This is a genomic window from Bradyrhizobium sp. USDA 4451 (genome assembly GCF_054822585.1).
Map to the genome: position 1 here is coordinate 4,651,123 of NZ_JBTRCH010000001.1, position 461,373 is coordinate 5,112,495.

At 64.6% G+C, this 461,373-nt stretch carries 399 protein-coding genes, 1 tRNA gene, 8 pseudogenes and 1 riboswitch (2 of these 409 cut by a window edge); of the genes and pseudogenes, 256 read left to right on the forward strand and 152 right to left on the reverse strand.

Annotated elements, in window-relative coordinates; all coding sequences use genetic code 11:
* The 4 genes from ACVMB0_RS21350 to ACVMB0_RS21365 all read left to right on the forward strand — a co-directional run.
* A protein-coding gene (locus ACVMB0_RS21350; RefSeq protein WP_461347566.1) for a Do family serine endopeptidase crosses the window boundary here: on the forward strand, positions 1–533 show its final stretch. 1,054 nt of this gene lie to the left of the window's left edge; the window shows 533 of its 1,587 coding nt (coding positions 1,055–1,587); its start codon lies off the left edge, out of view; the stop codon is at positions 531–533.
* Positions 534–855: 322 nt separating this feature from the next.
* Positions 856–1,536 (forward strand): winged helix-turn-helix domain-containing protein, encoded by a 681-nt coding sequence (locus ACVMB0_RS21355; RefSeq protein ID WP_106319421.1) that lies wholly within the window; start codon positions 856–858, stop codon positions 1,534–1,536.
* Positions 1,520–2,974, forward strand: coding sequence for a sensor histidine kinase (locus tag ACVMB0_RS21360; RefSeq protein WP_461347567.1), 1,455 nt, complete (start codon positions 1,520–1,522; stop codon positions 2,972–2,974). The genes ACVMB0_RS21355 and ACVMB0_RS21360 overlap by 17 nt, the downstream gene beginning before the upstream one ends.
* A complete protein-coding gene (locus tag ACVMB0_RS21365) occupies positions 2,971–5,928 on the forward strand; it encodes a bifunctional [glutamine synthetase] adenylyltransferase/[glutamine synthetase]-adenylyl-L-tyrosine phosphorylase (RefSeq protein WP_461347568.1) in 2,958 nt (985 codons plus the stop codon). Before ACVMB0_RS21360 ends, ACVMB0_RS21365 begins: the two co-directional genes overlap by 4 nt.
* A 246-nt stretch (positions 5,929–6,174) precedes the next feature.
* On the opposite strand, the gene ACVMB0_RS21370 is transcribed toward ACVMB0_RS21365, so the two are convergent.
* The 5 genes and pseudogenes from ACVMB0_RS21370 to ACVMB0_RS21390 all read right to left on the reverse strand — a co-directional run bounded on the left by ACVMB0_RS21370 (position 6,175) and on the right by ACVMB0_RS21390 (position 12,138).
* The gene (locus ACVMB0_RS21370) at positions 6,175–6,396 is read right to left on the reverse strand and encodes a formate dehydrogenase subunit delta (protein WP_050405110.1); all 222 of its coding nucleotides are present in this window, start codon (positions 6,394–6,396) and stop codon (positions 6,175–6,177) included.
* Entirely contained in the window at positions 6,380–7,216 is an 837-nt protein-coding gene (gene fdhD / locus ACVMB0_RS21375) for a formate dehydrogenase accessory sulfurtransferase FdhD (RefSeq protein WP_461347569.1), read from the reverse strand. The genes ACVMB0_RS21370 and fdhD overlap by 17 nt, the downstream gene beginning before the upstream one ends.
* A 2-nt stretch (positions 7,217–7,218) precedes the next feature.
* Complete coding sequence (gene fdhF / locus ACVMB0_RS21380; RefSeq protein WP_461347570.1) at positions 7,219–10,095, reverse strand: formate dehydrogenase subunit alpha; 2,877 nt, start codon at positions 10,093–10,095, stop codon at positions 7,219–7,221.
* 12 nt (positions 10,096–10,107) lie between these two features.
* Positions 10,108–11,665 (reverse strand): annotated as a pseudogene (locus ACVMB0_RS21385) (NADH-ubiquinone oxidoreductase-F iron-sulfur binding region domain-containing protein).
* Entirely contained in the window at positions 11,662–12,138 is a 477-nt protein-coding gene (locus ACVMB0_RS21390; protein WP_028331545.1) for a formate dehydrogenase subunit gamma, read from the reverse strand. Before ACVMB0_RS21390 ends, ACVMB0_RS21385 begins: the two are co-directional and overlap by 4 nt.
* Before the next feature lie 256 nt (positions 12,139–12,394).
* Between ACVMB0_RS21390 and ACVMB0_RS21395 the strand changes: the two genes are divergently transcribed.
* The 3 genes from ACVMB0_RS21395 to mdoH all read left to right on the forward strand — a co-directional run bounded on the left by ACVMB0_RS21395 (position 12,395) and on the right by mdoH (position 17,067).
* Complete coding sequence (locus tag ACVMB0_RS21395; RefSeq protein WP_456755713.1) at positions 12,395–13,291, forward strand: LysR family transcriptional regulator; 897 nt, start codon at positions 12,395–12,397, stop codon at positions 13,289–13,291.
* 198 nt (positions 13,292–13,489) lie between these two features.
* Complete coding sequence (locus tag ACVMB0_RS21400; protein ID WP_461349692.1) at positions 13,490–14,962, forward strand: glucan biosynthesis protein G; 1,473 nt, start codon at positions 13,490–13,492, stop codon at positions 14,960–14,962.
* The gene (gene mdoH / locus ACVMB0_RS21405) at positions 14,950–17,067 is read left to right on the forward strand and encodes a glucans biosynthesis glucosyltransferase MdoH (protein WP_461347571.1); all 2,118 of its coding nucleotides are present in this window, start codon (positions 14,950–14,952) and stop codon (positions 17,065–17,067) included. Before ACVMB0_RS21400 ends, mdoH begins: the two co-directional genes overlap by 13 nt.
* Before the next feature lie 10 nt (positions 17,068–17,077).
* Here the strand turns inward: mdoH and ACVMB0_RS21410 are convergent, their stop codons facing one another.
* Positions 17,078–19,399 (reverse strand): sensor histidine kinase, encoded by a 2,322-nt coding sequence (locus ACVMB0_RS21410; protein WP_461347572.1) that lies wholly within the window; start codon positions 19,397–19,399, stop codon positions 17,078–17,080.
* Between the two features lie 192 nt (positions 19,400–19,591).
* Positions 19,592–20,980 (reverse strand): cation diffusion facilitator family transporter, encoded by a 1,389-nt coding sequence (locus ACVMB0_RS21415; RefSeq protein ID WP_461347573.1) that lies wholly within the window; start codon positions 20,978–20,980, stop codon positions 19,592–19,594.
* A gap of 844 nt (positions 20,981–21,824) precedes the next feature.
* Here ACVMB0_RS21415 and ACVMB0_RS21420 point away from each other — a divergent pair.
* Both ACVMB0_RS21420 and ACVMB0_RS21425 read left to right on the forward strand, forming a co-directional pair.
* Positions 21,825–22,694, forward strand: coding sequence for a hypothetical protein (locus ACVMB0_RS21420; RefSeq protein ID WP_461347574.1), 870 nt, complete (start codon positions 21,825–21,827; stop codon positions 22,692–22,694).
* Positions 22,695–23,071: 377 nt separating this feature from the next.
* Complete coding sequence (locus ACVMB0_RS21425; protein WP_456755708.1) at positions 23,072–23,566, forward strand: RlpA-like double-psi beta-barrel domain-containing protein; 495 nt, start codon at positions 23,072–23,074, stop codon at positions 23,564–23,566.
* Here the strand turns inward: ACVMB0_RS21425 and ACVMB0_RS21430 are convergent.
* The 8 genes from ACVMB0_RS21430 to ACVMB0_RS21465 all read right to left on the reverse strand — a co-directional run bounded on the left by ACVMB0_RS21430 (position 23,563) and on the right by ACVMB0_RS21465 (position 31,800).
* Complete coding sequence (locus ACVMB0_RS21430) at positions 23,563–23,808, reverse strand: hypothetical protein (protein ID WP_461347575.1); 246 nt, start codon at positions 23,806–23,808, stop codon at positions 23,563–23,565. The two genes, ACVMB0_RS21425 and ACVMB0_RS21430, sit on opposite strands and share 4 nt — an antisense overlap.
* 282 nt (positions 23,809–24,090) lie before the next feature.
* Entirely contained in the window at positions 24,091–25,059 is a 969-nt protein-coding gene (locus ACVMB0_RS21435) for a zinc-binding dehydrogenase (protein WP_461347576.1), read from the reverse strand.
* 189 nt (positions 25,060–25,248) lie between these two features.
* On the reverse strand, positions 25,249–26,244 hold the full coding sequence (locus ACVMB0_RS21440; RefSeq protein WP_456798312.1) for an NAD(P)H-dependent flavin oxidoreductase: 996 nt from the start codon (positions 26,242–26,244) through the stop codon (positions 25,249–25,251).
* A gap of 251 nt (positions 26,245–26,495) precedes the next feature.
* Positions 26,496–26,963: a CBS domain-containing protein gene (locus tag ACVMB0_RS21445; RefSeq protein ID WP_456755704.1), complete on the reverse strand. Its 468-nt coding sequence runs from the start codon at positions 26,961–26,963 to the stop codon at positions 26,496–26,498.
* Positions 26,964–27,233: 270 nt separating this feature from the next.
* A complete protein-coding gene (gene oxlT / locus ACVMB0_RS21450) occupies positions 27,234–28,550 on the reverse strand; it encodes an oxalate/formate MFS antiporter (RefSeq protein WP_461347577.1) in 1,317 nt (438 codons plus the stop codon).
* A 241-nt stretch (positions 28,551–28,791) separates the two neighbouring features.
* Positions 28,792–30,084 (reverse strand): oxalate/formate MFS antiporter, encoded by a 1,293-nt coding sequence (oxlT, locus tag ACVMB0_RS21455; protein ID WP_456755701.1) that lies wholly within the window; start codon positions 30,082–30,084, stop codon positions 28,792–28,794.
* A 273-nt stretch (positions 30,085–30,357) separates the two neighbouring features.
* Positions 30,358–30,510: a hypothetical protein gene (locus ACVMB0_RS21460; protein ID WP_456755700.1), complete on the reverse strand. Its 153-nt coding sequence runs from the start codon at positions 30,508–30,510 to the stop codon at positions 30,358–30,360.
* 306 nt (positions 30,511–30,816) lie between these two features.
* The gene (locus tag ACVMB0_RS21465; protein ID WP_461347578.1) at positions 30,817–31,800 is read right to left on the reverse strand and encodes a cysteine synthase A; all 984 of its coding nucleotides are present in this window, start codon (positions 31,798–31,800) and stop codon (positions 30,817–30,819) included.
* A 142-nt stretch (positions 31,801–31,942) separates the two neighbouring features.
* Here ACVMB0_RS21465 and ACVMB0_RS21470 point away from each other — a divergent pair, with 142 nt between their 5' ends.
* Positions 31,943–32,272 (forward strand): hypothetical protein, encoded by a 330-nt coding sequence (locus ACVMB0_RS21470; protein WP_461347579.1) that lies wholly within the window; start codon positions 31,943–31,945, stop codon positions 32,270–32,272.
* A gap of 74 nt (positions 32,273–32,346) precedes the next feature.
* Here ACVMB0_RS21470 and frc read toward each other — a convergent pair whose 3' ends face one another.
* The 3 genes from frc to ACVMB0_RS21485 all read right to left on the reverse strand — a co-directional run bounded on the left by frc (position 32,347) and on the right by ACVMB0_RS21485 (position 36,185).
* On the reverse strand, positions 32,347–33,624 hold the full coding sequence (gene frc / locus ACVMB0_RS21475; protein ID WP_456755697.1) for a formyl-CoA transferase: 1,278 nt from the start codon (positions 33,622–33,624) through the stop codon (positions 32,347–32,349).
* Between the two features lie 60 nt (positions 33,625–33,684).
* Positions 33,685–35,418, reverse strand: a complete 1,734-nt coding sequence (gene oxc / locus ACVMB0_RS21480) for an oxalyl-CoA decarboxylase (RefSeq protein ID WP_456755696.1) — start codon at positions 35,416–35,418, stop codon at positions 33,685–33,687.
* Positions 35,419–35,489: 71 nt separating this feature from the next.
* A complete protein-coding gene (locus ACVMB0_RS21485; RefSeq protein WP_456756578.1) occupies positions 35,490–36,185 on the reverse strand; it encodes a GntR family transcriptional regulator in 696 nt (231 codons plus the stop codon).
* A 216-nt stretch (positions 36,186–36,401) separates the two neighbouring features.
* On the opposite strand from ACVMB0_RS21485, the gene ACVMB0_RS21490 reads away from it, so the two are divergent.
* The 6 genes from ACVMB0_RS21490 to ACVMB0_RS21515 all read left to right on the forward strand — a co-directional run bounded on the left by ACVMB0_RS21490 (position 36,402) and on the right by ACVMB0_RS21515 (position 41,553).
* A complete protein-coding gene (locus ACVMB0_RS21490; RefSeq protein ID WP_456798309.1) occupies positions 36,402–38,531 on the forward strand; it encodes an acetate--CoA ligase family protein in 2,130 nt (709 codons plus the stop codon).
* Positions 38,532–38,703: 172 nt separating this feature from the next.
* On the forward strand, positions 38,704–39,501 hold the full coding sequence (locus tag ACVMB0_RS21495; protein WP_456798308.1) for a sterol desaturase family protein: 798 nt from the start codon (positions 38,704–38,706) through the stop codon (positions 39,499–39,501).
* Positions 39,488–39,865, forward strand: coding sequence for a hypothetical protein (locus ACVMB0_RS21500; protein WP_456798307.1), 378 nt, complete (start codon positions 39,488–39,490; stop codon positions 39,863–39,865). Before ACVMB0_RS21495 ends, ACVMB0_RS21500 begins: the two co-directional genes overlap by 14 nt.
* Positions 39,866–39,877: 12 nt before the next feature.
* Positions 39,878–40,075, forward strand: coding sequence for a hypothetical protein (locus tag ACVMB0_RS21505; protein WP_456731904.1), 198 nt, complete (start codon positions 39,878–39,880; stop codon positions 40,073–40,075).
* Positions 40,076–40,103: 28 nt separating this feature from the next.
* Positions 40,104–40,412, forward strand: coding sequence for a DUF6166 domain-containing protein (locus tag ACVMB0_RS21510; RefSeq protein WP_461347580.1), 309 nt, complete (start codon positions 40,104–40,106; stop codon positions 40,410–40,412).
* Between the two features lie 31 nt (positions 40,413–40,443).
* The gene (locus ACVMB0_RS21515; protein ID WP_461347581.1) at positions 40,444–41,553 is read left to right on the forward strand and encodes a Zn-dependent alcohol dehydrogenase; all 1,110 of its coding nucleotides are present in this window, start codon (positions 40,444–40,446) and stop codon (positions 41,551–41,553) included.
* 5 nt (positions 41,554–41,558) lie between these two features.
* On the opposite strand, the gene ACVMB0_RS21520 is transcribed toward ACVMB0_RS21515, so the two are convergent.
* Together ACVMB0_RS21520 and ACVMB0_RS21525 are read right to left on the reverse strand one after the other, a co-directional pair.
* Positions 41,559–42,317 (reverse strand): GntR family transcriptional regulator, encoded by a 759-nt coding sequence (locus ACVMB0_RS21520; protein ID WP_461347582.1) that lies wholly within the window; start codon positions 42,315–42,317, stop codon positions 41,559–41,561.
* Between the two features lie 103 nt (positions 42,318–42,420).
* Positions 42,421–43,833, reverse strand: coding sequence for an MFS transporter (locus tag ACVMB0_RS21525; protein WP_461347583.1), 1,413 nt, complete (start codon positions 43,831–43,833; stop codon positions 42,421–42,423).
* Between the two features lie 285 nt (positions 43,834–44,118).
* Here ACVMB0_RS21525 and ACVMB0_RS21530 point away from each other — a divergent pair, with 285 nt between their 5' ends.
* From ACVMB0_RS21530 to ACVMB0_RS21545, 4 genes are all read left to right on the forward strand, one after another.
* Positions 44,119–44,526, forward strand: coding sequence for a hypothetical protein (locus ACVMB0_RS21530; protein WP_461347584.1), 408 nt, complete (start codon positions 44,119–44,121; stop codon positions 44,524–44,526).
* Between the two features lie 156 nt (positions 44,527–44,682).
* Positions 44,683–45,462: an NYN domain-containing protein gene (locus tag ACVMB0_RS21535; protein WP_456755687.1), complete on the forward strand. Its 780-nt coding sequence runs from the start codon at positions 44,683–44,685 to the stop codon at positions 45,460–45,462.
* 211 nt (positions 45,463–45,673) lie between these two features.
* Positions 45,674–46,063, forward strand: coding sequence for a DUF1236 domain-containing protein (locus ACVMB0_RS21540; RefSeq protein ID WP_461347585.1), 390 nt, complete (start codon positions 45,674–45,676; stop codon positions 46,061–46,063).
* A gap of 179 nt (positions 46,064–46,242) precedes the next feature.
* Positions 46,243–47,304: a ketopantoate reductase family protein gene (locus ACVMB0_RS21545; protein ID WP_461347586.1), complete on the forward strand. Its 1,062-nt coding sequence runs from the start codon at positions 46,243–46,245 to the stop codon at positions 47,302–47,304.
* Between the two features lie 117 nt (positions 47,305–47,421).
* On the opposite strand, the gene ACVMB0_RS21550 is transcribed toward ACVMB0_RS21545, so the two are convergent.
* The gene (locus ACVMB0_RS21550) at positions 47,422–48,024 is read right to left on the reverse strand and encodes a thiamine pyrophosphate-dependent enzyme (RefSeq protein WP_461347587.1); all 603 of its coding nucleotides are present in this window, start codon (positions 48,022–48,024) and stop codon (positions 47,422–47,424) included.
* Between the two features lie 8 nt (positions 48,025–48,032).
* Positions 48,033–48,608 carry a thiamine pyrophosphate-binding protein gene (locus ACVMB0_RS21555; RefSeq protein ID WP_461347588.1) on the reverse strand — a complete coding sequence of 192 codons (576 nt, stop codon included), beginning with the start codon at positions 48,606–48,608 and terminating at the stop codon, positions 48,033–48,035.
* A 275-nt stretch (positions 48,609–48,883) separates the two neighbouring features.
* On the opposite strand from ACVMB0_RS21555, the gene ACVMB0_RS21560 reads away from it, so the two are divergent.
* The 4 genes from ACVMB0_RS21560 to ACVMB0_RS21575 all read left to right on the forward strand — a co-directional run bounded on the left by ACVMB0_RS21560 (position 48,884) and on the right by ACVMB0_RS21575 (position 52,700).
* Entirely contained in the window at positions 48,884–49,849 is a 966-nt protein-coding gene (locus tag ACVMB0_RS21560; protein ID WP_461347589.1) for a Bug family tripartite tricarboxylate transporter substrate binding protein, read from the forward strand.
* A 4-nt stretch (positions 49,850–49,853) separates the two neighbouring features.
* Complete coding sequence (locus ACVMB0_RS21565; RefSeq protein WP_461347590.1) at positions 49,854–50,750, forward strand: amidohydrolase family protein; 897 nt, start codon at positions 49,854–49,856, stop codon at positions 50,748–50,750.
* A gap of 15 nt (positions 50,751–50,765) precedes the next feature.
* The gene (locus ACVMB0_RS21570; RefSeq protein WP_461347591.1) at positions 50,766–51,815 is read left to right on the forward strand and encodes a hydroxyacid dehydrogenase; all 1,050 of its coding nucleotides are present in this window, start codon (positions 50,766–50,768) and stop codon (positions 51,813–51,815) included.
* 669 nt (positions 51,816–52,484) lie between these two features.
* Positions 52,485–52,700 (forward strand): hypothetical protein, encoded by a 216-nt coding sequence (locus tag ACVMB0_RS21575; RefSeq protein ID WP_461347592.1) that lies wholly within the window; start codon positions 52,485–52,487, stop codon positions 52,698–52,700.
* Between the two features lie 22 nt (positions 52,701–52,722).
* Here the strand turns inward: ACVMB0_RS21575 and ilvD are convergent, their stop codons facing one another.
* The gene (gene ilvD, locus ACVMB0_RS21580; RefSeq protein WP_461347593.1) at positions 52,723–54,567 is read right to left on the reverse strand and encodes a dihydroxy-acid dehydratase; all 1,845 of its coding nucleotides are present in this window, start codon (positions 54,565–54,567) and stop codon (positions 52,723–52,725) included.
* A 485-nt stretch (positions 54,568–55,052) separates the two neighbouring features.
* Here ilvD and ACVMB0_RS21585 point away from each other — a divergent pair, with 485 nt between their 5' ends.
* Positions 55,053–55,427: a TIR domain-containing protein gene (locus ACVMB0_RS21585; protein WP_461347594.1), complete on the forward strand. Its 375-nt coding sequence runs from the start codon at positions 55,053–55,055 to the stop codon at positions 55,425–55,427.
* Between the two features lie 202 nt (positions 55,428–55,629).
* On the opposite strand, the gene ACVMB0_RS21590 is transcribed toward ACVMB0_RS21585, so the two are convergent.
* A complete protein-coding gene (locus tag ACVMB0_RS21590; RefSeq protein WP_461347595.1) occupies positions 55,630–56,625 on the reverse strand; it encodes a LysR family transcriptional regulator in 996 nt (331 codons plus the stop codon).
* Positions 56,626–56,809: 184 nt separating this feature from the next.
* On the opposite strand from ACVMB0_RS21590, the gene ACVMB0_RS21595 reads away from it, so the two are divergent.
* From ACVMB0_RS21595 to ACVMB0_RS21645, 11 genes are all read left to right on the forward strand, one after another.
* A complete protein-coding gene (locus ACVMB0_RS21595; RefSeq protein ID WP_456755677.1) occupies positions 56,810–57,742 on the forward strand; it encodes an ABC transporter permease in 933 nt (310 codons plus the stop codon).
* Positions 57,743–57,823: 81 nt separating this feature from the next.
* On the forward strand, positions 57,824–58,846 hold the full coding sequence (locus ACVMB0_RS21600) for a sugar ABC transporter substrate-binding protein (protein WP_461347596.1): 1,023 nt from the start codon (positions 57,824–57,826) through the stop codon (positions 58,844–58,846).
* Between the two features lie 125 nt (positions 58,847–58,971).
* Positions 58,972–59,394: an ABC transporter permease gene (locus tag ACVMB0_RS21605; protein WP_461347597.1), complete on the forward strand. Its 423-nt coding sequence runs from the start codon at positions 58,972–58,974 to the stop codon at positions 59,392–59,394.
* An 8-nt stretch (positions 59,395–59,402) separates the two neighbouring features.
* Positions 59,403–61,106: an ABC transporter permease gene (locus ACVMB0_RS21610; protein ID WP_461347598.1), complete on the forward strand. Its 1,704-nt coding sequence runs from the start codon at positions 59,403–59,405 to the stop codon at positions 61,104–61,106.
* Positions 61,106–62,227, forward strand: a complete 1,122-nt coding sequence (locus ACVMB0_RS21615) for an SMP-30/gluconolactonase/LRE family protein (protein WP_461347599.1) — start codon at positions 61,106–61,108, stop codon at positions 62,225–62,227. Before ACVMB0_RS21610 ends, ACVMB0_RS21615 begins: the two co-directional genes overlap by 1 nt.
* Positions 62,224–63,762: a sugar ABC transporter ATP-binding protein gene (locus ACVMB0_RS21620; protein ID WP_461347600.1), complete on the forward strand. Its 1,539-nt coding sequence runs from the start codon at positions 62,224–62,226 to the stop codon at positions 63,760–63,762. The genes ACVMB0_RS21615 and ACVMB0_RS21620 overlap by 4 nt, the downstream gene beginning before the upstream one ends.
* 344 nt (positions 63,763–64,106) lie before the next feature.
* Positions 64,107–66,422, forward strand: a complete 2,316-nt coding sequence (locus ACVMB0_RS21625; RefSeq protein ID WP_461347601.1) for a bifunctional salicylyl-CoA 5-hydroxylase/oxidoreductase — start codon at positions 64,107–64,109, stop codon at positions 66,420–66,422.
* Complete coding sequence (locus ACVMB0_RS21630) at positions 66,419–67,198, forward strand: SDR family NAD(P)-dependent oxidoreductase (RefSeq protein WP_461347602.1); 780 nt, start codon at positions 66,419–66,421, stop codon at positions 67,196–67,198. The genes ACVMB0_RS21625 and ACVMB0_RS21630 overlap by 4 nt, the downstream gene beginning before the upstream one ends.
* An 11-nt stretch (positions 67,199–67,209) precedes the next feature.
* Positions 67,210–68,049: an enoyl-CoA hydratase family protein gene (locus tag ACVMB0_RS21635; RefSeq protein WP_461347603.1), complete on the forward strand. Its 840-nt coding sequence runs from the start codon at positions 67,210–67,212 to the stop codon at positions 68,047–68,049.
* 1 nt (position 68,050) lies between these two features.
* The gene (locus tag ACVMB0_RS21640; protein WP_456755669.1) at positions 68,051–68,446 is read left to right on the forward strand and encodes a RidA family protein; all 396 of its coding nucleotides are present in this window, start codon (positions 68,051–68,053) and stop codon (positions 68,444–68,446) included.
* Between the two features lie 286 nt (positions 68,447–68,732).
* Positions 68,733–69,974 carry a flavin-dependent oxidoreductase gene (locus ACVMB0_RS21645; protein ID WP_461347604.1) on the forward strand — a complete coding sequence of 414 codons (1,242 nt, stop codon included), beginning with the start codon at positions 68,733–68,735 and terminating at the stop codon, positions 69,972–69,974.
* A gap of 530 nt (positions 69,975–70,504) precedes the next feature.
* Here the strand turns inward: ACVMB0_RS21645 and ACVMB0_RS21650 are convergent.
* Positions 70,505–70,957: a cupin domain-containing protein gene (locus ACVMB0_RS21650; protein WP_057015936.1), complete on the reverse strand. Its 453-nt coding sequence runs from the start codon at positions 70,955–70,957 to the stop codon at positions 70,505–70,507.
* Positions 70,958–70,978: 21 nt separating this feature from the next.
* On the reverse strand, positions 70,979–72,145 hold the full coding sequence (locus ACVMB0_RS21655; protein ID WP_461347605.1) for an ABC transporter substrate-binding protein: 1,167 nt from the start codon (positions 72,143–72,145) through the stop codon (positions 70,979–70,981).
* A 278-nt stretch (positions 72,146–72,423) separates the two neighbouring features.
* On the opposite strand from ACVMB0_RS21655, the gene ACVMB0_RS21660 reads away from it, so the two are divergent.
* The 3 genes from ACVMB0_RS21660 to ACVMB0_RS21670 all read left to right on the forward strand — a co-directional run bounded on the left by ACVMB0_RS21660 (position 72,424) and on the right by ACVMB0_RS21670 (position 75,523).
* Positions 72,424–72,918 carry a MarR family winged helix-turn-helix transcriptional regulator gene (locus ACVMB0_RS21660; RefSeq protein ID WP_029080721.1) on the forward strand — a complete coding sequence of 165 codons (495 nt, stop codon included), beginning with the start codon at positions 72,424–72,426 and terminating at the stop codon, positions 72,916–72,918.
* 3 nt (positions 72,919–72,921) lie between these two features.
* On the forward strand, positions 72,922–73,737 hold the full coding sequence (locus ACVMB0_RS21665) for an alpha/beta hydrolase (RefSeq protein ID WP_461347606.1): 816 nt from the start codon (positions 72,922–72,924) through the stop codon (positions 73,735–73,737).
* 142 nt (positions 73,738–73,879) lie between these two features.
* Positions 73,880–75,523: a benzoate-CoA ligase family protein gene (locus tag ACVMB0_RS21670; RefSeq protein ID WP_461347607.1), complete on the forward strand. Its 1,644-nt coding sequence runs from the start codon at positions 73,880–73,882 to the stop codon at positions 75,521–75,523.
* Between the two features lie 44 nt (positions 75,524–75,567).
* Here ACVMB0_RS21670 and ACVMB0_RS21675 read toward each other — a convergent pair whose 3' ends face one another.
* On the reverse strand, positions 75,568–77,181 hold the full coding sequence (locus ACVMB0_RS21675; protein ID WP_461347608.1) for a DHA2 family efflux MFS transporter permease subunit: 1,614 nt from the start codon (positions 77,179–77,181) through the stop codon (positions 75,568–75,570).
* A gap of 23 nt (positions 77,182–77,204) precedes the next feature.
* Complete coding sequence (locus tag ACVMB0_RS21680; protein ID WP_461347609.1) at positions 77,205–78,389, reverse strand: HlyD family secretion protein; 1,185 nt, start codon at positions 78,387–78,389, stop codon at positions 77,205–77,207.
* 155 nt (positions 78,390–78,544) lie between these two features.
* On the opposite strand from ACVMB0_RS21680, the gene ACVMB0_RS21685 reads away from it, so the two are divergent.
* Positions 78,545–79,249, forward strand: coding sequence for a TetR/AcrR family transcriptional regulator (locus ACVMB0_RS21685; protein WP_456755661.1), 705 nt, complete (start codon positions 78,545–78,547; stop codon positions 79,247–79,249).
* A 16-nt stretch (positions 79,250–79,265) separates the two neighbouring features.
* Here the strand turns inward: ACVMB0_RS21685 and ACVMB0_RS21690 are convergent, their stop codons facing one another.
* Together ACVMB0_RS21690 and ACVMB0_RS21695 are read right to left on the reverse strand one after the other, a co-directional pair.
* Positions 79,266–80,963, reverse strand: coding sequence for an ATP-binding protein (locus tag ACVMB0_RS21690; RefSeq protein ID WP_456755660.1), 1,698 nt, complete (start codon positions 80,961–80,963; stop codon positions 79,266–79,268).
* A 148-nt stretch (positions 80,964–81,111) separates the two neighbouring features.
* Complete coding sequence (locus ACVMB0_RS21695; protein WP_456755659.1) at positions 81,112–82,038, reverse strand: LysR family transcriptional regulator; 927 nt, start codon at positions 82,036–82,038, stop codon at positions 81,112–81,114.
* Between the two features lie 156 nt (positions 82,039–82,194).
* On the opposite strand from ACVMB0_RS21695, the gene ACVMB0_RS21700 reads away from it, so the two are divergent.
* From ACVMB0_RS21700 to ACVMB0_RS21755, 12 genes are all read left to right on the forward strand, one after another.
* Positions 82,195–83,226 (forward strand): class 1 fructose-bisphosphatase, encoded by a 1,032-nt coding sequence (locus tag ACVMB0_RS21700; RefSeq protein WP_461349693.1) that lies wholly within the window; start codon positions 82,195–82,197, stop codon positions 83,224–83,226.
* A gap of 11 nt (positions 83,227–83,237) precedes the next feature.
* Positions 83,238–84,113, forward strand: coding sequence for a phosphoribulokinase (locus tag ACVMB0_RS21705; RefSeq protein WP_456755658.1), 876 nt, complete (start codon positions 83,238–83,240; stop codon positions 84,111–84,113).
* The gene (tkt, locus tag ACVMB0_RS21710) at positions 84,110–86,134 is read left to right on the forward strand and encodes a transketolase (protein ID WP_461347610.1); all 2,025 of its coding nucleotides are present in this window, start codon (positions 84,110–84,112) and stop codon (positions 86,132–86,134) included. Before ACVMB0_RS21705 ends, tkt begins: the two co-directional genes overlap by 4 nt.
* A 15-nt stretch (positions 86,135–86,149) precedes the next feature.
* Complete coding sequence (fba, locus tag ACVMB0_RS21715; protein ID WP_461347611.1) at positions 86,150–87,232, forward strand: class II fructose-bisphosphate aldolase; 1,083 nt, start codon at positions 86,150–86,152, stop codon at positions 87,230–87,232.
* Between the two features lie 35 nt (positions 87,233–87,267).
* Positions 87,268–88,725 (forward strand): form I ribulose bisphosphate carboxylase large subunit, encoded by a 1,458-nt coding sequence (locus ACVMB0_RS21720; protein WP_456756576.1) that lies wholly within the window; start codon positions 87,268–87,270, stop codon positions 88,723–88,725.
* 12 nt (positions 88,726–88,737) lie between these two features.
* A complete protein-coding gene (locus ACVMB0_RS21725) occupies positions 88,738–89,163 on the forward strand; it encodes a ribulose bisphosphate carboxylase small subunit (protein WP_456755655.1) in 426 nt (141 codons plus the stop codon).
* Between the two features lie 111 nt (positions 89,164–89,274).
* On the forward strand, positions 89,275–90,207 hold the full coding sequence (cbbX, locus tag ACVMB0_RS21730) for a CbbX protein (protein WP_461347612.1): 933 nt from the start codon (positions 89,275–89,277) through the stop codon (positions 90,205–90,207).
* Positions 90,204–90,920: an HAD family hydrolase gene (locus ACVMB0_RS21735; RefSeq protein ID WP_461347613.1), complete on the forward strand. Its 717-nt coding sequence runs from the start codon at positions 90,204–90,206 to the stop codon at positions 90,918–90,920. The genes cbbX and ACVMB0_RS21735 overlap by 4 nt, the downstream gene beginning before the upstream one ends.
* Before the next feature lie 491 nt (positions 90,921–91,411).
* Positions 91,412–92,479 carry a multiple monosaccharide ABC transporter substrate-binding protein gene (gene chvE / locus ACVMB0_RS21740; protein ID WP_456755652.1) on the forward strand — a complete coding sequence of 356 codons (1,068 nt, stop codon included), beginning with the start codon at positions 91,412–91,414 and terminating at the stop codon, positions 92,477–92,479.
* Between the two features lie 161 nt (positions 92,480–92,640).
* Positions 92,641–94,215, forward strand: a complete 1,575-nt coding sequence (gene mmsA, locus ACVMB0_RS21745) for a multiple monosaccharide ABC transporter ATP-binding protein (protein ID WP_461347614.1) — start codon at positions 92,641–92,643, stop codon at positions 94,213–94,215.
* Positions 94,212–95,402 carry a multiple monosaccharide ABC transporter permease gene (gene mmsB / locus ACVMB0_RS21750; protein WP_461347615.1) on the forward strand — a complete coding sequence of 397 codons (1,191 nt, stop codon included), beginning with the start codon at positions 94,212–94,214 and terminating at the stop codon, positions 95,400–95,402. Before mmsA ends, mmsB begins: the two co-directional genes overlap by 4 nt.
* A 57-nt stretch (positions 95,403–95,459) precedes the next feature.
* The gene (locus ACVMB0_RS21755; RefSeq protein WP_461347616.1) at positions 95,460–96,293 is read left to right on the forward strand and encodes an inositol monophosphatase family protein; all 834 of its coding nucleotides are present in this window, start codon (positions 95,460–95,462) and stop codon (positions 96,291–96,293) included.
* A 57-nt stretch (positions 96,294–96,350) separates the two neighbouring features.
* Here ACVMB0_RS21755 and ACVMB0_RS21760 read toward each other — a convergent pair whose 3' ends face one another.
* The 6 genes from ACVMB0_RS21760 to cobU all read right to left on the reverse strand — a co-directional run bounded on the left by ACVMB0_RS21760 (position 96,351) and on the right by cobU (position 100,341).
* Positions 96,351–97,700 carry a glycosyltransferase family 87 protein gene (locus tag ACVMB0_RS21760; RefSeq protein ID WP_461347617.1) on the reverse strand — a complete coding sequence of 450 codons (1,350 nt, stop codon included), beginning with the start codon at positions 97,698–97,700 and terminating at the stop codon, positions 96,351–96,353.
* A 201-nt stretch (positions 97,701–97,901) separates the two neighbouring features.
* Positions 97,902–98,639: a CbtA family protein gene (locus ACVMB0_RS21765; protein WP_461347618.1), complete on the reverse strand. Its 738-nt coding sequence runs from the start codon at positions 98,637–98,639 to the stop codon at positions 97,902–97,904.
* A gap of 9 nt (positions 98,640–98,648) precedes the next feature.
* Positions 98,649–98,840 carry a CbtB domain-containing protein gene (locus ACVMB0_RS21770; RefSeq protein ID WP_461347619.1) on the reverse strand — a complete coding sequence of 64 codons (192 nt, stop codon included), beginning with the start codon at positions 98,838–98,840 and terminating at the stop codon, positions 98,649–98,651.
* The gene (locus ACVMB0_RS21775) at positions 98,837–99,181 is read right to left on the reverse strand and encodes a hypothetical protein (RefSeq protein WP_456755645.1); all 345 of its coding nucleotides are present in this window, start codon (positions 99,179–99,181) and stop codon (positions 98,837–98,839) included. The genes ACVMB0_RS21770 and ACVMB0_RS21775 overlap by 4 nt, the downstream gene beginning before the upstream one ends.
* Positions 99,159–99,791, reverse strand: a complete 633-nt coding sequence (bluB, locus tag ACVMB0_RS21780; protein ID WP_461347620.1) for a 5,6-dimethylbenzimidazole synthase — start codon at positions 99,789–99,791, stop codon at positions 99,159–99,161. The genes ACVMB0_RS21775 and bluB overlap by 23 nt, the downstream gene beginning before the upstream one ends.
* A gap of 46 nt (positions 99,792–99,837) precedes the next feature.
* Positions 99,838–100,341, reverse strand: a complete 504-nt coding sequence (gene cobU / locus ACVMB0_RS21785) for a bifunctional adenosylcobinamide kinase/adenosylcobinamide-phosphate guanylyltransferase (protein ID WP_461347621.1) — start codon at positions 100,339–100,341, stop codon at positions 99,838–99,840.
* A 143-nt stretch (positions 100,342–100,484) separates the two neighbouring features.
* Between cobU and cbiB the strand changes: the two genes are divergently transcribed.
* Entirely contained in the window at positions 100,485–101,408 is a 924-nt protein-coding gene (cbiB, locus tag ACVMB0_RS21790; RefSeq protein WP_461347622.1) for an adenosylcobinamide-phosphate synthase CbiB, read from the forward strand.
* A gap of 9 nt (positions 101,409–101,417) precedes the next feature.
* Positions 101,418–102,383, forward strand: coding sequence for a threonine-phosphate decarboxylase CobD (gene cobD, locus ACVMB0_RS21795; protein ID WP_461347623.1), 966 nt, complete (start codon positions 101,418–101,420; stop codon positions 102,381–102,383).
* Here the strand turns inward: cobD and ACVMB0_RS21800 are convergent.
* Both ACVMB0_RS21800 and cobO read right to left on the reverse strand, forming a co-directional pair.
* On the reverse strand, positions 102,380–103,828 hold the full coding sequence (locus tag ACVMB0_RS21800; RefSeq protein ID WP_461347624.1) for a cobyric acid synthase: 1,449 nt from the start codon (positions 103,826–103,828) through the stop codon (positions 102,380–102,382). The genes cobD and ACVMB0_RS21800 overlap by 4 nt on opposite strands.
* A gap of 11 nt (positions 103,829–103,839) precedes the next feature.
* Positions 103,840–104,493, reverse strand: coding sequence for a cob(I)yrinic acid a,c-diamide adenosyltransferase (cobO, locus tag ACVMB0_RS21805; protein WP_456798297.1), 654 nt, complete (start codon positions 104,491–104,493; stop codon positions 103,840–103,842).
* A gap of 36 nt (positions 104,494–104,529) precedes the next feature.
* Positions 104,530–104,740, forward strand: a riboswitch (cobalamin riboswitch).
* A gap of 92 nt (positions 104,741–104,832) precedes the next feature.
* On the opposite strand from cobO, the gene ACVMB0_RS21810 reads away from it, so the two are divergent.
* From ACVMB0_RS21810 to cobJ, 7 genes are read left to right on the forward strand one after another with little or no spacing between them, the layout of a single operon-like run.
* On the forward strand, positions 104,833–105,207 hold the full coding sequence (locus ACVMB0_RS21810) for a DUF1636 family protein (protein WP_456798296.1): 375 nt from the start codon (positions 104,833–104,835) through the stop codon (positions 105,205–105,207).
* On the forward strand, positions 105,204–106,238 hold the full coding sequence (gene cobW, locus ACVMB0_RS21815; RefSeq protein WP_461347625.1) for a cobalamin biosynthesis protein CobW: 1,035 nt from the start codon (positions 105,204–105,206) through the stop codon (positions 106,236–106,238). The genes ACVMB0_RS21810 and cobW overlap by 4 nt, the downstream gene beginning before the upstream one ends.
* The gene (cobN, locus tag ACVMB0_RS21820; RefSeq protein ID WP_461347626.1) at positions 106,238–109,486 is read left to right on the forward strand and encodes a cobaltochelatase subunit CobN; all 3,249 of its coding nucleotides are present in this window, start codon (positions 106,238–106,240) and stop codon (positions 109,484–109,486) included. Before cobW ends, cobN begins: the two co-directional genes overlap by 1 nt.
* Positions 109,483–110,646, forward strand: coding sequence for a precorrin-3B synthase (cobG, locus tag ACVMB0_RS21825; RefSeq protein WP_461347627.1), 1,164 nt, complete (start codon positions 109,483–109,485; stop codon positions 110,644–110,646). The genes cobN and cobG overlap by 4 nt, the downstream gene beginning before the upstream one ends.
* The gene (locus tag ACVMB0_RS21830) at positions 110,646–111,275 is read left to right on the forward strand and encodes a precorrin-8X methylmutase (RefSeq protein WP_461347628.1); all 630 of its coding nucleotides are present in this window, start codon (positions 110,646–110,648) and stop codon (positions 111,273–111,275) included. The genes cobG and ACVMB0_RS21830 overlap by 1 nt, the downstream gene beginning before the upstream one ends.
* A gap of 2 nt (positions 111,276–111,277) precedes the next feature.
* On the forward strand, positions 111,278–112,009 hold the full coding sequence (locus ACVMB0_RS21835) for a precorrin-2 C(20)-methyltransferase (RefSeq protein ID WP_461349694.1): 732 nt from the start codon (positions 111,278–111,280) through the stop codon (positions 112,007–112,009).
* Positions 112,006–112,740, forward strand: a complete 735-nt coding sequence (gene cobJ, locus ACVMB0_RS21840) for a precorrin-3B C(17)-methyltransferase (RefSeq protein ID WP_461347629.1) — start codon at positions 112,006–112,008, stop codon at positions 112,738–112,740. The genes ACVMB0_RS21835 and cobJ overlap by 4 nt, the downstream gene beginning before the upstream one ends.
* On the opposite strand, the gene ACVMB0_RS21845 is transcribed toward cobJ, so the two are convergent.
* Entirely contained in the window at positions 112,716–113,465 is a 750-nt protein-coding gene (locus ACVMB0_RS21845) for a cobalt-precorrin-6A reductase (protein ID WP_461347630.1), read from the reverse strand. The genes cobJ and ACVMB0_RS21845 overlap by 25 nt on opposite strands.
* Here ACVMB0_RS21845 and cbiE point away from each other — a divergent pair.
* From cbiE to cobF, 6 genes are read left to right on the forward strand one after another with little or no spacing between them, the layout of a single operon-like run.
* On the forward strand, positions 113,464–114,645 hold the full coding sequence (cbiE, locus tag ACVMB0_RS21850; RefSeq protein ID WP_461347631.1) for a precorrin-6y C5,15-methyltransferase (decarboxylating) subunit CbiE: 1,182 nt from the start codon (positions 113,464–113,466) through the stop codon (positions 114,643–114,645). The two genes, ACVMB0_RS21845 and cbiE, sit on opposite strands and share 2 nt — an antisense overlap.
* Positions 114,642–115,010: a cobalamin biosynthesis protein gene (locus tag ACVMB0_RS21855; protein ID WP_461349695.1), complete on the forward strand. Its 369-nt coding sequence runs from the start codon at positions 114,642–114,644 to the stop codon at positions 115,008–115,010. Before cbiE ends, ACVMB0_RS21855 begins: the two co-directional genes overlap by 4 nt.
* Positions 115,007–115,792 (forward strand): precorrin-4 C(11)-methyltransferase, encoded by a 786-nt coding sequence (cobM, locus tag ACVMB0_RS21860; protein ID WP_461347632.1) that lies wholly within the window; start codon positions 115,007–115,009, stop codon positions 115,790–115,792. Before ACVMB0_RS21855 ends, cobM begins: the two co-directional genes overlap by 4 nt.
* Positions 115,789–117,099, forward strand: coding sequence for a cobyrinate a,c-diamide synthase (locus tag ACVMB0_RS21865; protein ID WP_461347633.1), 1,311 nt, complete (start codon positions 115,789–115,791; stop codon positions 117,097–117,099). The genes cobM and ACVMB0_RS21865 overlap by 4 nt, the downstream gene beginning before the upstream one ends.
* Positions 117,096–117,824, forward strand: coding sequence for a uroporphyrinogen-III C-methyltransferase (gene cobA / locus ACVMB0_RS21870; protein ID WP_461347634.1), 729 nt, complete (start codon positions 117,096–117,098; stop codon positions 117,822–117,824). Before ACVMB0_RS21865 ends, cobA begins: the two co-directional genes overlap by 4 nt.
* Before the next feature lie 7 nt (positions 117,825–117,831).
* Positions 117,832–118,581, forward strand: a complete 750-nt coding sequence (gene cobF / locus ACVMB0_RS21875; protein ID WP_461347635.1) for a precorrin-6A synthase (deacetylating) — start codon at positions 117,832–117,834, stop codon at positions 118,579–118,581.
* 37 nt (positions 118,582–118,618) lie between these two features.
* Here the strand turns inward: cobF and ACVMB0_RS21880 are convergent, their stop codons facing one another.
* The 3 genes from ACVMB0_RS21880 to ACVMB0_RS21890 all read right to left on the reverse strand — a co-directional run bounded on the left by ACVMB0_RS21880 (position 118,619) and on the right by ACVMB0_RS21890 (position 120,227).
* The gene (locus ACVMB0_RS21880) at positions 118,619–118,810 is read right to left on the reverse strand and encodes a hypothetical protein (RefSeq protein ID WP_456755625.1); all 192 of its coding nucleotides are present in this window, start codon (positions 118,808–118,810) and stop codon (positions 118,619–118,621) included.
* A gap of 338 nt (positions 118,811–119,148) precedes the next feature.
* On the reverse strand, positions 119,149–119,655 hold the full coding sequence (locus ACVMB0_RS21885; protein ID WP_461347636.1) for a YkgB family protein: 507 nt from the start codon (positions 119,653–119,655) through the stop codon (positions 119,149–119,151).
* Positions 119,656–119,690: 35 nt separating this feature from the next.
* On the reverse strand, positions 119,691–120,227 hold the full coding sequence (locus ACVMB0_RS21890) for a carboxymuconolactone decarboxylase family protein (protein WP_456755623.1): 537 nt from the start codon (positions 120,225–120,227) through the stop codon (positions 119,691–119,693).
* A 125-nt stretch (positions 120,228–120,352) separates the two neighbouring features.
* Here ACVMB0_RS21890 and ACVMB0_RS21895 point away from each other — a divergent pair, with 125 nt between their 5' ends.
* Positions 120,353–121,354, forward strand: coding sequence for an AraC family transcriptional regulator (locus ACVMB0_RS21895; RefSeq protein WP_461349696.1), 1,002 nt, complete (start codon positions 120,353–120,355; stop codon positions 121,352–121,354).
* 51 nt (positions 121,355–121,405) lie between these two features.
* On the opposite strand, the gene ACVMB0_RS21900 is transcribed toward ACVMB0_RS21895, so the two are convergent.
* Together ACVMB0_RS21900 and ACVMB0_RS21905 are read right to left on the reverse strand one after the other, a co-directional pair.
* Complete coding sequence (locus tag ACVMB0_RS21900) at positions 121,406–122,332, reverse strand: response regulator (RefSeq protein ID WP_461347637.1); 927 nt, start codon at positions 122,330–122,332, stop codon at positions 121,406–121,408.
* Positions 122,322–125,690 (reverse strand): hybrid sensor histidine kinase/response regulator, encoded by a 3,369-nt coding sequence (locus tag ACVMB0_RS21905; RefSeq protein WP_461347638.1) that lies wholly within the window; start codon positions 125,688–125,690, stop codon positions 122,322–122,324. Before ACVMB0_RS21905 ends, ACVMB0_RS21900 begins: the two co-directional genes overlap by 11 nt.
* Before the next feature lie 170 nt (positions 125,691–125,860).
* Between ACVMB0_RS21905 and urtA the strand changes: the two genes are divergently transcribed.
* From urtA to ACVMB0_RS21940, 7 genes are all read left to right on the forward strand, one after another.
* Positions 125,861–127,123, forward strand: coding sequence for an urea ABC transporter substrate-binding protein (gene urtA / locus ACVMB0_RS21910; protein ID WP_028331438.1), 1,263 nt, complete (start codon positions 125,861–125,863; stop codon positions 127,121–127,123).
* Positions 127,124–127,326: 203 nt separating this feature from the next.
* Positions 127,327–128,253, forward strand: a complete 927-nt coding sequence (gene urtB, locus ACVMB0_RS21915; RefSeq protein ID WP_461347639.1) for an urea ABC transporter permease subunit UrtB — start codon at positions 127,327–127,329, stop codon at positions 128,251–128,253.
* Positions 128,254–128,270: 17 nt separating this feature from the next.
* Positions 128,271–129,404, forward strand: coding sequence for an urea ABC transporter permease subunit UrtC (gene urtC, locus ACVMB0_RS21920; RefSeq protein WP_461347640.1), 1,134 nt, complete (start codon positions 128,271–128,273; stop codon positions 129,402–129,404).
* A 12-nt stretch (positions 129,405–129,416) separates the two neighbouring features.
* Positions 129,417–130,172, forward strand: a complete 756-nt coding sequence (gene urtD, locus ACVMB0_RS21925; protein ID WP_456755617.1) for an urea ABC transporter ATP-binding protein UrtD — start codon at positions 129,417–129,419, stop codon at positions 130,170–130,172.
* Positions 130,173–130,372: 200 nt separating this feature from the next.
* Entirely contained in the window at positions 130,373–131,062 is a 690-nt protein-coding gene (gene urtE / locus ACVMB0_RS21930; RefSeq protein WP_212023054.1) for an urea ABC transporter ATP-binding subunit UrtE, read from the forward strand.
* A 31-nt stretch (positions 131,063–131,093) separates the two neighbouring features.
* On the forward strand, positions 131,094–132,323 hold the full coding sequence (gene fmdA, locus ACVMB0_RS21935) for a formamidase (protein WP_456755616.1): 1,230 nt from the start codon (positions 131,094–131,096) through the stop codon (positions 132,321–132,323).
* A gap of 100 nt (positions 132,324–132,423) precedes the next feature.
* Positions 132,424–132,774: an FmdB family zinc ribbon protein gene (locus tag ACVMB0_RS21940; RefSeq protein ID WP_461347641.1), complete on the forward strand. Its 351-nt coding sequence runs from the start codon at positions 132,424–132,426 to the stop codon at positions 132,772–132,774.
* A gap of 14 nt (positions 132,775–132,788) precedes the next feature.
* Here ACVMB0_RS21940 and ACVMB0_RS21945 read toward each other — a convergent pair whose 3' ends face one another.
* Positions 132,789–133,331, reverse strand: coding sequence for an ABC transporter ATP-binding protein (locus ACVMB0_RS21945; RefSeq protein ID WP_461347642.1), 543 nt, complete (start codon positions 133,329–133,331; stop codon positions 132,789–132,791).
* Positions 133,231–133,458, reverse strand: a complete 228-nt coding sequence (locus ACVMB0_RS21950) for an ATP-binding cassette domain-containing protein (protein WP_461349697.1) — start codon at positions 133,456–133,458, stop codon at positions 133,231–133,233. Before ACVMB0_RS21950 ends, ACVMB0_RS21945 begins: the two co-directional genes overlap by 101 nt.
* Here ACVMB0_RS21950 and ACVMB0_RS21955 point away from each other — a divergent pair.
* Positions 133,412–133,555 (forward strand): hypothetical protein, encoded by a 144-nt coding sequence (locus tag ACVMB0_RS21955; RefSeq protein WP_461349799.1) that lies wholly within the window; start codon positions 133,412–133,414, stop codon positions 133,553–133,555. The genes ACVMB0_RS21950 and ACVMB0_RS21955 overlap by 47 nt on opposite strands.
* A 16-nt stretch (positions 133,556–133,571) precedes the next feature.
* Here ACVMB0_RS21955 and ACVMB0_RS21960 read toward each other — a convergent pair whose 3' ends face one another.
* The 4 genes from ACVMB0_RS21960 to ACVMB0_RS21975 form a co-directional block, all read right to left on the reverse strand.
* The gene (locus ACVMB0_RS21960) at positions 133,572–134,345 is read right to left on the reverse strand and encodes an ABC transporter permease (protein ID WP_456755613.1); all 774 of its coding nucleotides are present in this window, start codon (positions 134,343–134,345) and stop codon (positions 133,572–133,574) included.
* Positions 134,345–135,289, reverse strand: coding sequence for an ABC transporter substrate-binding protein (locus ACVMB0_RS21965; protein ID WP_456755612.1), 945 nt, complete (start codon positions 135,287–135,289; stop codon positions 134,345–134,347). Before ACVMB0_RS21965 ends, ACVMB0_RS21960 begins: the two co-directional genes overlap by 1 nt.
* Positions 135,290–135,438: 149 nt before the next feature.
* Positions 135,439–136,182, reverse strand: coding sequence for a histidine utilization repressor (gene hutC / locus ACVMB0_RS21970; RefSeq protein WP_461347643.1), 744 nt, complete (start codon positions 136,180–136,182; stop codon positions 135,439–135,441).
* The gene (locus ACVMB0_RS21975) at positions 136,179–137,537 is read right to left on the reverse strand and encodes a formimidoylglutamate deiminase (protein ID WP_461347644.1); all 1,359 of its coding nucleotides are present in this window, start codon (positions 137,535–137,537) and stop codon (positions 136,179–136,181) included. Before ACVMB0_RS21975 ends, hutC begins: the two co-directional genes overlap by 4 nt.
* Before the next feature lie 85 nt (positions 137,538–137,622).
* Here ACVMB0_RS21975 and hutI point away from each other — a divergent pair, with 85 nt between their 5' ends.
* From hutI to ACVMB0_RS22075, 20 genes are all read left to right on the forward strand, one after another.
* Positions 137,623–138,837 carry an imidazolonepropionase gene (hutI, locus tag ACVMB0_RS21980; RefSeq protein ID WP_461347645.1) on the forward strand — a complete coding sequence of 405 codons (1,215 nt, stop codon included), beginning with the start codon at positions 137,623–137,625 and terminating at the stop codon, positions 138,835–138,837.
* Positions 138,834–140,393 carry a histidine ammonia-lyase gene (gene hutH, locus ACVMB0_RS21985; protein WP_461347646.1) on the forward strand — a complete coding sequence of 520 codons (1,560 nt, stop codon included), beginning with the start codon at positions 138,834–138,836 and terminating at the stop codon, positions 140,391–140,393. The genes hutI and hutH overlap by 4 nt, the downstream gene beginning before the upstream one ends.
* Before the next feature lie 32 nt (positions 140,394–140,425).
* Positions 140,426–142,093 (forward strand): urocanate hydratase, encoded by a 1,668-nt coding sequence (gene hutU / locus ACVMB0_RS21990; RefSeq protein WP_461347647.1) that lies wholly within the window; start codon positions 140,426–140,428, stop codon positions 142,091–142,093.
* Positions 142,094–142,440: 347 nt separating this feature from the next.
* Positions 142,441–143,595: a transporter substrate-binding domain-containing protein gene (locus ACVMB0_RS21995; RefSeq protein WP_461347648.1), complete on the forward strand. Its 1,155-nt coding sequence runs from the start codon at positions 142,441–142,443 to the stop codon at positions 143,593–143,595.
* A complete protein-coding gene (locus ACVMB0_RS22000) occupies positions 143,592–144,233 on the forward strand; it encodes an ANTAR domain-containing response regulator (protein ID WP_244064222.1) in 642 nt (213 codons plus the stop codon). The genes ACVMB0_RS21995 and ACVMB0_RS22000 overlap by 4 nt, the downstream gene beginning before the upstream one ends.
* Positions 144,234–144,362: 129 nt before the next feature.
* On the forward strand, positions 144,363–145,613 hold the full coding sequence (locus tag ACVMB0_RS22005) for a transporter substrate-binding domain-containing protein (RefSeq protein WP_456755605.1): 1,251 nt from the start codon (positions 144,363–144,365) through the stop codon (positions 145,611–145,613).
* Positions 145,614–145,737: 124 nt separating this feature from the next.
* A complete protein-coding gene (gene urtB / locus ACVMB0_RS22010; protein ID WP_212023066.1) occupies positions 145,738–146,607 on the forward strand; it encodes an urea ABC transporter permease subunit UrtB in 870 nt (289 codons plus the stop codon).
* An 18-nt stretch (positions 146,608–146,625) separates the two neighbouring features.
* Positions 146,626–147,777, forward strand: a complete 1,152-nt coding sequence (gene urtC, locus ACVMB0_RS22015; RefSeq protein ID WP_456755604.1) for an urea ABC transporter permease subunit UrtC — start codon at positions 146,626–146,628, stop codon at positions 147,775–147,777.
* Positions 147,774–148,526, forward strand: a complete 753-nt coding sequence (gene urtD, locus ACVMB0_RS22020; protein WP_456798288.1) for an urea ABC transporter ATP-binding protein UrtD — start codon at positions 147,774–147,776, stop codon at positions 148,524–148,526. Before urtC (ACVMB0_RS22015) ends, urtD (ACVMB0_RS22020) begins: the two co-directional genes overlap by 4 nt.
* Positions 148,519–149,211 carry an urea ABC transporter ATP-binding subunit UrtE gene (urtE, locus tag ACVMB0_RS22025; RefSeq protein WP_456755602.1) on the forward strand — a complete coding sequence of 231 codons (693 nt, stop codon included), beginning with the start codon at positions 148,519–148,521 and terminating at the stop codon, positions 149,209–149,211. Before urtD (ACVMB0_RS22020) ends, urtE (ACVMB0_RS22025) begins: the two co-directional genes overlap by 8 nt.
* Before the next feature lie 33 nt (positions 149,212–149,244).
* Positions 149,245–150,282 (forward strand): aliphatic amidase, encoded by a 1,038-nt coding sequence (locus tag ACVMB0_RS22030; protein WP_024579758.1) that lies wholly within the window; start codon positions 149,245–149,247, stop codon positions 150,280–150,282.
* 196 nt (positions 150,283–150,478) lie between these two features.
* Positions 150,479–151,813, forward strand: a complete 1,335-nt coding sequence (locus ACVMB0_RS22035) for a purine-cytosine permease family protein (protein WP_461347649.1) — start codon at positions 150,479–150,481, stop codon at positions 151,811–151,813.
* A 33-nt stretch (positions 151,814–151,846) separates the two neighbouring features.
* The gene (locus tag ACVMB0_RS22040) at positions 151,847–152,866 is read left to right on the forward strand and encodes an alpha/beta fold hydrolase (protein ID WP_461347650.1); all 1,020 of its coding nucleotides are present in this window, start codon (positions 151,847–151,849) and stop codon (positions 152,864–152,866) included.
* A 49-nt stretch (positions 152,867–152,915) separates the two neighbouring features.
* Positions 152,916–153,728 (forward strand): AAA family ATPase, encoded by an 813-nt coding sequence (locus ACVMB0_RS22045; protein ID WP_461347651.1) that lies wholly within the window; start codon positions 152,916–152,918, stop codon positions 153,726–153,728.
* Positions 153,729–153,742: 14 nt separating this feature from the next.
* Positions 153,743–156,031, forward strand: a complete 2,289-nt coding sequence (locus ACVMB0_RS22050; protein ID WP_461347652.1) for a nitric oxide reductase activation protein NorD — start codon at positions 153,743–153,745, stop codon at positions 156,029–156,031.
* 174 nt (positions 156,032–156,205) lie between these two features.
* The gene (locus tag ACVMB0_RS22055; RefSeq protein ID WP_461347653.1) at positions 156,206–156,898 is read left to right on the forward strand and encodes a TonB C-terminal domain-containing protein; all 693 of its coding nucleotides are present in this window, start codon (positions 156,206–156,208) and stop codon (positions 156,896–156,898) included.
* Positions 156,899–156,908: 10 nt separating this feature from the next.
* A complete protein-coding gene (locus tag ACVMB0_RS22060) occupies positions 156,909–157,412 on the forward strand; it encodes an RNA polymerase sigma factor (RefSeq protein WP_461347654.1) in 504 nt (167 codons plus the stop codon).
* Positions 157,413–157,443: 31 nt separating this feature from the next.
* Positions 157,444–158,502 carry a FecR family protein gene (locus tag ACVMB0_RS22065; RefSeq protein ID WP_461347655.1) on the forward strand — a complete coding sequence of 353 codons (1,059 nt, stop codon included), beginning with the start codon at positions 157,444–157,446 and terminating at the stop codon, positions 158,500–158,502.
* 177 nt (positions 158,503–158,679) lie between these two features.
* Positions 158,680–170,454 (forward strand): filamentous haemagglutinin family protein, encoded by an 11,775-nt coding sequence (locus tag ACVMB0_RS22070; protein ID WP_461347656.1) that lies wholly within the window; start codon positions 158,680–158,682, stop codon positions 170,452–170,454.
* On the forward strand, positions 170,384–170,602 hold the full coding sequence (locus ACVMB0_RS22075) for a hypothetical protein (protein ID WP_461347657.1): 219 nt from the start codon (positions 170,384–170,386) through the stop codon (positions 170,600–170,602). The genes ACVMB0_RS22070 and ACVMB0_RS22075 overlap by 71 nt, the downstream gene beginning before the upstream one ends.
* Positions 170,603–170,721: 119 nt before the next feature.
* Here ACVMB0_RS22075 and ACVMB0_RS22080 read toward each other — a convergent pair whose 3' ends face one another.
* Positions 170,722–171,309: an ANTAR domain-containing response regulator gene (locus tag ACVMB0_RS22080; RefSeq protein ID WP_461347658.1), complete on the reverse strand. Its 588-nt coding sequence runs from the start codon at positions 171,307–171,309 to the stop codon at positions 170,722–170,724.
* Positions 171,306–172,469 (reverse strand): transporter substrate-binding domain-containing protein, encoded by a 1,164-nt coding sequence (locus ACVMB0_RS22085; RefSeq protein WP_461347659.1) that lies wholly within the window; start codon positions 172,467–172,469, stop codon positions 171,306–171,308. Before ACVMB0_RS22085 ends, ACVMB0_RS22080 begins: the two co-directional genes overlap by 4 nt.
* Positions 172,470–172,889: 420 nt before the next feature.
* On the opposite strand from ACVMB0_RS22085, the gene ACVMB0_RS22090 reads away from it, so the two are divergent.
* From ACVMB0_RS22090 to ACVMB0_RS22130, 9 genes are all read left to right on the forward strand, one after another.
* Positions 172,890–174,290: an amidase gene (locus ACVMB0_RS22090; protein WP_461347660.1), complete on the forward strand. Its 1,401-nt coding sequence runs from the start codon at positions 172,890–172,892 to the stop codon at positions 174,288–174,290.
* Between the two features lie 17 nt (positions 174,291–174,307).
* Entirely contained in the window at positions 174,308–175,303 is a 996-nt protein-coding gene (locus tag ACVMB0_RS22095) for an acetamidase/formamidase family protein (RefSeq protein WP_461347661.1), read from the forward strand.
* 29 nt (positions 175,304–175,332) lie between these two features.
* Entirely contained in the window at positions 175,333–176,577 is a 1,245-nt protein-coding gene (locus tag ACVMB0_RS22100) for an urea ABC transporter substrate-binding protein (RefSeq protein ID WP_461347662.1), read from the forward strand.
* A gap of 94 nt (positions 176,578–176,671) precedes the next feature.
* Entirely contained in the window at positions 176,672–177,538 is an 867-nt protein-coding gene (locus ACVMB0_RS22105) for an ABC transporter permease subunit (protein WP_456755588.1), read from the forward strand.
* Positions 177,539–177,551: 13 nt separating this feature from the next.
* Complete coding sequence (locus tag ACVMB0_RS22110; protein WP_461347663.1) at positions 177,552–178,625, forward strand: branched-chain amino acid ABC transporter permease; 1,074 nt, start codon at positions 177,552–177,554, stop codon at positions 178,623–178,625.
* A 3-nt stretch (positions 178,626–178,628) separates the two neighbouring features.
* Entirely contained in the window at positions 178,629–179,348 is a 720-nt protein-coding gene (locus tag ACVMB0_RS22115) for an ATP-binding cassette domain-containing protein (protein ID WP_461347664.1), read from the forward strand.
* The gene (locus ACVMB0_RS22120; protein ID WP_456755585.1) at positions 179,338–180,048 is read left to right on the forward strand and encodes an ABC transporter ATP-binding protein; all 711 of its coding nucleotides are present in this window, start codon (positions 179,338–179,340) and stop codon (positions 180,046–180,048) included. Before ACVMB0_RS22115 ends, ACVMB0_RS22120 begins: the two co-directional genes overlap by 11 nt.
* 60 nt (positions 180,049–180,108) lie before the next feature.
* Positions 180,109–180,870 (forward strand): SDR family NAD(P)-dependent oxidoreductase, encoded by a 762-nt coding sequence (locus ACVMB0_RS22125; protein ID WP_456755584.1) that lies wholly within the window; start codon positions 180,109–180,111, stop codon positions 180,868–180,870.
* 17 nt (positions 180,871–180,887) lie between these two features.
* A complete protein-coding gene (locus ACVMB0_RS22130) occupies positions 180,888–182,291 on the forward strand; it encodes an amidase (protein WP_456755583.1) in 1,404 nt (467 codons plus the stop codon).
* A gap of 15 nt (positions 182,292–182,306) precedes the next feature.
* Here ACVMB0_RS22130 and ACVMB0_RS22135 read toward each other — a convergent pair whose 3' ends face one another.
* Both ACVMB0_RS22135 and ACVMB0_RS22140 read right to left on the reverse strand, forming a co-directional pair.
* Complete coding sequence (locus ACVMB0_RS22135; protein WP_461347665.1) at positions 182,307–183,509, reverse strand: serine hydrolase domain-containing protein; 1,203 nt, start codon at positions 183,507–183,509, stop codon at positions 182,307–182,309.
* Complete coding sequence (locus ACVMB0_RS22140; protein WP_456755581.1) at positions 183,466–183,687, reverse strand: hypothetical protein; 222 nt, start codon at positions 183,685–183,687, stop codon at positions 183,466–183,468. Before ACVMB0_RS22140 ends, ACVMB0_RS22135 begins: the two co-directional genes overlap by 44 nt.
* A 45-nt stretch (positions 183,688–183,732) precedes the next feature.
* Between ACVMB0_RS22140 and ACVMB0_RS22145 the strand changes: the two genes are divergently transcribed.
* The 11 genes and pseudogenes from ACVMB0_RS22145 (at position 183,733) to ACVMB0_RS22195 (ending at position 196,462) form a co-directional block, all read left to right on the forward strand.
* Positions 183,733–184,407: a helix-turn-helix transcriptional regulator gene (locus tag ACVMB0_RS22145; protein ID WP_461347666.1), complete on the forward strand. Its 675-nt coding sequence runs from the start codon at positions 183,733–183,735 to the stop codon at positions 184,405–184,407.
* A gap of 331 nt (positions 184,408–184,738) precedes the next feature.
* Positions 184,739–186,317, forward strand: a pseudogene (locus ACVMB0_RS22150) (gamma-glutamyltransferase family protein).
* 321 nt (positions 186,318–186,638) lie between these two features.
* Positions 186,639–188,306: an amidohydrolase gene (locus ACVMB0_RS22155; protein WP_461347667.1), complete on the forward strand. Its 1,668-nt coding sequence runs from the start codon at positions 186,639–186,641 to the stop codon at positions 188,304–188,306.
* The gene (locus tag ACVMB0_RS22160; protein WP_461347668.1) at positions 188,306–189,394 is read left to right on the forward strand and encodes a CobW family GTP-binding protein; all 1,089 of its coding nucleotides are present in this window, start codon (positions 188,306–188,308) and stop codon (positions 189,392–189,394) included. The genes ACVMB0_RS22155 and ACVMB0_RS22160 overlap by 1 nt, the downstream gene beginning before the upstream one ends.
* A gap of 46 nt (positions 189,395–189,440) precedes the next feature.
* Complete coding sequence (locus tag ACVMB0_RS22165; protein WP_461347669.1) at positions 189,441–190,754, forward strand: ABC transporter substrate-binding protein; 1,314 nt, start codon at positions 189,441–189,443, stop codon at positions 190,752–190,754.
* Between the two features lies 1 nt (position 190,755).
* Positions 190,756–191,487 carry an ABC transporter ATP-binding protein gene (locus ACVMB0_RS22170; protein WP_461347670.1) on the forward strand — a complete coding sequence of 244 codons (732 nt, stop codon included), beginning with the start codon at positions 190,756–190,758 and terminating at the stop codon, positions 191,485–191,487.
* The gene (locus ACVMB0_RS22175; protein ID WP_461347671.1) at positions 191,474–192,172 is read left to right on the forward strand and encodes an ABC transporter ATP-binding protein; all 699 of its coding nucleotides are present in this window, start codon (positions 191,474–191,476) and stop codon (positions 192,170–192,172) included. The genes ACVMB0_RS22170 and ACVMB0_RS22175 overlap by 14 nt, the downstream gene beginning before the upstream one ends.
* A gap of 18 nt (positions 192,173–192,190) precedes the next feature.
* Entirely contained in the window at positions 192,191–193,057 is an 867-nt protein-coding gene (locus tag ACVMB0_RS22180; protein ID WP_461347672.1) for a branched-chain amino acid ABC transporter permease, read from the forward strand.
* A gap of 26 nt (positions 193,058–193,083) precedes the next feature.
* On the forward strand, positions 193,084–194,082 hold the full coding sequence (locus tag ACVMB0_RS22185) for a branched-chain amino acid ABC transporter permease (RefSeq protein ID WP_461347673.1): 999 nt from the start codon (positions 193,084–193,086) through the stop codon (positions 194,080–194,082).
* A 65-nt stretch (positions 194,083–194,147) separates the two neighbouring features.
* A complete protein-coding gene (locus tag ACVMB0_RS22190) occupies positions 194,148–196,160 on the forward strand; it encodes a copper amine oxidase (protein WP_461347674.1) in 2,013 nt (670 codons plus the stop codon).
* Complete coding sequence (locus ACVMB0_RS22195) at positions 196,157–196,462, forward strand: hypothetical protein (RefSeq protein WP_456755572.1); 306 nt, start codon at positions 196,157–196,159, stop codon at positions 196,460–196,462. The genes ACVMB0_RS22190 and ACVMB0_RS22195 overlap by 4 nt, the downstream gene beginning before the upstream one ends.
* Here ACVMB0_RS22195 and ACVMB0_RS22200 read toward each other — a convergent pair.
* From ACVMB0_RS22200 to ACVMB0_RS22210, 3 genes are read right to left on the reverse strand one after another with little or no spacing between them, the layout of a single operon-like run.
* Positions 196,448–197,800, reverse strand: a complete 1,353-nt coding sequence (locus ACVMB0_RS22200) for an aminotransferase class III-fold pyridoxal phosphate-dependent enzyme (protein WP_461347675.1) — start codon at positions 197,798–197,800, stop codon at positions 196,448–196,450. The genes ACVMB0_RS22195 and ACVMB0_RS22200 overlap by 15 nt on opposite strands.
* An 11-nt stretch (positions 197,801–197,811) precedes the next feature.
* Complete coding sequence (locus ACVMB0_RS22205) at positions 197,812–198,477, reverse strand: HAD family hydrolase (RefSeq protein ID WP_461347676.1); 666 nt, start codon at positions 198,475–198,477, stop codon at positions 197,812–197,814.
* Entirely contained in the window at positions 198,474–199,736 is a 1,263-nt protein-coding gene (locus tag ACVMB0_RS22210; RefSeq protein ID WP_461347677.1) for a Tm-1-like ATP-binding domain-containing protein, read from the reverse strand. The genes ACVMB0_RS22205 and ACVMB0_RS22210 overlap by 4 nt, the downstream gene beginning before the upstream one ends.
* A 218-nt stretch (positions 199,737–199,954) precedes the next feature.
* On the opposite strand from ACVMB0_RS22210, the gene ACVMB0_RS22215 reads away from it, so the two are divergent.
* From ACVMB0_RS22215 to ACVMB0_RS22235, 5 genes are all read left to right on the forward strand, one after another.
* Complete coding sequence (locus ACVMB0_RS22215) at positions 199,955–201,439, forward strand: aldehyde dehydrogenase (protein ID WP_461347678.1); 1,485 nt, start codon at positions 199,955–199,957, stop codon at positions 201,437–201,439.
* Positions 201,436–202,824: a transaminase gene (locus tag ACVMB0_RS22220; protein WP_461347679.1), complete on the forward strand. Its 1,389-nt coding sequence runs from the start codon at positions 201,436–201,438 to the stop codon at positions 202,822–202,824. Before ACVMB0_RS22215 ends, ACVMB0_RS22220 begins: the two co-directional genes overlap by 4 nt.
* Positions 202,824–203,621, forward strand: a complete 798-nt coding sequence (locus ACVMB0_RS22225; protein WP_461347680.1) for an SDR family oxidoreductase — start codon at positions 202,824–202,826, stop codon at positions 203,619–203,621. The genes ACVMB0_RS22220 and ACVMB0_RS22225 overlap by 1 nt, the downstream gene beginning before the upstream one ends.
* A complete protein-coding gene (locus ACVMB0_RS22230) occupies positions 203,621–204,391 on the forward strand; it encodes an SDR family NAD(P)-dependent oxidoreductase (protein ID WP_456755565.1) in 771 nt (256 codons plus the stop codon). Before ACVMB0_RS22225 ends, ACVMB0_RS22230 begins: the two co-directional genes overlap by 1 nt.
* Before the next feature lie 98 nt (positions 204,392–204,489).
* Positions 204,490–204,753: a hypothetical protein gene (locus ACVMB0_RS22235; RefSeq protein WP_456755564.1), complete on the forward strand. Its 264-nt coding sequence runs from the start codon at positions 204,490–204,492 to the stop codon at positions 204,751–204,753.
* A gap of 66 nt (positions 204,754–204,819) precedes the next feature.
* Here the strand turns inward: ACVMB0_RS22235 and ACVMB0_RS22240 are convergent, their stop codons facing one another.
* Complete coding sequence (locus ACVMB0_RS22240) at positions 204,820–205,194, reverse strand: hypothetical protein (protein ID WP_461347681.1); 375 nt, start codon at positions 205,192–205,194, stop codon at positions 204,820–204,822.
* 306 nt (positions 205,195–205,500) lie between these two features.
* Between ACVMB0_RS22240 and ACVMB0_RS22245 the strand changes: the two genes are divergently transcribed.
* Positions 205,501–206,052, forward strand: coding sequence for a hypothetical protein (locus tag ACVMB0_RS22245; protein WP_461347682.1), 552 nt, complete (start codon positions 205,501–205,503; stop codon positions 206,050–206,052).
* Positions 206,053–206,263: 211 nt separating this feature from the next.
* Positions 206,264–206,824: a DUF3617 domain-containing protein gene (locus tag ACVMB0_RS22250; protein ID WP_461347683.1), complete on the forward strand. Its 561-nt coding sequence runs from the start codon at positions 206,264–206,266 to the stop codon at positions 206,822–206,824.
* 10 nt (positions 206,825–206,834) lie between these two features.
* Here the strand turns inward: ACVMB0_RS22250 and ACVMB0_RS22255 are convergent, their stop codons facing one another.
* The gene (locus tag ACVMB0_RS22255) at positions 206,835–207,278 is read right to left on the reverse strand and encodes a hypothetical protein (protein WP_461347684.1); all 444 of its coding nucleotides are present in this window, start codon (positions 207,276–207,278) and stop codon (positions 206,835–206,837) included.
* Between the two features lie 238 nt (positions 207,279–207,516).
* On the opposite strand from ACVMB0_RS22255, the gene ACVMB0_RS22260 reads away from it, so the two are divergent.
* Both ACVMB0_RS22260 and ACVMB0_RS22265 read left to right on the forward strand, forming a co-directional pair.
* Complete coding sequence (locus ACVMB0_RS22260; protein ID WP_461347685.1) at positions 207,517–209,970, forward strand: DUF5801 repeats-in-toxin domain-containing protein; 2,454 nt, start codon at positions 207,517–207,519, stop codon at positions 209,968–209,970.
* Positions 209,873–218,635, forward strand: a complete 8,763-nt coding sequence (locus ACVMB0_RS22265; protein WP_461347686.1) for a DUF5801 repeats-in-toxin domain-containing protein — start codon at positions 209,873–209,875, stop codon at positions 218,633–218,635. The genes ACVMB0_RS22260 and ACVMB0_RS22265 overlap by 98 nt, the downstream gene beginning before the upstream one ends.
* 69 nt (positions 218,636–218,704) lie before the next feature.
* Here the strand turns inward: ACVMB0_RS22265 and ACVMB0_RS22270 are convergent, their stop codons facing one another.
* From ACVMB0_RS22270 to ACVMB0_RS22295, 6 genes are all read right to left on the reverse strand, one after another.
* The gene (locus ACVMB0_RS22270; RefSeq protein WP_461347687.1) at positions 218,705–219,718 is read right to left on the reverse strand and encodes a transglutaminase-like cysteine peptidase; all 1,014 of its coding nucleotides are present in this window, start codon (positions 219,716–219,718) and stop codon (positions 218,705–218,707) included.
* A 216-nt stretch (positions 219,719–219,934) separates the two neighbouring features.
* Positions 219,935–221,185, reverse strand: a complete 1,251-nt coding sequence (locus ACVMB0_RS22275) for an HlyD family type I secretion periplasmic adaptor subunit (protein WP_456755557.1) — start codon at positions 221,183–221,185, stop codon at positions 219,935–219,937.
* Between the two features lie 12 nt (positions 221,186–221,197).
* Positions 221,198–223,324, reverse strand: coding sequence for a type I secretion system permease/ATPase (locus tag ACVMB0_RS22280; protein ID WP_461349698.1), 2,127 nt, complete (start codon positions 223,322–223,324; stop codon positions 221,198–221,200).
* Between the two features lie 312 nt (positions 223,325–223,636).
* The gene (locus ACVMB0_RS22285) at positions 223,637–225,250 is read right to left on the reverse strand and encodes a TolC family outer membrane protein (RefSeq protein ID WP_461347688.1); all 1,614 of its coding nucleotides are present in this window, start codon (positions 225,248–225,250) and stop codon (positions 223,637–223,639) included.
* 369 nt (positions 225,251–225,619) lie between these two features.
* Positions 225,620–226,069, reverse strand: coding sequence for a hypothetical protein (locus tag ACVMB0_RS22290; protein WP_461347689.1), 450 nt, complete (start codon positions 226,067–226,069; stop codon positions 225,620–225,622).
* 138 nt (positions 226,070–226,207) lie between these two features.
* On the reverse strand, positions 226,208–226,744 hold the full coding sequence (locus ACVMB0_RS22295) for a LabA-like NYN domain-containing protein (protein ID WP_456755554.1): 537 nt from the start codon (positions 226,742–226,744) through the stop codon (positions 226,208–226,210).
* 81 nt (positions 226,745–226,825) lie between these two features.
* Here ACVMB0_RS22295 and ACVMB0_RS22300 point away from each other — a divergent pair, with 81 nt between their 5' ends.
* The 17 genes from ACVMB0_RS22300 (at position 226,826) to ACVMB0_RS22380 (ending at position 240,797) form a co-directional block, all read left to right on the forward strand.
* Positions 226,826–227,083, forward strand: a complete 258-nt coding sequence (locus tag ACVMB0_RS22300) for a hypothetical protein (RefSeq protein WP_461347690.1) — start codon at positions 226,826–226,828, stop codon at positions 227,081–227,083.
* Between the two features lie 144 nt (positions 227,084–227,227).
* Entirely contained in the window at positions 227,228–227,794 is a 567-nt protein-coding gene (locus ACVMB0_RS22305; RefSeq protein WP_461347691.1) for a hypothetical protein, read from the forward strand.
* A gap of 369 nt (positions 227,795–228,163) precedes the next feature.
* The gene (locus ACVMB0_RS22310) at positions 228,164–228,379 is read left to right on the forward strand and encodes a hypothetical protein (protein WP_456755551.1); all 216 of its coding nucleotides are present in this window, start codon (positions 228,164–228,166) and stop codon (positions 228,377–228,379) included.
* A gap of 124 nt (positions 228,380–228,503) precedes the next feature.
* Positions 228,504–228,719: a hypothetical protein gene (locus tag ACVMB0_RS22315; protein WP_456755550.1), complete on the forward strand. Its 216-nt coding sequence runs from the start codon at positions 228,504–228,506 to the stop codon at positions 228,717–228,719.
* A 55-nt stretch (positions 228,720–228,774) separates the two neighbouring features.
* The gene (locus tag ACVMB0_RS22320; protein ID WP_461347692.1) at positions 228,775–229,281 is read left to right on the forward strand and encodes an A24 family peptidase; all 507 of its coding nucleotides are present in this window, start codon (positions 228,775–228,777) and stop codon (positions 229,279–229,281) included.
* A 1-nt stretch (position 229,282) separates the two neighbouring features.
* Entirely contained in the window at positions 229,283–230,245 is a 963-nt protein-coding gene (cpaB, locus tag ACVMB0_RS22325) for a Flp pilus assembly protein CpaB (protein ID WP_461347693.1), read from the forward strand.
* A gap of 11 nt (positions 230,246–230,256) precedes the next feature.
* On the forward strand, positions 230,257–231,453 hold the full coding sequence (locus tag ACVMB0_RS22330) for an AAA family ATPase (RefSeq protein ID WP_461347694.1): 1,197 nt from the start codon (positions 230,257–230,259) through the stop codon (positions 231,451–231,453).
* Complete coding sequence (locus ACVMB0_RS22335) at positions 231,450–232,895, forward strand: CpaF family protein (protein ID WP_461347695.1); 1,446 nt, start codon at positions 231,450–231,452, stop codon at positions 232,893–232,895. The genes ACVMB0_RS22330 and ACVMB0_RS22335 overlap by 4 nt, the downstream gene beginning before the upstream one ends.
* A complete protein-coding gene (locus tag ACVMB0_RS22340; protein WP_456755546.1) occupies positions 232,895–233,821 on the forward strand; it encodes a type II secretion system F family protein in 927 nt (308 codons plus the stop codon). The genes ACVMB0_RS22335 and ACVMB0_RS22340 overlap by 1 nt, the downstream gene beginning before the upstream one ends.
* The gene (locus ACVMB0_RS22345) at positions 233,818–234,714 is read left to right on the forward strand and encodes a type II secretion system F family protein (protein WP_456755545.1); all 897 of its coding nucleotides are present in this window, start codon (positions 233,818–233,820) and stop codon (positions 234,712–234,714) included. The genes ACVMB0_RS22340 and ACVMB0_RS22345 overlap by 4 nt, the downstream gene beginning before the upstream one ends.
* Positions 234,715–234,721: 7 nt before the next feature.
* Positions 234,722–235,366 (forward strand): methyltransferase family protein, encoded by a 645-nt coding sequence (locus tag ACVMB0_RS22350; RefSeq protein ID WP_456755544.1) that lies wholly within the window; start codon positions 234,722–234,724, stop codon positions 235,364–235,366.
* A 113-nt stretch (positions 235,367–235,479) separates the two neighbouring features.
* On the forward strand, positions 235,480–235,908 hold the full coding sequence (locus ACVMB0_RS22355; protein WP_456755543.1) for a hypothetical protein: 429 nt from the start codon (positions 235,480–235,482) through the stop codon (positions 235,906–235,908).
* On the forward strand, positions 235,905–237,272 hold the full coding sequence (locus ACVMB0_RS22360; RefSeq protein ID WP_456755542.1) for a pilus assembly protein TadG-related protein: 1,368 nt from the start codon (positions 235,905–235,907) through the stop codon (positions 237,270–237,272). The genes ACVMB0_RS22355 and ACVMB0_RS22360 overlap by 4 nt, the downstream gene beginning before the upstream one ends.
* On the forward strand, positions 237,272–237,682 hold the full coding sequence (locus ACVMB0_RS22365; RefSeq protein WP_461347696.1) for a TadE/TadG family type IV pilus assembly protein: 411 nt from the start codon (positions 237,272–237,274) through the stop codon (positions 237,680–237,682). The genes ACVMB0_RS22360 and ACVMB0_RS22365 overlap by 1 nt, the downstream gene beginning before the upstream one ends.
* A 418-nt stretch (positions 237,683–238,100) precedes the next feature.
* Positions 238,101–239,738 carry a type II and III secretion system protein family protein gene (locus ACVMB0_RS22370; protein WP_461347697.1) on the forward strand — a complete coding sequence of 546 codons (1,638 nt, stop codon included), beginning with the start codon at positions 238,101–238,103 and terminating at the stop codon, positions 239,736–239,738.
* 12 nt (positions 239,739–239,750) lie between these two features.
* Complete coding sequence (locus ACVMB0_RS22375) at positions 239,751–240,137, forward strand: hypothetical protein (protein WP_461347698.1); 387 nt, start codon at positions 239,751–239,753, stop codon at positions 240,135–240,137.
* Between the two features lie 123 nt (positions 240,138–240,260).
* Positions 240,261–240,797: a tetratricopeptide repeat protein gene (locus ACVMB0_RS22380; protein WP_456755538.1), complete on the forward strand. Its 537-nt coding sequence runs from the start codon at positions 240,261–240,263 to the stop codon at positions 240,795–240,797.
* A 98-nt stretch (positions 240,798–240,895) separates the two neighbouring features.
* Here ACVMB0_RS22380 and ACVMB0_RS22385 read toward each other — a convergent pair whose 3' ends face one another.
* Positions 240,896–241,948 carry a hypothetical protein gene (locus ACVMB0_RS22385; protein ID WP_461347699.1) on the reverse strand — a complete coding sequence of 351 codons (1,053 nt, stop codon included), beginning with the start codon at positions 241,946–241,948 and terminating at the stop codon, positions 240,896–240,898.
* Positions 241,949–242,227: 279 nt separating this feature from the next.
* Positions 242,228–242,572, reverse strand: coding sequence for a hypothetical protein (locus tag ACVMB0_RS22390; RefSeq protein ID WP_461347700.1), 345 nt, complete (start codon positions 242,570–242,572; stop codon positions 242,228–242,230).
* A gap of 249 nt (positions 242,573–242,821) precedes the next feature.
* On the opposite strand from ACVMB0_RS22390, the gene dinB reads away from it, so the two are divergent.
* Together dinB and ACVMB0_RS22400 are read left to right on the forward strand one after the other, a co-directional pair.
* Positions 242,822–244,069, forward strand: a complete 1,248-nt coding sequence (gene dinB, locus ACVMB0_RS22395; protein WP_461347701.1) for a DNA polymerase IV — start codon at positions 242,822–242,824, stop codon at positions 244,067–244,069.
* Positions 244,070–244,183: 114 nt separating this feature from the next.
* Complete coding sequence (locus ACVMB0_RS22400; RefSeq protein ID WP_456755534.1) at positions 244,184–244,393, forward strand: hypothetical protein; 210 nt, start codon at positions 244,184–244,186, stop codon at positions 244,391–244,393.
* Positions 244,394–244,465: 72 nt separating this feature from the next.
* Here ACVMB0_RS22400 and ACVMB0_RS22405 read toward each other — a convergent pair whose 3' ends face one another.
* From ACVMB0_RS22405 to ACVMB0_RS22475, 15 genes and pseudogenes are all read right to left on the reverse strand, one after another.
* Positions 244,466–245,791: an NAD(P)H-dependent oxidoreductase gene (locus ACVMB0_RS22405; RefSeq protein ID WP_461347702.1), complete on the reverse strand. Its 1,326-nt coding sequence runs from the start codon at positions 245,789–245,791 to the stop codon at positions 244,466–244,468.
* Positions 245,792–245,796: 5 nt separating this feature from the next.
* A complete protein-coding gene (gene rfbC / locus ACVMB0_RS22410) occupies positions 245,797–246,360 on the reverse strand; it encodes a dTDP-4-dehydrorhamnose 3,5-epimerase (protein ID WP_456755532.1) in 564 nt (187 codons plus the stop codon).
* A gap of 20 nt (positions 246,361–246,380) precedes the next feature.
* Complete coding sequence (locus ACVMB0_RS22415; RefSeq protein ID WP_461347703.1) at positions 246,381–247,361, reverse strand: GHMP family kinase ATP-binding protein; 981 nt, start codon at positions 247,359–247,361, stop codon at positions 246,381–246,383.
* Between the two features lie 130 nt (positions 247,362–247,491).
* Complete coding sequence (locus ACVMB0_RS22420; RefSeq protein ID WP_461347704.1) at positions 247,492–248,559, reverse strand: NAD-dependent epimerase/dehydratase family protein; 1,068 nt, start codon at positions 248,557–248,559, stop codon at positions 247,492–247,494.
* A complete protein-coding gene (locus tag ACVMB0_RS22425; RefSeq protein ID WP_461347705.1) occupies positions 248,552–249,805 on the reverse strand; it encodes an HAD-IIIA family hydrolase in 1,254 nt (417 codons plus the stop codon). Before ACVMB0_RS22425 ends, ACVMB0_RS22420 begins: the two co-directional genes overlap by 8 nt.
* Complete coding sequence (locus tag ACVMB0_RS22430) at positions 249,805–250,410, reverse strand: D-sedoheptulose-7-phosphate isomerase (RefSeq protein WP_461347706.1); 606 nt, start codon at positions 250,408–250,410, stop codon at positions 249,805–249,807. The genes ACVMB0_RS22425 and ACVMB0_RS22430 overlap by 1 nt, the downstream gene beginning before the upstream one ends.
* A 210-nt stretch (positions 250,411–250,620) precedes the next feature.
* Positions 250,621–251,787: a glycosyltransferase gene (locus tag ACVMB0_RS22435; RefSeq protein ID WP_461347707.1), complete on the reverse strand. Its 1,167-nt coding sequence runs from the start codon at positions 251,785–251,787 to the stop codon at positions 250,621–250,623.
* A 49-nt stretch (positions 251,788–251,836) separates the two neighbouring features.
* Positions 251,837–253,502, reverse strand: a pseudogene (locus ACVMB0_RS22440) (GMC family oxidoreductase).
* Positions 253,503–253,658: 156 nt separating this feature from the next.
* The gene (locus tag ACVMB0_RS22445) at positions 253,659–254,960 is read right to left on the reverse strand and encodes an O-antigen ligase family protein (RefSeq protein ID WP_461347708.1); all 1,302 of its coding nucleotides are present in this window, start codon (positions 254,958–254,960) and stop codon (positions 253,659–253,661) included.
* A 115-nt stretch (positions 254,961–255,075) separates the two neighbouring features.
* Positions 255,076–255,816: a class I SAM-dependent methyltransferase gene (locus ACVMB0_RS22450; protein WP_461347709.1), complete on the reverse strand. Its 741-nt coding sequence runs from the start codon at positions 255,814–255,816 to the stop codon at positions 255,076–255,078.
* 683 nt (positions 255,817–256,499) lie between these two features.
* The gene (locus tag ACVMB0_RS22455) at positions 256,500–256,904 is read right to left on the reverse strand and encodes a recombinase family protein (protein WP_461347710.1); all 405 of its coding nucleotides are present in this window, start codon (positions 256,902–256,904) and stop codon (positions 256,500–256,502) included.
* A 165-nt stretch (positions 256,905–257,069) separates the two neighbouring features.
* Positions 257,070–258,227, reverse strand: coding sequence for a sugar transferase (locus ACVMB0_RS22460; RefSeq protein ID WP_461347711.1), 1,158 nt, complete (start codon positions 258,225–258,227; stop codon positions 257,070–257,072).
* 66 nt (positions 258,228–258,293) lie between these two features.
* Positions 258,294–259,286, reverse strand: a complete 993-nt coding sequence (locus ACVMB0_RS22465) for an NAD-dependent epimerase/dehydratase family protein (RefSeq protein WP_456756572.1) — start codon at positions 259,284–259,286, stop codon at positions 258,294–258,296.
* Positions 259,287–259,478: 192 nt separating this feature from the next.
* Positions 259,479–261,101 carry a right-handed parallel beta-helix repeat-containing protein gene (locus ACVMB0_RS22470; RefSeq protein WP_461347712.1) on the reverse strand — a complete coding sequence of 541 codons (1,623 nt, stop codon included), beginning with the start codon at positions 261,099–261,101 and terminating at the stop codon, positions 259,479–259,481.
* Positions 261,102–261,233: 132 nt separating this feature from the next.
* A complete protein-coding gene (locus ACVMB0_RS22475; protein WP_461347713.1) occupies positions 261,234–262,574 on the reverse strand; it encodes a polysaccharide biosynthesis/export family protein in 1,341 nt (446 codons plus the stop codon).
* Between the two features lie 273 nt (positions 262,575–262,847).
* On the opposite strand from ACVMB0_RS22475, the gene ACVMB0_RS22480 reads away from it, so the two are divergent.
* From ACVMB0_RS22480 to ACVMB0_RS22510, 7 genes are all read left to right on the forward strand, one after another.
* Positions 262,848–263,828 carry a UDP-glucuronic acid decarboxylase family protein gene (locus ACVMB0_RS22480; RefSeq protein WP_456755519.1) on the forward strand — a complete coding sequence of 327 codons (981 nt, stop codon included), beginning with the start codon at positions 262,848–262,850 and terminating at the stop codon, positions 263,826–263,828.
* A 65-nt stretch (positions 263,829–263,893) separates the two neighbouring features.
* A complete protein-coding gene (locus ACVMB0_RS22485) occupies positions 263,894–264,643 on the forward strand; it encodes a WecB/TagA/CpsF family glycosyltransferase (RefSeq protein ID WP_461349699.1) in 750 nt (249 codons plus the stop codon).
* 28 nt (positions 264,644–264,671) lie between these two features.
* A complete protein-coding gene (locus ACVMB0_RS22490) occupies positions 264,672–266,942 on the forward strand; it encodes a hypothetical protein (protein WP_461347714.1) in 2,271 nt (756 codons plus the stop codon).
* Positions 266,939–267,742, forward strand: coding sequence for a polysaccharide deacetylase family protein (locus tag ACVMB0_RS22495; protein WP_461347715.1), 804 nt, complete (start codon positions 266,939–266,941; stop codon positions 267,740–267,742). The genes ACVMB0_RS22490 and ACVMB0_RS22495 overlap by 4 nt, the downstream gene beginning before the upstream one ends.
* A complete protein-coding gene (locus tag ACVMB0_RS22500) occupies positions 267,739–268,941 on the forward strand; it encodes a glycosyltransferase family 4 protein (RefSeq protein WP_461347716.1) in 1,203 nt (400 codons plus the stop codon). The genes ACVMB0_RS22495 and ACVMB0_RS22500 overlap by 4 nt, the downstream gene beginning before the upstream one ends.
* A gap of 28 nt (positions 268,942–268,969) precedes the next feature.
* Positions 268,970–271,885, forward strand: coding sequence for an HAD hydrolase family protein (locus ACVMB0_RS22505; protein WP_461347717.1), 2,916 nt, complete (start codon positions 268,970–268,972; stop codon positions 271,883–271,885).
* A gap of 83 nt (positions 271,886–271,968) precedes the next feature.
* Positions 271,969–272,883, forward strand: a complete 915-nt coding sequence (locus ACVMB0_RS22510; protein WP_456755514.1) for a GumC domain-containing protein — start codon at positions 271,969–271,971, stop codon at positions 272,881–272,883.
* Positions 272,884–273,048: 165 nt separating this feature from the next.
* On the opposite strand, the gene ACVMB0_RS22515 is transcribed toward ACVMB0_RS22510, so the two are convergent.
* Positions 273,049–273,972, reverse strand: a complete 924-nt coding sequence (locus tag ACVMB0_RS22515) for a LuxR C-terminal-related transcriptional regulator (RefSeq protein ID WP_461347718.1) — start codon at positions 273,970–273,972, stop codon at positions 273,049–273,051.
* Between the two features lie 488 nt (positions 273,973–274,460).
* Here ACVMB0_RS22515 and ACVMB0_RS22520 point away from each other — a divergent pair, with 488 nt between their 5' ends.
* On the forward strand, positions 274,461–275,114 hold the full coding sequence (locus ACVMB0_RS22520) for a LuxR C-terminal-related transcriptional regulator (RefSeq protein ID WP_456755512.1): 654 nt from the start codon (positions 274,461–274,463) through the stop codon (positions 275,112–275,114).
* 161 nt (positions 275,115–275,275) lie between these two features.
* On the opposite strand, the gene ACVMB0_RS22525 is transcribed toward ACVMB0_RS22520, so the two are convergent.
* The 3 genes from ACVMB0_RS22525 to ACVMB0_RS22535 are packed head-to-tail and all read right to left on the reverse strand — an operon-like array spanning position 275,276 to position 278,058.
* Positions 275,276–275,965 carry a class II aldolase/adducin family protein gene (locus ACVMB0_RS22525; protein WP_461347719.1) on the reverse strand — a complete coding sequence of 230 codons (690 nt, stop codon included), beginning with the start codon at positions 275,963–275,965 and terminating at the stop codon, positions 275,276–275,278.
* A gap of 32 nt (positions 275,966–275,997) precedes the next feature.
* Positions 275,998–276,723: an SDR family oxidoreductase gene (locus ACVMB0_RS22530; protein ID WP_461347720.1), complete on the reverse strand. Its 726-nt coding sequence runs from the start codon at positions 276,721–276,723 to the stop codon at positions 275,998–276,000.
* 15 nt (positions 276,724–276,738) lie between these two features.
* Positions 276,739–278,058: an iron-containing alcohol dehydrogenase gene (locus tag ACVMB0_RS22535; protein WP_461347721.1), complete on the reverse strand. Its 1,320-nt coding sequence runs from the start codon at positions 278,056–278,058 to the stop codon at positions 276,739–276,741.
* A gap of 138 nt (positions 278,059–278,196) precedes the next feature.
* On the opposite strand from ACVMB0_RS22535, the gene ACVMB0_RS22540 reads away from it, so the two are divergent.
* From ACVMB0_RS22540 to ACVMB0_RS22575, 8 genes are all read left to right on the forward strand, one after another.
* A complete protein-coding gene (locus ACVMB0_RS22540) occupies positions 278,197–279,234 on the forward strand; it encodes a sugar-binding transcriptional regulator (protein WP_461347722.1) in 1,038 nt (345 codons plus the stop codon).
* 72 nt (positions 279,235–279,306) lie between these two features.
* Entirely contained in the window at positions 279,307–280,248 is a 942-nt protein-coding gene (locus ACVMB0_RS22545) for a carbohydrate ABC transporter permease (protein WP_461347723.1), read from the forward strand.
* Positions 280,248–281,138: a carbohydrate ABC transporter permease gene (locus tag ACVMB0_RS22550; protein ID WP_461347724.1), complete on the forward strand. Its 891-nt coding sequence runs from the start codon at positions 280,248–280,250 to the stop codon at positions 281,136–281,138. The genes ACVMB0_RS22545 and ACVMB0_RS22550 overlap by 1 nt, the downstream gene beginning before the upstream one ends.
* Before the next feature lie 50 nt (positions 281,139–281,188).
* Positions 281,189–282,715, forward strand: coding sequence for an ABC transporter substrate-binding protein (locus ACVMB0_RS22555; RefSeq protein WP_461347725.1), 1,527 nt, complete (start codon positions 281,189–281,191; stop codon positions 282,713–282,715).
* 67 nt (positions 282,716–282,782) lie between these two features.
* Complete coding sequence (locus ACVMB0_RS22560) at positions 282,783–284,312, forward strand: FGGY-family carbohydrate kinase (protein ID WP_456798257.1); 1,530 nt, start codon at positions 282,783–282,785, stop codon at positions 284,310–284,312.
* Positions 284,309–285,112: an HAD-IIB family hydrolase gene (locus ACVMB0_RS22565; RefSeq protein ID WP_461347726.1), complete on the forward strand. Its 804-nt coding sequence runs from the start codon at positions 284,309–284,311 to the stop codon at positions 285,110–285,112. Before ACVMB0_RS22560 ends, ACVMB0_RS22565 begins: the two co-directional genes overlap by 4 nt.
* Before the next feature lie 15 nt (positions 285,113–285,127).
* Positions 285,128–286,237, forward strand: a complete 1,110-nt coding sequence (locus ACVMB0_RS22570; RefSeq protein WP_461347727.1) for an ABC transporter ATP-binding protein — start codon at positions 285,128–285,130, stop codon at positions 286,235–286,237.
* 55 nt (positions 286,238–286,292) lie between these two features.
* Positions 286,293–287,915, forward strand: coding sequence for a choline dehydrogenase (locus ACVMB0_RS22575; protein WP_461347728.1), 1,623 nt, complete (start codon positions 286,293–286,295; stop codon positions 287,913–287,915).
* Between the two features lie 34 nt (positions 287,916–287,949).
* On the opposite strand, the gene ACVMB0_RS22580 is transcribed toward ACVMB0_RS22575, so the two are convergent.
* Genes ACVMB0_RS22580 through ACVMB0_RS22590 form a run of 3 tightly spaced genes read right to left on the reverse strand, consistent with a single transcriptional unit; the run spans position 287,950 to position 290,631 of the window.
* Positions 287,950–288,621 (reverse strand): TetR/AcrR family transcriptional regulator, encoded by a 672-nt coding sequence (locus ACVMB0_RS22580; protein WP_461347729.1) that lies wholly within the window; start codon positions 288,619–288,621, stop codon positions 287,950–287,952.
* On the reverse strand, positions 288,618–289,826 hold the full coding sequence (locus tag ACVMB0_RS22585) for an amidase (RefSeq protein WP_461347730.1): 1,209 nt from the start codon (positions 289,824–289,826) through the stop codon (positions 288,618–288,620). Before ACVMB0_RS22585 ends, ACVMB0_RS22580 begins: the two co-directional genes overlap by 4 nt.
* A gap of 1 nt (position 289,827) precedes the next feature.
* The gene (locus tag ACVMB0_RS22590) at positions 289,828–290,631 is read right to left on the reverse strand and encodes a cysteine hydrolase family protein (protein ID WP_461347731.1); all 804 of its coding nucleotides are present in this window, start codon (positions 290,629–290,631) and stop codon (positions 289,828–289,830) included.
* Positions 290,632–290,945: 314 nt separating this feature from the next.
* Here ACVMB0_RS22590 and ACVMB0_RS22595 point away from each other — a divergent pair, with 314 nt between their 5' ends.
* The 4 genes from ACVMB0_RS22595 to ACVMB0_RS22610 are packed head-to-tail and all read left to right on the forward strand — an operon-like array spanning position 290,946 to position 295,503.
* Positions 290,946–291,914, forward strand: coding sequence for a BMP family protein (locus ACVMB0_RS22595; RefSeq protein ID WP_461347732.1), 969 nt, complete (start codon positions 290,946–290,948; stop codon positions 291,912–291,914).
* Between the two features lie 6 nt (positions 291,915–291,920).
* Positions 291,921–293,501, forward strand: coding sequence for an ABC transporter ATP-binding protein (locus tag ACVMB0_RS22600; protein WP_461347733.1), 1,581 nt, complete (start codon positions 291,921–291,923; stop codon positions 293,499–293,501).
* Positions 293,498–294,589, forward strand: a complete 1,092-nt coding sequence (locus ACVMB0_RS22605; RefSeq protein WP_456755495.1) for an ABC transporter permease — start codon at positions 293,498–293,500, stop codon at positions 294,587–294,589. Before ACVMB0_RS22600 ends, ACVMB0_RS22605 begins: the two co-directional genes overlap by 4 nt.
* Positions 294,586–295,503 (forward strand): ABC transporter permease, encoded by a 918-nt coding sequence (locus tag ACVMB0_RS22610; protein WP_461347734.1) that lies wholly within the window; start codon positions 294,586–294,588, stop codon positions 295,501–295,503. The genes ACVMB0_RS22605 and ACVMB0_RS22610 overlap by 4 nt, the downstream gene beginning before the upstream one ends.
* Positions 295,504–295,662: 159 nt before the next feature.
* Here the strand turns inward: ACVMB0_RS22610 and ACVMB0_RS22615 are convergent, their stop codons facing one another.
* A complete protein-coding gene (locus tag ACVMB0_RS22615) occupies positions 295,663–296,178 on the reverse strand; it encodes an acyl-CoA dehydrogenase family protein (RefSeq protein WP_461349700.1) in 516 nt (171 codons plus the stop codon).
* Positions 296,075–296,887 (reverse strand): acyl-CoA dehydrogenase family protein, encoded by an 813-nt coding sequence (locus tag ACVMB0_RS22620; RefSeq protein ID WP_461347735.1) that lies wholly within the window; start codon positions 296,885–296,887, stop codon positions 296,075–296,077. The genes ACVMB0_RS22615 and ACVMB0_RS22620 overlap by 104 nt, the downstream gene beginning before the upstream one ends.
* A gap of 508 nt (positions 296,888–297,395) precedes the next feature.
* Here ACVMB0_RS22620 and ACVMB0_RS22625 point away from each other — a divergent pair.
* From ACVMB0_RS22625 to sfnG, 7 genes are all read left to right on the forward strand, one after another.
* A complete protein-coding gene (locus ACVMB0_RS22625; RefSeq protein WP_461347736.1) occupies positions 297,396–298,817 on the forward strand; it encodes an LLM class flavin-dependent oxidoreductase in 1,422 nt (473 codons plus the stop codon).
* Between the two features lie 6 nt (positions 298,818–298,823).
* Entirely contained in the window at positions 298,824–299,594 is a 771-nt protein-coding gene (locus ACVMB0_RS22630; protein WP_461347737.1) for an ABC transporter ATP-binding protein, read from the forward strand.
* A gap of 7 nt (positions 299,595–299,601) precedes the next feature.
* The gene (locus ACVMB0_RS22635) at positions 299,602–300,483 is read left to right on the forward strand and encodes a branched-chain amino acid ABC transporter permease (RefSeq protein ID WP_461347738.1); all 882 of its coding nucleotides are present in this window, start codon (positions 299,602–299,604) and stop codon (positions 300,481–300,483) included.
* Positions 300,484–300,549: 66 nt separating this feature from the next.
* Complete coding sequence (locus ACVMB0_RS22640; protein WP_461349701.1) at positions 300,550–301,554, forward strand: branched-chain amino acid ABC transporter permease; 1,005 nt, start codon at positions 300,550–300,552, stop codon at positions 301,552–301,554.
* Between the two features lie 79 nt (positions 301,555–301,633).
* A complete protein-coding gene (locus ACVMB0_RS22645; RefSeq protein WP_461347739.1) occupies positions 301,634–302,983 on the forward strand; it encodes an ABC transporter substrate-binding protein in 1,350 nt (449 codons plus the stop codon).
* Between the two features lie 44 nt (positions 302,984–303,027).
* Positions 303,028–303,819: an ABC transporter ATP-binding protein gene (locus ACVMB0_RS22650; protein WP_461347740.1), complete on the forward strand. Its 792-nt coding sequence runs from the start codon at positions 303,028–303,030 to the stop codon at positions 303,817–303,819.
* 16 nt (positions 303,820–303,835) lie between these two features.
* Positions 303,836–304,921 (forward strand): dimethylsulfone monooxygenase SfnG, encoded by a 1,086-nt coding sequence (sfnG, locus tag ACVMB0_RS22655; protein ID WP_461347741.1) that lies wholly within the window; start codon positions 303,836–303,838, stop codon positions 304,919–304,921.
* A gap of 77 nt (positions 304,922–304,998) precedes the next feature.
* Here the strand turns inward: sfnG and lpdA are convergent, their stop codons facing one another.
* From lpdA to ACVMB0_RS22675, 4 genes are read right to left on the reverse strand one after another with little or no spacing between them, the layout of a single operon-like run.
* Positions 304,999–306,396 carry a dihydrolipoyl dehydrogenase gene (gene lpdA, locus ACVMB0_RS22660; protein WP_461347742.1) on the reverse strand — a complete coding sequence of 466 codons (1,398 nt, stop codon included), beginning with the start codon at positions 306,394–306,396 and terminating at the stop codon, positions 304,999–305,001.
* A gap of 4 nt (positions 306,397–306,400) precedes the next feature.
* Positions 306,401–307,672, reverse strand: a complete 1,272-nt coding sequence (locus tag ACVMB0_RS22665; protein ID WP_461347743.1) for a dihydrolipoamide acetyltransferase family protein — start codon at positions 307,670–307,672, stop codon at positions 306,401–306,403.
* 1 nt (position 307,673) lies between these two features.
* Complete coding sequence (locus tag ACVMB0_RS22670) at positions 307,674–308,687, reverse strand: alpha-ketoacid dehydrogenase subunit beta (RefSeq protein WP_461347744.1); 1,014 nt, start codon at positions 308,685–308,687, stop codon at positions 307,674–307,676.
* Positions 308,688–308,690: 3 nt separating this feature from the next.
* Positions 308,691–309,950 carry a thiamine pyrophosphate-dependent enzyme gene (locus ACVMB0_RS22675; protein WP_461349702.1) on the reverse strand — a complete coding sequence of 420 codons (1,260 nt, stop codon included), beginning with the start codon at positions 309,948–309,950 and terminating at the stop codon, positions 308,691–308,693.
* A gap of 32 nt (positions 309,951–309,982) precedes the next feature.
* Between ACVMB0_RS22675 and ACVMB0_RS22680 the strand changes: the two genes are divergently transcribed.
* Both ACVMB0_RS22680 and ACVMB0_RS22685 read left to right on the forward strand, forming a co-directional pair.
* A complete protein-coding gene (locus ACVMB0_RS22680) occupies positions 309,983–310,252 on the forward strand; it encodes a hypothetical protein (protein WP_456755482.1) in 270 nt (89 codons plus the stop codon).
* 96 nt (positions 310,253–310,348) lie between these two features.
* Entirely contained in the window at positions 310,349–310,861 is a 513-nt protein-coding gene (locus tag ACVMB0_RS22685; protein ID WP_456755481.1) for an Lrp/AsnC family transcriptional regulator, read from the forward strand.
* A gap of 105 nt (positions 310,862–310,966) precedes the next feature.
* Here ACVMB0_RS22685 and ACVMB0_RS22690 read toward each other — a convergent pair whose 3' ends face one another.
* A complete protein-coding gene (locus ACVMB0_RS22690) occupies positions 310,967–311,476 on the reverse strand; it encodes a hypothetical protein (RefSeq protein ID WP_456755480.1) in 510 nt (169 codons plus the stop codon).
* Positions 311,477–311,860: 384 nt separating this feature from the next.
* Here ACVMB0_RS22690 and ACVMB0_RS22695 point away from each other — a divergent pair, with 384 nt between their 5' ends.
* From ACVMB0_RS22695 to ACVMB0_RS22730, 8 genes and pseudogenes are all read left to right on the forward strand, one after another.
* Positions 311,861–312,859, forward strand: coding sequence for an ABC transporter permease (locus tag ACVMB0_RS22695; protein WP_456755479.1), 999 nt, complete (start codon positions 311,861–311,863; stop codon positions 312,857–312,859).
* A 37-nt stretch (positions 312,860–312,896) separates the two neighbouring features.
* Positions 312,897–313,910 carry a sugar ABC transporter substrate-binding protein gene (locus ACVMB0_RS22700; protein WP_456755478.1) on the forward strand — a complete coding sequence of 338 codons (1,014 nt, stop codon included), beginning with the start codon at positions 312,897–312,899 and terminating at the stop codon, positions 313,908–313,910.
* 52 nt (positions 313,911–313,962) lie between these two features.
* Entirely contained in the window at positions 313,963–316,083 is a 2,121-nt protein-coding gene (locus tag ACVMB0_RS22705; protein WP_456755477.1) for an ABC transporter permease, read from the forward strand.
* Positions 316,080–317,159 carry an SMP-30/gluconolactonase/LRE family protein gene (locus ACVMB0_RS22710; RefSeq protein WP_456798248.1) on the forward strand — a complete coding sequence of 360 codons (1,080 nt, stop codon included), beginning with the start codon at positions 316,080–316,082 and terminating at the stop codon, positions 317,157–317,159. The genes ACVMB0_RS22705 and ACVMB0_RS22710 overlap by 4 nt, the downstream gene beginning before the upstream one ends.
* A gap of 5 nt (positions 317,160–317,164) precedes the next feature.
* Positions 317,165–318,659: pseudogene (locus ACVMB0_RS22715) on the forward strand (sugar ABC transporter ATP-binding protein).
* A gap of 69 nt (positions 318,660–318,728) precedes the next feature.
* Positions 318,729–319,634: an NAD(P)-dependent oxidoreductase gene (locus ACVMB0_RS22720; protein ID WP_456755473.1), complete on the forward strand. Its 906-nt coding sequence runs from the start codon at positions 318,729–318,731 to the stop codon at positions 319,632–319,634.
* A gap of 95 nt (positions 319,635–319,729) precedes the next feature.
* On the forward strand, positions 319,730–321,211 hold the full coding sequence (locus ACVMB0_RS22725) for an aldehyde dehydrogenase family protein (protein WP_461347745.1): 1,482 nt from the start codon (positions 319,730–319,732) through the stop codon (positions 321,209–321,211).
* A gap of 56 nt (positions 321,212–321,267) precedes the next feature.
* The gene (locus ACVMB0_RS22730; protein WP_461347746.1) at positions 321,268–322,347 is read left to right on the forward strand and encodes an isocitrate/isopropylmalate dehydrogenase family protein; all 1,080 of its coding nucleotides are present in this window, start codon (positions 321,268–321,270) and stop codon (positions 322,345–322,347) included.
* An 11-nt stretch (positions 322,348–322,358) separates the two neighbouring features.
* Here ACVMB0_RS22730 and ACVMB0_RS22735 read toward each other — a convergent pair whose 3' ends face one another.
* Together ACVMB0_RS22735 and ACVMB0_RS22740 are read right to left on the reverse strand one after the other, a co-directional pair.
* The gene (locus ACVMB0_RS22735) at positions 322,359–323,255 is read right to left on the reverse strand and encodes a LysR family transcriptional regulator (protein ID WP_456798246.1); all 897 of its coding nucleotides are present in this window, start codon (positions 323,253–323,255) and stop codon (positions 322,359–322,361) included.
* Positions 323,256–323,390: 135 nt separating this feature from the next.
* A complete protein-coding gene (locus ACVMB0_RS22740; protein ID WP_461347747.1) occupies positions 323,391–323,789 on the reverse strand; it encodes a hypothetical protein in 399 nt (132 codons plus the stop codon).
* Between the two features lie 200 nt (positions 323,790–323,989).
* Between ACVMB0_RS22740 and dusA the strand changes: the two genes are divergently transcribed.
* On the forward strand, positions 323,990–324,985 hold the full coding sequence (dusA, locus tag ACVMB0_RS22745; RefSeq protein WP_461347748.1) for a tRNA dihydrouridine(20/20a) synthase DusA: 996 nt from the start codon (positions 323,990–323,992) through the stop codon (positions 324,983–324,985).
* 130 nt (positions 324,986–325,115) lie between these two features.
* Here the strand turns inward: dusA and ACVMB0_RS22750 are convergent, their stop codons facing one another.
* The 3 genes from ACVMB0_RS22750 to ACVMB0_RS22760 form a co-directional block, all read right to left on the reverse strand.
* Positions 325,116–325,706: a TIGR02281 family clan AA aspartic protease gene (locus tag ACVMB0_RS22750; RefSeq protein ID WP_456755467.1), complete on the reverse strand. Its 591-nt coding sequence runs from the start codon at positions 325,704–325,706 to the stop codon at positions 325,116–325,118.
* A 25-nt stretch (positions 325,707–325,731) separates the two neighbouring features.
* Entirely contained in the window at positions 325,732–325,935 is a 204-nt protein-coding gene (locus ACVMB0_RS22755; RefSeq protein ID WP_456755466.1) for a DUF1289 domain-containing protein, read from the reverse strand.
* A 154-nt stretch (positions 325,936–326,089) separates the two neighbouring features.
* Positions 326,090–327,694, reverse strand: a complete 1,605-nt coding sequence (locus ACVMB0_RS22760) for a sensor histidine kinase (RefSeq protein WP_456755465.1) — start codon at positions 327,692–327,694, stop codon at positions 326,090–326,092.
* 1,737 nt (positions 327,695–329,431) lie between these two features.
* Here ACVMB0_RS22760 and ACVMB0_RS22765 point away from each other — a divergent pair.
* Together ACVMB0_RS22765 and ACVMB0_RS22770 are read left to right on the forward strand one after the other, a co-directional pair.
* The gene (locus ACVMB0_RS22765) at positions 329,432–330,034 is read left to right on the forward strand and encodes a CarD family transcriptional regulator (RefSeq protein WP_461347749.1); all 603 of its coding nucleotides are present in this window, start codon (positions 329,432–329,434) and stop codon (positions 330,032–330,034) included.
* Between the two features lie 1,190 nt (positions 330,035–331,224).
* Positions 331,225–333,012, forward strand: a complete 1,788-nt coding sequence (locus tag ACVMB0_RS22770; protein ID WP_461347750.1) for a retroviral-like aspartic protease family protein — start codon at positions 331,225–331,227, stop codon at positions 333,010–333,012.
* Positions 333,013–333,476: 464 nt separating this feature from the next.
* Here ACVMB0_RS22770 and ACVMB0_RS22775 read toward each other — a convergent pair.
* Positions 333,477–333,746, reverse strand: a pseudogene (locus ACVMB0_RS22775) (NAD-binding protein); the annotation flags it as partial.
* Between the two features lie 58 nt (positions 333,747–333,804).
* On the opposite strand from ACVMB0_RS22775, the gene ACVMB0_RS22780 reads away from it, so the two are divergent.
* Both ACVMB0_RS22780 and ACVMB0_RS22785 read left to right on the forward strand, forming a co-directional pair.
* Positions 333,805–334,476 (forward strand): transposase, encoded by a 672-nt coding sequence (locus ACVMB0_RS22780; RefSeq protein ID WP_461347751.1) that lies wholly within the window; start codon positions 333,805–333,807, stop codon positions 334,474–334,476.
* 319 nt (positions 334,477–334,795) lie between these two features.
* On the forward strand, positions 334,796–335,125 hold the full coding sequence (locus tag ACVMB0_RS22785; protein ID WP_461347752.1) for a hypothetical protein: 330 nt from the start codon (positions 334,796–334,798) through the stop codon (positions 335,123–335,125).
* 202 nt (positions 335,126–335,327) lie between these two features.
* Here ACVMB0_RS22785 and ACVMB0_RS22790 read toward each other — a convergent pair whose 3' ends face one another.
* From ACVMB0_RS22790 to ACVMB0_RS22800, 3 genes are all read right to left on the reverse strand, one after another.
* A complete protein-coding gene (locus ACVMB0_RS22790; RefSeq protein ID WP_137479178.1) occupies positions 335,328–335,897 on the reverse strand; it encodes a peptidase S14 in 570 nt (189 codons plus the stop codon).
* Positions 335,898–336,212: 315 nt separating this feature from the next.
* Positions 336,213–336,413, reverse strand: a complete 201-nt coding sequence (locus ACVMB0_RS22795; protein ID WP_456755461.1) for a hypothetical protein — start codon at positions 336,411–336,413, stop codon at positions 336,213–336,215.
* Between the two features lie 609 nt (positions 336,414–337,022).
* Positions 337,023–337,895, reverse strand: a complete 873-nt coding sequence (locus ACVMB0_RS22800) for an NAD(P)-dependent oxidoreductase (RefSeq protein WP_461347753.1) — start codon at positions 337,893–337,895, stop codon at positions 337,023–337,025.
* A 215-nt stretch (positions 337,896–338,110) separates the two neighbouring features.
* Here ACVMB0_RS22800 and ACVMB0_RS22805 point away from each other — a divergent pair, with 215 nt between their 5' ends.
* The 6 genes and pseudogenes from ACVMB0_RS22805 to ACVMB0_RS22830 all read left to right on the forward strand — a co-directional run bounded on the left by ACVMB0_RS22805 (position 338,111) and on the right by ACVMB0_RS22830 (position 343,330).
* The gene (locus ACVMB0_RS22805; protein ID WP_456755459.1) at positions 338,111–338,548 is read left to right on the forward strand and encodes a VOC family protein; all 438 of its coding nucleotides are present in this window, start codon (positions 338,111–338,113) and stop codon (positions 338,546–338,548) included.
* A gap of 56 nt (positions 338,549–338,604) precedes the next feature.
* Positions 338,605–339,737 (forward strand): annotated as a pseudogene (locus ACVMB0_RS22810) (Mrp/NBP35 family ATP-binding protein).
* 220 nt (positions 339,738–339,957) lie between these two features.
* Positions 339,958–340,194: a hypothetical protein gene (locus ACVMB0_RS22815; RefSeq protein ID WP_456755457.1), complete on the forward strand. Its 237-nt coding sequence runs from the start codon at positions 339,958–339,960 to the stop codon at positions 340,192–340,194.
* Between the two features lie 297 nt (positions 340,195–340,491).
* Positions 340,492–341,580, forward strand: a complete 1,089-nt coding sequence (locus ACVMB0_RS22820; RefSeq protein WP_212022595.1) for a TRAP transporter substrate-binding protein — start codon at positions 340,492–340,494, stop codon at positions 341,578–341,580.
* A 245-nt stretch (positions 341,581–341,825) separates the two neighbouring features.
* Positions 341,826–342,914, forward strand: coding sequence for a TRAP transporter substrate-binding protein (locus tag ACVMB0_RS22825; protein WP_461347754.1), 1,089 nt, complete (start codon positions 341,826–341,828; stop codon positions 342,912–342,914).
* A gap of 143 nt (positions 342,915–343,057) precedes the next feature.
* Complete coding sequence (locus ACVMB0_RS22830) at positions 343,058–343,330, forward strand: hypothetical protein (RefSeq protein ID WP_456755455.1); 273 nt, start codon at positions 343,058–343,060, stop codon at positions 343,328–343,330.
* Between the two features lie 61 nt (positions 343,331–343,391).
* On the opposite strand, the gene ACVMB0_RS22835 is transcribed toward ACVMB0_RS22830, so the two are convergent.
* From ACVMB0_RS22835 to ACVMB0_RS22855, 5 genes are all read right to left on the reverse strand, one after another.
* Positions 343,392–343,715, reverse strand: coding sequence for a hypothetical protein (locus ACVMB0_RS22835; RefSeq protein ID WP_461347755.1), 324 nt, complete (start codon positions 343,713–343,715; stop codon positions 343,392–343,394).
* Between the two features lie 61 nt (positions 343,716–343,776).
* Positions 343,777–343,977 carry a hypothetical protein gene (locus ACVMB0_RS22840; RefSeq protein WP_456755453.1) on the reverse strand — a complete coding sequence of 67 codons (201 nt, stop codon included), beginning with the start codon at positions 343,975–343,977 and terminating at the stop codon, positions 343,777–343,779.
* Between the two features lie 38 nt (positions 343,978–344,015).
* Positions 344,016–345,611, reverse strand: coding sequence for an efflux transporter outer membrane subunit (locus tag ACVMB0_RS22845; protein WP_461347756.1), 1,596 nt, complete (start codon positions 345,609–345,611; stop codon positions 344,016–344,018).
* Positions 345,611–348,871, reverse strand: coding sequence for an efflux RND transporter permease subunit (locus ACVMB0_RS22850; RefSeq protein WP_461347757.1), 3,261 nt, complete (start codon positions 348,869–348,871; stop codon positions 345,611–345,613). The genes ACVMB0_RS22845 and ACVMB0_RS22850 overlap by 1 nt, the downstream gene beginning before the upstream one ends.
* Before the next feature lie 46 nt (positions 348,872–348,917).
* Positions 348,918–350,099 (reverse strand): efflux RND transporter periplasmic adaptor subunit, encoded by a 1,182-nt coding sequence (locus ACVMB0_RS22855; protein ID WP_461347758.1) that lies wholly within the window; start codon positions 350,097–350,099, stop codon positions 348,918–348,920.
* Positions 350,100–350,505: 406 nt separating this feature from the next.
* Here ACVMB0_RS22855 and ACVMB0_RS22860 point away from each other — a divergent pair, with 406 nt between their 5' ends.
* Both ACVMB0_RS22860 and ACVMB0_RS22865 read left to right on the forward strand, forming a co-directional pair.
* Positions 350,506–351,180: a response regulator transcription factor gene (locus ACVMB0_RS22860; protein WP_456755449.1), complete on the forward strand. Its 675-nt coding sequence runs from the start codon at positions 350,506–350,508 to the stop codon at positions 351,178–351,180.
* Between the two features lie 2 nt (positions 351,181–351,182).
* Positions 351,183–352,517 (forward strand): sensor histidine kinase, encoded by a 1,335-nt coding sequence (locus ACVMB0_RS22865; protein ID WP_461347759.1) that lies wholly within the window; start codon positions 351,183–351,185, stop codon positions 352,515–352,517.
* A 34-nt stretch (positions 352,518–352,551) separates the two neighbouring features.
* Here the strand turns inward: ACVMB0_RS22865 and ACVMB0_RS22870 are convergent, their stop codons facing one another.
* The 6 genes from ACVMB0_RS22870 to ACVMB0_RS22895 all read right to left on the reverse strand — a co-directional run bounded on the left by ACVMB0_RS22870 (position 352,552) and on the right by ACVMB0_RS22895 (position 359,072).
* Positions 352,552–353,841 (reverse strand): M20/M25/M40 family metallo-hydrolase, encoded by a 1,290-nt coding sequence (locus ACVMB0_RS22870; RefSeq protein ID WP_461347760.1) that lies wholly within the window; start codon positions 353,839–353,841, stop codon positions 352,552–352,554.
* Between the two features lie 117 nt (positions 353,842–353,958).
* Positions 353,959–355,560, reverse strand: a complete 1,602-nt coding sequence (locus ACVMB0_RS22875; RefSeq protein ID WP_461347761.1) for a TRAP transporter large permease — start codon at positions 355,558–355,560, stop codon at positions 353,959–353,961.
* Positions 355,557–356,096 carry a TRAP transporter small permease subunit gene (locus tag ACVMB0_RS22880; RefSeq protein WP_456755445.1) on the reverse strand — a complete coding sequence of 180 codons (540 nt, stop codon included), beginning with the start codon at positions 356,094–356,096 and terminating at the stop codon, positions 355,557–355,559. The genes ACVMB0_RS22875 and ACVMB0_RS22880 overlap by 4 nt, the downstream gene beginning before the upstream one ends.
* Before the next feature lie 341 nt (positions 356,097–356,437).
* Entirely contained in the window at positions 356,438–357,472 is a 1,035-nt protein-coding gene (moaA, locus tag ACVMB0_RS22885) for a GTP 3',8-cyclase MoaA (RefSeq protein WP_461347762.1), read from the reverse strand.
* 264 nt (positions 357,473–357,736) lie between these two features.
* A complete protein-coding gene (locus ACVMB0_RS22890) occupies positions 357,737–358,231 on the reverse strand; it encodes a hypothetical protein (RefSeq protein WP_461347763.1) in 495 nt (164 codons plus the stop codon).
* A 160-nt stretch (positions 358,232–358,391) separates the two neighbouring features.
* On the reverse strand, positions 358,392–359,072 hold the full coding sequence (locus ACVMB0_RS22895) for an HAD hydrolase-like protein (RefSeq protein ID WP_461347764.1): 681 nt from the start codon (positions 359,070–359,072) through the stop codon (positions 358,392–358,394).
* Positions 359,073–359,359: 287 nt separating this feature from the next.
* Here ACVMB0_RS22895 and rpiA point away from each other — a divergent pair, with 287 nt between their 5' ends.
* The 5 genes from rpiA (at position 359,360) to ACVMB0_RS22920 (ending at position 363,643) form a co-directional block, all read left to right on the forward strand.
* A complete protein-coding gene (gene rpiA / locus ACVMB0_RS22900) occupies positions 359,360–360,058 on the forward strand; it encodes a ribose-5-phosphate isomerase RpiA (RefSeq protein WP_461347765.1) in 699 nt (232 codons plus the stop codon).
* A gap of 23 nt (positions 360,059–360,081) precedes the next feature.
* The gene (locus ACVMB0_RS22905; RefSeq protein ID WP_461347766.1) at positions 360,082–360,618 is read left to right on the forward strand and encodes a DUF2059 domain-containing protein; all 537 of its coding nucleotides are present in this window, start codon (positions 360,082–360,084) and stop codon (positions 360,616–360,618) included.
* Positions 360,619–360,684: 66 nt separating this feature from the next.
* Positions 360,685–362,070, forward strand: a complete 1,386-nt coding sequence (gene gor, locus ACVMB0_RS22910) for a glutathione-disulfide reductase (protein ID WP_461347767.1) — start codon at positions 360,685–360,687, stop codon at positions 362,068–362,070.
* 46 nt (positions 362,071–362,116) lie between these two features.
* Entirely contained in the window at positions 362,117–363,205 is a 1,089-nt protein-coding gene (locus ACVMB0_RS22915; RefSeq protein ID WP_461347768.1) for an alpha/beta hydrolase family protein, read from the forward strand.
* A 249-nt stretch (positions 363,206–363,454) separates the two neighbouring features.
* Positions 363,455–363,643: a DUF2934 domain-containing protein gene (locus ACVMB0_RS22920; protein WP_456755436.1), complete on the forward strand. Its 189-nt coding sequence runs from the start codon at positions 363,455–363,457 to the stop codon at positions 363,641–363,643.
* A gap of 237 nt (positions 363,644–363,880) precedes the next feature.
* Here ACVMB0_RS22920 and ACVMB0_RS22925 read toward each other — a convergent pair whose 3' ends face one another.
* Positions 363,881–364,048: a hypothetical protein gene (locus ACVMB0_RS22925; RefSeq protein ID WP_456755435.1), complete on the reverse strand. Its 168-nt coding sequence runs from the start codon at positions 364,046–364,048 to the stop codon at positions 363,881–363,883.
* A gap of 73 nt (positions 364,049–364,121) precedes the next feature.
* Between ACVMB0_RS22925 and ACVMB0_RS22930 the strand changes: the two genes are divergently transcribed.
* Positions 364,122–364,475: a cupin domain-containing protein gene (locus tag ACVMB0_RS22930; protein WP_456755434.1), complete on the forward strand. Its 354-nt coding sequence runs from the start codon at positions 364,122–364,124 to the stop codon at positions 364,473–364,475.
* 690 nt (positions 364,476–365,165) lie between these two features.
* Here the strand turns inward: ACVMB0_RS22930 and ACVMB0_RS22935 are convergent.
* Positions 365,166–366,092: an alpha/beta hydrolase family protein gene (locus ACVMB0_RS22935; protein WP_461347769.1), complete on the reverse strand. Its 927-nt coding sequence runs from the start codon at positions 366,090–366,092 to the stop codon at positions 365,166–365,168.
* Between the two features lie 146 nt (positions 366,093–366,238).
* On the opposite strand from ACVMB0_RS22935, the gene ACVMB0_RS22940 reads away from it, so the two are divergent.
* The 3 genes from ACVMB0_RS22940 to ACVMB0_RS22950 all read left to right on the forward strand — a co-directional run bounded on the left by ACVMB0_RS22940 (position 366,239) and on the right by ACVMB0_RS22950 (position 369,899).
* Positions 366,239–367,627 carry a class II 3-deoxy-7-phosphoheptulonate synthase gene (locus ACVMB0_RS22940; RefSeq protein ID WP_461347770.1) on the forward strand — a complete coding sequence of 463 codons (1,389 nt, stop codon included), beginning with the start codon at positions 366,239–366,241 and terminating at the stop codon, positions 367,625–367,627.
* A gap of 24 nt (positions 367,628–367,651) precedes the next feature.
* A complete protein-coding gene (locus ACVMB0_RS22945; protein ID WP_461347771.1) occupies positions 367,652–368,005 on the forward strand; it encodes a diacylglycerol kinase in 354 nt (117 codons plus the stop codon).
* A 142-nt stretch (positions 368,006–368,147) separates the two neighbouring features.
* On the forward strand, positions 368,148–369,899 hold the full coding sequence (locus ACVMB0_RS22950) for an NAD+ synthase (protein ID WP_461347772.1): 1,752 nt from the start codon (positions 368,148–368,150) through the stop codon (positions 369,897–369,899).
* Positions 369,900–369,902: 3 nt separating this feature from the next.
* Here the strand turns inward: ACVMB0_RS22950 and ACVMB0_RS22955 are convergent, their stop codons facing one another.
* Positions 369,903–371,072, reverse strand: a complete 1,170-nt coding sequence (locus ACVMB0_RS22955; RefSeq protein WP_461347773.1) for a DUF2865 domain-containing protein — start codon at positions 371,070–371,072, stop codon at positions 369,903–369,905.
* 143 nt (positions 371,073–371,215) lie between these two features.
* The gene (locus ACVMB0_RS22960) at positions 371,216–371,539 is read right to left on the reverse strand and encodes a hypothetical protein (protein WP_461347774.1); all 324 of its coding nucleotides are present in this window, start codon (positions 371,537–371,539) and stop codon (positions 371,216–371,218) included.
* A 294-nt stretch (positions 371,540–371,833) separates the two neighbouring features.
* On the opposite strand from ACVMB0_RS22960, the gene cysS reads away from it, so the two are divergent.
* The 4 genes from cysS (at position 371,834) to ACVMB0_RS22980 (ending at position 375,834) form a co-directional block, all read left to right on the forward strand.
* Positions 371,834–373,234: a cysteine--tRNA ligase gene (gene cysS, locus ACVMB0_RS22965; RefSeq protein ID WP_461347775.1), complete on the forward strand. Its 1,401-nt coding sequence runs from the start codon at positions 371,834–371,836 to the stop codon at positions 373,232–373,234.
* The gene (locus ACVMB0_RS22970; RefSeq protein ID WP_461347776.1) at positions 373,231–373,737 is read left to right on the forward strand and encodes a GNAT family N-acetyltransferase; all 507 of its coding nucleotides are present in this window, start codon (positions 373,231–373,233) and stop codon (positions 373,735–373,737) included. The genes cysS and ACVMB0_RS22970 overlap by 4 nt, the downstream gene beginning before the upstream one ends.
* Entirely contained in the window at positions 373,734–375,332 is a 1,599-nt protein-coding gene (gene cimA, locus ACVMB0_RS22975) for a citramalate synthase (RefSeq protein ID WP_456755425.1), read from the forward strand. The genes ACVMB0_RS22970 and cimA overlap by 4 nt, the downstream gene beginning before the upstream one ends.
* A gap of 124 nt (positions 375,333–375,456) precedes the next feature.
* Entirely contained in the window at positions 375,457–375,834 is a 378-nt protein-coding gene (locus tag ACVMB0_RS22980; RefSeq protein ID WP_461347777.1) for a VOC family protein, read from the forward strand.
* 153 nt (positions 375,835–375,987) lie between these two features.
* Here ACVMB0_RS22980 and ACVMB0_RS22985 read toward each other — a convergent pair whose 3' ends face one another.
* Complete coding sequence (locus ACVMB0_RS22985) at positions 375,988–376,593, reverse strand: LOG family protein (RefSeq protein WP_456755423.1); 606 nt, start codon at positions 376,591–376,593, stop codon at positions 375,988–375,990.
* A 213-nt stretch (positions 376,594–376,806) separates the two neighbouring features.
* Between ACVMB0_RS22985 and ACVMB0_RS22990 the strand changes: the two genes are divergently transcribed.
* The 4 genes from ACVMB0_RS22990 to ACVMB0_RS23005 all read left to right on the forward strand — a co-directional run bounded on the left by ACVMB0_RS22990 (position 376,807) and on the right by ACVMB0_RS23005 (position 381,539).
* Complete coding sequence (locus ACVMB0_RS22990; RefSeq protein WP_461347778.1) at positions 376,807–378,795, forward strand: ABCB family ABC transporter ATP-binding protein/permease; 1,989 nt, start codon at positions 376,807–376,809, stop codon at positions 378,793–378,795.
* A gap of 134 nt (positions 378,796–378,929) precedes the next feature.
* Positions 378,930–379,628 carry a phosphatidylserine decarboxylase gene (locus ACVMB0_RS22995; RefSeq protein WP_461347779.1) on the forward strand — a complete coding sequence of 233 codons (699 nt, stop codon included), beginning with the start codon at positions 378,930–378,932 and terminating at the stop codon, positions 379,626–379,628.
* Between the two features lie 78 nt (positions 379,629–379,706).
* Positions 379,707–380,582, forward strand: a complete 876-nt coding sequence (gene pssA, locus ACVMB0_RS23000) for a CDP-diacylglycerol--serine O-phosphatidyltransferase (RefSeq protein WP_456755421.1) — start codon at positions 379,707–379,709, stop codon at positions 380,580–380,582.
* Between the two features lie 237 nt (positions 380,583–380,819).
* Entirely contained in the window at positions 380,820–381,539 is a 720-nt protein-coding gene (locus tag ACVMB0_RS23005) for an RraA family protein (protein WP_212022559.1), read from the forward strand.
* A 76-nt stretch (positions 381,540–381,615) separates the two neighbouring features.
* On the opposite strand, the gene ACVMB0_RS23010 is transcribed toward ACVMB0_RS23005, so the two are convergent.
* Positions 381,616–382,236 (reverse strand): TerC family protein, encoded by a 621-nt coding sequence (locus tag ACVMB0_RS23010; protein ID WP_456755420.1) that lies wholly within the window; start codon positions 382,234–382,236, stop codon positions 381,616–381,618.
* A 273-nt stretch (positions 382,237–382,509) separates the two neighbouring features.
* Complete coding sequence (locus tag ACVMB0_RS23015) at positions 382,510–382,794, reverse strand: hypothetical protein (RefSeq protein WP_456755419.1); 285 nt, start codon at positions 382,792–382,794, stop codon at positions 382,510–382,512.
* Between the two features lie 331 nt (positions 382,795–383,125).
* On the opposite strand from ACVMB0_RS23015, the gene ACVMB0_RS23020 reads away from it, so the two are divergent.
* The 5 genes from ACVMB0_RS23020 (at position 383,126) to ACVMB0_RS23040 (ending at position 388,810) form a co-directional block, all read left to right on the forward strand.
* A complete protein-coding gene (locus tag ACVMB0_RS23020; protein ID WP_461347780.1) occupies positions 383,126–383,944 on the forward strand; it encodes an SDR family NAD(P)-dependent oxidoreductase in 819 nt (272 codons plus the stop codon).
* A gap of 188 nt (positions 383,945–384,132) precedes the next feature.
* A complete protein-coding gene (locus tag ACVMB0_RS23025; RefSeq protein ID WP_456755417.1) occupies positions 384,133–384,804 on the forward strand; it encodes a helix-turn-helix transcriptional regulator in 672 nt (223 codons plus the stop codon).
* A gap of 335 nt (positions 384,805–385,139) precedes the next feature.
* Positions 385,140–385,424 carry a circadian clock KaiB family protein gene (locus tag ACVMB0_RS23030; protein WP_456755416.1) on the forward strand — a complete coding sequence of 95 codons (285 nt, stop codon included), beginning with the start codon at positions 385,140–385,142 and terminating at the stop codon, positions 385,422–385,424.
* On the forward strand, positions 385,421–386,887 hold the full coding sequence (gene kaiC, locus ACVMB0_RS23035; RefSeq protein WP_456755415.1) for a circadian clock protein KaiC: 1,467 nt from the start codon (positions 385,421–385,423) through the stop codon (positions 386,885–386,887). The genes ACVMB0_RS23030 and kaiC overlap by 4 nt, the downstream gene beginning before the upstream one ends.
* Positions 386,888–386,917: 30 nt before the next feature.
* A complete protein-coding gene (locus ACVMB0_RS23040; protein WP_456755414.1) occupies positions 386,918–388,810 on the forward strand; it encodes a response regulator in 1,893 nt (630 codons plus the stop codon).
* Between the two features lie 178 nt (positions 388,811–388,988).
* Here ACVMB0_RS23040 and ACVMB0_RS23045 read toward each other — a convergent pair whose 3' ends face one another.
* Both ACVMB0_RS23045 and ACVMB0_RS23050 read right to left on the reverse strand, forming a co-directional pair.
* Positions 388,989–390,545 carry an acyl-CoA synthetase gene (locus ACVMB0_RS23045; protein ID WP_461347781.1) on the reverse strand — a complete coding sequence of 519 codons (1,557 nt, stop codon included), beginning with the start codon at positions 390,543–390,545 and terminating at the stop codon, positions 388,989–388,991.
* Positions 390,475–391,395 (reverse strand): TetR/AcrR family transcriptional regulator, encoded by a 921-nt coding sequence (locus tag ACVMB0_RS23050; protein WP_461347782.1) that lies wholly within the window; start codon positions 391,393–391,395, stop codon positions 390,475–390,477. The genes ACVMB0_RS23045 and ACVMB0_RS23050 overlap by 71 nt, the downstream gene beginning before the upstream one ends.
* On the opposite strand from ACVMB0_RS23050, the gene ACVMB0_RS23055 reads away from it, so the two are divergent.
* From ACVMB0_RS23055 to ACVMB0_RS23095, 9 genes and pseudogenes are all read left to right on the forward strand, one after another.
* Positions 391,386–392,570 carry a lipid-transfer protein gene (locus ACVMB0_RS23055; protein ID WP_456755411.1) on the forward strand — a complete coding sequence of 395 codons (1,185 nt, stop codon included), beginning with the start codon at positions 391,386–391,388 and terminating at the stop codon, positions 392,568–392,570. The two genes, ACVMB0_RS23050 and ACVMB0_RS23055, sit on opposite strands and share 10 nt — an antisense overlap.
* Before the next feature lie 7 nt (positions 392,571–392,577).
* Positions 392,578–393,009: a MaoC family dehydratase N-terminal domain-containing protein gene (locus tag ACVMB0_RS23060; RefSeq protein WP_461347783.1), complete on the forward strand. Its 432-nt coding sequence runs from the start codon at positions 392,578–392,580 to the stop codon at positions 393,007–393,009.
* Positions 393,006–393,410 (forward strand): MaoC family dehydratase, encoded by a 405-nt coding sequence (locus ACVMB0_RS23065; RefSeq protein ID WP_456798238.1) that lies wholly within the window; start codon positions 393,006–393,008, stop codon positions 393,408–393,410. Before ACVMB0_RS23060 ends, ACVMB0_RS23065 begins: the two co-directional genes overlap by 4 nt.
* 9 nt (positions 393,411–393,419) lie before the next feature.
* Positions 393,420–394,247, forward strand: coding sequence for an SDR family NAD(P)-dependent oxidoreductase (locus ACVMB0_RS23070; protein WP_461347784.1), 828 nt, complete (start codon positions 393,420–393,422; stop codon positions 394,245–394,247).
* Between the two features lie 12 nt (positions 394,248–394,259).
* Positions 394,260–395,405 (forward strand): annotated as a pseudogene (locus ACVMB0_RS23075) (acyl-CoA dehydrogenase family protein).
* A gap of 58 nt (positions 395,406–395,463) precedes the next feature.
* Complete coding sequence (locus ACVMB0_RS23080; protein ID WP_461347785.1) at positions 395,464–396,327, forward strand: hypothetical protein; 864 nt, start codon at positions 395,464–395,466, stop codon at positions 396,325–396,327.
* A gap of 15 nt (positions 396,328–396,342) precedes the next feature.
* Entirely contained in the window at positions 396,343–396,594 is a 252-nt protein-coding gene (locus ACVMB0_RS23085) for a hypothetical protein (RefSeq protein WP_461347786.1), read from the forward strand.
* 320 nt (positions 396,595–396,914) lie between these two features.
* Positions 396,915–398,570, forward strand: a complete 1,656-nt coding sequence (locus ACVMB0_RS23090; RefSeq protein WP_461347787.1) for a thiamine pyrophosphate-binding protein — start codon at positions 396,915–396,917, stop codon at positions 398,568–398,570.
* Between the two features lie 85 nt (positions 398,571–398,655).
* Entirely contained in the window at positions 398,656–399,924 is a 1,269-nt protein-coding gene (locus ACVMB0_RS23095) for an NAD(P)/FAD-dependent oxidoreductase (protein ID WP_461347788.1), read from the forward strand.
* Positions 399,925–399,937: 13 nt separating this feature from the next.
* On the opposite strand, the gene ACVMB0_RS23100 is transcribed toward ACVMB0_RS23095, so the two are convergent.
* The 3 genes from ACVMB0_RS23100 to ACVMB0_RS23110 all read right to left on the reverse strand — a co-directional run bounded on the left by ACVMB0_RS23100 (position 399,938) and on the right by ACVMB0_RS23110 (position 402,963).
* Positions 399,938–400,210 carry a hypothetical protein gene (locus tag ACVMB0_RS23100; protein ID WP_461347789.1) on the reverse strand — a complete coding sequence of 91 codons (273 nt, stop codon included), beginning with the start codon at positions 400,208–400,210 and terminating at the stop codon, positions 399,938–399,940.
* 288 nt (positions 400,211–400,498) lie between these two features.
* The gene (locus tag ACVMB0_RS23105; protein WP_456756568.1) at positions 400,499–400,693 is read right to left on the reverse strand and encodes a hypothetical protein; all 195 of its coding nucleotides are present in this window, start codon (positions 400,691–400,693) and stop codon (positions 400,499–400,501) included.
* 263 nt (positions 400,694–400,956) lie between these two features.
* Positions 400,957–402,963: a hybrid sensor histidine kinase/response regulator gene (locus ACVMB0_RS23110; RefSeq protein WP_461347790.1), complete on the reverse strand. Its 2,007-nt coding sequence runs from the start codon at positions 402,961–402,963 to the stop codon at positions 400,957–400,959.
* 70 nt (positions 402,964–403,033) lie between these two features.
* Between ACVMB0_RS23110 and ACVMB0_RS23115 the strand changes: the two genes are divergently transcribed.
* Complete coding sequence (locus ACVMB0_RS23115) at positions 403,034–403,270, forward strand: hypothetical protein (RefSeq protein ID WP_461347791.1); 237 nt, start codon at positions 403,034–403,036, stop codon at positions 403,268–403,270.
* Between the two features lie 650 nt (positions 403,271–403,920).
* Here the strand turns inward: ACVMB0_RS23115 and ACVMB0_RS23120 are convergent.
* Positions 403,921–404,898, reverse strand: a complete 978-nt coding sequence (locus tag ACVMB0_RS23120; RefSeq protein ID WP_461347792.1) for an NADPH:quinone oxidoreductase family protein — start codon at positions 404,896–404,898, stop codon at positions 403,921–403,923.
* 398 nt (positions 404,899–405,296) lie between these two features.
* Here ACVMB0_RS23120 and ACVMB0_RS23125 point away from each other — a divergent pair, with 398 nt between their 5' ends.
* From ACVMB0_RS23125 to ACVMB0_RS23155, 7 genes are all read left to right on the forward strand, one after another.
* Positions 405,297–406,070 carry a motility protein A gene (locus tag ACVMB0_RS23125; protein WP_016848416.1) on the forward strand — a complete coding sequence of 258 codons (774 nt, stop codon included), beginning with the start codon at positions 405,297–405,299 and terminating at the stop codon, positions 406,068–406,070.
* Positions 406,071–406,097: 27 nt separating this feature from the next.
* Entirely contained in the window at positions 406,098–406,928 is an 831-nt protein-coding gene (locus ACVMB0_RS23130; RefSeq protein WP_456798235.1) for a flagellar motor protein MotB, read from the forward strand.
* A 114-nt stretch (positions 406,929–407,042) separates the two neighbouring features.
* Complete coding sequence (locus tag ACVMB0_RS23135; RefSeq protein ID WP_461347793.1) at positions 407,043–408,965, forward strand: potassium transporter Kup; 1,923 nt, start codon at positions 407,043–407,045, stop codon at positions 408,963–408,965.
* Positions 408,966–409,119: 154 nt separating this feature from the next.
* Positions 409,120–411,045, forward strand: coding sequence for a potassium transporter Kup (locus tag ACVMB0_RS23140; RefSeq protein WP_461347794.1), 1,926 nt, complete (start codon positions 409,120–409,122; stop codon positions 411,043–411,045).
* Positions 411,046–411,179: 134 nt separating this feature from the next.
* Positions 411,180–411,509, forward strand: a complete 330-nt coding sequence (locus ACVMB0_RS23145; RefSeq protein WP_461347795.1) for a rhodanese-like domain-containing protein — start codon at positions 411,180–411,182, stop codon at positions 411,507–411,509.
* Positions 411,510–411,517: 8 nt separating this feature from the next.
* Positions 411,518–412,687, forward strand: coding sequence for an aminotransferase (locus ACVMB0_RS23150; protein WP_461347796.1), 1,170 nt, complete (start codon positions 411,518–411,520; stop codon positions 412,685–412,687).
* Between the two features lie 6 nt (positions 412,688–412,693).
* Positions 412,694–413,803 (forward strand): polyamine ABC transporter substrate-binding protein, encoded by a 1,110-nt coding sequence (locus tag ACVMB0_RS23155; RefSeq protein WP_461347797.1) that lies wholly within the window; start codon positions 412,694–412,696, stop codon positions 413,801–413,803.
* 136 nt (positions 413,804–413,939) lie between these two features.
* On the opposite strand, the gene ACVMB0_RS23160 is transcribed toward ACVMB0_RS23155, so the two are convergent.
* From ACVMB0_RS23160 to ACVMB0_RS23190, 7 genes are all read right to left on the reverse strand, one after another.
* The gene (locus ACVMB0_RS23160; protein WP_461347798.1) at positions 413,940–414,875 is read right to left on the reverse strand and encodes a lipid A biosynthesis lauroyl acyltransferase; all 936 of its coding nucleotides are present in this window, start codon (positions 414,873–414,875) and stop codon (positions 413,940–413,942) included.
* Positions 414,876–414,897: 22 nt separating this feature from the next.
* Positions 414,898–416,175 carry a beta-ketoacyl-ACP synthase gene (locus ACVMB0_RS23165; protein WP_456755393.1) on the reverse strand — a complete coding sequence of 426 codons (1,278 nt, stop codon included), beginning with the start codon at positions 416,173–416,175 and terminating at the stop codon, positions 414,898–414,900.
* 27 nt (positions 416,176–416,202) lie between these two features.
* A complete protein-coding gene (locus ACVMB0_RS23170) occupies positions 416,203–417,387 on the reverse strand; it encodes a beta-ketoacyl-ACP synthase (protein ID WP_456755392.1) in 1,185 nt (394 codons plus the stop codon).
* Positions 417,380–417,856 (reverse strand): 3-hydroxyacyl-ACP dehydratase FabZ family protein, encoded by a 477-nt coding sequence (locus tag ACVMB0_RS23175; protein WP_456755391.1) that lies wholly within the window; start codon positions 417,854–417,856, stop codon positions 417,380–417,382. The genes ACVMB0_RS23170 and ACVMB0_RS23175 overlap by 8 nt, the downstream gene beginning before the upstream one ends.
* 9 nt (positions 417,857–417,865) lie before the next feature.
* Positions 417,866–418,165, reverse strand: coding sequence for an acyl carrier protein (locus ACVMB0_RS23180; protein ID WP_456755390.1), 300 nt, complete (start codon positions 418,163–418,165; stop codon positions 417,866–417,868).
* 181 nt (positions 418,166–418,346) lie between these two features.
* Positions 418,347–418,688, reverse strand: a complete 342-nt coding sequence (locus ACVMB0_RS23185; RefSeq protein ID WP_461349703.1) for a hypothetical protein — start codon at positions 418,686–418,688, stop codon at positions 418,347–418,349.
* An 87-nt stretch (positions 418,689–418,775) separates the two neighbouring features.
* Entirely contained in the window at positions 418,776–419,201 is a 426-nt protein-coding gene (locus tag ACVMB0_RS23190) for a hypothetical protein (RefSeq protein ID WP_461347799.1), read from the reverse strand.
* Between the two features lie 49 nt (positions 419,202–419,250).
* On the opposite strand from ACVMB0_RS23190, the gene ACVMB0_RS23195 reads away from it, so the two are divergent.
* Positions 419,251–419,877 carry a ParB-like protein gene (locus tag ACVMB0_RS23195; RefSeq protein ID WP_456755388.1) on the forward strand — a complete coding sequence of 209 codons (627 nt, stop codon included), beginning with the start codon at positions 419,251–419,253 and terminating at the stop codon, positions 419,875–419,877.
* On the opposite strand, the gene ACVMB0_RS23200 is transcribed toward ACVMB0_RS23195, so the two are convergent.
* The 3 genes from ACVMB0_RS23200 to ACVMB0_RS23210 form a co-directional block, all read right to left on the reverse strand.
* Positions 419,838–420,350 carry an MgtC/SapB family protein gene (locus tag ACVMB0_RS23200; protein WP_461347800.1) on the reverse strand — a complete coding sequence of 171 codons (513 nt, stop codon included), beginning with the start codon at positions 420,348–420,350 and terminating at the stop codon, positions 419,838–419,840. The genes ACVMB0_RS23195 and ACVMB0_RS23200 overlap by 40 nt on opposite strands.
* 22 nt (positions 420,351–420,372) lie before the next feature.
* Complete coding sequence (locus ACVMB0_RS23205; RefSeq protein WP_461347801.1) at positions 420,373–420,951, reverse strand: peroxidase-related enzyme; 579 nt, start codon at positions 420,949–420,951, stop codon at positions 420,373–420,375.
* A gap of 114 nt (positions 420,952–421,065) precedes the next feature.
* Positions 421,066–422,826 (reverse strand): ATP-binding protein, encoded by a 1,761-nt coding sequence (locus tag ACVMB0_RS23210; RefSeq protein WP_456755385.1) that lies wholly within the window; start codon positions 422,824–422,826, stop codon positions 421,066–421,068.
* 387 nt (positions 422,827–423,213) lie between these two features.
* Between ACVMB0_RS23210 and ACVMB0_RS23215 the strand changes: the two genes are divergently transcribed.
* From ACVMB0_RS23215 to ggt, 8 genes are all read left to right on the forward strand, one after another.
* A complete protein-coding gene (locus ACVMB0_RS23215; protein ID WP_461347802.1) occupies positions 423,214–425,106 on the forward strand; it encodes a putative bifunctional diguanylate cyclase/phosphodiesterase in 1,893 nt (630 codons plus the stop codon).
* A 149-nt stretch (positions 425,107–425,255) separates the two neighbouring features.
* Positions 425,256–426,212 (forward strand): catechol 2,3-dioxygenase, encoded by a 957-nt coding sequence (locus ACVMB0_RS23220; RefSeq protein WP_461347803.1) that lies wholly within the window; start codon positions 425,256–425,258, stop codon positions 426,210–426,212.
* A 149-nt stretch (positions 426,213–426,361) separates the two neighbouring features.
* The gene (locus ACVMB0_RS23225; protein WP_461347804.1) at positions 426,362–426,832 is read left to right on the forward strand and encodes a DUF1801 domain-containing protein; all 471 of its coding nucleotides are present in this window, start codon (positions 426,362–426,364) and stop codon (positions 426,830–426,832) included.
* Positions 426,833–427,007: 175 nt separating this feature from the next.
* Entirely contained in the window at positions 427,008–428,285 is a 1,278-nt protein-coding gene (gene soxC / locus ACVMB0_RS23230) for a sulfite dehydrogenase (RefSeq protein WP_456755381.1), read from the forward strand.
* Positions 428,272–428,820 (forward strand): c-type cytochrome, encoded by a 549-nt coding sequence (locus tag ACVMB0_RS23235; RefSeq protein ID WP_461347805.1) that lies wholly within the window; start codon positions 428,272–428,274, stop codon positions 428,818–428,820. The genes soxC and ACVMB0_RS23235 overlap by 14 nt, the downstream gene beginning before the upstream one ends.
* A gap of 138 nt (positions 428,821–428,958) precedes the next feature.
* On the forward strand, positions 428,959–429,267 hold the full coding sequence (locus tag ACVMB0_RS23240) for a BA14K family protein (RefSeq protein WP_456755379.1): 309 nt from the start codon (positions 428,959–428,961) through the stop codon (positions 429,265–429,267).
* Positions 429,268–429,413: 146 nt separating this feature from the next.
* The gene (locus ACVMB0_RS23245) at positions 429,414–430,913 is read left to right on the forward strand and encodes an amino acid permease (RefSeq protein ID WP_456756565.1); all 1,500 of its coding nucleotides are present in this window, start codon (positions 429,414–429,416) and stop codon (positions 430,911–430,913) included.
* Positions 430,914–430,998: 85 nt separating this feature from the next.
* Positions 430,999–432,735: a gamma-glutamyltransferase gene (ggt, locus tag ACVMB0_RS23250; protein ID WP_456755378.1), complete on the forward strand. Its 1,737-nt coding sequence runs from the start codon at positions 430,999–431,001 to the stop codon at positions 432,733–432,735.
* A 133-nt stretch (positions 432,736–432,868) separates the two neighbouring features.
* Here the strand turns inward: ggt and ACVMB0_RS23255 are convergent, their stop codons facing one another.
* The gene (locus ACVMB0_RS23255; protein ID WP_092112972.1) at positions 432,869–433,219 is read right to left on the reverse strand and encodes a hypothetical protein; all 351 of its coding nucleotides are present in this window, start codon (positions 433,217–433,219) and stop codon (positions 432,869–432,871) included.
* 551 nt (positions 433,220–433,770) lie between these two features.
* Here ACVMB0_RS23255 and ACVMB0_RS23260 point away from each other — a divergent pair.
* Positions 433,771–436,263: a penicillin-binding protein 1A gene (locus tag ACVMB0_RS23260; RefSeq protein WP_456755377.1), complete on the forward strand. Its 2,493-nt coding sequence runs from the start codon at positions 433,771–433,773 to the stop codon at positions 436,261–436,263.
* A 191-nt stretch (positions 436,264–436,454) separates the two neighbouring features.
* Here ACVMB0_RS23260 and ACVMB0_RS23265 read toward each other — a convergent pair.
* Positions 436,455–436,528: transfer RNA gene (locus ACVMB0_RS23265), tRNA-Gln, on the reverse strand.
* Between the two features lie 637 nt (positions 436,529–437,165).
* Between ACVMB0_RS23265 and ACVMB0_RS23270 the strand changes: the two genes are divergently transcribed.
* The 5 genes from ACVMB0_RS23270 to ACVMB0_RS23290 all read left to right on the forward strand — a co-directional run bounded on the left by ACVMB0_RS23270 (position 437,166) and on the right by ACVMB0_RS23290 (position 440,861).
* On the forward strand, positions 437,166–437,498 hold the full coding sequence (locus ACVMB0_RS23270) for a hypothetical protein (protein WP_456755376.1): 333 nt from the start codon (positions 437,166–437,168) through the stop codon (positions 437,496–437,498).
* Positions 437,499–437,508: 10 nt separating this feature from the next.
* The gene (locus ACVMB0_RS23275; protein ID WP_461347806.1) at positions 437,509–437,934 is read left to right on the forward strand and encodes a phage holin family protein; all 426 of its coding nucleotides are present in this window, start codon (positions 437,509–437,511) and stop codon (positions 437,932–437,934) included.
* Entirely contained in the window at positions 437,912–438,961 is a 1,050-nt protein-coding gene (locus ACVMB0_RS23280) for a DUF3618 domain-containing protein (RefSeq protein ID WP_461347807.1), read from the forward strand. Before ACVMB0_RS23275 ends, ACVMB0_RS23280 begins: the two co-directional genes overlap by 23 nt.
* On the forward strand, positions 438,948–440,048 hold the full coding sequence (locus ACVMB0_RS23285; protein WP_461347808.1) for a YihY/virulence factor BrkB family protein: 1,101 nt from the start codon (positions 438,948–438,950) through the stop codon (positions 440,046–440,048). Before ACVMB0_RS23280 ends, ACVMB0_RS23285 begins: the two co-directional genes overlap by 14 nt.
* A 405-nt stretch (positions 440,049–440,453) precedes the next feature.
* Positions 440,454–440,861, forward strand: coding sequence for a GNAT family N-acetyltransferase (locus ACVMB0_RS23290; RefSeq protein ID WP_456756564.1), 408 nt, complete (start codon positions 440,454–440,456; stop codon positions 440,859–440,861).
* Positions 440,862–440,882: 21 nt separating this feature from the next.
* Here the strand turns inward: ACVMB0_RS23290 and ACVMB0_RS23295 are convergent, their stop codons facing one another.
* The 3 genes from ACVMB0_RS23295 to ACVMB0_RS23305 all read right to left on the reverse strand — a co-directional run bounded on the left by ACVMB0_RS23295 (position 440,883) and on the right by ACVMB0_RS23305 (position 445,810).
* Positions 440,883–441,392, reverse strand: coding sequence for an invasion associated locus B family protein (locus ACVMB0_RS23295; RefSeq protein WP_456756563.1), 510 nt, complete (start codon positions 441,390–441,392; stop codon positions 440,883–440,885).
* Positions 441,393–441,497: 105 nt separating this feature from the next.
* Entirely contained in the window at positions 441,498–444,644 is a 3,147-nt protein-coding gene (locus ACVMB0_RS23300) for a multidrug efflux RND transporter permease subunit (protein WP_461347809.1), read from the reverse strand.
* Positions 444,641–445,810 (reverse strand): efflux RND transporter periplasmic adaptor subunit, encoded by a 1,170-nt coding sequence (locus ACVMB0_RS23305; protein ID WP_461347810.1) that lies wholly within the window; start codon positions 445,808–445,810, stop codon positions 444,641–444,643. Before ACVMB0_RS23305 ends, ACVMB0_RS23300 begins: the two co-directional genes overlap by 4 nt.
* A 182-nt stretch (positions 445,811–445,992) precedes the next feature.
* Between ACVMB0_RS23305 and ACVMB0_RS23310 the strand changes: the two genes are divergently transcribed.
* The 7 genes from ACVMB0_RS23310 (at position 445,993) to ACVMB0_RS23340 (ending at position 452,669) form a co-directional block, all read left to right on the forward strand.
* Entirely contained in the window at positions 445,993–446,454 is a 462-nt protein-coding gene (locus tag ACVMB0_RS23310) for a MarR family winged helix-turn-helix transcriptional regulator (RefSeq protein WP_461347811.1), read from the forward strand.
* Positions 446,455–446,571: 117 nt separating this feature from the next.
* Positions 446,572–446,811, forward strand: coding sequence for a hypothetical protein (locus ACVMB0_RS23315; protein WP_456755369.1), 240 nt, complete (start codon positions 446,572–446,574; stop codon positions 446,809–446,811).
* 246 nt (positions 446,812–447,057) lie between these two features.
* A complete protein-coding gene (locus ACVMB0_RS23320) occupies positions 447,058–449,637 on the forward strand; it encodes a TonB-dependent receptor (protein ID WP_461347812.1) in 2,580 nt (859 codons plus the stop codon).
* Between the two features lie 20 nt (positions 449,638–449,657).
* On the forward strand, positions 449,658–450,347 hold the full coding sequence (locus ACVMB0_RS23325; RefSeq protein WP_456755367.1) for a Fe2+-dependent dioxygenase: 690 nt from the start codon (positions 449,658–449,660) through the stop codon (positions 450,345–450,347).
* 3 nt (positions 450,348–450,350) lie between these two features.
* Positions 450,351–451,400: a tonB-system energizer ExbB gene (exbB, locus tag ACVMB0_RS23330; RefSeq protein WP_461347813.1), complete on the forward strand. Its 1,050-nt coding sequence runs from the start codon at positions 450,351–450,353 to the stop codon at positions 451,398–451,400.
* A gap of 3 nt (positions 451,401–451,403) precedes the next feature.
* Positions 451,404–451,862 (forward strand): TonB system transport protein ExbD, encoded by a 459-nt coding sequence (exbD, locus tag ACVMB0_RS23335; RefSeq protein ID WP_461347814.1) that lies wholly within the window; start codon positions 451,404–451,406, stop codon positions 451,860–451,862.
* A gap of 12 nt (positions 451,863–451,874) precedes the next feature.
* Positions 451,875–452,669, forward strand: coding sequence for an energy transducer TonB family protein (locus ACVMB0_RS23340; protein ID WP_456755364.1), 795 nt, complete (start codon positions 451,875–451,877; stop codon positions 452,667–452,669).
* A gap of 4 nt (positions 452,670–452,673) precedes the next feature.
* Here the strand turns inward: ACVMB0_RS23340 and ACVMB0_RS23345 are convergent, their stop codons facing one another.
* From ACVMB0_RS23345 to ACVMB0_RS23360, 4 genes are all read right to left on the reverse strand, one after another.
* Positions 452,674–453,894, reverse strand: a complete 1,221-nt coding sequence (locus tag ACVMB0_RS23345; protein ID WP_461347815.1) for an ABC transporter substrate-binding protein — start codon at positions 453,892–453,894, stop codon at positions 452,674–452,676.
* A 197-nt stretch (positions 453,895–454,091) separates the two neighbouring features.
* Positions 454,092–454,520 carry a hypothetical protein gene (locus ACVMB0_RS23350; RefSeq protein ID WP_456755362.1) on the reverse strand — a complete coding sequence of 143 codons (429 nt, stop codon included), beginning with the start codon at positions 454,518–454,520 and terminating at the stop codon, positions 454,092–454,094.
* Between the two features lie 81 nt (positions 454,521–454,601).
* Entirely contained in the window at positions 454,602–455,282 is a 681-nt protein-coding gene (locus ACVMB0_RS23355) for a site-2 protease family protein (protein ID WP_212014662.1), read from the reverse strand.
* Positions 455,283–455,365: 83 nt separating this feature from the next.
* Positions 455,366–456,271 (reverse strand): DMT family transporter, encoded by a 906-nt coding sequence (locus ACVMB0_RS23360; protein WP_461347816.1) that lies wholly within the window; start codon positions 456,269–456,271, stop codon positions 455,366–455,368.
* A 94-nt stretch (positions 456,272–456,365) separates the two neighbouring features.
* On the opposite strand from ACVMB0_RS23360, the gene ACVMB0_RS23365 reads away from it, so the two are divergent.
* Positions 456,366–457,235, forward strand: a complete 870-nt coding sequence (locus tag ACVMB0_RS23365) for a LysR substrate-binding domain-containing protein (protein WP_461347817.1) — start codon at positions 456,366–456,368, stop codon at positions 457,233–457,235.
* On the opposite strand, the gene ACVMB0_RS23370 is transcribed toward ACVMB0_RS23365, so the two are convergent.
* The 4 genes and pseudogenes from ACVMB0_RS23370 to gntR all read right to left on the reverse strand — a co-directional run.
* Positions 457,232–457,978 carry an SDR family NAD(P)-dependent oxidoreductase gene (locus ACVMB0_RS23370; protein WP_461347818.1) on the reverse strand — a complete coding sequence of 249 codons (747 nt, stop codon included), beginning with the start codon at positions 457,976–457,978 and terminating at the stop codon, positions 457,232–457,234. The two genes, ACVMB0_RS23365 and ACVMB0_RS23370, sit on opposite strands and share 4 nt — an antisense overlap.
* 25 nt (positions 457,979–458,003) lie before the next feature.
* Positions 458,004–458,735 (reverse strand): SDR family oxidoreductase, encoded by a 732-nt coding sequence (locus ACVMB0_RS23375; protein ID WP_461347819.1) that lies wholly within the window; start codon positions 458,733–458,735, stop codon positions 458,004–458,006.
* A gap of 124 nt (positions 458,736–458,859) precedes the next feature.
* Positions 458,860–460,698 carry an IlvD/Edd family dehydratase gene (locus ACVMB0_RS23380; protein ID WP_461347820.1) on the reverse strand — a complete coding sequence of 613 codons (1,839 nt, stop codon included), beginning with the start codon at positions 460,696–460,698 and terminating at the stop codon, positions 458,860–458,862.
* A 136-nt stretch (positions 460,699–460,834) separates the two neighbouring features.
* A pseudogene (gene gntR / locus ACVMB0_RS23385) lies at positions 460,835–461,373 on the reverse strand (HTH-type transcriptional regulator GntR) (it continues 566 nt past the right edge of the window).

Genomic DNA, 461,373 nt, shown 5'->3' on the forward strand with positions numbered 1-461,373 from the left:
GCCCCGCGGCCAAGGCCGGCATCGAGTCCGGTGACGTCATCACCGCCGTCAATGGCGAGCCGGTGAAGGATGCGCGCGAACTCGCCCGCACCATCGGCGGCATCGCGCCCGGCAATGCCGTGAAGCTGAACGTGCTGCACAAGGGCCAGGACAAGGTCGTCAACATCACGCTCGGCCAGTTGCCGAACAATCTGGAAGCCAAGGCTGACACCGACAACAGCGACAGGGGCAACTCGTCGCGCGGCACCGATGTGCCGAAGCTCGGCCTCACCGTGGCTCCCGCCAACAGCGTGGCCGGCGCCGGCAAGGAAGGCGTGGTCGTGACCGAAGTCGATCCCAAGAGTGCTGCCGCCGAGCGGGGCTTCAAGGAAGGCGACGTGATCCTCGAGGTTGCCGGCAAGTCCGTCGGCACCGCCGGCGAGGTCCGTGATGCGATCACCGCGGCCCGCAGCGACAACAAGAACAGCGTTCTCATGCGCGTGAAGAGCGGCGGTTCGTCGCGCTTTGTGGCAGTGCCGCTAGCCAAGGGATAACTACATATGAGTTGGAAAGCGTCGCCGGCATTCGTCGCCCCCGCCGACGGCGCTTTCCGGGGGGTGGGCCCCTTGCTCGCTCCCTATGTTGCCTTTCGATGGAATATGCCCCCCTCCGTCGGAAGGTCTCAGGGCGGTGAAGTCCCCCAGCTTCACCGCCCACTTTTTCCCAACCCGCACGATCCGGAAAACTGGGGACCGGTTTTCCGGTCAGATCATGCGGCAGCTCAATTTACAGATTATGCGCGGTCGTCTTGCATGTGCAGGCCGGCCGCGCCATGCTGACAGAGGGCCCATTCCCGTGACCGCAACCGCTCCGCAAATGCGCATCCTGATCATCGAAGACGACCGCGAGTCAGCCGACTATCTGGTCAAGGCGTTCCGCGAAGTCGGCTACATCGCCGATCTCGCCTCCGACGGCGAGGAAGGGCTGTCGATGGCCGAAACCGGCGATTACGACGTGCTGGTGGTGGATCGCATGCTGCCGAAGCGGGATGGGCTATCGCTGATCGGCATCCTGCGCGACAAGGGCAACCGGACGCCGGTGCTGATCCTCTCGGCGCTCGGCCAGGTCGACGACCGCATCAAGGGCCTGCGCGCCGGCGGTGACGACTATCTGCCGAAACCCTATTCGTTCGCCGAGCTGCTCGCGCGCGTCGAGGTGCTGTCGCGGCGCAATGTCGGACCGGCCGAGGAGACCACCTACAAGGTGGGCGATCTCGAGCTCGACCGGCTGTCGCATCGCGTCGCCCGCGGCAAGGACGAGCTGACCTTGCAGCCGCGCGAGTTCCGCCTGCTCGAATATCTGATGAAGCATGCAGGCCAGGTGGTGACGCGCACGATGCTGCTGGAGAACGTCTGGGACTATCATTTCGATCCGCAGACCAACGTGATCGACGTGCACATCTCGCGGCTGCGCTCCAAGATCGACAAGGGTTTTGAGCGGCCGCTGCTGCATACCATCCGCGGCGCGGGGTATATGATCCGTGACGGCATTCGGTAAACTGATCCGGACCACGGCGTTTCGGCTGACGCTGGTCTATCTGTTCCTGTTCGCGCTGTTTGCCGCCTCGCTGCTGGCTTACTTCGCCTGGAACACGCGGCGGCTGATCACCGAGCAGATCACGACGACGGTCAATGTCGAGATCAGCGAGATCACCGACATCTACAACCGTCGCGGCCTGCGCGGCCTGCTCGGCACCATGGGCAACCGTGCGCTGCGGCCGGGCGCCAACCTCTATCTGGTGACGGCGCCGAACGGGCAGATGCTGGCCGGCAATGTCGGCGCGCTGGCGCCGGGCGTGATGAGCATGCAGGGCTGGACCGAGACCGCCTATCGCCGGCTCGACGACCAGGACCAGACCGATCACCGCGCGCTGGTGCGCGTCACCCAGATGGAGAACGGCTTCCGCCTTTTGGTCGGGCGCGACCTCGAGGAGCGGCGGCGGCTGTTCGGCATCGTCGCCAAGGCCGCGCAATGGTCGATCCTGGTCGTCATCGTGCTCGGCCTCGGCGGCGGCATCTTCGTCGCGCGCCGCGTGCTGCATCGGATCGACGCCATGACCGGCACCACCAAGCGGATCATGGCGGGCGATCTCTCGGGCCGGCTGCCGGTCGGCCGCAGCGGCGACGAGCTCGACCGCCTCGCGGAAAATCTCAATGCCATGCTGGAGCGCATCGAGGCGCTGATGACGGGGCTGAAGGAGGTCTCCGACAACATCGCCCATGACCTCAAGACGCCGCTGACGCGGCTGCGCAACCGCGCCGAGGAGGCGCTGGCGCGGTCGGGCACCGAGACCGACTATCGTGCGGCGCTGGAGCGGACCATCGAGGAGTCCGACGGCCTGATCCGCACCTTCAACGCGCTGTTGATGATCGCGCGCGCCGAATCCGGTCAGGCGCGCGGCAATATGGATGATTTCGACGGCGCCGACGTCGCCAACGGCATCCACGAGCTGTACGAGCCGCTCGCCGAGGACGACGGCATGACGCTGCAGGTCAGGACCGCGCCGGCGCCGATACACGGCAACCGCGAATTGATCAGCCAGGCGGTTGCCAACCTGGTCGAGAATGCCATCAAATATGGCAAGCCGGATCCGGGCGTGGAGCCGATGAAGGCCGATGCGCGCGAGATCCTGATCGAGGCGCGGCGCGAGGGCGACCAGGTGCTGCTCAGTGTCATCGACCATGGCCCGGGTATCCCCGAGGGCGACCGCAAGCACGCGGTCGAGCGCTTTGTCCGGCTCGAGGCGAGCCGCACCTTACCCGGTTCCGGTCTTGGCCTGAGCCTGGCCTCGGCAGTGGCCACGCTCCATGGCGGCGAGCTGAGGCTCGGCGACGCCCATCCGGGGCTGGTCGCGACCCTGGTGCTGCCCGCGCGGGCCGGCGGCAGTGACAGGCTTGCGGCTCAAACACAGGATGTGCCACAGAAGGCGGCATGAATGCCGCCGCGCCGGGGAACGCGGATCGACATCGTCTGGCCGCGCGGTTCGCGGACGGGCCGCATGTCGCCGCGCCCCAATCCGCCGATCAGCGCCTGACCGACTGGTTCGCCGAGCTCGAGCCGGCGCAGTCGAGCGCACTCGATGCATTGCTGGAATATCCGTTCGCACGGGACATCCTGTGCGGCATCGCCGAGTTCTCGCCCTATCTGTTCGAGCTCGCCCGCGCCGATGCCGCGCGGCTGATCCGGATCCTGTCATGCGACCCGGAACAGCATCTCGCGGGCCTGATCGAGACCACCTCGCGCGAGGTGCTCGCCGCCGGCAGCGAGGCCGACGTGATGGCTCTGCTTCGCCGCATGAAGGCGGAGGCCGCGCTGATGATCGCGCTGTGCGACATCGGCGGCGTCTGGCCGGTGATGCGGGTGACGGCGGCTCTGACCGACATCGCGGTAAATTCGGTGCAATCGGCCCTGCGCTATCTGTTCCGGCAGGAGGTCGCGCGCGGCCGGATGACCGCTGTCGATCCCGAGCATCCGGAGATCGGCTCGGGCCTGATCGTGCTCGCGATGGGCAAGATGGGCGCAGGCGAGCTGAACTACTCCAGCGACATCGACCTGATCGTGTTCTTCGACCGCAGCGCCACCTCGCTCGCCGAGGACATCGAGCCGCAGCCGTTCTTCGTGCGCGTCACCCAGGCGATGGCGCGGATGCTGCAGCAGCGCTCGGGCGACGGCTATGTGTTCCGGGTCGATCTCCGGCTGCGCCCGGACCCGGCCTCGACCCAGGTCGCGATCTCGACCGACGCAGCCTTGCACTATTACGAGCGCGAGGGACGCACCTGGGAGCGCGCCGCGATGATCAAGGCGCGGCCCTGCGCCGGCGATCCCAGGGCCGGCGAGGCGCTGATCGGCGAGCTGGCGCCGTTCGTCTGGCGCAAGCATCTGGACTTTGCCGCGCTGGCCGATGTCCACGACATGAAGCGGCAGATGCAGACCTATCGCGGCCAGAGCGAGATCTCGGTCGAGGGCCACAACGTCAAGGTCGGCCGCGGCGGCATCCGCGAGATCGAATTCTTCGCCCAGACCCAGCAGCTGATCGCCGGCGGCCGCCATCCGGAGCTGCGGGTGCGGCCGACGCTGGAGGCGCTCAACGTGCTCGCCAACAGCAACTGGATCACCTTCGAGGCGCGCGACGAGCTGACGAGGGCCTACGAATTCCTGCGCCGGGTCGAGCATCGGCTGCAGATGATAGCCGACGAGCAGACCCACTCGCTGCCCGAAGCGCCTGACGACGTCGAGCGGTTCGCGCATTTCTTCGGCTACGCGAATCGCGAGGCGTTCGCCAGGGATCTGCTCGGCCAGCTCAAGATCGTGCAGAACCATTACGGCAAGCTGTTCGAGGGCGACGATCCGACCGGCACCGCGAAGCTGCCGGATGTCGACTACGGTGCAGGGCCGGACGACGGCCGGCTGATCGAGCATCTCGCCCAGCTCGGCTTCAAGAAGCCGGTCGCGGTCGCGGGCACCGTGCAGCAATGGATCGGAGGCGACTATCGCGCGCTGCGCGTGGAGGCGACGCGGGCGGCGTTCCTCGAATTCATTCCGGGCCTGATCGACGGTCTTGCGCATGCCGAGGAACCCGACGATGCAGTTGCGGCGTTCGACCGTTTCCTCGGCGCGCTGCAACGGGGCGGGCGGCTGATCTCGCTGCTCAGCCAGAACCGCGATTTCGTCGCGCTGGTGGCGCTGATCCTCGGTGCTGCGCCGCGGCTCGGCGACATGCTGGCGCGGCAGCCGCAGATCATGGATGGCCTGGTCGACCCGCGCTTCTTCGGCGCGATGCCGGACAAGAAGGAATTGTCGGAGCGGCTTGCCGCCACGCTGCAGGACGCGTCGTCCTATGAGGACTTCCTGGATCGCCTGAGATTGTTCGGCCAGGAGAGCCTGTTCCTGATCGGCACGCGGATCCTGTCCGGCACGGTGTCGGCGCAGCACGCCAGCACGGCCTTTGCCGATGTGGCGGAGGGCATCGTGCACACCGTGCACGGCCTCGTCACCGACCAGTTCGCCGCGCAATATGGCCGCATCAAGGGGCAGGAGACCGCGATCATCGCGATGGGCCGGCTCGGCAGCCGCGAGATGACGGCGTCGTCCGATCTCGACCTGATCACGCTCTACGATTTCGACAGCGAGGCGCCGGATTCCGACGGCGAGCGTTCGCTGCACGGCGCGCAGTATTTTGCCCGCTTCACCCAGCGCCTGATCAGCGCCTTCACGACCCGCACCAATTATGGCGTGCTTTATGAGGTCGACATGCGGCTGCGTCCCTCGGGACGCGCCGGCCCGGTCGCCTCGCGGATCGACGCGTTCGCCGACTACCAGGAGCGCGAGGCGTGGACCTGGGAGCACATGGCGCTGACGCGCGCCCGCGTGATCTCGTCGTCGCCGCAGTTCCGCGAGCGGATCGAGGCGATCATCCGCAGCGTGCTGACCCGGCCGCGCGACGCCGCGTCGACCGCGGCTGACGTCGCCGACATGCGGCGGGCGATCGCGCTGGAGAAGGGCGAGGACGACGTCTGGGACCTCAAGCTCGCCGCTGGCGGGCTCGTCGATATCGATTTCATCGCGCAATATCTCCAGCTCGCGCACGCATCGGCGAAGCCGGAGATCCTCAGCGTCTCGACGCTGCAGGTGCTCGACAATGCCGCCAAGCTCGGCCTGCTCGGCCAGTCCGAGGCTGAGATCCTGCGCTCGGCGGCGCGGCTCTATCATGATTTGACGCAGATCCTGCGGCTCTGCGTCACCGGCAAGTTCAATCCGGAGACCGCGGGCGAAGACCTGCTGCGCGTGATGGCGCGCGCCGGCGACACGCCGGATTTCTCCGCTCTGGAAGCCCGCCTGCGCGAGACCCAGAGCGAGGTGCGCCGCGTGTTCAATGCGATCGTAGGGTAGAGCGGTTAGCTCACCTGCGCAGGGTGGGCAAAGCGTAGCGTGCCCACCATTCCAGCACGGCACTTGAAGGTGGGCACGGCGCAGGGCGCCCCTGCCCACCCTACGATATCACGTCCGTCATCCTGAGGAGCGCGTAGCGCGTCTCGAAGGATGCACGGCCACCAGCCGGGCCGTCGACCCTTCGAGACGCCGCTCCGCGGCTCCTCAGGGTGACGGTGAGAGAGCTGAGCAAGCTTCCAATTTCAGTTACGCCTGCTGCTTCAGCTTCTGCAGCGCGTCGAGCACGTCGGGATCGAGGCCGGCGCCGCCGGCGTCGAGATGGGCGAAGATCTGCTTGCGCATCCGCGGGTCCCAGAACTTCCAGATGTGCTCGGAGATGCCCTGTACGGCGCGGTCGTGGCCCTGGCTGTGGAAGAACTTCCCGATCTGGTTCGCCATATAGACCAGTTTGTCAGGCGACGACGACATAAGTGGACTCCTTGCCGGGCACCACGCCTGTGACGCGTTCCGGATGCGTGAAGATTTCAAATCCATCGGCGCGGGCGATCGCGGCGAGCGTGATGCCGGCGGCCTCCGCCATCCGCACCGCAAGCGCTGTCGGCGCCGACACCGCCGCGATCAACGGCGCGCCGATCGTGGCGGTCTTCTGCACCATCTCGACCGAGACGCGGCTGGTCAGCAGCATCATGCCTTCGCTCGTGACCACCTTGTCGCGGGCCAGCGCGCCGGCGAGCTTGTCGAGCGCATTGTGGCGGCCGACATCCTCGCGCAGCGCCACAATGCCGCGCGCGGCGGTCCAGAACGCGGCGGCGTGCACGGCGCGGGTCTGGTGATTGATCTCCTGCAGCGGCGCGACTGCCGCGACCGCGGTCATGATCTCGCGCGGCGAGAAGATGCGGCCCGCGGGCACCACCGCGGCCGGCCGGACCGCCTCGGCGATGGAATCGATACCGCAGAGGCCACAGCCGGTCGGTCCGGCGATATTCCTGCGGCGTTGCGCGATCTGCTCGGCCTTGTCGGGCTTGAGCCACATCCTGAGCTCGATGCCGTCATCGAGCTCGACGATGTCGAGCGTCTCGATCTCGTCGGCCGATCGCACGATGCCTTCGCTCAGGCTGAATCCGACGGCGAAATCGCCGAGGTCCTCGGGCGAGCCCATCATCACGGCGTAGGTGCCGCCATTATAGGTCAGCGCCAGCGGCGTCTCTTCCGGGATCAGGCGTGCGCCGTCGCTGAAGACGCCGTCGCGCCAGACCTTCCGGATCGCCTTGTGGACCGGTTCGCGCATCGCTACTCCGCGGCTTCCACCACCGGCGCGATGCGACGGGAGTGGCGTGCCTGCTCGTCATAGGCCTTCTGCCAGTCGGACGGACCGTTCGACGGCGAGATCTGCACGGCCGTCACCTTGTACTCCGGACAGTTGGTCGCCCAGTCCGAGAAGTCGGTGGTGATGACGTTGGCCTGGGTGTCGGGGTGATGGAACGTGGTGTAGACCACGCCCGGCGCGACGCGGTCAGTGATCTCGGCGCGCAGCGTGGTCTCGCCGGCGCGGCTCGCCAGCCGCACCCAGTCGCCGTCGCGCACGCCGCGCTGCTCGGCATCGTGCGGGTGGATCTCCAGCCGGTCCTCGGCGTGCCAGACCACGTTCTCGGTGCGCCTTGTCTGCGCGCCGACATTGTACTGGCTGAGGATGCGGCCGGTGGTGAGCAGCAGCGGGAAGCGCGGACCGGTGCGCTCGTCGGTCGCGACATATTCGGTGACGATGAACTTGCCCTTGCCGCGCACGAAGCCGCCGATATGCATCACCGGCGTGCCTTCCGGCGCCTTCTCGTTGCAGGGCCACTGCACCGAGCCGAGCTCGTCGAGCTTGGCGTAGGAGACGCCCGTGAAGGTCGGCGTCAGCGCCGCGATCTCGTCCATGATCTCCGACGGATGGTTGTAGTGCATCTCGAAGCCCATCGCCTTGGCGAGCAGGATCGTCACTTCCCAGTCGGCGTAGCCGTTGCGCGGCGTCATCACCTTGCGGACGCGCTGGATGCGGCGCTCGGCATTGGTGAAGGTACCGTCCTTTTCCAGGAAGGTCGAGCCGGGCAGGAACACATGGGCGTAGTTCGCGGTCTCGTTCAGGAACAGGTCGTGGACGATGACGCATTCCATCGCCGACAGTGCCGCGACGACATGCTTGGTGTTCGGATCGGATTGCAGGATATCCTCGCCCTGCACGTAGAGCCCCATGAAGGTGCCTTCGATCGCGGCATCGAACATGTTGGGGATGCGCAGGCCCGGCTCCTTGTTGAGCTTGACGTTCCACATCGCCTCGAACTGCTCGCGCACGGCGTCGCCCGAGATATGGCGGTAGCCGGGCAGTTCGTGCGGGAACGAGCCCATGTCGCAGGAGCCCTGCACGTTATTCTGGCCGCGCAGCGGGTTCACGCCGACGCCGGGCCGGCCGATATTGCCGGTCGCCATCGCGAGGTTGGCGATCGCGATCACGGTGGTGGAGCCCTGGCTGTGCTCGGTGACGCCGAGCCCGTAATAGATCGCGCCGTTGCCGCCGGTGGCATAAATCCGCGCCGCTTCGCGCAGATCCTTCGGATCGACGCCGGTCATGATCGCGGTCGATTCGGGGCTGTATTTGTCCTGGGCGACGAAGGCCGCCCATTCCTCGAACTCGCTCCAGTCGCAGCGCTCGCGCACGAAGCTTTCATTGACGAGCCCTTCGGTGACGATGACGTGGGCGAGCGCCGTGACCACGGCGACGTTGGTGCCGGGCATCAGCGGCAGGTGCAGCGCCTTGACGTGCGGCGATTCCACCATCTCGGTGCGGCGCGGATCGAGCACGATCAGCCTGGCGCCCTGGCGCAGCCGCTTCTTCAGCCGCGAGGCGAATACAGGGTGAGCCGAGGCCGGATTGGCGCCGATGATCATCACAACGTCGGTGTCTTCCACCGAATCGAAATCCTGTGTGCCGGCCGAAGTTCCAAAGGTCTGCGACAGGCCGTAGCCGGTCGGCGAATGGCAGACCCGGGCGCAGGTGTCGACATTGTTGTTGCCGAAGCCGCCGCGGATCAGCTTCTGCATCAGATAGGTCTCTTCATTGGTGCAGCGTGACGAGGTGATGCCGCCGACCGCGTCGCGGCCGTATTTCTGCTGGATGCCCTTGAACTTCGCGGCGGCGAAGTTGAACGCCTCGTCCCATGACACTTCCTGCCAGGGGTCCTCGATCCGCTCGCGGATCATCGGCTTCAGGATGCGCTCCTTGTGAGTGGTGTAGCCCCAGGCGAAGCGGCCCTTGACGCAGGAATGGCCGCGATTGGCCTTGCCGTCCTTCCACGGCACCATGCGCACCACTTCCTCGCCGCGCATCTCGGCCTTGAAGGCGCAGCCGACGCCGCAATAGGCGCAGGTGGTGATGACCGAGTGCTCGGGCTGGCCGATCTCGATCACGGATTTCTCGGTCAGCGTCGCGGTCGGGCAGGCCTGCACGCAGGCGCCGCAGGAGACGCATTCGGAGCCGAGGAAGCTCTCGCTCATGCCGGGCGAGACGCGGCTGTCGAAGCCGCGGCCGGCAATCGTCAGCGCGAAGGTGCCTTGCACCTCCTCGCAGGCGCGGACGCAGCGCGAGCAGACGATGCACTTCGAGGGATCGTAGGTGAAGTACGGATTGGATTCGTCCTTCGGCATCCAATTGTCGTTTTCGCAGCCGTGCGATTTGGCGAACACATGGTTCTCGCCCTCATAGCCGTAGCGCACGTCGCGCAGGCCGACCGCACCCGCCATGTCTTGCAATTCGCAGTCGCCATTCGCGGCACAGGTCAGGCAGTCCAGCGGATGGTCGGAGATGTAGAGCTCCATCACGCCCTTGCGCAGCTGCTTCAGCCGCTCGCTCTGGGTGTGCACGACGAGGCCGGACATCACCGGCGTGGTGCAGGAGGCCGGCGTGCCGGCGCGGCCCTCGATCTCGACCAGGCAGAGCCGGCAGGAGCCGAAGGCGTCGACCATGTCGGTCGCGCAGAGCTTTGGAATCTGGGTGCCGGCTTCCATCGCCGCGCGCATGATCGAGGTGCCCTCGGGCACGGTGATCTGGTTGCCGTCGATGGTCAGCGTGACCATCGTCTCGGATTTGGACTTGGGCGTGCCGAAATCGATTTCCTGGATCAGCGACATCGTGATCTCCTGTTATTCCGCGGCCTGCAGCCGGGCCGGTGCGGGACCGAAATCTTCCCGGAAGTGTTTCAGTGCACTCATCACGGGGTAGGGCGTGAAGCCGCCGAGTGCGCACAGCGAGCCGAACTTCATGGTGTTGCAGAGGTCTTCGATCACGGCGAGGTTCTCCGCGACGCGCTCGCCGTTGATGATCTTGTTGATGGTCTCGACGCCGCGGGTCGAGCCGATCCGGCACGGCGTGCACTTGCCGCAGGATTCGACTGCGCAGAACTCCATCGCAAAGCGGGCCTGCTTGACCATGTCGACGGTGTCGTCGAACACCACGATGCCGCCATGGCCGATCAGGCCGTCGCGCGCGGCAAACGCCTCATAGTCGAACGGCGTGTCGAACAGCGCGCGGGGGAAGTAGGCACCTAACGGGCCGCCGACCTGCACTGCGCGCACCTCCCGTCCGGTGAAGGTGCCGCCGCCGATCTCGTCGACGAGCTCGCCGAGCGTGACGCCGAACGCGGTCTCGAACAGGCCGCCATATCTGATATTGCCGGCGAGCTGGATCGGCATCGTGCCGCGCGAGCGGCCCATGCCGAAATCGGCATAGGCCTTGGCGCCGTTGTCGAGGATGAAGGGGATTGCCGCGAACGACAGCACGTTGTTGATCACGCTCGGACGGCCGAACAGGCCCTTATGCGCCGGCAGCGGCGGCTTTGCGCGGACGATGCCGCGGCGGCCCTCCAGGCTTTCCAAGAGCGAGGTCTCTTCGCCGCAGACATAGGCGCCGGCGCCGACCCGGACTTCGAGATCGAACTCATGCTTGGTGCCGCCGATCCGCTTGCCGAGCAGGCCGGCGCGGCGGGCGGCCGCGATCGCGGCGTTCATCGCCTCGACCGCATGGGGATATTCCGAGCGGATGTAGATGTAGCCCTTGGTGGCGCCGACCGTGATGCCCGCGATCGTCATGCCCTCGATCACGACGAAGGGGTCGCCTTCCATGATCATGCGGTCGGCGAAGGTGCCGCTGTCGCCCTCGTCGGCGTTGCAGACGATGTATTTGCGGTCGGCATTGGCCTGCGCCACGGTCTTCCACTTGATGCCGGTCGGGAAGCCGGCGCCGCCGCGGCCCGCGCAGGCCCGAGGTCGTGACATCGGCAAGGATCTGGTCGGAGGTCAGCGTCAGGGCCCGCTCGAGGCCCTTGTAGCCGCCATGGGCGCGGTAATCGTCGACCGAGCGCGGATCGACCACGCCGCAGCGCACGAACGTCAGCCGGGTCTGCCGCTTCAGCCAGGCAATCTCGTCCGTGACACCAAGCCGCAGGGCGTGCTGGCCGTTACCAGCCATCGCATCGAGCAGCGCAGGCACGTCCGCCGGCGTCACCGGACCGAAGGCGATACGGCCTTGCCCGGTCGAAAGCTCGACCATCGGCTCCAGCCAGCACAGCCCGCGCGAGCCGTTCCTGACGATCTCGATCGCTGCGCCACGGGCTGCTGCGGCCTGCTCGAAGGCGAGCGCGACATCGTCGGCGCCGACGGCGACGGCCGCGGCATCGCGGGGGACGTAGATCCGCATCGTCATCGCTGTGCCTCCGCGACCAGCGCGTCGATCCGCGCTTCATCGAGCCGGCCGACCACGCGGCCGTCCAGCATCGCCGACGGCGCGGTGGCGCACAGCCCGAGGCAATAGATCGGCTCCAGCGTCACGCGGTCATCCGCCGTGGTATTGCCCAGAGCAACGCCAAGCTTGGCCTCCGCGCGCGCCGCAAGCGCATCGCCGCCGGCGGCCTGGCAGGCCTCGGCGCGGCACAGCTTGAGGACGTGGCGTCCGGCCGGTTGCTTGCGGAAGTCATGGTAGAAGGTGAACACGCCGTGCACCTCGGCGCGAGACAGGTTGAGCGCCTCGGCAACCATCGGGATCGCCGGCTCCGGCACGTAGCCGAATGCCTCCTGCAACGCGTGCAGGATCACCAGCGTGGCGCCTTCAAGCCCGGCATGCTCGGCGATGATCTCGGCGCCGCGCGCCTTGTCCCAAGGTTCGTATCCCACCGTCATCAGCGCTTCTCACGATCTGTTTTTTGCTGTGCGCATCTGAGTTGGAATCGTTCGAAACATCAATAAAGCTGTCTCATGCGGCGATTGCGAAACGCGATTAATAGCGTTGTCGAATGGGTCGATCCGGGATCGCAATAATGTTCTGGAATCACGCACTTCCGGGGCGCTTTGGATTTCGGGATCGCACCCCGATCGTGCTACCTATGGCCGCGTCGGGCTGTCGCCCGGGGCACCGTTTTCCGAAGGGATTTGAACCTTGATCGACAAGCTGGAACTTCTGCTGGCGCTGGCCAAGGAGCGGCATTTCGGCCGGGCTGCGGAGGCCTGCGGCGTCACCCAGCCCACCATGTCGACCAGCCTCAAGCAGCTCGAGGAGATCCTCGGCGTCATGCTGGTGCAGCGCGGATCCCGTTTCCAGGGTTTTACGCCGGAGGGCGAACGGACGCTGGACTGGGCGCGGCGCATCGTCGGCGACGCGCGCGCGATGAAGCAGGAGATCAACAGCCTGAAGGACAAGCTGTCGGGCGAGATCCGGATCGCCGCGATCCCGACCGCGCTCGGCATGGTGGCCGCGCTCACCACGCCGTTCCGCGCGCGCCATCCCGATGTCCGCTTCCGCATCCAGTCGTGCACGTCGGCCGACGTGCTCGGCCTGTTGGAGAACCTCGAGGTCGATGCCGGGCTGACCTACATCGAGAACGAGCCGATCGGCAAGGTCCGCACCATCCCGCTCTACAACGAGAGCTATCGGCTGTTGACGGCGCCGGATGCGATGTTCGGCGACCGCAAGCAGGTGACGTGGAAGGAGGTCGGCACCGTGCCGCTCTGCCTGCTGACGCCCGACATGCAGAACCGTCGCATCATCGATCGCGCGCTGACCTCGGTCGGCGCGGAGGCGACGCCAACACTGACATCGAATTCGCTGCTCGTGCTCTACACCCACGTGAAGACCGGACGCTGGGCCAGCGTGATGCCGGCCAAGCTCGCCGAAACGCTCGGCCTTGCGGATGCCGTGCGCAGCATTCCGATCGTCGATCCGGTGGTGGACTATAGCGTCGGCCTGGTGATCCCGCAGCGTGATCCGATGACGCCGCTGATCGCAGCCCTCGTGCAGGTCGCGCGCGAGGTCGCGCCGACGCTGGAGAGCACGTAAGCGCGCAGACATCGGCCGAGGCTCTGTCACGACGGTTCCGCTTCAGAGCGCAGGGCTAGGCGCCGAACGCAATCGTTTGCTTCACGTAGCAACGGTGGAACTCACGGACGGTTGAACGGTTTCATTGCGGCGTCCCGATCAGCGAGAGGAGCCGCTTTGAATCGTCGCCAGTTACTCCACGGATCGGCCGTGTTGCCGATACTCTTGCTGTTGTCGCAGCGTGAGGCCGCAGCCGCAGGGAACACGCCGGACGCGCCTTTCAACCCGTCGACGGTGAGGGAGCTGGCGCGCAGCCTCGCAGCCAAATCGTTCGTGGCACCGGACGAGAAGTTGCCGAACGGCCTCACCGACCTGAACTACGACCAGTACCGCTCGATCCGCTTCGTGCCGGAGCGCGCCTTGTGGCGCGGCGCGAAGCTGCCGTTCGAAGCGCAGTTCTTCCATCGCGGCTTCTTCTACAAGAACAAGGTCCAGATCTTCGAGGTCGCGGACGGCAAGGTCAGCGAGATCGGCTACAGCAAGGACATGTTCTCGTTCGGTGATACGGTACCCCCCTTCACCGAGGCGGATCTCGGCTTCGCGGGATTTCGCATCCATGCGCCGATCAACAAGCCGGATTATTACGACGAGGTCTGCGTCTTCCTCGGCGCGAGCTACTTTCGCGCCGTGGCCAAGGACGAGACCTATGGCCTGTCGGCGCGCGGCCTCTCGATCGATACCGGCGAGGCCAAGGGCGAAGAGTTTCCGTTCTTCAAGGCGTTCTGGCTCGAGCGTCCGGTGCCCAACGCGACCTCGCTGGTAATTCATGCCTTGCTCGACAGCAGGAGCTGCGCGGCGAGCTATCGCTTCACGATCAGGCCCGGCAAGACCACGGTGTTCGATGTCGAGGCATCGCTCTATCCGCGCGCCGATCTCGAGCACATAGGTCTTGCGCCGATGACGAGCATGTTCTTCTTCGGGCCGAACGACCGCAACGAGGTCGACGACTTCAGGCCGTCGGTGCACGATTCCGACGGGCTTGCGATCTACAACGGCAAGGGCGAGAGCCTGTGGCGTCCGCTGAGCAATCCGCGCGACCTTCAGATCAGCACGTTCCAGGATATCAATCCGCATGGCTTCGGGCTGATGCAGCGGGAGAAGAATTTCTTCGCCTATCAGGATATCGAATCGAGCTTCGAGAAGCGTCCGAGCCTGTGGGTCGAGCCGATCGGCGACTGGGGCGAGGGCGCGGTGATCCTGTTCGAGATCCCGACCAGGGAGGAGATCCACGACAACATCGCCGCGTTCTGGCGGCCGAAGGCGCCGCTCAAAGCCAAGAGCGAGACCAATCTGACCTACCGGCTGCACTGGGGACCTGATGCGCCGAAGCCGCATTCGCTGGCGCGCTTCACGCGCACCGGCATCGGCGCACATGGCGAGAACAGCAAGCTGTTCGTGCTCGACCTGTTCGGCGACAATCTGAAGGGGATCGATCCTGCGAGCATCAAGGGTGTCGTGTCGGCCGAGAAGGCCGAGATCACGAACATCGTCACGCAGCCGAACCCGAATACCGGCGGATGGCGGCTCAGCTTCCAGTGCGCGGTCAAGAAGGAGCCGATCGAGCTGCGCGCGCATCTCGCGCAGGACGACAAGCCGCTCTCGGAGATCTGGGTCTATCGATGGGCGCCATAGTCACGTCGCCTCGTCGGGACGTCGCCGCGGCGGCCGACGGCTTCCTGCCACACGAGAGCCCGCTTGCGATGGCGACCGCCGATCTCGGTCAGCCGCCGCATGCGGTGAGCAAGCCGGTGTCGGTCGGTGCGGGCATGTTGATGCGCCGCGCCTTCGTGCTGATGCTGACCGTCGCGCTGACCGGCGCCGGCGCCTACGAGATGTACATGGTGGTCCAGGTCGGCGGCGTGACGATCATGGAGTGGATGGTGCTGGTGCTGTTCGTGGCACTGCTCGCCTGGATCGCATTCTCGTTTGCCTCGGGGCTGGCCGGCTTCTTCGTGCTGCTTCGGCGCAAGGGCAACGCGTTGCCGATCTCCGCGGATGGCCCGTTGCCGCAGCTCGCGAGCCGGACCGCGGTGCTGCTCCCGACCTACAACGAGAATCCGCATCAATTGATGGCGCGCCTGCGCGCCATCTACGAGTCCGTCGAGGCGACCGGGCAGGGCGAACGCTTCGACTGGTTCGTGCTGAGCGACACCCGTGATCCCGATATCTGGATCGCCGAGGAGCAGGCGTTCCTCGCGCTGAGCGAGGCCTGCGGCGGACGGCTCTACTATCGGCATCGCGCCGACAACACGGCGCGGAAGTCCGGCAATGTCGGTGAGTGGATCACGCGGTTCGGCGGCGGCTATCAGTTCATGATCGTGCTCGACGCCGACAGCCTGATGTCGGGCGACACCATGGTGCGGATGGTTCATGCCATGGAGACCAATCCGCAGGCGGCGCTGCTGCAGACGCTGCCCGTCATCGTCAACGCGCGCAGCCTGTTCAGCCGCCTGCAGCAATTTGCCGGCCGGCTCTACGGGCCGATGGTCGCCGCCGGTGTCGCGTGGTGGCACGGCTCCGAGGGCAATTACTGGGGACACAATGCCATCATCCGGATTCAGGCTTTTGCGGAGCAGGCCGGCTTGCCCGAGCTCTCCGGGCGCAAGCCGTTCGGCGGGCACATCCTAAGCCATGATTTCGTCGAGGCGGCGCTGATGCGGCGCGCGGGCTGGGGCATCTACATGGCGCCGGTGCTCGGCGGCAGTTTTGAGGAGGTGCCGCCGTCGCTGCTGGATTTTGCCGCGCGCGACCGCCGCTGGTGCCAGGGCAATCTGCAGCATCTCGCCGTGCTGAGGACGCGCCGCCTGCACTGGATCTCGCGGCTGCATTTCATGACCGGGATCGGCTCCTATGTCACCGCGCCGATGTGGCTGTCGTTCCTGCTGCTCGGAATCCTGATCTCGTTGCAGGCGCGCTTCATTCGCCCCGAATATTTTCCGAAGGGTTTTTCGCTGTTCCCGAACTGGCCGGCGCAGGACCCCGTGCTCGCCGCCTGGGTGTTCGGCCTCACCATGGCGCTGCTGATCGTGCCGAAGCTGCTCGGCTACGTCCTGCTGCTGACGCGGTCGGACCTGCGCCGGCAATTCGGCGGCGGCTTCCGCGCGCTTCTAGGCGTCATCGCCGAGGTGCTGATTTCCGCCATGATCGCGCCGGTCATGATGGTGTTCCAGTCGGTTGCCGTCATCGAGATCCTGCTCGGCCGCGACGCAGGCTGGCAGACGCAGCGGCGTGACGACGGCGAGGTCGAGCGCCGCGAGTTGTACCGGAAGTACGGCGTGCCCACCGCCTGCGGCGTCGCGATGGCGGCGAGCGCCTATGCGGTATCGTTGCCGCTGCTGCTGTGGATGTCGCCGGTGATCGTTGGCCTGTTGTGCGCGATCCCGATCGGCGCATGGACGGCCAGGCCTGCGATGCGCGGGCTGTTCGTGACGCCGGAGGAGAGCGGTCCGCCGAGCGTGCTGCTCCGCGCCAACGAACTGGCGTCGCGGCCTGCCCACGCATCTGCGCCCGCGCTGGCGACCTTGCGGGAGGATGCCGGCCTGCTGCAGCGGCATCTGTCGTCGCTGCCGCCGGCGCGGCGCAGCGGCCCGGGCGACATCGATCTTCATCGCGCGGTCGCGCGTGCGCGGATCGAGGCCAGCGACAGCTTCGACGAGGCCGTCACGCATCTCACGCCGCGCGAGACGCTGGCCGTGCTCGGCGATTCCGCGCTGCTGAAGGACGTGCTGGCGAAGTAGCGTGGGGGCTTCAGGCCGCTTCCGGCAGCCTGGTCTGCAGCGAGCGCGGATCGCGGGGCAGGGTGACGCGGACCACGGTGCCGACGCCGAGCTTGGAGCGCAGCTTCATCGAGCCGCCGTGCAGGTTGGTGAGCGAGCGCGCGATCGCAAGCCCGAGACCCGAGCCCTGGTAGCTCTTGGTGAGCTGGCTCTCGACCTGCTCGAACGGCTTGCCGAGCCGTCGCAGCGAGTCCGGTGCGATGCCGATGCCGCTGTCGGCGATCAGGAGCACGATCGAGTCGTCCAGCATCTGGCCGCGCACCAGCACGCGGCCGTGGTCGGGCGTGAACTTCACCGCGTTGGAGAGCAGGTTGACGATGATCTGCTTGACCGCGCGGCGGTCGGCGACGACCGAGATCGTGCTTTCGATGTCCGACTCCAGCGACAGGCCCTTGTGCTCGGCGCGGCCGGAGACCACCCGCAGCGACTCGGCGAGGATGCCGGAGAGGTCGAGCGGCTCCATGTCGAACTTCATGCGGCCGGCCTCGATCTTCGACATGTCGAGGATGTCGTTGATGACCTCGAGCAGGTATTTCCCCGACGTCAGGATGTCGTGGCAGTACTCCTCGTACTTGTCCGAGCCGAGCGTGCCGAACAGGCCGGAGCCCATGATCTCGGAGAAGCCGATGATGGCGTTGAGCGGCGTGCGCAGCTCATGGCTCATATTGGCGAGGAATTTCGACTTCGCGGCGTTGGCGTCCTCGGCACGGGTCTTTTCCTGCGAGTATTTCTCGGCGAGGTCGGCGAGCTCAACGGCCTGCCGCTCGAGCTCGGATTGCGAGCGCTGCAGGTCGATCACGGTGGCGCGCAGCCGCAGATCGTTGTCGACCAGCTTCTGCTCGTGCGCCTTGATGCGGGTGATGTCGGTGCCGACCGAGACGTAGCCGCCGTCCTTGGTGCGGCGCTCGCTGATGTGCAGCCAGCTGCCGTCGTCGAGCTGGGCCTCGAAGGTGCGGGCGCCCGGCGCCGGCACGCCGCTTTCGTGCAGGCGGGTGCGCACCTCGGGCATGCTGCCGACCTCGATCACGGTCTCGTAGGAGGTGCCGGGGCTGACGGCCGAGTCCGGCAGCTTGTGCAGCCGCTGGAAATGCGAGTTGCAGAGCACCAGGCGGTCATCGGCATCCCACAGCACGAAGGCCTCCGGAATGGTCTCGATGGCGTCGCGCAGGCGGAGGTCCGCTTCCACCGACTTCTCGGCGAGGCTCTTCTGCTCGGTGATGTCGACCGCGATGCCGATCAGGTGCAGGCCGCCGTCGGCGGCGGCATGGCTGAGCTCGCAGCGCACGCGCAGCCAGATCCAGTGGCCGCCGACATGGCGCATGCGGAAGCTCTGGTCGATGTGATCGATCTTGCCGGAGATCAGCTGGTCGGCGAAGTCGAACAGGTTGATGTCGTCGGAGTTCACCAGCGCGTTGACCTCGCCGAAGGTGAGCAGGTCGTTGCGGGTGTCGAGGCCGAGCAGGGTGAACATCGACTGCGACCAGAAGATCCTGCCGCGCGACAGGTCCCAGTCCCACAGGCCGCAGCGGCCGCGGTTGAGCGCGGTGTCGATCCGGCCGCGCACGGCGTCGTTGATCAGGTCGCCCTCGCGGGCGCGGGTCGATTGCCAGTGGAACGCGAAGCCGAGGATCAGCACCACGAAGCTCGTGGTCGCCGACAGCGTCACCGAGAGGGCGGCGTCCGATCCCCAGATCGGCTCGTTCATCTCCTGGATGACGACGACCTGGCCGGGCAGCGACTTGACCAGCGCCGAGATCGCCAGCGCGCTGCTGCCGTTCGGCAGCGTCATCTCGCTGACGGTGCCCTGCTGGCCCGGCGCGATCAGGAGCTGCGCGGTGGAGACGATGTCGAGGATGCGGTCGTTCTCGCCGGCGCCGTCGATCGGCACCCGCGCCAGCACGCGGTGATCGGCGCTGGTGATGATGACGTGGCGGCCATAGGCGATGCCCCAGGACGGGATCAGGTCCGGCAGCAGCTCCTGCATCCGTTCGATATTGGCGAGCCGCTCGCGACGCACCGAGGTGAGGCGATCGAGACGCTCGGCGATGATGTCCGAGAGCGCAGCAAGGTCGCGCTTCATCGCGCCGCGCTTCTGCCGGTTCTGGTCGATCACCTGGACGAAGGCGCCGAGGCAGATCGTGATGAGGAAGGCGATGATGAGAGTAGGCACAGCGCGGCGCAGTGCAGGTTCGGCCGTCAAGAGCCTGTGATAAGCCGGTTTCGCGATCGACTGCGCCAATCCCTTGATCGAATCGGATTGGACGCACGCGTTCGCTGCATGCGCGCGCGCCATGCCTTAGACCCCCGCTCTAAGCTGATTTTTACCCGGTTCGGATGCTCCCCACGATGCATCCGAATCATGATCATTTGAATCCAGATTTCCGGGACTGTCGAGAGTCAACGATTCGTTAATGCGAAATAATTCTTGTCAGAAACAGAATCGGGATGCGCAAAGTGAGTCCGAAAGGAGAACGGCTCCGTAGAATTACGCGCGCTCGGGTTCTGCGTGACTGATCACACGCTTCACGGTGGGGAACGCGCGGCGCATCTTGCGTTCGATTTCGTCGACGCCTTCGTGCACCTTGATCACACTCATCGTGGGCGCGGCGCGGCAATGGAAGTTGACGATCTCGCCGGCATCGGTGTTGCGCACCCGCACATTATGGATGTCGTGGATCGCGCCGCCATCGGCAAATCCGGTCAGCGCCGCCTTGATGGTTTCGATACGCTCGGGTGCGGCGTCGGTTCCCCACGGCAGTTCCGGCTCGAGCGGCTCGATATGGGTGTCGACCTCGACGTCCTCGCCAAAATCCTCGCGGATCGCACGCTCGAGCTCGTGAGCGATGTCGTGCGCGGCATCGAGCGCCATGTCGCTGTCGACCTCGAGATCGATGCTGACGATCAGCTTGCCGCCGATGTCGTGAACGGTAACATGATGGATGGCGAGGCCGGAGTTGCGCGCGATCACCATGATGCGCTCGCGCACGCTCTCATTGTCGCGCGCCACAGGCACCGCGGTGAAGGTGAGGTCGGCATCGCCGAAGGTCTTGCTGACAGCCTCCTGCGCCCGGCACTTGATGTCCTCGACGCGGTCGATCGGGTAGGTGCGCGGCACGGTGGCGATGGCGTCGATGAAGTGCGTCGCGCCGACCATGCGGACCCTCAGGCGCTCGACGTCGACCACGCCCGGCACGGCCTTGATGGCGGCGGTGGCCTTTTCCAGCGCGCCTTCCGGCGCGCGGTCGAGCAGGGTCTCGACCGTCTCCCGCGCCATGCGCAGGCCGAGCAGGGCGATCATCACGGCGACCGCGATCGCCGCCGCGGCGTCGCCCCACCAGAACCCGAGGCCGGCCAGCACGAGGCCGACGATGACGGCCAGCGAGCCCATCACGTCGGAGGCGAAATGCAGCGCGTCGGCGGCCAGCGCCTGGCTCTTGGTGTCGCGCGCGGCGCGATGCAGCGCGCGGGCGCGCCACAGATTGACGCCGATATCGAGCAGCAGGACGACGAACGGAATGGCCGAGATCGACGGCGGCGGCGCGCCTTCGCGGAGATGGCTGTAGGCCTGGACCAGGATGCCGCCGGCCAGCACATAGAGCAGGGCGATGATGAAGAGTGCCGAGACGCTCTCGAACTTGCCGTGGCCGTAATGATGCTCGGCATCGGCCGGCTGGTCCGACACCCGCACCACCGCCCAGGTGATGATGGTCGCGACCAGGTCGATCGACGAGTGCAGCGCCTCCGAGATCAGCGCCAGCGATCCGATCGCGATGCCGACGACGAATTTTGCCAACGCCATGGTGCCACTGGCGAGGATCGAGATCGCCGCGACGGAGGTCTTGGTGGAGGCTGCGCTGGTGTCGGAAGAGCTCATGGGCGGCGGTTTAGCAGGCCATCTGTGAACATCAAGTGTCGTCAGTCACGCGTCATGCGCAATCGCAACTCACTTGCAAGAGCGAATATCGAGAGAGAGTTGTTGCGAACTGTTCCGAATCCAGGGCATGCGTTGCTCAACTTCACCAACCTCATCAAGTTCATCCAGGCATCGAGCGTCGTTCTCGCGGCGCGTTTCGCCCGAGCTTTGCAAATTCGTTCGCCCTCGGAAGAGGGCGCAGGGAATGCCGGGTGCGCGCTGCACCCGCGGTCCCGTGTGCAAAAGTGGAAACAAAAACGCACACGAGCATACAGGTTCAGCGGGAGACACTCCGGCATTCCCTGCGCGATGGGTTTACGGCTTACTTCGTGCTCTCCCCGGCGAGACCGGGCTTGCTTGTCACCGTCTCCGCAAGAGCGCCTAAGCGCCTTGCGGAGAGACACCTGCCACTGGGGCGTCAGGACCACACGACTTCACCGTCCGCCTCATGCATGCTCGTCAGTCACACACGCGGCGGCCACCGCATCTCATCGCAACACCCGTGACGATCGCGAAGCGCCCCTCGATCGGATGAGACGGGGAGTTCATACATCAAGTTTCGATTCGGATAAAGCGAAATATTTTTGCAGCGAGGGGTTGACGGATTTTGCTGAGTTGCCCGTCGTGTCGAATGGGCAACAGTCATCGTCACCGCAACTGGACGATCCTGCTTATCGCGAGACGGCAGGCGCGCTATCATGACCATGGCTTTGACAAGATTGAACCGGAGGCTGGTCGCTGATCGACCCTGACGGATGCCGAGAGGACAGTCTTGGATGACATTGGACGGAAGAGGGACACGCCAATGAACTCCACGCCCACGCCGAATGCAGGTGAGGCTGGTGAGGGCCCGATCGCGAGCGCCGATGAGCGACTTGCGGAAGCCCACAAGCAGATCGCCCGCGCTGATGAAGAGCTCACGCGTTTGAGCGAGCAGCTCGCAAGGATGGAGCGCGACGCTGCATCCCCACCGCCGGCTGAAGCTGAGCCGCCCTCGGTCGGACCTGCGCCTGCTCCTGCCCCCGCTCCTGCATCGGCCGGGCCCGGCCCGCAACCATCTTCGGGAAGGCCGGCTTTCCGGGCCCTTGCCGCCTTGTCGATGGCGGGGTGTGTCGTTGTCGCTGTCCTGGCTTCGCAGTCGTCGTATGGTGCGCGGGCCAAGCTGGCTGTCGCCCGCTGGGTGCCGCAGCTCGCGTCAGCTCCGTCACTGCCGCCGGACGATCCGCCGCTTCCCGCGCAGCCCGCTCCATCTGCGGTTCAAGTTGCCGCGGCGGACGCCCCGCCACCGCAACCGACGCCTGCGCCTTCGACCGCAACGCCGGACGCAGCGCCGAAAGCGGCGCAGGACAGCGCGCCGCCAGCTCCTCCGGCGCTTCCCAATCAAACCGAGCTGCTGCAAACCATTGCGCGCGATCTCGCGAACATGCAGCGGAACATCGAACAGCTCAAGGCGGACCAGCAGCAAACGGCCCGCGAGAGCTCCAAAGCCATCGAGGAACTCAAGGCAAGCCAGGAGGAATTGAAACGGGCGCTCGCGAAGGTTTCCGAGCCGAAGACGTCGGCGCCTCCGACGCCGCCGGCTCCAACTGCGCGCAAGCCGCAGCGGACGTATGAGCCGCCTTACGCGAGAGCGCCGCCGCGAATGCCGAGGGAATGGCTCTACGACGATTGGTAGCCATCGATGCGATGATGATCGATTCTGATCCGGCAGTAGCGCCTCGATTGAGAATTCGGCGCGGCGTCACTTTCGGTTATCCCCATCAGCGCAGTGGTCTCGTGCCCCGTCAAAGCCGGGCGGAATGTGACGTCGACACACCGTTGACGCGCCGTCGAAGAAGTTCGGTTCAGTCATGTTGCTGACGCATTCTCTGGCTTAGTCGGGCGCAATAACCAAAAACACTGTGTGGGACCACTGCGGTTCCCACATTGGTTCCGTCGCCAGAATTGGCGCGAGTCCGCAAAAGTACCGGTCCGAGTGAACGCCTCCACGTTCGTTCGACCTTGTCTTGCGGAGTCGGGAACCAAACGATCGAAAAAATCAGTCAAGGAGTTATGATGCTGTTCGGCTCGAGCGCCGCAGTCTGCGGCGCCGTGGTTGCGCTCGCCATTTTTGGCCCCGCTACTGGAAGTGAAATCGGTACCGTTCATTCAAGCGACGTCGTCAATGCTGCCTGTGGAGATGCGATCGTTGGCGCAGCGTCCATGTACAATCCGTTCAAGCCCGGCAAGGAAGAGGGCGGTCCGAGCACAGCCTCCGGCGAGCGCTACGATCGCACGGTCTGGGCGGCGGCCATCAAGACAAGCCTGCGCCGGAAGTTCGGTGGCGTCCAATTCGGCGCGAGGCCGAAATATGCCCTGGTCGAGGCTGTCGGCAAGAAGGTCATCGTCAAGATCAACGATGTGGGGCCGCTCAGGCCCGGCCGCATCATCGACCTCAATGAGCGGACGATGCGCTATTTCGATCCGAGTCTGGAGATCGGAGTCATTCGCGACGTAAAAGTCAGCCCGCTTGCGGGGGACTATTGGAGCCCCGGACCGGTCGGCTAGCTGTGCCAGTATTTGGCGAGGCGGACGGTTGCTTTGCTCCCTGCAACTCCGCCCAGACCAAAGCACGCGAAGGCTCCGAGGAGCACGACAGCGGTCCAGTCACTGTGAATGCCTCCCTGTACATGACCGAGACAGGAGATCCCGATCGACAGGGCAGCGAAGCCAAATAGGGCTGCTCCGAGCGCGAACCCCACCGCGCCCGCGAGCAGGACAACCAATGAGGTGCGCTTCACTTCCACCATCCGAACTCCCACAGCGCGCGTAGGCTGGGTTAGTACTACTGCGTCACAAGCGCTCTTTCAGCCGATCCTGAGAGGCCGTGAACGAATCCAGCCGTCATTGCGAGCGAAGCGAAGCAATCCATCGGCCCGCAAACGCGGTTGGATGGATTGCTTCGTCGCTATCGCTCCTCGCAATGACGGCGGAGGCAGAATTATGACGCAGTAAGATTAGCCGGAGGCGTAACCCGCCGTTGCGTCGAAGACGGGATGGCGGATTGCGTTGCGCTGATCCGCCCTACGCGCCTACAGCGTCACCACGATCTTGCCGAGGTGCTTGTTGGCTTCCATGTGCTCGAAAGCCTTGCCGATGTCGGCGAATTTGTAGACCTGGTCGATCGGCAGCTGCAACTTGCGCGCTTCGACCGCCGGCCAGATGTCCTTGCGCACCTCGTCGAAGATCGCGCGGATCTCTTCGATCGTGCGGGTGCGGAAGGTGACGCCGATATACTGGATGCGGCGCGCCGCGTGCAGGTCGAAGTTGAAGTCGCCATGGGTGCCGCCGAGCCGGCCGACATTGACGATGCGGCCCTTGACCTTGGTCGCCTTCAGATTCTGGTTGGCGACCGGCCCCGAGACCTGATCGACGATCAGGTCGACGCCTTCGCCCGCGGTTGCCTGCAACACCTGATCGACCCAGCCGGGATCCTTCGAGTCCACCGCGAGATCGGCGCCGAATTCCGTCAAGCGGCCGCGCCGCATCGGATCGGTCGACGATCCCACCACGAGCTTGGCGCCCTTCAGTTTCGCGATCTGCATCGCCATCAGGCCGACCCCGGAACTCGCGCCCTGGATCAGCACGGTCTGGCCCGGCTGCAACGCGCCATTGGTGACGACGGCGTTATGCATGGTGGCCAGTGCGACGGGAAGCGTGGCGGCTTCGTCGAAGTTCATGTTCGATGGTGCCCGGAACAGCCGGCCGTGATCGGCCAGCGTATATTCGGCGAACGCCGCGGCGCCGGAGCCCATGATCTTGTCGCCGACCTTGACGCCCCTGGCATCGGGGCCGAGCTCGGCGACCTCGCCAGCCCATTCCATGCCGAGCACGGTGCCGACGCCGCCGGCCGCGCCGTGGGCGTGGCCCTTGGTCATGCCGAGATCGGCGCGGTTCAGCCCGCAGGCGTGCACCTTGACCAGCACCTGCGTGCCTTTCGGCACGGGCTTGGCGACATCGGTGATTTCTGCGCCATTGGCGCCGTAGACATAGGCTTTCATAGGCTTGTTCTCGGGCTTGTTCTCGTTGTGTCGTCTGATGCGAGCTGAACTGATCGATTCACCCCGTCATCCTGAGGAGCGCGAAGCGCGTCTCGAAGGATGAACGGCCCCGTCGGTGGGCCGTCGCCCTTCGAGGCTCGCTTCGCGAGCACCTCAGGGTGATGGATAACGGCCTTTGCTCCCGCCCGCTTACTCCGCAGCCTGGCGCTTGGCCCCGGACATCATCGCCTCGAGCCGTTCGCGGATGATCGCTTCCGCCTCGTGGACGATGCGCGAGACGAGCTCGGCGCAGGTCGGGATGTCGTGGATCAGGCCCTGCACCTGGCCGGCCGACCAGATGCCTTCGTCGGCATCGCCGGTCGCGTAGACCATCTTGCCGCGGGCGCCGGCGACCAGTTCGCGGACGTCCTCGAACTTGGCGCCTTCCTTTTCCATCTGCACCACCTTGGTCGAGATCGCGTTCTTGGCGACGCGCGAGGTGTTGCGCATGGTGCGGAAGATCAGCTCGGTCTCGCGCTCGTCATTGGCAACGATGCGTTCCTTGACGAGCTGATGGATCGGGCTTTCCCGGGTGCACATGAAGCGCGTGCCCATGTTGATGCCCTCGGCGCCGAGCGCCAGCGCGGCGACGAGGCCGCGGGCATCGCCGAAGCCGCCGGAGGCGATCATCGGGATCTTCACCTTGTCGGCCGCGGCGGGGATCAGGATCAGGCCGGGCGTGTCGTCCTCGCCGGGATGGCCGGCGCATTCGAAGCCGTCGATCGAGATCGCGTCGGCGCCCATCCGCTCGGCGGACAGCGCGTGGCGCACGCTGGTGCATTTGTGCAGCACCTTGATGCCGTGCTTCTTGAACTCGTCGACATGTTCCTGCGGCTTGTTTCCGGCGGTCTCGACGATCTTGATGCCGCTCTCGATGATGGCCTGGCGATATTCGGCGTAGGGCGGCGGCTTGATCGCGGGCAGGATGGTGAGGTTGACGCCGAACGGCTTGTCGGTCAGCTCGCGGCAGCGCGCGATCTCCTTGCGCAGATCGTCCGGCGTCGGCTGCGTCAGCGCGGTGATCATGCCGAGCGCGCCGGCATTGGCGACGGCGGCGACCAGCTCCGCGCGCCCGACCCATTGCATGCCGCCCTGCACGATCGGGTGGTCGACGCCGAACATTTCGGTGAAGCGTGTCTTGATCATTCTGCCCTCGTTTCCATCAGAATTTTCCGCGACGCGGACGGCCGCGCACGGTGCTGTTTTTGGATGTCGAGGGAAGGATGCAGTCCTGTCCGGCAAATGTCTACCGGCCAGCTGTGGCGCGCCCATGCGGAAATGAAGGGGCGCGCGGTGGTCCGCGCGAGGGCGGTGCAGAAGGCTTCGATGATCCGATCCGCTCAGGCGCCGGTGATCGATCACGCAGCGCCTGGCTGAGAGCGACGAGATCGAGACGGCTATTGGGTCGGCTGGGCCTGCTCGGATGTTTGATAGGCCGTCACGGTGCGCGCCATCGCAGCCGTCGCTTCCTCGTCGAACGCGGCCGAGATGTCGCGCATGCTGACGACGCCGATCAGGCTGTAATTGTCGATCACGGGCACGTGGCGGATGTGGTGCTTGGTCATGAGATGACGGATGTGCTCGAGCGTGTCGCTCGAATTGCACGACACCAGCTGCTGCACCGAGACGAACTGCGACACCTTCATATTGGCGCCCGCCGCACCGTGCGCGGCGATCGCGCGCACCACGTCGCGCTCGGTGAACATGCCGGCGCAGGTGTTGCCTTCGGTGCGAACGACATCCTTGACCACGAGCGCGCTGATATTGCTGGCACGCATCAGCTGCGCGGCGATCGCGACCGTCTCGTTCATGCGGACCGTGGCGACGCGGGGGGTCTTCTTGCGCAGGATATCTCCGACTTGCATGGCAACCTCCTTGGGATCATCGGTGACCTAGTCTGGTATACATAATACCAATTGTCAACGGGCGGATTGCAGCAATCTACCACCGGAAAACAGCTTAAATAGGCAGGTTTGCTGACATGTCGGATGATTGTGGGCGGTCATGAGCCGGCGAGCGATCACCGCGACCTCGGCCATCTGGCATCTGGTATCCCTGACGATCCCAAACGAAAGAGGCGCACCGGGGTGCGCCTCGATCAGTCCGGCAGGCGATCGCGAGATCAGGCGGTCTTGTCAGGCGGTTTTGGCGCCCGGTGCGGTCTCGGTCGCGGCGGCCGCTTCGTTGCCGTGGATGAAGGCGCGGCGCATCGGCTTGATCACGAACAGCGCCATCAACGCCGCGGTGGCGTTGAGCGCGACCGCGATCACGAACACCGCCTGCCAGCCATAGCTGGCGGCAACGATACTGGCGGCCGGCACCAGCAGCGCGGCGGTGCCCTTCGCGGTGTAGAGCATACCGTTGTTGGTGGTCGCGAACTTCGCGCCGAAGGTGTCGCCGGAGGTCGCCGGGAACAACGAGTAGATCTCGCCGAACACGCCGAAATAGACCGCGGTGGCCAGCACGAACACCAGCGGGTTGTGGCCCCAGGTCGACAGCGTCAGCAGCATCAGCGCGCCGGTGCCGAACGCGATGAACATGGTGTGCTCGCGGCCGATATTGTCGGAGACCCAGCCGAAGAACGGCCGTCCGAACCCGTCGAAGATGCGGTCGAGCGAGATCGCAAAGGTCAGCGCGGCCATCTGGAAGCCGGCGAGCGAGACCGGCGTCGTGGCGATCTTGTAGTCGTGCGCGATCGGCGCGATCTGCGCCGCCGCCATCAGGCCACCGGAGGCGACCATCACGAACACCAGGTACATCACCCAGAAGATCGGGCTACGCAGCACCTGCGGCGGCGTGAAGTCGATCTTGGTCTGCGGCAGATTGAGCTGCTTCTTCTTCGGCGGGATCGTGACCGAAGGCTTCTGGATGAAGAAGGCGAGGATGAAGACGATCAGGCCTTGGCCGATGCCGAAATCGAAGAACGCGGTCCGATAGCCGCTCGCGGCGATCATGTTGGCGATCGGCACCACGGTGATCGCCGCACCCGCGCCGAAGCCGGCCGCGGTCGCGCCGGCGGCGAGGCCGCGGCGATCGGGAAACCATTTCAGCGCATTGCCGACGCAGGTGCCGTACACCGCGCCCGCGCCGATGCCGCCGACCACGGCCGCAGCGTAGAGCAGAGTCAGCGAGTCCGCATAGGAGTTCAGCACCCAGGCCAGCGCGATCATGATGCCGCCGAACATGATGACGATCCGCGGACCGTATTTGTCGACGAACCAGGCCTCGACCGGCACCAGCCAGGTCTCGGTCACGACGAAGATCGTGAACGCGAACTGGATCGCCGCGCGGCCCCAATGGTGCGCGCCGTCGATCGGATCGACGAACAGCGTCCAGCCATATTGCAGGTTCGCGATCATCGCCATGCAGACGATGCCCATGACGAGTTGCAGCCAGCGGAAGCCGCTGGACGAAGGTTGAGCTTGTGTTGCGGCCGTATTGCTGGAAACCATCAAGTCCTCCCGAGCGCGCCCGGTCTTCGTGAGACCCAGTGTCGCAATTCTTGTGGCGTATCGTCGCAAGCGCTCGGGCGAGGTTGGTATACTATATTCCAGAAAGCAAGCTGATCTTCTGCTGCGACGCAGCAAAACTGGCATATTTTGGGCTGATCCGGCTTCTCGGCGGGGTGCCGAACAATGAAAAACGCCCGGCGATCCGCCGGGCATTTCGTGAGCGGAAGAGCGGGTACGTTGCTTACGCCGTTGCCGATTTCGCGACCACGATTTTCCGCCATGGCTTGAGCACCGCGATCGCGAGCAGCGAAGCCAGGATGTTGGCGCCGGCCGCAACGATGAACACGCTGTCCCAATGGCCCGACGACTGCTGCATGTAGTTGGCGATCGGCACCAGCAGCGCGGCGGTGCCTTTCGCGGTGTAGAGCAGGCCGGCATTGGTGGTGGCGAATTTGGCGCCGAACGTGTCGGTGCAGGTCGAGGGGAACAGCGAGTAGATCTCGCCCCAGGCAAAGAACACGAAGCCCGAGAGCAGCACGAACCAGATCGGATCGTGACCCCAGAGATAGAGCATCCAGATGCCGAAACCTTCCATGCCGAAGGCGATGAACATCGTGTTCTCGCGGCCGATCATGTCGGAGATCCAGCCGAAGAACGGACGCGTCAGGCCGTTGAGCACGCGGTCGATCGTCGCGGCGAAGGTCACCGCCGTCATGGTCACGCCGATCAGCGTCACCGGGATGCTGTCGACCTTCCAGTCGACCGCGATCGGCTTCAGATTCGCCGTCACCATCAAGCCGCCGGCGCCGACGATCACGAACATGAAGTACATCAGCCAGAAGATCGGCTGGCGCAGCACTTCGGTCGGCTGATAGTTGCGCCGGGTCTGGATCAGATTGGCGTTCTGCACCACCTGCGGCACCTGGCCCGCCTTCGGCGCAAGCAGGAAGAAGGCGAGCAGCACGATGATGATGCCCTGGCCGAGACCGAAATACAGGAAGGTGGTCTGGAAGCCGGAGTCCTTGATCATCGCCTGGATCGGCGCCACCGTGAGCGCGGAGCCGGCGCCGAAACCGGCTGCGGTGATGCCTGCGGCGAGGCCGCGCTTGTCGGGAAACCATTTCAGCGCGTTGCCGACGCAGGTGCCGTAGACGCCGCCGGCGCCGATGCCGGCGATGATCATGCCGAGATAGTAGCCGTTCAGCGAGGTCGCCTGCGCGTTGATCGCCCACCCGATCGCGCACAGGATGCCGCCGATCAGCACGACGAGGCGCGGACCGTATTTGTCGACGAACCAGCCCTCGACCGGCACCAGCCAGGTCTCGAACAGCACGAAGAGGGTAAAGGCCCACTGGATCGAGGCGCGATCCCATCCAAACTTCTTCTGGATGTCGGGGACGAAGAACGTCCACCCGTATTGGTAGTTTGCGATCATCACCATCGCAGCGACGCCGATGGCGAGTTGCGTCCAGCGATAGGTGTCGCTGACACGCGCGGCCGCGGGGGCCGCAGTTGCCTGAACCATGTCCGACATTGATCCTCCCAGTGCGCGCTTATCGTCATTCTGCTTTTGGCGCGGCGTGGCCATCTTGGTATTCGATATGCCAAGGTTCAAGCTGTCGCAGGTGCGGCGTGCGCATATGCCGCAGAAGACCGCATGCCACGGAAGATTCGGGGCCGCGCGAACACTAGTTCAGCGCGCAAAAAAATGGCCCCGAAAATCGGGGCCATTGGTCGAAGGTTCAATGTCAGGTCGCATCTTGCGCCGAAACACCAGCCGGCGAAGCGCGCGTGGAATCCCGGTGCCTTAGAGACCGAAGCGCGGCAGGTCGCCGTTGCGGTTGGAGATCTCCGCGCTCTTCATCAGAAGGCGGTCGATCGAGGCCAGCAGGCGGCCGAGCAGGGTGTCGGCGGGCGCGAGCGCGATGGCGGTGGTCTTGATGGCAGTGGTCTTGGACATTGTCGTCCCCTTTGGCTGGAGGCCAGCAACGGGCCGGCTCATCATCTGCCGCCAAACTATGTATACCAGATGCCAGATACAACGAACTTGTTTGCATAGCAGCATGCGCGGCTGTGCAATGCAGCAAAATGGGCTGATTGGTATCCCAAATCGGCCCTTCTGGCCGCCATTCGGCCGGCCATCATAAAAAGTGCCGACCTATGAGAGCTCGGTGACGCTGAGGACTTGCCGGAGGGGGGGAAGATGGCGAGACCAGCGGCGAGGGCGGTTGATCGGAAGCGCGATCCCGTACGCCGGCCGGCCGCCTCAACTCATCCAGCGCGGCAGCGGCAGATTTTTCTTGCGCAGGAAATCCGCATTGAAGAGCTTGGATTGGTAGCGTTGGCCGCCGTCGGCGAGGATGGTGACGATGGTCTTGCCGGGGCCGAGCTCGTGCGCGAGCCGCATGGCACCTGTGATGTTGATCGCGCTGGAGCCGCCCAGCACCAATCCCTCGTGCTCGATCAGGTCGAACAGGATGGGCAGCGCTTCCTGGTCCGTGATGCGGTAGGCCATGTCGATCGGCGTGCCTTCGATATTCCTGGTGATGCGGACCTGACCGATGCCCTCGGTGATCGAGTCGCCCTCGGTCGTCAGTTCGCCCCTGGTGAACCAGTTGTAGAGGGCGGCGCCCATGGGATCGCTGAGCGCGATCTTCACGTCGGGGTTACGCTCCTTGAGCGCGCGCGCCACGCCGCCCAAGGTGCCGCCGCTGCCGACCGCACAGGTGAAGCCGTCGATCTTGCCGTCGGTCTGCCGCCAGATCTCGAGACCGGTGGTGCGATAATGGCCGTCGCTGTTGGCGACATTGTCGAACTGGTTGGCCCAGAAGGCGCCGAGCTCCGCGGCGAGACGGCCGGAATAGCGTGCGTAGTGACGAGGATCGGAATAGGGCACCGCGGGGATCAGGCGCAGATCGGCGCCGTAGAGCCGCAGCAGGTCCTGCTTCTCCTGGCTCTGCGTGTCGGGCATCACGATCACCGAACGATAGCCGCGCGCATTGGCGACGAGCGCGATGCCGATGCCGACATTGCCGGCGGTGCCTTCGACAATGACGCCGCCCGGCTTCAGCTCGCCGCGCCGCTCGGCGTCGTCGATGATCGCCAGCGCCGCACGATCCTTGATCGAGCCGCCCGGATTGAGGAATTCGGCCTTGCCGTAGATGTCGCAGCCGGTGGCTTGCGATGGCCCGCGCAGCCTGATCAGGGGCGTATTGCCGATCGCCTCCAGGACACCCGAGCGAACATTCATGCTGCCGCACCCTTTGTTTTGTTGCGGTATCTTACGCCGGGTTGGTCAGCGCGTTGGTGCTGTTCTCGGCTTGATTTGGGAAGTATCTCTATCGTCCGCGCGGCGATGCCGACGATTTCGTTCTTTTGAAGGAGGCGGCGTCATGCGGGCTTTCACTTCAACGTTCAATGAGGAGGTGCCCGTCATGCGAACGCTGATCGTTCTCGCCTTTGCAGCCTTTGTCGCCGTTCCGACATTGGTCGCGGCGCAACCCATGACTGCGCAGCAGTATCGCAAAGAGAAAGGCCCCTGCGCCTGCCCCGAGGACAAGGACATGGCCGGAAACACATGCGGAAGGCGAAGTGCCTTCTGTGAGAGCGACGGCATCGACATTCAGAATTGCTATCTGAAGGACGCTGAGCGCCGAAAGCAAACGGAGTGCTCGTTCGTTTACGATCCGATCCGGCCGCCGCCGCTCGCGCCGAAGAGATAATCGAACAGGACGCTACCAATGAAAAATGGCCGCAGTTGCCCGCGGCCATTTATGGTGTTGATTGAACGCAGGCCTTACTCGGCAGCCTGCTTGCGCGGCGGGTCGAGCGCGCCGGAGTCATGGATCTCGGCGACCTGGTGATCGCTGAAGCCGAGCACCTCGCGCAGGATCTCGTCGGTATGCTCGCCGAGCAGCGGCGAGCGCTGAACGTCGCTCGGCGAATCCGACAGCTTGATCGGGTTGCCGACCGAGATGTACTTGCCGCGGGTCGGGTGATCGACCTCGACCACGGTTCCGGTGGCGCGCAGCGACTGGTCTTCCGCGATCTCCTTCATCGAGAGGATCGGACCGCAGGGGATGTCGTCCTTGTTGAGGATTTCCATCGCCTCGAATTTTGTCTTCGTCATCGTCCACTGTTCGATGCGGGCAAAAATCTCGTTGAGGCGCGGCAGGCGGGCCGGCGGCTTGGCGTAGTTCGGGTCGGTCTTCCAGGAGGGCTCGCCGATCACGTCGCAGATCTTCTCCCAGACCGGGGCCTGGGTGATGAAGTAGATGTAGGCGTTCGGGTCGGTCTCCCAGCCCTTGCACTTCAGGATGCGGCCGGGCTGGCCGCCGCCGGAATCGTTGCCGGCGCGCGGCACGGCATCGCCGAACGGAATGCCTTCGCCGAACTGGCTGTATTCCTTGAGCGGGCCGTGGGCGAGGCGCTGCTGGTCGCGCAGCTTGACGCGGGCGAGGTTGAGCACGCCGTCCTGCATCGCCGCGGTGACGCGCTGGCCCTTGCCGGAATGGGTGCGGTGATAGAGCGCGGTGACGATGCCGAGCGCGAGATGCAAGCCGGTGCCGCTGTCGCCGATCTGCGCGCCGGTGACCAGCGGCAGGCCGTCGCGGAAGCCGGTGGTCGAGGCGGCGCCGCCGGTGCACTGCGCGACGTTCTCGTAGACCTTGCAGTCCTCATACGGGCCGGGGCCGAAGCCTTTGATCGAGGCGACGATCATCTTCGGGTTGATCGCCTGGATCTTCTCCCAGGGGAAGCCCATGCGATCGAGCACGCCGGGACCGAAATTCTCGACGAGCACGTCGCACTGCTTGATCAGCGCGGTCAGCACTTCCTTGCCCTTCGGGTTCTTGGTGTCGAGCGTGATCGAGCGCTTGTTGTGGTTCAGCATGGTGAAGTACAGGCTGTCCACGTTCGGGATGTCCTGCAGCTGGCCGCGCGTGATGTCGCCGACGCCGGGACGCTCGACCTTGATCACGTCGGCGCCGAACCAGGCCAGCAATTGCGTGCAGGTCGGACCCGACTGGACGTGGGTGAAATCGAGAATGCGAACGCCCTTCAGCGCCTTGGTCATATCTATTGCTCCGTACTCTGGTCTGCCCCTGCACCCGCAGGGAGTGATGGGTTGAGGGGTTTACTTCTTCTTGCTCAGGACGCTCTGCGGATTGAGGTTGCCAATGCGGCCGCTCTCCGAGCCCGCCGCCGGATCGATCACCGCGTTGATCAGCGTCGGCTTGCCGGAATCCAGCGCCGCATTGACCGCGCGTTTCAATTCGTCCGGCGAGGTGGCGTTGACGCCGACGCCGCCGAAGGCTTCCATCATCTTGTCGTAGCGCGAGCCCTTGACGAACACGGTGGTCGCCGGATCGTCGCTTGTGCCGTTGACGTCGGTGCCGCGATAGATGCCGTCATTGTTGAAGATCACGACGCAGATCGGCAGCTTGTAGCGGCAGATGGTCTCGACCTCCATACCCGAGAAGCCAAACGCGCTGTCGCCTTCGACCGCCAGCACCGGCAGGCCGGTCTCGACCGCGGCCGCGATCGAATAGCCCATGCCGATGCCCATCACGCCCCAGGTGCCGACATCGAGCCGCTTGCGCGGCTTGTGCATGTCGACGACGCCGCGGGCGAGGTCGAGCGTGTTGGCGCCTTCGTTGACGAAGATGGTGTCCGGACGCTCCGCGATGATGGCGCGCAGCGCGCCGAGCGCTCCGTGATAATCCATCGGCGAGGCGTTGCTCATCAGCTTCGGCGCCATCTTGGCGACGTTGTCGTCGCGCTTCTTGGCGATGGTCGCGAGCCAATCGCTCGGCGCGGCAGCCCAGTTCGCGCCCATCGCATCGAGGAACGCGGAGACGCAGGAGCCGATATCGCCGACCACGGGCGCCACGATCTCGACGTTGGAATCCATTTCCTTCGGCTCGATGTCGACCTGGATGAACTTCTTCGGGGCCTCACCCCAGGTCTTGCCCTTGCCATGCGAGAGCAGCCAGTTGAGCCGGGCGCCGATCAGCATCACGACGTCGGCTTCCTTCAGTACGGTCGAGCGCGCCGCACCGGCGCATTGCGGATGCAGGTCGGGCAGCAGGCCCTTGGCCATGCTCATCGGCAGGAACGGTACGCCGCTCTTCTCGACGAAACTCTTGATCGCCTCGTCGGCCTGGGCATAGGCCGCGCCCTTGCCGAGGATGATGAGCGGGCGCTTGGCGCTCTTCAGCACGTCGAGCGCGCGCTTGACCGACGACGGGGAGGGGATCTGCTCGGGCGCCGCGTCGATCACCTTGACCAGCGACTTCTTCCCGGCGTCGGCATTCATCACCTGCGAGAACAGCTTTGCCGGCAGGTCGAGATAGACGCCGCCCGGACGGCCCGATACCGCGGCGCGAATGGCGCGCGCAAGCCCGATGCCGATGTCCTGGGCGTGCAGCACGCGGAACGCCGCCTTGCACAGCGGCTTGGCGATCGCGAGCTGGTCCATCTCCTCATAGTCGCCCTGTTGCAAATCGACGATCTCGCGCTCGGAGGAGCCCGAGACCAGGATCATCGGGAAGCAGTTGGTGGTGGCATGCGCCAGCGCCGTGAGGCCGTTGAGGAAGCCGGGCGCGGACACCGTGAGGCAGACGCCGGGCTTCTTGGTGAGGAAGCCGGCGATCGAGGCCGCATAGCCGGCGTTCTGCTCGTGGCGGAACGAGAGCACGCGAATGCCCGCCGCCTGGGCCATGCGGCCCAGGTCCGTGATCGGGATACCCGGCACACCATAGATGGTGTCGATGCCGTTGAGCTTGAGCGCATCGATGACGAGGTGGAAACCATCCGTCAGCTCTTGCTCGGTGCCCGGTGCCTCGGATTTCGTAGCGGTATTCAGCATCGGCATCGTCTCCCTGATCGTTCTTGTTCGGACGATCTGTTTGTCGTCAGAAGCGTGTGGACTCGAAGTATCTAAGTGAACAGTTCCTGACCGTGCGCCTCGACATAGGCGGCAAGGCCGAGCGTGTGATCGCGCGACCGCTTCTCGGCGAGTTCGGTGTCGCGCGCCTCCAGCGCCTCAATGATCCCGAGATGCTCGGGCAGCGAGGTCGCGGTGCGGTCCTTGCGGCCGATCGTGAGCTGGCGATAGCCGCGCACATGCAGCAGGAGGTCGTTGGTGAGGTCGACCAATACGGGTGATTCCGACAGCGCGATCAGCGCCTGGTGGAAGGCGATGTTGGCCCTGGAATATTCCTCGACGTGATCCTGCGGCAGGCGGTCGTCGCTGAAGTCCTTGAAGAAGTCGCGCAGCGCCGAGATGTCCTTCTTGCGCGCGGTGGTGGTGATCAGGCGCGCCGCCATGCTCTCCAGCGCCGCCCAGGCGCGGATCATGTCGACGATCTCCGACTTGGTGCGACGGACCACGATGATGCCGCGCCGCGGCACGGTCTTCACGAAGCCGTCCTGCTCGAGCATCGCGATCGCTTCGCGGATCGGCGTGCGGCTGACGCCGAGGCGTTCGGACAATGCGCGCTCGTCGAGCATCACCGGCTCGGGCGTCGCGTAGATGTCCATCTTCAGGATCGCTTCCTTCAAGGCTTCATAGGCCTTGTTCTTGAAGCTTGTCTCCGGCGCGATGCGGACGATGGCGATATCTGTGTCAGCCATGTTGGGCGACGCCTTGGTCTGTTTCGGGTCAGGCACGACTCGTCTCCTCCTCTTGGAGACGTCTTCTTAGCAGAAGAAATTACCTTAGATTTTTGGCATGCCAAATACCAGAATGTCAAGACGTGCATATTTTTCGGCATTTTTGGGGGGCGACCGACCTTGACAATTGCGTTTTTGGCATACCAAATGCCAGGAAATTGTCCCAGGAGGAAGCCGATGTCAAATTCGAAGGATGCGGTCCGCAAAATTCTCGATGCGGTCAAGGCCGACAAGCGCACGAGCCTCACCGCGCCCGAAGGCAAGGTGGTCTGTGACGCCTACGGCATTCCGGTGCCGAAGGAGGGCGTCGCCAAGTCGGCCTCCGAGGCCGCGCGGATCGCCTCCGACATGGGCTTCCCGGTCGTGATGAAGATCGTCTCGCCGGACATCCTCCACAAGACCGAGGCCGGCGGCGTGATTGTCGGCGTCAAGAGCGCCGTTGACGCCGAGAAGAGCTACGAGACCATCCTGGCCAACGCCAAGACATATAAGGCCGATGCCAAGATCGAGGGCATCCAGGTCCAGCAGATGCTGGGGGGCGGCACCGAGGTGATCGTCGGCTCGATCACCGATGGCTCGTTCGGCAAGCTGGTAGCCTTCGGCCTCGGCGGCGTGCTGGTCGAAATCCTCAAGGACATCACCTTCCGCCTCGCGCCCGCGACCAAGGACGACGCGCTGTCGATGCTCGACGGCATCCAGGCCCATGAGATGCTGAAGGGTGTGCGCGGCGGCGAGCCGGTCAACCGCGAGGCGCTCGCCGACGTCATCGTCAAGGTGTCGCAGCTGGTCAGCGATTTCCCCGAGATCGTCGAGCTCGACCTCAATCCGGTGTTCGCCACCAGCAAGAACGCGATCGCCGCCGACGTCCGCATCGTCGTCGACTTCGACTACAAGCCACGCCCGGCGCCGCGTCCGACCGAAGAAATCGTCGCCGCGATGAACCGCATCATGCAGCCGAAGGGCGTGGCCGTGATCGGCGCCTCCGCCGAGGACGGCAAGATCGGCAACTCCGTGATGAAGAACCTCATCAACGGCGGCTATAAGGGCGAGATCTACCCGATCCACCCCAAGGCCGAAGAGATCCTCGGTTATAAGGCCTACAAGAGCGTCAAGGACGTGCCCGGCGTGATCGACACCGCGGTGTTCGCGATCCCGGCGAAATTCGTCGCGGGCGCGTTGGCCGAATGCGGCGAGAAGAAAATCCCCGGCGCCGTGCTGATTCCCTCGGGCTTCGCCGAGGCCGGCGCGCCGGAATTGCAGGCCGAGATCGTCGAGGTCGGCAAGAAGTACAATATCCGCCTGATGGGGCCGAACATCTACGGCTTCTACTACACGCCGGCCAATCTCTGCGCCACGTTCTGCACCGCCTATGACGTCAAGGGCCACGCCGCGCTGTCGTCGCAGTCGGGCGGCATCGGCATGGCGATCATCGGCTTCTCGCGCTCGGCCAAGATGGGCGTGTCGGCGATCGTGGGCCTCGGCAACAAGTCCGATATCGACGAGGACGATCTGCTCGCCTTCTTCGAGCAGGATCCCAACACCAATCTGATCGCGCAGCACTGCGAGGACCTGAAGGACGGCCGCGCCTTCGCCGAAGCCGCCAAGCGCGTCTCCAGGAAGAAGCCGGTGGTCGTGCTCAAGGCGGGCCGCACCTCTGCGGGTGCGAAGGCGGCGTCGTCGCACACCGGCGCGCTGGCCGGCAACGACAAGATCTACGAGGACGTGTTCAAGCAGTCCGGCGTGATCCGCGCCCGCTCGCTCCGGCAGCTCTTGGAATTCGCCCGCGGCGTGCCGGTGCTGCCGACGCCGAAGGGCGAGAACGTGCTGATCATCACCGGCGCCGGCGGCTCCGGCGTGCTGCTGTCGGACTCCGTGGTCGACAACGGCCTGTCGCTGATGTCGATGCCGCCGGACCTCGATGCGGCGTTCAGAAAATTCATCCCGCCGTTCGGCGCGGCCGGAAATCCTGTGGATATCACCGGCGGCGAGCCGCCGATCACCTATGTCAACACCGTGAAGCTCGGCCTGTCGGATGAGCGCATCCACGCGCTGATCCTCGGTTACTGGCACACCATCGTGACGCCGCCGATGGTGTTCGCGCGCAACATGGTCGAGGTGAAGAAGGAGATGGAGGCCAAGGGCTTCGTCAAGCCGATCGTCGCCTCGCTCGCCGGCGACGTCGAGGTCGAGGAGGCCGCCGAATATCTCTACCAGAACGGCATCCCGGCCTACGCCTATTCGACCGAACTGCCGGTCGAGGTGCTCGGCGCCAAGTACAAATGGGCCCGCGGCGCCGGCCTGCTCTGATCGTCTGATCTGTCGAGACCAAAGGCCGCCCCGGACATCGTCCGGGGCGGCCTTTTCATTGGTTCCGCGCGCCAGGCGCTTGTTCCCGATCGCATCCGGACCACCGACGAAGCTTGCCTTTCGCATCTGATGTGCTACTGATATGTCAGATGAGGCGCATGGAGGACCGGCGATGGAGTTGGCTGCAACAGGGATGACCGACCGCCAGCGCAAATATCGCGCGACCTACCGCGAGCGCGTGGTGGGCTGGTACAATGGCTGGCTGCATGTCGTGCTGATCTACACGATCGGATTCACGGCGCTGTACGTCTATCTGGCCAATGTGCACGCCGTGAAATGGTGGGAATACCTCACCATTCCCGTGGTCTTCCTGATCGCCAACTTCTTCGAATGGGCGGTGCATCGCTTCGTCATGCACCGGCCCTCGAACGTGCCGCTCCTGCGCGCGATCTACAGCCGCCACACGCTGATGCACCATCAATTCTTCACCGAGGAGGAGATGCGCTTCGCCGATCATCACGACTGGCGCGTCACCTTCTTTCCGCCCTATGCGCTGGTCGTGTTCACCCTGATGTCGATCCCGCCGGCGATCGTCGCGGGTCTGGTGATCTCGGCGAATGTCGGCTGGCTGCTGATCACCACGACCACGACGATGTACCTGATCTACGAATTCATGCATTTCTGCTGCCACGTCGAGGAAAACGCCTTCGTGCGCAACATGCCGTTCGTCAACACCATCCGCCGGCACCATACCGCCCATCACAACCAATCGATCATGATGGAGCGGAACATGAACCTGACCTTCCCGGTGATGGACTATGTGTTCGGTACCTCCGATCTCAATCGCGGCCTGCTCGGCCACATCTTCAACGGCTACAGCACACGCTATGTGAAGACCGACATGCGGCGAACGGCGCGGACCCCGCGGGTCGTGGTGAAGGAGCAATCGGTGCCGCATGCCGCAGCTTGAACCCAATCTCACAGGGCTTGCCTGGTTCGGCGTGCTGTGGAGCGTGTGCTGCATCGGCTTCCTGCAACTGGCCGGGATGTATCCGCTGCGCGGCCGCGCCGTTCTGCCGGTGACGATGACCGCCGTGTTGTGGGTGCTGTTGCTCGCGGGCACGCTGGCATTCGCATTGGCCGAATTGCGCTGGACCACCGTCGTTGTCGTGGGCGGTCTGCTGCTGCTGTTCGTGCCCGGACTGTTTCAGGCGCTGCCGGACTGGTGGCGCGACGGGCGCGCGGGATTGCGGCTGTCCTGTTGCGCCATGTTTGCAGCACTCGTGCTGCTGGTCGGCGTGGCGGCGACGTCTTTTCACATCTGGATGGCCTGAAGGGAGATCGCGATGCCCAGCCACATCAAGCTCATGCTGTCGCTGGCGTGCCTCGCCACGGCGGCCTGCGGGTATGTCTTCATGGTCTATCTTGGACAGCAGGGACCGAGCTACGCGGTCGCTTTCCTCGGCGTGTTCGCCACGGTCGCGATGTGGATCTTCCCCGAGGTCGTGAAGAAGGACCTCAAGGTCCGTTCGCCAGGATCTTGATGTGATGTTGCGGCACGGGGAGGATGCAATGGCGAGCTACACCGGGGACCGCACCATCGACGGCATCTCCGTCCTGGTCGACGGCGAGCCGCTGTCACCGCATTACGACCAACTCCGGCTCACCGAGCACGGCTTTGAATGGAGCTATGAGGGGCCCGAGCCGGCACAGCTGGCGTTTGCGCTGCTCTATGAGCATCTGCGCGACGCCGCTGCCGCGAAGGCGCTGCACCAGAGTTTCATGCGGCGCGTGGTCGCCAATTTCGGCAATGAATGGGAGCTGTCCTCGGCCGATCTCGACGAGGCAGTCGCCGCGCTGCGGTCCGGACAGCCGGCCTGATCTCGTTTCTCCGACAGAGGGCCCCCTCGAGATGACCCTGAGCTGTCGCGCGGCGGTGCTGCATCAAAGCGGAACGCCGCTCTCGATCGAGCGCGTTTCGCTGGCACCGCCCGCGTCGACCGACGTCGTGGTGCAGGTGCGGGCCGCAGGGCTCTGCCACACCGATCTGGAGGTGATCGACGGATCGCTGCGCTATTCCTTGCCGATGATTCTTGGGCATGAGGCGGCCGGCGTGGTCGAGGAGGTCGGCAGTGCGGTGCGCGACATCAGCGTCGGCGATCACGTCATCCTGTCCTGGAATCCGCATTGCGGGCACTGTTTTCAGTGCGATCGCGCGCAGCCGATCCTGTGCGAGACCTATCTGGCCAGGGGCGCGGAAGGCGTGCATTTCGACGGCGCGTCGAAGGCGCAGCTTGCGGGCGGCAGCAGCCTGGCGCATTTGATGTTCCTCGGCGCGTTCTCGGAATATGTCGTGCTGCCGGCGCAGCAGGCGATCGTGGTGCCCAAGGCCATCTCGTTCGACCGCGCCTGCCTGATCGGCTGCGGCGTCATGACCGGCATCGGCGCCGCGCTGAACGTCGCCGACATCGGCCACGGCGATACCGTGATGGTCACCGGCTGCGGCGCGGTCGGGCTCGCAGCGGTGCAGGGCGCACGGCTTGCGGGCGCCGGTGCGATCATCGCGGTCGACCTCGACGATGCAAAACTTGCACTGGCGCGACAGCTCGGCGCAACGCAAATCGTCAACGCGGCGCGCGAGGACCCGGTCCGGCTCGCAAGAGAGGCGACGGGCGGGCGGGGCGCCGACGTCATCCTCGAGGCGGCGGGCCACCCGCTGGCGTTCCGGCAGACCGCGGAGGCGGTGCGGCCCGGCGGCGAGGTGATCTGGCTCGGCAAGATCGACGTCTCGCACGACGTGAATTTCCGGTGGGGCGCGTTGATGGGCGAGAAGCGATTTCGCCGCTCGAGCTATGGCGGCGCGCGGCCGCGCCGCGACTTTCCCTGGCTGGCGCAGGCCTATCTCGATGGCCGGCTCAAGCTCGACGAGCTGATCACCGGCCGTTGCACCCTCGACGGCATCAACGATGGTTTCGAGGCGTTGCGGCGCGGGCGATCGGTTCGTACGGTCGTCGAGTTCTGACGCTCTCAGAGCGTCGAACGCGCAAAGCTTTCGATATAGTTGATCAGGCTGTCGGAGGCCGCGCCGGCGGCGTCGACGCGGCGGTCGGCGATGGCCTCGGCGACGTCGGCGTGCAGGCGCGCCGCGAGCGGCAGATCGGCCGCTTCCTTGTAGTGCTGATACCAGAACCGGCGCGACAGGCCATGCATCAGGCCCATGGCGCGGGCGGCGAACTCGTTGCGCGAGGCCGCGGAGACCAGCGTGTTGAACTGGTGGTCGAGCCGCATGAACAGCAAATCGTCGGATTTCTCCGCCGCGCGCCGCATGCCGGCGGCGATCTCGGAGAACTGCGCGCGCTGCTCGCTAGTGGCGCGCTCGGCGGCGCCGCGCGCCATCAGCCGTTCCAGCTCGCGCCGCACCTCGAGCAGGCGGAGCTGGGCCCGCAGGTCGATCTCGGACACCAGCACGCCGCGACGGGCCAGGATGTTGACGAGGCCGTCGCGCGACAGCCGCTGCAATGCCTCGCGGATCGGGGTGCGGCCGATGTCGAGCCGCTTGGCGAGCACGAGCTCCGAGAGCGCGGTGCCGGGCGGCAATTGCAGCGTCACGATCAGCTCTTCCAGCTCGGCATAGGCGCGATCGGTGAGGGTGACGTCGCTCTGCGGGAGAGCTATCTGCGCGGACGCGCGCGGCTTGTCGCCGGCGGCGGATGACTGCCGCGCCGGCCGGCGGCTCCCTGTTGCGCGCGCGCGCGCCGTGCTGGATCGCTTGTTCGAATCTGCCATCGGATCACTGCTGTACAGCAGATATCTCACACGCCCGATGGGCACTGACAAGGCCGGCCTATCAGTCTAAGCGAATCGGGGACCGCGAAGGATCATGCATTGATCAGTGCGAAATGCTCTCCAGCGTCCGGCCGCGGGTTTCCTCGCCGAGCAACAGCACCGCAAGCGCGGCCACCACGAACGCGCCGGCGCCGAGCGCGAACACGCCGCCCTGTCCGGCCGCCGGCAGGATCACGCCGATCACATAGGGGCCGATCAGCGAACCGATTCGGCCGATCGCGGAGGCAAAGCCGGTTCCGGTCGCCCGGGCATGGGTCGGGTACAGTTCAGGCGTGTAGGCGTAGAGCGCCGACCACATGCCGAACAGGAAGAACTGCATGCAGAGGCCGGCAATGATGAGCTGGGTCTGGTCCGCCGCCGAGCCGTAGAAGTGGCAGGCGATCGCGCCGCAGAGCAGGTTCATCACCAGCGTCGCCTTTCGGCCCCAGGATTCGACGAGCCACGCCGACATCAGGAAGCCCGGGATGCCCGCGAGCGAGATCAGGATGGTGTAGAATACCGATTTGGTGATCGGAAATCCCTTGGCCTGCAACAGCGCGCCGAGCCAGGTGGTCAGGCCGTAGAAGCCGAGCAGCGCGAAGAACCACAGCGTCCACAACATCGTGGTCCGCTTGGCGTAGACGCCTGAAAACAGCGTCCTCAGGCCGGTCACTTCCGAGGCGGGAGCGGCGGGCTGCCGCACCACCGGCGGCAGGTCGTGACTGCCGAGGCGATCGCGCACCCTGGTTTCGATGTCGCGCACGGTCGCTTCGGCCCGCTCCGAATAGCCATGCGACGCGAGCCAGCGCGGCGATTCCGGCACATAGCGTCGCACCACCAGCACGAAGACGGCCGGGATCGCCTGCAGGATGAAGACCCAGCGCCAGTCGGCGGCCCGCAGCACGAAGTAGGTCAACAGCCCCGACGCGATGAAGCCGAGCGGCCAAAATCCTTCGAGCAACGCGATGTAGCGGCCGCGGTTCCTGGCCGGCATGATTTCCGAGACCATCGACTGCGCGACCGGAAACTCCATGCCCATTCCGAAGCCGAGCAGCAGGCGGGATGCGCCGAGCGCGGTCGCCGTCGTGGAGAGACCGCAGAACAGGCTGCCCAGGCCCCAGAAGATCATGCTGACCTGGAAGACGCGGGCGCGGCCGAACCGGTCGGCCAGCAGGCCGGCGGACGCAGCGCCCATGAACATGCCGAGGAAGCTCATGCTCGACAGCAGGCCGGCCTCCGCCGTCGACAGGCCGAAGGTCTGGCGGATCGAGCCGAGCACGAAAGTCAGCGCGGCGAGATCCATGCTGTCGAAGAACCACGCGGTCGCGATGATCCCGAAGATCCAGCGCTGATAGGAGGTCAGCGGCAGGCGTTCGAGCCGTGCCGCGATATCGGCCACCTGCTGCGCCTGCGCGGTTCGCGCAACGGCGGCTGGAGCCCGGCTTCCGGCCGATGCCGTGACGTCGGAAATGGTCATTGCTGTCCTCCCCAGGTGGACATTGACGGGCTGTTGGACGAGCTCTTGCGGCTCTTTAATAAAATGTCACACGGATAGCAGTAATATGTCAATTGCTGATCACGAGCAGATTGGCAGCACGGGCCCCTTGTGATCCGATCGGCCATGGATGCCGCTTCGGCCAGTTTCCGAACCGCCATCAAGACCGGGTTAACGGCATCCGAGAAATCGGGGGCTAACGGATAATCCGGCTTTAACGGGGGGCCGATTACACGTCGCTTGGTTGCACGGAGGCGTTTTCCCCACATGTCAGGTCAGGTCGATTCGGATTTTGCGAGCGAGGATCGCGCGCGTGCGCAGATCGGTGCGGCGGTGAGCTTTTTGCTCCGCGACGCGAGCGGCGTCGCACGCGAGCATGCCGTCGAGGCCATCGTCGAGATGGTGCGCCAGGTTGCAAGCCTGCCGCCGACGCTCGACACGCCATCGATTCAGCCATTGATGAGCGGCATCGCCTATCGCGACTTCGTCATCGATGCCTACCGCCGCGATGTCGATCGCTGGCGCGCGACCATCCGCCGCTCGAACGGCAAGAAGATCCGGATCGCCTCGCCGCCTTCGGTGCGCGACGAGGCAACGACGACGGCGGATGCGATCACCGCCGAGAAGGCTATCGAGTTCGCCAGGCGGGCGATCGACATGGGCGAAGTGCTCTGACCCGTACGGCACCAAGCTTGCCGCGGCGGCGAAACGCCGTCTGACAGCCGGTGACTCTATGCTTGGGACGCGCGATGTGCTCCGATACGACGGCTGCGCCGGTTCCGGAGCCGTCGACCGGAATCTCGATCCATCGTGTCCCAGCCGAGAAACGCCATGCCGTCCGAACTCCGCTCGCCCCGCCTCGCCGTCCTGATCGACGCCGACAATGCATCCGCAAAGATCGCCGACGGGCTGTTCGAGGAGATCGCCAAGATCGGCGAAGCCAGCGTGCGCCGCATCTACGGTGACTTCTCCAATCCGCGGTCCAGGGCCTGGGCCGACATCCTGTCGAAGCACGCCATCATCCCGCAGCAGCAATTCGCCTACACCACCGGCAAGAATGCATCCGACATCACCCTGGTGATCGACGCCATGGATCTGCTGCACAGCGGCCGGTTCGACGGCTTCTGCCTGGTGTCGTCGGACAGCGATTTCACTCGGCTTGCCGCCCGCATCCGCGAGCACGGCATCGACGTGTTCGGGTTCGGCGAGCAGAAGACGCCGGAGAGTTTCCGGCAGGCCTGCCGCCGGTTCGTCTATACCGAGAATCTGCGCGGTGGCGCGACGAGCCATAAGGATGCGGCCGTGCGTCCGCAGCCGCTGCAGCCGCCGGACGCCGCCACACCGATCCTCAAGAACGTCATCAGCCAGATGGCCAGCGAAGACGGCTGGGTGACGCTCGGCGAGGTTGGCCGGCAGCTCGCCAATCTCGCATCGGATTTCGATCAAAGGACCTACGGCTTCCGCACGCTCGGCGAGCTGGTACGCAGGACCAACGCGTTCGAGATCGAGTCGAAAGGCGGGACGATGCGGATTCGCATCAAGCCGGCGGCTGCGCCGCCGCCACGACGGCGCGCGCCACGACGGCGAGCCGATCCGAAACCGCCGCAATGAAAAACGCGCGGCTGCACTGAACCGGTCTTTGAATCTGAACCAATGATGAATGCCGCTACGGACAAGATCCGGAGCGGCATCTTTCATTTGCGTGGGAACCGAAACGAGTTGCGGCGGAACTGGAAATTGCGCTCAAGTTGCGCGCTGGAACTGGAACGTCTCGTTCCCTGCGATGTTGAAGGAGCGTCTTGCAACTCGGAGGAGGACAACCATGAACAAGCGTTTTGCCGTTTCCCTTGTCGCTGCCGCCTCGCTGCTCGCGTCCGGCTCGGCCTTCGCGCAGTCCACGACTGCAGCGGGCGCTGCCAACGGTGCGCGGGCCGGTGGCGAGATCGCGGGCCCGGTCGGCGAGATCGTCGGCGGCACGGTTGGTGCTGCAGTCGGCGCCGGTCTCGAGATTCCGAATGCGGTGATCACGGCGGTCCCACGCGACGAACCGTCGGTCGTGGTGCGTGAGCGCGTCGTGGTCGGCGAGCCGTTGCCCGACACCGTCGTGCTGCGCCCGGTGCCGCGCTACAGCGAATATCGTTACGCCGTGGTCAATGATCGCCGCGTGATCGTGGAGCCCCGCACCCGCCGGATCGTGAAGATCATCGACTGATCGCGCGTGTTCTCACTTGTCGAGATCCTCGCGGGCAGATCGCCCGCGAGGATTTTCGCATGGCACAGGCCCGCTTTTTTCATGAAGCGGCCGGTTGGCCTGGCGGCTCGATCGCCTAGACTGGTGCGCAATCGGCGAACGCAGCCAGCGTCCGCCCCCAATCTAGAGCAGGGTGGAACATGGATCGGAAGATCGCGATCGTCGGCGCCGGTGCGGTCGGCGGCTACGCCGGTGCGCATATGGTGCAGGCGGGGGAGGACGTCACCTTCATCGATCCCTGGCCCGAGCACGTCGCGCACATGCGCAAGCACGGGCTGCGCGTTACCCACGCGATGGATGTCGCCGAGTTCTCGGTGCCGGTGCGCGCGCTTGATATCACCGACGCGCAGCGGCTCGCAAAGGAGAAGCCGGTCGATATCGCGTTCGTCTGCATGAAGTCCTACGACACGGCCTGGGCCACCATGCTGATCCGGCAATATCTGGCGCCGGACGGCTACGTCGTGTCGCTGCAGAACTGCATGAACGAGGAGACCATCGCCGGCGTCGTCGGCTGGGGCAAGACGCTCGGCTGCATCGCGAGCAGCATCACCGTCAATTTGCCGGAGCCCGGCCACATCCACCGCGGCGCCGGCAAGGGCGGGGCGGCGCACACTGTATTCCGCGCCGGCGAGGTGCATGGCCGCATCACCGCCCGGGCAGAGGAGGTGTGCCGGCTGGTCGGCTATTCCGACAGCGCCAAGGTCACCTCGAATCTCTGGGGTGAGCGCTGGTCCAAGCTCGTCGCCAATGTGATGGGCAACGGGCTGTCGGCCTGCACCGGCCTGGCGGGCGGCGAGGTGCTGCAAAGCGAGCCGCTGCGCCGGTTCTCGACCCGGCTCGGCAGCGAGGCGATCCGCGTCGGCCAGGCGCAGGGCTATCAGCTGGAAGAGATCCTGCATCTGCCGCCCGAGACGATCGCCCGCGCCGGCGAGGGCGACGAGGCCGCAACCCGCGCCTGCGACGAGCAGCGCTTCAAGGATGCCAAGCGCACCTCGTCGGCGCAGCGCCCCTCGATGGGCCAGGACATGCAGAAGGGCCGTCGCACCGAGATCGAATTCCTCAACGGTTTCGTGGTGCGCGAAGGCGAGAAGCTCGGCATCGCCTGCAATGCCAATGCTGCGCTGACCGACATCGTCAAGCGCGTCGAGCGCGGCGAACTTGCGCCGGATCCGCGGCACATCACCGAGCTGCGGATGAATTGAGCGGAGTCGCCGCTCCTACCGTCATTGCGAGCGAAGCGAAGCAATCCATCCTTCCGCGCATTTGGAAGGATGGATTGCTTCGTCGCTTCGCTCCTCGCAATGACGGATGCGTAGGATCTACAGCAGCTGCCGCACCCCCATCCCGTTCATGAACCGCTCGCGGATCTGCACGGGATCGCGCCGTGTCGTGCCGGTGCCGGGCTTGTCGTCGATGCGGACGCCGATCAGGGTTGGGCCTGCGGTCTGCTTCGACTGCTCGATCAGGCGCTCGAAATCGTCCTCGTCGGCGGCCCAGGAGCTGTTGGCAAGGCCGCTGGCGAGCGCGACTGCGACGATGTCGGTATGGCCGGCCGCCGGGGTCGGCTGGCTGCCGGTGATCTGGTAGATGCCGTTGTCCATCACCACCATGGTGAGATTCTCCGGCGCCAGCGTCGCGATGGTCGAGAGACAGCCGAGCTGCATCAACAGCGAGCCGTCGCCTTCGAGGGCGAACACGCGGCGCTTCGGCTGCGCCAGTGCGACGCCGAGCGCGATCGGGAAGGCGAGCCCCATGCTGCCCAGCATGTAGAAATTCTGCGGGCGGTGGCCCGCGGCCCACAGATCGAAGTTGGTGTTGCCGATGCCGCCGATCACGGCCTCGTCCGTCAGCCCGGCGACGAGGCGCTGGGTGAGATCGAAGCGGTTCATCACCTTGGTGTTGCGTGCGGGAGTGTTGGTCATGGCTGATCTCACTTGTCGAAGGTCTTGCCGCCGGTCAAAAGCGGCGAGAGGATCAGCGCCACCGGCGCCTGGGTGGTGACGGCCTGCTTGATCGAGCGGTCGGCGATGAATTCGAGCTCGTCGAGCCTTGTAATGGTGTGATGCTCCATCGCCAGCGAATCCAGCACCGGGCGCATGGTGCGGCAGACCAGCGCCTGGCCGTAATTGAACTCGCCGAGCGTGCCGCGCTCGGAGACGAACATGATCAGCGGGATTTGGTAGGGCACCGCGAGCGAGGCCAGGACATTGGCGAGTGTGGCAAAGCCCGAGGTCTGCATCAGCACGGCGCCGCGGGTGCCGGCCATCCAGGCGCCGGAGACGATGCCGACCGCCTCTTCCTCGCGCGCGGTCGGAAATGTCGTGAAATAGGGATCGGCGTGCAGGTCCTTGATCAGCGTGGTCAGCACCCGGTCGGGCACATAGGGCACCAGCTTGATCTCGTTCCGCTTCAGCGTCTGCAGCACGATGCCGTGCCAGGTGGTCACCGCATCCTGGGACTTATCCTTGGCTTTATCCTTGGACGAGGCTTGTTCCGCGGCCGCCATCCTGCTCTCCCTGCTCGCGCGACCTGCTGGAGCCGTTTCCGTTCTGATCGGATCAGAACGGAGCTCCAGTTTTCTTACTTGACGCGTTTTCTTGACGCGAACCGGTGTCCACTTCGCTCGAAAACGCCCTCGTAGCCGCTTGCAGCACAAAACTTGACGCCGTGCATGTGATTGTCAACATGCCCCGGCCGCATCGCGATCTGCGGAATTCGGCGGTCCTGACGCCTGCCGCAACATGCGATACAGGCAGCAACGATAAACGACGGGAGGCGTGCATGGCCCGGTGGGTCTGGCGGATGGCCATCGCGGTCGCGGCGATGATCGCGGCCGGGCTCGCGTCCGCGCAGCCGTACCCGGCCAAGGCCGTTCACATTCTCGTTCCGTATCCGCCCGGCGGCGGCGTCGACGTGCTGACGCGGACGCTGGCCGAAGAGGTGTCGAAGAGCTGGACGCAGTCGATCGTGGTCGAGAACCGGCCCGGCGCCGGTGGGGTGATCGCCTCGCAGGCGATCGCGAGCTCGGCGCCCGACGGCTACAACCTGATCATGGTGGCGAGCGGCCACGCCACCAATCCGTTCCTTTATCCGAAGCTGCCTTACGATACGTTCAAGGATTTTTCGCCGATCTCGCTGCTCGCGTCGTCGCCGAACGTGCTGCTGGTGCGCGCGGATTCGCCGTTCAAGTCGGTCGGTGACGTCATCGCCGCGGCGAAGGCGAAGCCGGGCAGCCTGTCGTTCGCGCATGCCGGCAACGGCACTTCGACCCATCTGGCCGGCGAGCTGCTCAACAATCTCGCAAAAATCGAGATCAGTGCGATCCCCTACAAGGGCGGTGCGCCGGCGATCAATGATCTGCTTGGCGGGCAGATTCCGATGTCGTTCAACAACGGGCCGGAATCGGTCGGGCAGTTGCAGGCCGGCACGGTTCGCGCGCTGGCGGTGACGACGGCGTCGCGCGCGCCGTTCCTGCCTGACGTGCCGAGCATGGCGGAGACTGTGCCGGGCTACGACACCGAGGTGTGGTGGGGGCTGCTTGGTCCCGGCAACATGCCGGCCGGCCTCGTCGCGAAGCTCTCGCATGATTTCGTCGCGGCGGTGAATACCGATGCCGTGAAGGAGCGTCTCGGCAAGCTCGGCGCGATTTCGATCGGGAGCACGCCGGAGCAATTCGCCGCCAAGATCAAGGCCGACTACGACAAATGGGGGCCGATCATCAAGGCCGCCGGCATGAAGGCGGAGTGAGCCAATGGCTGCATCAGAGATTCCAGCCTGCCTGCCGCCACGTGCGGTGACGCCGCCGCGGGAGAAGCTGCCGCCGAAGGCCTGCGATACGCATGCGCATGTGTTCGGCCCCGCCGACCGCTTCCCCTATGCCGGCGATCGCAGCTACACGCCACCGGATGCACCGCTCGCGAGCTATCTCGGCATGCTCGATGCACTCGGGTTCACCCGTGGCGTGCTGGTGCAGGGCAGTGCACATGGCCACGACAATTCGGCGATGCTGGATGCGCTGCAGCGCGAGCCCGCTCGCCTGCGCGGCGTCGCGGTGGCCGATGCCGACGTCGCGGCGGGCACGCTGCGGCAATGGCATGTGCTCGGCGTACGCGGCCTGCGCTTCAACCATTTCTTTCGCGGCGGGCAGCTGCACTATCGCGGCGGCATTCCGCTCGGCGTCGCCGAGACGCATGCGGCCGTGATGGCCGAGCTCGGCTGGCATCTGCAGCTCTGGATCGATGTGAAGGATCTGCCGGACACGATCCCGACGCTGAAGGCGCTCGGCCTGCCGGTCGTGGTCGATCACATGGGCCGCACCGATGCGGCCGCAGGGATCAACACCGCCGGTTTCCAGAGCCTGCTGCGCGCGGTGGATGAGGGCTGGTGCTGGGCCAAGCTGTCGGGCGCGCATCGCCTGAGCCGGCGGTCGCCGGATTATCCGGATGCGCGGCCGTTCCACGAAGCGTTGGTCGCGGCCAATCCTGAACGACTGGTGTGGGGCGGCGACTGGCCCCATCCTCGCGTGGAGGGCGAGATGCCCGACGCCGGCCATCTGCTGACGCTGTTCCAGGAGTGGACGCCGGATGCCGCCACCCGGCACCGCATCCTCGTCGACAATCCGGCACGACTCTATGGCTTCCCAAACTGAAGGCTGCTCGAAGACATGACCGTCAACAACAAGCGCGTGTTCTACGTCAAATACCTCGCCCATGAGATCTATGTCGACATCCTGAAGAAGCGGCCGGATGTCCGGCTCGATCGCCTGGAGAACGAGACGCCGGAGGCGACGTTCGCGCCGGTGCTCGCCGACGCGCATGCCTATCAGATCGGCGCCGCTCGCGACGAGCTGGCGCCGCATTTCCATGCCCATGCCGAGCTGTTGAAGCGCGCGCCGAACCTCTTGATCGTGTCCTCGAACGGCGCCGGCTTCGATCCCGTCGATGTCGATGCCTGCACCGCCGCGGGCGTGCTGGTCGTCAACCAGTCCGGCGGTAACGCCAATTCGGTCGCCGAGCACGCGCTCGGCATGATGCTGACGCTGTCGAAGCGCATCATCCAGTCCGACCGTCGGCTGCGGCGCGAGGCCAACGTCAATCGCAACGACCTGATCGGCAACGAGCTGAACCACAAGACCGTCGGCATCGTCGGTCTCGGCAATGTCGGCCGCCGCATCGCGGAGCTGTGCAAGGGCCTCCTGCACATGAAGGTGATCGCCTACGATCCGTATCTGACGGCGGAGGAGATGGCCAAGCGGGGCGGGGAAAAGGTCGAGCTCGACGATCTCCTGCGCCGCGCCGATTTCGTCTCGATCTCCTGTCCGCTCGACAGCAAGAGTCGAGGCATGATCGGTGCGCGCGAATTCGCGCTGATGCAGCCGCACGCCTATTTCGTCACCACCGCGCGCGGCTTCATCCATGACGAGAAGGCGCTGGAAGAGACGCTGCGCGACAAGCGCATCGCCGGCGCCGGCCTCGATGTCTGGGCCAAGGAGCCGCCGCCGCCGGATCATCCGCTCTTGCAATTCGACAACGTGCTGGCGAGCCCGCACACCGCCGGCGTCACCCGCGAGGCGCGCATCAACATGGGCCGGATCGCCGCCGAGCAGATCCTCGACGCCCTCGACGGCAAGCGCCCGCCGCGCATCATCAATCCCGAGGTCTGGCCGGCGTATGCGCGACGATTCGAGAAGGCGTTCGGGTTCATGCCGGGGTAGGGCGCGGTGGTAGCTCTCGCCTTCGTGGGGTGAGCACACTGGCCAGGCTCCTCTCCCCTTGCGGGGGAGGGTGGGGAGAGGGGTGGCCCCGGGCGAGAGCATCGACGAAGACCGATCGTCGCAATTTCGATCGCGCGTGTTGGGGGTCCAAAGTGAGAGAGTGTGCCGTGCGGTACCCCTCTCCCTAATCCTGCCCCCGCAAGGGGGGAACCCTTCCACCGGTGTGTCCCTTACCAGCGAAACGAGAAGCGTGGCGGCGTGACGCGGCGGCCCCGAGAAGCGGGAGAAAATCTCCTTCGCCAACGCCTCGATCCGGGCAACAAACCCACTGCCAAACCGCCGCCGCGCGAAGCGTCCGTTGTTATTTTCCCTGGGATATCGACGGCTTAGCGCGAAATCGCCATTTTCCGTCCGTGCCCGACCATTCCGGGCACCGAAGGAAAACGTGCCATGCGACAGGTCCAGTCATTGCTCCGCAACGCGCCCGCGAAAATCGGCCGCCGTCTTGCGCAGATCGTCGCGATCGCCGCCGCCAGCCTGCCGCAGGCCGGCGCCTAGTTTTCCACCGCGCAAAGCGCCGCACCCGCGCGCGTCGAATTAACTCAACCCCATTTCGCGTTAGTGCTAAAGCGGTACTCGCGGCTCTTCCGGTCCAGCAGGGAGGGTTTCATGTCACGCTTCGTCGTTCATTTCATGAAGGACGTGCTCGGCGGCAATGGCCGCCAGCGCGAGGTCTGCCAGGGCGCGCTTGAGATCGACGCGTTGAGCGAAGGCCAGGCCACCGAGATCGCCAAGGTCAAATTCTGTCAGGAACAATCGCTGTGCGACTGGTCACTGCATGCCGACCGCATCCGGATCGAAGCGGCCGACTTGCAAATGACTTAGCGCTGACGCGCTTCGCGCGGTCCTACTCCGGCAGGATGCGCACCGCACCCTTCGCCGCGCTGCTCGCGAACGCCGCATAGGCCTTGAGTGCAGTCGAGACGGCGCGCTTGCGCGGCGCCGCCGGCTTCCATGCCGCATTGCCCTTGGCTTCCATCGCGGCGCGACGGCGCTTCAGCTCGGCATCATCGACCCTCAGGTTGACCTTGCGGTTCGGGATGTCGAACTCGATGATGTCGCCTTCCTCGACCAGGCCGATCAATCCGCCCTCGGCGGCTTCCGGCGAGACGTGGCCGATCGACAGGCCCGACGAGCCGCCGGAGAAGCGGCCGTCGGTGATCAGCGCGCAGGCCTTTCCGAGGCCCTTCGACTTCAGATAGCTGGTCGGGTAGAGCATCTCCTGCATGCCCGGGCCGCCGCGCGGACCTTCATAGCGGATCAGCACGACATCGCCGGCCTTGACCTTGTTGGTGAGGATGGCGTCGACCGACGCGTCCTGGCTCTCGAAGATGCGGGCCGGACCTGAGAATGTCAGAATGCTCTGGTCGACGCCGGCGGTCTTCACGATGCAGCCGTCTTCCGCAAGATTGCCGAACAGCACCGCGAGGCCGCCGTCCTTGGAGTAGGCATGGGCGGCATCGCGGATGACGCCCGTTTCGCGATCGACGTCGACCTCGTCGAAGCGGCGGTCCTGGCTGAAGGCTTCCTGGGTCGGCACGCCACCCGGTGCTGCGCGATAGAAGTTGCGCACCTTGTCGCTCGTGGTCCGCACCACGTCCCAGCGGTTCAGCGCGTCGTTGAGCGTTGCGGCATGCACGGTCGGGCCGTCGGTGGTGAGCAGCTTGGCGCGATCGAGCTCGCCGAGGATCGCCATGATGCCACCGGCGTGATGCACATCCTCCATGTGGACGTCCTGCACCGAGGGCGCGACCTTGCAGAGCACCGGCACTTTTCGTGACAGCCGGTCGATGTCCGCCATCGTGAACGGCACCTCGCCCTCGCGCGCAGCGGCGAGCAGATGCAGCACGGTGTTGGTGGAGCCGCCCATCGCGATGTCGAGCGTCATCGCGTTCTCGAACGACTTGAAGTTCGCGATGTTGCGCGGCAGCACCTTGGCGTCGTCCTGCTCGTAATAGCGGCGGGCGAGATCGACGATCAGATGGCCGGCCTCGACGAACAGGCTCTTGCGGTCGGCATGCGTCGCCAGCACCGAGCCGTTGCCCGGCAGGGCGAGGCCGAGCGCCTCGGTCAGGCAGTTCATCGAATTCGCGGTGAACATGCCGGAGCAGGAGCCGCAGGTCGGGCAGGCCGAGCGCTCGATCACCTCGACCTCTTCATCCGACACGTTGGAATCGGCGGCCGCGACCATCGCGTCGATCAGGTCGACCGCGCGCTTCTTGCCCTTGAGCAGGATCTTGCCCGACTCCATCGGACCGCCCGAGACGAACACGGTCGGGATGTTGAGCCGCAGCGTCGCCATCAGCATGCCGGGGGTGATCTTGTCGCAGTTGGAGATGCAGACCATCGCGTCGGCGCAATGCGCGTTGACCATGTATTCGACGCTGTCGGCGATCAGCTCGCGCGAGGGCAGGCTGTAGAGCATGCCGTCATGGCCCATCGCGATGCCGTCATCGACTGCAATGGTGTTGAACTCTTTTGCCACCCCGCCGGCCTTCTCGATTTCTCGCGCCACCAATTGCCCGAGGTTCTGCAAATGGACGTGGCCGGGCACGAACTGGGTGAAGGAATTGACCACCGCGATGATCGGCTTGCCGAAATCCTCGTTCTTCATGCCGGTGGCGCGCCAGAGGCCGCGAGCACCCGCCATGTTGCGGCCGTGGGTGGTGGTGCGGGAGCGATAGGCGGGCATCATAAATCCTTGGGCTATGGGCATTTTTTAAGGGGAGACGGGGGTTCTTATGCCTGCCCCCAGCAGCCGATTCAAGCGCGGAACCGCATGGCTGAACCCCGCAATCTGATATCGATCCTCGCCGCGACGGTGACGCCACGGCCGACGCTGATCGCGTTCTTTCCGGTCCCGTCACACCAGATAACCACAAGGCTGCACCGTCTGGGCGCAAGACGCTTGCGCGGCTTGTGAGACCGAGCAGGGAGGTCCGACCGGTTCGATCCTCCTGACATAGTCCCGAACGCAAGGGCGCAGTATCGCGCGCGGCCGTTGTGCCGAAAGGCCAGGTGCTCAGTTCTTTTTCGCACTTTAGAGTTGTGTTACGTGGCTAATAAAGCCAAAGTGGGTACTGCGCAGCTATTGGTTTGCGCCCGCGCACATCATCAAAATTTTAGGACCGCTTAGTGGCGGCGAATTGGCCTGATTGCTGATTCTGGAGAAATATTATGAAGATTTTTATCAGTCATAAGATGCCGGCCGATACTCCAGCGGTCAAGGAATTCGGAGACAGGTTGGCACTCTACGCAGGAAGCGCGATCGAGATCTCTCATGCGGGGAAATTCGACAAGGGTGCAGATTTTCGAAATCTAATCGAACAGGAGATTTTGTCGTCTGACATCTTCATCCTCTACTACACGAGCGATAGCTACGATTGGTCGTTCTGCATATTCGAGGCCGGATTGTTTAAGGCGCATATGGTGGAGAATCCGGATCGAAAGCTCGTCGTGCTACGGGGCCACGAAAGCAAAATTCCGGAGTCTCTCGCTGATCTAATTAGTGTAACGGCCACGACGTCTGACTTGATTTCGTTAAGACTATGAGGCCGTAGCCAAGACGCTCTATGCGCTAGGTTTGGAGAATGCAAAATACTATCGGAATTCTGCCACAGCTTACGCCGCGGAAGCTCAATCGTTGTCGGATGTGAGCACTCCACCAGCCCCGTCTCCAAAATGAGGTCGGTCGAGCGAAGCGGCGCCAGCCCGCGCGAAAGGGTGCGGCCAATAGCCATTTCCAGCCCGGCCGCTATTCCGCAGCGAGACTGGTCGGCATCGGGATCGCGATCTTCGGGCGCGTCTTGGCCGCGCGCCGGTTCTTCTTGCTGAAGCGGCTGCCGGCCAGCAGCGCTGCGGCAGCGCGCAGTTGCTCGCGCAGCCATTGATTGGTGGTGTCGTCTTCGGCCGTGGCGTGCCAGTAGAAATAGTTGACGTGCGGGCTGATCGGGAACGGGCAGGGGAAGCACTGCAACTGCCCGGGATCTTCCAGCACCGAAGCGGCGCTTTCGGACGCTGTCAGCAGCATGTTGCTGCGGCTCACGACGTGGCAGGCGGTCGCGAAATTCTGGCAAGTCAGGCGCACGGTGCGGGTCAGGCCGAGGCGCTGCAGCTGGAAATCCTCGAACGAGACGCCGCTGCGCCGCGACGTCACGCAGACATGCTCCATGCGCAAGTAAGCCTTCTTGTCGAGCCGCGCGCCGAGCTCGGGATGGCCACGTCGCGCGAACACCGCAATGTGCTCGGTCAGGATCTGCTCGCGCCGCACCTCCGCCGACAGCGGCAGCAGCGTATCGACCGCGACATCCAGCGTGCCGGCGGCGAGCTCGCGCTCCAGATTGTTGCGCTCGCAGCGCACTGTGGCGATCTCGACCAGCGGCGCCACGGCGCTGATCCGGTTGATCAGCGCACCCAGCATCGGCGCCTCCAGATTGTTGCGCAGGCCGATCACGAACCGCTTCGATGTCCGTGCCGGATCGAACCGGTCGGTGTGGGTCAGCGTGGTCTCGAGACCGTTGAGCGCCTGGCGCACCGTGGTGATGATCTGGCGTGCCAGCGGGGTCGGCGTCATCACATGGTTGCGGCGCACGAACAGCGGATCGTTGAACATCGCGCGCAGCCGGCTCAGCGCATGGCTCACCGCGGGCTGCGTCAGGTTGAGGCGGAAGCAGGCGCGGCTGACGCCACCCTCAGAATAGATCGCGTCGAACACCACGAACAGGTTCAGGTCGACGTCACGTACATGCATGGAAATAATCTATCCGTATCCGTCGAATGCATTTGACGAATATGAGTTGCCACTCTTAAAGTCTCAAGCAAAATAATACCTGGAGGAAACGATGAGCGTGCAATCGCCATCGCGCGGCGTTGCTGTCCCTGCGGCATCATCTCGCCCGGCTGCAATGTTTGCGAAACCGAGCCAGGAGCAGATCGTGCTCCTGATCACCATCGCGCTTCTTGTCGTATTCGGCCTGACGCTGAACGGCTTTGCCACCGTCTCCAATCTCCTGAATCTGCTGCGAAGTATTTCGATCCTCGGCGTGCTCGGGCTCGGCATGGGGCTGATCGTGATCAGCCGCGGCATCGACCTTTCCGAGGTCGCGATCATGGCGGGTTCCTGGGCAATCGCGCTGATCTACATGCAGAACGGCATGCCTGTTTTCACGGCAGTGCTGCTGGCGCTGGCGATCGCGGTGCTGATCGGCGTCGTCAACGGCGTGATGGTCGCCTTCGTCGAGGCACCGGCGCTGTTCGTGACGCTGGCCGCCGGCTTCGTGATCTATGGGCTCGCGTTCTGGATCGCGCCGGCCTGGGTGGTCTACGCGCCGAAGGATGCACCGGGCCTGATGTATCTCGGCGCCGGACGGCTGTTCGGCATCCCGGTTCCGATCCTGGTGTTCACGGTCGCGGCGATCGCGATGCATTTGTTCCTGTCGCGCACCTCGATCGGCCGCTTCATCTATGCGCAGGGCGACAATCCCGAGGCCGCGCGGCTGACCGGCATTCCGCTGCGGCCGCTGATCGTGCTGGAGCACGTGCTGGTTGCGCTGCTCGCCTGGATTGCAGGCCTGGTCTGGGTCGGCACGACAGGCAGCATGCAGATGGCGATCACGCAGGGGACCATGATCTTCGACGTCGTGCTGGTCGTCGTGATCGGCGGCATCAGCCTGATCGGCGGCCGCGGCAGCGTGTTCAGCGTGGTGGTCGGCTGCATCCTGATCGGCACGCTGCTCAACGCCTTCACCATCATGGATGTCAACAGCGAGGTGCAGAATATCATCAAGGGCGTGGTGCTGCTCGCCGCCATCGTGCTCGACAATTGGCTGCATCCCCGCGACGAGGAGACCGCGCGACAGGGCGACTGAGACAACTCGACTGAGCGCGCCCCTCGCTCCAATCAAAAACAAATCCCAATCAATCAAAAAGCATTTCTTGTGGAGGAGACGATGAAGACGACCAAGTTCTGGACGATCCTGCTCGCCGGTGTGGCGGTTGCCGCGATGCCATTCGCGGCATCGGCGCAGGAGGAGGGCACCAAGGCCGGGCGCGAATTGCGCGCCGCCTACGACAAGTCGCTGCAGGGCAAGACCATCGCCTATCTGCCGATCGCGCTCGGCGTGCCGCTGTCGGACGAATGGGGCCGCGTGGTGCAGGAAGAGGCCGCGTGGCGCGGCATGAAATACGTCGTGCGCGATCCCAACAACAATCCGTCGGCCATGCAGCAGGCGCTGACCGCGCTTGTCGACCAGAAGCCCGATGTGCTGATCGTGCAGAACCCGAGCGTGACCTTGCTGATGAAGGATCTGAAGCGCGCCGAGAGCCAGGGCACGCATGTGATCCAGGTCAACATGGCCTCGAACTACAAGTCGGGCGCCTTCGTCGGCGTCGACTGGCGCGAGATCGGCAGGATGCTCGCCAACGAGACCGTCAAGGCCTGCGGCACCGGTTCCGGCAAGTCGGGCAAGGTGCAGATCGTGCAGGGCGAACTGACCGCGGCCGCCAGCGTCGATCAGGTCGGCGCCATCATGGATGTCCTGAACAAGGATCCCAACATCAAGGTGGTGTCGAACCAGGCGGCAAACTGGGACGCCAACACCGCGCTCAACATCACCGCGACCGTGATCCAGCAGCATCCCGATCTCTGCGCCTCGATCGGCTTCTGGGGCATCATGGAGTCGGGCGCCGCGCAGGCGATCCGCAATGCCGGCAAGATCGACGACGTCAAGGTGTTCGCTTCCGGCGAGGGCTCGCAGCTTGATTGCGACCAGGTCAACTCCGGGAATTTCAGCAAATTCCTCAGCTACAAGGCGACCGAGCAGGGCCACGACCTGATGTTCGCGGCCGAGACCCTGCTGATGTCCAGCGACAAGCCGGGTACGAAAAACCTGTCCTATTACACGCGGCCGATCTGGCTCGACAAGTCGAACGCCTCCGGCGCCAACTGTTTCGCGCTACCCAAGAAAAACTAACAAGGCGCGGGGCAGCCGGCGCGGGGGGGCATTCCCGCGCCGGCTGATCAAAGCACGATCCGGAAAACCGGGAGCCGGTTTTCCGCAAGATCATGCCCAATCAAGAAGAGTGGTTGACGATGTCGATGGCTGTCGATTCCCTTGCCGCATCGGTGCGGCGGTTCTCACCCCGGCTGCTGCTGTCGGAGCTGTTGCTGAAACAGTGGTTCGAGCCGGTCGTGCCCTTCACCGTGATGATCGGGCTGTGGGCCTATTTCGCGCTCACCATTCCCGACTACGCCTCGGTGCAGAACTCGGTATCGCTGCTGCGGCTGTTCGCCGAATTCGGTTTCGTCGCGCTGGCGATGGGCTTCTGCCTCGTCACCGGCGGCATCGATCTGTCGGTCGGCGCGATCTTCGCGCTGTGCAATTTCGCCGCGCTGTATTTCCTGCTGGTGCGCGAATGGCCGGTCGGCCTTGCGGTGCCGGCGACGCTCCTGGTCGGCGCGCTGCTCGGCAGCATCAACGGCTTCCTGATCGGCTTCCTGAAGACGCGGGGCCGTTCCTGACGACGCTGGTGACGCTGATCATCCTGCGCGCCTCGGTCAACCTGCTCAACACCTCTTACGCCCAGGTGTTCGCGACCAACTCGATCGACAGCGACGCCTGGGACTTCGTCGGGGGCGGCAGCGTGCTCGGCATCCCCGTCAACGCGGCGACGCTGTTCGTGGTGCTCTTGATCTGCCACATCTTCCTGTCGCGCTCGCGCTATGGCTGGCATCTCACGGCGATCGGCGCCAGCCGCAAGGCGGCGCGCCATGCCGGCATCCGCGTCCGGTTGATGCTGTTCATGACCTATGTGCTGTCGGGCACGCTGTGCGCGGCGAGCGGCATCTTCTACGCGGCACGGCAGGCCTCGACGGATTCCACCACCGGCGTCGGCTGGGAATTCCAGGCGCTCACCGCCGTGGTGCTCGGCGGCGTGTCGCTGGCCGGCGGCAAGGGCACGGTGTGGCGGGCGATGATCGGCGCACTGATCATCTTCCTCCTCATCAACGGCCTGGTGCGGATGGGCATCCCGGGCTACGTCACCTCGGCGGTGACCGGCATGATCCTGCTCGCCGCCGTCGGCATCGACGTCAAATGGTCGAAGAACCGCGGCAAGGCGATCCAGAAGATCTATGTCAATCCGGCCTTCGTGCCGCTGGCCTCGGCGCCGGCGGTGCAGCCCGGCGCGGCGTCGCCCTACGCGCAGAACGACCGGCTGATCAACGCGCAGGCGATCGGCGTCGACCAGGTCGAAGGGCCCGAGGATGTCATCCTCGATCGCCAGGGCCGGCTCTACGGCTCGACCCGCGACGGCAATGTGATCCGCTTCTCCGGGCCGAACTTCGAGACCCGCGAGGTGTTCGCCCATATCGGCGGCCGGCCGCTCGGCATGCAGTTCGACCGCGACGAGAACCTGATCGTCGCCGTGGCCGGCATGGGCGTCTACGGCGTCGCGCCCGACGGCCGCATCTTCAAGGTCACCGACGAGACCAACCGCACCTGGTACAAGCTGAACGACGACAGCCGCCTGCGCATGGCTGACGATCTCGACATCGCGCCCGACGGCAAGATCTATTTCAGCGACTGCACCACACGCTACGAGATGACCACCAACACCCTCGACATCCTCGAGGGCCGGCCGAACGGCCGCGTGGTCTGTTACGACCCCGCGACCAGGACCACGCGGACGGTGATCAACCACTTCTATTTCCCGAACGGGATCTGCGTCTCCCATGACGGCAAGTCGATCCTGATCGCGTCGACCTCGCTGTGCAAGGTGTTCCGGCACTGGATCGAGGGCCCGAACAAGGGCAAGACCGAGGTGCTGATCGACGAGCTGCCGGGCAACCCTGATAACATCAACCGTGCCTCCGACGGCACCTATTGGCTGGCGCTCGTCGGTATCCGCACGCCGACCTTCGATCTGTCGTGCCGCAAGCCCGGATTCCGGCTGCGCATGGTCAAGCAGGTGCCGACCGACGAGTGGCTGGCACCGGCGCTCAACCATGGCTGCGTACTCAAGTTCAACGAGCAGGGCGAGGCGCTGGAATCCTGGTGGGACCCGACCGGCATCTCGCATTCGACCCTGACCTCGATGCGCGAGCACAAGGGCTACCTCTATCTCGGCGGGCTCGAGAACAACCGGATCGGCCGCATCAAGCTCGACGGCGTCGACGACAGCTGGACCGGCCACGACGCGTATTGGGGCGCAAAGAGCAGGGTGACGACATAATGGGATTCTTCGATCATCTGCTGCGCGACATCCGCAGCGTCATCGACCGCGACGGCGGCCAGAATGCGATCCCGCCGCTCGACGGTGCGCTTAGCCCGAACGACCGGCTCGATTCCGCTGTGCCGATCGGCGAGCCGCTGCCCGGCGTCGACGACGTCATCGCCGCCGGCGACGATGCGGTCTATGTGTCCGCCGGCCGGCGGGTGCTGAAGCTCAGCGGCGCGGATTTCTCGACACGCACGCTCGTTGCCGAGTTCGAGGACGATGCCGGCGGGCTCGCATTGCATCCGGACGGCCGCCTGCTGGTGTGCGTCGCGGGCAGGGGCCTTGCCGCGATCGATCAGGCCAAGCCCGCGCCGCGCTGGCTGGAGTCGGCCGGCGGCAGCGCGCTCACAGGATTGCTGTCCGTCACAGCCGCACCCGATGGCCGCATCTATGCCGTCGAAGGCAGTGTCGGCCGCCGGCCGAGCGAGTGGCGGCACGATCTGATGGAGAAACGCGCCGCTGGCCGCCTGATCAGCTGCGGCGCCGGTCTCGACAATCCGCAGGTGCTGCTGCGCGATCTGCCGTACCCCTATGGCGTGATGGTGTCTGCGGACGGCAACAGCCTGTGGCTCACCGAGAGCTGGGCGCATCGGCACAGCCGGTTCGCGCTCGGCGGCAACGGCCTTGGTTCGCGCGAGTTCGTCGCGACCAACATGCCGGGCTATCCGGCGCGGCTGCATTCGGACGGCCATGGCGGTCTGCTGCTCGGCATGTTCGCCCGCCGCACCCATCTGATCGAGTTCGTGCTCAAGGAAGACGATTTCCGCGAGGAGATGATGGCGACGATGCCGCCCGACTACTGGGTGGCGCCGGCACTGGCCGGCGGCAGCGATTGCCTGGAGCCGATGCAGATCGGCAGCGTCAAGGCGCTCGGCATCCAGAAGCCGTGGGCGCCGCCGCGCTCCTACGGCCTGCTGGTGCATCTCGACGCCGAAGGCGATGCGGTCGACAGCCTGCATAGCCGCGCCGGCGGCCGCTTTCACGGCATCACCGCCGCCTGCGCCACGCCCGCCGGCATCGTGATCGCCGCGCGCGGCGCGGGGCGCCTGCTGCGCTACACGGGAGACCTGCGATGAATGACGGTGTGATGCAGGCAACGCCCGCGCCTCAATCGGCAACCCGCGAGCCGGTACTGCGGATCTCGAACGGCTCCAAGATCTATGGCGGCGTCCACGCCATCGAGGGCGTCAACTTCGATCTCTATCCCGGCGAGGTGCATGCGCTGGTCGGCGAGAACGGCGCCGGCAAGTCGACGCTGTGCAAGGCGATCGCCGGCGCGATCAACCTGACCTCCGGCGACTATCTGCTCGACGGCAAGCCCGCCAATTTCGAGCAGCCGCGCGACGCGCTCAATGCCGGCATCTGCATGGTCTATCAGGAGACCAGCCTGGTGCCGACGATGACCGCGGCGCAGAACATCGAGCTCGGCAACGAGAAGCTCTTGACGCGTTTCCGGACGCTGAACATCCAGGCCCAGCAGCTGTTGCAGTCGCTCAATTTCCATGTCGATCCGGCGACGCCCGTGGCGCTGCTCGGCACCGCCAAGAAGCAGATGGTGGAGATCGCCCGCGCAATCTACAACAAGGCCCGCATCATCATCTTCGACGAGCCGACCGCCTCGCTGACGCCGGAGGAGATCGTCCACTTTTTCCACCTGGTGCGCGACCTGCGTGCCCGCGGCGTCTCGATCATCTATATCTCGCATGCGCTGGAAGAGTCGCTGCAGATCGCAGACCGCATTACCGTGCTGCGCGACGGCAAGCTGGTGATTACGGCGCCCGCCAGGCAGCTGACGCGTGATGCGCTGGTGCAGCACATGGTCGGCCGCGAGGTGGCGCAGGCGGTCTATGGCGGCAAGGCCAAGACCCATCAGCGCCGCGAGAAGGTCTTGACGGTCGAGAACGTCACCATGGGCATGGCGGTCAAGAACATGTCGTTCTCGGTCTATGCCGGCGAGGTGGTCGGCATCGCCGGCCTGATCGGCTCCGGCCGCACCGAGATCGCCAAGATCGTGTACGGCGCGCTGAAGCGCAATCTGGTCAATGGCGGCACCATCCGGCTGCGCGGCAAACCGATCCGCTACCGCGTGCCGCGGCAGGCGATCAACGACGGCATCGCCTACATCACCGAGGACCGCAAGGCCAACGGCTTCTTCGAGACCATGGTGGTCGACGACAACGTCTATATCGGCAGCCTTGCCACGCGAAAGGGCTGGAGCTTCCTGCTGTCGCGCGCCAGGCGCAGCAAGCTCGCCAACTATTGGGTCGACCGGCTGAAGATCAGCGCGTTGCAGCGCAAGGCGCGGATCATCGAACTATCCGGCGGCAACCAGCAGAAGGTGGTGCTGGCCAAGACGCTGGTGCAGGAACCCTCGATCATCTTCTTCGACGAGCCGACGCGTGGCGTCGATGTCGGCACCATCCCGCACATCCACGGCGAAATCCGTCGCCTCGCCGACGAGGGCAAGGCGGTGGTGGTGATCTCGTCCTACCTGCCGGAGATCCTCGCCGTCTCCGACCGCATCCTGGTCGCCCGCACCGGCCGCATCGTCGCCGAGTTCGACGCGGCGGATGCGACCCAGGACAAGATCCTGTACGCCGCGGTGCATTGAAGGCCGCAACACTCGGCCTTTCCCCATCGTCATTCCCCGGTGCGCAATTGCGCACTTGAGAGCGTGCGAAGCACGAGCCCGGAAACCGTTCGGCCGCGCATGATGCGGCCTGATGGATTCCGGGCTCAGCCCTTCGGGCTGCCCCGGAATGACGAGTGGATGGTGCCAGTCGCCCCATATTCGGCGTCGTCCCTGCCTAGTGCGCAATTGCGCACGGGAGCAGGGACGACAGCTGGGGGCGCGGCCCATCCCGCCCTTGACAATTATTTTAAGTATAAAATAATATGCCGTATCGGCCGAAGGGAGGATGCCTGCCCGGCCGCCGAAGCCAACGGGAGAACGCCATGCGGATCGTGTGCATTGGAGGCGGGCCGGCCGGGCTTTATTTCGGCATCCTGATGAAGATGCTGGACCCCACCCACGTGATTTCCGTGGTCGAGCGCAACCGGCCCTACGACACGTTCGGCTTCGGCGTGGTGTTCTCGGATGCGACCATGGACAACATGCGCAAATGGGATCCGGTCACATCAGACACGATCGAACAGGCCTTCAACCATTGGGACGACATCGAGGTCCTGATCAAGGGCCGCCGTATGCGCACCACCGGACACGGCTTCGTCGGCATCGGCCGCAAGCGGTTGCTCAACATCCTGCAGGCGCGGGCCGAGGAGCTCGGGGTCGAACTGATCTTCGAGCGCGAGGTGAATTCCGATCTCGAATTCCCTGACGCGGACCTGATCGTGGCGTGCGACGGCGTCAACTCGAAGATCCGCGCCAAGTACGTCGAGGCGTTCCAGCCCGATATGCTGATGCGGCCGAACCGCTACATTTGGCTCGGCACCAACCGGCCGTTCGATGCCTTCACCTTCGACTTCCGCAAGACCGAGCATGGCTGGTTCCAGGCGCACATCTACAAGTTCGAGGAGGGTGCGGCGACCTTCATCGTCGAGACCACCGAGGAGGCCTATCTCGCGCACGGCCTCGACAAGATGGAGCAGGGCGATTCCATCGCGTTCTGCGAGAACGTGTTCAGTGAAATCCTCGAGGGGCACCATCTGGTCTCCAACGCGCGGCATCTGCGCGGTTCAGCCTGGCTGTCATTCCCGCGGCTGATCTGCGGCAAGTGGACCACGTTCAACGGCAATAGCCATGTCGTGCTGATGGGCGATGCCGCCCACACCGCGCATTTCGCGATCGGCTCGGGCACCAAGCTGGCGCTGGAGGATGCGATCGAGCTCACCAACCAGTTCAAGATCCACGGCGCGACCAAGGACAGCATTCCCGGCGTGCTGAAGGCTTACGAGGAGCTGCGCCGGGTCGACGTGGCGCGGATCCAGAATGCCGCACGCAACGCCATGGAGTGGTTCGAGGTGGTCGGCTCGCGCTATGCCGACACGCTGGAGCCCGAGCAGTTCATGTATTCGCTGCTGACCCGCTCGCAGCGCATCAGCCACGAGAACCTAAGGCTGCGCGACAAGACCTGGCTCGAAGGCTACGAGCGCTGGTTCGCGGAGCGCAACGGCGTGCCCGCCACCAACGACCGCGTCACGCCGCCGATGCTGACGCCGTTTCGGATCCGCGGCCTGTCGCTGAATAACCGGATCATCGTCTCGCCGATGGCGATGTATTCGGCCGAGGAGGGCGTGCCGAACGATTTCCATCTGGTGCATTTCGGCTCCCGCGCGCTCGGCGGTGCCGGCCTGCTGTTCACCGAGATGACGTGCGTCTCGCCGGAGGCGCGGATCACACCCGGCTGCTGCGGCCTGTGGAACGAGGAGCAGGCGGCCGCCTACAAGCGCATCGTCGACTTCGTGCATCGTAATTCAAATGCGAAGATCGGCATCCAGCTCGGCCACGCCGGCCGCAAGGGCTCGACCCGCGTCGCCTGGGAGGGCATGGACGAGCCCTTGCCCGACCACAACTGGCCGCTGGTGTCGGCCTCGTCAGTGCCATATCTGCCCGACGGCCAGATCCCGGAGCCAATGAGCCGCGCCGAGATGGACGAGGTGCGCGAGCAGTTCGTCGCGGCGGCGAAGCGCGCCGCGAGTGCGGGTTTCGACATTCTGGAGCTGCACTGCGCCCACGGCTATCTGCTGTCGAGCTTCCTGTCGCCGCTGACCAACCGCCGCAGCGACGACTATGGCGGATCGATCGAGAACCGCGCGCGTTATCCGCTGGAGGTGTTCCGCGCCGTTCGCGCAGTGTGGCCGGAGGCCAAGCCGATGTCGGTGCGCCTGTCCTGTCACGACTGGGCCGAGGGCGGCAACACGCCCGAGGATGCGCTGGCTTTCGCAAAGCTGTTCAAGGCAGCCGGCGCCGACCTGATCGATTGCTCCTCGGGGCAGGTCTGGGCCGACGATCATCCGGTCTATGGCCGGCTCTACCAGACGCCGTTCGCCGACAAGATCCGCAACGAGGTCGGCATCGCCACCATCGCGGTCGGCGCGATCTCGGAGGCGGACCACGCCAACTCGATCATCGCCGCCGGCCGCGCCGATCTCTGCGCCCTCGCCCGGCCGCATCTCGCCGATCCCGCCTGGACGCTGCATGAGGCCGCCAAGATCGGCGTCAAACAGATCGCCTGGCCGAAGCAGTATCTGTCGGGCAAGGCGCAATACGAGGCCAATCTCGAACGCGCCGCAGCGGGAGGCAAGGCATGACACGATTCTGGCCCAACGCCCATGCGCTGGTCACCGGTGCCGGTTCCGGCATCGGCGCCGCGACGGCGATCGCGCTGGCGAAGGCCGGCGTGCGCGTCAGCATCGCCGGACGCCGGATCGACGCGCTGAAGGCGACAGCGGCGTCGCTCGACAAGCATGCGGGCGCCGTCGCTTCGATCGACGTGACGGATGAATCTGCTGTGACCAAAGGTGTCGCGCAGATCGAGGCCGAGGCCGGCCCGATCGATATCCTCGTCAACAATGCCGGCAAGGCCGGCAGCGCGCCGTTCGACAAGACCAGCGCGGCGCTGTGGGCCGACATGCTGGCGAGCAATCTCTCCAGCGTGTTCCTGGTGACGCAGGCCGTGCTGCCCGGAATGGCGCAGCGCGGCCGCGGCCGGGTGATCAACGTGGCCTCGACCGCGGGTCTCACCGGCTATGCCTATGTCTCGGCCTATGTCGCCGCCAAGCACGGCGTCATCGGGCTGACGCGCTCGTTGGCGCTGGAATATGCCCGGCGCGGCGTCACCGTGAATGCGGTCTGCCCAGGTTACACCGACACACCGCTGGTGGCGGACGCCGCCGCCAATATCGTCGCCAAGACCGGGCGCAGTGAACAGGAAGCCCGCGCCGCGCTCGCCAAAGTCAATCCGATGCAGCGGCTGGTGACGCCGGAAGAGGTCGCCGACAGCATCCTCTGGCTTGCCTCCGAGGGCGCATCGTCAATCAACGGACAAGCCGTCGCGGTTGCCGGCGGCGAAGTCTTTACCGGGTGAAGGAAGCCATCATGTCCGAGATGAAAGCAAAGCTCCGTCCGTTCAGGGATTATTCCGCAAAGCACTTCCGCTGGTCGACCGACGCGAGCGGTCGCGTTGCGACCATCACGCTGAACCGGCCGGACAAGAAGAACCCGCTGACCTTCGAGTCCTACGAGGAGCTGCGCGAACTCTTCACCAACCTCAAATATGCCTCCGATGTCCGCGCCATCGTGCTGACCGGCGCCGAGGGCAATTTCTGCTCCGGCGGCGACGTGTTCGAGATCATCGAGCCGTTGACACGGATGGCGATGCCGGACCTGCTCGCCTTCACCCGGATGACCGGCGAGGTGGTGCGCGCGATGCGCAAATGTCCGCAGATCATCGTCGCCGCGATCGACGGCATCTGCGCCGGCGCGGGCGCAATGCTGGCGCTGGCATCCGACCTGCGGCTGGCGACGCCCCAGGCCAAGACCGCCTTCCTGTTCACCCGCGTCGGCCTTGCCGGCGCAGACATGGGCGCCTGCGGATTGTTGCCGCGGGTGATCGGGCAGGGCCATGCCGCCGATCTGCTCTATACGGGCCGCGCGATGAGCGCCGACGAAGGTTTTGCGTGGGGCTTCCACAACCGCCTGGTGCCGCCGGCGGAGCTTGCCGCCGCCGCGCAGGAATTGGCGCGCTCGCTTGCGGACGGGCCGTGGTTCGCGCATGGCGTGACGAAAACGATGTTCAACCAGGAATGGGCGATGGGCGTCGACGAGATGATCGAGTCCGAAGCGCAGGCGCAGGCGATCTGCATGGTGACCGGCGATTTCCGCCGCGCCTTCGAGGCCTTCGCCGCCAAGCGGAAACCCGCCTTCGAGGGCAATTGAGATGATCGAGATCCTGCAACCGGAAGGGTGGTCGAAGCCGATCGGCTACGCCAACGGCATGGCCGCGCGCGGCAAACAGATCTTTATCGCCGGCCAGATCGGCTGGAACGGACAATGCGTGTTCGAGACCGACGATCTCGTGGCGCAGATCGGCCAGACCCTGCGCAACATCGTCGCGGTTGCCGCCGCCGGCGGCGCCGGGCCGGAGCACATCGTGTCGATGACCTGGTTTCTGCTCGACCGCAAGGAATATTCCGCGCGGCTGAAGGAGATCGGCACGGTCTATCGCGACGTGATCGGCCGGCGCTTTCCGGCGATGACCGCGATCCAGGTTGCCGGCCTGATCGAGGACCGCGCCAAGGTGGAAATCCAGGCAATTGCGGTGGTGCCGGATTGATGAGAGCGCCGCGATTGCCAAACCCGTCATCCTGAGGAGCGCGGAACGCGCGTCTCGAAGGATGCACGGCCCGGCTGGTGGCCGTCGACCCTTCGAGACGCCGCGCAAGCGCGGCTCCTCAGGGTGACGGGGAAAGAAAGGAATCCGCTGAGCCGATGTTAATCCTAAGGCGAACCGGCACGGCTCAACCGAGGGGCAAGGCCACAAACCCGCTTGCGGCCGGGCAACGGGCCATGCGACCCTAGGCCAAGCGTAAAACGTCCTGTTGTGAGTGGAGTAAGGGACGATGAAGGCGATTATCGTCGGAGGCGGAATCGGAGGCCTCACCACTGCGTTGATGCTGCGCTCGCGCGGCATTGCTTGCGAGCTGTACGAGCAGTCGGAGACGATCCGCGAACTCGGCGTCGGCATCAACACGCTGCCGCATGCGATCCGCGAGCTGGCAGGACTCGGTCTGCTCGACAAGCTCGACGAGGTCGCGATCCGCACCTTTGAGCTGTTCTATCTGACGCGGCATGGCCAGCAGGTCTGGCACGAGAAGCGCGGCCTCGATGCCGGCCACGAGGTGCCGCAATTTTCGATCCATCGTGGCCGCCTGCAAGGCGTGATCCATCAAGCGGTGATCGAGCGGCTCGGCACCGACGCGATCCGCACCGGCTGTCGGCTCGGCTCCTTCACGCAGGACGAGGGCGGCGTCTCGGCGTATTTCTTCGATCGCAGCGGGGCGCATGTGCACACGGCGCGCGGCGACATCCTGATCGGCGCCGACGGCATCCACTCCAAGGTGCGGCAAACGCTGTTTCCGGACGAGGGCGGGCCGTGCTGGAACGGGCTGATGCTGTGGCGCGGCGCCACCGACTGGCCGGCGTTCCTGACCGGACGTTCGATGATCATCGCCGGCGGGCTGAACGCCAAGGCCGTGATCTATCCGATCGCACCGGGTTCGAGCCCGGCGAGCCGTCTCACCAACTGGGCGGTGCTGGTGCGGATCGGCGACGGCACCTCGCCGCCGCCGCGCCGCGAAGGCTGGTCCAATCTCGGCCGGCGCGAGGAGATGATGCCCTATGTCGCCGGTTTCACGATCCCGCAGGTCGACTTCGCCGGCCTGATCAACGCAACGCCGGAGTTCTGGGAGTATCCGTGCTGCGACCGCGATCCCTTGCCCTATTGGTCGAGCGGCCGGGTCACGCTGCTCGGTGATGCCGCGCATCCGATGTATCCGGTGGGCTCGAACGGCGCCTCGCAGGCCATTCTCGATGCGCGCTGCCTCGCCGACATGCTGGCGCGATCGGAGCATCCGCGCCAGGCGCTGGCGGCCTATGAGCGGCAGCGGCTGCCGATGACCGCCGACATCGTCGCCTCCAACCGCCGCGGCGGGCCGGAGGGCGTGATCGACGCCGTCGAGCAGCTCGCGCCGCAGGGCTTCACCGACGTCGACACCATCCTCAACTACGAGGCGCGCGAGGCGATCGTGCGCGGCTACGCCGCCAAGGCCGGTTTCGCCGCGCGCGTGGTGGCGCGGCAGTAGGGACGCCGGAACGAGCAGCCTCGGAGCAGCGACTGCTACTCTTCGTAGTGAGGAGGCAATGTCCAACCCGTCACCCTGATGAGCGCGAAGCGCATCTCGAAGGGTCGACGGCCACCGGCGGGGCCGTGCATCCTTCGAGACGCCGCTTCGCGGCTCCTCAGGATGACGGAGAGGAGCTGGCTTTGCCGCGCGCGTGGTGGCTCGGCAGTAGGGACGCCGGAACGAGAGCAGCCTCGGAGCAGGAGCTGCCACCCCTCGTGGTGAGCGGCAACGTCCGATCCATCACCCTGAGAGGATGTGAAGCTTTCACCGCCGTCATTGCGAGGAGCGGTAGCGACGAAGCAATCCATGCTTCCGCGTGTGCCGCGCGATGTATTGCTTCGCTGCGCTCGCAATGACGAAGATTGACCCGTCACCCTGAGGAGCGCGAAGCGCGTCTCGAAGGGTCGACGGCCACCGGCGGGGCCGTGCATCCTTCGAGACGCCGCTTCGCGGCTCCTCAGGATGACGGAGTGAGGCCGGCGCCTACGTTACGCCGGAGGCGGCGGCAGGAAGTGGATGTTGTGCTCGGCGGCGAGCCGCACCACGTCGTCCGGGTTCTGTTCCTTCATGTTGTGGATCGCCCAGAACAGGTCGTAGAGCCTCCGCGTCGGCGACACCCAGAACAGCGTCTTGGCCGGCTGCTGCGACTTGTTGAAGATGCCGTGCGGCTTGCCCATCGGCAGCCGCACCAGATCGCCCGGCGTGGCGGATTCATCGGCGCCGTCGAGCATGAAGTCGAGCTTGCCCTCGAGGATGTAGAGATACTCGTCCTGGTCGGGGTGGATATGCGGCGGCACGAAGGTGCCCGGCGGGAAAGTGGCGTGCCAGGAGAAGGAATGCTCGGTGCGGCTCTTCGGCACATAGGTCTGGCCGAGGATGCTCCAGGAAATACCCTGCATGCCCTCATTGGCGCGAGTGATGCCGGCGATCTCGTCTTTCATGGCTGTCGTTTCTCCTGTGATTTACTTGGCGGCGCAGTCCTTGGCGTAACGGTCGCCGTAGTTCGAAAACACCTTTTCGACGATCTCGGTCTGGAATTTGCCGTCCGGCCGCTTCGCGACCTTGGTGAGGTAGAAATCCTGGATCGGATAGCCGTTGTTGTTGAACTTGAAGTTACCGCGCAGCGAGGTGAAGTCGGCCTTCTTCAGTGCGGCGGCGACCGCATCCTTGTTGGAGAGGTCGCCCTTCACGGCCTTGACCGCGCTGTGGATCAACAGCGCCGCGTCATAGGCCTGCATGGCATAGGTGCCGGGTACGCCGTTATAGGCCGCCTCATAGGCCGCGACGAATTTCTTGCTCTGCGGATTATCGAGGTTGGGCGCCCAGTTGGCGCCGCCGAACATGCCGACCGCGGCGTCCTGCTGCGCGGGCAGGGTCGATTCGTCGACGGTGAAGGCGGACAGCACCGGCACGGTGGCGCCGGCCTGCTTGTACTGTTTGACGAGGTTGACGCCCATGCCGCCCGGCATGAAGGTGAACAGCGCATCCGGCTTCTGGGCGGCGATCTTGGACAGCTCCGGCTGGAAATCCAGCGTATTCAGCGGCGTGTAGGATTCCTCCGTGATCTCGCCCTTGTAGTCGAGCTTGAATCCGGCGACGGAGTCGCGGCCGGCCTGATAATTCGGCACCAGCAGGTAGACGCGCTTGTAGCCGCGGTCCTGCGCCACCTTGCCGAGGATCTCGTGCACCTGGTCGTTCTGATACGACGTCACATAGAAGAACGGATTGCACTCCTTGCCGGCGTAGCTGGAGGGGCCGGCATTCGGGCTGATCAGGAAGGTCTTGCTGTCGGTGACCGGTCGGTGGATCGCGAGCAGGATGTTGGAGAAGATCGGGCCGACCACGAAATCGACCTTGTCGCGCTCGAGCAGGCCGCGCACCTTGACCACGGCAGCGTCGGGCTTCAGCTCGTCATCGGCGTTGACGATCTCGACCTCGCGGCCGGCCATCTTGCCGCCGAGATCTTTCACGGCGAGGGCAAAGCCGTCACGAACCTGCTGGCCGAGAGCCGCGGCAGGGCCGGAGGTCGTGACCAGCACGCCGATCTTGATCTTCTCCTGTGCGGATGCCGGGGTCGCCGCAGTACCGAGCAGCGCCGCCAATCCCACGAGCTTCGTCAGATGTTTCATGTTTCTCCCCCAAACCGCCGGCCCGATGCCTCGGCCCGCTTTATTTGGCCTCAGCTTAGTCTGACGCGCGCGACCGCCGCAAGCGATGTGACATTGCGTCAGGTTACCAGTAGCGCAACATGCAAGCGCCGCGCCAATTGCTTGAAGTTTAAAGAAATTGCGGGATCGCGCCGGGAGTTCAGGCAAGATTCGCAATTGTCCTTGCGGCGCGTCGCGAATTGCTTGAAGCTCAAAACAACCGGTCCGACCGGAACCCGCCGCGGAGGCACGATCGCCGCATGATCCTCGATTCCGAAACCAAAGCCGTCGAACTGCCAGACGATCACGGCACCGAGCTCAGGCTGTGGCTGCGGCTCTTGACCTGCACCACGCTGATTGAAGGCGAGGTGCGCAGCCAGTTGCGCGAGAAGTTCGACGTCACGCTGCCGCGCTTCGACCTGATGGCGCAGCTCGACAAGGTGTCCGACGGCATGACGCTGTCGGACCTCTCGAAGCGGATGATGGTCTCCAACGGCAACGTCACCGGGCTGGTCGAGCGTCTGGTTGAGTCAGGCCATCTCGACCGCCGCACCTCGGAGACCGATCGCCGCGTGCAATTCATCCGGCTCACAAAGCTTGGACGGGCCGAATTCCGCAAGATGGCGGCCGAGCACGAGAAATGGATCGCCGATATTTTCGGCGACTTGTCGCCGAAGGATATCCGCGAATTGATGCGGCTGCTCGCCAAGGCCAAGGGCTCGGCCCAGCGCTCCGCCAAGGCAAGGACTGCTTAAACCGTGAGCGGGATCGATTACGAGGTCGAATACAACAACCGGGCCCGGGTGCCGGAAAACCCGGCGCTGATGGCCGGCTGGGCGAGGGACTCCGCGGCCTATCGCGAGCAGCATCCGCCGCGGCGGCTGAGCTATGGCCCGGGCGGCCGCAACGTCATCGATCTGTTCGAGGGCACTGGCGACGGGCCGCTCGTGGTCTTCATCCATGGCGGCTACTGGCAGGCGCTCGACGGCTCGTCGTCGAGCCACTGCGCGCGCGGCCTCAACGGCCACGGCATCGGCGTCGCGGTGCCGAGCTACGATCTTTGCCCCACCGTTTCGGTCGCCGACATCATCGGCGAGATGCGCGCGGCGTGCCGTGAACTTGCAAAACTCGGCCGGCCGCTGGTCGTGTCGGGGCACTCCGCCGGCGGACATCTTGCCGCATGCATGCTGGCGACCGATTGGCCGGCATACGATGCGGCGCTGCCGAACGATCTGGTCAGGGCTGCTTACGCGATCTCCGGCCTATTCGAGCTCGAGCCGCTGGTCGGCACCTCCATCAACAAGGCGCTCGGCCTTGACCGCGACGCAGCAAGGGCGGTGAGCCCGCTGCTCTGGAAAGCTCCTCCCGGCGCGACGCTCGATGCCGTGGTCGGCGGCGCCGAGAGCGCCGAATATCACCGCCAGAGCCGGACCATCGTCGATGCCTGGGGCGGAGCAGGCGTGACAACGCGGTTCGGCATTGTGCCCGACGCCAATCATTTCACCGCGATCGCGCCGCTCGCCGACCCGGAGTCGGAGATGGTGGCGCGACTGAAGCAGCTTACACAAATCTGAGAGTCCAGGGGATCGCAGCTATTCTCCACACTTGCGCCGAATTATTTTAAGTATAAAATGATTGGCGCTTGGAACGCTGCCGGGCGTCCTCGATACGATGTTGGTCTTTGGTCTTTCTGGATGGAAAGCGAGGGGCAATCGAATGTCAGGTGAATTTCCCGGGCTCGGCCCATCCGGGCATGTCGACGATTTCGCGCGGCGCAACCTGCCGCCATCGGAGCAATGGCCGCAGCTGCTGCTCGACCGGCCGGAGTTCAACTATCCCGACTATCTCAACGCCGCGGTGGAGCTGACCGACCGCATCGTCGAGCAGGGGATGGGCGATCGTATCGCGCTGATCGGCAATGGCCGTCAACGCACCTACAAGGAACTGACCGACTGGTCGAACCGCCTCGCGCATGCGCTGGTGGAGAATTACGGGGTCAAGCCCGGCAATCGCGTGCTGATCCGCTCCGGCAACAATCCGGCGCTGGTTGCGGCCTGGCTCGCGGCGACCAAGGCCGGCGCCGTCGTCGTCAACACCATGCCGATGCTGCGCGCGGGCGAACTCGCCAAGATCGTCGACAAGGCCGAGATTACGCTGGCGCTGACCGACAGCCGGATCGCGGACGAGCTGGTGGCCTGCGCCAAGACCAGCAAATTCCTCAAGCAGGTGGTCAATTTCGACGGCACGCAAAACCACGATGCCGAGCTCGACCGGATCGCGCTGAACAAGCCGGTCAAGTTCGATGCCGTGAAAACCGGCCGCGACGACGTCGCGCTGCTCGGCTTCACGTCGGGCACCACCGGCGAGCCCAAGGCGACCATGCATTTCCACCGCGATCTCCTGATCGTCGCGGACGGCTATGCGCGGGAAGTGCTGAAGGTGACGCCGGACGATGTGTTCGTCGGCTCGCCGCCGCTGGCCTTCACCTTCGGCCTCGGCGGGCTTGCGATCTTTCCGCTGCGCTTCGGCGCCACGGCAACGCTGCTGGAGAACGCGGCACCGAGCGAGATGATCCGGATCATCGAGACCTACAAGGCGACCATCTGCTTCACCGCGCCGACCGCCTATCGGGCGATGATGGCCGCGATGGACAAGGGAGCCGATCTGTCGTCGCTGCGGCTCGCGGTCTCGGCCGGCGAGACGCTGCCGGCACCGGTGTTCGAGAGCTGGACCAGCAAGACCGGCAAGCCGATCCTCGACGGCATCGGCAGCACCGAGCTGCTGCATATCTTCATCACCAACCGCGTGGGCAGCGCTGTCGGCGGCACCACCGGCACACCTGTTGCCGGCTACCAGGCGAAGATCGTCGACGAGGACATGAACGAGCTGCCGCCGGGGCAGGTCGGCAAGCTCGCGGTTCGCGGCCCGACCGGCTGCCGCTATCTCGCGGACTCCCGGCAGACCAAATATGTCCGCGACGGCTGGAATATCACCGGCGATGCCTTTGTCAGCGACGAGAACGGCCGGCTGTCCTTCGTGGCGCGGGCCGACGACATGATCATCTCGGCGGGCTACAACATTGCCGGTCCCGAGGTCGAGGCGGCGCTGCTCGGACATCCTGATGTCGCCGAATGCGCCGTGGTCGGCGCGCCCGACGAGGAGCGCGGGCAGATCGTCTCGGCGTTCGTCGTGCTGAAGCAGGGCGCGCGCAACGACGATGCCGAGGTCAAGCTGCTGCAGGATCACGTCAAGGCGACGATCGCGCCCTACAAATATCCCCGCGCGATCGCCTTCGTCGAAACGCTGCCGAAGACCCAGACCGGAAAGATCCAGCGCTTCAGGCTGCGCGAGGCAAGCTGAAGGCGACGGCCGCTGGCCGTCGCCCCGAAGAAAGCGACAATGGGTCAATGTGCGCCGGCGCCGCCGGCCGCATTCTTCGGCTTTCCGGTCAGCACGATCGCGATCGCGGCGAACACCAGCACGATGCCGATCACGGCGAAGGTGTCGCTGAAGCCCAGCACGAGCGCCTGCCGCTTGACGATATTGCCGAGCGCCACGATCGCCTGGTTGTGCGCGGTCGCCGGATCGGAGATGCCGTGGCTCAGGAAGTAGTTGGTGACCTCGGCGATCCGGGTGCGCACTTCCTCGCGGCCGAGGTCGACCGACTGGCCGATGATGTTGGAGTGGAACTGCTCGCGCTTGGTGACGATGGTCGAGAGCAGGGCGGTTCCGATCGCGCCGCCGAGGTTGCGCATCATGTTGGAGATGCCGGAGGCCGCGGGCGCATCCTGCGGTGCGACGCTGCCGAGGCTGACCGCCGACAGCGGCGCCAGCATGATCGCCTGGCCGACCGCGCGGACGATGTTCGGGACGAAGAACTGATCGCCGGAATAATCCAGCGACATCTGGATGTTCATGAACGACGAGACCGCAAACAGGATCATACCGGTGAAGGCGATGTAGCGGGCATCGAACCGCTGCATCAGCTTCGGCACCAGCGGGATCAGGATCAGCTGCGGCAGGCCCGTCCAGGCCAGCACCTGGCCGATCTGCTCGGCATTGTAGCGTTGCACCTGGCCGAGATAGGCCGGCAGCAGATAGACCGAGCCGAACAGCGCGAAGCCGACGAACACCGCCGAGATGGTGCCGAAGCCGAAGCTGCGCTGGGTCAACAGGCGCAGCCGGATCAGCGGCTTCTCCACGACGAGCTCGATCCAAACGAACAGAGCGAGGCTGACGGCCGCGATGACCGCGAGCTTGACGATGAAGGGCGAGCCGAACCAGTCGTCCTTGTTGCCTTCCTCGAGCACGGCCTGCAATGACGAGAGGCCGATCGCCATGGTGATAATGCCGAGCCAGTCGCCCTCGCGCAGCAACTGCAGCTGCATCGGCTGCCGTTCCAGCGTGAAATAAAGGGTGATGACCATGACCGCGGTCGGGACCACGTTGACGAAGAAGATGGTCTGCCAGCCATAATTCTCGGTGAGATAGCCGCCGATGGTCGGGCCGATCGCCGGCGCGAAGGTCACGGCAAGCGCGAACATCGCAAGCCCGACCGGCTGTTGCACCTTCGGCAGCTTGGTGAAGACCAGCGTGAATGCCATCGGGATCAACACGCCGCCGAAGAAGCCCTGCAGGCCGCGCATCGCGATCATCGACGGCAGGTCATGGATGAAGGCACAGGCGACGGAGAACGCCGCGAACAGGGTGGCGAAGCCGATGATGATCTTGCGGAACGAGAACACCCGGCTGAGATAGTCGGTCAGCGGGATCACCACGATCTCGCCGATCAGATAGGACGTCGAGATCCAGGAGCCGTTGTCGACGCCGGTTCCGATACCACCCTCGATGTTGAGCAGCGAAGCGTTGGTGATCTGGATGTTGAGGATCGCCATGAAGGCGCCGATCATCGCGGCGACGATGGAGATCCAGACGGCCATGCTGGCCCGGTTGGGATCGGCTGTGACCGCCGCTGCGCGCGGCGCAGCGGCCGGGGAGGAGAGCGCGAGGTCGGACATGACATCACCTGTTTTGGTATCGTTTACTTGAACGAGGCGACTGCGAACTTGGGAGAGGCGCTGGAGCGCGGCGCCTCGACCGGTTGCGATGCGGTCGCGATGCTCGGGATGACAGACATGCCGGGCCGCAACTCGACCGGCGTTGCGTCGAGCGCGATCTTCACCGGGATGCGCTGCACCACCTTGGTGAAATTGCCGGTGGCATTATCAGGCGGCAGCAGCGCGAATTCCTGGCCGCTGGCTGGCGCCAGGCTGTCGACATGGCCGCGCACCACCTGTCCCGGGAACATGTCGACCGCAATCTCGACCGGCTGGCCCTTGCGGACATTGGTGAGCTGCGTCTCCTTGTAATTCGCGATCACATAGGCGCCGGTGGCCGGCACCAGCGACATCAGCTGCGTGCCGGCCTGCACGAACTGGCCGGTGCGCAAGGTGCGGTTGCCGACCACGCCGTCGATCGGGGCCGTGATGGTGGTGTAGCCGAGGTTCAACTCGGCCTGATGCTGGAGCGCGGTGGCGCGCGCCTGCGCCGCGATGGCCTGGGCAATGTCGGCCTTGAGCAGCTCGACCTGACGCAGCGCGGAGGCGAGATTTGCGGTATCGCGGGCGACGACGGCCTGTGCGCCGGCGTAGCGTGACTGCGCCTGCTGCGCGTTCTGCACGCTGCCGAAGCCGGTGCCGGCGAGATCGGTGTAGCGCTTGTTCTCCTGCTCGGCAAAAGTCTGGTTCGCGGTGTCGACCGCCAGCGTCGCGCGGGCCGCTTCGATCACGGATTGCTGCACGTCGAGCTGCGCGCGCTTGCTGGTGATCGCAGCGTCCGCGGCGGCGACGTCGGCCTTGGCCTGATCGAGCGCGACCTTGAAATCGCGTTCGTCGATCCGCGCCAGGATCTGGCCGGCGCGCACATGCTCGTTGTCGCCGACCAGCACCGCGCTGAGATAGCCGGAAACCTTCGGCGCGATCGTCGTGTTATCCGCCTTCACATAGGCGTCGTCGGTCGAGATCTGGAAGCGGCCGACCGTCCAGTAGTCCCAACCGTACCAGGCGCCGCCCGCGAGGACGGCAAGCGCTGCGCCGGCAAGCAGCAGGCGGCGGAGCGTGCCCTTGGCGGCAGGAGGTTTTGCGGCTCCGGGGGTGGCGATCAACTGCTTGGCGGTCTCGGCCGGAACCTGGCTCTCGGCCTTGAATGATGTCTCATGCTGGCTCATGGCGGCGCTCCTGATCCGTTCTATCCCTTTGGAAACCTTGCCAATCTCGGCATTCGGTCACGGGGTTAATTAGGAAACTTGATGTTTTCCAAAATAGGGCCCATATTGGGACTGTCAATAGAATGACAGTCATCATCTAAAAGCATGGCTCGCGGATGAACCGGAATGACAAGAACCAGACAGAGCAGGCCGCACCGGAGCGGCGCGGCCGCGGGCGGCCGCAGCTTCGCTCCGACGACGAGACGCGCGCGCTGATCTATGAGGCCGCGCGCCGCGAGTTCTCCGAGCGCGGATTTGCCGCGGCCAATATCGCCGACGTCGCCTGCCGCGCCGGCGTCTCCACCAAGACGCTCTACCGGTTGATCCCGACCAAGCTGGCGCTGTTCGAAGGCATGGTGACGGACCGGATGGACCGCTTCATATCCAGCGTCAATCTCGGCGCCTGCGACGGCCGCGATATCGCCGCGGCCCTGGAGCGGGCGCTGCTGGCCTGCGCCGAACTCATCCTCGATGCCGAGGTCATCGCGCTTCAGCGCATCATCCTCGCCGACAGCGACAAATTCCCCGACATCGCCGAGACGTTCTACGAGAAGGCCATGCAGCGGTCGATCGCCGCGCTGGCGAGCTGGCTCGGCGTGCAGCAGCGGCGAGGGCGGATCGTGCTCGATGATGTCGAGGCGGCCGCAGGCATGCTGCTCGGCATGCTCGTGTTCAAGCCGCAGCGCGACGTGATGTTCGGGCACAAGCCCGCGCCGCTGCACAGCGAGATGGAGGCGCGCGCCAAAGCCTGCGCGGCTCTCTTCCTGTCCGGATGTGCCGCGCCGGCCGACCGGAGCAAACAACCGCGCGGAGATGCGTGATGTCGGAGCGGGCCGCTTACTTGGCCGCGACCGCCGATGCGGGAGGCTGGGTCAGCACCTGGCGGATCATCCGCGCCAGATCGGCTTTGCGATAAGGCTTCGGCAGCAGCGTCACGTCGGGATCGAGACGGCCGTGATGGATGATCGCGTCCTCGGTATAGCCCGAAGTGAACAGCACGCGCACCGAGGGCAGCCTGGCGATCACGGCATCGGCGACCTGCCGGCCGTTCATGCCGCCGGACATAATGACGTCGGTGAACAGCACGTCGCAGACGAAGCCCTTGTCGACGGCCGCCAGGGCTTCCGGGCCGTTGGCGGTGACCATGGTGCGGTAGCCGAGCTGCTCGAGCTGGGCGCTGACATAGTTGCGGACCAGCGGATCGTCCTCAACGACCAGGATGGATTCATGGCCGCCGCGGGTGTCGACCGCAGGCGGCGGCTCGACGTCGACCATGTCGCCCATGCTGCGCGGCAGATAGAGCTTGATCGAGGTGCCGTGGCCCTCCTCGGAATAGATCTTGAGATGGCCGTCGGACTGCTTGATGAAGCCGTAGACCATGCTGAGCCCGAGCCCGGTGCCCTTGCCGGTGTCCTTGGTGGTGAAGAACGGCTCGAACACCTTGTCGCGGATCGCTGCCGGGATTCCGCCGCCGGTGTCGCTGACCGCGACCATCACATATTCACCCGCCCGCACATCTGGATTGGCGGCGGCATAGACCTCGTCGAGGATGACGTTGCTGGTCTCCAGCATCAGCTTGCCGCCGTCGGGCATCGCATCGCGGGCATTGACGGCGAGATTGAGCAGCGCGGTCGCCATGTGGTTGGGGTCGATGAAGGCCGGCCAGGCGTCGGGCTCGAGCGCGGTATCGATCTCGATCTGCTCGCCGAGCGAGGGGCGCAGCAGCCGCGCGGTGTCCTGCACCAGCGTGTTGAGATCGGCTTCGCGTGGTTGCAGCGGCTGCTGCCGCGAGAACGCCAGCAGATGCTTGGTCACCTCGGCGCCGCGAAAGGCCGCATCGCTGATCATCTTGGTGACCGACGACAGCGCGGCATCGTGCTCGACGGCCTCGGCGAGGATGTCGATCAGGCCGGTGATGACGGTCAGGATGTTGTTGAAGTCGTGCGCGATGCCGCCGGTGAGGTGGCCGACGGCTTCCATCTTCTGCACTTGGCGCAGCTTCTGCTCGGCTTCGAGCTGCTCGCGGGCGGCCTCGACCTCGCGCGCGCGCATGAAGATCTCGGCTTCCATCTGCTCGGTGCGCTCGCGCAGCCGGTCGGTCAGTTCGGCCTGCTCGGCGCCGCGCTGCTTCAGCTGAATGAAGCTGGTGACGTCCTCGACCCGATGGATGATGTAGGTGAACTGTCCGGTCGGCCCGAACACCGGCGTATTGCGCGGGCTCCAGAAGCGCTCCTCGAATCCGCCGCCCTCCGATTCGGGCTTGCGGATGTCGTATTTCTGCACCGTCATGGTGTCGGGACGGCGAAACTGGACCACGCGCTCGAGTGAGGCGCGCAGGTTCCGCACGCCGTCGGCGGCCGGATCGTCCGGATTGTCGGGAAATACTTCGAACAACCCGCGTCCAAGGATCGCAGCGCGCTCGGTCCTGGTGGCGCGCAGATAGGCGTCGCTTACTGCCACGATGCGGAAGTCGGGCTGCGTCAGCACCAGATAGAGGCCGGGCGCCGCCTCGAATAACGCCTTGAAGTCAGGCATCGGCGGGGACTGGTTTTGCAGTTCATCCTCCCTCGCAGGGATACGGTCCGCCACTGACCGCACTCAAGATGTGACACGCGTCTGCTGGAACTTCAATGGTTAACATACGGCACCAATTCGATTTTTTCGATCGGTCGATGGTGCGGCGCTAGCGTGAATTGGGCAGATAGCGCCAGCCCTCCTTGCCGAGGAATTCCAGCATGGCCTGTGCCGGCGGCAGCAGGATCTTGTCGGTGCGCCGGATCGCGTGCCACTGCCGGACGATCGGCAGGCCCTTCACCTTGAGCACCACCAGCCGGCCGTCCTCCAGCTCATGGAACACGGTGTGCTGCGAGATGAAGGCGATGCCGAGCCCGGCCATCACGGCCTGCTTGATGGTCTCGTTGCTGTCCATCGCCATGCCGAGCTTCGGCTCCAGTCCGACCCGCTCGAAATATTGCTGCATCAGCATCCGCGTGCCTGACCCTTGCTCGCGGGTGATGAAGGTCTCGTTGGCGAGCTCGGACGGGGCGATGTGCCGGCGCCGCGCCAGCCGATGGTCGGGCGCTGCGATGATGAAGTGCGGATGCCGACCGAGCGGCTTCATCTCGACCTCGACATCGGCCGGCGGCCGGCCCATCACCGCGATGTCGAGATCGTAGCCGCGCAGCGCGTCGCGGATCTCCTCGCGGTTGCCGATCCGCAGCGTGACCTCGATCTTGGGAAAGCGGCGCGAGAACGCCGCGATCGCGAACGGCACGAAGTATTTCGCGGTCGAGACCGCGCCCATCGCGACGCGGCCGCCGCTGCGGCCGGCGATCATGTCGAGCGATTGCTCGCAATCCTTCAGCGCCGCCTCGATCCGCTCCACCAGTGTGAGCACATGCGCGCCGGCATCGGTCAGCGCCATGCCGTCGCCGGTGCGCTGGATCAGCGGCAATCCCGCGAGTGCCTGCAAATTGCGGAGCTGCAGAGTCACCGCCGGCTGGGTCAGGTTCAGCCGGTTTGCCGCCGAGGTGATCGAGCCGGCCTCGTGCAGGGTCGACAGCGCGCGCAGCTGGCGGATGGTCAGGTCCCGCGAGAAGTTGCCGGCCATATCACAAGCTCCATAAGAAATACTTTGCCCGGACCAAAGATAATAAAATTTCCCTAATTGGGCAATTCGCGCGTTGATACGGCTAGGGCGACTCCCTGAGGTCGCCTCTCGAAGCCTCGGGACAGAGGGCGCGATCATAGGGAGAGGCCGGTGGAGATTCGTCCTGCATTGCATGCCCATCTGGAGTGGCCGACGCGGCATAACCCGCTGCGCGCCGCGACCGTGGCGGTGATCGAAGCGCTTGCGGCGGCCGCAATCGAGCTGTCGCGCACCATTGCCGCCGGGCCGCTCGCCGGCATCGGCGGCGACAGCGGCGGCGTCAATCCCGACGGCGATCGCCAGAAGACCATCGACATCGTCGCCGACGGCCTGATGCGCGACGCGCTGCGCACCGCGCCGGTCGCCGCGGTGCTGTCGGAGGAGGCGGAACTGCCGGAGACGCTCGATCCCGATGCGCCGCTTTGCGTCGCGATCGATCCGCTCGATGGATCGGCCAATCTCGAGAACAATATCTCGATCGGCACGATCTTCTCGATCCGGCCGAAGGGCAACGACATCCTCTCGACCTTCTTCGAGCCCGGCACGGCGCAATGCGCCGCCGGCTGCTTCATCTACGGTCCGCAGACCGTGCTGGTGCTGGCGCTCGACCAGTGTGTCGACTGCTTCACGCTGGATCCGCGAAGCGGCGAGTTCGTCCTCACCGCGCGTGACCTGCGGGTGCCGCAGGACGCCTCGGAATTCGCCATCAATGCCTCGAACCGGCGGCACTGGAGCGGCCCGGTGCGCAACTATATCGACGACTGCCTCGCCGGGGTGAACGGCGAGCTTGGGCAGGACTACAACATGCGCTGGATCGGCTCGCTGGTGGCGGAAGCCTACCGCATCCTGATGCGCGGCGGCGTGTTCCTGTATCCGGCGGATGCGCGCCAGGGCTATCGCGAAGGCCGGCTGCGCCTGCTCTACGAGGCGCATCCCATCGCACTGATCATGGAATGGGCCGGCGGCGCCGCGTCGAACGGCCGCTCCCGCATTCTCGAATTGTCGGCACGCACGCCGCATCAACGTGTGCCGCTGATCATGGGATCGACGCGCGCCGTGCGCGACGTCGATGCGATCCACCTGACCGTCGAGCCGTTGTTCGAGAGCAGCGATGCCCCGCTGTTCGCGCGGCGCGGCCTGTTCCGCTGAAGGGGGAACGTATGTCTCGCAGGCATCCCATCATCTCGATCACCGGCTCCTCCGGCGCCGGCACCACCTCGGTGAAGAAGACGTTCGAGAACATCTTCCGCCGCGAGAACGTGATCGCGGCCTATATCGAGGGCGACGCCTTCCACCGCTACGACCGCACCGAGATGCGCAGCCTGATGGCGGAGCGGGCCGAGCACGGCAACAAGCACTTCAGCCATTTCAGCCCCGAGACCAATCTGTTCGAGGAGCTGGAGAAGCTGTTCAGCGACTATGCCGAGACCGGCACCGGAACGACACGGCACTACGTGCACGACGAGGAGGAAGCGCGGCTCTACGGCGCCAAGCCCGGCACCTTCACCGCCTGGGAGGCGCTGCCGGAGAATTCCGACCTGCTGTTCTACGAGGGCCTGCATGGCGCCGTGGTCACCGACAAGGTGAATGTCGCGCAGCACGCCGACCTCAAGATCGGCGTCGTGCCGGTGATCAACCTCGAATGGATCCAGAAGCTGCATCGCGATCGCAGCCATCGCGGCTACTCCACCGAGGCGGTGACCGACACCATCCTGCGCCGCATGCCGGACTACGTGAATTACATCTGCCCGCAATTCACCGAGACCGACATCAACTTCCAGCGCGTGCCGACGGTCGATACGTCGAACCCGTTCATCGCGCGCTGGATCCCGACCCCTGACGAATCGATGGTCGTGATCCGCCTGAAGAACCCGCGCGGCATCGATTTTCCCTATCTGCTCTCGATGATCCCGAACAGCTTCATGTCGCGCGCCAATTCGATCGTGGTGCACGGCGCCAAGCTCGATCTCGCGATGCAGCTGATCCTGACCCCGCTGATCCTGCAACTGATCGAACGAAAGAGGCGAACGATATGACGACCGCACTTGCGTCCGTTGCGAGCCGCCCCGACGTCAGCCATGATGAGATGGCCAATGCCATTCGCTTCCTCGCCATCGACGCGGTGGAGCAGGCGAAATCCGGCCATCCCGGCATGCCGATGGGCATGGCCGATGTCGCGACGGTGCTGTTCACCGACTTCCTGAAGTTCGACCCGGCCGATCCGGCCTGGCCGGACCGCGACCGCCTCGTGCTGTCGGCCGGCCACGGCTCGATGTTGCTCTATGCGCTGCTCTATCTCACCGGCTACGAGAGCATGACGCTCGATCAGCTCAAGGCGTTCCGGCAGTGGGGATCGCAGACCCCGGGACATCCGGAATACGGGCATACGCCCGGCGTCGAGACCACGACCGGGCCACTCGGACAGGGCATTGCGACTGCGGTCGGCATGGCGCTCGCCGAGCGATTGATGAACGCCCGCTTCGGCGACGATCTCGTCGACCACTACACGTACGTGATCGCCGGCGATGGCTGCCTGATGGAAGGCCTCAGCCACGAGGCGATCTCGCTCGCCGGGCATCTGCGGCTGAACCGGCTGATCGTGCTGTTCGACGACAACCGCATCTCGATCGACGGCGCCACCTCGCTGTCCTGTTCGGACGACCAGGCGGCACGGTTTGCGGCGAGCGGCTGGAACGTCAGCCGCATCGACGGCCACGATCCGCAGGCGATCTCCGCGGCGATCCGGCAGGCACGGTCGAGCGATCGCCCGTCGCTGATCGCCTGCCGCACGGTGATTGGGTTCGGTGCGCCGAACCGGCAGGGCAGCGAGAAGGTGCATGGTGCGCCGCTCGGCACCGACGAGGTGACGAAGACCCGCAGCGCGCTGCGCTGGCCGTATCCGGCCTTCGAGGTCCCCGATGCGGTGCTGGCCGAGTGGCGCGAGCTCGGCGGCCGTGGCCGCGACGCGCGACGCGCCTGGATCGAGCGTTCGCGTGCCGCCGGCAAGACCGACAAGGGCGAACGGTCGCCGTTCCACGACGCGCTGAACCGGAAACTGCCCTGCGCCTATACCAAGGCCATGGCGGCGCTCGTCGAACGCTTTGCGACCGAGCAGCCGAAGCTCGCCACGCGACAGGCCTCGCAGCAGGTGATCGACGTGATCGCGGAGGCGCTGCCCAATCTGCTCGGCGGCTCGGCCGATCTGACGCACTCCAACCTCACGCAGGCGAAGTCGCAGGTCCCGGTGCGGCCGGACACGCTCGACGGCAGCTACATCCACTATGGCATCCGCGAGCACGGCATGGCGGCGGCGATGAACGGCATTGCGCTGCATGGCGGCTTCATTCCCTATGGCGGCACCTTCCTGAGCTTCGCCGATTACAGCCGGCCGGCGATCCGCCTCGCTGCGTTGATGGGGATCCGTGTCATCCATGTCATGACTCATGACTCGATCGGGCTCGGCGAGGACGGGCCGACGCATCAGCCGGTCGAGCATCTGGCGGCGCTGCGCGCGATCCCGAACGTGCTGGTGTTCCGTCCGGCCGACGCGGTCGAGACCGCGGAAGCCTGGGATTGTGCGCTGAAGGCAGAGAGTTCGCCGTCGATCCTCTGCCTGTCGCGGCAGGCGCTGCCGACGGTTCGCACCGATATCAAGGACAATCAGGTCGCGCTCGGCGCCTATGTCCTGGTCGAGCCGGCCTTCGCGCGTGACGTCACCCTGATTGCAACGGGTTCGGAGGTGGCGATCACGCTCGAAGCCGCAAGGCTGCTGGCGGAAGACGGGGTACAGGCCGCGGTCGTCTCGGCCCCGTGCTTCGACCTGTTCCGCCAGCAGCCGAGCGACTATCGCGCCCAGGTACTGGGCAGCGCACCGCGCGTCGGCGTGGAAGCTGCGGTCGAAGGCGACTGGGCGCGCTGGCTCGGTGACAACGGGGCGTTCGTCGGCATGACCGGCTTCGGCGCCTCCGCGCCGGCCGACGTGCTGTACCGCGAATTCGGCATCACGCCAGCGGCGGTCAAAGCTGCAGCAAAACAGCTCATGCAACGAGCGAATTGAAAGGAGGACGCCACGATGGCGCGGATCACATTGAGGCAATTGCTGGACCACGCCGCCGAACGCGGCTACGGCGTGCCGGCCTTCAACATCAACAACATGGAGCAAGGCCTCGCCATCATGGAAGCGGCGGCCGGCTGCGATGCGCCGGTCATCATCCAGGCCTCGCGCGGCGCGCGGTCCTATGCCAACGACATCATGCTGGCGAAGATGATCGACGCGCTGGAGGAGATGTATCCGCAGATCCCGCTCTGCCTGCATCTCGATCACGGCAATGAAGAGGCGACCTGTGCCACCGCGATCCGCTACGGCTTCACCTCGGTGATGATGGACGGCTCGCTCAAGGCCGACGCCAAGACCGCGGCCGACTATGACTACAATGTCGACATCACCCGCCGGGTGGTCGACATGGCGCACTGGGTCGGTGCCTCGGTCGAGGGTGAGCTCGGCGTGCTCGGCTCGCTCGAGCATGGCGGCGGCGAGCAGGAGGACGGTCACGGTGTCGAAGGCAAGCTGAGCCAGGATCAACTGCTCACCGATCCCGACCAGGCGGTCGATTTCGTCCGCGCCACCAAGGTCGACGCGCTGGCGATCGCGATGGGCACCTCGCACGGCGCCTACAAGTTCACGCGCAAACCCGACGGCGAGATCCTGGCGATGCGCGTGGTCGAGGAGATCCACACGCGGCTGCCGAACACGCATCTGGTGATGCACGGCTCGTCCTCGGTGCCGCAGCCGCTGCAGGACCTGTTCAACCAGTTCGGCGGCGAGATGCCGCAGACCTGGGGCGTCCCGGTCGAGGAGATCGTCCGCGGCATCAAGCATGGCGTGCGCAAGGTCAATATCGACACCGATTGCCGCCTCGCGATGGCCGCAGCCTTCCGCAAGGTCGCCGTGCAATCGAAGAGCGAGTTCGATCCGCGCAAATTCCTCAAGCCCGCGATGGATGCGCTGCGCGAACTCTGCCGCGACCGCTTCGAGCAGTTCGGCACCGCCGGCAATGCCGCCCGGATCAAGGTGGTGGCGCTGCCTGAAATGGCCCGTCGCTATCGCGCCGGCGCGCTCGATCCGCAGATTGGAAAGATCACCCAGGCCGCCTGAGCAACAGCGGCGAACGACAGGAGATTTTGATGAATATGCAGCAGTCGATCACGGTGCGCGGTAAGGATCGCTACAAGTCCGGCGTGATGGAATACAAGCGGATGGGCTATTGGGAGCCGAACTACGAGCCCAAGGACACCGACGTGATCGCGCTGTTCCGCGTGACGCCGCAGGACGGCGTCGATCCGACCGAAGCCTGCGCGGCGGTGGCGGGTGAATCCTCGACCGCGACCTGGACCGTGGTGTGGACCGACCGGCTGACAGCCGCGGAAAAATACCGAGCGAAGTGCTATCGCGTCGATCCGGTGCCGAACTCGCCGGGCAGCTACTTCGCCTACATCGCCTATGATCTCGATCTGTTCGAGCCGGGCTCGATCTCGAACCTGACGGCCTCGATCATCGGCAACGTGTTCGGCTTCAAGCCGCTGAAGGCGCTGCGGCTTGAGGACATGCGGCTGCCGACCGCCTATGTGAAGACGTTCCAGGGTCCGGCGACGGGCATCGTGGTGGAGCGCGAGCGGCTCGACAAGTTCGGCCGCCCCTTGCTCGGCGCCACCGTGAAGCCGAAGCTCGGCCTGTCCGGCCGCAACTATGGCCGCGTCGTCTATGAGGCGCTGAAAGGCGGGCTCGACTTCACCAAGGACGACGAGAACATCAACTCGCAGCCCTTCATGCACTGGCGCGAGCGCTTCCTGTACTGCATGGAGGCGGTCAACCGCGCGCAGGCCGCGACCGGGGAGATCAAGGGCACCTATCTCAACGTCACCGCGGCGACCATGGAGGACATGTACGAGCGCGCCGAGTTCGCCCATGAGCTCGGCTCCAACATCGTCATGATCGACCTCGTGATCGGCTACACCGCGATCCAGTCGATGGCGAAGTGGGCGCGCAGGAACAACATGATCCTGCATCTGCACCGTGCCGGCCACTCGACCTACACCAGGCAGCGCAGCCACGGTGTCTCGTTCCGCGTGATCGCGAAATGGATGCGGCTCGCCGGTGTGGACCACATCCATGCCGGCACCGTGGTCGGCAAGCTCGAAGGTGACCCGAACACCACGCGCGGCTACTACGATATCTGCCGCGAGGACTTCAACCCGATGCAGCTCGAGCATGGCGTGTTCTTCGACCAGAATTGGGCGAGCCTCAATAAGCTGATGCCGGTGGCCTCCGGCGGCATTCATGCCGGCCAGATGCACCAGCTGCTCGACCTGCTCGGCGAGGACGTCGTGCTGCAATTCGGCGGCGGCACCATCGGCCATCCCCGCGGCATCCAGGCCGGCGCCACTGCGAACCGCGTCGCGCTGGAAGCCATGATCCTCGCCCGCAACGAGGGCCGCGACTACGTCCATGAGGGACCGGAGATCCTGGCCAAGGCGGCGCAGACCTGCACGCCGTTGCGCGAGGCACTCGAGGTCTGGAAGGACGTCACCTTCAATTACGAATCGACGGACGCCCCCGATTTCGTTCCCACGCCGAGCATGGCGGTCTGACAGGAGTTTCTCATGCGCGTGACCCAAGGCTGCTTTTCTTTCCTGCCCGATCTCACCGACGAGCAGATCGCTGCGCAGGTGCAATACTGCCTCGACAAGGGCTGGGCGGTGAACATCGAGTTCACCGACGACCCGCATCCCCGCAACACCTATTGGGACATGTGGGGCCTGCCGATGTTCGACCTGCGCGATGCGGCCGGCATCATGAAGGAGCTCGCCGACTGCCGGCGGGTCTATGGTAACAGCTACATCCGGATATCCGGCTTCGATTCCAGCCATGGCTGGGAGTCGGTTCGGCTGTCCTTCATCGTCAACCGGCCGCGGGAGGAGCCGGGCTTCCGGCTCGACCGCTCGGAGGCTGCCGGACGCAACCTTCGTTACGCGACACATGCCTATGCGGCTGATCGCCCCGAGGGCGAACGCTACGCCGATCATTGACCGCGTCCGGTTGGCAAGCCAGGCGGGTTGCTCCCTCGACCGTCTGGTCCGGATGCACTTCTCCGTCGTCGCCGCAGCGACGACGGAGCTTTTTTCGAAAGCGAGAGGATGATGACGCAAGCGCAAGAACATATCGAACAAGCGATCCGCGAGACGCCGCCGGAGACCATCGACCTCCGGCATGAATTCGCCGACCTCGGCATCGGCGACGTGCTCGACCAGCTCGATTCCGAATTGATCGGCCTGAAGCCGGTGAAGACCCGCATCCGCGAGATCGCCTCGCTGCTTTTGGTCGAACGCATCCGGCAGAAGATGGCGCTGGCGACGACATTCCCGACGCTGCACATGTCGTTCACCGGCAATCCCGGCACCGGCAAGACCACGGTTGCGCTCAGGATGGCCGGCATCCTGCACAAGCTCGGCTTCGTGCGCCGCGGTCACGTCATCAGCGTCACGCGCGACGATCTTGTCGGGCAATATATCGGTCACACCGCGCCGAAGACGAAAGAAATCTTGAAGAAAGCGATGGGCGGCGTGCTGTTCATCGACGAGGCCTATTACCTGTACCGTCCCGAGAACGAGCGCGATTACGGCCAGGAGGCGATCGAGATCCTGTTGCAGATCATGGAGGCCCAGCGCGAGGATCTGGTGGTGATCCTGGCCGGCTATGGCGAGCGCATGGAGAAGTTCTTCCAGAGCAATCCGGGCTTCCGCTCCCGCATCGCGCATCACATCGACTTCCCGGACTATTCGGACGGCGAGCTGCTGTGGATTGCCGAGCTGATGCTGCAGCAACAGAATTATTGTTTCTCCCCCGAGGCACGCGAGGCCTTCACCCGCTACATCGGCATCCGCAAGGAACAGCCGCTGTTCTCCAACGCGCGCTCGATTCGCAACGCGCTCGATCGCATCCGGCTGCGCCAGGCCAACCGGATCGTGGCGAAGCTCGACCGCACGCTGACCGCCGACGACGTGATGTCGATCGAGGCCGGCGACGTGCTGGCCAGCCGCGTATTCGCGAAAGGGGCGGGCGAGGGGCCATGAACCAGGCGCTCGCACTGATCCGGACATCCGGGATGCGCGACATCATTGCGAACGCCCGCGCCTTGATCTTCGATGTCGACGGCACGCTGGCCGAAACCGAGGAGGTGCACCGCCGCGCCTTCAATGAGGCGTTTGCCCAAGCCGGGCTCGACTGGTTCTGGGATCAGGTCACTTACGGGCGGTTGCTCCGGGTGGCCGGCGGCAAGGAGCGGATTCGCGCGTTCGATCAGCGCAATGCGGTTCCGTCGCTGACATTCGCCGACATCGCCGACCTGCACAGGATCAAGACCGCGCGCTACGCAGCGTTGATTGCCGCGGGCGGCTGCCCGTTGCGGCCGGGGGTGCGCGCCTGGCTCGCCGGTGCGCGCCGCCGCGGCCAGCGCCTGGCGATCGCCACGACCACCTCACATGGCAATATCGATGCGCTGCTCTCGGTCGCGCTCGGGCTGGACTGGGCCGGCCTGTTCGAGACGATCGTTGCCGGCGACGACGTGCCGCGAAAGAAGCCGGCTCCCGACGTCTATGTCGAGGTGTTGGCGCGGCTCGCGCTTGGTCCGTCGGATTGCATTGCCGTCGAGGATTCCGGCAACGGCCTCGCTGCTGCGGCGCGGGCGGGCATCCCCACGATCATCACCCGCAGCACCTATTTCAGCGGCGACGATTTTGCCGAGGCGCTGCTGGTCGTCGACGATCTCTCGGAGATCGACGCCTAAGCCACTGTCGCCGGCTGGCAGTTCCGATTAATTTATTCATGTAGTGAAATAAATGATGCTTGCATCCCTAGCATAGTGGGGGCACACTCCGACCGAAGGTTGCCATAGGCAGACGCACCACCTCATGATCCTCGATTCGTCGATCAATTTATTCGGACAGTTAAATAAATGACCAATCGGTGCTGGCAGGCATATGGCAAGGGCAACGTCCACCAAAGGTTGCTGGAAACAAGTACCGCACCACCAGGGCTCCCCGGCGATGCTGGCGCTCGCCGACGATGCCGGGAGACAGGCGGCTTATGATCCTCCGCTTCATTCCTGCGCCTCGTCCGTCCCACGACATGACTCGCGGGTGAAAAATTTCGGTCGGTGACGGTCCCTGCGCGATCCGAGATCGCGGTAGACCTGCGGCCAGCCTACCAATGATAGCCGTCGATTGACGCTGTCCACGGCAACGGTAAACCAACTCAAAAAAACCAAGGGAGTGAAGCATGTTCAAGTTGAAGACCACCTTGTTCGCGCTGGCGTTGGCAGGTCTCTCCGTGGCCGCATCGGACGCGTACGCCCAGAGCAAGGCCACCATCGGCATTGCGATGCCGACCAAATCCTCGGCGCGCTGGATCGACGACGGCAACAACATGGTCAGGGTGCTGAAGGAGCGCGGCTACGGCACCGATCTGCAATATGCCGAGGACGACATCCCGAACCAGCTTTCCCAGGTCGAGAACATGGTGACCAAGGGGGCCAAGGTGCTGGTCATTGCCGCGATCGACGGCACCACGCTGTCCGACGCGCTGAAGCAGGCCAAGGCCCAGGGCATCACGGTGATCGCCTATGACCGGTTGATCCGCGACACGCCCAATGTCGACTACTACGCGACCTTCGACAATTTCCAGGTCGGCGTGCTGCAGGCCAGCTCGATCGTGAATGCGCTCGGGCTGAAGGACGGCAAGGGTCCGTTCAATATCGAGCTGTTCGGCGGCTCGCCCGACGACAACAATGCATATTTCTTCTACGATGGCGCGATGTCGGTGCTGAAGCCATACATCGACAGCGGCAAGCTCGTGGTCGGCAGCGGCCAGATGGGCATGAACAAGGTCGCCACCTTGCGCTGGGACGGCGCGACCGCGCAGGCGCGGATGGACAATCTGCTCAGCGCCTTCTACGGCAAGAAGCGCGTCGATGCGGTGCTCTCGCCCTATGACGGCCTGTCGATCGGCATCATATCCTCGCTGAAGAGCGTCGGCTACGGCAGCAAGGACCAACCGATGCCGGTCATCAGCGGTCAGGATGCGGAAGTGCCCTCGATCAAGGCGATGCTGCGCGGCGAGCAGTATTCGACCATCTTCAAGGATACCCGCGACCTCGCCAAGGTCACCGCCGACATGGTCGATGCCGTGCTGAGCAAGAAGGAGGTCAGCGTCAACGACACCAAGACCTACAACAACGGGGTCAAGGTGGTTCCGTCCTATCTGCTCAAGCCGGTCGTGGTGGACAAGACCAATTGGGAGAAAGTCCTGATTGACAGCGGCTACTATAAGCGCTCGCAATTCGACTAGAGCGTTTTCGAGCGAAGTGGGAACCGGTTCGCGTGAAGGAAGCGCGTCAAAACCAGAGCCTAGAGCTCCGTTCCGACTTGATCGGAACGGGGCGCTAGAGCGGATCGCCGGGTGAGCGGCGAACCGCGCCGGGACGATCGACGCTGCAGGACATGGATCCGATGACGGCAATGCTAGAGATGCGCGGCGTCAGCAAGAGCTTTGCGGGCGTGCAGGCGCTGCGCGACGTCAGCTTGACCGTGGAAGCCGGCGAGATCCATGCCCTGGTCGGAGAAAACGGCGCCGGCAAATCGACTCTGATGAAGGTGCTGAGCGGGGTCTATCCGGCCGGCAGCTACGACGGATCGATCGTGTTCGACGGCGAGGAACGGCGGTTCCGCGACATCAATGACAGCGAGGCGCTCGGGATCATCATCATCCATCAGGAGCTGGCGCTGATCCCGCTGATGTCGATCGCCGAGAACATCTTCCTGTCGCATCCGCCGTCGCGCTTCGGCGTCATCGACCGCCATGCGGTGCATCGGCGCACCGCCGAGCTGCTGGCGCAGGTCGGCTTGCGGGAGTCTCCGGATACGCTGATCACCGACCTCGGCGTCGGCAAGCAGCAACTGGTGGAGATCGCCAAGGCGCTGTCCAAGCGGGTGCGCCTTTTGATCCTCGACGAGCCGACCGCCAGTCTCAACGAAGCCGACAGCGCGGCCTTGCTCGATCGGCTCCTGACCTTCCGCGAGCAGGGCATCGCCTCGATCCTGATCTCGCACAAGCTGAACGAGGTTGCGCGGGTCGCCGACCGCATCACGGTGCTGCGCGACGGCCGCACCGTCGACAGCATCGACTGCCGCACCGAGCGGATCGAGGAGGACCGCATCATCCGCAGCATGGTCAACCGCGATCTCGCGCACCGCTTTCCGGAGCGAAGCGCCGAGATCGGCGAGCCCGTGATGCGTGTGGAGAACTGGTCGGTGTATCATCCGCTGCATCCCGAGCGGCAGGTGATCAAGAATGTCGATTTCAAGCTGCGCCGTGGCGAGGTGGTCGGGATCGCCGGCCTGATGGGAGCCGGCCGCACCGAGTTCGCCATGAGCCTGTTCGGCCGCGCCTGGGGCGCCAACGTCACCGGCAAGGTCCGCCTCGAGGAACGTGAGGCCGATTTGTCCAGCGTGCCGGCCGCGATCGCTTCCGGACTTGCCTATGTGACCGAGGACCGCAAGCAGCTCGGGCTGATCCTTGCCGCCGACGTTCGCAAGAACGTCACGGTGGCGAGCCTCGGCAAGGTGTCGGAGCGCGGCGTGATCGACGATGTGGTGGAGTTGAAGGCGGCGAGCGACTACCGCACCCGGATGCGGATCCGCTGCTCCGACGTCTATCAGGCGACCGGCGATCTCTCCGGCGGCAACCAGCAGAAGGTGGTGCTGTCGAAATGGCTGATGACCGATCCCAAGGTGTTGCTGCTCGACGAGCCGACGCGCGGGATCGACGTCGGGGCGAAATACGAGATCTATTCGATCATCAACGAGCTTGCCGAGGCGGGCAGGGGCGTCGTGGTGATCTCGTCGGAGATGCCCGAGCTGCTCGGCATCTGCGACCGGATCTGCGTGATGAATGACGGCGCCTTCGTCGGCGAGTTCGCCAGGGGCGAGGCGACCCAGGAGAAGATCATGCGCGCCATCATGCGCAATGTCAGGATGTCCGGTGTCGATAACGACGCTGCGCGGGCCGGAGGAGCGGCACAATGACCGACAAGACGGTGTCACTTCCCGAGACCCCGAAGCATTCCGGTTTCATCAAGAACAATCTGCGCAGCTACGGCATGCTGCTGTCGCTGCTTGCGATCATGCTGTTCTTCGAGATCGTGACCGACGGCACGCTGCTGCAGCCGCTCAACCTCACCAATCTCGTGCTGCAGAACAGCTACATCGTCATCATGGCGCTCGGCATGCTGCTGGTGATCGTCACCGGGCATATCGACCTTTCGGTCGGCTCGGTCGCGGGCTTCGTCGGCGCAGTCGCGGCGGTGCTGATGGTGCATTACCATGTCGGCTACCCGATCGCGTTCGTCGCCTGCCTGCTGCTGGGCGCTGCGATCGGCGCGGCGCAGGGCTACTGGGTCGCCTATTTCAAGATTCCGTCCTTCATCGTGACGCTGGCGGGGATGCTGGTGTTCAAGGGCCTGGCGCTCGCGGTGCTGCAGGGCCAGTCGGTCGGGCCGTTCCCGCCGACTTTCCAGAAGCTGTCGTCGGGGTTCATTCCCGAGCTGTTTCCCAGCGCCGGAACCTTGTACCCGACGTCGTTGCTGATCGGCGTCGCGCTGGCGTTCGTGCTGGTGCTGGCCAGCGCCAAGAGCCGGGCGCGCGAGCAGGCGCACGGCATCGAGGTCGAGCCCTATGCCTTCTTCATCGTCAAGAGCATCGCGCTGGCGGGTGCGGTGCTCTACTTCACCTATCTGATCGCCTCGCATCGCGGCCTGCCCAACGTGCTGGTGATCATGACCGCGTTGATCGCGCTCTATGGTTTCGTGACCCGGCGCACCGTGGTCGGCAGGCAGATCTATGCGGTGGGCGGCAATGCCAAGGCGGCGAAGCTGTCCGGGGTCAAGACCGAGCGGCTGACCTTTCTCACCTTCGTCAACATGGGCGTGCTCGCCGCGCTCGCCGGCCTGGTGTTCGCAGCCCGACTCAACACCGCGACGCCGAAAGCCGGCCTCGGCTTCGAGCTCGACGTGATCGCCGCCTGCTTCATAGGCGGCGCCTCGGCCTATGGGGGCGTTGGCCGGGTCGGCGGCGCGGTGGTCGGTGCCATGATCATGGGCGTGATGAACAACGGCATGTCGATCCTCGGCATCGGCATCGATTATCAGCAGGTGATCAAGGGCCTCGTGCTGCTCGGCGCCGTCTGCATCGATGTCTACAACCAGCGCCGCTGACTGCGACGTGGTCACATTTCTGCGGTAGAATGCCTGGGCAACGCAGGAGAATGCCGCGTGAAATTGTCCCATGCCGATGCGCTGACCATCGGAAACATCCTTGCTGAAGTCGGCCGTAGCGAGATCATGCCGCGCTTTCGCCGCGTGCGGGAGATCGAGGTCCGCACCAAGACATCGGCGTTCGACGTCGTCACCGAGGCCGATGAACTCGCCGAGCAGGCGATCTCGGCGGCGCTGCTGCGGGCGTTCCCGAATGCCGCCGTGATCGGCGAGGAGGGCACCGCGCGCGATCCGGCCGCACTCGATCAGGTCGGAACCGCGGAGCTCGCCTTCATCGTCGATCCGATCGATGGCACGCGGAATTTCACCTCCAGCCTGCCGCTGTTCGGTAGCATGGTGGCCGCCACCATGCGCGGCGAGATCGTGTTCGGTGCGATCCATGATCCAGTCAGCAACGACACCGCGTTCGCGCTGCGTGGTGAGGGGGCGTGGCTCGAGCTGCCGGACGGCAGGCGGCATGATCTGAAGGTGGCCGCGGCGGTGCCGGTCAATCAGATGGACGCGGTGGTCGGTGTCAACTTCCTGCCCGAGCCGCTGCGCGCGATCGTCGCCGGCAATCTGTCCAAGCTCGGCGCCAGTGCCTGGCTCCGATGTGCCGCGCATGAGTATCGCATGGCTGCCTCGGGCCATTGCCATCTCTTGTTCTACAACAAGCTAATGCCATGGGATCACGCCGCAGGCTGGCTGTTGCATCGCGAGGCCGGCGGCTACAGCGCGCATTTCGACGGATCGCCCTACAAGCCGGTCAATCTGACCGGCGGCCTGCTCTGCGCGCCCGATGAGGAGAGCTGGCATGCGGTCCGGCAGTCGATACTGACGCGCACGGAATAGAAGCTGGAGGTGTGTTAGCGTGTCCTGTTGGTTCGCAACGGCGGAGCGAGCGTCCGATCAGCGATTGGTGATTTCGGCCGACGTGTCACAAGAAGCGGGCTGGTGCCTGATCCGTCGCGTCACCAGCGCAATGAGGGCTGCGGCGGCGATCGGTGCCAGTTGCAGGCCGTTGGCGCCCGCAGGGACCATGGCGAATGGCGTCACATAAAGCGCCGCGAGTGCGATGCGCTCATAGGGCAGCCAGCCCTGCGCAAGCGCTTGCGAGACCAGCCAGGCGCCTGGGATCGCCAGGATCACCATCTCGTAGCTGCCGAGTGAAGGGATGCACAGACCCGTCACCGCCACCATCAGCGCAATCTCGGCCGCGCCGCCGCGGCGCTTCCGCAGCATTGCGATTAGAACGATCATCGCGATCGCGGCGGCGACCAACTGAACGACCCAGGCAGCGCTGCTTGAGCCGCCGGCCAGCCTGATTGCGGCGTAGGGACTTGCGAATTTCTCGAAGCCGGGCTGGCCGCCGAGGCTCCAGGCGCCAGCTTCCGGCAGAACGTCAAAAAATTTGTACCACGGCTCGATCCCGAAGCTCGCGGTCGCCGCCAGCATGAGAACCAGCGTCGTTGTGGCCGCAGCACCGAGCGCGCGCCAGCGCCGCGTCAGGATCAGCACCAGCGGGGCAAGCAGGGCGACCTGCGGCTTGTAGGCAAAGCATCCGAGCAGGACGCCGGCGATCACCGGAGAGCGGTCCAGCGTCACTGCCGATCCACCGAGCAGGGCGGCTGAGAACAGCGAGTTCTGTCCGAACAATGCGCACACCCATACGCCGGGAAAGGCGAGTGCGGGAACGATTGATCCGCCCTTGAGGATGGCTCTCACCGCCGCTGCATAGGCGGCGCCGGTCGCGACCACCCAGATGATTGCGGCCGTTGCAAACGGCACCAGCGCAAAGGGAAGCCAGAGCAGCAGCGAGGTTGGCGGATAGAAGAACGGAGCGTAGGTCTTGTGACCGAGCACGGCCGCGACGGCGGCGCGGCCAGCGTCACCATAGGCATCGCCGGCGTGGCCTTCACGCGCGAGCTTGGCCGCGGTCCAGAATGCCGCGAAGTCGGGGCCGACATCCATCGTCGGTGCAGCCCACGGGATGATCGCGACGCAGCCGATGAACAGCAGGAGCAAGACGCGGGTGAAGGCGGTGATGCGATCGGCCGTCAGCCAGTCGGCGTCTCGGAACGCGGCGACCAGCGCACCGCTGCGCGGCGAAGATTGCGCTGTCGACGCACCGGACGCCTGACCGATCGCGCCGCGCTCCGTCGCCGCGCCGCGAGCTGCGTCAGCCCGCGTTGCGAGATTAGCCGCGGCGTGATCGGCGAAGGCCAGCCTGCGCCCCTCGAGGTTCGACTTTTGCGACATCGGCCGCTTCATTCCGATTGCGTCGTGCACGCGCCAGATGTGGACCAAATCGTCTAAGGTTGCGTAAACCCGGCCACTGCAATTGGGTGGGGCAGAGCGGGAACCCGGCGACGGACGTTGCCCTTGTCCGGGCCGGGCATGGTAAAGAAATCCGCAACGCGCGGCCGGACAGACGGCGTGCGTCATCATCAAGCGATGAGGTCAGGCCTCCGCGGGCCGGTCGAAATAGCCGAATGCGGCGCTGGTCAGGCTGCCGAGCAGCGACCAGAACACCAGGCTGGTCAGCGTGACCGCGACCACGAACTGATGCGACAATGACGAGGGCACGTTGGTCTCGACATGCTCGAGCTCCGGCGCGCCGATCAGATGCGGCAGCATGATCAGGATCACGCCGGCGATCGCGGCAGGCGCCAAGCGCCGGAACACGATCAGCCCGAGGCCGGCCGAGGTCGCCAGCACCGCGATCGTCCACCAGATCTGGCGCGAGAGCAGCGGCGCGGCGGGGACGCCGGGTAATTCCGGCGGCAGCCCGAGGCCCGGGGCGATGGTGAAGACGGCGAAGCCTGCAAGGCCCCACATCAGGCCCTCATGCCAGGAGATCGCCTCGCCGGTGGCGCCGCTGCGCACCGAAAAGAAGCCGCAGAGCAGCAGCGCAAAGCCGATCGCGGTCAGGATGTTCGCGCCTGCCGTATAGAGGTTGCGCTCCAGGCCGTCCTTCGGCTCCCAGGCCTCCGCAGCATGCGCAGCGTCTGCATGATCGTGCACCAGGATGGCGTGCGGTGACGCGGCGGCTTCGTGCTTATGCGCGGGCGCCTTCTCATAGACCTCGGCTCGGAGGATCAGGGGAACGGTGCCGAATTGCTGGACCGCCGTGACGATCAGGCCGACGATGAATCCGGCAATGACTGACGAGAAGACGATCGAGCGGAACGTGCTCATGCCGACGAGTCAGTGGCAGGGGAAGGCGTTGGAGTGGCGCACGTCGTGCGCGGCGTTGTGGATCACGTCGATATGCGAGAAGCCGACCACGCCGACGACGAACAGGCCGAGCGTCATCGCCATCAGGGACTGGGCAAGCCGGCCGACCTGTTTTGTGGCCACCGGCAGATGCTGGGCTTGCGCGGTCTGGGACTGGCTCATGATCGCTCTCCACGTTCGATTTGGTCGGCTTCTAGCAGCTTTCGGGCGATGTCGCGACTGGTAAGATGCAGATTTGTTCCAACAGGGATACGCTTGCGCAGAATTTTTGCGGCTGCCGCGGCCCTGAACGCATGTTCATAGCGCGCGAAATAGCCGAGGCAGGCGGGCGGCGTCGGGTCGGCGCCGAGCAGCGTTCGGAAGGCGCCGCGATGCACCGCGCAGATCGCGTTATGCTCCGGGAGGGGAAAAATTACGGAGGCGATGTCAATGCGCCAGTGAACGCCGCCGGTCGCGGTGCCGCTTCCGCCCGCAGATTGGTCAGCGCCGGATAGTGAATTCATCCGGACCTCGCCGCGATTCCCACTTGGCCTGCTCGAGTTCTGGACGGTCGCACTCGGCCTGGGGGTATCCGATGCAGAGATAGCCGATGAATTTCCAGGCGGCCGGGATCTCGAGGATCGCGTGAATGCGGGACGGATTGAGGATCGAGACCCAACCGAGCCCGATGCCTTCGGCGCGCGCGGCAAGCCACATCGAGCAGATCGCGGCCACCACGGAGTAGTCGGAGGTCTCCGGCATCGTCGCGCGCCCGAGGCCGGAGCCGATCTGATCGCTCTTCTCGGCGAACACGGCGAGGTGCCCGGGCGCCTCTTCGAGGCCCGATAATTTCAGGGCGGCATATTTCGTGGCGCGCTCGCCGGAATAGGACCGCAGCGCATCGGCGTTGCAGGCCTTGAAGTCGTCGATCACGGCGCGGCGCCGCGCCGCATCCTCGACAATGACGAACCGCCAGGGCTGGCTCAACCCGACCGACGGCGACAGGCAGGCGATCTCGATCAGCCGCTCGATCGTGCCATCCGGCAGCGGATCGGTGCGGAAGCGCCGCACGTCGCGCCGCCACACGAACAGCTCGTGCAGCTTGCGGCGAAACGTGTCGTCGAATGAGATCATTGTGGCGCCTTGGGCTGGTTCGATCTCGGAATTCATTCAAGCGGCATTACTTAAGCTTCATGGGCAGGCCGGCAACGACGAATTCGACCTCGTCGGCGACGCCGGCGATGGTCTGGTTCATCAGGCCGGCGGCATCGCGAAACGTCCGCGCCAGTGCATTGTCGGGCACGATGCCGAGGCCGACTTCGTTGGTGACGAAAATGACCGGGCTGCGCTGATGCTGCAGCGCATCCGCCAGCCGCGCGACTTCCCGCGACCAATCGCGCTCCGCGTGCAGCAAATTGGACAGCCAGAGCGTCAGGCAATCGACCAGCCTTGCGCCGCCGCCATCGGTCGCGGCCAGTGCCTCCACGAGATCGAGCGGTACCTCGCGCTCGATCCAGTCGTTGTCGCGCCGCGCGCGATGTTTTGCGATCCGCTCAGCCATTTCGGCATCGAGCGCCTCGGCGGTGGCGATATAGACCGGCTGTCCCGGAAAGCTCTGCGCACGCAGCTCGGCGCGCCGGCTTTTCCCGGAGCGTGCTCCACCCGTGATCAGAATGACGGCCATATGATCTCCTGTTACGTCCGCTCTAACCACCAATCGCGGGGAAACACAAAGCCGAAATCTGCCTCGGAGGGCTTGCACTCGGCCGATGCCTTGCGCATCAGGGGATCGCGGCAAGGAGAAGGCGCGTGTTTTTTGCGGGAGCGATGGCGGTGGCGATGGCTGTGGATGCCTTGATCGGCTGGCCGTCCGCGTTGTTTGCCCGTATCGGGCATCCCGTGACCTGGCTCGGCCGGCTGATCAATCTTCTCGACCGCAGCTGGAACCGGGACGCTGACGCGCCTGCGCTTCGGCGCGGGGCGGGCATTGCGGCTGCCATCCTGGTGATCGCAGCGGCGACGGCAATCGGTTGGGCGGTTCAGTCCGCGCTCGCATCTGGCTGGGTGCGCGTTGTTCTTGTGGGTGTTCTGGCGTGGCCGCTGGTGGCGTTGCGCTCGCTGCATGACCACATCGCTGCGGTGGCCAGTCCGCTCGCCTCCGGCGACGTTGCGGCCGCACGTCTGGCGGTCGCGCAGATCGTCGGCCGCGATCCGGCAACGCTCGACGACGCTGGCATCGCGCGCGCGACCATCGAGAGCCTCGCCGAGAATGCCTCCGACGGCATCGTGGCGCCGGTGTTTTGGGGCGCGCTGTTCGGCCTGCCGGGAATTTTGGGCTACAAGGCGATCAACACGCTGGACTCCATGATCGGGCATCGCAGCGAGCGGCACGAGGCCTTCGGCTGGGCCGCCGCCCGGATCGACGATCTCGCCAATCTCATACCGGCACGGTTGAGCGGCCTCTTGTTCGTGCTGCTCGCCCCGAACCGTTCGTGGGCATGGACATGCATGCTGCGCGATGCGCGCCGCCATCGCTCGCCGAATGCCGGTTGGCCGGAAGCGGCGATGGCCGGCGCGCTCGGCGTGCGGCTCAGCGGTCCCCGGATCTATCACGGTCACGTCGCGGATGAGCCGTGGCTGAATGAGGGGGCGCGTGATCCGCTTGCCGTCGACATCTTCGCGGGGCTGCAGCTTTATCGTCATGCCATGATGCTGCTGGCCGGGGTGTTCGTCGCCCTGGCGTTGCTGTAAGAGCGGCACATGCAAGAGCACGGCGGAAATCTCGACGTCGCCCGGCAACGCTTCGGCGGCGCTGCGGAAGAATGGATCGACCTGTCGACCGGGATCAATCGGGTGCCTTATCCCTTGGTCGACGTCACGCTGCGGCAATGGAGCGCGTTGCCGTCGCGATCCGAGATTGAATCGCTGCACGCCGCCGCGCGTCATGCCTATGGGACAGAGGCGCCGATCGTGGCGATGGGCGGTGCGCAGGCCGCCATTCAGTTGTTGCCCCGTCTGGCGCCGCGCGGACGCGCGCGCATCCTGGCGCCGACCTATAATGAATATGCCGCGGTGTTGTCGGCGGCAGGTTGGGATGTCGCCGAGGTGTCCGATCTCGCCGCGCTCGCGGGCGCCGATCTTGCCGTCGTCGTCAATCCGAACAATCCCGATGGACGGCAGCATGACCGGCGCGAACTGCTCGCGCTGCTGCCGCGCGTCGGCCGGCTCGTGATCGACGAGAGTTTTGCGGATGCCGTGCCCGACCTGTCGCTTGCACCGGAAGCGGGACGAGCAGGCCTCCTGATCCTGCGCTCATTCGGCAAGTTCTACGGGCTCGCCGGCCTGCGGCTCGGCTTCGCCGTTGGTGGCGAGGCTGCCATCACCGCGCTTGCCGCGATGGTGGGCCCATGGCCGGTTTCGGGCGCCGCAATTGCGATCGGACGGCGCGCCTTGCTCGATCAGGACTGGGCCAAGGCCACCGCTGCACGTCTGGCGGATGACTGCGTCAGGCTCGATACAGAGACGCAAGTGCAGGGCTGGAAGCTGGTCGGCGGCACGTCGCTGTTTCGTCTCTACGACGTCGGCGATGCGCTGGCTGCGCAGGCGAAGTTGGCCCGTGCGCAAATCTGGTCGCGCGTCTTCCAGCAGAAGCCGGACTGGCTGCGCTTGGGCCTGCCGGGCAGCGAGCCTGAATGGTCACGTCTTTCCGCTGCGCTGTCGGTTTAGCGCGCCAGCGCCAGCAGGCCTTCGACATCGAGATGGGTCTCGATGTGTTCGGCCAGCGCGTCGAGCGCGCTCTCGACCCTGGCGCCATAGGGCTGATCAGCGGCGGGGATGTCGAGCCGTGCGAGGAAGGCCTTGCGGAAATCGTCCGAGGTGAACAGGCCGTGTAGATAGCTGCCCTGAACCCGCCCGTCGGCGGACACCGCGCCTTCAGCCACGCCGTCGAGCGATGCAAAAGGCCGCGCGCGATCCGTGCCGTCGGTGCGCCCGATATGGATTTCGTAGGCGCTGATCGGCTGGCCGGTCGCGGCGTGTACCGCACTGACGCGGGTCAACGTCTTCTGCTCGGTCATGGTGGTCGTGACATCGAGCAGCCCGAGGCCGCGCGTTTCGCCGGCGGGACCCTCGATCCCCTCGGGGTCGGCGACGATCTGTCCGAGCATCTGGTACCCGCCGCACAGACCCAGCACATGGCCGCCACGGCGATGATGCGCGAGCAGATCGATATCCCAGCCCTGCGCACGCAGGAAGGCGAGGTCGCCGCGGGTCGATTTCGAGCCGGGCAGGATGACGAGCCGCGCATCGCCCGGAATGGCTTGACCTGGACGCACCATCACGAGATCGACGTCGGGTTCGAGCTTGAGCGGATCGAGATCGTCGAAATTGGCGATCCGCGACAGCGCTAGAAAGGCGATCTTGCATCGGCCGGGCCTGCGCGCCTCGCCGAGCCCGAGCGCGTCTTCGGCGGGCAACTCGCCGGCGCGAGCGAACCACGGCAGCACGCCAAAGCCGCGCCAGGCGGTGCGGGCTTCGATCAGGCGGTAGCCGTCATCGAACAGCGAGAGATCACCTCGGAATTTGTTGATGACAAAACCCTGGATCATCGCGGCATCGTCGGGATCGATTACCGTCCTGATGCCGACGAGCTGCGCGATCACGCCGCCGCGGTCGATGTCGCCGACCAGCACCACCGGGACGTCGGCCCGGCGCGCAAAGCCCATATTGGCGATGTCGGACTTGCGCAAATTGACCTCGGCCGGGCTGCCGGCGCCTTCGACCAGCACCAGGTCGGCGCGCGCCTTCAGCCGCTCAAAGCTCTCCAGCACTGCGCCCATCAGCGACGGCTTCATGGCGGCATAGTCCCGCGCGCGGGCGGTCGCGATGCGCTTGCCGTGCACGATGACCTGGGCGCCGACATCGGTTTCCGGCTTCAGTAGCACCGGGTTCATATCGGTGTGCGGCTCGACGCCGGCGGCTAGCGCCTGCAAGGCCTGCGCGCGTCCGATCTCGCCGCCGTCGATGGTCACGGCCGCGTTGTTCGACATGTTCTGCGGCTTGAACGGCAGCACGCGGAGGCCGCGTCGCGTGGCGGCGCGCGCGAGGCCGGCGACGATGAGCGACTTGCCCACGTCCGAGCCCGCTCCCTGGATCATCAACGCGCGCGCCATGGTGCTGTCCGTCAGAACTCGACGCCCGGCTGCGCCTTGATGCCGGAGCGGAACGGATGCTTCACCAGCGTCATCTCGGTGACGAGATCGGCGATCTCGATCAATTCGTCCTTGGCGTTGCGTCCGGTGAGCACGACATGTGTCATCGGCGGCTTCGACGTCGTGAGGAATTGGACGACATCGGCGATTGCGAGATAGTCGTAGCGCAACGCGATGTTGATCTCGTCGAGCACCACCATACGCAGGCTCGGGTCGGCGATCAGCTGCTTGGCCTTTTCCCAGCCCGCTTGGGCGGCTGCAATGTCTCGGGCGCGATCCTGCGTTTCCCAGGTAAAACCTTCGCCCATCGCGTGGAATTGACAGAGGTCGCCGAAATGCCCGGTGAGCAGGCGGCGTTCGCCGGTATCCCAGGCGCCCTTGATGAACTGCACCACAGCACAGGGAAAGCCGTGCGCGACGCAGCGCACGATCATGCCGAAGGCGGAGGACGATTTTCCCTTGCCGGCGCCGGTATGAACGATGATCAGGCCCTTTTCGCCGCTCTTGGTCGCCATGATCTTGTCGCGAGCGACCTTCTTTTTCGCCATCTTGGTCGCGTGGCGCGCGTCCAGCGACGCATCGCTGCTGACGATCTCGTCTTCGGCCCCGTTTCCTTCAGACGTCATGGCGTTCCTTCGGCTTGACAAGTTCGAGCCGCGGACGAATGGTGGGCCCGCGTTGGTTCCTGTCCTATGACAGGCGAAGAGGGAATGCGATAGGGCTCAAGTCGGGCCTGAAAAGCAGCCGCCCCCGCGACCGTGACCGGAGAGATGCCCAAAGCCACTGATTCCCCAAAGGGATCGGGAAGGCGGGGATCAAAGGGAGAAATCCTGCTCCGCAAGCCGGGAGACCTGCCAGCGCAGCAGTTGTGAGACCGGCGGACGGGGTGTTCCGCGACGGGGAACGAACCTGTTCGCATCGGTTCGTGTGCCTCATCGCTTCCCGTTGTCAATCCAGGAAGGGCGATGAGCGTTACACTTCATGTCTGTATCACCTGCCGCGCCGGCCAGACGCTGGGCGAAGGTGAGGCCGCGCCCGGTGCGCGCCTGCATGCCGCGCTCGTCGAGGCCGGCGTGCCTGATGACGTCAATCTGGTTCCCGTGGAATGCCTGTCGGCGTGCAGCCAGGGGTGCTCGGTCGCGCTCAGCGCGCCGGGGCGATGGTCCTATGTCTACGGCCGCTTGTCCGAAGCCAATGCCAGGGATGTGATCGCCGGCGCGTCCGCCTATGCGGCGGCGCCCGACGGCATCGTGCCGTGGCGCAGCCGTCCCGAAATCTTCCGCAAGCAATCGCTCGCCCGCATTCCACCTCTTCCCGTCGTGCCGGAGGCCGCCGAATGACTACCCTCGCCAAGGTTCCGGTCACCGTCGTGACCGGCTTTCTCGGATCCGGCAAGACGACGCTGATCCAGCACCTGATCCGCAACGCCAACGGCAAGAAGCTCGCGGTGCTGGTCAACGAATTCGGCAGCGAAGGTGTCGATGGCGACATCCTGAAATCCTGCGCCGATGCCAATTGCCCGAGCGAGAACATCGTCGAGCTCGCCAATGGCTGCATCTGCTGCACCGTCGCCGACGATTTCATCCCGGCGATGGAGCAGTTGTTGGCGCGACCCGTGAAGCCCGATCACATCGTGATCGAGACATCGGGCCTCGCTTTGCCGAAGCCGTTGCTCAAGGCGTTCGACTGGCCGGAGATCCGTTCGCGGATCACGGTCGACGGCGTGATCGCGCTGGCCGATGCCGAGGCCGTCGCCGCCGGCCGCTTTGCGCCTGACGTGGCCGCGGTCGAGGCGCAACGCGCGGCCGATGAGAATCTCGATCACGAGACGCCGCTGTCGGAGGTGTTCGAGGACCAGATCGCCTGTGCCGATGTCGTGCTGCTGACCAAGGCCGATCTCGCTGGGGCGGAGGGGATCAAGGCGGCGAAAGAAGTGATCGCGGCCGAGATGCCGCGCGAGGTGCCGATGCTGCCGATCGTCGACGGTGCCATCGATGCCCGCGTGATCCTGGGCCTTGAGGCGGCGGCGGAGGATGACCTCGCGTCACGGCCCTCGCATCACGACGGCGAGGAGGAGCACGAGCACGACGATTTCAATTCGGTGGTGATCGATCTTCCGGAGGTTACGGATATCGATGCGTTGGTGGCCTCGATCAAGGGGTTGGCGCGCGAGCAGAACGTGCTGCGCGCCAAAGGCTATATCGCGGTCGAAGGCAAGCCGATGCGGTTGCTGGTGCAATCGGTCGGCGAGCGGGTGCGGCATCAGTTCGACATGCCCTGGGGCATGCGCCCGCGGCAGTCGAAGCTGGTCGTGATCGGCGAACACGGCGATATCGATGAATCCGCGATCAGGGCGCGGCTTGGTGTCTGATGCATGTCGTCTTCCGCGAGAGCCGCGGCCTTGAAGAGACCGCGACGCCAAGGGACCTCGGCCAGGATCCGGCCGATCTCGTGGTGTTGTCGTTTTCCGACAGCGATCTCGCTGCGTTCGCGGCCGGTTGGCGTCGCGGCCGCGCCGCGCTGCCGCCGCTGCGGCTCGCCAATCTCGCGGAGCTGCGCCATCCGCTGTCGGTCGACACCTATATCGAGCGGACGCTGTCGCACGCGCGCGGCATCCTGATCCGGCTGATCGGCGGCGAGCCCTATTGGTCATACGGGCTGGCCGCGGTGCACCGTCTGGCAAAGGAACGCGGCATCGCTTTGGTGGTGCTGCCGGCGGACGGACGCGACGATCTGCGGCTTGATGAATTTTCGACCTTGCCGGTGTCGACACTGCGTCGCCTGAAAGTGCTGTGCGACAAGGGCGGGCCGGTTGCCGCACAGGCCGTGATCGCGCAACTGGCGCTGGCGTCCGGGCTCTATGCCGGACCTGTTGTCGGCGAGATCGATCTTCCCGAGATCGGCGTCTACGATTCCGGGCGCGGTGCGGTCGCGGCGCTGCCGGCGTCGGATGGCCGGCCGCTCGTGCTGGTGACCTTCTATCGTTCGTATCTGGCGGCCGGCGACACGGCGCCGGTCGATGCACTGATCGATGCATTGCGGGCGAAGGGATTCGAGGCCCACGGCGTCTTCGTCACGTCGCTGAAGGCGGCTGGCGTCGCCGATTGGCTGCGCGGCCAGTTCGTGCGATCCCCGCCGGCCGCCATTGTCAACGCAACCGCGTTCTCCGCGGCTGGCGATGACGGCGCGAGCCCGTTCGACGCCGTAGCGTGTCCGGTGTTCCAGGTCGCCCTATCCACGGCGCGGCGCGAGGATTGGACGGAGTCGCTGCGTGGCCTTTCGCCCGGCGATTTGGCGATGCATGTCGTGCTGCCGGAGGTCGACGGCCGCCTGTTTGCCGGCGTCGTCAGCTTCAAATCACCGGGCGAGCGCGATGCCGATCTGCAGTTCGCGCATCTGGCACATCGGCCGGATGCCGAGCGCGTCGCAGCTGTTGTCGCGCGGGTCGCAGCCTGGCATCGGCTTGCGAGCAAGCCGGCGCAAGACAAGACGCTCGCGCTCGTGCTCACGAACTACCCGGGCCGTCCGCATCAGATCGCGCATGCCGTGGGCCTCGATGCGCTGGCTTCGGTCGAGACATTGCTGGCCGATCTCGCCGCCGCGGGATTTGATCTTGAGCCGGCGGGGTCGCTGGGCAACGTGCTGCTCCGCTCGAAACTGACATGGGGCGTCGCCGACTATCGCGCGGCGATCTCCGGCCTCCCGCAGCAGCTGCAGGACGATCTCGCGCGCGCATGGGGCGCGCCGGAGCATGATCCGGATTGCCGAGACGGCGCCTTCCATTTCGCAGCGATCGAATGGGGCAAGTCGGTCATTGCGGTTCAGCCGGAGCGCGGTGAGGTTGGGCAGCGCGACGCCGATTATCACGATCTCTCGCGCACGCCGCGCCATGCCTATGTCGCGTTTTATCTGTGGCTACGGCAGCAGGACATCGATGCCGTGGTCCATATGGGCGCGCATGGTACGCTGGAATGGCTACCCGGCAAGTCGGTTGCGCTGTCACCCGTGTGCTGGCCGGAGGCGCTGATCGGCGATCTGCCTGTCGTCTATCCTTTCATCGTCAACGATCCCGGCGAGGCGGCGCAGGCCAAGCGCCGGATCGGTGCGGTGACGATCGGTCATCTACCGCCGCCGCTGGCGCAGGCCGCGGTCCCGGAAGGCTTGCGTAAGCTCGAGCGCCTGCTCGATGAATATTCGACTGCCGATGGCCTCGATCCGGCGCGGCGGCAGCGCCTGATTGCAGCGATCCGCGAGGAGGCGCGGATCGCAGGTCTGGAGGACGATCTCGGTCTCGCGGCGTCGGTCTCGGCCGCCGAGGCGATTCCGCAGATTGATCGTTTCGTCTGCGATCTCAAGGAAAGCCAATTTGGCGACGGCCTGCATGTGTTCGGGCAGGGCGCTTGCGCCGACGCGGAGAAGGCCGCGTTGCGCGCGGCGCTCGCGGGTCGGCGTGTCGCGCCGGGACCGTCGGGATCGCCCTATCGCGGGCGCAGCGACGTGCTGCCGACCGGGCGCAATCTGTTTGCGGTCGATCCGCGCGCGGTGCCGACGCCGTCGGCGCATGCGCAGGGCGTGAGGCTTGCCGAGGAGCTGCTGCGTCGTCATTTGCAGGATCACGGCGACTGGCCGAAAGGACTGGTCGTCGATCTCTGGGGATCGTCGACGATGCGCACCGCCGGTGAGGATTTCGCGATGGCCCTGCATCTCGCCGGCATCGCGCCGCGCTGGGATCACGGGTCGGGCCGGGTAGTCGGCTACGACATCATTGCGCCGGCGGAGCTCGGCCGTCCCCGCATCGACGTCACGCTGCGCGTGTCGGGCTTGTTCCGCGACGTCTTTTCCGGGCTGGCCCAATTGTTCGAAGCGGCGAGCGAGGCGTTGTCCGAGCGCAACGATGAGGGCGACGAGAATCCTTACCGGCAGCGCATCTCGCGCGTGTTCGGCCCACGCCCCGGACACTATGGGGCCGGCATTGCGTCGATCCTTGATGTCTTTACGCCGGAGGCGCGCGAGGCGGCCGGCGAAGCCTGGTTGTCGGCATCGTCGTGGGCGCTCGCGGCCGACGGCGAGATGCGGCCTGATCGTGCCGGGATCGAAGCCAGGCTCGCTGCTGCCGACAGTTTTGTTCATACCCAGGACTTGCCGGAGACCGATTTGCTGCTGGCCGCCGACTACGCCGCGCATGAGGCCGGCATCGCCGCCGCGGCCCGGCGGCTCGGCGCAACGGCCCCGTCGCTCTATCACCTCGATGCAACACGGCCGGATCAGCCGCATGCCCGCTCACTGACCGAGGAGATCTCGCGGGTGGTGCGCTCGCGCGCCGCCAATCCGGCCTGGATCGCCGGCATGATGCGCCATGGCTTCCGTGGTGCTGCCGAGATATCAGCGACGCTTGAGCACATGGCGGCGTTCGCGCATCTTGCCGGCGCGGTGCCACCGCATCTGTTCGATCTTTATTACGATGCGACGCTCGGCAATGACGAGGTTCGCACGTTCATGGCGCGGGAGAATCCGGCGGCGCTGGCAGCGATCGAGACCTGCTTCACCCGCTTGCGTGACGCCTCGCTGTGGCAGACGCGGCGGAACTCGATCGCGGCGGCGTTGCAGGAGGCCTCATGAGCGCGATCGCGGTCAAGGGCTGGTGCCCCGGCGCGCTGCGACCGATGCAGTCGGGAGATGGCCTCGTGCTGCGCATTCGCCCGCGCGGGGGAAGGCTGGAGGCCGCACAGGCTGCGGGTGTTGCAGAGTTGGCGGGGCAATACGGCAACGGCCTGATCGACCTGACTAGCCGTGCCAATCTGCAGATCCGCGGCGTTAGCGATGCAGGCTATCAGCCCTTGATCGATGGGCTCGCCGGGCTCGACTTGCTGGACCCGGACTCGGGCACCGAGGCCCAGCGCAACGTGCTGGTGACGCCGTTCTGGGCGACCGATGACGAGACGCCCTTGCTTGCTGCCGAGCTTGAGCGCGCACTTGCCAGTACTTCGCTCGATCTTCCCACCAAGTTCGGCTTCGCGATCGATGATGGCCGCGAGCGCGTGCTTACCCGCGCGTCGGCGGATGTCAGGATCGAGCGCGATCGCAACGGGGGACTGCTGGTGCGCGCCGATGGCGCGCAATTCGGGCTTTCAGTGACGCGGAGCGAGGCTGTGCAAGTGGCACTGGCGCTGGCTGAATGGTTCGTCGCCTCCGGCGGCGCTCAGGGCGAGAAACGACGGATGGCGGCTCATCTGGCCAGTGGCGTCAGGTTGCCCGGCTCCCTTCGTGGCGATGCCGAGCCCGTGGCCCGATCGCCAGAGCCTGCGCCGGGCCTCTATCCGACTGGTGCGATGGTCGGCATTGCCTTCGGGCAAATGCCGCACCAGACGCTCGGCGATCTCGCCGCCTGCGGGCGGGCCCTTCGCATGACGCCGTGGCGGATGCTGCTGGCGGAGGGGATGCGCGAGATACCCCATCGGGTCGACCTCGTCACTGAGGCCGATGATCCGGCGCTGCGCGTGATCGCGTGCAGCGGCGCGCCGCGCTGCGCCGAGGCGCATGCCGATACGCGGACGCTGGCGTCGGTGCTCGCGCGGCATATCCCGGCAGAATTCCGGCTCCACGTCTCCGGTTGCGCCAAAGGCTGTGCCCATTCAGGTTCTGCCGACGTCACCCTCGTCGCGTCGCGCGACGGCTTCGATCTCGTTCGATGCGGCACGACGCGGGATGCGCCGGTCCTGCGCGGGCTGACCAGCGCCGCCATCATCGCCAATCCCTCCGTGCTGATGGGAGGCGATTGATGCCGCACATTTATGAGACCGACGGCGCGGCGATCTATCGGCAGTCCTTTGCCACGATCCGGTCCGAAGCTGATCTTGCGCGCTTCACGCCCGACGAGGAGCCGGTGGTCGTGCGCATGATTCATGCCGCGGGCATGGTGGGCCTGGAGACGTATGTCCGCTTCACGCCCGGAATGGCCGCGCGCGCCCGCGCCGCCTTGCAGGCGGGCGCGCCGATCCTCTGCGACGCGCGCATGGTGTCGGAGGGGATCACGCGCGCCCGGCTGCCGGCCGGCAACGCTGTGATCTGCACGCTCGGTGATCCCAGAATTGCCGCGCTCGCGCAGTCGATGCGCAACACGCGCTCCGCTGCTGCGCTCGAACTGTGGCGGCCGCATCTCGGCGGTGCCATCGTCGCGATCGGCAACGCGCCGACTGCGCTGTTTCATCTGCTCAACATGCTGGAGGACGCCGATTGCCCACGGCCGGCGGCGATCATCGGCTGTCCGGTCGGCTTTGTCGGCGCGTCCGAGTCCAAGGCGGCATTGATGGCTGGGCCGCCCGTGCCGGCGCTGACCGTCGAGGGACGGCTCGGCGGGTCGGCGATCACGGTTGCCGCGGTCAATGCGCTGGCGAGCCGGAGCGAATGACGATGGGACGCATCATCTGCTGCGGGCTCGGCCCCGGCGATCCGGACCTGATGAGCGTGCGCGCCGACCGCACGGTGCGTGCCGCGAAGCATGTCGCCTACTTCCGCAAGAAGGGGCAGGTGGGGCAGGCGCGGCGCATCGTCGAAGGCATGCTCGCCGCTAGCGTCAACGAATATCCGATGGAGTATCCCGTCACCACGGAGATCGCGTTCGACAGTCCGGATTATGCGCGGCTGCTCGCCGATTTCTATGACGCATGGGCCGAGCGGCTGGCGCGGCTCGCGCGTGAGAGCGATGTCGTCGTGCTTTGCGAGGGCGATCCCTATTTCTACGGCTCGTTCATGCACCTGCATGCGCGCCTGCAGGGGCGCGTCGAAATCGAGGTGGTCGCCGGCATTCCCGGCATGGTCGGCTGCTGGAATGCGGTGGGCCGGCCGATCGCGCTCGCCGACGATGTGACCACGGTCCTGATGGGCACGCTGCCGGAAGCCGAGCTTGCGCAGCGAATGCGGAGCTCCGACGCGCTGGTCGTGATGAAGACCGGCCGCAATCTTCCGAAGATCCGCCGCGCGCTCGCCTCCGCGGGCCGTCTCGACGATGCGTGGCTGGTCGAGCGCGGCACCATGCCGGATCAGCGCATCGCGAGGCTCGCTGAGATCGGCGAGGCCGACGCTCCGTATTTTGCGATCGTGCTGGTGCACGGGCAGGGGCAGCGCAGGGAGGCGGCGCCATGACCGGCACGCTGACCATCGCTGGATTGGGGCCGGGCGACGAGGCGCTGATCACGCCGGAAGTCACGGCTGCGCTCGCGGCGGCGACCGACATCGTCGGCTATGCGCCGTACGTGACGCGCGTGCCGCCGCGCGCCGGGCTCACGCTGCATCCTTCGGACAATCGCGTCGAGTTGCAGCGCGCCGGCGAGGCACTGCGGCTGGCGTCCGAGGGGCGCCACGTCGTCGTGGTGTCCTCCGGCGATCCCGGTGTGTTCGCGATGGCATCGGCCGTGTTTGAAGCGCTGCAGGACGCGCCGCAGTGGCACGACCTCGCGATTCGCGTTCTCCCCGGCGTGACCGCGATGCTGGCGGCGGCGGCGAGCGCCGGCGCGCCGCTCGGCCATGATTTCTGCGCAATCAATCTCTCCGACAATCTCAAGCCATGGCCGCTGATCGAGAAGCGGTTGCGGCTCGCCGCTGAAGCCGACTTCGCGATCGCGATGTACAATCCGCGTTCGGCCAGCCGCCCTGATGGCTTTGCGCGGACGCTCGAGATTTTGAAAGAGGCGGGGTGCGGCGAGCGCATCGTGATTTTCGCTCGCGCCGTCAGCACGCCCGAGCAACGGATCGAGACGGTCGAGCTGCGCGACGCCGGGCCCGAGATGGCCGATATGCGGACGCTCGTGATTGTCGGCAATTCGGCGACGCGGCGGGTCGGCCGCTGGGTCTATGCGCCGAGGCAGGTCCGATGACCAAGCCACTCCATCACGTCACCGACACGCTCAACCCGCGGCCGGTCCGGCAGATGCGGCCGCGTGATCATGATGACGGGAAGGTCAAGCGCGCGGGCGGCGTCGATCTTGGCGCGTGCGCCGGTTCCGCCGGAGTTGCGGGCAACGATCCACGCGATGCGACGCTCGCGCATCATCTCGAGTTCGTTCTCGAGCGTGAATGGTCCACGCGAGACGATGATCTCTGCATCGGGCAATGGCAGCGTTTCCCCCGGCGGATCGACAAATCGCAGCGTATAGGCATGCTGCGGTTTCGCGCTGAATGGCGCGATGTGCTGACGCCCGATCGCGAGGAACACGTTGGTGTGGCTGTCCGGCAACGCCGCGACCGCGGCTACGGCGTCGGCGACCTCGATCCAGCGATCGTCGGAAGTTCTCACCCATGGCGCGCGTTCGAGCGCGAGCAACGGTGTTCCGGTTTGCGCGCAGGCGGCGATCGCATTGCGGGTCATTTCGGCCGCGAACGGATGCGTCGCGTCGATCACATGCGTGATGGCTGCGCGATCCAGATAATCGGCAAGACCGTTGACGCCGCCGAAGCCGCCGATCCGCGTCGGCAGCGGCTGTTCGGCAGGAGCCGCGGTACGGCCGCCGTAGGAATAGATCGCCTCGATGCCGGCGCGGGCAATCGCTGCGGCAAGCAAATTGGCATCGGCCGTTCCGCCCAGGATCAGGGCGCGCATCATGAGTAATCCCTGGTTGACCATCATCGGTATCGGCGAAGATGGCCTTGCCGGGCTCTCCGATGCAAGCCGAAAGGCGCTTGGTGAAGCGGAGGTGGTGTTCGGCGGCGAGCGGCACCTTGCGCTGGCGGGCATCACCGATCGAGGCCGCGCATGGCCGGTGCCGTTCGATACGGACATCGTGCTTGAATGCCGCGGCCGTCCGACAGCCGTGCTTGCCTCGGGCGATCCGTTCTGGCATGGCGCGGGCGGAAGCCTCGTCGAGAAGCTGCAACCCGGCGAATGGATCGCACACTCCGCGCCGTCCACATTCTCGCTCGCGGCCGCGCGCTTGGGCTGGCGGCTTGAGAATGTCGTCTGCCTCGGCCTTCATGCCGCACCGTTCGAACGGTTGTTGTCGCATCTGGCGCGCGACGCACGGATCATCTGCCTGCTGCGGGATGGCAAGGCGGCCTCCGATCTGGCGGGCTGGCTCACCGAACGCGGCTGGGGACCGTCGGCGATGTCGATGCTGTCCGCGCTCGGCGGACCGCGCGAGTCCATCACGCAGCATCGCGCGGACCGTTTTTCAGGCGATACGGGCGACGGCTTGGTCGCGGTTGCGCTGGAGGCGAGGGGAGGCCAGGGGATCGCACGCAGCTCGGGTCTTCCCGATGCGCTCTTTGTTCATGACGGGCAGTTGACCAAGCGGCCGGTGCGTGCGCTCGCGCTGTCGGCGCTTGCGCCGCGGCCTGGAGAGCGGCTGTGGGACGTCGGCGCCGGCTCGGGCTCGATCTCGATCGAGTGGACGTTGTGCGGCGGAACGGCGATCGCGGTCGAAGCCCGCGGCGAACGCGCCGCCAATATCCGCAGCAATGCGGCGAGTTTCGGCCTGGCGCATCGGATCACCGTGATCGAAGGCGAGGCGCCGGGCATTCTGTCAGACCTTGCGGCGCCGGATGCCGTGTTCATCGGCGGCGGCCTCGATGCTGCGATGTTCGATGCGATCTGGCTGCGCATCGCGCCGGGAACGCGGCTGGTGGCGCATGCGGTGACGCTGGAGACCGAGGCGCTGCTGTCCGATCTGCACCAGCGCCATGGCGGCGAGCTGATGCGCCTCGAGATCGCCCAGGCCGAGCCGTTGGGGCGATATCGTTCCTGGAAGGCGGCGCGGCCGATCGTGCAATGGAGCGCTATCCGATGAAGGTCGCGGGCCTGGGATTCACGAGCAATGCCAGCGTCGCGTCGTTGCGCGATGCGCTCGACGCCGCCGGCGGTGCCGAAGGCCTTGCGGCGGTTGCCACAGTGAGTGACAAGGCGGATGCGGCGGCGTTGAAAGTGCTGGCGCGGGAGTTGGGGTTGCCGATCTGCGGCATTCCCGCCGAGCTATTGGCTGACGTGAAGACCACGACGCAATCCGAGTTGATCAGAGCCAGGTTCGGAACGGGCTCGGTGGCCGAAGCCGTAGCGCTCGCGGCCGCCGGGCGTGATGCGCGCCTGATCGCGGTCCGGGCGACGTCGCAGGATCGGATGGCCACTGCCGCGATCGCGGAAGGAGACGATCAATGACGGTGCATTTCATCGGCGCCGGGCCTGGCGCTGCCGACCTGCTGACCTTGCGCGGCCGCGACCTGATCGCCTCGTGCCCGGTCTGTTTCTATGCTGGATCGCTGGTGCCCGCGGGTGTTCTGGCGCATTGCCCGAAGGATGCGCGGATCGTCAACACCGCGCCGCTGTCGCTTGACGAGATCATCGCCGAGATCGCGGCGGCGCATGCCGAGGGCAAGGATGTCGCGCGGCTGCATTCGGGCGACCTCTCGATCTGGTCGGCGATGGGGGAACAGTTGCGCCGGTTGCGCGTGTTGAATATTCCGTATTCGGTGACACCCGGCGTGCCTGCGTTCTCGGCGGCCGCGGCGGCCTTGGAGTCGGAGCTCACGCTGCCGGGTCTTGCGCAATCGGTGGTGCTGACGCGCACGCCGGGCCGCGCGAGCGCGATGCCGGATGGCGAGACGCTCGCGGCCTTCGCCGCGACCGGCGCGGTGCTCGCGATTCATCTGTCGATCCATTTGCTCGACAAGGTCATCGCCGAGTTGACGCCACACTATGGCGCGGATTGCCCGGTGGCGATCGTCTGGCGCGCGAGCTGGCCGGATCAGCGCATCGTGCGTGCCACGCTGGCGACGCTCGATGCCGCGGTTGGTCCTGAGCTCGAACGCACCGCGCTGATCCTGGTCGGCAAGACGCTGGGCGCCGGCGATTTCGCCGAAAGCCGTCTCTACGCGGCTGATTATGACCGCCGCTACCGCCCGGTGGGAGAGACGCCGCGCTTTCCGGAAACATCGCGATGACTGAGGGGCTCGTGATCTCGGCACCGGCGTCGGGCGTCGGCAAGACGACATTGACGCTGGCGTTGGCGCGTGCCTATCGCAATCGCGGCCTGAAGGTGCAATGCCTCAAGAGCGGGCCTGATTACATCGATCCCGCCTTTCACGCGGTCGCGACGGGGCGCGCATCGGTCAACATCGATAGCTGGGCGATGGCGCGCGAGGCGATCGCGCATCTGGCAAGCCGCGGCGCCGATGCCGATCTCGTGCTGGCCGAAGGCTCGATGGGATTGTTCGACGGCGTCGCGACGCGTGGCCTGTCCGGCACCGGCGCCACCGCCGACATTGCCGAGATGATGGGTTGGCCGGTGTTGCTGGTGATCGATCCCTCCGGCCAGGCGCAGACGGCGGCAGCGGTCGCGGCGGGATTGCGCGATTTCCGCGCCGGCGTGCGGCTAGCGGGCGTCGTTCTTAACCGCGTCGCCAGTGCGCGGCACGAAGCGCTGGTGCGCAGCGCCATGGAAGGCACAGGCATTGCGGTGCTGGGTACGCTGCCGCGTCATGCCGAGATCGCCCTGCCGAAGCGGCATCTCGGCCTGGTGCAGGCCGAGGAGCAGGCCGAGATCGATGGCCTGATCGATGAAGCCGCGCGCTTCGTCGCCGAGCATGTCGATCTCGACGCTGTGCTGCAATCGGCGCGGGCCCGGTCGTCGCAATCGACCACGCGCAGCCTGGGCATCACGCCGCCCGGCCAGCGCATCGCGCTCGCGCGGGACGCCGCCTTCTCGTTCGTTTACCCGCATATGCTGGAAGCCTGGCGCGCGGCTGGAGCCGAGATCGTGACGTTCTCGCCGCTCGCCGATGAAGGCCCCGATGCGAACGCTGATGTGTGCTGGCTGCCTGGCGGCTATCCTGAACTGCATGCCGGCCGGCTTGCCGCCAACAGGCGATTCCTCGGCGGCTTGCGCTCCTTCGCCGAGACCAAGCCGGTGCATGGCGAGTGCGGCGGCTACATGGTGCTGGGCACAGCGTTAACCGATGCCGAAGGTGTGCACCACGCGATGGCGGGGTTGCTCGGCCTCGAGACCAGCTATGCCAAGCGCCGCATGCATCTGGGTTACCGGCTTGCCGAACTCGTTGCGCCGATGCCCGGCCAAGGTCCCGGTGCGCGCCTGCGCGGCCACGAGTTCCATTACTCGACGATCATCGCGCAGCCGGACACGCCGCTCGCGGTGGTGTGCGATGCGACCGGCGCGACCGTTGCGGAGACCGGATCGCGGCGCGGCAATGCAACCGGAACATTCTTCCATCTGATTGCGGAGGACAGATGAGCGGTTTCGTCTCCTTCGTCTCGGCCGGTCCCGGCGATCCCGAACTCCTGACGTTGAAGGGCGCCGCGCGGCTGCGCGAGGCCGACGTGGTGCTCTATGACGACCTCGCATCGGGCGCGATCCTCGATCTCGCGCGCGCCGGCGCCAATCTCGTCGCGGTCGGCAAGCGCGCCGGGCGGCTGTCGGCTCGGCAGCATCATGTCAGTCGTCTGCTGGTCGACTATGCGGCGACCGGCGGGCGGGTGGTGCGGCTGAAATCCGGCGATGCCGGCATTTTCGGACGGCTCGAGGAGGAGATCGACGCGCTGCGCGCGGCCGGCATCGGCTACGAGATCATTCCCGGCGTGACCTCGGCCTCGGTTGCCGCAGCCCAGGCCGGCATTCCGTTGACGCGACGGCTGACCTCGCGCCGGGTGCAGTTCGTCACCGGCGCCGATGTCACCGGCGGCTTGCCCGCGGATCTGAATTGGGCGGCGCTGGCCGATCCGGAAGCGACCACGGTCGTCTATATGGGGCGGCGCACCTTCCCGGCGCTGGCCGCACAGCTGATCGCGCACGGACTCGCCCCGAATACGCCCGCGCTGTTGGCGGAGTCCCTCGGCCATGCCGACGAGCGGCTTCATCGCAGCACGATCGCAGAGCTGGCCGAACAGCTCACGCATGCCGATATTGCCACGGCGGCTGCGATCATCCTGTTCGGCGCGCTGGCGCCGGAAGACAAGTGATGCGGCGATGTTGACGCTGTCCCTGATCGGTATCGGTTGCGGCGATCCGCGGCAGCTCACCCTCGCTGCGATCGCTGCGATCAACGCCGCTGACCTGATTCTGATCCCGCGCAAGGGGACCGCGAAGTCGGACCTCGCCGAATTGCGCCGAACGATCTGCGCGCAAGCCTTGAGCAATAACCGCACGCGGATGGTCGAATTCGACCTGCCGGTGCGTGACGCCGCCGAGGAGAACTATCGCAAGGGCGTCGACGATTGGCACGATGCGGTCGCCGCGACCTGGTCGCAGGAAATCGCGCGCCATCTCGTCGGCGAGGGCCGCGTCGCGCTGCTGATCTGGGGCGATCCCTCGCTCTACGATTCGAGCCTGCGGATCGCGCAACGGCTCGATCCGCGGCCCTCGATCGAAACGATCCCGGGCATCACCTCGATCCAGGCGCTGTGCGCGGCGCACGCGCTGCCGCTCAACGAGATCGGCGAGCCGTTCCTCGTCACGACTGGCCGGCGGCTGCGCGAGGGCGGCTGGCCCGCCGGTGTCGACACCATCGTTGTGATGCTCGACGGCGGCGCCGCCTTCCAGACGCTGGATGCTGCGGGCCTGACGATCTGGTGGGGCGCCTATCTCGGCATGCCCGATCAGATCATCATGGCGGGGGATCTCGCGGAGATCGGTCTACGTATCGTCGCCGCGCGGCGAGAAGCGCGCGCGCAACACGGCTGGATCATGGACTGCTATGTCCTGAAGCGGAGATCGTGATCGGGGATTGCGCCGGCATGCGATGCGCCGTGGCCAATCAGGTCTTCAACCCGCGAATGGACGGCTGGATGGTGAGGCGATAGGCAACGAGCCTGTCGCCCTCGAACTGCTCGAGCGTTGTCTCGCAGACGGGGCAGCGATACTCGCCCTTGCTTGCTGATCCGGATGCCAGCTCAAGGCGTCGGAATCCAGCCCCGCAGCGCGGACATGTGACGTCGTCCTTCTTCATCGACCCACCCCAGAGCAACACCGGCGTATTTTGTAACCCAGACCGCGCGGCGGAACTATGGTCATGGCGGAGGGCTGCGGACCGTTCGTGCATGGGAACAAACGATGCACCGGCACCGGGCGGGAGGCCACGCCGCCGATCGCGCCGAACGGAGGCCATTCCGCAAATCCGGCAACGGGTTATGCTTGGCCTTAAGCGGCCTTGGGCCGCCGTGCCTGCGCAGCAACAGCGGCTGCCATGTTGCCGTGTTCGAGGGATGCTGCGCCTCAATCCGCCGGCGTGCGCGATCGCCGGTGTGCGCGAGGGCCCACCGGCGCTCAATCGCGATCAGCCGAGATCTATTGCCTGGTCAGACGAACCGCGTCCTGCCTCAGCAAGTAAAGCGAGACGGCGAGCAGGACGACGTCCTTCATCAGGAAGGGCACGTTGCCGGTCATCGCGGGGAAACCTCCGGCGGCAACGTCCCAGCCATCGGGCATGAACGGGATGATGGTGACGGTTGCGATGAAGGTGCCGGTCGAGCCAAGCGCGCCGAGCACGCCGGGCCGCTTGTCCCAGAAGCCTGCGAGCAGCAGGGATCCGAACGTCCACTCCGAGGCGCCGAGGAAGTAGCTGGCGCCGGAATGGCCGAAGGCCGGATACAGCCACCAGATCAGCGGCCCGTTGCTGATGAACGGCACCAGCCGTTTGAATTCGTAGGGGAACCACTTCTGGTACCCGAAGAACAGGAACATGATCACCATCGCGGCGCGGACGACGTGATAGTCGAGATCCTCGGCGAGCAGGCCGGACCTGTACAGTGCGCGAACAATCCGGTTGTCAGCTGTGCTGGAAAGCGTTGTCATGGTCGTGATCCCTTGTGTGACATCGCCCGGTCGCTTCACGCGACGGCGGGGAAGTCGATGTCGGTGTCGTTGATGCGGTTAAAGACGTTGGTGAAGATGATGGTCGCGAACGCCAGGCTGATCTCGACCAGTTGCGCGTCGCTGTAGCCGGCAGCCTTGATCGCGGCGAAGTCCTCGTCACTCACGGTGCCGCTCGACTGCGCGAGCTTGCGAACGAAGCCGATCAGCGTGTCCTGCCTGGCATCGCCGGTAAGTGCGCCGTCGCGGATCTGCTTCAATGCGTCGGCCTTGACGCCGGCAAGCTTGGCGAGATGGGAATGCGCGGCGACACAGTAATCGCAGCCACCGGCGGTGCTGACCACGAGCTTGATGATTTCCCGATCGCGCTTGGACAGGCTGCCGCCGGCCAGCACCGCATCCGCGGCGAGGATCGACTTGAGCGCGGCAGGGCCGTGGGCGGCGACGGCCGCATAGGCGTTCGGGACGCTGCCGGCCGCCTTCTTGATCTGGGCGTAGATCTGGCCGGACGGGCCGGTATCGGTTTCGAGGTTAGGGACTGAGAGGCGAGACATGATGCAACTCCATGTTTGCGATTGTGAGCAAGTACGGAGTGACAATAGGAGCGTGAAATGAGACATTGAATGTCCATATTGCTCGAATATATGCTCAATCGTCTCATAAATTGCCTCGGGGGAACATGGTCGTGGATTGGCTCAGTCGGCTGTTCGAAATGATGCCGGTGCGCGGGCGGCTCGATATTCGCTGCAGTTACAGCGTCCCCTGGCGTATCGAGCAGGGCCCGGGTGTGACCAACGAGATCCCCTATCACGCGGTGCTTGCCGGCTCGGCGATTCTGGACGATCCCGCGGGCGGACAGCCGTTGCTGCTGAAGGCCGGAGACATCCTGCTGCTTCCCGGCAACCCGCGACACGTGATGCACGACGGAAGCGGGGCGGCGCCGCTGCAGGCGCGTAACCGGGCGGCGCGGAATTTCACGATCAGCGAAAACCTCGGCTCGGACGAGCGGCTTGACCTGCTGTGCGGGCATTTCGCGATTGCACCTCCGCACGACCGTCTGTTGCGCAGTTATCTTCCGCCGCGTCTTGTGGTGCATGCCGGCGCAGGTACGGAAAAGGGGACGGCTGCCCAGCTCGCCGGACTTGTGTCCCTGATGCGCAGCGAAACGGCCGACGATCATCTCGGCGGCCACGCCATGCTCAACGCGCTGTCGACGGCAATGTTCGCGCTGGTGTTGCGGCTTGCGAGCGAGAGCGATGCAATGTCACAGGGACTTCTCGCTCTGGTCGGCGATCCCAGGCTCGCGCCGGCGGTGGCCGCCATGTTCAACGCGCCTGCGCACGCATGGTCGCTGCCGGAGCTGGCGCGCCTGTGCAACATGTCGCGCGCCACGCTGGCGCGGCAGTTCCAGGAGAAGCTCGGGCGATCGGCGAACGATCTGCTCACCGACATCAGGATGACGCTCGCAGCAAATGAGTTGAAGGTATCATCGCTTTCGACCGGCGCCGTTGCTGAGATGGTCGGTTATCAATCGGAGGCCGCCTTTCAGCGCGCCTTCAAGAGCCATATGGGCGTGACGCCGGCACAGTGGCGAAGAGCGCAGCCACCGGAACCAGACGTGTCGCCGGGACCTGCTGCATCGGCTGATCGGAACGGGAGTTCGCCGATTGTAGATGCGTAGGTATGCCCGCGTTGCGCGTAAAGCGCAGCGCGCAGCCGATCCAGCATCGGCTCAGGACTTGCGATGCCTGGCGTTGACCGCGATTGCCGCGGCTGCGGTGCGGTTCTCGACCCCGAGCTTGGCGTAGATCTGCTCGAGATGCTTGTCGACGGTGCGCGGGCTTAAGCCCAGGATTTGCGCGATGTCGCGGTTGGTCTTGCCCTTCGAGAGCCACGACAGCACTTCGCCCTCGCGGGTGGTGAGGCCGAGCTCGCTCGAGAATTCGGCCGGCATGTCGCCGCTGGTGTCCTTGGCGAGCCGCAGCAGGAACTCGTTGGGACCGAGCTTGCCCATATATTGCAGCCGTAGCTGCTCATTGCCGGGGAAAGACGCCACCGTCGCGGTCTTCTTTCCCGCCGTACCCTTCTGCGCCTGCTCGAGCCATTGCGGCATCGGCTCCGGCAGCACGAAATTGTCCGCGGCGTCGGCGAGTGTGTCCGACAGCAGCCGCTGCGCCTGCGGCGTCGCCCAGAGCAGCGCGCCTGACCTGTTGACCGCGAGCAGGTAGCGGCCGGAGACGTCGAGCGCGGCGCGGGCGCTCTGCGTCATCCGCGCATTGGCGAGATGGACCCGGATCCGCGCCAGCATCTCCTCGACCACGATCGGCTTGGTCACATAGTCGACGCCGCCGGCCTCCAGCCCGCGCACGATGTGCTCGGTTTCGGCCAGCCCCGTCATGAAGATGATCGGCACGCCGTCGAGCCCGGCGTCGCGCTTCAGCCGCCGGCAAGTCTCGAAGCCGTCCATGCCCGGCATCACGGCATCGAGCAGCACGATGTCGGGGGTGATCTGGTCGACGATGCGCATCGCAGAGGCGCCGTCGAGCGCGACCATCACGGTCATGCCGGCGCCGTCGAGCGCGTCGGTCAGCAGGCGCAACGTCTCCGGAGAGTCGTCGACGACGAGCGCGACGTCGCGCTTTCTTGGTTCAATGGTCATAGCTGTGCAATGTCTTCAACGTCGCCATGTATTGATCGAGATCGAAGCGGTCGATCAGCGTGCGCATCTGGCCGACGAAGTCGGCATGTTCGGGATGTTCATTGCCGATCTCGTCGAGCTTGAGCTGGATCGCCCTGATATAGCCGAGCTGGCCGAGGCCGATCAGCTCCTCGACATAGCTCACCGGCGGGCGCGAACCGCTGTCGGGCTTCCATTGCGCAGGCGAGGCCGGCTCGGCCTCGTACTGCCATTCGATCTTGAGCAACTGCCGGATGGTCTCGAGCAGCCGCGGGATGTCGATCGGCTTCATCAGATAACCGTCGTGGAATGGCTGCGCCAGCGGCGCGCCATGGGCCTCCAGCGCGCTCGCCGAGATCATCAGGATACGCGCCTGGTGATGGCCCTCGGAGCGCAGGGTTTCGGCGATCGTCCAGCCGTCCATGCCGGCCATCGAGATATCGAGCAGGAACATGTCGGGACGGCAGTGCTGCGCCAACGCAAGGCAGCCCGGTCCATCCGGTGCGCTGAGCAGGATGAAGCCGAGCGGCGCCAGGATTTCGCGCAGCAGGTCGCGATGGGTCGGATCGTCGTCGGTGATCAGGATCGTCTTGCGCGGACCGTGATAGCCGTACACGGGAGCATCGACCGGCGCATCGCGGCGCGGATTGGTGACCTCGGACAGCAAGAGCTTGACGCGGAATGTGCTGCCGGTGCCGACCGTGCTCAGAACCTTGATGTCGCCGCCCATCACGCCCGCGAGCAGGCGGCTGATGGTCAGGCCAAGCCCGGTGCCGGTCTGCGGCTGGGTGACGCCGAGCGCGCCGCGCTCGAACGGCGCGAAGATCCGCTCGATGTCGTCGGGCTGGATGCCCGGCCCGGTATCGATCACCTCGAACTCGGCGACCGGGCTGCGGTAATGCACCACGAACTGCACCTGTCCGGATTGGGTGAACTTGATCGCATTCGAGAGCAGGTTGATCAGGATCTGCCGCAGCCGCTTCTCGTCCGCATAGACCACGACCGGCAGCACGGCGGGTCGCCTGAACACGAAGTTGATGCCTTTTGCTGCCGCCTGCAGGCGGAACATGCCGACCAGCTGCTCGAGGAAATCGTTCAGCCGCACCTCGTCGCGCGACAGATAGAGACGGCCGGCCTCGATCTTGGAGATATCGAGAATGCCGTCGATCAGCCCCGACAAATGATCGGCGCTGCGGCGAACCACGCGCACCTGCTCGCGCGGCCGAATGTGGAGACTGTCGTCCTGCTCCAGTAGCTGCGCGTAGCCGGAGATCGCATTCAGCGGCGAGCGGAGCTCGTGGCTGAGGCCCACTACGTAGCGGCTCTTGGCAAGATTGGCTGACTCGGCGACTTCCTTGGCGCGCTGCAGCTCGGCATCGGTGCGCTTGTGGGCGTCGATTTCCTGGATCAGCAGCGTGGTTTGCCGCTTGGTCTCTTCCTCCGCGGCGCGCCGGCTCTGTTGCGCCAGCACGAACAGCCAGGCGACGACGCCGATGATCAGGGTCAGCGCGAAGAACACCTTCCACAGCACGTCGGCCAACAATTCGTTGGCGTGCACGGCTGCCGTGGTCTGTAAATAGATCAGGCCGAGCACCAGCGCCACAAGGCCGGCCGAAACCGCGAACACACCGAGGTAATGGCCGAGCTGCGAATTGAGGCGGGCATAGATCGGCTGCGGCATCACCCTGCCGAGCGCGTCCGAGACCTGCGCGCCGATCCGGCCATGCGGCTTGCAGAGGTCGTGGCAGCGCGCGTCGAGCGAGCAGCACAGCGAGCAGATCGGCCCGGCATAGGCCGGGCAGGAGGCCATGTCCTCGGGTTCGAACGCATGCTCGCAGATGCAGCACTGGATCGATTCAATGTTCTGCCAGCTCCGTTTCGGCTTGCGCGCGATGTAGTACTTGCCGTCGGTCGCCCAGGCAATCAGGGGCGCGGTGATGAACGCGACCGCGAGCGCCACAAAGGCGGACAGCGCCTTCGCGGTCGGGCCGAACAGGCCGTAGAACGCGCTGATCGAGACCACGGTCGCGATCGTCATCGCACCGACGCCGACCGGATTGATGTCGCAGAGATGCGCGCGCTTGAACTCGATGTGCTGCGGCCGCAGGCCGAGTGGCTTGTTGATGACGAGATCGGCCACCAGCGCGCCGACCCAGGCGATCGCGACGTTGGAGTAGAGCGCCAGCGTCTGCTCCAGCGCCTTGTAGACGCCGATCTCCATCAACAGCAGCGCGACGACGACGTTGAACACCAGCCAGACGACGCGGCCGGGATGCGAGTGGGTGAGCCGGGAGAAGAAGTTCGACCAGGCGATCGAGCCGGCATAGGCGTTGGTGACGTTGATCTTGACCTGCGACAGGATCACGAAGGTGCCGGTCAGCGCCATCGCGAGATCCGGCTGCGACAGCACGTAACGGAAGGCCTCGAGATACATGTTGGCGGGCTCGGCCGCATGCTCGGCCGATACGCCGTGGCTGAGTGCGAAGAAGGCGAGGAACGAGCCGGCCAGCAGCTTGAGCGCGCCGAGCACGATCCAGCCCGGACCGGCGCCGAGCAGCGCGATCCACCAGGCCTTGCGCGAGGTGCGGCGGTCGCGCGGCAGGAAGCGCAGGAAGTCGACCTGCTCGCCGATCTGGGCCACCAGCGCGAACACCACCGAGGCCGCGGTGCCGAACAGCAGCAGATCGAGACTCCCTGCGGGATCGCCGTGATCGCCGGCGAATGTGCGCCACTCGGTGAAGGAATGCGGATTGGCCCAGGCGATCGCCGCGAACGGCATGATGTGGAGGATGATCCACAGCGGCTGCGTCCAGAGCTGGAAGCGGCTGATCAGCGTGATGCCGTAGATGACCAGCGGAATGATCACGACCGCGCTGATCAGATAGCCGATCGGCCGCGGGATGCCGAAGCACATGTCGAGCGCGCTGGCCAGGATCACCGCCTCGATCGCGAAGAAGATGAAGGTGAAGGAGGCGTAGATCAGCGAGGTGATGGTCGAGCCGATATAGCCGAACCCGGCCCCGCGGGTCAGCAGGTCGATATCGATGCCGCATTTGGCGGCGTGATACGCGATCGGCAGCCCGCACAGGAAGATGATGACGCTGACGACCAGGATCGCGGCCGAGGCGTTCATCGCGCCGTAGTTCAGCGTGATGGTGCCGCCGATCGCCTCCAGCGCCAGGAAGGAGATCGCGCCGAGGGCGGTGTTGGCAACGCGGGCGGCGGACCAGCGCCGCGCGCTCTTGGCGGTGAAGCGCAGCGCGTAGTCTTCCAGCGTCTGGTTGGCGACCCATTGATTGTATTGGCGCCTGACGCGGTCTATCCGCTGCCGCCCTGCCACTTCGCTCTTACTCCTGGTCCACGATGCGCTGATCGCGGGCAAATCCCGTACCAAAAACCTACGTCGCTATTTTGCGGTGCAGTATACGCGATCTCACGTATCAGTGCGCTGCACAAAAGTAAGCAATCCTCGCCTCATCAATAAGCGTTCTCGAACCAGATGGGGTGCTCATGTCAGACGAAACAAAACCAGGCCTGAAGTCTCCGCTCCGGCGCAAGCTCTTGATGGGAATGGCGGCCTTGCCGGCCGTTTCGATGCTGGGCCGTCCGGCATTTGCCGACGTTCCCGCAACCTCCGCGGTCAACACCACGGGTCTTGCAGTCACCGATAGCGAAGTCACGGTCGGCATCCTGCATTCGGTGACCGGCACCATGGCGATCTCCGAGACCGGCTCGGTCGAGGCCGAAAAGCTCGCGATCGAGCAGATCAACGCCGCCGGCGGCGTGCTCGGCCGCAAGATCAAGTTCATCCAGGAAGACGGCGCCAGCGATTGGCCGACCTTCGCCGAAAAGGCCAAGAAGCTGCTGGTCAACGACAAATGCGCCGCGGTGATGGGCTGCTGGACCTCGGCCTCGCGCAAGGCGGTGCTGCCGGTGTTCGAGCAATACAACGGCATGCTGTACTACCCGACCTTCTACGAAGGCCTCGAGCAGTCCAAGAACGTGATCTACACCGGCCAGGAGGCGACGCAGCAGATCATCGCCGGCCTCGACTGGGTCAACAAGACCAAGGGCGCCAAGAGCTTCTACCTGCTCGGCTCGGACTACATCTGGCCGCGCACCTCGAACAAGATCGCGCGCAAGCACATCGAGAACCATCTGCAGGGCTGCAAGGTGGTCGGCGAGGAATACTTCCCGCTCGGCTCGACCCAGTTCAACTCGGTCATCAACAAGATCAAGCTGACGAAGCCCGACGTGATCTACGCGATCATCGTCGGCGGCTCCAACGTCGCGTTCTACAAGCAGCTCAAGGCGGCCGGTATCGACCTGTCCAAGCAGACGCTGCTCACCATCTCGGTGACCGAGGACGAGATCGACGGCATCGGCGGCGAGAACATCGCGGGCGCCTATGCCTGCATGAAGTACTTCCAGTCGCTCGACAATCCGAACAACAAGGCCTTCGTGCCCGCGTTCAAGAAGATGTGGGGCGAGAAGACCGTGATCGGAGACGTCACCCAGGCTGCCTATCTCGGCCCGTGGCTGTGGAAGTTGACCGTGGAGAAGGCGCAGAGTTTCGACATCGACAAGATCGCGGCAGCGTCCCCCGGCGTCGAGTTCAAAGGTGCGCCGGAAGGTTACGTCCGGATCCACGAGAACCATCACCTCTGGTCGAAGACCCGCGTCGGACGCGCCAAGGCCGACGGCCAGTACGAGCTGATCTACGAGACCGCCGATCTGGTCGAGCCGGATCCGTTCCCCAAGGGCTACCAGTGAGCCGGTAGCCCGCATGAGCCAACGGGCCGCGCGAACGCGCGCCCGATGACAGGCTCCGCGATATGCGGGACCGTCCCGGGTATCGCTGCCGCTCACCCGGGCTACGAAGCTCCACAACGCATCGCGGCGTGGACGTTGTCGTCCACGCCGCGGAACGAGCGTCGCTTGACCGGCGGCGCCAGCCCCTTGGACTGGAGAACCAGATGTTCGGCGACTATTCGATCAGCGACCTCGGTGCCATCCTCGCGATGCAGGGATTTGCCGGGCTCATCCTGTTCTCCGTCTACGTGCTGATGGCGCTGGGGCTTGCCATCATCTTCGGCCAGATGGGCGTCATCAACATGGCCCATGGCGAGTTCATGATCCTCGGCGCCTACGTCACCTGGATGACGTCGAACGCCGTGCAGCATGTCGCGCCCTGGCTGTTCCCGGGATACTTCTTCATCGCCATGATCCTGGCATTCATCGCCTCCGGCGCGCTCGGCATGCTGGTCGAGTGGGCGCTGATACGTCATCTCTACAAGCGGCCGCTCGATACGCTGCTCGCGACCTGGGGCCTCAGCCTGATCCTGCAGCAGGCCTATCGCTCGATCTTCGGTGCGCGCGAGGTCGGCGTCGAACTGCCGGACTGGATGATGGGCTCCTGGCAGGCGACCGACTCCATCCAGATCCCGATCAACGGCATGTTCGTGATGGCGCTGACCATCCTGATCACGATCGTCGTGTTCTACATCCTGTTCTGGTCGAACTGGGGCAAGCAGGTGCGCGCCGTAGTGCAGAATCGCGTGATGGCGGGCGCCGTCGGCATCAACACCGAGAAGGTCGATCGCTACACCTTCGGTCTCGGCTGCGGCATCGCGGGGATCGCGGGCTCGGCCTTCACCATGATCGGTTCGACCGGGCCGACCGCCGGCCAGCTCTACATCGTCGACACCTTCCTGGTCGTCGTGTTCGGCGGCGCCGCCTCGCTGTTCGGTACCATCGCCTCCGCCTTCTCGATCTCGCAGACCCAGTCGACGCTGGAATTCTTCCTGTCGGGATCGATGGCCAAGGTGATCACGCTGCTGACCATCGTCGCGATCCTGATGGTGCGTCCGCAGGGGCTGTTCGCGCTCAAGGTCCGCAAATAAGAACAAGCAGGCTGGTCATGATCAACTCGCGCTTTTTCAATCGCTCCGAACTGCTCGGCTTCCTTGCGCTCGCGGTGCTGCTGTTTCTCATCCTGCCGCTGTCGCTCGACATCTTCCGCCTCAACCTGGTCGCCAAATATCTGACCTACGCCTTCGTCGGCATCGGCCTCGTGCTGTGCTGGGGCTATGGCGGCATCCTGAGCCTGGGGCAGGGCGTGTTCTTCGGCCTCGGCGGTTACTGCATGGCGATGTACCTCAAGCTCGAGGCATCGTCGGTCGCGAACACCAAGATCCAGTCGACGCCGGGCATTCCGGACTTCATGGACTGGAACCAGCTGACGTCGCTGCCCTTCTTCTGGAAGCCGTTCCACAGCTTCCCGGTCACGCTGCTGGCGATCTTGCTGGTTCCCGCCTTCTTCGCGCTGATCATTGGTGCTGCGATGTTCAAGCGCCGGGTCGGCGGCGTGTACTTTGCGATCATCACGCAGGCAATCGCCGCGATCCTCACCATCCTGATCGTGGGGCAGCAGGGCTACACCGGCGGCATCAACGGCATCACCGACCTGCGCACGCTGCACGGATGGGACATCCGCACCGATCACGCCAAGTTCATTCTGTATTTCGTTGAGGTTGTGCTGCTGTTCGGATGCATCGTCGCCGCGCAGTTCATTCGCCTGACAAAGCTCGGGCGCATCCTGGTGGCGATGCGGGAGCAGGAGGATCGCGTGCGCTTCTCCGGTTACAGCGTCGCCAACTTCAAGATCTTCGCGTTCTGCGCCGCCGCGGTGTTCGCCGCGATCGGCGGCGCGATGTTCACGCTCGAAGTCGGCTTCATGTCGCCGTCCTTCGTCGGCATCGTGCCGTCGATCGAGATGGTGATCTACACCGCGGTCGGCGGCCGGATGTCGATCTTCGGCGCGGTGTGGGGTGCGCTCTTGGTCAACTTCGCCAAGACCAGCCTTTCGGAATCCTTCCCGCAGCTCTGGCTGTTCGGCCTCGGCGCGCTGTTCATCGCGGTGGTACTGGCCTTCCCGAACGGGCTCTCCGGCATCTGGGCGGACCACGTCCAGCCCCGCATCGATCGTTTGTTGTCATCGCGCAAATCGAAATCGGCGGCCGGCATGATCGCCGACGGCGCACCGGCCGAGTGAGGAGGGACCATCATGCTCGTCGGCCATCAGCCCAAGGAATTCCTGCTCGCGGTCTCCGGTCTCACCGTGTCCTTTGACGGCTTCAAGGCCGTCAACGATCTCTCCTTCTATGTCGAGGAGAACGAGATCCGCGTCATCATCGGCCCGAACGGCGCCGGCAAGACCACGGTGCTCGACCTGATCTGCGGCAAGACGCGGGCGACGTCAGGCTCGATCCAGTTCCGCGGCCAGGAGCTGACAAAGCTGCGCGAGAACGAGATCGTGCAGGCCGGCGTCGGGCGCAAGTTCCAGACGCCGTCGGTGTTCGAGGATCTCACCGTGTTCGAGAACCTCGAGATCTCCTTCCCGCGCGGCCGCACCGTGTTCGGCTCGCTGACCTTCCAGCGCGACGATACCGTCAAGCAGCGGGTCGAGGAGGTCGCCGAGATGATCTTCCTGAAGGACCGCCTCAACACCTATGCCGACCAGCTCAGCCACGGCCAGAAGCAGTGGCTCGAGATCGGCATGCTGCTGATCCAGGATCCGGACCTGCTGATGCTCGACGAGCCGGTCGCTGGCATGAGCGTGTCCGAGCGCGCCAAGACTGCCGAGCTGCTCAATCGCATCATCAAGGACCGCTCCGTGCTGGTGATCGAGCACGACATGAAGTTCGTCGAGGACATCGCCCACAAGGTCACCGTGCTGCACCAGGGACAGATCCTGTCCGAGGGGACGATGGACCACGTCAAGAACGATCCCAAGGTCATTGAAGTTTATTTGGGCCACTGACTGATGATCACGGTAGATCGACCTGCAAACCGGGTTCACCTCTCCCCCTGTGGGAGAGGTCGGATCGCATCGCTGGATGCGATCCGGGTGATGGGTCTTGCTCCCTCGTGGGACCTGTTACCCCTCACCCGGCGCTACGCGCCGACCTCTCCCCGATGGGGAGAGGTGAAGAAGACCATCCAGTCCTAGGAGCGGCGTCGATGCTGGCAATCAATGATCTTCACGTCGCCTACGGCCAGAGCGAGGTGCTGCACGGCCTCAACGTCAAGGTCGCGTCGAACGAGATCGTCGCGATCATGGGCCGCAACGGCATGGGCAAGACCACGCTGATGAAGTCGCTGATGGGCATCCTGCCGGCCAAGAGCGGCTCGGTGTCGATGGACGGCACCGAGCTCGGCGCGATGAAGAGCTACGAGCGGGTGGCGAAGGGCCTGGCCTATGTGCCGCAAGGCCGCATGATCTTCTCCACCATGACGGTGAAGGAGAACATCGAGACCGGGCTCGTGGTGTCGGGCGGCTCCGAGGTGCCCGGCGACATCTACGAGTTGTTTCCGGTGTTGCTCGAGATGAAGGGCCGCCGCGGCGGCAATCTCTCGGGCGGACAGCAGCAGCAGCTCGCGATCGCCCGTGCGCTTGCGACCAAGCCGAAGGTGCTGTTGCTGGACGAGCCGACTGAAGGCATCCAGCCGTCGATCATCAAGGACATGGCGCGCACGTTGAAGCGGATCCGCGATGAGCGTGGGCTGTCGATCGTCGTCTCCGAGCAGGTGCTGAGCTTCGCGCTCGACATCGCCGATCGCGTGCTCGTCATCGAGAACGGCGAGATCGTCCGCGACGATCCGCGCGACAGCGTCGATGCCGCGCAGATTTCGAAATATCTGTCTGTGTAACCACCACCGGTAAGCGAAGGGGAGCAATGCGATGCCAGATACACTGATCAAGGTCGATCTCAGCAAGTCGGCCTATGAAAACGACAAGATCCACAACCGCTGGCATCCCGAGGTTCCGATCGTCGAGTGGGTCAGCCCCGGCGACGACTTCATCATCGAGACCGTCGACTGGACCGGCGGCTTCATCAAAAACAATGATTCTGCCGACGACGTGCGCGACATCGACCTGTCGATCGTGCACTTCCTGTCCGGCCCGATCGGCGTCAAGGGCGCCGAGCCCGGCGATCTCCTGGTCGTCGACCTGCTCGACGTCGGTCCGTTGAAGGAGAGCCTGTGGGGCTTCAACGGCTTCTTCTCCAAGCAGAATGGCGGCGGTTTCCTTACTGATCATTTCCCGCTGGCGCAGAAGTCGATCTGGGACATCAAGGGCCTCTACACCTCCTCGCGTCACGTCCCCGGCGTGAACTTCGCCGGCCTGATCCATCCCGGCCTGATCGGCTGTCTGCCCGATGCCAAGATGCTGGCGGCCTGGAATGCGCGCGAAGCCGAGCTGATCGCGACCAACCCGACCCGGGTGCCGGGCCTCGCCAACCCGCCGTTCGCGCCGACTGCGCATGCCGGGCAGGCCAAGGGCGACGTCAAGGCCAAGATCGGCCTTGAAGGCGCCCGCACCGTGCCGCCGCGCGAGCACGGCGGCAATTGCGACATCAAGGATCTGTCGCGCGGCTCGAAGATCTATTTCCCGGTCTATGTGCCCGGCGGCGGGCTCTCGATGGGCGATCTGCATTTCAGCCAGGGCGACGGCGAGATCACCTTCTGCGGCGCCATCGAGATGGCCGGCTGGCTGCACATCAAGGTCGACGTCATCAAGGACGGCGTGTCGAAATACGGCATCAAGAACCCGGTGTTCAAGCCGTCGCCGATCACGCCGAACTACAAGGACTACCTGATCTTCGAGGGCATCTCGGTCGACGAGGCCGGCAAGCAGCACTATCTCGACGTCCACATCGCCTATCGCCAGGCCTGTTTGAACGCGATCGAATACCTGAAGAAGTTCGGCTACTCCGGCGCCCAGGCCTACTCGATCCTTGGTACCGCGCCGTGCCAGGGCCATATCTCCGGCGTGGTCGACGTGCCTAACGCCTGCGCCACGCTGTGGCTGCCGACCGAGATCTTCGACTTCGACGTGATGCCGTCGTCGGCGGGACCGATCAAGCACATTACGGGCGACGTGCAGATGCCGATCTCGCCCGACAAGTGATGCTCTAGGTGATTCCTGCGCGAAGGGTGCGGGACGGCTGCGACTTGGCCGCCCCGCATCCATCGCCGGATGTCACACGACTGCGCAAGGATTTAAGGACATGCCGATCTACGAATATCTCTGCAACGACTGCGGGCCCTTTACCGACATGCGGCCGATGGCCGAATGCGACCTGCCGCAGGACTGCCCAAACTGCGAGACGACGTCGCCGCGCGTGATCCTCACCGCGCCGGCGTTCTTCTGCATGCCCTCGGATAAGCGCAAGGCCCACGCCACCAACGAGCAGAGCCGGCACGCGCCGAAGACGCTGGACCAGTACAAGGCCGCGCACGGCCCGGGCTGCGGCTGCTGCTCCCCGTCGGGAAAGAAGAAGCCGGCGCGGCTGATGACCAAGACCAGGAGCGGGGCGAAGGGCTTTCCGACCGCGCGTCCCTGGATGATCAGCCACTAAAATCTGGCTGACCGTCAGGCCTGTTCGGTGACCTTCAGCGCCTCGGTACGGATCTCCTCGACCAGCCGCTCCTTGAGGGCGACGAATTCGGGCGTGGTCTTGATCTTGTAGGAGCGGGGATGGGGGAGATCGACCGCGATCTCCGCCTTGATGCGGCCGGGGCGGGCACTCATCACGATGACGCGGCTGCCGAGGAAGATCGCCTCCTCGATATCGTGGGTGACGAACAGCACCGTCTTCTGGTCGCGCTCCCAGATTCCAAGCAGCATCTCCTGCATCAAGGCGCGGGTCTGGTTGTCGAGCGCGCCGAACGGCTCGTCGAGCAGCAGGATCTTTGGATCGTTGGCGAGCGCCCGGGCGATCGCGGTGCGCTGCTGCATGCCGCCGGACAATTGCTTTGGCCAGTGATTCTCGAAGCCCGACAGCCCGACCCGGCGAATGAACGCGTCGGCGATGTCATGGCGCTCGCCTTGCGATATGCCGCGCTCGCGGAGGCCGAAGGCGATGTTTTCCCGCACCGTCAGCCAGGGAAACAGCGTATAGGACTGAAACACCATGCCGCGATCGGCGCCGGGGCCGGTGACTTCGCGCCCGTCGAGCGTGACCCCGCCCGCTGGTCGGCCGGTCGAGGCCGGCGATGATCCGCAGCAGGGTGGATTTTCCGCAGCCGGAGGGGCCGAGGATGGTGACGAAGTCGTTGTCGCCGACGTCGAGCGTGGTCGGCTCGAGCGCGCGCGTCGGCGCGTTGCCGGCGCGGGCGGGAAAGGTTCGCGAGACCTGATCGATCCGAAGCAGGGTCATGCGAGCTTCCACGGGAATAGCCAGGCGTTGAACGCCTTGAACAGGAAATCGGAGATCAGTCCGATCAGCCCGATCACGATGATGCCGAAGATGATCTGCCCGGTGTTGAGCAGCGCCTGGCTGTCGGTGATCATGTGCCCGATGCCCGACGATGAGCCGATCAGCTCGGCCACGATGACATAGGTCCAGGCCCAGCCCAGCACCAGCCGGAGGATTTCGGCGATCTCGGGTGCGGCGGAGGGCAGCAGCACGCGGCGGATGATGCCGCTGTCGCGGGCGCCGAGCGTATAGGCGGCTTCGACCAGGTCGCGTCGCGTGGCGCCGACGGTGACGGCTACCATCAGGATGATCTGGAACACGGCGCCGATGAAGATCACCAGCAGCTTCTGCAACTCACCGATGCCGGCCCACAGGATCAGCAGCGGGATGAAGGCAGACGCCGGCAGATAGCGCGCAAAGGACACGAAGGGTTCGAGGAACGCCTCGACCGGCTTGTAGGCCCCCATCAGCACGCCGATCGGCACCGCGATCAAAGCGGCAAGCGCAAACCCGCCGATGACGCGCCAGATCGTCATCCCGATGTCGAACAGGAAGCCTTGCTTGGCGAGCAGCTCATAGCCTTCCTGCACCATGGTCAGCGGGTTGGCGAGAAATGTCTTCGACACATGGCCGCCGAACGTCGCCCAGGACCAGAGAACGACGAACAGCACGAAGAACGCGAGGCCATAGGCCACGCGCTGCTTCGATGTGGTGGGCTCGAGAGGACGCATTACTTGATGAAGCTGGCGTCGTAGATGTCTTCGATCTTCGGCGCGGCCTTGATGATGCCGACCTCGAGCAAGAGTTCCGCAGCGTCCTTATTGAAGGTGAGGAAGTCACCGGCGAAGAACTTCTGGTTGGCGGCCTTGTCCTGCCAGCGCAGATATTTTGCCGAGTTGCCGAACTGCTCGCCGGACTGCTTCACGTCGGCGCCCATGATCTCGTAGGCCTTGGCCTGATCCTTGGCGATCATGTCGAGTGCCTCGAAATAACTGTCGGCCAGCGCCTGCGCCGCCTTCGGATTGTCGGTGAGGAATTTCGGCGTGCAGCCGAACGTGTCCATCACGATCGGATAGTCGAGCGTGGTGGCGATGATCTTGCCCTTGTCGGGTGCGGCGCGCACCGTCGACAGATAGGGCTCGTAGGTCATCGCGGCGTCGTTCTGGCCGGAGACGAAGGCCTGCGCCGCGGCGGCGGGCTCCAGATTGACCACGGTGACGTCCTTCACCGTGAGGCCGTTCTTCTTCAGCATCCAGGCCAGCGCGAAATAGGGCGAGGTGCCCGGCGCCGATGCCGCAACCGTCTTGCCCTTCAAGTCCTTGATCGCGGCGACGTCGTTACGCACGGCCATGCCGTCGGCCCCGTAGCTTTTGTCGAGCTGGAAGATCTGCTTGGTCGCGACGCCATTGGCGTTCCAGGATATCCAGGTCTCGACCGTCGTCGCCGCGCACTGGATGTCGCCCGAGGCGATCGCCAGATGCCGGTCCTTCTGCGGGATCTTCTTCAAGGTGACGTCGAGGCCGTTCTTCTTGAAGATGCCGGCCTCCCTGGCGAGCGTCAGCGGTGCGAAGCCGGTCCATCCGGAGATGCCGACGCCGACCTTGACGTCATCCGCGAACGCGGCGGTGGACGCGAGCAGCGCTGCGATGGCGGGCAATAGCTTGAAGGAACGCATGATAGTCGACCCCTTGAGATGGATTGAACCCGGTTGATGTCTTCACGTCAGTGATGTCTTCGCGTCGGTCGCGGCGGACTGCCGCATGACGCCCGTCGGCGGATGCTCGTCCATGATGCATTGCATGAAATATGCCGCGCAAGACGGCCTCAGCCTCCCTTGAAGCGAGCCACCAGGCGGTGTGTCTCGCCTGGATAATGCAGCCGTACCGCCGTCACCGTGCGTGCGCTGCGCCAGGTGTAGCGGTCGATCACGAGGCAGGGCGCGCCGACCGCGATGTCGAGCGCCTTGGCCGTGTGGTCGTCGGCAACGACCGCGCTGATTGTATGCTCGGCCTCGGTCCACGGCACGTGATGCAGCAGCCACGATCCCGGCGGTTCGCGCGCGAAGTCTGCGGTTGCGGCCTCCGGAACGGTGGAGAGATCGATCAGCCTGTCCTCGACGGCGAACGGCACGTCGTCGGCACTGTGCCGGCAGGCGATCGCGATCACCTTGCCGGCCGCGCTCACGCCGAGCCGGGTGCGATCAGCTGCGGTCGCGGTGCGTCGCCGGCAATCAATCAGCTGATAGCCGTAGGTGCGGCCGAGCGCGGTGATCTCGGCCCTGATGTCGGCGATCTTGAGCACCGCCGACATGTGCTGCGGTCGGCGCACGAAGGTGCCCGCCCGCCGCCGCCGCTCGATCAGGTCGGCTTGCGCCAATTCCGACAGCGCCTTGTTCACGGTCATGCGCGAGCAGCGATAGCGCGCCATCAACTGGTGCTCGAAGGGAATGCGGTGGCCCGGCGGCCATTCGCCGGTCAGGATCCGCGTCTCGATGTCGAGCCGGATCCGCTTGTAGAGCGTCGGCTTGCCGGCCACACGGGGCTTGGCCCGATCGGAAGCGAGGCTCATGCGACGAGCCTCCGGATGCTTGCGTTGAATCGCTCGCGCGCCTTGTCGCGCAGCCGATGCCGTCCGTCCACGACCACCTTGTCGCCGCCGGCCCACACGCAATCGATCGCATCGCTCCCGGCCGCAAACAGCCAGCCGTCGAGAAACGCATCGCCCGACCGCCCCGCCAGAGACGGGTGCGTGGTGTCGAGGCTGACGATGTCGGCGCGCGCGCCGAGCGCGAGCCCGGCGTTGGTCTGCGCCAGAGCCTGCGCACCTCCTCCAAGCGCGTGATCGAACAACGCGCGGCCGGTGGATGCGCCGGGGCGTCCCGACAGCACGTTGCGCTCGCGGTGCTTCAGCCGCTGGCCGTATTCGAGCTGGCGCAGTTCGTCGGCGACGCCGACCAGGACGTTGGAATCGGTCCCGATGCCGAACCGGCCGCCCGCGGCGAGGAATTCGCGCGCGGAAAAGATGCCGTCGCCAAGGCTTGCTTCGGTCACCGGGCAGAGGCCGGCGACCGCCCCGCTGCGGGCGAGCGCGGCGACTTCACTTTCCGCCATGTGGGTGGCGTGGATCAGGCACCAGCGCTGATCGAGGGGCGCATGGTCGAGCAGCCATTCGACCGGCCGCTGCCCGGACCAGGCAAGGCAATCCTCGACCTCGCGCAGCTGTTCGGCAGCGTGGATGTGGATTGGCGTTCCCTCGGCAAGCGGAATGATCGCTGCGAGCTCATCCGGCGCCACGGCGCGCAGGCTGTGCGGGGCGATGCCGATAGTGGCGCCCGGCAGTTTCCGGATCGCCTCGCGCGAGGCTGCCATCAGCGCCGCGAACCGATCGACCGAGCAGATGAAGCGGCGCTGCCCGGCATGCGGCGCGGCGCCGCCGAACGTGCTGTGCGCATAGAAGCTCGGCAGCAGCGTGAGCCCGATGCCGGAGGCCGCAGTCGCCTCCGCGATGCGCACGGCCATCTCGGCCGGATTGGCGTAAGGCGAGCCGTCGCGATCATGGTGCAGATAGTGGAACTCGCCGACGCGGGTAAAGCCCCGTTCGAGCATCTCGACATAGAGCAGGGTGGCAACGGCGGCGACGTCGTCCGGCGTCATCGTCAGCGCAAAGCGATACATCGTCTCGCGCCAGGTCCAGAACGTGTCGGTGGTGTCGCCGCGCAGTTCGGCCAGGCCGGCCATGCCGCGCTGAAAGGCGTGGCTGTGCAGGCTCGCCAACCCCGGAACGGCCAATTGGTGGCATTCGTCGCCGGCGGTGGGCGCAACGCCTGCCGCCAATGAGGCGATCGTGCCGTCGGCGACGACAAGCTGCACATCATTGGCCCAGCCCGAAGGCAGCAGCGCACATGCGAAATGCAGTCGTGTCATTTTTCCACGCCGGCTGGACAGAACGTCGACACGATTATATGTCTAGACATATAAGTCAAGCATCCCAGCCCGAGGGGACGATCGCATGGCAGAGCGCTTCGACCGCATCTGGCACAATGCCCGGCTCGCCACGATGCGCAGCGACCGCGTCGATCTCGGCGAGATCGAGCAGGGCCTGATCGCGACGCGCGACGGCCGCATTGTCTATGCCGGCGCGCAGTCCGACTTTCCTGTGGATGGCGATGCCATAGAACGGATCGATTGCGGCGGCCGCTGGATCACGCCCGGGCTCGTTGATTGTCACACCCATCTGGTCTATGGCGGCAACCGCGCGCATGAGTTCGAGCTTCGCCTGAAGGGCGCAAGCTATGAGGAGATCGCGCGCGCGGGCGGCGGCATTGTCTCGACCGTTGCCGCAACGCGCAGCGCGACCGAGGCCGAGCTCGCCGCCGGCGCGCTGCCGCGGCTCGACGCGCTGGTCGCTGAGGGGGCGACGACTGTCGAGATCAAGTCCGGCTATGGCCTCAATGCCGAGGCCGAGATGCGGCAGCTTGCGGCGGCGCGCAGCCTCGGCCGCGTACGGCCGGTTGCGATCCGCACGTCGTTTCTCGGCGCACATGCGCTGCCGCCAGAAGCCGATGGCGACAACGACCGCTATATCGATCTGGTTTGCAACGAGATGCTGCCGGCCGTGGCCAAGGCGGGCCTTGCCGATGCCGTCGATGGTTTCATGGAGGGCATCGCATTTTCCGGAGAGCAGACGGCGCGGGTGTTCGAGGCGGCGCGTGCGCTCGGATTGCCCTTGAAGCTGCATGCGGATCAACTGTCGAACCTCGGCGGCGCGGCGCTCGCCGCAAAATTCTCCGCGCTGTCGGCCGATCATCTGGAGCACACCGATGAGGCCGGTGCCGTTGCGATGGCAAAGTCGGGAACATCAGCGGTGCTGCTGCCCGGTGCATTCTATTTCATTCGCGAGACGCAGAAGCCGCCGGTCGAGCTGTTCCGGCGGCACGGTGTGCACATGGCGCTGGCGACCGATTGCAATCCCGGCAGCTCGCCCCTGACCTCACTACTGCTTGCAATGAACATGGGCGCGACGCTGTTCCGGATGACGGTCGCTGAATGTTTGACAGGCGTGACGCGGGAAGGGGCACGGGCACTCGGCATGCTCGCCGAGACCGGTACGTTAGATGCTGGAAAATGGTGCGATCTGGCGATCTGGGACATCGAGCGGCCCGCTGAGCTGGTCTATCGCATTGGCTTCAACCCGCTGCATCGCCGGGTGTGGAGGGGACAATGAGCGCTGCGGCTGCGCCGATCGTCGTAACACCCGGTACGGTTGGCCTCGACGTGCTCGCGCGTGTGCTCGCCGGCGCGTCGATCGCGCTCGATCCCTCGTTTTGGCCGCGCGTCGAGGCGGCCGCGGCGATCGTGGCGAAGGCCGCGCAGATCGACGTTCCCGTCTACGGCATCAATACCGGCTTCGGGAAGCTGGCGTCGACGCGCATCGCGCCCGACCAGACTGCGCTGCTGCAGCGCAATCTGATCCTGTCGCATTGCTGCGGCGTAGGTCCGGCCACGCCCGGACCGATCGTACGCCTGATGATGGCGTTGAAACTGATCTCGCTCGGCCGCGGCGCATCCGGCGTGCGGCGCGAGGTCATCGAGCAGTTGCAGGGCATGCTGGCACGCGGTGTCTATCCGCTGGTGCCGCAGCAGGGCTCGGTCGGTGCCTCCGGCGATCTGGCGCCGCTCGCCCATATGACCGCGGTCATGATCGGGGAGGGGCAGGCATTCCTCGATGACAAGGTCGTGCCGGGCGGCGAGGCGCTGGCCGCTGCCGGCCTTGCGCCGCTGACGCTCGGTCCCAAAGAGGGGCTCGCACTGATCAACGGCACGCAATTTTCGACCGCCTACGCGATCGCCGGCCTGTTGCGTGCACATCGTCTTGTGTGCGCCGCGCTGGTGACGGGTGCGCTGTCGGTCGATGCGGCAATGGCGTCCACGGTGCCGTTCCGCCCAGAAATTCAATCCTTGCGCGGTCATGACGGGCAGATCGCCGCGGCGGCGACCCTGACCGCGCTGCTCGACGGCAGCGACATCAGGCAGTCGCACCTCGAAGGCGACGAGCGCGTGCAGGATCCGTATTGTCTGCGCTGCCAGCCGCAGGTCGCGGGCGCCGTGCTCGATTTGCTCGCGCAAGCCGCGCGCGGGCTGACCGTTGAAGCCAATGCCGTCACCGACAATCCGCTGGTCCTGGTCGAGACCAGCGAGATCGTCTCGGGCGGCAATTTCCACGCCGAGCCGGTGGCGTTCGCGGCCGATCAGATCGCGCTGGCGCTCTCGGAGATCGGCGCGACCAGCGAGCGCCGGATCGCAACCCTCGTCGATCCCGCCTTGAATTTCGGCCTGCCGCCGTTCCTGACGCCGCAGCCCGGCATCAATTCCGGCTTCATGATCGCCGAGGTGACGGCAGCCTCGCTCTATGCCGAGAACAAGCAGCGCGCGATGCCGTGCTCGATCGATTCCACGCCGACCAGCGCCAATCAGGAGGATCACGTCTCGATGGCCGCGCATGCCGCGCGCCGGTTGTCCGACATGGCCGACAATCTCGCGGCGATCCTCGGGATCGAGCTGCTGGTCGCGGCGCAGGGCATCACGCTGCGCGCGCCGCACGCGACCAGCGCGCCGCTCGCTGCCGTCATTGCCGCGTTGCGTGCGCAGGTGCCGGCGCTCGCCGCCGACCGCTACATGGCCGACGATCTCGCGCGGGCCGCATCGCTGATCGAATCCGGTGCGTTGCCTGCCGCTGCGACCGCGGTCCTCGCATCCGATCCATTTCCAAGACTCACTTAGAAAGACTTGCTTATCCGACAGGGACATCCGTCATGAACCGCCGACTGGATAATGAACGCATCATCCGTGCTCCCCGCGGCACCGACATCAGCGCCAAGAGCTGGCTGACCGAAGCGCCGTTGCGCATGCTGATGAACAATCTGGATCCCGACGTCGCCGAGCGCCCGAGCGAGCTCGTGGTCTATGGCGGCATCGGCCGTGCGGCGCGCGACTGGGAGAGTTTTGACCGGATCGTCGCGTCCTTGCGCAAGCTCGAAGGTGACCAGACGCTGCTGGTGCAGTCCGGCAAGCCGGTTGGCATTTTCCGCACCCATGCCGATGCGCCGCGCGTGCTGATCGCGAATTCGAACCTGGTGCCGCATTGGGCAACGCTCGATCATTTCAACGAGCTCGACCGCCAGGGCCTGATGATGTTCGGCCAGATGACGGCAGGGTCGTGGATCTATATCGGCAGCCAGGGGATCGTGCAGGGGACCTACGAGACCTTCGTCGAGGTCGGCCGCCGCCACTATGGCGGCAGCCTCGCCGGCAAATGGATTTTGACTGCGGGTCTCGGCGGCATGGGCGGCGCGCAGCCGCTGGCTGCGACAATGGCGGGTGCCTCGATGCTCGCCGTCGAATGCCAGCCGAGCCGCATCGAGATGCGGCTGCGCACGGGATACCTCGATCGCCAGGCGGCGACCCTCGATGAGGCGCTGGCGATCATTGCCGACGCGAGCAAGACCGGGAAGCCGGTGTCGGTCGGCCTGCTTGGCAATGCGGCTGAGATCTTTCCCGAACTCGTGCGCCGCGGCGTCCGCCCGGACATCGTCACCGACCAGACCAGCGCGCATGATCCGATCAACGGCTATCTGCCGAAGGGATGGACGCTCGGCGAGTGGGAGGCGCGGCGCGTCGCCGATCCGAAGGCGGTCGAGACAGCGGCCAAGACCTCGATGGTCGATCACGTCCAGGCGATGCTGGATTTCCACGCCCAGGGCATCCCGACGCTCGACTACGGCAACAACATCCGCCAGATGGCCAAGGACATGGGCCTGAAGCAGGCGTTCGATTTTCCGGGTTTCGTGCCGGCCTATATCCGTCCGCTGTTCTGCCGCGGCATCGGTCCGTTCCGCTGGGCGGCGCTGTCGGGCGATCCCGAGGACATCTTCAAGACCGATGCCAAGGTCAAGGAGCTGATGCCGAACGATGGCCATCTGCACAACTGGCTCGACATGGCGAAGGCGCGCATCAAGTTTCAGGGCCTGCCGGCGCGAATCTGCTGGGTCGGGCTCGGCGACCGTCATCGCCTCGGTCTTGCCTTCAACGAGATGGTGGCGCGGGGTGAACTCAAGGCGCCGATCGTGATCGGCCGCGATCATCTCGATAGCGGCTCGGTGGCGAGCCCGAACCGCGAGACCGAAGCAATGCGCGACGGCTCGGATGCGGTGTCCGATTGGCCGCTGCTCAATGCACTGTTGAATTGTGCGAGCGGCGCCACCTGGGTGTCGCTGCACCATGGCGGCGGCGTCGGCATCGGCTATTCGCAGCATGCCGGCATGGTGATCGTCGCGGACGGCACTCCGGACGCGGCGCGCCGGCTGGAGCGCGTGCTGTGGAACGATCCCGCGACAGGGGTCATGCGGCATGCCGACGCCGGTTATGAGACGGCGATCGACTGCGCCCGTGCCAACGGGCTCGATCTGCCGAGTCTGCGCTGATGCGAGCCCGTGCGAATGAGGCATCGCAAATTAGCGATCAATATGTTTGCGGCTCTCAACCTTCCGGTCGATGTACGTGAGGCGATCGGCCGGACATGTCTTGCGACGGGAAACCGCCGGCGCAGCTACCGGAGATAGGCGGTCCGCAGGGCGCTGCACCTGTGGTCCGCCGGCGATGACACATTTTTCGTCTGCCTGCTTTCGCGTCAGCGGCGCTGACAGGATGAGCGGCGGGGGTCCTTGTCTCGCGGCAGACGACATGCAATCTTTCGCTCCCGGCAATGCTGTTCGAGAGCAACAAGAATAATAATCCCTCTCGTCCCTCCAATTCTGTCGAGGGCCTGATCATGTCGAACCTTACCCAAACGACCTCCGCTCCGTGGCGGATAGGAGTGCTGTTCTCGCGAACCGGCTTCATGTCGGTGATCGAGGAGACCCAGTATCAGGGTACACAACTTGCAATCGAGGAAGTGAACGAAGCGGGCGGAATCTGCGGCCGCGAGCTGGTTCCCGTCGCCTACGATCCCGGTTCGGATTCGGCGGCCTATGGCCACTACGCCAAGCGGCTGATGGTCGAGGACCAGGTCAGTACCATCTTCGGCTGCTACACCTCGTCGAGCCGCAAGGCGGTGCTGCCGGTGGTCGAGCGGCTGAACGGCCTGCTTTGGTACCCGACTCTCTATGAAGGGTTCGAGGCGTCGCCCAACGTGATCTACACCGGCTCCTCACCGAACCAGAACAGCCTCGCACTGTGCCGCTATCTGATGGATACGTTCGGGACGCGATTCTATTTCGTGGGGTCGGACTACATCTTTCCGCGCGAATCCAACCGGGTGATGCGGGAACTGCTCAAGTCCAACGGCGGCTCGGTCGTTGGCGAGCGCTATGTCAATGTCTTTGCGCGCTGGCAGGACTTTGTGCCGATCATCCAGGACATCAAGCGCGTCAGGCCGGATGTGATCTTCTCGACCGTTGTCGGCGAGGGCACGGTGTTTCTCTATCAGGCCTACGCGAATGTCGGGTTGGATCCGAAACAGACCCCGATCGCGAGCCTGACGACGACGGAAGCCGAAATCGCCGCCATGGGTTTCGATGTCGGCGAGGGACACGTCACGGCGGCATCATATTTCCAGGGCGTCGAGGGCAGCGCCAACAACGCGTTCGTGCAGCGCTTCAAGAAGCGGTTCGGTTCCGATATCTCGACCAACATGTGCGCCGAGGCTTCCTATTTCCAGCTGCATCTGTTCGCCAAGGCGCTCGAGCAGGTCAATTCGCTCGACACCGAAGTGCTGCGATCGATGGTGTTCGGCACCAGCTTTGATGCGCCGCAAGGTGCAGTGACAGTCAACCCGATGTCGGGGCATACTGATCTGTGGACCCGGATCGGGCGCGCCAATCGCCAGGGGCAGTTCGATGTCGTCAGCCAGTCAAAGGAGCCGGTGCACGCCGATCCGTTCCTGATCGGATATGGTCGTGCAACGCAAACAGGAAGCGTCCAATGAACGAAATGTCGCGTAAGCCGCAGCTGAGCCGAGACGTCGGCGGACGCAAGACCATGGTTCAGGAGCTCGCCGATCTGTCGGCCGTGGTGGTGGCGCCGGTCGACGACCAGGTCGGCATGTTGCTGCGCGAATTGCAGCGCTTCCGGATGCGGGTGCGTCAGGTCTGGCCGATGCCGGAGAGCGTGCCGGCCGATGCCGACGTGGTGTATTGCGAATATTCGCCTGATCTGGCGCGGCGTCTGCCGTGGATCCCCGGCGATGCGCGCTCCGCACTGGTCGTGATCCTGCCGGCGACGGAGACCGTGCATGCCGACGCGCTGTGCCATGCGACGCCGAACGCCGTGCTGCCGCGGCCGTTCACGCAGAATGCGGTATTGTCCAGCCTCGTGCTGGCGCGCAGCCAGTTCAGTTACGAGCGGCGGTTGCGCAGCAAGATCGAGAAGCTCGACGACAACCTGCGCTCGATGCGCACCGTGGAGCGCGCCAAGGCGATTTTGATGGCGACGCGGCAGATGCCGGAAACCGAAGCTTACGGCTTCATCAGGCGGCAGGCGATGGATCGTCGCGTGTCGGCAAGTGCAGTCGCCGCGGCGATTGTTGACTCGTTCGAACTGCTTGGCTACGATCATCAACAGTAAGCCCCAATAGCGGGGCCGGCGGCGACAGCGCCGCCTTCGACACAACCGGCAACAAAGCCCTCCCAATGCTCGCGTCAGCGCGCATCGGGAGGGCTTTTTGTTTTTTCAGTCCTGAAAAGGGAGCTAAGGATGAGCATTTCACGGCGGACTTTGCTGAGGAATACCGCAGCGCTTGGCGCGTTTGCCGGCGCCGGACTGCCGCATCTCTGGATCAAGAACGCCGACCTTGCTTACGCCGCGGGCGGCGAGATCAAGGTCGGCGTGCTGTTCTCGTTGACCGGGACGACTGCGATCATCGAGGAATCGCTCAACAAGGCGACGCTGCTCGCGATCGAGGAGATCAATGCCGCCGGCGGCATCAAGGGCAGCAAGATCGTGCCGATCGTCGAGGACCCCGCGTCCGACCCGGCGACGTTCTCGGAGAAGGCGCGCAAGCTCGTCGTCGGCGACAAATGCGTCAGCGTGTTCGGCTCCTATACCTCGGCGAGCCGCAAGGCGGTGCTGCCGGTGTTCGAGCGGCAGAACAATCTCTATTGGTATCCGACGCTCTATGAGGGCCGCGAGTGCTCCAAGAACGTGATCTACACCGGCGCGGTGCCGAACCAGCAGCAGGACGAATTCGTGCCCTGGCTGGTCAAGAAATTCGGCAAGAAGTTCTATCTGATCGGCTCCAACTACATCTATCCGAAGGAAGAGAACAACTACTGCAAGAAGCTGCTCGAGAAACTCGGCGGCGAGGTCGTGGCAGAGGAATATGTGCCGCTCGGTCATTCCGAATTCTCGTCCGTCATCAACAAGATCCGCTCGACGCAGCCGAACGTGATCTTCTCCACCGTGGTCGGCGATTCCGTGGTCGCACTGCATCGTCAGTACAAGGCGGCCGGGCTCGATCCCGAGAAGATGCCGATGGCGAGCCTGACGACGTCGGAGAACGAAGTCGCGGCGATGGGCGGCGAGGCGGCCGCCGGTCACTTCACCTCGGCGCCGTACTTCATGGTGCACAAGTCCCCTGAGAACGAGAAGTTCGTCGAGGCCTACAAGAAGCGTTGGGGCGCCGACAAGGTGACGCATTTCGTCTCGGAGGCCTGCTACTTCCAGACCTATCTGTTCAAGCAGGCGGTCGAGAAGCTCGCCACCAGCGACCTCACGCCGCCGAACATCCGCGATGCGGTCAAGGGCGAGGCGATGATCGCGCCGCAGGGCAAGGTCCAGATCGAGCCGGAGAACCTGCACACCTGGCTGTGGCCGAAGATCGCCCAGGCGAAGTCGAACGGCCAGTTCGAGATTCTCGTCGAGGCCAAGGAGTGGCTGAAGCCGGTGCCGTATGCGGCCTATCCCGGGCAGTCCTGCACCGAGAAGGGCCTGGTCGAGAAGAGCTGACGACGGGGGCGACAATGGCCGTCGGCGTGCGGCGCCGGCGGCCGGCGTCCCGCAACGCATGCCCCTCGCACGCATCGTGCGAGGGCAGGGCGCACAACACGAACATCGAAAAGCGGATCCCGACGTGGACCAATTCATCGAACAAATCGTCACCGGCCTCAGCATCGGATCGATCCTGCTGCTGGTCGCGCTGGGCCTGTCGATCATCTACGGCTCGATGGGCATCATCAATCTCGCCCATGGCGAGTTCGTGATGCTCGGCGCTTACGCCGCCTGGGTGTTCCACACCTATCTCGGGCTCGGCCTGCTGGCGAGCCTGGTGCCGATCTTCCTTGTGGTGGCCGCGTTCGGCTGGGTCATCGAACGCTTCGTCCTGAGCCTGCTCAATAACCGGCCGCTGGATACGATCCTCGCGACCTGGGGCGTCGGCATCATGCTGCAGCAGGCGGTGCGGCTGATGGTCGGCAGCGAGTTGCGCTATGTGCAGCTGCCGCCGGCGCTGTCCGACAGCATGGATGTGTTCGGCATCCCGGTGTCGTCGTATCGCGTGTTCCTGTTCGTGGTGTCGATCGCGCTGTTCGGGGCGACCTGGTTGCTGATGAACCGCACCACGGTCGGGATGAAGCTGCGCGCCATCATCCAGGACCGTTCGGTCGCAGCGTCCTTCGGCATCAACGCCAAGCGGGTCTATGCACTGACCTTCGCCTATGGCGCGGGCCTTGCGGGACTCGCTGGCGCGCTGGTGTCGCCGCTCAAGAGCGTGTCTCCCGACATGGGCACCGGTTACGTGGTCGATGCCTTCATGGTGGTGGTGCTCGGCGGCGTGCAGAGCCTTGCCGGGACGGTGGCGAGCGCCTTCATCCTCGGCGAACTCTCCGGCGGCATCGCCTTCCTGCAGAACGACACGGTGGCCAAGGCGATCGTACTGCTCGCCATCGTCGTCCTCATCCGTTTTCGCCCCGAAGGGCTTTTCACCGCACGCGTGCGGGCCTGAAAGACAGATCGCTGATCGATGCCGTCGCATGTTCCTCACTCCAGCGGATTGCAGCGCCTGATCGCGCAGCTTGCACCTCTGCTGATCGTCTGCGCCGTGGTGTTCGCGCTGCCGGTGCTGCTCAACAACGACTTCCTACTCAACAAGGTCGCGCGCTATCTGGTGCTTGGCATCCTCACGGTGTCGCTCGGGCTCTCCTGGGGCTTCGGCGGCATCCTCAATCTCGGCCAGGCGATGAGCTTCGGGCTCGGCTCCTACGCCATGGCGATGACGCTGAAGCTCAAGACCGTGCCGGTGCATACCGGCGCCAGCGGGCTGCCGGACTTCATGGTCTGGAACAATGTCGCGCATCTGCCGTGGTTCTGGGAGCCGTTCCGCTCGCTGTCCTTTGCGATCGCGGCCGGCCTGATCGTGCCGGCACTGGTTGCGGCGGCGCTCGGCTGGTTCATGTTCCGCGGACGCGTCACCGGCGTCTATGTCTCGATCATCACGCTCGCCACCATGGTGGTGATCAATCTCGTGATCATCGACCAACAGAGCTACACCGGCGGCTTCAACGGCATCACCGATCTCGCCCAGCTCGAGCTGTTCGGCGTCGCGTTCGATGCCTATGGCCGCGCCACCTATTATCTCGTCGCCGGCTGCGTCCTGCTCAGCCTGCTGGTGGCGTTCGCCTTCACCAAGTCCAAGGCCGGCCTGATCGTGCAGGCGATCCGCGACCATGAGAGCCGGGTGCGCTACTTCGGCTACGACGTCGCGCTCTACCAGATCTTCGTGTTCGCGTTGTCGGCGGCGATCGCGGGGCTCGCCGGCATGCTCTACACGGTGGTGATGGAGTTTGCCTCGCCGACCTTCCTCGGTGTGCAACTTTCGCTTTCGGTCGTGGTGTGGTGCGCGGTCGGCGGCCGGCAGAGCCTGGTTGGCGCGTTCCTCGGTGCGGTGCTGGTGGCGGGCATGCAGGGCGCGCTGTCGGAATCCGCGGCGTTCCTGGAAACCTGGACGCTGGTGATGGGCGCGCTGTTCGTGCTCGTGGTGCTGTTCCTGCCGAAAGGGCTCGCCGGCCTTGCGCAAGCTGCCTTGCGCTGGATCGTGCGGCGGCGTCAGGCCGCCGGCCGCGGCGTCGCGCAAGGTGCCGGACAAGGCGTCGGCCAGACGGAGGGCAGCACATGAGCTCGCATCTCGATCTCCGCGACGTCTCGGTCAGCTTCAACGGCTTCAAGGCGCTCAATTCGCTCAACATGAGTGTGCGCAAAGGCGAGCTGCGCTGCCTGATCGGGCCGAATGGCGCCGGCAAGACCACCGCGCTCGACATTATCTGCGGCAAGGTCAAGCCGAGCGCCGGCACCGTCAACTTCGACGGCACGGCGCTGCAGGACCTCGAAGAATACGAGATCGCCCGCGCCGGCGTTGGCCGCAAGTTCCAGGTGCCGAGCGTGTTCCGCGAGCTGTCGGTCTCAGAGAATCTCGAGGTGGCGCGGGCCCGTCGCACCTCGGTGCTCGGCAATCTGCGCTGGAACATCGGCAACTCAGCTCGCGAGGATGTCGAACGCCTTGCCGAACTGGTCGGGCTCACCGAGCAGCTCGACCGGCCGGCCGCCTACCTGTCGCACGGCCAGACCCAGTGGCTGGAGATCGGCATGCTGGTCGCCCAGGACGCCGAGCTGATCCTGATGGACGAGCCGACCGCGGGCATGACGGCGCAGGAAACCCGTAAGACCGCCGAACTGTTCGCCCGGCTGAAGGGCAGGCACACGCTGATCGTGGTCGAGCACGACATGGGCTTCGTCAAGGCGATCGGCGACATCATCTCGGTGATGCATATGGGCCAGATGCTGGCCGAAGGCACCGCGGCGGAAGTCGAGGCGCATCCCGAAGTCCGCCGCGCCTATTTGGGATCGGGAGGCATCAGCCATGCTTGAGCTGACCGACGTCGACGCGTTCTACGGCAACAGCCGTGCTTTGCAGGGCATCAACCTGACGGTCGGCAGCGGCGAATTCCTCTCGGTGCTCGGCCGCAACGGGGTCGGCAAGACCACCTTGATGCGCAGCATCCTCGGCCTGATGGACCGTTGCACCGGACGGCTGGCGCTCGACGGTGCCGACATCTCGCCGCTGCGGACCTATCAGCGCGCCAAGGCCGGCATCGCCTATGTGCCGCAAGGCCGCGGCATCCTGCCGAAATTCACCGTGCGGGAGAATTTGACGCTCGGGACCTTCGCCGCGAAATCGGCCAACGGCATCGACGAGTGGGTGCTCGAGCTGTTTCCGGTGCTCAAAGACTTCCTCAACCGCTACGGCGGCAATCTCTCCGGCGGCCAGCAGCAGCAGCTCGCGATCGCGCGCGCGCTTTTGGCCCAGCCCAAGGTCATCCTGCTGGACGAGCCGACCGAGGGCATCCAGCCGAACATCGTCGAGCAGATCGAGGACGTGGTCATGCGCCTCAACCGCGAGCGCGGGATCACGGTCGTGCTGGTCGAACAGAATGTCGCGTTCGCGCGGCGCGCGTCTCACCGCTTCGCGCTGCTCGAAAAGGGGCGCGTCGTCGCCAAGGGCGCGATCGGTGAGCTCACCGATGATCTGATCCAGCTGCACATGGCCGTGTAGCGGGAATTATCGTTCACGAAAGGGAGTCGAGACATGTTGCATGGAGACATATCGAGCAGCAAGGACACGGTCGGCGTCGCCGTGGTCAATTACAAGATGCCGCGCCTGCACACCAAGGCCGAGGTCCTGGAAAACGCGCGCAACATCGCCAAGATGGTCGAGGGCATGAAGCTCGGCCTGCCGGGCATGGATCTCGTGATCTTCCCGGAATACTCGACCCACGGCATCATGTACGACTCCAAGGAGATGTACGAGACCGCGTCGTCAGTGCCGGGCGAGGAAACCCGCATCTTCGCCGACGCCTGCCGCAAGGCCAAGGTCTGGGGCGTGTTCTCGCTGACCGGCGAGCGCCATGAGGAGCATCCCAACAAGGCGCCGTACAACACCCTGATCCTGATGAACGACAAGGGCGAGATCGTGCAGAAGTATCGCAAGATCATGCCCTGGGTGCCGATCGAGGGCTGGTATCCCGGCGATTGCACTTACGTCTCGGAAGGTCCGAAAGGGCTGAAGATCAGCCTGATCATCTGCGATGACGGCAATTATCCGGAGATCTGGCGCGACTGCGCGATGCGCGGCGCCGAGCTGATCGTGCGCTGCCAGGGCTACATGTATCCGGCCAAGGAACAGCAGATCCAGATCTCGAAGTCGATGGCCTGGGCCAACAACTGCTACGTCGCGGTCGCCAACGCTTCCGGCTTCGACGGCGTCTATTCCTACTTCGGCCACTCCGCACTGATCGGCTTCGACGGAAGGACGCTCGGCGAGTGCGGCACCGAGGAGAACGGGATCCAGTACGCCCAGCTGTCGGTGTCGCTGATCCGCGATGCCCGCCGCAACATGCAGTCGCAGAACCATCTCTTCAAGCTGATGCACCGCGGCTACACCGGCCTGATCAACTCGGGCGAGGGCGACCGTGGCCACGCGGTGTGCCCGTACACCTTCTACAAGAACTGGATCACGGACCCCGAGGGGACGCGGGAGATGGTCGAGGCCATGACGCGCCCGAGCGTCGGAACCGACGAATGTCCGATCGAGGGCATTCCGAACCAGAAGGTCGCGCATCGCTAAAGCATGATCCGGAAAAGTGCGAAGCGGTTTTCCGAAAGATCATGCTCAAACAAGGAGGCAAAGCGCGATGACGATTCAACCAAATCTCATCGCGCTTTAGGCGACATCGACGATCGGCGGCGGCGCGAGCAATCGCGCCGGCGCATGTTCGAGGCAATGGCGGGCATCTTCACATCCGGCAAACAGGGGCGACATCATGAGCGGTCAATCGAATAGCGGACTGGTTCACCAGACCGAGGAGCAAATCGACGATCTTCTCGGCCATGAATTCGAGCACGAGCCGGTGCCGATCAGCGCCCGGCGCAGCGCCTTCTCGGTCACGATGGTGTGGCTGGGCTTTCCCATGATCATCACCGGCGCGATGACCGGATCGCTGCTGGTGCTCGGCATGGGGTTCAAGAATGCGCTGGTGGCGATGATCATCGGCAATCTGATCATGTTCGCCTATGTCGGCGCGCTCGGCCTGATCGGCACGCGGCGCGGCATGAACTTCGCGCTGATCGCGAGCATCGTGTTCGGAAAGAAGGGCTATGTGCTGGCGTCGGGCCTGCTGTCGACCCTGCTGCTCGGCTGGTATGCGGTGCAGACCGGCATCACCGGCGCGCTGATCTCCTCGACTTACGGCCTTAACTATGTGGCGATGACCATCGTCGCAGGCGTGCTCTATATCGGCATCACCTTCGTCGGCGTGAAGGGCTTGCACTATATCGGGCTGGCGTCGGTGCCGCTGTTCGTCGTGCTCGGCCTCTGGGTCGCGGCCGATGCGGCCTCGACCACAACTGCAGCGGCGATTTTCGGCTATGCCGGCAACAACGGCGTTGCCAGCATGTCGATGGGCGTCGGCCTCACGGTGGTGCTGGCGCTGTTCATCGATGCCGGAACCGTGACCGCGGACTTCAACCGCTGGGCGCCGAGCCCGCGGGCGTCGCTGTTCTCGACCTTCAGCGCGTTCCCGTTCGCCAATCTGGTGGCGATGCTGGTCGGCGGCGTGATGACGGCGGCGCTTGCGGTGCCGAACGCCAATCCATTCGGCGTCGACAACATGTTCGGCTTCATGAACGGCAAGCAGCTCACCTGGCTCAGCATTCTCGCCTTCATCTTCCTCTACACCAATCTCGGCTCGGTGTGCTCGCACTGCCTGTACAATGCGGCCACCGGCTGGTCGCGGATCCTCGGCACCAATATGCGGCTGATGGCCGTGATCCTCGGTGCCATCGGCATCGTGGTGGCCGCCGGCAACGTCTGGGCGTTCTTCATCCAGTGGTTGTCGCTGCTCGGCATCCTCGTGCCGCCGATCGGCGCGATCATCCTGGTCGATCAATATCTGTTGCGTGCCGATGCGCGCGCCGACGTTGACTGGCGGGCGAAGCCGTTCATCGCCTGGGGCATCGGCTCGCTATGCGCCTTTGCGGTTGAGAATCTGATGCCGGGGCTGTCGACTGCGATATCGGCCGCGCTGGTCGCCGGCACCGTGTACGGGGCGATCGCGCGGGTGGAGTCTCCGGCCGAAAAGGTAGCGCGTCCCGCGTAAGCGACGATCTAATCAAGCAAGAAGGGTACAGCAATGAGCGTCGACTATCAGATCTATGATCTCGCCAATCTGACCTTGCAGCGCGGTGCGACCATCCGCGACTGCAAGCTCGCCTACAAGACGTTTGGCCAGCTCAACGCGGCCAAGGACAATGTGATCGTCTATCCGACCTGGTATTCCGGCCAGCACTACGACAACGAATGGCTGATCGGAGCGGGCATGGCGCTCGATCCGGAAAAATACTTCATCATCATTCCGAACATGCTCGGCAATGGCCTGTCGTCGTCGCCGAGCAACACGCCCGAGCCGTATAACGGACCGCGCTTCCCGCAGGTGACCGCCTATGACAATGTGCGGGCCCAGCACCGGCTGGTGACCGAAAAATTCGGCATCAAGCACATCCGCCTGGTGACCGGATGGTCGATGGGCGCATTGCAGACGTTCCATTGGGGTGCGCTCTATCCGGATATGATGGATCTCCTGGCCCCGTTCTGCGGTTCGGCCAAATGCTCACGACACAATTTTGTGTTCCTCGAAGGCGTCAAGGCCGCGCTCACGGCGGATGCCGCCTGGAAGGAGGGATGGTACACCGAGAAGCCGGCGCGTGGCCTGCGCGCCGCCGCGCGCGTCTATGCCGGCTGGGGCTTCTCGCAGGCGTTCTATCGCGAGCAGCTCGACATCAAGACCATGGGCTATTCGTCGCTTGAGGATTTCCTGGTGGCGTTCTGGGAGGGCTTCTTCCTGCCGAAGGATCCCAACAATCTGCTGACCATGCTGTGGACCTGGCAGAACGGCGACATCAGCGCCAACGAGATCTACAAGGGTGATTTCAAGGCCGCGCTCGGTGCGATCAAGGCCAAGACCTATGTCATGCCGGGCCGGACCGATCTCTACTTCCCGCCCGAAGACAGCGAGAACGAGGTCGCGCACATGCCGAATGCCGAGTTCGTGCCGGTGCCGTCGATCTGGGGCCACTTCGCGGGAGGACCGGGGACCAATCCGGTCGACGTCGCCTTCATCGACGCCAAGCTCAAGGAACTGCTCGCATCGTGATCTCGAACGATTGCGAACGGCTGCCTGCGCGATCATGGGAGGCGTGAGCTTGTCCAATCCCGCACTGCTGCTTGATCAGTACCGCATCCGGGAGGAGCCGTATTACCGGCCGCTCAGGGACGAGGTCGAATTGTTCGGCGCAGCCTATGCGAGCCGCATGCCGGTGATGCTGAAGGGCCCCACCGGCTGCGGCAAGACCCGCTTCATCGAATACATGGCCTGGCGGCTCGGCCGGCCGCTCATCACCGTCGCCTGTCACGAGGACATGACGGCGGCTGATCTGGTCGGCCGCTGGCTGCTCGATGCACAGGGTACGGTGTGGAGCGACGGGCCGCTGACGACGGCCGTGCGTCTCGGCGCGATCTGCTATCTCGACGAGATCGTCGAGGCGCGCCAGGACACCACGGTCGTGATCCATCCTTTGACCGACGATCGTCGTGTGCTGCCGCTGGAAAAGCGCGGCGAGCTGATCCACGCCCATTCCGACTTCCAGCTCGTGATCTCCTACAATCCGGGTTACCAGAGCGCGATCAAGGACCTCAAGGAATCCACCAAGCAGCGCTTTGCGGCGCTTGATTTCGGCTATCCCGACCGGCCGGCCGAAACCGAGGTGGTCTCGCGCGAGGCCGGCATCGAGCCTGATCTCGCCGATCTCCTGGTGAAGATCGCCCAGCACAGCCGAAACCTGAAGGGCCAGAGCCTCGACGAGGGCGCCTCGACCCGGATGCTGGTCAATGCCGGCCGCCTGATCGGATGCGGCATTAGCCTCGAAAAGGCCTGCGAGACCACGATCGTGGTTCCGCTGACCGATGACATCGACACCAGGAACACGTTGCGTGACGTGATCTCGGCCTGCGCGTGAATGGACATTCGGAGGTGGCGGTCGCGCAAATCAGTTCGCTCGATAGCTTCCGATCCGGTCGTCGGCTCGCAGCGCTGCTGCGCGGCCACGATGATCTCGGCGCGGCCGTCCAGACGGCGCGAGCCGCTTTGCACCGGACAGATCAGCTTGATCATCTCGCCGCCTGGGACGAGACCGTGCACGAGCTGTTCGCGGCCAATCTCGGCCAGACCGTTGTCCTGACTTTCTTGCGCCTGTCGGAGCAATGGCCGGCGCTGCGATCGACCGATGATCTGATCGCGATCGGACGTGCGACCCGGGACGTCGGCCGCAACGCCGGAAGCCGCGCCGCCCATGCGTTGCTGACCGAGATCTCCAAGGTGCTGCCGCAACTCGCGAGTGCCGGAGAGCTCAGCACCGTCCTTGCCGCGCTGGGCCAGCTCGCGGATATGGGACCGGAATCGGTGACCCTTGCAATTTCCCGCCTGGGGCCGCTGCTCGCGCATGCCGACGGCGAGGATTTTGCCGCCTGGGTCTTTGCCGGCCTGCGCGCAAGCGGCGGCCGCGCCTCGCGGCGGCGCGCTTATTTCGCGCTCGACGATCCGCTGTCGGCGCGGCTGTTCGCCGTCGGCCGCACCGGCGATGATTTTGCCCGGCTGGAGAAACGCCTCGCGGCAACCATGCTGGCGCTGTGGAACAGGAAGCCGCGCTTCCGCAAGCTTGCCGTCGCGGCGACGTCGGTGCCACGGCGGACTTCGCTGGCCGCCGGCCTGATCGGCCTTCCGGAGACCTTTCCCGGCTTCGAGGGCGAGGCGGCGGACTTGATCTATCTCGCGGCGGTCGCGCATGCCGCCGCGCATCTGGCGCATTCCACCGTCCGCTTTCCTGTGGGGCGGCTGAAGGCGTTGCAGATCGCGCTGGTCTCGCTGGTCGAGGATGCCAGGGTCGAGACGCTGGCGTTGCGCGAGATGCCCGGCCTGCGCCGGCTGTGGCTGCCGTTCCACACCGCGACGCCGTCGGGGCAGGCAACTGCGGCCGGATTGATGACGCGGCTGGCGCGGGCGCTGATCGATCCCGGCTATCAGGATCCGGATGCGTGGGTCACCAAGGGACGTCGGCTGTTTGCCGACGCCGCCGGCCGTTGGACGGACCCCGCCATCAGCCGCGAGATCGGCGGGCTGCTCGGCAACGACATCGGGCAGATGCGGCTGCAATTCAATGCCAAGAGCTATGTCGTCGAACCCGCTTATCGCGATGACAATTTGGCGCTGTGGGATTTCGGCGACCAGCCGGACAGTCCGACCGAGACGATCGAACTTGCCGTCGATTCGGTGCGGATCGAACGGCGCGACGATCCGAGCGGCCAATCGAGTGACGACAACGCCAAGCCGGACGAGACGCTGCGCGCGAAGGCCCGCGCGGTGACCCTGCTGGACGGATTTCCGGCCGCGACCTACCCGGAATGGGACTACGCGGCGCGTACCGAGCGGGCGGACTGGACCACCATTCTGGAAGCCGATGCCGCCACGTCCGCGCAGCCGTTCGATCCTTCGACGGACACCGAGGCGCTGCGCTGGATCACCGAACTGACCCGCGACGCGTCGATCGGCCGCCGGGTCCGTCAAAAGGGTCAGCGCGACGGCGATGCGCTCGACATCGACGCAGCGATTGCGCTGACGATCGAGCGGCGTGCCGGCAGCATCAGCGAGCCCAGGGTCTACCAGCGCGATGCGCCGGGGCCGCGCGATCTCGCGATCCTGCTGCTGCTGGACCTGTCGCAATCGACCGCGGACCGCGACCGCCGCGGCCGGACGGTGCTCGATGTCGAGCGCAAGGCGGCCGCGATCATGGCTTCGGCGGTCGACGCCGCCAATGACGCGATCGCGGTGCACGGCTTCAGCTCCGACGGCCGCGAGCGCGTCCGCTATCTGCGCATCAAGGGCTTTGAGGAACCGATGGACGCCGTCGTCCGTTCGCGTCTCGCCGGACTTGGCAGCAGCCATTCCACCCGGCTTGGGGCGGCGTTGCGCCATGCCGGCGGCTACCTCGCCGGACGGCGGGCGTTCCGCAAGGTGCTGCTCGTCCTCACCGACGGCGAACCGTCCGACATCGATGTGCCCGATCCGCAATATCTCGTCGAGGACGCGCGCCGTGCCGCCCAGCAGCTGCGGCGGCGCGGCACCGATATTTTCGCCTTCCGGATCGGGGAGCACAAGTTTCCCCAGCTCGATCGGATTTTCGGCGAGCGCCATGCGCTCCGCGTGCCGCGGATCGAAGTGCTGCCGCAACGGGTGATGCAGCTCTATGCGGAACTGAAGAAATAGAGACTGCCGTCGAGCTGCGGATCGCCTCCGCGGGCCTACGCACCGTTGTCATACTTCGCCGCTAACGTTGCAGATTGGACACAGCGGCCCGCCTGGGAAACAATCGACGCGGATACGATGAGCATTGGATCTCTTGCGAGGGGCTTGGCGGGGCGCCCCTCAGACGCTCGTCGAATGTGCGTTTTGGTCTGCCTTTGCGTGCTGGGCGCAAGTACCGATGTCGCGTTGGGACAACAAGGTCCGATCGCTCCTGCGCAGCGCATCACGTTCGATATCCCGTCGCAACCCCTGACCTCCGCATTGGAGAGCTACGGCGCCATATCGAGGCGCGAGGTGCTCTACGATGCGAGGCTTGCAACCGGTCGGCTCTCGGGCGAGGTGAGGGGAGTTTTCGCGCCGTCCGAGGCGCTGCAGATCCTGCTTGATGGAACGGGCCTTGTCGGCCGTCTGACGTCGGAGAATGCAGTGGTGATCGTGCCCTCGTTTCCGGTTGGCGGGCAGCCAGCGACACCCGATGGCGCTGCGCCCAAGGGCGATCCGATCATGCGAGCCCGCTATTATGCCGTGGTGCAGGAGCGCGTTCGCGACGCTTTCTGCCGGGACACCATGTTGCGGCCGGGCCGGTACCGGATCGCCGTGCAGTTCTGGCTCGCCCCAACCGGAGCCGTCCAGCAGACCAGGCTTCTCAGCAGGAGCGGCGATGCGCGCGTCGACAGCGCGATCGAGGCGACGCTGCGTGGATTGAAAATGCGGGAGGTGCCTCCGCCAGGCATCGCGCAACCCCTGACGATGGTCGTTGTGCCGCACCCGTCGCAACAGGCGCAGGACTGCGCCGGCATCGACGCCATCCGTAGCGAGGCGAATTGAGCGTGCCGCAATGAGCGACGCAAACCGGACCATGCTGCGCAGCTTCTTGGCTGCCAGCTATGATGATCTCAAGCTGCGGCTGAGCCGTCGCCTGGGATCGACGGAGCTTGCCAGCGACGCGTTGCAGGACACCTATGTACGTCTCGGGCGGGTTGAGGTGGCGGAGGCGGTGCAAAGCCCGGCCGCGTATCTGTTCCGCATGGCCTTTAACGTCGCAATCGATCGGCAGCGCGCCGAGAAGCGGCGTCTGGCGCGCAGCGAGGTTCAGGATCTGCTTCATATTGTCGACGACGCGCCAGGGCCGGGTCAGATTGCGGAAGCCCGCTTCGAGATCGAGGCGCTGGAGAAGGCGATAGCGGAACTGACGCCGCGCCGCCGGGTCATCCTGCTGGCGGCGCGGCTTCAGGGCATGCCGCAGCGGGAAATCGCCAAGCGCCTCGGGGTCTCGTTGCGTCTGGTCGAGAAGGAGCTCCGCCTCGCTCTGGAACATTGTGCCATGCGGCTCGGAAAATAATTGTGCGGTTTTTGGCTATGACGAACGTCAAATGGGCAAGCGCACGGTCTGGATGCGGCGGCTGCCGACGGCTTGCGCTGCGAGGCAAGTCTGCATGACGCGGGAAGGCGGCAAATCGACGATGGGGCTCGGCGCAACGGAGCGGGAGGCCCACGCCTGGGTGCGGCGCCTGACGTCCGGAGAGGCGACGGTCGCCGATGCCGACGCATTCCAGCTGTGGCGTCAGCAGAGCGCAGCCCATGCGACGGCCTTTGCCAATGCCAGCAAGCTTTGGGAGACCGTTGGCAGCGCCGGCGATAACCTCCGCTACGATCCTGTATCGCTCGGCGCCTTGCTCGACGGCGAGGCAAAGCGCGTGATGACCCGCAGGCTCGTGCTCCGGGGCGGACTTGCGACCGCCGCGGTGGCTGCCGGCGTGGTCGCGCTGCATCCGCCGCTCGCGCTCTGGCCGTCCTGGTCCGAGCTTGCGGCGGACTACCGGACGGGGACGGGCGAGCAGCGCAAGCTCGCCCTGAGCGACAGCGTCTCGATCAACCTCGACACGCGAACCAGCATCGCACTGCGGCCGGACCACCGCGACACCAGCCGGATCGAGTTGATCTCGGGACAAGCATCGATCGCGACGCCGCCGCAGCTGTTGCGGCCTGTGACCGTGATCGCGTCCAGCGGTCAAACGGTTGCAACGCAAGCCTCGTTCGACGTGCGTTACCTCGGCGCCGAGGTGCGCGTCACCTGCCTGGGCGGCGAGGTCCGGGTCGAGCACCAGGGCAATGCCCGCATCGTTCGCGAAAGGCAGCAGGTCGCTTATGACGCCAGGCGCATGAGCGATATCGTCGCGATCGATCCGGCCGTCGAGGCGGCCTGGCAGGAGGGCCTGCTGATCTTCCGCTACACGCCGCTGCCGAAGGTGGTGGAAGAGGTGAATCGGTACCGGTCGGGCCGGATCTTCGTCGTCAATGCCGAGCTGAACGCGCACCTGATCAATGGCCGTTTCAATATCGACCGGATCGACGAGGTTCTCGTGCAGCTCGAGCAAGCGTTTGGCGTGAAAGCGAAAACACTTCCCGGCGGCATCGTGCTGCTGAGCTGAGGAGGCGGCGGGCGGGGTTTGCGAAAAAGGTTCGAGTCCGGCGTGCGGGCCGAGCCATCAGGGATCGTCACAGCCGCGAGGGTCTCGGTGCCGGCGCCGGGACGAAACGTCGGCTCTACGTCGCCCGCGCAAGAAAGCGATCCCATGGTTCCCCGTTCCTCCAGGTCCCACGCTCGCATGACGGTTCGCGCTGCGTTGTTCGGCAGCGCCAGCGTCGTGGCGCTCCTTGCCAGCGCCCCGGTGGCCGCGCGCCCGTTTGGATCGGCCTGGACGGCGTCGCCATCGGCTGCCGCGATGGCGGCGTCGCAATCGGCCGCGCAGGATGCGGCCGCCGCCGGCAAGCAAGGCCAGGATGCGATGGCGCGGGCGACGCGCGCCATCCAGGCGATGCAGGGCTTGCAGAATGCAGCGCGCAGCGCGGCGCAGACTTCGCAACGGTCGGTGACGTTGCCGCAGGTCGCCGTGCCCAACGGCCTGGCGCCCGGCGGTTTGCAGGCCGCGCCGGGATGGCAGGGGGCGAATGCGCCGACGCAGGCGGTCGATGCCGCGGGCCAGACCCAGGTCGGCATCCAGCAGAGCAGGCCGCAGGCGATCCTCAACTGGAATTCGTTCAATGTCGGCGCGCGCACCACGCTGAGCTTCGATCAGCAGGGCAATGCGAACTGGGTGGCGCTCAACCGCGTGGTCGGCTCTCCGGCGCCGAGCCAGATCCTCGGCAATGTCAAGGCCGACGGCTCGGTCTATGTGATCAACCAGAACGGAATCATTTTCGGCGGCGCGAGCCAGGTGAATGTCGGTTCGCTGATCGCCTCGACCGCTGGGATCACCGATACCCAGTTCCTCACCAACGGCATCTACTCGCAACAGGCGAGCGGCCAATACGTGCCGAGCTTCACCGGCGCCCGTGGCACCGTGACGGTCGAGGCCGGTGCCCTGATCGCGACCAACGCGCCTTCGTCGGTGACGCAGGGCGGCGGCTTCGTCCTGTTGATGGGAAGTGAGGTCAGCAATGCCGGCTCGATCAGCGCGCCGCGGGGCCAGGTACAGCTCGCCGCCGGCAACGACTTTCTGCTGCGCCCGGGTTACAGCACCGACGCAAACCAGGGCTCGACCACGCGCGGCAACGAGATTGCGCCGATCGTGCGCGACGCCGCAGCAGCTGTCGGCAATTCCGGCCTGATCTTCGCGCAGCAGGGCGACATCACGCTCGCGGGCCGCAGCATCACCCAGGACGGGGTGCTTGTCGCCACGAGCTCGGTCAACACCCGCGGCACGATCCATCTGCTCAACGCAGCCTCAGACGCCGCCGGCAGCGTCACGGTCGCCAGCGGCAGCCTGACCGCGATCCTGCCCGAGCTCGACAGCAGCGACACCGCGCTCGACAGCCAGCGCAGCCAGCTGCTCGCCGATTCCAGCGCTTTCAGCCACGCTCCGGTCGCCAACGCCCAGTTCGACAATCTGTCCCTGCTGTCCGACCGGCTCGATCAGGGACGTATCGAGATCGTCAGCGGCGGCACCGTGACCTTCAAGGACAGCTCGATCACGCAGGCGCAAGGCGGCCAGGTGGCGGTCAGCGCCGGCCGCCGCATCTTCGCCGAGAGCGGATCGGTGATCGACGTCTCGGGCGTGCGCGGCGTGCTGCTGCCGATGTCGGCCAACAACCTCCTGATCAACGTGCAGGGCAATGAGCTGCGCGACTCGCCCGTCAATCGCGATGGGGACACGCTGAAAAATGCCGATGTCTGGATCGACGCGCGCGACCTGGTGCTGGTGCCGGCGGGCGCCGGCGGTTATGCGACGGACCGATACTATACGCCGGGCGGCCTGCTCGAGGTCTCGGGATATCTCGCCAACACCGCCCATCGGATCGGCGAATGGGCCGCGGTCGGCGGCACCGTCACGCTGTCGGCGCAGGAAGTGGTCGCGCAGCAGGGGGCGGTGTTCGATGTCTCCGGCGGCTCGGTCAGCTATCAGGGCGGCTATATCCGCACCAGCAATTTCCTTGGCGCTGACGGCCGGCTCTACAGTGCCGATCAGGCCCGCGCCGACATGCAGTTCTACGGCCTTGGCTCAGGTTTCATTCGCGAGCACAAGCTCGGCGGCAAGGTTGCGCCGAATCTGACCGAAATCTGGACCAGCCCGTTCGGCAAGGGCCGCGTCACCACCCGCTGGGAAGACGGCTACACCATCGGCCGCGACGCCGGCGCTCTCATCCTGTCGACGCCGACGGCGGTGTTCGAGGCGGACATCGTCGCCGATGTCGTGACCGGCGTGCGCCAGACCACGGCGCGGCCGAGCGGGACCACCGACGGCTACAAGCTGTCGCAGGACGTTGCACCGCTGCAGGCCAAGCTCGCGCTCGGTGGCTATTCGGGGTTCGGCCTCACCGATGCATCCGCCGCGCGGGTCGTGTTCGGCCGAACGCCCGAGATCACGGGGGCGCTGACCGCAACATCGGTCTTGCCCGACGATCGCATCGGGACGGCATTGTTCAATTCGGACGCGATCAACGCTGCCAGGCTCGGCGGTCTCAACGTTGCGAGCAGCAAGGACATCCTTGTCGAAGCGCCGCTCGAGCTTGCCCCCGGCGCGCAAGTGACCTTTACGGCGCCGCATGTCGAACTCGGCGCCAACGTCACGGCGCATGGCGGCAGCGTGATGCTGACCAATCTGATGCATGCCGTGCTCGGCCAGGGGCAGAACGAACAATGGTGGGCGTTGAACGACAGCAACGGCAAGGCGCAGGTCACGATCGGCCAGAACGTCGCCGTTGATCTCAGCGGGCTGTGGAGCAACGAGCTGACCGGTACGGATGGATCCGGCCGGGCGCATCTCGACGGCGGCAACTTCACGGTTTCGACCACCGGCAGTATCACGCTGGCGAGCGGGTCGCTGATCGATGTGTCGTCGGGCGGCGCCATCCTGGCGAACGGCAAGACGCAGGGCGGCAAGGGCGGCAATGTCAGCCTCGTGGCCAATGACTATTCGCATCTCGCCGGGACGCAGTTCTTCGCCAACCCGCTCATCCTCGATGGCGCCATTCGCGCCTATGGTTTTGCTGGCGGCGGCACGCTGACGCTGAACGCGGGCCAGGAGATCGCGGTCGGCAAGGCCGTCGCCGACGCGCTGGTGCTCGATCCAGCGATCTTCCAGTCCGGCTTCACGTCCTACAACATCAGCAGCAACACCGGCATCCGGATCGGCGAAGGCACGCGCGTGGATGCCGAGGTGCCGGTCTATCGCTTCAGCCAGGGCAGCTTCACCGCGCCGAGCGGGAGCCTGGTCGCGGATGCCGCGGAACTGTGGACGCCGCCCAGATTTACGCTCAGTCCGTTCGCGCACAGCGCGACGCAGCGCGTCGGCGCCGATGTGACATTCTGGAGCCTGCATGACTTCACGCTGGCGAAGGGCGCGTCGATCAACGTCGATCCCGGACGTTCGGTCTCGATCTACGCCAATCGCCAGACGGTCATCGACGGTGCGATCACGGCGCCGGCCGGCAATATCCTGATCACGAGCCTGCAGGACGCGCCCGGCGATACCAGGTACAATTCCGGTTACGGCGAGTTCGGGCTGACGCGTTCATTCTGGATCGGCGACGATGCGGTGCTGGACGTCTCGGCGCGCGACGCGGTCGGGCGCGACGAGAACGGGATCTCCTATGCGGCGGTGCCGGACGGCGGCACGATCCGGATCGGCGGCACCGGCGCGCTGGATCCAAAATATCCCGTCGTCAGCGATGCCTTCGTGATCGTTCGCCCCGGTGCGCTGATCGACGCGTCGGGCACCTCTGCGGTGGTCGATGTGCTCAGCGGCAACGGCTATGTCCCGACGCCTGCCGCGAGCGACGGCGGAGCGATCTCGCTCTATTCCAGCTTCGGGATGGCGCTCGACGGCACCTTGCGCGCGGGGGCCGGCGGCAGCGGCGCATCCGGCGGCGCGCTGAACCTGACGATGTCGTGGCGCGGCTATATCGTCGGGCAGCCGAATGCCAATTCGCCCTATGCCAGCAGCGACCTGCCTCCGGAATTCCAGCAGTCGCGCGATATCACGCTCATGCAAAACGCACCCGGCAGCGGCCTTGCCGCCGGTCTGTTGCCGGGGCAGGCCGATCCGGCCCTGCAGTTCGGGCGGACTGTGCTTGGCGTCAACCAGGTCGAGAAGGGGGGCTTCGGCTCGCTCGCGCTCAATACGCGCGATCTTCTGACCTTTGACGGCAATGTGAATCTCAGCCTGTCGCGCAGTCTTCGGCTGTCGAGCGGCGTCATCGCATCGGCGCCCGACACGCCGAACAGCACGATCCATTTGTCGGCGCCCTATGTCCGTCTCGATGGCGTCTACAACGCCGAAGATGCTCAGGTGAACGTCGGGTACTCCCCCGGAATCAACAATCTTCGCGTTCGCAACCCCGCGGCGGGCGGACGTTTCACAGTCTCCGGTGACCTGATCGATGTGTACGGGCCGGTCCAGTTCGGGGCCACCGGCCAACAGGGCAGTGGGGACGCGGACATCGGACGTCCTGTCAGCATTCCATTCGATGCCCGCGGCTTTCATCAGGTCGCGCTGCAGAGCAATGGCGATATCAGGTTCGGCACCGGCGGGCTCGATGTTGAAAACCTCGCGTTGACTGCCGACCAGATCTATCCGTTGAGCGGTGCCCTCGCGCTGATCAAGGTTGGACTCCGTCCAAGCTCGCCGTCCGCCGCCTATGATCCCGACGCGCATCTCATCATCCGCCGCAATGACGGCGAGACGCCGCCGGTTCCGGCTTCGGCCTTTGGTGATCTGGATTTGATTGCCGCCAACATTGACCAGGGCGGCGTGGTTCGCGCACCGCTTGGTCGGATCTGGTTCAATGCTACGCAGCTCGACAACGGGCCGCTTATCCCGCCCCCAACCGACGCGCGTATCACGTTCCGCAGCGGCAGCATCACGTCGGCGAGCGCGGCCGGCTTGACCATGCCGTTTGGCGGCACCTCGGATGGCATCGCCTATCAAGGCGCAGACGGCACCTTGTACAATCTGGCGAGTGCTTCCTACGAAGATCATGTCAACGGTATCAGGATTGCGAGCGGGATTTCGCTCACTGCCGGCTCGGTCGTGGGCGAGCCCGGGTCGGTGCTCGACCTGTCCGGTGGTGGCTCGCTCACGGGGGCAGGCTTCATCTCCGGTCGCGGCGGCTCGGTCGATGTGCTGAAGACGGCGCTCGTCAATGCCAATCCGGCCAACAGCTACAGCGCGGCCGGCAACAAGGTCTATGCCATCCTGCCCGGTTACGCAGCCGACTATGCGCCGGCGATCGCGACCAACGGCGCCGGAGATCCGGCGATCGGCCAGCAGATCACGCTTCCTTCAGGCGTACCAGGACTGCCCGCCGGCACCTACACGCTGCTGCCGTCGAGCTATGCGCTGCTGCCGGGCGGCTATCGAGTCGAGCTCGGCGCGACCGGAACGACTGTGGTGCCGCCCGTGGCGGCCGGCAACGGCTCCGTCGTCACGTCGGGCTATCTCGGGGTTGCCAACAGCGCGATCCGGGACACGCTGCCGACACGGGTGATCCTCACCTCGGGCCAGACCACGCGGCATTATTCGCAGTACAACGAAACCAGCTATGCCGATTTCGCGCGCGCGCAAACGGCCCTATTCGGCGGGTTCCGGCCGCGCTTGCCGGAGGACGGCAAGGTCCTCGAGATCATCCTGCTCTCGCAGCCGGACAACGCGAAGTCGTTGTCGTTCGCCGGCACGGCCTTATTCGGTGGTGCGAAGGACGGCGTCGACGGCACGCTGTCGATCAGGCCGTTGCAATCCGTCGTGCTTGACATCACGGCGCCTGGAGCCGTGCCCATCGCCGGGCACACGTCCATATCGAGCGACGACATCAACGCCTTCAATGCACCAACGCTGTTGCTGGGCGGCACGAGCGTGTACGCCGTGGAAACGAATTCCGGGGCCGGTGCCAAGATTTATTTCGACGGTAACTCGACGGTCAATCTGCTCGACGGCGCGGCGATCCGGGCCGGCCAAGTGTTCCTTGTCGGTACGTCGGTCAATATGGCAGGCGGCGCGAGCATCGATACGCGCGGCCTGAAAACCAACGCGATCGATTCCACGCTCGGCTATGTCTACGGCAATTTGGACCCCACGTCGACGAGTACGACCAGCAGTACGGCCGTGCTCGGGGTCGCCAATGGCTGGTTCCAGTTTCTCGACGCGGTTGGATCCGGACAAATCAGCATTGCGAGCGGTGCCTCGCTGCTGACCGACGGCAGCATCGTGCTGGCCGCGCCGGGCGGACTCACGATGGGCGACGTCAATTTCGGTGCTCGCTACCTCAACGTGACGCAGGAGCAGGTCAATGTCGGCACCGAGGCGGCGCTCGCGGCAGCGCAGGCCGCAGGCCAGCTTCCGCCAGGATGGAATCTGACCCAAGGCGTGCTCGACAAGCTTTTGCGGCCCTCGACAAGCGCGGGCAGTCCGGCACTTGAGCAGCTCATCATCACGGCGAGCGGTTCCTTCAATCTGATCGGCAGCGTCAGCCTGGACACCACGCGCCAGGGCGCCTCGGCCGACCCGCTCAAATTCGTTCTGAATACGCCGGCCATCTACGGGCTCGGCTCCGCCAGCGACACCGCGAGCATCACGGCCGATACGCTGGTCTGGAACGGCATCCGCAGCGGCGACGGCGGCCCATCGAACCCCTATGGCAGCCAGGTGCCTGCCGGTGTCCTGCCGGGCGGGCCCGGCACGGGATCCGGGCATCTCGCCATCACGGCCAGCGAGATCCTGTTCGGCTACGATGCTGCGCTAAGCAGGCCGACCGATGGTGCAACGCTGAACCGTCTCGCGCTTGGTTTCTCGGATGTGAGCCTGACAGCGACGAAGCGCATCACCGCGAACAGCGACGGCACGCTGAAGGTGGGTCTCGGCCAGGACAGCAATGGTGCCTTGCAGGGCGGCGCGCTCACCATCGCAACCCCGCTGATCACGGCGAGCAATGGCGCCAAGCTCGACGTCAGTGCGGGTGCAGCCTTGCGCCTGGTCACGTCGGCGGGGGCCGCTCCCGCCGATACGCGTGGCGTGACGGATCTCGGCGGCACGCTCTCCTTCACCGGCGACAGCGTCTTTGTCGACACTGCGTTCGCCTTGCCATCCGGCAAGCTGACGCTGAACGCGACGCACGATGTGGTGCTCGGCGCAAACGCGACCGTCGACCTGTCGGGCCGCGGCATCGCCTTTTTCGACGTCACCAAGTTCAGCTGGGGCGGCGATCTCATCCTGAGCTCCACCAGCGGCAATATCATCCAGAATGCGGGTTCGGTGATCGATGTCTCGGCCGCCAACAATGCGGCGGGCTCGATCGCGGCGAAGGCGATCGATGCCGCGCACGGGCAGGTCTCGTTCGACGGCACGCTGAGGGGATCGTCGACCGGCGATTACGACAGCGGGCAGTTCACGGTCGCAGCGCAGAATTTCGGCGATTTCGCCGCGTTGAACGCCAAGCTCAACGATGCCGGTTTCTTCAACGCTCGCAGCTTTGATCTTCGGCAGGGCAGCCTTGTGATCGGCGATGGTGTGAAGGCGCGCTACCTGACGGTCTCGGTCGATCAAGGCAGCCTCACGGTCGATGGCAGGATCGACGCCAGCGGCGCCAAGCCCGGCGCCGTCCGCCTGTCGGCGCGCGACGATCTCACGCTGACGGCGAATGCGGTGCTCGATGTCCACGGCAACGTGCTGCAGACCGACAGCTACGGCGCGCCGATCGACGCCAACAACACCGCACATGTCGAGCTCACCACTACGCACGGCACGACGACGGTGGCTGCCGGTGCGACCATCGACATGAGCTCACCGGACGGCGTCCCGCGCGGCAAGATCGAGCTCAACGCGCCACGACGCGGCGGCGCTGGCGGCGACGGTGCGGGCGCCAACGACATCGCGATCAACGCGCGCGGCCCGTTCAATATTCGCGGTGTCAGCAGTATCGCGTTGAACGGCTTCCGCACCTATGACCTGCCGGGCGGCAGCATCATCGATCAGGCCTATCTCGACGGTCTGCATCAGGACAGCACGGCATTCATCAATGCGGCGCTCCAGAATGGCGACCTGCGGAACCGCCTGGCCGGGCTCGCGGCCTATGGCTCGAGCTTCCATCTGCGGCCCGGCGTTGCGATCACCTCGGACGGTGATCTTTCGACCAAGGGCGATCTGGATTTCTCCGCCTATCGCTATGGGCCGGGCGCCGATCCGGCCATGCGTGGCTCCGGCGAACCGGGCGCGCTGGTGGTCCGTGCTGCCAACGATCTCAAGATCAACGGCAGCATCAATGACGGCTTCGCACCGCCGCCGGCATCGCCCGATGCTGTGACTGTGATTGCTTCCGGCACCTTGTCTGACGCCTATACGGTCACGACGAATGGTGTGGTCATCGGCAATGGCTCGACGATTTCGAGCGATGGCACAATCAACATGGAGCTGAACCTCGTCGGCGGAAGTGTGCAGCAGAGCCCGGACGCCGCAAATCCGCTTCCCGTCGACATCAAACTGGCTGAGGACTTCGCGGTGGTGGGGCGTCCGATTCCGGTAAGGATGGTGAATGGCGGGCGCATCATCGCGCCGGACCATATCTACAATCCCGGTGATACGATCCCCGCTGGAACGGTGTTTCCGGCCGGCACCGTGCTTGAAAAGGGTGTCTATTTCACCGGCAGAGAGTTCATCAATTCGACGCTCAGTTTGGTGATTGAGCCCGTGACACTGCCGCCAACGACCAGCCTTGTCCTGTTCGGCGGCTACACGTTCACCACCGATACGCCGCTTCCCAAGGGCACCGTGTTGCCGGCCGGGATGACGAACGTCAATCTGGTCGGGCCAGGCGATCGGCAGGTCTGGGCGATTTCGCCGATGCTCGCTCCGGGAACGCAGGCCTGGTCGATGCGGCTGGTGGGCGGCGCCGATCTTGCGAGCGCCGACAGCCGCGCGCTGCGGACGGCCGGCGCGCTCGCCGGTTCGGGCAACGTGGTGTTGAACGATCCGTATAACGTCACCATCAACAAACCGACCACACTGGGTGTCAGCGTCGTGCGCACAGGCACGGGCGATCTCGAGATTCTCGCCGGCGGCAATTACGATCAGCAGTCGCCGTTCGGCGTCTACACGGCCGGCACCGCGATCAGGGAGACCGGGACGGCAGCGAATGCCGACTATAACGTCGACCGCGGCACGGTGACCGATGGCACTGTGCTGGGATCGGCAAATGTCAGCTATGAATCAACGCTCGGCTCGCAGCGAATGTATTACCCCGAGCATGGCGGCGATTTCCTGCTGGTGGCGCAAGGCGACGTCAGCGGGACGCTGACGAAGGGCACGACCGAGATTGGGTCGTGGCTATGGCGCCAGGGGGGCTCGGAGATCGGTCAGAGGACCGCCTGGGGCATCAATTTCGGCAGCTATACGCTCGATCAAATCCGTGACCCAAGCATCTTGTCTTTGGGACTCTCAGCCTTCTCCGGTCTTGGTACGCTCGGCGGCGGCAATGTCACATTGCAAGCCGGCGGCAGGATCGGTGGCGCCGGTCGTGGTGTCGTCATCGCTGTCGGTGGCAGCGGCCGTGTGATGGCCGATGGCAGCCTGGTGCAGACCGGCGGCGGCACGCTGTCGGTGAAGGCTGGCGACGTCGGCATCGGCGGCAATCAATTCGTCGATCTGCGCGGTGCGATGGATGTCGCGACGGGCGATTTCGGCAGCATGGTCGCAAGCAACCTCCGCAACGACAGCGGGGCAGATCCGCGGCCGTCCAATCCGTTGACGTCCTATTCGATGATCACGGCCGCTGGCGGCGATTTCGCACCGGGCGACAGCGTGATCGACATCCGTGCACGTGGCGATCTGGCTGTCGGAGCCATCCTCGATCCGGGCCGGGTCGGTGTCACCGGCGTGACGGCCGCCGATAACGGCAGCACCAGCGGCCAGGGCGCCAGCTGGTTCACGCTGTGGACGGGGCAGACCGCCGTCAACATGTTCGCCGCGGGCGGTTCGCTCGCGCCGGGCAGTGCGCCATTCGGCTTCCAGTTCCTGCCCTCGACCGTGCGGGCGATCGCCGCGAACGGCAACATCTACAATTCGATGGATGGAATGCTGCTGCCGTCAGAGAATGGCGGCGCGTTCGAGATGCTGGCGGAAGGATCGATCTTCAGCACCACGAACGCCATCGGGGCGTCGATGGCGCCGGTATCGGCGCTCGCGACACCATTCCAGCCGGCTTGGGCGATCTCGATCACCCAACCCTGGGGACAGGTCATCACGGCCTCGAATTATTGGGGCAACTTCGCGCAAGTGAACGACGTCATCAGTGGATTTGGTGTCTACTCTTACCCGACGGGCGGATACCCCTTTGCCTTTGGTGCCAACACGGTGAAGGGTAACCCGGCGCCGAACCAGGGCGACCCCGCACGAGTCTATGCGGTGAACGGCGACATCACCGGGATCACCTATGGCCAGACCGTTACGGTGCGGAGGACCACTGACGGCGTCGACTCCAGCGAAGTTTATTATCAGGCGGCAGGACCACTGCGGATGCTGGCGGGCGGTGACATCGTCAATACCAAGGGCCTGATCCTGCACAACGACCCCAACGATGTGTCCGTCATCGCGGCCGGCGGCAGCGTCATCTATGCGGGCTGGCCGGGGCTCGAATCCGGAGTAGGCGGAGGCTGGACGATTGCCGGCCCGGGTACGCTCGAAATCACCGCGGCCAGGAACATCTATCAGGGATCGGCGGCGACCGTCGAAAGCATTGGCGCGCTGGCCGCCGGTGACAAGCGGCCCGGCGCAAACGTGGTCATGCAGGCTGGCGTCGGGGCAGGCGAGATTGGTGTCGGCCAGGTCGACTGGAGCGGCTTTGCCAGGCTCTATCTCGATCCGGACAACCTCGCCGGCGCAGGGCCGCTCGCCGACCAGCACGGCAAGGTGGCGAAGACCTATGGCGACGAGCTTTATGCCTGGCTGACGGACCGTTTCGGCTACAGCGGGACCAAGGCGGACGCGCTCGGCTACTTCCTCACGCTGCCGGGCGAGCAGCAGCGCATCTTCCTGCGGCAGGTCTACTATGCCGAGCTGACCGCCGGCGGGCGCGAATACAACGATACGAACGGCCCGCGCGCCGGCTCTTATTTGCGCGGGCGCGAGGCGATCGCTGCGCTATTCCCGAATCCGTCCGCCTATCGCGGCGACATCAGGATGTTCACCGCTGCAACCGGCACGCCGGGCGCGCCGAACTACGCGATTCAAAGCGGCTTCGTTCACACCGATTTCGGTGGCGACGTCCAGTTCCTCACGCCGGGCGGCGGCGTCACGATCGGGACCGAGGGGCTGCTGCCGGGCAGTGATGCGGGCCTCATCACGCAAGGCGCGGGTAACATCCAGATTTATTCCCAGAACAGCGTGCTGATGGGCCTGTCGCGCATCATGACCACGTTCGGCGGCAATATCGTGATCTGGTCGGCGGAGGGTGACATCAATGCCGGTCGCGGCGCCAAGACCACGGTGATCTATACGCCGCCGAAGCGCGCCTACGACAGCTACGGCAATATCACGATCTCCCCGGTGGTGCCGTCGAGCGGCGCCGGCATCGCAACGCTGCAACCGATCCCGGAGGTGCCGCGCGGCACGGTCGACCTGATCGCACCGCTCGGCACCGTCGACGCCGGCGAAGCGGGTATCCGCGCCTCGAGCTTCGTCAACATCGCGGCGCTGCATATCGTCAACGCCGCCAATATCCAGGCGCAGGGTGGCGTCGTCGGCGTGTCGCAGGTCCAGGCGCCCAACATGGGCGCCCTGAGCGAGGCCTCGAACACGGCCGGCGCCTCTGCCAAACAGGGCCGCCGTGCCGCCGCCGCGCACCAACGATCAGCCCTCGGTCATCATCGTCGAAGTGCTCGGCTATGGCGGCGGTGACGGCGGCGATGACCAAAAGCGGCGCGGCAACGACAAGCAGAGCCAATACGATCCGAACAGCGCCTTCCAGGTCATCGGCGACGGCCAATTGACCGCGGAACAGCTGAAGAAGCTGACACCTGACGAGCGCGGCCAGATGGCGAACTAGCTCCCAGAGCAAGATGAGTTTAGGTTAGGCTGCAGCGGCGCCGAAACTTCACCTCTCCCCGACGGGAAGAGGTGAAACCAAGACCGCGCCAAGCCGATTCAACGCAATCTCATCGCGCTCTAGCCGGTTGCCCGGGGCAGGGAGCCGTTTGCGGTGATCTCTGCGGAGATTTCCTCGATCGTCTTGCGCTGCTCCATGGCGGCCCGCCGGATCAGCGCAAAGGCAGCCGGTTCGGCCAGCGCATGGGTGTGCATCACCTGAAGCACGGCGGCGAGCACGACGCGGCGGGATCGAAGACGCTGTTCGAGCTTCACCACCTGCTGCTTCAGCTCGTCGCTGCGTTGGCGTCGTTCGAATGCCAGCACGAGCGCGGCATAGATGCCGGCCGAGCGCAGCGGCTTGACCAGGAACGAGGCCGGATCGAGCTCGAGCACCAGCTTCAGACGGCTCGGCGTTTCGGTGCCGAGCAGGGCGATGACCGGGCTTCGCCCGAGCGAGGTACGCTGCACCGGGGAGGCAAGCGGCAGGTACTCGTCGTCGATCAGCGTCACGTGCGGACGGCAGTCGATACGGGCATCGCCATCCCATGTGACGATGTCGATCCCGAGACGCTCGAACTGACGCCTGACGATGGAGGCATCGCGCTCGTCCTTGATGGCGACGAGGGCCTTGCGTCCGCGCAGTGAAAATGAAGACGGCTTGGTCATTTCACAACCCGTAAATGCGGCGCATTTGGCGACGTTGCATCCCGTGCAGGGCTGGCGGCGACGTCGAGCTGCGTCAGATAGGGATCCGGCTTAACCGGAGCGTCGGCTTCCCAGAAGATGTCAAACTGTCCCTCGGCGTTGGAGACGGCGAGCCGCGGCGTCAGGACGCAGTGGTTGTTGCTGCCGTCGATCCAGACCGGGCCTTGCGGCGAATTGTAGCGGTGGCCCGCCGCGGCGCGCCGCACCTCGCCGATATCGGATGTGCCGGCGCGCTGCAACGCACGGGCCAGCAGATAGACCGCGACATAGGCGGATTGCCCGTCCACCGAAGGGCTGCTGTGCTCGCCGTAGCGCGCCTTCCAGCGCGCGACGAAGGCCCGGTTCTCGGGCAGGCGAATGCTCTCGAAATAGGCCGATGACGTGATGCATCCGGCCGATGCGGGCCCCACGATCTTGAGCTCCGGCTCGCACAGGCTGCAGCTGACCATCGGAATCTGGAGACCCGCGGCCGTGGTCGCGGCATGAAAGGCCCGAATGAAATCGTAGCTCGAACTGCCGACCAGCGTGTTGAACACCACCGGCGGCCGGCGGCGCACGATCTCGTCGACGATATGGCCGACGGCACTCTCGCCAAGTTCGAGCAACCGCTCGGCGAGAATGCGGCCTCCGGCTGCGGTCGCCAGCTCGCGGGTGACGCGATTGGTCTCCCAGGACCAGACATAGTTGGAGCCGACGCAGAAGATCTCGCGCGACAGATTGTCCAGCACGTAACGCACCAGCGGCAGCACATTGTGATTGGGCGAAGCGCCGACATAAATCACGTTGTCCGAGCATTCGAACCCTTCATAGCGGGCCGGATGCCAGAGCAGACGGTCGGTGCGCTCGACGATCGGCAGCACCTGCTTGCGCGACGCCGAGGTGTAGCAGCCGACAATGTGCTCGACGCCGACATTGCGGATGAGGTCGTCGCAGGCGGTGTGATATTCGGAAACCACGCCGCGGGGATCGCGCACATGCGCTGCTATCGAAAAGTCGAAGCCGTCCTGGCTGTTGATCTCGTCGACCGCCATCATCGAGCTCTTCAGGAGCTCGCGTCCCATCGCCTGATAGGGCCCGTGCTGCGAGCAGATGATGCCAACGGGAATGGACGGCTTTGTCATCGACGACTTTCATTGCGACGCGCGAAGGAAATCATCTTCGCAGAGGTCGGTGCAAGAGGTCATGCTGATTTGCTGCGCATGCACCTCGCGAAATTTGTGCAGCCAGCCTCGTTGACAACGCGCTGCACATCTCCTTAGAATTTTCTCCTACAGGGCTACCTGTCGAACCCAGCGCGCGTCGATTTGGCCGATGACGTCCCGGTCGCCGCGCAGAGTGCTCCGTTCGATCCGGGCCCACGCGATAGTTCATAGCCGCGGCATTTGAGCCATTCGTCACCTTCGTTTTGGAGGGGCGGGTGGCTTTTTGCATTTGCCGCCAAACACATTGGCGACACGCCCGTGTCGTCAAGCCGGAGGCGCATGCGCGGTGATGGGCAGTGCCTGCGCTTGCGTCGTGCCAAGTGCGGGGGATGAGAAACGATGCCGACGACGGAACTTCACTATCTCGGACTGATCGAGATCGGGCAGCAAATCCAGGCCAGGAAACTCTCGCCGGTCGAGGTGACCAAAGCGATGCTCGGACGGATCGAGCAGCTCGACGGCAAGCTCAAGAGCTACGCTCATGTGATGGCCGAGGCCGCGCTTTCCGAGGCTGCGGCCGCCGAGAAGGAAATCGCATCCGGCAAGATCAAGGGGCCGCTGCACGGCGTGCCGATCGCCGTCAAGGACCTTTGCTGGGTCAAGGGCGCGCCGGCCGCGCACGGCATGACGATCCATCGCGACTTCCGTCCGAGCGAAGATGCCACGGTGGTCGCGCGGCTCAAGGATGCCGGCGCGATCATCCTCGGCAAGCTGCAGCAGACCGAGGGCGCCTATGCCGATCATCATCCGAAGATCGATCCGCCGAAGAATCCATGGAATGCCGATCTGTGGTCCGGCGCGTCCTCGAGCGGTTCCGGCGTCGCCACCGCGGCGGGGCTCTGCTTCGGTTCGCTTGGAACCGACACGGGTGGATCGATCCGCTTCCCCTCGGCTGCCAACGGCATCACCGGGCTGAAGCCGACCTGGGGCCGCGTCAGCCGCTACGGCGCCTACGAGCTCGCGGCGACGCTCGATCACATCGGCCCGATGGCCCGCAGTGCGGCCGATTGCGGCGCGATCCTCGCCGTGATCGCGGGCCAGGATCCGAAGGACACCACGTCGGTGCCATTGCCGGTGCCCGATTATCTTGCCGGCCTGACCGGAGATTTGCGCGGCGTGGCAATCGGCGTCGATCGGCGCTGGACCAGCGAGGGCACCGATGAGCCGGCCGGCAAGGTGCTCAGCGAGGGGCTGCGTGTCGCGGCCGATCTCGGCGCGACGATCAAGGACATCACCTTCCCCGATCCGAAAGCGGTCATCGAGGACTGGTTCCCGCTGTGCGGCATCGAGGTGGCGGTTGCGCATGAGGAGACTTATCCCGCCCGCAAGGACGAATACGGTCCGGCGCTCGCAGGCCTGCTCGATCTCGGCCGGGCGCAGTCCGCCATGGACTATCAGAAGATCGTGCTGCGGCGCGAAGCGTTCCGCGGCGCGGTGCGGCTGCTGTTCGACACGGTCGATCTGATCGCGGTGCCGGCCCAGGCCTTCGCTGCGCCGACGTTGGCCAAGATGGCGGCGCTCGGCGAGGACCCGTCGCTGATCACCGGGCTGCTGCGCTTCACCTGTCCGTTCGACATGACCGGCAGCCCGACCGTGACGCTTCCCGGCGGCTTTGCGCCGAACGGTGGTCCGGTGGCCTTCCAGTTTGTCGGGCGTCACTTCGACGAAGCAGGCCTCGTTCGCGCCGGCGATGCCTTCCAGCGCGTCACCGACTGGCACAAGCGCCATCCCGCGATCTGAGTTGAGGAGCCGTTCGCATGACCGAAGACTGGTTGAAGAATTCCATCATGGCCAAGCGCGCCGTCGCCAAGGGCGCGACCGGCACGACCCATAGTTTGACGATCGAGCAACAGGGCGGGTTCCATTACGTCTATGGGCCTTATGCCAAGCCGACGCTGTCGATCGATCCGGGCGGGGTCGTCGTGGTCGAGACCGAAGACGCGTTCGGCGGTGTACTCACCAGCGAGAGTGACAGTCCGACCGCCAAGCTGAATTTCCCTTATCTGAACCCGCAATGCGGCCCGATCGCGGTCAAGGGCGCCAGGAAGGGCGATTGCCTCGCCGTCTATATCCGCGATGTCGAGACCCGCGGCGCGCAGCCGGCGGGGACCACCTGCATCATTCCGGAATTCGGCGGCCTGGTCGGCACCGCGTCTACGGCACTGCTCAATCCGCCGTTGCCCGAGCGCGTCAAGAAGCTGCATGTCGACCGCAACGGCGTGCGCTGGAGCGACAAGATCACGCTGCCCTACGAGCCGTTCATCGGCACCATCGGCGTGTCGCCCGAGATCGAGGCGATCTCCTCGCTGCAGCCGGATTATCACGGCGGCAACATGGACCTGCCGGATGTCGCACCCGGCGCGATCATCTATTTTCCGGTGCACAGCGAAGGTGGGCTGCTCTATGTCGGCGATTGCCATGCCACACAGGGCGACGGCGAGCTGTCGGGCGTCGCGCTGGAGCAGCGCGCGACCGTGACACTGCAGATCGATCTGATCAAGAACTGGAGCTTCGCCTGGCCGCGGCTCGAGACGGCTGACTTCATCATGACGATCGGCAGCGCCCGCCCGCTCGAGGATGCGGCGCGCATCGCCTATCGCGAGCTGGTGCGCTGGATGAGCGCCGACTACGGCTTTGATGAGATCGACGCCTACATGCTGCTCAGCCAGGCCGGCCGCATGCGGCTCGGCAACATGGTCGACCCCAAATACACGATGGGGGCGTCGATCCTGAAGAATTACCTCAAGGCGTGAAACTCCAACATCCTTCAACGACAGAGGACATGGCGATGTATTCGGGGCGTGTAGTGGGAATGGCTTTGCTGGGTGCAATGCTCGGGACCGCGGCAATTGGCGCCGCTCGGGCGGCGGAACCGCCGCTGAAGATCGGCTTACTGGAGGACGTCTCCGGCGACCTGGCGTTCATGGGCATGCCCAAGCTGCACGGCTCGCAGCTTGCGGTCGAGGAGATCAACAAGAGCGGCGGCATCCTCGGCCGGCAGATCGAATTGATTCATCTTGATCCGCAGGGTGACAACGCCCGCTATCAGGAGTTCGGCCGCCGGCTGCTCAATCGCGACAAGGTCGACGTGCTGATCGGCGGCATCACGTCCGCCTCGCGCGAGGCGCTGCGTCCGATCGTCGATCGCACCACCACGCCGTACTTCTATACGAACCAGTATGAAGGCGGCGTCTGCGATGCCAGCATGATCAGCATGGGCGCGGTGCCGGAGCAGCAATTCTCGACCCTGATCCCCTGGATGGTCGAGAAGTTCGGCAAGAAGGTCTATGTGATCGCCGCGGACTACAATTTCGGCCAGATCTCCGCGGAATGGAACCGGAAGATCATGAAGGATCTCGGCGGCGAGGTCGTCGGCGAGGAATTCATCCCGCTCGGCGTGTCGCAGTTCGCGCAGACCATCCAGAACATCCAGAAGGCGAAGCCGGATTGGCTGCTGACCATCAATGTCGGCGCCGCGCAGGACTCGTTCTTCGAGCAGGCTGCCGCGGCCAATCTCAACCTGCCGATGGGCTCCTCGATCAAGGTCATGCTCGGCTTCGAGCACAAGCGATTCAAGCCGCCGGCGCTCAATAACATGCATGCGACCGCGAACTGGTTCGAGGAGATCGATACGCCCGAAGCCAACGACTTCAAGAAGCGCTGGCACGCCAAGTTCCCCGACGAGCTCTATATCAACGACATGGGCTATAACGCCTACAACGCGCTCTACATGTACAAGACGCTGGTCGAGAAGGCGAAGTCGACCAAGCTCGAGGACATGCGCAAGGTGATCGCGACCGGCGACGCCTGTATTGATGCGCCCGAGGGCAAGGTCTGCATCGATCCGAAGAGCCAGCACACCTCGCACCGCATGCGCCTGATCTCGGTCGGGCCCAAGCACGAGGTGACGGTGGAGAAGGACTACGGCACGATCCAGCCGTACTGGCTCGGCGAGATCGGCTGCGACCTCTCCAAGAAGAACGACAAGGATCAGTACACGCCGAGTCATCTTCCCAGCAAATCGTAATGCATATGGGCACGAATCTTGCTCGTGCATTGCATCTCGAACTTGAAGCGAACCGGCGCCGCACTGATGCGGCGCCGTGGTCACGGAGACTGGAATGTCGGCTGAGCTCTTCTCGGTATTCTATCAGTTCGCCGACGTCTTCGCGTTCCTGATCCTGTCGGCGGCGGGCCTGGCCATCGTGTTCGGCATGATGGGCGTCATCAACATGGCGCATGGCGAGTTCATCATGTGCGGCGCCTATGTCACCGTCGGCCTCGTGAACCTCGGCGTGCCGCTGCCGATCGCCCAGATCCTGGCGGCATTGACCGCGGGGATCATCGGCATGATCGTCGAGTTCCTGATCGTGCGGCGCTTCTACAAGCGTCCGCTCGATTCGTTGCTCGCGACCTGGGGCCTCAGCCTGATCGTGACGCAGTCGATGCTGCTGATCGTCGGCTCCGCGGTGCGCGGCATCGGCACGCCGGAGGGCAGCTTTGCGATCGGCGGCTATACGTTCTCGACCTACCGCCTGGTGCTGTTCGGCGCTGCGGTGGCGGTGCTGGCCGGGCTCTATATCATCTTCATGAAGACGCGGTTCGGCGTGATCGCGCGCGCGACGATGCAGAATGCGGCGATGGCGAAGGCGCTCGGCGCGCGCACCGGGCGGATCTATTCCATCAGCTTCGGCATCGGCACCGCGCTTGCCGGCCTCTGCGGTGCGCTCTATGCACCGACCATGACGCTGATCCCGACCATGGGCGCGACCTTCGTGGTCGAGAGCTTTGTCACCGTGGTGATCGGCGGCGCCAATGTGCTGCTCGGCACCGCGCCGGCCGCGGTGTTCCTGGCGATGATCCGGATGGCGCTGAACGCGAGCTACGGACAGATCATCGGCCAGATCGGCATGCTGTTTGCCGTCATCCTGATCATACGTGTGCTGCCTGAAGGCCTATCCAGCGTGCTGGTGCGTCGTGGGCGCTAGACGGGAATTTCCGATGTTGAAGCTGCTCGAGGGCCCGCAGACGCTCGGACGGGGCAAGATATTCTGGTCGTGCTTCCTGGCCGTGCTGGCGGGCGCGCTGATCTATCCGCTGTTCGCCGACTCCTATGATGTCGGCAATTTTGCCTACTTCCTGATCTGGATCTTCATGGCGCTCGGGCTCTGCCTGATGTGGGGCTATGGCGGCATGCTGTCGTTCGGCCAGACCTTCTTCTTCGGCATCGCCGGCTACGGCTATGGCGTGCTCGCCATCAACATGGGCGGCGGGACGGCGACGATTGCCGCGCTGGTGCTCTCGGTGGTCATCGCGATGATCGCAGCCGGAATCCTCGGCTACTTCATGATCTGGGGCGGCATCAGCGGGATCTTCTTCGGCATCGTGACGCTGTCGGCGACGCTGGTGCTTGCCTTCTTCCTTGGCCAGACCGCCGGACCGGAATGGCATATCGGCCCGGCGCGGCTGAACGGCTTCAACGGCATGAAGGGGATGGACCCGCTCACCGTCGGCAGCTTCGATATCGAGGGATCGGCGCTCTATTACCTCATGATCGCGCTGATCGTGATCGTCTACATCGCGCTGCGCATGCTGGTGAATTCGAGCGTCGGCAATGTGATCGTGGCGACACGCGAGAATCCGCAGCGCGCCGAGATGCTCGGCTACGACGTCCGCAAATATCAGCTCCTGACCTTCGTGATCGGTAGCGGCCTCGCGGGGCTCAGCGGCGCGCTGTACACGTCGTGGGGCCAGTTCATCACGCCGTCCAGCATCGGCCTGCCGGCGGCGGCGATGCCGATCGTGTGGGTTGCGTTCTCCGGGCGCAACGATCTGACCGCGACCTTGGTCGGCTCCTTCCTGCTGCTGTTCGGCTTCCAGACCATCACGGTCTACAGCCAGCAGGCGGCGCTGGTGCTGATGGGCGTGCTGCTGCTCGCCACCGTGATGCTGGCGCCGCAGGGTTTCGTGCTCGGCATCGGCAAGCTCGTGGTCGATTGGTGGAGCAAGCGCCGGCGTCGCGACGAGGGCCCCGCATTAGCCGATACCGGCCGCCTGCAATCGGATGAGACCTGAGCCATGGCACTCGTCGAGGTGAAAGGTGTATCGAAGCGTTTCGGCGGATTGACCGCCGTCTCCGAGGTCGACCTGACGGTCAATGCCGGTGAGGTCCATTGCCTGATCGGACCCAACGGGGCCGGGAAGAGCACGCTGTTCAAGCTGATCGTCGGCCTCTATCCGCCGAGCACGGGCAGCATCTTCTTCGACTCCACCGATATCACTGCCGAGAGGCCGTTTGCGCGGGTGCAGCGCGGCATGAGCATCAAGATGCAGGCCCCGAGCGTGTTCAAGGAGCTGCCGGTGCGGCAGAACCTCCAGATCGCGTTGCAGGAACGTCTGTCGGGCGCAGAATGCGGTGCCGAGGAAGAGCGGCTGCTGGCGTTGCTCAATCTGGCCGAGGACTCCGGCAAGCTCGCCGGCGCGCTGTCGCACGGCCAGCAGCAATGGCTGGAGATCGGGATGGCGCTGGCCCTGCAGCCGCAACTGCTGTTGCTGGACGAGCCCACCGCCGGCATGTCGCCCGAAGAGACCTACAAGACCGGCGAGTTGATCAAGTCGTTCAATGCCGAGGGCATGACGGTGCTGGTGGTCGAGCACGACATGGCGTTCGTGCGGCAGGTCGCGCAACGCGTCACCGTTTTGCATCTTGGCAAGATCTTCGCGCGCGGCAGCCTCGACGCCATTCTGGAAGACGAGAAGGTCGCGGAAATCTATCTGGGTAAGACCCATGCCCACTGATCGCATTCTGGACGTGTCGGGACTTTGGGCCGGCTACGGCGCGACGCCGATCCTGCAAGGCGTCAGCATGCAGGTATCGCGCGGCGAGATCGTCGGCGTGATCGGCCGCAACGGCGTCGGCAAATCGACCCTGATGCGCTGCCTGATCGGGCTGTTGCAAACCTGGCGCGGCACCATCAGCTTCATGGATCAGGATGTCACCCAGCTCGAGGCCGATGCGCGGGCGCGCGCCGGCTTCGGCTACATCCCGCAGGGCCGCGACGTGTTTCCGCAGATGAGCGTCGAGGAGAATTTGCAGGTCGGCGAGCTGATTGGCGGCCCCGACGGAAAAAAATTGCCGGAGCTGGTCTACACGTATTTTCCGCGGCTGAAGGAACGGCGGCGCCAGATCGCGGGCACCATGTCGGGCGGCGAGCAACAGCAGCTCGCGATCGGCCGGGCGCTGATCGGCAATCCGGCGCTGATGATCCTCGACGAGCCGTCCGAGGGCATCCAGCCGTCGATCGTGCAGCACATTTGCGAGGCGCTGAAATCGTTCCGCACCGAGCTCGGCACCACGATCGTGTTCGTCGAGCAGAACCTCGACACCATCCTGGAGATCGCCCAGCGCTGCTACATCATGGAAAAAGGCAAGATCACGCGATCGCTGGCCGGCGAGGAAGTCAACGCCGACAATGTGCGCGCGCAGCTGCTGCTTTGAGCGGCCGGCCGCGCGGCGAGGACTTGCATTCGACAATCGATAATAACGGAGGGAATGGACATGGATCTGGGACTCAAGGGAGCAAAGGTTCTCGTTACCGGCAGCACCAAGGGCATCGGCAGAGCGATCGCCGACACGTTCGCGGCCGAGGGCGCCAATGTCGGCATCTGCGCGCGCAACCAGGCGGATGTCGAGGCAGCCGTCACCGCGCTCAAGGCCAAGGGTGTCGCTGCGTTCGGCGGTGCAGTCGACGTCTCCAACGGACCGGCGCTGAAGGCCTGGGTCGCCGATATGGCTGCAAAACTCGGCGGCATCGATGTCGTGGTCGCCAATGTCAGCGCGCTCTCGATCGGGCAGGACGAGGAGAGCTGGGAGAAGGAATTCTCCACCGACATGATGGGGACGGTGCGGCTCGTCAACGCCGCGATGCCCTATCTGGAGAAGAGCGCGGCGGCGGCGATCGTCACGATCTCCAGCGTGTCGGGACGCGAAGTCGATTTCGCCAGCGGTCCCTATGGCACCTTCAAGGCCGCGATCATCCACTACACCCAGGGCCTTGCCTATCAGCTCGCGGCCAAAGGCATCCGGGCCAATTCGGTGTCGCCGGGCAACACTTATTTCGAGGGCGGCGTCTGGAACATGATCAAGGACGGCAATCCCGAACTGTACAAGACCGCGCTGGCACTCAACCCGACCGGCCGCATGGGCACGCCGCAGGAGATGGCCAATGCCGCCGTGTTCCTCGCCAGCAAGGCGGCGAGCTTCATCACCGGGACGAACCTCGTCGTGGATGGCGCCTTGACGCGCGGCGTGCAGTTCTAGCTGGGGGCGACAGCGACATGTCAGCAGATCCATTGCACTACAAGTCGATCACCGAGATTTCCGGGCTGATCCAGCGCGGCGAGGCCAAGTCCTCGGAGATCACCGAGGCGATGCTGAGCCGGATCGCCAAATTGGACGGCCAGTTTCACGGCTACGCGCACGTCCTTGCCGAGCGGGCGATGGGGCAGGCGAAGCAGTGCGATGCGGAGATCGCCAGGGGCATCTGGCGCGGTCCGCTGCACGGCGTTCCGATCGGGCTGAAGGATCTCTGCTACACGACGTTCGCACCGACCGCAGGCGGCACCACGATCCACGCAAAATTCGTGCCGTCCTTCAACGCCACGATCGTGGATCGGCTCGAAGTCGCCGGGGCGGTGACGCTCGGCAAGCTCAAGATGACGGAAGGCGCCTATACCAGCCACCATCCGTCCGTTCAGGCACCGCTCAATCCGTGGAACGTGAACTATTGGGTGGGCTCGTCGTCGAGCGGGTCCGGTGTCGCGACATCGGCGGGTCTTTGCTACGGCTCGATCGGCAGCGACACGGGCGGCTCCATCCGGTTTCCGTCGGCGACCTGCGGCCTGACCGGCATCAAGCCGACCTGGGGCCGCGTCAGCCGGCACGGCGTCTTCCCGCTGGCGGACTCGCTCGATCACGTCGGGCCGATGTGCCGCAGCGCTGCGGATGCGGGAGCGATGCTCGGCGTCATTGCGGGCGCCGACTCCAACGATCCGACCGCGTTGCGGGCGCCGGTGCCGAACTATCTGGCCGGTATCGCCGACGGCATCAGGGGGCTGAGGATCGGCGTCGATCGCAGATATACCCAGGAGGGCATCGATCGGCAGGTTGTCGCCGCGCTCGTGCAAGCCGAGCGCACGCTCTCGGATCTCGGCGCCGAGATCCGAGAGATGCATTTTCCGCCCTATCAGAAGCTGGTCAGCCAGTGGATTGCGATGTGCTCGGTGGAGACGGCGGAAGCCCATCTCGACACCTACCCGGCGCGCAAGTCGGAATACGGGCCTGATCTCGCCCAGCTGATCGAGCAGGGCAGGGCGACCAGCGGCGTCGACATCGCCGCGATCCATCACGAGCGGCTGAAGTTCGCGGGCCAGCTCGCTGCGATGTTCGAGGACATCGATCTCCTCTTGATCCCGACCATGCCGGTACCGATCCCGACGCTCAGCAAGATGAGCGAATACGGCGCCGATCCGACCGTGCTCCTGAGCATCCTGCGCTTCACGGCGGTGTTCGACTTCTCGGGCAGCCCGACCATCACGTTGCCGATGGGCATGGCGTCCGACCGGATGCCGCTCAGCATGCAACTGGTCGGACCGCATCTCGCCGAGGACGTGCTGGTCCGCGCCGGGGCCGCATTCCAGTCGGTGACCGACTGGCACACGCGGCGGCCGCCGATCGAATAGCGCGCCGTCAGTCGGTTACGCCTTGCCGGAAAGTCTGGCCGCGATCGCGCGATAGCCGCGCATCCACATGTGATCGAGATCGAGGTCCATCGGCAGCGGCTGCGAGGAGACGCGCGCGATCACGGTCTCGGTGGCCGGATCGATGTAGATCCACTGGCCATGGATGCCGACCGCGGCAAACGGCGCTTCGCGCCGGTCGAGCGTGTACCATTTGTTGCGGTAATTGCCGTTCGGGAACACCTTGGTCAGGTCGCCGCGCGACCAGGCCTCGGCATTGCCGTTCTGCCTGATGTCGTCGACCCACCAGCTGGGCACCACCTGTCGCCCGTTGCTGATGCCGTGATTGCGCATCATCTCGCCGAACCGGGCGAGGTCGCGCAGTGTCGCGCAGATGCCGCCGGCGACGCGCGCTGCGCCGCGTGAATCCACGGTGATGTAGGCGTCGTGCTCGGCGCCCATCGGCTGCCACAGATAGTGCGACAGGATCTTCGCATAGGACATGCCGCAGGCACGCTCATAGACCCAGCCGAGCACGTCGGTGTTGGTCGAGACGTAGTGGAAGGTCTGGCCATGCGGCGCGCCGTTTGGCCGCAGTGTGCGCAGATAGTCGCGCAGATTGCTCGGCGGGATGGTGGGATCCGGCAGCTCCCAGCCGGTCGAGCGCCGGTAATTCATGACGTCGCCGTCGCGCGCCATGTAATCCTCGTCGAAGCGGATGCCGACGCTCATGTCGAGCAGATGCCGCACCGTGCAGCTGCCGCCATAGACCGAGCCTTCCATCTCCGGGATGTAGCGCGTCACCGGCGCGTCGGGATCCAGCCTGCCGTGATCGGCCAGGATGCCGCCCAGCGTGCCGGCGACCGACTTGCTGACCGAGAAGATCAGGTGTGGCGCATCCGGCGCCAGGCCGTGGGCATACCATTCGAACGCGACCTGTCCGCGATGCGACACCACGATGCCGTCGGTGTGGCTGGTGCGCAGCGCCTCGCCGACGCCGATCTCCTCGCCGCGTGGGTCGGCGAAGCTGACGTTGTCGAGATAGCGCGGCGCAAACGACAGCGGCGCTGCCGCCGCGGCGCGCGCGATGTTCGCGGTCGGCAGCAGTTCGCGGACATTGCGGAATGCCCACTCGTTGAACGGATGTTGACGCCAGTTGGCGAGCGTGACTTGTTCGTCAGCCGCCGACGGGAAGGCGGCCATGATGCGACGCGAATTCATTCTTAATCCAGCGATGCCATTGGGAGACATGCGAAAGTTCCGCATGCGCCACGCCGCTCGCAATCAACCGGATGGTGGAGGGGGCCGTCGGGTTACCGTGGCGTAACCGTTTCAGGATGCGCGCTTGGCCCGCAATTTGCTTGACTATGCCCTGCGGCTGCCCCAGCGTGACGGGCATGCGACGCGCAGACGTTCGCCATCGGGAAACATCGGGAGGTAGGTCATGATCGCGCTTCTGGGCCGACCGGATCCGGCAACCACGCAAGCCATTCAGTTCGCACGCGGAATTCTCGAGGGGTCGGCGACGGCGTTCTACGAGGTCGACGGCAACCTGACCCTCAACCGCTTCGTGCTCTCCAGCAACGTGCCGCCGAGTTTCCACGACCAGTATCTGGCCGGCATGAACCGGCTCGATCCGCTGCATCCGCGCTCCGCCAGCAACCGGCCGATCGCCCGGCTGAGCGTGGCGCTCAATCAATGCGCGACCCAGGAGGCGGCGACCTACCGCGCCTTCGCCGGGCAATGCGGCGTCGCCGACATGATCGAGTTCTTCTTCCGCCGCAATGACCGGATCGTCGCCGGCATGAGCGTGCTGTGGGCGCCGGGTTGCACCATCCCCGACGGCAGCATGAACATCGCGGAGAAGATCCATGATTATCTCGAATTCAACCTGACCAGCCGGCTATCGTCGAATGCCGACGACCCGGCGCGCTACGGCCTGACCTCGCGCGAGATGGAAGTCGTCGAGCTCTTGTGCTGCGGCCGCACCAACCGCGAGATCGGCGAGTGCCTGAACATCGGGCTGGCGACGGTGAAGACCCATCTGATCCACATCTTCGAGAAGCTCGGCGTCGAGACCCGCTCGGCCGTCGTGGCGATGATGTCGCGGCCGCATTGAGGGTGTGAGCTCACGCTATATCCACGCGTCGTCCCGGCCTAGTGCGCAATTGCGCACGGGGGCCGGGACCCATACTCCGCGGCCCGCGTTGTGAACGGGACTCGTCGTTCCAACTGCGCACAACAATCAGCATTTGTGGTTATGGGCCCCCTGAGTTCACAGGGACGACATCGAACGTGCCCGTCGATTAATTTTGCCGCAGGCCGTTCCCGATCCACCGTACGGTGGATTGCTGCCACCGCCTGCGCCAGCCGAGAGTCCCGCAAGGACCGGTGTCGTATTCGACAATGTTGGCGAGCGGCTGCCGCTCGCAGACATTGAAGGATTCGACATGCGTGATTTCATGGCCATCGGCCGCTCGGTGGCGGTTGCCGAGCGTGGCATGGCGGCAACCTCGCACCCGCAGGCGACGCTGGCCGCGGTCGAGATGCTGAAGGCTGGTGGCAATGCCGTCGATGCCGCGGTGGCGGCCGGTCGCGGTGCAGGGCGTGGTCGAGCCGCAGATGACCGGCATCGGCGGCGACTGTTTTGCGCTCTATTCTCCTCACGCGGGCGAGCCGATTGCGCTGAACGGCTCGGGCCGCACGCCCGCCGGCACCGACGTCGAGAAATTTGCCGCAAGCGGCGCCCGCGACATTCCGCCGACCGCGCCCGAGGCGGTGACCGTGCCTGGCGCGATCGATGCCTGGTGCCGGCTGGTCGCCGATCACGGCAGCAAGTCGCTGGAAGAAATCTTCCGGCCGGCGATCGCGGCCGCCGAGCAGGGCTTTTGCGTGACGCCGCGCGTCGCCGAGGACTGGCGCCGCTTCCGGGCGCGGATCGAGATCGATGCCAACGCCGCGGCGCAGTTCCTTCCCGGCGGCAAGGCGCCCGAGGTCGGCGACATCCGCACCCAGCCTGCGCTCGGCCGCACCCTGCGCCGGATCGCCCAGCACGGTCGCGAGGCATTCTACGCGGGCGAGGCCGCCGACGAGATGGTTGGCATTCTGCGCGCCCTCGGCGGCGCCCACAGCAGCGAAGACTTCGCGGCGCAGAGGTCGGACTATGTGCGCCCGATCTCGGCGCGCTACCATGACCACGATGTGGTTGAATGTCCGCCGAACGGGCAGGGCTTGGCCGCGCTGATGATCCTGCGCACACTCGCCGGCTTCGACGTCGGCGCGCTGGCGCAAGCCGATCGCATCCATCTGCTCGCCGAAGCCACCAAGGCCGCCTACCGCGCACGGGACGCCTTCTTCTGCGATCCCGCGACCGGCACGGTCCATTCGCCGGCGTTCCTTGCCGAAGACTATATCGGGATGATCCGCAGCAAGATCGACATGAACCGGGCTTCCGCGCCCGCGGCCTGGGACGATATCGAGCATCGCGACACGGTCTATGTCACGGTGGTCGATCGCGATCGCAACGCGGTCTCGCTGATCAACTCGCTGTTCTATCCGTTCGGCAGCGGTATCTACGCGCCGAAATCCGGCATCCTGCTGCATAACCGCGGCTGGAGCTTTCGCGCCAGGCCCAGACATCCGAATTCGCTCGGGCCGCGCAAGCGGCCGATGCACACGATCATCCCGGGCCTGCTGCGCAAGGACGGCAAGACCGTGATGTCATTCGGCGTGATGGGCGGCCATTACCAGGCCGCGGGCCACGCCAATCTGATCTCGAACATCTTCGACATGAAGATGGACATCCAGGCCGCGGCCGAGGCGCCGCGCTCCTTCGCGTTCGACGGCGCACTGTCGCTGGAGACGACCATTTCGACGGATGTCCGCGACGAGCTGCGCGGCCGTGGTCATGATGCCCGCTTCTCCGAGGAACCGATCGGCGGCTGCCAGGCGATCCGCATCGACCATGCCCGCGGCGTCCTGTTCGGCGCTTCGGACCACCGCAAGGACGGTCTGGCGCTGGGATTTTGAGGTGCGTCACACAATTTCGGAATAATAGAACAATGCCTCTGATTTGCCGGACATGTCAAGTCGCCATGTCGAGTGCCGGCACGCCGCCGGCTCCTTTGCATGGGGTTGTTTTCCAGGTTTTGGCAGTGCGTCCCCGCGGAGGCAGGCAATTCGCAATAGCCCTGCGCTTGCGGGGAGCTGGCGGAGCATCCACCGGACGGTGGATTGTTCCAAATGCCGACATGCCGAACGTTTGGCGTCACGCCGGTGTCGTGCGCGGTTAGGCCGCCGTGCACCGCACAGTGCGCGCCCCAGGCTTTCCCAATCGAGAAGTTGATCCGCATGACCAGGACATTCGCCGACACGGTCTTCCGCAACGGCCGGATCTACACGTCGAACCGGGCGCAGCCCTGGGCGAGCTGCGCGGCCGTCAAGGCCGGCCGGTTCATCGCCGTGGGCGAGCAGCGCGACGTCGCATCGCTGATCGGCGAGGGGACCACGACGGTCGATCTCGGCGGCCGGATGGCGATGCCGGGGATCGTCGACATCCACAATCACATCATGATGGGCGGGCAGGCCGATCTCTACGAGCTGCGTTTCTCCAACGCCGACAGCATTCCAGGGATCGCCGAGACCCTGCACAAGGCGGCGTCGGACGCCAAGCCCGGCGCCTGGATCGTCGGCGGGCAGTTCGGCAACAATCTGCTGAACGAGATGAACACCGCGGAGTCCTGCGCGCTGCTCGATGCGGCGTGTCTCGGACATCCCGTCGTGCTGCGCGACGACACCTATCACAATCGCTGGGCCAGCTCGGCGGCGCTGCGGCTGGCCGGTGTGCAGGCCGACAGCCCCGATCCGACCGACGGCGAGATCGGCCGCGACCTCAAGACCGGGACCTTGACCGGGATCATGATCGAGGCCGCCTCGGGCCTGGTCGAGCGGGCGCTCGCCGCCTCCGGTCACTACACCGCCGAGATGGACCGCGCGGCGGTAGCCCGTTCGATCTCGGTGCTGAATGCCTATGGCGTCACCGCCTTCATCGATGCCGCCAGCATGCAGCCGATCATGGCGGCGCTGAAGGGGCTCGACGACCGCGGCGAGCTCACCGCCTGGGCGGTCTGCGCGATGCCGGTGGTCGAGCCCGGCTTCATGTTCGGCAAGGCCGGCGAGGAGCTGTTTGCGCTGCGCGAGGATTACCGCGGCGCGCATGTGAAGCCCGACTATGTGAAGGTGTTTCTCGACGGCGTGCCGGGCGCCAAGACCGCGGCCTTCCACGAGCCGTATGTCGCCGATCCCGTGCGCGGCTGCTGCTTCCGCGGCGCCACCATGTTGACCGTGCCGGACCTGATCCGCTGGCTCGGCCGCTGCGAGAAGCTTGGCCTTGCCGCCAAGATCCATTGCGCCGGCGATGCCGCGGTCACCCAGGCGCTCGACGCCATCGATGTGGTGCGCAGCTTCAACGGCCCGACCCATCTGATCCACCAGATCGCGCATGCGAGCTATATCGCGCCCGACGACATCAAGCGTTTCGCCGAGCTCGGGGTCGCTGCCGATCTGTCGCCGATCATCTGGTACCCGACCGTCTTCCTCGAGGCGCACAAGGCCGCGATGGGCGAGGAGCGCGCGCAGCGCTTCTGGCCGAACCGGGATTTGAAGGAGGCCGGGGCGCTGATGGCCGGCGGCTCGGACTGGCCTGTCATCCCGATCCCCGATCCCTGGCAGGGCATCGAGGGCATGGTAACGAGGCAGAATCCCACCGGCGATTTTCCCGGCAAGTCGCTATGGGCCGAGCAGGCGCTCGACCTCAAAACCGTGATCGACATCTACACCATCGACGCCGCGCGTGCGGCCGGGCTCGGCCAGACGATCGGCTCGATCGAGGTCGGAAAATCGGCCGATTTGATCGTGCTCGACCAGATGATCTTCGACATTCCGCCGGATCAACTCGCCGATACGCGGGTCGAGATGACCTTCTTCGAGGGCCGCAAGGTCTACGAGCGGAGCGCGTGATGGCAGCGGTGCATCAGATCCCGGTTACGGTGCTGACCGGCTTCCTTGGCAGCGGCAAGACCACGGTGCTGAACCATCTGCTGCGCCAGAAGGAGCTCAATGGCGTCGTCGCCATCATCAATGAGTTCGGCGAGGTGGCGCTGGATCATCTCCTGGTCGAGAGCAGCGAGGATCGCCTGGCGCTGCTCGACAATGGCTGCATCTGCTGCTCGGTGCGTGAGGATCTGATCGAGACGCTGGCCGACCTCGCGTCGCGCCGGGCTGATGGCACGATCCCGCCGTTCCACCGCGTGCTGGTTGAGACCACCGGGCTCGCCGACCCCGTGCCCGTGCTGCACACGCTGATGACCGCACCCGATGTGGTCGGCCGCTACCGGATCGACGGCGTGGTCGCGACCGTCGATGCCGTCAACGGCGCGCATACGCTCAAGGCGCATGGCGAAGCCGTCCGGCAGATCGCGGTGGCCGACCGGCTGCTGGTAACCAAGACCGATCTTGCCGCCGACGATGCGCTGGCGCGGCTCGACGCGCAGCTTGCTGCGATCAATCCGGTCGCAACGCGTGCGCATGTGCGGAACGGGATCATCGATCCAGCGAAGATTCTCGATGCCGGACTGTTCGATCCGTCGTCCCGCTCGGCCGACGTCGTCAACTGGTTCGATCTGGCGGCGCGGGCGGCGAACGCACCGCACGATCGCGCCGATCACCATTGCCATGGCGAGGATTGCGGGCATCACAGCCACCACACGCACGATGCAGGCGTGTCGTCCTTCAGCCTTGTGATCGACGAGCCGATCCAGCGCGAGGCGTTCATGCGCTGGCTCGACTATGTCGCCGCCCTCAAGGGCGAGGACCTGCTGCGTTTCAAGGCAATCGTGCATGTCGCCGAGCAGCCCGATGCGCCAATGGTGGTGCATGGCGTGCAGCACGTGTTTCATCCGCCGATCACGCTTACCGGCTGGCCGTCGGCGGACCGGCGCTCGCGGCTGGTCTTCATCGTGCGCGGCATCCCGCGCCAGATCATCGAGAACACCTTGTGCAAATTTGCCGCGGTGAGCCGCAACGCGATTCAACGTTCGGCGGCGTAGGTCCGTGATCGGATAGTTTCATTGTTGGTTGTGGAGGGAGAGGGACATGACTGAGACGAAGAACGGCAAGGGAGCTGGTGCGTTCAACCGGCGCACGCTGCTGAAGGCCGCCGGTATCACCGGCCTCGCATCGGCGACCAACGTGCCGCTGGTCAACATCGCGAGGGCTGCCGGCAATACGATCAAGATCGGCTGGGTCGGCTGCCTCTCCGGCGTCCGCGCACCTTTCGCCGAGCCCGACACCTGGATCCATGAACGCGTCAAGGCGCGGCTGAAGGACGGCCTGAAGATCGGCGGCAAGACCTGGCAGGTCGAGTTTGTTTTCAAGGACAATCAGTCCGATCCCAACCGCTCGTCGGTGGTTGCGAGCGAATTGGTGCTGCGGGAGAAATGCGACCTGATCCTTATCGAGGACGGCGACGCCCAGGCACCCGTGCAGGAGCTCGCCGACGCCCGCGGCATTCCCTCGATCTCGACCATGGTGCCGTGGCAGGGCTGGATGTTTCCGCGCAAGTCGACGCCCGACAAGGGTTTTCCCTACAGCTATCATTTCTTCTGGGGCGCCGATGACGTCGTGAAGAATTTCCTCGGCATGTGGCAGTCGGTCGATACCAACAAGAAGGTCGGCACGCTCTACATCGACAATCCCGCCGGCCAGGCGTTCTCCGACCCGAAGGTCGGTCTGCCCGGCGGCATCACGGCGGCGGGCTATCAGGAATTCTCCGCCGGCAAATTCCAGATCGCGACCGACGACTTCACCAATCAGGTGTCGTCGTTCAAGAACAGCGGCGTCGACATCGTCTCCGGCTTCACGTACGGCAATCACTGGGTGACACTGTGGAATCAGGCGGCGCAGGCTGGGTTCAAGCCGCAGATCTGCACGGTGGCGGCAGCGTTCCTGTTTCCGAGTGCGGTGAACGCGCTCGGCGATCGCGGCGACGGCATGTCCACCGAAGTGTGGTGGACGCCGGCCTATCCGTTCAAATCCTCGCTGACCGGGCAGAGCGCGGCCGAACTAGCTGCCGAATGGGAGAAGACGACCGGCAAGCAATGGACCCAACCGATCGGTTACGCGCATGCGTTGTGGGAGGTTGCGCTCGCCGCATTGCAGAACAGCGACCCAAAGGACAAGAATTCGCTGCGCGATGCCATCGCGGGTCTCGATATGGAGACGGTGGTCGGGCCGGTGAAGTTCAAGGGAACGCCGATCAAGAACGTCGCGGTGACCTCGCTGTCGGGCGGGCAGTGGCGCAAGACCAAGGGCGGCAAGTCGAAATACGAACTGCTGATCGTGCACAACGGCACCGCGCCGTTCATCCCGAAGCAGGCCGATCTTGAGCTGCTCTCCAAGCTGGCCTGAGATGGCACCGCTTCTGCGCGTCAGCGGGCTTTGCAAGCGCTTCGGCGAGATCGTTGTCGCCGACAATGTCGGCTTCGCTCTGGCGCGCGGCGAATGCCTCGGCGTGATCGGTCCGAACGGCGCCGGCAAGAGCTCGCTGCTCAACCTGATCGTCGGCCTGCTCAAGGCCGACGGCGGGTCGATCATGCTCGATGACGCCGAGATATCAGAGCTGCCGCCGCATCGCCGGGCACGGATGGGGCTCGGGCGCGCGTTCCAGATCCCGCAGCCGTTTCCGCATCTCTCGGTCTACGAGAACGCGCTGGTCGCAGCGTCCTACGGCGCGGGCCTGTATGGCGAGGCGGCGTCGGACTGGACCATGGAGGTGTTGCAGCGGACCGGGCTTGACGCCAAGGCCGACAAGCTCGCCGGCGCCCTGCCGCTGATCGACCGCAAGCGGCTGGAGTTCGCCAAGGCGCTGGCTTCGAAGCCGAAGTTGATCCTGCTCGACGAGATCGCCGCCGGGCTGACCGAGCCTGAGGTCGAGCGCCTCGTCGCAATCATCCAGTCGGTGAAGGCAGACCATGCGATGATCTGGATCGAGCACATTCCCCACGCGCTGCGCGCGGTGTCGGACCGCATCCTGGTGCTCGATTTCGGCCGCAAGGTGCTGGAGGGGCCGCCCGCTGAGGTCATGGACAGCGCCGTGGTGCGCGAGATCTACATGGGATTGAAGGCCGATGGCGTTGCTTGATGTGAACGGCCTGCAGATCTTCTACGGCGATCTGCAAGCCGTGTTCGACATGAACTTTACCGTCGCCGACGGCGAGGCGGTGGCGCTGGTCGGCGCCAACGGCGCCGGCAAGTCGACGTTCCTGAAGGCGCTGGTCGGGCTCAACGAGGAGCGGCAGGGGGCGGTGCATTTCGATGGCATCGACATCTCGCAGATGCCGGCCGAGGACGTCTCGCGGCTCGGCCTCATCATGGTGCCCGAGGGCCGCCTGCTGTTTGATTCACTGACCATCGAGGAGAACCTGCTGATGGGCAGCGTCAATCGGCGCAAGGGAAGCTGGACCTTGCGGCGGGTGTTCGAGCTGTTTCCGATTCTTGAAGAGCGTCGCCGGATGTTTCCGGGCCAACTCTCGGGCGGTCAGCAGCAGATGGCGGCGATCGGCCGCGCGCTGATGTCGAACCCGCGGCTCTTGCTGTGCGACGAGATCTCGCTCGGGCTTGCGCCGGTCGTGGTCGAGCAGATCTATCGCTCCTTTGCCGATATCCGCCGCGAGGGCACTGCCGTCGTGCTGGTCGAGCAGGACGTCAAGCGCGCGCTCGCGACCTCTGAACGAATTTATTGCCTGTTGAAGGGGCGGGTGTCGCTGACCGGCTCGGCGCAAGGAATGCAGCCGGAGCAGCTGACCCACGCCTATTTCGGTAACTAGCCAGGATTGGCAACAAAGATGATCTGGGTTGAGACATTGATCAACGGGGCTCTGCTGGGCGGGCTCTACGGCCTGCTCGGCATCGGGCTCGCGCTGGTGTTCGGCGTGATGCGCGTCGTCAACATCGCCCATGGCGAGTTCATGGTGCTGAGCGCATTCTGCGCCGTGCTGCTCTCCAACGTGTTTCCGCAGGTCTCGCCGCTGTTGATGCTTATCCCGGTGATCGCATTGTCGTTCGGAATCGGCTGGCTCTACCAGGCGCTCATCGTCAACCGGGTGGTGACGTCGCCCGATCCGCTGTCGCCGTTGCTGCTCACCTTCGGCGTCTCGGTGATCCTGCGCAACGTGATGGTCGAGATCTTCGGCGCCGACGTGCGCAGCCTCCAGGTCGGCGAGCTGTCGCGGGCCAGCCTCGAGGTTGCCGGCCTCAACGTCGGCATCATGCCGCTGCTGACGCTGGTACTCGCTGCGCTGCTATTCATGGCGCTGCAGCTCGTGCTGCGCCATACCGAGTTCGGCCGGATCGTGCGCGCCACCGCCGACCGCCGCGACATCGTAAGGCTGTCCGGGGTCAAACCCGACCGGGTCTACAACTATGTGATGGGCCTGTCGCTGGCGCTCGGCGCGATCGGCGGCGTGCTGCTTGCGGTGCGCTCGAGCTTCACGCCGTTCTCGGGTGCCGAGCGGCTCCTGATCGCCTTCGAGGTCGTCGTGCTCGGCGGGCTCGGCTCGTTCTGGGGCGCTCTGCTCGGCGGCATCGCGCTCGGCATGGCGCAACTGATCGGGCTGAAGATCGATCCGAATGCCGGGCTGCTCTATGCGCACCTCCTGTTCTTCATCATGCTGCTGATCCGCCCGTCGGGTCTCGTGTCGAGCAGGGTGTGACGCCGATGCCGACACGGACAATTCTTTTGGCCTCTGCCATCGTGCTGGTTGCGATCATCGCCGGCGCGCCCTTCGTGCTAAACGAAGGCGTGCTGCGGCTCGCGACCGAATGCCTGCTGCTACTGACGATGGCGCAGATGTGGAACCTGCTGGCGGGCTATGCCGGGCTGGTCTCGCTCGGCCACCAGGTCTTCATCGCCTTCGGCGCCTATGCGCTGTTCCTGACCTCCGGCTGGCTCGAGGTCACCCCGATCTGGGTGCTGCCGGTGGCGCCGCTGGTCGCCGGCGCCGTCGCGGCGATCATCGCGTTTCCGCTGTTTCGGCTGCGCGACGCCTATTTTTCGATCGCGATGTGGGTGTTCGCCGAGATCATCGGCGCCTTCACGATGAAGTCGCAGGCGGTCGGCGGCACCTCCGGCGTGCCGCTCGCCACTAGCAAGCTGATCGATTTCGACTGGTTCGAGCCCACGATGTTTTGGCTCGCCGGCGGCCTGACGCTGATCATGATCGCTGCATTATACAAGATGATGACCTCGAGCTTCGGGCTCGGGCTGATGAGCGTGCGCGACAATGATTTCGCCGCGATGAGCATCGGCGTCGATGTCCGCCACAACCGCTTCATCGCCTTCGTGCTGTCGGCGGCGGGATGCGGGCTGGCCGGCGCGCTCAGCTTCATGGGCAATCTGTTCATCGCGCCTCTGGCGGCCTTCGATGTCAACTGGTCGGTCTACATGATGTTCATCGTGATCATCGGCGGCATCGGCACGCTCGAAGGCCCGATCCTCGGCGTCATCATCTTCTTCGGCCTGCGCGAGCTGATGACCGGGCCGCTCGGCCTGTCCGGCGGCTGGTATCTGGTCGGGCTCGGGGTGATCGCCGTCGTCGTAATGATCGTGGCGCCGCGCGGCATCTGGCCGGCGTTGCGCGATCGCCTCGGCGTGCGGTTGCTCGATGTTCACCGTGCCGCGCCGCGCCCGGCCGCGGCCGAGATGCTGCCGACGACGTCGGAACAGGTTACCGGATAAGGCGGGCCTTCACGCCGTCACCTTTGCTTGTATTCTGACCGTTCTGGCTTTGAGTGGAGGGCGCGATGGCTCTGATATCCCGGCATGGCGGATGGGCGTTGGCTGGCCTGGTCGCGGCAACATTAGCGGTGCCGCCATCGGCGCAAGCCGAGCGCAGGATGTGGCCGCAGGCGGCAGCGACGCATCCGATGGACGGGCTGACGACGGACGAGATTCGTTCGGTTTCCGAAACCCTCCGCGGAGCCGGCAAGCTCGACGATGCGACGCGCGTCGTCTCGATGACGGTCGAGGAGGATCCCAAGGACGAGGTGCGGGCGTGGAAGCCCGGGCAGCCGTTCGCGCGCCGCGCCACCGCGACGCTGTTGAGCGGCGGGCATCTCTACGAGGCGCATATCGACCTCGCTGCGCGCAGCCTCGTCGGCTGGGAGGAGATCAGGGATCATGAGGCCGCGCTGACCATCGACGAATTGGTGTCGGCCGGCGACCTGCCGAAGCAGGACCCGCGCTGGATCGCCGCGATGGCCAGGCGCGGCATCACCGATTTCAAGAACGTGCTGTGCCTGCCGCTGACGGTCGGGCCGGTCACCGATCCGGCCTTGAAAGGGCGCCGCCTGCTCAACGTGCCCTGCGTCGACACGTCAGGCGCCGCCAACAATCTGTGGGGCAAGCCGATCGAAAACCTGTTCGCCCAGGTCGATCTCAAGAGCAAGACCGTGCTGTCGGTGACCGATCTCGGCGTGGTGCCGCCACCGCCGCAGACGCCCTCGCACGCCTATGCCGACTCCGGCAAATACCGCAAGACGCCGAAGCCGATCGAGATCACCGCGCCCGAGGGCAGCAATGTGAAGGTGGAGGGCGGCCAGGTCCGCTGGGACAATTGGTCGTTCCATGTCCGCCTCGAGCCGCGCGTCGGCGCCGTGCTGTCCCTGATCCGCTACGACGACCACGGCAGCTTCCGCGACATCGCCTACCAGATCTCGGCGAGCGAGATGTTCGTGCCCTATATGGATCCGGCGCCGACCTGGTCGTTCCGCGCCTACATGGATATCGGCGAGTACGGCTTCGGCGTGCTGTCCAGCGAATTGCAGCGCGGCGTGGATTGCCCAGAAGGCGCACATTACCTCGATCTGACGATCTCGGACACCAAGGGCAATCCGGTCGTCTCGAAGGGCGCGGTCTGCATCTTCGAGCGCCCGACCGGCGATCCGATTTGGCGCCACAGCGAACTGCTCAACAACACCGCCGAGGTGCGGCCGAACAATGAGCTGGTGGTGCGGATGGCGCCGGTGGTCGGCAATTACGACTATCTGGTCGACTATGTGTTCGACCGCGCCGGCAACATCGACGTCAAGCTCGGCGCCTACGGCATCGACGCCACCAAGGGCGTCGCCAGCAAGACACTGAGCGACCCGACCGCCGCGCAGGATACCGCCTACGGAACGCTGGTCGACGAGGGGCTGCTCGCGGTCAACCACGATCACTACATGACATTCCGGATCGACATGGACGTCGACGGCACCGCGAACCGCCTGGTCGAGGACCGCTTCAATGTCCGCCGGCTGGAGCAGGGCCAGCGCAAGAGCCTGTGGCAGGTCGACACCAGGCCGGTTTCGACCGAAGGGCCGATCACGACGCCGCTGAATGCGGCGCAGTTCAGGATCGAGAGCGCGGGCAGGACCAACAAACACGGCTACCGCACCAGCTACCAGATCATGCCCGGCCATTCCGACGTCTCGGTGCTCGCCAAGGACGATCCGATCCAGTTGCGTGCCGGCTTCAGCGCCTACACGCTATGGACCTCGGCCTATGCCTGTGACGAGCGCTATGCCGCGGGCATGTACCCGAATGGAAACCCTGAGATCGACGGCCTGCCGAAATGGACCGCGGCGAAGCGGCCGATCGAGGATCGCGATCTCGTGCTATGGTACACGGTCGGCTTCCGCCACGTGCCGCGCGCCGAGGATTGGCCTGTCATGCCCGGCCTGTGGCACGGCTTCCGGCTGCGGCCGTTCAACTTCTTCGATCGCAATCCCGCGCTCGACGTCCCGCCGATGGTGAACGCCCGGGATACGAAATGAAGGCCCGCATGTATCGCATCGGCGCGCTGCTGGCGTTGCTGGCGACAGCCCCAGCCGCGCTCGGCGCAGCGGCCGAAGCCGGCACCAACGATGCGTCCTTGCTCTATTTGAGCAGCGACGACTGGGACCGACAACCCGCGCCGCGCAAGGTCGCGCTCGCGGCCGACTTCATGCGGATCTTCTGCACGGTTCAGACGATGTCGGCCGCGTCGCTGGCCGACTGCCTCGATCGCGACAAGGCCGATGGCGCGGTGTTCGAGCGCGCCATAGCCTGCGTCAGCGCACTGTCAGCCGGCCGCTGAAAGGCCGGCGTCGATTCCTTCGGCGATCCGCTTCACGTCCGCCGTGGTGAGGATCAGCGGCGGGGACAGGATGAGGTTGTTGCCGGAGACCCGCAGCATCACGCCCGCCTCGTAGGCGGCGTCGGCGACCTTGGCCATCGTCTTCTTGTCGGCGGGTTTCTTGCTGTCGCGATCGGCGACCAGCTCGAGCGCAGCCATCAGGCCCTTGCCCCTGACATCGCCGACCAGCGCATGCTTCGCCTTGAGCGCGGCCAGCGCCTGCGCAAGGTCCTTGCCGCGCGCAGCGGCGTTCTCGTCGAGCCTGAGGCGGCGGGTCTCGGCGAGCGCCGCCAGGCCCGCGGCGCAGCCGACCGGATGGCCCGAATAGGTGTAGCCGTGGCCGATCGAGCCGAATGTCGTGGTGTCGGCCTCGAAGGCCTCGGCGACGGCTTCGCCGATCAGCGTCGCGCCGAGCGGGAAGTAGCCCGAGGTGATCGCCTTGGCCATCGTCATCATGTCGGGCTTCACGCCCCACAGCCGCGAGCCCGACCATGCGCCGGTGCGTCCGAAGCCGGTGACCACCTCGTCGGCGATCATCAGGATGCCGTGACGGTCGCAGATCTCACGCGCCAGCTTCATGAAGTTGTCGGGCGGCACGATCACGCCGCCCGCACCTAACACCGGTTCCATGATGAAGGCCGCGATGGTGTCGGCGCCCTGAAACGCGATCTCCTCTTCCATCGCCGCCGCGCAGAGCTGCGCGAGCTTTGCGGGATCGGTCTCATTGAAGGGATTGCGGTAGGTCCACGGCGCCGGGATATGGAACACGCCGGGCAGCATCGGCTCATAGTTGCGCCGGAAGTTGGCGTTGCCGTTGACGGAGGCGCCGCCGAAATGAGTACCGTGATAGCCCTTCTTCAGTGCCAGGAACTTGGTGCGATCGGCCTGGCCCTTGATCTTCCAGTATTGCCGCGCCAGCCGCAGCGCGGTCTCGACCGAGTCCGATCCGCCCGAGGTGAAGAAGGCGCGCACCATGCCTTCCGGCTTGAACCACTCGGTGAGCTCGTAGGCGAGCTCGATCGAGGGACCGCTGGAGGTGCCGCGGAAGCCTGAATAATACGGCAGCGCGCTGAGCTGGTCTGATATCGCCTGCTTGATCGGATCGCAGCTGTAGCCGAGATTGACGTTCCACAAGCCGCCGACCGCATCGATCACGGTCTTGCCGTCGATGTCGGTGACTTCGACGCCTTCGCCCTTCATCACGATCCGCGGCGGCTGCGCCCGCATCTCGGCAGGATGGGCCATCGGGTGCCAGATCGGCTTGGCGTTGTTCTCAACCAGGAAGTTTCTGTCGCGCATGATCGCCTCTGTTACTCGAACTGCAGCCCGAAATGCCGCAGCGCCTCGCCGTAGGACGCGGCCGGGTTGCGCACATCAAACAGCACCGTGCGCATGTTGCACGCAACGGCGCCTGCGATGTTGCGGCGCTGGTCGTCGACGAAGACGCAATTGTCTGCCTCGAGCGCCAGTTCGTCCAGCACGCTTTGGTAGGCGCGGGGGTCTGGTTTCAGGATCCCGGTATGAGTCGCGTCGACGATGGTCTCGAAGCGCTCCAGGATGGACAGGCGGTTGCGGAAATCGGCGCCGTAGAACAGGTCGAGCTCGTTCGACAGGATGGCGAGCCGGAGCCCGGCATCGGCGGCGAGCTCGATCGCGCGCACCGCCTCGGGGCGGATCACGGTATCGGGATCGGCACCGCGCGCCCGTATCACGAAAGTTTCCATGTCGCGCCAGTCTTCGCCGAGCATGCGGCCGACCTCGCGGCTGCGGGTCAGCCAGTAGTCGCGCTCCGAAATCTCGCCGCGCTGCATCGACGCCCATAGCGGGTCGCTGTCGGGCGCGAACGGTCCGAGCCATTTCAGCGTGCACGGGGCAAGCCCGAGCGTGCGCTCGGTCAGGTCATGGGTCTCGAACAGCGTCTTCGAGATCACGCCGCCAAAGTCGAGCACCAGCGCCTGGGCGTGCGGCCTTGTCATGCGGCAGCCGTCGCCCGGCCGGGGCGGACAACGCCGGCCGCGACCCAGCGGTCGAAGATGCCGAGCACTGTTTCGTTGAATGCGGCGCTGTTGATGTGATCCTTGATCTCGTGCAGCTCGACCGGGGGCTGAATCGCCGCGCGCATCGCATCCACAAAAGCGGCGAGGGCGTCGGGATCGTGCAGCGCCTCGCCCTCGCGGTCCCATTGCTGGATGCCGCCGGCCGGCAGCACGAAGGCCACCGGTGCGGTGGCGCTGGATAACTTCTCGGCAATCGCGCGTGCGATCCGCCGGCGGTCAGTGGCCCCAGACGTCGCCGACGCAAGCAGCCGGTTGTGCGCGTGGAACGGCCGATCCGACAGCTCCTTGGGAACGCCGAGCCAGGCCGGGAAGTCGACCATGTCGATCGCGCCGGGCGCGACGATCTGCGGAATGCCGGCACGGCCCGCATTCTTCAGCCTGTCGGCGCCGGAGTTGACCACCGAGCCGGTGAGCTGGTTGGCGACTTCCTGCAAGGAGAGATCCAGCACCGCCGCGAAGCCACCCTGAGCTGCGATCGATTCCATCGCGCGGCCGCCCATGCCTGTCGTATGGAAGACGACGACCTCATAGCCGCGCCGTTCGAGCTGCGGTTTCAGCTCCACCATGTAGCGCAGGCAGCTCTTGCCGAGCGAGGTGATCGCGACCACCGGCCGGTCCAGGCTGGGCTTGATCGCGCTCTTCGCGGCGCCGACGATCGCGCCGCAGGCTTGCGACAGTACGGCCGTGCAGGTGCCGTTGAGGCCGTAGAGCCCGCCGGCCCACAGAATCATCATCAGGTCAGCGGCGACGCGCTCGGGCGGAATCAAATGCGAGAAGGCGACAGTCGAGACGATCAGCTTCGGCAGGCCGAGCGGCAGCGCCTGCGCGACGTCGAGCGCAAGATCGGTTCCCATCGTGCCGCCGATCGCGATCACGCCGTCGATGGCATCACGCGCGGCGAGCTCGCGCGCTAGATTGGCGGCGCCGATCGCCATCAGCGACATCGCGGAATTCTCGTCGCCGCTGGATGCTATCGCCGCGATCGTGGTCTGCGCGGCGGCCGCCACCGCATGCTTGTCATGTGTGGGCTGATAGGGCGGATCACCGAGCACGCTGATGTCCATCACGATCGTGCGGCCGCCGGCGCGCGCGATGCACTCGCTCATGAACAGCAGTTCGTCGGCCTTGGTGTCTCCCGTTCCGATCAGGAGAATGCGGGGCTCTGTCATCTCAGGCATGACCTTCGGCTCGCCGGCGGCGTGAGGGATGTGGACGAGTTGGTTTGCACCCAGCGTGCGGGAGCGTTCGGCCATCGTGCGATCACGCTATGGGGACGCTCGCTGCGATGACATCCACCTATCGGTTGATTGCTGCCAAAGCCTTGATTTAGTGAGGATTGCACCATGCCAGCGATCCCGGTCGGGAGTCGCGTTCGCCACCGTCACAATGATCCCGCATGCAGCAAGCCCAGATCGATCAACTCCGCTCGGCTGCCATTCCGGCCCAGCAACTCTTCATCGGCGGCCAGCCTGCCCAGGCGGTCGGCGAGGCGCGGCTTGACGTCGTGTCGCCGATCGACGGCCAGCTGCTGACGAGCATCGCCGACGGCGATGCGGCCGATATCGACGCCGCGGTGAGGCATGCGCGGCAGGCGTTCGAGCAGGGCAGCTGGTCGCGCGCGGCCCCGACGCAGCGCAAGAAGGTGCTGCTGCGGTTCGCCGAGCTGATCGAGCGGCACGCCCTCGAGATCGCGGTGCTCGGCGTGCGCGACAATGGCACCGAGATCGGCATGGCCTACAAGGCCGAACCGCTGTCGGCGGCCGGCACGATCCGCTACTACGCCGAAGCGATCGACAAGGTGTATGGTGAGATCGCACCGACCTCAGGCGACGTGCTCGGGCTGGTGCATCGCGAGCCGCTCGGTGTCGTCGGTGTGATCGTGCCGTGGAATTTTCCGCTGATGATCGGGGCGTGGAAGATCGGTCCGGCGCTCGCCGCCGGAAATTCGGTCGTGGTCAAGCCGCCGGAGCTTGCATCGCTCACGCTGCTGCGGCTTGCCGAGCTCGCGACCGAGGCAGGCCTGCCGGATGGCGTGCTCAACGTCGTCACCGGCCGCGGCGCATCGGCCGGCGAGGCGCTTGCGCTGCATATGGATGTCGACGCGCTCGCCTTCACCGGCTCGGGCGCGGTCGGGCGGCGGCTGCTGGAATGTTCGGCGCGGTCGAACCTGAAACGCGTGCATCTCGAGCTTGGCGGCAAGTCGCCCAATATCGTGTTCGCCGATGTGCCCGACCTCAAGCATGCGGCCAAGGTCTCCGCGAACGGCATCTTCCGGAATTCGGGCCAGGTCTGCGTCGCCGGCTCGCGGCTGCTCGTGCAGTCGCAGGTCTACGATCGCTTCATGGCTGAGCTGCTTGACGCCACCGCCAGGCTTCGCGTCGGCGATCCCCTCGAATTGACGTCTGATATCGGTGCCGTCGCCAGCAAGGTGCAGTTGCGCAAGAATCTCGACGCTGTTGTCCGCGCGGAAGCGCAGGGCGCGAAGCGGCTGGTTGGCGGCGAGCAGATCCGCGCCGACAGCGGCGGCAACTTCATGGCGCCGGCGATCCTCACCGAGGTGACGCCGGCGATGGAGGTGTGGCGCGAGGAGGTGTTCGGCCCGGTGCTGTCGGTCACGCGGTTCGACAGCGAAGAGAATGCTGTCGTGCTTGCCAATGCGACGCCCTATGGACTTGCGTCCGCAGTGTGGACCGGAAACCTTTCGACGGCGCATCGCATGGTGCGCGCCATCAGGGCCGGCGTTGTGCACGTCAACGCCTATGGCGGCGCCGACATCACGGTGCCGCTCGGCGGCTTCAAGCAATCCGGCTTCGGACGCGACAAGTCGCTGCACGCGCTCGACGCCTATACCGACCTCAAGACCGCCTGGATCGCGCTATGACATCTGCAACTGCCGAACGCTCAGGCGTTCTGAACCGATTGCTCGATGCCGAGCAGGAGCGTTTTCGCGCGCTGCATCCGCGATCGGACGCGGCGTGGCAAGACGGCAGGCAGCACTATCTTTATGGCGGTCCGTCGCACTGGATGCGACGCTGGGCCGGCGGCTTCCCGGTCTATGTCGAGGAGGCGCAGGGCGCGCATATCAGGGACATCGACGGGCGCGACTACATCGATTTCTGTCTCGGCGACACCGGCGGCATGTGCGGGCACGCGCCCGAGGCGGTGACGGAGGCGGCGCTCAATCAGCTCAAGCGCGGCGCGACCATGATGCTGCCGACGGAGGACAGCATCTGGGTCGGCGCCGAATTGTCGCGCCGCTTCGGTCCGAAATACTGGACACTGACGACGTCGGCGACCGACGCCAACCGCGCCGCGATCCGTATCTCGCGCATGATCACCGGCCGGCGCAAGGTGCTGGTGTTCTCCGGCTGCTATCATGGCGGTGTCGAGGAGGCGCATGTCGAGATCCGCGACGGCCGGGTCGGGCTGCGCAACATGATCCATCCCAACGGCATCGATCATGACGCGGTGAGCCGGGTGGTCGAGTTCAACGATGTCGCGGGCCTCGAGGCGGCGCTGGCGCATGGCGACGTCGCCTGCGTGCTGACCGAGCCGTTGATGACGAATTTTGGCATGATCCCGGTCGATCCCGGATTTCACGAAGCGTTGCGCGACCTGACCCGCCGGAGCGGCACCGTGCTGATCATCGACGAGACCCACACACTGTCCTGCGGGCCGGGCGGTTACAGCCAGGCGCATGGCCTCGAGTCCGACATTCTTGTCGCCGGCAAGGCGATCGCGGGCGGCATCCCCGCCGGCGTGTTCGGCCTCAGCCAGGAGATCGCCGAGCGGCTGTGGAAGCTCGTGCCTCACGTCAATCCGCGCGTGCGGCAGTCCGCACATCTCGGCTTCGGCGGTACGCTGGCCGGCAATGCGCTGACGGTCGCGACCATGCGCGCGGTGCTGGAGAACGTGCTGACGTCTGCAAATTATGAGCGGATGATTGGCACCGCGACCTGGCTCGCGCAGGACGCGCGCCGGTTGATCGAAGCGGCCGGTCTGCCCTGGCATGTCACGCAGATCGGCGCGCGCGCCGAGATCATGTTCATGCCGCATCCGCCGCGCAGTGGTGCCGATGTCATTGCCGGCCGGCAACCTGATCTCGAGACCTTGCTGCATGCGTTCTACATGAACGAGGGCATCCTGGTTACGCCTTTCCACACCATGTTGCTGATGTGTCCGGCGACCTCGGCGCGCGACGTCGACAAGCATACGGTGGTGTTCGCGCAATTCATCGATCTGCTGCGCGGCGCGGGAGCAATCTGATGCAACCGCCTCCGTTTAATCTTGATGGCCGGGTCGCCATCGTCACGGGTGGAGGCCGCGGGATCGGCGCCGCGATTGTCACGCGATTCGCGCAGGCGGGCGCGACCGTTGTGATCGCCAACCGGACGCTCGATGTGGCCGAAGCGCTGGCGCGCGAGCTCGCGGCCGATGGACGTGCGGCGTATTGCGCTCCGTTCGATCGACTCGATCGCAGCAGCTTGCGTGCGATGGTTGACGGTGTCGCCAGCAAGTTCTGCCGGCTCGATATCGTCGTGCACAATGCCGGCGGTTGTCCGTGGGCCTCGCTCGATGAACTCGACGAAGCAAAACTCGACGAGACGCTGGCGCTGAATCTGAACGCCAGCATCTGGCTCGCGCAAGCCGCCAGTCCGCATATGCGCGCCAACAAGTTCGGGCGGATCCTCGTGACGTCGTCGGTGTCGGCGCGTGTCGCGATGGGCGGCGGCGCGCATTACTCGGCGGCCAAGGCAGGCGTCAACGCGTTCATCCGCGGCGCCGCCTTCGAGTTGGCGCGCGACGGCATCACGGTCAATGGCGTCGAGGCCGGCTTCATCGAGAAACCCGGCCGCGGCAGCATGAGCGCGCCAGAGAACAAGGCCAGGCTCGAGCGCTTCATTCCGATGGGGCGCATGGGGTGCGGCGACGACATCGCCTGCGCGATGCTCTACCTCGCTTCCGTTGAAGCCAGATACGTCACCGGGCAGACCATCGTGGTCGACGGCGGTTCGACCTTGCCCGAAACCGGATTTGCCGTCGAACGGCAGTGGGGAGTCTGATGCCGCGGCTGGAAGGGAAGACGGCGCTGGTGACCGGCGCGGCCACCGGGATCGGCCGGGCCACGGCCGTGCTGCTGGCGTGGAGCGGCGCGCGCGTCGTGCTGTTCGGCCTCGGCGACGCCGAGCTTCAGGCCGCGGCGGCCGAGTGCGGCGGGCAGGCGATCCATGGCGACGTCACGCGTCCGGATGACGTTGCCAAGGCCGTCACCGCCTCCGGCGCGTGGCTCGACATTGTCGTCAACGCGGCGGGTTTGATCGTGCCGGATCAGCCCGCAAACGTCTCCGACGAGGTCTGGGCCAAAACGCTCGATGTCAACCTCACCGGGACGATGCGCGTCTGTCGCGCAGCGCTCCCGTTGCTCCGGCAGCGCGGCGGCGCGATCGTCAACATCGCGTCCGTTGCCGCGTTCAATGCCAGCCCGGATAGTGCAAGCTACGCCGCGAGCAAGGCGGCCGTCGTCGCCTATACCCGTTCGCTGGCCTACGCGCATGGCGCCGACGGCATCCGCGCCAACGCGGTCGCGCCCGGCTGGGTGCGGACGCCGATGAGCGCCCATGAGATGCGGTTGCTCGCGGAGCAGAACGGCACCACGGCCGAGACCGAGTTTCGCGCTGTCGAACGGCGGATCGCCTTGGGGCGGATGGCCGATCCCGCCGAGATCGCGGCATGCTGCCTGTTCCTGGCGTCCGACGAGGCGTCCTTCGTCACGGGTGCGGTGCTGGTCGCCGATGGCGGCGGCCGCTCGCCGACACAGAATCGCGCGGTCTAGAACAGTCGATTCGCGTCCAAGTGTTGCGGCCGGCACCTTGATCGGGGCCGGCGGATTTGGCACTCTCGCGCCATCACGTCATTCGATCGAGGGGCGTTATGAACAAGTCATTTTCCGTGATCATTGCCGCGGCCGCTTCAATCGTCGTGCTGTCGTCGACGGCGGCGAAATCTGGCGAGGTCTACCCGTTTGGCGATCCGCCGTACCGGCTGGACTTCGTGCAGGAGCCTCAGATCGAATCGGGCTGCTGGAAATGGAATTGGCAGCTGTACCAGTGGCAGGACTACTGCCCGGTTTACGTCTATCCGAAGGCTTATATGTTCTCGCGCTCGTCGCGCGTCGTGCTCCGCACCAGGGGGTGAGGAGCAACCTCGCGGCTTGAAGAGCTCTGCGTCACACCGATCGGAGCGACGCAGAAGCGCGCGCTCTTATGAGTGCGCGATGGTGCAGGCGATCTGCTGGTGCTTGCCGAAGTTGAGCAGCGCGTTTTCCCGGAAGCCATCCAGCCAGACGCCACGGCCGGCGTAACGATAGCCGACGCCCATCGGAACGTGCCGCACATGGATGCCGCCACGTCCGGTCAGCAGCGAGGCGGTGACCACTTCGCCCTCGACGGACACGGCGCGCGGGCACAGCGGATAGTGATGGCCGTTCTCGCAGCTGAAGACGATCTCGCTGCAGGTGCCGACCGGAGCCTTGGTGATCAGGCCGAGATCAGCGGCCGCCGCCGGCCGGGAATTGCCCGACAGTGCTGCGCCCAAAGCCAGAATTCCCGCGACCATGTAGCCAATTCGAATACGCATCAGTGCCCCCTCGTCCAGCGATAGGCTAAGTAATTGAGAAAAAATATCTGGCGCTAAATGAGCAAAAAAAGCCTCCAAGGTCAAACCTGCGACAGCGGTCGGCACAGGGGTCGGGCGCTGAGTGTTGCAGGTTTGCTGCACTGGAACGGAATTGAGAGGAAGACTGTCAGGCTGCGACAACGTGCCTTTACTGGCCACAATTGGCCTGCAAGTGGTGGACGGTATTTGAGTCGTTTCGCAGGAACTGCTTTCAGCGCCTGACCGGATCGCATCGCGAACGGGGCCGCGCGAACATCGGGGGTGGGAATGGACTTCCGTGGTGCAATCGCAGGTTCGCTCCTGACCGTGATGATGGTCTCGGCGTCTGCGCTGTCGGCTCAGGCGCAGACGCCATCTCCTCAGGCCTCGAACGGCCGGTCCGCGGCAGCGCAGGGCGATCAATCGTTTTCCGGCCCGAGCTTCCGCAAGGGCTTGTGGCGCTTCATCCGCACGCTCGACGTGGTCAGGACCGCCAACAAGAATTTCAAGTATCGGGTGATGAACGCGGAAACGACACGCTGCGTCGACCCGACCTTCGCGATGAAGGCGACCTTTTCGCCGGATCCGGTCGGAAGCTGCGTCTCCGACAAGCCTGAAAAGGTCGGCAATCAATACACCTTCGGGCACCGATGCGATTACATGGGCGCGGTCAGCACCGTCATTACGGTGCGCAGTGACGAGGCCTATACCGAGCTGAATGAGGTCAGCACCGGCGAGCATCCGAGGACCGATATGGTCGTCGCGACCAGGATCGGCGACTGCGACGACGGGACGGCCGCCAGTCCTGAAAAGTCGGCCGCCGGGCGCGTGCAGCATTAGCTGGAGATCAGGAACAGCCGGCCCGGCATCGGCGTGCCGAAGGCTGGGCTTTGGCGGCCGGTGCCTCGCCCTTGACGGTGGAGAGTCGTAACCAAAAGGGCGAGTGTTTACCTGCCCTTAACGCGAAGTGTTCTGAAATGACGTCAGGCTGGGCGTGCTTCGAGCCGAAGTCACGCGAAGCGCATCGTGCGGCCGATTGAGGATTCAACACATGGTATCGCGTGAGGACTTCGGGCACTCGAAGGTCTGCGCATGCACGCTTGGCGCCGTGATCGCGCTTGCCGTGTCCTTGCTTACGTCGCACGGCACCGCGGCCGAGGAAAGCTTCAACGGGCCGACCTTCCGCAAAGGCATGTGGCGCTTCGTGCGGACGATGGAGCTGGTGTCGCCGTCGAACGGGCGGCAGAAGCTGCTCGAGCGCGAGATGACCCGCTGTGTCGACCCGACCCAGGCGATGAAGGCGACCTTTTCGTCACCGTCGATCGGAAGCTGCCATTCATCGAGGCCGGAGAAGATCAGCAACAAGTACATCTTCTCCAACCGGTGCGACTACATGGGGCCGGTCTCCACCGTCATCACGGTGCTGAGCGATGAGGCCTACACCGAAGTCAACGAGGTCCACGGTCAGGCGCCGCGGATGGATCGGGTGGTCGCCCGCCGGATCAGCGATTGCCATGAGGAGAGGGCGCAGCTTGGCCAGCCGGCCGCTGCTGCACCGAGCGACGTCTCACGCGACGTGGAGCAGGAGACGGCTGAGGGCGATCCGCTCTAACGCCGCGCCGTCAGATCTTCTGCTGGTTGCCCGGCCCGCTGACCTTGACGGTGATCTTCTGAATTTCGGTGCGGCCGCCCTGGTACTTGACCTCGATCGTCAGGGCGTCGTCGCCAAGGAATTCCGGCGGCGCCTTGTAGAAGGCGACATAGGCCGGCACCTCGAGCGCCAGGCAGGCCTTGTAATTGGTGGCCTTGGCCTTCGCCGTCTTCATCACGACCTTTCCCGCAATGGGCGGCGTGACCAGCCTGATGGTTGGCAATGGCCCCGACGTGCAGTCAGGTAACACATTGAGGTAAATGCCGATTTGGGTGTCCCGGTTGGCCAGGGTGCGGACCTGGCGTTCGACCGTGGTCTGCTGTGGGACGGGCGTCGGTGTTGGCGCTTGCGCGGATGCCTCGCCGGCCATGCCGCCAAGCAAAACCGCGGCGCATCCATGAAGCATCACCCGCATCGGCCACTCCAAAATCGCCGGCAACATGAAATTGGGCCGGGCGGCCAGACCGCCTTTGGGCCGAGCCAATTCGGCTAAGCCGTTGTTCTTGCAGCCTCGACCTGTTCGATCTTTACCACACTCGCAGGGAAAGCATTGATTAACCAAATACATTTCTTGACCGGGGGGAGGGTTAACAATAGCCTAAAACTAAATTTTTCTACAATTTTTCCTCTAAACGCATTTTGCGGAGTTGATAATGCAGGGTTCGTTTCAGGTCGCTCAGGCTACCGGCACCGGCAATTCCACCAATTCGACTCCCGTTCGAATTTACAAGCTGACCAAGCCGCTGACCGATCAGGCAGTGGTCGTCAACCTTGGTTACGACCAGAAGGCGAAGGTCGACTTCTCGTCGATCGCCAACGAAAAGATCACGCTGGTTCATATCGGCGAAAAGCTGATCATCCTGTTCGACAACCAGTCGACCGTCACGGTTGAGCCGTTCTTCGACTCCCGCGCGGATCACCAGAGCAACATCACGATCGAGATGGCGCCCGGTCGCGACGTCTCGGTGCAGGAATTCGCAAGCCTGTTCCCGATCAGCACGGACTCCTCGGTGCTGCCCGCCGCCGACAATGGCGGCAACTCGAACGGCAATGCGCAGGCGAGCGGAGCGAATTTCAGTCCGTTTGCGGTGGATGATCTCGGTCCCGTCGGCACCAACGCGTTGGCTCCGCAGGAAGAGCTGCCGGGCTTCACCGACACGCCGCCGACCGGCTTCGTGCTCAACCAAGAAGTTCCGAAGCCCACCATTTCGCTGGGCACCGCGCCGGATCTTACGGTGGACGAGAGCTTCCTGACCGTTGCGACCAATGGCATCGCAGGTTCCGGACTGGGACCGGCAGGTTCGACCGTGGCGACGGGGCTGATCCCGTTCTCGATCACCGCGGCCGGCGGCGAGAAGTCGCTGACCTTTGCGCTGTCGATAAGCGCGCCAGGCGTCGATACCGGTCTGATCGATTCGCAGACCGGCAATCACGTGTTCCTGTTCCTGGAGAACGGGCAGGTCGTTGGCCGGGAAGGCGGCCAGAACGGCCTTGCTGACTTCACGATCTCCGTGGATGCGACCGGCCATATCACGCTCACCGATCTGCGCTCGATGCACGAGGGCAGTGGGGAAGTTGGCGGCGACATCAATGAAGGTGTGCATCTGCCTGCCGGAATGGTGACGCTGACGGCGACGGTGACGGATAACAACAACCAGACCGCGACAGCGCAAGCCGATGTCGGGCCGCATCTGACGTTCCTCGACGACGGTCCGGCGATCTCGCTGAGCGGGACGACGAGCGCGCTGAACACTTTCGAGGCGTACCTGTCGGCTTCGACCAATGCCGGCATCAACGGCTCGACGCCGGATGCGACGCCGACCCAGGGCCATGCGCTGGACAAGGAGAACTTCGCCGGCGCATTCAACGTCGTGACCGGCGCCGACGGCGCGACCACGGCCTATACGCTGAGCATCGCGGGCAACGGCACCGCGACCAACCTGATCGACAGCGCCTCCGGCCTCGGCGTCGTGCTCGATCAGACCGGCAACACGATCTCCGGCTATGTGACCGGCCATGAGGGCCAGGCGGCGTGGCTGGTGTTCACGCTCACGGTCAACACCGTGACCGGCGACGTGACGCTGACGCAAGATCGTGCGGTGCACGAGAACACCGCGTCGAGCCCGGATACCCATGAAGGCATCAGCCTGACCGGCGGTCTGGTGACGCTGACGGCAACGGTCACCGACAATGACGGCGACAGCGCCAGCCAGAACCTCGATCTCGGCACGCATATCACGTTCCACGACGATGGCCCATCGATCTCACTGAATGAGACGGTCAGGTCGCTAAACACCTATGAGGCGTACCTCTCGGCCGCGACCAACGGCGGCGTCGACGGCTCGACGCCGGACGCTGTGCCGACCCAGGGGCACACGCTCGACACCGAGAGCTTTGCTGGTTCGTTCACGGTCGTGACCGGCGCCGACGGCGCAACCACGGCCTATGCGCTGAGCATCGCGGGCAATGGCACCGCAACCAACCTGATCGACAGCGCCTCCGGCCTCGGCGTGGTGCTCGACCAGGCCGGCAACACGATCTCCGGCTATGTGGTCGGCCATGAGGGCCAGGCGGCGTGGCTGGTGTTTACGCTGACGGTCAATACCGCGACCGGCGACGTCACGCTGACGCAGGACCGTGCGGTGCACGAGAACACCGCGTCGAGCCCCGACACCGGTGAAGGCATCAGCCTGACCGGCGGCCTAGTGACCTTGACCGCGACCGTGACTGACAAGGACGGCGACAGCGCCAGCCAGCACATCGACCTCAGCAGCCACGTCACGTTCCACGATGACGGCCCGTCCGTCACGCTGAGCGGGACAGTCAATTCGCTGAACACCTATGAGGCATATCTGTCGGCTGCGACCAATGCCGGCGTCGACGGCTCGACGCCGGATGCCGTGCCGACCCAGGGTCACACACTCGACACCGAGAGCTTTGCCGGCGCGTTCACCGTCGTGACCGGTGCCGACAATGCGACCACAGCCTATGCGCTGAGCATCGCCGGCAATGGCACCCGCGACCAATCTGGTCGACAGCGCCTCCGGTCTCGGTGTCGTGCTCGACCAGGCCGGCAACACGATCTCCGGTTATGTGGCCGGCCATGAGGGCCAGGCCGCCTGGCTGGTGTTCACGCTCACGGTCAACACTGCTACCGGCGACGTCACGCTGACGCAGGACCGTGCGGTGCACGAGCTTACCGCGTCGAGCCCCGACACCGGTGAGGGCATCAGCCTGACCGGCGGCCTGGTGACGCTGACGGCAACGGTCACCGACAAGGACGGCGACAGCGCCAGCCAGAATCTCGATCTCAGCACGCATGTCACGTTCCATGATGATGGTCCGTCGATCGCGCTGACGGGCAAAGTCGGCTCGCTGAACACCTATGAGGCGTACCTGTCGGCCGCGACCAATGCGGGCGTCGACGGTTCGACGCCGGATGCCGCGCCGACCCAAGGTCATGCGCTCGACACCGAGAGCTTTGCCGGTGCATTCACCGTCGTGACCGGCGCCGACAATGCAACGACCGCCTATGCGCTGAGCATCGCAGCCAACGGCACCGCGACCAATTTGATCGACAGCGCCTCCGGTCTCGGCGTGGTGCTCGACCAGAGCGGCAACACGATCTCCGGCTATGTGACCGGCCATGAAAACCAGGCCGCCTGGCTGGTGTTCACGCTCACGGTCGACCCGGCGACGGGCAATGTGACGCTGACGCAGGATCGCGCGGTGCACGAGCTCACCGCCTCGAGCCCGGACACCGGCGAGGGCATCAGCCTGACCGGCGGTCTGGTGACGTTGACGGCGACGGTGACCGACAAGGACGGTGACAGCGCCAGCCAGAACCTCGATCTCAGCTCGCATGTCACGTTCCATGATGATGGTCCGTCGATTGTGCTCAGCGGGAACGTCAACTCGCTGAACACGTATGAAGCGTATCTGTCGGCTGCGACCAACGCGGGCATCGACGGCTCGACGCCGGATGTGGTGCCGACGCAAGGTCATGCGCTCGATACTGAGAGTTTCGCCGGCGCGTTCACCGTCGTAACTGGCGCCGACAATGCGACCACATCCTATGCGCTGAGCATTGCAGCCAATGGCACCGCGACCAATTTGATCGACAGCGCCTCCGGTCTTGGGGTCGTGCTGGACCAGACCGGCAACACGGTGTCCGGCTATGTGACCGGCCATGAGAACGACCCGGCCTGGCTGGTGTTCACGCTGACGGTCAACACCGCGACCGGCGACGTGACGCTGACGCAGGATCGTGCGGTGCACGAACTCACTGCCTCGAGCCCCGACACCGGCGAAGGCATCAGCCTGACCGGCGGCCTGGTGACGCTGACCGCAACCGTCACCGACAAGGACGGCGACAGCGCTAGCCAGAATCTCGATCTCAGCCCGCATGTCACCTTCCATGATGACGGCCCATCAATCTCGCTGAGCGGGAACGTCAACTCGCTGAACACGTATGAAGCGTATCTCTCGGCCGCGACCAATGCGGGCGTCGACGGTTCGACGCCGGATGCGGTGCCGACCCAGGGTCATACGCTCGATACCGAAAGCTTTGCAGGCGCGTTCACCGTCGTGACTGGCGCCGACAATGCGACGACAGCCTATGCGCTGAGTATCGCAGGCAACGGCACCGTGACCAACCTGATCGACAGCGCCTCCGGTCTTGGCGTCGTGCTCGATCAGACCGGCAACACGATCTCGGGCTATGTGACGGGCCATGAGAACCAGGCGGCGTGGCTGGTCTTTACGCTCACGGTCGACCCGGCGACGGGCAATGTGACGTTGACGCAGGATCGTGCGGTGCACGAGCTTACGGCCTCCAGCCCGGACACCGGTGAGGGCATCAGCCTGACCGGCGGCCTGGTGACGCTGACGGCAACCGTGACTGACAAGGATGGTGACAGCGCCGCCCAGAACCTCGACCTCAGCAGCCACATCACGTTCCACGATGACGGCCCGTCGATCTCGCTGAGCGGGAACGTCAACTCGCTGAACACTTATGAGGCTTATCTCTCGGCTGCGACCAATGCCGGCATCAATGGTTCGACGCCGGATGCCGTGCCGACCCAGGGTCACACACTCGACACCGAGACCTTTGCCGGCGCGTTTACCGTTGTGACCGGTGCCGACAATGCAACGACCGCCTATGCGCTAAGTATCGCTGGTAACGGCACCGCGACCAATTTGATCGACAGCGCCTCTGGCCTCGGCGTCGTGCTCGACCAGACCGGCAACACGGTGTTCGGCTATGTGACCGGTCATGAGAATCAGGCCGCTTGGCTGGTGTTCACGCTGACGGTCGACCCGGCTACGGGCAATGTGACGCTGACGCAGGACCGCGCGGTGCACGAACTCACTGTGTCGAGCCCCGACACTGGTGAGGGCATCAGCCTGACCGGCGGCCTGGTGACGCTGACGGCAACGGTCACCGACAAGGACGGCGACAGCGCCGCCCAGAATCTCGACCTCAGCAGCCACGTCACATTCCATGACGATGGTCCGTCGATTGGACTGAGCGGGCGAGTTGGTTCGTTGAACACCTTCGAGGCCTATCTGTCGGCCTCCACCAATGCCGGCATCGACGGCTCGACGCCGGATCTGGTTCCGACCCAGGGCCATACGCTGGATACCGAGAGCTTTGCCGGCGCGTTCACGGTGGTGACCGGTGCCGACAATGCAACGACCGCCTATGCGCTGAGCATCTCGGCCAACGGGGTCGCGACCAATTTGATCGACAGCGCCTCTGGTCTCGGCGTGGTGCTCGACCAGAGCGGCAACACGATCTCCGGCTATGTGACCGGCCATGAAAACCAGGCCGCATGGCTGGTGTTCACGCTCACGGTCGACCCGGCGACGGGCAATGTGACGCTGACGCAGGATCGTGCGGTGCACGAGCTCACCGCCTCGAGCCCCGACACGGGTGAGGGTATCAGCCTGACCGCCGGCCTGGTGACCTTGACCGCGACGGTGACCGACAAGGACGGCGACAGCGCCGCCCAGAACCTTGACCTGAGCACCCACATCACATTCCACGACGATGGTCCGTCGATCTCGCTCAGCGGCAATGTCAACTCGCTGAACACGTATGAAGCGTATCTGTCGGCTGCGACCAACGCCGGCATCAACGGCTCCACGCCGGATGCGGTGCCGACGCAGGGTCATACGCTCGACACCGAGAGCTTTGCCGGTGCGTTCACCGTGGTGACCGGTGCCGACAATGCCACGACCGCCTATGCGCTGAGCATCGCAGCCAATGGCACCGCGACCAATCTGATCGACAGCGCCTCCGGCCTCGGCGTGGTGCTCGACCAGACCGGCAACACCGTCTCCGGCTATGTCACCGGCCATGAGAATGACCCGGCGTGGCTGGTGTTCACGCTGACGGTCGACCCGGCGACGGGCAATGTGACGTTGACGCAGGATCGTGCGGTGCACGAGCTCACCGCCTCCAGCCCGGATACCGGTGAGGGCATCAGCCTGACCAGTGGCCTGGTGACGCTGACGGCAACGGTGACCGACAAGGACGGTGACAGCGCCAGCCAGAACCTCGATCTCAGCACGCACGTCACCTTCCACGACGATGGTCCGTCAATCTCGCTGAGCGGCAACGTCAACTCGCTGAACACCTATGAAGCGTATCTGTCGGCCGCGACCAACGCGGGCATCAACGGCTCGACGCCGGACGCTGTGCCGACGCAGGGTCATGCTCTGGACACCGAGAGCTTTGCCGGTGCGTTCACCGTGGTGACAGGTGCCGACAATGCCACGACCGCCTATGCGCTGAGCATCGCAGCCAATGGTACCGCGACCAATCTGATCGACAGCGCCTCCGGCCTCGGCGTGGTGCTCGACCAGACCGGCAACACGATCTCCGGCTATGTGACCGGGCATGAGAACCAGGCTGCGTGGCTGGTCTTTACGCTGACGGTCGACCCGGCGACGGGCAATGTGACGTTGACGCAGGATCGTGCGGTGCACGAGCTTACGGCCTCGAGCCCCGACACCGGTGAGGGCATCAGCCTGACCGGTGGCCTGGTGACGCTGACCGCGACGGTCACCGACAAGGACGGTGACAGCGCCAGCCAGAACCTCGATCTCAGCACCCACGTCACGTTCCATGATGACGGCCCGTCGATTGCGTTGAGCGGACGGGTTGGTTCGCTGAACACCTATGAAGCGTATCTGTCGGCTGCGACCAACGCGGGCATCAACGGCTCGACGCCGGATGCGGTGCCGACGCAGGGTCATACGCTCGACACCGAGAGCTTTGCCGGTGCGTTCACGGTCGTGACCGGTGCCGACAATGCCACGACCGCCTATGCGCTGAGCATCGCAGCCAATGGCACCGCGACCAATCTGATCGACAGCGCCTCCGGCCTCGGCGTGGTGCTGGACCAGACCGGCAACACCGTGTCCGGCTATGTGACGGGTCATGAGGGCCAGGCCGCCTGGCTGGTCTTTACGCTGACGGTCGACCCGGCGACGGGCAACGTGACGCTGACGCAGGATCGTGCGGTGCACGAGCTCACCGCCTCGAGCCCCGACACCGGTGAGGGCATCAGCCTGACCGGCGGCCTGGTGACGCTGACGGCAACGGTGACCGACAAGGACGGTGACAGCGCCAGCCAGAACCTCGATCTCAGCACGCACGTCACCTTCCATGATGATGGTCCGTCGATTGCGCTGAGCGGACGGGTTGGTTCGCTGAACACCTATGAGGCGTATCTGTCGGCCGCGACCAATGCCGGCATCAACGGCTCGACGCCGGATGCGGTGCCGACGCAGGGTCATGCTCTGGACACCGAGAGCTTTGCCGGCGCGTTCACGGTGGTGACCGGCGCCGACGGGGCGACCACGGCCTATGCGCTGAGCATCGCGAATAACGGGGTTGCGACCAACCTGATCGACAGTGCCTCTGGTCTTGGCGTGGTGCTTGACCAGACCGGCAATACGATCTCCGGCTATGTGACAGGCCATGAGAACCAGGCCGCCTGGCTGGTGTTCACGCTGACCGTCGACCCGGCGACAGGCAATGTGACGCTGACGCAGGATCGCGCGGTCCATGAGCTCACCGCGTCCAGCCCGGACACCGGCGAAGGCATCAGCCTGACCGGCGGCCTGGTGACGTTGACCGCAACCGTGACCGACAAGGACGGTGACAGCGCCAGCCAGAATCTCGACCTCAGCACGCATGTCACCTTCCATGATGACGGCCCGTCGATTGCGCTGAGCGGCAACGTCAATTCGCTCAACACCTATGAGGCGTATTTGTCGGCTGCGACCAACGCCGGCATCAACGGCTCGACGCCGGACGCCGTGCCGACGCAAGGTCATGCGCTGGACACCGAGAGCTTTGCCGGCGCGTTCACGGTTGTGACCGGCGCTGACGGCGCGACCACGGCCTATGCGCTGAGCATTGCGAATAACGGGGTCGCGACCAACCTGATCGACAGCGCCTCGGGTCTCGGCGTGGTGCTCGACCAGAGCGGCAACACGATCTCAGGCTATGTGACAGGCCATGAGAACCAGGCCGCGTGGCTGGTGTTCACGCTGACAGTCGACCCGGCAACGGGCAATGTAACGCTGACGCAGGATCGTGCGGTGCACGAGCTCACCGGCTCCAGTCCGGACACCGGTGAAGGCATCAGCCTGACCGGCGGCGTGGTGACGCTGACGGCGACGGTGACGGATAAGGACGGTGACAGCGCCGCCCAGAACCTTGACCTGAGCACCCACATCACATTCCACGACGATGGTCCGTCGATCTCGCTCAGCGGCAATGTCAACTCGCTGAACACGTATGAAGCGTATCTGTCGGCCGCGACCAATGCCGGCATCAACGGCTCCACGCCGGACGCCGTGCCGACCCAGGGCCATACGGTCGACACCGAAAGCTTTGCCGGTGCGTTCACGGTCGTGACCGGTGCCGACAATGCAACGACCGCCTATGCGCTGAGCATCGCAGCCAATGGCACCGCGACCAATCTGATCGACAGCGCCTCCGGTCTCGGCGTCGTGCTCGACCAGACCGGCAACACCGTGTCCGGTTATGTGGCCGGCCATGAAAACCAGGCGGCGTGGCTGGTGTTTACGCTGACCGTCAACACCGCGACCGGCAGCGTGACGCTGACGCAGGACCGCGCGGTGCACGAGCTCACCGCCTCGAGCCCGGACACCGGTGAGGGCATCAGCCTGACCGGCGGCCTGGTGACGTTGACCGCGACGGTGATCGACAAGGATGGCGACAGCGCCAGCCAGAACCTCGACCTCAGCAGCCACATCACGTTCCACGATGACGGCCCGTCGATCTCGCTGAGCGGCAACGTCAACTCCCTGAACACCTATGAAGCGTATCTGTCGGCGTCGACCAACGCCGGCATCAACGGCTCCACGCCGGATGCGGTGCCGACGCAAGGTCATGCGCTCGATACCGAGAGCTTTGCCGGCGCGTTCACGGTGAAGACCGGCGCAGACGGTCAGCAATCATTGACCTATGCGCTGAGCATTGCGAATAACGGGGTCGCGACCAATCTGATCGACAGCGCCTCCGGTCTTGGCGTGGTGCTCGACCAGAGCGGCAACACGATCTCCGGCTACGTGGCCGGCCATGAAAACCAGGCAGCTTGGCTGGTGTTCACGCTGACGGTCAACCCGGCGACCGGCAGCGTGACGCTGACGCAGGACCGTGCGGTGCACGAGCTTACGGCCTCGAGCCCCGACACCGGTGAGGGCATCAGCCTGACCGGCGGTCTGGTGACGCTCACCGCGACCGTGACCGACAAGGACGGCGACAGCGCCGCCCAGAACCTCGACCTCAGCAGCCACATCACGTTCCACGATGACGGCCCGTCGATCTCGCTGAGCGGGAACGTCAACTCGCTGAACAGCTACGAGGCCTATCTGTCGGCGTCGACCAACGCCGGCGTCAACGGTACGACGCCGGATGCGGTCGCGACGCAGGGCCACACGCTGGACACCGAAGTCTTTGCCAATGCGTTCACGGTGAAGACCGGCGCGGATGGTCTGCAGTCGCTGACCTATGCGCTGAACATCGCAGCCAACGGCACATTGACCAACCTGATCGACAGCAACTCCGGTCTCGGCGTCGTCCTGGACAAGAGCGGCAACACGATCTCCGGCTACGTGGCCGGCCATGAGGGCCAGGCGGCGTGGCTGGTGTTCACGCTGACGGTCGACCCGGCGACGGGCAATGTGACGCTGACGCAGGATCGCGCGGTGCACGAGAACACCGCCTCGAGCCCGGATACCGGCGAAGGCATCAGCCTGACCAGCGGCCTGGTGACGTTGACGGCGACGGTGACCGACAAGGACGGCGACAGCGCCAGCCAGAACCTCGACCTCAGCACCCACGTCACGTTCCACGATGACGGGCCGCATTTCGGCACGATCGACAACGGGATCATCGCGGACGCCGCAGGACTATCCCTCGTGGGCAACCTGCCGGTGTTCTCCGGCGCCGATGGCTTCGGTGCATATGCCTTGACCCTCGCCGGCGACACGCCGCCGGCGGGCCTGACGTTCGACGGCCAGGCCGTACATTACTCGATCGACGCATCGGGGCACATATTGACCGCCTATGTCGGCGCGGCTCCGTCACCGGCGAACGACATCTTCACGCTGACGGTGGATCCGACCACCGATCACTACACGTTCACGTTGCTCGAGCCCTTTACTGCGGTGACGACCGAGAATGTCGGCGGTTCGAGCGCCTTCGGCTCGGGTCCGTCTCAGGAGCAGGTTCTGACCTCGGGCGCCGACCAACTGGCGGTTATTTCGGGCACCGCCTCCGGCGGTGGCCAAGGCAGTGTGAACGGATCTACCGTTGGCTGGGGTGTCGGCAACAACAACTTCGATCAAAACGAGAAGATGCTGTTCGACTTCACGAGCGGTGCGAGCGCCAGTCCGGTTCACAACGCAGCGTTCGTTCCTCCGGGACCCGAATCTGTCGCCAACTACACCTTCTCCGGTTACAAGGCCGGGGACGACATCCACTACGTCGTGTCCTATTGGGACGGTGTACACACGGCGTCCATCACATCGGTGTCCGGTGATTTCGATCCGTCCGCGCACGCCTCGATTGCCAACGAATGGTCGACTCCGGCAGCGCCCGCCGGCATGCAGCTCTACACGGTCCAGTTCACGGACGTGACGGGCAGCGGCAAGGTCGACCTGGTCAGCGTCGGCGTTGAATCCACGGTGAATCTCTCCGAGAATCTGAGCTTCAACGTGGCGACGATTGACGGTGACGGCGATACGGCCTCCAGCACCATCAATATCAACATCAATGGCAGCACGACCCTTCAGGGTACGGCGGGCAATGATGCGATCCAGGGCAGCTCCGCCAATGAGACCCTGATCGGCGGCGGCGGCAACGACAGCCTGACGGGTGGTGGCGGCAACGACATCTTCGTCCTGCCGGGTTCGGGAGGCGGACACGACACGATTACCGACTTCTCCGCCCTGGCCGACAAGATCTTTGTCGATGTCGCCAGTCAGAACCTCACGATCGGCACGTCGACCGCGATCACGGCGGGTCAGTTCACGTCGTCGGCGACGACCGGCGGAACCGAGAATGCGGCGACCGCCTGGAACGAAAGCGCCAGCACCAACAAGTTCTTCTTCAACAATACGACGGGAGAGCTCTGGTATTCGGCCAATGGCACCGGCAGCGACAAGGTGGACCTTGCCCATGTGAGCACCGGCGTGCCGGCGGCGGCGAGCATCCATACGTTCTAGGCCGCGCCAGCCCTAAAAAGAGAAATCCGCGGAGGCCAACTCCGCGGATTTTTTGTTGGATTGGGGCCGCTACATCAGTACGGGCAGGAAGCCCGGGAGCGGGTCTGCGGCCTCGAGCGGCTCCACGCCGGTCCATTCGGCCTCTGCCGCGTTGGCGGCCGCCGGTGCCGCGTCAAACTCGTCGCCGAGCGGCAGCCGCTTGGCGTAGGGCGCCGCAAACAACTGGACGCCGTGCTCGTTGATCGCAAACATCGGCGTGAAGTTGCCGAGCTCGCCGTCGTCGATCAGCTCGGCGCGGCGGCTGTCGAGGATCAGCCAGCGGCCGTCGAGCCGCGCCGCCAGCACCGCATGATCCTGCCGGATGGCGCGATCGCGGCCGAGCACCAGGCGCAGCTCTTCACGCGGGAAGCCGGCTTCGCTGAGCGCGATGTATTTTGCGATCGCGTAGTCCTCGCAGTCGCCCTTGCCGGTCGCAAAGGTGGCGAGCGGGGCGGTCCAGCGGTCGGCCTCGCCGTACTGGGCGAAGTCGCTGACATAGCGGATCGCCTGGTTGACGGCGCGGTTGGCCTCATCCAGCCGGTCGCGTCCGGACTTGGACTTGACCGCGTTGATCAGGCGGAGGAATTGCGCGGCATTGGGCGGGCAGGCGGCCGCGTTCTCGCGGCAATGCGCGAGCACGGTCTGCTCTTTGGCGAGATCGGATTCGAGGCCGCGCCATTTGCGCCACAGGCCGTTCTCCGGTGCGCGGAAGGTGAACAGGCCGAACGGCTCGGCGCCGACAGGCGGCAGCGGTTTCGCCGCGGGCGAGGCGTCGGTCGCGGTGTTCGTCGGCGTCAGCGCGGCGGTGCGAAGCGCGTTCGGGCCGCGGCCACGCTGCCGGTCGAGCTTGGCCAGCACGTCGGTGATGGTGAAGAAGGTGGCCGGCGGGCGGTTCGATGCGGCGTCCGCCGTCGCCGTAAGCTCGCCGGCGGAGCTGCCGAGAGACAGTTCGTCCGCGGCAAATGCGGATGAGGCTGCGCAAAGACTTATTGAAAATGCAGCCACGGCCATGACCGCCGACGAGGCAATCTTCAGCGACTTCATATGACGTCCCCAATACCGGGGACCGTCAACGTCTGTGCGCCGATCTGCGTCCCCGCTGTTATCGGGGCGCAGACTGACGCCTTGGCCGCTTAAGCGGAGTTAAGTGGAGGGGCTGCCGCCTGGCATTGTCGGAAAGGCGGTCAATCCAGGGTTTGCCGGTTCGTTCGAAATTGAACGACCGCAGGTCATGAACGGGTAACCATGCGCGGGCCGCGATCAGCGTTCGCGCAGGGCCTCGTCGCGCAGCAGGCGGGCCGGCTTCACGATGTAGTCCAGCACGGATTTTTCACCGGTCAGCACCTCGACCGTGGTCACCATGCCCGGAATGATCGGCAGCGGATGCTGCTCGGTGCCGAGATGGTTCTTATCGGTGCGCACCATGACCCGATAGAAGGTCTCCGGACGTTCGGTCTTCTCCGCCTTGTCGTCGACGATGGTGTCGGCGCTGATGCGTTCGACCTTGCCCTTGAGCGATCCGTAGACCGAAGAATCATAGGCGCTGATCTTCACCACCGCGTCCTGGTCCGGACGGATGAAGGCGATGTCCTGCGGACGGATCCGTCCCTCCACCAGCAGCGTGTCGTCCAGCGGAACGATGTCCATCAGATTGGCGCCGGGCTGCACGACGGCACCGATGGTGCTGATGTTCAACTTGTTGACGATGCCGTGGACCGGCGCCTTCAGGTCGGTGCGGCGCACCCGGTCCTGGGCGGATTTGATGTTTTCGTCGAGCACGGCGAGGTCGGCACGCGATTTGGCCAGATCCTCGTCGGCCTGCGAACGGAACGACGCGGTGATGTTGGCGATCTTCGATTGCGCCTCGGCCAGTTGCCCCTTCATCTCGGTGGCCTGCCGATCGAGCCGCAGCATCTCAATCTCGGGCACCACCTTCTGCTCATACAGCTTGCGGGTCAGGGTCTGCTCGCGTTCCAGAAGCTTCAGCGAGCCGGTGAGGCGGGTGACCTGCTGGTTGAGCACGTCGATGTCCTGCGCGACCTTCTGGCCCCGCATCTTGAACACGCTGGTCTCGGTCGCGACCGCGGCAGGAACCATCTTGTCGAGATCGTCCGGGAAGGTGAGCTCGCTACGTCCGCGCGCCTCGGCGTCGAGGCGGGCTACCCGCGCCGCCATCGCCGCGCGGCGCTCACGGATCTCACCGAACTCGGAAGCGAACTTGGTGTCGTCGATACGCATCAGGGACTGGCCCTGCTGAACGATGTCGCCTTCGCGCACCAGGATGTCGCCGACGATGCCGCCTTCGAGAGATTGCACCACCTGCATCTGCCGCGACGGCACGACGCGGCCGCTGCCGCGCTTGACCTCGTCGAGCACCGCGAAATGCGCCCAGACCACAAACGTCGCCAGCAGCGCGCAGGAGGTCCACAGCAGCATGCGTGAGGTGCGGGGCGTGCGCAGCAGCGCCGCGGACCGGATGTCGTTTGCGAAAGCAAAATCGGAAGACGCCATAATATTCGCTCGTTATGCAGATTTCGGCTGGATCGTATTCTCGGGCGACGGCGGCGTGGACGCGGGCTTGCCCTGAAGCAAGGCGAGCACCTTGTCGCGCGGGCCGTCGGCAACCAGACGGCCATTGTCGAACAGCAGCAGGCGATCGACCATGTTGAGCAATGACAGACGATGGGTCGAAATGATGATCGTCATGCGCTCGTCGCGGAGCCCCTTGAGGCGCTCGAGGAATTCCTGCTCGCTGCGAATATCGAAATGCGCCGTCGGCTCGTCGAGGAACAGCACGCGGGGCTTGCGGATCAGGACGCGCGCGAGCCCGATGGCCTGCTTCTGGCCGCCGGACAGGCTGCGGCCGCCTTCCGAGATCGGCATGTCATAGCCCATCGGATGGCCGGCGATGAAGCTCTCGACGCCGGAGAGCCGCGCGGCCAGCAGGATTTCCTCGTCGGTCGCCTCCGGCTTGCCGAGGGCAATGTTGTCGCGCAGCTTGCCGTAGAACAGGTCGGTGTCCTGCATCGCAAAGCCGATGCCGGCGCGCAGGTCTGAAGGATCGTATTGGCGCGAGTCGACGCCGTCGACCATGATCCGGCCTTCCTTCGGCTCGTAGAATCCGAGCAGCAGCCTGCCGACCGTGGTCTTGCCGGATCCGACCCGGCCGATGATGCCGACCTTTTCTCCGCCCTCGATCTTGAAGCTGACTTTCTCGAGCGCGTTGCCCGGCGCGTTGGGATAGGCGAACGAGACGTTCTCGAAAGCGACCTTGCCGTCGTCGATCCGCCTAGCGACGTAGGATCGGGTCGGCGAGCGTTCGCGCTCGATCGACATGATGCGGTCGATCGCCTTGAGCGACGACAAGGTCTGCGTGCCCTTGGTGATGACCGAGGCGATGCCTGCGATCGGCGCCAGGATGCGGCCGGCGAGCATGTTGGCCGCGACCAGCGCGCCGACGCTCAGCTTGCCGTCGAGGATCAGGAAGATGCCGACGATCACCATCAGCAGGCTGGTGATCTGCTGCGCGGTGCTCGCGCTGGTCAGCGACATCGACGACCAGAAGTGGACGTCCTCGCCGGACCGGGCGGTCGCCGCGACCGAGCGCTCCCACAAGGTCTGCATGCGGGCCTCGGCGCCGGTCGCGCGGACGGTCTCCAGGCTCGACAGCGACTCGACCAGCACGCCGTGCCGGGCGGCGGATTCGGCTTGCAGGCGCTTCATCGCACGATCGAGCGGACGCTGCAGCAGAAAACCGATCAGCATGACGAGCGGGAGCATGATCAGCGGGATCCAGGCCAGCGGCCCGGCGATGATGAACAGCACCCCGACGAACAGGATGGCAAACAGCAGGTCGGTCGCCGAGACCACGCTGCCGGAGGTGAAGAATTCGCGCACCGAGTCGAAGTCGCGGAGCTGATTGGCGATGATGCCGACCGAGGTCGGCCGCTGCGCCATCTTCACGGCCATTACATGCTCGAAGATATTGGCGGCGAGCACGACGTCGATGGTCTTGCCCGTGACGTCGATCATGCGGCTGCGGACCATGCGGAAGATGAAATCGAAGACGATGCCGAGCCCCATGCCGATCGAGAGCGCGATCAGGGAGGGGATCGCACCGTTGGGGATGACGCGGTCATAGACGCTCATCGTGAAGAGCGGGGTCGCCAGCGCCAGGACGTTGGTCAGGAAGGCCGCGATCGCGATGTGCCCGTAGCTGCGCCAGTGCGCCTTCACGACCGACCAGAACCAGTGGCTCCTGGGGATGTCTCCTGCGGCGACGGTGCGCGCATCGGCCTGCGCTGCGCTTCGCACCAGAAATGCGTAGCCGGTATAGTCCGCAGCGAGCGAGGCGATGCCGGCGATGCGCGGGGTCTGCGGTGTCGCCGGCTCGACGATCTTGATCGACTTGTTCGCCGGGTCGACGCCGAGCAGGATGAGCGCGGAGCCGTCCTTCATGATGAGGACGGCCGGCAGCACCAGCGCAGGAATGTCCGCAATCGCGCGCTTGACGGCCTCGGTCTCAAGGCCCGCACGTCGCGCGGCGCGGTCGTAGAGCGAAACCGACAGGCGTCCATCCGTGATCGGAAGTCCGCCGAGCAGCGCTTCGCGGCTCACGGCGCGGCCGTGATGGGCGGCGAGATAGGTCAGCGATGCGGTGAGGGGATCGTCGCCGAGCGTGCGCGGCCGGCTCGTCGCGGCAGCCGTTGAAGTTGAATCATCTGACGGGGAGCGGCCGGCATCAGCCACCGCGCTGGGGGTTCGAAACAACAACTGAAACCTCGATAACCAAAATGGAAATGCAGAAATCGCATTCGACGATTGCGTGGAGACTACAACAAACAGCGAACGAAATCAGCGAAACTTGCTTTAAGTATTAATACGGGAATCGAAAGGGCCCCGTTTGGGGCCCTTTCGGAAGTCATGGTCCTGATCTTAGCCCTGGTTTTGGCCAGGTGGCGGCTATTGCGCGGAACTCGGGAAGGCCGACAGCAGCCAGTGCGGCCTGGTGGACGCATAGGAGCTGGCATTCGCCGTGACCGACGGGTCGGCGTAAATGACGTTCGGACCGTCAGCGGCATTCTTCTGCTGTTGCATCCATTCCGCGGATCCAGGCACCGAAGCCGTCGTCGTCGAACCGGTGAAGCGGTCCGCAAAGCCGGTATCCTTCGGCTGAGCTGCGGCATAGCCCTTGTAGCCCTTGGCGGGGCGGGCAGCGGCAGTGGGGGCCGGAACGGCGACCTGCAGCGGCTCCGAGCCGGTCTGCGGCAGGTTCACGCGCAGGGTGGGGAACGAGTAGCGCGGCAGGCCAATCGACAGCATGTCGGTCGGTGCCGCATCGACCGGCGGCGGGGCCTTCAGATACTCGATCAAGGTGCCCATCGCGGCCAGCAGCTGGTAGTCGGCGAAAACGACCACGCTGCGGGCCGAGGTGAGCGAGACCGACGCGTTGAAGAACTGGTTCTGTGCGTTGAGCAGATCGATCAGGGAGCGCTGGCCGAGCTCGTATTCCTTCTGGAATGCCGCGATGGTCTTGCGGTCCGCTTCCAGCTGACGGGTCAGAGCCGAAATGCGCGTGGCCGTAATCGTACGGGCATTCCACGCCTTGTCGATCGACTCATAGGCGTCGCGCTGCAAGCGCGCGTGGCGCATGGTGGCTTCGGTATAGCGCTCGGCTTTCTCCGACCTGTTCCAGGCATCCTGGCCGCCGCGGAAGATGTCCCACGACATCACCACCTTGCCGCTGTAATCCTCATGGGTCACGGCAGGGCTTCCCGGCGCCGTCACGTATGGGAATGAATTGTCGTAGTGGGTGGCGCGGCCCTCGAGGTAGAATTTCGGGCCGAACGTTCCGTCGGTCGCCTTGAACGCATGCTTGGCGGCGTCGGCGTCGGACTGGGCCGCGGCGATCGTCGAATTGAAGCGCAGCGTAGTCGCCAGCGCTTCGTCGCGGCTGCTCGGCAATCCACCGAGAGGGGCGGGGAAGCGGACGTTGATCGGCTCGAGCCCGACGACCTTGCGGTACTTCGCCCGCGCGTCATCGAGGCTGCGCTGGAATTCCGCGAGCGCCGCACGGGCGGCCTCGACGCGTTCCCGCGCCTGCTCGAGGTCGCCTTCGCCGGCCCGGCCGCCGGAGAAGCGGGAGTTCACGTTTGCAAAGATCTTCTCGTGATTGGCGACGTTCTGCTGGGCGAGGCTCACCAGGCGGATGTAGCGCACGACGTCCATGTAGCCTTCGGCGGCGTCGAGGGCGAGCAGCTCGGTTCGTTCCTTGACGCGCGAGGCCGCCGCATTGACGCGCGCGGTCTGGCGCCAGACGTCATAGATCGACGAAAAGCCGTCCCACAGCAGCTGGCGCACGACCACCGATTCCTGGCTGCCATTGCGCCACGGGCCTGAACCCACGGTCGGCGTCTGCACGGTGTTGATGACGCCGGGCGGCTGATCGAATTTCTCCGGACCGTAGCTGGCGTCGACGCGCACCTGCGGCAGCAGCGTGCTCTGGGTTTGTCTCAGCTCGCTTTCGGTCGCACGCCGGTTCGCGGAAGCCTCGCCCACGCCCGGGTTGGTCAACATGGCCTGGCGCAAGGCATCGTTAATGGAAAAGACCTCGGCACGCGCTGACGTTGCCGCCAGGCAGAGGCACGCAATTACCGTGTATGCCGATCTCATAATTTCCGCCCCTACTCACAAAAATATTACGTAAGAATCTGCGGAAGGCTAACAGCGGATGGTTCCGCAACCTATGACATTTCAGCCACACAATGGCTCTAAGTGGGATCGTCATCGCTGCGGATGGGGCGCGCGCGAATCCAGATATCTTTATTAAAATCCAATGGTTTGGCGGCAATTTCGGCTGCAAGTCGGAGGCGTGCCGACCGGCAACACTGGCGACCAGAACAGGGAAGATCGGTTAAGCCTGCCTTAATAACGGCCGGTCATCGCCTACTGCTCCCGACAACTCGCAAGGTAGGCTGCAACGAAGGGCGTGGCCTTCGAGTCGGACGTGGGGGCCTCCAGGCGGCTGGTCAGCTTGTACAGCGACTTGCTGCCAAAATAGAACCGGTAGATCTCGGCAGTGGACTCGTCGACCCGGGTTGCGAAGATCGATGACGCGGTCCGATGGGCGGCGGCGAAGACATAGGTCGTGAGCTTTGCTGGCTTGCCTTCCGCCGCGACCGACGTTCCCCAGGTGACCGTGAAAGTTTCGCCATCGATCACCACGGCAGGCCGGACCGTCTCCAGATCGTCCTCGATCCATTGAATGGTGTTGCCCGAGGCGCCGGGCTCGACCCGCTTGCCCCGCGGTGTGTCACAGGTGAACCTGGAAGAAGCTGCTGTCGCCGCGCTCGTCGTTGCCAGCAGCAACACCAGGCAGCCGACCGACCGCCACATTGGTTCTCCCCTCCGCAGTTGCGTTCGGATCATAGTGAAGTCTCGAACCGCGCTGCGCAACTCGGTGATGTACGGACAGCAGCACCGCGCTCCTGTTTGCAGGCGAGCCCGGCGGGTGGTCGGGAGGCGTGTACGTCGTCACTCCGGCGCAATCGGATGCGGCGGGCGCTCGATCGATTGCCTGAGGCTCTCGAGTTCGACGAAGGCGTCGGCGTGCCTGCGAAGCTCATCGGCGATCATCGGAGGCTTGGTTCGAATGCTGGAAATGACGGTGACGCGCACGCCCATCCGCCGGACAGCTTCGACTACGGCGCGCAGGTCGCCGTCGCCGGAGAACAGGAATGCCTGGTCGATGCGCGGCGCGATTTCCAGTGCGTCGACCGCGAGCTCGATGCCGATGCTGCGCTTCATGCGCCGCCGTCCGTCGCCGTCGTCATGCTGCTTGGCCGACTTTCGCCGGACCGCATATCCATTGTAGTCGAGCCAATCCACCAGCGGCCGAAGGCTGCTGAACTCGTCGTCGTCTCTCACGACCGTGTAGAAATAGGCGCGGACGATTTGCCCGTGCTTGCCGAACTCGGTGAGCAAGCGCCGGAAGTCGACTTCGAAGCCGAGGTTCTTGACCGTGGTGTGCAGGTTCGCACCATCGATGAAGAGTGCAATACGATCGGTCATCTCGAGCCCCATGACGCCGGATCAGTCGATGTACGCTTTGGTTCTTGAAATTCCTTGGGGCGCGCACGGCGGCGCCCCCTGTTGAAATGCCTGATCCTAAAGCAAGGACTCGGCGGTGATGAAGCGGAAAGTTCCGCCAGCGCGTTAGGAGTATCTCATCCAGCGCATGCTGATCCGGCCGCGCCGACGCCCGTCGCCAGGCAAGGTTGCTATTGCCTGCGCAGCCGGAATGCATTTACCATCAACGAGCTGACGTGCCGTTTGGTGCCGGGCGATATTTCAGACGATCACTTGATTTTGCGGATTTGGTTTTTCGAAGATTGGAATTTTTATCGCTAGAGGAGGGGACGGTTCTGCGCCCCTGATGCACAGACATCTTTATTCTTGCTTGCGGGCGTGACCGAAGGAGGTACGTCGATCGGGTTAGTTTGCCGTCAGATCAGCGATCAGGAGGGAGCGGCCTGGTTGAAGCGCGCGAGATGCGTGGTCGTCCTTTCGCTCTGCATCCTGCTGTCCTGTTGCGGCGCTGCGCGGCAGGCCAACGAAAAGGATGCGGGACCGGCAGCAGACCCGACAACGGAGACGGCAGCAGCGGCGGCCGAGCCGACACCGGCGGCGACAACGACACCGGCACCGCCTGAGGCGACAAAGACGCCGTCAACAGCAGCGGAAACGGTCAATCTGAGCGGCGCACTCGCGGAATGTCGCAACAGCTTTCCGGATCAGATTGCGCAGGCGGTGGCGAGGGCGGCCTGCGTGATCAAGGCAACCGAACCGGTGCGGCCGCTGTTGCCGTTTCCCGACTTGCTCGATCGGGAGAACGCCCTGCGCAAGACGCTGGCAGAGCAGGTTCAGGCAAGAACAATCTCCCTGCTCGAGCGAAACATCCAGATCCAGAAGCTCCATTCGCAGCTGCTCGACGAAGAGCACAGCCGACTGCCGGCCGCAGCGGCGGACGCGAACAAGGTGCCGCTGGCGGTCACGCAGTGGCGGCAATCCAACGGGGAGAGTTGCGGGCGGCTCGGAGGGGATTCCGGGACGTGCTATTGAAGAAGGTCGATGCCTGTAAGGACAACCGGCGGGAACTTTGCGAAGCCGGATCGTGACGCTGGCATCCTCGACCTCGTCCTCGCGACGGAGTCGTCGGTATCGCGCTCGGCCCGCGCGATTACCGTATTCGCACGGAGCGGGCAGGCTGAAATGTCGCGAAATACCAAAACACCTATAATTTAAGGGGTTTTGTGCGAACGGTCCCGGATTGCCGCGGCCGAACAGGGCGCCAGCCGCGCCGCAGGTAGGGTTAATAAAGGATTACCAATCGACAGATTTCCCGCGACGCATTATAAGAAAATCCTAGTTGGCCTTGGATTTTGCCCTGCCAACATATTGCGTAAATTTCATGTAAAGGGATATTTTCCTATGTTGAAGCTCTACATCCAGACCACCGAAGCCTTCAAGCGCCTCCGTTCGGACACTGCCGGCGTCGTGTCGTTCGAGTACGTGATCGTCGCTGCCTGCATCGTCGCCGCGGTTGCCGCTGCGTTCGGTACGACCGCTGGCGGTGGCATCGGAGCGGCTCTGACCTCCGCGATCGGCAAGATCACCGCAGCCGTCAATACCGCGACCTCCGCCTGATTGCCTCTGGCCGATCAGTCAAGTCTGCGCTGGTCTTACGACAAGACGCCGTCGGCGGTTTCATCTGCCGACGGCGCCCTGAAATCATTCAAGACATTCATTGCCTGAACAGGGATTAAGCCCAATGTCGACGTATTACTTTAAAGTGAAAGACGTCTTGAGAGTTTTGCGCACGGACGAGGCCGGGGTCGTGTCGTTCGAGTATGTGATCGTTGCTGCTTGTATCGTAGCTGCAGTGGCCGCAGCGTTTGGCACGACTGCTGGCGGAGGCATCGGATCAGCACTCACCTCCGCAATCGGCGCGATCACGACTGCAATCAATACTGCTGTCTCAGCCTGATTAGCCAGAGATTGGGGCACCGCAAAGTGCCCCGCTTTGTCTGAGGCAAATTTTGATGAACTGGATTGCATCCACGACCTCGTGTCTGGAAATCGCGTTGTTGTTGTATGTCGCAACGATCGATATCGCGACACGGTTGATTCGAAACGAAATCTGTCTGGCGCTGGCGCTTCTCGGGATCGCCGGTCAATTGGCCACCCCGACGCAGATCGGCCAGTCGCTGATCGTCACTGCAATTCTGTTTCTGCTGCTCTTCGTGATCTATCAGCGGGGAGCGATCGGCGGCGGCGACGTCAAGTTGCTGGTTGCCCTGGCGATCGGTCTGCCGCTGACCGGTGTGATCGAGTTGCTGACGGCGACCGCATTGGCCGGTGGCGGTCTGGCCGTCGTGCATCTGATCATGCGCCGCCTGCCAACTCCGCGGCTGGCACCCGCTGGGTCGTCACTGGTGCGCCGGATCTACGCGGTCGAACGCTGGCGGCATTTGCGACATGCGCCGCTGCCTTACGGGGTCGCGATCGCATGCGGCGGTATCTGGACCATTTTGAGCAAGGGATTTTGATATGTCATCCGCATTGCGAGTCTCGATCATCATGGTGCTGTTGCTTGCAGCCACGGCACTCGGAATCATTGCGTTCAACCTGAACCAGCCGAAAGACCCGGTCGTTGCGCAGGTTGCGGAAAAGCCGGCGGCTGCGCCGGCGACGGTTGGCTACTTTGTCGCGACACGTCCGCTGTCGAAGGGCACGCTGGCGCGCGACGAGGACTTCGCGATCCGCCAGGCGGCGCCGAATCGCGTGCCCGCCGGGGCGATCCTCGAAACGCCTGACACCAAGGCAGGACTTCCCGGCTCCCTGGTTCGCAAGTTCGTCGACACCGGCAGCGCCATCACCCTGGAGGACATCCTGCGTCCGAAGGATCGTGGCTTCCTCGCCAGCGTGCTGGCGCCCGACAGCCGCGCCATCAGCATCAAGGTCGACGAAGAAACCGGCGTCTCGGGCCTGATCCGGCCAGGCGACAATGTCGACGTGGTGTTGACCCAGGTGTTCGAGAAGGCCGATCCGATGAAGCGGGCCGTCAGCGAAACCGTTCTGTCGAACGTGCGTGTCATTGCGATCGACCAGGAAATTGCGCAGGGCGGCCGCCCGCTCACCAATGCCGTCCCCGGCAAGACGGCGCAGACCGTCTCGCTGGAGCTCAAGCCGAGCCAGGTCAAGAAGGTCGCCGTCGCCAAGCAGCTTGGAACGCTCTCGCTCGTCGTCCGCGCCGCCGCCGAGCAGTGGGATAAGGCCGACACCGGGGCGACCTCGAGCTGCGACGTGTCGCCGGAGCTGGCGCGCCAGAGTGCGGTCGCCGGCCAGAGCACGACGATCGCGATCTATACCGGCAACGAGGTCAAGCAATATTCGGTCAGGAAGCAGGATGCCGACGATGACGCCCGTGCGAATTGCGACGGGGCATTCGGGGCCGAGGCGCAGACGACGGCTGCGGCCGGTGACATCGGCAAGGGACCGGAGAAGCGTTGATGAGTGTGAACATGGCAGTGGTTGACCAACCCGAAGAGACGACTTCCGTTGTCGCGCGTAACCGCATTGTCTGCTTCGTCAACGACGAGCTGAGCGCTGCAGCCCTTCGCAAGGGTCTCGAGGGCAGCAATCTGGTGATCCGGCGCGGCACCATCCGTCACGCGACGCGCATGCTCGAGACCGACACCGATCTGACCGCGCTGGTGACCGACATCAGCGGCATCGACGATCCGTTCACTGAGCTGGAGCGTCTGGCGAGCGTCTGCCCGCCCGATGTGCGGGTGTGCCTGATCGGCGAGAACCGGGAGATCACCTTCTATCGCGAGCTGATGGAGATCGGCCTTACCGAGTACCTTCCGACCCCGATCACCCGCGACATGGTGCTGGACCAACTGCGTCCGAAGCTGCTCGGCGACAGCACGACCGCCCACAGTGACCGTGATCGCGGCGGGCATGTGGTCTCGATCTGCGGTGCGCAGGGCGGCGCCGGCGCGACCAGCGTCGCGATCAACCTCGCGCTGCAACTGGCCGAGACTACCAAGGCCAAGGTCGCGCTGCTCGACCTGCATCTGCAGGGCGGCGAGACCGCGGTGATGCTGGGCGTGCGCCCCGGTCCGGGCCTGCGCATTGCGCTGGAAAACCCGATGCGGGCCGACACGCTGTTCCTGGAGCGCGCGGCAATCGAGGTGAACGATCGGGTTTGCCTGATTTCCGGCGACGAAGACCTCGATGCCAAGCTCGACATCACCGAAGCCGGCGTCCGCCACGTGATCGGCCTGCTTCGGCAACGCTTCAACTACGTCGTGGTCGACGTGCCGGTGCCGTTCCCGGCATCGATCTATCCGGTCATCCAGATGTCGCGTCATGTGCTGGTCCTGCTGGAAGCCGAGGTGACCGGCCTGCGCAACGCCCACGCGCTGCGCAATGCCGTCACCAACATCGCCGGCAAGGATCGCGTCTTCACCCTGCTCAATCGCGCCGATCGCGCCGGCGGCCTGCCGAGGGCGACGATCGTCAAGGCGCTGGGCGCCGAACCCGACATGGTGATCCCGGATCTCGGCAAGGGCATGACCCAGGCCGTCAACCTCGGTGTTCCCGCGCTCAAGCACGTGTCCAAGCTGCGGCGTCACCTCGCCCCGATCGTGCGGGAGATCACCGGCGTCGGCGGCACGAAAAGAGCCGGCTGGAAGAGGTGGCTCGGGCTATGAAAAAGTTCGGACGGCGCGCAGACGAAATGCCAATGCGGATGCCCGCGGCTGTGCCGGATGCGCCGGCCGCGGCGCCGACCGTGCGGCCGGCGCCGCCGCCCTTGCCGCCGGCGGAAACCAGCGTGGCATTATCGGCGCCGAGCCTGTTTGCACCGCCACCGAGGCGTGACGAGCCTGCGACCCACCATCCGGTGATGTCAGCCTCGCTGCGCGAGCGGGTCATCGAACAGATCGAGCCGTCGGTGGCGACGACCGTCCCGCGCGACGTGCTGCGGCGGCAGATCGAGGAGATCATCCACGGCATCGCCAATCAGGACCGGCTGGAGCTATCGGGCCGCGAGCAGCTCTTCCTGGCTGAAGAGATCGCCGACGATATGACCGGCTACGGGCCGCTTCGCCCGCTGCTGCTCGATGAGACGATCAACGACATCATGATCAACGGGCCGAGTAACGTCTATGTCGAGCGGGCCGGCAAGCTCGAGCGAATCGCGGTGCGGTTTCGTGACAACGACCATATCGCTTCCGTCGCCCAGAAGATCGCATCGCAGGTCGGACGGCGTGTCGACGAATCCAGCCCGATGGTGGACTGCCGCCTGCCTGACGGCAGCCGTGTCAACATCATCCTGCCGCCGCTGGCGATCCACAGCCCTTGTATCTCGATCCGAAAGTTTCCCAGCCGGCGCTACAACATTGCTGCGATGGTCGAAAACGGTACGATGAATGCTGCCATCGGGCAGCTGCTGGAAATCGCTTCCCGTTGCCGGCTTAACGTTCTGGTCTCGGGCGGAACCGGTTCGGGCAAGACGACGCTGCTCAACGCCCTCAGCCAGTTCATCGACCACAGCGAGCGCATCGTCACGATCGAGGACGCTGCGGAATTGCAGCTCCAGCAGCCGCATGTGATCAGCCTGGAGACGCGGCCTCCGAGCCTCGAAGGCACGGGGCAGGTGACGCAGCGTGATCTGCTGTGGAACGCGCTGCGTATGCGTCCGGACCGCATCGTCGTGGGCGAGGTGCGCGGCGCCGAGGCATTCGACATGCTGCAGGCCATGAACACCGGCCATGACGGGTCGATCTCGACGGTGCACGCCAACAGCGCGCGCGATGCGCTGACGCGCGTGGAAAACATGGTGCAGATGGGACAGGTCAATCTGCCGTCGCGCGCGATCCGCGCCCAGATCGTCGCGGCCCTCGACATCATCGTGCAGGTCGAGCGCATGCGCGACGGGCAACGCCGCATCGTGCAGGTCAGCGAGGTGATCGGCCTGGAGGGCGAGGTAATCACCACCAACGACATCGCGCTGTTCGAGTACAAGGAAGAGGATGTGCACGGACGGATAACGGGCACCTACCGGTCCACCAACGCAGTCCCCAAGTTCAAGAGCCGCCTCGTCTATTACGGGCTCGAGCGGGCTTGGGCCGATGCGATGAGGCATATCTAATGTCGACGCCGCTGATCATCGTTTTGCTGCTGCTGCTATGTGCGACGGCCAATACGCTATGGCTCGATGCGCGACAGCGGCGGATCGACCGCCATCTCGAGATCGCTTTGCCGGCGTCGGACGTTGCGAGCTTGCCCTCCATCCGTCGTGCCGCCAAAGTCTCGCGCTGGGATCTGCTCTATCGGATTGTGAATTACCGCGCAGAAATCGTCTACGCCTGGCATCCGGCCTACGTATTGCTCGCCGGCGTGGTTGCCGCTTGTCTCGTCATCTATGCCAATCGACTGCTGGGGCTTTCAGCGCCGACGCTATCGATCGCCGCAGCTGTCGCCGCTATCCTGGTGGTGCGTGGCATGTTCGGGTGGCAGCGCAGTCGCTTCATCAACCAGCTTTTCCGCCAGCTTCCTGACGCGATCCAGTTGGTAACCAGTACGGTCCGATCCGGCCTGCCGGTCAACGAGGCATTCCGGACGATTGCACGCGAGATGCCGCAACCAACATCCGGTCAGTTTGCGATGGTCTGCAGCGAGCTGAATCTAGGGAGGCCTCCAGAAGAAGCTGTCGAAGGTATCTATCGACGGACGCTCGTTCCTGAATACGCGATGTTTGCCGTAACGCTCGCGGTTCAACTGAGATCGGGAGGCAGCCTTGCGGAAACGCTGCAAACGCTGGCCGAGACAGTGAGCCAGCGGGTTGCACTGGCCGCGCGCGCGAAGGCTCTGGCCGGTGAGGTCATCTTCTCTTCGCGCGCATTGTCGCTTTCACCGCTCATCGTGGGGGGACTGCTCTACGCGATCAATCCCCAATCGATCGACCTGCTGTTCTACGATCCGACAGGAAACATGCTGCTGGGCTATGCGATCCTTTCGGTTATCACGGGGCATTTCGTTATACGCTGGATGATCAAAAGGGAGACGGCGCTGTGACTGCAGGTCTCGGTTTGGCGGCGCTTGCAACGGCAGCTGCGGCCGCAGTGTTGGTTCTGATCATTCGCGAGGTCCATCTTCGCGCGCTGGATGCACGTGTAACGAACGCTGTGTTGGGCATTCCGGATCGCTCAAGCTCGTCGCAGGACCTGATGGGCTGGCTCTCCTCGATAGGCGCGCGCTACAGGCGCTTCTACGCAGAAGAGAATCTCGAGCAACTCCGAACCATTATCCTAGCGGCGGGTTTCAACCCTTACCGGGCCTTGCCGATCTGGATCGGTGTCAAAGCCGTCAGCATGTTCTTGTTTCCGCTCGCGGCCTTTTCTGTAGCGCAGGCTCTGGGCAGGCCGCTCTCAGACGTGATGATCTTTACGCTGGTCGGAGTGGTGGTCGGAATCATGGGGCCGCGCCTCATTCTCATGTTTCTGAAGCGGCGCTTTGATGCAGCCATCCGGCTGGGAACCCCGGATACCATCGATCTGCTCGTCGTATGCAGCGAAGCGGGAATGGGCCTCGAGGGCGGTCTTGAGCGTGTGGCAGACGAGATGAAGGAAACCAATCCGCAAATGGCTGAGGTGTTGCGCGGACTGCTGGATGACCTACGCATATTGCCGAACCGCAGCGAAGCATTCGAGAAGCTGGGCGCCAAGTCTGACGGTTTGCGTCGCTTTGGAACGGTCATCAGCCAGAGCCTGCAATACGGAACGCCGCTAGGGCAGGCGTTGCGCGGGATCGCGGTCGACCTCCGCCGGGAGCGCATTACCAAACTGGAGGAGCGCGCGCACAAGCTAGGCGCCAAGCTGACTATTCCGATGGTGCTGTTCATGCTGCCCGCCATGTTCGTCATTCTGGGCGGTAGCCCGTTTTTGCATCTCGCTCGCGCTTTCAAGTAGGTCTCCGATGAGCACCGTCACTCTCACGAGCAAGTCGCCTTATGAACGGACCATGCAGTTGCTTGGCGGCATGTGGTTCATGCTGTTGGCTCTCCTTGTCGCGATCAGAGTCGGATCGTTTGCCGATCCATGGCCTTCGCTGTTGTCGAGCTTTTGCCTCGCGAGCTTCTACGTGCTGCTCGGGTTGCTGATCATCACCCGGCCGCCGGCGAAGGCCCAGGCGGATGGTTTGCTGCCGAGGATGGCAGCATTCGTTGGCACCTATATGCCGTGGACGATCGGTTTTTTTGGCGAAACTGACAAGGCGCTGCCAAACCTTGCGTCCACCGTTTGCGTTTTGACCGGGATGGCCATGATGCTCGTCACGATCAGACATCTCGGTCGCTCGTTCAGTCTGGTACCGCAAGCGCGGACAGTGGTGCAGACCGGCCCGTATCGATGGATCAAGCATCCGCTCTATTTGGCGGAAGAAATCGTCATATTCGGCGTGGTGCTCAAGAGCATCTCGCCGCTGACGTTGGGCCTCTTTGTGCTGCACATCGGCGTCCAGGTTTGTCGGATTCACTACGAGGAAGATCTGCTGCGCCGCAACTGTCCGGAGTACGCGAGTTACGAAGCGGCGCGCTGGAGGTTGATACCCTATGTGTGGTGAGGAGGAGCGTCCGCGAGATTATTTGCGGACAGTGCAAGACGACGAATTGCATCGGTTTGCTGTAGCTTGAAGGTGCCGACGTGCTGCGTTCTTTGCTCTGTCGAAACGGCCTCGTGAAAGGCAAACGCGGTCTGATCGCGGACCAGCGCGGTGCCGTCGCGTGGGAGATGCCGTTCGTCTACGCCTTTCTGATGTTAAGCTTGCTGCTGCCGCTGGTCGACATGGCGCTCGCGGGATTCAAATGGATCTCTGCGTGGGAGTCGTTGCGCGCCTTCGGACAATCGATCCAGTACGATCCGCCACCTGATGTGACGAATGCCTCGAGCTGGACATCTGCCGCGCTTGCCAAGGCTGACAGCAATTATCCCATTTCGAACTTTCAGCTCAATTGCGGAAGTGCGGTCTGTTCTTCTACCAACACGGCGATACCCAAGTATTATTCATATTCGACGAGTGTGACTTTGACGCCGATGGTATTGCGCTCGGTGCTGTGCAGCAGCTCCTGTACCTACACGATGTATTACTCGGAGCGGTTCCAATGAGGTATTCCGTCCGTAACATGCTTCGTTGCCGTCGAGGATCAGCCGCGTTCGCAACCGTGGTCGCCCTGGTGCCGTTGATCGGAGCGGTTGCGCTCGGGGCCGAGGCGGGTTCGTGGTACGTCACCCGGAATCACGCACAGAACGCCGCTGACGCCGGAGCCTATTCGGGGGCCCTGAAGTTGGCATGCGATATCGCCGCTACGTCAGGCGTGGCGTGCAACGACACGACAGGCACGGTAGATAGCCGCGGCAAGCAGTTCGCGGCACAGAACGCTTTCTGCAACACAAACGACACGTCCTATACGGGATCGCGATGTGCGACCACGATGCCGAGTGGAGTCTCCCAGACCGTCACGATCAGCCAGCTGACGTCGTGGAACGGAGTCAGTGGGAATTTCGTTCAGGCAGTCGTCACGCAGCAACAGCCGGCATACCTGGCGGCATTGCTCGGCCTGTCCACCGTCACGGTCGGTGCGGTGGGCACAGCTCAGGTGGTCGACCTTGGGACCCCGTGTGTATTGACATTGTCGGATCCTCTCGCCTTTCAAGGCAATCCGACCGTGAAATCCCCGAATTGTGGGTTGGCTTCGAACAATCCTAATGCCGACTCGATCAATTTTACGGGCAACAGCGCCGACGTAAGCAATGTCAAGTCGATGTCCGCGCAGGGAAGTTGCACTCAAACCAGTGGCAGCCGATGTTCGAACGTCGTGACCTATGCGCCGCCGGCGCCCAATCCGTTGAGCGGGCTGGACACGGCGATCGCTGCGCTGACGAAGGCCAGCTTCTCGGGCGGCTCATGCGGCTCGTCGCTGAAATCGTACAGTGCGACAAACAGCAGCACCACCGGACCTTGCTACAACACATCTTGGCCATCGGGGAGCGCGACGCTGAGTGGCGTCTATTTCCTGACGGGCAACATCAGGATCAACGGTAGCGTCACGATAAGTGGTACGACTACCTTGATATTGATGCCTCCGAAGTTCCTGAACAACGGCGATCAGGGCGCGTCGCTGACCATCTCGGGCAATCCGACGATCCAGCTCAATGCACTTTCGAGCGTTTCTACTTCGCAAGTGCCCCCCGCACTTTCGTCGGTCGTTGGATTGATGGCCGGCCTGCTCATCTACGACCCGGAGTCGAGCACCAACGTCAACATAACGGGCAGCAGCACCACCTACTTCAATGGCATTACTTATCTGCCCAATGCTGACGTTACCTATCAGGGAAACACCTCCCAGACCGCCAGTTGCGTCGAGGTGATAGCAAAGGGCATCACGCTTTCGGGTAGCGCCAACTTCGACAACTCGGGGTGTCCGGCAAGCGTAACGGCGCGAAGCAAGTACGTCCGAATGGTGCAATGATGAGAAAGCTCGATCAGCGCGGGGTCGCGGCGTTTGAGTTTTGTATCATCGCCACTTTCCTGTTTGCATCAATGTTCGTCATATTTGATTTCGCAAATTATGCGATCACCATGCAGTCGTTGCGGGCGCTGGCGAGTGCCAGTGCACGGGCAACGACGATCGCGGACTGCTATGTCAACGCCGAATTGGCGAAGACGACGCCGAGCTGTCCCAGTGATCCGCTGACCACTACGCAGAAGCAGACGATCGCTCCCTTCCTGTATAACAATGGCCTCGTGCCCACGGTGAGCTCGGCGACGGGGGCTTCGGTTATCACGGTGACGGCGTCTCAATCGTCGTTCAAGATGATCATGCCGATCTGGGGTACGTCCCTGAATGCCCCCAGCGTCTCCACGAAGATTCCGTTCTGAGAAGGCCCGAATCGAGGAGCGCCTTGTGTTGGGTTACTGGGAGCCGACAGCCTGCACGGTCTCCTCAGTCCGTCGGGCAGGCCGGGACTAGCCCAAGCGGGCTATGGAAGTGGTGCGCACTGGCAACATCGCTGAGTTTTCTCTGGGCTTGCCGTGGTGCCGAGGGGCTCTTTCCTTGCAATCGGGGCGGGTGGCGGGGGATGATCTTCGGGCCGCCATTTGCGGCCTGGCGTGTGGGGGTATCCGGAGCGAGCTCGTTTTGCTTTCGCTCGGCGCGCCGGGGAATGGGAATTCGTGAAGTAACTATTTGTAGTCGGACAAACTGTAAGCTCTGCGGCGTGGTGCACGAACGGGAGTGATCGGGCCGGGGTCGTAGATTTACGGGGGTCGTCGCGGAGACGCGACGAAGGGGATTGGCATGATGGGAAGTCGCGTTTCGGTCGATGCGGGACTTGGGCTGGTTGCCTTCAGCGCGATGGCGTTCGGCGCTGCGCTTGCCCTGTTTCATTGCATCGATCCGGCCGCCGCCGCGGATCGGCGAGCGCCATCATCCTCATCCTCCTCCGGCGTCTTCGTCAGCGAGATGACAGACGTCCAGCGCGTCAAGGTGACGGTCAACAAGTCGCGCACCTTCCGGGTCGACACGGCGTTCTCCTCGATCGTCGCCGGCTCGCCTGACATTGCCGACGTGAAGTCGCTGAGCGACCATTTGATCTATGTCCAGGGCAAGCAGCCCGGCACCACCAATGTCATTCTGTTCGACGCCGGGATGAAGCAGATCGGCATTCTCGACGTCGAGGTGACCGTCGACATCGGCAATCTGCAGCAGAACATTCAGGCCGGCACCGGCACCCGCGGCATTCGCGTATCCGCATCCGAAGGCCAAGTGGTGCTGAGCGGAATGGCCGCCGATGCGGTTGCCGCGGAGCGGGCGCTATCGATCGCCACAGGGAGTGTTCCCAAGGGCAGCATCGTCGTAAATGCGATGAGCGTTGCGGCACCGCAGCAGGTGATGCTCGAGGTACGCTTCCTCGAGGTCAATCGCGATGCTGGGCGCGAGTTGGGCGTCAACCTTTATGCCGCAAACGCCAATGGATCGAATATTGCGAATAGCGGGGCTGGCGGGCCGAATTCAATCAACACGGCTAGCGGCCGAGTTGGCATGCCAAACGTCGGCGCCCCGGGTGGCACCCTTCCGCTGCTGGGTACGGCGGGCACACTGCTTGGCACCGCCGGCGGTGCATCTCCCACTCCGTTTGGAAGCCTGTTAACGAGCGTCCTGCGGACCAGCAACGGCACATCGGTGGACCTGCTGATTACTGCACTGGAAACCAAGGGACTGGCCCGTCGACTTGCGGAGCCGAATTTGACCACGCTGTCGGGCGATGCTGCGCGCTTCCTGGCCGGCGGCGAGTTTCCGGTGCCGGTCGCCTCGACGGCGGTCGCGGGCGCGCTGCCCACCGTGACCATCGACTACAAGAAGTTCGGCGTCGAGCTGGCTTTCGTGCCGACCGTGCTTTCGCGCGGGGTGATCAACCTGCGCGTCGAGCCCTCGGTCAGCGAGCTCGATTTCTCCAACGCAGTGACCATCGCCGGCACCACGATCCCGGCGCTGACCCGCCGCGACGCGCGCACAACAGTGGAGCTGCGCGACGGCCAGAGCTTTGCCATCGCCGGCCTGCTGCAGACCCGCAACACGCAGGGCGTATCGCAACTGCCCTGGATCGGCTCGGTGCCGGTGCTCGGCACTCTGTTCAGCAGCAAGTCCTATCAGCAGCAGGAAACCGACCTCGTCATTATCGTCACGCCGCGCCTGGTCGCGCCGGCGGCGCCCGGCCAGCAGCTGGCATCGCCGCTCGATTCCCGCCTGCCGGCCAACGATGTCGATTTCTTCCTCAACGGCCAGATGGAAGTCCGCAAGCGCTATGACGACTACGTCAATTCCGGCGGCGACGTGAAGGGACCCTATGGCCATATCATCGCGCCCAACGCGGTCGTGGGCGCTCCACCACCGGCGGTGGTCGTCGACCAGCCGGTCGTGAAGACGCTGAACTAGGGGAGGCGGGAGATGACCATCCGATACTTGGCACTGCTCGCCCCACTCCTGCTCGGCGGCTGCTACGGCGTCTACGGGCATGACGAGATGGACCGTTACATCCAGCGTTCCGACACCATCACGATGAGTGCCGGCAATGCCAAGGAGGTCAACGCGGTCACCCACACGATCCACCCGTGGCCGGCCTATGTCGGCGACCGTCGGATCGCGTATGACGCGCGGCGGACGGGTGGTGCGATCACCCGCTATGGCGCTACCAAACGGCCGGTAGATCAGCTTCCCGATATGGGCGATCCGACCAAGGCGATGGGGCAGCCTCCTCCCGTGACTACCCAACAGATTCTTACTACGGATCAGACCATCAACCAGAGTATCACGACCAACAATAATGGGAAATAATGCCGCAACATTAGATCTGTTGGCCTCGACATTTCGGTCGTGCTGTCTGTTTTGTTAGGTAGTTTCGCGATGATGTTTCGAATGGGGCAAGAGATGCGCTGGACTTGGGGAACGGGACGAGGATTGCGTCGTCTCGCGCCGGCGTTGATCTGTTGCGGCCTGGCGACCGGCCTTGGTGCCTGTGACTACACGACCCGCGAGGCCGCGATCGTCGCTCCGGTGGATCCGCCCGGTGGGGACCCCGTGCAGGAGCCGACCGACGTCAAATATTATCCCTCCGACGAGCCGGTGCGGCTGGGGCTCGAGCACTACAACCGCGGCAATTACGGTATCGCCCAGCGCTATTTCAAGGATGCGGTCGAGAAGGCGCCGAAGGACGTCACGGCCTGGGTCGGGCTCGCCGCGAGCTACGACAAGATCCGCCGCTTCGATCTTGCCGATCAGGCCTATGCGCAGGCGATCCGGATCGGCGGCGAGACCGTCCAGATCCTCAACGACCAGGGCTATTCCCTCATGCTGCGCGGCAATCTCAGCGGCGCGCGGCGCAAGTTCGAGAAGGCGTACTCGCTCGATCCGGGCAACCCGGTGATCGCCAACAACCTCGAACTGCTCAACGGCAGCCGCAAGTTCATCGAGCGCCCGCCGAACAATCAGCCGTAGCGGTGCAATATTACCTTTGATGGGGCCGCCGACTCCTTTGCATGGGGTTGTTTTCGCCATTTTGGTAGCTCGCCCCTGCGACCCGACCTCGCCGCGATCTAGTTCGTCAGCACGGCATCGACGCGGCGGCTGTTTCTTGTGCTGATGATGATGGCGCCGTTGCGGATGGCAAATCTCGCACCGACGAGTCGCGGAATCTTTTCGGTCAGCGGCGACGGCAGCGGAATCATTCCGCCGCTCGCGGGATCGCCGACGTTGATCGGCGGCCCGCCCGCGCCGGCCGAAGGCGCTGCCTTGATGTACTCCCTGATCAATTGAGTCTCTTCCCGCGAGAGACTGAGTGCGGTCTGCTCGCTGATCGCCGCTCGCTTTTCTGTCTCGGCTTTCTGCTGCGCTTCTTCCTGTTGCGCGGCTTCGCGCCTGGCTGCGTCCTGCTCGAGCTTGGCGAGGCGCTCCCGCAGCGGCACGAGCTCCCGCCGCAGCATGACGATCTCGGATTTCAGGGTGGAGTTCTGACCGAGCGCAATCGCTGCGGCAACGCAGGCAACGACCGAAATCAGGCTGAGACATGCAACGGCAAGTCCCGTCACCCCGATGCGATTGGCCGTTGTCCGATCCTCTACGCCGCCCGCCGAACGCCGGCGCCGTGCCCGAGCAAATCGCGGCATGCTGCTGCCGAGCAATGTCATGAGTCGCGAGAGCCGGGAATCGTTGGGGCCCGCAGCGTGGATCGAGCCGAAGGCCGGTTCGAGCACGATCGGGCCTTGCGCGGAGAGATCGAGCGATGCGGCCGAGCCGCCGGCGTTCGAGGTCGTGCGCTCGGCCTGGCCGTCATCTCTGGCGTGCACGAGTTGGCGATCGATGTCGTCGGGCTGGTCGACACCAGCATCGCTGATCGCATCGGGCGTGTCGGCAGCAACGGCCTCAAGGCGCTCGCTCTGCCATTCGCCGAGCTCCTGTTTACCGAGTTCTTGCGCGTTAAGCTCCTGCTCGGCGCGGGACGCTGCAAGCGAGCTCCATAGCGCAAGCCCGGCCTCCGTGATCTGCAACCCGGCCTCATTGATCGAAGCCCATCCGGATTGGAACACGTCGGCGTCGCCGAGCTCGGACGATCGCTTCAACTTCGTGGCTGCGTCGCCCGCCGCGATCATGCGCTTGACCTCGCGACTGACCTCCTCGAGCGGGATCCGCTGTTCCGGTCTTGCAGCCAGCACACTCAAGATCGCCAGATTGAATCTCATGTGGCGCCTGTCGATGCCCCATCAGCCGGTCGTGCAGCCGGCGGTCTCCCCTGCCGGTGTCGGTCAGTCAGAGAGTCAAGCGAAGTGTAACGGCTCCCCGAGGGGCAAACAATCCGGCCCCAGGCGTACGACCGATGGATAAGTCTGCCCGCCAACGCGACGCGTCACGATCGGGGGCGCGCAAGCTGTTCAGAGAAATTCGCGAAGCCTTGAGAGCTCGATCACGTGCTCGGGTGACAGCACATCGGGGACGAGCGGAGGTTGCGCCTTGGTCCGAATCTCGTAGAGATGCCGCGTCTTCTCGGGCTTGCCCATGAAGTCGCGAATGCATTGGTCGAGCGTTGCGTTGGCGACCATATAGGGTGCGCGATCCTCTCGCCTGGCGTTGTTGAGAGAGGGCCATTTGTAAAGGGTGGCCGCAGCCTGGAAGTCCACCTGATGAGAGTGGTCGGTCATTCCAGGATATCTACCTGAAAAAGCCTGCCCGTCAACGCACGCCGGCAAGCGAGCGAATTGCTGCGGCAGTCCGCGCATTGTGTGTCGTTGCGACTGGTCGAACGACTGCCGCCGCGGCTCGCATGATTCGCTTCGATTGCCGCGGCCAACGGTCTCGATCTCCAGCGAGCCGAGTCGGCGTCGGCGGAGGGAAGCCTGCCGAAGGACAGGCCGGCCGATTGCTTCGCGCGGCGAGCGCACGCGAAGGGAGGACAAATTCCACGTTGACTGGATTTCGATTTGTTCTTATTTTGTTCTTTTGGTCGGGGCGAGCACAAGCAGGTCGAGATGGCAGCCGCAGCCACCATTCTGCACGCGGACCTCGATGCATTTTACGCCTCGGTGGAGCAGCTGCTTGATCCGTCGCTGCGCGGCAAGCCGATCGCCGTCGGGGGCGGGGTGGTGCTTGCGGCCTCCTATGAGGCCAAGGCCTTCGGCGTCCGCGGCGGCATGTCGGGACGGGACGCGCGCGAACTGTGCCCGCAGCTGATTTTTGTCGACGGCCATTTCAGGGATTACGAGCGGCTGGGCGACGCGGCCATCGAGGTGCTCGGCGATTTCACGCCGCTGGTCGAGCGCATATCGATCGACGAAGCCTTCGCCGACGTTGCCGGCTGCACGCATCTGTTCGGAACACCGGCGGACATCGCAGCGACGATCCGGCGGCGCGTGCGCGCCGAACTCGGCCTTCCGATCTCGGTGGGCGTCGCGCGCACCAAACATCTGGCGAAGATCGCTTCCCAGGTCGCAAAGCCCGACGGCCTTGTCGTCGTCGATCCCGACGCGGAGCTCAGCTTCCTTCACGAATTGCCGGTCGAGTTGATGTGGGGCGTTGGGCCGGTGACCCGGGCACGGCTGGACGCGATCGGCGTTGCGACGATCGGTCAACTCGCCACATTGTCGGAACGTTCGCTGACGCGGTTGCTCGGTCCGGCGGCAGGCGAGAAGCTCGCCGCGCTGGCCTGCAATCGCGATCCGCGAAAGCTCGTACCTCATCGGCGCGCGCGATCGGCGGGGGCACAATCGGCGCTCGGCCGCAAGCCCGCGACCATGCAGGTCATCAGGCCGACGCTGCTGCATCTCGCGGACCGCGTCGCCACGCGGCTGCGGGCGAAATCGCGGCCCGGACGAACCGTGACGGTGCGGGTGCGCTTCGCCGACATGAAATCGGTGACGCGCGCGATCACGCTCGACGCGCCGGTGTGCACGACGGTGATCCTGGCGCGGCTCGCCGAGAACCTGGTGCGTGCAACGCTTGCCGATCATCCCCGTGAGAGGATCATTTCGCTGTTGGCGATCTCGGTCTCGCATCTCGAGCAGCATTGGGACCTTGCGCTGGAGCTTCCGCTCGGATTGGCCGATGACGCGCTCCGCCCCGGAAGTCCAGCAGGCATCGCGCGCTGGGCGGCGGACTGCGCGATCGACAAGATCCGCGACCGCTTCGGCTGGGAGGCAATCGGATACGGCTCAGTCGCGCTGGAGGCGGTTCGGTCGGTGCCTGATGCGTTTCGCGCACTTGCCGAGAAGGAGCTATAACCTGCTACCGATTCACGATCGGGTCATCGCATTAAGAAAAGGCAATCCGGAATCGCGCCGTTGTGAGTGGTGGCCTCGCGCATGCGGTCTATTCTGACGCTGCGGAGGATAGCCATGAAGTACAGCTCCGAACTGATCCAGACGATGCGGGATGCGTTGGATACGGTCATGGCAAGCGTGCCGGCCGATCAATCCGTGTTCGGTCTGAAGGCCCACGTTGCCGAATCCATCTTGCGAGCCGCGGCCCACGGTCAGACGTCGTTCGACGGGCTCGTGACGGCCGCATCCGATCAGCTTCAATCCATCATATCGATGTTGACCTAAGCGTGATCCAGAAAAGTGCGAAGCGGTTTTCCGAGGAGATTCGACAACAGGCTAACGCGCGATGACGCCGCCTTAGGCAGCCGCAGGGCGTATGAATGACGGCCTGCCGAAGAAGACGGTGTCTTGCTCCTGGCGCAGCGCGTCGCAGATTCGGCCTGCCGGAATCTCGACGTCGTCATACGCGAGCACGTGGTCTCGCGCAATGTTCCGCCGAAGACGGCAACCTTCGGCTAGGCCGATCGGAAGAAGGTGCTCGGCGTGAGCGACCTGCGCATTCTCGCACAAGCCGTAGGTCATGTAGTGGCCAAGCCCGTCGAGGACTTCGCCAGCCCTGAGATCCCTCTTTGCGGCTGCGACCACATCGACACACGGCGCGCCGAGCGGAGTGATGGCTGCATCCTTGAAGATCGCCGCGCGTGCAACCGTGAACGGGACCTCAAAGTGACAAAGATGATAGGGCCAGTAGAAGCAGTAGAGGGGGCCTGCTCCCATCTTGTAGAGCGACAAATAGTGCTTCTCGACCGCATCGTTCGTCGTCCCAAGCACGAATATGCCCGGGTTTGGCATCGCTCCCACGCAATAATCCACGATGCCGGGACCGTCGAGAAGCTCATCGACCGGGTACCAGTTGACCGCTTCCTGGATCGGGGTGCCGGCCTCGACGACCGGACCGTGCATTCCGCGCCGCGCGACCCGCATGCCCGTTGCATTGGCAACGATCGCGTTCTCGAAGGATATCTTGGTGCCGTCAGCGAAAGACGTGACCATCGGGGCCTTCATCCCCCATTTTCTGGCAAACCCTTCCTGGGTCGTGGGATTGCGGTAGGGATCGTGCAGACCCTTGATGTTCCCGCACAGCACAGGCCTGATACCCAGTCCCTTCACCCACCGATACAGATTCATGATGACGCCTGGCTGGTCACCTTCCGTGTTGGTGATGACGACCCCGGTGCGGTCGGCATACGTCTTCAGGATCGGGCCGAGAGTGCCGTCCAGTTCGGCATTCATCATGACGACATGCTTGGTTCGGGCGATCGCCTGCATCACCACGCCGGCCGCGAATTCGATCGTGCCGGTGACCTCCAGAATCACATCGATCCCGTCAGCGTTGCAAAGAAGCATTGGGTCGTCGGTGATCGCGCGCCGGCCCCGGGTGATGCAGTCGTCGAGTTCGTCCACGCGGCGCACTTGCGTGACGTTGCTCTCACCGGATTCCGCGTAGGCCTTGCGGGCCTCATCGAGGTGACGGTTGCAGATCGCAGCGAGTTCGATGCCCTTGGTGTACTGCAGCATCTGGCGCGCGATACCCTTGGCCATGAACCCGGCGCCCACCATTCCCACCCTGATCGGGGTGCCGGTGCGTTGCAGCCGCTCGAGCTCGCGGTCGACGATGAACATGCTATCTACCCCTCATCGGCAGTCGCGACGAGCCGGTGCTCGTCCACGAAATCAGGCCAGCTGCAGTCCTTTTCCGAGATGACGGCGGGCTCGGCGGGCCACTTGATGCGAAACGCCGGATCGTTCCAGCGCACGCCGCGCTCGGCGGTCGGCGTGTAGAATTCGGATACGAGATACGTGACCTCGGTCTCGTCCGCGAGCGTCAGAAAGGCGTTCGCGCATCCCTTCGGGACGAGGAGCATGCGGTAGTTTTCGGCACTGAGCTCAACCGTGATGTGATGCATGAACGTCGGCGAGTCGGGCCTCAGATCGATCAGCACGTCATGGACCGCGCCGCGAACGCAGCGCAGGAGCTTGTCCTCCTGATAGGGCGCGACCTGGTAATGGAAGCCGCGCAACGTATGCTTTTGGCGGTTGAAGGAGATGTTCATCTGGGCGATCCGGTTGGGCAGGCCGTGATCGTCGAACTCCTGGCTGCACCAGCCGCGGGCAAAAAACCCGCGGCTGTCGGCTCGCTTTTCCAGCTCTACCGTGCAAGCGCCCTTAATTTCGGTGGTCTTGAAAATCATCGAATTCTCCAAGGCCAGGGTCACCCGGCCGGGCAAAGCACGCGCGAGCCGTGTACCTCGTAGCCAAGCGACACCAAAGGGAGCTCCGAGAGCGCCTGACGCACCCGCTCGCGTTTCTCCGGCTTCACGATGAACATGAGGAAGCCGCCGCCGCCGGCACCGCACAGCTTGCCACCTTCGGCGCCCGCTTCGAGGGCCCGCGTATAATAGTCATCGATCTCCGAGGTGGTGATCTTGGAGGCGAGACCCCGCTTCAGCGTCCAGCCGCGGTGAAGAGCTTCGCCCACCTGCTCGAGCGCGATCTGTTGACCGGAGCAGATGGAACGAAACTCGAAGGCGTCGTTGCGCATGCGCCGCAGAACGTCCAGGTTTCGTGACGTGTTGCTTCGCTGCTCGGTGAGTACCGAGGCGGCAGGGCGCTGATGGCCGGTCCAGAACATCATGATGTTGCTGAACAGGTAGGCGACAGAACCGCTTCGGGCCGGCTGCGGCTCGACCGTGACGCGGCCGCCGCGTCCGAACCGGAGCAGATTGAGGCCGCCGAACGCGGCGGCGTATTGGTCCTGCTTGCCGATCGGCTCCTTGAGCACTTCCATCTCGATGTGGCAGGCCTCCTCGGCCAGTTGGCCGGCGGTGACGCGCTCGCCGCGGAAGGCATGGAGCGCGTGGAGCAATCCAACTGCGAAGGCGCTCGATCCGCCCATGCCGGTGGACGCCGGCATGTCGGCGACGGTGCTGATGAAGATCGGAGGCTCGATGTTGAGAAACTTGAGGCACTCACGCGCAATGTTGTTGTCGATCTCCTCGATCGTATTGACCTGCTCGGTGCGTGAGTAGTTGAGCCGGATCGGCTCGTTGAAGAGGTCGCTGTGGCGCTTCACGGTCACGTAGACGTATTTGTCGACGGCCGCGCTCAGGACGGCGCCTTCCTCAACCTCGTAGAATTCCGGCAAATCCGTGCCGCCACCTGCGAAGCTGATGCGCAGCGGGGTCCGTGTCATGACGATATCGGTCGGACGCCAGCTGGCGTAAGCCGGTCTGAGCCACTCCGTGTTCGGGACAACGGATGCACGATCGAGTTCCCGCGTCGATAGAGTTTCCACTGCGCTCGGCCTCCTGACCTGTCGACACTTAGGCTCGAATTCGGCTCACGTTGGCACGGATCTCCGTCCACCTGAGCGACTCGTCGATCGTTCCGCTGTCGAGCAGATGCCGCAACCAGCTCAGACGCGTAAAACGCTTGTCCTTGAATGCACCATGCTTCAGGCCGATGCTCTGGAATGCGGTATAGAGCTCCCTCGCTCCGTCCGTCGCCGTCCATCGGAAGCTGAATTCCGGAAAGGTTCGCTTGAACTTGGCAAAATCCGCCTTGTAGGTGCGTTGATCAGCTCCGGGCTGCGGCACGCTCGCGAGTTCGCAACCGGGAACGCTTTGTGCCGCAATCTGCCCGAGATCGCGGATCTGGTGGTTGAGTTGGTCAGCACCGACGTTGAAGGCCTGGTTATGCACGCTCTCCAACGGTGCCTCGAGCACCGCCTGAAACGCACGCGCAACGTCCTGGACATGGACGACCGGCCGCCAGGGCGTACCGTCGCTCTGGATCACAATGCGGCCTGTCGTGAAGGCATTGCCCATGAAATCGTTGAGGACGGTGTCGAACCGCATCCGCGGTGACAGGCCGTAGACGGTCCCGTTGCGGCAATAGGTCGGAGAGAAGCGATCGTCGGCGAGGGCGCGCAGCGCCATCTCCGCTTCGACCTTGGAGCGGGCGTATTCGGTGCGCGGCGCGAGCGGCGCAGTTTCGTCGACGACGGCCGCTTCGGAGGTCCCGTACATGATGCAGGAGGATGAAAAAATGAAACGCCGGACGCCCGCCTGCTTCGCCAGCTTCGCGAGCCGGATCGTTCCCTGCGAGTTGATCTCCCGCGTCCAGGCTTCGTTCAAATTTCCGATCGGATCGTTGCTGAGCGCCGCCAGGTGAATCACCGCGTCGAAACCGGCGAGTTCGTTGGCGGTAACCTCGCGCAGGTCCTGACGAATCGTCGGGACCTCGCCGAGGTCGGGGCCGAGTGTGCAGGCAGAGAAATATCCGGTGTCGAGACCGACCACATCGTAGCCCTGGCGCTGAAGCCAGGGCGCCATGACCGATCCGATATAACCATCGTTGCCCGTGATCAGGATGCGCTTGTTGTCAGGCATATTCCGGGGTTCCATTCAGCATTTGCCGGGTGAGGTCGAGGAGCGAACAGGCATCGGTCACGCGCTGGAAGGGACAGTCGGCCGCTGCCGCTGCGTCAGCGTCGCGCTCGTCGTCGCCGACGAACAGCGTGCGCGTGAGATCGAGGTGGAAGTCGCGCTGGGCCTGGTAAAGCAGACCGGGCTTCGGCTTGCGGCACTCGCAGCCGTCTTCCCAACCATGCGGACAGTAGTATATCGCGTCGATCCGGCCTCCCGCCTGCGCGACGTCTCGCTTCATGCGGTCGTGTACGGCTTCGAGATCGGCCTCACTCATGACGCCGCGGCCAATGCCGGGCTGGTTCGAGGCGATGATCGTGCGGTAGCCGCGGTCGTGCAGGAGCCGGAGTGCTTCGAGAGAGCCCGGGCACCATGCCCACTCATTCCAGTTCCGCACGTATTGCGCTTGCGGCGGCTTGCGGTTGAGCACCCCGTCACGATCGAGGATCACGGTCGGCTTGCGCCGCATAAAGGCTTCCGTCGTGGGCAGCCGGTCCAGCGAGCCGACGCTGTAATAGCGGTGATCGCTCGCATAGGCCGTGAGCCGCCCTTGTCGAGCGAGCGGTGTATAGATCGCCTCCTCGAGCAGCATATCCTGCTCCGGCAGCAACGCGAGGGCGAGGTCGGTCAGGATCGCGTAACTGATTTCGACCTGCTGGAGTCCGGGGGTCGTGCGCAAACGATCGAACACGCTGACATGACCGTCGCGATCGAGCAGGGCGCTGCCCCGGGAGTAACGATCCTTGTTGTTATAGACGGTGATCAAAGCGGGCTTCCCGGCCTCGCTGAACCGCGCCCACAGCCGCTCCATCTGCATCGGCCAGTAGTTGTCGCAGTACAGCAGCAGGAAGCAGGGATCGATCATGTGCCGAGCAGTCGCCACTCGGCTGCTGGTCAGTTGATCGGGCTCCGTGACCGAGTACTCGATGTGCACACCCCAGTCACGACCATCGCCGAAATGGTTCTGTACGACCTCGGGCAAATATCCGAGCAGGATCAGGACACGTTCAAAACCCTGGTCGCGCAATTGCTCGATCTGGTACTCGAGGAAGGGGCGCCCAAGAACCGGCACCATCGGCTTGGGCCGATCGTTCGTAATCGGCTGCATTCGCGTGCCGCGGCCACCGGCCAGGATGACCGCCTGCGTCGGCCGGTCGTAGATCCGGCCTTCGATGCGAGCCTGGCGAGAAGTGCCGTCGAGGGCGGCCATCAGTTCAAACCTGGTCTGTCGGCAACGAGACACCTTGTGACCGCATGACAGATCGCCGAATGGACGTCCTCGACGAGCTCGTATTTGCCTTTCTCGGTCTCGACGCACATGGGCTCATCCACCAGACCCCGCAGCACGCCGCCGTCAAATCCGAGCAGCGCCACGGTAGTGAGCTTCTGCCTTCGCGCGAGTTCGACCGCGCGAACCAGGTTCGCGGAGTTGCCGCTCGCGGAAATGCACGTCAGCACATCGCCCGGCGTCGCGAAGTTCTCGAGCTGACCCGAGAAGGCCCGCTCGTAACCTTCATCGTTCGACAGAGCCGAGAACCACGACATGTTGTCGGACAGGCACATGACCTTCAGCGGTCGGCAACCCGAGCGTTTGGTGGCCTTGCCAAGGTCATTGACCCAGTGAGAGGCGGTTGACGCACTGCCGCCATTTCCGGCGATGTAAATGAACGCTCCCCGGTCGCGGGCCTCACGGAAAATATCGACCAGTCTCTGGACCGCGTGCACCTGAACTTCCGCTAGCACACGCCGCACATTCTCGAAATGCGTCGAGATGACGTCTGACGTCTCCGGTGGTGTCGTGATCACCGGCGGCACAAGTGGTGATTCAGACCGAATTGTGCGCATACGCCCGGTTCTCCAAGGTGAACAACGGCTCAAACCTCTGAGTGTATTAGACGCCAGTTCTTGCCGCGCGACATTCACTCTTTGGGGGTAGGCCGGATGGCGGCCGCAAATGTCACAGTGCGAGCAGGATATCTCCGCGCTTTCATGACGACCGGAAGAACGGGCATCTCGGGCTGTACGTCATGCCGGCAATGGCGACATGGCGGCGGCTGCGACTTCGCTGAGTCGGGACTTGCGATCGTGGAGCTGCGGCAACGGCTCCACTCCGATTGCAGACAGGATGTGCTCCCAGCGGTAGACCCAGTCGTGCCGCTGCAGGCTGCGTACGGCGTTCGTTCGGCGCACGCGCGCTATCCGCTCCGGCTGCGCATCCAGGTCCTCGATCACGGCGGCGATGTCGTTTGTCTGCGGAGAGACCTCGATCACCGCATCCGGCCAATCGAAATACTCCTTGAACTCGGCGCACTGCGGCGCGTTTCCAAGGATGACGGCGCCCCCGGCGGCGCCCTCGAACAGGCGCGACGGCAGGACCTGTTCGCCGGCGACCTTGCGCGAGTTTGCGCCCGCGACTGCCGCGGGATTGAAGCCCATGAAGTAACGGGTGCGCTTGATGGTGTTGGCAAGAAGCAGTCGGTGCTCCCGCCAATCCTTGACCTGGGAATTGCCGCTCGAAAGCGAGTCATAGAGGTAAAAGAAGTTGCGGCGTTCTGCCAGCGCCACCAATTGCCGATGTGGTCCCACCGCGCGATTGCCCATCGAATAGACATCGATGACCCGTTCGGGGGGCGACGGATACGGCGTGGCAGTCAGGCAGTCGACGGCGGGCGCCAGGAAGGAACAGGGAGCATCCGTGTACGCGGAGAGGCGCGGTATGCTTGCGCTGTGCAGCAGAAACACGTGGTCGAACTGGTCCAATAGTCTCAGGTAATGGCGGTCCTCCTCGAGCGTGCTGGACCAGAGCTCGATCAGATACGCCACGGCGATCTTGCAGCGACCGCGCCAATTTCGGATGCGCGAGAGCTCAACGAAACTTTGCGGGCTCCAGGCCACGAAAAAGAAGACGTCGTAGTTCTGCTCCAGCTCGACCCGCTCGATCGTCGGCGCGTTCTTCAGTCCGAGCCCCTTGCGGACACCGTTGACCAGCCTGTTGAAGTCGCTCTGGACGCTCTGGCTGTCGTGAGAGGGCAGAATGCCGCCGAGATTTTTCGTCAGGTAGTTGTCGATGCCCGGCGCGACGAGGTCGGCATGATCGCACTCGGTGACGATACGGCAGAACTCGTAGGACGATGCGAAATGGGCTCGATCTTTCGCGTTGAAGTCGGAAGCAACGAGGATTCGTCTCTTCAAGGACCGGTCCTCCATTTACCTTTAACCAGCCTGGCCTCTGGATTCGGATCTACGCCGTCAAGGCGCGCTGAGGACGCTGGACTCGGTCGGAAGGATCAGAATGCATTGCGGGCAAGGGATGAAGTCCAAGTATCATGTCTGCGGCTTTCTCTGCGATCATGAAGACGGCCGCGGATGTGTTGGCCGAGGGCACGGCGGGCATGATCGAAGCATCGGCTATCCGCAGGCTCTCCAAACCGTGGACACGCAATTGATCATCGACGACAGACGCCGGATTGTCCTGCGGGCCCATTTGGCATGTCCCGCACGGATGGTATGATGTCAGTCCGGCTTCCCGCGCAAACTCCAGGCACTCGGAGTCGCTCAAGACCGAAGGACCGGGCAATTCCTCTCCGTAGTAGTAAGGCTGAAGCTCGGGGGCGGCGAGCAGCTGCCGCATCATCCGGATGCCGTCGACGGCAACGCGCTGGTCCCTCTCGTCCACGAGAAAGTTGGGCTGAATGATCGGGGCCCGGAACGGATCTGGCGAGCTCGCGCGGACGAACCCGGTGCTGTACGGCCGCAGCTGATAGAAACCGGGCTTGAGGACGGGAAAACGCTCCCGGAGATTGGAATAATTCCCGATGGCAACGTCGATTTGAACGTCCGGAGTAGAGCAGAGATCGCGCGAATTGGCGAAGCCGTACACGAGAGACGGGCCGAGGGCGAGAATGCTCGGACGGCCGAGGACCCATTTGGCGCCTTCCCGAAGCAGACTCAAGCCGTGCCCGCTGACCGTCTTGCCCTTCACCCGGACGATGAAATGGATCATGTAATGGTCTTGCAGGTTCTGGCCGACGCCAGGCAGCTCATGTAGGAGCGGAACCCCCAGGTCGGCGAGCAATGCCGGTGAACCGACGCCTGAAACCTGCAGCAGCTTCGGCGTGTTCGCAGCGCCCGCGGTGAGGATCACCTCGCGGCGTGCTTTCACTTCACGGGCGGGACGGCCAGGTCCTTGCGCGTACCGGACGCCGACCGCTCGCTTTCCCTCGAACAGCACCGCGGTGGCCTGGGCTCGGGTCCGAATCTCCAGGTTCTTCTTCCTGGCGCCGGGTCGCAGAAACGCCCGCGCTGCGCTGACGCGCCAGCCGTTCTCGATGTAGCGCTGGTAGTATCCGAAACCCGCCTGCCGTGCGCCATTGTAGTCGGAATTGTGCGGGAGTCCGAGGTTGTGCGCAGCCTCAATGAATGAATCGCAGAGCGGGTGTTTCCAATCGCAGTCGGTGATGGGCAGCGCTCCCTCGATACCTCGGTACGTGGTGTCGCATGTCCCGATTCTTCGTTCAGTCTTCTTGAAGTACGGCAGCACGTCGGCGTAGCCCCAGCCCCGGTTGCCGCGTCGGGCCCAACCATCGAAATCGTCGGAATGGCCCCGGTTGTAGTTCATTCCGTTGATGGCGGTCGAGCCACCGAGCGTTTTGCCCTGCGGGATCGGAATGGCGCGGTTTGCCGTTGCCGGGTTCGGCTCCGTTTCGTACTGCCATGCGTATTTCGGGATGGATGCGGCCTTATAGACCCCGGCGGGGACACGCAGAAACACGCTGTAGTCGGGGCGGGCCCGCCTCGAGCAGGCAGACAGTGCTGGCTTCGGTGGCCGCGAGCCGATTGGCCACGACGCATCCCGCGGCCCCGGCACCGACGATGACATAGTCGAAAACCTCTGCGTCCGCCGACATTGCTTCTACCCCACGGGTGCCACTGCATGGCGGATGTTAGCGGACAGGTCTTTGCGCCACTTGGTTCATCGGTGTTACCCCTTCGGGGAGTTTTTGAGATCGTCATCCGCAGGCATGCTTCAGAGCAGACGCGGCTCACCATGACAGAGGCCCCTCTCAGGCAGGCGGCGACGCTTCGCGTGCACTGGCCGGCAGGGGCGAGCCGGTTGCCGGTGCTTCGCGTTCATCCGAACCCTGAAGGTAGCGATAGATCATCGTCGTGCCGATGCCGAAGCCGATCAGGCACCAGAACCAGATCCCCTGCATCGGAGCCTCGAGTGCGACGTCGAACGAAGCGTTGATGATGCAGGATGAGGCGTAACAGGCGATGAACAGCATCAGCGCGGCCCATTCGGCGTGCCCGCGCCTGTAGGCCAGCGCCATGGCGCGAAGCAGCGTGCCATACCAAACGGCGAGAAAAGCTGCCCACAGCACAAGCCCCGGCACCCCCGCGCGCGCCAAGATCGTCATATGGGCGCTGTGCGGGCTGCGCAGGGGCCGCTCGCTGTTGGCCCTCGCGAGCCCGTCCTCGACAGCCAGGTTCACCCCAAATCCGCGGCCGGTCCAGAAATACGGTCCATGCACCGTTTTCTCAACGATGGTCCGCCACCAATTTGCGCGCCACTGCGTGGTGTCCTCGGTCTGGGCGCCTCCCTGGCCGACGATGCTGGCCATATTCTCGACGATCTGCGCAACGCTGACCCGCCGTTCGGTCGAGACGCGGGCTTCCTGGTAGCCGGAGACACTGATCTCGATCGCGTAAGAAGTGGCGAGGAGCATTGCGCCGGCCGCGACGACGATCAGGACGGGACGCAGCTTGCCGAGCACCAGCGCCGCCAGAACGACAGGCACGGCAAATGCAAGAACGGCAGCACGGCTAACGGCGCTGACCATCACCACGGCCATGATGAGACAGGCCGTCCAGATCGGAGTTGGCTTGCGCAAGCCTGCGAGGACGAACACGGTGGCGCCTGCAAGGTGTGTCGCGACCTCGCCGGCGCCGAGCCAGATCAGGCCGACACTGGTGCCGGGTATGGTCGGTATTTCGTCTGCAAAATAGAAGCTGAGCGGAAACAGGATGGGGACGAGGGGAACGTAGATATCCAGGAATCTCTGGTAGTAACCAATGATCGTGTCGATGCGTCGATAGTCTTCGATCAGAAGAGCGGCAACGACGAAGGCGAAGCCCCCATACACGAGGATTACGCTGTCGCGCAACGCGTCGACACCATAGGTGTTGAGATAAGGAAAGGTGCGCACCAGGACCCAGCCCATGGCCACCGCGAGAGGGAGGCTCGGTCCGGATGCGAATACGGCCACCAGGCAACCCGATCGCAACAGCACAACGAGCCCGACCAGGAAGGCGATCTCGCCGACGAAAAACGGCCGGTAGCCCCAATAGGCGAAACCCTTTCCCATCAGCGCATATCCTGCCAGGGCGCAGCAGAGCGCGAGGGTGTAGCGGTCACCCAGGCCTGCAGAACGTGAAACTGGGAGCGGGGTGGTCATGATCAGTCAGGCATTCATCCCTCGCTTACGGCCGGTAGGCGACCATACGCAGACCTCCGTCGATCGCCAGCTTTTGCATGCCGACGTGCAGAAGCGCACGTAACGGGGAAGCTTCGGGATACCGGACATGCCAGCGCTGGCGCTGGACGCGGTTGAACCCATTCTTCTTCAGGAGCCTGGCGAGCGCTGCGGGAGTGAAGAAGACGATATGACCCGGCCTTGCAGCTTCGCGCCAACGCTGACCCATCAGCCGTGCCGGGAAACCAGCTGCATTCGGAGTGGTGATCAGGAGCCAGCCGCCCGGTGACAAGCGCTCGTACAAGCCCGCCAGCACGCGGCCGGGGTCACGAAGGTGCTCAATGACCTCGAGGGACACAATCCCGTCGAAGCTGGATCCTTCCGGGAGATCTGCAAGATCCCGGTAGACTGCAATGCCACGTTCGGCAAGGAACTGATACCCGAACGGTTCGACAGCGGCGAGCCTGGCGCCGCGCTTCATCAATTCGAAAGTCATTGCGCCGCGGCCAGCACCGAAATCCAGGATGCGCATGCCGGAAAGGCCACGTACGCCCAGCGTATCTGTCAGTGAATCCACGAGACATCGGGCGACCGCTTCATCCGTAGCGCCGGTTTCGACGGTGTTCTGCTCAGGTTCTTTCCATCCTTCGCGGTAATAGTCCGCAAGCTCCGACTCGTCTGGGTAGGGATCACGGAAGATCGTGCCGCATTCGCGGCAGCGCAGGAAGCGGGGCGCCTGCCAGTGCAAGCAAGCGTCTCCCTGGTGCCGGCATTGAGGACAGATCGGAGTATTCATCTGGTGGTTTACCCTTCGTATGCCCGTGGCGGCGCCGCTCTCTCCTACGCAACAATTCCCGCGATACCACCGCTGATGGCGTCAGCCGGCATCAGCGGGCAATTGGACTTCGTTCCAGCCAGGACCGGCTTTCGCGCGCCTTGCAGATTGTCCCGCCCGGCGGCGCGGTATTGGTTTGCGGAAATTGTTGATATCCGATCGTCGCTGGTGAAGGTTCGATACATCGTGGCACAGGCTCGCGGTGGTGCTCGTGTGGTCATGTTGTCGGCCCGACGGCCCGAGACTAGTGGTTGCGTACGCCCCTGTTGCCGAGAAACACGGGCTATCGGAATGCCTTTCGGAAGTACTTCACTGGGGGTACGGGCTTCGCCGCTGCGGATTCGGTACTGCATCGTCACCAGAGTTGTCCCCCCGCGCCGACGCGACGTGCTTTCCCGGGGAGCGGCGGGCGCCCCGCATGTATGGGGTACATCTGTATCGAGACTTTTGTGACCGACAATCACAGTCGGAGAGGTCGCGCGGTGGATGTCGGGCAACGCTTAGTGTCCGGAACCGATGCGCCGAACATGCCGTCAGAACAGAAATCCAAGGCGGCGGCGTCTTGCGTGGCGTCCCGCCGCACGCCGAAGCGGCCGTCATCGTCCGCGCCACCAGCCGATGCTCAGATCCCACAGCACGGACCGCAGCGGGGAAGCGCCAAGCGACCAAAGCGGCGCCGATCCGAGGATCATCCGTCCGGTCGTGGTACTCGTGTCGATCGGCGTGCCGAGGATGCGAAGGCCGACGCCCTTGCGGCCCAGCCGCTCGATGAGCGCCAGCACGCCGCGGGTCGAATGTGCCACGCGATAGGGTTTCGTGATCGCTATCACGTCCCCTTTGCGGGTGACCTCGATCGCACGCTCCAGCTCCGGCATCTTTCCGAAGACGCTGGCCTTCTCGCAAAAGTGCTCTTGCGCCCCGAGCGCGGCCAGGTCGCGCTTCTGGGCGTCAAGTCGCTCGATGGATTCGAGTGGGCCAACGCGACAATAGCTCACGATCACAGGCTTTCCTCCTAGCTGTCACCTGGCTCAAGCAGGTTGAAACACGTGCCGCTTTGGACGGTGGTCCATGGCGGTCCCGCGGCAACCATCGTGAGCAGGTCTTCCGTCCGCCGCGCTGAACGCGCGCCTCGGCTTCGAAGCCGGTTCAAGGACACGGCTTGACGGTTAACGGGCTCCCTTTGCCCCCAGCACGGCGGGCAGCGTTTGCAGCATGATGTACACGTCCAGCCAGAATGACGAATTGCGGATGTAGGAAAGGTCCTGTTCTCTCAGAACCTGCAGATCGCCGTCGCTGCGGGACGAGACCTGCCACAGTCCGGTGAGGCCCGGCAGAACGCTCGTGCGCAGTGACTGGAATTCCTCATCGAGCTGTTCGATATGGTAAGCGGGGAGAGGGCGCGGGCCGACCAGACTCATGTCGCCACGGATGACGTTCCAGAGCTGCGGCAGTTCATCGATGCTGGAACGGCGCAGGAAATTGCCGATAACAGGCAGAATGCGTGGGTCGTTCCGCAACTTGAAGAATTGTTGCCACTCGGCACGCGCATGCGGGTTACGATTGAGATGCTCCTCCAGCAGACGGCCGCTGTCGGCATACATGGTCCGCAACTTGTACATCTTCACCAGCTTTCCGCGGAATCCAATGCGCTGCTGGGCAAAGAAAGCCGAACCCGGGTCGATCAGCTTGATCAATATCGCGGCCAGCGCCACGACGGGCAGCGCGATGAGCGCCAGCGGAACAGCGAGTACGATATCCAGCATACGTTTGAGGAACTGGTTCTGCCGGGAGTATCGTGCGAGGTCGCGGTATTGACTGACCGGATCGATCAGGGCGGTTGAGCCATCCCACAAGTCGAAATTAATCAGCAGAGTTCGCAGCGCGGCCTCTACATAATGGCCGATCAAGAGGAGACAAGCCGCATAAGCGGTCTCGACGAAGATCAGATGGACGATGTTTCCGCCGCCGCCCCGCGCCATCGTGACGATGCTCCACATCGCCACGACAATGCCAACGCCACGGATGCGCTGCCGGAAACGCTGGTAGGGCTCCGGACCCGGACCGCTGTAGAGTCCGGTTGCGAAGAACGCGAAAACCGCAAGGAGCACCGCGACCCCAAGATGCTCCGGTGCCGGCAGTCCGACCGCTTGGGCCAGTAAGCTGGTACAGCAGCCGGCGTACAATGCAGCGGCCAGATCGCCACTGAACAGCAGGGGCGCCACGATCGACTTGCGATGCCGACGGACCAATCCAAAGCCGGCTGGGCTGCCAGAGGGCAGGTTCGCGCGGCTCGCCTGGCGCAGGTGCAGCCCCTGGTCGGTCATGATACTGGCTTCCGTTCGATCCAATGGAAGATGTCCTCCGGCTGCGATGCCGGAGGACGTCTAGTGCTATGCGGCTGCGATGTTAGAGAGATCGGGCTTGCCAAGAACCCGCCCTTCGATCCAGCGGTAGGTGGGAACGAGGCCCTGCCGCAACGTCGTTCCGGGTTCCCAGCCGAGGACCGTCCTTAACCGCGAGTTGTCGCTGTTGCGGCCGCGCACGCCCTGCGGCTTCGATATGTCGTGACGCTTGATCACGGACTTGCCGGCGATGGCGGCAATGATGTCGACCAGTTCGTCGACCGTCACCAATTCGTCCGTGCCGAGGTTCAGCGGCAGGGAATAGTCCGACTGCATGATGCGATGGATGCCTTCGACGCAATCGTCGATGTACATGAACGAGCGTGTCTGCTTGCCGTCGCCCCAGATCGGCATTTCGTCTCCGCTGCGCAGGCCGGCGATCTTGCGCGAAAGAGCTGCGGGCGCCTTTTCGCGGCCGCCGTCATAGGTGCCGAGCGGGCCGTAGACGTTGTGGAAGCGAACGACGCGCGTGGGCAGGTGCCAGTCCTCGGTGAAGTACTGGCAGAGTTTTTCGGTATAGAGCTTTTCGAGCCCGTACCCTTCTTCCGGATCGGCCGGAAACGCATCGTCCTCGCGCAGCGGGACGACGTCGGGACTTCGCTGCAGATGTTGCGGATAGACGCAGGCGGACGAGGAAAACAGGAAGCGCTTGACCTTGTTGTGCTGTGCAGCTTGCAGCATGTGCGCATCGATCAAGGTGTTGTTGAGCGTGATCTCGGCGTGTTGCGTGCTGATATAGCCGATGCCGCCCATGTCGGCGGCAAGATGATAGACCTCGTCGATTTTCTCGGTGACGCGCAGGCACTCTGCGCGCTCACGCAAGTCGGCAATCATGAACTCGTCGGCGGCGGTCTCTTCGTATTCGGGAGACTTGATGTCGGCGCCGCGGACGAAGTATCCGTGTCCGACAAGGTACTTGACTAAATGGTGGCCGATGAACCCACCGGCACCCGTGACGAGCGCCGTTTTCCTGCCTCGCATTTTCGCGCCTCCATGTTGTCTCGGTAGCTGTCTGAACTGCACCAATCGTGGAAGGATTGAGCAACGTCGAACGCGAGCTTAACCGGAGCGTTTCAAAGTCCCGATTGAAACGAGGTGGTAGTCCGAAATCGCACTCATCATGGAATGACATTCGATGTGCGCGGCTTGCGAGCATCGTGACCCCGGGTCATGTCAATGGACGAGGAGACTGCCGTGCTGTTCGAGCCCGGCGTGTTGCAGTCGGTCCCAATCGAGGACGGCACGCCCCCACGCGAATCTGACCGGTGCGCCTCCACGAGAGATGCGATAGACGTTGTGATCGAACCGGTTGTTGCCGGTCTCGATGACATCGGCGTTTGCGCTGTCAGCTCCGACGTCGGAGGCGGCGCCGGCACAAACTGCACCCTCGAACGTCATGTCGTTGTCATGGATGTGGTTGTCGCGGGTCTTGTAGAGCTCACCCGATTTGGTGCGGCGGCCCTGGTCGACAAGGATGACGCCGCACTTCCCAGCGCTCACGATCAGCTCGTTGCCATACACGTCGACGTTCTGGGACGCGGCAATCAGGAGGTTGTTACCCCAGAACCCGCCCTTGCCGAGGCCGTTGTGTCGAAGCTTGTTGTTGCGGATCACAGCCGCGAACGAGATTTCGTGAAATATTCCGGCCTCGCTGTTTCCTTCGGCGATATTGCCCTCGTAGAGAACGTCGCGGCATTCGATGTCGCACCACAGGCCCGGGCCACGATTGTTGTAGACGAGATTATCCCGCATCACGACGTTCGAGCTGACCGCAAGCTTGACGCCGCCGGCTTCCCAGTTGGGATTGAACGCGCGGGTGTTGTTCTCGAACACGTGATTGCGTTCGATCACGACGTCGTGGCCGACGCCCGTGATCCCGATCTGGCCGTTGTGGTGGACGTCACAGTCGCGGATCCGGGTGCCGGAGCCCACCGCGATCCCCGCCGCGCTGTTCAGCCGAAGTTCGCAATTCTCGACCACCCAGCCGTTGGCATCCTGAGCCTGGACGGCCCCCTTCTGGCCGACACTGGCATATTTCTCGATAATGAGATTCTTGATCAGGACGCCGGGTGCAGTACTGCCGAACGCGAATGCCGCGACGGTGACTTCGACCTTATGGCCGGCAGGGTCATTGGCGAGGAATATCTTTCCAGCTGAATGATCGAAGTAAAAGCGATCGGCCGTCACCTCGCTTTTCGTCAACACCTGAGTGAGCGGAACGTCGTCGACGAAGACGGCCTCCGGCAAATTGCAGGCCGGCGCCGACTTGACACATGATCCGACCCGGCGTCCTTGCTGGTTCTGGCCCTCGGCAACCCAGTAAGCGCCTTCTCGGCTGAAGTCGGTGAGAACGCGGCTGCCGTTCAGGATTGTCCGGCCTTCTCCATAAAAGCGCTGGTCTTTGCGTGGCCGGACAGCTTGGCTGCGATGAATGCCGTTCTTCAGACAGAAGGCCGCGCCCTCCTGGGCACGATCGACTGCGGCCTGGATCGGCTCGTCCGGCTGAATCGGAATGGTATCGGCCGGGCAGGGCTCCTCGACGGGGCCACACAGCGCCGGCTGGGCCGAGACGACCCAGATCAACGCCGTGAGCCAGGCCGAGTGCCTCAGCCTACGCCGGCCGACGGGACCTCGCGACGGGTGGCCGCGGAGAAGGCCCGGGGCAGACCCGAGCGGGACGATCAGGCAGCCTGCCTGAAGCAGGGCAAGCAACGCCGCGATCAAGGTGAATTCGCCGACGAGGATCTGTCGATAACCAAAAAAGGCAAAGCCCGTTCCGAGCAGCGCGTAACCCATGAGAACGCAACTTGGCAGGAGGACGTAGCGGTCCGGGGATAGGGTGTGCGCGGTCGCGGCGGGTGCTGTCATGGCTCCTGAAAAGCCCAGGCTGGATTCATGGGCGGCAGTTCGTATGGCGGCGCCACCTGGCTATCTGGCAATCGGGTTGGTGAAGTCCTGGCCGCTGGCTTGTTCAGTTCCGGACGATCGCGATCCAAGCGATTGCGCGGCGGCCTGGTCGCTCGACGTGATGCCGCCTGGCATCTCGTTCTTGACCTCGATGACGTCGCCGGGCTCAACGGACGTCGTCTCGTCGGCATCCGAGACGACGGCCTTGCCATTCCGCATGCGCGTGATGCTGATCAAATGCTTGGCGCCAACCCCGCCGCCGACGTTCCGCCATCGGGCGTCGCGCACCGCGGTGGCCGCCGGCAGCGTGATCTCGAGGTCGTTGAGCTGATCGCGCGTCTGCTGCAGATCTATCGCAACCTGGCGCTTGAATGCCGCGTCAACCTCCTTGATCCTGAAATCCACGTTTCCCGCATCGACCTGCAGGCGGGACACGTCCGAGAGCGATCGCCAGACAGCCGCTTCCTGGTTTGCCTCGAGGACACGGTAATTGAAGTCGTTGTTCTGTGTCCCCAATCCTTGCCGGAGAAGGTTGGCATATCGATCGATCTGCTGCCGGATCAGGTCGAGCTGCTTCTTCCCGGCGTTGCCCTGCTCGCTGTTGGCCTCGATCTGCTCCTTCAGCAGCGGCTTTTGCGACCGAAGCAGGTCGATCTGGCCTTGCAGAATCGCAGCCTGGACCCGGAGCATGTCCTGCTCGCTTGCGATGATCCGGAGCGTTTCCTTGTCGTTGGCTGCGTTGCCGAGATCGGGCGGGGAGAAGCTGTCCTTGCCGTCGCGCTGCGCCTCGAGACGAGCCTGGCGGATGAGCATGGTGCGCTTCTGATTGGTGAGCTGGCGGACACGTTCCTCTGCCAGCAGATAGTCGGAGAGCGCGGTCTGGCGCAGTGCGTCGACGGGGCCATATCCTCCGGCAAGCGCCACGGCACTCTGCGTCGTGCTGCCGTAGCGGAACGGATAGGCGCCCGGCAGCCGCACGTCGCCCAGCACATAGAGCGGCCGCAGCTCGGCGATGCGCACGCCGACGGATCGGGTCCGGAGAAGTCCTTCGGCAAGCAGTTGGTCGTTGATCCGCTCCTGGCATTCGAACACGGTCAGGTCCTTGACCTCGATGGCGGCGGCAAGCGGAAGGCTGATGGTGCCGGCATCATCGATCAGGTGATCGCCCGAGAGTTCTGGCTGCCCGAACACGGTCACCGTGATGCGGTCGCCCGGCGCAAGATGGTAGGTGGTCTGGCCTGCCGGCGCTGTGCCGGAGCACAACAGCACGGAAAGGCACGCCGCCGACAACGATGTCAGCAAGCGTCGGATCGGCGTCGACGCGCCGGTGCCGGAAGCAATCGGTCGGTGATCACTGTCCACGAAGAACTCCACGCGTGGCCGGCTGGATCGGCGCAGACGCGCCATGGCCGGCGGCCTCAAGACTAGTGGTTGTGTGGGCCAAGTGCGGAAAAACACGGGCTAATGAGGCGCGCGTCGGCGGTACTTCGCTGGTGGTACCCCTCGATTCGCGCCGGATAGCTCCTATTCGTTGCGGCTTATCCATGAGCGCGACTGTCGGCTGCCCGTTGGCTCACGCAAGATCAGGACCGCCGGAGACTGTTCGGCGAACATGCAAAACGGCGGAGAGCCAGCGTGAAAAGACGTGTTCTGGTCACCGGGGGAGCAGGATTCCTCGGCTCACATCTGTGTGCACGGCTGCTGAAGCAGGAATGCGAGGTGCTTTGCGTCGACAATTTCTTCACCGGGATGCGCCGGAACATCGAACCGCTTCTCGGCGAGCCTGCATTCGAGGTCATGCGGCACGACGTCACGTTCCCGCTCTATGTCGAGGTCGATGAAATCTACAACCTCGCATGCCCGGCATCGCCAATTCACTACCAGCGCGATCCGATCCAGACCACGAAGACGAGCGTGCTCGGCGCCATCAATATGCTGGGCCTCGCCAAGCGACTGCATGCCCGTATCCTTCAGGCGTCGACCAGCGAGGTCTATGGTGATCCGGACGTCCATCCCCAGACCGAGGATTACTGCGGCATCGTCAACATCGCCGGACCGCGCGCCTGTTACGACGAGGCAAAGCGCTGCACCGAGACGCTGTTCTACGATTACCGGCGGCAGCATCGGCTGGATATCCGCATCGCCCGCATCTTCAACACCTACGGCCCGAACATGCATCCGCAGGACGGCCGCGTCGTGTCCAGCTTCATCGTGCAGGCGCTCAGGGGCGAACCGATCACGGTCTTCGGCACGGGAATGCAGACACGATCGTTCTGCTACGTCGACGATCTGATCGATGGCTTGACGCGGTTGATGAACGCGACCGTGGACATCGAGGGATCGGTCAATCTCGGCAATCCCACCGAGATGACCATGTGCCAACTCGCCGAGCTCATCATCTCGCTGACGGGGTCGCGCTCCAGGCTCGAGTTCCGGCCCTTGCCGCAGGACGATCCGCGCCAGCGCCGGCCGGACATTTCCCGCGCGCGCGAGCTGCTGCACTGGGCGCCGGTCGTGAGTGTGGTCGAAGGACTGAGCAAGACCATCGAATATTTCGACAAACTGCTGTCCGATCCGCGCGAGGCCGACAAGCTCGTGTGGAAGGTGCCCCAGTGATTGCCAGGGCCAACCCAGCGCTTGATCGTGGCGACGTGCTCGGTGTCGGCGTGAGCGCCATTACCATGGACGATGCGGTTGCGACGCTCGAGCGCTGGATCGCGGAGCGACGCCGCGAATATGTCTGCGTCACGGGCGTGCACGGCGTGATGGAATGCCGAAGCGATCCGTCGCTGCGCAAGATCCACGATGAGGCCGGCATGGTGACCCCGGACGGGATGCCGCTTGTGTATTTCCTGCGCCTGGTCGGCAAGAAGCGCACGCAACGGGTCTATGGACCGGACCTGATGCGGGCGATGACGGCGCTTTCCGCGAGGCGGGGTTTTCGGCAATTCTACTATGGCGGAGATGTCGGCCTCGCCGAGAAGTTGAAGGAAACGCTGGTTCGCACCGCGCCGGGACTGCAAGTGGCGGGCACCTTCTCGCCGCCGTTTCGCGCACTGACGCCGGACGAAGACCGCGCGATTGTCGACATGATCAACGCCGCGCGGCCGGACGTCGTCTGGGTCGGCCTGAGCACGCCGAAGCAAGAGCGGTGGATGGCGGCGCATCGCGAACAGATCGAGGCGCCGGTGATGGTCGGCGTCGGCGCAGCATTCGATTTCCTCGCGGGAACCAAGCGTCAGGCGCCGCTGTGGATGCAGCGTCATAGCCTCGAATGGCTGTTCCGGCTGTGCTCGGAGCCGCGGCGTCTGTGGCGACGCTATGCCTACATCGTCCCCGGATTCTCCTGCCTTGCGGCGGGTGAGTTGCTGCGGCGCGCCATGCGAAGTCGAAGGTCGACCGGCGCGATGCCGTCGCGTGAGGCCGGGTGAGTCGAAGGTTGGGATGCCGAAAATTGGAATGAAAGACCGTTCCGTGGCGCTTGGTGTGGACCGCAACGCGCTGCCGCATCCGGACCGCCACGCCGTGCGAGAACCCACCAGCCGCAGCGCCGCAGCGTGGGCAGCGATCGCGCGCATCATCTTTGGAACGCATGTCTTGGCGTTGGCGGACCAGGCGATCGTGAGCGGCACCAGCCTGTTGTCGACGGTGCTGGTTGGTCGTTTCACCCAGCCCAGCCAACTCGGCATCTATGCCATCGGACTGTCGGTATTGGGATTTGTGCTCGCGGTCCAGGACGCCCTTGTCCTGATGCCTTATACGATTCAGCGGCACCGCTCGTCGCGTACCCCCGCGCAGCATGCCGGACTCGCACTGCTGCACAGCACGTGGTTGGCAGTGGCCGCCATCGTCGTGCTGGCGATCGTGACCATCGTGATGATCGTGCTATGGGGCGGGAGGGATTTGACCTGGTTGGTCTGCACGCTGGTGCTGACCGTTCCGTTCGTATTGCAGCGGGAGTTCAATCGGACTTACGCATTCGCACATTTGAATGTGGCGAACGCCTTCATCCTGGACGCCGGCGTGGCGGCGGTGCAACTGCCTGCGCTGGCCTGGCTCGGATGGACCGGCAGAATGTCCGCAGTCAGTGCCTCCGTCGCACTGGGCGGCGCCTGCGCGTTGACAAGCCTCGTCTGGCTCTATCTGGCGCGACGGAATTTCTCGGTTCAGACGGGCCAGGTGCGGCAGGCGACCGCGGACAGCTGGCGACTTGGCAAATGGCTGTGCGCCGGACAGATCACGGTCACGATCCAGAGCTATGTCACCTACTGGGTGCTCCCCCTCTTGATCAGCCTGGTGGAAACCGGCGTTTTCGCGGCTTGCAACAGTATTGCGTCTCTGGCCAACCCATTGCTGAGCGCGTTCCGCAACACGCTGACGCCGCGCTCGGTCCTTGCTTTCAAGGAGGGAGGCGTCGAGAGACTGCGCCGTCAGGCGTCACGCGATGCGCTTCTGCTCGTCGGCGTCATGTCGCTTTTCTGGTTCGTGATTTTCTTCGGCGGCGACGCCTTGATGAGCGCGGTCTACCACGATCACGGATACGACGGGCGAGGGGACGTGGTGACGATCCTCGCGCTGGCCGTGCTTGCGACTGCCGCCGGCGCGTCGGCCTCCAACGCAATGGCAAGCATGGAACGGCCGCGGGCGGTCGTGATGGCGACGTCGGTCGGAGCGTTCGTCACGGCGGTAGCGGTCTGGGCATTTACCGTCGAATGGGGATTGCTCGGAGCAGCTTACGGGATATTGGCCGGCAGCGTAGCGGGCTCGGCGGCCCGCTGGATCGCATTCCTGACGATCGCGGCCAGGCCCGGTCCTGAAGATCACGTCCGCGCTCCCATCGTGCGGGTTTTGCAACAGTTCGCGCAACCGAATCCGGCCGTCGAACTGGACATCAGGCAAATCGGAGAAGGATTCCAGGGCCGGATCTACGGCATCCGCGCCGGCAGGGACGATGCGGTCTGGAAAGGATATCGCGATCTGGCCGTCAAGCTCTATCCCGATGAGCCGGCCGCGATCGAAACGGCAAAGCGGCAGTTCGATGCCCAGGTGCGGCTGCACGGCTCGGTTGACGGCAGGACGGTTCATGACTGGACCTTACGCGCGCCATTGCCGCTTCACGTCTCCGAAGCGCCGCCGGCTCTGGTGATGACGATGGCCGCCGGCACCGACCTCAACAAGTCCCTTGCCGCCGATAGCGATCAGCCTCCCGAAGTGCTGGCGGCCATGGCCCGGGTTCTTGTCACCGTGTTGCAGCCGCATTGGGCGTCGGGCAGTCCGCACGGTGATCTCTGCCTTCAGAACATCCTTTACGATCCTACGCATCGCATTCTCACGCTCGTCGACGCCGACAAGCCGGCATGTGCCGGCGCCGTATTCAACCAAAGCTACCCGGCGGCCTACGACCTTGCCGGCCTGCTTTGCGACGTGGCGACTGATATTCGCACCATCGATCGGCGCGTGGCCCTCAGCAAGCGGACGTTTGTGGAAAGCGCCTTGTCGGCCTTCCTGACAATGATGGAGGCACCGGAGCAGGAGCCGGCGCTGATAGCGGAAATCCGCGCCTTCGCACGGGCCGAGCTCAAATTGCTCGACCTGCGATGGTCGCCGCGCGGGCTTTTCCGCCTGATACAGCGAAGCATCGCGATGCCCCGCATCGATCGGATGCTCGCCGCCGCTCAGGCGAACGTCCGGACGCGGCATCGCCTGAGTGTGGTGGGAGGTGGGGCATGACGTTGCCGGCCTACATCACGACCAGCTGGGATGATGGCCACCCCCTGGATCATCGTGTGGCGGCATTGCTCGCGAAACACGGACTGGAGGGCACCTTCTACGTGCCGGCGACGACGCGCGAACGACCGACCATGTCCGCCACGCAGTTGCGCGCGCTGAGCAAGAGCTTCGAGATTGGCGCACACACGCTCCATCATGTCGATCTGACGTCCGTGACGACAGAAACGGCCTCGCGGGAGATCATTGATTCCAAGTCCTGGATCGAGGACGGCACGGGCGTTCGTTGCGAGTGCTTCTGCCCGCCGATCGGCCGCTACCGCAGCGAGCATGTGCGCATGGTCCGGAGCGCGGGATATATCGGCCTGCGCACCGTCGAGCTCCTCGCGCTCGGTTTTCCGCAACCGTTGGCCGGCCTGTTGCACATACCGACGACGGTCCAGGCGTTTCCGCACCGCGGTTCCGCGCTGGCGAGGAATGCGATCAAGCGGAGGGCCTTCGGCAATCTCTGGCGCTACATCCGCCAGGGCCGCACCGCAGATTGGTCCGCGCTCGCGGAATCGCTGCTGTCTCAGGTCATTGCACGCGGCGGCGTCTTCCATCTCTGGGGACATTCCTGGGAGCTGGAGGAGTTCGACCAGTGGCAGCGGCTGGAAACCGTGCTGCGCCTGATGGGGCAGTGCACGCGGCAGGCGCCGGCGATCGGCAACGGGCAGCTTTGCCGCCTGTCGAATCCGCCCGTCGCGGCGTCCGGTCAGACCGTGCCCGCCATGGAAGCCGCGGCTGCAGGAGGACCTCGATGAACATTCTCGTGGCGCACAATTTCTACAAGCTCGCCGGCGGCGAGGACCAATGCGTCGCGGCCGAGGTGGCGCTGCTCAGGGCGCACGGCCACGAGGTGACGCAGTATTGTCTCTCCAACGACGCGATCGACGACATGGGCCGTCTGGCGCTCGCGGGCCGCACGATCTGGAGCCGGCCGACCGTTGTCGAGATGCGGCGATTGATCCGTTCGCACCGTCCGCAGGTCGTTCACTTCCACAACACGTTTCCCTTGATGTCTCCGGCCGCTTATTACGCCGCGCATGCCGAGGGCGTTCCCGTGGTGCAGACGCTGCATAATTTCCGTCTGGTTTGCGTCAATGCGCTGCTGTTCCGCGATGGCAAGCCTTGTGAGGATTGCCTCGGCAAGGCGACGCTCTGGCGTGGCGTTGCGCACAACTGCTACCGGCATAGCACGGCGGCGAGCGCGACCGTCGCGACGATGCTTGCGACGCATCGCTTGCTCGGGACCTGGCAGCACGCGGTCGATGCGTATGTCGCCCTGAGCGCATTCAGTCGCCGGAAGTTCATTGAAGGGGGGCTTCCCGCGGAGAAGATCGTGGTAAAGCCCAACTTCCTGTTTCCCGAGCCGCGCGTCGGCGCCGGCGATGGCGGCTACGCTATCTATGTCGGCCGGCTTTCCGAGGAAAAAGGCATTCAAGCGCTTCTCGAGGCCTGGCGGGGACTCGACGTGCCGCTGAAGATCGTCGGCGACGGCCCGCTTGACGGGCTGGTCCGCGAGGCGGCCGCCCATAATGCGGCGATCGACTGGTTGCACGGCGTGTCCCACGACGACGTCTACGAACTGGTCGGTGCCGCGGCAGCGTTGATCCTGCCGTCGCAATGTTACGAGGGGGCACTTCCTCGTGTCGTGATCGAGGCGTTCGCCAAGGGCACGCCCGTTATCGTTCCCCGACATGGCGCGATGGCCGACATCGTCGATGGGCGCAACGGCGTGTGCTTTGCGGCGGGCGACGCAGACGACCTCGCGGCGTCTGTGCGCTCCCTCTGGTCCGAACCATCAGCACTGACCGGGATGCGCCACGCCGCGCGAGAGACGTTTGACCGGTATTTCACCGCCGACGCCAATTATCACGCGCTGATGGCGGTCTATGCACGCGCCATCGATCAAAACGCCCGGCGCGATGTGTCCGAAATCGAAGCGGGGTCGGCAGCGTAACGTCTGGGGAATCGGAGCCGAGATAGCGATGTTGATGCTGGAGAGGCAGGCGATAATCGAGCGATCGACGGTGGTGCTGGACCCCCTGCCGGCCGAGACCAGGTTCTATTCCGCCTACGATTGGTGCCTCGATCCTCATTTGACGGTCGGCGAAGCGAGCGAGCGACTTGCCGCCGAGCTCGACCGGCTCGGCGATGTTGAACCGGGCTGGCAGGCGAGGGACGTTGCCACAAACATATATCTGCTTTCGTGCTCGATTCTGAATGGCGTCGACGAATATCTGCGCGGACACACGCTGCGCATACCTTCGCAGCTGGCAAAAACCCGGCTCGGGCGTCTCGCATCATGGACCACCGATAACGTCGCGCAGACGTGGCCGTTGCGGCACAGGTCTGAGCTTCGTCGCTGGAGACAGGAGTGGCAGAACGGGCTCGACATGCTCCTTGCCGGCCTGATGCAATCGGAAGGCGATGCGGGGCCGTTTGCGGAGGTGATCGGGAAGCTGTCGGCGTTGTTGCGCTGGCGGTTCCCGTCCGGTCTGCGCGACATTCGCCTGGGCATCCCGTCCGCATTCAATCGGCTCGATCTGACGCCTGTCGATGTGTTCGAGCTGGGGCGACAATTCATGCGGGAGTTTCCCGACAGGTCGCATCCGGTTCTCGTCCTGGGTTTGCGAACGGCCGGCACCTACTTTTCCGCGCTGTTGTGCTCCTTCTTCAAGGCTGAAGGTTACGGCCGGATCGCCGAGCTCACGGTGCAGCCGAAGAAGGGCCCGAGCAAGTCGGAGCGCAGGCAGTTGTCGGAATACGCCCGGCAGGGCTTCACGCTCGTCATTGTCGACGACCCGCCGAATTCGGGAGGCACGATCGTTCTTGCCGTCGATATCGCGCGTCAGGCGGGCTTCGACCTTTCCAGGATAAGGGCGCTGGTACCGACGCATCCGGCAACGCCCGATTGGGCCGCGGCGTTGCCGGACGGCCTGGTGATCACGCTTGAGCCGGAGCGATGGCGAAAGCAGCAGCTGCTTGATCCCGGGATCGTCGAGGTACGATTGGCCGAATACCTTGCACCGCGCGGGTTCGCCGCTGTCGAGGTGCTGGATAGCTGGCGGGCGGAGGAACTCGACGGCGGTCCACAGCACGGCGCGGGCGCCAAGCGAGGCGCGACGCTGAAGCGAATATTCAAGGTGCAGCTGCAGACTGCGCAAGGCGATCGCGAGATCCGTCACTTCGTGGCGAAGAGCGTTGGACTGGGATACCTCGGTTACCCGGCGTTCCTTGTCGCGCAGCGGCTGTCCGAATTCGTTGCGCCGATCCTTGGGCTGCGCGACGGCATCCTCTACAGCGAGTGGCTGCCGCAAAAGCAGGCTGCCATGGACGTTGGACTGAATCGCGATTCCTGGATCGACCGGGTGGCCTGCTACGTTGCTGCGCGCACCCGTCTGCTGGCGCTGCCGAAGTCGCGTGTAGCGGGCAAGGCCGTGTACGAGAACGGCTGGACGCTGCTGGCCGAGGCGTTCGGTCGCGCGTATGGCAGTTTCGTGCTCGACGTACCGATGCGGTCGCTGATCCAGCAGCGGCTTTATCGGTTGCATTGCCCATATCCCACGCTGATCGATGGCAACATGGGACCTGCCGGGTGGATCGGGGGCGGGACGGGCCTGTTGAAGACGGGCTATTTTGGGCATGCCCTCGGCAAGACCCTGCTGAACAGCGTCGATCCGGCTTACGACCTCGCCGAGGCCATCTTGAGCTTCGAGCTGTCGCCCGACGAGGAGGATCGATTGGTCCGCCGTTACGTCGAGCATTCCGGCGACGCGTCGGTTGCAGACCGGCTCTTCATCAACAAGCTGCTGGCCGGCCTGTGGACGATGGAGACCGCGCAGGAGAATCTTTTCAGTGTTGTGCAGTGTGGCAAGCAGCAGCAGGAGCAGCACCGCCGCTTCCTCGGTGCATGGGATTTCCTGACCGTACAGACCGCTCGGTTCTGCGGTGCGCGATGTCGGCCCTCGCGAGCGGTGTCCTGGCGCTCGCCGCTCGTGTTCCTCGACATCGACGGCGTCGTGGATCGGCGCATCTTCGGTTATCCGTCCACGACGGCGGCCGGCATCGAGGCTCTTTCCCTGCTGTCAAAGCACGGCTGCTCGGTCGCGCTCAACACGGCGCGGTCGGTCTACGAGGTCAAGGATTATTGTGAAGCCTACGGGCTGGCCGGGGGCGTGGCAGAAAGCGGCGCTTATTTGTGGGATGCCGTTGCCGGGCACGGACTGCCGCTGATCGATCAGGACTCGCTGGTTCAGCTCGACGAATTCAGGAGAGCGCTGCGACAACTTCCCGGCGTTTTTCTCGACGAGCGCCACAGATATTCCATCCGAGCCTACATGATCGAGAAGAAGCCCCAGAGCCTGCTATCGCGGATGCGCCGCTTTACCGTCGGCCAGGGCGTCCCGGTCCCGCTGCCAACGCTGACCGTGCGTGATCTGATCACGACGCTGCGGCTCGACCGGCTTTGCTTCCGTCAGACCACGAGCGATACCACCGTGGTAGCAAAGGGCGTCAACAAGGGGACAGGCCTTGCGGCCCTGCGCGACCGGGTGTTGGGACCGGACGCCGAGACGATTGCGATCGGCGACACCGAAGCCGACCTGCCGATGTTTCGGGCGGCTACGCGCAGCTTTGCTCCGGCGCAGATCCGCTGCAGGAGGGAGGCGCGGCTGCTCGGCTGCACGGTCTCGCGCTATTCCTATCAGCGGGGTCTGCTCGATATCGTCGGCGCTCTCGTCGACCGAAAAGCTGACGGGTGCGATGGCCGGACGAAACTGGCCGGCCGATCCGACGGCGAGCACCTGTTTCTGGATCTGCTCAGGGTAGCCGACCGCCTTCAGGCCCGTGCGCTGGTCGGCGCGCTTTTCAACCGGGCCACTTTCAGGATTTTCATACGATGACGTCACTGAGCCATCGGCTACTGGCCAACCGCCTTGGCCACTCGCAAAGATCGGGGACCAGCCCCCGTTCGGGAGATCAGGACATGTTTGTCGAGACAGGCGCGATCAACGCCCCCCGCATGCATTATGAGCAGGTCGTACATAATGCGCTGGGTGTCGTATGGAGGCACCGGCGGCTCGTCACGGGAACCGTCGTGGTTGCCCTGGCCGCCTTTCTGGTCGCATTCATGTTCATGGCATCGCGATACACCGGCGAAGCCATCATTCAGCTCGACTTCGTCCGCAACGAAAACATCGCCGGCGAAAGGCTGCAATCGACAGCAGCCGTCGATGCGGCCGCCGTCGTGGACAGCTCGGCGCGCATCATCCGGTCGCGCGGCACCGCCAGCGCGGTGGTGTCGGCACTGCGGCTCGATCAGGACCCGGAATACACGCGCCCGAGCCGCCTGGAGCGGGTGTTGTCCCATGTCGGGCAGTACTTCGGGCCTCATCCCGCGACAACGCCGCGCGAGCTCGCGATCACACATCTCATGAAGCAAATCACCGTCACCAACGATCCGCGGTCTTATCTGATCTCGATCGCGGTGACCACGTCGGACCCGGAGCGCGCGGCCAGCCTGGCGAATTGGGTTGCGTCCGAATATCTGCGCGGGCGACTCCGCGCGCAGGCGACGGAGGGGTACGCCGCGGCCGAGCGGGAATTGGCCGGGCTTTCGGCCGTGTTGGGCCCGCGTCATCCGACCTATCTCAGCGCCCAAGCCAAACTCGAACGTCTGAAGCAGGTCATGGAGGGCGCGGAGAAGGATGCCGCGCTCGACAACCAAGACGGCGCGCCGGCGCATGACGTGGTCAGGTTCGCTGCGGGTCAAACGCTACTGCCCGCGGAAGCCGTGATGATACCCTCCGGTCCCAACGGTCCGCTGCTGTTCGCGCTGACGTTCCTCGCCGCACTGGTGCTCGGTGGTCTGCTGTCGTTGCTCGCCGAAAGACGCCGCTAACGACAAGGGTCCGCCCGTCCAGGGGGGCTATCCCTTTTGGTCCGGAGATGCCGTCGTTCAGCCGCACGCGGATGCAAATGGAGGATAGATCGGTCAAGCCCGGTCGCAGTTCGCGCGACGTCCCGCCGGGGTAACCCGGCGGGACGTCAAGCGGGAAGGCGTCAGCTATTTGCGAAGCCGGATCGCCCCGTCGATCTTCGAGTTCATGCCGCCGTGGGCGTGGCCGTTCGTGAGTGGCACTTCAAAATACTTCACGGCGTGGTCGAGCGTGCCGAGTGGCGCCGGCTGGCTCGCTCGTGCGATCCTGGGAGCTTCCCGCTTCAGCGGGAGCGGCCGCTCGGCATCATTGGCTTGATGCGCAGAGCCGTTGCTTTTCGGCCAGGCCGCAGGCCGATGGTTCAGGCCCCAGATCGCGGCCTGGGTCCTGTTCTGCACCCGGATCTTGCGAAGGATCGCCTTGATGTGAACCTTCACCGTGGCTTCGGCGATATTGATCTTGCGTGCAATACACTTGTTGGAGTCGCCTTCGATCAGGCACTGCAGAATGGAGACTTCCCGCGGCGACAATTGCCGAGCAAGCCGGTCATCGGCCTCCGCGACGGCACGATCGTCGTCGATCGGGGTCGGCGCATCGTCTGCGTCGTGTTCTTCGGCATCGAGCGCGGACGTCAGGAAGGCCGGCGGGAACACGGTCCCGCCCATCATGACGAGTTCGATGGACTTGATGAACGCGTCGCAATTCATCACGTCGATGAAGTATCCGGTGGCGCCGGCGCGAAGCGCGGCAGCGAGGTCGCTCACACGATATTGATCGGCGACGACTGCCACGCGCCCGTCGACGTGACGACGTTTGAAGGATTCGATCTGCTCGATTGTCGGGCGGAAATCATCGCCGGTATGAACAATGAGGAGCAGCAGCGGCTGGCTGGTCGGAGCTTTCTGATGCGCGTCGCCGCCAAGCAAGCCGTCGGCATCGGATATTGAAGCCAGGACTTGAAAACTTTCCGAATTCAGAATTCTGGCAAGACCTTCTTTGCGAAGACTATTTTCACCAACAAGCACAATGGAAAAAGGATATCGTCGTCTCATGGAAACTCTCCTGGACGCTACAATGAAACAATGGGCTGATCGGTTGAATCCGGTTCATGTTCGGTGATTGGTTCCGCCCAGTTAAAAACAACGTCGTATGAAAAATCCGCCTTGGTCGTTTGAAGCAGCAATCTGAGGACGAAAAGCCCCGAGCCCACTCTGAAAATATTTAAGAATGTTAGATGCTAATCCCCAATATCCCTATATACCTTTGGTTATAGGCATTGTTTGCATGCCGACCATAATATGAAAGCCGCTGGTGTAGCCCGGATGGGCCATGGCTGCCTGTCGAGGGTACTCGCCCGGGGTGAGTTGGGCCGCCGTTGCGATTATGCGTTGTCGGAATTGTGCTCGTCCGCGTGCGTTGGCCGTAGATTCCCGGATGCCCGCGACAACAAAACCTTACTGAAAAGCCTCATATTGGAGTAGCCTGATTAAGGAACGCGGGGCGCCGAGCCGAACTGGAGGGACGTGAGGGTTGGTCGTAAATGCATTTCAGTCGTGTGGTTATTGCGAGTAGATTTCCAGTTGTCTTATTGGGTTTGAACTGCCTGCTCGAAGCAGAACATGATTTCAAGGTTGTCGCTCGTTGCAACGATGGTGCGAGCTGTTTCGAGACAATACGAAGCTTGGCGCCCGATATAGCCATTTTGGATATGTCGATGCCCGACGTTCTGGGGCAGGCGATGCTCGACGTCGCAAAGGCAGGGACGGCTGCTGCGCGGCTCGTATTCCTCGCCACCTCGGTCGAGGATCGCGACCTCGCCGTGTTGGCGGCAGCGGGGGCCTATGCCGTTATCCTGAACGACGAGGAGCCGGAGACGCTCGTACAGACGTTGCGGCAGGTCGCGGACGGCCAGAAGATGTTGCCGCCGCCCGCGTGCGAGGAAGCGCTCTCTTGTGCGCAAACCGCAATGCCGGAGAAATATCTGGCGGTGCTGACCGACCGCGAGCGTCAGATCATGAGCCTGGTGTCGGAGGGCTTGTCGAACAAGGAGATTGGCCGCCGCCTGAAGGTGGCCGACGGGACGATCAAGGTCCACTTGCACCACATCTTCCGCAAGCTCGAGATCAGCAACAGGACAATTCTCGCCACGCTCGTCGTCTCGCAGGCCGGGCCGGGCGGTCTGCCATCCAGCTGATAGGTGGTGGGGCACGCGTGACGAACGGCGCGGTTCGGCGAATGCGCTGCAGGGTCGGTGCATGACCAGACGAGTTGACGCTTCTTATCGTCCTTGTCGCAGTGATCCTCGTCAGCGAATGTCCGCAGGTGCAGGTCGGAGATTCTCCAGCAGGAAGCCGGTCACGCACTCTCGCGACGGGTGCCAAGCCCCTTGGGCGGATCCTGAACGCCATAGCTGCCGAACGCGGCCGCGGTCTCGGCAATCTCGGCCTGGCTCAGGATGACCGGTCCGCCGATTGCCAGCGTGAGATAGTACTGCCGGGCGATCGTCTCGAGCTCGACTGCCAGCCACATCGCCTTCTCCAGCGATGCGCCGGTTGCGATCATTCCGTGGTTGGCAAGCAGGCAGGCGGTCCGGTTCTCCAGGGCGTTCAGCGCATTCTCGGACAATTCCTTGGTGCCGAATCTGGCGTAGCCGGCGACGCGTACGTTCATGCCGCCGAACGCCGCCATCATGTAGTGGCACGCCGGAATCTCCTTGCGCGCGATCGCCAGCACGGTGGAATAGGTGGAATGGGTGTGAACGATGCCTCCGACTTCGGGACGCGCCTTCATGATGTCGAGGTGAAAGCGCCATTCGGTGGAGGGCTTGAGCGGTCCCTCCCATGATCCGTATTCGCCGTCGATCGGCATCGCCGCGATCATGTCTGGAGTCAGCGAGTCATAGGGCGTCGCGGATGGCGAGATCAGCATGGTGTTGCCGTGGCGCGCCGAGATGTTTCCGGACGTCCCCTGGTTCAGTCCTGTGGCGTTCATCCAGCGGCATTTCGCAATGATCGTCTCGCGCAGCTGAAGTTCGGTGTCGGTCATCGTTGGTCCCTGGCGGTTGGTGCGGCCGGCGTTCAGAATTTCTGCCGGGTCGGCGTGATGCAGATTTCCTGCACCAGCGCGTTCTGTGGAAGGTTGTAGGCGTCGAGAATGAGGTCTGCGACATGTTCGGCCGCGATGCCGCCACCGATCGCGGCCTTGTTGGCTCTGTAATTGGCAAGGGTCACCGGGTCCCTCACGCCGTCAAGCACTTCGGTCTCGATAATCCCCGGCGATATCACGATGACGCGGACGTCATACGCCGACAGATACTCGCGGAGGCTCTCGGACACGCCATGAACGAAGAACTTCGTTCCGCAATAGACCGTATGATCGGGATAGACCTTGCGCCCGGCGATCGAGCTCATCATCACGAGCGTGCCGTGCCGGCGCGCCATCATCCCCGACATCACGGCGTGGACGCTGTTCATCACGCCATTGACGTTGATGGCGATCATCTCGTCCCAGTCGACCGGGTCCTGCTTGCCGATGTCGCCAAGCCTTGCGATGCCGGCGTTGGCGAACATCATGTCGACGGGGCCGAACTTGGCTTCGGCTTCGCGCACCGCCGCGGCCAGCGCCGCGCGGTCGCGCACATCCACCTGTCGGCAGATCGAGTTGGACAGGCGCATGGCCTCCAACCGGTCGATCCGCCGGGCCATCATGAGCACAGGGTGGCCGGCGGCAGAGAAGGCGCGGGCGGTTGCCTCACCAATCCCGGAGCTCGCGCCCGTCACGGCGATGAGCGGCTTTGCAGTCATGTCACGGCCCTCCCGCTAGATTTCGCCTTGCGCAAACGCGGCCAGCGTGCCGGCATCCGCGGCGATGTCGAGGAATGAAAAGCGGTTGCGCATTTCGCGGCAATGGATGATGGCCTCGTGATAGAGGTCGATCGGCACGCCGAGCTCGGCGGCGGTCGTGGCGCCGCCGGCAGCCGAGAGCAGCCGCTTCATCTCGTCGACCGGAATGGTGAAGCCTGCCAGCTCGCGGCGCAGCGCGGGCCAGGTTTCCTCGAGCTTGCGGTTGAATGCGATGGCGCCGTCAGCGTCGAAGGCCTTTCGTTTGAGCTCCGCAAGGCACTGGGCTGCGACCTCGTCGCCGAAGCGGCGCGCCATGTCGGTTGCATCGATCAGTGTCGCCTGAACGGAGGGCGGCTGATCGCTCGACAGCATGTGCTGCTGCAACCGCGCCATGCTCAGGGATGCGATGCCCACCTGCTGGCCGTGCAGGCTGCCGGGATGCCGGTTGCCGGCGAAGCAATCGATATAGTGCGAAATCTGATGCTCGCCCATCGAGCCATGGTGCGACATGCCGGTGAAGGAAATGCCGAGCCCGCACAATGTCAGCACGCGATAGAGATAACCCATGGCTTCGATGTCGCCCTTGGGCAGATTGCCGGCGCGCTTGTTGAGCTCGATCTCGTCCGCGGCCTGGATCGTGTAGGGTTCCTGGAAATAGGCCGTGCCCAACAGCCGGTGCGACATCCACCAGTCGTTCTGCGCGACCGAGCGCGCCAGGCAGTCGGCAAAGCCGGATGCGGCGAGGAAAGCCGGCGCCGCAGCGGATACCGCGAGGTCGACGAAGAACCCGGACGGCGTGTGCGATGGCAGCGACACCTTCAAGCCGCTGTCGAGCGTCAGCGACGCCGTCGACGAGGTATATCCGTTCATCGACGCCGCGGTCGCGAACACGCAATAACGCCGCCCGTCGAGACCGGTGACGTATTTGCAGAGGTCGTTGACGGTGCCGGAGCCGACCGCGACGACGGCATCGAAGCCGCGCAACTCCTCGGTCAGGCCGCGAACTTCGACCATGTCGGCGTGGGGCCGCTCCATCACGATGGTCCTGATCGGGCCGAGCTTGCGCAGGGCTTTTTCGACGCGCGCGCCCATCGCCTCGTAAGTCGCTTCATCGGCGACCAGCGCCAGGCGCTCGCCGAGCGCTAGGGATGCGACCAGGTCGGCCTCGCGACCGTCGAGGCTGTCCTCGATCACGATGGAATCGTAGGGCACCTTGATCTGTGCGCCGGTCAGCGGATTGGTCCAGCGGCCAGCCACCATATCGTCGATCAGCGCGGTCCAGTTCTGCTTCGGCATCGACAACATCCCGCGCCACGTCTTCGGTGTCGCGCCCTGATCGTGACATTTGACAAAAGCGATTGGCAATTAAGCGAGACAATTGACAAATGTCAACTCGGTGTGCATTTTGTACAGAACGTCGAAACTGGATCGTCGATGACCCGGACGCTGCAACGCCAAGTGACGCCGCCGCGGATCAAGCGCAGGGCGCTGTCGATTCCCGCCGAGTTCGACAGCGATCCCGTCGTATGGGCGGCGTGGCTCTATTACGAAGAGGGCATGACGCAGGAGGAGGTCGCCGATCAGCTTGGCGTCTCGCGCGCGTCGGTGGTGAACTTCCTGCAAGAGGCCCGCGACCGCAACATCGTCACCATCGCGGTCTCGTCGCGGCATCTGCAGACCATCGGTCTCGCGCGCGAGGTCGCGGACGCCTACGGGCTGACCAATTGCCTTGTCGTGCCTGATGATGGCGGCCGGCTGCCGGTGCATGAGCGGATCGGCATGGCCGGCGCGCGGCTGTTGATCGAGCGGTTGCAACCCGACGATGTGCTCGGGGTGTCCTGGGGGCGCACGGTGCAGGCGCTGTCGGCGGCGCTGCCCGAAATGAAGCTTCCCGGCGTCACCGTCGCGCAGATCACCGGCTGTTCGATCGGGACGACGGAGTTTTCGCCGGAGCTGTGCACGTCCAACATCGCCACCAGGCTCGGCGCGCGCTGCGTCAACCTGCACGCGCCCGGCATCGTCTCGACCGCCCAGATCAAGCGCCTGTTCGTGCAGGAGCCGGCGCTGGTCGAGACCTTCAGGATCATCCGCACCAGCAACAAGGTGCTGTTCGGTGTCGGCAGCGTCGACGATGCCGGCACCGCGATGCGCAGCGGCTACATGTCGCCGGAGAACATCGGGCCATATGTCGCGCGCGGAGCGGTCGGCGTGGTCAGCGGGCGCTTCATCGATCGCGATGGCAAGCCGCTGCTCGGCGCGCTCGACAACCGGATGATCGGCCTGACACTCGACGAAATCGCCGAGGTGCCGGAACGGATCTGCATTGCCGGCGGCGCCGACAAGATCGACGCGGTGTTCGCCGCGCTCAACAACAATTACGCAACCATCCTGGTCACCGACGTGGCAACGGCGAGAGCGCTGGTGCCGCGCGCGGCTCGATCGTCCCGAACCGGAGTGACGCGCCGGCCCTGAAGACCCCGAGAACGAGGCGAACCGGCCGCAGAGCCAGGCGCCATGAGAAAAAAGATGCGCGAGGAAACGTCTATGGTTTCGAACCAGGTACCAAGTCTGGCTGTCGACGTGCCGGTATCGGAGACGCCGCGCCGCCGTGCCTGGCCGCGATTTCTGACGTCGGAGCACCCGTTTCCGTGGCTCGCGCCGATCACCGCGCTGATCCTGGCGTTCGGTGTCTATCCGTTGCTCTATGCGCTCTGGCTGTCGTTCTTCAAGCGCAACCCGATCACGCGCCTGAATGTCTTCAATCCCACCTGGAATTGGGGAAAGCTGTTCGCCGACGACCGGGTGTGGGGTGCGATCGGCCACACCTATCTGTACACCGTCACGGCGCTTCTGATCGAGCTTTGCCTTGGGCTTGCCATCGCGCTGCTGCTCGACAGTGATCGCAAGGGCTATGGGCTGCTGCGTGCGCTGATGACGTTGCCGCTCGTGGTGCCGCCTGCGGTCACGGGCATGATGTTCCTGCTGATGCTGGATGGATCCTTCGGCGTGATCAGCACCGGCCTGGTGTCGCTCGGCCTGTGGCCGCCGCAGCATCCGATCCTGGCTTCGGGGAGCACGGCGCTGCTGGGCGTCCTGCTGGCCGATATCTGGCAATGGACGCCGTTCATGGTCCTGATCATGCTGGCGGGGCTGCGTGCCTTGCCGAAGGAGCCGTTCGAGGCCGCCGCGATCGATGGCGCGACCACGAGCCAGGCCTTCTTCCGGCTGACCTTGCCGATGCTTTCCAAGATCATCGCGCTCGCAGTCTTGATCCGCGGCGTCGATCTGTTCCGCATCTACGACTACGTGAAGGTGATGACGGATAGCGGGCCGGGCACCGCGACCGAGACGCTGACGTCCTACGCCGGCACCATCTACTTCAAGAACGCCGACTTCCCCTATGCCTCGACGATCTCGCTGTTCACGCTGCTGCTGGTGATCATCACCTCGAGCCTGTTCATCAAGCTGTTCAAGGTGCGGTTCTGATGCAGGAAACATTCTGGCAGAAGCGATTGCGTGACGTGGCCGCGGTGCTCGTGGTCGGCATCTTCATGTTCCCGCTGTTCTGGTGGGCGTTGACGTCGTTCAAGCCGACATCGGCGATCTTCGACAAGGACGGGATCGTCTGGTTCGACTTCAAGCCGACGCTGGTGAACTATCAGGTCACCATGCTCGGAAAATCGCGGGCTGAGCTTGCGATCGAATCCGGCAATACCTTTGGAGTGGGCGGTGCGAGCTCCTACGACAGCCGGCAGACCATCGTCGATTCCCTGATCGTCGCGATCGGTGCGACCGCGCTGACGGTGCTGCTGGCGGTGCTGGCGTCCTACGCGCTGTCACGGATGCGCTTTTACGGGCGGCAGGCCTATCTGAACTGGATCCTGTCGCAGCGCTTCATGCCGCCGATCGCGATCATCGTGCCCGTGGTCTTCATGTTCCACTACATGTCGCTGCTCGACACCCGGCTTGGCCTGATCATCGTCGATACGCTGATCAACCTGCCGATTGCCGTGCTGCTGATGAAGTCGTTCTATGACGACGTGCCGGTCGACGTCGACGAAGCCGCCATGATCGACGGCGCTTCGCGCTTGCAGATATTCTGGCGCGTCGTGCTGCCGATGGTGAAGGGCGGTGTCGCGGCGACCGCCGTGCTCTGCTTCATCTTCTCATGGACCGAATTCCTGCTGTCGCTGTTCCTGACCAACTCGATACGGACGCTGCCGGTCAAGATCACGACCTTCGTCACCTCGACCGGCTCGGAATGGGGATTCATCGCGGCTCTCGGCACCACCGCCGTGATCCCGAGCTTCATCTTCATCCTGCTGGTCCAGAAGCAACTTGTCCGTGGCCTGACCCTCGGATCTCTCAAGGAGTAGGCGCGCGGATCGGGACTACAAAGTCAAACAAAACGTTGGGAGGAGTATCTATGAGTTTCAAGAAGTTCGACCAGCAGACATTCATCGTCGATAGCGCCAACGCCTACACCAACAAGCAGATCTCCAAGCGCGAATTCCTGCGCCGGATGGGATTGGCGGGCGTCGGCTTCTCCGCCTTCGGAGCCGGCATGCTCGGCAACCCCAGGGGCTTGCGCACCGGCAACATGCTCGCCAGCGCGGCCTATGCCGAGGGGCTGCCGGACAATCAGGCCAAATGGCTGAAGGACGTCGGCAGCAAGTTCAAGGGCGCCAAGATCCGCTACTCGACCGAGTCGACGCCGCCGTCGGTGATCCTCAACCAGATCAAGAAGGAGTTCACCGATCCGACCGGCATCGAGGTCGAGGTCGAGATCGTGCCGCTCGAGCAGGTGCTCGCCAAGGCGACGCAGGACGTGCAGGGCCAGCTCGGGTCCTATGACCTCTATTATCTCGATCAGTCCTGGATCTCGATGTTCCAGCCCGACTGCGTCGATCCGGTGGCCTACTACAAGGACAAGCCGGAACTGGCGATGCCGGATTTCGATTGGGACGACTTCTCCAAGCCGCTGGTCAAGAACGTCGCCCAGGTCGAAGGACAATGGATGGGCATTCCGTTCGACATTCCGATCTTCACGCTGATGTACCGCAAGGACATCCTCGAAAAGCACAAGATCGCGGTGCCGACCACCTACGAGGATTTCCTCGCTGCCGCAAAGCAGATCACCGAAGCCGAGAAAGGCAACGGCGTGTTCGGCACCGGCCTGCAAGCCAAGTCCGGCCACTACTCGCTGGAATGCGACTGGAGCCAGGCGGTATGGGGCCATGGCGGCTCGATCTTCAACAAGAACAAGAGATTCTCGGGCAATGACGAGCAGGGCGTTGCCGGCTTGAAATGGTACCAGGAGCTGCTGAAGGTCTCGCCGCCGAACTCGACGGCATCGACCTGGGACGGCCAGTTCGAGATGATGCATTCGGGCCAGGTGGCGCTGGTGCAGAGCTGGGATGAATTCTTCCCGGGTCTCGACGCCGACGACTCCAAGGTCAAGGGCCTGTGGGAGCCGGCGAAGCCGCTGACCGCCAAGAAGCTGCGTTCGCCGTCGGATGCCGGATTCAACGAGCAGCCCAACCTCGGCCATCAGGGCGGCTCGTGCATCTCGCTGTCGAAATACTCCAAGAACAAGGAAGCGGCGTGGATCTTCATGCAGTGGGGCTGCTGCAAGGAGATCATGACGCGCTGCACGCTACTCGGCGGCTTCGCACCGATGCGCAACTCCTCGTTCGCCGATCCACGGGTCAAGGCGAAGGCCAAGGTCGGCGCCGGCACCACGCGGCACCTCGAAACGGTGAAGTGGGTGATCGACAATGCGATGGCGACCGAGCCGCACATGGCGCTGTGGGCGGGCCTGTCGACCAACGAGATCCCGACCGAGCTCGGCAAGCTGCTCACCGGCCAGGCCTATGGCGGCGACCCGCAGAAGTGCATGGATGCCCTGGCCAAGGACATCGATGCCAAGGTGAAGGATGCCGGCCTGCTCTAAGGGCCCGCACGACAAGAACTTGCGAAGGCGACCTCGGCCGCCTTCGCGTCTTGTGGAATGAGGCGGCATGACCAAGGATCTGGTGATCGGTATCGACAGCTCGACCTCGGCGACCAAGGCGATCGCCTGGGACCGCAGCGGTCGTGCCGTCGCGGAAGGACGCAAGGCGATCGGCCTTGCCAATCCGCAGCCGGGCTATTTCGAGCAGAACCCGGACGAGTGGTGGGATTCGACGGCGGCCGCCTTGCGCGGCATCACCGACCAGGTCGGCGCCGGCCGCATCGCGGCGTTGGCGATCTCCAATCAGCGCGAGACGTTCAGTGCGTTCAGCGAGGACGGCACCGCGATCAGGCCCGGCATGACCTGGCTCGACGAGCGGGCGCGGCCGCAGGTCGTGCGCTTCGGCAAGTCGTTCGGGGCCGAACGCGTCCATGCGATTTCCGGCAAGCCGCTGGATGTGTTGCCGTGCCTGTATCGCATTATCTGGATGGCGGAGCAGGAGCCTGACATCTTCGCGCGCACCGCACGGTTCGCCGAGGTTCACGGCTATCTGACGCATTGCCTGACCGGTCAGTGGCGGACATCGACGGCGTCAGCCGATCCGACCGGGCTGCTCGACATGACGCGCAACACCTGGTCGGTCGAGATCCTCGATGCCGCAGGCATTGCCGCGGAAAAGCTGCCGTCGCTGGAGCGGCCCGGCATGCGGATGGGTGAGGTCACGCCGACGGCAGCCGCGTTCACCGGTCTGTCCGCCGGGACGCCGGTCATCTCCGGCGGTGGCGACGGGCAATGCGCCAGCACCGGCGCCGGCGTCACCTCGCCGGGCAGCGCCTACATCAATCTGGGCACGGCCGTTGTCTCCGGCAGCTACGGCCTCAACTATGCCTATGACCGCGCATTCCGCACAGAGAAAGCGGTGTGCGACGACGGCTACATCTACGAGCAGTGCGTCCGGACCGGAACGTTCCTGGTCGACTGGATGGCGCGCGAGATGTTCGGGATCGATCCGGCGGCGCAGCGCAGCACGTTCAAGGCGCTCGAAGCTGAAGCCGCAACATGTCCGATCGGGGCGGGGGGCGTCGTGGTGCTGCCGTACTGGCTCGGCTGCATGACCCCCTATTGGGACCCCTATGCGCGCGGCGTCATCGCCGGGTTGTCGGGCTCGACCCGGCGCGGCGCGATCTATCGTGCGTTGCTGGAAGGCATCGCGCTCGAGGTTGCCGCGCAAGCCGAGAAGATCGCGGCGGTGACCGGCGGCGAGATCGGGCAGTTCTCGGCGATCGGCGGCGGGTCGGACAGCGATCTCTGGCTGCAGATCCTGGCCGATGCCTCGGGGCGTCCGGTGTCCCGCTCGACGGCACGCGAAGCCTCGTCGCTCGGTGCTGCGATTGCCGCCGCCAAGGGCTGTGGCTGGTATGGGACCATCGCCGAGGCAACCGCGGCGATGACACGGCCGCCGGCCAGGATCTTCCAGCCTGTCGCGGCCAATGTCGCGCGCTATGCCGAGCTGCGCGCCATCCACGCCGACCTCTGGCCGAAGATGCTCGATTGGAACGCGCGCCTCGCGGCGTTCGCCGAGGGCGCGCCGTCATGAAGCCGATCTCGTGCTTTCCCACAGAGACCGCGCGTCGGATCGTCTGCGTCCTGACCGATATCGACGACACGCTGACCACGGACGGCCAGCTCTCCGCGGCCTCCTACGCCGCGCTGGAACGGCTGCGCGCGGCCGGCCTCGCCGTTGTTCCGGTCACCGGCCGGCCGGCGGGCTGGTGCGACATGATTGCGCGGTTCTGGCCGGTCGACGGTGTGATCGGGGAGAACGGCGCGTTCTACTTCCGGCACGATCCGGTCGCCCGCAAGATGGAGCGCAAGTTCATTGCGAGCGAAGCCGAGCGCGCCGCCAACCGGCATAAGCTGCGGGTGCTCAGTGAGCGGATCCTGTCCGAGGTGCCGGGAGCTGCGATCTCCGCCGACCAGCTCTACCGCGAGGCGGATCTTGCGATCGACTTTTGCGAGGACGTGCCGCCGCTGCCGCGCGATGCCGTCGACAAGATCGTGTGGCTGTTCGAGAGCGCAGGCGGCATCGCCAAGGTGTCGTCGATCCACGTCAACGGATGGTTCGGCCGCTACGACAAGCTCGCCATGACCCGGATCTTCCTGCGCGACAGGCTGGGCCTCGATCTCGATGCCGCCAGGGACCGCATTGTGTTCTGTGGCGACAGTCCGAACGACGCGCCGATGTTCGGGTTCTTTCCATATGCCTGCGGTGTCGCGAATGTCCGGGACTTCGAAGGCGCGATGGCTGCAACGCCGGCCTTCGTGGCCAACAAGCGGGGCGGCGAGGGCTTCGTCGAGATTGCGGAGCACATTTTGTCGGCGCGGGCGGCTGCGTAGCGGAAGGGTTCAGTCATGGCATCGGTCACCATCAATAGCGTACGCAAATCCTATGGCGGGTTCGAGGTGCTGCACGGCATCGATCTCTCGATCGCCAACGGCGAATTCGTCGTGCTGCTGGGGCCGTCCGGTTGCGGAAAATCGACGCTGCTGCGGATGATCGCGGGTCTCGAGCCGATCACGTCGGGCCAGATCAGCATCGGAAATGTCGTGGTCAACGAGTTGCATCCGAAGGACCGCAACATCGCGATGGTGTTCCAGAACTACGCGCTCTACGCGCATTTGAGCGTGTTCGACAACATGGCGTTCTCGATGCAGCTCAAGAAGGTTCCGAAAGAGGAGATCCGGCGCAAGGTGGAGTGGGCCGCCTCGATCCTCAATCTCACGCCCTATCTCGACCGCCAGCCCCGGCAGTTGTCCGGTGGTCAACGCCAGCGCGTGGCGATGGGCCGTGCCATCGTGCGGGATCCCTCCGTGTTCCTGTTCGACGAACCGTTGTCGAACCTCGATGCCAAGCTGCGCGTGCAGATGCGAACCGAGATCAAGGAGCTGCACCACAAGCTGTCGACGACGACGGTCTATGTCACCCACGACCAGATCGAAGCGATGACGATGGCCGACACCATCGTGGTGCTGCGCGACGGTCACATCGAGCAGATCGGCAAGCCACTCGACATCTACGACCGTCCGGCGAACCTGTTCGTCGCCGAGTTCATCGGCTCGCCGTCGATGAATTTCCTGTTCGGCGAGGTCGCCGCCGAGGCGGGCCGGCTGGTTGTGCGCGCCAACGGCGTCTCACTGCCCTTGCCGCCGGGCGCGAATGTGACCGCGGGGCAGGTCGTGAAGTATGGCATCCGGCCCGAGCATCTGCGGCCGGATATCAGCGGGGCAGGCATCCCGGCCAAGGTGTCCGTCGTCGAGCCGACCGGTCCCGAAATTCATATCTACGCGGATGTCGGGGGACAGGAGATCTGCGCCATCACACAAGATCGCCTCGAATTGGCGCCTGACGATCCGATCAGCCTGGTTCCCGCACTCGACCGCATCCGCCTGTTCGACCCGACCACAGGCAAGGTCATCAATGGTCCGAACGAGACCCCGTCGCGTACCCTGATGCGGGCCTAGCTCGAGCACCGCGGCCGCGCGGGCGTCACCAAACATAAGAAGCCGGAGGAAAAACATGGTGGACTACGTCATCGTCGGCGCAGGCTCGGCCGGATGCGTCCTGGCGAACCGTCTGTCAGCATCCCCGGACAGCAAGGTCGTGCTGCTCGAGGCCGGCGGCAGAGACACCAATCCGTTCATCCATATGCCGGCGGGATACCTCGCGCTGATGAAGTCGGGCAGCGTCGACTGGCACTACCACACCGATCCGCAGCCGCATCTGAACGACCGCATCCTGTTCTGGCCGCGCGGCAAGGTGCTGGGCGGATCAAGCGCGATCAATGGCATGGTCTATATCCGCGGCCATGTCTCCGACTACGACATGTGGGCGCAGCTCGGCAATCGAGGCTGGTCTGCCGCGGACTGTCTGCCTTATTTCATCCGCTCGGAAGGACGCGAGGCGGGAGCCGATGCTTATCACGGCGGCGATGGCCCATTGCTGACGAGCAGGATGAAGGAGATCACCCATCCGCTGACCAGGGCATGGTTCGAAGCCGGCAAGCAGGCCGGATTTCCCGCGACCGACGACTTCAACGCCGCGGACCAGGAAGGCTTCGGTCCGGTCGACAGCACGATCGGTGACAACCGGCGCGCCAGCGCCGCGCGGTGCTACCTGCATCCGGTCATGAGCCGTCCGAACCTCCAGGTGATCACCAAGGCGCTGGCGTCGCGCGTCCTGGTCGAAGGCGGCCGCGCCGTCGGCGTCGAGTATATCCGGAACGGCCAGCTCCATGCGCTGCGGGCCGAGCGCGAGGTGATCCTGTCGGGCGGCGCGATCAACTCGCCGCAACTGTTGCAGCTGTCGGGGATCGGCGATGGCGATCATCTGCAATCGCTCGGGATCAAGGTCGTCCACGAGCTGAAAGGCGTCGGCCAGAATCTGCAGGATCACCTTGCCTGCGGCGTCAAGCAGCGCTGCACCCAGCCGATCTCGTTCCTCAAGCACACCAAGCCGCTCGGCGCCACCAAGGCCTTCATCCAGTATGTGCTGACCAGGACGGGGCCGGCGACGTCCCATGGACTGGAGGCGATGGCGTTCCTGAAATCGCAACCTGATCTGGTCGCACCGGATCTGCAATATTTCTTCGTTCTGTTGATGTACAGCGATCACGGTCGCCAGATCACCAACGAGCACGGCTTCATGGCCTACTTCAACATCGCGCGTCCCGAAAGTCGCGGCACGATCAAGATCAGATCGGCGGATCCGCGGCAGCATCCCTCGATCCAGCCGAACTATCTGGAGGCACAAAAGGACAGGGCCAACATGCGCGACGGCATCAGGATCGGCCGTGACATCATCGCCCAAAAGGCGTTCGACCCGTATCGAGGCGAAGAATATGCCCCCGGTCCTCGCGCGAATTCAGATGCAGACGTCGATGCCTATGTGCGTCAAACCGCCGAAACCATCTATCATCCGGTCGGCACGTGCAAGATGGGTTCCGACCCGCTTGCCGTCGTCGATGATCGCCTTCGCGTCCACGGCATCGAGGGATTGCGGGTCATCGACGCGTCCATCATGCCGCGATTGGTTTCTGGAAACACCAACGCTCCGACGATCATGATTGCGGAAAAGGCAGCGGACTTCATCCTCGGCCGGCAGCCTCTCGCGGCGAAGGCGAGGCTGATGGAGATGCAATAGCTGTCCGCTGATGCCGGCAGACCTTCACCGAAGGTCAGCTTCGCTTCAGATAGGCCGCCAGCATCTTGCGTGCATCGTCGCGTCGGCTGGCGCGCCACGCCGGGTCTGCAAGGTCGCTGGCGAACATCGAAGACAGCGTGTGGACGTTGGTCAGATGAAACTGGCTCAACGCAGCGATCATGACGTAAAGTCGCAGCGGATCGATATCAGGGGCAAGCGCGCCCTCGGCGACACCGCGCGCCAGCAGGCGCTTGGTCATCGAGAGCACCGGCGAGGACATCTCGTGGATGCGCGGCGACTTCTTCATGAAGCGCGCCTTCAGCAGGTTCTCGGTCCGCAGCAGGCTCACGAGGTGGCCGTTGCGTTCGAAATGCCCGTTCATGAAATCGAACAGTTTCAGCAGTCCCTCCAGCGGATCGAGATGCATCACGTCGAGGGTGAGCTCTTCGGTTCGCAGCGCGCTGAGCGCGCTTTCCAGGGTTGCGACATAAAGCTCGGACTTGCTGCCGAACAACTCGTAGATGATCCGCGGGTTGGCGCCGGCTTTCTTGACGATCCGGGTGATGCGGCCACCGGCATAGCCATGTGCGGCGAACTCGGCCGTCGCCGCGCGCAGGATCTCCGCACGGTTCTGCTCGGCGGAGCGGCGCGGTCGCCGCCGCGGCTTTGGATTGTGCTCTGCGCTGGAGGAGAGACGTTCGGTCATGTCATTCTGCTGGGCGTGAATGGAAGCGCCCAGGCGCGGGCGCCATCGAGCAGCGCACGGTCGTGACCGGCCGGGGCGACGATCGACAGGCCGACGGGGCAGCCATCGACCAGGCCAACGGGAACCGTGATCTGGGGCAAGCCGGCGTGACCGGCGATCGAGGTCAGCGCCAATGCCCTTTGATAGAAGGCGCCGATCTCCTCGCCGCTGGCGTCCTTCCACAGGGCAGGCGAGGGCGCCGTTGGGATCACCAGCCCTGTGCCATCCGCAAGCTTCGCCCGGACGCGCGCCGCGAAGGCCGCGCGAATCGGCGTCCAACGTGCGACCTCGGCTGCGGTGATGGACGCTGCGTCCGCAAAGCGCGCGGCGATGTTGTCACCAAAGACCGGCTTCGTTGCCGTGATCCAGGCGCCCAGCTCGCGCCAGATTTCTGCTCCCTGAAGCACCCGGTAGCATTCGCGCCAATCGTCGGCACGGCCGTCAAAGATCGTGATCTCGTCGCTGACGCCGAGCTTTGTGCAGGCGTCACGCATGACCGCGCCGACCGAGCCATCGGCCAGCTCGAACGCGTCGCGCACGGCGATCAATCTGGTGATGCGCGGCGGCGAGGTCATTGGCAGCAGGACATCGCCGACCGCGGCGAGCGTTGCGGCTTCGCGCGCGAACCAACCGATCGCGTCGTAGGACGGTGCGAACGGGACGACGCCCGTCAACGGAATCGCGTTGTGGGTCGGGCGGAAGCCGAACAGGCCGCAGAAGCTTGCCGGCACGCGCACCGATCCGCCGGTGTCGGTGCCGAGTGCGACGTCGACCAGGCCGGCGGCCACCGCGGCGGCCGAACCTGACGATGATCCGCCGGGGATCCGATCCGGGCAGGCCGCATTCAGTGGCGTCCCGTAATGGGCATTGACGCCTTCGAGGCTGAAGGCGAGTTCGTCGGTCACGGTCTTGCCGCGCAATGAAGCGCCCGCGGCCAGAAGCCGGTTCACGGCCGGTGCCGAGCCTGCCACCGGCGCGTGCGTGCGCTGCCAGTCAGGGTTGCCGCCGCCGGTGACATGGCCTGCGACATCGATCAGGTCCTTCACTGCGAAGGCCAGGCCACGCAGTGGCCCGGCGGCCGTCGGCTCCAGCGCAACCGGTGGTCCGGGAACGAATGCGCCGATATCGGCATCCGGTCCGCGTCCCGTCGTGTCGGCCGTACCCACGTCAGCCGCGCTTTTCGAGCGCGCTGATGATGGCCGAGGAGTCCGTGACGAAGCCGAAGCACTTCTTCACATTCCACACCGTCGCCTCGGTGCAGAAGTCCGGTGACGAGGTGGCGCAGCAATCTTCGACCAGGAGACAGCCATAGCCGAGGAAGTTGGCATCGGTCAGCGAATGCATCACGCATTGGTCGGTATTGACGCCGGCGAAGAGCACCGACCTGACGCCGAGATTTCGCAGGATGCTGTCGAGCGGCGTGTCCCAGAAGCCGCTGATGCGATACTTGTCGACCTTGATGTCCTGCGGCTCCTGCGGCAGCTCATCGACGATCGCGGCGGCCCATGAATCCTTCTCCAACACGTGCGCGCCGCTCCCGGGCAGGGGATCACCGAGCCCGACGCCGGTGCCCTTCGGCTTGTAGAGGTGGATCTGGTTCGGCGGCATGTTGGCCAGATCGGGCCGATTGCCCCAGTTCACCCAGATCACCGGCACGCCGGCCTTGCGCAGCGCCGGCAGCAGGCGTTGCAGGGGCTCGATCGGCTTGCGGTCCGGGCGATAGTCGCCGCCGATATGGTCGACCCAGCCGCCGGCCGCGCAGAAATCGTTCTGCATGTCGACGACGATGATCGCGGTGCGCAGCAGATCGACCGTGACGTTCTGCGGCGCGCAAGCAATGGTCACGGGAACCGGCGTCGGCTGCGGCATCGCCATGTTCACGTCGGTTTCGGTCGCCCACCACGTGTATTGCCGGCCGAGCCCAAGCCGTCCGCCCGAGGTCGGCTCCGCGCGTTGTTCACTCGTCTTCATCGTCTTCTCCTCAGGCGAGGCCGGCGTGCGGATCGCGTTGCGCGCTCGGTGCATGGATGGCGATGAGGAGGTGCAAATTCGCTGCCAGAGATATTTCGCGAGGATTTTCAACGCCGGCTCGCTTGCGCGCCGGTGCCTTTGCCCATGAATCCGACAAACGCTCACGCGGTCTGGATAAAAAGTAAGCATTTGTTTGTTTCGAGCGGACTTCTCAATGCGATTATTGAGTGAAATCAATGCATTGAACCTCTGGCATGCCGCTTGCTGCGCGAACGTTGCCGGACGATTTAACGCACTGTGCAAGAGGTTTTTCCATGAGGTCATGCCGTTTGGTTCTTCAGGCCGCGCTGCTTGCCGGAGCGCTGGCGCTTTCCGCAAACGCGGCCCACGCCGATCCGCTCAAGGTCGGCATCCTCATTCCGGGATCGAAGTCCGACAAGGGATGGATGGAGTCGTCCTATGACGGCCTGATGGCCGCCGAAAAGAAGTACGGCGACAAGGTCCAGGTGCAGATGATCGAGAACATCAACTACGCCGACATGGATCAGGCGCTGACCAATCTTGCGAGCAAGAATGAACTGGTGATCGGCGTGGGCGGCCAGACCCAGGCGTCCGTGTACAAGATCGCAAAGCGCTTTCCCAAGGTGCATTTCTCGATCGTCGGCGGCAATGACGGGGAGAGCGCGCCGAACGTTGCCGGCTATGACGTGAAGCAGGCCGAGATCGCCTATGTCGCCGGTGCCGCGGCCGCGATGCTGTCGAAGACCGGCGCGATCAGCTATGTCGGCGGACTCGAAATTCCCTCGATCGTCAACGCCGGCAAGGAATTCGGCAACGGCGCGAAGTCGATCAACCCGAACATCAAGTATACCGAGAACTATACCGGCGATTTCGACGACGTCGCCAAGGCCAAGGAAGCAACCCTGGCCGCGATCGCGCAAGGTGCCGACATCCACTACCACATCCTGAACCTCGGCCTGCGCGGAATGGAGCAGGCGGCGAAGGAGAAGGGCACCCACATCATCGGCAGCTACACCGATCGCTGCGGCACCGATCCGCTCTACGTCGCCTATTCGATCACCGGCACCGGCTACCAGGTGCAATATGCGATCGACGAGGCGGTGAAGGGCTCGTGGAAGGCCGGCTACAAGGAGTTCGGTCTCAAGATGGGGCCCGAGGCTTCCAGCATGGTGATCTGCGGTGCGACGCCCGAGCAGAAGGCGAAGCTCGATCAGATCATGAAGGACCTGCTCGACGGCAAGATCAAAGTGCTGAAGGGCTGAGGCCTGATGACCGTCATGTCCCAGGCATCGGTTGCAGCCGCAGCCGAGCCGCTGCTCACCCTGTCGGAGGTGACGAAGCGGTTCGGCAGCTTCACCGCGTTGTCGGAGGTCTCGCTCGAGCTCCGGCGCGGCGAGGTGCACTGCATCCTGGGAGAGAACGGTGCCGGCAAGTCGACGCTGTGCAACCTGATCTTCGGCGTGCACCGGCCCGATGGCGGCGTCATGCGCTATCGCGGTGCGCCGTTCCAGCCCGCCGGGCCGGCGGACGCATTGGCGCAGGGCATCGCGATGGTGCACCAGCATTTCAGCCTCGTCGACGACATGAGTGTCGTCGACAATGTGCTGCTGGGCCGCGAGCGCGGCATTCTCAACCGCAAGCAGTGCGCGCAGCAGCTCGAGAAGGTTGCCGCCGAATACGGCCTGCCACTCGACCCGTTCGCAAAGATCGAGCAGCTCTCCGTCGGCGAGCGGCAGCGGGTCGAGATCGTCAAGTGCCTGATCCGCGATCCCCAGCTGTTCGTGCTTGACGAACCGACCGCGGTGCTGCTTCCGGATGAAATCTCGGCGCTGCTCGATGTCTGCCGCCGGGTCGCGGCCGGCGGCCGCGCGGTGGTGCTGGTGACCCACAAGCTCGCCGAGATCAAGAAGGTCGCCGATTGCGTCACGGTGCTGCGCGGCGGCCGCACGGTGGCAACATCGAGCGATCCGGCCGGCGATATCGACGCGCTGGTGCGCGCGATGATCCAGGGCAATGTCGACGCGCTCGACACCTCCGCGGCGTCGATCCTCGGGCTCGAGCCCGTCACGCATGTCGGCCATGGGCCCGCTGCGAAAACCAGGATCGAGGCGCTTCAGATCGATGGCCTGACCGTGAAGGACAGTCAGGGTGTCACCCGGCTCGACAATTTCACGCTCACGGTCGATCGCGGCGAGATCGTCGGCGTTGCCGGCGTCGAGGGCAACGGTCAGAGTGAACTGACGGCCGTGCTTGCCGGCATGATGGAGCCGACCGAGGGGCGCATCCATCTCGGCGCGACCGACCTGACCGGCCGATCGCCGCAGCAGATCACGGCGGCCGGCATTGGAATCGTGCCGGAGGACCGGCATGCGGTCGGTTGCGTGCTCGGCATGAGCCTTGCCGAGAACATCTATCTCAACCGGCTCGACGAATTCACCCGCTTCGGCTTCCTCAACCGCACCGCGCTGGAGCGCGAGGCGAACGTCCTGATGCAGCGCTTTGACGTGCGCGCCCGCGGACCGGGCTCGCTGTTCTCCTCGCTCTCCGGCGGCAATCAGCAGAAGGCGGTGCTCGCCCGCGAAATCACGCTGCCGAACCTGTCGTGCCTGGTTGCAGCGCAGCCGACCCGCGGCCTCGATGTCGGTGCGGTCGCCGCAGTCTACAGCCACATCCGAGAAGCCTGCGGTCGCGGCATTGCGGTGCTGCTGGTGTCATCCGAGCTCGATGAGCTCCTGACCGTTGCCGACCGCATCATCGTGCTCTACCGGGGCCGCATCATGGGATCCTGCCCGGCCGATCCGGCGCGAAAAGAAGCGATCGGCGCCATGATGGCGGGGCAGCCGCAATGACCGCCGTGAATCAGGAGCGTCCGCCGGCGGCGTTGCCGCGATTTGCGCTGCGTCCGGCACTCATCGTGCCCGTGCTTGCGGTGGCTTTCGCGTCCGCGGTCGGGCTCGTCTTGATCGCGCTGATCGGCGTTTCCGTGCCGAAGGCGGTCGCGGCGTTCGTTGACGGGACCCTCGGTTCGCCGTTCGCGCTCGCGGCGTCGCTCAACCGCAGCTCGGTGTTCGCGCTGGTCGGTTTCGGCTTCGTGCTCGCCAACCGCGCCAACCTGACCAATGTCGGCGGTGAGGGGCAGATCGCGGTCGGCGGCATCGCGGCCACCGCGGTCGCGCTCTACGGCCATGTCAGCGGGCTGCCGCTGGGCCTCGCCTTCATCCTGCCGACGCTTGCGGCTGTGCTCGCCGGCGCGCTATGGGGCGCGCTTGCCGCCGTGCTGAAGGTGAAGTCGGGTACCAACGAGGTGATCTCGACCCTGTTGCTCTCCTTCATCGGGGTCTGGCTGCTCTATTGGTCAGTGCAGTCTCCATCGCTGTTGCGCAAGCCGATGACGAGCTCGGCGACATTGCCTGAATCGCTCGAGATTCCGGAATCGACGCAGCTTCCGCTGCTGACCGGCGACTATTCCTTCCCGGTTCACGTCGGGCTGCCCCTGACACTGATCCTCGCTGTCATCGTCGGCGTGGTCCTGTCGCGAACCATCCTGGGCTTTCGCCTGCGCGCGATCGGTCTCAATCCCGTCGCGGCCAAGCGGGCCGGATTCTCCTACGCCAGGACCGTCATTTTCGCGCTCTCCACGGCCGGTGCGCTCGGCGGTCTTGCGGGCGCGCTGATGCTGCTCGGCGAGCAATACACGCTGAAGGACGGCTTCTCGTCCGGCTATGGCTTCGACGGCCTCGTCGCGGGACTGCTGTCGCGCGGCTCGATTCCGGGCGTGATCGCCGCGTCGCTGCTGTTCGGCTTCATGCGCTCCGGCGGCATCAACATGGAGATGGTCGCCGCGGTGCCGACCGCGCTGGTGGTGGTGATTCAGGGCCTGATCGTCGTGACGCTGGCGGGCGCCGGCCTCTTCATCGAGAAGTGGGAGCAGCGATGACCTGGGAGCTGTTTGCGGTCTTCTTGGGCTCTTCGATCCGGCTGGCGACCCCGCTGCTGCTCGCCGGCATCGGCGAGATGGTGTCCGAGCGTGCCGGTGTGCTCAACATGAGCATCGAGGGCATGATGCTGATGTCGGCGTTTGCCGCCGCTGTGGGCGCCTGGGCGAGCGGCGATCCCCTGATTGGCCTCCTGATCGGCATCGTCTCGGTCGTCCCGGTCGCGCTGCTGCAGGCGTTCCTCAGCAACACGCTGCGCGCCAACCAGATCGTATCCGGCATCGGCATCAACATCCTGGTGCTCGGCGCCACGACGCTCGCCTATCGCGAGATTTTCGGCGCGCGGTCGCGCGCGGAAATACCCGGGCTTGCCAAGGTCAGGCCGCCGCTGCTCGGCGACATTCCGTTCATTGGTCCGGCCGTATTCGAGCAGGTGTGGTTGCTCTACGCCGGCGTCGCCGTGATCATCGTCATCGCGCTGGTGCTGCGCTACACGTCGATCGGTCTCGCGATCCATGCGGCCGGGGCGGAGCCCAAGGCCGTCGACAAGTCGGGCCTGTCGGTCGGGCGCATCCGATATGCCTGCGTGGTTTTCGCGGGCTTGATGGCGGCGCTCGCCGGCGCCTTCCTGTCGATCGGCGACATCCACACCTTCACCGAGGGCATGACCCGCGGCGCCGGATATCTTGCGATCGCCTCCGTCATCTTCGGCAAGTGGCGGATCGGTGGGACCGTATTGGCCTGTTTGCTGTTCGGGGCGGCGACCGCGCTGCAATTCCAGTTGCCTGCGCTCGGTGTCGGCGTACCCAACGCGCTGCTGATCATGCTGCCGTATCTTCTCGCCCTGCTGGCGGTGGGCGGCCTTGTCGGCCGTCAGGCGGCGCCATCGGCGTTAGGTGTTCCATACCGGCGTTGATGGCCCCCGGTTCGATAGGCCACTGGCCGGCGTCACGCCGGTTCCATAGAGCGATACGGGTGGAGAGCTAGACGACGATCCCAGCCGGGGTGCTCCTTTGCATGGGGTTGTTTTCGATATTTGAGTTGGGGCAGGCCGCCAGGTTATCAGAAGCAAGCCCTAGTTGCTCCGCTGCCTTGTTGAACGAACACCGGCACTCCAGGCATATGGAAGGGTCTCGCCGTTCAACGCGTACGCGCCGATCGCGCGGAGCTTGAAGATCGCGGGGTTGTGGGAAGCGATGGTCCGGGCATTGCGCCAGTGCCGATCGATGGCGAGTGTCTCCGAGCTGAGCGAGGCGCCACCTACCTCGAAAAGCGTGGTTACGGCGTCGAGCACGAGCTTGATGACGGTCACCTGGGCCTGCGCCGCCGCAAGTTCTGAGGCATCGAGCTGTTGAGGGTCCTGGTGACGGCCGTCAAGCGTCCGCGCCAGCTCGTCGACGGCGGCGAGCACCGTTGCCCGCGCGCCAAACGCCGCGCTGAGGAGCTGGCCGATGACCTGCTGCACCAGGGGATCGTTGCGTGGCAGGTCAGCGACCGCATGGGTGAACGTGCGCGTTCGTGCCTTGATCCAGTCGCCGGTATCCGCCGCGGCGCGCTTCGCAATCCCTGCGAGGGTGGCGAGCAGGATCAGCTGGACGTGAGCCGTTCCGAATACTCGGCCTTCCGTTCCATAGCCGGGGCCGATGATCCGGTCCTGGGTGACCGTGACATCCTTGAACTCCGCGGTGCCGCTTGCCGTGAGCCGCTGGCCGAAGCCGTCCCAGTCGTCCGCGACGCCGACGCCTGGCTGGCCGGTATCGACAATGACGGTAACTCGTTTGCCGTTCCGGTCGGGCCGCGACGAGCAGGTGATCGGCGTACAGCGTGCCGGTCGTGTAATACTTCAGCCCATTGAGCCGAAGCCCAGTTCCGTCTGAAGTGATGGCGGTCCGATAACGATCGACCGCACCAAGTCCTGGCTCGGTAACGGCGACACCGAAAAGAGCGCCCTTTGCAATTGCGCCGAGCCACCGAGCCTTGACGGCCTCATCCTCGTTCAGTTGCAAGTCTTCAACCAGGTTGAAGTGTGCCCGCAGCGCCTGCGGCAGGTTCGAGTCCGCGGCGGCGAGCTCGATTAGCAGGTCAAACGTCTGGCGGAGCGTTGCGCCGAGCCCTCCGAACTCGATCGGCACGCGCAGGGCTCCGAAGCCCGCCTCCTTCAACAGTCTGATCTGCTCGGTCGGCAACGTGCGGTTTCGTTCACGCGCCACCGCGCCCGCTGCGATCGTCTCAAAGATTGGAGCGAAGCGCTTGTGAAGGGCGTCGTCGGTGATGTTCGGTATGCCGGGATGAATAGTCATCGTGCTGTGTCCGATCGCTCGATCGGTCCTTGAATGGACGGGTCTTGTTGTTCCGAAGAATAGTCCGCGGGTCGACGAGAGCCAGACTGAATTTCAGTTCTGATGGAGCACGATCGTTTGGAGCGGCAGGATGCGCGGAGAACGATTCTGCTGCGCAGGCATTCTGCCCGATGCGCAGTGAGGCGAAGTCGCGCATCGAGGTTGCGATGTCCGCGATCATGATCAACTCGCAACACGCCATCTCATCGACGCCAGGTCTATGCATCGTCTCATGCGATCGAAGCGAAGCGTGTTGTCTTCGGTGCATATATCGAGAGTTGAGCTGCGTGATTTCGATGTCAGGCTCGAGTAAGAAGAGTGAGTTTCTCATCCGGTAGCGAGGTACAACGAAAGAAGCGTCTCGAAAGAGATCGATAAACGCGATGGACGATCGATCGCGTCTTGTGGCGAGATGTCGCGCGAAATGAGCCAACGGTGTCGCGCCAAGCGACACGACGGAGAAGTGCGAATGGCGCGACAGATCAGGTTCAATGCGTTCGACATGAACTGTGTCGGCCATCAGTCTCCCGGCGTCTGGGCGCATCCGCGAGATCGTTCCTACAAGTACAAGGATCTCGACTATTGGCAGGATCTCGGGCGAACGCTGGAGCGGGGGATATTTGACGGCATCTTCATCGCCGACGTGATCGGCTACTATGACGTCTACAAGAACTCTCTGTTCCATGCGCTTGAGCAGGCCGCGCAGATTCCCGTCAACGACCCCTTGCAACTGGTCGCGCCCATTGCCTTGGCTACCGAACATCTCGGCATCGGCATCACGGCATCGACGTCATTCGAGCATCCCTACACGTTCGCGCGCAGGCTTTCGACTGCGGATCATCACAGCAAGGGGCGCGTCGGCTGGAACATCGTGACCTCGTATTTGGAGAGTGGGGCAAAGAATATCGGCCAGGGCGGTCTGCGCCGGCACGACAACCGCTACGAGGTGGCGGCCGAATACACCGAGGTGCTCTACAAGTTGTTGGAGGGCAGCTGGGAGGAGGGGGCCGTCCTGCGCGATGCCGGGAAGCGGATATTCACCGACCCGTCGAAAGTTCACGAGATCGCGCACAAGGGGCGATACTTTGACGTGCCGGGCTATCATCTCTGCGAACCGTCGCCGCAGCGGACGCCGGTGCTGTATCAGGCCGGTGCCTCCGGTGCCGGCAAGGCCTTTGCTGCCGGGCACGCCGAATGCGTGTTTGTCGCCGCTCCGATCAAGCCGGTCCTGAAGTCCTACGTGGCCGAGGTGCGGCGCCTGGCGGTTGAAGCCGGCCGCGATCCGCGCAAGGTATTGACCTACAATCTGGTCACGGTGATCGTCGATGAAACCGACGCCAAGGCCGAGGCAAAGTTCAGGGAGTATCAGCGATACGCCTCTTATGACGGCGCGCTGGTATTCATGTCCGGCTGGAGCGGCATCGACTTCGGGCAATACGCGCCGACCGATCTGGTCAAGAAGGTCGAGACCAATGCGATCGTTTCCGTCGTCGACAATCTCGCCAGTGGCAGCAAGTCCTGGACCATCGAGGAGCTGGCGCGCTGGGGCGGCATCGGCGGGCTCGGTCCGGTGTTCGTCGGCTCGGCGTCGACGGTGGCCGATATCCTGCAGCAGTGGGTCGAGGAGACCGACGTCGACGGATTCAATCTCGCCTACGCGGTGACGCCGGAGACCTTCGAGGACGTCGTCAACCTGCTGGTTCCGGAGTTGCAGAAGCGCGGCGTCTATCCGACCGGCTATCGTCCCGGCACTCTGCGGGAGAAGCTGTTCGGAGAGGGCCCGTATCTGCCCCCGAGTCATCCCGCTGCGGCCTATCGCGACATTGAGGCGGTCAAGCGCCGCGAGCGCGAGGCGGCCGGTGTCGCTCCGCGGCAGCCCGTCGAGGCGTGATGAGCGATGGCCGAGCCCATTCTGCAGTTGCGTGACGTCTCGCTGTCGTTCAAGGGGATCAAGGCGCTCAATGCCCTCAGCTTCGATGTGGAGCGAGGCGAGATTTGCGCGCTGATCGGGCCGAACGGGGCCGGCAAGAGCTCGCTGCTCAACATCATCAACGGAGTCTACCGGGCCGACAGTGGCAGCATCACCTTCAATGGTGAGCAATTTGTCCGCATTCGCCCGGCGCAGGCCGCGCATTTGGGCATTGGCCGGACCTTCCAGCACAATGCCCTGTTCCGGCATCTCAGCGTGCTCGACAACGTGCTGGCCGGACTGATCCGGCATTGCCGCTCGACGATGCTCGAGCACGCCTTCGGTGTCGGTCGGGACCGGCGCGAGTCCCGCGAGTTCAACCAGCGGGTCGACCAGATCGTCGCCTTTCTCGACTTGACCAAATACCGTGACCGGGTTGTCGCGACGCTTCCTTACGGTGTCCAGAAGCGGGTCGATCTTGCGCGTGCCCTGGTCGGTGGCCCCAGCCTGCTGCTGCTGGACGAGCCGATGGCCGGGATGAACCAGGACGAGAAGCAGGAGATGAGCCGCTTCATTCTGGAGACCAACGCGAGCCTCGGCACCAGCATCGTACTGATCGAGCACGACATGAGCGTCGTGATGGGGCTGTCGCATCACGTGGTCGTGCTCGATTACGGCCGCAAGGTCGGCGATGGGTCTCCGGAGGACGTGCGTCGGAACCCGGACGTGATCTCCGCTTACCTGGGCACGACACATTGAGGTCCAGATGAGCTTCTTCGTCGAAACGCTGGTTGGCGGCCTGCTTGCCGGAGTCATGTACTCGCTGGTTGCGATCGGATTTGTGCTGGTCTTCAAGGCATCCGGCGTTTTCAATTTCGCGCAGGGGTCGATGGTGCTATGTGCGGCGCTGACCTTCGTGACCTTGCGCGACAAGGGTATCGATTTCTGGCTGGCCGCGCTGATCACGCTTTCGGTCATGGTGGCGCTCGGGATCGCGGTGGAGCGCGTCGTGCTGCGGCCGTTGGTCAACCGGCCGCAGATCACGCCGTTCATGGCGACGCTGGGTGTCTCCTTCGTGATCGAGGGCGTCGCGCAGATCGTGATGGGCGCGAGCGTGCACGAACTCGATCTCGGGATCGTCGATACCCCGATCGAGATCGGCGGAGTTCAGATCAGCCAGTTCGACCTGGCGGCCGCGGGCACGGCCGGCATTCTCGTGATCGCGCTCTCGATCTTCTTTAACAGGACACGCGTTGGGATCGCGCTGCGTGCGATCGCCGACGATCCCCAGGCCGCCCTCTCGATCGGGATCCGGCTCCAGACGCTGTGGCAGATCGTGTGGGGCGTTGCCGGCTTCGTCTCCCTGATTGCGGGGCTGCTCTGGGGTGCACGCCAGGGCGTTCAGTTCGCGCTCACCCTGGTCGTGCTCAAGGCGCTGCCGGTGCTCATCATCGGCGGATTCACCTCGATCGCCGGCGCGATCATCGGCGGGCTGATCGTCGGCGCCGGCGACAGCCTCGCTGAAATCTATCTCGGAAGCCTGCTGGGCGGCAGCGTGTCGACCTGGTTTGCCTATGTGCTGGCGGTCGCCTTCCTTCTGATCCGCCCGGCCGGCCTGTTCGGCGAAGCGCCGATCGAAAGGATTTGATGCATGTCTGCGATCGGCACCGACGCCATCGAAGGGTTCAGCGCGACGGATAATACCGCTCAGGCGATGCGGGATCGGCTGCGCGTCGGCGCGGCGGTGCTGCTGCTCGCAGGGCTGCTCGGCATTCCGCTGGTGGCGAACGACTATTGGCTCAATGCCGTTCTGATTCCGTTTCTGATCATGTCGCTCACCGCGCTGGGGCTGAACCTGCTGATGGGCTACGCCGGTCAGGCCTCGCTCGGCACCGGCGGGTTTATGTCGGTCGGCGCGTATGCGACATACAATCTGCTGCTGCGCCTGCCGGAACTGCCGCTGCCGGTCAGCCTGCTGCTCGGCGGCATCATCTCCGGGCTTGTGGGGGTGGTAGCCGGGCTGCCAAGCCTGCGGATCAAAGGCTTCTACCTCGTCGCATCGACGCTGGCGACGCAATTTTTGCTCGAATGGTTGTTCAATCAGTATGGCTGGTTCTCGAACTACTCGACCTCAAGCTCGATCTCGGCGCCGCGGCTTGCAGTCTTCGGCCATGATCTCTCGAGCCCGACGGGTCGCTATTTCCTGACGCTGGCGACCGTCGTCGTCGTGACGGCTGTCGCGACGCGGCTGGTTCGCAGTCAGACCGGCCGGACCTGGATGGCGATCCGCGACATGGATACCGCGGCCGCGGTGATCGGTATTCCGGTTTCCGCCGGAAAACTGAAGGCGTTCTTCGTGAGCTCGCTGGTGATCGGAATCGCAGGTGCACTCTGGGCCTTTGCCTATCTTGGCACGGTCGATGCGCGCAGCTTCAACCTGGACCGTTCGTTCCAGGTGATGTTTGCGATCATTATCGGCGGCATGGGCAGCGTCAGCGGCAACTATCTGGGCGCCGCCTTCATGATCCTGCTGCCGATCCTGCTCGATCATGTTGGGGGTGGATTGTTCGGGGGCGCAATCGATGCCGGACAACTCGAGAATCTTCAGAGGGCGCTATTCGGTGCGTTGATCGTCTGGTTCCTGATGAAGGAGCCGAGAGGGCTCGCTGCGTTGCTGTCGCGGGCATGGACGCAGCTGGTTTCGCGCTTCGACCGCTAGCAAGCGGTCAAACCATCATGCGCGGATGTGAACCACAGCCGCGTCGACCTGAATTCTGCATCACATGGAGGGTAAGCAGATGTCTTTGCGGCAACAGACACGGATCACGAGCAGGGCGATCGGGCTGGCAGCACTGGTGCTGTCGGCGGTCGCCGGCACCACCGCATCGGCGGAAGAGGCCAAAACACAATACTTCCCGCTCGCGACGTTTCGTGCCGGAGCCTACGCGTCGAGCGGCATTCCGGTCTGGGCCGGCGAGATCGACTATTTCCGCTACATCAACGAGGTCGAAGGCGGCATCAACGGCATCAAGCTGGTCTGGGACGAATGCGAGACCAACTGGGAAGTCGAGAAGGGCGTCGAGTGCTATGAGCGGGTGAAGGCGGGCAAGAACGGTTCGCCGGTGCCGATCTTCCTGCCGCATGGCGACCCGATTTCGAAGGCGCTGACCGAGAAATCGGTGGCCGACAAGATTCCGCTGGTGACGATCGCCTATGGCCGCACCGAGGCGATCGACGGGCGGGTGTTCCCGTACAGCTTCCCAGTCGTGTTCAGCTTCTGGAGCGAGGCGTCATCGGCAGTCAATTTCATCGCGGAGAAGGTCGGCGGCAAGGACAAGCTGAAAGGCCTCAAAATCGCGACCGTCTATCACGACTCGCCCTATGGCAAGGAAACCCAGGTCCCGCTTGCCCATCTTGCCAAGACGTATGGCTTCGAGGACATCCAGATTCCGGTGCCGCATCCGGGCAATGAACAATCGGCGCAATGGGCCAAGATCCGCCAGCTCAAGCCTGACTGGGTGTTCTTGCGGGGCTGGGGCGTCATGACGCCGGTTGCGATCAAGACCGCTGCCAAGGTGGGCTTTCCGGTCGATCACATCATCGGGGGCATCTGGTCGGGCTCCGAGGAGGACGTTCGTCCCGCCGGTGCCGTGGCCAAGGGCTATCTCGCGATCACGCCGTTCCCCGCCGGCGCGAACTTCGAGATCCATCAGAAGCTCAAGCAGCACATTCTCGACAAGGGTCTCAGCGATCTTAAGGACCCGAAGAGTTTCGGCTCCGTCTACTACAATTCCGGCGTGGACGAGGCGATCGTTGCGGTGGAGGCGATCCGGACCGCCCAGGCGCATTTCGGCGTGCGGCCGATCAACGGCGAGGAAGCGCAGTGGGGCCTCGAGCATCTCGACCTCTCCGAGAAGCGGCTTGCGGAAATCGGCGCTACCGGTCTTCAGCAGCCGCTGAAGCTCTCGGCGAAGGACCACGAGGGCGGCGGCGCAGGCAAGGTGCTGCAGTGGGACGGCGAGAAGTGGAACGTGGTGTCCAACGGTTGGGTGAAATCCGACCGCGAGCTGCTGTTGCCGCTGATCTATGAGCGGGCCGCCGCCTACGCCAGGGAAAAGGGCATCACGCCGCGCGATGCCACCAACTGATGTTGCCTTGAAGGGTCGCCGAAGGGATCGCCAAAGGGATCACCATGACAACGTCGCAATTTCTCGAAGTCGATAACATCGAGGTCCTCTACAGTCAGGCGATCCTGGCCTTGCGCGGCGTCTCGCTCAGGGTCGAAGAGGGATCAATCGTTGCTCTTCTCGGCGCCAATGGCGCCGGGAAGACCACTACGCTGAAGGCAATTTCGAATCTGCTCGCGTCCGAGCGCGGACACTTGAGCCGCGGCACAATCACGTGGCGCGGCGAGGTCACCGGAACGCTGGATCCCGCCGACCTTGTCGCCAGGGGGGTGGTCCAGGTTCTCGAAGGCCGTCACGTCTTTCCCCAGCTCACGGTCGAGGAGAACCTTCTCAGCGGCGGGTTCGTGCGCCGACCGAGCCGTCGTGCGCTCGCCGACGACCTCGAACGCATCTACAGCTGGTTTCCCCGACTCAAGCAGCGCAGTGGCGTGCGTTGCGGCCTGACCTCGGGCGGCGAGCAACAGATGGTCGCGATCGGGCGCGCGATGATGACGCGGCCGACCCTCGTGCTGCTCGACGAACCCTCGATGGGCCTTGCGCCGATCATCGTGGAAGAGATCTTCCACATCATCCGCGATCTCAACAGGAACCAGGGCGTCAGCTTTCTGCTGGCCGAGCAGAACGCTCATCTCGTTCTTCAATTTGCGGATCACGGCTACGTGCTGGAGAACGGCAGGGTGGCCGCTTCGGGCACAGCCGCAGAACTCGCCGGCCGGGACGATGTTGCCGAATTCTATCTTGGTGCTGCAGCGGCCGGAGCGGCGGCTGCGGAGCCGGTCCAAACCCCGATTGCATGAGCAGGAGCTGCGCATCATGGCGATTCGTTTCGGATATTGGATGCCGCTCGGCAGCGGCGGCTTCGTCATCAGCAATGTTCCGCAGCGCACCGACTGGACGCTGGATTACAACGCCTCGCTTGCGCGCGAGGCCGAACAGCTCGGCTTCGAGTATGGCTTGGCGCCGGCGCGCTTCATCGCGAGCCATGGCTGGGAGTTGCAGCAGGAGGCGATCACCTGCACTGCAGTGCTCTCCGCGCAGACCTCGCGGCTGAAACTGATCAGCGCAATTCACACCGGCTTCTGGCACCCGGCCATGATCGCGAAGGTAGGCTCGACGATCGACGTCTATTCCAAGGGCCGATTTGCGATCAACATCCTCACCGGCTGGTTCAAGGACGAGTTTCGTGCCTTTGGCGAGCCCTGGCTGGAGCATGACGAACGGTATCGCCGCTCGGAAGAGTTCATCCAGGTGCTCAAGGGCCTCTGGACCCAGGATCGCTTCACCTTCAAGGGCGACTTCTACAGCATCAACGACGCTTGGTTGAAGCCGAGACCGATCTCGCAGCCGCACCCGGAGATCTTCCAGGGCGGCAATTCCAAGGCCGCACGCCGCATGGCCGCGAAGTATTCGGATTGGTATTTTCTCAACGGCACCACGGTGGAGGGGGCCAAACAGCAGATCGACGAGGTCCGCGCGCTTGCCAAGGCGGAAGGCCGCACCGTCAAGTTCGGGCTCAACGGCTTCGTCATCCAGCGGCCGACCGAACGGGAAGCGCTCGAGCAGCTCGAAGCGATCATCGCCGGCGCCGATCCCGAGATCGTGCAGGCCTTCGCCGATCAGGTGAAGCAGGCCGGTGCGTCGACTGCCGAAAAGATCGGAATGTGGGCAGATTCGAGCCACGCCAATCTGGTCCAGCCGAATGACGGCTTCAAGACCCGTCTGTTCGGTCCCCCCGAGCTGATCGCGGAGCGCATCCGTGCCTATGAGGCGATCGGCGTCGACATGATCCTCTGCGCGTTCCTGAATTTCACCGACGAGCTGCCGGCGTTCGGCCGCGAGGTGATTCCTTTGTTGAACTCGACCAAAGCGAGCCGGGCCCACGACCATGAGCCTGCTTGAACCTGGCGATCAAGCAAGCGGCGCCTCCCGATTTGTCGGTCTGAGACGCGGTGCTGCGAAGGTGCGTGTCCACGTGCTTAGATATGAATTGCATGCCCAAGCGATTTCAGCGCGGCCTCGTGAAGGGCCTCGCCTTGGGTTGGATGGGCATGGATGGTCATGGCGACATCCTCCAGGCGCGCGCCCATCTCCAGCGCAAGACTGAAGGCGGCCGAAAGTTCGGCGATGCCGGCGCCTACGCCCTGGATCCCTAGCAAGAGATGGTTGTCGGCTCGCGCGACGGTCCGGATGAAGCCGTCTTCCCGATCGAGCGTCAGTGCGCGGCCGTTGGCCTTGAACGGAAAGAGGTCGGTCTTGACATCGAACCCCTTTTCGATCGCCTCGCTCGGTGACAGGCCAACGGTCACGATCTCTGGATCGGTGAAGCAGATCGCCGGGATCGAAACCCGATCCCAGGCGCGGCGCCGGCCGGCGATGATCTCGGCCACCATCTCGCCTTGCGCCATGGCACGATGCGCGAGCATCGGCTCTCCCGTGACGTCGCCGATCGCCGAGATGCCGTGCATTGAGGTCCGGCATCGGTCGTCGATGCGGATAAAGGGGCCGTCCATGTCGAGATCGAGTTGATCGAGGGCCAAACCGCCGGTCGCGGGTCTGCGGCCGACCGTCACCAGAATCTTGTCGGCACCGAGCGTTGTCTGCTCGCCGGCAGCGGTCTCGATCGCGAGTGCCGTGCCGTCGGCGACCAGCGCCTTTGCCTTCGCGCCGGTCAACACTGTAACTCCGAGCGCGGCCAGGCGCCTGGCGACGGGCGCGCTCAGCTCAGCAACATATTGCGGCAGGATCCGCGGCGCGGCCTCGACGATGGTGACGGCCGCCCCCATTTTCGCGAATGCTGTGCCGAGCTCGAGGCCGATATAACCGCCGCCGACCACGACCAGCCGCCTCGGAATGTTGGCAAGAGACAGTGCCTCGGTCGATGAGATCACGCGACCGCCGTAGGGAAGCAACGGCAGTGGGACCGGCTCGGAGCCCGTCGCGATCACCACCATTTCGGCATGGATGGTTTGTCGGCCGGATTGGGTTACGACCTCGACGGTCTTGCCGTCGCGAAACGAGGCGCGGCCGGTCACATACCGGGCGCCGGCTCGTTTCAGCAGGCCGGCCACGCCGCCGTTCAGACGCCGGACGACATCGTCCTTCCAGGCGATGGTCTTGGCAAAGTCGAGCGTCGGCGTCGTCGTGGAAATGCCGAGCGCATTGTTGCCTTCTGCCGCGCGCGCAATGGTTTCATATTCGCCGGCCGCATGGATCAGGGCCTTCGAAGGAATGCAGCCGACATTGAGACAGGTTCCACCCGGCTTTTCGGCCTCGACGACGACCGTATCGATGCCGAGTTGGCTGGCGCGGATCGCGCAGGTGTAGCCGCCGGGGCCGGCGCCGATGACGAGGAGCTTGCAGGTGATTTCGGTCATCGTCCTACGCGTCAATGAAGATCATGGCCGGCGTTTCCAGAAGCAGCTTGATGCGCTGCACGAATTGAGCCGCGTCGAACCCGTCGATGACACGATGATCGAAGCTCGACGACAGGTTCATGGTCCGGCGCGGCACGAACGCCGTACCGTCCCAATGCGGCCGGGTGGCAATTCGGTTGACGCCGATGATCGCGACCTCCGGATGATTGATGATGGGGGTCGTCGCAAGCCCGCCCAGGGCGCCGAGCGAAGTGATGGTGATGGTCGAGCCGGTGAGTTCGTCGCGGGTGGCGTTGCCGTTCCGGGCGGCTTCCGCGAGCCGGGCGACTTCTGCGGCACAACGCCAGAGGTCGAGCGCTTCCGTGTGCCGGACCACGGGGACCACCAGGCCGGTCTGTGTCTGGGTGGCGACACCAATGTGGACGCCCGCGTGCTGATGTACGATGCCGGCCCCGTCGTCGAAATGCGCGTTCAGGATCGGCTGTTCGGCGATCGCGCGCACCATTGCGCGCATCAGGAACGGCAACAGCGTCAGCTTCGGCCGATCGGATCGTCGCTGGCCGTTGAGCTTGCCACGCAGATCCTCGAGCAACGTGACATCGACCTCCTCGACATAGGTGATGTGCGGGATCCGCGCGCTTGCGATCGACATCTTCTCGGCGATCCTGCGCCGCAAGCCGACGATCTTGATGTCTTCGACCGCGTTTTTCGCCTGATAGGCCGCCGCCGTGGCGCCAGGGCTGCGCGCCAGATGGCCATCGAGGTCATCGTGGGTGATCCGTCCAGCCGGACCTGTGCCGCGAAGCTGGCGCAGATCGACGCCTGCTTCGCGCGCACGCAGCCGGACCGCGGGAGCGGCCAAGGGCCGTTCGCCTGCGCGCTCGAACGGCGTTGCGGCGGGCTGCGGCCTTGGCGGCACGGGCGGCGCGCTCGCTTGCGGGCGCAGGGCGCTTGCGGGATCGTCAGGCTGTCCGGCCGAAAGGCTTGCCGCATGCGGTGTCGGCTTCTTTGTCTGCGTCACCGGTTCGCTGTTGCCGGTCACCTCTAGCCGAACGAAATCCGAGCCGACGGCCAGAACGTCGCCCACCTTGCCGGCGAGCCAGCTGACGCGGCCATCCGCGGGCGAGGGAATTTCCACGGTCGCCTTGTCGGTCATCACGGCGCCGAGCACGGCGTCTTCCCGCACGACGTCACCGACCTTCACGTGCCATTCCACGAGCTCGGCTTCCGCAATGCCCTCGCCGACGTCGGGCAGCCTGACGATGCGCTCGGCCATCTCAGGCCTCCAGCGTTTCGATCAGCGCGCGTCCGATCCGCGCCGGTCCGGGGAAGTAGTCCCATTCCTGCGCATGCGGGTAGGGCGTGTCCCAGCCGGCGACCCGCACGATCGGCGCTTCCAGATGGTAGAAACACCGCGACTGCACCAGCGCGCAGAGTTCGGCACCGAAGCCCGAGGTCAATGTCGCCTCATGCACGATCACGCAACGTCCCGTCTTCTTGACCGAGGCCTCGATGGTCTCGAGATCGAGCGGCAACAGCGTGCGGAGGTCGATGATCTCGGCATCGATTGCCGTTTCGGTCACGGCGCTCTCGGCGACATGAACCATTGCGCCGTAGGCCAGGATGGTGACGGCGCTACCCTGTCGTCGGATCGCGGCGCTGCCGAGCGGAATTGCGAAATGTCCATCGGCGACCTCGCCGAGATCGTGTTTGGACCATGGGGTCACCGGCCGGTCGTGATGGCCGTCGAACGGACCGTTGTAGAGTCGCTTCGGCTCGAGGAAGATCACCGGATCCGGATCTTCGATCGCCGAGATCAGCAGACCCTTGGCGTCACTCGGGTTCGATGGCACCACCGTCTTGATGCCGCAGACATGGGTGAACAGCGCTTCCGGGCTCTGGCTGTGCGTCTGCCCGCCAAAGATGCCGCCGCCGGTCGGCATGCGCACGACGAGCGGGCAGGTGAACTGGCCGTTGGATCGGTAGCGCAACCGCGCGGCTTCGGACACGATCTGGTCGTAGGCCGGGTACATGTAGTCGGCGAACTGGATTTCGACACAGGGTTTCAGGCCATAGGCGGCCATGCCGACCGCGACGCCGACGATGCCGAGCTCGCTGATCGGCGTGTCGAAGCAGCGGCTGGTTCCGTATTTGGCTTGCAGTCCCTGGCTTGCCCGAAACACGCCGCCGAAATAGCCGACATCCTCGCCGAACACGACGACATCGCCGTCGCGCGCCATCATGACGTCCATGGCATCGCGGATCGCCTCGATCATGGTCCGTCGCGGCATGGCTCAGACTCCGGCCTCTTGGCGCTGTCGGCGCAGATGCGGGGGCATCTGCGAGAAGACGCCTTCGAACATGTCGCGCGCTGAAGGCCGCTGCTCGGAATGCAGCGTGCCATAGGCTTCGGCTGCTTTCTGCGCCGCGACCACGGTGTCGAGGATCTCGGCTTCGGTCTGCTTGTGCCGCTCCTCCGACCAGGCGCCGCGGACGATCAGATGGTTCTTGAGCCGGATCACGGGATCCCCCAGCGGCCAGGCATCGGACTCCGTCTTCGGCCGATAGCCCGCTGGGTCGTCGGAGGTGGAATGCGCGCCGACCCGATAGGTCACGTGCTCGATCAGGGTCGGGCCGAGATTGCGGCGCGCCCGCTCGCAGGCCCATTTCGCCACCGCATGAACCGCGAGGTAATCGTTGCCGTCGACGCGGAGCGCCGGAATGCCGAAGCCGAGGCCGCGTGCCGCGAACGTGCCGGAGCCGCCGCGTGCGATGCCCTGGAAGGTCGAAATGGCCCATTGATTGTTGACGATGTTGAGCACGACCGGCGCGCGGTAGGTCGAGGCGAACACCAACGCGGCGTGGAAGTCGGATTCGGCCGTTGCTCCATCACCGATCCAGCCGACCGCAATCTTGTTGTCGTTCTTGATCGCAGAGGCCATCGCCCAGCCGACGGCCTGGATGTATTGGGTGGCGAGATTGCCCGAGATCGAGAAGAACCCGTGCTCCTTGGCGGAATAGAACACAGGAAGTTGGCGTCCCTTGAGCGGATCGTGCGTGTTGGAATAGATCTGGCAGGCCATATCGACCAGCGAATAGCCGCCGGCGATCAGGAGACCCGCCTGGCGGTAGGTCGGAAAGTTCATGTCTCCCGGTAAGAGGGCCTTGCGAAAGGCGCAGCTGACGGCCTCTTCGCCCATATGCTGCATATAGAAAGACGTCTTGCCCTGGCGTTGCGCCATCTGCATGCGCGCATCGAATGCGCGCAACGTCATCATGTGGCGCAGGCCCTCGAGCAATTCGCTATCCGAGAGCGAGCCGGCCCAGGGGCCGACGGCTTTGCCGTCGCGATTGAGCACGCGAATGACGGAGAACGCGAGGTCGCGGATCGCCTCCGCGTCGACGTCGACTTCGGGGCGATCGACCTTGCCCGCGCTCGGGATCCGGATGTTCGAGAAATCCGGCGTGCCGCCGGGGCGCACCGCGGGCTCCGGCACATGCAGTTGCAGCGGCGCGTGCTCCGCGGGTCGCGCCGCCTCGTGCTGCGGGATCATGGTGTCGGGCATGATGTTGGCGTCGGGCATTGGTGTCCGCCTTTCACCTCGATCGCATCGATGCAAAACAGCGCGCCGACGCGGCGGGCGAGCCGCTCGATGACGTCGCGGTCCTTGACGTCTATGGAAGCCGAGATGCGGCATTCGTTCGCTTCCGCTCGGGCGCTGACGGCCGCGAGCCGAAGCCCCGCAACGCGCGTCTGGTCGAGCAGGCGGCCGAGCGCAGCGTGAATGTCGCTGGTCTGGAGTTCGAGAAGAAACACCGCAAAAACCCCGCTTTGTCAGTATATACGTACTGCTAAATCGCGGGATTGTTGTTCTTTTTGTCTGGGTGTATATAGGATTTGCGATATAGAAATTCTGCACTTCGCCTACACGACCAGAATGGAGTTCTTGGTATGGTTTCGGTCGGACGTGCCGCTGCGCCGGTCAAGGCCTCGCGCAAGGACGCGCTTCGGCTCGATGAGATCGATCGCAAGATCCTGCGCGCCTTGCAGCAGGATGCGCGCCTGACGACGGCGCAACTGGCCGACAGGATCGGGCTCTCCACGACACCGTGCTGGAACAGGCTGAAGCGCCTTGAGACCCAGGGTTACATCGATGGCTATGTCGCGCTGCTCAATCAGGACAAGCTCGGCCTGCCTGAAACGGTGATCCTGGAGGTGACGCTCGACCGCCACGACGAGGAAGTGCTCGAACGTTTCGGGCAACTGCTCGCGGACTTGCCGGAGGTGATCGAAGCCTATCTCACCACGGGTGATTACGATTATTTGGTGAAGGTCGCGGTCGAAAGCACCGCCGGCTATGAACGCTTCCTGCGCGAAAAGCTCTATCGCATTCCGGGCATCCGCCACAGCCGGTCGTCGTTCGCGCTGCGTTGCCTGAAGAAGCTGACGTCGGTCCAGGTATGAAGGTGCGCGAAGCGCCGCCTCAACGTGCCTGCGCCGCTGCGGGCAATGCAGACGTCACCCGGTTGACGTCCGCTGCTCATGTTCGCCTTGAAAGCGGGCGGCGCGTCAGAAGGCGGTCTTCTTGCCGATGACGCCGACATAGCTCGATCGTACCAGAGCGCCCCAGCGCCCATCCTTCTTGACGATCACATAGAAGGAATCGGCCGACAATATCGGCTTGTCGTTGGCGTCGTAACGCGTGAACCGCGTGACGAAGTGGAGCTTGTCGTCTGACTTCTGCACCAGCTTGCGAACTGTCCAGGCTGAGCGAGCCCAAGTCGAGGCCTGCGCCAGCTGCGACGCATCGTTCGACTGCGCGTATTCTTCCGGCGTGTTCCAGACCTGCACCTGTCCGCCGGCGATCCGGATGTGCGGATAGTGGACGGTCTTGGCCCAGGCCGCCGCATCTCGCGAATTGAACGCCTTCATGAACTCGTCGAGATAGGCGCATCCCTGCTTCAAGAGCTCGTCGTTCCCGGGATTCAGGCACTCGTCGTCCGCCTGACTTTGAGCGAACGCTGCGCCGCTCATGCCAAACAACACACCCGCAAGCGCCAGCAGTTTGCGAATCTTCACGGTTAGACCTCCCTGATCGGCCAGGTTGACCTGGCTTCGTTGTGATCGACGCAAGCGACGATCGGATTTCCATCTTAGGTAGGCCGAGTGATGAAGCAATGCCGGAGCAGCGCAGTATTTCTGAACAGGGCCTCAGCATTTCTCAATGCAACACCGGGTTCCAGCGGGAAGCGTGGGTAGATCAGAAAAGCCAAACAGGGGTTCAGAAAAAGCGCCTTGCAAGCAGCAGGGCGAGATCGCTTGTCTTGCCGGACAAACAACAACCAACTTCAGGCAGGAGACGATGGTCGCGGGCGATCAATCTGGCATGAGAGGCCGGCTCTGTCGCGTTTCCGAATACCGGACCGGCGGCGGTCGAGTAGCGCGGCAAATCCGGATCGGACAATGAGCAGTTCGGAGCATCTCGGGCGCAGAATGCGGTCGTTCAAGCTGACGCAGGAAGAGGTGATCTTCTGTATCACGCTCGTCCTGATCGGGGCGTTCTCGCTGTTCCTGCCGAAATTCCTCACCGCCGGAAACATTCTCACCCTGCTGAACAACGTCGCAACGCTCGGCATCCTGGCCGTCGGCATGGCGCTGGTTGTCGTCGGCCGCGGCATCGACCTGACCATGATCGCGGTCATGGTGATCGGTGTTGCGTTCAGCATCTGGCTGTCGACCACCGGGGTGCCGTTCGGCTGGTCGCTTGTCGTGGGCGGGCTTCTCGTCATCCTGGTCGGCATCGGCACCGGGACGCTCATCGCCGTGGCCGATGTGCCGCCGATCTTCGCGACCCTCGGCCTTGCATCGGTGATCTACGGTGCCGGACGGATCGTATTCAAATCCGACGTCGTTTACGCCCCGACCGGGCATGACTGGTTCACCTTCCTGGGCACGGGGACGATTGCCGGGATTCCCGTCTCGGTCTGCGCGGCGGCGTTGCTCGCTGGGCTGGTCGCATTGTTCCTGCGCAAGACCCGGTTCGGACGATTCATCTACGCGACCGGCGACAATCCGTTTGCAGCGCGTACCATCGGACTGCCGACCCGCCCGGTGATCATCTCGCAATACGCCGCCAGCGCATTGATCGCCTTTCTCTCGGGCATTCTGATGTGTGCGGTGGTCTCCGGCATCAATACGCGTTTGTACAATTCGACGCTGATCTACGACGTGCTCCTTGTCGTTGTGCTCGGAGGAATCGGCCTCAGCGGCGGGCAGGGCGGCGTCCGCAACGTGGTCGTCGGCACGGTTCTGGTCGGGGTTCTCACCAACGGCATGACGATTCTCAACATCAGCTTCACCGCCCAGAACCTGATCAAGGGCGTGATCCTGCTTGCTGCTCTGGCAATCGATGCGGTGCTCAATCCGCGCGATGAGCAGACGTCGCAAAGCGGCGACATCTAGGGCCGCGTCTCAAGAAACTTCAAACCGGGAGGGCATCATGATTTCCATTCTGCGCAGATTGCTGTTGACCGGCCTCATGCTTGGCGGGCTTGCGTCCGCAACGCCGGGCATGGCCGCTGAGGTTCAGCAGGTCGGACGCGAGGCATACCTGAAAGCCCTCAAGGGCAAGAAGGTGATCTTCGTTCCGATCTCCCAGGGCTTCGATCTCAACCAGGCCTGGGTGACGGTGTGGGAACGGCATGCCGCACGCTACGGCTTCACGCTTGAGGTGCGCGACCCCAACATGAACACCGAGGCCGGCATTCGTGCCCTGACGGGTGCGATCGCCGAGAAGCCGGATCTGCTGATCGTGCAGAATCCGGACGTGCAGACCTACGCGCGACAGCTGAAACAGGCTCAGGAGGCCGGAATTCCGGTGCTCCAGGTCAACATGCAGTCGGCGACCCAGACCGATTCCTATGTCGGCAACGACTGGATCGAGATGGGCCGCCTCGAGATGGGCGAACTCGCCAAGGCCTGTGCCAAGGGCAGGGGCCCGTCCACCAAGGTCGTCTGGCTTGCGGGCGTCGAGACCGGGGCGGCGAACATCTACATGCGCCAGGGCATCAACGAGGTGTTGGCCGCAAATCCGGACCTTCAATTGGTGTCGGACCAGGCCGCCAATTATGACTCCGACAAGGCGCGCCAGATCACCGCGACGGTTCTCCAGCAGCACCCCGATCTCTGTGGCGTGATGGGCATCTGGGACAATGCCGAGGTTGGCGCCGGTGCGGCCGTCGCGGCCGCGGGCAAGACCGGCCAGGTCACGATCGTCACCAATGGCGCCGGCAGCCAGACCGGTTGCGACAGCGTCAAGAAGGGACTCTTGACCGTCATCTACAACTTCCATGCCGACATCCAGGGCGAGGTCGCGGCAAGCCAGATCTCCGAACTGCTGCAGAGCAACCGCAAGGCGGGGGCCGTCAAGGACGTCTTCTTCGGGCCGATCACGCGGGTCGACAAGACCAACGCGACCGGCCGCAATTGCTGGACGCTCGACGAACTCAAGTGAGAGAGATGCAGCGCGTCCGGTCGCAAGCCGGCGTACGCATGGAACAGGCCAGATGAGCTTTTCGTCGGATATCGTTCGGTGGCGTTACAGGCTTCTCCCCGATCACGTGGTCGGGGAGGTGCTCACCAAGAAATGGGTCGACAGTGCGATCCCCTTTCTGGCGCTGTCGCTGCTCGTCTTCGGTCTGGGGCCGTTCGTCCCGCACTTTTTCGAATGGACGACGCTCGGCAATCTCGCGCGCCAATTTGCCGAGTTCGGACTGATCGTCCTCGGTCTGACGATCGTGATGATCTCGGGCGGCATCGATCTGTCGGTCGGCTCGGTGTTCGCGCTGTCCGTGCTGATGTCGTTGATCGGCATGAACGTCGAGGGCTGGAACGCCGGCGCCGGGCTTCTGGCCGCGCTGGCGGTCGGAGCCATATGCGGTGCCCTGAACGGGTTCCTCGTCGGCTATGTCAGGATGCGGGCCTTCCTGACGACGTTGGTCAGCCTCATCATCTTTCGATCGCTGTTCGAGATCATCTTTCCGCAGTTCTCGACTGCGATCGTGACCAACGTGTCGGACTCTGCGGTCTTCGAGTATCTCGGCACCGCACAGATCGGGCTGTTGCCGGTTTCGTTCCTGATCACGGCCGTGATCGCAATCGGTATTCACATCGTGCTGTCCCGCACGCGATATGGCTGGCACCTGCTCGCCGTCGGTGGCGCGCGCCGCTCCGCGTACAATGCAGGCATCAACGTCCGCTGGACCATCTTCAGCGCTTACGTCTGCTGCAGCACCCTCGTCGCGCTGTCCGGTTTCCTGTTTGCGAGCCGCATCGGAAGCGCGGCATCGGATGTCGGAGCAGGACTCGAACTGCAGGCGCTCACCGCCACGGTGCTGGGCGGCATCTCTCTTGGTGGAGGCCGCGGCACGGTCGCGAAGGCGACCATGGGAGCGGTTTTCGTGCTGCTCCTGTCAAACAGCTTCCTCGCGCTCGCGATCTCCGGCCCCGGGACCGATCTCGCGCTGGGCCTGATCCTCGTCGCCGCGGTCTTCCTCGACGTGCGTTGGGTCAAGAACCGCCACAAGCTGCTGCGCAGCGTCTACATCTCGCCTGCTTACGCCCGGATGCCCGACGCCATTGCGACCGAGCAGGGCGCCGGCGCGATGGCGCCGAACGATACGCTGCGCGACGTCGGCGTCATCGGCCTCGGCATTCTGGAGGGCGCGGAGGACGTCATCTTCGATCGCGACGACAATCTCTACACGGGCAACCGTCACGGCGACATCCTGCGCTGGTTTCCACCCGATTATCAGCGCTGGGAGGTGTTGGCGCATATCGGCGGGTCGCCGCTCGGAATGGCGTTCGATCGCCAGGGGCATCTCAATGTCTGCGTCGCCGGAATGGGACTTTATCAGGTCGAGATGAACGGCACGGTGCATCGGCTGACTGCGGAGACGAACCGGAGTCTGTTGTCGATCGTCGACGATTCCAACATGAAGCTCGCGGATGACCTCGACATCGCGCCAGATGGCGCGATCTATTTCAGCGAGGCGACGACGCGGTTCGAGATGCACGACTGGTATTCCGACGCACTCGAGAGTCGAGGCAACGGCCGCATCATCCGTTACGATCCGAAGACCAGAAGAACCCGGACGGTGCTGAAGAACCTGGTATTTCCGAACGGCATTTGCATGTCCTACGACAACCAGTCTCTGCTCTTCGCGGAGAGCTGGGCCTGTCGGATCAGCCGGTACTATTTCGACGGACCGAAAAAGGGCCAGGTCGAGGTCGTCATCTCGAATCTTCCCGGCTATCCCGACAACATCAATCGCGCGTCCGACGGGAGTTACTGGCTGGCGTTGATGGGGATGCGCACACCCGCGCTCGACCTGTCACTCGAATTGCCGGGCTTCCGCAAGAGGATGTCGCGGCGTTGTTCCGAAGACGCCTGGCTGATGCCGAACCTGAATACCGGATGCGTGCTCAAGTTCAGCGAGCGCGGCGAGATCCTCGAAAGCTACTGGGATCAGGGCGGCGAGAAGCATCCCATGATCACCTCGATGCGGGAGCACAAGGGCGTGCTTTATCTCTGCGGGATCTTCAACAACCGGATGGGGACTTACCGGCTGCAGGGGGCGGACCCCGCATTTTGCGGCGTGGATAGCTATTGGGGCCGTCGCTCGTGAAATGGATCGACAAACTGCTCGGGCGTCGCGAAGGGGCCGTTACAGTGCCCGTGCTCGACGGACCGTTCCTGCCGAACCAGAAGCTCGAACTGGCTCCGGTGCTCTGCGAGGTCGACGAGGTCGATAATCTCGTCGCGATCGACGCTGGGTTGTTTGCCTCGAAAGGCTCGGAGTTGCTTCGTCTCCAACCGGCCTCCTCGGGCCCGGAGAGACTGGCAGGGTTCGACGCGCCGATCTCGGCGATGGCCGGACTGGGTGAAGCGCTCGCGATCGGGTTGGATGGCAAGGGCATCGTCGTGCGGGGCGGCCGCTTCGACGGCAAGGTGGTGCAGCCGTCAGGCGACGTCCTGCGATGCCCGACCGCGATCGCATGGCTGGACGAGTCGACGCTTGCGGTGTGCAACGGGTCGAAGCGGTTGGGCGCGCATGACTGGCGACGGGCATTGATGATGCTGGACAGTTCCGGTTGCGTTGCCGTCGTGGATCTGGCCGAGGACCAGATCAAGGTCGTGGCCACTGGATTGGCGTGGCCAGCCGGCGTTGCCGCATCGGCAGGTCGGTTGATCGTCTCCGAGTGCCTCAAGCACCGCATCGTTGCGGTGACGCTTCCGGACGGCAAGCTTCTCGAACTGGCCGCGGGCCTGCCTGGTTATCCGGCTCGTCTGACCCGTGCGGCCGCCGGTGGCATGTGGCTCTGCTTCTATTCCGTGCGCAATCAACTCGTGGAATTCATCCTGCGCGAGGATGAATACCGGACGCGCATGGTGAACGAGGTGCCGGAACAGTACTGGATGGCGCCTTCACTCCGCTCCGGCCGCAGCTTCAAGGAGCCGATGCAGGGAAGTCAGCTCAAGCAGATGGGCATCCTGAAGCCCTATTCCGTCACGCGGTCCTACGGGCTTGTCGCCTATTGCGACGCGAACACGACGCCTGCCGGGTCCTTTCACTCGCGCGCGGACGGCACGCGGCATGGCGCCGTGGCCGCAGCCGAATACGCCGGCGCGCTCTATGTCGCCAGCCGCGGCTCGAACGCGGTTCTGGAGATTCGCGATCCGGCGGCGGTCCTTTCGGAGTAGATCGAATGCAGCCCATCCTCGAGATCCGCAAAGGAACCAAGCTGTTCGGAAAGATCCCGGCTTTCCAGGACGTCGATTTCGCCGTTTCGCCCGGAGAGGTCCACGCAATTCTGGGCGAGAACGGTGCCGGCAAATCGACCCTGACCAAGATCCTCGCCGGGGTCTACAAGCTCAGCTCCGGAGAGATGTTTCTCAATGGCGCGCCGGTGAGTCTTTCGACCGCCCGCAGAAGGCCTGAAGAACGGCGTCGTCATGGTCTATCAGGAAACCAATCTGGTGCCGTCGATGACGGTGGCCCAGAACATCTATCTGGGCGAGGAAAAGACCTTCAATCGGCTGCGCGGCCTCTACATCCAGGCCCGCCAGTTCCTGGCCGGCATGGGATTCCAGGTCGATCCGACCGCGCAGGTGTCGCAGCTCGGAGCTGCGCAAAAGCAGATGGTCGAAATTGCGCGCGCCGTTCATCACAACGCGAAGGTGATCATCTTCGATGAGCCGACGGCGACGCTGACGCCGGAAGAAAAGCGGCATTTCTTCAATCTGATCCGCCGTCTCGTGGCCGACAAGGTCGCGATCATCTTCATTTCGCACGCACTCGAAGAGGCGCTGCAACTGGCCGACCGCATCACCATTCTTCGCGATGGGCGGCTTGTTGCGTCGGATGTGAAAGCAGCGTTCACGCGCGATACCATCATTCAGGCGATGGTCGGACGCAACCTGACGGAAACGCTGCATGGTGACCGCGGCCGTCCGCCCCGGCCGTACGGAGAGCGGGTGCTCAGCGTCGAGAACCTGTCCTTGGGCACGATGGTCCGCAACACGTCGTTCTCGATCTTCGCCGGGCAGGTGACCGGCGTGTTCGGACTGGTTGGCGCCGGCCGGACCGAAATGATGAAAGTGGTCGCGGGCGTGCTGAAACGCGACTTCTTCCATGGCGGCGAGATCAAGTACTGCGGAAAATCGGTTAGCTATCGGGTGCCGCGCAAGGCGGTGCGCGACGGCATCGTCTACGTCACGGAAGATCGCAAGTTCGACGGTTTCTTCGAGACGATGACGGTGGCCGAGAACCTCCATTTGGGCGAGCTCTCGCGCCTCTCGAACCCATTGTCCGTCATCTCCATGACGCAGGCGAAGGAGCTGGCGCGGCAATGGGCCCGCCGGCTTCAGCTGCGGTCGAACAACGACAAGGCCAGGGTGATCGAGCTCTCCGGCGGCAACCAGCAGAAGGTCGTCATCGCGAGATCGCTGATCCAGAAGCCGAAGCTCATCATCTTCGATGAGCCGACGCGCGGCGTCGATGTCGGCGCCATTGTCGAGATCCACCAGTTCATCAATGGCCTTGCCGATGAAGGCCTCGCCGTGGTCGTGATCTCATCCTACCTGCCCGAGGTGCTGGCACTCTCGGACCGCATCCTGGTCGCAAAGCGCGGCAAGATCGTCGAAGAGATCAAGGCTACCGAAGCGACCGAGCAGCAGATCATGTACGCCGCCGTCCACTAGCGAATGGACTCCCAGCACGATCGTGCCGCAGGGCACGCGGACCGCCGTCCGGTCCAACCAGAGATGTGAATGATCAGCGAGGTTACCGTGAAGAGAGTGGGAATCATCGGAGTCGGTCTGATGGGCCATGGCATCGCGAAGAACGTTCTCGCGCGGGGCGGCTTTCCTCTGGCCTTTCTCGATCATCCAGGCAACCAGCCCGTCGACGATCTCATCGGCCTTGGCGCCACCGCCTGCAACAGTCCAGGCGGATTGGCTGACCTGTCCGACCTCATCATCCTCTGCGTGACGGGCTCACCCCAGGTCGAAGCGGTTCTCACCGGCGAGACCGGCGTTCTGTCGCGGCTGCGCAAGGGGACCATCATCGTCGATTGCTCGACCGCGCTGCCGGAATCGACGTTGCGGATGGCTGCTGCCGTCCGGGCGGCGGGCGGACGCTTCCTCGATGCGCCAATGACGCGCACGGCAGTGCATGCGGAGAAAGGGACGCTGAACCTGCTGGTCGGCGGCGATGAAGAAGACCTTGAAAATGTCCGCGCGGTTCTTGCATCCTTCACCGAGAGTGTTGAGCGGGTAGGCCCGGTGAGCTTCGGCCATCGGCTCAAGCTGCTGCACAACTATGTCTCGATCGGATTCATGGCGCTGCTCGGCGAGGCCGCCGCGCAGGCTGCTGACGCCGGCGTGGACCCGGCGGTCTTCGTCGATGTGCTCGCCAAGGGCGGCGGCGCCGGCGCCGCGCTGCAGCGCTTGACGCCCGCCATCGTAAACGACGACGTCGCTGCGGTGCCGTTCTTCATCGGCAATGCGCTGAAGGATATCGACTACTACCGGACGATGGCCGGTACATCGGGCGCCTCCAGGACGATCGCCGACGGCGTTGCCGGCGCGCTCGCGGCAGTCGTCGAGCGCGGCCGCGGCCAAGCCTACATTCCCGAGCTCGTGCGCTTGCTGCGGAAGCAGCAGCCGGCTGCATAGAGGCGGTTCGCGGAGGGCGATCGCCGCCACGAGAATATGAATCAAACGAAGGCGAGGCGTTCGCCGGCCGCCTCAGGTGAGACAGGAGCAGACTGATGACAAAGACCGAAATCCGATTCCCCATCGATGGACAAACCCGAAAGATGTTCATCGATGGCGCATGGGTGGACGCCCGTTCAGGGGAGGTGTTCGAGACGCGCAATCCCGCGACCGGGGAAGTGATCGGTCGCGTTCCGCGTGGCGATGCGGCCGATATCGGTCTTGCCGTCACCGCGGCCCGTCGCGCCTTCGACGGCCCGTGGAGCCGCTTCAAGCCGTTCGAGAGGCAGGCGCTGCTGTTGCGGATCGCCGAACTGTTCGAGAAGCACTGGGAAGAGATCAGCCAGTCCGACACCGCCGACATGGGAATGCCGATCGTCAGGACACGGGCGAACAAGCTCCGCGTGCTCGGTATGCTCAGATACTACGCGGGCATGGCGACCGCGCTCCACGGCCAGACGGTCGATAATTCGCTTCCGGGCGACATCGTCTCGTTCACGCGGAAAGAGCCGGTCGGCGTGGTCGGAGCCATCATCCCGTGGAACGCGCCGACGGCGGCGTCGGTCTGGAAGATCGGACCGGCGCTTGCGACCGGCTGCACGATCGTGCTCAAGCCCTCCGAGGAGGCGCCGCTGACGCCGTTGCTGATCGCGGATTTGATGAACGAGGCAGGCGTGCCTCCCGGTGTCGTCAACGTTGTGACCGGGACCGGACCGGAAGCGGGCGCGCCGCTCGCCGAACATTCCGGTGTCGACAAGATCGTCTTCACCGGTTCCACCGCAACCGGCCAAGCCATCATTCGCGCCTCGGCCGGCAATCTCAAGCGGGTGTCGCTGGAGCTTGGCGGAAAATCACCGGTCATCGTCTGCGCCGACGCGGACCTCGACAAGGCTGTCCCGATTGCCGCGATGGCTGCGTTCGCCAATTCAGGCCAGATCTGCATTGCAGGTTCGCGCTTGTTTGTCGAGCGAGCGATCCACGACGAACTGGTCGAGCGGCTCGGCAGGTTTGCCGCGGCCCTGAAAATCGGCGACGGCGCCGATCCCTCGACCGAGATCGGACCTCTGGTTTCCGAGCGGCAGCTCGACAAGGTCGAAGGCTTCCTGAAAAGCGGACGCGACGAGGGCGCGCGGGTGGTGACCGGCGGCCGAAGAGTGAGGGAGGGGAATCTCTCGAAGGGTAACTTCGTCGAGCCGACCGTGTTCGCCGGTGTCTCCGACAACATGCAGATTGCCCGCGACGAAATCTTTGGCCCGGTCATTTCGGCGCTGCCGTTCGACACGCTCGACGAGGCGGTGACGCGAGCCAACGCGACGCCATACGGGCTCGCTGCCGGTGTCTTCACGCGCGACGTGAGCAAGGCCCACGTCATCTCGCGCAGCCTGCGCGCTGGATCGGTCTGGGTGAACACCTATCACGCCATCGATCCCGCGATGCCGTTCGGCGGCTACAAAATGAGTGGATACGGCCGCGAGGGCGGCACCGAACAGCTCGATGAATACCTCAACACGAAGGGGGTCTGGATCAAGCTGGATTGATCCGACATTCGTCCGCGACGTCATCATCACCAGGCACAATTTATCGAGCGAGTATCATGAAGGACACCTACAAGATCGCCGTCGTACATGGGGACGGTATTGGACCTGAAGTCGCTCGTGCGGCAGTCGCGGTGCTGCAAGCCGGGGTCCAGACCGGCACACTCCGGTTTGTGGAGTATCCGGCGGGCGCCACCCACTTCCTTGAAACGGGGGATTCGTTTCCGGCAACCTCGTTTGAGGGCTGTCGTGTCGCCGACGCCATTCTCCATGGCGCCGCCGGCATTCCCGGCGTGGTTCATCGTGACGGCACCGAAGCCGGACTGGACTTCACGCTGACGCTGCGCTTCAAGCTCGACCTGTTCGCCAATGTGCGGCCGATCAAGCTCTACAAGGGCGTGCCGTCGCCGCTAGGGCGGCCGGGTTCGATCGATTACGTCATCGTGAGGGAGAACAGTGAGGGCCTCTACGCCGCGCGGGGCGCCGGCGCGCTGTTGCGCGACGAAGTGGCGGTCGATACGCTCGTCCAAACCAGGAAGGGGATCGAGCGCATCGTCCGGTTCGCGTTCGAACTTGCCAGATCGAGGAACGGGTCGCCAAAGGACGGACGGCGCCGGGTGACCTGCTGCGACAAGGCCAACGTGTTGCGCACCTATGCGTTCTTCCGTGCCGTGTTCGACGAGGTGGCCGGGGATTATCCCGATATCGAAGCCGAGCACGTCCTGGTCGACGCGATGACGGTTCACCTCGTCAACAAGCCATCCCATTTCGACGTCATCGTCACCGAGAACATGTTCGGCGACATCATTTCCGATCTCGGCGCCGCGACCGTCGGCGGCATGGGCATGTCGCCATCCGAGGAGGTTGGTGACGGGATCGGTTTCTTCCAGGCCTCGCATGGCTCTGCCCCCGATATCGCCGGAAAAGGACTTGCCAATCCCTATGGAACGATCCTCGCATCGATCCTGATGCTGCGGCGTCTGGATCAGCGCTACCGGGACAATCGGCTGCGGCTTGGTGCCGACAGGATCGAAGCTGCTGTCCGCGCCGGGCTGGAGGACGCCGCGCTGAGGACCCGTGACATCGGCGGACATGCGACGACCGGTCAGGTCGTCGACGCGCTTCTGAAATTGCTCTGAGCGCGAGGGCGTCAGCGCAGCTGGGCGAGACTCGAACGGATCAATGAAATCAGTTGCTCGGTGTTCGGACGCCGCACCGGGCCGCGCGTGGTGATCAGACCGATTTGGCGGAGCTTGACGTGGTCGGAGATCGGCACCACGCGAAACTGCTGCGCGCCGGCCTGCACCAAAGCGACCCGCGGTACGATTGCGATACCGAGGCCCGAGGCGGCCAGAGCCAACGCCGTGGTAGCCGCCTGGACTTCGAATTGCACGTCGAGGCGGACCGCGAGCGTCTCCAGCGTCTCGTCGATCAGTCCCCGGACGGCAGTCGTCTTCGAGAGCAGGATGACCGGCTTCTCGACGAGATCAGCGAAGCCGATGCTCGATTGCCCCTCGTCGAACGCCGGCGGGACACACGCGAAAAGCGGATCCTCAAGGATCGGCTCGAACTCATAATCCCCCATGTCCGCAACTTGCGGGCCGATGCCGAACTCGACATCCTGGCGTTTCAGCAGTTCAAGCATCGGCGCCGTGGATATCTCCATCAGCTGCACCTGGCTTCGCGGATAGCGGACCTTGAAAGTTGCCAGGATATTGGGAAGCCATCCGGACGCAAGCGTTGGAACGCAGGCCATCCGGATGTGGCGGCTGCGGGACTGCGCTGATTCCGTCAGCAAATCGAGCCCGGACTGCACTTCCTGTAGCGCTCGCTTCGCCTGCTCGAACAAGATCCGACCCTCAGGCGTGAGCAGCACTTTCTGCGGCGTTCTACGAAAAAGCAGGACGCCGATCTGCTCCTCCAAATCGCGGACCTGCATGCTTACGGCTGATGGGGATCGGTTCGATTCTTCGGCTGCTTTCCGGAAGCTTTCGTGCTCTGCAGCGAGCAAGAAGGTATGCAGAAGCTTGAGATTGATGTTCGACAAGTCTTGGATACCTCGGTCGATGCCTACTTGTTCTGGAACGCAGAGCGACCCCAGCACCGATCGATATATATCTGGCGAAAGAGGCTGCCGTCTTGGAGAAAACAGGACACAGTTGCGGTGCAGCATACTCGGCGATTAGCCAACTTGCGCATGCGTGGTGCCTGTGGAAGAGATGACGCCGACGCTTCGCCGAGCCTTCCGAGGTCGCCTACACGATGCCGTTCCTCGCCAGCGACGGCGCAAGCTATGTAACGGGATCCATTCTTCTCGTCGACCGCGGATACACCTGCCGGTGATGGTGCGGTCAAGCGTGCAGCTTGCACCTTCATGGCGCAGATCGTGAAAATGCAGATCCTCGATCTTCAACTCGGTCTCGCTCATCAGACTTTCCGACCAGACCCAGGTGGTTGAGCGCGAAGCGGGCCAGGCGAACGGCAGCGCGCGGCTTGGGGGGCGCTGGCGATCAAGGCTGCGCTCCATGTCGAGCGCCCAGTCTTCGCCGTCCTTGCGGCGGCGAATGATCTCTGCTGCCACGTAGCGGTTCCTGCGGCGGACCTGGACGCGCCAGTTCCCGGACGGCAGCTGAATGAAGCTGGCCGCGGCCGTGTGTACTCCCTATTTCGTGTGCGCGACGTGTGCACTGACAGGTCAAAACGGGTACATCCGCGTGCAATTTCGGCTAATTTGGAGTGCACATGGCCACGGTTCATTCTGTTGAAGTCTAAGGTAAATAATTGAAATCGCAAGACTATCGCTTTTCCGTAGCCCCGATGATGGACTGGACTGACCGGCATTGCCGCGTCTTCCATCGCCTGATGTCGCGCAGGGCGCGGCTTTATACGGAGATGCTGACGACTGGCGCCATCATCCATGGCGACCGGGCGCGGCTGCTCGGCTTCGATGCCCGCGAGCATCCGGTGGCGCTGCAACTCGGCGGTTCCGATCCGGCCGATCTCGCCACCGCAGCCCGGATCGGCGAGGAGTTCGGCTACGACGAGATCAACCTCAATGTCGGCTGTCCGTCCGATCGGGTGAAGGACGGCCGCTTCGGCGCCTGCCTGATGGCGGAGCCGACGCTGGTGGCCGCAGGCGTCGCGGCGATGAAGCGCGCGGTGCAAATTCCGGTCACCGTGAAGTGCCGGATCGGTATCGACGACCAGGATCCGGAGGTCGCGCTCGATACCCTGGCACGCGGCGTCATTGCCGCCGGTGCCGATGTGCTGGTCGTGCACGCCCGCAAGGCCTGGCTGAACGGATTGTCGCCGAAGGAGAACCGCGACATCCCGCCGCTCGACTACGATCGGGTCTATCGCCTCAAGGCGGCGCTGCCCGATGTGCCCATCATCATCAATGGCGGCATCACGAGCCTTGCCGAAGCGAAGCAGCATCTCGCGCATGTCGATGGCGTGATGCTGGGGCGGGCGGCCTATCAGGAGCCGTGGCGGCTGCTGACCGTCGATTCCGAACTGTTCGGCGAAGCGCCGCCGCACGCGACGATGAAGGATGTGTTCGCGGCGATGCTGCCCTATATCGCGCGGCAACTGGCTGCGGGCACGCGGCTGCATTCGATCACGCGCCATTTCGTCGGCGCCTTCCACGGCGTCCCCGGCGCGCGCGCGTTCCGCAGGCATCTCGCGGAGAACGGCGTTCGGCCGGGCGCCGGGATTGATGTGCTGCGCGATGCGATCGCGCTGGTTGACGATCGCGCACGCGCAGCGGTGGCGGCCTGACGGTTCAACCTGACGTCATCGCGCGAGCGCCTTTCCCGTTCCGATCAATCGGAACGGGGCTCTGGACTCTTGTATTGACGCGTTTTCTTCACGCGAACCGCTATCCACTTCGCTCGAAAACGCGCTAGCGCTAGTCGACCACCGTGCGCGGGCGCCGGTGGCGGCTCGGGGTGTTGATGCTGCCGGTGACGTCGGGATAGCCGGTCAGGCTCAGCGTGTCGGAGCGGACGCCCCAGCTCTCGAGCCGGTCGAGGAAGCTCATGCCGAGCAGATTGGTCTTCATCTGCCCGCGCTGCACCACCAGCGCCGGGACCGATTTCTCGACCAGCTTGCCGACCGCGAGACGATCGAGCGTCAGCCGCGCCGCCTTGGTGTGACCGCCGGCGGTCTCGAGGTCGACATTGTAGTCGAGCATGTCGGTCGGCAGCCCGATCGCCTTGGCGGTTTCCCAGGTCAGCACCACCGAGGTCGCGCCGGTGTCGATCACCATCGGCGCACTGACGCCGTTGATCTTGGCGCGGAAGGCGAACTCGCCGCCCTGGCTGCGGGCGATCTGCACCGCGGGGGCGGAGGTGGACGTGGACGCCGAGGCGGTGATGCTGCGGCCGAAGATCTGGGTCAGGTTCTCCCTGGCGCGCGCGATCTGGTCGGGATCGCCATAGGCGACGACGGCGCCGGCGGTTGCCATCAGAAGCAGGATCACGAGGAGGATGCGGGTCACCATGCACCTCCGGCCGCGGCGGTGCTCAGGCGCGCGTCGGACGCGGCTCCATGCGCTGGAGCCCGGCCTCGGTCATCCGTGCCGGCAGCGCCGCCATCACCGACCGCCGCTCCGTGCTGTCCATCTTGTGCCAGCGCGCGATCTCCGGAAGCGTGCGGCCGCAGCCGAAGCAGAGCTTCGTCCTGGGGTCCATCATGCAGACTGCGATACACGGTGTCTCTGAGCTCATTCTTCAACTGTTGAACCGTTTCGGCCGCCAGTGCAAGCCGGCCGAAGCGGGATGGGCCATCACGCCCCGGCTTTTTGTCGCGAGCATGGTCGTCGCGCGAACGCCTTGCATTTGTTGGCAGCCAAGACCGCGTCACGTGTTTCCGCGACATGCTCTACAATCCAGTGCCGGCACTCATGATCGACTTGCGGCGTACGCTTTTCCGGTCGGCGGCCATCGTGGGCTCGGCGGGCTCCGGCTGCATCGGCGGCGATTCTTCCGCCATCGGTGCCAGCGCGCTCATCACCCGCTCCGGCGGCAAGGTCACGATCACCTCGGTGCCGATGCGCAGCTTCGATTTCAGCGTGAAGGTGCCGCCATGCATGTCGATCAGGCTCTTCGCGATCGGCAGGCCAAGGCCCGCACCCTGTTCCGCCGACTTGATCGAGTTGGAGCCCTGGCCGAACGAGGCCAGCACCACCGGGATCTCGTCCTCGGCGATGCCGCTGCCGGTGTCCTTGACGCTCAGATACTGCCCGCCCGACGCGGTCCAGCCGACCTTGAGCCAGATCTCGCCGCCCTGCGGGGTGAACTTGATCGAGTTGGAGAGCAGATTGAGCACGACCTGGCGGATGGCGCGCTCGTCGCCCCAAATCCGGGGCATGCCGTGCTCGAACACCTCGTGGATGGTGATGCCGCGGCTCGAGGCGCGCAGCTTCAAGAGATGATGGCAGTCGGCGACGACATGCACCAGCGCCACGGCCTCCTCGTTCAGCTCGTAGCGGCCGGCCTCGATGCGCGACAGGTCGAGGATCTCGTTGATGAGGTTGAGCAGGTGCACGCCGGAATTATGGATGTCGGCGGAGTATTCCTTGTAGACCGGCACCGCATGCGCGCCGAAGATCTCGCTCTTCATCACCTCGGAGAAGCCGAGGATGGCGTTGAGCGGCGTGCGCAGTTCGTGGCTCATCTGGGCCAGGAAGCGCGACTTGGCGACGTTGGCGGATTCGGCGCGGTGCCGCGCCTCGTCTGAGATCGCCTTGGCCTGTTCCAGTTCGCCGATCAGCGCGTCCTTTTCGGCGCGGGCTTCCAGCGTCGCCAGCGTGGTCGAGTGTAGGCGGTGCGCCAGCAGGGCGAAATAGCCCTCGGCGGCAAGCGCCAGCAGCGCCAGCACGTAATTGTCGAACGCGCCGTTGAGCACGAGGTCGAGCGCGATCCCGACCGTCACCGGAACGGTCGCCGCGAGCGCTGCGATCGGCAGGCTCGCCGCCAGCATGCTGGAGACCGCGATCACCAGCAGCATCAGGAACATCATCAGCGTGTTGGAGGCGAGATCGCGCCCGGCGGGGTGGATCAGGATCGCGGTCCAGCACAGGCCGTAGAGCAGGTCGAGCAGCACGAAGCGCGTGCGCCATTTGCGGGTCACCGCGACCGAGGTCGGCTCGGCGAGGAAGCGGGCGCAGCTGCGGATGATCGCGACGTGGACGCAGAGGATGCCGACGGTCCAGGCGCCGGCCACGATCGGCTTCATCCAGAGGCCGAACAGCACGCCGGTGGCCACCACCAGCAGCATCACGACGTAGGAGGCCGAGATCCGGGTCTGGGCGTATTGGCGGAGCAGTTCGGCGTCGAACGCCGGGCGGGTTCCACTGGTTGACGTTAACCGATCCCGCGCCTCGCGCACCCGCTGCGCGGCGACGCGCCGGCTGTTCACCGGCACCGTCACCTGAGGTCCTGCCGGAAGCGCGACAACTTCAGGCTTTTCTGCGGGATTACTCATAAACAACACAAATCCTGCCAGCGAACCGCGCGGGCCTTTTGCATTGTCTATCTGTGACGCGAAATCATTAAGCGATGACTTAAAGAGCTAAAGAAACTCGTTAACCGGAGGTTAAATTAACTTTTGCGCGGGCGGTGCGCCGTTGCGCAAATGCGCGCACTTGCAAGCGCCGCCGCGCTTGCGAACATCGGGAGATGCCGCCGCAGGGCAGGTGACCCGCCTGCGAGGGTCGCCATGACCGGATGCAAGGAGGCGTTAACGCTGCAGACGCGCCAGCAGGCTCGACGTATCTCGAGATTGACAGTGCACTAAACCGCCCGACTAGAAGTTGAGTGCAGTCCAGCAGTGTCAGCGCAATTCAAAGTATGCTCCCGATACGCCGGGCACGCGTCCAAGCGCAGCCACCCGGTGGCCTTGCGGACGAACGAAATCTCCGCGCTGAACCGGCGGTCAACGTGGTGGCCTGGAGAACGATGACGGTTCTAACGCTCGTCCCGCATATATGGACTTCGCTGGGAGACGAGTCGCAAGTCTTGATCCGCGGCAATCGTCTTTGGCCCGTACATGTGCGGCACGCTCACCGGATTGCTCCACAAGGTCCAGGCAATAGCGCCACTGGCAAGTATTCCACCGCAGATCGCCAAAAGGTCCTGCCTCATTGCGCGCCTCCATATACGGTCGGTAATCTCGAAGCATAAATCAGGCCACGCCCGACGCGCACGGCAGGTCGAGGGAATATGATGGATCCCTGATTTCGGAACCGCACAGTCTGCTCAAATCCGCAGCCGGTAGCCTAGCAAATCAGCTTGCTGGGATTGCCCGGGACCGAGATCCGACGCGGGAATATTGTATTGTTGTCCACAGTGGGTATCGCGCAACACCGCGCGGGTTGGAATCGCCGTAAGGTACGTGCGGGCTTTTCCCACTTGAACCCGTTAGCGGTTCAATGCCTTTGTGGCGGCGACGCTGCCCGAGCATTTGCCAGACAATTGTAACGCATTGCGACTTCATTTCCAGAACAATGGCGCGGCTGGCGTGGACCTATTTCGAGCTGAGAAGATCGCCACGGTCCCGGACCGGTCACATCATGACTGCCGCTTTTGTGGAGCTACACTTACCCTTGTCAGAACAATCATGGAATCTGAAAGCGGAATTGTCGTTCATATGTTTGAATGCGGGCGGTGTGGGGACCGTACTTGGACCGACTAAAGGTTAGCAGCAAGCACAAGACCGAGGTCAATCGCTCACCACAACTGGGACAGCACCGATCCTCATAAACGCACCAGCGTCCTGCCTGGTGTTGAAGTTGCGCAAGCATATGGCGTTCACCGCTGCGCACAGAGAGCTTCCCCAAACTGCTAGACAGTGCACCGATCGGTCTAAGCGGAACTCGCCAAACCGGCCCGAGCCAACGGTCAACGCACAACGTGACGGCGGCCACATCGCGCAAAAGTTCCCTGCATAACTTCCTCGCACACCATTACCACTCGCTTGCCTGCAGGCGTGGCAACTGCTGGATTTGTATGCTGCGAACTCGTTGCCAAGAAGTCACGCCGCCGAACCGAATGGACAGCTGACGTCATTATCGTGGCGGCGCTTGCGCCCGCAGCTTATTGATGAGGGATAGATGGGGCGGCATTTTTTCTGAGCCCCACGCAATCTATTTCTAATGCGTTCATTGATCAGAGCTCGAGTTGGCAAGAAACCCATTTCAGATGTCATGGAGCATGTTGCGAAATGAATTTTGACCATCAGTCTATCACCAATCATTCAGGCCATCCGCAGTCAGCTATGTCCGCTGCCGCTCAAGCGGATGGAAACCAAAGCAACAAGACGCGCTTTGGATTCAAGGCGACTGACCTCATCGTCTATCCTGCGCACGGTGTCGGTCAAATCGTTGCGATCGAAGAGCAGACTGTAGCCGGCGCCTGCCTCGAGTTCTTCGTCGTCTATTTCGAGAAGAGCAAGATGACACTACGCGTTCCAACGAGCAGGGCGGCCAAAACCGGAATGCGCCGGTTGTCCGACCCCAGCACCATCCAGCACGCACGACGAATCCTGGGTCAACCACCTCATAAAGCGCGGGGCAACTGGTCCCGGATTGCTCAAGAGTACGAAAGCAAGATCAATTCGGGTGATATCGTCGCAATTGCCGAAGTGATGCGCGATCTCCACAGGCGCGCTGCCAGCCCTGACCAGAGCTACGCCGAACGGCAGCTCTACACGACGGCCGTTGATCGCTTGTCCGAAGAAGTAGCTCTTGTTAGCGGCATCACCGAACAAGAAGCGGCGAAAGAACTTGAAAACGTGATAGCCGCCGAAGTCAGGCGCAGCGCCTAGCTGAGGCTTCTCGAACCAGTCGCTATTCGCCTGAAACGAGCCCCAGCGAGAGCGCAAGCCGGGGCCTTTAACCTCAGCAAACGGCCTCAGCGTCCGGCAGGGAGCTGAGGCCGAGGAGCGCCCGTGGGGTAAGGGAAAGATTCTGGACACTCCCAAGGTCACCTAAGACTGCCGCTCGCGTGATGGGCATTTGCATATGCAAATGAGCGCTCTGATTTCTCCCAGGGGCGGCCCGCGCCAAAGGAAAAGGGGCCGCCTTACGAGACGGCCCCTTAACCGGAAACATTTTGAAACATCGATCTTAATGAAATAACCGGCAGCGAAATCCTACTTTCATTCGCAATCGCAGCAATTCCGCAGAAATAGCTAGCCCGATAGAAGTAGGTCCGGAGTTGAACGCAGACCCAAGGGTGACCGTCGGAGAATTTCGTGGACTGATCCAGTTCCACTTCGGAAGCATGTTCAGCTGATCAACAGAGCGCCGACGCCTACGATGAGCGCTGCGAACGATATCGCCGCCAGCGCTATGAAGCTGTACTCGGCGCCATCCCTGTGATGATCGTATCCGTCGTACATCGCCGCGCGTTGCGCTCCGGCTGGAGTGCCCGCATTCACAACGAAGCAGTCGGAAGCGAAGAACGGCCCCAGCACGTTGGGGGCCTAAATTGGCCGATGCTGGGGCCGGTCGCCTATCCGGGGCTAGCAAGGATTAGGCATCGACACGCTGATGGCCTTCGCGGGTTCCGACACTAACATGGGTTAAGTCTGGTGCGTTTCCCCCCGCAATTGCGCGGACATGATTGCAAAAATTGCGTCGTGCTATGACCGAACCGGGTCGGCTATCTCACTCAGCACGGGGACGCCCGGCCCAAGCTCGCTGCCGGTCATCTCGAAAGAGACGAGCGTCGATTGGCGTTCGGCTGGGCAGCGACCAGCAAGGACACCTGGCAGCTGTGCTCAGCTCCCAGAGGGCCCTTCCCTGGCCGCGTCAGGCCTCCGGCGGGACAGGCGAAGGGCACTGGGCGGGCGCGAGCTGTCCCTGGAGGAGCGGGATTCTTAATCAACCGAGAGTTTTGGGCTTGCCGCCGCACACCTTCTCGAACATCCGGCATTGGCAGGAGCGAGCCGGACGGATAGGTTTGGTCTTATTTTAGCGAAACACTTTCAGTTCGTCTCACGGGAGGAGTGCGGTGAGGCTGATTTGGATCTCCGTCGGACTCTTGATTGGATTTGGTTGTTCCTCTATTTCCGCTGCCGCGAAGCCGGTCGTTGAACTTCTAGCAGCCTGCGATCAAGTTGCGGCTCATCCATTTGATAGTACGCGACCACCGGGAGTCGCTGGCGTCAGTTCTGAAAAGATCGTCGCACAGGTCGCAATCGATGCATGCGAGCGCGCAGCGAAGGTGGCTCCAAACGAGCCCAGGATTGCCCTCCAGCTCGGTCGGGCATATCAGGCCGCAAAGAACTTTGATGCGGCCCGGCGGCAATACGCCAAGGCGTTCGCGGGTGGCAGCGTTCAAGGTGCGGCCAACCTGGCGTCGCTTTATCTGATTGGCGAGGGCGGCATCCCGAAGGATGACGCCGAAGCGCTCCGGCTCTCGAAATTCGCTGCAGATCACGGGAATGCGCAAGGTCAAAACGACCTTGGAGTTCTTTATCTAGGGGGACGCGGCGGGCTGCCCCAAAATGATAGTGAAGCCGCCCGTCTTTTCGGGCTTTCCGCAGATCAGGGCTTCGCGCCGGCGCAATACAATCTCGGCAGATTATATCAAACGGGACGTGGCGGCTTAGCCAAGGATGAGTACGCGGCCGCCCGTCTATACAGAACGGCAGCAGAGCGTGATAACGCCTTCGCGCAAGTCTATCTCGGGATCTTTCATCTCGAGGGACGCGGCGGGGTCACCAAAGATGAACGCGAAGCGGGCCGCCTGTACAAATTGTCGGCCGACCAAGGCAATGCTCTCGGAGAGGCCTACCTCGGGCTTGCCTACGCGCGAGGTCACGCAGGGGTATCGAAAGACGAGCGCGAAGCCGTACGACTTTTCAAGCTTTCGGCCGACCAAGGTAACGCCGTTGGCCAGGTGAACCTCGGATTTGCCTTTGAGCGTGGAGCGGGCGGGCTGGCGAGAGACGATCGTGAAGCTGTGCGTCTCTACAAACTGTCAGCTGAACAAGGCAACGATCAGGCGCAAACCAACTTGGGCGCGGCGTATTTGCGCGGCTCCGGTGGGTTAAGTAGGGACGAGGCCGAAGCAGTACGGCTTTATAAGCTCGCAGCAGAACACAGGAATGCGCAGGCGCAGGCGAATCTAGGACTTGCCTATTTGGGTGGAGTCGGAGGACTGCCGAAAGATGTCGTCGAGGCTGTCCGGTTCTTCAAAATGGCTGCAGAGGGTGGCAACGCTCAAGGTCAGGCAAATCTGGCAGCTGCATACGAGCGCGGCGATGGCGGGCTAGTAAGGGATGAGCGCGAAGCCGTCCGCCTGTACAGGCTAGCCGCAGACCACGGAAATCGTTTTGCCCAGGCGGCATTGGCCCGTCTCGGCGTGCTTCGGCCCGCGGCACCTCAGATAGCGACCGAACTATCCGCGGCCGACGTGCGCGTGAGGATGGTTTCAGGCAATGGGACCTTTTACGTGCCCGCTCTCATAAACGATACCTTGAAGTTAAACTTCGTTGTTGACAGTGGAGCCTCTGACGTTTCGATCCCGGCCAATGTTGCTCAAACCTTGATGAGGACCGGCACGATCAACGAAAGCGACTTTACTGGATCGGCGAACCATCGCCTTGCTGATGGTTCGATTGTCTCGTCGAGGACATTCATCATCAGATCTTTGAAGGTTGGAGATCGAACGGTGACCAATGTTCCCGCAAGCATCGCACGCGCCAATGCCCCTTTGCTGCTTGGACAGTCCTTTTTGAATCGGTTCAGATCTTGGTCGCAGGACAACGTAAACCACGAACTTGTCCTTCAATAAGGTCTCACACTCAGGGGTGATCTCATCGGCACGTACGACCACTATGGCGAGTTGCCGCCGACGCGTTCCTTGCCGCACCTTCTATGGGGCAATTCTACATCAGAACATCGAGGGGACCGGTGCGGATGGCCCGTATGACGGACGCATAGGGCGCCAGCGTGAGCGAACGGTGCCGGGACCAAATCCAGTGAGCGCGCCGCCGTCGACGCCGCCAAAGCAAAGCGCGGTGACGGTGCACCAAACCGCCGACTAGCAGCTGCAATTTCGGAATAATGGAAGTGTGCCCCTGATTTGCCCGACATGTCAAGCTGCCAAATCGAATGCCGGCTGCCGGTCAGCTCCTTTGCATGGGGTTGTTTTCGAAGTTTTGGTAGCGCGCACCTCAAGGGGGAATTCTCCATGGCAGACGCCGCCGCAGGGCAGGTGACCCGCGGGCGCGGGTCACCGTGGCCGGATGCGAGGCGTTAACGCTGCAGACGGGCCAGCAAGCTCGACGTATCCCAGCGCTTGCCGCCCATCTTCTCGACCTCAGCGTAGAACTGGTCGACCAGCGCGGTGGCGGGCAGGGTGGCGCCGTTGCGGCGGGCTTCGGCCAGCGCGATCGAGAGGTCCTTGCGCATCCATTCGACGGCGAAGCCGAAATCGTACTTGCCCTCGTTCATGGTCTTGTAGCGGTTCTCCATCTGCCAGGATTGCGCCGCGCCCTTGGAGATGGTCTCGATCACCGCGGTGACGGATTACGGTGACAGTGCATTCAATTGACGGACCACGCCCCGACGTGCATCGTACGGCATGGCTCGCCTTGCCCGTGTCGTGATCCCCGGTTGCCCGCACCATGTCACGCAGCGTGGCAATGGCCGCGCGCGGACCTTCTTTGGCGACGGCGACTATGCGCTCTACCGCGACCTGCTCGCCGCCCATTGCGCCGCGGCCGGGGTTGAAGTGTGGGCTTGGTGCCTAATGCCGAACCACGTTCACCTCATCCTGGTGCCGTCCGATCCCGACGGGCTGCGCCGCGCGCTGGCGCGCGTGCATCGCATCTACGCCGGAACGATCCAGGCGCGGCGCAAACGCACCGGTCATTTCTGGCAAGGCCGGTTCGGCGCCGTCGCGATGGACGAGCCGCATCTTGCCGCGGCGCTGCGCTACGTGTCGCTCAATCCGGTGCGGGCGCGTCTGGTGCCGCGTGCCCAGGACTGGCGCTGGTCCGGCACGCGCGCGCATTTGCGCGGCAAGGACGACGGGGTCACGGCGCTGGCCCCGGTGCGCGATCGCTTTCCGGATTTCGCCGATCTCCTGGGATGCGAACCGGAGGCGGACCTGTTTGAGAGCCTGCGTGCCGCGGAGAGCATCGGGCGGCCGCTCGGTGACGAGCGTTTCCTTGCCCGCATCGAGCGCAAGACGGGCCGCATTCTCAAACCAGGCAAACGGGGGCCTAAGGCGTCTGTGGAGCAGCACGATTGAGCGATTAAGTGCACCGTCACCGTAATTGCAGTAGGTGCGGACTTGAAAAGCAGGCCCAAGGGAGACCGTCGAAGAATATCGGCAGCTGATCCAGCATCTACGCAGATGCTACAATTGAGGCCGCCTCATTTGGCTGCCCTTTTATCGTCGACATCACCCCCACAGAAACGACCCCAGCGAGGGGCGCCTGAAGGGTGGCGAGCGTCACCAGACGATGAGAGCAGATCACGCTGACGACAACCAGCCGCCAGCCCGGCGAAGTTGTACACCCCACCATTCATGTGATCGAACTCGAACATGCTGCTCAGTCCGAGGCAGGATGATGGTTCCCGCATTTCCTTATGCACGGCAGCAAGGCCGACTTGTTGCTCTATGTGATTGCGGGATTTTCCAATCGGTGCAGACTGCTCACATGTCACCAGCTGAAATGATGAAACGTGCCGAAGCCTATGAAGCAATGGCTGGATGGGCTGACCAGTTGAACCGGACCCGCTTCCATGAGGTGGCCGATAACTGGAGGAAGGTTGCTTGCCAGGTCGAGGCTCTTGAACGATCTTCCGTCTACCGGATGATCCGCCGAGCCTCGCATCCACACCCCGAGCCGGTTCTTCGAGCGGAGCGCGCGGCGAAGCAAGGCGTTGGCGCTTGAAGCTACTAACAGAGTATATTGAGCACGCTTTGCAATTTGAGCGCCTCGCCGCCGCGGAGAGTGATCCCAGGCTGAAAGCGCAGTTCATTCAGCAGGCAAAGGACTATCGGAAGTTGGCCGCCGATCGGGCCAAGCGCTACGGGCTCCCCCCACCGAGCCCTTCGTCTGAGGCTGAGTAAGCCTTGTTGCATCCTTTCCGGCGTTACAGAACCGTCTCGATCAGACCCAAGGTCTTCGCCTCCTGCGCCTCCAAATACCAGTTTGACGGCGCCTTCTGCATGACCTCATCGATCGTTACGTTCGAGCCCAGTATTAGATTTTGAAAGCCCTCGTTCTGTATGGCGATCGAGCATTCGATTTCGTTGAGCGTCGCTCTCACAACCGCAATGCATGTTGTTAAAGGGCCATCGATCACCAAGCTCTTCGAAAGCTTGCGTTCATGGATCATCAGTCGCGTGCCGCGCGCGAGGTACCTGTTCGGCCGCGCAAAGAAGCTCATGAACGTAACGCCCGCCGAATAGATCACAGCCTTACCGAGGAACACGAAGCGACGTTGCGGCTCCGTCTCGCTCGCGAACCGCACGTCCTCCCCCATCATTCGGGCGACCTCGGGGTCGCCGCCCAAGGTCGACAGTTCGATCACGACAAGATCTTTATCGGCCGCGTTGTCGAACTGCGTTCGAAAGGCGGTGTACATGTTGTAGTCGACAATGCCCGAGAGGCTAATGGCCGGCGACTTGAAGGCTGTGGCCGGTAGCGTTGCGAGTTGCATCTAACAATCCCTTGGCGGCTTTCGTCCTGGACTACACGCAGATGCCGTAACTGGTTCCCGATCGGCCCACGGACCGGGCGGACGCGGCTCCAAGAATCTGCAATTACTGCTGGCATTTCATCATTGGAGAGGTTCATGCCAGCAGGATCGTGGTCCGCTGAAGAAGAGAACGGAGCTATTGCAATTGATCCGGGAGACCGGGATGACACGGCGCGAGATCGCCCAGAAGCTCGGCCTTACCGAGGCGGCGGTCAGCGCTCGGCTGACTATCATCCGAAGGCGGAGTAACGCGACCTATGACGCTGATGGGTTCGGCTAGTCGTGCCGATTGTTCAGTTTCTCCTCCACTTCTAGCGAAGCCGCGAGGGCTGCTTCGCTCGCAGCCAGGACACGATAACTGTGCTCCATCCGCTCGAGAAAATAGCGAGTGAACGTGTCGTCGGCCGTCTCTTTGGCCCGCCGGTAGTGTTCCGCCCTCACCAGGTAATCGCCCGCGCTCATGACCGGAAAATCCATCAGCGTCCGGAGCGTTCCAGAGCGCCGGGAGGGACGCCGCCCTAGCGGACCGCCCGCTAACCGTCTCTGTCCTATGCGCGATCGGTCGATGCCAGCTCAGGTCGCCTAAAGAAAACGACCCCAGCATCCGGATCATGCTGGGGCCGCTGCAAAAATAATCCGTGTGAATCTGCTCCAGATTTTCTCAATACACGTGGAGGAGGGAATTTTGTTCCTTTCGCGGAACCATACTACCTACCTCGGCAGTATCGTCGTCTTTTGCCCCTGCGGCTGAGGTTGGACCTTCTTGACCGCCTTCTTCACAGACGCCGCAGACTTGCCGGTCTTCCGCGCCTCGTAGCCTCATAGGACCTCATAGTCCTGCGACTACGGTGGCAGTGCATTAACCGCCGACTACCAGCTACAATTTCGGAATAATGGAAGTGTGCCCCTGATTTGCCCGACATGTCAAGCTGCCGAATCGAATGCCGGCTGCCGGCCCGCTCCTTTGCATGGGGTTGTTTTCGAAGTTTTGGTAGCGCGCACCTTCAAGGGGGAATTCTCCATGGCAGACGCCGCCGCAGGGCAGGTGACCCGCGGGCGCGGGTCACCGTGGCCGGATGCGAGGCGTTAACGCTGCAACCGCGCCAGCAGGCTCGACGTATCCCAGCGCTTGCCGCCCATCTTCTCGACCTCGGCGTAGAACTGGTCGACCAGCGCGGTGGCGGGCAGGGTGGCGCCGTTGCGGCGGGCTTCGGCCAGCGCGATCGAGAGGTCCTTGCGCATCCACTCGACGGCGAAGCCGAAATCGTATTTGCCCTCGTTCATGGTCTTGTAGCGGTTCTCCATCTGCCAGGATTGCGCCGCGCCCTTGGAGATGGTCTCGATCACCGCGGTGACGTCGAGGCCGCTCTTCTTGGCGAAGTGGATGCCCTCGGAGAGGCCCTGCACCAGGCCGGCGATGCAGATCTGGTTGACCATTTTTGTCAGTTGGCCCGCGCCTGCCGGTCCGAGCAATTTGCACATCCGCGCGTAGGCGCCGGTAATGATCGGCTCGGCGCCGGCATAGGCGTCCTCGCTGCCGCCGCACATCACCGTCAGCACGCCGTTCTCGGCGCCGGCCTGGCCGCCGGACACCGGCGCGTCGACGAACTTGAAGCCGGCCTTGGCGGCGGCGGCATCGAGCTCGCGGGCGACCTCGGCGGAGGCGGTGGTGTGATCGACGAAGGTCGCGCCCTTCTTCATCCCGGCAAACGCGCCGTCGGGGCCGATCGTGACCGCGCGCAGGTCGTTGTCATTGCCGACGCAGCACATCACGAAGTCCTGACCTTCGGCGGCAGCCTTCGGTGTCGGCGCCGTCTTGCCTCCGAACTTGTCGGCCCATTCTTTCGCCTTAGCCGCGGTCCGGTTGTACACGGTGACCTCATGGCCGCCCTTTTTCACGAGGTGCCCCGCCATCGGGAAGCCCATTACGCCGAGACCGAGAAAAGCGACTTTAGCCATATCTGCTACCTTGTGACTGTTACCTGGTGATTTGCCGTGGTGATCGCCCCTTGGCCTGCCGGCGATGTCGCGGCGGGCAGGGCATTCCGTCCAGGGAAGGAGCCGCACCATACCTCCTGTGCAGCGGAGGGCAACGGCCTTGGCGGGATGGCAGGACCCGGTTTTGTGCTAGGATCGGCCGACCAAAGAACCTCACAAAAAAGGGAGTGTCTCGCATGGGCATGAGCGTCGGTGTGCTCGATCATTTCAATATCCGGACCCGAAATCTCGCCGCCACAGTGCGGTTCTATGAGGACATTCTGGGCCTGGAAAAGGGTGCGCGGCCGAACTTCGCGTTCCCCGGCGCGTGGATGTACAGCGAAGGCAAGGCGGTGGTGCATCTGGTCGATATTTCGTCGACCGACGAGGCACAAAAGCCGGATTCCGGCGTCGTCCATCATGTCGCCTTTGCCAGCCGGGGCTTCGACGGCATGCGGCAGCGGCTGCAGGCCAAGGGCATGGAGTTCGACTCGCGCCAGGTTCCCGGCGGCGATCTGTGGCAGATCTTCGTCAATGACCCCAACGGGGTGATGATCGAATTGAACTACGAGGCCGCCAAGGAAGGCGGCGCGGCAGCACCGGTCGAGCGGCACGACGACGTCGGAGCGAGGTAGCCTTTTGCGCTGCAACGCTCTATGGGTGCTCCCTTGAATTTTCTGGGAGATGCGCGGTGAGCGTGACGCAGCAACAGGTTCTCGATTGCCTTGCCAAGGTGATGTCGCCGCGCGGCGTCCCCTTGACCAACGCCAATGCGCTGTCGGCGATCACGGTCACCGACGGCAAGGTGTTCTTCTCGATCAATGTCGACGCCGCGGAAGCCCGCGCCTGGGAAAGCGTGCGGGCGCAGGCCGAGAACGCCGTGCGCGCCATTCCCGGCGTCAGCGCCGCGATGATCGCGCTGACCGCGGAGCGCAAGGCGGGCGCTGCGGCGTCTCCGCCGCGGCAGGGGCCGGCGGCGTCCCGCCCGCATCCGCGCACCGGCATCCGCACCCGCCCGGTGCGCAATCGCCGATGGCGCGCCAGGCCGAGATCCCCGGCATCGCCGCCGTCATCGCGGTTGCCTCGGGCAAGGGCGGGGTCGGGAAGTCGACCACCGCGCTCAACCTCGCGCTCGGCCTGCGCGACCTCGGCCTGCGGGTCGGGCTGCTTGATGCCGACATCTACGGCCCGTCGGTGCCGCGGCTGACCGGCATCCGCGAGAAGCCGCAGCTCAATGACGACAAGAAGATGATCCCGCTACAGCGCTTCGGCCTGTCGATCATGTCGATCGGCTTTTTGGTCGAGGAGGACACCGCGATGATCTGGCGCGGGCCGATGGTGATGTCGGCGATCACCCAGATGCTGCGCGACGTCGCCTGGGGCACGCTCGACGTGCTGGTCGTCGACATGCCGCCCGGCACCGGCGACGCCCAGCTAACCCTGGCGCAGAACGTCCCGCTCAAGGGCGCCGTCATCATCTCGACGCCGCAGGACCTCTCCCTGATCGACGCCCGGCGGGGGCTGGCGATGTTCAAGAAGGTCAACGTGCCGGTGCTCGGCATCGTCGAGAACATGAGCTATTTCCAGTGCCCGCATTGCGGCACCCGCTCGGACATCTTCGGCCATGGCGGCGCCCGCCACGAGGCCGAGAAGCTCGGGGTGCCGTTCCTCGGCGAGATCCCGCTGCACATCGCGATCCGCACCGCCTCCGATGCCGGCACCCCGGTGGTCGAGAGCGAGCCGAACGGCCCGCACGCGGCGATTTACCGCGCGATCGGCGGCAAGGTCCGCGAGCAGCTGCAAGGCGTGATTGCCGCCGCCTGAGCCCAGGGTGCTGTCCCGGCGAGCCGACCGGCCCGGGATGCCGGCGTCCGGCAGGCCTTTCTTCACAGGGCTGTCGCCCCTGGTGCCTCTGGACGATTGCTGAATCGGTTTCGCCCTGTATGTTTGTGCGACAGAGGCCGAATCGTACCACCCTTGGATTGGTCGAAGGCGGTCACGGGTGAGGCCGAACTTGCAGAAGGGTCGTGGGGCGACCGTCGACATGGCAGCATCACGCGAAGCAAAGAAACCACGCCGCAAGCATCTGACGCGGGAGAAGCGCGAAGAGGCTTCCCGCCTCGCGTTCAACGCCGCGAAGAAATCCGACTCGATCGGCGAGGCCGCCGAGGCGATCGCCAAGATCTATGGCGTCAGCAAGACCACCGCGCAAAGCTGGATCCGGCGCGGGCGACATTTGGCCGACAAGGCCAAGAAGGCGCGGGAGACGACGCGGCGCTGATTGGCCGGGGAGCGGACGAGCCGGATGGCCCGCACGCGGCGATTTACCGCTGATCGCAGGCTTGCGCCGCGCGTGGCCTCAGGGCGTCATCGCCACCGCCCAAGCCCGCATTTTCCTGCCGATTTCCTGCGCCATCAGACTTTCGTTTAATTGGCGCGGTCATGCCATTGTCGCGTTTCCGTGAAGGCTCCTTCCGTGGTAAAGGGCCGACCCAGAGCGCCCCGGCAGGCCTTCCTGCGTGCTGCCGGAGAACCGCTTGCGGTCATTGGGAAACGCCCCTCAAGGAGAAGCCTTACGATGAAGCGTCGTGATTTTTTGAAAGTGTCGGCGGCCGGTGCTGCCGCGACGGCGGTTGCTGCGCCGGCGATTGCGCAGTCCTCGCCTGAAATCAAGTGGCGCCTGACCTCGAGCTTCCCGAAGTCGCTGGACACCATCTATGGCGGTGCCGAGCAGGTGGCGAAGTACGTCGCCGAAATGACCGACAACAAATTCCAGATCCAGGTGTTCGCGGCGGGCGAAATCGTCCCCGGCCTGCAGGCGCTGGACGCGACCTCCAACGGCACCGTCGAGATGTGCCACACCGTGTCCTACTACTATGTCGGCAAGGATCCGACCTTTGCGATCTACGCGTCGGTGCCGTTCGGCCTCAACGCGCGCATGCAGAACTCCTGGTGGTACCAGGGCGGCGGCGAGGCGCTCGGCAACGAGTTCTTCAAGAAGTTCGGCGTGATCGGCTTCCCCTGCGGCAACACCGGCACCCAGATGGGCGGCTGGTTCCGCAAGGAGATCAAGACGGTCGCCGATCTCTCCGGCCTCAAATTCCGCATCGGCGGCATCGCCGGCCAGGTGTTGCAGAAGGTCGGCGTGGTGCCGCAGCAGCTCGCCGGCGGCGACATCTATCCGGCGCTCGAAAAGGGCACCATCGACGCGGCCGAGTGGGTCGGTCCCTATGACGACGAGAAGCTCGGCTTCCAGAAGGTCGCCAAGTACTATTACTATCCGGGCTTCTGGGAAGGCGGCCCGACCGTGCACGCCTACTGCAACCTGGAAAAGTGGAACGCGCTGCCGAAGAACTATCAGGCGATCCTGACCAACGCGACCGCCAACGCCAACAGCTGGATGGCTGCGCGCTACGACATGCAGAACCCGACCGCGCTGAAGCGGCTGGTTGCCAGCGGCACGCAGCTGCGTCCGTTCACCAACGAAGTGCTCGAGGCCTGCCTCAAGGCGACCAACGAGCTGTGGGGTGAGATCTCGGCCAAGAATGCCGATTTCAAGAAGTCGATCGACGCCATGCAGGCCTACCGCTCCGACCAGTATCTGTGGTGGCAGGTCGCCGAATACACCTTCGACAGCTTCATGATCCGCTCGCGTACCCGCGGCTAAAGCGCCCAAGCGTTCGCGAGAAGAGAACGCGGCAGAAAATTCAACTCAAGTAGCCCGGCCTCCGCAAAGAGGCCGGGTTTTTTGCGTCTGGCATTCGGCAAGGGGATGTTCCATGCTCGCACTCCAAGCCTCGGCACGAAGGCGGCGCGTGATCGGTGACCGGTCACGACGGCAAAGAAAAGCGGCGCGACGATGCAAAGCAGTCGACGCTCGGACAACACAATCACACAGGGCAGGATTCAAAAATGAAGCGCAGGGATTTCATCAAGGTGACGGGACTGGGCGTCGCCGGCGCCGCGACCGTCGCAGCGCCGGCAATCGCGCAGTCGATGCCGGAGCTGAAATGGCGCCTGACCACCAGCTGGCCGAAGACGCTCGACACGCTGCACGGCGGCGCCGAGCTGATGGCCAAGGCCGTCGGCGAGGCCACCGACAACAAATTCCAGATCCAGACCTTTGCCGCCGGCGAGATCGTGCCCGGCCTCCAGGTGCTCGATGCGGTGCAGAACGGCACGGTCGAGATGGGCCACACCGCGCCGTATTATTACTTCGGCAAGGATCCGACCTTCACCTTCGGCTCCTCGGTGCCGTTCGGGCCGAACATGCGGTTGAACCAGGCCTGGTACATTCTCGGCGGCGGCAAGGAGCTGCTGAACGAGTTCTACAAGAGCTACAACGTCACCTCGCTGCTGGCCGGCAACACCGGCTGCCAGATGGGCGGCTGGTTCCGCAAGGAGATCAACAGCGTCGACGATCTCAACGGGCTGAAATTCCGGATCGGCGGCTTTGCCGGGCGCGTGATGCAGAAGCTCGGCTGCGTGCCGCAGCAGCTTGCCGGCGGCGACATCTATCCGGCGCTCGAGAAGGGCACGATCGACGCGGCGGAATGGGTCGGGCCCTATGACGACGAGAAGCTCGGTCTCTACAAGGTCGCGCCGAACTACTACTTCCCCGGCTGGTGGGAAGGCGGCCCGATGCTGGTGGCGATGATCAATCTCGACAAGTGGAACGCGCTGCCGAAATACTATCGCAATGTGCTCGAGCAGGCCGGCCATCTCGCCAACAACTGGATGATGGCGCGTTACGATCAGGCCAATCCGCTCGCGCTGAAGAAGCTGCTCGCCAGCGGCACCAAGCTGCGTCCGTTTCCGGCACCGGTGATGGAGGCCTCTTTCAAGGCGGCCAAGGAGCTGCACAACGAGGTGGCGGCGAGCAACGCCAACTTCAAGAAGGTCTATGACTCCCTGATGTCGTTCTCCAACAACGGCTATCAGTGGTTCCAGGTCGCCGAAGTCGGCTACGACAATTTCATGGCGCGGCACTCCCAGGCCTGACGACGCTGCCTTCAACGTGAGCAGGAATCCCGGGGCATGGCTCCGGGATTTTTGTTTGGAGTTGGCGAGAGTGTAGCCAAATGAATGCTTTTTGTGCCGGATTCGTGCTATCGTTGCCGCGGCAGTGTGAATCAGGGCGCCATATGCGTTTCCTCGGTCTTATCCTGCGGACGCTGTTTCTGACCCTCGTGGTGGTGATCACGGCTCGCGTCGCGAGCCCGCAGAACGAAACCATTTGGTCGGCCTACGACACCCCCTCCGATCTGTTTCGCATCATCCTCGGTGCCGCGGTCTGCCTCTTCGTGGCCGTGCAGATCTTCAGATATTCCAGAGATCCGGCTGACATGCGCCGCTGGGTCGTGATCGGCGGCGCCGCCGTGCCGTTGGCACTGATCTGCGCGGTCGTCATCTGGTAGGCAGCCGTCGCCGGGAGCTCGTCCGCAGCATCTTGTGGCGGCATTCGCGCGACCTCGTCGATCAGAACGGAAACGGCAATGAGCGCACGGGAAGCCGGCTATCGAAGCTCAATCCGGTGCCCGACCCGGTGCGGTAATGGCCGTTATAGTGCCCGCCGCCGGGGCAATAATTCGGATCCTGGCGCTCGTCGATTGTCCGGCGATGGCTTCGCTCCCGATAGAGCGTCCGCCAGCAATGGCAGTTCTGGTCACAGGCGAGCCGGACCTGAACGACGTTTGCAAGACGTTGTGACGGTAGCCTTGTGACGTCGACAGGTGCCGCGCAGACGTCCGATGCCATCATGGCAGCCGCGGCGACGACAAACAGACGCGTTGTGTTTTTCATATGTGTCTCATCGAGCCCATCGGTGAATCTCGGGTGTCGGCTCAATTGCGAAAGCGTGCCGCTATTTCTTTCGCGGTTGCTTTGGCGGCGATGCAGGGGGCGTTGGTACGGCACTCGGTGTTGTGCGGACCACCGGGTTCTTCTGCACGGTGGGGCCGCCCAGATTGCTTGGCTTTTTCGGACCGCCGACCGCGCTCTGCGCGGCCGCGGCTCCGGCCCAGATCGCAACCAGGATTGCCGCTGGGGCGAGCAGATTTTTCATGGGTCGGCTCCTCCTGATGTAACTCTGTGCGGCGGATGTCAGCGGGCAGGGGGCGTGTTTTCGCTGACCTGCTGCGGAGCGGGAGCGGGCACGTCCTCCATGACGCATTTGCGCCAGTCGTCGGATGCGCAGTTTGTCGGCCAGCCGCCGCCAAGCGCCATGAACAGGGCCGCGCTGTCCGAGAGGCGCGTCGCCTGGGCCTGAACGCGGACCACGGCAGCCGTCAGATAGACCTGCTGGGCATTGAGCACGACCACCTGACTGACCTGCCCAAGCGAGAGCTGCTTCTGGATGATGTCGAGGCTGGCCTTCGCGGCGAGCTCGGCCTTGACCGCGGCTTGCAGCGCACGCGAGTCGGCCTGCAGGCTGCGCAAGGCGTCGGCAACGTTCTGCATCGCGGTGACGACGGCCTGGCGATAGAGCGCGTCCGCCTGGTCCACCGCCGCCTCGGCGGCCTTCTGCTTGTGGTAAAGCGTCAGGCCGTCGAACAGCGGCTGGGTCGCGCTCGCCGCGATCACGTAGAAGCTGGTGCCGGGCGTGAACAGCTCGGCCAGGCTGAAGCCGGCGACGCCGGTATTTCCCGTGATCGTGAGGTTGGGCAGCCGCGCCGCGATCGAGACGCCGACCAGGGCGTTGGCCGAATGCAGCTGCGCCTCCGCGGCCCTGACGTCCGGACGCTGGCGTATCATCTTGCTCGGCACGCTCACCGGCAGGTTTGCCGGCAGCGCCAGGCGGTCGAGGGTGAATTTTTGCAGGATTTCGTCGGCGGAGAACTGCCCGGCCAGCGAGGTCAGCAGATCGCGCTGAACCGCGAGCTGCTTTTCCAGCGGCGGCAGCAATTGCTCGGACTGGGCCAGCGCGGCCTCCTGCGCCAGCACGTCGACCTGGGCGGCGCCGCCCGCGTTGAACTGGTTCTTCACGATGTCCAGGATGCCGCGTTCGATCTTGACGACGCGCTGGATCGCGGCAATCTGGCCGCGAAGCGATGCCTCCTGGATCGCCGCGGTGACGACATTGGCGGTCAGCGTGAGGTAGGCCGCCTCCAGCTGGAATAATTGCTGCTCGGAGAGCGCGTCGAGGCTCTCGACCTGGCGAATATTCTGGCCCCAGATGTCCGGCACGAAACTGACGTTCAGTTGCGCGGTGTGAAGCGAGAACACCGAAGGCGACTGGCCACCCGGGCCGGACGGCGACGCGCCGGAAATCTGCTGCTGGGAGGGCGTATAGTTTGCGCCGATCTGCGGGAAGAACAGCCCGCGCTGCGCCAGCGCGTTGTATTGCGCGATCTTGATCGACGCTTCGGCCGCCTGCAGCGACGGATTGTGCTCGACCGACATCTTGATCAACTCGTCGAGCGGCTTCGAGCGAAAGGCCGCCCACCAGCGCAGCGAGACATCCTCTCCGCTGACGAAATGCTGCTTCGGCACGCTGGGGCCCCCGGCATTCGCGCTGGGGGAAGCGAGCTTCTCCGGGGTGTAGCGATCGACGTCGGGGGCCGGCGGCGGCGTGAAATTCGGACCGACGGCGCAGCTCGACAGCAACAGCCCGGCGGCGCCCGCGCCGAGCGCCGGACGCAGCGCGCGGCTCGTGCTCCGCGCCAGTGCGGCAACGATCCTTGCGGCGGTTCCGGACATCAGCTGCCCCCCTCATGTGCCGCACCGGGCGGTGCTTCGGGCGCGCCGTCTTCGCTCGGCACGTCTTCTCTCGCCCGCGACAGGAAGATCTTGCGCAAGGCAGGCGCCACGATCAGGAGCAGCAGCGGGCCGATGAACATGCCGCCGACCACCACGGTCGCGAGCGGCCGTTGCACCTGGCTGCCGATGCCGTGCGACAGCGCGGCCGGAAACAGGCCGACGCCGGCGGACAGCGCGGTCATCAGCATCGGTCGCATGCGCTGCTCGGCGCCGTTGAACACGGCCTCCGCGATGTTCATGCCCGAGGCCCGCAATTCGCGGAAATAGGTGATGTTGAGGATGCCGTCCATGACCGCGACGCCGAACAGCGAGATGAAGCCGATCGCGGCCGAGATCGAGAAATCGAGCCCTGCAAGGTACAGCGCGATCAGGCCGCCGCCGACCGCGAAGGGAATGCCGGCCAGCGCCAGCAGGCTGTCGCGCAGCGAGTTGAACAGGCTGTAGAGCAGCACGAAGATCAAGAGCAGCGTCACCGGCACCACGATCATCAGCCGCGCCTTGGCGGCTTCGAGGTTGTCGAATTCGCCGGACCAGATCATCCGGTAGCCGGTCGGAAGCTGCACGGCCTCGGCGACGCGGGTCTGCGCCTCCGCCACCGTGCTGCCGAGATCGCGGCCGCGCACGCTGAACTTGATCGGGATATAGCGCTGGCTGCGCTCGCGATAGATGAACGAGGCGCCGGTATCGAGCGAGATGTCGGCGAGCTCGCTCAACGGGATATAGGCGTTGGTGCCGGACGGCGTCTGGTAGGCGACCTTGATCTCGCGCACCTCGTCGATGCTCTGGCGGAATTTCGGATCGAGCCGCACCACCACGCCGAACTGCCGGTCGCCCTCGAGCACCGTCGTCGCGCTGGTGCCGCCGAGCGCGGCCTGCACCACGGTGGTGACGTCGCCGGAGTTGAGGCCGTAGCGCGCCGCCTTCTCGCGGTTCACCTTGATGTTGAGGTTGGGTTGCCCGACCAGATGGAAGATGCCGAGATCGGCGACGCCGCGGATCTTGGCCATCTCCTCCGCGGCCTTGGCCGCGAGCTGCTCGAGTACGGCGAGGTTCGGGCCGATGATCTTGACCGAGTTCGCGCCCTTGACGCCCGACAGGGCCTCTTCGACGTTGTCCTGGATATATTGCGAGAAGTTGAAGGTGACGCCGGGCAGTTCGTCGTCGAACTCCTTCTGCAACTCCTCGGTCAGCTTCTCCTTGGTCAGGCCGGGCGGCCATTGGTCGAACGGCTTGATCGGCGCGAACAGCTCGACATTGGAGAAGGCCGAGGCGTCACTGCCATTGTCGGGACGGCCGTGCTGCGACACCACCGTGATGATTTCGGGGTGGCGCAGCAGGATCTCGCGCATCTTGCGGGTCGGTTCGGTGCCGGCCTCGAGCGACATCGTCGATGGCATCGAAGCGCGGATCCAGAAATTGCCTTCCTCGAGCGCCGGCAGGAACTCGCTGCCGAGCCGGCTCGCGGCAAGGCCGCTGATCGCGAGGAAGATGATGCCGGCCGCGACCGCGACCCTCAGATGGGTCAGCGACCAGCGCAGCACGGGGGTGTAGGCCCTGCGCAGCGCGCGCACGATGACCGTTTCGGTCTCCTCGATGTGCTTCGGCAGCAACAGCGAGGCCAGCACCGGCGTCACCGTGAATGTCGCCAGCAGCGCGCCCGCGAGCGCGTAGCCGTAGGTGCGCGCCATCGGCCCGAAGATCTGGCCTTCGACACCCTGCATGGTGAACAGCGGCACGAACGCGGTGACCGTGATGGCCGCGGTGAAGAACACCGCCTTGTCGACCTGCAAGGCGCTGACGAAGATCATGCGCAGCCGCTCGGTCCAGCCCGGCGTGGGCCGGCCGTTGCGCGTCGTGGGATCGTCGCCCCAGTAGCCCTCGGCGAGGTTCTGCAGCACGCGCAGCCGGTTCTCGGGCGCAGACTGGAAGTTGCGGAAGATGTTCTCCATCATGATGACGGCGGAATCGACGATGATTCCGAAGTCGACGGCGCCGAGCGACAGCAGATTGGCGTCCTCGCCTTGCAGCACCAGGATGATGATGGCGAAGAACAGCGCGAACGGGATGTTGGCGCTGACGATCAGCGCGCTTCTGAGGTCGCCGAGGAAGACCCACTGGATCACGAACACCAGCAGGCAGCCGAACATCAGATTGTGCAGCACCGTATGGGTCGTCACGCTGACCAGCGAGGTGCGATCGTAATAGGGGACCACCTTGACGCCGGGCGGCAGGGTGCCGTCGCTGTTGATCTTAGCGACTTCCTCTTCGACCTTCGGCACGATGTCGTTGGTGTGCTGCGTGCGTCCCATCACGACGATCGCCGCGGCGACGTCGTCGTCCTTGTCCTTTCCGGCGATGCCGAGCCGCGGCACATAGCCGACCGACACCCTGGCGACGTCCTTGATCTGGATCGGCAGGCCGTTGGATTGCGTCAGGACGACGTTCTCGATGTCCGCGACCCGGTAGCCCTTGGTGACGTCGTCATCGCCGCCGGAATTGATCAGGCCGATGCCGCGGATGTTGACGGATTGCTGGCCGATCGCGATCTCGCGGCCGCCGACATTGATGTTGGCGTTGCCGAGCGCGCTGATCAGCTGCGGCACGGTGATGTTGTAGGCTTCGAGCCTGGCCAGATCGGCGTCGACGTTGAACTGCTTGGTGGTGCCGCCCCAGGAGTTGATCTGCGCCACGCCGGGAAGCGTCATCAGCCGGCGGGCGACGACATAGTCCTGTAAGGTCCTGAGATTGGTCAGCCCGAAATTCGGCGGACCGACCAGCTGGTAGCGGTAGATCTCGCCGACCAGGCTGGATTGCTGGATTTGCGGGATCTGGTTGCCGGGAAGCTGGACGTTCTGCGTCAGGTTGTTGGTGGCCTGCGAGAGCGCGAAATAATAGTCGATGCCGTATCTGAAGGTGACCCGGACGAACGACAGGCCGTAGAAAGAGGTCGAGCGGATGTTGACCACGCCCGGCGTCGAGTACAGCCCGACCTCCATCGGGATCGTATAGTACTTCTCCATTTCCTCGGCGGAGAGGCCGGCCGCTTGTGCCGTGATCTCGAGGATGACGGGCGCCGGATTCGGATAGGCCTCGATGTTCAGCTTGGTGAAAGCGGCGAAGCCGGCGGCGCAGAACACGGCGAGGCCGAGCACGATGACGGCGCTTCGGGTCAGACCGAATTGAAGGAGGCTCTTGATCAAGGTGCTGCACTTACTCTTGAGCGGACCGGAGCGCGGTTGGCACGGGCTAGCCGGTGGCCGCGTTGGCGAACTTGTTGCTGAGGAAGATCGCGCCGGTGGAGGCGACCTTCTCGCCGGCTCCGAGACCTGAGAGGATCTGCCGCCAGCCGTCCTGCTCCATGCCTGTCGTCACCGTGCGACGGTCGAACTTGCGGCCGTCGGTCGTGACCCAAACCGTCATCGTTCCGTCGCCCTCGCGCACGATGGCGTCGAGGGGAACGCTGACCGACAGTTTCGGCGGTTCGGTCTCGATGGTGAAGCTCGCCAGCATGCCGGCGCGCAGCTTGTGCTGGGGATCGTCGATCACCGAACGCACCAGCTGACGGTGCGAATTCGGATCGATGTTGAGGCCGAGCGTCGTCACGCGGCCGCGAAACACCTCGTTCGGGTAGGCGGGCACCCGTACTTCGACCGGTTGGCCGATGCGGTAGGCCGGGGCATCGGTCTCGATCACGTTGGCGACCATCCACATCGTCGAGATGTCGGCCAGCGAGTAGGGCGCCGGCGCATTGCCGGGCTGCACGTAGAGACCCGGCGCGGCATTGCGGGCGATGATCCGGCCGGAGATCGGGCTCGGCACCACCAGGATCGAATCGACCTTGCGGTCGGCGACGATGCGGTCGATCTCGGCGTCGGTCTTGCCGAAGATGCGCACCGCGTCGCGCCCGGCCTTGTAGTTGCCTTCGGCGGTCTGCTGATCGGATGTCGCCTGGTCGACGTCCTTCTGCGCTCCGCCGCCGGTCTTCAACAGCTGCTTGACCCGCGCCAGCGTCCTGGTCTGCAATTCGAGCACGCCGGCCGCGGCGAGCAGCGACGACTCCGCCTGCAGCAGATCGGGGCTGTCGATCGTGAACAGCCTGTCGCCCTTCGCGACCTCGTCGCCGACGTTGAGCGGCGTGTCGACGATCCTGCCGGGATTCGGAGTGAAGGCCTGCACCAGCATGTTCTGGTTGAAGTCGATCGAGCCGACCGCGTTCTTCAGTGTCCGGAACGAGCGCTGCTCGGCGGCCATGATCTTCACGGAGGCCGCCTGCTTGTCGTTCAACGCGACATATTGCTGCTCGACATTGACGTCCTGCGGCGCCTTCTCCTGCGCCGCCTTTGCGCTCACGACGCCGTCGGTGCGCGTCACGAACCAGGCGCCGACGATCACCAGCGCCAGCATCGCCGCAAAGCCCATATACTTCATTCGAAATGACATCGCCCGCCTGGCCAATTCTGCTTGAAATCTCGCGCGAGAGACGAGGTCTTGCCGCATCGTGGGCCATCGTCGATCTCTCGGAGAGAACAGGGAAAACTGTTATCAGGGCTAGCTGACGCCAGCCTTACATTGGCCGCGTTCATTCGCCGGTCCGGACCTCGAATTTTGATTGCGGTGCGTGCGGGTTTATCTATTTTGCGTGGGGATCGGAGCGGCCCCAGATAGCCAAAACATAGCGCTATGAGCGCCACTCCGGGCGTTGTGCTCAAAACCGTGTCGTTTGCATATCGCACTTGCCCAACGCGTAGTCTGTTGCAGAGTTTGTTGCGTCGCTGGCGTATCGCGACAGGGTGTGCAAACAGAAGAGCGATGGAATGAAGACAGGATTGCTGCGATGCGCCTTCTGATCGTCGAGGACAACGTCGAACTCTCGAGACTGCTCGCCAGCGGGTTGATGGCGGCGGGATATGAGTCCGACATCGTCAACAGCGTTGCCGAGGCGCGCGATGCGCTGCGCAGCGTCAGTTATGCCGCCATGATCCTCGATCTCAGCCTGCCCGACGGCGATGGCCTGTCGGTGCTGTCGGAGCTGCGCCGCAGGAATGATCCACTTCCGGTGCTGGTGCTGACCGCGCGCAACGGATTGCAGGACCGCGTCAACGGCCTGCGCAGCGGCGCCGACGACTATCTGGCGAAGCCCTTCGCGCTGGAAGAGCTGGTGGCGCGGCTCGAAGCCATCCTGCGCCGGCCCGGCCAGCTGCTCGGCTCGTCGCTCAAGCTCGCCAATCTGATCTACGACACCGAGAGCAGGCAGGTGTTCGTGGACGGCGCGCCGCACGTGTTCTCGGCGCGCGAGACGTCGGTGCTGGAGATTCTGTTGCGGCGGCAGGGGCGAGTGGTGCCGAAGAAAAACGTCGAGGATCACATCTTCGGCCTGTCGGGCGAGGTCGCCTCGAATGCGGTCGAGGTCTACGTGTCGCGCCTGCGCAAGCTGCTCGCCGAGCACCAGGCCAAGGTCATCATCCACACCATTCGCGGCGTCGGCTATCTGATGGCGGAGGAGAAATAGCGGTGTTCCGCTTCAAGTCGCTGACTTCGCGGATCGTTTTCCTGCATATCGTGGCGGTCGCGGTCGCTGCGATCTTTCTGCCGCTGCTGCTGCTGTGGCTCTTGAATTCGGAAATCAACCATCTGCATCGCGAGGCGATGCGCGATCAGGCCGCCGATCTCGGCCAGAACCTCGCGGTCGACTCGGACGGCAAGGTGCAGCTCAATTTGCCCGACAGCCTGCGAGGGCTCTATTCCGACGCCTATGGCCGTTACCGCTACGACATCTACGATGCGGACGATCATCTGCTGTTTTCGTCGCATCGCGGGCCGCCGCGGCTGCCGGCTGCGCCTGACCGGATTTCCGGTGCCAGCGTCACCAAGCTGCTCGGCGGCCAGACGTTGCGCATCCAGGTTGCCGAAGACCTGTCGCATCGCGACGTCATCATCGACGACATCGTCTCCAACTTCTTCCGTCGGGTCGGCTGGATCACCATCCCGATCCTGTTGATCCTGCTTGCGACCGATATCCTGATCTTCCGTCGCGCGGTCGTGCCGCTGCTGCGGGCCTCCGAGGAGGCCAGGAGCATCGGACCTGCCAGAACCGATATCCGGCTTCCGACCGAAGGGATTCCAAGCGAGATCCTGCCGCTGGTGACCGCCGTCAACCAGGCCTTCGACCGTCTGGAGGAGGGGTTTCACGCGCAGCGCCAGTTCACGGCCGATGCGGCCCATCAGCTTCGCACGCCGCTCGCGATCCTGAGGACCCGGATCGAGACGCTGGATGTGGCGAAGGGCACCAAGGAGCTGCATGCCGACATCGAAAGCATGAGCCGCATCGTCAGCCAGCTCCTGGAGATCGCCGAGCTCGATACGCTGGTGCTGGATCCCGGCGAGACCGCGGACCTGCGTGCGGTCTGTGCCGAGGTGGTCGGCTCGATCGCGCCTTACGCGCTGGCGCAGCACAAGGACATCGCGCTGCGCGGCGCCGACGGTCCGGTGCAGGTCAAGGGCAATGCCGAGATGCTGCAACGTGCGATCTTCAATCTGGCGGAGAACGCCATCAAGTACACCGCCGACCAGACCTCGGTCGATGTCGAGGTGCACGCGGACGGTTCGGTGCAGGTGCGCGACTGCGGGCCGGGGATTGCGCCCGCCGAGCAGGGCCTGATCTTCCAGCGCTTCTGGCGCGGCGACCGCCAGCGCCAGCGCACCGATGGCGCCGGGCTCGGGCTCTCGATCGTGCGCGGCGTGATCGACGATCACGACGCGACGGTCAAGGTGGAGAACCTGGCGTCCGGCGGTGCCCAGTTCACGCTGAGCTTCCGCCTCGCCAAGGCACAGCCGGCGTCCGCGTGAACGCCTCGCGATCCCGTGCTGCGGGCCTGCCGGCTTATTTCACCTGGCCGTTCGACAGATCCATGATCATGCGCGTGGTCAAATACAGCCGCGGCACGATGCTGTTGAGCTGCACGTATTCGGCATCGTTGGAGTGCGCGCCGAAGCCGGAGAGGCCCATGCCTTCGACCACGGCGCCCCTGGCCTTGAGCGCGGCAAAGGCGGCGTCGGTGCCGCCGCCGGTCGCCCTCTCGGCCACGTTCAGCGGCAGGCCCAGCTCCTGGTAGATCGTCTTGCCGTGGCCGGCGACGCGGCGCGAGGCGTCGGTGGCTTCGAGCGGCGGCCGGCGCACCTCGAACTTCACCTCGACCTTGGAATCGGGCAGCAGACGGTTCTCGATCTTGTCGTGCAGAGCTTTCTCGAGCGCGTCGAAGTCGGACACCTTGAGCGCGCGCGCATCGGCCTGCGCCGAGGCCTCGGCTGGGATCACGTTGCGGTTGGTGCCGGATTTGGACATCGTCCAGTTCAGCTTCAGGCCCTGCTCGGGTTTTGACAGGTCCTTCATCTGCAGCACCTGGTGCGACAGCTCATACAGCGCATTCACGCCACCTTCGGGCCGCGCGCCCGCATGCGACGACTTGCCGTGCACCGTGAGATAGGCCGAGCCGATGCCGCTGGTGGCGAGGCGGAGCGTGCCGCTGGCGTCGCTGCCTTCGAACGAGAACACGGCATCCTGCTCGGCGGCAAGGCGGGTGATGGTTGAGCGCCAGCCCGGCGAAGAGATCTCCTCGTCGCCGTTGATCAGCACCGTCAGCGTGCCGTAGTCCTTGAAGTTGAGCTTCTGCAACAGTGCCACGCTGTGGAGGATGGTGGCGATGCCCTGCTTGTCGTCGGCGATGCCGAGGCCGTAGGCCTTGTCGCCATCGACGCGGAACGGTTGGTCCTTCAGCATGCCCTTGAGATACACCGTGTCCATATGCGCGATCAGCATGATCTTGGCGCTGCCGGTGCCCTTGAACACGGCCTGCACGGCGGGGCCGATTGTCTCCGGCGTATCGTCCAGGCGATAGATGTCGGTGGTTTGCAGGATGTCCACGCTGCCGCCGAGCTGCTTGAGCTGGCCGGCGATGCGCGCCGCGATCCGGTTGAGGCCTTCGATGTCCTTGCTGCCGGATTCGATCTGCACGAGGTCGCGCAGGGTGTCGAGCAGCGGCTGCTGCTCCTGCTGCGCCAGCGCGCGAAGGTCGGCTGCCGGCTCCGCATGGGCTACCGCAGCGGCAAACACCATGCTGAGGGAGGCGACGAGCGGGCGGAGGAACGAGCGGGCGGGATGCGGTTGGGGCATGAGCGGCGATCTGTGAGTTGGAGGACGATCCCTATCCCCTTCACAGGACTCGACGCCGCCGTCAACGGTTCCAGCGTGCCCCGCTCCCGCAGGGCACGCCGAAGCAGCTGACGTCGGCTATTGCTTCGGTTGCCCGAAATCGAGCGGCGGCAGCTCGATCTGCGGCACCTCGATCTTGACCTTGTTGAGGTCGACGTCGAGCGGCTTGTCGAGCAGTCCGGTGACGACGACCGGGAAGGCGATCACCAGCGCCACCATGATCGCTTGCAGCCCGATCCAGGGCATCGCGCCCCAGTAGATGTCGGAGCTCTTCACTTCCTTCGGCGCCACGCCGCGCAGATAGAACAGCGCGAAGCCGAACGGCGGGTGCAGGAACGAGGTCTGCATGTTAACGCAGAGCATCACGCCGAACCAGATCAGCGCCGCGTCGGGACCGACCACCGGCGCCAGCACCTTCTGTGCGATCGGCGCGATCATCGGCAGGATGATGAAGGCGATCTCGAAGAAGTCGAGGAAGAACGCCAGGAAGAAGATGAAGATGTTGATGAAGATCAGGAAGCCCCAGACGCCGCCGGGCAGCGAGGTCAGATGGTGCTCGAGCCAGGTGCCGCCGGACACGCCGAGGAACACCACCGAGAAGCAGGTCGAGCCGATCAGGATGAAGGTGACCATGCAGGTGATGCGCATGGTGGTCTCGTAGCCCTGCTTGATCAGGTCGCGCAGGTCCGGGATCTTGACGGCCTCGAGGCAGATCCAGACCACCGCGGCATAGGTGATCGCGAAGGCGAGCTTGAAGATCAGGTTCTCGGTGTAGAGCATCGCGATGATGGTGCCGATGCCGCCGGCGATCACGCCGACGATGAGCACCTTGCGGCCGGTTGCGCTGAAATCCTTGTGGTGGATGGCGGCGAGCACGATGGCGCCGACCGCGCCCATGGCGCCGGCTTCGGTCGGGGTCGCAAGGCCCATCATCATGGTGCCGAGCACGACGAAGATCAGCACCGCGGACGGGATGATGCCGAGCAGGCACTTCTTCCACAGCGCCCAGCCGGTCAGCGTGCGCGCTTCGATCGGCACCGCGGGCACATGGCTCGGCTTGAAGATGCCGAGCAGGAAGGTGTAGCCGGCGAACAGCAGGATCTGGAACACCGACGGGCCCCAGGCGCCGAGATACATGTCGCCGACCGACTTGCCGAGCTGGTCGGCGAGCACGATCAGGACGAGAGAGGGCGGGACGAGTTGCGTGATGGTGCCGGAGGCGGCGAGCACGCCCGTGATGTAGCGGATGTTGTAGCCGTAACGGATCATCACCGGCATCGAGATCAGCGCCATCGCGATCACCTGCGCCGCCACCGTGCCGGTGATGGCGCCGAGGATGAAGCCGACGATGATCACGGAATAGCCGAGGCCGCCGCGGATCGGGCCGAACAGCTGGCCCATCGAATCCAGCATGTCTTCGGCGAGCCCGCATCGCTCCAGTATCGCGCCCATGAAGGTGAAGAACGGGATCGCGAGCAGGAGCTCGTTGGACAGCACGCTGCCGAAGATGCGGCCCGGAATCGCCTGCAGGAAGTTGAGGTCGAAGAAGCCGAGATAGATCGAGAGGAACCCGAACGACAGGCCGACCGCGGCGAGCGTGAACGCCACCGGATAGCCGATCAGCATCGCAATGATCAGGCCGCCGAACATCAGAGGCGGCATCATCTCCAGCGTGATCATTGCGTCGGCCTCTCATACTTCGCGTCGATGGTCACATAGCCCTGCAGCGCGGCGATCCGCTTGATCACCTCTGAGACGCCTTGCAACGCAAGCATCACGAAGCCGGACGGGATAACGAACTTGATCGGCCAGCGCAGCAGGCCGCCGGCATTGCCGCTCATCTCGCCGACCGCATAGGCCTGGTAGAAGAACGGCCAGGACAAATAGGCGAGCAGCAGGCAGGACGGGATCAGGAAGCACAGCGTGCCGATCAGGTCGAGCCAGAGCTGGCCGCGTTCGGACAGCATCAGATAGAGGATCTCGACGCGGACGTGCTCGTTGCGCTTGAAGGTGTAGGAGGCGCCGAACATCACGAGGATCGCGAACATGTACCACTGCGCCTCGAGCCAGCCGTTCGAGGAATAGCTGAACGCGTAGCGGATCATGGCGTTGCCGGCGCTGACCAGGCAGGCGATCAGCACGAGCAGATTGCAGACATAGCCGATCTTCTCGTTCAGTCGGTCGATGGCCTGACTGAGTGCCAACAATGGGCGCATCAAGATCTCCGTGGCCGCGCCATCGGCGCGCCGAATATTTCAAGCATCATCTGGCCGCCGCGCACAGGCGCACGGAGCCACGGCTCACTTTCAGGAGCAGTTGCAAACGTTCATCCTCCCCCGAAATCCGCTTCCGCCGTTCTTGGCTGCCGGATCGTCGGCGGGAGCCGACGGGAGGGCAACGGCCTATCCGGCCAGACTGGCGTGAAAGCTGAGGCACCAAATCAGCGCCGCGGAACGCCGTCAATCGGAAAATGGGCAAATTGACGGCGCGGCAAACCGTTGTTCCCGCCTTGGTAAAACGGGAGCGGCAAGGGCATCCGGAAAGCTACGGATCGATGCTAGCCGCCGGTGACGCTCATGTGGCGGCTGACGCTCGGGCGGTTGTGGCGGCGGTCGATGATGAAATCGTGCCCCTTCGGCTTCAGCCCGATGGCGCGGTCGATCGCCGCCGCGAGCAGGTCGTTGTCGGCGGAGGCGCGCAGCGGCCGGCGCAGGTCGGAGGCGTCTTCATGGCCGAGACAGGTGTGCAGCGTGCCGGTGCAGGTGATCCGCACCCGGTTGCAGGACTCGCAGAAATTGTGGGTCATCGGCGTGATGAAGCCGAGCTTGCCGCCGGTCTCGGCGACGGCGACATAGCGGGCAGGGCCGCCGGTGTCGTCGGCGAGGTCGGTCAGCGTGTAGTGCTTCTCGAGCCGCGCGCGCAGCAGCGACAGCGGCACGTACTGATCGATCCGGCCTTCGCCGATGTCACCCATGGGCATCACCTCGATCAGGGTCAGGCCCATGCCCTTGCCATGCGCCCATTCCATCAGCGCCGGGATCTCGTCCTCGTTCATGTTCTTCAGCGCGACGGCGTTGATCTTGACCGCGAGCCCGGCCGACCGCGCCGCCTCGATGCCCGCCAGCACCTTGTCGATGTCGCCCCAGCGAGTGATGGCCCGGAATTTTGCGCTGTCCAGCGTGTCGAGCGAGACGTTGACGCGGCGTACGCCGCAATCGGCCAATTCCCCGGCGAAGCGGGCGAGCTGCGAGCCGTTGGTGGTCAGCGTCAGTTCGTCGAGGGCGCCGGTGGTCAGATGCCGCGACAGCGAGCGAACCAGGCCCATCACGTTGCGGCGGACCAGCGGCTCGCCACCGGTGAGGCGGATCTTGCGCACGCCCTTGGCGACGAAGGCCGAGCAGAGCCGGTCGAGCTCTTCCAGCGTCAGCAGATCGGCCTTGGGCAGGAAGGTCATGTCCTCCGACATGCAGTAGAAGCAGCGCAGGTCGCAGCGGTCGGTGACGGAGACGCGCAGGTAACGGATGGTCCGGCCGAACGGATCGGTCATCGGCCGAAACAGCGTGTCAGGATGCGCTTGCGTTGAGACGTTCATTCAACCCGGGCCTTCAACCAAAGTGCTGAAACCAGTTCCCTGCCTGCCGCGCCGTGATCGGCGCCGCGCATTCGCAATCTATGCATGTTGGCACGTTGTCACAATGCGTTCCAAGGGAGGATACGCAACATGCAAAGCCGATCGCAAAGCGATAGGTGAGCCATATCGCGTGATGCATGATCGCAATCGCCGATGTGCCTCCACACAATAGCAAAAGCCCGGCTTGCGGCCGGGGCTTTTGTGCAGTGCAAACCTCGCGCAGTGCTAGCGCGTCGGTGCCGGCGCGGCGGCCGGCGGCGGTGCCGCAGCCGGGGCGGGAAATGCGGAATCCGGAGCGGCGGCAGCGGGAGCCGCGGCGGCAGCCGGCTTCGGCTTCTTCTTCCTCGGGCGCATCGCCTTGTGCGCGCGCGGCGGCGGGCCGGCGGGTTGTAGCTCGGCGAACACCGGGCTCGGATCGAGAGTCGTGGTGGCCGGGCTCGTGAAGTCGCCCGGCGTGCGGGTCACGGTCACCGGCACCGTCGCCGGCTGGAACTTCGGCATATTGAAGGTGACGGAGAAGTTGGCCTCCGGCGTCGGGACCGACACGGAGCAGGGCGTCTTGCAGCCCGGTCCGAGCGAGGTCACGGCATCGGCGCCCTGCGGCGCCGAGTCCAGTTGCACCTGCATCGGCGGCGGCGCCGACTTGAACGAATCCAATGAGAAGGAGGAGCAGCCGGCCAGGCTCAGCCCGGCGGCCGCGATTACGATGATACGACGCATGATCCACACTCTACTGCGGCAATCAGCCACAATCCCCGCGCCGACCATAGGAGCGTCGGAACAGAGGCGCAACAGGGGGTGGCCCGCTCGTTAAAGGATGGTTAACGGCAAAATCGCATGGCAAATTATTGCCGAGCGATATCAGCATGTTGCGGAATTGTTATGCCGCGATCAGGGCGGCGACGGCGGCCGGCAGATCGCGCATATGGCTGATCAGCCGGTCCGGCTTCAGCTCGGTCATCGGGACGTCGGTATAGCCGAAGTCGACGCCGATCACCGGGACGCCGGCACGCCGGGCGACCCCGACATCGGGGCCGGCATCGCCGACCATGATGGCGCCGGGCAGCTTTCCGCCGGCGCGGGCGACCGTCTCGCGCAGGAACGCCGGGTCGGGCTTGGCGACGCCGAATGTGTCCTGGCCGCAGATCGCCGCAAAGCGCGGCGTCAGGCCAAGCCGGTCGAGCAACAGCTTCGACAGCCATTCCAGCTTGTTGGTGCACACCGCAAAGCGATGGCCCTTGGCGGCGAGCTGGTCGAGCGCGGCTTCGAGCCCGTCGAACGGGCGCGAGCCGTCGGCGATGTGCTCGGCGTAGAAGTCGACGAAATCCTTGGTCAGGCGGTTGAGATCGCCGACGCTGACCGTGCGCCCGTCCACCTCGAGCCCGCGTTCCAGCAGCTTGCGCGCACCGGCGCCGATCATGTTGCGTGCCGCCGCCAGCGGCACCGGCGCCAGGCCCTCGCGGTTGAGCACGTAATTGAGCGCACTGATCAGGTCGGGCGCGGTGTCGACCAGCGTACCGTCGAGATCGAAGACGATGATGGGGGGAGATGAGGCGGGCATGATGCTTTTGGCTATCGGGCCGTGCGCTGCGATGCAAGAGCATATGCACGCGTGACATGAATTTGCCGGGACGCCGCGTTTCCAGCCAGTCCGACATTTTCACGCCTCCCGGGATGCGGGCGGAGGGCAAAGAGCTGTTTTCGGCGATTTTGGCCGCGGTGAATGCCGTTTCGGCCTAAAGCCCGGTCCGGATGGCGCTATTCCTGCCCGTGAATCGAGGCTAGATATGCGCCCGCCGGGCCGCCCGATGGCGTGCCCGGAACGGACAACCGAGGGGCTATCGGCACGTGGACATGGACGCACTGAAACGCCAGGCGGCGGCGCGCGCGCTCGAAGAGGTGCGCGACGGCATGAAGCTCGGCCTCGGCACCGGCTCGACCGCCAAGCACTTCGTCGAGCTGCTCGGCGACAAGGTGCGCGCAGGCATGAAGGTGATCGGCGTGCCGACCTCGGAGGCGACCCGGGCGGATGCGATCCGCTGCGGCGTGCCGCTGACCACGCTGGACGAGATCGACCATCTCGACCTCACCATCGACGGCGCCGACGAGATCGACCCGGCGCTCAACCTGATCAAGGGCGGCGGCGGCGCGCTGCTGCGCGAGAAGATCGTGGCGGCCGCCAGTGATCGCATGATCGTGATCGCCGACGACAGCAAATGGGTCGACGTGCTCGGCCGCTTTCCGCTGCCGGTCGAGGTGATCCCGTTCGGGCTCGCCGCGACCCAGGCCGCGATGGCGCGGGCGTTCGCGCAAGCCGGGGTGTCCGGCCAAATGATCATCCGCAAGGGCAAGGACGGTCACGCTTTTGTCACCGATGGCGGCCACTGGATCGTCGATGCCCATCTCGGCCGGATCGGCGACCCGCCGCGTCTGGCCGGTCTGCTCAGCGTGATCCCGGGCGTGGTCGAACACGGCCTGTTCATCGGGCTTGGCAGCGTCGCCGTTCTGGCCGGCGCGCAGGGAATTCGGGTTGTTGAACGGCCATGAGGCCGCAAGCAAGGAGACTTGGAATGAAGCGTTTTTCGGGACTTTTGTCGGCAGCGACCCTGGCGGTCGGACTGGCGCTCGCGACCGCACCGGCGATGGCGCAGCAGCCGCAGCTGCCGCCCATGCCGAAGGTCAAGCAGTCGACCCCCGCGGCGATCGGCTACGCCAAGGAAATCCTGGCGATGAAGAACGTCGCGGTGATGTACAACGGCGCCGTTCCCGGAATCATCGAGAAGACCAAGACCGGTCTCTTGCAGCAGTACCTGAACTACCAGAAGGATCTCGACGAGACGGCGCTGGTCGTCGCCAAGCAGTTCGCGGGCAGCGAGAAGGAGATCGGCGAGGGCATGGCCCAGATCTACGCCGCCGAGTTCACCGAGCAGGAGCTGAAGGATCTCGTCGCGTTCTACAAGACGCCGCTCGGCCAGAAGCTGCTGGTCGCTGAACCCACTGCAATCAATGGATCGCTGCAATATATGCAGCAATGGGCGCAGCAGTTCGGCGTGATCATCAACGGCCAGTTCAAGGCCGAGATGAAGAAGCGCGGCAAGGATATCTGAGAACGATACCTATATGCCTGTGACCTCGCCCCGCTTGCGGGGCGAGGGGAAGAGAGAGGTACTGCCATGGCCGAGTTCGACGTCGACCTGTTTGTCATCGGTGGCGGTTCGGGCGGCGTGCGCGCCGCGCGCATTGCCGCGAACTACGGCGCGAAGGTCATGGTCGCCGAAGAGTACCGGATGGGCGGCACCTGCGTGATCCGCGGCTGCGTGCCGAAGAAGCTGTTCGTGATCGGCAGCCATGTCCACCAGGAGATCGAGGACGCCGCCGGCTTCGGCTGGAGCATCGGCCAGGTCTCGTTCGACTGGGCAACCCTGGTCGCCAACAAGGACAAGGAGATCGCCCGGCTCGAGCGCGCCTACACCACGAATGTCGAGAAGTCCGGCGCCAGGATCGTCAAGACCCGCGCGGTGCTGGAGGATGCCCACACGCTCCGCCTCGCCACCGGCGAGAAGGTGACGGCGAAATACATCCTGATCGCGACCGGCGGCGCACCCAACCATGGCCCGGCCGTCCCCGGCATCGAGCACGTGATCTCCTCGAACGAGGCATTTCACCTGAAGGAACTGCCGAAGCGGATCGTGATCCAGGGCGGCGGCTACATCGCGCTGGAATTCGCCGGCATCTTCGCCGGCTTCGGCTCCGACGTGACTGTGATCTACCGCGGCGACAACATCCTGCGCGGCTTCGACGAGGACGTGCGCAAGCATGTCCGCGCCGAGATGGAGAAGCGCGGCATCACCATCATCACCGGCTGCACCGTGGTGAAGATCGACAAGCACGGCAAGGATTACACCACGCATCTGTCGAGCGGCTCGAGCATCGCCTCCGACCAGGTGATGTTCGCGATCGGCCGGCATCCCAACGTCGCCAATCTCGGGCTGGAGACGGCCGGCGTCGCCATCAATCCCGCCAATGGCGGCATCCAGGTCGACGGCTGGTCGAAGACCTCGGTCGACAACATCTATGCGGTCGGCGACGTCACCCACCGCACCAACCTGACCCCGGTCGCGATCCGCGAGGGCCATGCCTTCGCCGACACCGTGTTCGGCAAGCGCCCGGTGCAGGTCGACCACGCCACGATCCCGACCGCGGTGTTCTCGCAGCCCGAGGTCGGCACGGTCGGCCTGACGGAGGAAGAGGCGCGGGCGCAGTTTTCCCACGTTGACATCTACAAGGCCGATTTCCGCCCGATCAAGGCGACGATGTCCGGCCGCGACACCCGTGTGCTGATGAAACTCGTGGTAGACGGGGCGAGCGACCGCGTGCTCGGCTGCCACATCGTCGGCGACAGCGCCGCCGAGATCACGCAGGTGGTTGCGATCGCCGTGAAGATGAAGGCGACCAAGGCCGATTTCGACGCCACCGTCGCGCTGCATCCGACCGCCTCCGAAGAGCTGGTGACGATGCGCACGCCCACCGCGCGCCACGTCCGCCAGGCGGCGGAGTAGGGCGCGTCCACCGCGGGGGCGTTTTCGCGCGGCAGAGGAAGGGCAGATGAAGTTTCTGGCGCTGTGGCTGATCTTGCTCGCGGCACCGGACCTCGCATCTGCAGAGGACGCCGTCTTCAAAGTCGGCGTCGCCAAGCGCGACTTCAGTCCTGCCGAGCCCTACGATTGGCGCGGCGCCACGCTGCACGCGCTCCGCGTCACCATCTGGTACCCCGCCGTGGCCGATGCGCGCGAGCAACCGCAATGGATCGGGCCACGCATCATCCCACTCGTCAGCACCGGCAGCGCCGCACCCGATGCGGCGCCGGCGGCGGGGCCCCGCCGCGCGCTGATCCTGTTGTCCCACGGTTTTGGCGGCTCCGCATCCACTCTCGCCTGGTTCGGCGCAGCGCTTGCGGCGCACGGATTCATCGCCGTCGCGGTCAATCACCCCGGCAACAATGGATCCGAACCTACGACGGTCGACGGTTACACGCTGACGTGGTTGCGCGCTGTCGACCTCAGCGCGGTGATCGACGCCATGCGTGCGGACAGCGTCTTCGGCGACCGGATCGATCCGGCGCGGATCGGCGCCGCCGGCCATTCATATGGCGGCTACACCGTGATCGCCATCGCCGGCGGCATCACCGATCCGGAACGCACTCCGGCGTTCTGCCGCTCGCCTGCCGCCGACGCGCTGTGCACGTCGCAGTTGGGCGCTGCAGAGCTGCGCCAGAAGAGCCTGTCACGCCTGGCGACCGACCCCGATTTCCGGCAACGCTACGGTCTTGCCGGCCAGTCCTATCGTGACGAGCGCGTTCGCGCCGTGTTCGCAATGGCGCCGGGGCCCGTGCCGTCGTTCACGCCGGAGAGCCTCGGCGCCATATCGATCCCGGTCGCGATCGTCGCGGGAGGCGCCGACGAGATCACACCGCCGGCCTCGGGTGCCGAGGCGCTCGGCAGGGCGGTCCCCCATGCCACGCTCAAGCTGTTTCCGGGCGCAGGCCACTTCGTCTTCTTCGGGACTTGTACCCTGGCAGGGCGCCTGGTGATTGGACGGACCGTATGCCGCGATCCCGACGGGACCGATCGGGATGCGGTTCATGCCGAGACCGTCAGGCTGGCGGTCGGTTTCTTCACCGCGAATCTGCACTGAACGACCTCGACCGCAGGACGGCGGGTTGCGTCATGCCCGGCCTCGCGCCGGGCGCCCATGTCCTCGTTCCCACGAGAGCGGGGCGTGAGGACAAATTTTACCGTTGCGCGGCGTCAATACAGCATTGCCTTGGCCGCCAAATCCCGCAGAATTGGCGGGCCGGGAAGGGTTATGGCCGTTTGGAACCTTGTGCCGAACCAGAAGTTGATTTTTCAAGCATATGAATTCAACGGATTGAGGGAGCCGCTCATGACAGGCCCAACCGAGCAAGAGATTCGGACCCGCGCCTACGAATTATGGAAGGACGCCGGCGAGCCGCCGGGCCGGATGGACCAGCTCTGGTACCAGGCCGAACGCGAATTGCTGGCGCGCAAGGCCGCCAACGGCGAGGCGCATTGCGATATCAACGGCCATCACAAGGCGACCACGTTCCAGTAAGACGCCGATCGAGATTGATGCAATCAACGGCATGCGATCGCCGCGTCCCGAGGGCGCGGCGATCGCATCTGTGTTGCGAACCCTGCTTTGAGTTCGCGCGCAACCAGCCGCGGTTCGGAACATCTCACTCCCGCCGACATTGATCCCGGTGTCCCGAACGACGGAGGAGAAGAAAATGATCCGACCGATTGCTGTTGCCCTTTCAGTTCTCGTCGCCTCGACGTCCCTCGCTCTGGCTCAGGCCAGCTCGAGCTCCAGCGGCAGTGCAAGCTCCAGCGGCAGTGCGAGCTCAAGCAAGAGTTCGAGCGGTTCCGGCAGCGCCCAGGGCTCGGCCGCCACGACGGGACAGGGGCAAGGCCAGAAGCCGCCGAGCACGACAGACAAGTGATATAGACAAATGATCAAGGAGGCCGCCCGCGTAGCGGCCTCTTTCATTTGTGGTGGCCGCCATCTATCGATGCCAGGCCCGGAGGCATCCATGAACGACGCGATCGATCTTGCACAGAAGCTGTCGACATTCAGCGACCACTGGTCGCCGCGCACCGTGGCGCAATTCAACGCCTGCGACGTCATGGTAGTGAAGGTCGAGGGCGAGTTCGTCTGGCACAAGCACGACGACACCGACGACTTCTTCCTGGTGCTGAAAGGCGTGCTCGACATCGAACTGCGCGACCGCACCGTGACGCTGAAGCCGGGCCAGATGTACATCGTACCGAAGGGCGTCGAGCACCGCCCCGTCGCGCGGGAAGAGGTGCATCTGTTGCTGATCGAGCCGACGGGGACGCCGAACACGGGGGATGCGAAGACGGCGGCGGCGCGGAAGGTGGTGTAAAGCCCCTACAGGAAAGGTTAAATTCCATAACCGGATCAATGCGATCAGCCCTGTCCAGTCCTTGCTAAGAAAATATTCCGCTTGGCGTTTGACCCAACTCAGATGTTCAATATGCGCGTCTCACCCGATCGAGGGGCGCTGCGCATCGTCAGGAGTGTTGCGGTGAGATGCGGTGGACGCCGCTCGCGCACTGACGACGTGCGCGATGCGGCGGACGGCGAAGTCGTGCAGACCTGACGCCCTAGCGGCAGGTGTCTCCCGCGGAACGCGAAAGCGTTTCGCAGCGACGGTGACAAACAAGCCCAGTCTCACCGGGGCGAGCACGTATAAGCCGTAAAACCATCGCGCAGGGAAAGCCGGGTTGTTTCCGGTTACACCTGTGGTCCTACCTCCCGCGTTTTTTATTACGCGGGACCCATGGGTGCGATCGGCACCCGGCTTTCCCTGCGCCCTCTGATTGAAGAGCGGCGAAACGAAATGCAAAAGCTCGGACGATTCATGTCGCGAGAATGCGAAGCTGCGTCCTCATCCACAACTGTCATCGCCCGCGAAAGCGGGCGATCCAGTATTCCAGAGACAGCCTTTGCTGAATCGATAAGCCGCGGCGTACTGGATCGCCCGGTCGAGCCGGGCGATGACACCGAAGTTGGGGCCGCGTGGGGATGCAACGACGGCGGAGAAGGTTTGCGCTTACCCCTCCGCTTCCAGCCACTCCGCGGCGCCGCGCCACAGCGTGTCGCGGTGCTCGCTGCGGAAGAAGCCGAAATGGCCGATCTTGCTGACGCCGGCGTCCGCGGGTCGGATCGAGACGATCTCAGGCGTGACCGATGTAAACGCGGAGCACAGCAATTCGACCGCGGGCCGCGTCGCCCAGGTGTCGTCGGTGACGCTGAAGGCGCGGAGCTTGCCGGTGAACGTTGCGAAATTCGCGCGCGCCGCGAGCGCGGGATCGTCGAGCAGATAGCGCTCGCGCATCACCCAGCTTCGCCATTGCTCGAACACGCCCTTCGGCAGGTCCATGCCGAGGCCGGCCCAGGCCGGCACATAGCCGAGCGTGTGCGCCAGCGGCAGGCCGACGCCGTTCATGAAGGCGACGACGCGGTAGCGCTCGGGCGAGGCCATCAGCTTCCAATAGGCGGCTTGGGACGCGATCAGGAGCGCGCGCGGGATCTCGGTGTTGTTGGCCAAGAGGCCCAGCGCCTGGCCGCCGAAGGAATGGCCGACATAGGCAAGCGGCAGATCGCTGTAGCGGTAGCGCATCCAGCTCACCGCGGCGGTGGCGTCGAGCGCGGCCCAGTCAGCCATCGTGGCCTTGAAGCCGGAGAGCGACTTCGGCTTGTTCAAGCCGGTCGCGGCAAGCGGTCTCGAGTCACCGGTGCCGCGGTAGTCATAGGTCAGCACGGCCGCGCCGCGGCGGGCGAGGTAGCCGGCAAAGCCGCGGTAGACCTGGCGTGGCACGGCGGTCGCCGAATTGATCAGCACGGCGCGGCGCTTCTTGCCGCGCGGCAGGAACAGCGTCGCGGCGAGCGGATAGCCGTCCGCCGCCGGCACGACGATATCGTCGCTAAAAACGTCGTCCGGCGTGGCCTCGGCCACGGCTATTTGGCTGGCATTCATGGTATGGTCCAGCAAAGGCGAATTCGGTTTTTCTTGCAAGGGCTTGACGGAATTGCCGGAATCCTTCTAGCGGGGGAGCGGGCGGCTGTGTATAAGCCCTGCTTTCCCGGCGATTAAGTCGCGGTTTTTGCTCAGGAGTTGACCTCATGTCCGAGCGGTGGACACCCGATAGCTGGCGCACCAAGAAGGTGCTGCAGGTGCCCGATTATCCCGATGCCAAGGCATTGGCCGATGTCGAGGCCCAGCTCGCGAGCTTTCCGCCGCTGGTGTTCGCGGGCGAGGCGCGCAACCTGAAGAAGGCGCTGGGGCGGGTCGCCGACGGCGAGGCGTTCCTGCTGCAGGGCGGCGACTGCGCCGAGAGCTTTGCCGAGCACGGCGCCAACAACATCCGCGACTTCTTCCGCGTGCTGCTGCAGATGGCCGTGGTCATGACGTATGCCGGCGCGCTGCCGGTGGTGAAGGTCGGCCGCATCGCCGGGCAGTTTGCCAAACCGCGCTCCTCGCCGACCGAGAAGCAGGGCGATGTCGAGCTGCCGAGCTATCGCGGCGACATCGTCAACGACATCGCCTTCACGCCGGAAGCGCGCATTCCCGATCCGCAACGCCAGCTGATGGCCTATCGGCAGTCGGCGGCGACGCTGAACCTGCTGCGCGCCTTCGCCACCGGCGGCTTCGCCAATCTCGGCAGCGTGCATCAATGGATGCTCGGCTTCCTGAAGGATTCGCCGCAGTCCCGCCGCTACAAGGAGCTCGCCGATCGCATCTCGGACGCGCTGAACTTCATGCGCGCCTGCGGCCTCGACCTCGAGAGCCATCCCGAGCTGCGCGCCACCGATTTCTACACCAGCCACGAGGCGCTCTTGCTCGGCTACGAGCAGGCGATGACGCGGGTCGATTCCACCACCGGCGACTGGTACGCGACATCAGGCCACATGATCTGGATCGGCGATCGCACCCGCCAGCTCGATCACGGCCATGTCGAATATTTCCGCGGCATCAAGAACCCGATCGGCCTGAAATGCGGTCCGTCGCTGAAGCCGGACGAGCTGCTGAAGCTGATCGACGTGCTCAGCCCCGACAACGAGCCGGGACGGCTGACGCTGATCAGCCGGTTCGGCGCCGACAAGGTCGGCGACCATCTGCCGGGCATGATCCGCGCGGTGCAGCGCGAAGGGCGCAAGGTGGTGTGGTCGTGCGATCCGATGCACGGCAACACCATCACCTCGACCTCCGGCTACAAGACGCGGCCGTTCGACCGCGTGCTGGCGGAGGTGAAGGCGTTCTTCCAGATCCATGCGGCCGAGGGCACCCATGCCGGCGGCGTGCATCTGGAGATGACCGGGCAGGACGTCACCGAATGCATCGGCGGCGCGCGCGCCATCACCGACGAGGATCTCAACGACCGCTACCACACGGTTTGCGATCCCCGTCTCAATGCCGAGCAGTCGATCGACATGGCCTTCCTGATCGCCGAGCTCTTGAAGCAGGAGCGCGCCGGCAAGGCCAAGCCGATGCCGGCCGCTGCGGGCATGTGATTTGGGACGTGTGGGGGCAGTGACTTGCTGAGGTTCTGGCGAGCCACCATCAACTCGCGCAACGGGCTGGCGTTCGCCATTCGCTCGGAGCAGGCGATCCGCGAAGAGGTGGTGGCATTGGCGCTGTCGCTGCCGCTGGCCTGGCTGGTCGGCGCCACCGTGATGCGCCGGGTCGAGCTGGTCGCGACCGTGGTGCTGGTGCTGGTGATCGAGCTGCTCAACACTGCGATCGAGAAGCTCGCCGACCGCCTGACCATGGATCACGATCCGCAGATCGGCCGGGTCAAGGACATGGGCTCGGCCGCCGTCGGCGTCGCGCTCATCATGGCCGGGCTGTTCTGGCTGTTCGCGTTCGCCGAACGCCTGGGCGCGTTCTGACCGTGATCCGGAAAAGTGGGAACCGGTTTTCCGATCAGATCATGCTCAAAACAAAAGAACGACGGTCATGGTGCGATTTCTGCAATCGCACCATGACCGAAGGGCCATTGAAGTTTGCTCTTGTGCAGGACAACTTAAGCGGATGAGCGAGCAACAGATCAAGATCACCCTGGCGCAACTCAATCCGACGGTCGGTGACGTCACCGGCAACGCCGCGAAAGCGCGTGCTGCGCGCGAGAAAGCCAAGGCCGACGGCGCCGACCTCGTGGTGCTGTCGGAGCTGTTCGTCGCCGGCTATCCGCCGGAGGATCTGGTGCTCAAGCCGGCGTTCCAGTCGGCCTGCCGTGCGGCGGTCGAGGAACTGGCGCGCGAGACCGGGGATGGCGGCCCGGCTGTTCTGATCGGCACGCCCTGGGTCGAGGACGGCAAGCTCTACAATGCCTGCGCACTGCTCGACGGCGGGCGCATCGCGGCGCTGCGCTTCAAGGCCAATCTGCCGAATTACGGCGTGTTCGACGAGAAGCGGCTGTTCGCCCGCGGCCCGGCACCGGGCCCGGTGACCGTGCGCGGCGTGCGCATCGGCGTGCCGATCTGCGAGGACATCTGGCTCGAGGAATCCGAGGACTACGAGAACGTCGTCGAGTGCCTCGCCGAGACCGGCGCCGAGATCTTGGTGGTGCCGAACGGCTCGCCCTATGCCCGCGACAAGGCCGATCTCAGGCTCTCGATCGTCGTCGCGCGCGTTACCGAAAGTGGCCTGCCGCTGGTCTATCTCAACGAGGTCGGCGGCCAGGACGAACTGATCTTCGACGGCGCCTCGTTCGCCCTGAATGCCGATCTGTCAGTGGCGGCGCAGTTGCCGGCGTTCGAGGAGAACATCACGACGCTGACCTGGCGCAAGACCGCGGATGGCTGGCGCTGCTCCGGCCCGACCACGCCGCAGCTCGAGGGCGACAAGGCCGATTATGCGGCCTGCGTGCTCGGCCTGCGCGACTATGTCCGCAAGAACGGTTTTCCCGGCGTGCTGCTCGGCGTCTCCGGCGGCATCGACTCGGCGCTGTGCGCGGCGATCGCGGTCGATGCGCTCGGCGCCGACAAGGTGCGCGGCGTGATGCTGCCGTTCCGCTACACCGCGCAGGTCTCGCTCGACGATGCCGCCAAGCTCGCCGCCGCGCTCGGCATCCGGTACGAGATCCTGCCGATTGCCGATGCCGTGAACGGCTTCGAGACGATCCTGGCACCGGTGTTCAAGGGGCTGGAGCGCGACATCACCGAGGAGAATTTGCAGGCGCGCGCCCGCGGCACGCTGCTGATGGCGATCTCCAACAAGACCGGCGCCATGGTGGTGACCACAGGCAACAAGTCGGAAATGTCGGTCGGCTACGCCACGCTGTACGGCGACATGAACGGCGGGTTCAACCCGATCAAGGACATCTACAAGACCGAGGTGTTCCGCCTGTCGAGCCTGCGCAATGCCTGGAAGCCGGACGGCGCGCTCGGGCCGTCGGGCGAGGTGATCCCGGTCAACATCATCATCCGGCCGCCGACCGCGGAATTGCGCGAGAACCAGACCGACCAGGATTCGCTGCCGCCCTACGACGTGCTGGATGCGATCCTCGAGCGTCTCGTCGAGCGCGAGGAGCCGCTTGCGACCATCATCGCAGCCGGCTTTGAGCCTGATGTCGTGACCCGCATCGATCGCCTGCTCAACATCGCCGAATACAAGCGGCGGCAGGCGGCACCGGGCGTGAAGGTGACGCGCAAGAATTTCGGCCGCGACCGCCGCTATCCCATCACCAACCGCTTCCGCGATTTCGGCAAGGCACTGCCGGAGCCCGACGACAAGCTGGTGACGCGGAGCTCGCGCGCGTCGGCGGAGGCGTTTGAGGGGTAACCTTTACTGCTTCTTCTGCTGGATGAAGGTCGGGCCGACGGTGCGGATCTGGCCGTCGCTCGCGGGCGCGGCCGGGGCCGGCGCCGTAGCGTCAGCGGCAGCCGGCGGTTGCTGAGCGGCGGCTGCGGGCGCGCCCTTCTTGCCGGCGGCCGCCTTGGTCTGCGCGCGCTGCTGCATCTTCCGCGCGCTCTCCTCGGTGACGATGATGTCGCCCTGCTGCGCGGCGGACGCCTGATCGTCGACCGCCTTCAGCGCCTCGGCCCAGCTCTGGCCGGCCGCCCGGCAGGAGCACGACGGATTGAACTCGGTGCGGTACTTGAAGGCGTTCGGCAGCGACGAGTAGGACTGGCCGTTGATCGAGACCGCCTGGTTGATGTCTTCGCCGGGATTCCGATAGGCGAACAGGCTGGCCTCCGTGGCCGGGCACTGCGCCTTGCAGATCTGCTCGTCGGCGGCAAAGCGCGCCTGGCTGGTCGCAAACGAGATCGGGAAATAGGCGCCGTCGCAGGTGCGGACGCAGACGGTGCGGAAGGTGCCGGACTGCGCGCCATATTGAGGGTCGGGCGGAGGCAGCTGGCTGTTCGGATTGCCGCCGCCACCGCCGCCGAACAGGTTCTCGAGGAAGTTGCCCGGGCCACGCGATGCGGCCGCGGCGTATTGCGGGCCGCAATTGTTCTGCGCCAGCGCGGTCAGCACCGAGCGGCGCTGGTTCTCGCGGTCGGCGCCGCCGAGCCCGCCGGAGCGCAACCGCTCCAGATTGGCGGTCATCTGGTCGAGATTGGCGCGCATCTGCTGGATCTGGTTGTTGACCGGACCGCACTGCGCCGAATTGTTGTTGAACAGGGACAGGAATCCGGAGCTGTCGCAGCCCATGCGCCGCGCCTGCGCCGTCACCCGATCGAGCTCACCCTGCTGGCGGGTCGCCGCGTCCTGATAGCGGCGGATCTGCTCGTCCCGTGCCGGATCGCCGCTGCCGCCGCCGCGATCGATCGCCGCCAGCTGGCCCTCGAGCCGGCTGCACATCGGGTTGGCCTGCGGCGCGCCTTGCGGCGCCGGGCCGGGCGGGCCCGGGGGCACCTGCGCCAGCGCGCCCGCGGCGGGCAGGGCGATGCCGGCCAGCACGGCGCAAATCAGAAACCAGCGGGAGAAGCGAGAACGCGAGCGATTGGGCATATCCGGCCATTAAAACGACGCCGCCCGGCGATCAACGCCAAAGCGCGCAGGCAAGGCCGCTGCAATAGCGGTTTCTCGGGGCAGCGTCACGTCGTTTCCGGGGCGCCGGTGTGGCAGTAACCCCGTTTATCCAGCGGCTTGGCTTAGCGCTGGCAGGTGATGGCGACGTATTCACCGCAAGCATTGCCGCTGCATGTCTCGTTTGCGGCGTGCGGAACCGCGCCGGTGATCTCGTCGGGATCGACGCGGCGGTAATTGGTGGCCTGCGCAAAATCGCGTGAGCGGCAATAGGCGCGGGCGGCAGAGGCGCCGCAGCGGTCGCCCCGGGCCAGGCACTGGTCGATGCCGTAGCCGTCGGCCTGGTTGGCGACGATGAAGACGCGGCTGTCGGCCAGCGCGGCCGAGGGGGCAAGGAAGGACGGGACAGCGAAGAGCGTGCAGGCAATCAATGCTGAAATCGGCCGCATGGTGCACCAGTGAAATGGCGGGGAATCCGCTGGTCTTCCGGTACGCCCAAATCCTTAATAATGATTAACCATGAGGGCATTGGCGTGATTTTGCTGGGCGGGCGGCCGTAATGGGCTCCAAAACAGCCCCTTGACGCAATGGAGGGGCCATGAGACACGGTGGAACCATGAACGGCCACCTCGCCATCTGCAGCATTTGCCGCGAGATTATGAGCTAGCGATTCGCTGGCTGAGGCCGTCTTTTCTCAATCGCCTGAGAATCACTGGACGCCCGGCCGCAAGGGATGGGTACCCATGGATTTGCGCCTCTACGACACGTTGACCCGGGAGAAGCGGCCGTTCGTGCCGCTCGATGCCGACAATGTCCGCATGTATGCCTGCGGACCGACGGTCTACGACTTCGCCCATATCGGCAATGGCCGCGCCGCTGTTGTCTTCGACGTGCTGTTCCGCGTACTGCGCCACCGCTATGGCGCCGATCACGTGACCTATGTCCGCAACATCACTGACGTGGACGACAAGATCAACGAGCGCGCTGCGCGGGACTATCCCGGCGTGCCGCTGAACGAGGCGATCCGCAAGGTCACCGAGCTGACCTACCGGCAGTATCAGGACGACGTCACCGCGCTGGGCTGCTTGGCCCCGACGGTGCAGCCGCGCGCGACCGAGCACATCCCGGAGATGCGGGCGATCATCGAGAGACTGGTCGCCGGCGGCTTTGCCTATGTCGCCGAGGATCACGTGCTGTTCTCGCCGCAGGCGATGAACGCGGCCAATTCGGTGCTGCCGCGCTACGGCGCGCTGTCGAAGCGCTCGCTCGACGAGATGATCGCCGGCGCCCGCGTCGACGTTGCGCCCTACAAGCGCGACAACACCGACTTCGTGCTGTGGAAGCCGTCGAAGCCGGGCGAGCCGTCCTGGCCGTCGCCGGCAGGCATTGCGGTCGAGGGCCGGCCCGGCTGGCACATCGAGTGCTCGGCGATGGCCTGGAAGCATCTCGGCGAAAAATTCGACATCCATGGCGGCGGCATCGATCTGGTGTTCCCGCATCATGAGAACGAGCTGGCGCAAACCTGCTGCGCGTTCCACTCCGACCGCATGGCCAATGTCTGGATGCACAACGGCTTCCTGCAGATCGAGAGCGAGAAGATGTCGAAGTCGCTCGGCAACTTCTTCACGATCCGCGATCTCCTGGCGGATTGGCCCGGCGAGGTGCTGCGGCTTGCGATGCTCAAGACGCACTACCGCTCACCGCTCGACTGGACCTTGAAAGCCGCCGAAGAGAGCGCGAAGACACTCGACGACTGGTATGCGGTCGCGGCCGATGCCGAGCCCGGCGCGCCGTCGCAGGCCGTGGTCGAGGCGCTCTACGACGACCTCAACACCGCGCAGGCGATGGCCGTGCTGCATGGCCTGCGCAGCGCGTCGTCGAGCAGCGAACAGAGCCGCAGGGAATTTGCCGGTTCGCTGCGGCTGCTCGGTTTCCTGTCGGAAAGCGCGGCCGCGTGGGAGGCGCGCAAGCAGCAGGCGAGCGGCGTCGATGCCGCGGCCGTCGAGGCGCTGCTTGCCGAGCGCAGCGCGGCGCGGGCGCGCAAGGACTTCAAGGAGTCCGATCGGATCCGCGATCAGCTCGCCGCGATGGGCGTGGTGATCAAGGACTCCAAGGAAGGCACCACCTGGGAGGTCGCGCGATGAGCCGTTCCGCACCCGCATTGCGCCCGTATCTGCCCGACGACGCAGCCGTTCTGGCGGCGATCTTCGCGGCCTCGATCATGGATCTGACCGGTGACGATTACAGCGAGGCGCAGCAGGAGGCCTGGGCGGCGGCGGCCGACGACGAGCAGGCGTTCGGCAAGAAGCTCGCCGGCCAGCTGACGCTGATTGCGACCTTGCAGGGCGCGCCGGTCGGCTTCGCCTCGCTGAAGGGCGCCGATCACATCGACATGCTCTATGTGCATCCGCGCGCGGTCGGGCAGGGCGTCGGAGCTGCGCTGTGCGATGCGCTGGAGAAGATCGCGAGCGCCCGCGGCACCAAGACCCTGAAGGTCGATGCCAGCGACACCGCGCTCGAATTCTTCCGCAAGCGCGGCTACGCCGCGCAGCAGCGCAATTCGATCACCATCGGCGACGAATGGCTCGCCAACACCACGATGCAGAAGACGCTCGATGGCGTTGCCACGCCCGGAGGCCACGCATGAGCCGCGAGCGCCTCTATCTGTTCGACACCACGCTGCGCGACGGCGCGCAGACCAATGGCGTCGACTTCACCTTGCAGGACAAGCGGGTGATCGCGGGCATGCTGGATGCGCTCGGCATCGACTATGTCGAGGGCGGCTATCCCGGCGCCAATCCGACCGACACCGAGTTCTTCGGCAGCAAGCCCGCGTTCGACCACGCGCGCTTCACTGCGTTCGGCATGACGCGGCGGCCGGGCCGCTCGGCCTCGAACGACCCCGGGCTTGCCGGCATCCTCGAGGCCAAGGCCGACGCGATCTGCTTCGTCGCCAAATCCTCGGCCTACCAGGTCCGGGTCGCGCTCGAGACCAGCAACGAGGAGAATCTTGCCTCGATCCGCGACAGCGTCGCCGCCGCCAAGGCGCTCGGCCGCGAGGTGATGGTCGACTGCGAGCATTTCTTCGACGGCTACAAGGAGAACCGCGACTACGCGCTCGCCTGCGCAACGGCGGCCTATGAGGCGGGCGCGCGCTGGGTGGTGCTGTGCGACACCAATGGCGGCACCATGCCGCATGAGATCGGGACCATCGTCGGCGATGTCGTCAAGCATGTGCCCGGCACCCATCTCGGCATCCACGCCCATAACGACACCGAGCAGGCGGTGGCCAATTCGCTGGCCGCGGTGCGCGCCGGCGCGCGGCAGATCCAGGGCACGCTCAACGGCCTCGGCGAGCGCTGCGGCAACGCCAATCTCTGCTCGCTGATCCCGACCCTGAAGCTGAAGCAGGAGTTCGCCGACAGATTCGAGATCGGCGTCACTACCGAGAAGATGGCGACGCTGATGAAGGTGTCGCGCACGCTCGACGACATGCTGAACCGCGCGCCGAACCGCCATGCGGCCTATGTCGGCGAGAGCGCCTTCGTCACCAAGACCGGGATTCATGCCTCGGCCGTGATGAAGGATCCGCAGACCTATGAGCACGTGCTACCGGAACTGGTCGGCAACCACCGCAAGGTGCTGGTCTCCGACCAGGCCGGCCGCTCCAATGTGATGGCCGAGCTCGACCGCGCCGGCATCGCCTATGACAAGAGCGACCCGCGGCTGACGCGGCTGGTCGAGGAACTGAAGGAGCGCGAGGCCGCGGGCTTCGCCTACGAATCCGCCAACGCCTCGTTCGACCTCTTGGCACGCCGCACGCTCGGCAAGGTGCCGGAATATTTCAAGGTCGAGCAGTTCGACGTCAATGTCGAGCAGCGCTACAACGCCAACGGCCAGCGCGTCACCGTGGCGCTCGCGGTGGTGAAGGTGGATGTCGACGGTGAGCATCTGATCTCGGCCGCCGAAGGCAACGGCCCGGTCAATGCGCTCGACGTCGCGCTGCGCAAGGACCTCGGCAAGTACCAGAAATACATCGACGGGTTGAAGCTGATCGATTACCGCGTCCGTATCCTCAATGGCGGCTCCGAGGCGGTGACGCGCGTGCTGATCGAGAGCGAGGACGAGACCGGCGAGAACTGGACCACGGTCGGCGTCTCGCCGAACATCATCGACGCGTCATTTCAGGCGCTGATGGATTCACTGGTCTACAAGCTGATGAAGTCGGGCGCGCCGGCGTGAGATTGGCGTGACAGAACGAAAGGGACGTCATTGCGAGCGAAGCGAAGCAATCCATCCGTCCGCATGCTCGAATCCATGGATTGCTTCGTCGCTTCGCTCCTCGCAATGACGAGGGAGGACAGGCATGATCGACCACGTCTCCGTCGGCGTCCGCGATCTCGAACGCGCCGCACATTTCTATGAGCCGACGCTGGCCGCGCTTGGCCTGAGCCGCCTGGTCACGCGGCCGGCGACGATCGGCTTCGGCAAGGCCTATCCCGAATTCTGGATCAATCTGCGCGCTGCGATGGCGCCCGTGCCGCATGAGAGCGGCACCCACATCTGCCTGCGCGCCAAGACCACCGCCGAGGTCGACGCCTTCCACGCCGCCGCGCTGGCTTCGGGCGGCGCATCCGACGGTCCCCCGGGCCTGCGCCCGCACGATCGCGTGCGCTACTATGCAGCCTTCGTCCTCGACCCCGACGGCAACCGCGTCGAGGCCGTGACCTTTCCGAGCGAGTGAGTTTGGCTAGCCTACACGCATCTCATCCGTCATCCTGAGGAGCGCGTAGCGCGTCTCGAAGGATGAATCGGCCACCAGCGGGGCCGTTCATCCTTCGAGGCTCGCTCCGCTCGCACCTCAGGATGACGGGGATAGTTTGGCGCCCGCGCTCCTCTACAGCCGCCGCGCCACCTCGGGGGCGAGTTCCTTTGCGGCCGCCGGCTTGCCGGCGACGGCCGAACGCAGCCGCGGCAGGATCTCGTCGACGCGGTCGGCCATCAGCACGTTGATCGGCAGCGTCGGCCGGATGAACTCGGTCGTGCGCATGTGGTTCAACAGCGAGAGCAGGGGCTCCCAGAAGTTGTCGATGTTGGCGAGCAGGATCGGCTTGGAGTGACGGCCGAGCTGCTGCCAGGTCAATTGCTCGACCAGCTCCTCGAGCGTGCCGATGCCGCCGGGCAGCGCGACGAATGCATCCGAGCGCTCGAACATCAGCCGCTTGCGCTCATGCATGTCGGGGGTGACGATCATCTCCTGAACCGAGGTCAGCGCATTCTCGCGCGCGCGCAGGAATTCGGGAATGATGCCGGTGACCGAGCCGCCGTGATCGAGGGTGGATTTGGCGACCGCGCCCATCAGGCCGATCGAGCCGCCGCCATAGACCAGGCGCACGTTGTTGTCGGCAAAGGCCTTGCCAAGCGCGACGGCAGCTTCAACGAAGCGGGGATTGTTACCGGGGCCGGAGCCGCAATAAACACAGACAGTCTTGATTTGGTTCATACGATCCTTGTGGCACTGCAGCGTAAAGAGGGTCAAGATCAGCATATGGGGATTGAGGGCCAAAAAATCCCGCAAATTCCCGCGAATCGCGAACAATTTTCGTCATAAGCCTGTACGCCGCGTTCAAACGATCTATATGACGGGCACAATGGCAAATCGTGGAAAAGATGTGGCAGCGCACCGGCGCGCCATGACGGCGCGAGCGGGCTCCTGATGGTGCCGCCGCAACAGACCGTGACCGGCGCCGCGCAGCCCACGGCCACGACGCCGGCCGCCGAGAAGGGCACGCTGCTCGGCACCCTCGTTCATCTCTGGCCCTATATCTGGCCGGGCGATCGCGCCGATCTGAAGATGCGCGTGATCTGGTCGGTGGTGCTGCTGCTGTTCGCCAAGCTCGCGACGCTGTCGGTGCCGTTCACCTTCAAATGGGCGATCGATGCGCTGAACGGCACGGGCTCGGCGCCGGTCGCGTCGTCGAACTGGATGGTCTGGCTGATCGCCTCGCCGGTGCTGATGACGATCAGCTACGGCGCGGTGCGCATCATCATGGCGGTGCTGACGCAATGGCGCGACGGCATCTTTGCCCGCGTCGCGATGCATGCGGTGCGGCGGCTCGCCTACATCACCTTCGTCCACATGCACGAGCTGTCGCTGCGCTTCCATCTCGAGCGCAAGACCGGCGGCCTGACCCGGGTGCTGGAGCGCGGCCGTTCCGGGATCGAGACCATCGTGCGGATGGTGATCCTGCAATTGATCCCGACCATCGTCGAGGTGACGCTGCTGGCGGGCGTGCTGCTGTGGCAGTTCGACTGGCGCTACGTGCTCGCGGTGCTGATCACGGTCGTCGTGTTCATGTACTACACCTACGTCGCGACCGAGTGGCGGATCGAGATCCGCCGCAGGATGAACGATTCCGACACCGAGGCGAACACCAAGGCGATCGACTCGCTGCTCAACTACGAGACCGTGAAGTATTTCGGCGCCGAGGAGCGCGAGGCCAGGCGTTACGACCGCTCGATGGAGCGCTACGAGCAGGCCAGCGTGAAGACCTACACTTCGCTTGCGGTGCTCAACACCGGGCAGGCGATCATCTTCACCGCGGGGCTGACCGCGACTATGCTGATGTGCGCATTCGGCATCCGCAACGGCACCCACACCGTCGGCGATTTCGTGCTGATCAACTCGATGATGATCCAGCTCTACCAGCCGCTGAACTTCATGGGCATGGTCTATCGCGAGATCAAGCAGGCGATCATCGACATCGAGAAGATGTTCGACGTGCTGGCGCGCGATCCCGAGGTGAGGGACATTCCGGGCGCCAGGCCGCTGGTGGTGTCGACAGGCAGCGTGCGCTTCGAGGATGTCCGCTTCTCCTATGAATCCGACCGGCCGATCCTGAAAGGCCTGAGCTTCGAGGTGCCGGCCGGCAAGACGGTCGCGATCGTCGGCCCGTCAGGCGCCGGCAAGTCGACGATCTCGCGGCTGTTGTTCCGCCTCTACGACGTCTCCAGCGGCCGCATCCTGATCGACGGCCAGGACATCAAGACCGTGACCCAGGCCTCGTTGCGACAGGCGATCGGCATGGTGCCGCAGGACACCGTGCTGTTCAACGACACCATCCGCTACAACATCCGCTACGGCCGCTGGGATGCCGGCGACGACGAGGTGGAGGAGGCGGCGCGGCTGGCGCAGATCGACGGCTTCATCCGGATGTCGCCGCAGGGCTACGAGACCCAGGTCGGCGAGCGCGGCTTAAAGCTCTCCGGCGGCGAGAAGCAGCGCGTCGCGATCGCACGCACGGTCTTGAAGGCGCCGCCGATCCTGGTGCTGGACGAGGCGACGTCGGCGCTCGACAGCCACACCGAGCACGAGATCCAGGGCGCGCTGGAACGGGTGTCGCGCAACCGCACCTCGCTCGTGATCGCGCACCGGCTGTCGACCATCGTCGGCGCCGACGAGATCATCGTGCTGGACCAGGGCCGGATCGCCGAGCGCGGCACCCACGCGCGGCTCCTGGCCGCCGACGGGCTCTATGCCAGCATGTGGAACCGGCAGCGCGAGGCCGAGGAGGCCCGCGAACGGCTCGCCCAGGTCGGCGACGACGGCACGGCGCCGAATCGCCTGCCGCCGGCGGTGGCCGAATCCTCTGAGGATTCCACCCCTGACGCGGGTGAGAAGCCCTTGCCGACCGCCGCGGAATAGTCGATTAGGGCATGATCCGGAAACGTGCGAAGCGGTTTTCCGAAAAGATCATGCCTGAAACGACCAACCAAAGCGCGACGATCGCGCCTTGAGGCCACTCCCGCCGCAGGGGCGGGGTACCACAGCGAGTTCTGATGTCGATCGCCAATTCCATCCGTGCGCAGATCCCGCCGATCCACCCGGAGGGCTATCCCTTCATCGGCGGTTTCGCGCTGGCGAGCCTGATCCTGTTCTGGATCTGGACCCCGCTGGGCTGGATCGGGACGCTGCTCACGGTCTGGTGCGCGCTGTTCTTCCGCGATCCCGTCCGGGTGACGCCGCTGCGCGACGGCATCGTGGTGTCGCCGGCCGATGGCCGCGTCTCCATGGTGGTGCAGGCGCTGCCGCCGGCCGAGCTCGGCCTCGGCGACAAGCCGCTGCCGCGGGTCTCGGTGTTCATGAGCGTGTTCAACTGCCATGTGAACCGCAGCCCGGTGGCCGGCCGCATCGACCGCATCGCCTATCGCCCCGGCGCCTTCATCAATGCCGAGCTCGACAAGGCGAGCGAGGACAATGAGCGCAATTCGCTGGTGATCTCGAGCTCGAACGGGCGGATCGGCGTGGTCCAGATCGCGGGCCTGGTGGCGCGCCGCATCGTCTGCTTCGTCAAGGAAGGCCAGTCGATCGGCGCCGGCGAGCGCTTCGGCCTGATCCGCTTCGGCTCGCGGCTCGACGTCTATCTGCCCGAGGGCACCAAGGCGCTGGTGTCCGAAGGCCAGACCGCGGTTGCCGGGGAGACGATTCTTGCCGATTTCCGAAGCGCCGATCCGGGCCGCACCTACCGCGCCGATTAACGCTGTTTCAGCCGGTCGATCCGCCGGTTCCGGCTCCGATGGCGGAGCGGGGCGGCGCTTGCTATATTGTGGCCCATGATGCCATCAGACCCCAATTCCATCGAGTTGCGCCGCCGCCGGTTCCGTCCGATCCCGGTGCGGATGCTGGTGCCGAACATGATCACGCTGCTGGCGATCTGCGCCGGCCTGACCGCGATCCGGCTGTCGACGGAAGGGCGGATGGAGCTTGCGGTCGCGGCCATCGTGTTCGCCGCGATCCTCGACGGCATCGACGGCCGCGTCGCCCGCATGATCAAGGGCCAGTCGAAATTCGGCGCCGAGCTCGACAGCCTCGCCGACTTCGTCAATTTCGGCGTCGCGCCGGGCCTGATCCTGTATTTCTGGCAGCTGCATGAATTGAACAATGGCGGCTGGATCGCCGCGATGGTGTTCGCGATCTCCGGCGGCCTGCGGCTGGCGCGCTTCAACGCCTCGATCGACGATCCGAACAAGCCGGCCTTCGCCGCCAATTATTTCACCGGCGTGCCGGCGCCGGCCGGCGCGATCACCGTGCTGTTACCGATCTATCTCGCCTTCCTCGGCGTGCCGATGCCGCCGGCGACCTTGACGGCGTTCTACACGCTGTTGATCGCCTTCCTGATGGTGTCGCGGCTGCCGGTGTTCTCCGGCAAGACGGTGAAGATGCGGGTGCCGCCCGAGATGGTGCTGCCGGTGTTCGTGTCGGTGGTGTTCTTCGTCGCGCTGCTGATCGGCTATCCCTGGCACATCCTGTCGGCGGGCTCGGTGGCCTATTTGATCAGCCTGCCCTGGGGCTGGAAGTCCTATCGCGACCAGGAGCGCCAGCTTGCGGCGCAGACGCAAGGGGCGAGCGCGGCGTCGCCGGCCACTGCTGCTTCCTATACGGCGCCGGTCGCGGATACGGACCACGACGATCGTCCGACGCATCTGCATTGACTTCCTGACCCGTCATCCTGAGGAGCCGCGAAGCGGCGTCTCGAAGGATGCACGGCCACGATCTCGCAGCTGGGCCGTCGATCCTTCGAGACGGCGCTGCGCGCCTCCTCAGGATGACGGTCATGGAGCTGTGACGCCCAAATATCAGCCATGAGCGTGGCCCGGTTGGGTTCGCTTGCGATCTCGGTTATAGGCTGAGATGGCTCAGCGAACGCCAAAAATCAGGAGAGAAACGCCGTGACGACATCCGCTTCCGCCCCGCTGCCTGCTTCCGTCCTCGAGGCGTTGGGACGCTATGACACGCCGACGATCTGCAACGCGATGGAGATTGTCGCGCCGGAGCGCCGTCTGATCGGCTACACCGTGAAGCCGCTGGTCTGCCCGTTCCCGACGCTGCCGCCGATCGTCGGCTATGCGCGCACGGTCGCGATCCGCTCGGTGCTGAAATCCGGCCTGTCGGCCGAGGAGCAGTCGAAGCGCCGCATCGACTATTACGAATATGTCGGCACCGGCTTCGGTCCGCGCATCTCCGTGATCCAGGACATCGACGGTCCCGACGTCGGCTATGGCGCGTTCTGGGGCGAGGTGCAGAGCGCCGTGCACAAGGCGCTCGGCTGCCTCGGCGTCATCACCGACGGCTCGATCCGCGACATCCCGCAATGGGCGCCGGGCTTCCAGGCGCTGGCCGGCTCGATCGGCCCGTCGCACGCCTGGGTGCACGCCGAAAGCTTCGGCGGCGAGGTCCGTGTCGCCGGCATGACGGTGCGCTCCGACGACCTGATCCACGCCGACAGCCACGGTGCGATCGTGATCCCCTACGAGATCGCGGCCAAGCTGCCGGAGGCCGCCGAACTCTGCGGCCGCCGCGAAACCCCGATCCTCGACATCGCGCGCAGCAAGGACTTTTCGCTCGAGAAGCTGAAGGACGCGCTGAAGCGCTCGTCGGAAATCCACTGAGGCGCCGAGTCTCCACCGCGCGCTCCCGATCACCTCTCCCAAGGGAGAGGTGAACGTCCGCCACCGCCCACGCCGATCACGCCGGCGCGACCTTGGCGATCTCGTTCGCGCCGCGAACGGTCATGTCGATCGCGACATAGAGGATCACGGCGAGGCCGACATAGGCGATCCAGCGGTGGTTCTGCAGCAGCCGTGCGATGAAGGTGGCAGCGGCGCCCATCATCGCGATCGAGAGCGCGAGGCCGAATACCAGCACGATCGGCTGCTCGCGCGCCGCGCCCGCGACCGCCAGCACATTGTCGAGCGACATCGAGACGTCGGCAACGATGATCTGGGTGGTGGCCTGCCACAGCGTCTTGCGCGGCACCTCCGCGCCGCCGGTGCCATCCACGGCCGTGGTCTCGTGCGCGCTGGCACGCAGCTCGCGCCACATCTTCCAGCACACCCAGAGCAGCAGGATGCCGCCGGCGAGCAGCAGGCCGACGATTTGCATCAATTGCGTGGTGACGAGGGCGAACAGGATGCGCAGCAAGGTCGCGGCGCCGATGCCGATCAGGATCGCCTTGCCGCGTTGCTGCGCCGGCAGGCCGGCCGCGGCGAGGCCGATCACGACGGCATTGTCGCCGGCGAGCACGAGGTCGATGACGACGACTTGCAGCAGTGCGCTGAGGGCGTCGAGTGAGAACAGTTCGGACATGGATCATCCCCTTTAAGGTCGGGGAGTGGGCCGCTTCGACGAAGCCGGATCTGCCGTCATGCCGACGGCAGATCCGTCATGACGTTGTCACGTCGCCGGTCGAGGCAGGGCCACTCCAACTGAGTTCCAGTCCGACATCGCAGCTTGTGGCTGCCAGAGGGGCCCGGCCTGGGATTACGGTCGCCAAGCGCGATGCGATCATTCGTCATCGCGCTTGCGCTTTTTTTGAGCATGATCCGTTCGGAAAACCGCTTCACACTTTTCCGGATCATGCTAGCCCGGACGGATTGCTGCTTCTTCCTCGAAGAACAGCGCCGCCTGGTCCGGCTCGCCGAGGATCGCCGCGGCGCATCCCATGAAGGTGAAGGCGCCGGCAAAATCCCACAGCGTGAGTTTCGCCACGCTCGTGCGCGCGTGGATCACGCGCGCCGCGAGCGCGGCAATGGCTGCCTCTGCGAACAACGCCAGGCTGAGCGCGGGCAGCACGAGCGCGAGCTCAACCAGACGCACCGTCAGGACAATCGGCAGCGCAGTCAGCGCTGCGAAGAGCAGGAGCATGCCGAATGGTTCCAGCGAGGGAGCCTTCCGCGAGTGCCTGCCTGGAATGGTCGAGGACATTCCAAATCCCTGCCGATGCAAATCCTTCAATCGGAGTCTTGTCGTTCACCCCGAGATTATCAGAATGCATGTCCCTTGACGCGCGGCGCGGCGCCGCGCGACCGCAGGCCGCGCGACAGATTGTGCACCTCGTGGCCATCAAGGAGGGGCGTTGACGGGTCATTTCGGCGCCGTTTCGGGGCTGATGGTGCTGCGGCATGCCATGGCAAAGTCCACAACGGGGATTTATCTTTGCTGGCAGCGCTGGGCGGACGATCGAAAGGCAATTTCGATGAACATGACGGGCAAGACGGTGCTGATCACCGGTTCCACCGACGGCGTCGGCCGCTATGTGGCGATGAAGCTGGCATCTCGCGGCGCCCGGGTGCTGATCCACGGCCGCGACACCAAGCGGGCGCAGGTCCTCGCCGACGAGATCAAGCGGGTCAGCGGCCGCGAGCCGATGTTCTACCAGGCCGACCTGTCCTCGCTCGCCGAAGTCCGCGAGTTCGCCCAGCTGGTGCTCGACGACCAGCAGCGCCTCGACGTGTTCGTCAGCAACGCCGGCATCGGTTCGCAGAACGAGGGGCCGGCGCGGCAGACCAGCAAGGACGGCCACGAACTGCGTTTCGCGGTCAACTATCTCGCCGGCTTCCTGCTCGCGCATCTGTTGCTGCCGCGGCTCAAGGAGAGCACCCCGGCGCGCATCGTCAATGTCGCCTCGCTCGGCCAGCATCCGGTCGATTTCGCCGACGTGATGATCACGAAAAACTACAGCGGCGCACGCGCCTATGCGCAGAGCAAGCTGTCGCAGATCATGTTCACGATCGATCTTGCCGAGGAGCTGGAAGGCAGTGGGGTGACGGTCAACTCGTTGCACCCGGCCACCTACATGAACACCACGATGGTGCGCGCCTCAGGCGCGACGCCCATCTCGACCGTCGAGCAGGGCGGCGACGCCATCCTGCGTCTGGTCGAGGACGACGACGTAGCGGACAAAAGCGGATTGTTCTTCGACGGCAAGCGTGAGGCCCGCGCCCATGCCCAGGCCTATGACGCCGAGGCGCGCAGGCGGTTGCGGGAGTTGAGTTTGAAGCTGGTCGGATTGTAGGATTCCGGACTCGTCGGCCGGCCGGAGCGGATCGCATCAGATACCCGCCGACACTGGCCCGAAGGCCGGGTTCCCGGCCATAGCCGATATTTACTAACGGCTTGGTCAAAAGGAACTAGAGCTCCCGCCGGACGTTGACACGGCAACCCAAGCAGAACGGACAGATCAAGCAACGCAGGGAGCCAGCGATGGACCATGTGGTGACGGATGACGCGCGCGAAAACGGGCGGCTGAGGGGGACCGTTTCGGCTGCCCGCGGGGGGATTATTTTCGTTGATGTAAACGGCCAAGTCGTGGGAATGGACAGGACCGCTCGGGAGGGACTCGACGGTGAGGTGAAGCAACTGAAATTGCCGCTTCGCGACGATGGCGCACGCGATGCCGGTTTCGTCGATTGTTTCGCGTCCGCCGAAACCGTGAGAATCCGCGGCGTGCCGACGCAGGTGTGCGTCATCCAGGAACGTGAATCCACGGAACGGCGGGCCACGGAGCGGGAGGTGATGACTGCGATCGAGTCGGTGCTGGCGGACACCTCCTCCTTCGCTCGCAGCATCATCGATCGGATCAAGACGTTGTCCTTCGCGCCCTCCGGCACCGCGGCCGAGGACCTTGATCCCCTCACCGAGCGCGAGAAGGAAGTCCTCGGATTGATCTGCCAGGGCAAGAGCGACCTCGAGATGAGCGTTGAACTCAACGTGTCGCACAACACTGTGCGCAACCACATCTCATCGCTTTACCGCAAGATCGGCGTCAACCGGCGCAGTGCCGCCATTCTCTGGGTGCGCGAGCGGGGCATCGCCCCGGCAAGCTTGCGCGGCCGCCGCCGCCGCCATCCACCTTCCGATCGGGAGTCGCTCTAGTGTCCCGAATCTGAAGTTCGCATCCTTTGCCGCACATTCGGAGCGGACTTCAGATTCGATAAGGACGCTAGCAAATTTATGATTCGAGTCTGCTTTGTGAATGCGAAGTTCGTGGAAGTGGCTGCCGCGAGATCGCACGAACTTCGCATTCAGCACACGAGATGCGTCGAACCTACTAATGGTCTGGTAGTTCTAGCTCTCTTGCGCCCAACCCCTGTTTGTTGTTCCTTCAACGAAATCATCAGGTTCACTGGGAGCCTCCGTAACTCGGATGCTGTGGCGCCGGCAGCGCTGCAGCCATTGGGCCAACGGTCAGTCGAGAAGGCAATGTCTCCGTGGCCGCGCGCTTGCTTCGATTGTATATCGCAGGAAATTCGGCCAGTTCGCGCCGCGCCCAGCAGAATCTCGACCGCTTGCGGACGTCCATCGGCGCGCATGGATGGGACGTCGAGATCATCGACGTATTGGATCGGCCGGAGCTTGCCGAAGGTGCGCGCATCATTGCGACACCGACCCTGTCCTACGAAGATGCGACTCGCACGCGACGCATCGTCGGCGATCTTGGCGACACGGTGCGGGTTCTGGAATTTCTCGGGATCGACCGGAAGGACGAGGCATGAGCGCTGAGGAAGCAGGGATCACCGGCGTGTTGGAGCGCGTCAAGACCGGGGTCGAAGCCTTCGACGAGTTGGTGATGGGAGGGTTGCCGAGAGCCCGCTCCACCGTGGTCGGCGGTACGCCAGGCAGCGGCAAGACCGTATTTGCCACCCAGTTTCTCGCTCACGGCATTACCCAGTTCGACGAGAACGGCGTATTGGTGACGTTCGAGGAGCCGCCCGCCGACATCCAGGCCAATATGAGCGGTTTTGGCTGGGATCTGGCAAAATGGAAGAGGGAGGGCCGGCTCGCCTTCGTCGATGCGAGCCCGCCGCCGAACGATGAGCTTGTGATCGGCGAGTTCGATCTTGCGGGGTTGTTGTCGCGTATTCAGCACGCGGCGAAGAGCGTCAATGCCCAGCGGGTAGTCCTGGATTCACTCACTCAGTTGTTCGATCACTTCATCGGCGACCCCAAGATATTGCGCCGCGAGCTGTTTCACATCAGTACGGCGCTGAAGAAGGCGGGGCTGACCGTATTGATGACGGCGGAGCGAAACAGCGAATATGGCGAGATCACCCGCCATCGCCTTGAGGAGTTCGTTGCCGATAACGTTGTCATTCTGCGCAACGTGCTCTATCGGGAAAAGCGCCGCCGCACGATCGAGGTTCTGAAGATGCGCGGCAGCCATCACGTCGAAGGCGAAGCGCCGTTCACGCTACTGGGCGGACGCGGGGTGGTGGCGATCCCGCTCTCGTCGCTACGGCTGGAGCAGCATTCGAGCACGGTGCGGGTGACGAGCGGCAATGCCGATATCGACGAGATGTGCGGCGGCGGCTTCTTCCGCGACAGCGTGACGCTGGTCAGCGGAGCGACGGGCACAGGCAAGACGCTGCTGGTCACCAACTTTCTCTCCGGCGGGGTCAAGGCCGGAGAAAGAGTCCTCATGTTCGGTTACGAGGAAAGTCGCGGGCAGCTGTTCCGCAACGCCAGCGGCTGGGGCGCCGATTTCGCAGGCATGGAAGCCGACGGTAAGCTGAAGGTCGTCAGTCTGTACCCTGAGGCCCAGGGCTTGCCCGATCACCTGCTCACGATCCAGGGGATGGTCGATGAGTTCAAGCCGAACCGGATCGCGGTCGACAGCTTGTCCGCGCTGGAGCGCATTGCCCCTGAAACCGGCTTTCGCGAGTTCCTGATCAGCTTGACGTCTTTCATCAAGAAGCGGGAGATCGCGGGTCTCTGCACCGCGACAAGCAAGTCGCTGATCGGTGGTGAGAGCGCCAGCGAACAGCACATTTCGACGATGACCGACTCGATCATTCTGCTGCGGTACATCCAGGAGCAGGAAGTCATGCACCGGGGCTTGATGGTGCTGAAGATGCGCGGCAGCGAGCACGCCAAGGAGATCAGACGCTTTTCCATCGACGGTTCGGGCATGCATCTGGGCGGACCGTTCAAGGAGGCGCCGAACGTATTCAAAGCGTGATATCCACCGCGAACGGTAGTTGGAATACGCATGACGGATACTCGGATTGGCTCAAAGGTCGCGCAGTCGGACATCCAATTCCTCATCGAGAAGAACGCCGACGGTATCATCGTCGTCGATGAAGCCGGGTTTGTGCTGTTCGCCAATCCGGCGGCGGAACGCCTGTTCGGGCAGCCGTCATTGGCGCTGATCGGATCGCCGATCGGCTTGCCGATCGTGGCGGGCGAGATGAGCGAGATTGCAATCCATCAGCCCGGGGGCGGGCTGGTGGATGCCGAAATCCGCACCGTAGAAACCAGCTGGGAGGGCCGGCCGGCGCGCCTCGCGAGCGTGCGCGACGTGTCGGAGCGCCGGGCGTTGGAAGACCGCATGCGTCATGCCGCCAAGATGGAGGCGGTCGGGCGGCTCACCGCCGGCATCGCGCACGACTTCAACAATTTGCTAGCCGTGGTTCTGGGCAATCTGGAAGGCGCGAGGCGCCGCATTGGCAGCGAAGAGGGCGCACTCGTAACCATGCTCGACAACGCCACGCGCGGCGCCCGGCAAGCGGTCGTCCTGACCAGTAAATTGCTCGCTTTCGCAAGGCGCAAGCCTCTCGAATACCGTCGCGTGGATCTTTCCGAATTGATCGCCGGCATGTCGCACTTGCTGCAACGTACCCTGGGCGAGGGCATTTCGATACGGACGGACATACCGCCTCAGCTATGGGCGGTCGAGGTCGATCCAACCGAACTGGAGTCGGCGATTCTCAACCTCGCCGTCAATGCGCGTGACGCAATGCCGGACGGCGGCGAACTCGCGATCATGGCGGAGAATATCGATCTCGCGCGTGATGAGTCGGAGGATGGCGACGGCGAGGCCGGACCTTACGTCAAGATCTCGGTCGCCGACACTGGCATGGGGATGACGCCTGAGATCCAGAACCGCGTGTTCGAACCTTTTTTTACCACAAAGACCGATGGAAGGGGCACCGGCCTCGGCCTCAGTCAGGTTTATGGCTTCGTCAAACAGAGCGGCGGGCATCTCAGGCTTGAAAGCGAGCTCCACGTCGGGACCAGGATCGACATCTATCTTCCCAAGGCCGCGATGCTTTCAGATCAGGCAGTCTCTCGCGCCGAGGCCAGCTCGGAATTCAGGGCCATCCCGCGGGCCCGCGGTGGGGAGACGATCCTTGCGGTCGAAGACGACGAGGATGTCCGCGCTACCACCGCGGGCAGCCTTCGTGAACTCGGGTACAGGGTGCTCGAGGCGGCAGACGCGAGTGCTGCGTTGAGTTTGCTGAGAAGTGATGCGCAAATCGAGCTGTTGTTCACCGACCTTGGCCTGCCCGGCCAAATCAATGGCAAGGCATTAGCGGATCAGGCGCGGGCGCAGTATCCCGGCTTGAGGGTGCTGATCACGACGGCCTATGCCGGTGATGTCCTCATTCGTGAAGGACGGCTCGATCCGGACATCGAGTTGCTCAGCAAGCCGTTTTCATTCGCCGAGCTCGCAACGCGAATCCGTGGCCTGCTCGACGGCGGGCCTCCGCAGCCCGGCCGCATCCTGTTGGTCGAGGACGAGTTTCTCTTGCAGCTTCTCGTCACGGATATGCTTGCGGAATCCGGGCTCGCAGTAGATGGCGCTGCGAGTTTCAAGGAGGCCGCCGCCAAGGCGCGCTCGGGCATCGAGGGGCTGATCGGCGCGGTCGTTGATCTTGGCCTGCCGGACAGGCCGGGGGATGAACTCGTTGCGGAGCTTCGCAGCCTGTATACCGACCTGCCGGTCGTGCTCGCGACCGGCCATGTGGACGAGGATGTGCGGCAACGCTTCTCCGCTATGCAAGGCGTCCAATTGCTGGCGAAGCCATTCTCTGCCGAAGATCTGACGACGGCCCTTGGAAAAGCGGGCGTGAGACTTTGGCGCGCGAGCCTGAGCCGATGAGGGCCGGTCGGACCGGAATGGCAATCGAGAATCGTCGGGATGCGTTGTCGGAGACAACGATTGCGCCTCGATCGGCTCGATGCGTCGTTGCTTCGCCGATAGATCCGGAATCTCTCGATTCCGGATTCGGTTCCGTGGGCCGCCCCGGAATGACGGAGCAATACATAAGCCGTACGCCTCAGCTCACCCGCCGCTCGCGGTTCTCCCAATACGGCCTGCGCAGCTCGCGCTTCAGGATCTTGCCGGCGCCGGAGAGCGGCAGCGCGGTCGCGGTGATGTCGACGCTGCGCGGGCATTTGTAGCCGGCGATCAGCGTCTTGCAGTGCTCCATCAGCTCTTCCGGCGTGGCGTCGGCGCCGCTCTTCATCACCACCACGGCGTGGACCTGCTCGCCCCAGCGCTCGCTCGGGATGCCGATCACGGCGCATTGCGCCACCGCCGGGTGCTGGGCCAGCGCGTTCTCGACCTCGGCCGAATAGACGTTCTCGCCGCCGGAGATGATCATGTCCTTGACGCGGTCGACGACGTAGACGAATCCGTCCGCATCCATGTAGCCGCCGTCTCCGGTGTGCATCCAGCCGTCGATCACGGCGCGCGCGGTCTCCTCCGGCCGCTCCCAATAGCCCATCATCACCATGTCGCCGCGCACCGCGATTTCGCCGACGGTGCCTGATGGCACCACCTTGTCTTCCGCATCGACGATCTTCACCTCGGCGCCGAGCGTCGCGCGGCCGGCGCCGCGATGCCGGCCCTTGGCGCGGCCGTCGCCGATATGCTCCTTCCAGTGCAGCAGCGTCGCGATCGGCGACAGTTCGGTCATGCCGTAGGCTTGCGTGAACTCGACATGCGGCAGCGCCTTCATCGCCCGCATCAGCACGGCGTCGCTGATGACCGAGGCGCCGTAAGCGATCCGCTTCAGCGACGACAGGTCGTAACTGCCGAGCGTCGGGTGATCGACGAACATCTGGATCATGGTCGGCACCAGCAGCACGTCGGTGACGTGCTCCTTCTGCACGGCGGCCGCGACGCCGTCGGGCGTAAAGCCCTGGATCACGACGTTGGAGCCGCCGGACAGCAGCACCGAATACATCGCCGCGCCGTTGGCGAGGTGGAACATCGGCGCCGCGTGCAGATAGACCGTGCTCGCCGGCCACAGGCCTTCGCCGAGCGCGTTGAGCGCATTGGCCATCAGATTGCCATGGCTCAGCATCACGCCCTTGGAGCGGCCGGTGGTGCCGCCGGTGTAGAAGATGCCGGCGAGATCGTCGCGGGTGCGCATCGCATCCGCCATCGGTTCGCTCTCCGCGATCAGCGTCTCGTAATTCTCCATGCCGGCGGGCGTCTCGCCTTCGTCGGCGTAGATGAGCTTGAGGCGAGGGATGGCGCCTGCCAGCGTCGCGCCGACCGCCGCGAACGCCTTGTCGACGAACAGGATCGTCGCGCGGCAGTCGCGTAGCGCATCCTCGTTCTCGATCGGAGACCAGCGGATGTTGAGCGGCACGATCACGGCACCGGCCCAGCCGACCGCCAGATAGAGCTCGAGATAACGGTCCGAGTTCAGCGACAGGATCGCGACGCGGTCGCCATCGTCGGCGCCAAGCGAGCGGATGGCGGCGGCGAGGCGGGCGACGCGGTCGCCGACCTCGCGCCAGTTGCGCCGCCGCTCACCGCAGACGATTGCGAGCCCGTTTGGATTGACCTGCAGCGCCCGCCGCAGTCCGTGCGTGATGTTCACTCGTCTCCTCCCTCGATGCGTTTCCCTTGCGAGGCGGTTTGTCCGCCTTCTGCGCAGCCGGATCGGCTGCTTTGCGCGTTGTTGTCTCGCGCGTTGATGTCACTTGCGTTGTTGCTTTGGCGATGCCCTCGGTGAGGCGGATCGCGAATTCCTCGGCGACGGCGCGGCCGCTGAGCTCACCGCCGGGCTGGAACCAGTGTCCGATCCAGTTCAGCGAGCCCGCGATCGCGAACGCCGCGAGCTTCGGGTCGCAGGGTTTCACCGAACCGTCCTTGACGCCAGCGGCAATATAGTCGCGGAAGGCGCGGTCGATCCGCCGCTTCGCGGTCTGCACGATCTTGCGGTTGTCCTCGCTGAGATCGCGGATGTCGAAGCGGACCAGGCTCTTGCCGTAGTCCTCGGTCATCAGCTCGGCATAGCGGACGATCAGCTTGCGCAGCTTGTCGAGCCCCGAGCCGCCGCCGGCCGAGGTCTCGGCGATGCAGTCGTCGACCAGCTCGTTGCCGATCGACCAGCACTCGTAGAGGATCTCGTCCTTGCCGCGGAAGTAATTGTAGAGTGCCGGCTTGGTGATGTTGAGCCGCCTGGCGACCTCGTTCAGCGTGGCGCCGTGATAGCCCTGTTCGAGGAACAGGGCGACGGCCGTGCGCAACACCGCCTCGCGCTTCTCGTCGCGGGCGCGGCGCCGGCTCTCGAACGGCAGCCAGGGGGACTCGTTGCTGGAAGAGGGGGAGCTGGCGTCCATCGCGTCGGTTGTTGTCGCATTGACTCCGGAAGATGGCCCGTATATTACCCATGGGTAATAAATAGTCCAGTGGGTAATTTCCGGGAGGGCACGCGATGACGTCACGCAGCTATGTTGCCGGGGTCGGCATGATCCCGTTCGTCAAGCCCGGCGCCAACGCGCCGTATCATGTGATGGGCGCAGAGGCCGCCAGGCTCGCGCTCGCCGATGCCGGGCTCGATTACGGCAAGGTGCAGCAGGCCTATGTCGGCTATGTCTATGGCGATTCCACCTGCGGCCAGCGCGCGCTCTATGGCGTCGGCATGACCGGCATCCCGATCGTCAACGTCAACAACAATTGCTCGACCGGCTCGACCGCGCTGTTCCTGGCGCGGCAGGCGATCGAGTCGGGCGCGGCCGATTGCGTGATGGCGCTCGGCTTCGAGCAGATGAAGCCCGGCGCGCTCGGCGCCGTGTTCACCGACCGCCCCAGCGCGTTCGACGATTTCGATGCCGCGGCCGACAGGCTGGTCGACGCGCCTGGCGTGCCGCTGGCGCTGCGCTATTTCGGCGGCGCCGGCCTGAGCCACATGAAGAAATACGGCACGCCGCTGAATGCTTTTGCCAAGGTGCGCGCCAAGGCGAGCCGCCACGCCAAGAACAATCCGCTGGCGCTGTTCCGGAAGGAAGTCACCGCCGACGACGTGATGAACGACCAGGTGATCTGGCCCGGCGTGATGACGCGGCTGATGGCGTGCCCGCCGACCTGCGGCGGCGCCGCCGCGATCCTGGTCTCGGAGAAGTTCGCCGACCAGCACGGCCTCAACAAGCAGGTCCGGATCGCGGCGCAGGCGATGACGACCGATACGCCGTCGACTTTCGGTGCGTCAGACATGATGCAGGTGGTCGGCTACGACATGGCGCGCGATGCCGCGGGCAAGGTCTATGAGGCGGCGGGCATCGGGCCAAAAGATCTCGACGTCGTCGAGCTGCACGACTGCTTCGCCCATAACGAGCTGATTACCTATGAGGGACTCGGCCTGTGCGGGCAGGGTGAGGCCGCGAAATTCATCGACGACGGCGACAACACCTACGGAGGGAGGATCGTCACCAATCCGTCCGGCGGGCTGTTGTCGAAGGGCCATCCGCTCGGCGCCACCGGCCTTGCGCAGTGCTACGAGCTGACCCGGCAGCTGCGCGGCACCGCCGCGGCAACCCAGGTCGAGGGCGCGCGGCTCGGCTTGCAGCACAATCTCGGCCTCGGCGGCGCCTGCGTCGTGACGCTCTACGAACGCGCCTGAGGCCGTCATGGTCGATCAATCTGCCGTCGGGCGCGAATTCACGCCGGTGACCGCGCGCGTCGAGCCGGGACGCCTGCGCTTCTTCCTCGACACGCTCGGCGAGACCAATCCGGTCTATCGCGATGGCGAGGCGACACCGGTGCCGCCGACCTATCTGTTTTGCCTCGAGATGATGGACGCGCCTGATCCGTTCGAATTCCTGACCGCGCTCGATATTGATCTCGCCCGCGTGCTGCATGGCGAGCAGCGCTTCGACTATCACGCGCCCGTGCTGGTCGGCGACATCTTGACGTTCCACCCGCGGGTCACTGGCGTGACCGAGAAGAAGGGCGGGGCGATGACGCTGATCGTGGTCGATACATCAGTCACCAACCAGAACGGCGTCCACGTCGCCGATGTCTCGCGCACCATCGTGGTGCGCAATGCGAGGCCGTCATGACCGGCGTTCCGTCGGTCGGCGACCGCATCGTCCACAAGGAGTTTCCGCCGATCACCCGGCATCGCCTGGCGCTGTATTGCGGCGCCTCCGGCGATCACAATCCGATCCATGTCGACATCGACTTCGCGAAGGCGGCCGGTTTCCCCGACGTGTTCGCGCACGGCATGCTGGTGATGGGCTATCTCGGCCAGGCGCTGACGGACGCGGTGGCGCCCTCGCGCATCCGCTCGTTCGCGACCCGCTTCGCCGCGATCACCCAGCTCGGCGCCAGGCTGACCTGCGAGGGCACCGTGACCGAGCTGATCGAGCAGGGCGGCGAGAAGCGCGCCAAGCTCGCGCTGACGACGAAGGATCAGAACGGCGAGATCAAGCTCGCCGGCGAAGCGATCATCGCGCTCTAGGGAGAGATCATGTCGAAACTGCAAGGCAAAGTCGCGCTCGTCTCAGGCTCCGGCCGCGGCATCGGGCGGGCGATCGCGTTGAAGCTCGCAAGCGAAGGCGCACGCGTCGTGGTCAACGACCTCGATGCCGAGCCGGGCAATGCCGTCGTCGCCGAGATCAAGGCCATCGGCGGCGAGGCGATCGCGGTCAACGGCAGCGTGACGGAAGCGGGCTTTGCCGATCGTTTCGTAGGCCGCGCGATCGAGCAGTTCGGCGGCCTCGACATCATCGTCAACAATGCCGGCTACACCTGGGACTCGACGATCCAGAAGATGTCGGACGAGCAGTTCCAGGCGATGCTCGACGTGCATCTGGTCGCCCCGTTCCGCATCATGCGCGCGGCGTCCGAGCCGATCCGGGTGATGGCGAAGAAGGAGGCCGAGGCCGGGCGCGAGGTGTTCCGCAAGGTGGTCAACATCTCCTCGATCGCGGGGCTCTACGGCAATGCCGGGCAGGCCAGCTATTCCTCGGCAAAGGCCTCGCTGATCGGACTGACGCGGACGATGTGCAAGGAATGGGGCCGCTACAAGGTCAACGTCAATTGTGTGGCGTTCGGCCTGATCAACACCCGCCTGACCCAGCCGATCGAGAGCCAGCAGAAGACCATCGACGTCGCCGGCCGCGACATCAAGGTCGGCGTCCAGCCGCAGATGCTGGAGGCGATGGGCCGCATGATCCCGCTCGGTCGCGGCGGCACGCCGGAGGAAGCGGCGGACGCGGTCTATCTGTTCTGCGCTCCGGAATCGAATTACATCAGTGGTCAGGTGATCGTCGCCGGCGGCGGTCTGCTGATTTAGCACGGGGATATCATGCACTACCGATCGTCCTGGATGACCGAGGAGCTCGACACCTTCCGTGACCAGTTCCGCAAATTCCTCGCCAAGGACCTGGCGCCGCACGCCGAAAAATGGCGCGCGCAGAAGCTGGTCGACCGTTCCGCCTGGCGCGCGCTCGGCGAGATGGGCGCCTTGCTGCCGAGCGTGCCCGAGGCCTATGGCGGGCTGGGTGCGACCTTCGCCTAGGACGCGGCCGTGCTCGACGACCTCGAGAGCACGGTGCCGGAGCTGACCACCGGCATCTCCGTGCACAGCGCGATCGTGGCGCATTACATCGTCAACTACGGCTCGGAGGAGCAGAAAAGGCGCTGGCTGCCGAAGATGGCCTCGGGTGAGATGGTCGGCGCCATCGCGATGACCGAGCCCGGCACCGGCTCCGATCTGCAGGCGGTCAAGACCACGGCGAAGAAGCAGGGCAATTCCTACGTCATCAACGGTCAGAAGACCTTCATCACCAACGGCCAGGCGGCCGACCTCGTGATCGTCGTGGCGCGCACCGGCGCGCCTGGCGCCAAGGGCATCTCGCTGATCGTGGTCGAGACCGCCGGCGCCGAAGGCTATCGGCGCGGCCGCAACCTCGACAAGATCGGCCTGCACGCCTCCGACACCTCGGAGCTGTTCTTCGACAATGTCGCGGTGCCGCCGGAAAACCTGCTTGGCAATGAGGAAGGCAACGGCTTCGTGCAGCTGATGCAGCAATTGCCGCAGGAGCGGCTGTCGCTCGCGATCGGCGCGGTCGCCTCGATGGAGCGCGCGGTGAAGATCACCGCGGATTACACCAAACAGCGCACCGCGTTCGGCAAGCCGCTGATCGAATTCCAGAACACCGCATTCACGCTGGCCGAGCGCAAGACCGAGGCGATGATCGCCCGCGTCTTCGTCGACTGGTGCGTCGAGCGCCTGGTCGCCGGCGACCTCGACACCGTGACGGCGTCGATGGCCAAATGGTGGTGCTCGCAGAAGCAGGTCGAGACCGCCGACGAATGCCTGCAGCTGCACGGCGGCTACGGCTATATGCAGGAATACCCGATCTCGCGGATGTTCATCGATTCGCGCATCCAGAAGATCTATGGCGGCACCAACGAGATCATGAAGGTCTTGATCGCGCGCTCGCTGTAGGGTTGAATGTCGCTCCCGCACCATGCCGGGACGATTTCATCATTGCTGGGGGCCGTCGTTGGATACGCCTGCGACCGGTGCCGAGGCTACGGAGGCCCCAATCACCTTGCGGCCTCCATACACCCGCGGTGCTTTCGTAGCGGCCGTCATCTGGTCTCTGCGCGTCGTCTTGTCGGTTAATCTGTGGTGTTTCTTCTTGTGGCTCGCGGGTGCATCCGGGCCGGGCGGAACGCCTTCCTTCGCGGCCATCGTCGGCAGCGTCGGAGGCGCATCGCTGCTGATGTGGCTGCTGGTCATGCCAAGAAGGCGCCGCGCACGAAATGAATGCAGCATCATCTTCCTGCGTGGCTTCAGGCAGGAGGCCCGCGCGGACGTTCCCAATCGCGTGTTGCCGTGCATCGGCTGCTACGGCCGGATCATGCGGCTGCGCAACGTCGTCAAGACAGGAACGCAGGATCAGATCGCGGGATTGAACGGCGAGTCCATGACGGACACAAGGGAGCAGCCCTACGTTCGCGATGACTGGAAGCCGGTTCTGCTCGCGCTGCTCCAGCAGGCCGATCTTGCTGTGATCGACTTCTCCGTCTCGAGCGAAAGCCTGTTTTGGGAGATCGAGCAGTGCTTGCGGCGGCTGCCTGCCCAGCGCATCGTGCTGATCACGGAGCTGAGCGAGTACGCGAAGGAGAACCATTCAGAGCTTTGTGGCAGATTCCCCGACCTGCTGTACGCGCCAGCACCGATCCCGGTCTATCCTTCCCGATTTCTCATCCCTTTGCGGTTCTGGAAGTGGTGGTTCTTCGAGTATGAGCGACGGGTCGATCATTGCATGAAGGCAATTGCGGCGCAGTCGTTGCAGAGGGCGTTGCTTGCCAGTGATTGGCATGGACCTTCAGGCCAAGCGAAAAGTACGGTGGCATCCTGAGATGTCTGGAAGACGATGAGATTGCTTCTCGATATCGTCATCGCGTTGCTGGTGTTGCCGGTCTTTCTGGTTGCCGCGCTGCTGGTGGCGGTCGTGTTCGGGCTTGTGGGCGGCGGCGCGAGCGCTTTCGTCTCCGCCTGGCCCGTCATCGAATACTATCATGACCGGTTCCTCCTGTCGGTCATTCCGTCATCCTGGTCCGCGGGCCTTATTCGTCGCGCCGAGGCCTGCGTGGATTTCTATTCTGATCAGAATCGGCGGCGTTAGGGCATGACCCGCCGTCTCCGGCAGCCGGATCGGATCGGCATTGTCGGCAAGACCGGCCTTGGCGAACAGGTCGCGGCCCGGAATCTCGAGCCACAATCTCGAGATTTTCAGGTACACAAGAGTGCACCATAGTTCGATGCTTTCGCATCGCCCCGGAATGACCGGGAGAATAGGCCTGTCCCATCCCGGCCGCATGGCTCAATGCGGCCGCCGCATTGCGCGGCGACTTCGGCCTTGCGCCATATTTCCGACTATCCTACCCCCGTGGGACCAAATTCCGCGCGAGCCGCGAGCGCGCGCCAATGCCGCAGGGAGCCCACATGACCAAAAGCAACGCCCGCACCGGAGGCCAGATCCTGATCGACCAGCTGGTCGCGCAAGGGGTGGAGCGCGTCACCTGCGTGCCGGGCGAGAGCTATCTGGCGGCGCTCGACGCCCTGCATGACAGCCCGATCGACGTCGTGATCTGCCGCGCCGAGGGCGGGGCGGCGATGATGGCGGAGGCCTATGGCAAGCTCACCGGGCGTCCCGGCATCTGCTTCGTCACCCGTGGTCCGGGTTCGACCAATGCCGCCCACGGAGTGCACATCGCGATGCAGGATTCCACGCCGATGATCCTGTTCGTCGGCCAGGTCGACACCGGCATGCGCGAGCGCGAGGCGTTCCAGGAACTCGACTACAAGGCGGTGTTCGGCACCGTGGCGAAATGGGCGGTCGAGATCGATCGCCCGGATCGCATTCCGGAGCTGGTTGCGCGCGCGTTCCGTGTCGCGTTGCAGGGCCGCCCCGGTCCTGTCGTGATCTCGTTGCCCGAGAACATGCTGACCGAAACCGCGGCGGTCGCCGACGCGCCGAAGGTCGAGCCGGCGGCGAGCTGGCCGGCGCCGGCCGATCTCGAGCGTCTCGGCACGATGCTTGCCGGCGCCAAGGCACCGCTGGTGGTGCTCGGCGGCTCGGCCTGGACCGCCGACGCCGCCAAGGGCATCGCGCGCTTTGTCGAACGGTTCGACCTGCCGGTCGCGACCTCGTTCCGCCGCGCCTCGCTGTTCGATGCCGACCATTCGCATTATGCCGGCGACCTCGGCATCGGCCCGAGCCCGAAGCTCAGGGATCGCTTCACCGGCGCCGATGTGATCCTGCTGATCGGCGGCCGCATGTCGGAGATGCCGTCCTCCTCCTATACGCTGCTCGACATTCCCTCGCCGAGCCAGCAGCTCATTCACGTCCATCCGGGCTCCGAAGAGCTTGGCCGCGTCTACCAGCCGGCGCTGGCGATCCAGGCGACGCCTGCCGCCTTCGCGGCTGCGGTCGAGACCATGAAGCCCGCGGCCGCGCCGGCCTGGACGGGCGAGGCGGCCAAGGCGCACGCCGATTATCTTGCCTGGACCGACAAGCCGCGCGAGCTGCCCGGCAGCTTCCAATATGGCGAGGTCGTGACCTGGCTGCGCGACCGGCTGCCGAAGGATGCGATCGTCTGCAACGGCGCCGGCAATTACGCCGGCTGGATCCATCGCCATCATCGCTTCCATTCATTCGCCGCGCAGCTGGCGCCGACCTCGGGCTCGATGGGCTACGGCGTGCCGGCGGCCGTGATGGCCAAGCGGCATCATCCGGATCGCGTCGTCGTCGCATTCGCCGGCGACGGCTGCTTCCTGATGAACGGGCAGGAGTTCGCCACCGCCGTGCAGTATGACGCGCCGCTGATCGTCGTGGTCATCGACAACGCGCAATACGGCACCATCCGCATGCATCAGGAGCGCGATTATCCCGGCCGCGTCGTCGGCACCCAGCTCAGGAACCCGGACTTCGCGCTGTACGCCAAGGCGTTCGGCGGTCATGGCGAGCGGGTCGAGCGCACCGAGGACTTTGCGCCCGCCTTCGAGCGCGCGCTGGCCTCCGGCAAGCCGGCGATCCTGCACTGCCTGGTCGATCAGCGCGCGCTGTCGGTCGGCAAGGACTTTGTGCCCGAGGCATGATCCGGAAAAGTGCGAAGCGGTTTTCCCCGCGACAAACGCAATGCGTTTGCGCGAAGATCATGCCCAATCAAAAGGCGAAGCGCTGATGACCGGAACGGGGCGTCACGTCGCGATCATCGGGGCCGGCGCGGTCGGCGTGATCTCGGCCATCGAGGCGCTGCGCGCGGGTCATCGCGTCACGCTGATCGATCCCGGCGAGCCCGGCGGCACGCAGGCCGCGAGCTATGGCAATGCCGGCTGGCTGTCGTCGCATTCGGTGATCCCGCCGGCGGAGCCCGGCACCTGGAAGAAGGTGCCGGGCTATCTGATGGACCCGCTCGGGCCGCTCGCGATCCGCTGGTCGTATCTGCCGAAGGCGCTGCCGTGGCTGATCAGGTATCTGCTGTCGAGCTGGACCGAGGCGCAGGTCGAGGCCACCGCGCGGGCGATGCGCGATCTCTTGAAGGATGCGCCGCTGCTGCACCGGCAGCTCGCCGAAGAAGCCGGCGTACCCGAGCTGATCGAGCGGCGCGGGGTGATGCATGTGTTTCCCTCGCGCGCGCCGTTCGACCGCGATCTCGGCTGGCGCATCCGCAAGCGCGTCGGGATCGAATGGCTCGAGCTCGATGAGGATGAGATGCGCCAGCGCGAGCCCGATCTGCATCCGCGCTACAAATTCGGCGTCGTGGTCGAGGAGGCCGGCCGCTGCCGCGATCCCGGCGCTTACGTCGCAGCACTCGCCGCGCACGCCGTCGCAAGCGGCGCCGAGCGCGTCGCCGCCAAGGCGACCGGCCTCAAGCTTGCCGGCGACAGGCTCGTCGCCGTGGTCACCGAGCGTGGTGAGGTCGCCTGCGACGCGGCGGTCGTCGCCGCCGGCGCGCGCTCGAAACAGCTGACCGCATCGATCGGCGATCCGCTGCCGCTCGAGACCGAGCGCGGCTATCACGTCATGATCGAGCACCCGGAATCCGGCCCGCGCAATTCGATGATGGCCTCGGATGCCAAGATGGTCGTCAACTGGACCGACAAGGGCCTGCGCGCCGCCGGCACCGTCGAGATCGCAGGCCTCGACGCCGCGCCGAACTGGAAGCGCGCCGAGATCCTGCGCGAGCATCTGTTCAGCATGTTCCCGAAACTGCCCCGGGACATTCCACCGTCGCGGATCAAGACTTGGTTCGGCCATCGCCCGAGCATGCCCGACGGGCGGCCCTGCATCGGGCACAGCAGCGCCTCGCGCGACGTGGTCTATGCCTTCGGCCACGGCCATGTCGGGCTGGTCGGGTCGGCCCGCACCGGCCGGCTGGTCGCGCAATTGCTCAGCGGCAAGGCGCCGGAGATTCCGCTCGCCCCGTTTTCGCCGGCGCGCTTCCTGTAAGGGGACGTGGATCTCAGCTGTCCCCGGCCCAAGCCGTGATCGCGGCCGGCGCGATCACGCGTCTTGGCATATGCGGATTGATCGTGCCGGCGCTGACGTCCCGCGTCTGATCGAGCAGGGTGCGCGCGAACGCCTTGGCATCCTGCTCTGTCGTGAAGGTGCGGGTTTGGCGCGCGAAGCGGTGATGTCCGGCGTCAGGGTCGTTTCGCACGGCGAACGAGACGTACCAGATGGCCTTGTCCGCCTTCATCGCGCGGCCCTGCTGGCGGTGGTCGGCGCCCGCCACCGGGACGTCGTGGCCGATATTCGATATGCAAAAAGTGCCAAGATGAAGATTCCTGAAATACAGCAGACGACGGCTAATTGGCCCCCCTGTGGACAAGGAATGCTACAGGATCGGCACACATACCGATACTGGCGGCATATTACCTCTCAACCGCTGGGTGAATGACAATGCCCTATTGCGAATTTGGTTCCTGCGGTCGGACGTGGCGGCTTTCCGGTGGTTAAATCGATCTTCCAGCGGCGCGCGAGATGATCTTGGGAAGCGTGCTGTCGCGGAAACGGACGCGACCTAGACAGCATCGCCTTGCTTGCCGGCCGCGGCAGCGGCAATGGCCTTCTCGACCTCTGCGGCGAGGGCGGTGAGATGGTCGGCCAATCTGGTGAACAGCTCGCGCTTTCGGATGTCGGTGGCCAGGTCGCGGATCAGTGCGCACTCCGCCGCGTCGCGGCGAAGCTTCTCAAGGTGCTTCAACATATCCTGCATGGTGCGGCCCAGTACGCTCTCGTCAGTGAACGGTAGGCGGCGGGAACTTGCGGGACAATAACCTGTGATAATTTCGGCTCCGCGCGTCGGGCTGGCCGCCCGCCCGACAAACACTCGGCGGTGCATCGGTCGGACAGGCTGAAGCATGATCCGAAAAAGTGCGAAGCGGGTCCCCTCGCGACAAACGCGGAACGCGTTTGCGCGGAGATCATGTTCAAACAAAGAGCCAAAGCGATGACGATTCAACCAAATCTCATCGCGCTCTAGCGGCGGTCGAGGATTTCCCGCACGCGCAACGCAAGCTTGGCTTGCGAGACCGGTTTCTCCAGCAGCTCGACGCCCTGGTCCAGCCGGCCATGATGTATCACGGCGTTCTGCGAGTAGCCCGTCATGTAGAGAATCTTGAGTCCATGCCGCATCTCGGCAGCTCGTTTTCCAAGCTCGCGGCCGTTCATGCCCGGCATCACAATGTCGGTGAGCAGGAGGTCGATATGCGGCTGCTCCTGGAGCAGGATGGTCAATGCGGACTGCGCGCTCCCAGCCATCAGCACGCGATAATTCAATTCTCGCAGCAGCTCGCTGATATAGGTGCGCAGATCCTCGTCATCTTCGACGACCAGGATGGTTTCGATCTTGCTGGACTCGGCTACGGCGACCGGTTCGTCAATCTCGTCCTGCTCGAGGGCCGGCCCGCGGTGGCGAGGGAAATACATTTTGATGTTGGTGCCGTAGCCGAGCTCGCTGTAGATCTTGATATGGCCGCCCGACTGCTTCACGAAGCCGTAGACTTGGCTGAGTCCGAGGCCGGTGCCGTGTCCGACTTCCTTGGTCGTGAAGAACGGTTCGAAAGCATGGCTCAACGTATCGTGGCTCATCCCGACACCCGTGTCGGTGATGCTGATGACTACATACTGCCCCGGGCTGAGTTCGGGGTTTCGTAAAGAGTACTCGTGATCGGCCGAGACGTTCGAGGCCTCGATCGTCAGTTTGCCGCCTTCAGGCATCGCGTCGCGCGCATTAATCGCGAGGTTCAGGATGGCTGATTCCAAATGGTTTGGATCGGCTTCAATCTGCCAGAGCCCGGCGCTGCCGACGGTCTGAACGTCGACGCGTTCGCCAAGCGTCCGTTGCAGAAATTCCTGCAAGCTGTTGAGGAAGTTGTTCAGCTCGATCGGTTTCGGTGACAGGGCCTGTCGGCGCGAGAAGGCGAGCAGGCGGCTGGTCAGGCTCGCTGCGCGCTGTGCGCCGCGTTTCGCATGAGACAGGGCGCGTTGGAAATTGGGATTGCCCGCGAGCTGCCGGCCATGTCGCTCCATCGTTTCGAGGTTGCCGATCACGATCATCAGCAGGTTGTTGAAATCGTGCGCGACGCCCCCGCTGAGTTGTCCGACCGCCTCGAGCTTTTGCGAGGCAAGCAGTTGATCCTGAACCTTGGCGAGCTCCTCCTGTGCGTTGCGGCGCTCGCTGATGTCGCGGGTCACCTTGGCGAAGCCGACCACGGCACCGCTCTCGTCCATGATCCTGTCGATGACCACCGACGCCCAGAACTTGGTGCCGTCCTTGCGGACACGCCATCCTTCGGCTTCGAACCGGCCGCTTTGCCTTGCTTGCTCGAGCGCGCGGTCGGGCACGCGGTTTGCCCGGTCCTCTTCCGTGTAGAATCGCGAGAAGTGCTGGCCGATGATCTCGTCCGGCGCGTAGCCCTTGATCCGCTCTGCGCCGGGGTTCCAGGTGACGACGACGCCCGAGGCATCGAGCTGAAAAATCGCATAGTCCACGACGGCCTCGATCAGCCGGCGATAGCGCCGTTCGCTGTCGAGCAGCGCCTTGGTGGCTTCGGTCCGCTCGGTGACATCGCGCGTAACCTTGGCGAAACCGATCAGCGACCCCTTGCGATCTCTCACCGCATCGATCACGACAGTCGCCCAAAAACGGCTTCCGTCCTTGCGGACCCGCCAGCCCTCTGAGCTGAAACGTCCCTGTTCGGCGGCGACCGCCAGTGCCTTTTGCGGCAGTCCGGCGGCCTGATCCTCGGGAGTATAGAAGGTCGAAAGCGGTCGCCCGATGATTTCGTCGGCGCTATATCCCTTCAGCCGGGCGGCGCCGGAATTCCAGCTTGCGATCGTGCCGTCTGGCTCGACCAGATAGACCGCATAATCGGTGATCGCGTCGATCAGCAATTGAAGCCGTTGGCTGTCCGACACGTCGGCTGTATTGGGATTCATTCGAAGATAGCGGCCCGCCGCCGACCCCTCATGCAAATTGATCAAGATGCACCGGTTAACGTCAACATTTTGAACTCGTTCCCCGCCGCCACGGCAACGAAAATATAGGAACCAAGTGGATGTCACCGCACTGCAGGCGCATGGTATTGCGGATGGCGGCAGCGATATCGATCCGTTCGGCTTTTCAGAATTTAACTTGACACCAGACCCAACTCAGATGTTTAATGCGTCCGTCTCGCCCGACACGAGGGGCGCTTCGCGGTCGTCACGAACGTGGGTCGAGATGCGGTGGACGCCGATTGCGCAACTGACGAGTGCGCATGAGGCGGACGGCGAAATCGTGCAGGCCTGACGCCCTAGCGGTAGGTGTCTCTTCCGATTGCGCAGTGCGCGTTGTGAAGACGGTGACAACAAAGCCAAGTCTCGCCGGGGAGAGCACGTATAAGCCGTAAGCCATCGCGCAGGGAAAGCCGGATTGCTCCGGTTACACCTGTGGTCCTACCCCCGTGCTTTCTACCCATTGCACGGGGCCCATGGGTGCGATCGGCACCCGGCTTTCCCTGCGCCCTCACCAACGGAGAGGGCGGAACGAAAGAGCAAAGCTCGGACAATTCATGTCGCGAGAACGCGAAACTGCGTCCTCATCTACAACTGTCATCGCGCGGCTCGCCGCCTCCGCTAAAGCTTCGGCGCGCCACGGACTGCTTGCCTCGTCGAAGCCTTGGCGTAGACGGGACCGAGCGATCCAGTACGCCGCGGCTTCTCGGCTCAAGCATTGCTGCCTCTGGAAGACTGGATCACCCGCTTTCGCGGGTGATGACACCGAGAGTGTGGCAAGTGAATCGAAACCCATCCTCATTGTCGTCCTGGCGAAAGCCAGGACCCATTACCCCGAATGCTCATTGTTGTGCGACGCTGGGGCCGCGGTCCCGTTCATCACCGAATGCGGTGGTTACGGGTCCTGGCTTTTGCCAGGACAACATCGGCAGTTTGTCTTTCCCGCTAACCGATCCGCACCACCATCTTGCCGAGCGCGGCGCGGGTTTGCATGGTGGTGAACGCCGCGCGGAAATCGTTGAACGCGAACACCTTGCCGACCACGGGCGTCAGCCGGCCATCGTTCAGCCACGCCGACAGTTGCGTCATCACGCGCGCCTGCGCCTCCGGCTCGCGGCGCGCGATCTGGGCAGCGTCGACGCCGATCAGAAGGCCGCCCTTCAGGAGCGGCAGGTTGAATGGCAGCGCGGGGATCTGGCCCGCCGCAAAGCCGACCACGACATGGCGGCCGTTCCAGGCGATCGAGCGGAACGCCTGCAGCGAGACCTCGCCGCCGACCGGATCGAAGATCACGTCGGGACCATGGCCGCCGGTCGCCTCCTTCAGCGCGTCGCGCCAATCGGGCCTGGTGTAGTCGACCACGGCGTCGGCGCCGAAGCTGGCGGCGAAGCTGCGCTTCTGCTCGGTCGAGGCCGCGGCGATGACACGCGCGCCGAGCAGCTTGCCGATCTGGATCGCGGCGATGCCGGTGCCGCCGGCGGCACCGAGCACCAGGAGCTGCTCGCCGGCCTTGAGCGAGCCGCGCTCGCCGAGCGCGTACAGCGCCGTGAGGTAGTTGGTGCGGAAGGCGGCTGCGGCCTCCATCGACAGGCCGTCGGGCATGATCTCGACCACAGCCGGCGGCACCACGATCTGCTCGGCCAAAGCACCCGAGCGCGCCGCGCCCATCACCCGCATCCCCGGCGCGATGCCGGCGACGTCGCTTGCGACCGCATCGACCACGCCGGCGAATTCCGCACCGGGGGTAAAGGGCAGGGCGTCCTTGGTCTGGTAGCGGCCCTCGACCTTCAGCCCGTCGACGAAGCCGATGCTCGCGGCGTGGATCCGGACGCGGATCTGTCCGGGGCCGGGTTCGGGGGTGGCGATCTCCCTCAGCTCGATCTGCTCGATGGGCGCATAGTGCTCGACGACGACCGCCTTCATCCTGTCCTGCTCGCTTGTTCGTTTCCTCGAGAGCCTTTTCCGTTCCGATTGAATCGGAACGGGGCTCTCAATTCTTGTGTTGACGCGTTTTCTTCACGCGAACCGGTAGCCATCCCGGATCAAGTCCGGGACAGGCTTTCGCTCGAAAACGCTTTGAGCCCACCTATCTCATGTCCGTTGTTCTACGGGGAGGGCTTTTGCGCATGCCGTGGCGGCGTTCGATGCGGAAAGCCAGCATCTTCAACGACATCGCGAAAAGGCCGGCGTTTACCCGTTGTTATCCCTACCAAATTCGGTAACGCGTCCTTAATGGCGTTAACGCTAGGGTTTTCCACGCGGCCCGCACTGGGCTGCGCGCCGTCCAGGACGGGCAGGTTGCGTACGCGTTGGAGTCTCCTATGGATATCATGACTGGCGCCGGGCTGTTGGCTGGCATCATCGTCATCGCGGTGATGATGTTCATGGGCGGCGACCTGCACATGTTCATCTCCGAACATGCCATGATCATCATCTTCGGCGGCTCGATCGCGGCGACGATGATCCGCTTTCCGCTCGGCGTGATGCTGCACGGGCTGCCGCTCGGCGCCAAGTTTGCCTTCACCATGAGCCGGCTGTCGGCACGCGACCTGGTCGACGAGCTCGCCCGCATTGCCGAGATCGCCCGCAAGCAGGGCCCGGTCGGCCTCGAGAAGGTCGAGACCGACGAGCCGTTCCTTGCCAAGGGGATCCGCTACGTCGCCGACGGCTACGACCTCGAATTCATCCGCGACAACATGGAGCGCGACCGCGACAATTTCCTGATGCACCTCGACGAGGGCAGCAAGATCTATCGTGCGATCGGCGACTGCGCGCCGGCCTTCGGCATGATCGGCACGCTGATCGGCATGGTGCAGATGTTCGCCAACATGACCGACCCGTCGAAGCTCGGCCCGTTCATGGCGACCGCGCTGCTCGCGACGCTGTACGGCGCGCTGGTCGCCAACCTGTTCTGTCTTCCGATCGCCGACAAGCTGCACGGCAAGCTGCTCGACGAGGAGACCAACCGCACGCTGATCATCGACGGCATCCTGATGATCCGCGACTCCAAGAGCCCCGCGCTGGTGCGCGAGATGCTGCTGGCCTATCTGCCGGAGAAGCATCGCCAGGAGGAAGGCGAGCCGGTGCCGGCCTGACCGGCCGGGGGTTCGGGAAACGCGACAATGGCGAAGAAAAAACGCGGCGACGCCCATACCGGAGGTCACGGCTGGTTCGTGACCTTTGCCGACCTGATGGGCTTGATGATGAGCTTCTTCGTGATGCTCGTCGCGTTCTCCACCATGGACAACAACAAGCTGAAGATCGTCGCCGGCTCGATGCGCGACGCCTTCGGCGTGCAGACCAATGTGCGCTATTCGGGCATCGTCGAGTCCGACGGCCTGCCGACCCGGCCGAAGCTCAAGAACGTCGAGCACATCTCGCCGGAGGAGTCTTCGGCCAATCCGACCCCGGACGAGCAGGAGCGCAGCCAGATCAACGGCGCGCGGCTGAAGATCGACCGCGAATTCGCGCTCGCCTCGGCCTCGCTGCGCCAGGCGCTGCAGGACATGCCGGAGCTGACCGAGATCTCCAAGAACATCATGTTCGAGGAGACCAAGGAGGGGCTCAACCTCGAGATCGTCGATCAGGACGGCCGCTCGATGTTCGCCGACGGCTCCAGGGAGCCGTATGAGCGCACTCGCCGGCTGATCCAGAAGCTCGCAGCGCCCTTGAAGGCGACGCCGCTGCGGATCGCGATCGTGGGGCATACAGCCGCAGGCTTCGTGCCGGCGCGCAGCGAATACGACGCCTTCGACCTGTCCGCGGACCGCGCCAATGCGGTGCGGCAGATCCTCGAGCGGGAAGGACTGCCGCCGTCGCATGTTTTCGCGGTTTCCGGCAAGGCGGACGGCCAGCCGCTGTTTCCCGACGACCCGACACTGCCGGCCAACCGTCGCGTGACCATCACGTTGATGCGGGAAAATCCGCCGCTGCCGCCGGACTTGAAGCCGTAGCCCAAAAATACCATGTTACCGTCGCGCGGACGGTGTGGCTTGGTTGACAGGCGGGGCGGAAGCGTTGATAGCCGCGCGGATCAAAACCAACCGATCGGGCGTTCCAACTTCGCCATGGCTGCCAGCGTCACATCCAGCGAAGCCCAGGACACTCAAGGCACGATCCAGGGTGCGGGGCACGGCACATCCAGTTTCTGGGCCCTCACACTGGGCAGCATCGGAGTGGTGTTCGGCGATATCGGCACGTCGCCGCTCTACGCATTCCGCGAGGCGGTCGGCGGTGCCGCGCACGGCCAGCCGGTCACCCGCATCATGGTGCTGGGCGTGCTCAGCCTGATCCTGTGGGCGCTGTTCACGGTCGTCACCGCGAAATATGTCCTGCTGCTGCTGCGCGCCGACAACAATGGCGAGGGCGGCACGCTGTCGCTGATGGCGCTCGGCCAGCGCGCGCTCGGACGGCGCAGCTGGCCGCTGCTCGCGCTCGGCGTGGTCGGCGCCTCGATGTTCATCGGCGATTCCATGATCACGCCGGCGATCTCGGTGCTGTCGGCGGTCGAAGGCCTCAAGCTCGCCACGCCGCATCTCGAGCACTATGTGGTGCCGCTGACGATCCTGATCCTCGTCGTGCTGTTCTCGGTTCAGCGCTCCGGCACCGCCCGCGTCGCGTCGGCCTTCGGGCCGGTCATGGTGGTGTGGTTCGCCTCGCTCGCGGCGATGGGCGTGGCCCACATCATGGATGATCCGTCGGTGCTGGCGGCGATCAATCCGTACTACGCGCTCCAGTTCATGCTGACCCACGGCACCATCGGCCTGGTGACATTGGGCGCGGTGTTCCTCGCGGTGACCGGCGGCGAGGCGCTGTACGCCGATCTCGGGCATTTCGGCCGCAAGCCGATCCAGTCCGGCTGGCTGTTCTTCGTGCTGCCGTCGCTGCTATTGAACTATTTCGGGCAGGGCGCGCTGGTGCTGTCCGACCCTGGCGCGATCGAGAACTCGTTCTACCGCATGGTGCCCGACGTGCTGCTGCTGCCGCTGGTCGGGCTCGCCACCGCCGCGACCGTGATCGCGAGCCAGGCGGTCATCACCGGCGCCTATTCGCTGATCAGCCAGGCGGTGCAGCTCGGGCTGTTGCCGCGCTTCGAGGTCCGCTACACCTCGGAGACCCATGCCGGCCAGATCTACCTGCCGCGGGTCAACCGGCTGCTGTTGATCGGCGTGCTGCTGCTGGTGCTGCTGTTCCGCACCTCGAGCGGGCTCGCCTCGGCCTACGGCATCGCCGTCTCCACCACCATGGTCGCCGACGGCATCATGGGCTTCATCGTTATCTGGAAGCTGTGGAACTGGCGGGTGGCGTCGGCGGCGGCGTTGATCCTGCCGTTCGTGATCGTCGACATGACCTTCTTCAGCGCCAATCTCCTGAAGCTGTTCGAGGGCGCCTGGGTGCCGCTCTTGTTCGGCATCGTGATGGCGACGATGATCTGGACCTGGCGCCGCGGCGCCGCGATCCTGGTCGCCAAGACGCGCCGCATCGAGGTGCCGCTGCGCGACCTGGTCCACAGTCTGGAGAAGCGGCCGCCGCATATCGTCAAGGGCACCGCGGTGTTCCTGACCAGCGACCCGAGCTTCGTGCCGACCGCGCTGCTGCACAATCTCAAGCACAACAAGGTGCTGCACGAGCACAATGTGATCCTGACCATCGAGACCGCGCCGACGCCGCGGGTCGATCTGTCCGAGCGCGTCAGCATGGAGAAGGTCAGCGACAAGTTCACCGCGGTGCGGCTGCGCTTCGGCTACATGGAATCGCCGAACGTGCCGAAGGCGCTCGCGGTCGCTCGCAAGCTCGGCTGGCAGTTCGACATCATGTCGACCTCGTTCTTCGTGTCGCGCCGCTCGCTGAAGCCGTCGGCCCAGTCCGGAATGCCGCAGTGGCAGGACCATCTGTTCATCGCGATGAGCCGCTCCGCCAACGATGCCACCGACTATTTCCAGATTCCGACCGGGCGGGTGGTTGAAGTGGGTACTCAGGTAACTATCTGAGCCGGCAGCGAATTCCGGCGTTGAGAAACCGTGATCTATGCGTGATACGCATAGTGGAGGCCTGAATCCGTGCTAACCTATGCATTCCTGCCGGGAGTATAGGCCTGCAACCCGGCATTGTGCAGTGCGGCAGAAGACAGAGGCGCAGCTTCCCATGTCATCCGAGAGTGCGATCACCGCGGCGGAAACGCCCGCGGCAAACGGCCATGGCGAGGCGCATTCAACCGCCACCTTCAAGGCGCTGATGCTCGGCAGCATCGGCGTCGTCTATGGCGACATCGGCACCAGCCCGCTCTACGCGCTACGCGAGGCCGTGGTTGCGGCTGCCGGCGGCGAGGGCGCCGTCACGACGCATGCGGTGCTGGGCGTGCTCTCGCTGATCCTGTGGGCGCTGATCGTCGTCGTCACGCTCAAATACGTCGTGATCCTGCTCCGTGCCGACAACAATGGCGAGGGCGGCACGCTGGCGCTGATGGCGCTGGCGCAGCGCGCGGTGACCAAGGGCGGAGCCGCGATCGTGCTGCTCGGCATCATCAGCGGCGCGCTGTTCTACGGCGATGCCGTGATCACGCCGGCGCTCTCGGTGCTGTCGGCGATCGAAGGCATCAAGCTCGTCACCTCGACCTTCGATCCCTATGTCGTGCCGCTCACGGTGGTGATCCTGGTCGTGCTGTTCGCGGTGCAGTCGCGCGGCACCGCGCGGGTTGCCGCCTTCTTCGGGCCGGTGATGTGCGTCTGGTTCGCCGTGATCGCGATCGCCGCGCTGCCGCAGATCGTGCGGCATCCCGAGGTGCTGTACGCGCTCAATCCGATCCTTGCGGTGTCGTTCATGCTGCATCACGGCGTGATCGGCTTCATCACCCTCGGTGCCGTGTTCCTCGCCGTGACCGGTGCGGAGGCGCTCTATGCCGATCTCGGCCATTTCGGCAAGCGCCCGATCCAGACCGCGTGGCTGTTCATCGTGCTACCGTCGCTGGCGCTGAACTATCTCGGGCAGGGCGCGCTCCTGATCGGCGATCCCAAGGGCGTCGAGAACCCGTTCTTCCTGATGTTCCCGGATTGGGCCCTGATCCCGATGGTCGCGCTCGCCACCATGGCGACCGTGATCGCGAGCCAGGCCGTCATCACCGGCGCCTATTCGCTGACCCGGCAGGCGATCCAGCTCGGCCTGATGCCGCGGTTCGAGATCCGCCATACGTCAGAGGCGCATTCCGGCCAGATCTACATGCCGCGCATCAACCGGTTGCTGTTCATTGCGGTGATCGTGCTGGTGCTGATGTTCCGTTCGTCGAGCGCGCTGGCGTCGGCCTACGGCATCTCGGTGACCGGCACCATGGTGGTGACCGCGATGATGGGCTTCGTGGTGATCTGGAAGGTCTGGCGCTGGTCGCCGGTCGCCGCCGCCGCGCTGGTGGCGCCGTTCCTGTTCCTCGACATCACGTTCCTGGCCGCCAATCTGCTCAAGGTGTTCGAGGGCGGCTGGGTGCCGCTGGCGCTCGGCGGCGCCATGATGGTCGTGATGTACACTTGGCGGCGCGGCAGCCGGCTATTGTTCGAGAAGTCGCGCAAGCTGGAATTCCCGCTCGCCGATCTCGTCGCGATGCTGGAGAAGCGGCCGCCGCAGCGGGTCTCCGGCACCGCAGTGTTCCTGACCAGCGATCCGGTCAGCGCACCGACCGCGCTGATGCACAGCCTCAAGCACTACAAGGTGCTGCACGAGAAGAATGTCATCCTCACCATCGAGACCGCGCCGACGCCGCGCATCGATCCGTCCGAGCGGGTCCGGATGGAGCAGCTGACCGAGACATTCTCCAAGGTGACGCTGAAGTTCGGCTTCATGGAGCAGCCGAACGTGCCGAAGACGCTGGCGATCGCCCGCAAGCTGGGCTGGCAGTTCGACATCATGTCGACGTCGTTCTTCCTGTCCCGCCGCGCGCTGAAGCCGGCGGCGCATTCGGGCATGCCGAGCTGGCAGGACCATCTGTTCATCGCGCTGAGCCGCTCCTCGAACGATGCCACCGACTATTTCCAGATCCCGACCGGGCGGGTGGTCGAGGTCGGCACGCAGGTCACGATCTAGGCCCACGATCCAGCTTTTCTGCGCGGCATCTAACCCGTTTCGGACGCTTGATTTTCTTGCCGCGAGAGGCGACTTTGCGGCCCGGAACGGCGAGCCATGCGACGCTCGCCAAGCAATATTGGGAGGATATTTCCGTGGCGGATCACAAGGTGGAAGATTTGTTTCCGGACGAGGTGTCGAAGGGCATAGCGGAAGGCCGCTATCTCCTGGTCGACGTCCGCGAGCCCAATGAAGTCGCCGTCGAAGCCTATCCCGATGGCGTCGTGGTGCCGCTGTCGAGCTTCGATCCGGCTGCGATCCCCGATCCGCGGGGCAAGCAGGTGGTGTTCGCCTGCCGCTCCGGCAAGCGCTCGGTGACGGCCTCGCTGGCCGCCCAGGCCGCGGGCCTGCCCTACGACAAGCACCTCGCGGGCGGCATCATCGGCTGGAAGGCGGCGGGACTGCCGACCAAGACCGGCGGCTGATCCCTGACATGACCTCCATGAACAAGGTCTTCGCGGACCTTCCCGTCACCATCTTCGAGGCGATGTCGCAGGCTGCGCGCGACAACAACGCCATCAATCTCGGCCAGGGCTTTCCCGACGATCCCGGACCGGAGGACATCCGCCGTGCCGCCGCGGACGCCTCCATCAACGGCTACAACCAATATCCGTCGATGATGGGGATTCCGGAACTGCGTCAGGCGATCGCATCGCATTACGGCCACTGGCATGGACTCAAGCTCGATCCGATGACCGAGGTGATGGTCACGTCAGGCGGCACCGAAGCGCTGACCTCATCGATCCTCTCCGTGGTCGAGCCGGGCGACGAGGTGGTGTGCTTCCAGCCGGTCTATGATTCCTATCTGCCGATCATCCGCCAGGCCGGCGGCATCCCGCGGCTGTTGCGGCTCGAACCGCCGGAGTGGCGGCTGAACGAGGAGATGCTGCGCAGCGTCTTCAACCACAAGACCAAGGCGGTGCTGTTCAACAATCCGCTCAACCCTGCGGCCGTGGTCTATCCGCGCGAGGACCTCGAGCTGCTGGCGCGGTACTGCCAGGAGTTCGATGTGGTCGCGATCTGCGACGAGGTCTGGGAGCATGTCGTGTTCGACGGCCGCGAGCACATTCCGTTGATCACGATCCCCGGCATGCGCGATCGCACCATCAAGGTCGGCAGCGCCGGCAAGATCTTCTCGCTGACCGGATGGAAGATCGGATTCGTCTGCGCCGCGCCGCCGCTGTTGCGCGTCGCCGCAAAGGTGCACCAATTCCTCACCTTCACGACCGCGCCCAATCTGCAAGCGGCGGTCGCCTACGGCCTCGGCAAGCCGGACGATTATTTCTTCGACATGCGCAAGGACATGGCGCGCAGTCGCGATCGCCTCAGCAAGGGGCTCGAGAGCATCGGCTTTCCGGTGTTGAAGTCGCAGGGCACCTATTTCCTCACGGTCGACCTGTCGCCGCTCGGCCTCAATGAGGCCGATGCGGAGTTCTGCTGGCGAATTGTAAGGGATTACAAAGTCGCGGCTATTCCAGTGTCGGCGTTTTACGAGCAGGATGCGGTGACGTCGGTCGTGCGTTTCTGTTTCGCCAAGAAGGACTCGACGCTCGACACCGCGCTGGAGCGGCTGTCGGACGCGGTGCATCGTCGCAAGAGGTAGACCAGAATGCAGAAGCAGAGCCGTCGTCTCGTCAGCCTCGTCGGTACGGTCGCCACGGTTCTGTTGTTCGCTGCCTGCGCCAGCGCGGAGGAGCGCACGGTCAACTTCTACAACTGGTCGAACTACATGGCGCCGGGAGTCCTCGAGGACTTCACCAAGGAAACCGGCATCAAGGTGGTCTACGACACGTTCGACGCCAATGAGACGCTGGAGACGCGGCTGCTGGCCGGTAAGTCCGGCTACGACGTCGTGGTGCCGACCGGCTATTTCCTGCAGCGGCAGATCACCGCGAAGGTGTTTCTGAAGCTCGACAAGTCGAAGCTGCCGAACCTCGCCAACGCCTGGCCGGTGGTGACCGGTCAGCTCGCGACCTACGACCCCGGCAACAATTACGGCGCCAACTACATGTGGGGCACCACCGGCATCGGCTACAACGTCAAGATGGCGGAGAAAATCCTGGGGCCCGATGCGAAGATCGACAGCTGGGACATGGTGTTCAAGCCGGAGAACCTCGCCAAGTTCAAGGATTGCGGCATCCACATGCTGGATTCCGCCGACGACATCCTGCCGGCGGCGCTGAGCTATCTCGGCCTCGATCCGAACTCGACCAAGCAGGCCGACCTCGAAAAGGCCGCCGATCTCGTCATCAAGATCCGGCCCTATGTGCGCAAATTCCATTCGTCCGAATATCTCAGCGCGCTGGCCTCGGGCGAGATCTGCTTCGTGGTCGGATGGTCTGGTGACATCATGCAGGCGCGCAGCCGGGCGGCGGAAGCCAACACCGGCGTCGAGATCGGTTACACGATCCCGAAGGAGGGCGCGCAGATGTTCTTCGACAATCTGGCGATTCCCGCCGATGCCAAGAACGTCGCCGAGGCCTATGAGCTGATCAACTACCTCTACCGTCCCGACGTCGCGGCGAAGAACTCGAACTTCCTGTCCTACGCCAACGGCAATCTGGCGAGCCAGAAGCTGATCGATCCGAAGATCTTCAACGACAAGAACATCTATCCCGACGAGGCGACGCAGAAGAAGCTGTTCGTGATCACGGCGCGCGATCCCGCGACGCAGCGGATCATCAACCGGCTGTGGACGCGCGTGAAGACCGGGAAGTAGGTCTATCCGTCATTGCGAGGAGTGAAGCGACGAAGCATCCATCGCTCCGCATGCAGGAGAAATGGATTGCTTCGCGGAGCCTGTCATCGGGCGCGCGTTCGCGCGACCCGTTGGCTCGCAATGACGAATGTAGAGCCTACCGCCAGCGCCGGTGCAGCCAGAGCCATTGATCCGGATATTCGCGGACCCAGCCCTCGACGATGTCGGTGATCGCCTGCATGGTGCCCTGGATGTCGATCTGGCCGGACGCGTCGAACACCGGTTTCACTTCCTCGGTGACCTCGCCGCGGAAACGGCCATCGGGCAGGCGGATGATCCGCGTGCCGTGGATCGGGCAATCGATCTGCCGGCGCAGGCGCGCCAGCAGCGGGTTCGCGGTGGTCTTGCGGCCGAAGAAGGTGACGGGAACGCCGTTGGTCAAATACTGGTCGACCAGCATCGCGACGTGCTGGCCGTCCTTCAGCGCCTGCGCCAGCTTGAGCGGCGCGTCGCGGCCGGCGGGGACCAGCGTACCGAGGTTGACGGCGCGGATGCGCTCGATGGCGCGGTCGGCGGCCTCGATGTTCGGCCGCCGGAACAGGATCGTGGCGTCGAGGCCATGCGCGGCGGCAGCGATCGGCGAGAGCTCCCAATTGCCGAGATGCGCGGCGAAGAACAGTGCCGGCTTGCCGTCGTCACGCAATTGGTCGAACAGCTGCTTGCTCCGCGCCGAGAATTCGACGCGCCCGGGCTTGTCGGGATTCTGGGGGTCATGATCCCAGATGCGGTCGATATGCGCGAATTCGGCGCCGATGCGTCCGAGGTTGTGCCAGACGCCGGTCAGGATCTCTTCGATTTCCTGCGGTGACTTCTCCGGGAAGGCGGCCGTCAGGTTCTCGCGGCCGATCCGATCCTCGCGCAGCCGGCGGCCGATGAAATGCGCGGCGTGGCCGAAGAATCGTGCGGTCTTCTCCGGATCGAAATAGCGCGTGGTGCGCAACAGTCCGGTCGTCAACGCGCCAATGGCAGCGTCGGTCACGAGCTTGGCAGCGTCACGCAGCTGCGCCCTGGTGCGAAGGATCAGGCGTTTCATCTGTCGAGGCGAGGGCGCCGGGCTAGGCCGGCTCGCGCGTCAGGATCAGCGAGGCGTTCTGCCCGCCGAACCCGAACGAGTTCGACATCACGGCGGTCACCTTGGCATCGCGCGCCTTGTTGCCGACCACATCGAACGGGATCGCGGGGTCGGGCACCTCGTAATTGATCGTCGGCGGAATCCGCTGATGCTCGAGCGTGAGCAGCGAGAAGATCGCCTCGACCGCGCCGGCGGCCGAGATGGTGTGGCCGACCATCGACTTGTTCGACGACACCGGAATGTTCTTGGTGTGCTCGCCGAACACCGCCGAGGTGGCCAGATATTCCATCTTGTCGTTTTCCGGCGTCGAGGTGCCGTGCGCGTTGATGTGATCGATCTGCTCGGGCTCCATGCCGGCGTCCGCAAGCGTCTTGCGGACGCAGCCGATCGCGGGCTTGCCGTCGGGGGCCGAGCGGGTGCGGTGGAAGGAGTCGGTCAGCTCGCCGCAGCCGGCGACGACGCCGAGGATGCGCGCGCCACGGGCCATCGCGGCCTCGTAGCTCTCCAACACCAGCGCGCCGGCGCCTTCGGCCATCACGAAGCCGTCGCGGTTCTTCGAGAACGGCTTGGAGGCGGCCTGCGGCGGATCGTTCTGGGTGGAAAGCGCCGACAGCAGCGAGAACCGCACCATGGCTTCGGGATTGACCGAGCCGTCGGTGGCGATGCACAGCGTGGCATCGGTTTCACCGCGGCGGATCGCCTCGACGCCGAGCTGGATCGCGGTCGCGCCGGATGCGCATGCCGTCGAGAGTGAAATCGGCGAGCCCTTGGTGCCGAAGGTTTCGGCGAGGCTGAGTGCGACCGAGCCGAAGGTGAAGCGCCGGTGGAAATGCGCAAACTTGCCGCCGCTGCAGGTCGCCAGGTATTCGATGATGCCAAAGTCCTTGGTCGGAACGTCGCGCGCCACCTCGAGCCGCTGCGGCCATTCGGTCTCGATCGGTGCGACCGCCAGGAATAGCGGGCCGGGGAAGTCGCCCTTGCCGCCGATGCCGGATTGCTCCAGCGCCTCTTCGGCTGCGATCTCCGCCAGGCGCTGCGACAGGCTGGTCGAGGAGAACGGATCGACGGTGACGAAATCGACGGCGCCGGCCATCGTCGTCTTCATGCTGTCGAGCGGGAAGCGGGTGACGGTCCTGATGCCCGACTCGCCCGCGGTGAGGCGCTTCCAATTGTCGGTCTTGCCGCCGCCGAGCGACGTCACGATTCCCATGCCGGTCACGACAACGATCGGTCGGCCGAATTTATCGCGTGGTGCTGTCATGGTGTCCCCGTCGGTGCTTGCGCCGAATTACTTGACGGCCTCGACCAGCGCCATGCCTTCGCCCTGCCAGTGGCCGACCCCCAACACGACAATCTGGGTTGGCGCCTCGGTCTTTTCAACCTCCAGCCCGGTCGGGTCGTTGGCCGGATAAAGCGCGCCGCGCGAGATCGACAATGCGGCCAATGCGAGCCCGAGGGGGAACTGGGCCTCCATGGTGTGCCCAAAGGTCGTCCCGGTGGCGCGCACGGCAACGTCCGGGTGCTGGCCGAGGAATTCGCGCTCCTCGGCGGTCGCAGGCTCCGCGCCGGTCGCACCCGTGATCAGCATGGCATTGGCGTCGCTGACGCCGAGCTGCGGCCACATCGCCTGCAGCGACTTCGTCACGGCGCCGGGTTGCTTGCGCTTGGCGAGATCCGCGACCACCTTGGTCAGCTTGGCGTACGGCTTGGCACCCCGCGCCTCGGCGTGCTCGCGCGATTCCATCACCAGGAAGGCCCCGGCCGAGCCGATGGCGAAGCCCGGGTGATTCCTGCGCGCCCAGACCGGCGCGTATTGATCCTTGAGAGCGAAGTCGCCGAACGAATAGAGCATCAAGAGGTCGCCGCGATCGCCGTTATGGGCCGCGCCGACCAGCGCGATGTCGCTCTGTCCGGCCCCGATGCGGGCGACCGCGATCCGCGCAGCATCGATGCTCGCGGCTTCCTCGCCCATGAAGGTGCGCGACGTTCCGCACACGCCGTGAACGATCGCGATGTTGCCGGCGAGCAGATTGGAGAGCTGCGCCAGGAACAGCGTCGGACGCAGCTCGTTCATCAGCTTCTCGTTGAGCAGGGCGGGCGGCAGCTTGCCCTGCGCGTCGGCGTTCATGATCGCCAGGTCGACAGTGAGGTCACGCTCGCCGCCACCGGCTGCGATGATCATGTCCATCCGCGACAGGATTTCCTGATTGCCTTTGACGCCGGCGGAATCGAGCGCCAGCCCGGCGGCATAGGTGCCGATCCGCTGCCATGTCTCCATCTGGCGCTGATCGCCCTTCTTCGGGATCTGCGCGTCGAAGCTCACGGGGGCGATCGGATGGATCACGTAGGGCGCGAGACGCTTGTCGTCGGCATTGACGCGCTTTTCGCCCAGCGCCTGCCAATGCGCATCCAGCCCCTCGCCGAGCGAGGAGAGCAGGCCTACGCCGGTGATCCAGACTTCCTTCTCAGCCATTACTTATTGCCTGCTGCGGAAACCCGATCTTGCCGGCCATCGCATCCATGTGCACGCGCAAGTCCGGGCTGGGGAAGGGAATATGACGGAAGGTCAGCTCGGCATTGCATTTGAGCTCCTTGCCGACGCGGACCTTCGCCGAGGTCACGGTGAAGCCTGAACCTTCGTGCTCGATCTTGGCTTCGATCGTCAGCGTCGAACCGGGGCTGACGAAGCCGCGCATCTTGGCTTCCTTCACCATCGCGAGGAAGGGCATGCGCTCGAACTTGGTCAGACCGAGGATCAGCCAGCCCGAGCTCTGGGCCATCGCTTCGGTGAGCAGCACGCCGGGCATGATCGGGTAACCCGGAAAGTGTCCGGTGAACACCGAATGGCTCTCCGGCGGGACATCCGCCTCGACGACAATGGTCTTGGCGTCGAGGTTGAGGTCGACGATCCGATCGATCAGCTGAAAGGTTTCAAGCTGCATGATGGGCGATTACGAGCCCGTGCCCGTGCTCGCGTTCTTGGCCGCAACCAGTTCGTCGATGCGGTCGGCGAGATTCTGCAACACGAAATACTGCTCCGTGGTGGCCTTGCCGTCGTTGACCTCCTGGGTCCACTTCTCGAGCGGCATCTTGATGCCGAACGCCTTGTCGATGGCAAAGGCGATGTCGAGGAAGTCGAGGCTGTCGATCCCCAGATCGTCGATCGCATGGCTCTCCGGCTTGATCGTATCGCGCGGGATGTCGCAGGTCTCCGCGATAATGTTGGCGATCTGCTCGAATGTGGAGGACATCATTAAGCCTTTGATATTTTGAAGGTAATTCCGGGTCGGCTTGGAGGAGGCGGGCGCGGTGCCCCGGAAATCCCTATCGCTGCTGCCGGAGTCGTGTGCCCGTATATCGGAGCAGGGCCGTTAGTTCAATGGAGCTTGGCCGGGCCGGCCAGGACGGTTTTTGGGCACGGTTCCGGCCGGCCTAGGTGCGCGGCATCACCGTAATCTTCGCGCAATCCCGGCGTCCCATCAGCACGCAATCCTGGGTCTTGCGCAAATCGGCGATGCTCATGGCGAGCCAGATGCCGATCGCGGTGAGTGCCACGGTGAAGGCGAAGGCGGCGATATTGGCGAGCATGCGCTGGCGGAAATCGTCCGGCTCCTCGCGCGGCTTCTCGTAACGGGAGAGGTCGTTGGCGACGGAAGCGGGGCGGGTCGGTCGGACCGGTTGCTCGCGCTTGCCGGGCGGCTGCGCCGAGGTACGCGGCCGGAATTTGAGCACCACGTGCTCGTCATCCGAGGAAATTGGCCGCTGCGTCTTCACTGTTGTCAGTCCGGTCGCGTCGCCACTCATGTTTAGCATGTTCGCCGCGCTTCACACCTAAAATCTTGATGCGCGCAGAGGTGGTATTCATCCTTCGAGCGTCTCGTGGAACCGACTGTAGTCGATCCGCAGACGGCCGTCGTCGGTCGTGTGCAGGATCTCAGCGTAGCGATGGCCGATGCGGATGTCGGAATGCTCGTAGGAATTTCGCGCTTGCACACTTTGCGCTGCAACGTCGTCGTAGCCCGAGACGATCAGGCCGAGACAGGCATTGGCGGCTGCACCAACGGCAGTTCGTGGGATCGGCGTCGGGCCGCTTCCTTGCTGACACCGTTCTTGAACAGCCACAGCGGCGTGGCGGCATTGGCGATGGAGCGATGGCGAATGTCTGCTGAGCTCCAAGCCCTCGGTCACCACCTCGCGATTGCCGAGGCGGATCGTGCGGGCCTTCAGGCTCGTTTGCTCGCAAACTCGTTCCGTCGAACCGGCTCTTTCGTCCGCCTGTGACATCATGTCATAATGGAACCCATTCCGGGGTGCCGGTCAAACGGGAGTGCAAATCATGGCCCATACGCGCGAGCCTTACGTCAAACCGGTCCCGATCATGTCGCTGCGGCCCACCCAGATGACCGTCGGCATGCATGAGGTGAAGGAAAAGCGAAAGCGCTGGCGCGAGCACAGCTCGGACAAAAAGCGCGCCGAGCTGCTGGGCAAGCACATGATCCCGGTCGTACACGGTCCCGACGATCGCTACTACGTGGTCGATCATCATCACATGGCGCGTGCGCTGCATGAGGAAGGCGTCAAGGACATCCTGGTCACGGTGATCGGCGATCTCACGATGGTCGAGCGCGACGTGTTCTGGGGCGTGATGGACAACAAGCGCTGGGTCTATCCCTACAATTCCAAGGGCGACCGTTGCCACTTCAAGGACATTCCGAAGTCGATCAAGGATCTCAAGGACGATCCGTTCCGCAGCCTTGCCGGCGAGATGCGCCGGGCCGGCGGCTTCGCCAAGGACACCACGCCGTTCAGCGAATTCCTGTGGGCCGATTTCCTGCGCCGCCACATCCCGCGCAAGACGGTGGAGAACAATTTCGCCAAGGCGCTGGAGAAGGGGCTGGCGCTCGGCCGCAGCAAGGACGCGGTCTATCTGCCCGGCTGGTGCGGGCCGGCATCCGACGACTGACCGGGGACGGCCTCCGGCTTGGCTGAATCTTCCTTGCCGCCGAGCACGTGGTGCAGCCACCGCTCGGTGCGCTTGCCGAAGGTCAGCAGCAGGAATGCCAGCACGAGCGCGGTAAGGACGATCGGCCAGTGTCCGGCGCCGCAGACGATCCCGACGCATGCGGCGAAGAACGCGCATGCGGCGCTGGTCAGGCCGTGGACGTGAAAACGATCGCCGCGCCGGACGATCACGCCGGCGCCGAGAAAGCCGATGCCGGTCAGCACGCCCTGGATCACGCGGCTGACCGCATCGGTGAATTTCCCGGGATCGACCCCATGCAAGGCCAGCAGCACGACGGTCGCGGTCGAGAGGCTGACGAGGCCGAGCGTCTTCAGGCCGATCGGCTTGCCGCGCAGGTCGCGGTCGAGCCCGATCGCGCTGCCGGCCAGGGTCGCCGCGCCGAGCCGCAGGATGATCTCGCTCCAGTCCACCAAGATGTCCTCTGTGAGCCGTCCTCTATTTCGGCTGCCGCCCGAGCATGTAGAACTCGGCGTTCGGCCGCATGCCGGTGACGTTGGCGAGCCGGTTCGAGAGCGCGAAGAACGCCGCCACCGCGGCAATGTCCCAGACATCGTCGTCGCTGAAGCCGTGGGCTGTGAGCGCGGCGAAGTCGGCTTCCGCGACCTCCTCGGCCGCGCGGCTCACCTTCATGGCGAAGTCGAGCATGGCGCGCTGCCGCGGCGTGATGTCGGCCTTGCGGTAGTTGATCGCGATCTGGTCGGCGATCTCCGGATTCTTGGCGCGGATGCGCAGGATCGCACCATGGGCGATCACGCAATACTGGCACTGGTTGGCGGCGCTGGTCGCCACCACGATCATCTCGCGCTCGGCCTTGGAGAGGCCGGAGTCCTTCTCCATCAGCGCGTCGTGATAGGCAAAGAACGCGCGAAACTCGTCGGGCCGATACGCCAACGTGAGGAAGACGTTCGGCACGAAGCCGGACTTCTCCTGCACCGCCAGGATTCGGCTGCGGATATCCTCGGGGAGCTGGTCGAGAGCGGGCGTCGGGAAGCGTTTTGCGGTTGGCTGCGTCATGAGCTGGTTCCGGCGTGCCGCAAGGACGCGGCGTCAGGCGAAACCATAGTGGATGACGGCTTGGGTGCAAGGCGCTTTGGGTACAAGGCGCATCGGCGCCTTGCGGCCGCGATGTTAGCGCAGCGGCTTCTTCAGCAGCGAGAAGCGATCCGGATCGAGGCCCAGCGACGGCTGCAGCATCGGCGCCTCGGCCGGCGCCATCGTGCGTGCCGGCACGGGCGAGTTGAGGCTCGAATTCAGTCCTGGGTCGTTCGGTGCGTTGTCGCGATGCGAGGTGGCGCCACGCCAGCGCTCCAGCACCGCGCTGACGAAATGCATGTCGTGGCCGGCGGTGACCGAGGGCACGGTGGCGATGGTGGCCTCGCCGCGCGGCAGCTGGTGCGGCGGCACCTCCTTGAAGCGCAGCCGCGTCGGCAGCGCCACGCCTTCGCCGAACGCCAGCACCTCGCGGGTGCCGAGCGAGGGCACGAACGACAGCAGGTTGGCCGCGGCATCCGACACTGCGGAGCGCAGCAGCGCCTGGTCGCGGTCGTTGGCAAGGCGCATCGTGAACAGCGTGTTGCACTGGGAGATGATGGTGGCGTCAAGCTCGGCCGGCCGCTGGGTGATCAGGCCGAGATAGACGCCGTATTTGCGGCCTTCCTTGGCGATGCGCGACACCGCCTTGCGGGTCGGCCCGAAGCCGATATTGCGGTCGGCGGAAGCATACCGATGTGCTTCCTCGCAGACGAACAGCATCGGCGAGACGCCGTCGCTCCACAGCCCGAAATCGAACGCCATGCGGCACAACACCGACACCACGGAATCGACGACTTCGGCCGGGAAGCCGGCGAGCTGCATGATGGTCATCGGCTTGCCGTTGGCGGGCAGGCGGAACAGATGGCTGATCACCTCGGCCATGGTATCGCCGCCGACATTTGCGTTGTCGAACATGAAGGCGTAGCGCGGGTCGTTGCGCACAGCGTCGATGCGCGAGATCAGCTTGTGATAGATGATGCGCGAGGAGCGGTTCTCCAGCTTGCCCATGCGTTCGTCGATCAGCGAGATCAGGTCGACCAGGCGATAGGGTACCGGCGTATCGACGGTGTAGCCGACCTGCTTGGGGTCGACGCGCTTCAGCCCGAGACCGACCCGGTCGGAATTCTGGTACTGGGTGTAGATGCCCTTCGCCATCGGGATCACTTCGGCGAGGATGTCGAGCTCTTCGGGCACGCCGGGGCGGCCGCCGAACAATACGTCGACGATCTCTTCGAAGTTGAACAGCCAGAACGGCAGCTTGAGGTTTCGCGGGTTCAGCACCTGCGCGCGCTCGCCGAAGCAGCGGCCGTATTCGTTGTGGACGTCGAGCAGGAAGATGCGCAGGTTCGGCCGCGACTTCAGGATCTCGTTGAGCAGCAGCGAGACGCCGGTGGATTTGCCGACGCCGGTCGAACCGAGCACCGCGAAGTGCTTAGACAGCATTTCCTCGACGTCGACATAGGCAATGACGGAGCGATCCTGCTGCAGCGTTCCGACATTGATCTGGTCGGATCCGCTCGGCGCGTAGACCGTGCGCAGCTCCTGGTTGGTGATCAGGTCGGTGCTGTCGCCGATGGTCGGATAATGGGTGACGCCGCGCTGGAATTTCGGGCGGTCGCCGCCCAGGATTTCGCCGAGCAGGTCGACCGAGGCGGTCGCCATGTACTCGTCGGACGCCGGCAGGTTTTCGCAGGACACCTCGGTGATCATGGCGACGATGACCGAGCTCGCGCAGCGGATGCTGACGAACCGGCCGACGGTCGCGCGCATTTCTGAAAGCTGCATCTGGCCGCCCGCCAGCAGCCCAACCCGGGCCTGCGAGCCGCGCACAGAGATCACACGTCCAAAGGATGTCACAGTTCTCGCCTGGCTCGTTCGCGAAATCCAAATGTCCGGACCAATATGCCTGCCCGGGATTGGAAAAACCGTTAAGTCGCAGAAGTTTCGGTTCGGCTAAATCTACTCCTTCCCGGTGACGATTTGTTTCTGTCGTGTCGCGATATCACGCCGCTTCGGCGGCGGAGCGTCGCGTTCCGGCACAGCGGCGATTGTTTCGCGGCTTTTCCGTTAACGCGGCATTCACCATCTCGGAGAAGTGCGCCGGCAGCTCCGTAGGTTTACGGGGCGTCCGGCCTGGTTGGTCGGCCGCGGTCGCCTGGTATCGTGTAACCGATTGCTAACTGCGGTTTGTAACGACCTTTCCATTTGTGCTGCGTAACGATGCCGCGTCCGGGAGAGATCAGCGTGCGCATCGAACACCGCAATTCATCACCAGGAAATGCCGACGCGGGCACCACCAAGGGCCTGGCGTTCTGTGCCGGCATGCTGGTCGGCAGCCTGTTCGGAAGCGTGACCGCGCAATGGAGCGAGCGCGAAGGCCTGCTGATGGCGGCGTTCGCGATCATGGCCGTGATCGTCTTCCTGTTGCTGAAGCGTCATGAGATTTCCGACGCGCGGCTTGCCACTGAGCGTCGCAATCTGATGACCGCCGTCGACAACATTCCGCAGGGGCTTGTGCTCTACGATGCCTCGGCGCGCATCATCATCTGCAACCGTCCCTATATCGAGATGTTCGGGCTTTCGCCCGATGTGGCAAAGCCGGGCTGCACCATGCAGCGGCTGATCGCGCACCGGCAGGAGACCGGCTCGTTCGACGGCGACGTCGACGCGTTCTGCGATGCCATCATCCGCAACGTGAAGCTCGGCAAGGCGACGCGTCAGCTGACCGAGGCACCGGGCGGGCGGGCGATCGAGATCGTCAACAAGCCGCTGCCGGAGGGCGGCTGGGTGGCGACCATCGAGGACATCACGGAGCGGACGCGCACCGAGAACAAGATCGCCTACATGGCGCATTATGATGCGCTCACCGATCTGCCCAACCGCGTGCTGTTCCGCCAACGCCTCGATCAGGCGCTGAAAGCGATCGGGCCGAACGAGCAACTCGCGGTCATGTATATCGACATCGACGAGTTCAAGAGCGTCAACGACGCGCTCGGCCACCAGATCGGCGACGAACTGCTCAGGGCCGTGGCCGATCGCCTGCGCTCCTGCCTGGGGGATACCGGCGTCGCAGCGCGGCTCGGCGGCGACGAATTTGCCGTGATCCAGACCGCGGTCCGCGATCAGACCCAGACCATGCAGCTGTTGGCCGCGATCTATCAGGCGATCCGCCAGCCGGTCGATTGCAGCGGGCATCTCATCACCACCGACGCCAGCATCGGCATTGCGGTTGCGCCGGCCGACGGCCTCGAGCTCGATCAACTGCTGCGCAACGCCGATCTCGCGCTCTATGGCGCCAAGAGCGACGGCCGCCGCACCTACCGCTTCTTCGAGGCCGGCATGGACGCGCGCGCCAAGGCGCGGCGCAGCCTGGAGCTGGAATTGCGCCAGGCCATCGTCGACGGCAATTTCGAGCTGCACTATCAGCCGCTGCTTCATCTCGAAGACGGCCGGGTCAGCTGCTGCGAGGCGCTGCTGCGCTGGCGCCATCCCGAACGCGGCACCATTTCGCCTGCGGATTTCATCCCGGTCGCCGAGGACACCGGCCTGATCAACGATCTCGGGCACTGGGTGCTGAACACCGCATGCCGCGAAGCCGTCAAGTGGCCGGATCATGTCCATGTCGCGGTCAACGTGTCGCCGATCCAGTTCAAGAGCCAGACGTTGGCGCTGAATGTCGCCGCCGCGCTGGCGGCGTCGGGGCTCGCGCCCTCGCGGCTCGAGCTCGAGATCACCGAAGCCGTGCTGATCCGCGACGACGAGGCCGCGCTCGATGTCCTGCATCAGCTGCGCGAGCTCGGCGTCCGCATCGCGCTCGACGATTTCGGCACCGGCTATTCGTCGCTGAGCTATCTGCAGCGCTTCCCGTTCGACAAGATCAAGATCGATCGCGCCTTCATCAAGGATCTCGCCGGGACCGGCGCATCGTCCACCATCGTCCAGGCCGTCGTGAACATCGCCGCCGCGAGCGACATGACGACGACGGCGGAAGGCGTCGAGACCGAGCAGCAGCGCAACCTGCTGCGCATCCTCGGCTGCACCGAGATGCAGGGCTACCTGTTCAGCCGGCCGGTGCCGGATGTCGAAATCCGCAAGCTGCTGTCCTCGCATCGCGAGACGGCCGTCTCGGTCGCCTGACTACCGGCCTCGATCAGCATGCCGCGATGCCGGAGCCAACAATTTGTTGACGGGACCTAATCCTTTGTACACTAGTACAAATCGAGAGGCGCCGCCGTCGCCCGCGTAGGAAGGGCCGGTCCGGCGCCGTCGTGCAAGGAGACCGTCCCATGCAGCCGGAACCGATCTTCGATCTCGCTCATCTCGGACACATCGAGCTCTTGACGCCGAAGCCGGACGAGAGCCTCAAGTTCTTCGTCGACGTCATGGGCATGACCGTCAGCGGCCGCAAGGGCGAGTCGGTCTATCTGCGCGGCTGGGACGATTACGAGCGCTATTCGCTGAAGCTCACGGCGTCGAACACGTCTGGCATGGAGCACATGGCGCTGCGGGCGCGCAGTCCGCAGGCGCTCGAGCGCCGCGTCGCCGCGCTGAAGGGCTCGGGCTTCGACATCGAATGGGTCGACGGTGACATGGGGCAGGGACCGGCATTCCGTTGCCGCGATCCCGACGGCCATGTCATCGAGCTCTATTACGAGACCGAGTGGTACGAAGCGCCGGCCGAGCTGAAGCCCGCGTTGAAGAACCAGGCGCAGCGCTTCCCGGCGCGCGGCGTCAATGTCCGCCGGCTCGACCATCTCAACTGCCTTGCGGTCGACATCAAGGCCAACCGCCTGTTCTTCGAGACTTATCTGGGCTGCCGCACCACCGAGCAGATCGTGCTCAACGATGGCACGGAAGCGGCGATGTGGATGACCATGTCGAACAAGAGCTACGACTTCGCCTACACCCGCGATCACTACGGCAAGCGCGGCCGGTTTCATCACGTGACCTATGCGCTCGACAGCCGCGAGGAGATCCTGCGGGCCGCGGACATTTTCCTCGAGCATGGCGTGCATATCGAGACCGGGCCGCACAAGCATGCGATCCAGCAGACCTTCTTCCTCTATGTCTATGAACCCGGCGGCAACCGCGTCGAGGTCGCCAATGCCGGTGCCCGCCTGATCCTCGCGCCGGACTGGAAGCCGATCGTGTGGACCGAGGAGGAACGCAAGAAAGGACAGGCCTGGGGCTTGAAGACGATCGAGTCGTTCCACACCCACGGCACGCCGCCGGTGACCGGCTAGGTCTGGACCGCGCGGCGCAGGATCGCGCGCGTCGATACGCCGCCGCGAATGTCCGCGGTCGATGACGACAACATCGGCGCATTGTCGATATGATCCGGTTCGAGCGGCTGATGCTGCGCGCGATACGCGAACCGATGGGAGCGGGTACGATGGCTCGTAAGACGTCCAAGACGCCGGCGAAGCGCGCGAAGAAGAGCGCCACGAAGCGTACCACTGCAAAGCCGCGCCTGCTCTCGGGCGGCAATCCGCAGATCGCAAAGGGATATGGCGACGCTCCCGTGCAGGCCTATATCGCGGCGATGCCGGGCTGGAAGCGCGACGTCGGACGCAAGCTTGACGCGCTCATCGCGCGCACCATTCCCGGCGTGCACAAGGCGGTGAAGTGGAACTCGCCGCTCTACGGCATGGAGGGACAAACCTGGTTTCTCGGCATCCATGTCTTCACGCGCTACGTCAAAGTGGCGTTCTTTCGCGGCGCATCGCTGCATCCGGTGCCGCCCGGCAAGTCCAAGCAGCAGCACACGCGCTATCTCGACATTCACGAGAACGACGCGCTCGACGAGGCGCAGTTTGCCGCCTGGGTGAAGCAGGCCAGCGAATTGCCTGGCGAACGGATGTGACCGTCACCATCGGCGTCCGTATGGGCGCTGCCCTCGGCTTTCGAATGTACCTCGCACAGCAATGCAGATCGCCCGCGAGTAACATGCATCTGATGCAGCTCTGCGCGTGGGATCATTGCATCGCCTCGGGCGTTTGGTGCTAGGCTGCGACTCGTAACGTCAGAGGAAAACGTCGATGAGCGAACACACGACGGACAAGCGCGTGCGAGAGGCGTCTCGCAGGCGATTCCTTCAGGCGGGCGCAGCACTGGCCGGTGGCTCCGCGATCTCAGGAGTGGCCGGTTCTCCCGCGCTTGCCGAACAGGGGAATAATCTTCCGCCCAACGTGCCGGAATGGATGAAAGCGCCTGGCGATCCGATGGGAAGCCAGCCCTATGGCACGCCATCGGTTCACGAGAAGGGCGTCGTCAAGAACATCTCGAAGACGCTGCCGCAATACATCTCCGCCTCGGGCCGCACGCCGTTGCAGGAGCTCGACGGCATCATCACGCCGAACGGCCTGTTCTACGAACGCCACCATGGCGGTGTGCCGACCATCGATCCGGCCGAGCACCGGCTGATGCTGCACGGCATGGTCGATCGCCCGCTGGTGTTCACGATGGAGGACATCCGCCGCTTTCCGTCGCAGTCGCGCATCCACTTCCTCGAATGCTCCGGCAATCCGGTCTACACCAAGCCCTACGGCAAGACGGCGTCCGACCTCGTCGGCCTCCTGAGCTGCGCGGAATGGACCGGCGTGCCGCTCAAGACGGTGCTGGACGAAGCCGGCCTGCAGGCGGGCGCCAAATGGATCGTGGCCGAAGGCGCCGATGCCGCCGCGCTGACGCGCTCGATCCCGATCGAGAAATGCCTCGACGACGCCATGCTGGTCTACAGCCAGAACGGCGAGCGGCTGCGTCCGCAGCAGGGCTATCCGCTGCGCCTGTTGTTGCCGGGCTTCGAGGGCAACATGAACGTGAAGTGGCTGCGCCGGCTCAAGGTGGTCGCCGAGCCGGCCTATTCGCGCGAGGAGACCTCGAAATACACCGATCCGATGCCCGACGGCACGTCGCGCGAATTCACCTTCTACATGGAAGCCAAGTCGATCATCACGCGGCCGTCCGGCGGGCAGAGGCTGACCACGCACGGCTTTCACGAGATCACCGGGATCGCCTGGAGCGGTCACGGCAAGATCAAGAGCGTCGAGGTCTCGCTCGACGAGGGCAAGAGCTGGCAGCAGGCCGAACTGCAGGAGCCGGTGCTGACACGGGCGCTGACGCGCTTCCGCTTGCCCTGGCACTGGGACGGCAGCCCGGCGGTGATCCAAAGCCGCGCCATCGACGAGACCGGCTACGTCCAGCCGACGCTGGCGGAATTGGTCAAGGTGCGTGGTCTGAACTCGTTCTACCATAACAATGCGATCTGGCCCTGGCGCATCGACGCGAACGGCGAGGTGACCAATGCCCAGGCGTAACATCAAGGCGGCGTTGCTCGCGGGTGCGATTGCGATGCTTGCCGCTGCTGCGGCGCAGGCCGAGGATCGCTTTGGCATCGGGCGTCCGGCAACGCCTGCCGAGATCGCCGGCTGGAATATCGACATCGGTCGCGACGGCTCCAACCTGCCGCCGGGCAGCGGCAGCGTCGAGCGCGGCCGTACCGTGTTCGCCGAGCAGTGCGCGGCGTGCCATGGCGACAACGGGCAGGGCGGCGTCGGCGATCGCCTGGTCGGCGGTCAGGGTACGCTGGCGAGCCCAAAACCGATCCGCACCGTCGGCAGCTATTGGCCCTATGCCCCGACGCTGTTCGACTATATCCGCCGCGCGATGCCGCAGAACGCGCCGCAGTCGCTGAGCAATGAGGACGTCTATGCGGTATCGGCCTACATCCTCAGCCTCAACGGCATCGTGCCGTCCAATGCCGTGCTCGACGCGAAGTCGCTCGCGGCGATCAAGATGCCGAACCGCGAAGGCTTCGTCTCCGACCCACGGCCCGACGTGCATAACCATTGAGCGGGAGCCAGGCCCCGGGCGGCTCGCAGCATCGTGACGCCGTGGCCCCTGTGTCCGGAGCATCGCCGTCCCTATGTCCGTCTGGGGGCGGCCCGGCCGTCTTCCGGCACATATTCATTGATCGATAGGAGAGGCCGTATGACCAGGTCGTCGGCAGTCGCAGCCGCCATGCTGCTCGTGGGAATGACGTTCACGCCGGCCTCGGCCCAGATCTCGGAGCCGGCACTGTTCGACGCGCAAAATCCGGGGCGCAGCGCGATCAACGGCGGCGCCCTGACGCCATGGGGCGAGGCCCAGGCGGCACAACGCAGCGGCAACCCCGTGAACGCCAATGGCGCCATGCTGCCCGCGGCGGCGCCATCCTCTTCCTGCGTACGTTACCGTTCATTCGATCCGGCGTCCGGCACCTTCCTTGGCCGCGACGGACGCCGCCATCCCTGCCGATAGGGGCCGCCACCGCGCCTGGCGGTGGATAAGCGCGCTGTCCTTCGTCCGCGGCTCGAACGACTGGACGCCGGACGCGTTATAGTCAGCCGATCGCATTGGGCCCTGCCGGACCCGGGCGGCGGAGGGCATCTGGCGTGACCGACACCCTGGCCGGATTCTGGGATCGAAAGTCGACCTCCGAGCTGCTGCGGGAAGCGGCGCGGGCCGACGGCGACGCGGAGACGCCCGTCTTCAAACGCTCGCTCTCGGCGTTGCAACTGGTCACGCTGGGCATCGGCGGCATCATCGGCGCCGGCATCTTCGTGCTGACCGGCCACGCGGCGGCTGCGAATGCCGGTCCCGCCGTCACGCTCTCCTTCATGCTCGGCGCCGTCGCCTGCGCCTTCGCCGGCCTGTGCTACGCGGAGATGGCCTCGACCGTGCCGATCTGCGGCAGCGCCTACACCTACGCTTATGCCACGCTCGGCGAACTGATCGCCTGGATCATCGGCTGGGACCTGATCCTCGAATACGCGGTCGGCGCGATCGCGGTCTCGGTCGGATGGTCCGGCTATTTCGTCAGCTTCATGTGCGATTTCGGCGTCAACCTGCCGCAGCAATTCACCTCGGCGCCGCTCGCCTACGATGCCAACAGCGGCGTGTGGTCGTCGACCGGTGCGGTCATCAACATCCCGGCGATGGCGATCATCGCGTTTGTCACCACGCTGCTCGTGGTCGGGATTCGCGAGTCCGCGCGCTTCACCGGTTTCGTCGTCGTGGTCAAGCTCGTCGTCATCGCATTGTTTCTCGCCACCGCGGCGTCGTCGGTGACGCTGGCGAACTGGGTGACGGCGGGCAATCCGCAGGGCGCGCTGATCCCTCCGAATGCGGGTCCTGGCGTGTTCGGCTGGTCCGGCGTGATCCGCGGCGCGGCGGTGGTGTTCTTCGCCTATATCGGCTTCGACGCGGTCTCGACCGCGGCACAGGAGGCGAGGGTGCCGGAGCGCGACATGCCGATCGGCATTCTCGGCTCGCTGGTGATCTGCGCTGCGCTCTATGTCGCGGTCGGCTTCGTGCTGACCGGCATCGTGCCGTATGACCGGCTCAGCGTCCCGGACCCAATCGCGGTCGGCATCGATGCTGTCGGCATCGGCTGGCTCGGTCCCTTCATCAAGCTCGGCATCCTGTTCGGATTGACGTCGGTGATCCTCATCATGCTGCTGGCGCAGCCGCGGATCTTCCGCGCCATGGCGCATGACGGGCTGCTGCCGGGCATCGCTGCCAGGATCCATCCGCGATTTCAGACCCCGTATGTCTCGACCATCTTCTCCGGCACCGTCGCTGCTGTTCTCGGCGGGCTGCTGCCGATCGGGCTGGTCGGCGAACTGGTTTCGATCGGCACATTGTTCGCATTCACGGTGGTCTCGATCGGCACGCTGGCGCTGCGTGTGCGCGATCCGGACCTGGCACGGCCGTTCAGGGCGCCGGCGATCTGGCTGGTGGCCCCGGCTGCCGCAGCGACCTCGCTGTTCCTGATGTTCGGCCTGCCGCTCGACACCTGGATCAGGCTCGCGGTGTGGCTCGTGATCGGGCTTGCGATCTATGCGGCCTATGGCAGGCGTCACAGCCGGCTGCGGGCGCGCGGCGAACGCCGCGTGGGCCTATAGTGCGCACGCGTGCGGCCTGCTAGATGTACCCGTTGAGATAGCACCTTAAAGCCGCGACAAGTCGGCATTCCCCGGGGAGCCTTCCATGCAAAATTCAACGGTGCAGGCGCGGTGGATGGTCGCCGTGATTGTTTCACTCGGCATCCTGTCGGCGGCGCCAGGGCGGGCAGCCTCCGTCGCACCCGTCGCCGCCGAGAACGGCATGGTGGTTTCGGCGCAGCATCTCGCGACCCAAGTCGGCGTCGAGGTGTTGAAGCGGGGCGGCAATGCCGTCGATGCGGCGGTCGCGGTCGGTTACGCGCTTGCGGTCGCCTATCCCGCCGCCGGCAATCTCGGTGGCGGCGGGTTCATGACCATCCAGCTCGCCGACGGCCGCAAAACCTTCCTGGATTTCCGCGAGACCGCCCCGAAGGGCGCTACCGCCAACATGTATCTCGACAAGGACGGCAGCGTCATCCCCGGCCTGTCGACCAAGGGGCATCTCGCCGTCGGGGTGCCGGGCTCGGTGGCCGGCATGGAATATGCGCGCGAGAAATACGGCACGATGAAGCGCGCGGACGTGATCGCACCTGCGCTGCAGCTCGCGGAGGACGGCTTCGTGCTCGACCAGGGCGATATCAGCATGCTGCAAACCGCGACCAAGGATTTCCAGGACGATCCGGCCTCGGCTGCGATCTTCCTCAACGACGGCAAGCCGTTCCAGGTCGGTGAGCGGCTGACACAGCACGAGCTCGCCGAGACGCTGCGCGAGATCAGCAAGCGCGGCACCGATGGTTTCTACAAGGGCTGGGTGGGGGCGGCCATCGTCGCCTCGAGCCAGGCCGGCAAGGGCCTGCTCACGCAAGAGGATCTCGACAATTACAAGGTGCGCGAGCTCGCGCCGGTCGAATGCGACTATCGCGGCTACCACGTGGTCTCGGCGCCGCCGCCGAGCTCGGGCGGCGTAGTGATCTGCGAGGTGCTCAATATCCTTGAGGGCTATCCGCTGAAGGAGCTCGGCTATCACTCCGCGCAGGCGGTGCACTACCAGATCGAGGCGATGCGCCATGCCTATGTCGATCGCAACAGCTATCTCGGCGATCCCGACTTCGTGAAGAATCCGCTCGACCGCCTGCTCGACAAGACCTACGCGGAGAAGATCCGTGCCGCGATCGACCCGGCCAAGGCCGGAGTCTCCAGGGACATCAAGCCCGGCGTTCCGCCGCACGAGGGCAGCAACACCACGCATTATTCGATCGCCGACAAGGACGGCAACGCGGTGTCGGTCACCTACACGCTGAACGACTGGTTCGGCGCCAAGGTGACCGCGGCCAGGACCGGCGTGCTGCTCAACGACGAGATGGACGACTTCACCGCCAAGGTCGGCGTGCCGAACCTCTACGGCCTGGTGCAGGGGGAGGCCAATTCGATCGTCCCGGGCAAACGCCCGCTGTCCTCGATGAGCCCGACCATCGTCACCAGGGGCGGCAAGCCGGTGATGGTCGTGGGGACCCCTGGCGGCAGCCGCATCATCACGGCCGTGCTGCTGACGATGATCAACGCGATCGATTACGGCATGGACGCGCAGGAGGCCGTCGACATGCCGCGCTTCCACCAGCAATGGCTGCCGGAGGCGACCAATCTCGAGGACTTCACGCTGTCGCCGGACACGCGGAACATTCTGGAAGGCATGGGCCACAAGTTCGGTCCGCCGCAGCCGGCCAATCACCTTGCGGTCATCATCGTCGGCGCGCCGTCGCTGGACGGCAAGCCGGTCGGCAACAATCGCTTCTATGGCGCCAACGATCCGCGCCGCAATTCGGGGCTCGCCGCCGGATACTGATCGTGAGAGAGCTGTAGACCCATGAGCCAACGGGTCGTGCGAACGCGCGCCCGATGACAGGCTCCGCGACATGCGGGGCCCCAGATATCCCTCCGCTCATCCGGGCTGCGAATCTGCTTATCGGCAGCGCGCCTCAAGCAACGGCAGTCGACCGGCCGTCGTCGTGCCCACTCGTCAGCAGCAGGCGCCGGCGGATGGCATCTTCGACCAGGGCCAGCGATTGCCTGGCTTCACGCGCCTCGGCTTCGGCGGCCTGGGCGCGGAATTCGGCGGCATCGAGCTGCTCCTGCTGGGACTCGATGCGCCGCCGGGCTTCCTCGAGCGCCCGCGACGCGTCCCTCAGCTTGCGCTCGGTCGCGGCGATGATTTCGAGCTGCGCCTGTTCGGCAGCCTCGGCGCGGGCTTCGCCGGCTCGGGCCCTGTCCTCGATGCTGCGGAACAAATCCGCTGCCTGATAGACCAGGTCCAGGGCCTCGGTCCCCATTGCCGATGTCGGAGGCCTCGGAAATCCGAGGACGTTGGGGTCGGCCGCAAAGGGCCGTCTAAATCCGCGCAGTGCCATGCAAATCAGCCCGTCGCGAGTCGCGTGTATTCGAACAACTTGCGGTAGTTATAGTTAACGGATCGTTAATCTGGTGGCCCCGCAGGCGCTGTCCACCGGTTTCTGATGTCCCAGTAACTCGAAGCGGCAACTAGGTAGTGAATGTCGCGATCCGGCACGCGCTTTTCTTTCGCGACTCGCCCCGTGCGCAAGTGCAGCGCTGGAGGCAGGATGGCTGCGGCGAGGTGCGGGCGAATCGGAGCGCGAGCGCACTGCAGATCGATCGGGCCTCGCGGAGCGTCGCCGGAGCGGCGAGGCCGGCTGATTTGGCGCCCGCGCGCGAGCCGGGCTCTATGGCATAAGTTTGACGCCTGAGGCGCTTTAATTCTCCGCTGTTGAATTGCAGGTCCCTGGTACGACCGATATACCGGGCGGCCTAAGTGGCACGCAGCGCGCTCAGAACGAGCGACGCATCCGCCACGGAAATCTGGTCGATGAAATTTCTGTTGCGGTTCTTCGGGTTCCTGTTCACGGCAGGAACCATCCTGTTCCTGGCTGGTCTGGCCGCGGTCGCAGGGCTGTTCTGGCATTTCTCCAAGGACCTGCCCGACTATTCGCAGCTCCAGAACTACGAGCCGCCGGTGATGACCCGCGTCCACGCGGCGGACGGTTCGCTGCTCGGCGAGTTCGCCAAGGAACGCCGGCTCTATCTGCCGATCCAGGCGGTGCCGAAGCTCGTGATCAACGCCTTCCTCGCCGCGGAGGACAAGAATTTCTATGAGCATGGCGGCGTCGACTATACCGGCATGGCGCGCGCCGGCGTTGCCTACATCCAGAATTTCGGTTCCAACCGTCGTCCGCAGGGCGCCTCCACGATCACCCAGCAGGTCGCCAAGAACTTCCTGTTGACCAACGAGGTGTCGTTCAGCCGCAAGATCAAGGAAGCCCTGCTGGCGATGCGAATCGAGCGGGCCTATTCCAAGGACAAGATCCTCGAGCTGTATCTCAACGAGATCTATCTCGGCCTCGGCGCCTACGGCATCGCGGCGGCCTCGCTGGTGTATTTCGACAAGTCGGTCAACGAACTGACGATCTCGGAAGCGGCCTACCTGGCGGCGCTGCCGAAGATGCCGGCCAGCCTGCATCCGGTGCGCAACCGCGCACGCGCCATCGAGCGGCGCAACTACGTGATCGACCGCTTGCAGGAGAACGGCTGGATCACGGCGGCCGACGCCGACAAGGCGCGCAAGGAGCCGCTGACCGTCACCAGCCGCACCAACGGCGCGCACACCTTCGCCGGCGAGTATTTTTCGGAAGAAGTCCGCCGCGACATCTTCGAGCGCTATGGCGAGAAGAAGCTCTATGAAGGCGGCCTGTCGGTGCGAACCACGCTGGATCCCAAGATCCAGGTGATGGCGCGCAAGGCGATGGTGGCGGGGCTCGTGAACTATGACGAGCAGCAGGGCTACCGCGGCGCGATCCAGAAGCTCGATTTGTCGGCCGACTGGGGCGTGCCGCTGGCCGAGATCAAGTCGCTGTCCGACATCTCGCCGTGGCGGATGGCGGTGGTGCTGGAGAGCAACGACCAGTCGGCGCGGATCGGCTTCCAGCCCGGCCGCGAGCTCGGCGGCGCCATCAGCAAGCAGCGCGAGACCGGTATCATCACGCTCGAAGGCGTGCGATGGGCGAGGCTGTTGTCTGGTCCGTACAAGGGCAGGACGCCGACCTCGGTGGCGCAGGTGCTGCAGCCCGGCGACGTGATCTATGCCGATCCGCTGTTCACCAAGGACGGCAAGGCGGTCGAGGGCCAGTACCGGCTGCGCCAGATCCCCGAACTGTCGGGCGCGATGGTGGCGATGGATCCGCACACCGGCCGCGTGCTCGCGATGGTCGGCGGCTTCTCGTTCGACCAGAGCCAGTTCAACCGCGCGACCCAGGCCTACCGGCAGCCGGGCTCGACCTTCAAGCCGATCGTGTATTCGACGGCGCTCGACAACGGCTACACCGGATCGACCGTCATGATCGACGCGCCGATCGAGATCGACCAGGGGCAGGGCAATGTCTGGCGCCCCGAGAACTTCTCGACCGGCAAATACCAGGGCCAGGTCACGCTGCGCAATGCGCTGCGGCTGTCGCTCAACACCGTGACGGTGCGGCTGGCGCAGGAAATCGGCATGCCTGTCATCGGCGAGTACGCCAAGCGTTTCGGCGTCTATGACGAGCTGCCGAACTATCTCGCCTATGCGCTCGGCGCCGGCGAGACCACGGTGATGCGGATGGCCACCGCCTATTCGATGATCGCCAATGGCGGCATCCGCGTGAAGCCGACCCTGATCGACCGCATCCAGGACCGCTACGGCCACACCATCTTCAGGCACGACCAGCGCGAATGCCGCGGCTGCGATGCACCGGAGGGCTGGAAGAACCAGCCGGAGCCGCAGCTGGTCGACCGCCGCGAGCGGGTGCTCGACGCGATGACGGCCTATCAGATCACCTCGCTGATGGAGGGCGTGATTCAGGCCGGTACCGGTACCGCGCTGAAGGAGGTCGGCAAGCCGCTCGCCGGCAAGACCGGCACCTCGAACGAGGCCAAGGATCTCTGGTTCGTCGGCTTCTCGCCGGATCTCGTGGTCGGCCTCTATGTCGGCTACGACAAGCCGCGCTCGCTCGGCCGCAACGCGCAGGCCGGCCACACCGCGGCGCCGATCGCGCGCGACTTCATGAAGCTCGCGCTGGCCGACAAGCCCGCCACCCCGTTCAAGCAGCCGGTCGGCATCCGCCTCGTGCTGGTCGATGCCAAGACCGGCCTGCGCGCCGCGCCGGGGCAGAAGGGCGTGGTGCTCGAAGCCTTCAAGCCGGGCCAGGCGCCGCCGTACTATGATCCCGGGATGGTCGCCGGCACCGACGTGATCGACGGCACCCAGCAGGGCATCTCGCCCGACGCGGATCGGGCCGTGATGCGGTCGGGGACGGGCGGATTGTACTGAGGCCGGGGGGCGGGCATCGGCTAACCGCACGCGTGCAATCTCTTGCGCCGCCGCGGCGTTGCAATTGTCCGCACGCCGCGCTTCCAGACAAGCTGGCCGCGATCCGGCTGAACCATCGCCTCTGCGAGGAGCAGCAACACGGGACGCTGTCGTGAGAATTCTTCAGGTTAGTTGCGCCACCGGGGGCGAATTGGCTGGGGAACCTGGATTCGAACCAAGACAAACAGAGTCAGAGTCTGTTGTGCTACCGTTACACCATTCCCCAAAGAAGCACTTGAAATTCCAGCGCTTATTTCAGTGGTTTGCAATGCCTGCGGTGAGTTTTGCAAATCAGCCTGATTGGTGCGGCTGATATAGCGACCGCGCCGTTCGCGGTCTAGTCCTTATTGCTCAAGAGCCTGAGCTTCCTTAGCCGTCCTCCGCGGCCCTCATCTGGTCGGCGCACGTAATGCTCAACGTTTTGACGCGACGTTTCGATGTCGTTGGCGATCTGATTTGTCTCATAACTTGCTCGGATCTGGCCAAGATGCCTGTGCCGCGCAGGCCATGAATGGTCGGTGGTCAGCCTCTTCGGGGGCGGCAAGAAACGCCAGTTAGAAGGTCAGCGATGTTGATGCTTTCGGGCTGGCCACTTGCCGCACTTTCTGGCTCTGCGCCGGGCGCTGGAAGTTGATGCCATAGACAACCAGCAGGTTTCCCAGACGGTCGGAAATCGAAGCACATATCAGCTGCTCCAATCCATTGCGTCGTCGTGGGTTCGGGACGAAGTCCCCATTCCTTAGACCCTCGTGTTTTTTCCGCGCGCAAGGAACGTCAAAGGCTCCTCACTGTTGGCGTTCCGAAGCAGCATTTTTGCAGCGGGCGCAACGGGGGCGGTGCGAGCTGCGAGTGAGGACTCGGACATGCAAGCAGCAGACACAATCACCCAAGTCGAAGCAGTCGCAGAACAGCAGAAGCAGGCAGGTGCCGGTCAAGCCGATCAAATGGCCAAGGCGGTGCACAAAGCGGCGGACGAGCTTCAAGAACAGATGCCAAAGGCCGCCGAGTTCGTGCACGGGGCAGCTTCACAACTGGAAAAGGGCGCCGACGCGCTGCGCAATCGTGGCATCAGCGACCTCATGACAGGCTTCAACGATCTGGGACGTAAGGAGCCGCTGGCGCTCTTTGGGGCCGCCATCATCGCAGGCTTCGCTGCCTGTCGTTTCCTCAAGAGTTCCGCCGAAAAATCGAATTGAGGCGAGTACCATGGCTGCTTCCAATTATCCGCGTCCAGTCCCCCAGATCGTCAGCGACCTCTTTTCGCAATTCACCTCGCTCATGCGTAAGGAGGCCCAGCTCGCCCGCGCTGAGCTCTCTGAGAACATTGCCAGCGTCGGGCGGGGCCTCGGGATGGTCATCGGGGGCGCGGTGCTGCTGATTCCAGCACTCGTCATCCTGCTCCAAGCCGGAGTTTCAGCTCTTACAGATGGGTATGGCTTAGCACCATACTGGTCCGCCCTGATCGTCGGCGGCGCCGTGCTGCTCCTCGGGATCATTCTCCTCCTCATCGGAATCAGCCGCCTCAAGATCGAAAACATCATGCCCGGCAGAACCGTCCACCAGCTCCAGCGAGACGCATCGGTAGCCAAGCAACAAGTGAGCCAGAACCATGACGCACAGCGAGCAGCTTGAACGAGAGACCGAAGAGCAGCGGACGCAGCTTGCCAACACCTTGGACGAGCTCCGGGCCTGTATGACGCCGGGGCACGTAGTTGATCAGTTAGCCGACAGGGTCAGCGAGGGAGCCGCCGCGTCGTTTACGCGCAATCTACGGGATCAAGCGGTCAATAATCCTCTCCCCATCATGATCATGGGGGCGAGCATTGCATGGATGATGCTGGGATCGCGCACCGGTTCAGCAGCCGGCCCGATGCGGCGGACCGCAGGTCGCATGCGGGATGCCGCTGAGAGCGTCCGAACGGTAGCCGACCAGGCGAGCGACGGTGCCGCCGAGAAGAGCGGCGAATGGACCAACAAGGTTTCGACCGCCCGGAGCGAGGTCGCGGATAGCCTTGCTTCGGCCGCGGATCAAACCAAGAAGGCTGCCAATGACACGGGACGGAACATGCGAGACGCTGCCGGCTCGATGGTCGAATCGGCCCGGGAAACTGCTGCGCAGACTCGTGAAAACATTCGCGATACCGCTGCCTCCATGACTGATTCCATGCAGCGCACCGTCTCTGAAGGATACGAAGCTATCGCCGACGGCGGGCGTCGTACCGCCGCGTCAATCTCCGACTCCACGAAGGCGGCCGGTCAACGAACGTTGCAGACGGGCAATTCCCTCGTCGAGTTCTGCCGTGAACAACCATTGCTCCTGACCGGGATAGGAATCGCTGTGGGCGCGCTAATGGGCGCGCTGCTGCCGGCGACCGGAGTGGAAGATCGCATGATGGGAGAGACGAGCGACCAAATGAAGGAACAGGCCAGGGATTTCGCATCGGAGCAGTACGACAGCGCAAAGAAGGTCGGCGAGCGCGCTCTGGATGCGGCGCAGGACGAGGCCACCAAACAGGCACAAAAGGCAGATGCCAGCTCCGGCGAGGTCGCGGCACACGGGGCCAAGAGCGACCAAGCGACGCTGGTGCCCGATGAGTCTCAGACTTCTGAAGGCGAGTGGCAAGGGCAGCCCTGGAAACCCGAGAATGCGCCGGTCTGAGCACGTCGATACCAAGAAGGCAGGCCCGCCGCTTTGGGCTACCGACATGACCCTTGCCCTAGTCGCGGCCGGTCTCTGGGCCCGGCGGTTTTCAGAGGCGACTGTGGAGGTTCGTGGAAATCGGCCGCAGTCCGATGAGGGCCGCGGCCGCCTTGCAACGATGCCCTCGGAGATTCCGGCGCGAGGTTGGAAAGACATCCTGCTGAGGGTCTACCAGAACATCTCCGAGCACCGGATCGTGGCTTTGGCGGCAGGTGTGACGTTCTACAGCCTTCTCGCGATCTTTCCAGCAATCGCTGCTCTTGTGGCCGTATACGGCTTATTTGCCGATCCGGTAACGCTCGCCCTCCAGTTGGACAAGCTGTCCGGCCTGCTGCCCGGCGGCGCGCTCGACGTCATCCGCGATCAACTGACACGAGTTGCGGCGCAGCGGGGTGCTACGCTCGGATTGACTTTTGTCGTGAGCCTTTGCCTCTCGCTATGGAGCGCAAACGCGGCGATGAAGTCTATTTTCGATACTCTGAATATCGTCTACGCGGAGCGGGAGAAGCGCAGCTTTGTCAGGCTGAATGCGATCTCGCTCGGATTTACGGCTGCCGGAATCGGTTTCGTGCTGCTCGCGATCGGAGCCATGGTCGTTCTCCCGATTGCGCTCAAATATCTTGGTTTGTCAGAGGTCGGTGAACTCATCTTGCAAGTCGCACGGTGGCCAGCAATGTTTGTGATCGTCACCTTGGCGCTTGCATTCATCTATCGCTTGGGCCCCTCGCGCGAACAACCCCAGTGGCGCTGGATCACCTGGGGAAGCGCATTCGCGGCAGTAGGCTGGCTCGCGGCCTCGATCCTGTTCTCCTGGTATGCGGCGAACTTCGGATCATTCAACAAGACCTACGGTTCGCTTGGCGCCGTGATCGGCTTCATGATGTGGATCTGGCTGTCCGCAATCGTGATCCTGATCGGCGCCGAACTCGACGCGGAAATGGAACATCAGACAGCGCGCGATACCACAACCGGCCCACCGAAGCCGATAGGAGCGCGGCGGGCGACAATGGCTGATACCGTGGGGGCCGCTCAGACAAAAAGTTAGGGACGCACGACAGGCTAGTAGGGGACCGTCAAGCTCCGAACCCTCCCGCGCGAATGCCACAACGGCAGAAGCGTCTCTCCGTTGGTACGATTTTCCCATACCCGACCCCCGCCCGAGAGTCTTGCAAACTTCTCAGAAGTGCCCGGATCTAGTCGGATCAGAAAAGGGCAGGACTGCAAAACCGGTTGGGAAAAATCAGCGAGTTAGCCCAGAAACTGATAGGCTGCCGTTACACCATTCCAAATCAACAGCTTAGCTGGAGGTCTGGACATCTCGGTGCAGCGAGTTCGCCTGCCAAATCGGCGCCTGCGAGTTTGCGATCTTCTACCGCTTGGTCCCGGGCCCAAGCATAATCGACCATGGTTTCGCGTGTTGTCCGGCTTGTTGCGACAGAGGTTTAAGGTGATGGACGAAATCCTCTATGCCCGCGAGTCGTCGATCGGCGTCGACGAGTTCATCGACGTGCTGCGCCAATCGGGCCTCGGCGAGCGGCGTCCGCTCACGGATACCGACCGGATGGGGCGCATGATCGCCAATGCCAACCTGATCGTGACCGCGCGGAAGGCAGGCAGGCTGGTCGGCGTCTCGCGCGCGCTGACCGATTTCGCCTATTGCTGCTATCTGTCCGATCTCGCGGTCGATCGCGGCTATCAGGGACATGGCATCGGCAAGCGCCTGATCGCGGAGACGCGGCGCCTCGCCGGGCCTGAATCGATGTGCCTGCTGCTGTCGGCGCCTGACTCGATGAGCTTCTATAAGAGCATCGGCATGCCGCAGCCGGACAACGCGTTCCTCTACAAGAGGGAACGCTAGCGACCTGCGGCGTGCGCGGCGTTACTTGATCTTGTCGTACACCGTCGCGAAGTCGGCGAGCGGCATCGGGATCGAGATGGTTTCCTTGCCGAGGTTCTGGAACGACACCTTGAGCTGCTTGCCCGATTTCAGCTGCGCCAGGACGTCGGCGGCGATCGGGGCGTTGATGTAGCAGCCGCGCGCCTCGCAGGTCTGGATCGGCACATCGACGGCCTTGCCGTCGTCGACCTGCAGCTTGGCGCCGACAGGCAGGTTCAGCCCGAGCGGAAGCTGGATCAGCGCAACCGGCGTGCGGGTGTCACCGGGAACACGAATGTTGACCAGCACGATCAGCTGACCGGTCTTGGTGAGAACGGCGGTCTGCTCCATCGCGCATTCGAGCGGCGCGTCACGGCTCGCGCTGGTGCAGCGCGCGACCCAGCCGGTGTTGCTGCCGGATGCATCAGCTTGTGGAGTTGCGGCAGCGGCGGCTGGAGCCGGCGCGGGCGTGGTCTTGCCCTTCGGTGTCTGGGCGTGGCCGAGGCCCGCCATGCCGAATGCGCTGAACAGAACCACGAGCGATCTTGCGACAATCTTCACGATACCGGCTCCGAAACGAACATCTTTCGGATGTGCCGGTATCCGGGCAAAGTCAAGTCACTCGGCAGCCTGCTTGACCGATCCGTCCTCGCCATCACCGGCGTCATGGTCGGCGCGCGGCGAGCGGCCCCAATTCGCAAATGCGTTGGAGAGCTTGTCGAGATAGAGATAGACGATCGGGGTCGTGAACAGCGTCAGCGCCTGGCTGACGATCAGGCCGCCGACCATGGCGTAGCCGAGCGGCTGGCGGATTTCCGAGCCGGTGCCGGTCCCCAGCATCAGCGGCACGCCGCCGAGCAACGCCGCCATCGTCGTCATCATGATCGGCCGGAAGCGGAGCAGGGCGGCCTGGCGGATCGCCGCCTCCGGCTCCAAATGCTGGTCGCGCTCGGCGGCGATCGCGAAGTCGACCATCATGATGCCGTTCTTCTTGACGATGCCGATCAAGAGGATGATGCCGATCAGCGCGATCAGCGAGAAGTCGAAGCCGGCCGCCATCAGGATCGCCAGCGCGCCGACGCCGGCCGACGGCAGCGTCGATAGAATCGTGATGGGGTGGATGTAGCTCTCGTAGAGAATGCCGAGGATCAGGTAGACCACCACGAGCGCCGCCAGGATCAACAGCGGCACGGTCGACAGCGATTGCTGGAACGCCTGCGCGGTGCCCTGGAAGCTCGAGCTCAGGGTCGGCGGCGCGCCGAGGTCGACCATCGCCTTCTGCACCGCCTCCGTCGCCTGGCCGAGCGCTGTACCCTGCGCCAGGTTGAAGGAGATCGTGATCGCCGGGAACTGGCCCTGGTGGCTGATCGACAGCGGCCGCACCGGCGCGCTGGTCCATTTCGCAAAGGTCGACAGCGGCACCTGGTCGCCGGTCAGCGGCGACTTGACGTAGATGTTGTTCAGCGTGTCGATCGCGCCCTGCAGCTCCGGCAGCACCTCGAGGATCACGTGGTAGCTGTTGAGCTGGGTGAAGTACTGCGTCACCTGGCGCTGGCCGAAGGCGTCATAGAGCGTGTCGTCGATCAGCTGCGGCTGGATGCCGTAGCGCGAGGCGGTGTCGCGGTTGATCTTCAGCTCGACCGTGGTGCCGTTGGTCTGCTGGTCGGTGGCGACGTCGCGCAGCTGCGGCAGCGTCTGCATCTTCGACAGGATCTTCGGCGCCCACTGGTTCAGCTCGTTGAGGTCGGCGTCCTGCAGCGTGAACTCGAACTGGGTGCGGGTCGGGCGGCCGCCGAGGCGGACGTCCTGTGCCGCCTGCATGAACAGCCGGGCGCCCTGGATCTTCTCCAGCTTCGGCCGCAGCCGGGCGATGATCTGCTGCGCGTTGGCGTCGCGCTCGCTCAGCGGCTTCAGCGTGATGAACATGGTGCCGTTATTGCCGGCACGGCCGCTGCCGCCGATCGCCATCGCCACCGTCGCCACGCCGGGATCCTGCAAGACGATCTTGCCGAGCTCCTCCTGCTTGCGCTTCATCTCGGCGAAGGAGATGTCCTGGTTGGCTTCCGAGGTCGCGGTGATCAGGCCGACGTCCTGCTGCGGGAAGAAGCCCTTCGGGATGATCACGAACATGTAGACCGACAGCGCCAATGTCGCGAAGAAGATCATCAGCGTGGTGAACTTCCAGCGCAGCGCGAGGTCGAGCACGCTCTGATAGCCGCGCAGCATGGCGTCGAAGCCGCGCTCGCTGAGCTGGTAGAAGCGGCCGTGCTTCTCCTCATTGTGCGCGCGCAGGAAACGCGAGGCCATCATCGGGGTCAGCGTCAGCGACACGAACATCGAGACGAAGATCGTCATCGCCAGCACGACCGCGAATTCGCGGAACAGGCGGCCGATGATGCCGCCCATCAGCAGCAGCGGGATCAGCACCGCGACCAGCGAGATGCTGATCGAAACGATCGTGAAGCCGATTTCCTGCGACCCCTTGAAGGCGGCCGCCATCGGCTTCTCGCCCTCTTCGATGTAGCGGCTGATGTTCTCCAGCATCACGATGGCGTCGTCGACCACGAAGCCGACCGCGATCGTCAGCGCCATCAGCGACAGATTGTCGAGGGTGTAGCCGAACACCCACATCAGCGCGCAGGCGCCGAGCAGCGCCAAGGGCACCGTCACGGTCGGGATCACGGTCGCCCAGAAACTGCGCAGGAAGACGAAGATCACCATCACGACCAGGAAGATGGTCAGGAGCAGGGTGTACTGAACGTCCTCCACCGCGGCGCGGATCGTGGTGGTGCGGTCGGAGATGACTTCGATCTTGATCGCCGGCGGGATCGCGGCAACCAGCCTGGGCAGCGTCGCCTTGATCTTGTCGACGGTGTCGATGACGTTGGCACCGGGCTGCTTGAACACGACGAGGAACACGCCGCGCTGGCCATTGGCCCAGGCGGCCTGCTTGGCGTCCTCCGGTCCGGTGACGGCCTGGCCGACGTCGCGGATGCGCAGCGGCCCGCCATTGCGGTAGGCGATGATGACGTCATTCCACGGATCAGCCGTCAGCAGCTGGTCGTTGGCGTAGATGGTGTAGGCGCGGGTGGTGCCGTCGATATTGCCTTTCGGGCTGTCGACGGTGGCGATGTTGATCGCGGCGCGGACGTCTTCCAGCGACAGGCCCTTGGCGACGAGCTTGGCCGGGTCGATCTGGACGCGGACCGACGGCTTCTGCTGGCCGCCGATGATGACCTGCGCGACACCGGAAATCTGGCTGATCTGCTGGGCCAGCTGGGCGTCGACGGCGTCACTGACCGTGGTCAGCGGCAGCGTGTCGGACGTCGCCGACAGCAGCATGATCGGCGCGTCCGCCGGGTTGACCTTGCGATAGGTCGGCGGCGAGGGCAGGGTCTTCGGCAGCTGGCCGCTGGCCGCGTTGATGGCGGCCTGCACGTCGTTGGCGGCGCCGTCGATCGAGCGGTTGAGGTCGAACTGAATGGTGACCGCCGCGGTGCCCAGATAGCTCGTCGAGGTCATCTGGGCGATGCCGGGGATCTGCGCGAACTGGCGTTCCAGCGGCTGGGCGACCGAGGTCGCCATCGTCTCGGGACTCGCGCCGGGCAGCGTCGCGGTGATCTGGATGGTGGGGAAGTCGACCTGCGGCAGCGGCGCGACCGGCAGCAGCGGATAGGCCACGAGGCCGATGAACAGGATGCCTGCCATCAGCAGCGAGGTGCCGATGGGGAAGCGAATGAATGGTGCGGATATTCCGGCGCTCATTCCTGCGTGACCTTCGACTGGGACTGATCCGAGCTCGCCACCGCCGTTGTCACCAGGGTTCCCGGCGAGACCTTGTACTGGCCCGCGGTGATCACCTGCTGTCCGGGCGACAGGCCCTCGTCGATCACCGACTTGCCGTCGATCGACTGGCTGACCTTGAGTTTGCGAAGCTCGGCCTTGTTCTCCTGATTGACTGAATACGCGTAGAGGCCTTCGGTGCCATGCTGCACTGCGTCATCCGGGACGACGGTGGCATCCTTCAAGGTTCTGACCAGCAGCCGGGTGGAGACCGACTGGCCCGGCCACAGCGCATGGTCCTTGTTATCAAACACCGCCTTGAGCCGAACAGTCCCGCTCGTGGTATCGACCTGATTGTTGATCAGCGCCAGGGTTCCGGTCGAGAGCACCCTCTTGCCGTCGGTGGTCAGCGCAATGGTCTTCGGCGGCGCCACGGCGAGCGCGGCCTTGATGTCGGGCAGCTGGTCCTCGGGGGCGGTGAAAATCACCGTGATCGGCTCGATCTGGGTGATCGTCACGATGCCGGTCTGGGCCGAGGCGTTGACGATGTTGCCGATATCGACCAGGCGCAGGCCGACGATGCCGTCGATCGGCGACTTCACGGTGGTGTAGTCGACCTGGGTCTGCGCGTTGAAGATGGCGGCCTCGTCGGCCGCGATCTGCGCCGTGAGCTGGGCCACGGTGGAACGCTGGGTATCGAGCTGCTGACGGGTCGCGAACTCGCCGAGCTTGGTGTAGCGCTGCAGATCGAGATTGGCGTTGGCGAGGTTGGCCTCGTCCTGGGCCTTCTTGGCCTTGGCCTGGTCGAGCGTTGCCTGATAGGGCCGCGGATCGATTTCGACCAGCGTATCGCCCGCCTTGACGAACTGGCCTTCCTTGAAGGCGATCTTGGTGATCTGGCCGTCGACCCGGGTGCGGACCTGGACGGTGTTGAACGCCTGCACCGTGCCGAGACCGGTGAGGTAGACCGGGAAGTCGGCCTTTTCGACCGGCGAGATCTTGACCGGAACCGCGGGGCGCTGGGCGGCGCGCTTCTGCGCGGCCTCGGTCGCCTGCTGGTTGAGTGTATATTTTTGCCAGCCGAAATAACCGGCGGCGCCGACCGCAGCGATCACTAAAACCCAACCGATGGTGCGTGACTTTGACATGCGGACTCTTGGGTTCGACGTAACAATAAAGGGTGATTGAAACGGTTCACAGAGCTTGCGGATATAATATGCGTGCACTTAATGTGTAAACACACCAAGGCTTGAGAATCCTAAACATTTGGAAAGGTTTAGGTCAGAAACGAGCAGCAACATTCCGTCTGGGAAACGCACCGAGGACCCCTATGTCGCGCGATCTCAAACGCCAGTTCATTGCGCAGCTCGTCGAGAGTTCCCGGCTGCTGCGCAACTATATCGATCATCGTGCCAAGGCGCGAGGCACCACGCGTGCTCAATGGATCGTGCTCTTCCGTTTGCGCGAGCAGGAGGGATTGTCCCAGGTCGATCTCGCCGATGTCCTCGAATTGCAGCCGATCTCGCTGGTGCGGCTGCTCGACCGCCTCGTCGAGCATGGTCTGCTCGAACGCCGTCCCGATCCCAGGGATCGCCGCGCCAATCGCCTGTTCCTGACCAACAGCGGGCGCCGGCTGGTCGACGATCTCGACAGTCTGCGCGATGCGATCGCCTGCGACGTGCTGCGCGACGTCTCGGACAAGCATGTCGAGAGCGGCCTTGCCACGCTTCGCGCGGTCAAGGACCGCATTAAGCTGCTCGGCGAGCAGGCGGAGCACATCGCCGCGAAATAGCGTGCGTCTCTTTGCAAGAACGTCTGCGTCGGCTCGCCGAGATTACGCGACGCGGTTGAAACGCCGCGGGATGTCGTTCATATCGCGCAGCGACGGTGTGAGCGGACGAGGACAGCGATGGATGAGTTGAACGGGCGCATGATGGCGTGCCAGCTCCTGGTGACAGGATTGATCGCGCGCGTCGCCAATGAGCAGCGAGACCCGCTGCGCTTCCTCACCGACTTCCGCGACGAGATCAAAGCGGTCGTCAACGGCGTCAATATCGCCGGCCTCGAGAACAGCGACCGCGTGCGGCAGGTCGCGCAGCGGACCATCGACGAGCTGTTTTCACTGATGAAGCCGCCAAGCGCCGAGTGAAAGGCGCATCGGCCGCTGCCTGCAACCATGCGAGGCAGCAATTTAGAACGATTATTAGAACGCTTAAAAACTTCACTTTAGAACGATTTCAAAGGCGAGATTAGAATCGCTTTGAATTGGGGCGATTCAAGCGAAGTGTTGCGCTCGCCGCATTGATAAAAAAAGTCACGCTCGATAACCGAAAGAGACAGTTCTTCGCAGCTTCATTTCGCGATCGAACTGACTTCGTTTGGGGGCGTGCAAGACATGAACAATATGAAGGCGCCGACATCGCTGCGCTTCGGAGCAGCAATCGGTTCGGCTGACGATACGGGTTATTCCGCCACGAAGGTCTCCGCGGTCGCAAGCCTGATCGCGGTGGCGTCGTTTTCGGGAGCTGAAGCGCAGCAGTCCAGCCTGCCGCCCGTTAATGTCGATGCCCCGGTCGCGCGTCCGAAGCCCGTCTCATCCAAGCCAACATCGGATCAGGTCCGCGCCCGCAATGCGCTGCGCCGCGCCGCGCGGCGCGCCAACCAGCAGGCACAGCAGGCGCCGGTGCCGTTTCCGAATGCCGGCGGTCTTCCCCCCGACCGCAACCCCTACGCCGATCCGGCGGCGCCGTACAAGGGCGACCGTCTGCAGGCGTCCGGCAAGTTTCCCGAGCCGATCCTGAACACGCCGAAGTCGGTCACGGTGCTGACCAAGGACATCCTCGAAGACAAGAACGCCACCTCGCTGAAATCGGCGATCCTGTCGACGGCGGGCGTCACGCTCGGCACCGGCGAGGGCGGCAATGCGTTCGGCGACCGCTTCTTCATCCGCGGCTTCGATGCGCGCAACGACATCTTCATCGACGGCGTGCGCGATCCCGGCGTCAGCGTCCGCGAGAACTTCTTCACCGAACAGGTCGAGATCCTGCGCGGCCCCGGCTCGTCCTTTGCAGGCCGCGGCACCACCGGCGGCGCGATCAACATCGTCACCAAGCAGGCGACGACGGAGAAGAGCTTCTACAACATGGACACCACGTTTGGCACCGACCAGACCAAGCGGGTGACACTCGACGTCAACCAGGTGATCAGCCCGACGCTGGCGATCCGCGCCGGCGGCCTGTTCCAGGACGCCAACGTCGCCGGGCGCAACAACACCACCGATGACCGCAGCGGAGCCTTCGTCGCGGCGAAGTGGACACCGATCGACGCGGTGAAGATCACCGCCGACTACGTGCACACCGACCTCCACGGCATACCGGACTTCGGCGTTCCCTACTACCGACCGGGTTCACCGGCGCCAGGAAACATCTTCACCAGCACCGCCGGCGGTCCGTTCCCTCAATTCGGCTCCCCCGCCAATAATTTCTACGGCTTGGTCAATCGCGACTTCTTCAAGGTTCAGCAGGACATCGGAACGGTCAGCACCGAAGTCCATGTCACGCCGGACCTCGTCCTCACCGACAAGTTCCGCGCTTCGCGCGCGATGAACAACTACATCGGGACGATTGCCGAGTCGCCGGTGGTCGCAACTCCGCTCTCGGCTTCGACGATCACGATGAATCCGCAGAGCCGCTACCAGATCACCGACGTGGTCGCAAACCAGAGCGAAGCGACCTACAAGTTCGACACCGGCGGCTTCAAGCACACGGCGGTCGGCGGCGTCGAGATCTCGCGCGAGACCTCGTATATCGACAAATACACCGGCCTGAGTTCGGAGCTGACGACCGGTACGCCGTTCAACGGCGCCGGCTCGATTTCCGGCGTCAATGTGTTCGCGCCGCAATACACCTACACGCCGTTCACGTCGACGCCGACATTGAGCGGTCTGCCGACCAACCTCGCGATCGACACCGCGAGCGTCTATCTGCTCGACAGCGTCAACTACCGTGATCTCGTCATCCTCAATGGCGGCATCCGCTACGACGACTATTCGATCAAGACCAGCGGATACGGCACGGTGTCTGGCGCGACGGTCTTCGGTGCGCAGAGCGCGGAGTTCGGCATGCCGAACTTCAACCTCGGGCTGACGCTGAAGCCCGCGCCGAACGGCAGCGTTTACGCCGCGTACGCGACGTCGTCGAACCCGGTGGGCGCTGAATTCGACGGCACCAGCACGGCGTATGGCGGCCTGTCGCCCGTCCTCAATGGCAGCTCCAACCAGATCTTCGGGCCGGAAAAGAACCAGGCGATCGAAGTCGGCACCAAGTGGGAGCTGTTCGACCGGCACCTGCTGGTGACGGCCGCGCTGTTCCAGACCAACAAGGAAAACGCGCGCGAGGCGCAGAACATCACGCCAACGACCGGCACGGCGACCTGTCCCTATCCGGTCACCACCCCCCAGATCACGAGTTCCGTATCGTGCATCACTGCCGGTGCCGCCTACTGGGTACGCGGCATCGATCTCGGCGTCGGCGGCAAGATCACCGACAAGTGGAGTGTGTTCGGCGGCCTCGTGCTGATGCAGTCGCAGGTGACGAAGTCGAACGCGCCGTCGCCGCAGCCGCTGCTCTACCCGACCAATGTCGGGCTGCCGCTCGCCAACGTCGCGCATCAGTCGTTCAGCATGCTGACGAAGTACCAGCTCACCGACATGTGGGAGCTCGGCGGGCAGGCGGTCTACCGCTCGAAGATTTATGGCGGCACGCTGCTCGCGGCCAACCAGGGCACCTCGCTCCCGAGCTACTGGCGCTTCGACGCCTTCGCCGAGGCGAAGATCGACCAGCACTGGACCGTGAAGCTGTTCGTCAACAACATCTTCGACAAGCGCTACTACGATGCGCTCTACCAGAGTGCGACACCTTTCGTGCTGGAAGCGCCGGGACGCGCTGCGTATCTGGTTGTGTCTGCGCGTTACTGACGGAGGCCTCGCGGCACGAGATGCTGGTCTGTGTTCCCAACGTATTGAGCAAGGCTGATGTGGCGGACTTCCGCCGCATCATGGAGCAAGCCGAATGGGAGGACGGCCGCTCGACCGCGGGTGCTGCGTCCGCCATGGTCAAGCGCAACGAGCAGTTGCCGCCCGACAGCGAGGTCGCCAGGCTGCTCGGCAACCGCATCCTGTCGGCGCTGTCGGCAAGCCCGCGGTTCATCTCGGCGGCGATCCCGCTGAGGATCTTTCCGCCCTTGTTCAACCGCTACGCCGCAAGCGACGGACACCATTTCGGTCTGCATGTCGACAATGCGGTGCGCGGCGACCGACTAACCGGCATGCGGATCCGCACCGACCTCTCGGTCACGCTGTTTTTATCGGAGCCGGAAGAGTACGATGGCGGCGAACTCGTCATCGAGGACCGCTACGGATCGCATGAAATCAAGCTGCCGGCGGGCGATCTGGTACTTTATCCTGCTTCCAGCTTGCATCTGGTCACGCCGGTCACGCGGGGAGTTCGGGTAGCGTCTTTTTTCTGGTTGCAGAGCATGGTACGGGATGCTCACGCGCGCAGCCTGATCTTTGATCTCGATACTGCGATCCAGGCTCTGGTGGAGCGGCTGGGGCGCGATGACCCTGAAACGGTCAAATTGACCGGGATTTATCACAACCTGATCCGTCACTGGGCTGAAGTGTAACTGATGATGACATTCAAGTTCCCCGCTGCATCCGCCATGATCGCCTCGCTGGCGATGCTGATGCTGGCCGCGCCGTCTTCGGCGCAGCAGCAAACGGCGCCTGCCGCGCAGTCCGTGACCCGGCCGCAGCCCGCTCCCGCGGCTCAACCGGCGGCCGCCCAGGCCCAGCCTGCGGCCGCTGCCCAGGCGGCGCCGATGGCCCAGCCGGCCGCGCCCGTGGCGCCGCCAGCCCAGGCCACGCCGGCACAAGCCGCGGCGGCTCCGGCACCGACGGTGCTTGAAGCGTCGCCCGCCGGCGGCGACGGCAAGTCGCCGAAGTCGACCGCGACCGGCCTGCACGAACTGTCGCCGTGGAATATGTTCTTGAACGCCGACATCATCGTGAAGGCGGTGATGCTTGGCCTTGCGTTCGCGTCGCTCGTGACCTGGACGGTGTTCATCGCCAAGATGGTCGAGCTGACCGTGGCGCAGAGCAAGCTGCGCGGCGCGCTCGCCAAAATCGCTGAATCGCGTTCGCTGGCCGAAGCGCAGTTCGCGCTCGGCGCCAAGGGCAGCGTGCTGTCGTCGTTCATTGCAGCCGCGATGCGCGAGGGACGTCTGTCGGCGGGCATCTCGAGCGATGCCGGCATCAAGGAGCGCGCCGCCTCGAGCTTCGCCGAGATCGTGCGCGCCGAAGCCCGCAAGATCCGCGTCGGCATGGGCCTGCTCGCGACCATCGGCGCGACCTCGCCCTTCGTCGGCCTGTTCGGCACGGTCTGGGGCATCATGAACAGCTTCATCGGCATTTCGAAGTCGCAGACGACCAACCTTGCTGTGGTGGCGCCGGGCATCGCGGAAGCGCTGCTGGCGACCGCGATCGGCCTCGTCGCGGCGATCCCCGCTGTCATCATCTACAACCATTTCTCGCGCGTCACGAAGGTCTATCTCGAGCTCGTCAACCGCGCCTCGGGCGCCGCGGGACGGCTGCTGTCGCGCGATCTCGACCGCACCCATGGCAGCATTCCCGGTGACGTTCCGCGCAGCGCGCATGGGCGCGCCGCCGCGGCGGAGTAAGCGATGGCAGTCTCGATCTCCGAGAACGACGGCGACGACGATTTCGCGGAATCCCACGAGATCAACGTCACGCCGTTCATCGACGTCATGCTGGTGCTCTTGATCATCTTCATGGTGGCGGCGCCGCTCTCGACCGTCGACCTGCCGATCGACCTGCCGACCTCCAGCGCGACGCCGCAGAAGAAGCCGGACAAGCCGACCTATCTCAGCATCAAGCCGGACCTGACGCTGGCGATCGGCGAGAACGCCGTGAAGCGGGCCGAGCTGATCAATTCGCTCGATGCGGTGCCTGACATGAGCCGGGACAAATACGTGTTCCTGCGTGCCGATCGCACGGTGCCCTATGGCGAGCTGATGGGCGTCATGGAGCTGCTGCGCGCCGGCGGCTATACGCATGTGAAGCTGGTCACGCTCGAGGGCGTTCCGGGCGCCGCGGCGCCGGCCGAGCCGGCCAAACCCTGACGGCGAGCAGCGATGTCCACCAACCCCGATCTCGATCTGCGGACCTCGAAGCGGCTCTGGGTGATCGCCGCGGTGACGGCGGTCGGGCTGCATCTGGGCGGCGCGGCGCTGGCGCTGACGAATTTGCGCGGTGACGACGGCGACGAGGGGCTTGGCGCCGCCGGCGCCGAGTATGCCATCGAGCTCTCCTCGCCGGATGTCCCTGAAGAAGCCGCACCGCCCGGTGCGCCGTCCGACGAGCAGCAGGCCGTGCAGGAGATGGCGCAGCAGAAGGCGGAGGTGAAGGACACCGATCTGCCTCAGGAAAAGCCTGTCGAGGCCGACGACCCCGATCGCATCGTGACGGAAGACACCGCCAAGAAGCAGAAGGAGGAGGAGGCCAAGGTCGCCAAGGTCGAGACCAACGCCCAGGAGGCGCAGCAGGCTTCAGAAGCGGCCGCGCCGACCAAGCTCGACGACGCGCGCCAGTCGGAGACGACCAAGGCGCCCAATCCCGGCATCGGCAAGGACAAGCTCGCGCTGACCGCCAAATGGGGCAAGAAGATCAGCGCCTATCTCGACCTGCACAAGAAATTCCCGGAGAACGGCAAGGCCAAGGAGGGCAAGGTGAAGCTTGCCCTGGTGCTCAACCGCCTCGGCAAGGTGTTGTCCGTCGCCGTGATGGAAACGTCCGGAGATGTCGCATTCGACGACGCCGCGGTCTCGATGGTACACCGTTCCGATCCGGTGCCGGCGCCGCCCGCCGGGCTGACCGAGGACCAGTTCTCCTTCACGCTTCCGGTCACGTTCAACAAGCCGAAGAAGTAGCGCGTCAGCTCTTCTTCACCAGCGGGCAGACGCTCTTCTCGAGCGGCAGCCAGGCTTCATCCGCAGGGATGGTGGCGATAAGCTTGTAATAGTCCCACGGATATTTCGATTCCGATGGCTTCTTCACCTCGAACAGATAGGCCGGGTGGATCTTGCGGCCGTCGACGCGGATCGAGCCCTTGCCGAACAAGGGATCGTCGGTCGGCATCTCCTTCATCTTGGCGACCACGGCGCGGCCGTCATGCGGATTGCCGCCGAGCGCGTCGAGCGCCTTGAAATAGTGGATCAGCGACGAATAGACGCCGGCCTGCACCATGGTCGGCGGGTTCTTCTTGAAACGCTCCATGAAGCGCTTGGTGAAGGCGCGGGTCTGGTCGTTCATGTCCCAGTAGAACGTCTCGGTGAAGTTCAGGCCCTGCGCGACGTTGAGGCCGAGCGCGTTGATGTCGGTGATGAACAGCAGCATGCCGGCAAGCCGCTGGCCGCCCGAGACGATGCCGAATTCGGCGGCCTGCTTGATCGCATTGGTGGTGTCGCCGCCGGCATTGGCGAGGCCGACGATCTTGGCCTTCGAGCTTTGCGCCTGCAGCAGGAACGACGAGAAGTCGGCGTTGTTGAGCGGATGCTTGACGCTGCCGAGCACCTTGCCGCCATTGGCGGTGACGACCGCGGACGTGTCGCGCTCGAGCGCCTGGCCGAAGGCATAATCCGCGGTGAGGAAGAACCAGCTGTCGCCGCCGGATTTCACCAGCGCCTTACCGGTGCCGTTGGCGAGCATGTAGGTGTCGTAGACCCAATGCACCGTGTTCGGCGAGCACTGCGCGCCGGTGAGGTCGGACGAAGCGGAGCCCGAGTTCAGATTGACGACATTCTTTTCCTTGGCGAGGTTGGCGATCGCGAGCCCGACATTGGAGGCGGCGAGATCGACGAACACGTCGACCTTCTCGACATCGATCCATTGCTTGCCGATATTGACCGCGACATCCGGCTTGTTCTGGTGATCCGCCGAGACCAGATCGATCTTCCAGCCCTTGGCCAGCAGCCCGGAATCCTCGATCGCCATCTGCGCCGCCACCGTCGAGCCGGGACCGCCGATATCCTGATAGAGGCCGGACTGATCGCCGAGCGCGCCGACCTTCGCCACCTTGTCCATCGTCTGCGCCGACGCCGCGCCGGCGAATACGAGGCTTGTGGTCATGATCAGGGCTGCAATGGAATGCTTCATGTTCCCTCCAGTATGATTTTGTTTTTTGAGTTCCGCATTATGCCCGGCATCGGGCGCAGCGCCTAGGGCACCGCCGCGAGTACGTGCACGCGATATTCCACGCGGCGGCGATTGCGCGGCTGATGACGCGCGGCGCGATGCCGCGCCACCCGCGTGTCGGTCATCAATATCGGAGACGAAGAGAGGCGCCGACGGCGCTATCTCCAGTAGTAGCGGATCGCGACGTAGACCACGACGAGGCAGGCGAAGATCAGCGCCACCGGCATCGGACGCTTGGCGTTCGGGTTCGACGTATTCGTCTTCTTTGCGGGCAGGCGGCGGAATGCGGTGACATTGCCGGTGTCGGCGACCGGCTCGCGCGTCCGTGCCGGAACCTCGGGCGCCTTGCCGGCGCCGCCCATCTCCGCATAGTAGGTGCGGTACATCTCCTGGATGGTCGCCTCGCTGGCCTCGGCGTCGCTCATCTGCTCTGTGAGCTTCTTGTAGATGGCGAGGAAATTCTGCGCTTCGGGCGGCAGCGCCGAGGCGCCGTTCAGCTTGGCCATCATCTTCCAGGTTGCAAAGTCAGCCCGCGCACGCGTATCGGCGCGTCGTGCAATCAGCATATCGGCAGCTTTGATCACCATGGCCTCGACGCGTTCCTGTCCCCGCGCATGACCCCGGCAAGCGGGCACCGGTTTTCCGATCGGGTCGTGCACTCATGAAAGCTATGTGTTTCCGGTAATGAGGAGAAGGGCATTGATCACATAGCCGGTCAGAGTTCGCAGTATCGTTGAAATAACATCAAGATTTAGGCCGACTTGCCTGCCAATCACGGGCAGCAGGATCAGGAGCCCGATCAGGATCAGCATGCCGTAGGGCTCCAGCCGGGCCAGCGGGATGGCCAGCGGCCGCGGCAGCAGCCCGACCGCGACCCGGCCGCCGTCCAGCGGCGGGATCGGCATCATATTGAAGATCGCGAGCACGATATTGATCAGGAACGCGTTTTTCAGATTGTCCGCGGTCCATTTCGCGGCATCGGCGGGAACCAATGGCAGCGCGTGGAATGCCAGCGCTGCCGCGGTCGCCAGGATGATGTTGGTGACCGGACCGGCCAGCGCCACCCAGACCATGTCGAGCTTGGGATGGTTCAGCTTGCGGAAGTTCACCGGCACCGGCTTGGCGTAGCCGAACAGGAACGGCGAATGCGCGAACAGCAGCATCGCAGGCAGGATCAGCGTGCCGAACGGGTCGATGTGCTTCAGCGGGTTGAAGCTGACGCGGCCGAGCTTCCAGGCGGTGTCATCGCCGAGCCGGTGCGCGACGAAGCCGTGTGCGGCTTCGTGAAACGTGATCGCGATGACCAGCGGCAGCACCCAGACGGAGACATCGTAGAGGGAAATGTTCAATGCGTGCCGCCTTTAGGTTCGCGGGGGCCGGACCTCAGGCTAGCACGGATTCGCTGATGGCTTTGCGGGCGAGCGGCCCCCGGTCAGTGCGTCTCCGGCGCGGCCATGCGCGCCTGGTGCGGCTGGGTGGTGGTCGCGATCCAGATGCCGACGAACACGGTGACGATGCCGGCCATCAGATTCCAGCTCAGCGGCTCGCCGAGCAGCGCGGCGCCGACCAGCGAGGCAGCGATCGGATTGACGGTGACCGAGATCGCTACCCGCGTCGGCGTCGTCCGCTCCAGTGCGAAGGCCCAGAGATAGAAGGTGAGCGCTGCGCCGAAGGCGCCGAGATAGGTCGCGCCGAACCATTGCGGTGCACCGAAATCGGCGACCGGCGCAAAACTGCCGCGCAGCAGCGAGGCTGTTATCAGGACCGCAGCGCCAGCCGCCATCGCCAGGGTGGTGAAGGGGATCGGGCCTGAGCGGCGGATATAGGGCTTTGACCAGATGCTGTAGAGCGCCATGCACAGTGCGGCGGCGACCATCAACAGGTCGCCGCGCCAGGCGCCTTCTGGTGCCGCGGCGAGGCCGGAGAGCAGCGCCATCGCGACCCCTAGGATGGTGACTAGCACGCCGATGGTCTTGCGCGCGGTGAGTGGCTCGGCGCCGAGCGCGGCGCCGACCAGCATGGTCAGCAGCGGCAGTGTCGAGAGCGCGAGCGCGCCGCGCGCTGCGGTCGTGAAGATCAGCGATGCATTGAACAGGATCGGAAACGCCGCAAAGAACAGCAGGCCGAGGCCGGCTGTGCCGAGCCAGTCGCGCCGCGGCGGCCAGCTGCCGCGCTGGAGCAGCGCGAGCGGCAGCAGAAGCAGGACGCCGATGCCGAAACGGAACGTACCGATCGCCAGCGGATCGATGGCGCCGACCAGAAACCGGGTCGCCCCGATCGAGGTTCCGCCGATCGCGCTCGACGCGACGGCCGCCAAAATTCCCCAGAGCTCACCCATACCGCCTCGATCCCGTTGCTTCGCTTGCGCAATCTAGGGAAGGCGGCATAATCATGGAATGGAATAGATTTGATCAGATAAATCAGAGGTCGTTATGAGTGCCTCCATCCTGGACCCGGATCTGCTGCAGGCCTTTGTCGCGGTCGCCGACCATCGCTCCTTCACCCGGGCCGCCTCGGCGCTGAACCGGACCCAATCGGCGGTCAGCATGCAGGTGAAGCGGTTGGAGGAGCGGCTGCAGGCCGAGCTGTTTCACCGCAGCACCTCGAGCGTCGATCTGAGCGCGGCCGGCGAGGGGCTGCTCGGTTACGCCCGGCGCATCCTGAGCCTCAATGCCGAGGCGGTCGGTCGCGTGCGCGCGCACGGCACCGACGGGCGGGTTCGCCTCGGGGTGATGGACGACTACGGCACGCTGATCGTGCCGCCACTGCTCAAGGATTTCACCGCCAGCTATCCGCTGATCCATGTCGAGATGGAGACCGGGCTGACGTCGTCGATGACCGAGCGGCTCGGCGAAGCCTATGACCTCGTGATCGCGATGCACCCCGAAGGCCGCGGCGAGGGCGAGCTGCTGCGCACCGAGCAGGCGGTGTGGGCCGCAAGCGCATCGCATCGCGTCGAGGAACTCGATCCGCTGCCGGTCGCGCTCTATCCGCAGGGCTGCCTGTTCCGGAGCTGGGCGATGCAAGCGCTCGACGAAGCCGACCGGCCGTGGCGGCTCGCCTTTGTCAGCCACAGCCTGTCCGCGGTCGAGGCGATCGCAGCCCAGGGCCTTGCCGTGACCGTGGTCAAGTCGGGCACCTTTCCGCCGGCGCTGCGGCGCCTGACGGCGCGCGACGGCATGCCGCGGCTGCCACGTGCGGAGATCCGGCTGCACCGCGCGCAAAATCTCTCGCGCGCGGCATCATTGCTTGCCGATCATCTCGTCACGGCGCTTCGGCAGCCGGTGAAGCGCGCGAATTAGTAGGTCGCACGCCCGCCGGAGATGTCGAACACCGCACCGGTCGAGAAGGCGCAGTCCTCCGACGCAAGCCACGCCACCATCGCGGCAAGCTCCTCGACCAGCACGAAGCGGGCCTTCGGAATTTTCGACAGCATGAAGTCGATATGCGCTTGCGTCATCTGGTCGAAGATCGCGGTCTTCGCCGCTGCCGGCGTCACCGCATTGACCAGGATGTCGTGCTGCGCGAGCTCCTTGCCAAGCGACTTGGTGAGCGCGATCAGGCCGGCCTTCGACGACGAATAATGCGCGGCGTTCGGATTGCCTTCCTTGCCGGCGATCGAGGCGATGTTGACGATGCGGCCGTATTTCTGGCCGATCATAACAGGCACGATCGCCTTGCAGCAGATGAAAGGACCCTCGAGATTGAGGCGTATCACCCTGCGCCAGTCGTCGAGATCGGTTTCCCACACCGGCTTGTTGGCTCCGGTGATGCCGGCGTTGTTGACGAGGATGTCGATCTTGCCGAATGCCCGCAGCGTCTGATCGCGCGCGGCGTCGACCGCATCGGGATCGGTAACGTCGGTCTTGATCGCGATCACGTTCTCGCCGATCGCATTCGCGGTCTTCTCCGCCAATGGCTGGTCGAAATCCCAGATCGCGACCTTGGCGCCCGAGGCGGCAAAGCGCTCGGTGATGGCGCGGCCGAATCCCTGCGCGCCGCCGGTGACGACGGCGCAGCGGCCGTTGAGATCGATCTTGTTCATGCCGGATGCCTTTTGATCGGGGACGTCAGAGCATGAAGCCGCCGTCGACGACCATGTCGACGCCGGTGGTGAATGCGGCTTCGTCGCTGGCGAGATAGACCGCCATCGCCGCGATCTCCTCTGCGGTGCCGAGCCGGCCCATCTTCTGGCGCGCGACGAATTTCTCGCGTCCGTCGGGGCCGGCGGCCGCCGCGCGCTCGAGCATCGAGGGCGTCTCGACGGTGCCGGGGCAGATCGCGTTGCAGCGGATGCCCCGGGTGATGAAGTCGAGCGCGACTGTGCGCGTCAGCAGCGAGACCGCCGCCTTCGACGCGCTGTAGACGTAGCGATTGGCCGGTGGCCGCAACGCCGCGCAGGACGAGATGTTGACGATGCTGCCGCCGCCGCCCTCGAGCATGGCCGGCAGGAATGCCTTGATGGTGCGGTGCATGGATTTGACGTTGAGGTCGAACGAGAAGTCGAAGTCTTCGTCCGAGCACTCCAGGATGGTGCCGTGATGCACGAAGCCTGCCGCGTTGAGCAGGATGTCGATCTTGCCGACGCGCGCGGCGAAGCTGTTGACGTCAGCCGTGCTGCGTACGTCGAGCCGCGCGGTCTCGGCGATGCCGTCCTTGCCGAGCGTGGCGATGCCGCTCTCGTTGATGTCGGTGGCGATCACGGTGGCGCCTTCACGCGCGAATGCGATCGCGCATGCGCGCCCGATGCCTGCCGCGGCGGCGGTGACAACGGCGCGTTTGCGCTTCAGTCGGTCTGACATTCATATCTCCCAGAGTTCGTCCTGATTTTTGTCCCGTCATTGCGAGCAAAGCGAAGCAATCCATTCCTCCGCTGCGGAGCTATGGATTGCTTTGTCGCTGCGCTCCTCGCAATGACGAAGAGTGTCAGTGATTATCCCGCGCCACGCCGACCTTGCCGGCGATGTCGTGGTAGCGCGTCGCGAGTTCGAGGCAGGCGCCGGTGGCGTGCTGGCCGACGGTCTGGCGGTAGAGCTCCTGCCACGGCGTCTGGTTGGCCGGGTGCGGGAAGCCGCCCTTGGCCTTCAGCTCGGCGCGGCGGGTTCGCAGCTCATCCTCCGAGATCATGATGTTGGCGCTGCCCTTGTTGAGGTCGATGCGCACCTTGTCGCCGGTCTTGAGGATCGCAAGCCCGCCGTCGGCGGCCGCTTCCGGCGAGGCGTTGAGGATCGACGGTGAACCAGACGTGCCGGACTGCCGACCGTCGCCAATGCAGGGCAGGGACAGGATGCCGCGTTTGATCAGCGCCGCCGGCGGCTGCATGTTCACCACCTCGGCGCCGCCGGGATAGCCGATCGGGCCGGTGCCGCGGATGAACAGGATGCAATGCTCGTCGATGTCGAGCGCCGGATCCTCGATCCGGGCGTGATAATCCTCCGGGCCCTCGAACACGATGGCGCGGCCCTCGAAGGCGTTGAGGTCCTTCGGGTTGGACAGATAGCGGTCGCGGAATTCCTTCGAGATCACGCTGGTCTTCATGATCGCGGAATCGAACAGATTGCCGCGCAGCACGATGAAGCCGGCGTCCTTCACCAGCGGCTTGTTGTAGCCCCAGATCACGTCGCCGTCGGGCGCCGGCGCGTCCTTGCAGTTCTCGCCCATGGTGCGGCCGTTGACGGTCAGCGCCCCCTCGTGGATGCGTTTGTGCTTGATCAGCTCGCGCACCACCGAGGGCACTCCCCCGGCGCGGTGATATTCCTCGCCGAGATAGAAGCCGGCCGGCTGCATGTTCACCAGCAGCGGCACGTCATGACCGTATTTCTGCCAGTCGTCGATCGACAACTCGACGCCGACATGGCGCGCCAGCGCGTTGATGTGGATCGGCGCGTTGGTCGAGCCGCCGATCGCGGAATTGACCACGATGCAGTTCTCGAACGCCTCGCGGGTCAGGAAGTCCGACGGCTTGAGGTCTTCCCAGACCATGTCGACGATGCGTTTTCCGGTCTCGTAGGCGATCTGGCCGCGCTCGCGATAGGGCGCCGGGATCGCCGCGCAGCCCGGCAGCGAGAAGCCGAGCGCTTCGGCCAGCGAGTTCATGGTCGAGGCGGTGCCCATCGTGTTGCAATGGCCGACCGAGGGCGCCGAGGAGGCGACGATCTCGATGAACTGCTCATAGTCGATCTCGCCCGCGGCGAGCCGTTCGCGCGCCTTCCATACCACCGTGCCGGAGCCGGTGCGTTGGCCCTCGTGCCAGCCGTTCAGCATCGGGCCGCCCGACAGCACGATCGCCGGCAGATTGACGGTTGCCGCCGCCATCATGCAGGCCGGCGTGGTCTTGTCGCAGCCGGTGGTCAGCACCACGCCGTCGAGTGGATAGCCGAACAAGATCTCGACCAGGCCGAGATAGGCGAGGTTGCGGTCGAGCGCCGCAGTCGGGCGCTTGCCGGTTTCCTGGATCGGATGGGTCGGAAACTCCATCGCGATGCCGCCGGCGGCGCGGATGCCCTCGCGGACGCGGTGCGCGAGCTCAAGGTGGTGCCGGTTGCAGGGCGACAGATCATTGCCGGTCTGGGCGATGCCGATGATCGGCTTGCCCGACTGCAATTCCTCGCGGGTCAGGCCGTAATTGAGGTAACGCTCGAGATAGAGCGCGGTCATGCCCGGATTGTGCGGGTTGTCGAACCATTCCTGGGAGCGGAGCCTGCGGCCCTTGCCCTTTGTGGTCTCGCCTGCGGCGCCGTGCCCGTTGGTGTGGGGTTTTGTCATTTGTTTCTCCCGCAATGCAAACTCTGGATGGGCCCATGGAAGGGCTCTGGTTCAGCGCTGTTCTACCTTGCGCAAATCGTCGCGCATTACAAACCTCGACGATCACGCAGTGGTGTTTCGCTGGATGGATTGGACCTTAGTTGAAGGGACTTGGTTGCGCTACCATTTTGTCATTTTTTGCGCCCTTGTGGCGGGCCGGTGTCGAGCGGATGTCAGCTGCGTCGCGCTGAGCTTTGCCGTTCCATGACACTGAAGCCGAGATCGACGACGGGGTCCGTGGGACGGCGCCCCTCGAGCGTCTCGAGCACCATCATGGCAGCGTTTCTGCCCATTTCGTAGCGATTGGTGCGCACGCTGCTCAGCGTCGGCTCGCTCGACGCCATGAATTCGAGATCGTTGAAGCCGACGATCGCGATCTGCTCGGGGACTGCCATGTGCCGGCGCTTGCATTCGAACAGCGCGCCGAGCGCAAGGTCGTCATTGACGCAGAACACCGCGTCGATGTCGGGGGCCTTGGCGAGCAGGTCGGCAAACAACGTCCCGCCCAATGTCACCGAGGTCGGGATCGCCGTTGTCACAATCAGCTGGGGATCGAACAGCGCGGCCTCGGCCATCGCGGCGCGATAGCCGTCGAGTCGGCGCTGCACCCGCGGATCCATCCGCGCGCCGAGGAAG

Bases quoted from the DNA above. Each gene is read 5' to 3' on its own strand.
- ACVMB0_RS21355 (WP_106319421.1), top strand. From the start codon at position 856: ATGCGCATCCTGATCATCGAAGACGACCGCGAGTCAGCCGACTATCTG.
- ACVMB0_RS21365 (WP_461347568.1), top strand. From the start codon at position 2,971: ATGAATGCCGCCGCGCCGGGGAACGCGGATCGACATCGTCTGGCCGCG.
- ACVMB0_RS21370 (WP_050405110.1), bottom strand. From the start codon at position 6,396: ATGTCGTCGTCGCCTGACAAACTGGTCTATATGGCGAACCAGATCGGG.
- fdhD (WP_461347569.1), bottom strand. From the start codon at position 7,216: ATGCGCGAACCGGTCCACAAGGCGATCCGGAAGGTCTGGCGCGACGGC.
- fdhF (WP_461347570.1), bottom strand. From the start codon at position 10,095: ATGTCGCTGATCCAGGAAATCGATTTCGGCACGCCCAAGTCCAAATCC.
- ACVMB0_RS21390 (WP_028331545.1), bottom strand. From the start codon at position 12,138: ATGACGGTGGGATACGAACCTTGGGACAAGGCGCGCGGCGCCGAGATC.
- mdoH (WP_461347571.1), top strand. From the start codon at position 14,950: ATGGGCGCCATAGTCACGTCGCCTCGTCGGGACGTCGCCGCGGCGGCC.
- ACVMB0_RS21410 (WP_461347572.1), bottom strand. From the start codon at position 19,399: ATGGCGCGCGCGCATGCAGCGAACGCGTGCGTCCAATCCGATTCGATC.
- ACVMB0_RS21415 (WP_461347573.1), bottom strand. From the start codon at position 20,980: ATGAGCTCTTCCGACACCAGCGCAGCCTCCACCAAGACCTCCGTCGCG.
- ACVMB0_RS21420 (WP_461347574.1), top strand. From the start codon at position 21,825: ATGAACTCCACGCCCACGCCGAATGCAGGTGAGGCTGGTGAGGGCCCG.
- ACVMB0_RS21425 (WP_456755708.1), top strand. From the start codon at position 23,072: ATGATGCTGTTCGGCTCGAGCGCCGCAGTCTGCGGCGCCGTGGTTGCG.
- ACVMB0_RS21430 (WP_461347575.1), bottom strand. From the start codon at position 23,808: ATGGTGGAAGTGAAGCGCACCTCATTGGTTGTCCTGCTCGCGGGCGCG.
- ACVMB0_RS21435 (WP_461347576.1), bottom strand. From the start codon at position 25,059: ATGAAAGCCTATGTCTACGGCGCCAATGGCGCAGAAATCACCGATGTC.
- ACVMB0_RS21440 (WP_456798312.1), bottom strand. From the start codon at position 26,244: ATGATCAAGACACGCTTCACCGAAATGTTCGGCGTCGACCACCCGATC.
- ACVMB0_RS21445 (WP_456755704.1), bottom strand. From the start codon at position 26,963: ATGCAAGTCGGAGATATCCTGCGCAAGAAGACCCCCCGCGTCGCCACG.
- oxlT (WP_461347577.1), bottom strand. From the start codon at position 28,550: ATGGTTTCCAGCAATACGGCCGCAACACAAGCTCAACCTTCGTCCAGC.
- oxlT (WP_456755701.1), bottom strand. From the start codon at position 30,084: ATGTCGGACATGGTTCAGGCAACTGCGGCCCCCGCGGCCGCGCGTGTC.
- ACVMB0_RS21460 (WP_456755700.1), bottom strand. From the start codon at position 30,510: ATGTCCAAGACCACTGCCATCAAGACCACCGCCATCGCGCTCGCGCCC.
- ACVMB0_RS21465 (WP_461347578.1), bottom strand. From the start codon at position 31,800: ATGAATGTTCGCTCGGGTGTCCTGGAGGCGATCGGCAATACGCCCCTG.
- ACVMB0_RS21470 (WP_461347579.1), top strand. From the start codon at position 31,943: ATGCGGGCTTTCACTTCAACGTTCAATGAGGAGGTGCCCGTCATGCGA.
- frc (WP_456755697.1), bottom strand. From the start codon at position 33,624: ATGACCAAGGCGCTGAAGGGCGTTCGCATTCTCGATTTCACCCACGTC.
- oxc (WP_456755696.1), bottom strand. From the start codon at position 35,418: ATGCTGAATACCGCTACGAAATCCGAGGCACCGGGCACCGAGCAAGAG.
- ACVMB0_RS21485 (WP_456756578.1), bottom strand. From the start codon at position 36,185: ATGGCTGACACAGATATCGCCATCGTCCGCATCGCGCCGGAGACAAGC.
- ACVMB0_RS21490 (WP_456798309.1), top strand. From the start codon at position 36,402: ATGTCAAATTCGAAGGATGCGGTCCGCAAAATTCTCGATGCGGTCAAG.
- ACVMB0_RS21495 (WP_456798308.1), top strand. From the start codon at position 38,704: ATGGAGTTGGCTGCAACAGGGATGACCGACCGCCAGCGCAAATATCGC.
- ACVMB0_RS21500 (WP_456798307.1), top strand. From the start codon at position 39,488: ATGCCGCAGCTTGAACCCAATCTCACAGGGCTTGCCTGGTTCGGCGTG.
- ACVMB0_RS21505 (WP_456731904.1), top strand. From the start codon at position 39,878: ATGCCCAGCCACATCAAGCTCATGCTGTCGCTGGCGTGCCTCGCCACG.
- ACVMB0_RS21510 (WP_461347580.1), top strand. From the start codon at position 40,104: ATGGCGAGCTACACCGGGGACCGCACCATCGACGGCATCTCCGTCCTG.
- ACVMB0_RS21515 (WP_461347581.1), top strand. From the start codon at position 40,444: ATGACCCTGAGCTGTCGCGCGGCGGTGCTGCATCAAAGCGGAACGCCG.
- ACVMB0_RS21520 (WP_461347582.1), bottom strand. From the start codon at position 42,317: ATGGCAGATTCGAACAAGCGATCCAGCACGGCGCGCGCGCGCGCAACA.
- ACVMB0_RS21525 (WP_461347583.1), bottom strand. From the start codon at position 43,833: ATGACCATTTCCGACGTCACGGCATCGGCCGGAAGCCGGGCTCCAGCC.
- ACVMB0_RS21530 (WP_461347584.1), top strand. From the start codon at position 44,119: ATGTCAGGTCAGGTCGATTCGGATTTTGCGAGCGAGGATCGCGCGCGT.
- ACVMB0_RS21535 (WP_456755687.1), top strand. From the start codon at position 44,683: ATGCCGTCCGAACTCCGCTCGCCCCGCCTCGCCGTCCTGATCGACGCC.
- ACVMB0_RS21540 (WP_461347585.1), top strand. From the start codon at position 45,674: ATGAACAAGCGTTTTGCCGTTTCCCTTGTCGCTGCCGCCTCGCTGCTC.
- ACVMB0_RS21545 (WP_461347586.1), top strand. From the start codon at position 46,243: ATGGATCGGAAGATCGCGATCGTCGGCGCCGGTGCGGTCGGCGGCTAC.
- ACVMB0_RS21550 (WP_461347587.1), bottom strand. From the start codon at position 48,024: ATGACCAACACTCCCGCACGCAACACCAAGGTGATGAACCGCTTCGAT.
- ACVMB0_RS21555 (WP_461347588.1), bottom strand. From the start codon at position 48,608: ATGGCGGCCGCGGAACAAGCCTCGTCCAAGGATAAAGCCAAGGATAAG.
- ACVMB0_RS21560 (WP_461347589.1), top strand. From the start codon at position 48,884: ATGGCCCGGTGGGTCTGGCGGATGGCCATCGCGGTCGCGGCGATGATC.
- ACVMB0_RS21565 (WP_461347590.1), top strand. From the start codon at position 49,854: ATGGCTGCATCAGAGATTCCAGCCTGCCTGCCGCCACGTGCGGTGACG.
- ACVMB0_RS21570 (WP_461347591.1), top strand. From the start codon at position 50,766: ATGACCGTCAACAACAAGCGCGTGTTCTACGTCAAATACCTCGCCCAT.
- ACVMB0_RS21575 (WP_461347592.1), top strand. From the start codon at position 52,485: ATGTCACGCTTCGTCGTTCATTTCATGAAGGACGTGCTCGGCGGCAAT.
- ilvD (WP_461347593.1), bottom strand. From the start codon at position 54,567: ATGCCCGCCTATCGCTCCCGCACCACCACCCACGGCCGCAACATGGCG.
- ACVMB0_RS21585 (WP_461347594.1), top strand. From the start codon at position 55,053: ATGAAGATTTTTATCAGTCATAAGATGCCGGCCGATACTCCAGCGGTC.
- ACVMB0_RS21590 (WP_461347595.1), bottom strand. From the start codon at position 56,625: ATGCATGTACGTGACGTCGACCTGAACCTGTTCGTGGTGTTCGACGCG.
- ACVMB0_RS21600 (WP_461347596.1), top strand. From the start codon at position 57,824: ATGAAGACGACCAAGTTCTGGACGATCCTGCTCGCCGGTGTGGCGGTT.
- ACVMB0_RS21605 (WP_461347597.1), top strand. From the start codon at position 58,972: ATGGCTGTCGATTCCCTTGCCGCATCGGTGCGGCGGTTCTCACCCCGG.
- ACVMB0_RS21615 (WP_461347599.1), top strand. From the start codon at position 61,106: ATGGGATTCTTCGATCATCTGCTGCGCGACATCCGCAGCGTCATCGAC.
- ACVMB0_RS21620 (WP_461347600.1), top strand. From the start codon at position 62,224: ATGAATGACGGTGTGATGCAGGCAACGCCCGCGCCTCAATCGGCAACC.
- ACVMB0_RS21625 (WP_461347601.1), top strand. From the start codon at position 64,107: ATGCGGATCGTGTGCATTGGAGGCGGGCCGGCCGGGCTTTATTTCGGC.
- ACVMB0_RS21630 (WP_461347602.1), top strand. From the start codon at position 66,419: ATGACACGATTCTGGCCCAACGCCCATGCGCTGGTCACCGGTGCCGGT.
- ACVMB0_RS21635 (WP_461347603.1), top strand. From the start codon at position 67,210: ATGTCCGAGATGAAAGCAAAGCTCCGTCCGTTCAGGGATTATTCCGCA.
- ACVMB0_RS21640 (WP_456755669.1), top strand. From the start codon at position 68,051: ATGATCGAGATCCTGCAACCGGAAGGGTGGTCGAAGCCGATCGGCTAC.
- ACVMB0_RS21645 (WP_461347604.1), top strand. From the start codon at position 68,733: ATGAAGGCGATTATCGTCGGAGGCGGAATCGGAGGCCTCACCACTGCG.
- ACVMB0_RS21650 (WP_057015936.1), bottom strand. From the start codon at position 70,957: ATGAAAGACGAGATCGCCGGCATCACTCGCGCCAATGAGGGCATGCAG.
- ACVMB0_RS21655 (WP_461347605.1), bottom strand. From the start codon at position 72,145: ATGAAACATCTGACGAAGCTCGTGGGATTGGCGGCGCTGCTCGGTACT.
- ACVMB0_RS21660 (WP_029080721.1), top strand. From the start codon at position 72,424: ATGATCCTCGATTCCGAAACCAAAGCCGTCGAACTGCCAGACGATCAC.
- ACVMB0_RS21670 (WP_461347607.1), top strand. From the start codon at position 73,880: ATGTCAGGTGAATTTCCCGGGCTCGGCCCATCCGGGCATGTCGACGAT.
- ACVMB0_RS21675 (WP_461347608.1), bottom strand. From the start codon at position 77,181: ATGTCCGACCTCGCGCTCTCCTCCCCGGCCGCTGCGCCGCGCGCAGCG.
- ACVMB0_RS21680 (WP_461347609.1), bottom strand. From the start codon at position 78,389: ATGAGCCAGCATGAGACATCATTCAAGGCCGAGAGCCAGGTTCCGGCC.
- ACVMB0_RS21685 (WP_456755661.1), top strand. From the start codon at position 78,545: ATGAACCGGAATGACAAGAACCAGACAGAGCAGGCCGCACCGGAGCGG.
- ACVMB0_RS21690 (WP_456755660.1), bottom strand. From the start codon at position 80,963: ATGCCTGACTTCAAGGCGTTATTCGAGGCGGCGCCCGGCCTCTATCTG.
- ACVMB0_RS21695 (WP_456755659.1), bottom strand. From the start codon at position 82,038: ATGGCCGGCAACTTCTCGCGGGACCTGACCATCCGCCAGCTGCGCGCG.
- ACVMB0_RS21705 (WP_456755658.1), top strand. From the start codon at position 83,238: ATGTCTCGCAGGCATCCCATCATCTCGATCACCGGCTCCTCCGGCGCC.
- tkt (WP_461347610.1), top strand. From the start codon at position 84,110: ATGACGACCGCACTTGCGTCCGTTGCGAGCCGCCCCGACGTCAGCCAT.
- fba (WP_461347611.1), top strand. From the start codon at position 86,150: ATGGCGCGGATCACATTGAGGCAATTGCTGGACCACGCCGCCGAACGC.
- ACVMB0_RS21720 (WP_456756576.1), top strand. From the start codon at position 87,268: ATGCAGCAGTCGATCACGGTGCGCGGTAAGGATCGCTACAAGTCCGGC.
- ACVMB0_RS21725 (WP_456755655.1), top strand. From the start codon at position 88,738: ATGCGCGTGACCCAAGGCTGCTTTTCTTTCCTGCCCGATCTCACCGAC.
- cbbX (WP_461347612.1), top strand. From the start codon at position 89,275: ATGACGCAAGCGCAAGAACATATCGAACAAGCGATCCGCGAGACGCCG.
- ACVMB0_RS21735 (WP_461347613.1), top strand. From the start codon at position 90,204: ATGAACCAGGCGCTCGCACTGATCCGGACATCCGGGATGCGCGACATC.
- chvE (WP_456755652.1), top strand. From the start codon at position 91,412: ATGTTCAAGTTGAAGACCACCTTGTTCGCGCTGGCGTTGGCAGGTCTC.
- mmsA (WP_461347614.1), top strand. From the start codon at position 92,641: ATGACGGCAATGCTAGAGATGCGCGGCGTCAGCAAGAGCTTTGCGGGC.
- mmsB (WP_461347615.1), top strand. From the start codon at position 94,212: ATGACCGACAAGACGGTGTCACTTCCCGAGACCCCGAAGCATTCCGGT.
- ACVMB0_RS21760 (WP_461347617.1), bottom strand. From the start codon at position 97,700: ATGTCGCAAAAGTCGAACCTCGAGGGGCGCAGGCTGGCCTTCGCCGAT.
- ACVMB0_RS21765 (WP_461347618.1), bottom strand. From the start codon at position 98,639: ATGAGCACGTTCCGCTCGATCGTCTTCTCGTCAGTCATTGCCGGATTC.
- ACVMB0_RS21770 (WP_461347619.1), bottom strand. From the start codon at position 98,840: ATGAGCCAGTCCCAGACCGCGCAAGCCCAGCATCTGCCGGTGGCCACA.
- ACVMB0_RS21775 (WP_456755645.1), bottom strand. From the start codon at position 99,181: ATGAATTCACTATCCGGCGCTGACCAATCTGCGGGCGGAAGCGGCACC.
- bluB (WP_461347620.1), bottom strand. From the start codon at position 99,791: ATGATCTCATTCGACGACACGTTTCGCCGCAAGCTGCACGAGCTGTTC.
- cobU (WP_461347621.1), bottom strand. From the start codon at position 100,341: ATGGCCGTCATTCTGATCACGGGTGGAGCACGCTCCGGGAAAAGCCGG.
- cbiB (WP_461347622.1), top strand. From the start codon at position 100,485: ATGGCGGTGGCGATGGCTGTGGATGCCTTGATCGGCTGGCCGTCCGCG.
- cobD (WP_461347623.1), top strand. From the start codon at position 101,418: ATGCAAGAGCACGGCGGAAATCTCGACGTCGCCCGGCAACGCTTCGGC.
- ACVMB0_RS21800 (WP_461347624.1), bottom strand. From the start codon at position 103,828: ATGGCGCGCGCGTTGATGATCCAGGGAGCGGGCTCGGACGTGGGCAAG.
- cobO (WP_456798297.1), bottom strand. From the start codon at position 104,493: ATGACGTCTGAAGGAAACGGGGCCGAAGACGAGATCGTCAGCAGCGAT.
- ACVMB0_RS21810 (WP_456798296.1), top strand. From the start codon at position 104,833: ATGAGCGTTACACTTCATGTCTGTATCACCTGCCGCGCCGGCCAGACG.
- cobW (WP_461347625.1), top strand. From the start codon at position 105,204: ATGACTACCCTCGCCAAGGTTCCGGTCACCGTCGTGACCGGCTTTCTC.
- cobN (WP_461347626.1), top strand. From the start codon at position 106,238: ATGCATGTCGTCTTCCGCGAGAGCCGCGGCCTTGAAGAGACCGCGACG.
- cobG (WP_461347627.1), top strand. From the start codon at position 109,483: ATGAGCGCGATCGCGGTCAAGGGCTGGTGCCCCGGCGCGCTGCGACCG.
- ACVMB0_RS21830 (WP_461347628.1), top strand. From the start codon at position 110,646: ATGCCGCACATTTATGAGACCGACGGCGCGGCGATCTATCGGCAGTCC.
- ACVMB0_RS21835 (WP_461349694.1), top strand. From the start codon at position 111,278: ATGGGACGCATCATCTGCTGCGGGCTCGGCCCCGGCGATCCGGACCTG.
- cobJ (WP_461347629.1), top strand. From the start codon at position 112,006: ATGACCGGCACGCTGACCATCGCTGGATTGGGGCCGGGCGACGAGGCG.
- cbiE (WP_461347631.1), top strand. From the start codon at position 113,464: ATGAGTAATCCCTGGTTGACCATCATCGGTATCGGCGAAGATGGCCTT.
- ACVMB0_RS21845 (WP_461347630.1), bottom strand. From the start codon at position 113,465: ATGATGCGCGCCCTGATCCTGGGCGGAACGGCCGATGCCAATTTGCTT.
- ACVMB0_RS21855 (WP_461349695.1), top strand. From the start codon at position 114,642: ATGAAGGTCGCGGGCCTGGGATTCACGAGCAATGCCAGCGTCGCGTCG.
- cobM (WP_461347632.1), top strand. From the start codon at position 115,007: ATGACGGTGCATTTCATCGGCGCCGGGCCTGGCGCTGCCGACCTGCTG.
- ACVMB0_RS21865 (WP_461347633.1), top strand. From the start codon at position 115,789: ATGACTGAGGGGCTCGTGATCTCGGCACCGGCGTCGGGCGTCGGCAAG.
- cobA (WP_461347634.1), top strand. From the start codon at position 117,096: ATGAGCGGTTTCGTCTCCTTCGTCTCGGCCGGTCCCGGCGATCCCGAA.
- cobF (WP_461347635.1), top strand. From the start codon at position 117,832: ATGTTGACGCTGTCCCTGATCGGTATCGGTTGCGGCGATCCGCGGCAG.
- ACVMB0_RS21880 (WP_456755625.1), bottom strand. From the start codon at position 118,810: ATGAAGAAGGACGACGTCACATGTCCGCGCTGCGGGGCTGGATTCCGA.
- ACVMB0_RS21885 (WP_461347636.1), bottom strand. From the start codon at position 119,655: ATGACAACGCTTTCCAGCACAGCTGACAACCGGATTGTTCGCGCACTG.
- ACVMB0_RS21890 (WP_456755623.1), bottom strand. From the start codon at position 120,227: ATGTCTCGCCTCTCAGTCCCTAACCTCGAAACCGATACCGGCCCGTCC.
- ACVMB0_RS21895 (WP_461349696.1), top strand. From the start codon at position 120,353: ATGGTCGTGGATTGGCTCAGTCGGCTGTTCGAAATGATGCCGGTGCGC.
- ACVMB0_RS21900 (WP_461347637.1), bottom strand. From the start codon at position 122,332: ATGACCATTGAACCAAGAAAGCGCGACGTCGCGCTCGTCGTCGACGAC.
- urtA (WP_028331438.1), top strand. From the start codon at position 125,861: ATGTCAGACGAAACAAAACCAGGCCTGAAGTCTCCGCTCCGGCGCAAG.
- urtB (WP_461347639.1), top strand. From the start codon at position 127,327: ATGTTCGGCGACTATTCGATCAGCGACCTCGGTGCCATCCTCGCGATG.
- urtC (WP_461347640.1), top strand. From the start codon at position 128,271: ATGATCAACTCGCGCTTTTTCAATCGCTCCGAACTGCTCGGCTTCCTT.
- urtD (WP_456755617.1), top strand. From the start codon at position 129,417: ATGCTCGTCGGCCATCAGCCCAAGGAATTCCTGCTCGCGGTCTCCGGT.
- urtE (WP_212023054.1), top strand. From the start codon at position 130,373: ATGCTGGCAATCAATGATCTTCACGTCGCCTACGGCCAGAGCGAGGTG.
- fmdA (WP_456755616.1), top strand. From the start codon at position 131,094: ATGCCAGATACACTGATCAAGGTCGATCTCAGCAAGTCGGCCTATGAA.
- ACVMB0_RS21940 (WP_461347641.1), top strand. From the start codon at position 132,424: ATGCCGATCTACGAATATCTCTGCAACGACTGCGGGCCCTTTACCGAC.
- ACVMB0_RS21945 (WP_461347642.1), bottom strand. From the start codon at position 133,331: ATGGTGTTTCAGTCCTATACGCTGTTTCCCTGGCTGACGGTGCGGGAA.
- ACVMB0_RS21955 (WP_461349799.1), top strand. From the start codon at position 133,412: ATGATCCGCAGCAGGGTGGATTTTCCGCAGCCGGAGGGGCCGAGGATG.
- ACVMB0_RS21960 (WP_456755613.1), bottom strand. From the start codon at position 134,345: ATGCGTCCTCTCGAGCCCACCACATCGAAGCAGCGCGTGGCCTATGGC.
- ACVMB0_RS21965 (WP_456755612.1), bottom strand. From the start codon at position 135,289: ATGCGTTCCTTCAAGCTATTGCCCGCCATCGCAGCGCTGCTCGCGTCC.
- hutC (WP_461347643.1), bottom strand. From the start codon at position 136,182: ATGAGCCTCGCTTCCGATCGGGCCAAGCCCCGTGTGGCCGGCAAGCCG.
- ACVMB0_RS21975 (WP_461347644.1), bottom strand. From the start codon at position 137,537: ATGACACGACTGCATTTCGCATGTGCGCTGCTGCCTTCGGGCTGGGCC.
- hutI (WP_461347645.1), top strand. From the start codon at position 137,623: ATGGCAGAGCGCTTCGACCGCATCTGGCACAATGCCCGGCTCGCCACG.
- hutH (WP_461347646.1), top strand. From the start codon at position 138,834: ATGAGCGCTGCGGCTGCGCCGATCGTCGTAACACCCGGTACGGTTGGC.
- hutU (WP_461347647.1), top strand. From the start codon at position 140,426: ATGAACCGCCGACTGGATAATGAACGCATCATCCGTGCTCCCCGCGGC.
- ACVMB0_RS21995 (WP_461347648.1), top strand. From the start codon at position 142,441: ATGTCGAACCTTACCCAAACGACCTCCGCTCCGTGGCGGATAGGAGTG.
- ACVMB0_RS22000 (WP_244064222.1), top strand. From the start codon at position 143,592: ATGAACGAAATGTCGCGTAAGCCGCAGCTGAGCCGAGACGTCGGCGGA.
- ACVMB0_RS22005 (WP_456755605.1), top strand. From the start codon at position 144,363: ATGAGCATTTCACGGCGGACTTTGCTGAGGAATACCGCAGCGCTTGGC.
- urtC (WP_456755604.1), top strand. From the start codon at position 146,626: ATGCCGTCGCATGTTCCTCACTCCAGCGGATTGCAGCGCCTGATCGCG.
- urtD (WP_456798288.1), top strand. From the start codon at position 147,774: ATGAGCTCGCATCTCGATCTCCGCGACGTCTCGGTCAGCTTCAACGGC.
- urtE (WP_456755602.1), top strand. From the start codon at position 148,519: ATGCTTGAGCTGACCGACGTCGACGCGTTCTACGGCAACAGCCGTGCT.
- ACVMB0_RS22030 (WP_024579758.1), top strand. From the start codon at position 149,245: ATGTTGCATGGAGACATATCGAGCAGCAAGGACACGGTCGGCGTCGCC.
- ACVMB0_RS22035 (WP_461347649.1), top strand. From the start codon at position 150,479: ATGAGCGGTCAATCGAATAGCGGACTGGTTCACCAGACCGAGGAGCAA.
- ACVMB0_RS22040 (WP_461347650.1), top strand. From the start codon at position 151,847: ATGAGCGTCGACTATCAGATCTATGATCTCGCCAATCTGACCTTGCAG.
- ACVMB0_RS22055 (WP_461347653.1), top strand. From the start codon at position 156,206: ATGTGCGTTTTGGTCTGCCTTTGCGTGCTGGGCGCAAGTACCGATGTC.
- ACVMB0_RS22060 (WP_461347654.1), top strand. From the start codon at position 156,909: ATGAGCGACGCAAACCGGACCATGCTGCGCAGCTTCTTGGCTGCCAGC.
- ACVMB0_RS22065 (WP_461347655.1), top strand. From the start codon at position 157,444: ATGGGCAAGCGCACGGTCTGGATGCGGCGGCTGCCGACGGCTTGCGCT.
- ACVMB0_RS22070 (WP_461347656.1), top strand. From the start codon at position 158,680: ATGACGGTTCGCGCTGCGTTGTTCGGCAGCGCCAGCGTCGTGGCGCTC.
- ACVMB0_RS22080 (WP_461347658.1), bottom strand. From the start codon at position 171,309: ATGACCAAGCCGTCTTCATTTTCACTGCGCGGACGCAAGGCCCTCGTC.
- ACVMB0_RS22085 (WP_461347659.1), bottom strand. From the start codon at position 172,469: ATGACAAAGCCGTCCATTCCCGTTGGCATCATCTGCTCGCAGCACGGG.
- ACVMB0_RS22090 (WP_461347660.1), top strand. From the start codon at position 172,890: ATGCCGACGACGGAACTTCACTATCTCGGACTGATCGAGATCGGGCAG.
- ACVMB0_RS22095 (WP_461347661.1), top strand. From the start codon at position 174,308: ATGACCGAAGACTGGTTGAAGAATTCCATCATGGCCAAGCGCGCCGTC.
- ACVMB0_RS22100 (WP_461347662.1), top strand. From the start codon at position 175,333: ATGGCGATGTATTCGGGGCGTGTAGTGGGAATGGCTTTGCTGGGTGCA.
- ACVMB0_RS22105 (WP_456755588.1), top strand. From the start codon at position 176,672: ATGTCGGCTGAGCTCTTCTCGGTATTCTATCAGTTCGCCGACGTCTTC.
- ACVMB0_RS22110 (WP_461347663.1), top strand. From the start codon at position 177,552: ATGTTGAAGCTGCTCGAGGGCCCGCAGACGCTCGGACGGGGCAAGATA.
- ACVMB0_RS22115 (WP_461347664.1), top strand. From the start codon at position 178,629: ATGGCACTCGTCGAGGTGAAAGGTGTATCGAAGCGTTTCGGCGGATTG.
- ACVMB0_RS22120 (WP_456755585.1), top strand. From the start codon at position 179,338: ATGCCCACTGATCGCATTCTGGACGTGTCGGGACTTTGGGCCGGCTAC.
- ACVMB0_RS22125 (WP_456755584.1), top strand. From the start codon at position 180,109: ATGGATCTGGGACTCAAGGGAGCAAAGGTTCTCGTTACCGGCAGCACC.
- ACVMB0_RS22130 (WP_456755583.1), top strand. From the start codon at position 180,888: ATGTCAGCAGATCCATTGCACTACAAGTCGATCACCGAGATTTCCGGG.
- ACVMB0_RS22135 (WP_461347665.1), bottom strand. From the start codon at position 183,509: ATGAATTCGCGTCGCATCATGGCCGCCTTCCCGTCGGCGGCTGACGAA.
- ACVMB0_RS22140 (WP_456755581.1), bottom strand. From the start codon at position 183,687: ATGCCCGTCACGCTGGGGCAGCCGCAGGGCATAGTCAAGCAAATTGCG.
- ACVMB0_RS22145 (WP_461347666.1), top strand. From the start codon at position 183,733: ATGATCGCGCTTCTGGGCCGACCGGATCCGGCAACCACGCAAGCCATT.
- ACVMB0_RS22155 (WP_461347667.1), top strand. From the start codon at position 186,639: ATGACCAGGACATTCGCCGACACGGTCTTCCGCAACGGCCGGATCTAC.
- ACVMB0_RS22160 (WP_461347668.1), top strand. From the start codon at position 188,306: ATGGCAGCGGTGCATCAGATCCCGGTTACGGTGCTGACCGGCTTCCTT.
- ACVMB0_RS22165 (WP_461347669.1), top strand. From the start codon at position 189,441: ATGACTGAGACGAAGAACGGCAAGGGAGCTGGTGCGTTCAACCGGCGC.
- ACVMB0_RS22170 (WP_461347670.1), top strand. From the start codon at position 190,756: ATGGCACCGCTTCTGCGCGTCAGCGGGCTTTGCAAGCGCTTCGGCGAG.
- ACVMB0_RS22175 (WP_461347671.1), top strand. From the start codon at position 191,474: ATGGCGTTGCTTGATGTGAACGGCCTGCAGATCTTCTACGGCGATCTG.
- ACVMB0_RS22180 (WP_461347672.1), top strand. From the start codon at position 192,191: ATGATCTGGGTTGAGACATTGATCAACGGGGCTCTGCTGGGCGGGCTC.
- ACVMB0_RS22190 (WP_461347674.1), top strand. From the start codon at position 194,148: ATGGCTCTGATATCCCGGCATGGCGGATGGGCGTTGGCTGGCCTGGTC.
- ACVMB0_RS22195 (WP_456755572.1), top strand. From the start codon at position 196,157: ATGAAGGCCCGCATGTATCGCATCGGCGCGCTGCTGGCGTTGCTGGCG.
- ACVMB0_RS22200 (WP_461347675.1), bottom strand. From the start codon at position 197,800: ATGCGCGACAGAAACTTCCTGGTTGAGAACAACGCCAAGCCGATCTGG.
- ACVMB0_RS22205 (WP_461347676.1), bottom strand. From the start codon at position 198,477: ATGACAAGGCCGCACGCCCAGGCGCTGGTGCTCGACTTTGGCGGCGTG.
- ACVMB0_RS22210 (WP_461347677.1), bottom strand. From the start codon at position 199,736: ATGCCTGAGATGACAGAGCCCCGCATTCTCCTGATCGGAACGGGAGAC.
- ACVMB0_RS22215 (WP_461347678.1), top strand. From the start codon at position 199,955: ATGCAGCAAGCCCAGATCGATCAACTCCGCTCGGCTGCCATTCCGGCC.
- ACVMB0_RS22220 (WP_461347679.1), top strand. From the start codon at position 201,436: ATGACATCTGCAACTGCCGAACGCTCAGGCGTTCTGAACCGATTGCTC.
- ACVMB0_RS22225 (WP_461347680.1), top strand. From the start codon at position 202,824: ATGCAACCGCCTCCGTTTAATCTTGATGGCCGGGTCGCCATCGTCACG.
- ACVMB0_RS22230 (WP_456755565.1), top strand. From the start codon at position 203,621: ATGCCGCGGCTGGAAGGGAAGACGGCGCTGGTGACCGGCGCGGCCACC.
- ACVMB0_RS22235 (WP_456755564.1), top strand. From the start codon at position 204,490: ATGAACAAGTCATTTTCCGTGATCATTGCCGCGGCCGCTTCAATCGTC.
- ACVMB0_RS22240 (WP_461347681.1), bottom strand. From the start codon at position 205,194: ATGCGTATTCGAATTGGCTACATGGTCGCGGGAATTCTGGCTTTGGGC.
- ACVMB0_RS22245 (WP_461347682.1), top strand. From the start codon at position 205,501: ATGGACTTCCGTGGTGCAATCGCAGGTTCGCTCCTGACCGTGATGATG.
- ACVMB0_RS22250 (WP_461347683.1), top strand. From the start codon at position 206,264: ATGGTATCGCGTGAGGACTTCGGGCACTCGAAGGTCTGCGCATGCACG.
- ACVMB0_RS22255 (WP_461347684.1), bottom strand. From the start codon at position 207,278: ATGCGGGTGATGCTTCATGGATGCGCCGCGGTTTTGCTTGGCGGCATG.
- ACVMB0_RS22260 (WP_461347685.1), top strand. From the start codon at position 207,517: ATGCAGGGTTCGTTTCAGGTCGCTCAGGCTACCGGCACCGGCAATTCC.
- ACVMB0_RS22265 (WP_461347686.1), top strand. From the start codon at position 209,873: ATGGCACCCGCGACCAATCTGGTCGACAGCGCCTCCGGTCTCGGTGTC.
- ACVMB0_RS22270 (WP_461347687.1), bottom strand. From the start codon at position 219,718: ATGAAGTCGCTGAAGATTGCCTCGTCGGCGGTCATGGCCGTGGCTGCA.
- ACVMB0_RS22275 (WP_456755557.1), bottom strand. From the start codon at position 221,185: ATGGCGTCTTCCGATTTTGCTTTCGCAAACGACATCCGGTCCGCGGCG.
- ACVMB0_RS22285 (WP_461347688.1), bottom strand. From the start codon at position 225,250: ATGTTGACCAACCCGGGCGTGGGCGAGGCTTCCGCGAACCGGCGTGCG.
- ACVMB0_RS22290 (WP_461347689.1), bottom strand. From the start codon at position 226,069: ATGTGGCGGTCGGTCGGCTGCCTGGTGTTGCTGCTGGCAACGACGAGC.
- ACVMB0_RS22295 (WP_456755554.1), bottom strand. From the start codon at position 226,744: ATGACCGATCGTATTGCACTCTTCATCGATGGTGCGAACCTGCACACC.
- ACVMB0_RS22310 (WP_456755551.1), top strand. From the start codon at position 228,164: ATGTTGAAGCTCTACATCCAGACCACCGAAGCCTTCAAGCGCCTCCGT.
- ACVMB0_RS22315 (WP_456755550.1), top strand. From the start codon at position 228,504: ATGTCGACGTATTACTTTAAAGTGAAAGACGTCTTGAGAGTTTTGCGC.
- ACVMB0_RS22320 (WP_461347692.1), top strand. From the start codon at position 228,775: ATGAACTGGATTGCATCCACGACCTCGTGTCTGGAAATCGCGTTGTTG.
- cpaB (WP_461347693.1), top strand. From the start codon at position 229,283: ATGTCATCCGCATTGCGAGTCTCGATCATCATGGTGCTGTTGCTTGCA.
- ACVMB0_RS22330 (WP_461347694.1), top strand. From the start codon at position 230,257: ATGGCAGTGGTTGACCAACCCGAAGAGACGACTTCCGTTGTCGCGCGT.
- ACVMB0_RS22335 (WP_461347695.1), top strand. From the start codon at position 231,450: ATGAAAAAGTTCGGACGGCGCGCAGACGAAATGCCAATGCGGATGCCC.
- ACVMB0_RS22340 (WP_456755546.1), top strand. From the start codon at position 232,895: ATGTCGACGCCGCTGATCATCGTTTTGCTGCTGCTGCTATGTGCGACG.
- ACVMB0_RS22350 (WP_456755544.1), top strand. From the start codon at position 234,722: ATGAGCACCGTCACTCTCACGAGCAAGTCGCCTTATGAACGGACCATG.
- ACVMB0_RS22360 (WP_456755542.1), top strand. From the start codon at position 235,905: ATGAGGTATTCCGTCCGTAACATGCTTCGTTGCCGTCGAGGATCAGCC.
- ACVMB0_RS22365 (WP_461347696.1), top strand. From the start codon at position 237,272: ATGAGAAAGCTCGATCAGCGCGGGGTCGCGGCGTTTGAGTTTTGTATC.
- ACVMB0_RS22370 (WP_461347697.1), top strand. From the start codon at position 238,101: ATGATGGGAAGTCGCGTTTCGGTCGATGCGGGACTTGGGCTGGTTGCC.
- ACVMB0_RS22375 (WP_461347698.1), top strand. From the start codon at position 239,751: ATGACCATCCGATACTTGGCACTGCTCGCCCCACTCCTGCTCGGCGGC.
- ACVMB0_RS22385 (WP_461347699.1), bottom strand. From the start codon at position 241,948: ATGATCGCGGCGGGCGACGCAGCCACGAAGTTGAAGCGATCGTCCGAG.
- ACVMB0_RS22390 (WP_461347700.1), bottom strand. From the start codon at position 242,572: ATGCGCGGACTGCCGCAGCAATTCGCTCGCTTGCCGGCGTGCGTTGAC.
- dinB (WP_461347701.1), top strand. From the start codon at position 242,822: ATGGCAGCCGCAGCCACCATTCTGCACGCGGACCTCGATGCATTTTAC.
- ACVMB0_RS22400 (WP_456755534.1), top strand. From the start codon at position 244,184: ATGAAGTACAGCTCCGAACTGATCCAGACGATGCGGGATGCGTTGGAT.
- ACVMB0_RS22405 (WP_461347702.1), bottom strand. From the start codon at position 245,791: ATGTTCATCGTCGACCGCGAGCTCGAGCGGCTGCAACGCACCGGCACC.
- rfbC (WP_456755532.1), bottom strand. From the start codon at position 246,360: ATGATTTTCAAGACCACCGAAATTAAGGGCGCTTGCACGGTAGAGCTG.
- ACVMB0_RS22415 (WP_461347703.1), bottom strand. From the start codon at position 247,361: ATGACACGGACCCCGCTGCGCATCAGCTTCGCAGGTGGCGGCACGGAT.
- ACVMB0_RS22420 (WP_461347704.1), bottom strand. From the start codon at position 248,559: ATGCCTGACAACAAGCGCATCCTGATCACGGGCAACGATGGTTATATC.
- ACVMB0_RS22425 (WP_461347705.1), bottom strand. From the start codon at position 249,805: ATGGCCGCCCTCGACGGCACTTCTCGCCAGGCTCGCATCGAAGGCCGG.
- ACVMB0_RS22445 (WP_461347708.1), bottom strand. From the start codon at position 254,960: ATGGGAAAGGGTTTCGCCTATTGGGGCTACCGGCCGTTTTTCGTCGGC.
- ACVMB0_RS22460 (WP_461347711.1), bottom strand. From the start codon at position 258,227: ATGACCGACCAGGGGCTGCACCTGCGCCAGGCGAGCCGCGCGAACCTG.
- ACVMB0_RS22465 (WP_456756572.1), bottom strand. From the start codon at position 259,286: ATGCGAGGCAGGAAAACGGCGCTCGTCACGGGTGCCGGTGGGTTCATC.
- ACVMB0_RS22470 (WP_461347712.1), bottom strand. From the start codon at position 261,101: ATGGGTTACGCGCTGCTCGGAACGGGCTTTGCCTTTTTTGGTTATCGA.
- ACVMB0_RS22485 (WP_461349699.1), top strand. From the start codon at position 263,894: ATGGACGATGCGGTTGCGACGCTCGAGCGCTGGATCGCGGAGCGACGC.
- ACVMB0_RS22490 (WP_461347714.1), top strand. From the start codon at position 264,672: ATGAAAGACCGTTCCGTGGCGCTTGGTGTGGACCGCAACGCGCTGCCG.
- ACVMB0_RS22495 (WP_461347715.1), top strand. From the start codon at position 266,939: ATGACGTTGCCGGCCTACATCACGACCAGCTGGGATGATGGCCACCCC.
- ACVMB0_RS22500 (WP_461347716.1), top strand. From the start codon at position 267,739: ATGAACATTCTCGTGGCGCACAATTTCTACAAGCTCGCCGGCGGCGAG.
- ACVMB0_RS22505 (WP_461347717.1), top strand. From the start codon at position 268,970: ATGTTGATGCTGGAGAGGCAGGCGATAATCGAGCGATCGACGGTGGTG.
- ACVMB0_RS22510 (WP_456755514.1), top strand. From the start codon at position 271,969: ATGTTTGTCGAGACAGGCGCGATCAACGCCCCCCGCATGCATTATGAG.
- ACVMB0_RS22515 (WP_461347718.1), bottom strand. From the start codon at position 273,972: ATGAGACGACGATATCCTTTTTCCATTGTGCTTGTTGGTGAAAATAGT.
- ACVMB0_RS22520 (WP_456755512.1), top strand. From the start codon at position 274,461: ATGCATTTCAGTCGTGTGGTTATTGCGAGTAGATTTCCAGTTGTCTTA.
- ACVMB0_RS22525 (WP_461347719.1), bottom strand. From the start codon at position 275,965: ATGACCGACACCGAACTTCAGCTGCGCGAGACGATCATTGCGAAATGC.
- ACVMB0_RS22530 (WP_461347720.1), bottom strand. From the start codon at position 276,723: ATGACTGCAAAGCCGCTCATCGCCGTGACGGGCGCGAGCTCCGGGATT.
- ACVMB0_RS22535 (WP_461347721.1), bottom strand. From the start codon at position 278,058: ATGCCGAAGCAGAACTGGACCGCGCTGATCGACGATATGGTGGCTGGC.
- ACVMB0_RS22540 (WP_461347722.1), top strand. From the start codon at position 278,197: ATGACCCGGACGCTGCAACGCCAAGTGACGCCGCCGCGGATCAAGCGC.
- ACVMB0_RS22545 (WP_461347723.1), top strand. From the start codon at position 279,307: ATGGTTTCGAACCAGGTACCAAGTCTGGCTGTCGACGTGCCGGTATCG.
- ACVMB0_RS22550 (WP_461347724.1), top strand. From the start codon at position 280,248: ATGCAGGAAACATTCTGGCAGAAGCGATTGCGTGACGTGGCCGCGGTG.
- ACVMB0_RS22555 (WP_461347725.1), top strand. From the start codon at position 281,189: ATGAGTTTCAAGAAGTTCGACCAGCAGACATTCATCGTCGATAGCGCC.
- ACVMB0_RS22560 (WP_456798257.1), top strand. From the start codon at position 282,783: ATGACCAAGGATCTGGTGATCGGTATCGACAGCTCGACCTCGGCGACC.
- ACVMB0_RS22565 (WP_461347726.1), top strand. From the start codon at position 284,309: ATGAAGCCGATCTCGTGCTTTCCCACAGAGACCGCGCGTCGGATCGTC.
- ACVMB0_RS22570 (WP_461347727.1), top strand. From the start codon at position 285,128: ATGGCATCGGTCACCATCAATAGCGTACGCAAATCCTATGGCGGGTTC.
- ACVMB0_RS22575 (WP_461347728.1), top strand. From the start codon at position 286,293: ATGGTGGACTACGTCATCGTCGGCGCAGGCTCGGCCGGATGCGTCCTG.
- ACVMB0_RS22580 (WP_461347729.1), bottom strand. From the start codon at position 288,621: ATGACCGAACGTCTCTCCTCCAGCGCAGAGCACAATCCAAAGCCGCGG.
- ACVMB0_RS22590 (WP_461347731.1), bottom strand. From the start codon at position 290,631: ATGAAGACGAGTGAACAACGCGCGGAGCCGACCTCGGGCGGACGGCTT.
- ACVMB0_RS22595 (WP_461347732.1), top strand. From the start codon at position 290,946: ATGAGGTCATGCCGTTTGGTTCTTCAGGCCGCGCTGCTTGCCGGAGCG.
- ACVMB0_RS22600 (WP_461347733.1), top strand. From the start codon at position 291,921: ATGACCGTCATGTCCCAGGCATCGGTTGCAGCCGCAGCCGAGCCGCTG.
- ACVMB0_RS22605 (WP_456755495.1), top strand. From the start codon at position 293,498: ATGACCGCCGTGAATCAGGAGCGTCCGCCGGCGGCGTTGCCGCGATTT.
- ACVMB0_RS22610 (WP_461347734.1), top strand. From the start codon at position 294,586: ATGACCTGGGAGCTGTTTGCGGTCTTCTTGGGCTCTTCGATCCGGCTG.
- ACVMB0_RS22620 (WP_461347735.1), bottom strand. From the start codon at position 296,887: ATGACTATTCATCCCGGCATACCGAACATCACCGACGACGCCCTTCAC.
- ACVMB0_RS22625 (WP_461347736.1), top strand. From the start codon at position 297,396: ATGGCGCGACAGATCAGGTTCAATGCGTTCGACATGAACTGTGTCGGC.
- ACVMB0_RS22630 (WP_461347737.1), top strand. From the start codon at position 298,824: ATGGCCGAGCCCATTCTGCAGTTGCGTGACGTCTCGCTGTCGTTCAAG.
- ACVMB0_RS22635 (WP_461347738.1), top strand. From the start codon at position 299,602: ATGAGCTTCTTCGTCGAAACGCTGGTTGGCGGCCTGCTTGCCGGAGTC.
- ACVMB0_RS22640 (WP_461349701.1), top strand. From the start codon at position 300,550: ATGCGGGATCGGCTGCGCGTCGGCGCGGCGGTGCTGCTGCTCGCAGGG.
- ACVMB0_RS22645 (WP_461347739.1), top strand. From the start codon at position 301,634: ATGTCTTTGCGGCAACAGACACGGATCACGAGCAGGGCGATCGGGCTG.
- ACVMB0_RS22650 (WP_461347740.1), top strand. From the start codon at position 303,028: ATGACAACGTCGCAATTTCTCGAAGTCGATAACATCGAGGTCCTCTAC.
- sfnG (WP_461347741.1), top strand. From the start codon at position 303,836: ATGGCGATTCGTTTCGGATATTGGATGCCGCTCGGCAGCGGCGGCTTC.
- lpdA (WP_461347742.1), bottom strand. From the start codon at position 306,396: ATGACCGAAATCACCTGCAAGCTCCTCGTCATCGGCGCCGGCCCCGGC.
- ACVMB0_RS22665 (WP_461347743.1), bottom strand. From the start codon at position 307,672: ATGGCCGAGCGCATCGTCAGGCTGCCCGACGTCGGCGAGGGCATTGCG.
- ACVMB0_RS22670 (WP_461347744.1), bottom strand. From the start codon at position 308,687: ATGCCGCGACGGACCATGATCGAGGCGATCCGCGATGCCATGGACGTC.
- ACVMB0_RS22675 (WP_461349702.1), bottom strand. From the start codon at position 309,950: ATGATCCCGCAGCACGAGGCGGCGCGACCCGCGGAGCACGCGCCGCTG.
- ACVMB0_RS22685 (WP_456755481.1), top strand. From the start codon at position 310,349: ATGGTTTCGGTCGGACGTGCCGCTGCGCCGGTCAAGGCCTCGCGCAAG.
- ACVMB0_RS22695 (WP_456755479.1), top strand. From the start codon at position 311,861: ATGAGCAGTTCGGAGCATCTCGGGCGCAGAATGCGGTCGTTCAAGCTG.
- ACVMB0_RS22700 (WP_456755478.1), top strand. From the start codon at position 312,897: ATGATTTCCATTCTGCGCAGATTGCTGTTGACCGGCCTCATGCTTGGC.
- ACVMB0_RS22705 (WP_456755477.1), top strand. From the start codon at position 313,963: ATGAGCTTTTCGTCGGATATCGTTCGGTGGCGTTACAGGCTTCTCCCC.
- ACVMB0_RS22720 (WP_456755473.1), top strand. From the start codon at position 318,729: ATGATCAGCGAGGTTACCGTGAAGAGAGTGGGAATCATCGGAGTCGGT.
- ACVMB0_RS22725 (WP_461347745.1), top strand. From the start codon at position 319,730: ATGACAAAGACCGAAATCCGATTCCCCATCGATGGACAAACCCGAAAG.
- ACVMB0_RS22730 (WP_461347746.1), top strand. From the start codon at position 321,268: ATGAAGGACACCTACAAGATCGCCGTCGTACATGGGGACGGTATTGGA.
- ACVMB0_RS22755 (WP_456755466.1), bottom strand. From the start codon at position 325,935: ATGAGCTCAGAGACACCGTGTATCGCAGTCTGCATGATGGACCCCAGG.
- ACVMB0_RS22760 (WP_456755465.1), bottom strand. From the start codon at position 327,694: ATGAGTAATCCCGCAGAAAAGCCTGAAGTTGTCGCGCTTCCGGCAGGA.
- ACVMB0_RS22765 (WP_461347749.1), top strand. From the start codon at position 329,432: ATGAATTTTGACCATCAGTCTATCACCAATCATTCAGGCCATCCGCAG.
- ACVMB0_RS22780 (WP_461347751.1), top strand. From the start codon at position 333,805: ATGGCTCGCCTTGCCCGTGTCGTGATCCCCGGTTGCCCGCACCATGTC.
- ACVMB0_RS22785 (WP_461347752.1), top strand. From the start codon at position 334,796: ATGATGGTTCCCGCATTTCCTTATGCACGGCAGCAAGGCCGACTTGTT.
- ACVMB0_RS22790 (WP_137479178.1), bottom strand. From the start codon at position 335,897: ATGCAACTCGCAACGCTACCGGCCACAGCCTTCAAGTCGCCGGCCATT.
- ACVMB0_RS22795 (WP_456755461.1), bottom strand. From the start codon at position 336,413: ATGGATTTTCCGGTCATGAGCGCGGGCGATTACCTGGTGAGGGCGGAA.
- ACVMB0_RS22800 (WP_461347753.1), bottom strand. From the start codon at position 337,895: ATGGCTAAAGTCGCTTTTCTCGGTCTCGGCGTAATGGGCTTCCCGATG.
- ACVMB0_RS22805 (WP_456755459.1), top strand. From the start codon at position 338,111: ATGGGCATGAGCGTCGGTGTGCTCGATCATTTCAATATCCGGACCCGA.
- ACVMB0_RS22815 (WP_456755457.1), top strand. From the start codon at position 339,958: ATGGCAGCATCACGCGAAGCAAAGAAACCACGCCGCAAGCATCTGACG.
- ACVMB0_RS22820 (WP_212022595.1), top strand. From the start codon at position 340,492: ATGAAGCGTCGTGATTTTTTGAAAGTGTCGGCGGCCGGTGCTGCCGCG.
- ACVMB0_RS22825 (WP_461347754.1), top strand. From the start codon at position 341,826: ATGAAGCGCAGGGATTTCATCAAGGTGACGGGACTGGGCGTCGCCGGC.
- ACVMB0_RS22830 (WP_456755455.1), top strand. From the start codon at position 343,058: ATGCGTTTCCTCGGTCTTATCCTGCGGACGCTGTTTCTGACCCTCGTG.
- ACVMB0_RS22835 (WP_461347755.1), bottom strand. From the start codon at position 343,715: ATGAAAAACACAACGCGTCTGTTTGTCGTCGCCGCGGCTGCCATGATG.
- ACVMB0_RS22840 (WP_456755453.1), bottom strand. From the start codon at position 343,977: ATGAAAAATCTGCTCGCCCCAGCGGCAATCCTGGTTGCGATCTGGGCC.
- ACVMB0_RS22845 (WP_461347756.1), bottom strand. From the start codon at position 345,611: ATGTCCGGAACCGCCGCAAGGATCGTTGCCGCACTGGCGCGGAGCACG.
- ACVMB0_RS22855 (WP_461347758.1), bottom strand. From the start codon at position 350,099: ATGAAGTATATGGGCTTTGCGGCGATGCTGGCGCTGGTGATCGTCGGC.
- ACVMB0_RS22860 (WP_456755449.1), top strand. From the start codon at position 350,506: ATGCGCCTTCTGATCGTCGAGGACAACGTCGAACTCTCGAGACTGCTC.
- ACVMB0_RS22870 (WP_461347760.1), bottom strand. From the start codon at position 353,841: ATGCCCCAACCGCATCCCGCCCGCTCGTTCCTCCGCCCGCTCGTCGCC.
- ACVMB0_RS22875 (WP_461347761.1), bottom strand. From the start codon at position 355,560: ATGATCACGCTGGAGATGATGCCGCCTCTGATGTTCGGCGGCCTGATC.
- ACVMB0_RS22880 (WP_456755445.1), bottom strand. From the start codon at position 356,096: ATGCGCCCATTGTTGGCACTCAGTCAGGCCATCGACCGACTGAACGAG.
- moaA (WP_461347762.1), bottom strand. From the start codon at position 357,472: ATGAACGTCTCAACGCAAGCGCATCCTGACACGCTGTTTCGGCCGATG.
- ACVMB0_RS22890 (WP_461347763.1), bottom strand. From the start codon at position 358,231: ATGCGTCGTATCATCGTAATCGCGGCCGCCGGGCTGAGCCTGGCCGGC.
- ACVMB0_RS22895 (WP_461347764.1), bottom strand. From the start codon at position 359,072: ATGCCCGCCTCATCTCCCCCCATCATCGTCTTCGATCTCGACGGTACG.
- ACVMB0_RS22905 (WP_461347766.1), top strand. From the start codon at position 360,082: ATGAAGCGTTTTTCGGGACTTTTGTCGGCAGCGACCCTGGCGGTCGGA.
- gor (WP_461347767.1), top strand. From the start codon at position 360,685: ATGGCCGAGTTCGACGTCGACCTGTTTGTCATCGGTGGCGGTTCGGGC.
- ACVMB0_RS22915 (WP_461347768.1), top strand. From the start codon at position 362,117: ATGAAGTTTCTGGCGCTGTGGCTGATCTTGCTCGCGGCACCGGACCTC.
- ACVMB0_RS22920 (WP_456755436.1), top strand. From the start codon at position 363,455: ATGACAGGCCCAACCGAGCAAGAGATTCGGACCCGCGCCTACGAATTA.
- ACVMB0_RS22930 (WP_456755434.1), top strand. From the start codon at position 364,122: ATGAACGACGCGATCGATCTTGCACAGAAGCTGTCGACATTCAGCGAC.
- ACVMB0_RS22935 (WP_461347769.1), bottom strand. From the start codon at position 366,092: ATGAATGCCAGCCAAATAGCCGTGGCCGAGGCCACGCCGGACGACGTT.
- ACVMB0_RS22940 (WP_461347770.1), top strand. From the start codon at position 366,239: ATGTCCGAGCGGTGGACACCCGATAGCTGGCGCACCAAGAAGGTGCTG.
- ACVMB0_RS22950 (WP_461347772.1), top strand. From the start codon at position 368,148: ATGAGCGAGCAACAGATCAAGATCACCCTGGCGCAACTCAATCCGACG.
- ACVMB0_RS22955 (WP_461347773.1), bottom strand. From the start codon at position 371,072: ATGCCCAATCGCTCGCGTTCTCGCTTCTCCCGCTGGTTTCTGATTTGC.
- ACVMB0_RS22960 (WP_461347774.1), bottom strand. From the start codon at position 371,539: ATGCGGCCGATTTCAGCATTGATTGCCTGCACGCTCTTCGCTGTCCCG.
- cysS (WP_461347775.1), top strand. From the start codon at position 371,834: ATGGATTTGCGCCTCTACGACACGTTGACCCGGGAGAAGCGGCCGTTC.
- ACVMB0_RS22970 (WP_461347776.1), top strand. From the start codon at position 373,231: ATGAGCCGTTCCGCACCCGCATTGCGCCCGTATCTGCCCGACGACGCA.
- cimA (WP_456755425.1), top strand. From the start codon at position 373,734: ATGAGCCGCGAGCGCCTCTATCTGTTCGACACCACGCTGCGCGACGGC.
- ACVMB0_RS22980 (WP_461347777.1), top strand. From the start codon at position 375,457: ATGATCGACCACGTCTCCGTCGGCGTCCGCGATCTCGAACGCGCCGCA.
- ACVMB0_RS22985 (WP_456755423.1), bottom strand. From the start codon at position 376,593: ATGAACCAAATCAAGACTGTCTGTGTTTATTGCGGCTCCGGCCCCGGT.
- ACVMB0_RS22990 (WP_461347778.1), top strand. From the start codon at position 376,807: ATGGTGCCGCCGCAACAGACCGTGACCGGCGCCGCGCAGCCCACGGCC.
- ACVMB0_RS22995 (WP_461347779.1), top strand. From the start codon at position 378,930: ATGTCGATCGCCAATTCCATCCGTGCGCAGATCCCGCCGATCCACCCG.
- pssA (WP_456755421.1), top strand. From the start codon at position 379,707: ATGCCATCAGACCCCAATTCCATCGAGTTGCGCCGCCGCCGGTTCCGT.
- ACVMB0_RS23010 (WP_456755420.1), bottom strand. From the start codon at position 382,236: ATGTCCGAACTGTTCTCACTCGACGCCCTCAGCGCACTGCTGCAAGTC.
- ACVMB0_RS23015 (WP_456755419.1), bottom strand. From the start codon at position 382,794: ATGCTCCTGCTCTTCGCAGCGCTGACTGCGCTGCCGATTGTCCTGACG.
- ACVMB0_RS23020 (WP_461347780.1), top strand. From the start codon at position 383,126: ATGAACATGACGGGCAAGACGGTGCTGATCACCGGTTCCACCGACGGC.
- ACVMB0_RS23025 (WP_456755417.1), top strand. From the start codon at position 384,133: ATGGACCATGTGGTGACGGATGACGCGCGCGAAAACGGGCGGCTGAGG.
- kaiC (WP_456755415.1), top strand. From the start codon at position 385,421: ATGAGCGCTGAGGAAGCAGGGATCACCGGCGTGTTGGAGCGCGTCAAG.
- ACVMB0_RS23040 (WP_456755414.1), top strand. From the start codon at position 386,918: ATGACGGATACTCGGATTGGCTCAAAGGTCGCGCAGTCGGACATCCAA.
- ACVMB0_RS23055 (WP_456755411.1), top strand. From the start codon at position 391,386: ATGACGTCACGCAGCTATGTTGCCGGGGTCGGCATGATCCCGTTCGTC.
- ACVMB0_RS23060 (WP_461347783.1), top strand. From the start codon at position 392,578: ATGGTCGATCAATCTGCCGTCGGGCGCGAATTCACGCCGGTGACCGCG.
- ACVMB0_RS23065 (WP_456798238.1), top strand. From the start codon at position 393,006: ATGACCGGCGTTCCGTCGGTCGGCGACCGCATCGTCCACAAGGAGTTT.
- ACVMB0_RS23070 (WP_461347784.1), top strand. From the start codon at position 393,420: ATGTCGAAACTGCAAGGCAAAGTCGCGCTCGTCTCAGGCTCCGGCCGC.
- ACVMB0_RS23085 (WP_461347786.1), top strand. From the start codon at position 396,343: ATGAGATTGCTTCTCGATATCGTCATCGCGTTGCTGGTGTTGCCGGTC.
- ACVMB0_RS23090 (WP_461347787.1), top strand. From the start codon at position 396,915: ATGACCAAAAGCAACGCCCGCACCGGAGGCCAGATCCTGATCGACCAG.
- ACVMB0_RS23095 (WP_461347788.1), top strand. From the start codon at position 398,656: ATGACCGGAACGGGGCGTCACGTCGCGATCATCGGGGCCGGCGCGGTC.
- ACVMB0_RS23105 (WP_456756568.1), bottom strand. From the start codon at position 400,693: ATGCAGGATATGTTGAAGCACCTTGAGAAGCTTCGCCGCGACGCGGCG.
- ACVMB0_RS23120 (WP_461347792.1), bottom strand. From the start codon at position 404,898: ATGAAGGCGGTCGTCGTCGAGCACTATGCGCCCATCGAGCAGATCGAG.
- ACVMB0_RS23125 (WP_016848416.1), top strand. From the start codon at position 405,297: ATGGATATCATGACTGGCGCCGGGCTGTTGGCTGGCATCATCGTCATC.
- ACVMB0_RS23130 (WP_456798235.1), top strand. From the start codon at position 406,098: ATGGCGAAGAAAAAACGCGGCGACGCCCATACCGGAGGTCACGGCTGG.
- ACVMB0_RS23135 (WP_461347793.1), top strand. From the start codon at position 407,043: ATGGCTGCCAGCGTCACATCCAGCGAAGCCCAGGACACTCAAGGCACG.
- ACVMB0_RS23140 (WP_461347794.1), top strand. From the start codon at position 409,120: ATGTCATCCGAGAGTGCGATCACCGCGGCGGAAACGCCCGCGGCAAAC.
- ACVMB0_RS23150 (WP_461347796.1), top strand. From the start codon at position 411,518: ATGACCTCCATGAACAAGGTCTTCGCGGACCTTCCCGTCACCATCTTC.
- ACVMB0_RS23155 (WP_461347797.1), top strand. From the start codon at position 412,694: ATGCAGAAGCAGAGCCGTCGTCTCGTCAGCCTCGTCGGTACGGTCGCC.
- ACVMB0_RS23160 (WP_461347798.1), bottom strand. From the start codon at position 414,875: ATGAAACGCCTGATCCTTCGCACCAGGGCGCAGCTGCGTGACGCTGCC.
- ACVMB0_RS23165 (WP_456755393.1), bottom strand. From the start codon at position 416,175: ATGACAGCACCACGCGATAAATTCGGCCGACCGATCGTTGTCGTGACC.
- ACVMB0_RS23170 (WP_456755392.1), bottom strand. From the start codon at position 417,387: ATGGCTGAGAAGGAAGTCTGGATCACCGGCGTAGGCCTGCTCTCCTCG.
- ACVMB0_RS23175 (WP_456755391.1), bottom strand. From the start codon at position 417,856: ATGCAGCTTGAAACCTTTCAGCTGATCGATCGGATCGTCGACCTCAAC.
- ACVMB0_RS23180 (WP_456755390.1), bottom strand. From the start codon at position 418,165: ATGTCCTCCACATTCGAGCAGATCGCCAACATTATCGCGGAGACCTGC.
- ACVMB0_RS23190 (WP_461347799.1), bottom strand. From the start codon at position 419,201: ATGATGTCACAGGCGGACGAAAGAGCCGGTTCGACGGAACGAGTTTGC.
- ACVMB0_RS23195 (WP_456755388.1), top strand. From the start codon at position 419,251: ATGGCCCATACGCGCGAGCCTTACGTCAAACCGGTCCCGATCATGTCG.
- ACVMB0_RS23205 (WP_461347801.1), bottom strand. From the start codon at position 420,951: ATGACGCAGCCAACCGCAAAACGCTTCCCGACGCCCGCTCTCGACCAG.
- ACVMB0_RS23220 (WP_461347803.1), top strand. From the start codon at position 425,256: ATGCAGCCGGAACCGATCTTCGATCTCGCTCATCTCGGACACATCGAG.
- ACVMB0_RS23225 (WP_461347804.1), top strand. From the start codon at position 426,362: ATGGCTCGTAAGACGTCCAAGACGCCGGCGAAGCGCGCGAAGAAGAGC.
- soxC (WP_456755381.1), top strand. From the start codon at position 427,008: ATGAGCGAACACACGACGGACAAGCGCGTGCGAGAGGCGTCTCGCAGG.
- ACVMB0_RS23235 (WP_461347805.1), top strand. From the start codon at position 428,272: ATGCCCAGGCGTAACATCAAGGCGGCGTTGCTCGCGGGTGCGATTGCG.
- ACVMB0_RS23240 (WP_456755379.1), top strand. From the start codon at position 428,959: ATGACCAGGTCGTCGGCAGTCGCAGCCGCCATGCTGCTCGTGGGAATG.
- ggt (WP_456755378.1), top strand. From the start codon at position 430,999: ATGCAAAATTCAACGGTGCAGGCGCGGTGGATGGTCGCCGTGATTGTT.
- ACVMB0_RS23255 (WP_092112972.1), bottom strand. From the start codon at position 433,219: ATGGGGACCGAGGCCCTGGACCTGGTCTATCAGGCAGCGGATTTGTTC.
- ACVMB0_RS23260 (WP_456755377.1), top strand. From the start codon at position 433,771: ATGAAATTTCTGTTGCGGTTCTTCGGGTTCCTGTTCACGGCAGGAACC.
- ACVMB0_RS23270 (WP_456755376.1), top strand. From the start codon at position 437,166: ATGCAAGCAGCAGACACAATCACCCAAGTCGAAGCAGTCGCAGAACAG.
- ACVMB0_RS23275 (WP_461347806.1), top strand. From the start codon at position 437,509: ATGGCTGCTTCCAATTATCCGCGTCCAGTCCCCCAGATCGTCAGCGAC.
- ACVMB0_RS23280 (WP_461347807.1), top strand. From the start codon at position 437,912: ATGACGCACAGCGAGCAGCTTGAACGAGAGACCGAAGAGCAGCGGACG.
- ACVMB0_RS23285 (WP_461347808.1), top strand. From the start codon at position 438,948: ATGCGCCGGTCTGAGCACGTCGATACCAAGAAGGCAGGCCCGCCGCTT.
- ACVMB0_RS23290 (WP_456756564.1), top strand. From the start codon at position 440,454: ATGGACGAAATCCTCTATGCCCGCGAGTCGTCGATCGGCGTCGACGAG.
- ACVMB0_RS23295 (WP_456756563.1), bottom strand. From the start codon at position 441,392: ATGGCGGGCCTCGGCCACGCCCAGACACCGAAGGGCAAGACCACGCCC.
- ACVMB0_RS23300 (WP_461347809.1), bottom strand. From the start codon at position 444,644: ATGAGCGCCGGAATATCCGCACCATTCATTCGCTTCCCCATCGGCACC.
- ACVMB0_RS23305 (WP_461347810.1), bottom strand. From the start codon at position 445,810: ATGTCAAAGTCACGCACCATCGGTTGGGTTTTAGTGATCGCTGCGGTC.
- ACVMB0_RS23310 (WP_461347811.1), top strand. From the start codon at position 445,993: ATGTCGCGCGATCTCAAACGCCAGTTCATTGCGCAGCTCGTCGAGAGT.
- ACVMB0_RS23315 (WP_456755369.1), top strand. From the start codon at position 446,572: ATGGATGAGTTGAACGGGCGCATGATGGCGTGCCAGCTCCTGGTGACA.
- ACVMB0_RS23320 (WP_461347812.1), top strand. From the start codon at position 447,058: ATGAACAATATGAAGGCGCCGACATCGCTGCGCTTCGGAGCAGCAATC.
- ACVMB0_RS23325 (WP_456755367.1), top strand. From the start codon at position 449,658: ATGCTGGTCTGTGTTCCCAACGTATTGAGCAAGGCTGATGTGGCGGAC.
- exbB (WP_461347813.1), top strand. From the start codon at position 450,351: ATGATGACATTCAAGTTCCCCGCTGCATCCGCCATGATCGCCTCGCTG.
- exbD (WP_461347814.1), top strand. From the start codon at position 451,404: ATGGCAGTCTCGATCTCCGAGAACGACGGCGACGACGATTTCGCGGAA.
- ACVMB0_RS23340 (WP_456755364.1), top strand. From the start codon at position 451,875: ATGTCCACCAACCCCGATCTCGATCTGCGGACCTCGAAGCGGCTCTGG.
- ACVMB0_RS23345 (WP_461347815.1), bottom strand. From the start codon at position 453,894: ATGAAGCATTCCATTGCAGCCCTGATCATGACCACAAGCCTCGTATTC.
- ACVMB0_RS23350 (WP_456755362.1), bottom strand. From the start codon at position 454,520: ATGGTGATCAAAGCTGCCGATATGCTGATTGCACGACGCGCCGATACG.
- ACVMB0_RS23360 (WP_461347816.1), bottom strand. From the start codon at position 456,271: ATGGGTGAGCTCTGGGGAATTTTGGCGGCCGTCGCGTCGAGCGCGATC.
- ACVMB0_RS23365 (WP_461347817.1), top strand. From the start codon at position 456,366: ATGAGTGCCTCCATCCTGGACCCGGATCTGCTGCAGGCCTTTGTCGCG.
- ACVMB0_RS23370 (WP_461347818.1), bottom strand. From the start codon at position 457,978: ATGAACAAGATCGATCTCAACGGCCGCTGCGCCGTCGTCACCGGCGGC.
- ACVMB0_RS23375 (WP_461347819.1), bottom strand. From the start codon at position 458,735: ATGTCAGACCGACTGAAGCGCAAACGCGCCGTTGTCACCGCCGCCGCG.
- ACVMB0_RS23380 (WP_461347820.1), bottom strand. From the start codon at position 460,698: ATGACAAAACCCCACACCAACGGGCACGGCGCCGCAGGCGAGACCACA.